General features: G+C 67.9%; 324 protein-coding genes and 3 pseudogenes (1 of these 327 only partly in view). 188 read left to right on the forward strand and 139 right to left on the reverse strand.

What is annotated here, in order from left to right:
- Positions 1–601 carry the start of a S8 family serine peptidase gene (locus ABD235_RS36880; protein ID WP_344182813.1) on the reverse strand. It extends 2,831 nt beyond the left edge of the window, so the window shows 601 of its 3,432 coding nt (coding positions 1–601); its start codon is at positions 599–601; the stop codon falls past the left edge of the window.
- A gap of 270 nt (positions 602–871) precedes the next feature.
- On the opposite strand from ABD235_RS36880, the gene ABD235_RS36885 reads away from it, so the two are divergent.
- Complete coding sequence (locus tag ABD235_RS36885) at positions 872–1,852, forward strand: helix-turn-helix transcriptional regulator (protein WP_344182815.1); 981 nt, start codon at positions 872–874, stop codon at positions 1,850–1,852.
- Here the strand turns inward: ABD235_RS36885 and ABD235_RS36890 are convergent.
- Positions 1,849–2,652 carry a hydroxypyruvate isomerase family protein gene (locus tag ABD235_RS36890; RefSeq protein ID WP_344182817.1) on the reverse strand — a complete coding sequence of 268 codons (804 nt, stop codon included), beginning with the start codon at positions 2,650–2,652 and terminating at the stop codon, positions 1,849–1,851. The two genes, ABD235_RS36885 and ABD235_RS36890, sit on opposite strands and share 4 nt — an antisense overlap.
- Positions 2,653–2,737: 85 nt before the next feature.
- Here ABD235_RS36890 and ABD235_RS36895 point away from each other — a divergent pair, with 85 nt between their 5' ends.
- The 8 genes from ABD235_RS36895 (at position 2,738) to ABD235_RS36930 (ending at position 12,422) form a co-directional block, all read left to right on the forward strand.
- On the forward strand, positions 2,738–4,831 hold the full coding sequence (locus tag ABD235_RS36895; RefSeq protein WP_344182819.1) for a family 10 glycosylhydrolase: 2,094 nt from the start codon (positions 2,738–2,740) through the stop codon (positions 4,829–4,831).
- Complete coding sequence (locus tag ABD235_RS36900) at positions 4,831–5,670, forward strand: 2-hydroxy-3-oxopropionate reductase (protein ID WP_425553222.1); 840 nt, start codon at positions 4,831–4,833, stop codon at positions 5,668–5,670. Before ABD235_RS36895 ends, ABD235_RS36900 begins: the two co-directional genes overlap by 1 nt.
- Positions 5,667–7,589: an alpha-amylase family protein gene (locus ABD235_RS36905; RefSeq protein ID WP_344182822.1), complete on the forward strand. Its 1,923-nt coding sequence runs from the start codon at positions 5,667–5,669 to the stop codon at positions 7,587–7,589. The genes ABD235_RS36900 and ABD235_RS36905 overlap by 4 nt, the downstream gene beginning before the upstream one ends.
- A gap of 88 nt (positions 7,590–7,677) precedes the next feature.
- On the forward strand, positions 7,678–8,991 hold the full coding sequence (locus tag ABD235_RS36910) for an ABC transporter substrate-binding protein (RefSeq protein WP_344182824.1): 1,314 nt from the start codon (positions 7,678–7,680) through the stop codon (positions 8,989–8,991).
- 2 nt (positions 8,992–8,993) lie between these two features.
- Positions 8,994–9,938, forward strand: a complete 945-nt coding sequence (locus tag ABD235_RS36915) for a carbohydrate ABC transporter permease (protein WP_344183426.1) — start codon at positions 8,994–8,996, stop codon at positions 9,936–9,938.
- Positions 9,938–10,801: a carbohydrate ABC transporter permease gene (locus ABD235_RS36920; protein ID WP_344182826.1), complete on the forward strand. Its 864-nt coding sequence runs from the start codon at positions 9,938–9,940 to the stop codon at positions 10,799–10,801. Before ABD235_RS36915 ends, ABD235_RS36920 begins: the two co-directional genes overlap by 1 nt.
- Positions 10,798–11,703, forward strand: coding sequence for a D-2-hydroxyacid dehydrogenase (locus ABD235_RS36925; RefSeq protein ID WP_344182828.1), 906 nt, complete (start codon positions 10,798–10,800; stop codon positions 11,701–11,703). The genes ABD235_RS36920 and ABD235_RS36925 overlap by 4 nt, the downstream gene beginning before the upstream one ends.
- A 53-nt stretch (positions 11,704–11,756) precedes the next feature.
- Positions 11,757–12,422 (forward strand): GntR family transcriptional regulator, encoded by a 666-nt coding sequence (locus ABD235_RS36930; protein ID WP_344182830.1) that lies wholly within the window; start codon positions 11,757–11,759, stop codon positions 12,420–12,422.
- On the opposite strand, the gene ABD235_RS36935 is transcribed toward ABD235_RS36930, so the two are convergent.
- Positions 12,400–12,975, reverse strand: a complete 576-nt coding sequence (locus ABD235_RS36935) for a dihydrofolate reductase family protein (RefSeq protein WP_344182832.1) — start codon at positions 12,973–12,975, stop codon at positions 12,400–12,402. The two genes, ABD235_RS36930 and ABD235_RS36935, sit on opposite strands and share 23 nt — an antisense overlap.
- 207 nt (positions 12,976–13,182) lie before the next feature.
- Here ABD235_RS36935 and ABD235_RS36940 point away from each other — a divergent pair, with 207 nt between their 5' ends.
- On the forward strand, positions 13,183–14,553 hold the full coding sequence (locus ABD235_RS36940) for an FAD-binding oxidoreductase (protein ID WP_344182834.1): 1,371 nt from the start codon (positions 13,183–13,185) through the stop codon (positions 14,551–14,553).
- Here ABD235_RS36940 and ABD235_RS36945 read toward each other — a convergent pair.
- From ABD235_RS36945 to ABD235_RS36965, 5 genes are all read right to left on the reverse strand, one after another.
- Positions 14,550–15,218, reverse strand: coding sequence for a class I SAM-dependent methyltransferase (locus ABD235_RS36945; protein ID WP_344182836.1), 669 nt, complete (start codon positions 15,216–15,218; stop codon positions 14,550–14,552). The genes ABD235_RS36940 and ABD235_RS36945 overlap by 4 nt on opposite strands.
- Positions 15,219–15,319: 101 nt before the next feature.
- A complete protein-coding gene (locus ABD235_RS36950) occupies positions 15,320–15,919 on the reverse strand; it encodes a hypothetical protein (RefSeq protein ID WP_344182838.1) in 600 nt (199 codons plus the stop codon).
- Entirely contained in the window at positions 15,916–16,458 is a 543-nt protein-coding gene (locus ABD235_RS36955; RefSeq protein WP_344182840.1) for a hypothetical protein, read from the reverse strand. The genes ABD235_RS36950 and ABD235_RS36955 overlap by 4 nt, the downstream gene beginning before the upstream one ends.
- Before the next feature lie 186 nt (positions 16,459–16,644).
- Positions 16,645–17,184, reverse strand: a complete 540-nt coding sequence (locus ABD235_RS36960; RefSeq protein ID WP_344182841.1) for a dihydrofolate reductase family protein — start codon at positions 17,182–17,184, stop codon at positions 16,645–16,647.
- Positions 17,185–17,198: 14 nt separating this feature from the next.
- Positions 17,199–17,774 carry an NADPH-dependent FMN reductase gene (locus ABD235_RS36965; protein ID WP_344182843.1) on the reverse strand — a complete coding sequence of 192 codons (576 nt, stop codon included), beginning with the start codon at positions 17,772–17,774 and terminating at the stop codon, positions 17,199–17,201.
- Positions 17,775–17,868: 94 nt separating this feature from the next.
- Between ABD235_RS36965 and ABD235_RS36970 the strand changes: the two genes are divergently transcribed.
- Complete coding sequence (locus ABD235_RS36970) at positions 17,869–20,907, forward strand: ATP-binding protein (RefSeq protein ID WP_344182845.1); 3,039 nt, start codon at positions 17,869–17,871, stop codon at positions 20,905–20,907.
- On the opposite strand, the gene ABD235_RS36975 is transcribed toward ABD235_RS36970, so the two are convergent.
- Positions 20,904–21,335 carry a MarR family winged helix-turn-helix transcriptional regulator gene (locus ABD235_RS36975; protein ID WP_344182847.1) on the reverse strand — a complete coding sequence of 144 codons (432 nt, stop codon included), beginning with the start codon at positions 21,333–21,335 and terminating at the stop codon, positions 20,904–20,906. The genes ABD235_RS36970 and ABD235_RS36975 overlap by 4 nt on opposite strands.
- A 128-nt stretch (positions 21,336–21,463) precedes the next feature.
- On the opposite strand from ABD235_RS36975, the gene ABD235_RS36980 reads away from it, so the two are divergent.
- Positions 21,464–23,002 (forward strand): LLM class flavin-dependent oxidoreductase, encoded by a 1,539-nt coding sequence (locus ABD235_RS36980; RefSeq protein ID WP_344182849.1) that lies wholly within the window; start codon positions 21,464–21,466, stop codon positions 23,000–23,002.
- A 92-nt stretch (positions 23,003–23,094) separates the two neighbouring features.
- Here ABD235_RS36980 and ABD235_RS36985 read toward each other — a convergent pair whose 3' ends face one another.
- Positions 23,095–23,721, reverse strand: coding sequence for a DUF6308 family protein (locus ABD235_RS36985; RefSeq protein ID WP_344182851.1), 627 nt, complete (start codon positions 23,719–23,721; stop codon positions 23,095–23,097).
- A 280-nt stretch (positions 23,722–24,001) separates the two neighbouring features.
- Here ABD235_RS36985 and ABD235_RS36990 point away from each other — a divergent pair, with 280 nt between their 5' ends.
- Positions 24,002–28,057, forward strand: coding sequence for a DUF6531 domain-containing protein (locus tag ABD235_RS36990; RefSeq protein WP_344182853.1), 4,056 nt, complete (start codon positions 24,002–24,004; stop codon positions 28,055–28,057).
- Between the two features lie 921 nt (positions 28,058–28,978).
- Here the strand turns inward: ABD235_RS36990 and ABD235_RS36995 are convergent.
- The 5 genes from ABD235_RS36995 to ABD235_RS37015 all read right to left on the reverse strand — a co-directional run bounded on the left by ABD235_RS36995 (position 28,979) and on the right by ABD235_RS37015 (position 38,743).
- Entirely contained in the window at positions 28,979–30,394 is a 1,416-nt protein-coding gene (locus ABD235_RS36995; RefSeq protein ID WP_344182855.1) for a serine hydrolase domain-containing protein, read from the reverse strand.
- Positions 30,395–30,483: 89 nt separating this feature from the next.
- Positions 30,484–30,840: a VOC family protein gene (locus ABD235_RS37000; RefSeq protein WP_344182857.1), complete on the reverse strand. Its 357-nt coding sequence runs from the start codon at positions 30,838–30,840 to the stop codon at positions 30,484–30,486.
- 66 nt (positions 30,841–30,906) lie between these two features.
- The gene (locus ABD235_RS37005; RefSeq protein WP_344182858.1) at positions 30,907–31,530 is read right to left on the reverse strand and encodes a LysE/ArgO family amino acid transporter; all 624 of its coding nucleotides are present in this window, start codon (positions 31,528–31,530) and stop codon (positions 30,907–30,909) included.
- 240 nt (positions 31,531–31,770) lie between these two features.
- Positions 31,771–35,655 (reverse strand): UvrD-helicase domain-containing protein, encoded by a 3,885-nt coding sequence (locus ABD235_RS37010; protein WP_344182860.1) that lies wholly within the window; start codon positions 35,653–35,655, stop codon positions 31,771–31,773.
- Positions 35,648–38,743 (reverse strand): PD-(D/E)XK nuclease family protein, encoded by a 3,096-nt coding sequence (locus tag ABD235_RS37015; RefSeq protein WP_344182862.1) that lies wholly within the window; start codon positions 38,741–38,743, stop codon positions 35,648–35,650. Before ABD235_RS37015 ends, ABD235_RS37010 begins: the two co-directional genes overlap by 8 nt.
- Before the next feature lie 221 nt (positions 38,744–38,964).
- Between ABD235_RS37015 and ABD235_RS37020 the strand changes: the two genes are divergently transcribed.
- The 10 genes from ABD235_RS37020 to ABD235_RS37065 all read left to right on the forward strand — a co-directional run bounded on the left by ABD235_RS37020 (position 38,965) and on the right by ABD235_RS37065 (position 46,647).
- Positions 38,965–39,162, forward strand: coding sequence for a hypothetical protein (locus ABD235_RS37020; protein ID WP_344182863.1), 198 nt, complete (start codon positions 38,965–38,967; stop codon positions 39,160–39,162).
- A 7-nt stretch (positions 39,163–39,169) separates the two neighbouring features.
- Positions 39,170–39,565 carry a VOC family protein gene (locus ABD235_RS37025; RefSeq protein WP_344182865.1) on the forward strand — a complete coding sequence of 132 codons (396 nt, stop codon included), beginning with the start codon at positions 39,170–39,172 and terminating at the stop codon, positions 39,563–39,565.
- Positions 39,566–39,689: 124 nt separating this feature from the next.
- Complete coding sequence (locus tag ABD235_RS37030) at positions 39,690–42,440, forward strand: FtsK/SpoIIIE domain-containing protein (RefSeq protein ID WP_344182867.1); 2,751 nt, start codon at positions 39,690–39,692, stop codon at positions 42,438–42,440.
- A complete protein-coding gene (locus ABD235_RS37035; RefSeq protein ID WP_344182869.1) occupies positions 42,437–43,114 on the forward strand; it encodes a hypothetical protein in 678 nt (225 codons plus the stop codon). The genes ABD235_RS37030 and ABD235_RS37035 overlap by 4 nt, the downstream gene beginning before the upstream one ends.
- 16 nt (positions 43,115–43,130) lie before the next feature.
- The gene (locus ABD235_RS37040) at positions 43,131–43,391 is read left to right on the forward strand and encodes a hypothetical protein (protein ID WP_012922179.1); all 261 of its coding nucleotides are present in this window, start codon (positions 43,131–43,133) and stop codon (positions 43,389–43,391) included.
- Between the two features lie 10 nt (positions 43,392–43,401).
- A complete protein-coding gene (locus tag ABD235_RS37045; protein ID WP_344182873.1) occupies positions 43,402–44,745 on the forward strand; it encodes a restriction endonuclease fold toxin-2 domain-containing protein in 1,344 nt (447 codons plus the stop codon).
- Complete coding sequence (locus ABD235_RS37050) at positions 44,742–45,119, forward strand: hypothetical protein (protein ID WP_344182876.1); 378 nt, start codon at positions 44,742–44,744, stop codon at positions 45,117–45,119. The genes ABD235_RS37045 and ABD235_RS37050 overlap by 4 nt, the downstream gene beginning before the upstream one ends.
- Positions 45,112–45,573, forward strand: coding sequence for a hypothetical protein (locus ABD235_RS37055; RefSeq protein ID WP_344182878.1), 462 nt, complete (start codon positions 45,112–45,114; stop codon positions 45,571–45,573). Before ABD235_RS37050 ends, ABD235_RS37055 begins: the two co-directional genes overlap by 8 nt.
- Positions 45,574–45,781: 208 nt before the next feature.
- Positions 45,782–46,009, forward strand: a complete 228-nt coding sequence (locus tag ABD235_RS37060; protein WP_344182880.1) for a hypothetical protein — start codon at positions 45,782–45,784, stop codon at positions 46,007–46,009.
- On the forward strand, positions 46,006–46,647 hold the full coding sequence (locus tag ABD235_RS37065) for a hypothetical protein (protein ID WP_344182882.1): 642 nt from the start codon (positions 46,006–46,008) through the stop codon (positions 46,645–46,647). Before ABD235_RS37060 ends, ABD235_RS37065 begins: the two co-directional genes overlap by 4 nt.
- Positions 46,648–46,751: 104 nt before the next feature.
- Here ABD235_RS37065 and ABD235_RS37070 read toward each other — a convergent pair whose 3' ends face one another.
- The gene (locus ABD235_RS37070; protein ID WP_344182884.1) at positions 46,752–47,066 is read right to left on the reverse strand and encodes a hypothetical protein; all 315 of its coding nucleotides are present in this window, start codon (positions 47,064–47,066) and stop codon (positions 46,752–46,754) included.
- Between the two features lie 162 nt (positions 47,067–47,228).
- Here ABD235_RS37070 and ABD235_RS37075 point away from each other — a divergent pair, with 162 nt between their 5' ends.
- Together ABD235_RS37075 and ABD235_RS37080 are read left to right on the forward strand one after the other, a co-directional pair.
- Positions 47,229–48,221: a Rossmann-fold NAD(P)-binding domain-containing protein gene (locus ABD235_RS37075; RefSeq protein WP_344182886.1), complete on the forward strand. Its 993-nt coding sequence runs from the start codon at positions 47,229–47,231 to the stop codon at positions 48,219–48,221.
- 4 nt (positions 48,222–48,225) lie between these two features.
- The gene (locus tag ABD235_RS37080; protein WP_344182888.1) at positions 48,226–48,717 is read left to right on the forward strand and encodes a metallophosphoesterase family protein; all 492 of its coding nucleotides are present in this window, start codon (positions 48,226–48,228) and stop codon (positions 48,715–48,717) included.
- Here the strand turns inward: ABD235_RS37080 and ABD235_RS37085 are convergent.
- Positions 48,714–48,869: a hypothetical protein gene (locus ABD235_RS37085; RefSeq protein ID WP_344182890.1), complete on the reverse strand. Its 156-nt coding sequence runs from the start codon at positions 48,867–48,869 to the stop codon at positions 48,714–48,716. The two genes, ABD235_RS37080 and ABD235_RS37085, sit on opposite strands and share 4 nt — an antisense overlap.
- A gap of 18 nt (positions 48,870–48,887) precedes the next feature.
- Between ABD235_RS37085 and ABD235_RS37090 the strand changes: the two genes are divergently transcribed.
- The 3 genes from ABD235_RS37090 (at position 48,888) to pyrE (ending at position 51,384) form a co-directional block, all read left to right on the forward strand.
- A complete protein-coding gene (locus ABD235_RS37090; protein ID WP_344182892.1) occupies positions 48,888–49,520 on the forward strand; it encodes a hypothetical protein in 633 nt (210 codons plus the stop codon).
- 85 nt (positions 49,521–49,605) lie between these two features.
- Positions 49,606–50,853 (forward strand): exonuclease domain-containing protein, encoded by a 1,248-nt coding sequence (locus ABD235_RS37095; protein ID WP_344182893.1) that lies wholly within the window; start codon positions 49,606–49,608, stop codon positions 50,851–50,853.
- A 15-nt stretch (positions 50,854–50,868) separates the two neighbouring features.
- Positions 50,869–51,384 carry an orotate phosphoribosyltransferase gene (gene pyrE, locus ABD235_RS37100; protein WP_344182895.1) on the forward strand — a complete coding sequence of 172 codons (516 nt, stop codon included), beginning with the start codon at positions 50,869–50,871 and terminating at the stop codon, positions 51,382–51,384.
- Between the two features lie 6 nt (positions 51,385–51,390).
- On the opposite strand, the gene ABD235_RS37105 is transcribed toward pyrE, so the two are convergent.
- From ABD235_RS37105 to ABD235_RS37115, 3 genes are all read right to left on the reverse strand, one after another.
- The gene (locus ABD235_RS37105) at positions 51,391–52,167 is read right to left on the reverse strand and encodes a DUF429 domain-containing protein (protein ID WP_344182897.1); all 777 of its coding nucleotides are present in this window, start codon (positions 52,165–52,167) and stop codon (positions 51,391–51,393) included.
- A 532-nt stretch (positions 52,168–52,699) separates the two neighbouring features.
- Positions 52,700–52,954 (reverse strand): hypothetical protein, encoded by a 255-nt coding sequence (locus tag ABD235_RS37110; protein ID WP_344182899.1) that lies wholly within the window; start codon positions 52,952–52,954, stop codon positions 52,700–52,702.
- Positions 52,955–53,047: 93 nt separating this feature from the next.
- Entirely contained in the window at positions 53,048–53,536 is a 489-nt protein-coding gene (locus ABD235_RS37115; RefSeq protein WP_344182900.1) for an FBP domain-containing protein, read from the reverse strand.
- 454 nt (positions 53,537–53,990) lie between these two features.
- Here ABD235_RS37115 and ABD235_RS37120 point away from each other — a divergent pair, with 454 nt between their 5' ends.
- Both ABD235_RS37120 and ABD235_RS37125 read left to right on the forward strand, forming a co-directional pair.
- Positions 53,991–54,545 (forward strand): YceI family protein, encoded by a 555-nt coding sequence (locus ABD235_RS37120; protein ID WP_344182902.1) that lies wholly within the window; start codon positions 53,991–53,993, stop codon positions 54,543–54,545.
- A 242-nt stretch (positions 54,546–54,787) separates the two neighbouring features.
- Positions 54,788–55,294, forward strand: coding sequence for a hypothetical protein (locus tag ABD235_RS37125; RefSeq protein WP_344182904.1), 507 nt, complete (start codon positions 54,788–54,790; stop codon positions 55,292–55,294).
- A gap of 582 nt (positions 55,295–55,876) precedes the next feature.
- Here ABD235_RS37125 and ABD235_RS37130 read toward each other — a convergent pair.
- A complete protein-coding gene (locus ABD235_RS37130; protein WP_344182906.1) occupies positions 55,877–56,443 on the reverse strand; it encodes a hypothetical protein in 567 nt (188 codons plus the stop codon).
- A gap of 214 nt (positions 56,444–56,657) precedes the next feature.
- On the opposite strand from ABD235_RS37130, the gene ABD235_RS37135 reads away from it, so the two are divergent.
- From ABD235_RS37135 to ABD235_RS37150, 4 genes are read left to right on the forward strand one after another with little or no spacing between them, the layout of a single operon-like run.
- Positions 56,658–57,062: a hypothetical protein gene (locus ABD235_RS37135; RefSeq protein WP_344182908.1), complete on the forward strand. Its 405-nt coding sequence runs from the start codon at positions 56,658–56,660 to the stop codon at positions 57,060–57,062.
- Between the two features lie 9 nt (positions 57,063–57,071).
- Entirely contained in the window at positions 57,072–58,214 is a 1,143-nt protein-coding gene (locus ABD235_RS37140; protein ID WP_344182910.1) for a sensor histidine kinase, read from the forward strand.
- Positions 58,211–58,867: a response regulator gene (locus ABD235_RS37145; protein ID WP_344182911.1), complete on the forward strand. Its 657-nt coding sequence runs from the start codon at positions 58,211–58,213 to the stop codon at positions 58,865–58,867. The genes ABD235_RS37140 and ABD235_RS37145 overlap by 4 nt, the downstream gene beginning before the upstream one ends.
- 12 nt (positions 58,868–58,879) lie before the next feature.
- Positions 58,880–59,233, forward strand: a complete 354-nt coding sequence (locus ABD235_RS37150) for an MmcQ/YjbR family DNA-binding protein (RefSeq protein WP_344182913.1) — start codon at positions 58,880–58,882, stop codon at positions 59,231–59,233.
- Here the strand turns inward: ABD235_RS37150 and ABD235_RS37155 are convergent.
- Positions 59,222–59,890, reverse strand: a complete 669-nt coding sequence (locus ABD235_RS37155) for a maleylpyruvate isomerase family mycothiol-dependent enzyme (RefSeq protein WP_344182915.1) — start codon at positions 59,888–59,890, stop codon at positions 59,222–59,224. The two genes, ABD235_RS37150 and ABD235_RS37155, sit on opposite strands and share 12 nt — an antisense overlap.
- Before the next feature lie 88 nt (positions 59,891–59,978).
- Between ABD235_RS37155 and ABD235_RS37160 the strand changes: the two genes are divergently transcribed.
- Together ABD235_RS37160 and pgm are read left to right on the forward strand one after the other, a co-directional pair.
- Positions 59,979–61,469 carry a fused MFS/spermidine synthase gene (locus ABD235_RS37160; protein ID WP_344182917.1) on the forward strand — a complete coding sequence of 497 codons (1,491 nt, stop codon included), beginning with the start codon at positions 59,979–59,981 and terminating at the stop codon, positions 61,467–61,469.
- A gap of 63 nt (positions 61,470–61,532) precedes the next feature.
- On the forward strand, positions 61,533–63,158 hold the full coding sequence (gene pgm / locus ABD235_RS37165; RefSeq protein WP_344182919.1) for a phosphoglucomutase (alpha-D-glucose-1,6-bisphosphate-dependent): 1,626 nt from the start codon (positions 61,533–61,535) through the stop codon (positions 63,156–63,158).
- Here the strand turns inward: pgm and ABD235_RS37170 are convergent.
- Both ABD235_RS37170 and ABD235_RS37175 read right to left on the reverse strand, forming a co-directional pair.
- Positions 63,155–63,550 (reverse strand): DUF3037 domain-containing protein, encoded by a 396-nt coding sequence (locus ABD235_RS37170; RefSeq protein ID WP_344182921.1) that lies wholly within the window; start codon positions 63,548–63,550, stop codon positions 63,155–63,157. The two genes, pgm and ABD235_RS37170, sit on opposite strands and share 4 nt — an antisense overlap.
- The gene (locus ABD235_RS37175; RefSeq protein ID WP_344182923.1) at positions 63,547–64,284 is read right to left on the reverse strand and encodes a HipA family kinase; all 738 of its coding nucleotides are present in this window, start codon (positions 64,282–64,284) and stop codon (positions 63,547–63,549) included. Before ABD235_RS37175 ends, ABD235_RS37170 begins: the two co-directional genes overlap by 4 nt.
- 70 nt (positions 64,285–64,354) lie before the next feature.
- Between ABD235_RS37175 and ABD235_RS37180 the strand changes: the two genes are divergently transcribed.
- Positions 64,355–65,395 carry a carboxylate-amine ligase gene (locus ABD235_RS37180; protein ID WP_344182925.1) on the forward strand — a complete coding sequence of 347 codons (1,041 nt, stop codon included), beginning with the start codon at positions 64,355–64,357 and terminating at the stop codon, positions 65,393–65,395.
- On the opposite strand, the gene ABD235_RS37185 is transcribed toward ABD235_RS37180, so the two are convergent.
- Complete coding sequence (locus ABD235_RS37185; RefSeq protein ID WP_344182927.1) at positions 65,392–67,182, reverse strand: glycerophosphodiester phosphodiesterase family protein; 1,791 nt, start codon at positions 67,180–67,182, stop codon at positions 65,392–65,394. The genes ABD235_RS37180 and ABD235_RS37185 overlap by 4 nt on opposite strands.
- Before the next feature lie 277 nt (positions 67,183–67,459).
- The gene (locus ABD235_RS37190; RefSeq protein ID WP_344182929.1) at positions 67,460–68,068 is read right to left on the reverse strand and encodes a hypothetical protein; all 609 of its coding nucleotides are present in this window, start codon (positions 68,066–68,068) and stop codon (positions 67,460–67,462) included.
- A gap of 264 nt (positions 68,069–68,332) precedes the next feature.
- On the opposite strand from ABD235_RS37190, the gene ABD235_RS37195 reads away from it, so the two are divergent.
- The 3 genes from ABD235_RS37195 to ABD235_RS37205 all read left to right on the forward strand — a co-directional run bounded on the left by ABD235_RS37195 (position 68,333) and on the right by ABD235_RS37205 (position 70,861).
- Entirely contained in the window at positions 68,333–68,731 is a 399-nt protein-coding gene (locus ABD235_RS37195) for a hypothetical protein (protein WP_344182931.1), read from the forward strand.
- Positions 68,732–68,820: 89 nt separating this feature from the next.
- The gene (locus ABD235_RS37200; RefSeq protein WP_344182933.1) at positions 68,821–69,939 is read left to right on the forward strand and encodes a GNAT family N-acetyltransferase; all 1,119 of its coding nucleotides are present in this window, start codon (positions 68,821–68,823) and stop codon (positions 69,937–69,939) included.
- Positions 69,911–70,861: a potassium channel family protein gene (locus ABD235_RS37205; protein ID WP_344182934.1), complete on the forward strand. Its 951-nt coding sequence runs from the start codon at positions 69,911–69,913 to the stop codon at positions 70,859–70,861. Before ABD235_RS37200 ends, ABD235_RS37205 begins: the two co-directional genes overlap by 29 nt.
- Positions 70,862–70,864: 3 nt before the next feature.
- Here ABD235_RS37205 and ABD235_RS37210 read toward each other — a convergent pair whose 3' ends face one another.
- Complete coding sequence (locus ABD235_RS37210; RefSeq protein WP_344182936.1) at positions 70,865–71,980, reverse strand: serine hydrolase domain-containing protein; 1,116 nt, start codon at positions 71,978–71,980, stop codon at positions 70,865–70,867.
- 193 nt (positions 71,981–72,173) lie between these two features.
- Between ABD235_RS37210 and ABD235_RS37215 the strand changes: the two genes are divergently transcribed.
- The 11 genes from ABD235_RS37215 (at position 72,174) to ABD235_RS37265 (ending at position 85,385) form a co-directional block, all read left to right on the forward strand.
- Positions 72,174–73,253, forward strand: a complete 1,080-nt coding sequence (locus tag ABD235_RS37215; protein ID WP_344182938.1) for a LacI family DNA-binding transcriptional regulator — start codon at positions 72,174–72,176, stop codon at positions 73,251–73,253.
- Positions 73,250–74,188: a carbohydrate ABC transporter permease gene (locus ABD235_RS37220; protein WP_344182940.1), complete on the forward strand. Its 939-nt coding sequence runs from the start codon at positions 73,250–73,252 to the stop codon at positions 74,186–74,188. Before ABD235_RS37215 ends, ABD235_RS37220 begins: the two co-directional genes overlap by 4 nt.
- Positions 74,185–75,018, forward strand: a complete 834-nt coding sequence (locus tag ABD235_RS37225) for a carbohydrate ABC transporter permease (RefSeq protein WP_344182942.1) — start codon at positions 74,185–74,187, stop codon at positions 75,016–75,018. Before ABD235_RS37220 ends, ABD235_RS37225 begins: the two co-directional genes overlap by 4 nt.
- Positions 75,019–75,034: 16 nt before the next feature.
- Positions 75,035–76,318 carry an ABC transporter substrate-binding protein gene (locus ABD235_RS37230; RefSeq protein ID WP_344182944.1) on the forward strand — a complete coding sequence of 428 codons (1,284 nt, stop codon included), beginning with the start codon at positions 75,035–75,037 and terminating at the stop codon, positions 76,316–76,318.
- Positions 76,318–77,466, forward strand: coding sequence for an ADP-ribosylglycohydrolase family protein (locus ABD235_RS37235; RefSeq protein WP_344182946.1), 1,149 nt, complete (start codon positions 76,318–76,320; stop codon positions 77,464–77,466). Before ABD235_RS37230 ends, ABD235_RS37235 begins: the two co-directional genes overlap by 1 nt.
- 17 nt (positions 77,467–77,483) lie before the next feature.
- The gene (locus tag ABD235_RS37240; RefSeq protein ID WP_344182948.1) at positions 77,484–78,794 is read left to right on the forward strand and encodes an ADP-ribosylglycohydrolase family protein; all 1,311 of its coding nucleotides are present in this window, start codon (positions 77,484–77,486) and stop codon (positions 78,792–78,794) included.
- Positions 78,787–79,665: a ribokinase gene (locus tag ABD235_RS37245; protein WP_344182950.1), complete on the forward strand. Its 879-nt coding sequence runs from the start codon at positions 78,787–78,789 to the stop codon at positions 79,663–79,665. The genes ABD235_RS37240 and ABD235_RS37245 overlap by 8 nt, the downstream gene beginning before the upstream one ends.
- Positions 79,662–81,653, forward strand: coding sequence for a formylglycine-generating enzyme family protein (locus ABD235_RS37250; protein WP_344182952.1), 1,992 nt, complete (start codon positions 79,662–79,664; stop codon positions 81,651–81,653). The genes ABD235_RS37245 and ABD235_RS37250 overlap by 4 nt, the downstream gene beginning before the upstream one ends.
- Positions 81,650–82,837 (forward strand): CaiB/BaiF CoA transferase family protein, encoded by a 1,188-nt coding sequence (locus ABD235_RS37255; RefSeq protein ID WP_344182953.1) that lies wholly within the window; start codon positions 81,650–81,652, stop codon positions 82,835–82,837. The genes ABD235_RS37250 and ABD235_RS37255 overlap by 4 nt, the downstream gene beginning before the upstream one ends.
- A 56-nt stretch (positions 82,838–82,893) precedes the next feature.
- Positions 82,894–83,721, forward strand: a complete 828-nt coding sequence (locus ABD235_RS37260; protein ID WP_344182955.1) for an HpcH/HpaI aldolase/citrate lyase family protein — start codon at positions 82,894–82,896, stop codon at positions 83,719–83,721.
- Between the two features lie 77 nt (positions 83,722–83,798).
- Positions 83,799–85,385, forward strand: coding sequence for a phytoene desaturase family protein (locus ABD235_RS37265; RefSeq protein ID WP_344182957.1), 1,587 nt, complete (start codon positions 83,799–83,801; stop codon positions 85,383–85,385).
- Positions 85,386–85,395: 10 nt separating this feature from the next.
- Here the strand turns inward: ABD235_RS37265 and ABD235_RS37270 are convergent, their stop codons facing one another.
- The gene (locus ABD235_RS37270) at positions 85,396–85,932 is read right to left on the reverse strand and encodes a GNAT family N-acetyltransferase (protein ID WP_344182958.1); all 537 of its coding nucleotides are present in this window, start codon (positions 85,930–85,932) and stop codon (positions 85,396–85,398) included.
- A 117-nt stretch (positions 85,933–86,049) separates the two neighbouring features.
- On the opposite strand from ABD235_RS37270, the gene ABD235_RS37275 reads away from it, so the two are divergent.
- Entirely contained in the window at positions 86,050–87,279 is a 1,230-nt protein-coding gene (locus tag ABD235_RS37275) for an RNA polymerase sigma factor (protein ID WP_344182960.1), read from the forward strand.
- 12 nt (positions 87,280–87,291) lie between these two features.
- On the opposite strand, the gene ABD235_RS37280 is transcribed toward ABD235_RS37275, so the two are convergent.
- Positions 87,292–88,836: an MFS transporter gene (locus ABD235_RS37280; protein WP_344182962.1), complete on the reverse strand. Its 1,545-nt coding sequence runs from the start codon at positions 88,834–88,836 to the stop codon at positions 87,292–87,294.
- Positions 88,833–89,267, reverse strand: coding sequence for an alpha/beta hydrolase (locus ABD235_RS37285; RefSeq protein ID WP_344182964.1), 435 nt, complete (start codon positions 89,265–89,267; stop codon positions 88,833–88,835). Before ABD235_RS37285 ends, ABD235_RS37280 begins: the two co-directional genes overlap by 4 nt.
- A gap of 121 nt (positions 89,268–89,388) precedes the next feature.
- On the opposite strand from ABD235_RS37285, the gene ABD235_RS37290 reads away from it, so the two are divergent.
- The 3 genes from ABD235_RS37290 (at position 89,389) to ABD235_RS37300 (ending at position 93,263) form a co-directional block, all read left to right on the forward strand.
- The gene (locus ABD235_RS37290; RefSeq protein WP_344182966.1) at positions 89,389–90,597 is read left to right on the forward strand and encodes an alpha/beta hydrolase fold domain-containing protein; all 1,209 of its coding nucleotides are present in this window, start codon (positions 89,389–89,391) and stop codon (positions 90,595–90,597) included.
- 141 nt (positions 90,598–90,738) lie between these two features.
- The gene (locus tag ABD235_RS37295; RefSeq protein ID WP_344182969.1) at positions 90,739–92,055 is read left to right on the forward strand and encodes an acyl-CoA dehydrogenase family protein; all 1,317 of its coding nucleotides are present in this window, start codon (positions 90,739–90,741) and stop codon (positions 92,053–92,055) included.
- Positions 92,055–93,263 carry an acyl-CoA dehydrogenase family protein gene (locus ABD235_RS37300; protein ID WP_344182971.1) on the forward strand — a complete coding sequence of 403 codons (1,209 nt, stop codon included), beginning with the start codon at positions 92,055–92,057 and terminating at the stop codon, positions 93,261–93,263. Before ABD235_RS37295 ends, ABD235_RS37300 begins: the two co-directional genes overlap by 1 nt.
- Positions 93,264–93,302: 39 nt before the next feature.
- On the opposite strand, the gene ABD235_RS37305 is transcribed toward ABD235_RS37300, so the two are convergent.
- Together ABD235_RS37305 and ABD235_RS37310 are read right to left on the reverse strand one after the other, a co-directional pair.
- Positions 93,303–94,259 carry a tyrosine-type recombinase/integrase gene (locus ABD235_RS37305; RefSeq protein ID WP_344182973.1) on the reverse strand — a complete coding sequence of 319 codons (957 nt, stop codon included), beginning with the start codon at positions 94,257–94,259 and terminating at the stop codon, positions 93,303–93,305.
- A 1,156-nt stretch (positions 94,260–95,415) separates the two neighbouring features.
- The gene (locus ABD235_RS37310; protein WP_344182975.1) at positions 95,416–95,979 is read right to left on the reverse strand and encodes a hypothetical protein; all 564 of its coding nucleotides are present in this window, start codon (positions 95,977–95,979) and stop codon (positions 95,416–95,418) included.
- A gap of 90 nt (positions 95,980–96,069) precedes the next feature.
- On the opposite strand from ABD235_RS37310, the gene ABD235_RS37315 reads away from it, so the two are divergent.
- From ABD235_RS37315 to ABD235_RS37375, 13 genes are all read left to right on the forward strand, one after another.
- Positions 96,070–99,720 (forward strand): YobI family P-loop NTPase, encoded by a 3,651-nt coding sequence (locus ABD235_RS37315; RefSeq protein ID WP_344182977.1) that lies wholly within the window; start codon positions 96,070–96,072, stop codon positions 99,718–99,720.
- 445 nt (positions 99,721–100,165) lie between these two features.
- A complete protein-coding gene (locus ABD235_RS37320; RefSeq protein ID WP_344182979.1) occupies positions 100,166–101,257 on the forward strand; it encodes a toprim domain-containing protein in 1,092 nt (363 codons plus the stop codon).
- A gap of 104 nt (positions 101,258–101,361) precedes the next feature.
- Positions 101,362–102,102, forward strand: a complete 741-nt coding sequence (locus tag ABD235_RS37325; RefSeq protein WP_344182981.1) for a hypothetical protein — start codon at positions 101,362–101,364, stop codon at positions 102,100–102,102.
- Positions 102,103–102,309: 207 nt separating this feature from the next.
- Complete coding sequence (locus ABD235_RS37330) at positions 102,310–102,909, forward strand: hypothetical protein (RefSeq protein ID WP_344182983.1); 600 nt, start codon at positions 102,310–102,312, stop codon at positions 102,907–102,909.
- The gene (locus ABD235_RS37335) at positions 102,906–103,847 is read left to right on the forward strand and encodes a CHAP domain-containing protein (protein WP_344182985.1); all 942 of its coding nucleotides are present in this window, start codon (positions 102,906–102,908) and stop codon (positions 103,845–103,847) included. Before ABD235_RS37330 ends, ABD235_RS37335 begins: the two co-directional genes overlap by 4 nt.
- 41 nt (positions 103,848–103,888) lie before the next feature.
- Positions 103,889–104,212: a DUF6112 family protein gene (locus ABD235_RS37340; RefSeq protein WP_344182987.1), complete on the forward strand. Its 324-nt coding sequence runs from the start codon at positions 103,889–103,891 to the stop codon at positions 104,210–104,212.
- A gap of 13 nt (positions 104,213–104,225) precedes the next feature.
- A complete protein-coding gene (locus tag ABD235_RS37345; RefSeq protein ID WP_486336036.1) occupies positions 104,226–105,509 on the forward strand; it encodes a TrbL/VirB6 family protein in 1,284 nt (427 codons plus the stop codon).
- Positions 105,506–106,939 carry an SCO6880 family protein gene (locus ABD235_RS37350; RefSeq protein WP_344182991.1) on the forward strand — a complete coding sequence of 478 codons (1,434 nt, stop codon included), beginning with the start codon at positions 105,506–105,508 and terminating at the stop codon, positions 106,937–106,939. Before ABD235_RS37345 ends, ABD235_RS37350 begins: the two co-directional genes overlap by 4 nt.
- Before the next feature lie 101 nt (positions 106,940–107,040).
- Complete coding sequence (locus ABD235_RS37355) at positions 107,041–108,381, forward strand: ATP-binding protein (protein WP_344182993.1); 1,341 nt, start codon at positions 107,041–107,043, stop codon at positions 108,379–108,381.
- Between the two features lie 4 nt (positions 108,382–108,385).
- The gene (locus tag ABD235_RS37360) at positions 108,386–110,131 is read left to right on the forward strand and encodes a type IV secretory system conjugative DNA transfer family protein (RefSeq protein ID WP_344182995.1); all 1,746 of its coding nucleotides are present in this window, start codon (positions 108,386–108,388) and stop codon (positions 110,129–110,131) included.
- The gene (locus tag ABD235_RS37365; protein ID WP_344182997.1) at positions 110,128–110,487 is read left to right on the forward strand and encodes a hypothetical protein; all 360 of its coding nucleotides are present in this window, start codon (positions 110,128–110,130) and stop codon (positions 110,485–110,487) included. Before ABD235_RS37360 ends, ABD235_RS37365 begins: the two co-directional genes overlap by 4 nt.
- 62 nt (positions 110,488–110,549) lie before the next feature.
- Positions 110,550–111,119: a hypothetical protein gene (locus tag ABD235_RS37370; protein WP_344182999.1), complete on the forward strand. Its 570-nt coding sequence runs from the start codon at positions 110,550–110,552 to the stop codon at positions 111,117–111,119.
- A 3-nt stretch (positions 111,120–111,122) separates the two neighbouring features.
- The gene (locus tag ABD235_RS37375; protein WP_344183001.1) at positions 111,123–111,653 is read left to right on the forward strand and encodes a hypothetical protein; all 531 of its coding nucleotides are present in this window, start codon (positions 111,123–111,125) and stop codon (positions 111,651–111,653) included.
- Here ABD235_RS37375 and ABD235_RS37380 read toward each other — a convergent pair.
- The 5 genes from ABD235_RS37380 to ABD235_RS37400 form a co-directional block, all read right to left on the reverse strand.
- Positions 111,650–111,991, reverse strand: a complete 342-nt coding sequence (locus tag ABD235_RS37380; RefSeq protein WP_344183003.1) for a hypothetical protein — start codon at positions 111,989–111,991, stop codon at positions 111,650–111,652. The genes ABD235_RS37375 and ABD235_RS37380 overlap by 4 nt on opposite strands.
- Before the next feature lie 89 nt (positions 111,992–112,080).
- A complete protein-coding gene (locus ABD235_RS37385) occupies positions 112,081–112,428 on the reverse strand; it encodes a hypothetical protein (RefSeq protein ID WP_344183005.1) in 348 nt (115 codons plus the stop codon).
- A 240-nt stretch (positions 112,429–112,668) separates the two neighbouring features.
- On the reverse strand, positions 112,669–113,817 hold the full coding sequence (locus tag ABD235_RS37390) for a hypothetical protein (protein ID WP_344183007.1): 1,149 nt from the start codon (positions 113,815–113,817) through the stop codon (positions 112,669–112,671).
- Between the two features lie 28 nt (positions 113,818–113,845).
- Positions 113,846–114,403, reverse strand: a complete 558-nt coding sequence (locus ABD235_RS37395; protein WP_344183008.1) for a hypothetical protein — start codon at positions 114,401–114,403, stop codon at positions 113,846–113,848.
- Between the two features lie 225 nt (positions 114,404–114,628).
- On the reverse strand, positions 114,629–115,294 hold the full coding sequence (locus tag ABD235_RS37400) for a hypothetical protein (RefSeq protein ID WP_344183010.1): 666 nt from the start codon (positions 115,292–115,294) through the stop codon (positions 114,629–114,631).
- 506 nt (positions 115,295–115,800) lie between these two features.
- Here ABD235_RS37400 and ABD235_RS37405 point away from each other — a divergent pair.
- The 8 genes from ABD235_RS37405 to ABD235_RS37440 all read left to right on the forward strand — a co-directional run bounded on the left by ABD235_RS37405 (position 115,801) and on the right by ABD235_RS37440 (position 130,050).
- The gene (locus tag ABD235_RS37405; protein ID WP_344183012.1) at positions 115,801–124,440 is read left to right on the forward strand and encodes a golvesin C-terminal-like domain-containing protein; all 8,640 of its coding nucleotides are present in this window, start codon (positions 115,801–115,803) and stop codon (positions 124,438–124,440) included.
- A gap of 494 nt (positions 124,441–124,934) precedes the next feature.
- Entirely contained in the window at positions 124,935–125,249 is a 315-nt protein-coding gene (locus tag ABD235_RS37410; protein ID WP_344183014.1) for a hypothetical protein, read from the forward strand.
- Positions 125,250–125,805: 556 nt separating this feature from the next.
- A complete protein-coding gene (locus tag ABD235_RS37415) occupies positions 125,806–126,246 on the forward strand; it encodes a hypothetical protein (protein ID WP_344183016.1) in 441 nt (146 codons plus the stop codon).
- Positions 126,247–126,465: 219 nt separating this feature from the next.
- Positions 126,466–126,846, forward strand: a complete 381-nt coding sequence (locus ABD235_RS37420) for a HEAT repeat domain-containing protein (protein WP_344183018.1) — start codon at positions 126,466–126,468, stop codon at positions 126,844–126,846.
- 93 nt (positions 126,847–126,939) lie between these two features.
- Positions 126,940–127,353 (forward strand): hypothetical protein, encoded by a 414-nt coding sequence (locus ABD235_RS37425; RefSeq protein WP_344183020.1) that lies wholly within the window; start codon positions 126,940–126,942, stop codon positions 127,351–127,353.
- Positions 127,354–127,879: 526 nt separating this feature from the next.
- Positions 127,880–128,029 (forward strand): hypothetical protein, encoded by a 150-nt coding sequence (locus ABD235_RS37430; RefSeq protein ID WP_344183022.1) that lies wholly within the window; start codon positions 127,880–127,882, stop codon positions 128,027–128,029.
- Between the two features lie 365 nt (positions 128,030–128,394).
- Positions 128,395–128,838, forward strand: a complete 444-nt coding sequence (locus tag ABD235_RS37435; RefSeq protein ID WP_344183024.1) for a hypothetical protein — start codon at positions 128,395–128,397, stop codon at positions 128,836–128,838.
- An 852-nt stretch (positions 128,839–129,690) separates the two neighbouring features.
- Complete coding sequence (locus ABD235_RS37440) at positions 129,691–130,050, forward strand: hypothetical protein (RefSeq protein WP_344183026.1); 360 nt, start codon at positions 129,691–129,693, stop codon at positions 130,048–130,050.
- 112 nt (positions 130,051–130,162) lie between these two features.
- Here the strand turns inward: ABD235_RS37440 and ABD235_RS37445 are convergent, their stop codons facing one another.
- Together ABD235_RS37445 and ABD235_RS37450 are read right to left on the reverse strand one after the other, a co-directional pair.
- Entirely contained in the window at positions 130,163–130,567 is a 405-nt protein-coding gene (locus ABD235_RS37445) for an ankyrin repeat domain-containing protein (protein WP_344183027.1), read from the reverse strand.
- Between the two features lie 403 nt (positions 130,568–130,970).
- Complete coding sequence (locus ABD235_RS37450; RefSeq protein ID WP_344183028.1) at positions 130,971–131,141, reverse strand: hypothetical protein; 171 nt, start codon at positions 131,139–131,141, stop codon at positions 130,971–130,973.
- Positions 131,142–131,366: 225 nt separating this feature from the next.
- Between ABD235_RS37450 and ABD235_RS37455 the strand changes: the two genes are divergently transcribed.
- Entirely contained in the window at positions 131,367–133,469 is a 2,103-nt protein-coding gene (locus ABD235_RS37455; RefSeq protein WP_344183029.1) for a fibronectin type III domain-containing protein, read from the forward strand.
- Between the two features lie 716 nt (positions 133,470–134,185).
- Entirely contained in the window at positions 134,186–134,488 is a 303-nt protein-coding gene (locus tag ABD235_RS37460; protein WP_344183031.1) for a hypothetical protein, read from the forward strand.
- 420 nt (positions 134,489–134,908) lie between these two features.
- On the opposite strand, the gene mobF is transcribed toward ABD235_RS37460, so the two are convergent.
- A complete protein-coding gene (mobF, locus tag ABD235_RS37465) occupies positions 134,909–138,511 on the reverse strand; it encodes a MobF family relaxase (protein WP_344183033.1) in 3,603 nt (1,200 codons plus the stop codon).
- Positions 138,512–139,245: 734 nt separating this feature from the next.
- Here mobF and ABD235_RS37470 point away from each other — a divergent pair.
- The 5 genes from ABD235_RS37470 to ABD235_RS37490 all read left to right on the forward strand — a co-directional run bounded on the left by ABD235_RS37470 (position 139,246) and on the right by ABD235_RS37490 (position 142,536).
- Complete coding sequence (locus ABD235_RS37470) at positions 139,246–139,596, forward strand: hypothetical protein (RefSeq protein WP_344183035.1); 351 nt, start codon at positions 139,246–139,248, stop codon at positions 139,594–139,596.
- 115 nt (positions 139,597–139,711) lie between these two features.
- Positions 139,712–140,947, forward strand: coding sequence for a hypothetical protein (locus ABD235_RS37475; RefSeq protein ID WP_344183036.1), 1,236 nt, complete (start codon positions 139,712–139,714; stop codon positions 140,945–140,947).
- A 59-nt stretch (positions 140,948–141,006) separates the two neighbouring features.
- A complete protein-coding gene (locus ABD235_RS37480; protein ID WP_344183040.1) occupies positions 141,007–141,957 on the forward strand; it encodes an ArdC-like ssDNA-binding domain-containing protein in 951 nt (316 codons plus the stop codon).
- Positions 141,958–141,977: 20 nt separating this feature from the next.
- Complete coding sequence (locus tag ABD235_RS37485) at positions 141,978–142,346, forward strand: hypothetical protein (RefSeq protein WP_344183042.1); 369 nt, start codon at positions 141,978–141,980, stop codon at positions 142,344–142,346.
- Complete coding sequence (locus ABD235_RS37490; protein WP_344183044.1) at positions 142,327–142,536, forward strand: helix-turn-helix transcriptional regulator; 210 nt, start codon at positions 142,327–142,329, stop codon at positions 142,534–142,536. The genes ABD235_RS37485 and ABD235_RS37490 overlap by 20 nt, the downstream gene beginning before the upstream one ends.
- Before the next feature lie 225 nt (positions 142,537–142,761).
- Here ABD235_RS37490 and ABD235_RS37495 read toward each other — a convergent pair whose 3' ends face one another.
- The gene (locus ABD235_RS37495) at positions 142,762–143,112 is read right to left on the reverse strand and encodes a hypothetical protein (protein ID WP_344183047.1); all 351 of its coding nucleotides are present in this window, start codon (positions 143,110–143,112) and stop codon (positions 142,762–142,764) included.
- Between the two features lie 494 nt (positions 143,113–143,606).
- Here ABD235_RS37495 and ABD235_RS37500 point away from each other — a divergent pair, with 494 nt between their 5' ends.
- Together ABD235_RS37500 and ABD235_RS37505 are read left to right on the forward strand one after the other, a co-directional pair.
- Positions 143,607–144,347 carry an XRE family transcriptional regulator gene (locus ABD235_RS37500; protein WP_344183049.1) on the forward strand — a complete coding sequence of 247 codons (741 nt, stop codon included), beginning with the start codon at positions 143,607–143,609 and terminating at the stop codon, positions 144,345–144,347.
- Between the two features lie 84 nt (positions 144,348–144,431).
- Entirely contained in the window at positions 144,432–145,001 is a 570-nt protein-coding gene (locus ABD235_RS37505; RefSeq protein ID WP_344183050.1) for an HD domain-containing protein, read from the forward strand.
- Here the strand turns inward: ABD235_RS37505 and ABD235_RS37510 are convergent.
- Positions 144,978–145,454 (reverse strand): NUDIX hydrolase, encoded by a 477-nt coding sequence (locus tag ABD235_RS37510; protein WP_344183052.1) that lies wholly within the window; start codon positions 145,452–145,454, stop codon positions 144,978–144,980. The two genes, ABD235_RS37505 and ABD235_RS37510, sit on opposite strands and share 24 nt — an antisense overlap.
- Positions 145,454–146,194 carry a helix-turn-helix domain-containing protein gene (locus ABD235_RS37515; protein WP_344183054.1) on the reverse strand — a complete coding sequence of 247 codons (741 nt, stop codon included), beginning with the start codon at positions 146,192–146,194 and terminating at the stop codon, positions 145,454–145,456. Before ABD235_RS37515 ends, ABD235_RS37510 begins: the two co-directional genes overlap by 1 nt.
- Positions 146,195–146,357: 163 nt before the next feature.
- On the opposite strand from ABD235_RS37515, the gene ABD235_RS37520 reads away from it, so the two are divergent.
- From ABD235_RS37520 to ABD235_RS37530, 3 genes are all read left to right on the forward strand, one after another.
- On the forward strand, positions 146,358–147,812 hold the full coding sequence (locus tag ABD235_RS37520) for a hypothetical protein (protein ID WP_344183057.1): 1,455 nt from the start codon (positions 146,358–146,360) through the stop codon (positions 147,810–147,812).
- Position 147,813: 1 nt separating this feature from the next.
- Positions 147,814–148,269, forward strand: a complete 456-nt coding sequence (locus ABD235_RS37525) for a PPC domain-containing DNA-binding protein (protein WP_344183059.1) — start codon at positions 147,814–147,816, stop codon at positions 148,267–148,269.
- 88 nt (positions 148,270–148,357) lie between these two features.
- The gene (locus ABD235_RS37530) at positions 148,358–149,083 is read left to right on the forward strand and encodes a hypothetical protein (RefSeq protein WP_344183061.1); all 726 of its coding nucleotides are present in this window, start codon (positions 148,358–148,360) and stop codon (positions 149,081–149,083) included.
- A 438-nt stretch (positions 149,084–149,521) separates the two neighbouring features.
- Here the strand turns inward: ABD235_RS37530 and ABD235_RS37535 are convergent, their stop codons facing one another.
- The 8 genes from ABD235_RS37535 to ABD235_RS37570 are packed head-to-tail and all read right to left on the reverse strand — an operon-like array spanning position 149,522 to position 157,322.
- On the reverse strand, positions 149,522–150,505 hold the full coding sequence (locus ABD235_RS37535) for a Gfo/Idh/MocA family protein (protein WP_344183063.1): 984 nt from the start codon (positions 150,503–150,505) through the stop codon (positions 149,522–149,524).
- Positions 150,502–151,767 (reverse strand): extracellular solute-binding protein, encoded by a 1,266-nt coding sequence (locus tag ABD235_RS37540; protein WP_344183065.1) that lies wholly within the window; start codon positions 151,765–151,767, stop codon positions 150,502–150,504. The genes ABD235_RS37535 and ABD235_RS37540 overlap by 4 nt, the downstream gene beginning before the upstream one ends.
- A 39-nt stretch (positions 151,768–151,806) precedes the next feature.
- Entirely contained in the window at positions 151,807–152,979 is a 1,173-nt protein-coding gene (locus ABD235_RS37545; protein WP_344183067.1) for an adenosine deaminase family protein, read from the reverse strand.
- A complete protein-coding gene (locus ABD235_RS37550; RefSeq protein ID WP_344183069.1) occupies positions 152,976–153,674 on the reverse strand; it encodes a purine-nucleoside phosphorylase in 699 nt (232 codons plus the stop codon). Before ABD235_RS37550 ends, ABD235_RS37545 begins: the two co-directional genes overlap by 4 nt.
- Positions 153,675–153,717: 43 nt before the next feature.
- The gene (locus tag ABD235_RS37555; protein ID WP_344183071.1) at positions 153,718–155,391 is read right to left on the reverse strand and encodes an ABC transporter permease; all 1,674 of its coding nucleotides are present in this window, start codon (positions 155,389–155,391) and stop codon (positions 153,718–153,720) included.
- Positions 155,392–155,394: 3 nt separating this feature from the next.
- Positions 155,395–155,745 (reverse strand): hypothetical protein, encoded by a 351-nt coding sequence (locus ABD235_RS37560; RefSeq protein ID WP_344183073.1) that lies wholly within the window; start codon positions 155,743–155,745, stop codon positions 155,395–155,397.
- The gene (locus ABD235_RS37565; protein ID WP_344183075.1) at positions 155,694–156,218 is read right to left on the reverse strand and encodes an ABC transporter ATP-binding protein; all 525 of its coding nucleotides are present in this window, start codon (positions 156,216–156,218) and stop codon (positions 155,694–155,696) included. Before ABD235_RS37565 ends, ABD235_RS37560 begins: the two co-directional genes overlap by 52 nt.
- A 54-nt stretch (positions 156,219–156,272) precedes the next feature.
- Positions 156,273–157,322: an ABC transporter substrate-binding protein gene (locus ABD235_RS37570; RefSeq protein ID WP_344183077.1), complete on the reverse strand. Its 1,050-nt coding sequence runs from the start codon at positions 157,320–157,322 to the stop codon at positions 156,273–156,275.
- Positions 157,323–157,591: 269 nt separating this feature from the next.
- Between ABD235_RS37570 and ABD235_RS37575 the strand changes: the two genes are divergently transcribed.
- Entirely contained in the window at positions 157,592–158,623 is a 1,032-nt protein-coding gene (locus tag ABD235_RS37575; protein WP_344183079.1) for a LacI family DNA-binding transcriptional regulator, read from the forward strand.
- On the opposite strand, the gene ABD235_RS37580 is transcribed toward ABD235_RS37575, so the two are convergent.
- The 3 genes from ABD235_RS37580 to ABD235_RS37590 form a co-directional block, all read right to left on the reverse strand.
- Positions 158,596–159,672 carry an adenosine deaminase family protein gene (locus tag ABD235_RS37580; protein WP_344183081.1) on the reverse strand — a complete coding sequence of 359 codons (1,077 nt, stop codon included), beginning with the start codon at positions 159,670–159,672 and terminating at the stop codon, positions 158,596–158,598. The genes ABD235_RS37575 and ABD235_RS37580 overlap by 28 nt on opposite strands.
- Positions 159,669–160,730 carry an isopenicillin N synthase family dioxygenase gene (locus ABD235_RS37585; protein WP_344183083.1) on the reverse strand — a complete coding sequence of 354 codons (1,062 nt, stop codon included), beginning with the start codon at positions 160,728–160,730 and terminating at the stop codon, positions 159,669–159,671. Before ABD235_RS37585 ends, ABD235_RS37580 begins: the two co-directional genes overlap by 4 nt.
- Positions 160,731–160,812: 82 nt before the next feature.
- Positions 160,813–161,394: a helix-turn-helix domain-containing protein gene (locus ABD235_RS37590; RefSeq protein WP_344183085.1), complete on the reverse strand. Its 582-nt coding sequence runs from the start codon at positions 161,392–161,394 to the stop codon at positions 160,813–160,815.
- A 146-nt stretch (positions 161,395–161,540) separates the two neighbouring features.
- On the opposite strand from ABD235_RS37590, the gene ABD235_RS37595 reads away from it, so the two are divergent.
- On the forward strand, positions 161,541–162,278 hold the full coding sequence (locus ABD235_RS37595) for a prolyl oligopeptidase family serine peptidase (RefSeq protein ID WP_344183087.1): 738 nt from the start codon (positions 161,541–161,543) through the stop codon (positions 162,276–162,278).
- A gap of 471 nt (positions 162,279–162,749) precedes the next feature.
- Here the strand turns inward: ABD235_RS37595 and ABD235_RS37600 are convergent, their stop codons facing one another.
- On the reverse strand, positions 162,750–163,763 hold the full coding sequence (locus ABD235_RS37600; RefSeq protein WP_344183089.1) for an NAD-dependent epimerase/dehydratase family protein: 1,014 nt from the start codon (positions 163,761–163,763) through the stop codon (positions 162,750–162,752).
- Between the two features lie 56 nt (positions 163,764–163,819).
- Between ABD235_RS37600 and ABD235_RS37605 the strand changes: the two genes are divergently transcribed.
- Positions 163,820–164,242, forward strand: a complete 423-nt coding sequence (locus ABD235_RS37605) for a MarR family winged helix-turn-helix transcriptional regulator (protein WP_344183091.1) — start codon at positions 163,820–163,822, stop codon at positions 164,240–164,242.
- A gap of 106 nt (positions 164,243–164,348) precedes the next feature.
- Here the strand turns inward: ABD235_RS37605 and ABD235_RS37610 are convergent, their stop codons facing one another.
- Positions 164,349–165,209 carry a helix-turn-helix transcriptional regulator gene (locus ABD235_RS37610; RefSeq protein ID WP_344183093.1) on the reverse strand — a complete coding sequence of 287 codons (861 nt, stop codon included), beginning with the start codon at positions 165,207–165,209 and terminating at the stop codon, positions 164,349–164,351.
- 86 nt (positions 165,210–165,295) lie between these two features.
- Here ABD235_RS37610 and ABD235_RS37615 point away from each other — a divergent pair, with 86 nt between their 5' ends.
- Entirely contained in the window at positions 165,296–166,033 is a 738-nt protein-coding gene (locus ABD235_RS37615) for an SDR family oxidoreductase (RefSeq protein WP_344183095.1), read from the forward strand.
- Positions 166,034–166,092: 59 nt separating this feature from the next.
- Positions 166,093–166,302, forward strand: a complete 210-nt coding sequence (locus tag ABD235_RS37620) for a 4-oxalocrotonate tautomerase family protein (protein ID WP_344183097.1) — start codon at positions 166,093–166,095, stop codon at positions 166,300–166,302.
- 28 nt (positions 166,303–166,330) lie between these two features.
- On the opposite strand, the gene solA is transcribed toward ABD235_RS37620, so the two are convergent.
- The gene (solA, locus tag ABD235_RS37625; protein WP_344183099.1) at positions 166,331–167,473 is read right to left on the reverse strand and encodes an N-methyl-L-tryptophan oxidase; all 1,143 of its coding nucleotides are present in this window, start codon (positions 167,471–167,473) and stop codon (positions 166,331–166,333) included.
- A gap of 271 nt (positions 167,474–167,744) precedes the next feature.
- Here solA and ABD235_RS37630 point away from each other — a divergent pair, with 271 nt between their 5' ends.
- Genes ABD235_RS37630 through ABD235_RS37640 form a run of 3 tightly spaced genes read left to right on the forward strand, consistent with a single transcriptional unit; the run spans position 167,745 to position 170,282 of the window.
- Entirely contained in the window at positions 167,745–168,632 is an 888-nt protein-coding gene (locus ABD235_RS37630; RefSeq protein WP_344183102.1) for an ABC transporter substrate-binding protein, read from the forward strand.
- Complete coding sequence (locus tag ABD235_RS37635; RefSeq protein WP_344183104.1) at positions 168,629–169,513, forward strand: amino acid ABC transporter permease; 885 nt, start codon at positions 168,629–168,631, stop codon at positions 169,511–169,513. Before ABD235_RS37630 ends, ABD235_RS37635 begins: the two co-directional genes overlap by 4 nt.
- A gap of 7 nt (positions 169,514–169,520) precedes the next feature.
- Positions 169,521–170,282 (forward strand): amino acid ABC transporter ATP-binding protein, encoded by a 762-nt coding sequence (locus ABD235_RS37640; RefSeq protein WP_344183106.1) that lies wholly within the window; start codon positions 169,521–169,523, stop codon positions 170,280–170,282.
- Positions 170,283–170,344: 62 nt separating this feature from the next.
- Here ABD235_RS37640 and ABD235_RS37645 read toward each other — a convergent pair whose 3' ends face one another.
- The 5 genes from ABD235_RS37645 to ABD235_RS37665 all read right to left on the reverse strand — a co-directional run bounded on the left by ABD235_RS37645 (position 170,345) and on the right by ABD235_RS37665 (position 174,330).
- Entirely contained in the window at positions 170,345–170,788 is a 444-nt protein-coding gene (locus tag ABD235_RS37645; protein WP_344183108.1) for a nuclear transport factor 2 family protein, read from the reverse strand.
- Complete coding sequence (locus tag ABD235_RS37650) at positions 170,785–171,459, reverse strand: YoaK family protein (RefSeq protein ID WP_344183110.1); 675 nt, start codon at positions 171,457–171,459, stop codon at positions 170,785–170,787. The genes ABD235_RS37645 and ABD235_RS37650 overlap by 4 nt, the downstream gene beginning before the upstream one ends.
- A 74-nt stretch (positions 171,460–171,533) precedes the next feature.
- Positions 171,534–172,616 (reverse strand): pyridoxal phosphate-dependent aminotransferase, encoded by a 1,083-nt coding sequence (locus ABD235_RS37655; protein ID WP_344183112.1) that lies wholly within the window; start codon positions 172,614–172,616, stop codon positions 171,534–171,536.
- Between the two features lie 160 nt (positions 172,617–172,776).
- Positions 172,777–173,673, reverse strand: a complete 897-nt coding sequence (locus tag ABD235_RS37660; RefSeq protein ID WP_344183114.1) for an ABC transporter substrate-binding protein — start codon at positions 173,671–173,673, stop codon at positions 172,777–172,779.
- 6 nt (positions 173,674–173,679) lie between these two features.
- Positions 173,680–174,330, reverse strand: a complete 651-nt coding sequence (locus ABD235_RS37665) for an RraA family protein (RefSeq protein WP_344183116.1) — start codon at positions 174,328–174,330, stop codon at positions 173,680–173,682.
- Between the two features lie 250 nt (positions 174,331–174,580).
- Here ABD235_RS37665 and ABD235_RS37670 point away from each other — a divergent pair, with 250 nt between their 5' ends.
- The 5 genes from ABD235_RS37670 (at position 174,581) to ABD235_RS37690 (ending at position 180,631) form a co-directional block, all read left to right on the forward strand.
- Positions 174,581–175,828: a metal-dependent hydrolase family protein gene (locus tag ABD235_RS37670; RefSeq protein ID WP_344183118.1), complete on the forward strand. Its 1,248-nt coding sequence runs from the start codon at positions 174,581–174,583 to the stop codon at positions 175,826–175,828.
- Between the two features lie 221 nt (positions 175,829–176,049).
- On the forward strand, positions 176,050–177,078 hold the full coding sequence (locus ABD235_RS37675; protein ID WP_344183120.1) for an ABC transporter substrate-binding protein: 1,029 nt from the start codon (positions 176,050–176,052) through the stop codon (positions 177,076–177,078).
- 31 nt (positions 177,079–177,109) lie between these two features.
- Positions 177,110–177,940, forward strand: a complete 831-nt coding sequence (locus ABD235_RS37680; RefSeq protein ID WP_344183124.1) for an ABC transporter ATP-binding protein — start codon at positions 177,110–177,112, stop codon at positions 177,938–177,940.
- On the forward strand, positions 177,937–178,800 hold the full coding sequence (locus tag ABD235_RS37685; protein WP_344183126.1) for an ABC transporter permease: 864 nt from the start codon (positions 177,937–177,939) through the stop codon (positions 178,798–178,800). The genes ABD235_RS37680 and ABD235_RS37685 overlap by 4 nt, the downstream gene beginning before the upstream one ends.
- 85 nt (positions 178,801–178,885) lie before the next feature.
- Positions 178,886–180,631, forward strand: coding sequence for a gamma-glutamyltransferase family protein (locus ABD235_RS37690; protein ID WP_344183128.1), 1,746 nt, complete (start codon positions 178,886–178,888; stop codon positions 180,629–180,631).
- Positions 180,632–180,721: 90 nt separating this feature from the next.
- On the opposite strand, the gene ABD235_RS37695 is transcribed toward ABD235_RS37690, so the two are convergent.
- The 4 genes from ABD235_RS37695 to ABD235_RS37710 form a co-directional block, all read right to left on the reverse strand.
- On the reverse strand, positions 180,722–181,876 hold the full coding sequence (locus ABD235_RS37695) for a dihydrolipoamide acetyltransferase family protein (protein ID WP_344183130.1): 1,155 nt from the start codon (positions 181,874–181,876) through the stop codon (positions 180,722–180,724).
- On the reverse strand, positions 181,873–182,865 hold the full coding sequence (locus tag ABD235_RS37700; RefSeq protein WP_344183132.1) for an alpha-ketoacid dehydrogenase subunit beta: 993 nt from the start codon (positions 182,863–182,865) through the stop codon (positions 181,873–181,875). The genes ABD235_RS37695 and ABD235_RS37700 overlap by 4 nt, the downstream gene beginning before the upstream one ends.
- A 1-nt stretch (position 182,866) precedes the next feature.
- Positions 182,867–183,958 (reverse strand): thiamine pyrophosphate-dependent enzyme, encoded by a 1,092-nt coding sequence (locus tag ABD235_RS37705; protein ID WP_344183134.1) that lies wholly within the window; start codon positions 183,956–183,958, stop codon positions 182,867–182,869.
- A 74-nt stretch (positions 183,959–184,032) separates the two neighbouring features.
- On the reverse strand, positions 184,033–185,136 hold the full coding sequence (locus ABD235_RS37710; protein WP_344183136.1) for a Glu/Leu/Phe/Val family dehydrogenase: 1,104 nt from the start codon (positions 185,134–185,136) through the stop codon (positions 184,033–184,035).
- 179 nt (positions 185,137–185,315) lie between these two features.
- Here ABD235_RS37710 and ABD235_RS37715 point away from each other — a divergent pair, with 179 nt between their 5' ends.
- On the forward strand, positions 185,316–185,819 hold the full coding sequence (locus ABD235_RS37715; protein ID WP_344183138.1) for an Lrp/AsnC family transcriptional regulator: 504 nt from the start codon (positions 185,316–185,318) through the stop codon (positions 185,817–185,819).
- Between the two features lie 43 nt (positions 185,820–185,862).
- Here ABD235_RS37715 and ABD235_RS37720 read toward each other — a convergent pair whose 3' ends face one another.
- Entirely contained in the window at positions 185,863–186,495 is a 633-nt protein-coding gene (locus ABD235_RS37720; RefSeq protein ID WP_344183140.1) for a TetR/AcrR family transcriptional regulator, read from the reverse strand.
- A 215-nt stretch (positions 186,496–186,710) separates the two neighbouring features.
- On the opposite strand from ABD235_RS37720, the gene ABD235_RS37725 reads away from it, so the two are divergent.
- Complete coding sequence (locus ABD235_RS37725; protein ID WP_344183142.1) at positions 186,711–187,331, forward strand: HDIG domain-containing metalloprotein; 621 nt, start codon at positions 186,711–186,713, stop codon at positions 187,329–187,331.
- Between the two features lie 73 nt (positions 187,332–187,404).
- On the opposite strand, the gene ABD235_RS37730 is transcribed toward ABD235_RS37725, so the two are convergent.
- On the reverse strand, positions 187,405–188,451 hold the full coding sequence (locus ABD235_RS37730; protein WP_344183144.1) for a LysR family transcriptional regulator: 1,047 nt from the start codon (positions 188,449–188,451) through the stop codon (positions 187,405–187,407).
- Between ABD235_RS37730 and ABD235_RS37735 the strand changes: the two genes are divergently transcribed.
- Together ABD235_RS37735 and ABD235_RS37740 are read left to right on the forward strand one after the other, a co-directional pair.
- A complete protein-coding gene (locus ABD235_RS37735; protein WP_344183147.1) occupies positions 188,450–189,235 on the forward strand; it encodes an inositol monophosphatase family protein in 786 nt (261 codons plus the stop codon). The genes ABD235_RS37730 and ABD235_RS37735 overlap by 2 nt on opposite strands.
- Positions 189,232–189,852, forward strand: coding sequence for an NAD(P)-dependent oxidoreductase (locus ABD235_RS37740; protein WP_344183149.1), 621 nt, complete (start codon positions 189,232–189,234; stop codon positions 189,850–189,852). Before ABD235_RS37735 ends, ABD235_RS37740 begins: the two co-directional genes overlap by 4 nt.
- Positions 189,853–189,903: 51 nt before the next feature.
- Here the strand turns inward: ABD235_RS37740 and ABD235_RS37745 are convergent, their stop codons facing one another.
- Positions 189,904–190,122, reverse strand: coding sequence for an Lrp/AsnC ligand binding domain-containing protein (locus ABD235_RS37745; RefSeq protein WP_344183151.1), 219 nt, complete (start codon positions 190,120–190,122; stop codon positions 189,904–189,906).
- Positions 190,123–190,173: 51 nt separating this feature from the next.
- Here ABD235_RS37745 and ABD235_RS39980 point away from each other — a divergent pair.
- Positions 190,174–190,293: pseudogene (locus tag ABD235_RS39980) on the forward strand (alanine dehydrogenase); the annotation flags it as partial.
- A 112-nt stretch (positions 190,294–190,405) separates the two neighbouring features.
- Positions 190,406–190,468 (forward strand): annotated as a pseudogene (locus ABD235_RS39985) (hypothetical protein); the annotation flags it as partial.
- 180 nt (positions 190,469–190,648) lie between these two features.
- On the opposite strand, the gene ABD235_RS37750 reads toward ABD235_RS39985, so the two are convergent.
- Positions 190,649–191,185, reverse strand: a complete 537-nt coding sequence (locus ABD235_RS37750; protein WP_344183153.1) for a CGNR zinc finger domain-containing protein — start codon at positions 191,183–191,185, stop codon at positions 190,649–190,651.
- 108 nt (positions 191,186–191,293) lie between these two features.
- Here ABD235_RS37750 and ABD235_RS37755 point away from each other — a divergent pair, with 108 nt between their 5' ends.
- Entirely contained in the window at positions 191,294–191,899 is a 606-nt protein-coding gene (locus tag ABD235_RS37755) for a LacI family DNA-binding transcriptional regulator (protein WP_344183428.1), read from the forward strand.
- On the opposite strand, the gene ABD235_RS37760 is transcribed toward ABD235_RS37755, so the two are convergent.
- The gene (locus ABD235_RS37760; RefSeq protein ID WP_344183155.1) at positions 191,887–192,501 is read right to left on the reverse strand and encodes a TetR/AcrR family transcriptional regulator; all 615 of its coding nucleotides are present in this window, start codon (positions 192,499–192,501) and stop codon (positions 191,887–191,889) included. The two genes, ABD235_RS37755 and ABD235_RS37760, sit on opposite strands and share 13 nt — an antisense overlap.
- Before the next feature lie 83 nt (positions 192,502–192,584).
- Here ABD235_RS37760 and ABD235_RS37765 point away from each other — a divergent pair, with 83 nt between their 5' ends.
- Positions 192,585–194,114 (forward strand): FAD-dependent oxidoreductase, encoded by a 1,530-nt coding sequence (locus ABD235_RS37765; protein WP_344183157.1) that lies wholly within the window; start codon positions 192,585–192,587, stop codon positions 194,112–194,114.
- Positions 194,115–194,157: 43 nt separating this feature from the next.
- Entirely contained in the window at positions 194,158–194,439 is a 282-nt protein-coding gene (locus tag ABD235_RS37770; RefSeq protein ID WP_344183159.1) for an MFS transporter, read from the forward strand.
- Positions 194,440–194,609: 170 nt separating this feature from the next.
- On the opposite strand, the gene ABD235_RS37775 is transcribed toward ABD235_RS37770, so the two are convergent.
- Positions 194,610–195,383, reverse strand: coding sequence for an oxidoreductase (locus ABD235_RS37775; RefSeq protein ID WP_344183161.1), 774 nt, complete (start codon positions 195,381–195,383; stop codon positions 194,610–194,612).
- A gap of 80 nt (positions 195,384–195,463) precedes the next feature.
- Between ABD235_RS37775 and ABD235_RS37780 the strand changes: the two genes are divergently transcribed.
- Positions 195,464–196,042: a TetR/AcrR family transcriptional regulator gene (locus ABD235_RS37780; RefSeq protein WP_344183163.1), complete on the forward strand. Its 579-nt coding sequence runs from the start codon at positions 195,464–195,466 to the stop codon at positions 196,040–196,042.
- Positions 196,043–196,073: 31 nt separating this feature from the next.
- Here ABD235_RS37780 and ABD235_RS37785 read toward each other — a convergent pair whose 3' ends face one another.
- A complete protein-coding gene (locus ABD235_RS37785; RefSeq protein WP_344183165.1) occupies positions 196,074–196,952 on the reverse strand; it encodes an SAM-dependent methyltransferase in 879 nt (292 codons plus the stop codon).
- Between the two features lie 185 nt (positions 196,953–197,137).
- Between ABD235_RS37785 and ABD235_RS37790 the strand changes: the two genes are divergently transcribed.
- Positions 197,138–197,701: a hypothetical protein gene (locus ABD235_RS37790; protein WP_344183167.1), complete on the forward strand. Its 564-nt coding sequence runs from the start codon at positions 197,138–197,140 to the stop codon at positions 197,699–197,701.
- 166 nt (positions 197,702–197,867) lie between these two features.
- On the opposite strand, the gene ABD235_RS37795 is transcribed toward ABD235_RS37790, so the two are convergent.
- Positions 197,868–198,584 (reverse strand): SDR family oxidoreductase, encoded by a 717-nt coding sequence (locus ABD235_RS37795; RefSeq protein WP_344183169.1) that lies wholly within the window; start codon positions 198,582–198,584, stop codon positions 197,868–197,870.
- 71 nt (positions 198,585–198,655) lie between these two features.
- Between ABD235_RS37795 and ABD235_RS37800 the strand changes: the two genes are divergently transcribed.
- Positions 198,656–199,474, forward strand: a complete 819-nt coding sequence (locus ABD235_RS37800) for a helix-turn-helix transcriptional regulator (RefSeq protein ID WP_344183170.1) — start codon at positions 198,656–198,658, stop codon at positions 199,472–199,474.
- Between the two features lie 37 nt (positions 199,475–199,511).
- Here the strand turns inward: ABD235_RS37800 and ABD235_RS37805 are convergent, their stop codons facing one another.
- Together ABD235_RS37805 and ABD235_RS37810 are read right to left on the reverse strand one after the other, a co-directional pair.
- On the reverse strand, positions 199,512–200,117 hold the full coding sequence (locus tag ABD235_RS37805; RefSeq protein WP_344183172.1) for a TetR/AcrR family transcriptional regulator: 606 nt from the start codon (positions 200,115–200,117) through the stop codon (positions 199,512–199,514).
- 45 nt (positions 200,118–200,162) lie between these two features.
- The gene (locus ABD235_RS37810; protein WP_344183174.1) at positions 200,163–200,717 is read right to left on the reverse strand and encodes a TetR/AcrR family transcriptional regulator; all 555 of its coding nucleotides are present in this window, start codon (positions 200,715–200,717) and stop codon (positions 200,163–200,165) included.
- Positions 200,718–200,869: 152 nt separating this feature from the next.
- Here ABD235_RS37810 and ABD235_RS37815 point away from each other — a divergent pair, with 152 nt between their 5' ends.
- Together ABD235_RS37815 and ABD235_RS37820 are read left to right on the forward strand one after the other, a co-directional pair.
- Positions 200,870–201,595, forward strand: a complete 726-nt coding sequence (locus tag ABD235_RS37815; RefSeq protein WP_344183176.1) for an SDR family NAD(P)-dependent oxidoreductase — start codon at positions 200,870–200,872, stop codon at positions 201,593–201,595.
- Positions 201,596–201,662: 67 nt separating this feature from the next.
- Positions 201,663–202,727, forward strand: coding sequence for an aldo/keto reductase (locus ABD235_RS37820; RefSeq protein ID WP_344183178.1), 1,065 nt, complete (start codon positions 201,663–201,665; stop codon positions 202,725–202,727).
- A 99-nt stretch (positions 202,728–202,826) separates the two neighbouring features.
- Here the strand turns inward: ABD235_RS37820 and ABD235_RS37825 are convergent, their stop codons facing one another.
- A complete protein-coding gene (locus tag ABD235_RS37825) occupies positions 202,827–203,654 on the reverse strand; it encodes an SDR family NAD(P)-dependent oxidoreductase (protein ID WP_344183180.1) in 828 nt (275 codons plus the stop codon).
- Between the two features lie 69 nt (positions 203,655–203,723).
- Between ABD235_RS37825 and ABD235_RS37830 the strand changes: the two genes are divergently transcribed.
- Positions 203,724–204,143, forward strand: a complete 420-nt coding sequence (locus ABD235_RS37830; RefSeq protein ID WP_344183182.1) for a MarR family winged helix-turn-helix transcriptional regulator — start codon at positions 203,724–203,726, stop codon at positions 204,141–204,143.
- A 20-nt stretch (positions 204,144–204,163) separates the two neighbouring features.
- Here the strand turns inward: ABD235_RS37830 and ABD235_RS37835 are convergent, their stop codons facing one another.
- From ABD235_RS37835 to ABD235_RS37860, 6 genes are all read right to left on the reverse strand, one after another.
- On the reverse strand, positions 204,164–205,009 hold the full coding sequence (locus ABD235_RS37835; RefSeq protein WP_344183184.1) for an oxidoreductase: 846 nt from the start codon (positions 205,007–205,009) through the stop codon (positions 204,164–204,166).
- The gene (locus ABD235_RS37840; protein ID WP_344183186.1) at positions 205,009–205,599 is read right to left on the reverse strand and encodes a TetR/AcrR family transcriptional regulator; all 591 of its coding nucleotides are present in this window, start codon (positions 205,597–205,599) and stop codon (positions 205,009–205,011) included. The genes ABD235_RS37835 and ABD235_RS37840 overlap by 1 nt, the downstream gene beginning before the upstream one ends.
- Positions 205,600–205,679: 80 nt before the next feature.
- Positions 205,680–207,062, reverse strand: a complete 1,383-nt coding sequence (locus tag ABD235_RS37845; RefSeq protein ID WP_344183187.1) for an MmgE/PrpD family protein — start codon at positions 207,060–207,062, stop codon at positions 205,680–205,682.
- Between the two features lie 2 nt (positions 207,063–207,064).
- On the reverse strand, positions 207,065–208,012 hold the full coding sequence (locus ABD235_RS37850; protein ID WP_344183189.1) for an HpcH/HpaI aldolase/citrate lyase family protein: 948 nt from the start codon (positions 208,010–208,012) through the stop codon (positions 207,065–207,067).
- A complete protein-coding gene (locus tag ABD235_RS37855; RefSeq protein WP_344183191.1) occupies positions 208,009–209,400 on the reverse strand; it encodes an MmgE/PrpD family protein in 1,392 nt (463 codons plus the stop codon). The genes ABD235_RS37850 and ABD235_RS37855 overlap by 4 nt, the downstream gene beginning before the upstream one ends.
- Positions 209,397–209,864: a MaoC family dehydratase gene (locus tag ABD235_RS37860; RefSeq protein WP_344183193.1), complete on the reverse strand. Its 468-nt coding sequence runs from the start codon at positions 209,862–209,864 to the stop codon at positions 209,397–209,399. The genes ABD235_RS37855 and ABD235_RS37860 overlap by 4 nt, the downstream gene beginning before the upstream one ends.
- 159 nt (positions 209,865–210,023) lie before the next feature.
- Here ABD235_RS37860 and ABD235_RS37865 point away from each other — a divergent pair, with 159 nt between their 5' ends.
- Genes ABD235_RS37865 through ABD235_RS37875 form a run of 3 tightly spaced genes read left to right on the forward strand, consistent with a single transcriptional unit; the run spans position 210,024 to position 212,906 of the window.
- Positions 210,024–211,184, forward strand: a complete 1,161-nt coding sequence (locus ABD235_RS37865) for an acyl-CoA dehydrogenase family protein (RefSeq protein WP_344183194.1) — start codon at positions 210,024–210,026, stop codon at positions 211,182–211,184.
- Between the two features lie 2 nt (positions 211,185–211,186).
- On the forward strand, positions 211,187–211,732 hold the full coding sequence (locus ABD235_RS37870; RefSeq protein ID WP_344183196.1) for a MaoC family dehydratase: 546 nt from the start codon (positions 211,187–211,189) through the stop codon (positions 211,730–211,732).
- Positions 211,719–212,906, forward strand: a complete 1,188-nt coding sequence (locus ABD235_RS37875; protein WP_344183198.1) for a CaiB/BaiF CoA transferase family protein — start codon at positions 211,719–211,721, stop codon at positions 212,904–212,906. The genes ABD235_RS37870 and ABD235_RS37875 overlap by 14 nt, the downstream gene beginning before the upstream one ends.
- Positions 212,907–212,949: 43 nt before the next feature.
- Here the strand turns inward: ABD235_RS37875 and ABD235_RS37880 are convergent, their stop codons facing one another.
- On the reverse strand, positions 212,950–213,669 hold the full coding sequence (locus tag ABD235_RS37880; protein ID WP_344183200.1) for a FadR/GntR family transcriptional regulator: 720 nt from the start codon (positions 213,667–213,669) through the stop codon (positions 212,950–212,952).
- A gap of 179 nt (positions 213,670–213,848) precedes the next feature.
- On the opposite strand from ABD235_RS37880, the gene ABD235_RS37885 reads away from it, so the two are divergent.
- The 6 genes from ABD235_RS37885 to ABD235_RS37910 are packed head-to-tail and all read left to right on the forward strand — an operon-like array spanning position 213,849 to position 219,779.
- A complete protein-coding gene (locus tag ABD235_RS37885; RefSeq protein ID WP_344183202.1) occupies positions 213,849–215,096 on the forward strand; it encodes an amino acid ABC transporter substrate-binding protein in 1,248 nt (415 codons plus the stop codon).
- A complete protein-coding gene (locus ABD235_RS37890) occupies positions 215,093–215,971 on the forward strand; it encodes a branched-chain amino acid ABC transporter permease (RefSeq protein ID WP_344183204.1) in 879 nt (292 codons plus the stop codon). The genes ABD235_RS37885 and ABD235_RS37890 overlap by 4 nt, the downstream gene beginning before the upstream one ends.
- Positions 215,968–217,056: a branched-chain amino acid ABC transporter permease gene (locus tag ABD235_RS37895; protein ID WP_344183206.1), complete on the forward strand. Its 1,089-nt coding sequence runs from the start codon at positions 215,968–215,970 to the stop codon at positions 217,054–217,056. Before ABD235_RS37890 ends, ABD235_RS37895 begins: the two co-directional genes overlap by 4 nt.
- On the forward strand, positions 217,053–217,823 hold the full coding sequence (locus ABD235_RS37900; RefSeq protein WP_344183208.1) for an ABC transporter ATP-binding protein: 771 nt from the start codon (positions 217,053–217,055) through the stop codon (positions 217,821–217,823). The genes ABD235_RS37895 and ABD235_RS37900 overlap by 4 nt, the downstream gene beginning before the upstream one ends.
- On the forward strand, positions 217,804–218,574 hold the full coding sequence (locus ABD235_RS37905) for an ABC transporter ATP-binding protein (RefSeq protein ID WP_344183210.1): 771 nt from the start codon (positions 217,804–217,806) through the stop codon (positions 218,572–218,574). The genes ABD235_RS37900 and ABD235_RS37905 overlap by 20 nt, the downstream gene beginning before the upstream one ends.
- Positions 218,574–219,779 (forward strand): CaiB/BaiF CoA transferase family protein, encoded by a 1,206-nt coding sequence (locus ABD235_RS37910; RefSeq protein WP_344183212.1) that lies wholly within the window; start codon positions 218,574–218,576, stop codon positions 219,777–219,779. The genes ABD235_RS37905 and ABD235_RS37910 overlap by 1 nt, the downstream gene beginning before the upstream one ends.
- Here the strand turns inward: ABD235_RS37910 and ABD235_RS37915 are convergent.
- The 7 genes from ABD235_RS37915 to ABD235_RS37945 form a co-directional block, all read right to left on the reverse strand.
- The gene (locus ABD235_RS37915; RefSeq protein ID WP_344183214.1) at positions 219,776–220,096 is read right to left on the reverse strand and encodes a DUF885 family protein; all 321 of its coding nucleotides are present in this window, start codon (positions 220,094–220,096) and stop codon (positions 219,776–219,778) included. The genes ABD235_RS37910 and ABD235_RS37915 overlap by 4 nt on opposite strands.
- A 143-nt stretch (positions 220,097–220,239) precedes the next feature.
- Positions 220,240–221,712 (reverse strand): amidase, encoded by a 1,473-nt coding sequence (locus ABD235_RS37920; protein ID WP_344183216.1) that lies wholly within the window; start codon positions 221,710–221,712, stop codon positions 220,240–220,242.
- Positions 221,709–221,885: a hypothetical protein gene (locus ABD235_RS37925; RefSeq protein WP_344183218.1), complete on the reverse strand. Its 177-nt coding sequence runs from the start codon at positions 221,883–221,885 to the stop codon at positions 221,709–221,711. Before ABD235_RS37925 ends, ABD235_RS37920 begins: the two co-directional genes overlap by 4 nt.
- A 336-nt stretch (positions 221,886–222,221) precedes the next feature.
- A complete protein-coding gene (locus ABD235_RS37930) occupies positions 222,222–223,076 on the reverse strand; it encodes an alpha/beta hydrolase (protein WP_344183220.1) in 855 nt (284 codons plus the stop codon).
- A 69-nt stretch (positions 223,077–223,145) separates the two neighbouring features.
- On the reverse strand, positions 223,146–223,451 hold the full coding sequence (locus ABD235_RS37935; RefSeq protein ID WP_344183222.1) for an EthD domain-containing protein: 306 nt from the start codon (positions 223,449–223,451) through the stop codon (positions 223,146–223,148).
- Between the two features lie 134 nt (positions 223,452–223,585).
- Positions 223,586–224,203, reverse strand: coding sequence for a TetR/AcrR family transcriptional regulator (locus ABD235_RS37940; RefSeq protein ID WP_344183224.1), 618 nt, complete (start codon positions 224,201–224,203; stop codon positions 223,586–223,588).
- Between the two features lies 1 nt (position 224,204).
- A complete protein-coding gene (locus ABD235_RS37945) occupies positions 224,205–225,113 on the reverse strand; it encodes an AraC family transcriptional regulator (protein WP_344183226.1) in 909 nt (302 codons plus the stop codon).
- Positions 225,114–225,214: 101 nt separating this feature from the next.
- Here ABD235_RS37945 and ABD235_RS37950 point away from each other — a divergent pair, with 101 nt between their 5' ends.
- The gene (locus ABD235_RS37950) at positions 225,215–226,282 is read left to right on the forward strand and encodes an acyl-CoA dehydrogenase family protein (RefSeq protein ID WP_344183228.1); all 1,068 of its coding nucleotides are present in this window, start codon (positions 225,215–225,217) and stop codon (positions 226,280–226,282) included.
- Between the two features lie 31 nt (positions 226,283–226,313).
- On the opposite strand, the gene ABD235_RS37955 is transcribed toward ABD235_RS37950, so the two are convergent.
- From ABD235_RS37955 to ABD235_RS37975, 5 genes are read right to left on the reverse strand one after another with little or no spacing between them, the layout of a single operon-like run.
- Complete coding sequence (locus ABD235_RS37955; protein ID WP_344183230.1) at positions 226,314–227,294, reverse strand: amidohydrolase family protein; 981 nt, start codon at positions 227,292–227,294, stop codon at positions 226,314–226,316.
- 58 nt (positions 227,295–227,352) lie between these two features.
- Positions 227,353–227,754 (reverse strand): PaaI family thioesterase, encoded by a 402-nt coding sequence (locus ABD235_RS37960; protein ID WP_344183232.1) that lies wholly within the window; start codon positions 227,752–227,754, stop codon positions 227,353–227,355.
- Between the two features lie 18 nt (positions 227,755–227,772).
- Positions 227,773–228,783 carry a 4-hydroxy-2-oxovalerate aldolase gene (gene dmpG / locus ABD235_RS37965; RefSeq protein WP_344183234.1) on the reverse strand — a complete coding sequence of 337 codons (1,011 nt, stop codon included), beginning with the start codon at positions 228,781–228,783 and terminating at the stop codon, positions 227,773–227,775.
- On the reverse strand, positions 228,780–229,724 hold the full coding sequence (locus ABD235_RS37970) for an acetaldehyde dehydrogenase (acetylating) (protein WP_344183236.1): 945 nt from the start codon (positions 229,722–229,724) through the stop codon (positions 228,780–228,782). Before ABD235_RS37970 ends, dmpG begins: the two co-directional genes overlap by 4 nt.
- Positions 229,721–230,518 carry a 2-keto-4-pentenoate hydratase gene (locus ABD235_RS37975; protein WP_344183238.1) on the reverse strand — a complete coding sequence of 266 codons (798 nt, stop codon included), beginning with the start codon at positions 230,516–230,518 and terminating at the stop codon, positions 229,721–229,723. The genes ABD235_RS37970 and ABD235_RS37975 overlap by 4 nt, the downstream gene beginning before the upstream one ends.
- Positions 230,519–230,592: 74 nt before the next feature.
- On the opposite strand from ABD235_RS37975, the gene ABD235_RS37980 reads away from it, so the two are divergent.
- On the forward strand, positions 230,593–231,351 hold the full coding sequence (locus ABD235_RS37980; RefSeq protein WP_344183240.1) for an IclR family transcriptional regulator: 759 nt from the start codon (positions 230,593–230,595) through the stop codon (positions 231,349–231,351).
- A gap of 44 nt (positions 231,352–231,395) precedes the next feature.
- On the opposite strand, the gene ABD235_RS37985 is transcribed toward ABD235_RS37980, so the two are convergent.
- Positions 231,396–232,040 (reverse strand): chorismate mutase, encoded by a 645-nt coding sequence (locus ABD235_RS37985; protein WP_344183242.1) that lies wholly within the window; start codon positions 232,038–232,040, stop codon positions 231,396–231,398.
- A gap of 52 nt (positions 232,041–232,092) precedes the next feature.
- Positions 232,093–232,941 (reverse strand): aldo/keto reductase, encoded by an 849-nt coding sequence (locus ABD235_RS37990; protein WP_344183244.1) that lies wholly within the window; start codon positions 232,939–232,941, stop codon positions 232,093–232,095.
- Between the two features lie 115 nt (positions 232,942–233,056).
- Between ABD235_RS37990 and ABD235_RS37995 the strand changes: the two genes are divergently transcribed.
- From ABD235_RS37995 to ABD235_RS38015, 5 genes are all read left to right on the forward strand, one after another.
- On the forward strand, positions 233,057–234,229 hold the full coding sequence (locus ABD235_RS37995) for an epoxide hydrolase family protein (RefSeq protein WP_344183246.1): 1,173 nt from the start codon (positions 233,057–233,059) through the stop codon (positions 234,227–234,229).
- A 70-nt stretch (positions 234,230–234,299) separates the two neighbouring features.
- A complete protein-coding gene (locus ABD235_RS38000) occupies positions 234,300–234,944 on the forward strand; it encodes a TetR/AcrR family transcriptional regulator (protein ID WP_344183248.1) in 645 nt (214 codons plus the stop codon).
- A gap of 97 nt (positions 234,945–235,041) precedes the next feature.
- Positions 235,042–235,857 carry an alpha/beta fold hydrolase gene (locus tag ABD235_RS38005; protein ID WP_344183250.1) on the forward strand — a complete coding sequence of 272 codons (816 nt, stop codon included), beginning with the start codon at positions 235,042–235,044 and terminating at the stop codon, positions 235,855–235,857.
- A gap of 6 nt (positions 235,858–235,863) precedes the next feature.
- Positions 235,864–236,730, forward strand: coding sequence for a VOC family protein (locus tag ABD235_RS38010; RefSeq protein ID WP_344183252.1), 867 nt, complete (start codon positions 235,864–235,866; stop codon positions 236,728–236,730).
- A 2-nt stretch (positions 236,731–236,732) separates the two neighbouring features.
- Positions 236,733–237,491 carry a 3-hydroxybutyrate dehydrogenase gene (locus tag ABD235_RS38015; RefSeq protein WP_344183254.1) on the forward strand — a complete coding sequence of 253 codons (759 nt, stop codon included), beginning with the start codon at positions 236,733–236,735 and terminating at the stop codon, positions 237,489–237,491.
- 52 nt (positions 237,492–237,543) lie between these two features.
- Here the strand turns inward: ABD235_RS38015 and ABD235_RS38020 are convergent, their stop codons facing one another.
- From ABD235_RS38020 to ABD235_RS38045, 6 genes are all read right to left on the reverse strand, one after another.
- Complete coding sequence (locus ABD235_RS38020) at positions 237,544–238,914, reverse strand: FAD-binding oxidoreductase (RefSeq protein WP_344183256.1); 1,371 nt, start codon at positions 238,912–238,914, stop codon at positions 237,544–237,546.
- A gap of 85 nt (positions 238,915–238,999) precedes the next feature.
- On the reverse strand, positions 239,000–241,036 hold the full coding sequence (locus ABD235_RS38025; protein WP_344183257.1) for a ricin-type beta-trefoil lectin domain protein: 2,037 nt from the start codon (positions 241,034–241,036) through the stop codon (positions 239,000–239,002).
- 90 nt (positions 241,037–241,126) lie between these two features.
- Entirely contained in the window at positions 241,127–243,055 is a 1,929-nt protein-coding gene (locus tag ABD235_RS38030) for a glycoside hydrolase family 2 protein (protein ID WP_344183259.1), read from the reverse strand.
- Positions 243,056–243,070: 15 nt separating this feature from the next.
- Complete coding sequence (locus tag ABD235_RS38035) at positions 243,071–243,913, reverse strand: carbohydrate ABC transporter permease (RefSeq protein WP_344183261.1); 843 nt, start codon at positions 243,911–243,913, stop codon at positions 243,071–243,073.
- A complete protein-coding gene (locus ABD235_RS38040) occupies positions 243,910–244,821 on the reverse strand; it encodes a carbohydrate ABC transporter permease (RefSeq protein WP_344183262.1) in 912 nt (303 codons plus the stop codon). The genes ABD235_RS38035 and ABD235_RS38040 overlap by 4 nt, the downstream gene beginning before the upstream one ends.
- A complete protein-coding gene (locus tag ABD235_RS38045; RefSeq protein WP_344183263.1) occupies positions 244,822–246,183 on the reverse strand; it encodes an ABC transporter substrate-binding protein in 1,362 nt (453 codons plus the stop codon).
- Between the two features lie 115 nt (positions 246,184–246,298).
- Between ABD235_RS38045 and ABD235_RS38050 the strand changes: the two genes are divergently transcribed.
- From ABD235_RS38050 to ABD235_RS38125, 16 genes are all read left to right on the forward strand, one after another.
- Entirely contained in the window at positions 246,299–247,315 is a 1,017-nt protein-coding gene (locus tag ABD235_RS38050) for a LacI family DNA-binding transcriptional regulator (RefSeq protein WP_344183265.1), read from the forward strand.
- Positions 247,316–247,406: 91 nt separating this feature from the next.
- Positions 247,407–248,033 (forward strand): cysteine hydrolase family protein, encoded by a 627-nt coding sequence (locus ABD235_RS38055; RefSeq protein ID WP_344183267.1) that lies wholly within the window; start codon positions 247,407–247,409, stop codon positions 248,031–248,033.
- 38 nt (positions 248,034–248,071) lie between these two features.
- Positions 248,072–248,839: an alpha/beta fold hydrolase gene (locus tag ABD235_RS38060; RefSeq protein ID WP_344183269.1), complete on the forward strand. Its 768-nt coding sequence runs from the start codon at positions 248,072–248,074 to the stop codon at positions 248,837–248,839.
- On the forward strand, positions 248,836–250,467 hold the full coding sequence (locus ABD235_RS38065) for an FAD-dependent monooxygenase (RefSeq protein WP_344183271.1): 1,632 nt from the start codon (positions 248,836–248,838) through the stop codon (positions 250,465–250,467). The genes ABD235_RS38060 and ABD235_RS38065 overlap by 4 nt, the downstream gene beginning before the upstream one ends.
- A gap of 20 nt (positions 250,468–250,487) precedes the next feature.
- A complete protein-coding gene (locus ABD235_RS38070) occupies positions 250,488–252,590 on the forward strand; it encodes a hydantoinase/oxoprolinase family protein (RefSeq protein ID WP_344183273.1) in 2,103 nt (700 codons plus the stop codon).
- Positions 252,591–252,601: 11 nt separating this feature from the next.
- Entirely contained in the window at positions 252,602–254,926 is a 2,325-nt protein-coding gene (locus ABD235_RS38075; RefSeq protein WP_344183275.1) for a hydantoinase B/oxoprolinase family protein, read from the forward strand.
- Between the two features lie 118 nt (positions 254,927–255,044).
- Complete coding sequence (locus ABD235_RS38080; RefSeq protein WP_344183277.1) at positions 255,045–255,602, forward strand: hypothetical protein; 558 nt, start codon at positions 255,045–255,047, stop codon at positions 255,600–255,602.
- Position 255,603: 1 nt separating this feature from the next.
- Positions 255,604–257,043 carry a dihydrolipoyl dehydrogenase family protein gene (locus ABD235_RS38085; RefSeq protein ID WP_344183279.1) on the forward strand — a complete coding sequence of 480 codons (1,440 nt, stop codon included), beginning with the start codon at positions 255,604–255,606 and terminating at the stop codon, positions 257,041–257,043.
- Positions 257,044–257,139: 96 nt separating this feature from the next.
- Positions 257,140–257,925, forward strand: coding sequence for an alpha/beta fold hydrolase (locus ABD235_RS38090; RefSeq protein WP_344183281.1), 786 nt, complete (start codon positions 257,140–257,142; stop codon positions 257,923–257,925).
- A gap of 5 nt (positions 257,926–257,930) precedes the next feature.
- Complete coding sequence (locus tag ABD235_RS38095) at positions 257,931–259,466, forward strand: MDR family MFS transporter (RefSeq protein WP_344183283.1); 1,536 nt, start codon at positions 257,931–257,933, stop codon at positions 259,464–259,466.
- A gap of 162 nt (positions 259,467–259,628) precedes the next feature.
- The gene (locus ABD235_RS38100; RefSeq protein ID WP_344183285.1) at positions 259,629–261,116 is read left to right on the forward strand and encodes a sugar ABC transporter ATP-binding protein; all 1,488 of its coding nucleotides are present in this window, start codon (positions 259,629–259,631) and stop codon (positions 261,114–261,116) included.
- Entirely contained in the window at positions 261,113–262,219 is a 1,107-nt protein-coding gene (locus tag ABD235_RS38105) for an ABC transporter permease (protein ID WP_344183287.1), read from the forward strand. Before ABD235_RS38100 ends, ABD235_RS38105 begins: the two co-directional genes overlap by 4 nt.
- Positions 262,220–262,280: 61 nt before the next feature.
- Positions 262,281–263,396, forward strand: coding sequence for a sugar ABC transporter substrate-binding protein (locus ABD235_RS38110; protein ID WP_344183289.1), 1,116 nt, complete (start codon positions 262,281–262,283; stop codon positions 263,394–263,396).
- Positions 263,397–263,646: 250 nt separating this feature from the next.
- Positions 263,647–265,068, forward strand: coding sequence for a cation:dicarboxylate symporter family transporter (locus tag ABD235_RS38115; protein ID WP_344183290.1), 1,422 nt, complete (start codon positions 263,647–263,649; stop codon positions 265,066–265,068).
- Positions 265,065–266,300: an alkaline phosphatase family protein gene (locus tag ABD235_RS38120; protein WP_344183292.1), complete on the forward strand. Its 1,236-nt coding sequence runs from the start codon at positions 265,065–265,067 to the stop codon at positions 266,298–266,300. Before ABD235_RS38115 ends, ABD235_RS38120 begins: the two co-directional genes overlap by 4 nt.
- Positions 266,301–266,315: 15 nt before the next feature.
- Positions 266,316–267,215: a LysR family transcriptional regulator gene (locus tag ABD235_RS38125; protein WP_344183294.1), complete on the forward strand. Its 900-nt coding sequence runs from the start codon at positions 266,316–266,318 to the stop codon at positions 267,213–267,215.
- 225 nt (positions 267,216–267,440) lie between these two features.
- On the opposite strand, the gene ABD235_RS38130 is transcribed toward ABD235_RS38125, so the two are convergent.
- Positions 267,441–268,298, reverse strand: coding sequence for a LysR family transcriptional regulator (locus ABD235_RS38130; protein WP_344183296.1), 858 nt, complete (start codon positions 268,296–268,298; stop codon positions 267,441–267,443).
- Between the two features lie 91 nt (positions 268,299–268,389).
- Between ABD235_RS38130 and ABD235_RS38135 the strand changes: the two genes are divergently transcribed.
- Positions 268,390–269,109 (forward strand): SDR family oxidoreductase, encoded by a 720-nt coding sequence (locus ABD235_RS38135; protein ID WP_344183298.1) that lies wholly within the window; start codon positions 268,390–268,392, stop codon positions 269,107–269,109.
- Positions 269,110–269,157: 48 nt separating this feature from the next.
- Here the strand turns inward: ABD235_RS38135 and ABD235_RS38140 are convergent, their stop codons facing one another.
- Positions 269,158–269,982 carry a helix-turn-helix transcriptional regulator gene (locus ABD235_RS38140; RefSeq protein ID WP_344183300.1) on the reverse strand — a complete coding sequence of 275 codons (825 nt, stop codon included), beginning with the start codon at positions 269,980–269,982 and terminating at the stop codon, positions 269,158–269,160.
- A 145-nt stretch (positions 269,983–270,127) separates the two neighbouring features.
- Between ABD235_RS38140 and ABD235_RS38145 the strand changes: the two are divergent.
- Positions 270,128–270,804: pseudogene (locus ABD235_RS38145) on the forward strand (SDR family NAD(P)-dependent oxidoreductase).
- Here the strand turns inward: ABD235_RS38145 and ABD235_RS38150 are convergent.
- On the reverse strand, positions 270,732–271,604 hold the full coding sequence (locus tag ABD235_RS38150; RefSeq protein ID WP_344183302.1) for an alpha/beta fold hydrolase: 873 nt from the start codon (positions 271,602–271,604) through the stop codon (positions 270,732–270,734). The pseudogene ABD235_RS38145 and the gene ABD235_RS38150 overlap by 73 nt on opposite strands.
- 125 nt (positions 271,605–271,729) lie before the next feature.
- Positions 271,730–272,128, reverse strand: a complete 399-nt coding sequence (locus ABD235_RS38155) for a winged helix-turn-helix transcriptional regulator (RefSeq protein WP_344183303.1) — start codon at positions 272,126–272,128, stop codon at positions 271,730–271,732.
- Between the two features lie 144 nt (positions 272,129–272,272).
- Between ABD235_RS38155 and ABD235_RS38160 the strand changes: the two genes are divergently transcribed.
- Genes ABD235_RS38160 through ABD235_RS38170 form a run of 3 tightly spaced genes read left to right on the forward strand, consistent with a single transcriptional unit; the run spans position 272,273 to position 274,010 of the window.
- Positions 272,273–273,238 carry an NADP-dependent oxidoreductase gene (locus ABD235_RS38160; RefSeq protein ID WP_344183304.1) on the forward strand — a complete coding sequence of 322 codons (966 nt, stop codon included), beginning with the start codon at positions 272,273–272,275 and terminating at the stop codon, positions 273,236–273,238.
- A 33-nt stretch (positions 273,239–273,271) separates the two neighbouring features.
- A complete protein-coding gene (locus tag ABD235_RS38165; protein WP_344183305.1) occupies positions 273,272–273,592 on the forward strand; it encodes an NIPSNAP family protein in 321 nt (106 codons plus the stop codon).
- A gap of 31 nt (positions 273,593–273,623) precedes the next feature.
- Positions 273,624–274,010, forward strand: a complete 387-nt coding sequence (locus ABD235_RS38170; RefSeq protein WP_344183307.1) for a GlcG/HbpS family heme-binding protein — start codon at positions 273,624–273,626, stop codon at positions 274,008–274,010.
- 173 nt (positions 274,011–274,183) lie between these two features.
- Here the strand turns inward: ABD235_RS38170 and ABD235_RS38175 are convergent, their stop codons facing one another.
- The gene (locus ABD235_RS38175; RefSeq protein WP_344183309.1) at positions 274,184–274,594 is read right to left on the reverse strand and encodes a hypothetical protein; all 411 of its coding nucleotides are present in this window, start codon (positions 274,592–274,594) and stop codon (positions 274,184–274,186) included.
- Between the two features lie 292 nt (positions 274,595–274,886).
- Here ABD235_RS38175 and ABD235_RS38180 point away from each other — a divergent pair, with 292 nt between their 5' ends.
- Positions 274,887–276,164, forward strand: a complete 1,278-nt coding sequence (locus ABD235_RS38180) for a ricin-type beta-trefoil lectin domain protein (protein ID WP_344183311.1) — start codon at positions 274,887–274,889, stop codon at positions 276,162–276,164.
- 229 nt (positions 276,165–276,393) lie between these two features.
- On the opposite strand, the gene ABD235_RS38185 is transcribed toward ABD235_RS38180, so the two are convergent.
- A complete protein-coding gene (locus tag ABD235_RS38185) occupies positions 276,394–278,898 on the reverse strand; it encodes a CHAT domain-containing protein (RefSeq protein ID WP_344183313.1) in 2,505 nt (834 codons plus the stop codon).
- A 45-nt stretch (positions 278,899–278,943) separates the two neighbouring features.
- On the opposite strand from ABD235_RS38185, the gene ABD235_RS38190 reads away from it, so the two are divergent.
- Positions 278,944–280,260, forward strand: a complete 1,317-nt coding sequence (locus ABD235_RS38190) for a TIR domain-containing protein (protein WP_344183315.1) — start codon at positions 278,944–278,946, stop codon at positions 280,258–280,260.
- The gene (locus tag ABD235_RS38195; RefSeq protein WP_344183317.1) at positions 280,260–282,380 is read left to right on the forward strand and encodes an NB-ARC domain-containing protein; all 2,121 of its coding nucleotides are present in this window, start codon (positions 280,260–280,262) and stop codon (positions 282,378–282,380) included. Before ABD235_RS38190 ends, ABD235_RS38195 begins: the two co-directional genes overlap by 1 nt.
- On the opposite strand, the gene ABD235_RS38200 is transcribed toward ABD235_RS38195, so the two are convergent.
- A complete protein-coding gene (locus ABD235_RS38200; protein WP_344183319.1) occupies positions 282,352–285,243 on the reverse strand; it encodes a tetratricopeptide repeat protein in 2,892 nt (963 codons plus the stop codon). The genes ABD235_RS38195 and ABD235_RS38200 overlap by 29 nt on opposite strands.
- 80 nt (positions 285,244–285,323) lie before the next feature.
- Between ABD235_RS38200 and ABD235_RS38205 the strand changes: the two genes are divergently transcribed.
- The 5 genes from ABD235_RS38205 (at position 285,324) to ABD235_RS38225 (ending at position 289,375) form a co-directional block, all read left to right on the forward strand.
- Positions 285,324–285,671 (forward strand): hypothetical protein, encoded by a 348-nt coding sequence (locus tag ABD235_RS38205; RefSeq protein ID WP_344183321.1) that lies wholly within the window; start codon positions 285,324–285,326, stop codon positions 285,669–285,671.
- An 81-nt stretch (positions 285,672–285,752) separates the two neighbouring features.
- Positions 285,753–286,625 (forward strand): hypothetical protein, encoded by an 873-nt coding sequence (locus ABD235_RS38210; RefSeq protein ID WP_344183323.1) that lies wholly within the window; start codon positions 285,753–285,755, stop codon positions 286,623–286,625.
- A 260-nt stretch (positions 286,626–286,885) separates the two neighbouring features.
- Positions 286,886–288,529, forward strand: a complete 1,644-nt coding sequence (locus tag ABD235_RS38215) for a hypothetical protein (RefSeq protein WP_344183325.1) — start codon at positions 286,886–286,888, stop codon at positions 288,527–288,529.
- A 271-nt stretch (positions 288,530–288,800) separates the two neighbouring features.
- The gene (locus ABD235_RS38220) at positions 288,801–289,112 is read left to right on the forward strand and encodes a tetratricopeptide repeat protein (protein WP_344183327.1); all 312 of its coding nucleotides are present in this window, start codon (positions 288,801–288,803) and stop codon (positions 289,110–289,112) included.
- 62 nt (positions 289,113–289,174) lie between these two features.
- Complete coding sequence (locus tag ABD235_RS38225; protein ID WP_344183329.1) at positions 289,175–289,375, forward strand: hypothetical protein; 201 nt, start codon at positions 289,175–289,177, stop codon at positions 289,373–289,375.
- Positions 289,376–289,674: 299 nt separating this feature from the next.
- Here the strand turns inward: ABD235_RS38225 and ABD235_RS38230 are convergent, their stop codons facing one another.
- Positions 289,675–292,755, reverse strand: a complete 3,081-nt coding sequence (locus ABD235_RS38230) for an MGH1-like glycoside hydrolase domain-containing protein (RefSeq protein WP_344183331.1) — start codon at positions 292,753–292,755, stop codon at positions 289,675–289,677.
- A gap of 497 nt (positions 292,756–293,252) precedes the next feature.
- Between ABD235_RS38230 and ABD235_RS38235 the strand changes: the two genes are divergently transcribed.
- The 3 genes from ABD235_RS38235 to ABD235_RS38245 all read left to right on the forward strand — a co-directional run bounded on the left by ABD235_RS38235 (position 293,253) and on the right by ABD235_RS38245 (position 302,095).
- Complete coding sequence (locus ABD235_RS38235; protein WP_344183333.1) at positions 293,253–293,492, forward strand: hypothetical protein; 240 nt, start codon at positions 293,253–293,255, stop codon at positions 293,490–293,492.
- A gap of 573 nt (positions 293,493–294,065) precedes the next feature.
- Positions 294,066–298,346: a tetratricopeptide repeat protein gene (locus tag ABD235_RS38240; protein ID WP_344183335.1), complete on the forward strand. Its 4,281-nt coding sequence runs from the start codon at positions 294,066–294,068 to the stop codon at positions 298,344–298,346.
- A 716-nt stretch (positions 298,347–299,062) separates the two neighbouring features.
- On the forward strand, positions 299,063–302,095 hold the full coding sequence (locus ABD235_RS38245; protein ID WP_344183337.1) for a DEAD/DEAH box helicase family protein: 3,033 nt from the start codon (positions 299,063–299,065) through the stop codon (positions 302,093–302,095).
- A 382-nt stretch (positions 302,096–302,477) separates the two neighbouring features.
- Here ABD235_RS38245 and ABD235_RS38250 read toward each other — a convergent pair whose 3' ends face one another.
- Positions 302,478–303,503 carry a hypothetical protein gene (locus tag ABD235_RS38250; RefSeq protein ID WP_344183339.1) on the reverse strand — a complete coding sequence of 342 codons (1,026 nt, stop codon included), beginning with the start codon at positions 303,501–303,503 and terminating at the stop codon, positions 302,478–302,480.
- Positions 303,504–303,964: 461 nt separating this feature from the next.
- On the opposite strand from ABD235_RS38250, the gene ABD235_RS38255 reads away from it, so the two are divergent.
- A complete protein-coding gene (locus ABD235_RS38255; protein WP_344183340.1) occupies positions 303,965–304,135 on the forward strand; it encodes a hypothetical protein in 171 nt (56 codons plus the stop codon).
- Here the strand turns inward: ABD235_RS38255 and ABD235_RS38260 are convergent.
- Entirely contained in the window at positions 304,132–307,242 is a 3,111-nt protein-coding gene (locus tag ABD235_RS38260; protein WP_344183342.1) for a hypothetical protein, read from the reverse strand. The genes ABD235_RS38255 and ABD235_RS38260 overlap by 4 nt on opposite strands.
- A 1,039-nt stretch (positions 307,243–308,281) precedes the next feature.
- Between ABD235_RS38260 and ABD235_RS38265 the strand changes: the two genes are divergently transcribed.
- Positions 308,282–308,920 (forward strand): hypothetical protein, encoded by a 639-nt coding sequence (locus ABD235_RS38265; protein WP_344183344.1) that lies wholly within the window; start codon positions 308,282–308,284, stop codon positions 308,918–308,920.
- Between the two features lie 21 nt (positions 308,921–308,941).
- Positions 308,942–309,412, forward strand: a complete 471-nt coding sequence (locus tag ABD235_RS38270) for a VOC family protein (RefSeq protein ID WP_344183347.1) — start codon at positions 308,942–308,944, stop codon at positions 309,410–309,412.
- Positions 309,413–309,507: 95 nt separating this feature from the next.
- On the opposite strand, the gene ABD235_RS38275 is transcribed toward ABD235_RS38270, so the two are convergent.
- The 5 genes from ABD235_RS38275 to ABD235_RS38295 all read right to left on the reverse strand — a co-directional run bounded on the left by ABD235_RS38275 (position 309,508) and on the right by ABD235_RS38295 (position 314,456).
- On the reverse strand, positions 309,508–310,146 hold the full coding sequence (locus ABD235_RS38275; RefSeq protein WP_344183349.1) for an NADPH-dependent F420 reductase: 639 nt from the start codon (positions 310,144–310,146) through the stop codon (positions 309,508–309,510).
- Positions 310,147–310,978: 832 nt separating this feature from the next.
- A complete protein-coding gene (locus ABD235_RS38280) occupies positions 310,979–311,794 on the reverse strand; it encodes a hypothetical protein (RefSeq protein WP_344183351.1) in 816 nt (271 codons plus the stop codon).
- A 345-nt stretch (positions 311,795–312,139) separates the two neighbouring features.
- Positions 312,140–313,126, reverse strand: coding sequence for an aldo/keto reductase (locus ABD235_RS38285; protein WP_344183353.1), 987 nt, complete (start codon positions 313,124–313,126; stop codon positions 312,140–312,142).
- Between the two features lie 2 nt (positions 313,127–313,128).
- The gene (locus ABD235_RS38290; RefSeq protein WP_344183355.1) at positions 313,129–313,551 is read right to left on the reverse strand and encodes a (R)-mandelonitrile lyase; all 423 of its coding nucleotides are present in this window, start codon (positions 313,549–313,551) and stop codon (positions 313,129–313,131) included.
- Positions 313,548–314,456, reverse strand: a complete 909-nt coding sequence (locus ABD235_RS38295; protein WP_344183357.1) for a helix-turn-helix transcriptional regulator — start codon at positions 314,454–314,456, stop codon at positions 313,548–313,550. The genes ABD235_RS38290 and ABD235_RS38295 overlap by 4 nt, the downstream gene beginning before the upstream one ends.
- A gap of 232 nt (positions 314,457–314,688) precedes the next feature.
- On the opposite strand from ABD235_RS38295, the gene ABD235_RS38300 reads away from it, so the two are divergent.
- Positions 314,689–315,531, forward strand: a complete 843-nt coding sequence (locus ABD235_RS38300; RefSeq protein WP_344183359.1) for an LLM class flavin-dependent oxidoreductase — start codon at positions 314,689–314,691, stop codon at positions 315,529–315,531.
- Positions 315,532–315,627: 96 nt separating this feature from the next.
- Here ABD235_RS38300 and ABD235_RS38305 read toward each other — a convergent pair whose 3' ends face one another.
- From ABD235_RS38305 to ABD235_RS38320, 4 genes are all read right to left on the reverse strand, one after another.
- A complete protein-coding gene (locus ABD235_RS38305) occupies positions 315,628–316,092 on the reverse strand; it encodes a winged helix-turn-helix transcriptional regulator (RefSeq protein ID WP_344183361.1) in 465 nt (154 codons plus the stop codon).
- A 61-nt stretch (positions 316,093–316,153) separates the two neighbouring features.
- Positions 316,154–317,410 carry an MFS transporter gene (locus tag ABD235_RS38310; RefSeq protein WP_344183363.1) on the reverse strand — a complete coding sequence of 419 codons (1,257 nt, stop codon included), beginning with the start codon at positions 317,408–317,410 and terminating at the stop codon, positions 316,154–316,156.
- 26 nt (positions 317,411–317,436) lie between these two features.
- Positions 317,437–318,018 carry an SDR family oxidoreductase gene (locus ABD235_RS38315; protein ID WP_344183365.1) on the reverse strand — a complete coding sequence of 194 codons (582 nt, stop codon included), beginning with the start codon at positions 318,016–318,018 and terminating at the stop codon, positions 317,437–317,439.
- A gap of 133 nt (positions 318,019–318,151) precedes the next feature.
- Positions 318,152–318,748, reverse strand: coding sequence for a TetR/AcrR family transcriptional regulator (locus ABD235_RS38320; protein ID WP_344183367.1), 597 nt, complete (start codon positions 318,746–318,748; stop codon positions 318,152–318,154).
- 123 nt (positions 318,749–318,871) lie between these two features.
- Here ABD235_RS38320 and ABD235_RS38325 point away from each other — a divergent pair, with 123 nt between their 5' ends.
- The 3 genes from ABD235_RS38325 to ABD235_RS38335 all read left to right on the forward strand — a co-directional run bounded on the left by ABD235_RS38325 (position 318,872) and on the right by ABD235_RS38335 (position 321,012).
- Complete coding sequence (locus ABD235_RS38325; RefSeq protein WP_344183369.1) at positions 318,872–319,774, forward strand: TIGR03620 family F420-dependent LLM class oxidoreductase; 903 nt, start codon at positions 318,872–318,874, stop codon at positions 319,772–319,774.
- A 31-nt stretch (positions 319,775–319,805) separates the two neighbouring features.
- Positions 319,806–320,567, forward strand: a complete 762-nt coding sequence (locus tag ABD235_RS38330) for an SDR family NAD(P)-dependent oxidoreductase (RefSeq protein WP_344183370.1) — start codon at positions 319,806–319,808, stop codon at positions 320,565–320,567.
- Between the two features lie 220 nt (positions 320,568–320,787).
- Entirely contained in the window at positions 320,788–321,012 is a 225-nt protein-coding gene (locus tag ABD235_RS38335; protein WP_344183372.1) for a DUF6458 family protein, read from the forward strand.
- Positions 321,013–321,030: 18 nt separating this feature from the next.
- On the opposite strand, the gene ABD235_RS38340 is transcribed toward ABD235_RS38335, so the two are convergent.
- The 3 genes from ABD235_RS38340 to ABD235_RS38350 are packed head-to-tail and all read right to left on the reverse strand — an operon-like array spanning position 321,031 to position 323,362.
- A complete protein-coding gene (locus ABD235_RS38340; RefSeq protein ID WP_344183374.1) occupies positions 321,031–321,435 on the reverse strand; it encodes an MAPEG family protein in 405 nt (134 codons plus the stop codon).
- Positions 321,432–322,403, reverse strand: coding sequence for an ATP-grasp domain-containing protein (locus tag ABD235_RS38345; RefSeq protein WP_344183376.1), 972 nt, complete (start codon positions 322,401–322,403; stop codon positions 321,432–321,434). Before ABD235_RS38345 ends, ABD235_RS38340 begins: the two co-directional genes overlap by 4 nt.
- A complete protein-coding gene (locus ABD235_RS38350) occupies positions 322,400–323,362 on the reverse strand; it encodes a glutamate-cysteine ligase family protein (protein ID WP_344183378.1) in 963 nt (320 codons plus the stop codon). The genes ABD235_RS38345 and ABD235_RS38350 overlap by 4 nt, the downstream gene beginning before the upstream one ends.
- 56 nt (positions 323,363–323,418) lie before the next feature.
- Between ABD235_RS38350 and ABD235_RS38355 the strand changes: the two genes are divergently transcribed.
- Positions 323,419–323,919 (forward strand): MarR family winged helix-turn-helix transcriptional regulator, encoded by a 501-nt coding sequence (locus ABD235_RS38355; RefSeq protein ID WP_344183380.1) that lies wholly within the window; start codon positions 323,419–323,421, stop codon positions 323,917–323,919.
- Between the two features lie 28 nt (positions 323,920–323,947).
- On the opposite strand, the gene ABD235_RS38360 is transcribed toward ABD235_RS38355, so the two are convergent.
- Complete coding sequence (locus ABD235_RS38360) at positions 323,948–326,281, reverse strand: chitobiase/beta-hexosaminidase C-terminal domain-containing protein (protein WP_344183381.1); 2,334 nt, start codon at positions 326,279–326,281, stop codon at positions 323,948–323,950.
- 198 nt (positions 326,282–326,479) lie between these two features.
- Between ABD235_RS38360 and ABD235_RS38365 the strand changes: the two genes are divergently transcribed.
- Positions 326,480–327,289 (forward strand): isocitrate lyase/PEP mutase family protein, encoded by an 810-nt coding sequence (locus tag ABD235_RS38365; protein WP_344183383.1) that lies wholly within the window; start codon positions 326,480–326,482, stop codon positions 327,287–327,289.
- Between the two features lie 242 nt (positions 327,290–327,531).
- Here the strand turns inward: ABD235_RS38365 and ABD235_RS38370 are convergent, their stop codons facing one another.
- Positions 327,532–329,166 carry a glycosyl hydrolase family 8 gene (locus ABD235_RS38370; protein ID WP_344183385.1) on the reverse strand — a complete coding sequence of 545 codons (1,635 nt, stop codon included), beginning with the start codon at positions 329,164–329,166 and terminating at the stop codon, positions 327,532–327,534.
- A 193-nt stretch (positions 329,167–329,359) separates the two neighbouring features.
- Between ABD235_RS38370 and ABD235_RS38375 the strand changes: the two genes are divergently transcribed.
- The 5 genes from ABD235_RS38375 (at position 329,360) to ABD235_RS38395 (ending at position 334,051) form a co-directional block, all read left to right on the forward strand.
- Positions 329,360–329,962 carry a DedA family protein gene (locus ABD235_RS38375; protein ID WP_344183386.1) on the forward strand — a complete coding sequence of 201 codons (603 nt, stop codon included), beginning with the start codon at positions 329,360–329,362 and terminating at the stop codon, positions 329,960–329,962.
- Positions 329,963–330,117: 155 nt separating this feature from the next.
- Complete coding sequence (locus tag ABD235_RS38380) at positions 330,118–331,221, forward strand: sugar ABC transporter substrate-binding protein (protein WP_344183387.1); 1,104 nt, start codon at positions 330,118–330,120, stop codon at positions 331,219–331,221.
- 61 nt (positions 331,222–331,282) lie between these two features.
- Positions 331,283–332,065 carry an ATP-binding cassette domain-containing protein gene (locus ABD235_RS38385; protein ID WP_344183389.1) on the forward strand — a complete coding sequence of 261 codons (783 nt, stop codon included), beginning with the start codon at positions 331,283–331,285 and terminating at the stop codon, positions 332,063–332,065.
- Entirely contained in the window at positions 332,062–333,330 is a 1,269-nt protein-coding gene (locus tag ABD235_RS38390) for a sugar ABC transporter permease (RefSeq protein WP_344183392.1), read from the forward strand. Before ABD235_RS38385 ends, ABD235_RS38390 begins: the two co-directional genes overlap by 4 nt.
- A 169-nt stretch (positions 333,331–333,499) precedes the next feature.
- Positions 333,500–334,051 carry a sigma-70 family RNA polymerase sigma factor gene (locus ABD235_RS38395; RefSeq protein ID WP_344183394.1) on the forward strand — a complete coding sequence of 184 codons (552 nt, stop codon included), beginning with the start codon at positions 333,500–333,502 and terminating at the stop codon, positions 334,049–334,051.
- 34 nt (positions 334,052–334,085) lie between these two features.
- Here the strand turns inward: ABD235_RS38395 and ABD235_RS38400 are convergent, their stop codons facing one another.
- The gene (locus tag ABD235_RS38400) at positions 334,086–335,513 is read right to left on the reverse strand and encodes an MFS transporter (RefSeq protein ID WP_344183396.1); all 1,428 of its coding nucleotides are present in this window, start codon (positions 335,511–335,513) and stop codon (positions 334,086–334,088) included.
- A complete protein-coding gene (locus ABD235_RS38405) occupies positions 335,510–336,001 on the reverse strand; it encodes a copper chaperone PCu(A)C (RefSeq protein ID WP_344183398.1) in 492 nt (163 codons plus the stop codon). The genes ABD235_RS38400 and ABD235_RS38405 overlap by 4 nt, the downstream gene beginning before the upstream one ends.
- A 140-nt stretch (positions 336,002–336,141) precedes the next feature.
- Between ABD235_RS38405 and ABD235_RS38410 the strand changes: the two genes are divergently transcribed.
- Complete coding sequence (locus ABD235_RS38410) at positions 336,142–336,831, forward strand: response regulator (RefSeq protein WP_344183400.1); 690 nt, start codon at positions 336,142–336,144, stop codon at positions 336,829–336,831.
- Between the two features lie 4 nt (positions 336,832–336,835).
- Here ABD235_RS38410 and ABD235_RS38415 read toward each other — a convergent pair whose 3' ends face one another.
- Positions 336,836–337,204, reverse strand: coding sequence for a response regulator (locus tag ABD235_RS38415; protein WP_344183402.1), 369 nt, complete (start codon positions 337,202–337,204; stop codon positions 336,836–336,838).
- A gap of 97 nt (positions 337,205–337,301) precedes the next feature.
- Between ABD235_RS38415 and ABD235_RS38420 the strand changes: the two genes are divergently transcribed.
- Complete coding sequence (locus tag ABD235_RS38420; protein WP_344183403.1) at positions 337,302–339,281, forward strand: GAF domain-containing protein; 1,980 nt, start codon at positions 337,302–337,304, stop codon at positions 339,279–339,281.
- Here the strand turns inward: ABD235_RS38420 and ABD235_RS38425 are convergent.
- Entirely contained in the window at positions 339,278–339,751 is a 474-nt protein-coding gene (locus ABD235_RS38425) for a CGNR zinc finger domain-containing protein (protein WP_344183404.1), read from the reverse strand. The genes ABD235_RS38420 and ABD235_RS38425 overlap by 4 nt on opposite strands.
- 85 nt (positions 339,752–339,836) lie before the next feature.
- Here ABD235_RS38425 and ABD235_RS38430 point away from each other — a divergent pair, with 85 nt between their 5' ends.
- The gene (locus ABD235_RS38430) at positions 339,837–340,709 is read left to right on the forward strand and encodes an alpha/beta fold hydrolase (protein ID WP_344183405.1); all 873 of its coding nucleotides are present in this window, start codon (positions 339,837–339,839) and stop codon (positions 340,707–340,709) included.
- Positions 340,710–340,713: 4 nt separating this feature from the next.
- On the opposite strand, the gene ABD235_RS38435 is transcribed toward ABD235_RS38430, so the two are convergent.
- The gene (locus ABD235_RS38435; RefSeq protein ID WP_344183406.1) at positions 340,714–340,860 is read right to left on the reverse strand and encodes a hypothetical protein; all 147 of its coding nucleotides are present in this window, start codon (positions 340,858–340,860) and stop codon (positions 340,714–340,716) included.
- Positions 340,861–340,962: 102 nt separating this feature from the next.
- Between ABD235_RS38435 and ABD235_RS38440 the strand changes: the two genes are divergently transcribed.
- The 4 genes from ABD235_RS38440 to ABD235_RS38455 all read left to right on the forward strand — a co-directional run bounded on the left by ABD235_RS38440 (position 340,963) and on the right by ABD235_RS38455 (position 344,203).
- On the forward strand, positions 340,963–341,925 hold the full coding sequence (locus ABD235_RS38440; protein WP_344183407.1) for a GNAT family N-acetyltransferase: 963 nt from the start codon (positions 340,963–340,965) through the stop codon (positions 341,923–341,925).
- A gap of 48 nt (positions 341,926–341,973) precedes the next feature.
- Positions 341,974–342,855: a hypothetical protein gene (locus tag ABD235_RS38445; protein WP_344183408.1), complete on the forward strand. Its 882-nt coding sequence runs from the start codon at positions 341,974–341,976 to the stop codon at positions 342,853–342,855.
- On the forward strand, positions 342,852–343,325 hold the full coding sequence (locus ABD235_RS38450) for a hypothetical protein (protein ID WP_344183411.1): 474 nt from the start codon (positions 342,852–342,854) through the stop codon (positions 343,323–343,325). Before ABD235_RS38445 ends, ABD235_RS38450 begins: the two co-directional genes overlap by 4 nt.
- 80 nt (positions 343,326–343,405) lie before the next feature.
- Positions 343,406–344,203: an endonuclease/exonuclease/phosphatase family protein gene (locus tag ABD235_RS38455; RefSeq protein ID WP_344183412.1), complete on the forward strand. Its 798-nt coding sequence runs from the start codon at positions 343,406–343,408 to the stop codon at positions 344,201–344,203.
- On the opposite strand, the gene ABD235_RS38460 is transcribed toward ABD235_RS38455, so the two are convergent.
- The 5 genes from ABD235_RS38460 to ABD235_RS38480 form a co-directional block, all read right to left on the reverse strand.
- Positions 344,200–344,790, reverse strand: a complete 591-nt coding sequence (locus ABD235_RS38460) for a TetR/AcrR family transcriptional regulator (RefSeq protein ID WP_344183413.1) — start codon at positions 344,788–344,790, stop codon at positions 344,200–344,202. The two genes, ABD235_RS38455 and ABD235_RS38460, sit on opposite strands and share 4 nt — an antisense overlap.
- 820 nt (positions 344,791–345,610) lie before the next feature.
- Positions 345,611–346,264: a response regulator transcription factor gene (locus ABD235_RS38465; RefSeq protein WP_344183414.1), complete on the reverse strand. Its 654-nt coding sequence runs from the start codon at positions 346,262–346,264 to the stop codon at positions 345,611–345,613.
- Positions 346,249–347,481, reverse strand: coding sequence for a sensor histidine kinase (locus ABD235_RS38470; protein ID WP_344183415.1), 1,233 nt, complete (start codon positions 347,479–347,481; stop codon positions 346,249–346,251). Before ABD235_RS38470 ends, ABD235_RS38465 begins: the two co-directional genes overlap by 16 nt.
- 113 nt (positions 347,482–347,594) lie before the next feature.
- A complete protein-coding gene (locus ABD235_RS38475) occupies positions 347,595–348,119 on the reverse strand; it encodes a cytochrome b/b6 domain-containing protein (protein WP_344183417.1) in 525 nt (174 codons plus the stop codon).
- Complete coding sequence (locus ABD235_RS38480) at positions 348,112–348,828, reverse strand: molybdopterin-dependent oxidoreductase (protein WP_344183418.1); 717 nt, start codon at positions 348,826–348,828, stop codon at positions 348,112–348,114. Before ABD235_RS38480 ends, ABD235_RS38475 begins: the two co-directional genes overlap by 8 nt.
- A 264-nt stretch (positions 348,829–349,092) precedes the next feature.
- Between ABD235_RS38480 and ABD235_RS38485 the strand changes: the two genes are divergently transcribed.
- Entirely contained in the window at positions 349,093–350,106 is a 1,014-nt protein-coding gene (locus ABD235_RS38485) for an alpha/beta fold hydrolase (protein WP_344183419.1), read from the forward strand.
- A gap of 6 nt (positions 350,107–350,112) precedes the next feature.
- Here the strand turns inward: ABD235_RS38485 and snpA are convergent, their stop codons facing one another.
- The gene (snpA, locus tag ABD235_RS38490) at positions 350,113–350,766 is read right to left on the reverse strand and encodes a snapalysin (protein WP_344183420.1); all 654 of its coding nucleotides are present in this window, start codon (positions 350,764–350,766) and stop codon (positions 350,113–350,115) included.
- Between the two features lie 227 nt (positions 350,767–350,993).
- On the opposite strand from snpA, the gene ABD235_RS38495 reads away from it, so the two are divergent.
- Positions 350,994–352,430, forward strand: a complete 1,437-nt coding sequence (locus tag ABD235_RS38495) for a GuaB1 family IMP dehydrogenase-related protein (RefSeq protein WP_344183430.1) — start codon at positions 350,994–350,996, stop codon at positions 352,428–352,430.
- 46 nt (positions 352,431–352,476) lie between these two features.
- Positions 352,477–353,439: an iron-siderophore ABC transporter substrate-binding protein gene (locus ABD235_RS38500; RefSeq protein WP_344183422.1), complete on the forward strand. Its 963-nt coding sequence runs from the start codon at positions 352,477–352,479 to the stop codon at positions 353,437–353,439.
- The last annotated feature ends 93 nt before the right edge of the window (positions 353,440–353,532 follow it).

Raw genomic sequence — 353,532 nt, forward strand, 5'->3', positions numbered from 1 at the left:
TCCCGGTGTCCAGGATCGCGACCCGGACGCCGTCCCCGGTCAGGCCGCGCTCGGTCTGGACCCGGTCGGCGCCGATCTTGGCCAGACCCCACGTCGAGTCGTCGGTCTGCGCCTTCGCCACCGGCTTGTCGTCGGGAGCGGTGAACTCGAAGTTCGGGATGATCCGGTCGACCAGCGCGTTGGTCGCCAACGTCTGGAGCGTCTGCGGGGTGGCGCGAACGAGCACCATGTTCTTCAGCCAGAACGTGCTCACCACCTCGTCGCCCAGAGCCCGGACGGTGTCGAGCACGGGCTGCTGGGTCCGGTCGGCCTGCGCCTGCAGTTGCGCCGGAACCTGGGCCGGGTCGGCAGGGGAGACCGGCGAGGCCAGCACGACAGCTGCTTCGACACGGCCGTCGACGGACCGGTGCTTGGCGCTGTCGAGCAGCGAGGGATCGATCTTGCCGCGGACCCGCTCGGCCTGGCCGCCGGCGGCCGGGGCAGTCATCGACGTCCCCAGGGGCAGGCCCGGCGAGGTGGCGCCGGCCAGGGTCGGTGAGATCAGCAGGGGGACGGCGAGCAGGGCCGACGCGGCGAGGCGGCGACGGGCTGGGAACGGCATGGGGGCTCCTCGGTGCCCGGCGCACGGCGACAGCGGGCCGCGGGAAGTCCGCGGTCCGTGCGGGTGCGACCGGACGGTCGGGCGATCACAGATCGGGCGGAACGGGTGGGACACGAGCTACGAAGTGGACGGTTCAGCGCGGTGGGTCGGACGGGACCGGGTCGGCACTGAACCGGTTCGAGAACATTGGCATCGGAACTATGCACTGACAAGCTGTTCCGGCGACGACTTCCGGTCAGGTGACGGGTTTACGACAGGGATGGGGCAGGCGTGCTGGAGACGATCGGGCTGGGGCCGGCCGACGAGGAGATCTACCACGCGTTGGTCCGGCGGTCCCGGGCGACGGTGCCCGAACTGGTGGCCGACACCGGGACGACGACCACCGCCGTACGCCGGTCGCTGACGCTGCTGGTCGACCTCGGCCTGGCCTCCCGGCCGCCGGGACGGCCGGCGCGGTACGTCGCCGGCTCGCCCGACAGCGCGCTGGAGTCGATCCTGCGCAGGCGGGAGGGCGAGCTGCACGAGGTCCGCGGGCACGTCCGGACGCTGATGGAGATGTACCGGGCCGGCTCGCGCTTCAACCACCCGGGCGAGCTGGTCGAGGTGATCTCCGGCCGCGACGAGGTGAACCACCGCTGGGTCGAGATGCAGCGCAACACGCGGACCGAGATGCGCGGGTTCGACCGTCCGCCGTACGCCGCTCCGCAGGCTCACACCGAGTCGAACCCGGTCGAGCTCGACCTGCTGCGCCGCGGCGTCAAGTACCGGGTGATCTACGACCGGTCGGTGCTCGAGCTGCCCGGGTGGCTGGCCGACGTGACGCGCGGGATGAAGCACGGCGAGCAGGCGCGGATCGCGCCGGACCTGCCGATGAAGCTGGGCATCTCCGACGACCGGCTGGCGATCATCCCGCTGCTGCGCACCGGGGACGACGCGGTCACCGCGTCGTACCTGATCCACCCCTCGCCGCTGCTCGACGCGCTGGTCGCGCTCTTCGACCTGGCCTGGGAGCGGAGCGTGCCGGTGCGGTTGAGCGCGCTCGAGGACGAGACGAGCGAAGAGACGCTGTCGGCGGAGGAGGTCAAGCTGCTCACGCTGCTGGCGTCCGGCGCGACCGACAAGGCCGCGAGCCGGGCTCTCGGGTGGAGCGAGCGCACGGTCCAGCGGCACGTGATGCGGTTGTCGCAACGCGTCGGCGCCCAGACGCGCTTCCAGCTGGCGATGGAAGCGACCCGTCGCGACTGGATCTAGCTGAGCCAGCTCAGGCTCGAGGCCGTGTCCACGGTCGGCTTGTACTCGGCCGCGACGACGCCCTGGTAGCCGGCCAGCTTCAACGCGTCCAAGGCCTCCACGATCGGCAGCGCCCCCGAGCCCGGCTCGCCCCGGCCGGGGGAGTCGGCCAGCTGGACGTGCGCGAGATCGGCGCCGACCGCGGAGGCGGTGGCGACCAGGTCCACACCGTTGCTCCCGAGGTGGAACGTGTCGAACAGCAGCGACAGGTTCGGCACGTCCTTCAGCGGCCCGTCCAGCAGCTCCAGCACATCGGTTGCCGTCAGCAACGGATACCGCCCGTTCAGTCCGGCGGTGAGCGGCTCGATCAGCACCGTCCCGCCGAACCCGGCGACGGCTGAGGCGGTCGATCGGATCGCCTCGACAGCGCAGGCCTGCTGCTCGGCGGCGGACCAGCGATCGTCGAGCTGCCCGTACAGCAGGTTGAACAGTCGGCACCCGGTCCGCTCCGCGATCTCGACCATCTGCGCGATGTTCGCCGCGAGCTCTTCCTGCCGGTCCGGGTGCGAGGCGACGCCGCGCTCGCCGCCGGGAATGTCGCCGCCGTAGAAGTTCAGCGCGCTGAGCGTGACGCCGGCCGACTTCAGCGCGGTCACCAGCAGGTCGACCTCGGCCGGTGACGCGGTCGGTCCGGGGAACGGCCACCACGACTCGACCAGGCGGAACCCGCGCCGCGCGGCCGCGGCGTACCGGTCCAGGTACGGCAGCTCGGTGAAGAGCATCGACACGTTGGCGCTGACCTCGAAGCCGCGGAAATCCATGCGAAAAGGCTAGCACCAGCTCTTGCCACTCATGCAATCTTGTCTAACAATCTTCCCGACAGCCCATCCCAGGAGGAGCCGCCGCATGCGCACCGATCCTGACCAAGCACCACTCAGCGCCACGAGGAGTCCGGACTGGCCGGAGCGGGCCACCCGCTGGGCGCAGATCACGCTGGCCGAGGACGACCCGCTGCACTTCGACGTCGACTTCTGGCTCGACCTGATGCGCGACAGCCGGTCGAACGCGACCTGCATCAGCGCCGGCGGCTACGTCGCCTACTACCCGACCCAGCTCGAGTACCACTACCGCAGCCAGTTCCTCGGCGACACCGATCCGTTCGGTGCGCTCGTCGACGGCGCGCGGGAGCTCGGCATGAGCGTGATGGCCCGGGTCGACCCGCACGCGATCCACGCCGACGCCGCCGCGGCGCACCCCGAGTGGCTGGCCCGCGACAGCGACGGCAACGCGCTCGAGCACTGGGCGCACCCGGACATCTGGCTGACGTGCGCCTTTACCGGCTACCACCGCGAGTTCATCACCGAGGTGGCGCGCGAGATCGTCCGCGAGTACGACGTCGACGCGATCTTCGCGAACCGCTGGGAGGGCTACTACGGCATCTCCTACAGCGAGGCGGCCCGCAAGTCGTTCCGCGACGAGACCGGGCTGGAGCTGCCGGCCGGTGAGTACCAGGAGAACTGGACGGAGTACGTCGGTTGGCGCCGCCGGCAACTCAGCACGCTGGTCGGCATCTGGGACCAGGCGGTCCGCGACCTCCGTCCGCACGCCCGCTTCATCCCCAACCTCGGCGCGCTGGCCGCCCGCGACCTGGATCGCGCGCTGGTCGAGAAGCACTACCCGATCTTCTTCATCGACAAGCAGGGCCGCTCCGGCATCGAGGCGCCCTGGGCGGCCGGCCGCAACGGCAAGCGCAACCGCGGCGTCTTCCCCGATCGCCCGGTCCGGCTGATCACGTCGGTCGGTCCCGAGCACCACCAGTACCGCTGGAAGGACTCGGTCGCGCCGGCCGAGGAGGTGAAGACCTGGATCGTCGACGGCTTCGCCCAAGGCGCGCTGCCGTGGTTCACCAAGTTCAACGCGAGCATCCCCGACCACCGCTGGGTCCCGCCGATCGTCGAGGCGTTCACCCTGCACGCCAAGGTCGAGCCGGTGCTCAAGGATCTCCGCATCACCGCCGAGGTCGCGCTGCTCGACCCGACCCGCGCCGGGCAACTCCGTACGCCGGACGGCCTCGGCCACGAGGACGGCTTCTACCAGGCGCTGGTCGAGGCCCGGGTGCCGTTCGAGTTCATCTCCGACCAGGAGCTGACGCCGGACAGGCTCGCGCCGTACAAGGTGATCGTGCTCGCGAACGCCGAGCAGCTCGGCGACGACCAGCTCACCCAGCTGGAGGCCTACGTCGCAGCCGGCGGCTCGCTCATCGCGGCGTACCAGACCTCCTTGTACGACGAGCAGGGCCGCGCTCGTGACGACTTCGGTCTCGCCGACGTGCTCGGTGTGCACCTCGAGACCCCAGCCCGTCCGGTGAAGAACAACTACATCGCGCTCACCGGCGAGCACCGGCTCAACCGGGGCTACGAGGGAACGACCCGGATCATCGGCGGCACCCACATCCTGGGGGTCGAGGCCGTTGGCGACGCGCAGGTCCCGTTCCGGTTCATCCCCGACTTCCCGGACCTGCCGATGGAGGAGGTCTACCCGCGCGAGGCCCCGGACAAGCCCGCGGTGGTCTGCCGCGAGCACGCCGGCGGTGGGCGGACCGTGTACTTCCCGTTCAACCTCGGCGCGATCTTCTGGGAGGCGCTGCAGAGCGACCACGGGCGGCTCGTCGCGAACGCGGTGTCGTGGGCCCTGGGCAAGGACCCCCAGGTCACCGTCGAGGGTGCTGGCCTGGTCGACGTCGCGGTCCACCGCGGCTCCGACGAGGTGGCCGTTGCCCTGGTCAACCTCACCAACCCGATGGCGATGCGCGGCCCGATCCGCGAAACGTTGCCGTTGCCTCCGCAGACCGTGTCGGTCGCCGTACCGGGCACCACGGTCAAGGCCCGGCTGCTGGTCGCGGAGGTCGACGTCGAGGCGACGGTCGAGAACGGCCGGGCGGTGGTGACGATCCCGACCGCGGGCCTGCTGGAGATCGTGCACCTGGACTGGAGGTCGTGATGCGGATCGGTTTCGTCGGGCTCGGCGTGATGGGGACGCCGATGGCGGCCAACCTCGCGAAGGCGGGACACGAGTTGTTCCTGTACCGGGGTCGTGAAGGCCTCGACGGAACGCACTGCACGTCCGCGGCGGAGGCGGCGGCCGAGGCCGAGGTGGTGATCCTGATGCTGCCGGACACCCCCGACGTCGAGAACGCGCTGTTCGGCCCGGAAGGGGTTGCCGAGGGCATCAAGCCCGGCACGCTGGTGATCGACATGAGCTCGATCTCGCCGACGGCGACCAAGGAGTTCGCCCAGCGGCTGAAGGGCTGCGACTACCTCGACGCTCCGGTCTCCGGCGGTGAGGTCGGCGCGCAGCAGGCGACGCTGACGATCCTGGTCGGGGGCGAGCCCGACGTCTTCGACCGGGCGAAGCCGCTGTTCGAGACGCTCGGCAAGAACATCACGCTGATCGGCGGGACCGGCGCCGGCCAGACCGCGAAGGTGGCCAACCAGATCGTCGTCGGGCTGACCATCGAGGCGGTCGCCGAGGCGTTGCTGTTCGCCGAGAAGGCCGGCGCCGACCCGGCCGTCGTCCGGGAAGCACTGATGGGCGGATTCGCCCAGTCGCGGATCCTCGAGCTGCACGGTGAGCGGATGGTCCAGCAGACCTTCGATCCCGGCTTCCGGATCCGGTTGCACCGCAAGGATCTGGCGCTGGCGATCCGGGCGGCGGCCGAGCTCGATCTCGCGCTGCCGAACACCGCCGCGACGCAGCAGTTGATGAACGCCGCGATCGCCGACGGCGACGGCGAGCTGGATCATTCGGCGCTCTACAGGACGCTGAGGCGGCATCCGTGAGCCGGCTCTGGTGGCAGGACCCGTTCCGGATGTTCCAGACCAACCTGCGCGAGATCGACGCCGGTCTGGACGTCGAGGAGGTGCTGGACCACCTGGTGGAGTTCGGCGCCGACACCTGGCTGCTGAGCGTCGGCGGCATCCTGTCGAACTACCCGACCGACCTCGACTTCCAGACCCGCAACCCGTACCTGTCCCAGCGTGCTTCGGGCGACCTCGTCGGCGACGCGGTCAAGGCGGCCGGGCGGCGCGGGATCCGCGTGATGGGCCGGATGGACTTCTCCAAGATCGACCACCGGCGGGCCGAGCAGCACCCGGACTGGTGCTTCGTCGACGCGGCCGGCGACCCGCAGGTCTACAACGGACTGACCAGCGTCTGCCCGAGCGGCGACTACTACCAGGTCAAGCTGTTCGACGTACTCGACGAGGTCCTCGACCGGTATCCCGTCGACGGCTTCTTCTGCAACTGGATGTCGTTCAACGAGGTCGACTACAGCCGGGTGTACCGCGGCGTCTGCCACTGCCTGGCCTGCATGAGCCGGTACGCCGAGTACGCGCCGGGCGAGAGCCTGCCCGAGGGCAAGGAGTCGCCCGGGTACGAGACCTGGCAGCGGTTCGCCCGGGAAATCCTCGCGGACCTGACCGGCCGGATCCGCGACCACCTCGCGCGCCGTCGTCCCGAGGCGCCGCTCGTGCTGGGCGATCGCGCCGACATCGTCTTCCACGAGGCGAACAACGCCGTCGGCCGGCCGCTGTGGCACCACCGGACCAGCGAGGCCGTGAGCTCCGCGAAGAGCTTCCGCCCGACGGTCCCGGTGCTGACGAACTCGGTCGCCTTCGTCGACATGCCGTACCGGTTGGCCGGCGAGGAGCCGCACCACTTCGCGCAGTACCTGGTGCAGGCCATCGCGCGCGGCGCCAACCCGTCGACGTACATCATGGGCACGCCGAAGGACAACCCGTACGAGTGCCTGACGGTGGCGGGGGAGTTGACGCGGTTCCACCGCGATCACCACGACGTCTACCGCGAGCTCGTGCCCGCCGCCCGGACGTTGCTGGTGCGGCCGGACCAGTTCAAGTCCGGCGCGACGCGGGAGTTCCAGGGGCTCTATCTCGCGTTGCTGCAACGCCACGTGCCGTTCGACGTCCTGCCGGAGGAGCGACTCGGCGACATCGAGCTCAGCCGGTACGACGTGGTGGTGCTGCCCGATCTCGGGCCGCTCGGTGACGCGGCGGCGCTCGACCGGTACTGCGCCTCCGGCGGTGCAGTGGTTGCTACGGGCAACAGTGGGGTCGTGGCCGACGAGATCCAGCTGGAATGCCTCCCGGCGCAGAGGCGCATGGCGAGTCACGACACGGAGGAAGCTGTCCGGTCGCTGCATCTGCGGACCGAGTACGGCGTCGTGCCGGTGGTCGGGGCGTTCGACCTGGTCGAGCCGTCGCCGCACGCCGAGATCGGGCAGAAAGCGCTGTCTCGGGCGCCGTACGGGCCGCCGGAGAAGTGCTACGGGCATCTCGAGCTGGAGCACCCGGGACGCCTGCGGGCGTCGTACGGGGAAGGTCGCGCGGTGATGCTGCCGTGGACGGTCGGGCGTGCGTACCGCGAGGTCGGGCTCAGCGCCTACCGCGAGCTGGTGGTCGACGAAGTGCTGTGGGCGGGTGGGCAGCAGGTCGAGACCGGGCTGCCGGAGCAGGTCGAGATCGTCGTGGGCCGGTCGGCGGCGGGGCGGCTGATCCATCTGCTGAACCGGTCGGGGGACGCCGATCAGAGGTTCGCCGAGCCGCTGACGATCGGGCCGAGCTGGATCCGGCTGCCCGACGCGGACCAGGTCGAGCTGCTGCGCGCCGGCGTCCGCCTGCCGGTCGTGGACGGACGGGTCGAGCTCCCCGCACTCGGGCTCTTCGAGGCCCTGGTCTTTTGACAAATTGTCAAACAAGTGTGCATGACCTCTTGACCGTCATGTGTCGGAAACAAACAATGAAGCCACCCTGAGGAAACGGGAGACCGTGATGACCGGACTGGATCGGCGAGGGTTTCTGAAGCTCGCCCTGGGGACGACGGCAGCGAGCGTGTCCGTGGCGGCCGTGGCCGGCTGCGGCGGCAGCGGCGGCGGCGCCGAGAGCGGCGGCAAGACGACGCTGCGCTACGCCTGGTGGGGCAACAACGTCCGCCAGCAGAACTACACCAAGGCGCTGCAGCAGTTCAGCTCCGCCAACAGCGACATCGGCATCGAGCCGGAGTTCGCCGAGTACAGCGCGTTCCAGGAGCGGATGACCACGCAGATCGCGGCCCGCGACGTGCCGGACATCTTCTGGATCGCCTCACCGCAGGTGATGACGTACGCCAAGAGCAAGCTGTACCGCAAGCTCGACGACGTCCCGACGCTGAACTGGGGCGACTACAGCAAGGAAGACCTGGAGGGCTTCAAGCTCAACGGCGAGCTGAACACGCTGCCGTTCGGGATCTTCGTTCCGGTGATCCGCTACAACGAGACCGTCGCCAAGGCCGACGGCGTCAAGCTGCCGGCTGACGGCGCGGGCTGGAACTGGGACGCGCTCTCCGAGCTGCTCATCACGTACAGCAAGAACAACCCCGGCAAGCGCAAAGGCACGCCGTACGCGCCGGACCACGACCTCACCTTCGAGGCCTGGCTGCGGCAGCGCGGCGAGCAGCTGTGGACCGAGGACGGCCAGGTCGGCTTCACCGCGGACGGTCTGGGCAGCTGGCTGGAATGGTGGGAGAAGCTCCGCAAGGCCGGGGCCGCGCTCTCGCTCAGCGAGCAGGAGGGCATGGGCCCGGACTGGGCGCAGGTCGGCAAGAAGGTCCTGGTGAACTTCGGCAACTCCAACCACATCATCGACGACGCCAAGATGTTCCCGCAGGAGAAGTTCCGGCTGCGCGCGATGCCGGCCGACGCCACGGCCGTGGCCGGGCACAAGTACCTGTACTTCCCGCGGATGGCGATCTACCAGCGCATCGACGACGACAAGCTCGAGGCCGCCGGCAAGGTGCTCGACTACAACGTCAACAACCCCGAGATGCTGAAGACGGTCCGGCTGACGATGGGCGCGCCGACCAACCCGAAGGTCGCCGAGCAGGCGGTCGCGTTCGCCAGCCCGGACGAGAAGGAGATGCTCGCGGTGGTCGCCACCGAGCGGGCCGCGCAGCGCAAGCCGCGGTACGAGGCGCCTCCGGGATCGAGCACCTGGCGGACCACGATGGCCCGGATCTGCGAGGAGATCGCGCTGGGCAAGCGCAGCGTCTCCGACGGCTCGGCGAAGCTGATCGAGGAGATCGCGGCCGGCATCAAGCGAGCGCAATGACCATGCTGACCGACCGCGAGCAGGCGGTCGAGCAACCACCGGAGCCGCAGCGCAAGCGGCCGGCCTTCCACCTCAACCGGCAGGGCCGGGCCGCGCACGTCTTCCTGATCCCGTGGCAGCTCGGGTTCCTGCTGATCACCGCGGTGCCGCTGTTCGCCTCGCTCTACCTGGCCTTCACCGACTACGACATCCTCAACCCACCGGAGTGGTCCGGGCTGGAGAACTTCCGCCGGATGGTGCACGACGACCAGTTCTGGGCGTCGGTCAAGGTCACGCTCGTGTACGTCGTGGTGTCGGTCCCGCTGCAGCTCGGCTTCGCGTTGCTGCTGGCCCTGATTCTCGATCGCGGGCTGAGCGGTCTGGCCTTCTACCGCAGCGCGTTCTACCTGCCGTCGTTGCTCGGGACCAGCGTCGCGGTCGCGATCCTGTGGCGGGAGATCTTCGGCGACGCCGGGCTGATCAACAAGGGCCTGGCGCTGATCGGGATCGACGGCGAGAGCTGGCTGCAGAACCCGAGGACCGCGCTGGCGACGCTGATCATCCTGAACGTGTGGACGTTCGGCTCGCCGATGGTGATCTTCCTGGCCGGGCTGCGGCAGATCCCCGACGAGCTCTACGAGGCGGCGAAGGTGGACGGCGCCGGCGTGTGGCGCCAGTTCACCCACGTCACCGTGCCGCTGCTGACACCGATCATCTTCTTCAACCTGATCCTGCAGACGATCGGCGCGTTCCAGACCTTCACCCAGGCGCACATCATCAGCGGCGGGACCGGAGGACCGGCGAACTCGACGCTGTTCTACACGCTGTACGTGTACCAGCAGGGATTCGTTGCCTTCGACATGGGCTACGCGTCGGCGCTGGCCTGGGTGCTGATGGCCGTGATCGGCCTGGTCACCGCGCTGCACTTCGTCGCGTCCAAGTACTGGGTCTTCTACGGAGACAACTGATGACCGCCACCACGATCTCGGCCCCACCGCTGCGACAGCGCCGGGTCAGGTCCGCCCTCAAGCACACCGGACTGCTGATCTTCGTCGCGCTCATGATCTACCCGCTGGTCTGGATGGTGGTCAGCGCGTTCAAGCCGGCCGACCAGATCCTGACCGATCCCGGGCTGATCCCGAAGGACCTGACGCTGGACAACTTCAAGGACGGCTGGCACGCGCTGAACCGGCCGTTCTCGGTGTTCTTCCTGAACTCGCTGCTGGTCACGATCGGCTCGATCGTCGGCAACCTGTTCAGCTGCTCGCTGACGGCGTACGCGCTGGCCCGGCTGCAGTTCCGGATGCGCAAGGTGTACTTCGCGATCACGCTGGCCTCGGTGATGCTGCCGTTCCACGTGCTCGTGATCCCGCAGTACATCTTCTTCTCCCAGTTCGACCTGGTGAACACCTACTGGCCGCTGCTGATCCCGAAGTTCCTGGCCACCGACGCGTTCTTCGTGTTCCTGATGGTGCAGTTCATCCGGACGCTGCCGCGCGAGCTCGACCGGGCCGCGTGGATCGACGGCGCCGGGCCGTTCCTGACCTTCTGGTACGTCGTGCTGCCGCTGATGCGGCCGGCCCTGGTGACCACGACGATCTTCACCTTCATCTGGACCTGGAACGACTTCTTCGTGCCGCTGATCTACCTGACCCGGACGCAGGTGTTCACGGTGCCGGTGGCGCTGAACTCGATGGTCGACTCCGAGACGCAGAGCGGCGTGGGCATGCTGTTCGCGATGTCGCTGCTCTCGTTGCTGCCGATCCTGGTCTTCTTCGCCTTCGCCCAGAAGTACCTGATCCGTGGCATCGCGACGACGGGACTCAAATGATCGTTGTCGTAGGCAAACAGCGCGACGACCTGATGGAGGTTGCCGCGGGCACCGAGCTCGTGTTCGTCGACAGCTGGGACGGCGTCCCGCTGGAGTCGGTCGAAGCGGTGATCGGGCGGATTCCGCCCGACCTGCTGGTGAAGGCGCCGAACCTGCGCTGGGTGCACAGCCCGGCGGCGGGCGTCGACGCGGAGCTGTCGCCGGAGATGCTGGCCTCGGACGTCGTCCTGACGTCGTCGGTCGGCAACGGCGCGATCCCGCTCGCGGAGCACTCGATGCTGCTCATGCTGATGCTCAACCGGGAGGTGCCGCGCTGGGTGAAAGCACAGGCCGAGCACCGCTGGGAGCGCTTCACCCATGGGGAACTGGCCGGCCTGACGCTCGGGATCTACGGACTTGGTCATTCGGGCCTCGACCTCGCCCGGAAGGCCGAGGCGTTCCACATGCGCGTGATCGGCGTCCGGCGACGCGTCGGCGAACCTTCGCCGTACGTCGAGCAGGTGTCCTTCGAGCAGCTGCTGCAGGAGTCGGACTTCATCGTGGTGACGGCACCCCGGACACCGGAGACGGCGGGTCGGTTCGGCGCCGCCGAGTTCGCGCGGATGAAGGCGTCGGCGTACTTCGTCTGCATCTCGCGCGGCGGGATCGCGGACGACGACGCGCTGCTGGCCGCCTTGCGCACCGGGCAGATCGCGGGCGCCGGGCTGGACGCGCACGGGATCGAGCCGCTGCCGCCGGAGAGCGCGTTCTGGGATCTCCCGAACGTCATCGTCACGCCGCACAACGGCGCGACCAGTACGGGAACCGCCCGGCGTGGCGAGGAGATCGTGCGGGAGAACCTGCGACGCTTCCTGTCAGGGCAGGAACTGGTGAACGTGGTCGACAAGCTCGCGGGCTACTAGGGGTTGGATGGCCAGTACACTTGCCTGACCATTCGACCGGAAGGGGGTGCCCGGTGGGTACCGAATCGAGTCTGGAGCTCGGGCCGTCCTCGCTGACCGAGGCGCTCTACGAGTCGGTGCGCAAGCGCATCGTGAACGGCGACATCCCGCAGGGGGAGAAGCTCACCGAGGTCCGCCTGGCCGGTGAGTACAACGTGGCCCGGCCGACCGCGAAGGCCGTGCTCGAACGGCTGACCGCGCTCGGGCTGCTGCGGCGTACGGCGCACAAGACCGCGGTCGTCCCGACGCTGGACGAGGCCGAGATCCGCGATCTGTTCTTCAGCCGGGTGACGATCGAGAAGGCCGCGGTCTCCACGCTGGCCGTCGGCGGCGAGGTCCCGCCGGCCGCGGCGAAGGCGCAGGTCGCGATCGAGTACGCCGCCCGCGACCAGCTGTTCGAGAACCAGGTCGAGGCCGACATCGCCTTCCACAGCGCGCTGGTCGCCGGGGTCGGCAGCCGGCGGCTGGCCCGGATGCACGAGCTGATCATCGGCGAGGTGCACCTGACGATGGGCCAGTACCAGGCCCACCGGACCGCCAAGCCGTCCACGGTCGCCGCCGAGCACGCGGCGATCCTGCAGGCGATCGAGTCCGCAGACCCGACCGCCGCAGCGGACCACATGGCGTACCACTTGGAGCAGGCCCAGGGCCGCCTGCTCAGTTCGCTGCAGAAGTCCTGACGTCGTGCCGCAGCAGCACGGTCTTGCCGTCGAACACCCGGGACTCGGTCAGCGGTAGTTCGGTCCGGGCCGCGCCCGGCCGGTGCACGGGCTTGCCGCCGCCGAGCACCACCGGGTGCACGACCACGTGGTACTCGTCCAGCAGACCGAATTCGGCCAGCGACTGCGCGACGCTCGCGCTCCCGGTGATCAGGATGTCCTTGCCCGGCTGCTGCTTGATCGCGCGCAGCTCCTCGGGCGAGCGGATCACGCCGGTACCCCAGCCGAGGTCGTCGTCGAGCGTCGTGGACAGCACCAGCTTCGGCGTCTTCAGCCAGACCGGCGCGAACTCCTGCACGTGCTGCTCCTCCGGTTGAAGGTCCAGCGCGTGCGGCCAGTACGACGACATCATGGTCCAGACCGTCCGCCCGTACAGGAACAGGTCCGACCGCTCGGCCAGTCCCATCGAGTACGCGCCGAGCTCCGGCCCGAGCTGCGCCCAGTCGAACTCGCCGTTCGGACCCTCGATGAAACCGTCGAGCGACTGGTGCACGTAGTACATGGTCTTGCGCATGGTCCTGGCTCCTTCTGGTTGGTTGTGCCCCCTGGTCGGAGCCGATCGGGCCGCTTTGACATCGGCTGCGGGATTGACCTGGTCGCCCGACGGCGGGAAGGTCGTGACAAGGGGTTGGGGAGGTCCGGCGGCTGAGCCGCCGGTCGGGGCGGGTGGCTGGGGGATCGGCCGGGACGTGTGGTGCCCGTTCGGCTGTGGAGGAAAGTCATGGGCGAGTACACGATCGAGGACCTGCGGGAGCGCACCCGCGGAGCGGTGATCGCCGCCGGCGATCCGGCGTACGACGAAGCGCGCAAGGTCTACAACGCGATGATCGACAAGCACCCGCGCGTGGTCGTGCGGTGCGAGAACGCTGGCGACGTGATGGCGACGGTCGCCTACGCGACGGCGAACGGGTTGGAGCTGGCGGTCCGGGGTGGTTCGCACAGCGTTCCCGGGTTCGGGACCGTCGACGACGGGGTGGTCTGCGACCTCGGCGCGATGCGCGCGGTCCGGGTCGATCCGGTCACCCGGACGGCACGAGCGCTCGGCGGCGCGACGTGGGGCGACTTCAACGCGGCCACGCACGCTTTCGGGCTGGCGACGACGGGCGGGATCATCTCGACGACCGGGGTCGGCGGGCTGACGCTGGGCGGCGGGATCGGCTATCTCGCGCGCGGCCTCGGGTTGTCCTGCGACAACCTGATCTCGGCCGACGTGGTGACCGCGGACGGACGGTTCCTGATCGCCAGCGAGAAGGAGCACGAGGATCTGTTCTGGGCGCTGCGCGGTGGTGGCGGCAACTTCGGGGTGGTGACCGCGCTGGAGTTCCGGCTCGAGCCGGTCGACCAGATCTACGGCGGGCCGATGCTGTTCGAGATGTCCGACGCGGCCGCCGTCGTGGCCGGGTTCCGGGACCTGATCAAGGACGCGCCGGAGGCGTTGGGCGGGTTCCCGGCGTTCCAGCTGGCGCCGCCATTGCCGTTCATCCCCGAGGACCGGCACGGCGAGCCGTTCTGCCTGATCGTCGGTTGCTGGGCGGGCGACCTCGGCGAGGGGGAGAAGCAGATCGCGCGCTTCCGCGAGTTCGCGCCGGTCGTCGCCGAGCACGTCGGCGCGATGCCGTACCCGGCGCTGAACGCGGCTTTCGACGGGTTGGTACCGCCGGGACTGCAGCACTACTGGAAGGCGAACTTCGTCACCGAGCTGACCGACGACGCGATCCAGGCCCACCTGCGGCATGCCCCCGGGCTGCCGGCGGTGAACTCGACCGTGCACATCTACCCGATCGACGGCGCGTGTCACCGGGTGCCCTCCGACGCGACGGCGTTCGCCTACCGCGACGCGAACTTCGCGACGGTGATCGCGGGGATGTGGCCCGACCCGGCGGCCAACGACGCCAACGTCGAGTGGGTCCGGAACTACTACGACGACGTCGCCCCGCACTCGGAGTCCGGCGGCTACGTCAACTTCATGGCCGGCGACGACCAGGGCCGGATCGCCGACAACTACAAGGGCAACTACGCCCGGCTGGTGGAGGTGAAACGCGCCTACGACCCGGACAACGTCTTCCACCTGAACCAGAACATCGCACCCTAGGTCGCGTCCCAGACCATCGCGTGGGCGTTGCCGACCCGGCAGAAGACCGCGTCGGGGAAGGTCTCGGCGTACCGCGTCTCGAACTGCTCGCGGCTGAGGTAGCGGTCGCTGACCCGGTGGTCGAGCCAGGGACCGGTGGACAGCCGGAAGATCTCCCAGGCCTCACGGACGCCGCGGCGGACGAGGTTGCGCAGCAACCTGCGCACCTCGTTCCCGTACAGCCACCAGCGGGGGTTGGCCGCGCGGGGCGAGACCGTGTCGACGAGGACTACCCGCCCGCCGGCGACGGCTTTGATGCGGGCGAGAGCTTCGTCGAGGTCGGCGACGTGGTGGAGGGTGGCGACGCTGAGGACGAAGTCGTACCGGCCGTCGACGTCGCGCAGATCGCTTTCCAGGTAGGAGATGTTGCCTCGGGCCCGTTGACGGCGGGCCAGCCGGATCATCGGGCCGGACAGGTCGAACGCGTCGACGTGGTCGAAGCGGTCGGCCAGGAGGACGGTGTGCCGGCCGGCGCCGCAGCCGAGCTCGAGAGCACTTGTCGTTCGGCGTACCGGTTCGAGGACCGAGGGCAGCCAGGCGGCGACCGGGTCGTCGGTCAGTTCCGCGAGCCGGTCGTACCGCTCGGCCAGCCGGTTGAACGACTGGGCCTCTTCCCAGGTCAGCATGCGTCTCCTTGTCACAGAAAGGAGATGCCCGCCGGCCGGAAAACGTTGGCGCGCCCCGGCAACGGATTGTGGACTCCGTTCCCGGGCGCGCGCTGAGTTGGTCAGAGAGCCAGCAGGCGCTGGAAGAACGCTCGGTACTTCTGGAGCGCGCCGCGCAGGTCCTCGGTCGAGGGCTCGCCGTCGGACCACTGGCGTTCGAGGTCCTGGTGCTGCTGGTCGAAGGTCGCCGAGAGGCGCTTCAGCAGGTCGTCGACCAGCTTGTCGGCCTCGCTGACGGCCTGGCGCGGGTCGTCGACGAAGCCCTGCTGGATGACCTCCCAGCGGGAGCGGAAGTCGACCGCCGCGTCCTCGGCGACGAGCGGGCCGTCGGTCGAGGTTTGTGTTGTGGCGGCCGCGGCCGCGGGCTCGTTGGCCGGTGTGACCTGGTCGTCGGTCGAGTCGGTTCTGTCGCCGACCAGCGAATCGTCTTCGGCCGCTCGGGCCAGCCGGTCGTCGCTCATGGTGTTGTCACCGGTGTCGCGTACAGCGGTGTCGCGCACGTCGTTGTCACGTACGTCGGTGTCCCTTACGTCGTTGTCATGTGCGTCGGTGTCGCGCAGGCTGCCGTCGCCGTCCTGGTCGGTCGGGCGGTCGGAGAAGTCGGCGTCGGTCAGACCGGGCGTGCGCTCGTCCGAACGGTCTTCCGGGCGGTGGTCGGTCATGCCTGCTCCTTGGAGTTGTGGTGGTCGGTCAGCAGGGCGTCGACGAGTTGCCGGTACGCCGTGACGGCCTGGCGGAGTTGCTCGGTGTCGGCCTCGCCGCGGTGGTGCGCGACGGCGACCCGGTGGGCGGAGCGGTAGTGCTCGGCGACCTCGGGGTGGTCGACCGAGATGTCGTTCACCCGCTGGTCGAACTCGTCGACCGGGTAGCCGGCCTCGCGCATCATCCGCAGGACCAGCTTGTCCGCGTCCTCGACGGCCTGTCCCGGCTCGTCGACGAACCCGGCCTGGACCGTGTTCCACTCCGCGCGGTACCGCTCGGCGGTCTCACCGCTCAACGGCTGGACGTCGAGCTTGGCGACCCGCCGTTCCCGTTCACGCAGCTCGCGTTCGGCGCTGCGCTTGTCCCCAGACTCCTCGACGGCGTGGTCGTACTCGGGCCCGAACTTGTTCTGCAGCTGCCCGGATCGCTGGCGCTGGTAGAAAAACAGCGCCGCACCGGCCAGGACCACGACCAGTACCACGATGACGATGATCTCCATCAAACCCTCCAGTCAGGACGTCACCGTCGGCTCCTCGACCGGTTGCGGCCACGAGAACCGACGGTTGCGGACCGTGTTCCCGGTCCGTCCAGATCCCCGTGCACCCTTCTTGGTACCCATGCCCTGGGAGGTGAAGCAGGTCAGCCGGCCGCCGACGCTCTGTCGACGACCGGCTGCGATGCGTGATCAGGCCTTCGGTGCCAGCTTGTGCACGACGATGCCGGACTTGAAGGTGGTGGTGCCGAGCAGCTCGAGGTGCGTCGCGGCCAGGTCCTGACCGTCGAACATCCGCTGCCCACTGGCGACCACAGGGCAGATCCAGAAGTGGTACTCGTCGACCAGCTTGTTCTCCAGCAGCGCCTGGGAGAACTCGCCGGTGCCGAACTTCAGCAGGTCGCCGCCGTCGGTCTCCTTCAGCTCCCGGACGGCCTCGACGACGTCGCCCTCCAGCAGCTCGGCGTTCCAGGTGGTCTCCTTGAGCGTCCGCGACGCGACGTACTTGGGCATGGCGTTGAACTTGTCGGAGTACGGGTCGCCGCTGCGCTGCGACCACGCCTCGGCGAAGGCTTCGTAGGTCTCCCGGCCGAGCAGCAGCGCCTCGGTGCTCTCCATCAGCTTCATGCTGTAGCCGGCGTACTCGTCGTCCCAGTACGGGCCGCTCCAGTCCTGCGGGTCGGAGATGACGCCGTTCAGGGTCAGGAAGGTGCTCTCGACGATCTTGCGCATGATGGTGGTTCCTCTCAGGGTTGGTACGGCGTGTGCAGGCGGGCGGTACGGAGTGCCTTCGCCCACCAGACGAGTTGGTCGAGCGTGGTCTTGACGGAGTCGTCGTAGCCCGAGCCCGGGCGGGGCCAGCTGCCGTCGGCGGCGAACTGCTCCCAGTAGCAGGGCAGGGCCACGGTGTTGCGGATGGCAACGGAGTGCAGCTCGGTGAAGATCTGGCGCAGCTGGGCGGCGGCGTACAGGCCACCGGTCTCGCGGCCGTAGCTGACGATGGCGACCGGCTTGGCGTGCCACTCCTCGTAGTACCAGTCCAGTGCCGTCTTCAGCGGGGCCGGGAAGCTGCTGTTGTACTCCGGCGTCACCACGACGAACGCGTCGGCGGCAGCGAGCCGGGGAGCGAGTACGGCGACCTCCGTGGGCGCCGGCTCGTCGGTGTCGGTCAGTGTCACCGGCAGGTTCGCGGCGGCCAGGTCGATCAGGTCGATGTCGAGCTCTGCCCGCTTGGCTGCCTGCTGGGCGAACCAGTCGGCCACTGTGGGGCCGAAGCGCCCGGTCCGGGTACTGGCGACGATCACCGCTACGTTCAGTCTCATGTCCACCTCCGCTCTGGTGAGGAAGACTCTGCCGGAGGGGGTTTACGGTTTCTTTCCGGTCGGTGGCGACCGGGCCGAAATGTAGGGTGCGGCCATGCGATTCGGGGTGCTGGGGCCGGTGGCGGCCTGGACGGACAGTGGCGAGCAGGTCACCGTGCCGGGCCTCAAGGTGCGGGCCCTGCTGGCCGACCTGCTGCTGCACGAGGGTCGCCCGGTACCGGCGGACCGGCTGCTGGACGACCTGTGGGGCGACGACCTGCCTGGCAACCCGTCCGGCACGCTGTCCGCGAAGGTGTCCCAGCTACGCCGCGCGTTCGAGGACGCCGAGCCCGGCTCGCGCGCACTGGTGGTGTCCGGACCGGCCGGCTACTCGCTGAAGGTCGACAGTGCGACGTACGACGCGCTGCAGTTCACGGCGTACCTGGAGCAAGGGCGGCTGGAGGACGCGCTGGCGCTGTGGCGCGGTCCGGCGTACGCGGACTTCGCGGACGAGGCCTTCGTGTCGGCGACCGTGGCGCGGTTGAACGAGCTGCGGCTGGGCGCGCAGGAGTCCTGCTACACCGATGTGAGCGCGCTGGCCGCGCTGGTTGCCGAGCACCCGTTGCGGGAGAAGCTGAGGGCGGCGCACATCAAGGCGTTGTACCGCGCTGGTCGGCAGAGCGAGGCGCTGGAGAGCTACGAGCAGCTGCGCGCATTGCTGGCTGATGAGCTGGGCCTGGACCCGAGTCCTGAGCTGGTCGCGTTGCAGCAGTCCGTGCTGACCCAGGGCCTACCGACCCGTCGGAACAACCTGCCGGCACAGCTGACCGATCTGATCGGCCGAGCCGAGTCGTTGGCCGAGATCGACCGGCGGCTGCTGGAGGACCGGCTGGTGACGCTCACCGGTCCCGGTGGGGTCGGCAAGACTCGGCTGGCGATTGCAGCGGCGTCTGCGGCGGCCGGCAGGTACCGGGACGGGGTGACGCTGATCGAGCTGGCCGGGATCGCGTCGGACGCGTTGGACATCCCGGGCTCGCTGACCGATGCGCTGCAGGTCGCGCTGGACCTGCGGGACGTCGGTGGTGCGGATGTGGTGGAGCACCTGGCCGACGTACTGGGGGAGCGGTTGCTGGTGCTCGACAACTGCGAGCACGTGATCAGTGAGGTCGCTGCGCTGACTGATCGGCTGCTGGCGTCCGCTCCTGGGCTGCGCGTGCTGGCGACCAGCAGGGAGCCGTTGGGACTGACCGGTGAGGCTGTCTGGAACGTTCCGACGCTGGCGGTGCCGTCGCTGGGCTCCTCGGTTGATGCCCTGCAGGAGTCGACCGCTGTGCAGCTCTTCGTCGCGCGGGCGGCTGCTGCGGAGCGGGCGTTCGTGCTGAACGAGGAGAACGCTTCGGCTGTGGCGGTGCTGTGCCGACGGCTCGACGGGATCCCGCTGGCGCTGGAGCTGGCTGCCACGCGGGTCCGGGCTCTGGGCGTGGCTGGACTCGTTGCCCGGCTTGATGACCGGTTCAGGCTGCTGGCGACCGGCCATCGGGGTGCGGCGCCTCGGCAGCAGACGTTGATGGCGATGATCGACTGGTCGTGGGAGCTGCTGAGCCCTGAGGAGCAGGTGGTCCTGCGGCGCCTTGCCGTGCACGCTGACGGCTGTACGCCGGAGGCGGCCGAAGCGGTCTGCGGGGGCGATGTGCTCGACGTACTGGTTCGCCTGGTCGACCGGTCGCTCGTCGTACCGGTGGCTGGTGCTGACGGGATGCGCTACCGGTTGCTGGAGTCTGTGGCGGCGTACTGCGTGGACAAGCTGCACAAGGCCGGCGAGTACGAGTCCGTGCGGTCGCTGCATCGGCAGTACTACGTGGAGCTGGCGTCGGTGGCTGCCACTCACCTGTACGGCGCTGAGCAGGGTGTGTGGCTGCAGCGGCTGGATGACGAGTCCGGGAACCTACGCAGTGCGCTGGACGGGGCTATCGCCGCGGGGGAGGTCGCACTGGCTCAGCAGCTGGTGTCGTCGCTTGGCTGGTACTGGTTCCTGCGTGGGCGGTTCGCCGAGGCCCGGCGGTCGCTGGAGGCTGTGCCGGAGACGCCTGAGCTGATGGCGTGGCTGGCGGGCTACATGTACCTGCACGGCGACAGCGACGCTACGGCTCTGCGCGACCGTTGTATGGCTGACGTCGGGCCGCGGTCGGTGTTCTGGATGGCCTTGCACTGCAGCGATTCCGGCGACCTGTCGCAGGCGCTGGCGATGCTGGAGCAGTGCTTGGCGTCGTTCGAGCAGTCCGGTGACCGGTGGGGGATCGCCGCAGTACTGGCGGCGCGGGCGAAGCATGCGCATGTCCGTGCTGACCTGGAGGCGCTGCGGAGCGACGCTGCCGAGAGTGCTCGGCTGTTCCGCGCGCTAGGCGACCGGTGGGGTCAGCTGCAGGCGCTGGGCTGGCTTGGTTCGCACGCGGAGCTGGTCGGCGACTTCCGGGGCGCGGTGAAGCTGCACACCGAGGCGCTGGGGATGGCGGAGGAGCTGGGGCTGTGGCCGGACGTTGCGGGTGAGTACGGCTGGCTGGGCTGGACCGCCGTACGGGAAGGTGATTACGCGCAGGCGACGGCGTACGGGGAGCAGGCTCTGCAGCTGGCGCTCGAGCAGGGCAACCGGCCGATGGAGTCGCTCGGTGCGCTGGTGCTGGGCTTCGCGGCCCGGCGCAGTGGTGAGCTGGACGTGGCCGAGAAGCGGTTGCAGAGCCTGATCGACGAAGCCCGGCGGCAGGACGACGCGGTGCTGTACCTGTCGATGGTGCTGGACGAGCTCGGCTTCCTGCTGGAGCAGCAGGGCGAGCTGGCGGCTGCGCGAGCCTTGCATGAGGAGGCATATGCACTCGGGGTCGACCAGGAATCGCGGCGGTCGATGGCGTGGTCACTGGAGGGCATCGCGGGGACGGTGGCTGCTGCTGCACCGGCGGTGGCTGCGCGTCTGTTGGGGGCGGCTGTCGTAGTGCGTGAGGCGGAGGGGCTGCCGGTGACCGCAGCCGAGGGTGCTGACGTGCTGCGGATCGAGCAGGCGGCTCGGGCGGTGCTGGGGGAGCAGTACGACGTGGCGTATGAGGCTGGGCGATCGCTGACGCTGGAGGAGGCTTACGCGCTGGCTTCCGGCGTGGGCTAGTCGGCGAAGACGGCTGGGGCGTCGGCGACGATTCGTCTGAGCGTCCCGGTGAACTGGTCGCGCTCCTTGGCCGGCAGCTCGGTCAGCAGCTGCTCCAGCTTCTTGGTGAGCTCGTCGTGGAACCGCTGCAGGGCGTCCGTGCCTTCGTCCGTCAGCGCGACCTTCACGGCCCGCCGGTCCTGCGCGTCCGGCTGCCGTACGACGAGGCCGCGGTGCTCGGCGCGGTCGACCAGGCCGGTCAGGCTGGAGCGCTCGACGCCCAGCGTCGCGGACAGCTCGGCCATGCCGGTCGGGCGGTTGCCGAGCGAGCAGAGCATCTGGGCCTGGGCGGTGGTCAGGTCGCAGCCGCGCCCGACGTCGGCGTACAGGGTGTGCACGAGGTGGGTGAGGCGGACCAGGCTGCTCGCGGCGCTGAGCGTCTCTTCCATCCGCTGCTCCTCGTTGGTTGTGCACTCTTGGTTGTGCGCTGACTTGTGAATGTTCGTGGCACGAAGTAATTTGTTCGTCAGGTCAATAGTACGTGTCACGAACTACTGCGGCAACGAAGGTGTGGACGATGGACTACGGGCACGAGCTGGTCTTCGGAACGTTCATCACGCCGGCGATCGATCAGGTCGACCGCGTGATCGCGCTGGCCCAGTTGACCGAGCAGGTCGGGCTGGACCTGGTCACGCTGCAGGACCACCCGTACCAGCCGCGACTGGCCGACGCGTGGACCCTGCTGAGCGTCATCGCCGCCCAGACGCGCACGGTCAAGGTCGCGACCAACGTCGCCAACCTGCCGCTGCGGCATCCCGTCGTACTCGCGCGCAGTGTCGCGTCGCTCGACCTGATCACCGGCGGACGCGTCGAGCTCGGCCTCGGGGCCGGTGGATTTCGCGAGGCCATCGCCGCGAACGGCGGGCCAGAGCTGACCGCCGGCCAGAGCATCGAGGCGCTGGAGGAGGCGCTCGCGATCATCCGCGAGGTGTGGAAGCCCGAGGGCGGCGGCATCCGCCTCCCCGGCAAGCACTACACCCTCAACGGCGCCAAGCGCGGCCCGGCGCCCGCGCACACGGTGGAGATCTGGCTGGGCGCGTACAAGCCTCGCATGCTCGCTCTGACCGGCCGCCTCGCGGACGGCTGGGTGCCCTCGAGCGGCTATGCCGGTCCGGATGCTCTGTCCGCGATGAACAAGATCATCGACGAGTCCGCTGTCGACGCAGGGCGGGACCCTTCCGCGATCCGGCGCCTCTACAACCTCTCCGGGACTTTCACCGGCCAGGGTGGCTTCCTGCAGGGGCCTGAGTCGGTGTGGATCGAGCAACTCACGGAGCTGACGCTGGCCGAGGGCATGAGCACGTACATCCTGGCCTCGGACAACCCAGAAGACATCCGCCGCTTCGCGGAGGTCGCCGAGGGCGTCAAGGAATCGGTAGCGACAGCGCGCACTTCGGGAAACGCTGCAGTTGCCATCACAAAGAACCCTGTTGTGTCGGTCTCCTCGCCGGCCTCAGCCAACTTTTCCGTCGTACCGACTCCTCCGCCCACCGAACGGCGGAGCGACGTACAGGTGTGGGACGAGTCAACCCGTCCAACCGGCCCGGCGCTCGACCCCGAGCGCACCTACACGCCGTACCAGCTCTCCTCCGGCGAACACCTGATCCAGGTGCACGACCATCTCCGCGCCGAGCTCGAGCAGATCCACGACCTCGTCGAGCAGGTCGCCGCGGGCTCGATGGGCGTCGGCGCCGCCCGCTCTCACATCAACACCATGACCATGCGCCAGAACAACTGGACCCTCGGCACCTACTGCGAGTCGTACTGCCGCCTCGTCACCACGCACCACTCCATCGAGGACGCCTCACTCTTCCCCCGACTGCGCCGAGCCGACGACCGTCTCAAGCCCGTCGTCGACCGTCTCCAGGAAGAGCACCTGGTCATCCACGACGTCCTCGAGAACGTCGACAAGGCCCTCGTCCACCTGGTCTCCGGCGAAGGCACCCTCGACGACCTCCGCGCCGCCGTCGACCTGCTCGACGACACCCTGCTGTCCCACCTGTCCTACGAAGAACGCGAACTGGTCGAACCCCTGGCCCGCCTCGGCGTCATGTAACGCGGCACCGCCCAGTACGCCGTACCGCCAGATCACCTCAGCGGCCGTACGCCGTAGTGCCCGATCACCTCAGCGAGCGCACGCCGTACCGCCTACTTCGCCTCGCCCAGCAGCGACGCGAGGATGTCCAGCAGCCGCAACGTCGGCGCCTCCGCGAGCACCTTCGCCGCCGACGTCGCCGGCTCGGCGATCAGCCGGGTCTGCAGCACCTTGAAGTCCCGCACGTTCGCCGGGTTCACGAGGTCCCGGTGCACGGCAGCCAGGAACTCGGCCCCGGCGGACGCGTCGCTGTACGTCATCCGGATGAAGCTGTCGCTGACCGGGAAGAGATACGGCCGCTTCAGGTGCAGCAGCTTCGCCTTCTTCGCGGTCCCGAACCCGCGGTGCCCGGAGAACTTCTCGTCCAGCGCGATCGCCGCGTCGAACAGCTCCGACCCCGGCGCCGCGTCCTCGAGCTTCGCGTCCACCGGGATCGCCGCGAACTCCTTCTCCGCGTCCACCTCCAGCAGCCACGGGATGTCCAGCGCGCGCAGGTCCGACCCGATCACCATCGTCCGCGCGAGATCCTCCAGCGTCACCCGGTCCGGCTCCGACCCACCCACCGTGGTCAGCCCCGGAAGCCCGTCGTAGTACCGCAGCACCGCGCCGTTCGACTCGCAGTAGATCCGCAACTGCGCGATCGCCTCGTCCACGACGATCTTCCGACTACCGATGTTCATGAGCCACACCCTCACACTCTTGGTGGCGAACCCGCCAGCCGGATTGGGCGATCCGACCGGGAATCCGATCAAATCCGGATGCGGTGCATCGTAGGGGAAGCCACCCACTCCCCGCCCACAGGGTGACACCACCACTTGTCCACAGCCGACAACAAAGCCACCCGTAACCCGCAGCCACCACCCTAAACTCTCCGTGACGGCAATCAACCGAACGGAGAACCAGATGCGGGCAGCTCGCAGGACCCTGTCCGCCCTCTTGGCGTTCTTTATCCTCATCCCGGTGATCGCGGTGACCAGCCCGGCCGCGTACGCCGAGGACGGCACCTGCATCCACGTCGACATGAGCATCACCGCCGGCGGTGAACTGCTGACCAAGGGCCCGCAGATCGCCAACGACGGCGGCTTCGGTCACGCGGGGACCGGCCAGACGTTCACGTTCAAGGCCCGCACCTTCGCGCCGTCGATGAACATCTGCGCGATGCAGCTGACCGACGCCCGCACGTGGCAGGTCAGCGGCTGGCCGTGCACCAATTACCCGAAACCGAAGCCGGCCCGAACGCAGTCGCTGAGCTGGTCCGTCACGGTTCCGCTGGACTGCGAAGTGTCGTCCTCACCCGCTCTGCTGGCCGCGTCCCTGACGAACGGCAAGGGGTCGGCGACCGGGAACGTCAACATCTACGCGGGCGCCCCGGGGTTCGTGCTGCCGGACAAGCAGGCGCGAGGCCTGTTCGGCCCGTTCGCGATGCAGTCGGATCCGGTGAACTCGCTGACCGGTGCCCTGACGGCGGTCGAGACGGATGCGGTGGTGGCCGGTCTCGGCGTACCGCTCAGGGTCGACCGGACGTACAACTCGAACGATCCGACCACCGGCTCGCTCGGCCCCGGCTGGCGTTCGTCGTACTCCGACAAGCTGGTCGTCACCGGTCGTTCGGCGACGTACCTGGCCTCGGACGGCCGGGAGATCGCCTTCACCCAGCGCGGCACCGGCTTCGTCGTCGAGCTGGGCGCCGCGCGGTTCACCCTCGGACGCTCGGGCACGGACTACGTGCTGACCGACGTCGATCAGCAACGGATGCGGTTCTCGTCGTCCGGCGAGCTGTTGTCGATCCTCGACCGCAACGGCCAAGGCCTGACGATCACCCGCGAATCCGGTCGGATCGGCTCCGTCGTCAACGGCCGCAGATCGCTCGACTATTCGTACGACGACGCCGGTCTCCTCACCGCGGTGGTGCTCGCTGCTCCGGGAGCCGACGCGCGCAGAGTCCAGTACGAGTACACCGACGGCAAGCTCGTTGCCGTCACGTCGCCCGGCGGCGTGCGAACGGAGTACGGGTACGACGCCGCCGGCCGGCTGACCAGTGAGAAGCGTGGTGACGGTAACCGCCCGACGCTGGCGACCGAGTACGACGAGAACGGCCGCGTCGTCAGCCAGACCGACGGCAAAGGCGCGAAGAGCACCTGGACCTGGGAAGACGCCGGGATCCGCGGCAAGTCCACGATGACCGACCCGACCGGCGGCCGGTGGATCAACGAGTACGAGCGGAATTGGCTGGTCCGCCAGATCGATCCCACAGGCGTCGCGGTCACCTTTCACTACGACTCGATGGGCAACCTGATCCGCGTCTTCGACCCGTTGGGTCACGGCGCGCGCCATACGTACGACGCGCTCGGTCGCGTGACCAGCTCCACCGACGCGGGCGGCTTCACCACTCGGCGCTCCTACAACAGCTCGAACGATCCTGTCTCGGCAACGGATCCGCTCGGTCGGCGCTCGACCTTCGGCTACGACGCCCGAGGCAACCTGGTCAGCACGTTGTACGCCGGAAGGACCTCGTCGGTCACCTACGACCAGCGTGGTCTACCGGTGTCGGTCCGCGACAGCAGCGGCCGGACGAGCCGATCCACTTACTCGCCGGACGGCGACCTGACCAGCACCACCGACCCCGGCGGCAACGTCACGAAGTACGAGGTGGACGGTTGGGGCCGACCGACCAAGGTCACCGGCCCGCGCGGTCAGTCCACGACCTTCACCTACTCGGCCGACGACCAACCTCTCGAACAGCACGGGCCGCTGGACCAGAACACCCGCCTCGAGTACGACGACCGCGGCCGCCTGTCAGCGTCGACGGACGCGCGCGGCGGAACCACCCGATACCGCTACGACGACGCAAGCCAGCTGGTCAGCGTCACCGCGCCGTCCTTGCCTGAGGCAACCGCCGAGTTCGACGCCTCCGGCCGACTGGTCAAGCAGACCGATGCCAGCGGGCGGTCGCAGACCTCTTCGTACGACGCAGCCGGCCGCTTGACCGCGACGACGTACGGCGGTCGCACCTGGCGATTCAGCCACGACAAGGCCGGCCGTCTGGTCCGGACGACGCTCCCGTCCGGCAAGTCCGCGTCCTTCACCCTCGACGCCCGCGGCGCGATCACCCGCGTCGACTACTCCGACAAGACACCGTCGAACTCGTTCACCTGGGACGCCGCAGGCCGTCGTACGACGATGACCGACGTCGGCGGCGTTACGCGCTTCGGCTACGACACCTTCGACCGGCTGACCTCGGTCAGCCGACCCGGCTCGGCAGTCGCCTACCAGTGGGATCCGGCCGGGAACCTGCAATCCCGCAGTGCGGCCGGCCACACGGAGACCTACACGTGGGACGCCGTCAACCGGCTCACCTCAGCAAAGGTCGACGGCAAGCCAGCAGCCACCTACGCGTACGACGTCGCCCGCGGTTCCATCACCACCCAGCGCCCGTCCGGCCTCACCGAGACCCGGCGGTACGACCTCCTCGGCCGCGAGACCGAGCTCCGGCTGAGCCAACCTGGCGAGCCCCTCCGTACGGTCGCGTCCTCCTACGACGCAAACGGCAATCTGGTCCTGACGAACGACTCAGCCACAGGCAAGGCCGCCTACACGTACGACGCTCTCGACCAGTTGACCGCAGTCTGCTACGCCGTCGACCAGTGCACCGACGGCGCCGAGGACTACATCCGCTACGCCTACGACGGCGCCGGCAACCGCACCTGGGAGCAACGCCCGAGCGGCACCAAGTGGTCCCTGTTCGGCCCCGGCAACGAACTCCAAGGCTCCATCACCGCGCCCCAGGGCTATCCCCGGCTGCCCCCAGTCGGCCGCTTCAACACGTACGACGCCGACGGCAACCTCACCTCCGACGGCACCACGACCTACACCTGGACCGCCGCCGGCAAACCCGCCTCGTCGACCACGGCCACCGGCAAGACCACCTACACCCACGCCGCCGACGGCCGCCGCCTCACCGAATCCACCCCGGGCCAAACCACCCGCTACCTCTGGGACCCGCTCTCACCCCAAATCCTCAGCACCACAGACGGAACAACCACCACCCGCCACACCTACGGCCGAGGCCTCCTCTCCACCGCCACGCTCAACAGGACAACCACCCACACCACAACCCCAACAGGCACAGTCCTCTCCACCGGAGACGACCCCCGCTCCTACGAACCCTTCGGCACCCCAAGAGGTCCGGCCCCTCGCGGATCCACCCCGTCCCCAGCCTTCACCGGCGGCCTCCAACTCCCCAACGGCAACTACCTCCTGGGTCAACGCGAGTACGACCCATCCGCAGGCACCTTCCTCTCCCCAGACCAAGGCGCTTCGTCCCACCCCTACGCCTACGCCGGCAACAACCCCCTCACCAACACAGACCTCACCGGCCTCAACGACATCAACGGCACCCTCACCGACGTCTCCCACGTGTCGGGCTGGATCTCGATCGGCACCTTCACGGTCGCGGTCGGTTGCACCATCTACCGCCCTTGCGCGCCGGCTATCCCGATACTGATGCAGGTTTCTTCCGCGACCGGGATGGCCTCCGGCCTCTCGGGAGGCGTACTGACCGCCGAGGCCTGTGTAGTCAAGGGCAACTGCTCCGACCTTGCGACCAACTTGGCCATGGTCGGCATCAGCAGTCGTCTCCCTGGTGGAACAGCGCAAGCGGCGCAGCAGTTCCAGCATCAAACAGGACTGCGGACGCGCCTGATCCACTTTCGGCCGAATGCCGCTGATCCGAAGTGGGGTTTGACCGCTCTGCATCTGGACAAGCACGTCTTCGGGTCGGGCTCGAAGTCCCTCCGCAGCATTGATCCGGGAGGAACGACCGACCAGTGGTTCCAGTACATTCAGGAGTTGGCGTCCCGGCCGCCTTCAGCAAGTCAGAGCAATGGGATCCAGGATATTATCGGCATGTTCCCGCGAGCTGACGGTTCCGGCGACTTCAAGCTTGGTATCAGAGTCTCGCCGAATGAGGATGGATCATTTGACCTCGTGACGATCTTGACGAAGCAGGTGCCGTGATGTTCGAGTGTCCGGTGTGCTTCACGGAAACCTTGGACGTGAAACCGTACGAGACCTGGCCGCCACCTCCGGGACTGGTCATTCAGCCGCCTTACGAGGACTACCTCGGACGCGCTTCGTACGAAGTCTGCCGGAGGTGCGGGTTCGAATTTGGGAACGATGACAACCCAGGAACAGCGCCGCCGTCGACTTTCGAAGAGTATCGCGCGGAGTGGGAGGCGGAAGGTAGTCCTTGGTTTGACTGGCGAACTGCGCCGGATGACCCCGATCATCGCTGAGAGCAGTTGGCCAGCAGGTTCGTTGTTCGACCGTCCGTGGGACCGAGGGTTATCCATTTCGAGGACTGGTTGGTAAAACCGATCCGAATTGGATGTTGGGCTGGCAGTGACGGCATGTGATTTGATGCCGCGCCTATGTCGACCAGGGCCTGGGGCTCAGGCGGCATGAGCGGTGTACTGCGCGTGCCATCACCGGATCAGCTTGGGCTGTCCGGTGTGTGGGGTGGCAACCAGCTCACCGGCAAGCCGTAGGAGAGTTGGCCGCCACCACTGGGTCTTGCGCTGCGTCCGCCGTATGAGGAGCAGTTGGGACGAGCGTCGTACGAGGTGTGTCCGAAGTGTGGCTTCGAGTTCGGCAATGACGACAATCCGGGGACTGCGGCGCCGCAGTCCTTCGCGGAGTATCGCGCCGAGTGGGAAGCCGGAGGCCGCCAGTGGTTCGACACTCGTGGGTCCAGGAGAGGACGCCGACCGTGGGCGCCTCCGCCTCGCTGAAACTCATCGGCTACTGGCGCAGTCCGTCTCGAGAAGCGGGAGGTCGAGTGGTGGCGCTCTCAACGTGGCGGGCACCTTCGGCCCACCGCCCGGCCACCAGAGCGACGATGGTGGCGAGGTTGTGGGGTTTGAGCCGGTTTGATGTCGGCTATGCGACGTCGGGGCGGGTCATCAGGGGTGCTTGGAGGTGCAGGGTCACGTCGGGGGTGGTGAGGGGGACGACGTTCCAGGTTGCTGTGGCTTTGCCTGTGGTGGTGTCTAGTACCAGGCGGACTCGGTGTGGGGTGGTGATGACGTAGAGGTCGGCGATGAAGGTGGTGTTCTGCCAGGCGCCGGTGGCGATGACGGGGCGGCCGAGAGGGGACGATTCTCGCCAGGTCGTGTGGCCGACCTCGAGGGTTAGGGACGGTCCGAGGTGCAGGAGCCATCCGCCGTCGATGGGGTTGATGTGCACCGCGGTTTTGTCGGGGAGCGCGGAGTCTTTGGCGGTGCCGTCGAGTGTTGCTTGATGCTTGTGGTCGGCTTCGGACTGGTTGGTCGGGGTGGCTGTGCCTGGTACTGGCTTGAGGAACAGGTGCTGCAGCTTGTCGGTGAGGGCAAGTTGGTGAGCTGCGGCTGGGTCCGCCTGGGGGGCACCGTCCAGGTCGGGGAGTAGGCAGTCCCAGAAGAGGCCGGGGAGTGCGTCTGTGGGATCTACGGCGCCGGTGAAGGCGATCACCAGGTCGTGGGACGGGACGACTACGCAGTACTGGCCGAACGAGCCGTGGCCGTGGTAGCCGTGGCGGTTGATCCAGAACTGGTAGCCGTAGCCGTTGAGGAAGTCGTGGTTCGGGGTCCAGTTCGGGAGGGGGAGGGTCTCGATGTGGCGGCTCGTTGCCAGCTTCACCCATTCGCTGGGGACGAGTTGCTGATTGCCCCAGCGGCCTTCGCGGAGGAGCAGTTCGCCGAAGGCGACGATGGCTTCGGTGGTGAGGTGCAGGCCGTGGAAGCCGAAGGCGGCGCCGCTCGCGACCCGATCCCACTCGGCGTGGTCGATGCGCATCGGGTGGAAGAGGCGTTCGTTGAGGAACTCGCGGAGGTCTTGGCCGGTGGCCCGCTCGACCATGCGGGCGAGGACGAAGGTCGTCGCGTTGTCGTAAGTGTGCTGAGTGCCTTCGGGAACGGTGAACGGAACGCGGAGGAAGCCCTTCACGAGGTCTTGCGGTTCCAGATCCCATGCTTCGGTGAGGCTGTCGGTGTCGTGGCCGACGGTCATCGACAGCAGGTGGTGGACGGTGAGGCGGCGGGCCTGTTCCGGGAGGTCGGTCGGGACGTGGTCGGGAAGTACGTCGACCACTCGGTCGTTCAACGAGAGCAGACCGTCGGCGATTGCGAGGCCGACGGCGACTGAGGTGAACGACTTGGTCAGGGAGTACAGGAGGTGCGGGCGGTCGGCGGAGTACGGCGCCCACCAGCCTTCGGCGACGATGTGCCCGCGGCGTACGACCATGAGCGAGTGGCACTCGACGCTGTGCTCTTCCAGACGGTCCAGCAGCGTGGAGATCGCGCGGGGGGACATGCCCATGGCAGCTGGTGTCGACCGCGGAAGGAGCGCGCGTTGAGAGGCCATTCGGGCACGCTAACAAGAGCGTGCAATGGAATTAGCGGCTTCGTTCAGGCCGGCGCCTGGACGAAGCCGAGTTCGTTGCCGTCGGGGTCGCGGATGGTGAACTTGCGGCTGCCGTACGGCGTGGTGGTGAGAGGTTCGAGCACGTCGGCTGTCGGTCCCAGACGTGCCCACCAGGCGTCCACGTCGTCGACCTCGAGGTTGAAGCGAACGCCGGCTGACGGCGCTGGGTCGTAGCGGCCGATGGCGAACTGCGCTGGGCCGAGGGTGAAGTGCGCGTACGTCGGTGCGTCCGGCGGCCAGTGGCCTTCGGCTGGTACGCCGAGGAGGTCCTCGTACCAGGTGATCGCCGTAGCGAGGTCTCGGACGTTCGCTCGGACGTGGGTCAGGCGGGGAATGTCCATGTCGGTCCGGTTCCCCTCCTGGATTCGGGCATGTCTGGATCCAGGAGGGGTGGGCGCCGGGTCTTGTTAGGAGATGAGGATTCGTAGGGCTAGGACGGTGATGACTGCGCTGGAGGTCAGTGCTGTCAGGAGGCGGGCTCTGGGAGTGGTGAGGAGGCGGCCCAGCAGGGCGCCGCTGGTGGAGAGGAGGAGTTGCCAGGAGGACGACGCGATGAAGGCTGCTGTGATGAAGATGGTTTGTTCTGTGGGGGTTGGGGTTGTGGTGTCTTGGGCGCCCAGAACGAGGGCGGTGAAGTAGAGGATGGTGGTGGGGTTGAGCAGCGTCATGCCTAGGAGGGTGAAGTAGGCGCTGGTGGGGGTGGGGGACGGCGGGATGGGTTTGGCGGAGTCGATTCGGCGGTGGTGGGTGATGGCTGTGATCGCGCCTCGGGCGGCCAGGGCCAGGAGGACTGCTACCGAGATCCACTTGAGGGGTGTGGTGACAGGCGCCAGGGCGGGGGCAATGGCTGAGCCGCCGATGGTGGCGATGAGGGCGTAGAGGCCGTCGGCGGTGGCTACGCCGAGGGCGGCCGCCGCGCCGACCTTGAGCGTCGTACGGGCGGTGAGGGCTACGAGGTAGGTGCCGATGGCGCCTACGGGGATGGCGATGCCGTAGCCGGCGACCAGGCCCGCGACGAGCGCGGTGATCACGTGCGGGAGGTGATCGATCCCAACGGTCGGCCGGTCTGCTGCTGGGCCGCCACCGGACGAACGGTGGAGGGCAGCGGCAGGTGGGCACTGGTCGTGGTCATGGAGTGATCGTCCAACTGGGGAGGGATGTCGGCAAGTGAATTTGCTGCTGGCAGGCAGGGCGTTGACCGCGGGAGTAGCCACGTTGCTGCTGGCCCGGCGGGGTGTGTTCGAGGATCGAGTGGTGGTTGCTTAGGGCAATCACAATGGGTGGGCGTGGGCTTTGGTGGGGGAGAGGAAGAGGAGAGTGGCCTTCGCCTTCGTGGGGAGCATGGCGGTGTAGGCGTGGAGCTGGGGTGCGTAGTGGGCGATGCGGGCGTCCAGGGCCGCGGCGGGGATGGCGTCGGTTTTGTAGTCGACGATCATCAGGGTGCCGTCGTCCTCGCGGTACAGGAGGTCGATGAAGCCTTCGAGGACGGTGCCGTCGGGTTGGGGGATGCCGACGAAGGACTCGCGCCAGTGTTCGCGGGTGGCGGCCCGTTGGACGATGTCGGAGGAGAGGGCCGAGCGGACCAGGGCTTGGACTACGTCGGCGTACTCGACGACTCCTTCGGCCAGGCACTGGGACTGGACGGCAGACTCCAGGCCGGCGGCGGTGGTGAGGTCGACGACCTGGAGGACGCCGTGGACGGCTCGGCCGATGGCGGTGCCGTAGCGGCCCTTGGACCAGGGCGGGAGGTCGATGTCGCGCGCTGCTTTCGCCGTACCGGGGTCTGCTGCGTGCAGGGCCACGTCGGGGCCGGTGCCTTCCAGGCCGGAGGGGCTTTGGCTGGAACGGCGGCGGCTGGCGGCGCGGGATTCGGTGATGCGGGATTCCCACTCGGCTCGGTTGAGGGGTGGGGAGATTTTGGGGGCTATTGAGGCGGAAGTTCCGTCGGCTGGGGTGGAGGGGGCAGGGGCTGGGGTGAGGTGGTGGAGGTTGGGGACCTCGAGGGCGTTGGCTGAGGTGAGGAGCTCGGCATTGCTGGAGTGGCGGCGGGTGCCGGAGCGGTGGAGGGAGACGACGAGGTGGTCGCGCGCTCGCGTCGCGGCGACGTACAGGAGACGGCGGCGTTCGTAGTCGTCCATCTGCTCGTCGACGGGTTGGACGAGGTCAAAGTCCTCGGTCTGGACTGAGGACTTGAGTTTGACCGCGTAGCCGCCGTCTTGGGGCCAGAGGACCTGGACACCTCGTTGGCGGTTGGGGGACGCGGTCATGCCGCTGAGGATTACGATCGGGAACTCGAGGCCCTTGGCGGCGTGGATGGTCATCACGCGGACGGCGTCGGCGTCGGTTTCGGGGAGGACTGCTTCGGCGACCCGGGAGGTCTCTTCGCCTTGGTGTGCGGCCCAGGCGAGGTAGGAGCGCAGGCCACCGTGCTCGACCTCGGACCAGGCTCGGGCTTGGTCCACGACGAAGCGGATGCGACGCCAGGCGTCGCGGGCTCGGGGGCCGGTGGCGGCGACTTCGAGGATGCGGCGGTCGGCGACGATCTTGCCGAGGATCTCGCTGGGGGTGAGCCAGCGGGAGGCGTAGTAGGTCTTGCGGAGCCACTCCATGGCTTCGCCGACGGGGTGGGTGAGGAGGTTGTCGGGGATGGGGGCGGTAAGGGTGAAGGAGCCGCCGGCGCGCTTCCAGGTGAACAGGTCGTCGTCGCCGCAGCCGAAGAGTGGGGAGCGGAGGGCTGTGACGAGGGCTAGTTGGTCGCTGGGGTCGCCCAGGGCTCGGGCGCAGGCGAGGAGGTCGCGGACCTCGGCGGTTTGGTAGACGAGGGAGCTTGCTTCCGCGCGGTACGGGATGTCGGCGCGGTCCAGGGCGTCTTCGAGGAAGGGGAGGGAGGTGCGGGCGGGGACGAGGACGGCGATGTCGCCGGCGCCGGCTGGGCGCCAGGTCGCTGTCTTCTCGTCGTAGACGGTCCAGTTCTCGTGCAGGGCTTGGGTGATGACGGTGGCGACGTCGGCGGCTTCGCGTTCGCGGAGGACGGAGGCTTGGGCGCGGGGGAGGTCGTCGTGCGGGGTGGCGCCGAGGATGGTGACGGCGGGGCCGGTTGTTGTTCGCTCGGCTGCGTTGTTGCTTGGGGGTGTCGGGTTGTCGTTGGGGGACCAGCCGGGGATTGCTGTGGCGGCGGTGAAGGGGGTTGTCGTGTCGTCGGTGGGTGGGACGACGGTGAGGTGGCGGCGGATGGAGGTGACTGTTGCTAGTGGGTGGTCGTCGGATTCCTCCTCCGGCGGGGTGGCTTCGTCGTCGAAGAGGGAGAGCTGGTCGCCTGTGGCTGGGGTGGTGGTCATGCGGCCGGTGGGGTTGGCGGTGGTTGGGGTCGCTTCGGCCGGTGGAAGAGATGAAGGAGCGGGCGGAGGGGAGTGGGGGTGCTGGCGGGGGTGGGGATCGGGGCTGGGGTTGGGGTTGGGGTTGGGGTTGGGGTTGGGGTTGGGGTTGGGGTGGTCTGAGGTAGTGGGCGTCGTTGGGGGCTTGGCGTTTGGGTTGCCGGGGGAGGTGGAGTCCGTGGTGGTGAAGAAGGTGGAGCCCGGGGTGGTGAGGTCCGGGGTCGTGGGGGACTCGGCGGTGGTTGGGGCGGCCGGGATGCGGCCGGTGGGGTTGCTGGTGGTTCGGGTCGCTTCGGCCGGAGAACAAGATGTGGGAGGAAGCGGGGTGGGGTGGGGGTGGCTTGAGGCAGTCGGAGGGGGTGAGTGCGGGGCGGGGGCCTCGGGTGGGGGAAGGCGGTGGGGGGTTAGAGGGTGGTAGGTGGGTTGGGCGCCTTCGGCTGGGGTGATGAGGGTGGTGAAGACGGTGTTGATCCAGGTGAGGACGGGCGGCACGGTGCGGAAGTTGGTGGTGAGGGTGACGGTTTCGCCCAGGAGGGACTGGGCGGTGAGGTAGGTGGCGATGTTGGCTCGGCGGAAGCGGTAGATGGATTGCTTGGGGTCGCCGACCACGAAGAGGGAGCCGTCGGGGATCTCGATGTCGCGCCAGTCTTCGGCGTCTGCGTCGGCGCCGGCGGCGATGCGGACGGCCAGTTCGATCTGGATGGGGTCGGTGTCTTGGAACTCGTCGAGGAGTAGGCGCTGGTAGCGGTCCTGGAGGGCGGAGCGGACTGCGGGTTCGCGGCGGAGGAGGTTGCGGGCCAGCACTAGGAGGTCGTGGAACTCCAGGCGGCCTTCGGTGCGGCGCTGTTCGGCGGAGTCCAGGACCTGTTCGGCGATCCAGCGGGACAGGTGCCTGAGGCAAGAGTCCAGGACGAGCTCGACCAGGGCGCCGGCAACCTCGACGACCTCGGTGCAGTCGGCGCGGTTGCGGGTGATGTCGGGCCAGTTCTCCTTGCGGCCGATCTTGCCGATCTTGAGGGTGCGCAGGTTCTGCAGGATCGCTAACTGGGTCTCGGCGTCGGTCGCTGCGGCGAGCATCAGGCCGAGGTCGCGGATGCGGTGGATCTTCGGGAGCAGGCGGTCGTCCTCGGCCCGGCAGTTGTCGGCGGCGGCGCCGATCTGGGCTGCCGCGGCGATCAGGCCGGTGAGGTCGGGCATGGCGACCAGTTCGGGTGGGTCGACCAGGACCCGTTCGCTGATCAGGTCCCAGTCGTTGCCGAACAGGCGGGCCAGTGAGCGGAGGTGCTTGAGCTCTACGCCGACTGCCATCGCCAAAAGCAGCGGCTCGGCGATGGTGTCGTCGTCGAGCAGTTGCTGCTGGAGCTCGGACCAGCGTTCTTCGAAGGCGACGGACGAGCCGACTTCGTCGAGGACGTCGATCAGTGGTGGCAGGCCGGCCTCGATGGGATGGGCAAGCAGGATCTGCTGGGCGAAGGAGTGCAAGGTACCGATCGACGCGGAGTCGAGGTCGTCGAGCGCCTCGTCGGCGCGGGTACGATCGGGACCTTTGCGGGCCTTCTCGAACTCGACGCGGAGCCGGTCGCGGAGTTCGGCGCCGGCCTTCTCGGTGAAGGTGACCGCGGCGATCGTGCGCAGTGGCACGCCGTCGCGGAGGACGAGGGTGGTGACTCGGTCGACCAGCGCGTGGGTCTTGCCGGAACCGGCGCCGGCCTCGACGAACAAGGTCGTGTCCGTCGCGTCCCGGATCTGCTCGCGGGCGTCCGCGTCGAGCAGTTCAGTCATCGAGGCTCACCTCCTCGAAGGTGGGGAGCGCACCCGGGTCGATCAAGCGGACCAGCCGTTCCAGCGCCGGGTCGAAGCGCTTGCGGTCGTAGCGGGCTCGCACCTCGCTGTGGCCGATGCCGTCGGGATTGCAGTACGGGCACTGGACCCACAAGAAGTCCGGGATCTCGGGCGCTTTCGCGGGGAAGTGGCCGGCGGCGATCGACGAGACGATCACGTCGAGGGCGTGCACGTACCGGTCGGCGACCTCGGGAGTCAGCGGGACCGGGATCCGTCGACCGCCCTTGCGGACGAACCAGTACGCCGCTTCGACGGGCGTCGACTCCTCACCGAGCCGGGCGCGCGCGGCGTACGCGTAGACGGGCAGCTGCAGCTTCGTGCCGGCGGCGACCGGGTCGGACTCGATCGCCTCGTAGCGGGAGAAGCCGCCGGTCTTCACGTCGGTGACGTAGATCGTGCCGTCCTTGCCGAGGTCGACCTTGTCGGCGGAGCCGCGCAACAGGACCCGCCCGCTGGGCACCGGAATCTCCACCGGCGGCTCGCCGTCCAGGCCGAAGCGCAGCTCACTGGCGACGACCGACGCGTCGTGCTCGGCTCGCCAGCGATCGTCGTCCTCGAGCAGGACCAGCAGGTCGCCCAAGATGCGCAGACGCTCGCGTTGCCACAGGCGCGGATGGCCGGTCAGTCCTTCGGCTTCGAAGCGAGCGGCGAAGTCGGCTCCGATGGTCAGGAGCAGCGACCGCTGCTCGGCGGTCCAGGGCTCGCCGTAACCCGGGAGAGAACCGGCGAGCCGGCTGACGAACGCGTCCAGGCTGTTGTGGATCAGGTTGCCGATCTGGACCGGCGAGATCACCAGCAGGTCCTCGGGAGCCTCCAGCGGCTCCACCTGCAGCAGACGTTCAACGAAGTAGGCGTGCGGGCAGGACGCGTACGACTCCAGCGAGGTCGGCGATGCGGTCCGGTCCTCGAGCGCGTAGTCCGGCAGGCCGTCGACGCCGGACAGGTTGCCGTCGAAGCGGGTGAACGCGTCACTGGAACGGGCTCGCAGCAACAAGCGGGCGCGGTCGACAACGCCGTCCGACAAGGTCAGCCCGGCGGTCACGGCGCGGACCTGCCAGTCCTGCTCCGTGGCCGGCATCCTTGCCGTGGTCAACGAGCCCGCGTACGACGCGGAGGTCAGCAGGCGATCGCCGTACGACGTCTGGTCCCACAACGTCGCGGCCAGGGAGTGGTCGCCGCTCAGGTCTCGGAGGGTGCCGAGCAGCCAGCGGGTCGGCAGACGACGGCTCGATCGACGGAGGTCCCCGCGCGGGAAGGACGCGACCACCCGCGACGATCCGGCCGAGAACGCGGCGAGAAGATGCCGGTGCTTCTCGTCGAGCCGGTCTCGTGCTGACGCCAACTCGGGTGCCGCTGCCTCACGGACGCGGTGCGGGAGCAGGGCGTCCTCGTGCACGCGACCTGGATAGAGGTCCTCCGCGAGACCGACCACGTACACCACGTCGACGGAGAGGCCGACGGCTGCGGACAGCGGAGCCACCAATACGCCGGTGCCGAAAGTGCCGATTCGGGGCAGCGACTGCCGCAGCTCCAGATCGAGGACGTCACGCAGCACGCTCAGGCTGGCCGGCGTGCCCAGCTCGTCGAGCGTCGACAGCCCGCGCAGCGATCCCTCGACGGCGACCGCGGCGTACTGCTCCTCGACGGGCAAGGTCCCGTAGTCGCCGAGCAGGTCGTGGAACAACCGGAGCACGACCTCGGACAGTTGCGACCAGCTCTCCATGACCGCGGCCGCGCCCAGCCGGCTTCGCAGCTCGACGGCGAAGGCGTGCAGGCGAACGGCGTTGGAGGCGTTGTACTGCGCGCGGCGGATCACCGCGGGGCGAGGATCGTCCGCGAGCTGCTCCTGCTCGGCCGTCCGGCGTTCGGTCTCGGCGTAGCGGCCGAGTCGCACCTCCCAGTCGTCGCCGCGGACGACGCCCGCAACGCGCGACAGGCGCTCCCACTGCGGCACCGGGATGCGCTCGCCGGTGAAGTCGCGGGTCGGGGCGTTGGCCAGCGCGCGGAACAGGTCGGCTCGAGGCAGGTCGCGGTCGACCAGCGCGAGGATCTCCAACAGCGTGCGCGCCAGGGCTCGCTCGTGCACCGGGCGGGTGCCCGGGCCGTTTGCGGTGATCTTGGCGGCGGCGAGGTGTTCGTGCAGGAGTCGCGCGTACGGCGAGGCGGCGGCGTACAGGACGGCGACGCGATGCGCCGGCGTCTTGTCCAGCACCGTGACCAGATCCCTGACGACGCAGCGAATCTCGTCGTCGGCGTCCGACGCGTTCAGCACCTCGGTCGCGACCGGGTAGTTCTTCGAGATCGACGGCGGCAGGTCGATCCCGATGCGTTCCAGTGACCGCCGGACGGCGCGGTCGGCCCGCCGTACGTCGGTCAGGCCGACGACGACGGTCAGATCGGCGGCCGCGATCCCGAGTGCGGCGACGAACGACGCCTCGGCCTGGCTCAGCTCCTGCGGCAGATACAGCACCAGGGATCCGAGCTCGGCGACCACGGCCGGCTCGGCCTCGGCACGAGAGGCGGCGGCCCGAAGCAGGTCGGTCTCGTCGTACCAGTCCCCGCGGAGCTCGTCGCAGACCGTGCGGTGGAGATGGATCAGCGAGGGGCCGAGCCCCGAGGCGGCCGACACCTTCTCCAGCGCGGGGTCGCTGAGGTCGCGCAACTCCCGGTGCGCTGCAGCAAGCGCTTGGATCGTGGACGGGTGATCGGCGACCTCCTCGAACACACAGGGCGTCTTGGACAACGCGGTCCGCCAGGTCGCCGCGACGATGGGCCGGGTGGCCGGCCGGCGCGGCGCCAGCAACCCGGCCGCCAACTGCTCGGCCAGACGTGGCAACGTCGCCAGGTACAGCGCGGCGATGCCTGTGGAGGCGAGGAATCGGCGCGCCACGACCCCGGTCAGGTTGTCCGGCAGCAGCAGCGTGACGGGCTTCATCGGGTCGTCGGCCTTCAGCCGCGCGACGACCTCGGCCAGCCGCTCCAGCGCGGCCGCGCCGTACGCCGTGGTCTCGATCCGGGTCCCGCTCACTGTGCCCCCGATCCTGGTGCTTGTCGTGAAAGACGCTAAACCCTGCCACGGACAATCCTTCCGCGGCCGCCGCGGCGAACCCATGACCTGAACCGGCATTCGTCAGGAACTCTTGAGGAACCCACCCGGAATCACCGCAGGAACAGCGGGAAAACGCCGCTGGGAAAGGCGAAGGCGCGCCGTGTCGCTGCGGTGGCGGCGATCGGCTCGGACAATGAAGTATGACCAAGGAGACCACCGTGGCGCGGGCACTGATGGTGCTCGTCTTCGCGCCTGCCGGTGGGCTGTTCGGGAAGGCCGTCGCGGTGGCCGCGGCCGGGCACGAGTGGTGGCCGTGGTTGGCCGCCTCGGCGGTCTGGCTGGTCGTGACGGGCCTGGTTTCGATGGCGGTGTCGAACCGTCTCGACGAGCACAGATAATGCTCCGATGGCCGCCGCGCTGCACCACGTCGAGATCTGGGTCCCGGACCTGTCCCGTGCCGTCGAGAGCTGGGGCTGGATCCTCGGCCGGCTGGGCTGGAAGGACGGCGACAGCTGGCCCGGCGGCCAGATCTGGACCGCCCCCGACGGCAGCTACCTGGTGGTCGAGCAGAGCCCTGCGCTGAGCGCCACCGAGCACGACCGGCTGCGGCCCGGGATGAACCATCTCGCGCTGAACGCGGGAAGCCGGGCCGAGGTCGACGCGATCGTTGCCGAGGCCTCCGACCAGGGGTGGACACTGATGTTCGCCGACCGTCACCCGTACGCCGGAGGGCCGCGGCATTACGCCGCGTTCCTGCACAACGGCGACGGCTACGAGCTCGAGATCGTCGCGCCGCTCTGAGGCGGCGGACGGAGAGGTCGGCAGGTGAGACTCGTGATGCCTGGAGTGACACAGGGGACGGTTGGTGTGACATGGTTGACCGCGGCAGTGAAGGTCGCGGGGCGAAGGTGGAAGGACGGTGCTCGTGACGGAGGCGCCTGACGGGGGAACGACGCCCGGACCGGTTTCTCCGGAGGTGCTGGAAGCCCGGATCCGCGGTCTGCAACACGCGCTGGCGCAACTGCTCGACAACGCCCACCAGTTGACCCGAGGCGAGCACCAGCGCGCCGTACAGCTGCATCGTCAGCTTCAGGAACAGACGGCGATCGCGCGGCGTGAGTCCAGCGGACTGGTCGAGGCCGCTACTGCGGAGGCGTTGGCGACAGCCGAGCCGAACGCGCGGCTGCTGGCCGATCGGCTCGCTCCCGGACTCGCTTCCATCCCTCCGAACGACGCCCGCTGGCGTTCCCGGCAGCTCGTCGGCAAAGGCATCCCGTCGTACGTGCGGGTGGGTGAGCTGGACACCGGTACGCCGGTCGTCGCGCCGCTGCTGCGGACGAACGGTTGGCGGGTCACCGCGGACCGGCCCGAGGCGGCGCGGCAACTGCTGCAGAGCACGGCCTTGCGGCTGATCGCGGCGGCGGAGCCGTTCCGGTTGCGGATCGACTCGTTCGACCCGCGGCTGACCGGGATGATGGGGCTGCTCGGCCACCTGACCACGAAGTACCCGCAATTGGTGCCTAGGGCAACACACACCGCGGAGCAGCTGCACTCGGTGCTGTCCAGCCTGGTCGACGTGTCGTCGCTGCGCGCCAGCCGGCAGGCGCAGCTGGGGCACAAGCGGTTCGAGGAGCTGATCCGCGAGACCGGTCGGGTCACCGATCCGTACCGGCTGATCGTGCTGTTCGACTACCCGGCCGGCATCGACACACTCGCCCAACGCGACCTGCTGCGGCTCGCGGCGACCGGTGGCGAGCGAGGCATCTGCTTCCTGGTTCACCACGATCCGGCGATGGCGTCGGAGTCCGACGTGGACGCGCGGCAGTTGCTCGAGCTGCTCACGCCGGTCTCGGTGACGAACGGCAAGGTGGAGGTCTCCCAGCTGCCGAACGTTGCGGCCAAGCTGGACCCGCCGTTCGAGGCGAACGTTGCCACCGGCATCTGTGACGTCGTGGCCGAGCTGGCGGAGATCGCCGTGCTGCCGACGATCGACTTCGAGCGGACGCTGCCGGACCGCTTGACCTGGTGGAACCCGGTCAAGGACGAGCTGAGCACGGTCATCGGGTACGACGACCGCACGCCCGCGTTGATTCGGCTGCGCAGCGGCAACCCGGCGCTGCCGCACGTCCTGGTGGGTGGAGCGGTCGGCCAGGGCAAGTCGAACCTGCTGCTGGTGATGATCCACGGCCTGGCCGCCCGGTACGCGCCGGACGACCTGGAGATGTACCTGCTCGACTTCAAGCACGGTGTGGAGTTCTCGGCGCTCGGACCGGCCGCTGAGCGCGAGCACTGGCTGCCGCACGTCCGCGTGCTCGGTATCCACAGTGACAGGGCGTTCGGGCTCGCCGTACTGCGGCACCTGTCCGATGAGCTGGCTCGGCGCAGTGAGATCTTCAAGGCGCACGGGAACGTTGCGGACATCGCCGAGCTGTCTCCTGGGCCGGAGCGGCCGCCACGAATTCTTGCCGTACTGGACGAGTTCCAGGTGCTGCTGGAGGACGACGACGAGCTGGCCGATGAGGCGGCGCGGCTGCTGGAGCGGCTGGTGCGGCTCGGTCGTGCGTACGGCGTCCACGTCGTACTGGCCACGCAGACGATCGAAGGGGTCAAGCGGCTGTCGACCCGGCGGGACTCGATCTTCGGCCAGGTGCCGTACCGGATCGCGCTCAAGACGACTCCTGCTGACTCCCAGGCGATCCTGCGGACCGGCAACACGGCGGCCGCGGAGCTGCAGTTCCGCGGTGAGGCGGTGCTCAACGCGAACTTCGGCTCGCCGGACGACAACCAGCACGTGCTGGTCAGCTTCGCCGACAAGCCGGTGCTGGACGACCTGCGGCACGAGCTGTGGCGAAGGTCCGGTACGACGAGGGCGCCGCGGGTCTTCCACCTGGCCGAGCCGGCGCGGCTGACCGACACCGCGGCCGCTGTGAAGGCTGAGCTCGGCCGGCCCTGGATGGGCTTGCCGATCGCGGTGACCGAGGAGCCGGTGGCCATCGAGGTGCAGCCGGAGCCGGGCGCCGGCGTACTGGTGCTGGGTGACGGGCCTGCTGATGCGCTGGGCGTGCTGACCGGGCTGGCAGTGTCCACTGCCGCGGCTGCCGCCGTACCGCCGCGGTTCGTGTTCCTGGACGGGACGGACTCGGCGCCGGCGGTTGCTGAGGGCAAGGGCGCGCTGATCCAGGTACTGCGGTCGCTCGGCTGCGAGGTGGAGACGGTCGACAAACACGGGGACGTCGCGCCGAAGCTGTTCGCGCTGCGCGACCTGGTCAAGGAGGGACGGGTCGGCGGTACGACGTACCTGCTGGGCTTCGGGCTGCACGCCGTACCGAAGATGCAGGTGCACGCCGAAGGGTTCTTCGAGAGCCCGGCGAACGCGCTGCAGGAGATCGTGCGCGACGGGCCTACGCAGGGGCTGATCACTTTCGGCTGGTGGAACCGGCTGCACGTCTGCACCGAGCAGCTGGGGTACGGGCGGGCCAACGTGGCGACGCACCTGTTCCTGCGGCACCCGCAGGAGGGGGTGCGTGCTGTCGCCGGTCCGCTGGTGCGCTGGGCGTCGGAGCCGCACCGCAGTCTGCTGTGGGACGGGCTGCACCCGGAGGCGCAGGTCGTCGTACCGTACGCGCCGCTGCATGTCGACGAGGTCGATCGGTACCTGGAGCTGGTGCGGCGATGAAGACCGAGGAGCAGCAGTGGGCCGAGTACGCCCGGGAGCTGCGGCGGGTCGCTGGAGCTCGTGCGGACGCGCAGCAGGAGCAGGACCGGCGTACGGCGGCCAAGACCCAGGCGGAGGCGACCGCAATGGCTGAGGCCAATGCGATGGCCGAGCGGGGGCACAAGCTCGAGGTACGGCTCAACGGGCTGGCCGAGAAGGCCGCAGTGAGCCTGCAGCGGGCCGGGCTGCCTCCGGACGGCAAGCGGACGACTGTGCCGTTGCCGGAGATCAGGGCGATCGCTGACATCGAGGTGGTGGCCGCCCGAATCACCAAACAGCTTGCGGAGACCGTCGACCAGCTGGAGGCGGTCCGGGCCGAGGCCCTGGCCGAGCAGGAGCGGCGCAAGCGCCGTACGATCAGCGCCGCCCTGACTGTGGCCGCCCTCCTCGTCGTGTGGGTGGCGCAGTCGTTCCTCGCCGGCGTCGAAGCGGCCGCGATCGCGGCGGTGACGATGCTGGCCGCGTCCCGGGTGCTGGGCCTGCCCCGGCTGCCCGGAGCGCGCTGGTGGGGCTGGGGCGGGGCCGTGCTGGTCGTCGTACTGATGGCGGCCGGGCTGCCCTGGTGGCTGGCGATCGGCGTGCCGGTGGTGGTGTCCGGTACGGCGATCGTGCTGCCGAAGAAGCGCAACTCCTAGGGAAGAGGCAGTCGACGTGTCGGACGTACAGCGGCTCAAGGAACAGCTGCACCAGGTATCCGCGGAGGCCAAGCAGGCCGCTGGTGGGCTGGCCGGGTTCAAGCTGCGGTTCACGCAGCACAGCGCGCAGGTGGAGAGCCTGATCGCGGGTACGGCGACCGGGGTGGACCGGGACATCTCGGAGATCCTGGACGCCGCCGGCAAGGCGGTCGAGCAGGCCGCCGAGGCGCTGGAGATCGCGTCGGCCGGCTGCAAGAGCTACGCGGACCAGATCTAGGTCCCTGCGCGTGCCGTCTGATCTGCAGCGGGTGGCCCGGGGACTGGTCGAGTGCCTGGACGAGGTGCCGCAGGTGGTGCTGCACCTGCAGCGGACGGCTGATCGGTGCCGGGAGAACGCGGCGCTGGCGATCGTGGCGTCGCAGGGGCGGGCGACGGTGGCGGCGCAGCAGCTGGATGCGGCCGCTCGGGCTTGCGAGGCTGCCGCGCATTACCTGTCAATGGCGCCGCCGAAGGCCAAGGCTTGGGCGGAGCGGTTGGTGGGGGAGGGGCGGTCTACCAACCGGCCCGATGCCGGGTCGGCGGATCGGAACAAGGCGACCGGTGGGGTGGCCGAGCGGGATTCGCGGGGGCGGACTCGGCGGTTGGAGGCGCGGTTCAAGCCTGGGGAGACGCCGGAGGCTGGGGAGGCGCCGCTGATTCGCGTGGCGCGGAAGGCTTTCGAGCAGCTGCGTGCGAAGCAGGAGAGGGACGCGGAGGAGCGGGAGAAGGAGCAGCCGGAGGAGGAGCTCGAGGTCGAACTCGTGGTTGATCCGAAGGGGGAGCTTCGGGCTGCTGGGAAGGCTGCGGCTACTGCTGCGTCGGAGGACGACGAGGAGCGGGAGGAGCCGAAGTACGAGATCGCGGTGGATCTGGGGGATGCGGCGCGGGAGCTGCTGGAGGCGATGGCCGCTGCGGGGGAGCAGGCTTGGGAGCGCGCTGAGCTGGTGATCGCGGTGGATCGGGTGGTGGCGAGGTTCGAGTACGGCGAGGAGCCGGTGGTGCCGGCGGCCGTCGTACCGGTGATTGATGTGGAGTTGCCGGAGTTCGAGCGGGGCGATAGTGAATCACCACTGCCAGACGTCGATCGACGGAACGGTGGCGGCGTAGCGGATGACGCGGACGAGCGTCCGGCCGCTGTCGATGTGGACTTCAACGAGTATCGAGAGAGATTGACCGAGAGTGGCCGCGTCAGACCCATCGTCGGATCCGGTCCGGAGATGGAGTTCCAGCGCCGACATTGTGGTCCGATCGAGTTTCGCCTGACCACCGACGACCGACTGCCGCGCGCTGTGTGGGCCGACGGACTGGACACATTGCTGCGGCGAGCTCAGGACGCCAAATACGTGGCTCCAGCGTCGGGGAAGTCGTTCTACCGACCGGACACGCTGCCGCCCTTTCTCCGGAGGATCGCCGAAGAGAAGAACGATCACATGCTCATGAAGTACCGCGAGGTCATCAGCGCTGACGACAATCCGGTGGAAGGCTTGGAGATCATCACCAACGATCTGACCGCAGCCGCCTACTTTCGGGACCGAATGGCGGAACTGGACATTCCCGGTCAGGTCACTGTCGAACAAGAGGACAAGGCATGAGCGATTTTCTGGTGGCGCCGCTGGAGGAACCGGCCTGGACAGTTCCCGCCGAGGAGCTCGCGGCGGCGTTGCGCGAGCGGTGGCCTGACGTTCGGGTGGAGATTGGTGCGGTCGAAGGCTCGTCGATGGCTCTGGAGGCTCTCATTCCCGTTGGGCCTGGAGGGCGGGAGTTGGGGGTCGCGCTGAGCGGGACCGGGCAGGCGGTGACGCTGGATCCTGCGGAGCTGGAGGGGGCGGCGGAGTTCGCCGTGTGGTTTGTGCAGACGGTGGTGCCCGGGGAAGAGGGCGTGCATCTGATTGAGCCCGGGTCGATGCGGACTGTGGAGCTGGTGGCGGGGCTGACGCCGTCCGAGGTACGGGAGCGCCTTGGCTAACAGCGACGAGGTGTTCCTGGCGACCGACGAGCCGATCGAGGTGGTCGCGGCTCGGGTGGCTGAGGTACTGGGGCTGACGTATCTGGGGCAGACGAACGGGAGGTTTCAGTACACGCGGTGGGGGCGGGTGTTCGATGGCTGGATCGGTGTGTACGTCGGGGTGAACGACTTCTGGCCGGAGCCGGGGGAGGTACAGGCGATGGATCTCTATCCGGTACGCGTGGAGATTCAGAGCCGCCGGAGGGACGGGCGCCAGGCTGAGGAAGCGCGGTTGGCGTTTGAGTTTTTGGTGGAGGGACTGCCTGAGGTGCCCGCCCTGCTGTCGCGAAACCTGGAGGTACTGGTGGCGGCCAGTCGGCCGGGGGTGGGGACGCACTACTTCGGTGAGAACGTGTGGCTCGATCCGCCGGAGATCGAGCCGTGGAGGCCGTGGGTGTTGCTGGCGGACGAGTGAAGTCGTTCATGCGTCATTGCGGTGCTGGGGGATGAGTCAAGAAAAGTTTTGGGAAGTCGCGTCATGAAGCTTCTGGGGGGCCGTCACTATCTGTGAACCCATCCCCACAGGGAAGTGGAAGTGATGACGTGATGTGCGAGTTGTCGATGTCGCTGGTGGGTAGGTCACGGGGCGGATCTCGCCTCCTGGTTTTGCGTCGGGTGCACTGATGGGCGGGGACCATGCGGGGCCGCAACGGCGGCGGGTGCGGGTCTGGTTCGGGGAGCATGCGGTGGCGGACTACTGCGCCGAGGCGGAGCTGGCGGATCGGTACGCGGCGGCGATGACGCGGCGGTTCGCGGGGCTCCGGGTGACCAGCGAACCGGTGTCGGCGGCTGATCCGGGGACCGGGCTGCCGCTACCGGGGGAACGGTTGTGGGAGGTCGCGCCGAAATGAGATCTCGACGGTTTCGGTTGATGCGGCACGAGGACGTGTCCGGGGTGAGTGGCACCGGGCCTGTCGCGGAAGGTGTTCAGTTCACCGACGGGGCGGTCGCGTTGCGGTGGTACGGCGACTACCCGACGACGACCGTCTGGGACGGGATCGATTCGGTGATCGCGATCCACGGGCACAACGGTGCCACGGAAGTCGAATGGCTCGACCCGGATCCGGGGCCGGACCCGGCCGTCGCGAGGCGGGAGGACCTGCCGCCGCAGCCGTGGCCGGAGCTGCATCCGGCGCCGGAGTTTGAAGACGAAGGGCCGGGGCCGAGCCTGTCGGGGCGGGGGGCCGGGTACGGCTCAGCCGGTACGACGGGCGCCGCCGACGACTCAGGCGACGCGGCGGGCTCCACGCGGGGCCCAGACGGGTCGACCGGGTCCACGCGGGGCCCAGACGGGTCGACCGGCCCGACACGGGCTCCAGGCGCGGAGCCGCGTTCGGGGCCGCCGGCGACCAGGCCGATCTTTCCGGCCGAGCACGGATCGTCGGGCCCGGTGTTCCCGGGCGGCCACGGCCGGGAGCCGTTCTCGGAGTTCATGGACAACGGGGTCGGCACGGCGCGCCGTCGTACCGGCTTCACCGATCTGCTCTGAGCAGCTGACCACATGACCACGACCGGGTCCGGCGCCGCGGACCCGGTCCTCCCCCCGAGCGGGCCGCGCACCGAACTCCCTCCGGTGCCGGCCCGCTCGTAGCGTCAGGGCTTGTACTCCTCCACTTCCAGCTGGTCGAAGTTGCGGAAGGTCGGCGGGCCGTCGCACAGCTCGGTGAGGGTGGCAGCGAACTCGCCGGTGTCCTCGCGGCCGGAGTTCTCCATCGCCTCCTCGTACGACGCGAACTCGACGACCGCGCAGTACCGGCCGTCTTCGTCGCGGTCGGCGCACGACATCGCCCGGATCGGGCTCGGGCCGTCGCCGGACTCCTCGCGCTTCTTGCGGAAGTCGCTCATCAGCGCGGAGATCTCGTCCTGCCGGGACGTGCGGTACTCGATGAACTGCACGAAGCCAGTCATGTCTTTCCCCCTTGGAATAGGCCTCTCTTGCTGACAGTGCGCCGCGCCCAGGCAGTGCGCAAGGCGCCGGGTCCCTCGATGACTCGCTGCGGGCGGTAGGCAACGATCTGCTGTCAGCAGAGGGACTGGGAATCGGTACGGCGGACTGCTTGGCTGGGTGCCATGCAGATTCTGGTACTGGGCGGCACGGCCTTTCTGGGGCGCGAGATCTCGGCGCAGGCACTCGCACGGGGACACGCGGTGACGTGTCTCGCGCGGGGCGAGAGCGGTGGGGTGGTGGACGGCGCCACGCTCGTCACGGCCGACCGGAGCAAGCCCGGCGCGTACGACGGCGTACCGGTGCAGGAGTGGGACGCGGTGTTCGAGGTCTCCTGGCAGCCGGGTTTCGTCAGGGAGGCGCTGGACGCGTTCGGACAGCGGGCGAAGCACTGGACCTATGTGTCGTCCGGCAACGCGTACGCCGACTTCAGTACGCCGGGTGCCGACGAGTCCGCCGCACTGCGGGAGCCGACCGAGTCGGAGACGGTCGACCGGGAGCAGTACGGCGAAGCGAAGGTCGCGTGCGAGCAGTTGTCGTCAGCCGCGGTCGGGGACCGCCTGGTGATCGCACGGGCCGGTCTGATCGGCGGACCGGGCGACCGGAGCGACCGGGCCGGGGCCTGGGTCGCCCGCGCGGCCAGGGCGCCTGAGGAGCCGCTGCTGGTGCCGGACACGCCAGAGCTGCCCACCTCTGTTGTCGACGTACGGGACCTCGTCTCGTGGTTGCTGGACTGCGCTGAGCGTGGCGTCACCGGGACGTACGACACAGTGGGACCGGTAGTGCCGTTCGGGGAGTGGATCGAGCTGTCGCGCCAGGTGGGTGGCCACACCGGTCCGGTGGTCAGGGCGCCGCGGGGCTGGCTGGAGGAGCAGAAGGTCGAGCAGTACATGGGACCGGACTCGCTGGCCATGTGGCTCACCGAGCCGGGCTACGAGGGCTGGTCGAACCGCAGCGGTCAGGCAGCGGCCCAGGCTGGTTTGAAGCACCGGTCGCGGGAGGAGGTCGTTCGGGACACGCTGGAGTGGGAGCGCGAGCTCGGACTGGACCGTGAGCGTAAGGCAGGGCTCAGCCCGGCGCGGGAACGTGAACTGATCGCGCAGCTCGGCACAGACTGAGGGCATGAAGCTGCTGCTGATCTCGGACACCCACCTGCCCGTCAGGGCGAAGAAGCTGCCCGAGCCGGTGTGGGACGCGGTCGACGCGGCCGACGTGGTCATCCACGCCGGCGACTGGGTGAGCGTCGACCTGCTGGACGAGCTGACCGAGCGGGCGAAGAGGCTGATCGGCTGCTGGGGCAACAACGACGGCCCGGAGCTGCGGCGACGGCTTCCGGAGGTTGCCCGGGAGACATTGGACGGGCTGCGTGTGGCCGTCGTCCACGAGACCGGCGGCAAGCAGGGACGTGAGCTGCGAGCGGAGAGGGCGTACCCGGACGTCGATCTGCTCGTCTTCGGGCACAGTCACATCCCGTGGGACACGACGTCGCCGCGGGGGATGCGGCTGCTCAATCCGGGATCACCGACGGATCGCCGCAGCCAGCCGTACCGCACCTACCAGACGGCCACGATCACCTCGGGCCGTCTGGAAGATGTTGCCCTGCACAACCTTTAGGCGTTGGCCGCTTCCTTGACCCGGGCCTTGAGACGGTCGCGAACCTCTTCGGGAGTGTAGGAGCGACGCTTGCGCTCGCCCCGTGCGATCACCACACCGGTCGCCGCGACACCCACCAGGCCGGCGACTCCGAGCACCTTCCATACCTTCATGAGCACTAACCTAGCGATGTGGAGACCCGGATAACGCTGGACGACGCTACGGAACTGACACGAACAGGTGACATTTGGCTGTTCCGCGGAGAATCCGCGGCGGATCGGGCGATCCAGCTGACCACCAACAGCCCGGTCAACCACGTCGGCATGGCGATCGTGATCGAGGACCTGCCGCCGCTGATGTGGCACGCCGAGCTCGGCCGATCGCTGCCCGACGTGTGGACCGGCAACCATCAGCGCGGCGTACAGCTGCACGATCTCCGCGACGCGGTCACGACCTGGGCGCACCGGTACGGTCAGCGCGCCTGGCTCCGGCAGCTGGATCCCGTGGTCGGCAAGGAGATGGAGGACGCCGTACTGCGGGTTGTCGCGCGCCTGGACGGTACGCCGTTCCCGTCGACCGCCCGGCTGGCGTCGCGGTGGATCCGCGGGCGGGTCCCGGCGTTCCGGCGCGGAGATCGCGAACTGGTGCTCGAGACGGCGTACTGCGCGGAGGTGGTCGCGCTGACGTACGAGGAGATGGGGCTGCTTCCGGGTGGGCGGCGGCCGAACTGGTACGACCCGGGGCGGTTCTGGAGCGGTGACGACCTGGATCTCGGGCTCGGGGCGACGCTCGGCGAGGAGATCGCGGTCGACGTACCGGCCTGAGAGCGGGTGGACCGGAATTGTCGGTGGGCTGTGATTGGCTGGTCGCAGTAGGAAGCCACGGACCGATTCCGAGGAGGCGTCGCCGATGTATGCCGTCATCGACACCGAGACGACCGGCCTGCTGCCCGGGCATCGGCACCGGGTGATCGAGGTCGCCGTCGTGCTGCTGGACGCCCAGGGACGGTTCGAGGACGAGTGGGTGACGCTGCTCAATCCGCAGCGTGATCTCGGGCCGCAGCACATTCACGGGATCCTGACCGCCGACGTGCTGGCGGCGCCGGAGTTCGTGGACGTCGCGCGGCGGCTCGGTGAGCTGCTCGCCGGGCGGATGGTGGTGGGGCACAACGTCGAGTTCGATCTCGGGTTCCTGCGGGCGGAGTTCGCGCGGCTCGGGCACGTCGTACCGCTGATCACCGAGCGATCGATGTGCACGATGGCGTTGGCCGGCTATCTGTTTCCGGGGTCGCGGCGGACGCTCGGCGCGTGTTGCGCGGCGGCCGGGATCACCTTGGAGGGTTGGCATTCGGCGCTGGCGGACACGCGGGCGACGGCTGAGTTGTTCAGCACGTACCTGAAGTCGTTCCCGTCGCCGCCGCCTTGGCAATGGGCGTACGACGAGATCCGGGATCTGCCGTGGCCGGAGTTGCCGGGGACGCATCGTGAGCCGACCGTGCGGCCGGTGCACGCGGGTGGGCGGCACGGGTGGATGAGTCGACTCGTCGATCAGTTGCCTCGGGTTTCGGAGCCTCCGCAGGCCGACTCGTACCTCTCGGTGCTGGACAGTTTGCTGGCGGATCGGGAGATCGATGCGGCCGGGGCCGACTTGCTGGTGCATGTGGCAACGGATCTGGGCCTGACACGGTCCCAGGTCGATCGGCTGCACGGGGTCTATCTGGACGAGTTGGCCGCGGCTGTTTGGCTCGACAGCGAGATCAGCGACGAGCAGCGCGCGGATCTTGACCGGGTGGCGACGATGCTTGGCCGGCAGGCGTGCGACGTGGACGACGCGTTGGTTGCTGCTAGCAACGGTCGGTACGTCGTACCGGCGCGGCCGGGGGCCGGTGGGTTTCCGCCGGGGAGCACGGTGGTGTTCACCGGGGACATGGTGGAGCCGCGCGAGGTGTGGTGGGACCGGGCGGTGGCGGCGGGGTTCAGTCCGCAGGAGGCGGTGCGGTCGGAGACGACGTTCGTGGTGGCGGCCGATGTGGACAGTCTGTCGCTGAAGGCTCGGGCGGCGCGGGAGTTCGGGGTGCCGATCATCGCGGTGGAGGCGTTTCGGCGGATGCTGCCGGCTGAGGTGCTGCCTGCTGACGACGAGCGGAAGGCTGGGTGATCTAGGGTCGACGGCGTGGAGAGAGCAGAGCTGGGGCGGCGGATCTACGCGGCGGCGCATCTGACCGGAGAGTTCACGCTGCGGTCGGGGGTGACGACGGATCACTACTTCGACAAGTACCGGTTCGAGGCGGATCCGGTGCTGCTCGATGCTGTGGCCGAGGCGATGGTTCCGTTGGTGCCGGCGGGGACCGAGGTGCTGGCCGGGTTGGAGATGGGTGGGATTCCGGTGGTGACCGCGTTGGGGCGGCATACCGGGTTGCCGTGTGCGTTCGTGCGGAAGGAAGCGAAGGCGTACGGGACTTGCCGGTTGGCCGAGGGGGCGGAGGTCGCTGGTCGGCGGGTGTTGGTGGTTGAGGACGTGGTGACGAGTGGTGGGCAGATTGTGCTGTCGACGCGGGAGCTGCGAGCGCTGGGCGCGGACGTGCGGGAGGCGCTGTGCGTGATCGACCGCGAGCAGGGCGGGGCAGAGGCTTTGAAGGAGATCGACTTGGGGTTGATCTCGTTGCTGAGGGCTGCTGATCTCGGGTAGTTGGAGTCACAGAAGTTCGGTGAAGAGGGTCTGGTCGTAGCGGGCTGCCTGGGCTGGGGTGACGGGGGCGAGGATTTGGCCTGTGGTCGGGGTGCCGAAGTAGCGGACCTGGGTGGGGTGGGTGGTGGCGTAGGCGGCTATGTAGGCGCAGACGACGCTGTCGAGGGCGTCTTCTACGCGTTTGAGGTCGGCTTTGCGGGTTGCTTGGGCGAGGGCTTGGCGGAGGTGTTGCCAGGCGGGGTTGGTCTTGACCAGCAGGGGTGGTGAGGCGTTGACCAGGGATTCGACGTAGGTCGCGAGGCGGAGCATCTCTTGGTGGAGGTGGGGGAAGTCGCGACCGGGTTTTGCTTTGTACTGGAGGATTCGGGGGAGGTTGAAGAGGGTGACGATGGCTGGGTGGGGGTAGACCTCGGCAGCTCGGCGGGCGGCCTTGGGGTCGAGGCTGAGGTTGAGGGCTTCGATCAGGCGGAGGGCTCGGGAGCCGTTGGCGAAGCTCGGGTTGGTGGTGTTGGCGGCGTGGCAGGATGCGCCGAAGCGGCCGTAGTACTGGGAGATCAGGCGTTCGCACGGGCGGTGGCCGGTGGCGTTGGTGACGACGATCGGCGCGTCGAACGCGACGAAGCAGGGGCCGGTAGTCCAGCGGGTCAGCCAGGTGAGGATGTCGTCGTCGGTCTGCTGGACGGTGACGTCGAGCAGGCAGCCTGACGCATCCAGTACGGCGAGGCCGGTGACGCCGCGCTGACCCCAGGCGAGGTCGACGCCGACGAATCGCAGGTCGGTCACCTCGAACGCATCCCGTTCATTTCTGGCCTACCCGCGCAGGTCGGATCGCGAGGTGGGACCAGAACCCGCGCAGGCGCTGGCGACGGACGTGCGCATTGCGCCGGGGAGAGGACGTGCACTCCCGCGCTGGCGAGGGAAGGGTCCTCCGCACCGGCGAGGCTGCGGGGGAAGCTGAATCCACGCAGACGCCAGTGTGAAAAGGGCACTCCGCGCCGGGCAGGACTCCGCGACGGCGTGGCGATGGGCAACTCGGCACCGAGCCGGGAGACGGCTCCGCGCCGGCGCGGGGACGCGCTCCGGATAGGCGCCGGGATGCGCGGTCTGCGCCGGCGTGGCTCCGGATAGGCGCCGGGATGTGTGCTCTGCGCCGGTGTGGGGACGAGCTCCGGACAGGCGCTGGGATGCGCGCTCCGCACCGGCGCGAGGACGCGCTCCAGGCAGCTGCCGGGACGCGCACTCCGCACCGACGTGGGAACGCGCGCCGCGCTGGCGCCGGGATGCGTGATCCGGGGGTGGCGCGGAGGGGTGGGGGTCAGGCTTCTGGGACTTCGCGTTCGATTTCGAAGCGGAGGCTCTTGCCGGAGCGGATGCGTTCGACTGCGGCGAGGCAGGCTTCGGGGCTCATGTGGACGCCGATCTCGCCGAGGCGGTTGCGGAGGACCAGCGCGGCGTCCTCGGCTGACCGGGAGCTCGACTCGTTGATCGCGTCGATCGTCGCGGTGGTCAGCTTCTCGCGGATGTCCGGGTGGACCTCGTGGATCTCGTGGGTGATTCTGAACTCCGACATCGCGACTTTCTCCTGTCCAGCGAGCCCGTGACCTGTTTCCAGCCTAGTTCCCCCGAACAGTCTGGAGGGAGCATTCTGTCGCTCCCGGCGGTGCTAGGCGAGTACCCGCGACACGAAACTCTCAAGCCGGTTGCCTAGTCGCTCGATCCGGACCTCCGGGCTGACGGTCTCGCCCTGGGGAACCTCGAGCTCGCGCAGGCCGCGCAGGTAGAGCGAGCAGGCGAGGTCGGCGCAGATGTAGGTGCCGACCGTGTTGCCGGCGCGACCGGCCGAGCCGGCGCGGCGGGCGGCGAACAGGGCGACGTCGGTGACCTGGTGCGCGGTGTGGCAGAGGTCGCAGAGGCCGGTACCGCGGCGGGGCTTGCCGGTGGCCGCGGTGTTGAGGGCGATGCCGAGGACGCCGTCTTCTCGCGGTACGACGAGATAGGCGCGGGCCGGGGCCTTCGCGTCGCGCCAGCCGAGGAAGTCCAGAGACTCCCAGGGGAGGTCGGGCAGCCCGGCCGGCATCGTGATCGCCTTCACCTGGCTCTTGGACGAGTTGACGAACGATCGCCGGATCTCGTCCGCGTTCAGCGCCTGCACCACAAACTCCTCACCTCGACTGGTTGCCGGCCTACTCAACCTGCGCCGAGCCGCCCGGGGCAACCGAATATGTGTGGGGCGGTGGGAGAGGGGCAGGGCAGCGCAGGGCTCGCGTGTGGGGCGGCGAGTGGCGGCCGTTGCCTGTGGGCGGTGGGAGAGGGGGCAGGACAGCGGAGGGCTCGCGTGTGGGGGCGGCGAGTGGCGGCCGTTGCCTGTGGGCGGTGAGAGAGGGGGCCCGCCCCCGCGGGAAGGGCGGGGCCGCGCGTGTGTTGGGGGTGGGCCTGCCGTACGGCGTGCTGCGCGTTCGGCGCGCAGTACGCGCCGGTCTCCGGGGCGGAGACCGCGCCGCCAGGATGATTCGGCGACATGCGGACAGGGGAGTGGACTTATCAACCTGAAGCTGGCACCATAAGAGGTACAAACTTCAACTAAGCGCCCCCGGAGGACAGCTGTTATGACCACGACCGACTACGCCACGCTCACCGGCGACTACACGATCGACACCTCGCACAGCCGCACCGGCTTCGTCGCGCGTCACGCGATGGTGACCAAGGTCCGCGGGTCGTTCAACGAGTGGGAGGGTTCGGCCCACATCGACGGTGAGAACCCGGCGAACTCCTCGGTCAAGGTGACGATCCAGGCCAAGAGCATCGACACCCGCAACAGCCAGCGCGACGACCACCTGCGCAGCAACGACTTCTTCGAGATGGACGAGCACCCGGAGATCACCTTCGTCTCGACCTCGGTCGCGCCCAAGGGCGACGACGTCTTCGCGGTCACCGGTGACCTGACCATCAAGGGCATCACCAAGCCGGTCACGATCGACTTCGAGTACACCGGTACGGCGACCGACCCGTTCGGCAACGTCCGGGTCGGCTTCGACGGCGCGGTCACGATCAACCGCAAGGACTGGAACGTCACCTGGAACGCGGCCCTCGAGGGCGGCGGCGTCCTGGTCAGCGAGAAGGTCACCCTCGAGATCGAGGTCTCGGCGATCAAGAACGCCTGAGCACAGCAGTAACCGTACGACGAGCACAACGTCGTACGACGAGGAACCGGGATCACCGCTGCGGCGGTGGCCCCGGTTCCGTCTTTCACGCAACCGCTTCTGGATAGCCGGCACCCCGCGGAGTGTCGGCTTCGTCGCGGTGCGGTCACGATCGGCCTTCGGTGCGGGCGGGAAGGTTTTGCCGGCCCCGCGCACTGGGAAACTCCTGGCTGAGTGACGACCTAGGGCCAGGGGGTCCGCCGATGATCGACACCAGGCTCTACCGATGGTTCCTGCCGCTGCTCGGGCGGCGCCGGCCGGTTCGGCGTACGCCGGAGTCGTTCCGCCCGCGCGGGACGAGCTCGCGGGTCAGCCGGCTCGCGGCGCGGTACGACGCCGACGTGGACGAAGCGCTGCAACGGCTGTGGCCGAAGGCGCGGGTCTACCACGATCGCGAGTTCGCGCGGGACCGTGCCGACTTCCTGCTGGTGGTGCGCGGGCGCGGCGTGATGGTCGAGACGAAGGTGAAGAGCGACCCGGGACTGTTCCGCGGGTCGACGTTGCCGCCGCTGCTCGACCGGTTGCAGCGGGACGGCAGGCGCCTGGTGGTCCTGCTGAACCAAGGCGACCCGACCCCGGCCCGGGAGCTGCTCGCCGACAAGCTCGGCGACAAAGCCCGCATCGTGGTCTGGTCCGGGCCGGACCAGGACGGCGATTTGCGCGCCGCGGTCGAGGAACTGATCGCCCAGGAGTCGCGCCACCCGCTGTGACGGGTACGGCGGCATCCTCGGGGTCGGCCAGGGCTCGGACAACCCGCCGCGGTTGATCCGGCTGACGCGGGCAGGTGGGAACTCCGCGCTGGCTGGACGAGCGCGCCAGGGGGTGAGCGGCCGGCGGCTGACGTGGAGGGCGTGCTGAGGCGCGAAGCGTGCTGCGGCCGGCGGCTGACGTGGAGTGCGCGCCGAGGCGCGATGCGTGCTGCGGCGGGCTTGGAGGGCGATCCGTGGTGCCTGCGCGGCGGGCGGCGGACTTGAAGAACGCGCGCCGGCGTGGTGATGCATGTCTTGCGGCCGGCCGGGCGGCCTGCACCTGTTGCGCGCAGGCCGCCGGACCGCTCGGGTCAGTACGGGGCGGCGGGAGAGATGTGCACGACCAGGCGCTGCTCGCCGCGGTGGCGGGCAGCTGACGCGGACGTCGTATGGGCGGCAGCAGACAAGCGACGTTGAAAGCCGACAGCGCGGAGAGGTGGACTCTCCGCGCTGTCGGCTGACTCCGGATCGCGAGGTGTGCCCGAGGGCGGCGATCAGGAGTCGTTTTCTCCTCCGGCAAGGCCCGGAGGTTGCTTCAGGGAATCAGCACTTGCGGGCTGTGGTGCTGCCGCCGTCGACGACCCAGCGGCCGTCGTGCTGCTCGACGCGCATCTCGTCGACCCAGCGGGTCGGGGACTTGGCCGGGATCACGCTGCGGCCCTTCGCGTCGACCGTGCGGGCCGCTTTCGTGTCGTAGCAGGCGCGGATGATGACGCCGGACGCGGCGACCGTGCGCTTGGCCCAGACCACCTTGGTGACGCCGGTGTTGCGCAGCTTGCGGGCGCGGAAGTACTTGGCCTGCTGGCTGTACGCCTTGAGCAGCCGCGGGGTCATCACCGGGACCAGCTGCTTGGTCGCCTTGCCGCCGCTCTTCATCATCGTGTCCAGCGCGGCGCGGTAGTCGTAGTACGCGTTGACGACCGGGTCGTTCGAGGCCGGTACCGTGTCGGGCTGGGCCGCGGCGTCCGCGACCGGGACGTCGGTGTGCTTGGACGCCTTCTGGGCGCCGGGAGACGAGGCGGCCACGTCGGCCGATTCGCCGCCGCCGCAACCGGCGAGCATCAGGACCGGGATCAGCGTGGCGGTCACCGCCAGGTCGCGAATGCGCATGGAACGAACCTCCTGTCGGGTGCCGTCGGGAGCGGGCTGCCGCTACCACCGGCACTGTTCGTGTAACGCTGCGACACGGACCGTGGTCACTGTGACCTGAGTCACACTCGACCCCCTACCGGCGTACTGGGAGCGGTTTCGCTCCCTGGCCGGATGTCCCGGCGTCCACGAATTCCTAGCCTCGATCTCGACAGCCGAGACAAAGGAGCGCGCGATGAGCATAGTGAGCAGCAAGGTCGGGCCGACCCGGCCGTCGAAAGCAGCGCTGGCTGCCCATCGGACGATCGGCGTCCTCCACGGATTGCTGGGTTGCTTCCTGATCGGCCTGTGGGGAATCGCGGTGGTCCGGGGACCGTTCTTCGGCCTGGTCGAGCACGGACCGTTCGGGCCGGGGACGTGGGGCGGACCGACGTTGACGGGCGCCTGGCTCGTCCATGCCGCAGTCTCGGTTCCGGTGATCGTGCTGATTCCCCTTGCCCTGTGGGGAATCCGCTCACTGCACGCCACGATGACCCGAGGCCTGTACGGCGAGACTCTCAGCTGGTGGGTCCGCCCGGTCGCGGTGCTGATCGCTGTGGCCGGAGTGGCGCTCTTCGTCGCGTGGGTCCGGCAGATCTAGGGTCGCCGGATGACGGGATGGCCGCAGGGCAGGTGGGCGTGGGTCGCCGGCGCCGGTACGGCGGCGCTGCTGGTGCTCACAGCGATGGACCTGGGCCAGCACTACCGACTCCCGCTCGGCGCGGCGCTCGCACTGGGCACTGCAAGGGCTTTGAATCTCGGACTGGCGTGGACGCGGCCCGCCATCAGTCTGCCGGGGTCGCTGGCCACAGCGGCCCTGACCGCGGCGGTCAGCGTGCCGGTGACAGCCGAGGAGCCCTGGCCGTGGCCGGTGACCAGCGTGTTCGGGCACTCGATCGTCCTGGCGGTAGTCGCGGCGCGGGGTGCGTCGCGCAAAGCGGCAACCGCCTGGTGGGTCCTCACCCAGCTCACGGGTGTAGTGGCGATGCTCCTGGCGCCGGAGCGGGGTTCGTGGGTCGGACTGCTCACCATGGCAGTGCTCTCACTGGTTGCTGTGGTGATCGGCGACCTGCTGCGGTCGCGGGCAGAGGCGCGGCAGCAGCTGGCCGAGCAGGCTGAGCTGACCGAGGCGGAGCGCGCCGAGCGGGCGCTGTGGCAGGAGCGGGCGCGCATCGCTCGGGAGCTGCACGACGTGGTGGCGCACCACTTGTCGGTGGTCGTCGTACGGGCGGACAGTGCGCCGCACCGGCTGCAGGCGTTGCCGGAGGAGGTGCGGACCGAGTTCGCGGGGATCGCTGAGGAGGCGCGGTCGTCGCTGACCGAGATGCGGCGCGTACTGCGGTTGCTGCGGGCCGAGCCGGGGGAGCTGGAGCCGCAGCCCGGGCTGGAGGATCTGCCTGACCTGGTCGAGCGGGCTCGGCAGGCGGGGGCGTCGATCGAGCTGGAGGCGACTGCAGTGGAGGTGGATGCCGCGGTCGCGCTGACGGCGTACCGGGTGGTGCAGGAGGGAATCAGCAACGCCGTACGGCACGCACCGGGTGCAGCGATCACGGTGACAGTACGGCGCGTCGAAGACGAGCTCAGGGTCACGGTGTCCAACACCAGCAGCCAGGCACCGGAGAAAAGCGGTGCAGGACAAGGGCTCCTCGGGATGCGGGAGCGGGTGAGCCTGGTGGATGGGACGGTGAGAGCCGAGAGCACGCCGGACGGCGGGTTCGTGGTGGAGGCGGTCTTGCCGGTGCGGGCGCGATGATCAGGGTGATGGTGGTGGACGACCAGGAGATCGTCCGCGCGGGCTTCAGCGCGTTGCTGGGTTCGCAGGAGGATCTCGAGATCGTCGGGCAGGCGGGCGACGGCGCCGAGGCGATCGAGGTCGCGCGGCAAGTCAGGCCGGACGTGATCCTGATGGACGTACGGATGCCGGTCCTGGACGGGATCGCCGCGACCCGGCAGATCCTCACGGAAAACAGCGCGCCGCCGCGGGTGATCGTGCTGACCACCTTCGACCTCGACGAGTACGTGTACGACGCGCTCCGCGCCGGGGCGAGCGGGTTCCTGCTCAAGCACGCCTCGCCCGACGAGTTGGCCGCGGCGGTTCGCGTCGTCGCCGCGGGGGACGCGCTGCTCGCGCCGTCGATCACCCGGCGTCTGGTCGAGGACTTCGCCAAGGCCCGTCCAGTTCTCAAGAAAGCCGACGCGACCCTCACTCCGCGCGAGACCGACGTACTGCGGCTGATCGCCAGAGGCCTGTCGAACCGCGAGATCGCGGCCGACCTCGTGCTCGCCGAGCAGACCGTGAAGTCGCACGTGAGCCGCATCCTGACCAAGCTGGACCTGAGAGACCGGGCGCAAGCTGTTGTCTACGCGTACGAGGCGGGCATCGTCGCACCCGGCCCGACGCGCTGAGAGGCGGAGAACATGGACGGGTTGGAACGACTCAGGGCCTTGTGCCTGGCGCTGCCGGAGGTGACCGAGCGGCTGAGTCACGGCGAGCCGACCTGGTTCGTCCGCGGCAAGAAGACGTTCGTCATGTTCGCGAACCAGCATCACGACGACCGGATCGGCTTCTGGTGCGCGGCCCCGGAAGGCGCTCAGCAGGAGTTGCTCACCGCCGACCCGGACCACTTCTTCCGCCCGCCGTACGTCGGTCACCGCGGCTGGCTCGGCGTCTACCTCGACGTGGACGACGTCGACTGGGACCACCTCGCCGAGCTCGTTCGCGACGCGTACCGGCAGGTCGCGCCCAAGTCGCTGGCCGCGTTAGTCGACTAGGTCGACCGCGGTCTGCGGAAGCATCGGCAGCTCGGTTGACCACACGGCGGCGGCTTCAGGAGAGGACCAGGCCCAGGACCTGATCTGCGCCGCGCTGCGCCGCCCGAAGACGGCGCGGAAGAGCTCGTACGAGTCGACGGGCACCTCCGCGGCCGGCCCGTCCGACTCGAGCCAGTAGGTGCCGTCGGGCGTGTGAACCGCGACCCCAGAAGCAGCTCCGTCGAGCATCCACTCGACCGTGGCCAGGTAGGCCTCGCGCGGCGGCCGCGGAATGCCGACAGCGCCGCGCAGGTCGGCCTCGTGCACGGAAGCGTCGGCGTACGGGTTGCAGACCAAGGGATGTGAGGTCGTCCCGCTCGTGATCAGCTGTTCCAGCAACACACTCGACGCAGACCACTCAGCCAGTACGGCGGACGCCGGGAGTTGCCGCCGCGGGGCAACCTGGCGGTCGGTCCACGGCGGGAAGGGCGCGCCGTCCAGGTTGCCCTGGACGAAGTCGGTGGCCACGCCGGTCAGGTGCGCGAGCAGGTCGTGCACCGTCCAGTCGGGACAAGCCGGTACGGCGCGGTCGAGCTCGGCGGGGGAGAAGTCGCGGGCCGCCGCCAGGATGCGGTCGCGGCCGGCGGCGTACAGGGCGGCGCTGGTGATCGGGTCCATCGGAGGCCTCCTTTCTGACCTTGACGGTCGAAAGCCGCCGGAATCGACAACGTAAAGCAGCGTTGGGTTCCACCGATAGGGTGGCGCGGTGAGTGAGACTGAGGTCCGGGTCCGCGGGATCGGGGACAAGCTGGCGATCGGGCTGTCGTTCGGGAGCTCGGCGGCGGTGATGGTGCTGGAGCTCGTCTCGCTGCGGCTGGTCGCGCCCTATCTCGGGCTGACCCTGGAGACGAACACCGCGATCATCGGCGTGGCGCTGGCGGCGATCGCGACCGGCGCGGCGCTCGGCGGCCGGTTCTCCGACTCGGTGTCGCCGACCAAGACGCTCGGGCCGTTGATCCTGTTCGGCGGGGCGTTGGTGCTGCTGGTCCTGCCGGTCGTGCGGTGGACCGGGGAAGCGGTCCGCGGTGGTGGCGAGAATGCAGTGTTCCTCGCAGTCGCGGTCGCGATGTTCGTGCCGGCGTCGTTGCTCGCGGCGGTGACGCCGATGGTCACCAAGCTCCGGCTGTCGACGCTGACCCAGACCGGCACGGTGGTCGGCCGGCTGTCGGCGTACGCGACGGTGGGCGGGATCTTCGGGACCGTGCTGACCGGGTTCGTGTTCGTGGCCAAGGTGCCGACGAGCGTGATCGTGCTCTGCCTCGGGGGGTTGCTCGTGCTGACCGGCGCGGTGCTGACGATCTTCCTGCGCGGGTTCCAGGCGGCGGCGCGACCGTTGATCCTCGCGCTGATCGGCGGCGGGCTCACGCTGGTCGCGCCGCGGCCTTGCGAGGTCGAGACGGCGTACCACTGCGCCCGGATCGAATCCGACCCCCACCGCGCGAGCGGCCGGATCCTGTACCTCGACCAGCTGCGGCACTCGTACGTCGATCTCGAGGACCCGACCCACCTCCAGTTCGAGTACATCAAGGACTTCGCGGACCTGATCGACACCGAGTTCCCGACCGGTCGGCCGATCGACGCGCTGCACGTGGGCGGCGGCGGGCTGACGATGCCGCGCTGGCTGACCGCGACCCGGCCGGGCACGCACAACAAGGTGTACGAGATCGACCCCGGCGTGATCGCGCTGGACAAGGCCGAGCTCGGCGCGAAGGCGGGCCCGGAGCTGGACCTGCAGATCCGCGACGGGCGGCTCGGCGTACGGTCCGAGCCTACCGACAGCCGCGACCTGGTGATCATGGACGCGTTCGGCGGCGTCGCCGTTCCGTGGCACCTCACCACGCGCGAGATCGTTGCCGACGTCCACCGCGTGCTGCGGCCGGGCGGCCTGTACACGGCCAACATCATCGACTTCGGCCCGCAGAGCTTCCTCAAGGCCGAGGTGCGGACCGTGGCCGAGGAGTTCGAGAACGTCGCGGTGATCTCGACCCAGCAGGCACTCGCGGGGGAGCAGGGCGGCAACTTCGTGCTGGTCGCCTCCGACGACGAGCTGCCGGTTGCGGCGCTCCGGGCCAAGCTGGGCGCTCGCGCCGCCGTACTGGCAGGCGCTGACGAAGTACGCCGGTTCGTCGGCGACGCGCCGCTCCTGACCGACGACTTCGCGCCGGTCGACCAGCTGCTGACGCCGTTCCCCAGCTGACCGGACAGTGGGCAACCCGGGTGTGGAGTTGTGCTCCGCGCCTCGGGCTTGTTGCATGTGCACATGCACCCACGCGCAGGTCAGCCCGCTCAGCCCGAGGACCTCGTCGACGTCGACGCGATGCTCGCGGCGTACGACGGGATCATCCCGGACGTCGACAACCCGGCCCAGAAGGTCGTCTTCGGTACGTCGGGCCACCGCGGCTCGAGCCTGGACGGCGCCTTCAACGAGGCCCACATCCTGGCGATCACGCAGGCCGTCTGCGAGTACCGCGCCGGTGAGGGCACCAGCGGCCCGCTCCTGGTCGGCCGGGACAGCCACGGCCTGTCCGAGCCCGCCTGGCGGACCGTGCTCGAGGTCCTCGCGGGCAACAACGTGCAGATCCTGGTCGACAGCGCCGACCGGCTGACCCCGACGCCCGCGGTGTCGCACGCGATCCTGCGGCTCAACCGCGGCGCGGGCGCCGGTGCCGACGGCATCGTCATCACCCCGTCGCACAACCCGCCGCGGGACGGCGGCATCAAGTACAACCCGCCGCACGGCGGGCCGGCCGACTCCGACGCGACCGGCTGGATCGCCGCCCGGGCCAACGAGCTGATCGCCGGCGGCAACCGCGAAGTACGCCGTACGCCGTTCGAGCAGGCGCGGAGCCAGGCCGGGGACTACGACTTCCTCGGCCACTACGTCGACGACCTGCCGTCGGTGATCAACCTGGACGCGATCCGTTCCTCCGGGCTGCGGATCGGCGCCGACCCGCTCGGCGGCGCGAGCGTCGACTACTGGGCCGCGATCGGCGAACGGCACGGCCTCGACCTGACCGTGGTGAACCCGCGGGTCGACCCGGCCTGGTCGTTCATGACGCTGGACCACGACGGCAAGATCCGAATGGACTGCTCCTCGCCGTACGCGATGGCCTCGCTGGTCGCGCAGAAGGACCGGTACGACCTCGCCACCGGCAACGACGCGGACGCCGACCGGCACGGCATCGTCACGCCGGACGCCGGCCTGATGAACCCGAACCACTACCTCGCGGCGGCGATCTCGTACCTGTTCGCGAACCGCCAGTGGGGTCCGGACGTCGCCGTCGGCAAGACGCTGGTGTCGTCGTCGCTGATCGACCGCGTGGTCGCGGACCTCGGCCGGCGGCTGTGGGAGGTTCCGGTCGGGTTCAAGTGGTTCGTACCGGGCTTGATCGACGGCTCGGTCGGCTTCGGCGGCGAGGAGTCGGCGGGCGCGAGCTTCCTGCGGTTCGACGGCAGCGTCTGGACGACGGACAAGGACGGCATCCTGCTCGCGCTGCTGGCCAGCGAGATCACCGCGGTGACCGGGGAGACGCCGTCGCAGGCGCACGCGAAGCTGGTCGAGCGGTTCGGCGCTTCGGCGTACTCGCGGGTGGACGCTCCGGCGAGCCGGGAGCAGAAGGCGAAGCTCGCGGCGCTGTCGGCCGACGCCGTCACAGCGACCGAGCTGGCCGGCGAACCGATCCTGGACCGGCTGACCAGCGCGCCCGGCAACGGCGCGGCGGTCGGCGGGCTGAAGGTGACGACCGAGTCCGCGTGGTTCGCGGCCCGGCCGTCGGGGACCGAGGACCTGTACAAGATCTACGGCGAGTCGTTCAAGGGCGCCGAGCACCTGGACGAGGTGTTCGTGCAAGCCCGCGAGGTCGTGTCGAACGCGCTCGGCGACTAGCGCACGAAGGCGTCCACCAACCGGTCCAGGTCCGCGGCGGGGCTCGAGGTCAGCCCGCTGTGGATCGGGCCGGGGTGGACGACCGTACTGCGGGGTGCCGCGAGCCAGCGGAACCGCTCGCCGATCCGCGTGGCAGCGGCCGGGCCGCCGGCCGGGTCGCCCGCGCAGATCGCGCGGATGTGCTCCAGCGACGCGCACACCACGTCGACGTCCACGGCCGGGTCGAGCGCGCGCAGCCGGGCCGGGTCGACGTCCCAGGCGGCGCCGAGGAAGTCCATCCCGCGGCAGTAGATCACCGCGCCGACGTTGACGAACTCGCCGCGGTGGATGCGCGGCGCGGCGCGCAGGATCACGTAGTCGAAGGGAACCAGGTCCCCGGTGAGCTCGGTCATCGCGCACCTCCCGGCAGCCACGCGGACCGGTCGGCCAGCCGGGCGGTCAGGTGCCCGAGGTAGCGCTCGCGGTCGCCGTCGGCGATCCACTCGTCCGGGACCAGCGCGATCACCTCGGTCAGCAGCTCCGGCGTGATCTCGGCCGCCAGGTCCGCGTCGATCGCCGGTACGGCGGGCGCGTCGTCGCGGAAGACGTGGTCGGTCGCGTCGTACGGCAGGGCGGCGAAGCGCTCGGCCGACATCCAGGAGTGGTGGAAGTACAGGGCCGCGCCGTGGTCGATCAACCAGAGTTCCTTGTGCCAGACGAGCAGGTTGGGGTTGCGCCAGGAGCGGTCCACGTTGGCGATGAACGCGTCCAGCCAAAGGATTCGCGCCCGGGTCGCGGCGTCCGGCGTACCGCTGGACCCGTCGTAGCCGAAGGAGCCGGGCAGGAAGTCGACCGCGAGGTTGAGCCCGGCGCTGCGGACCAGCAGCTCCTGGATCTCCTCGTCGGGCTCGGACTTGCCGATCGCCGGGTCGAGCCGGCAGAGCTTGAGCTCCGGGATCCGCAGCCCGAGCCGGCGGAACAGCTCGCCGGCGATGATCTCGGCGACCAGCGCCTTCGGGCCCTGGCCGGCGCCGTGGAACTTCAGCACGTAGGTCCCGAGATCGTTGCCTTCGACAACACCCGGCAGCGATCCGCCCTCGCGCAACGGCAGCACGTAGCGGGTGGCGGTGACGGTCGGCAGACTCACCCGGCAGAGCCTAGAGGGCGGTTTCCTCGCGGTCGGCGTCGGGTACCGACTCGGGGTGAAGCATCCGTCGATGGGCGTCGAAGAAGAGTTGCTGCTCGTTTCCGCCACCGGTCAGCCACTGCCGCGGAGCAAGGCGGTCGCGGAGGGTACTGAAGGTGTCGACGTAGAGCTGGAGCTGACCCGCGCGCAGGTGGAGACCAACTCGCCGGTGTGCGAGACCGCCGACGAGCTGCACGAGCAACTCACCGTGATGCGGAAGAAGCTGGCCGTCTCGGCCGCCGAGCAGGGCGGACGGTTGCTGGCTGTCGCTGCCCCGCCGACCGGCGAGGCAGCGCACCTGGTGACCCGCAAGCCGCGCTACCTGGAGATGGAAGGGCGGTACGGGCTGCTCGCGAAGGAACAGGCCGTCTGCGGCTGCCACGTGCACATCGACGTACCGGACAAGGAAGCGGCGATCCGGGTCAGCAACCACCTGCGGCCGTGGCTGCCGGCGTTGCTCGCGCTGACGGCCAACTCGGCGGTCTACCTGGGCCACGACACCGGGTTCGCCAGCTGGCGGTGGATCATGTGGTCGCGCTGGCCGTGCGTCGGGCAGCCGCCGTACTTCGAGTCGGCCGAGCACTACGACCGGTTGGTCCAGACCTTCCTGACGTCGGGCGCGATCATGGACGAACGGATGGTCTACTGGGACGCCCGGCCGTCGTCGCACCTGCCGACCATCGAGCTGCGGGTCAGCGACGTGCCCCTGACCGTCGACGAGACCGTGCTGCACGCGACGCTGGGCCGGGCGCTGGTGATGACCGCGCTGGACAGCGGCAGCCTGGGCCCCGAGCTGCAGCCCGAGGTGTTGCGGGCGGCGTACTGGCTGGCGGCGAAGAACGGTCTGACCGGCGACAACCTCGACGTACGGCGCAACAAGGTGCTGCCGATCGAGCAGGTCCTGGGACTGCTGATCGACCATGTCCGGCCGGCGCTGGAACAGCTGGGTGAGGTCGAGCGGGTGGAGACCACCATCCAGCGGTTGCTCCGCGAAGGCAACGGCGCGCGGAGGCAGCAGAAGGCCTTCCGTGAGGGCGACGACCTGATCGCCCTCACGGAGCTCAGACCCTAGCTCCGGAGGAAGTCCTCCAGGCCGTGCAGGTCGTCGGTGTTCAGGTGGTCGACGCCGGCGGCCGCGAGCTCGGCCCAGAGGGCCTCGCGGGCCGCGCCGCGGGTGTCGGGGGTGGCCCAGAAGCGGACCCGGTAGCCGGCGCGGTGGGCGGTGGTGACGATCTGGCGAAGCTTCTCGCGCTCGGCGGCCGGGAAGGCGCCGACGCCCTGCCAGGTGAAGTTGTTCGTCCAGTTGTCGCTGACCAGCGGCATCAGGGACGCGGGCATCTTCGAGTTCAGATCGGACAGGCGGCCGTCGTACCCGGCGTACCGGACCTTCTGCGCCTTCAGCACGTCGAGCGGGCGGTTACCGCTGATCACGGACGTGACCGGACCGCGGTAGGTGTGCCCGTTGGCGAAGATCGTGCTGATCCCGCGGTACTTGCGCAGCGCGGCGTCGATCGCGGCGTACGTCGTCGGGCCGTCGCTCTTGATGTCGATCAGCAGCTGGAAGTCGCGTCCGCGCTGGTAGACCTCACCGTGGTTCGCGCGGATCCGGTCGGCCAGCGGCTTCAGGTACAGGCTTTCCAGCGTGCGGCCCGGTACGGCGTCGTCCAGGTCGTGCGCGACCCGCAGCTCGCCGTCGATCAGCCAGACGTCGGCCTCGACCGAGTTGAAGCCGCGGTCCAGCGCGTCCTGCAGCGGACGCCGGTGCTCGTAGTCGTTGTGCGCATGCGCTGCCGCCAGCGGCCGGATCGCCGGAGCGTCGTACGCCTTGGGCAGCCGGAAGCCGTTGTCCCGGGCGACCTGGCGCAGGCGGTCGGGGTAGTCGGAGATGATCCCGTCGACACCCTTGTCGATCAGCGACTCCATCGTCGCCGGGTCGTCGACCGTCCACGGCACGACCTTCATCCCGGCCTGGTGCGCGGACTTGACCATCGCCTCGGTCACGTACGGCCGGTACGCCGGGTCGCCGACCTTGCCGTCCTGCGGGAACCCGTGCACCGGCGAGATCGCGCTCGCGCCGAACGACTTGGCCGCCTTGACCAGGTCGCCGCCGAAGTCGTCGATGTCGATCCCGCCCAGCCACGGCGACTTGCCGGGCTGACCGGTCTGCAGGAAGTCGTAGTTGGTCAGCGCGACCAGCGGCAGCTCCGGCGCGACCTGGCGCATCCGCATCAGCGCGCCCCAGTCGAAGCTCTGGATCGTGACCTGCCGGGCGATCCGCGCCTTGCGGATCTCCTGGCTGACGACCTGGACGAACTGCTCGCGCGGTGCGGTCTCCGACGGTGCGCCGGCCTCGACCTTGGTCTCGATGTTCAGCTTCACGTCGTTCGCGCGGAAGCGGTGCACGAGCGCGAACACCTCACGCAGCTCCGGCATCCGGGCGCCGGGGTCGGGCGTCTGGCCCGGGAAGTTCGCCTGGGGGAGCGAACCGCAGTCGAGCTGGCGGACCTGGTCGAAGGTCAGCGTGTTGATGTACTTGCCGACGTACGGGTACTCGGGATCGCCGGCGGTGTACGGCGCGGTGTCCTGGCACTTGGACGCGGCGATCTTGCGGTCGTGGGTGACGACGGCGTGGCCGTCCTCGGTGATCTGGACGTCCAGCTCGAGGGTGCTGACTCCGGTCTCGAGACCGCGGGTGAACGACGCGATCGTGGACTCGACGGTGAGGCCGAGGCCACCGCGGTGGGCCTGCAGGTCGAGCTCGCGGCCGCGGTACGCGGACGCCTCGACGGTGACCAGGCCCTGACCCAGCAGGGCGGCGGTGAGGGCGAGCGGGAGCAGCGCGCGGGGGAGGCGGCGCATGAGGGGTTCCTGTTCGTCGGCGGAGGGGGCCACCCGACCGTAATCGATGCCCACCCGGAGGGGGCAAGTACTTCACCGTGAACAGAAAGGTACAGAAAGATTTGTGCGCCGGACCGGGAAGCGCCTCACGGCGCGTGGCCGCTCGTAGCGGCTATTTTTGGGACCCGGGGCTACCACGGCCCGACGCGTAGATCAGTGTAGCGGGTGCCCGAACGCGTTGTCCTGTTGAGGATTCAGGGGCTCGTGTTCACAAGATCACAGTGTAAACCGGCAGGAACTACCACAGCTGACCGGCACGCTCCGTGCGCGCGGCGGTCGCCAGCTGGTCGGCCATCTCGACCAGCTTGGACGCCGACCTGACCTGATCGTGGCCGTCGTCGGCCAGGTGGGCGCGGCCGGTCGCCACGATCCGGGCGAACGCCGCCGCGCGGTCCAGCGTGGTCGCGAAGTCGCCGCTGGCCACACCCCGCAGTACGGCGTCGACCATCGCGCGCACCTCGCCCGGGCCGGGCGGGTCGGCGACGCCGGCCACCACCGCGTGCACCTCGGCGTACTCACGACCGGTCGCGTACTCCCGGGCGACGTCCTCGGGGCTGGAGTGCACCCAGGAGCGCAGCACGTAGAGCCGCCACAGCGTGCCCGGCAGGGAGTCGGCGGGCGCGTCGGACCAGAGGTCGGCCAACTCGTCCAGACCGTAGTCGTCGGCCAGCTTGACCACCCGCGCGACCACCTCCGCGTCCTCGCTCGACCGGGCGCCCCGGACCAGCAGCTCGGCGGTCCGGTGCGCCACCTCGGCCACCTTCGCCGGGTCGGCCGCCGCACCGGGCAGCGACTCGAACAGCTGGTTACCCGGCAGGATCGGCCGGCGCGGAGTAGGAACGGTCACCCAGCCATGATCCCCGACCAACCCAACCCTCGCACTCCGACCCGCCCCCCGCCCGCCCCACCCGCCCCGCGCCTGTCCCCGTCCACCCGCCCCGCGTCTGTCCCCGCCCACCCGCCCCGCGCCTGTCCCCGCCCACCCCCGCTCCGCGCTCTCGTCCTTCCCTCGACTTCGTGCACCGCTCAGCCACGATTCCCGAGCTGCGACGGCTGAGCGGTGCTCAAAGTCGGGTGGGGGCTGTCGGAAGGGGCCAGTAGAGTCGACGCCATGGCAGCTCCTCAGCGTGGGCGACTGGCGAAGAACCTGGTGAAGTACGGCGTGCGGTACGGGCCGATGGCGTTCGAGGCGGTCAAGCACGGGCGCGAGCCGGCGCAGCAGGCGATCCAGGCGGCGCTGGCGAAGCGGTCGGCGCGGAAGAAGGCGATCGAGCACGCGCTGACCGTGCGGGACGGGTCGCTGCTCAAGGTGATCAAGGACGGCTCGGCGATCTTCTTCGTCTTCAGCGGCGACGCGATCGTCACGACGTACCCGCCGGTGCCGCAGGCGACGTACCCGGAGCTGCTCCGGCACGCCGACCTGGACCGGCGCGAGCAGGCCGCTGTCCTCGCCGCCGCGCAGCGTGCCAGGCTGACCGACCGGCTGCCGAAGCCGCGCCGCCGCAAGTGAGGTTTTGACAAAGGCGTAACACGGCGGACCCGGCCCGGTCACACCCTCACCGCACAGTGGAAGCACGATCCACGAGGGAGGGCGTCCGCATGCTCTGGAAGATCAGGACCGAACTCGCCGACCGGCCGGGGGCACTGGCCGAACTCGCTGCACGGTGTGGTGCGGACGACATCAACATTCTCAGCCTGGAGGTCTTCACCGCCGAGAGCGGAGCCGTCGACGAACTGGTGGTCTCCACCGGCGTCGGCTGGACCGCCGACGACCTGGCCGCGCTCACTGTCGAGGCCGGCTGCGCCAACACGACGGTCAGCCCGTGCCAGGCCGACGTACTGAGTGACGCCCCGACCAGGTACCTGCGGGCCGTGCTGCGCCTGATCGACGACCCGCTGGCCGTCGACGAGGAGCTGGAGGCGCTGCAGGGCTTCGGCGAGTACACCCCGGCCGAGTGGGCTCGTGCCGACGTACTGGTCGAGATCGCGGGCCGCCTGTCCACCCAGTACGCCGAAGAGGTGCAGGACGCGCCGCGTCCCGGCGACGGCGGCGTACCGGAACTTCGGCGGGCGACCGTCGAGGACGCCGAGGCAGTGGTCGCCATGCACGATCGGTGCTCGTACGAGAGCCGCACCCGGCGCTACCACGTCCCCATGCCGCGGCTGACCGCCCGCACCGCTCGCCACCTGTCCGCTCCGGCCGGCGGGGTGTCCGTCGTCGCGGTGGTCGACGGCGCGGTGATCGGCATGGCCACGGCCGCGCCCTGGGAGGAGCTGGACGGTGCGGCGATGGAGATCGCCGTACTGGTCGAGGACGGGTGGCAGGGGCAAGGACTGGGCTCGCAGCTGCTGCGCCAGGTGATCCGGGAGTCGCGGCTGCTCGGCGCCGACCGGGTGGTCTGCATGGTCCAGCCGGACAACGCCGCGATGCTCCGGACGGTGGAGGGTCTGCGGATGCGGACGCGCGTCGTACCGGACGGTGACAGTCTGATGGTGGCCATCGCGCTGTCCGACCAGAGCCTGTCGCATTCCGTGGAACAGGGGCCGGTGCCCTATCGTCAGACCCGTGCCATCCCTGCCCACCGGTCGCAATCCGCACGGTCTACTGGTCAACCTGCCCGCGAGCACGCGCTCGCCGGTCCTGGAGCTGTTCCGTCGACTCCTGATCGCGGTGGGCCTGCTGACCGTCATGGTGCTGATCGTGGTGGTCGACCGTGACGGCTACAAGGACACCTACGACGGCCGCGTCGACCTGATCGACAGCATCTACTACGCGACGGTGACGCTGACCACCACCGGGTACGGCGACATCACTCCGGTGACGCCCGCCGCCCGGCTGGTCAACGCGTTCATCGTGACGCCGCTGCGCATCTCGTTCCTGGTGGTCCTGGTCGGCACGACCCTGGAAGTCCTGGCGAACGAGGGTCGTCGCATCATGCGCGACTCGCGGTGGAGGAAGCACATGAAGGACCACGTTGTCGTCGTCGGCTACGGCACGAAAGGCCGCTCGGCCGTGCAGACCCTGCTGAGCAACGGCGTCAAGCGCGAGGACATCGTGGTGATCGACCCGCGGGCCCAGGCGATCGGGGACGCGGGCAACGACCAGATGGCCGCGTTCCACGGCGACGCGACCAACCGCACGGTGCTGCGGCGCGCGGAGGTGTCGGTCGCGCGCGAGGTGATCGTGACGACCGACCGCGACGACTCCGCCGTCCTGGTCACGCTGGCGGTCCGGCAGCTCAACCCCGAGGCCCACATCGTGGTCGCGGTCCGCGAGGAGGACAACGTCCCGCTGCTGCGGCAGAGCGGCGCGGACGCCGTCGTCACGTCGTCGGAAGCGGTCGGCCGGCTGCTCGGCCTGTCCGCGGTCAGCCCGAACCTCGGCGAGGTGATGGAGGACCTGCTCACCTACGGCGAAGGGCTCGAGGTCGCCGAACGCCCGGTGCTGGGCCGCGAGGTCGGCAAGGCCCCGTCGTCGGTGCCGGACCGCGTCGTCTCGGTCGTCCGCGACGGCAAGGTGCACCGGTACTACGACTCGAACGTCTCGGTCCTGGCCGCCGGCGACAAGCTCATCGTCGTACGGCCCGCCAAGGAAACCCCGTGGGCCGAGCGCCCGGGCGCCGACGACCAGGAAGAGTAGCTTTCACAGGCAGTCCCGTACGGCGGTGACGAGGTTGGACGCTCTGGCGTCGCCGTGGCCGATCATGCGGTTGGCCACGTAGGCGAAGGCGACGCCGTGCTCGTCGTCGCCGAACGCGAACTGGCCGCCGGCGCCGTCGTTGCCGAAGCTGCGGGCGCCGAGCATCGGGCGGAACGGCGAGTCGAGCAGGAAGCCGGATCCCCAGCGGGCGCCGACGTCGAAGCCGAGGTAGCCCTTGCCGGAGGAGACCTCGGTCAGCGCGTCGGTGAGCGTGGCGGGGGAGAGGAGCCGATCCTTTCCACTGACGGTTGTGGTGAAGAGCCCTGCCAGGCCGTCTGCTGAGGCGACCGCTCCCGCCCCGGGAAGCTCGATCGTCAGCAGGGCGGGGTCGTTCCAGCCGTGCGGCTCGTCCAGGCCCGGGAAGTTGAGGGCACCGTTCATCGTCACGATGCGGGTGAGCAGGTGTTCCGGCGGGGGCATCGGCGGCCGGCCCTCGGCCTCGAGCAGCCGCGCTCGATCGTCCAGCTCGTCAGCCGGCAGCCCGATCCACGCTCGCAACCCGAGCGGCTCGCCGATGGCCTTCCGGAAGTACTGCCCCGGCGTCAGCCCGGTGATGCGGCGGATCACCTCACCGAGCAGGAACCCGAAGACGTGCCCGTGGTACTCGTACGTCGTACCGGGCTCCCACAACGGCTCCTGCTCCTCGATCGCGTGCACCACCGGTGTCCACGCCGCGATCTCGTCGAACGACAGCGTCCGATCGAGCACCGGCAGGCCGGCGCGATGCCCGAGCACCATCCGGCTCGTGATCGACTCCTTGCCGAACTCAGGCCAGTACGCCGCGACCGGCGCGTCAAGGTCGAGCCGGCCCTGCTCGACGAGCAGGTGGATCGACAGGCTGACCAGGGCCTTCGCGCAGGAGAAGACCGGTACGACGGTCTCGCTGGTCCAAGGCCGGCCGGTCGCCTCGTCGGCGATCCCGCCGGTCAGGTCGACGACCTTGCGCCCGCCGGCGTACACCGCGACCGCGGCGCCGAGCTCGGGGAAGTCGTCGAAGTTCCGAGCGAACGCGTCGGCCACCGGGCCGAACCGCTCGTCGGCGTACCCGCTGGGCCGCATGATCCTCATCCTCCAGGTCGTCACGAACCCGGCCACCGTACGGTTCGCCGCCCTCGCCCACGAGCGAATTTCCGGAGCGCCGGTCGCGGAATGTGCGGACCAGGTGACGGAGTGGTCCGTTCTTGACTCGCTTCTCATGGCGACCTAAGGTCGTCTGTGTAAACGATTACAAGAACGATTACAGGAGCGCCGCGTGAGTCGTCCGACGATCGCCGCCGTGGCTCGGGCCGCGGGGGTTTCGGTGGCCTCGGTGTCGCGCGTGCTGAACGGCCTGCCGGCCACCGAGGAGATGGCCGAGCGGGTGCAGCGCGCGGTCGCCGAGCTCGGCTACGTGCCGGACTCGCGGGCGCGGTCACTGAAAGTTGGGCGGACGTTCCAGCTGACGCTGGCCGTCGCCGACGTCGGTAACCCGGTCTACGTGACGATGATGCGCGCGGTCGAGGAGGTCGTCTCCGCCGCCGGCTACCGGCTCGTGGTCACCACCACCGGCCCGGACGTCGTCGACGAGGTCGCCCTGGTCCGCGGCATGGCCCGCGGGTACGCCGACGGCCTGGTGATCAGCCCGCTGCGCGTCGACGACGACCTGATCAAGTCCATCCAGGAGTGCGACGTCCCGGTGGTCGTCGCCGGTAACGTCCCCGCCCGGGCCGGCGTCGACACCGTCCGCGCGAACTCCCCGAAGGGCATGCTGCTCGCCGTCGAGCACCTGCTCACCACCCAGCGCCACAAGGTTGCCTTCGTCAACGGCCCGGTCGACACCGTCCCGGGAACCGCCCGCTCCAAGGGCTTCACCGACGCGATGAAGGCGAACAGCCTGAACCCGGTGGCGCAGGTCGAGGCAGACGACTTCACGTTCGCCGCGGGCCGCGAAGCCGGCCGCCGCCTGCTCGACCAGCTCGGTCTGGAAACCACCCAGCCCAGCGCCGAAGGCGCGAGGGCCCCGGGCGGCGAGGCTTCCTCCCCCTCCTCTTTCCCCGCCGCCGGAGGCGGCGGGATCGACGCGGTGATCGCGGCGAACGACCTGCTCGCGGTGGGTGTGATGCACGAGCTGGCCGCGCGAGGCCTCCGAGTACCGGATGACGTCGCGGTGATCGGGATGGACGACAGTGAGCTGGCCGAGCAGTCCTTTCCGCCGTTGACGAGTGTGAACCTGGGGTCGGCCGAGCGGGGACGCCGGGCGGCCGAGTTGCTGCTGGCAAGGATCGAGGACGACACCCGGACCCCGCGCCGGATCGTGGTGCAGCCGTCCCTGAGTGTGCGGAGATCTTCATGACCACCCAAGCTGTTCTCGCGCCGGAGAGCGCGGCCGGGAAACCACCCGGCCGCGGCACCGGCCGCCCGAAGCAGAACCGGGAAGCGATCTTCCTGTTCCTGCCCGCGCTGATCCCGGTGCTGCTGCTCAGCGTGTACCCCCTGGTGAGGGGAATCGCGCTCGGCTTCACCGACGCCCGGGCCGGCCTGAACGTCGACACGAACTTCATCGGCTTCGGCAACTTCGGCAAGCTGCTGCACAACGACCTGTTCTGGGACTCCTTCCGGATCGGCCTGATCTGGACCGTCTCGGTCACCGTGCTGCAGTTCGTCGCCGCGCTCGGCCTGGCCCTGCTGCTGAACACCAACATCAGGTTTCGCGGCGTCGCGCGTACCCTCGCGCTGATCCCGTGGGCGATGCCGCCGGTGGTGGTCGCGATCATGTGGCGCCTGCTGCTGCACCCGACCAACGGCCCAGTCAACGACATCCTGCAGACCACGCACGTGACCGACCACCCGATCAACTTCCTCGGCGACTTCAGCACGGCGTTGCCCGCCGTGATCGTGGTCGGCATCTGGGTCGGCATGCCGATGACCACGGTCACGCTGCTGGCCGGCCTGCAGGGCATCGACCGTTCGCTGTACGAGGCGGCCGCGGTCGACGGCGCCGGCGCGTGGCGCCAGTTCTGGTACATCACGCTGCCGCAGCTGAAGACGGTGATCGTCGCGATCACCAGCCTGGACATGATCTGGAACTTCAACTCGTTCGGCCTGGTCTACGTGCTGACCGCGGGCGGCCCGGGCGGCAAGACGATGCTGCCGATGCTGTTCGCCTACAACGAGGCGTTCCGCTACGGCAACTTCGGGATGGCCGCCGCGATGGGTGACGTGATGGTCGTGATCATCATCGTGTTCCTGGCCTTCTACCTGCGCAACCGGTTGAGGAGCGAGGCATGAGAACGCGTCGCACCACCAGAGCAGCCCAGTACGTCGCCGTCCTGGCCTACCTGATGTTCCTCGGCTTCCCACTGGTCTGGCTGATCTCCGCGTCGCTCAAGTCGCCGCGCGAGTTCGCCAGCATCAACCCGACCTTCCTCCCGCAGGCGCCGACGTTCTCGAACTTCACCGGCGCGCTCGAGGAGCAGGGCCTGGTCCGCTCGATGCTGAACAGCTTGCAGATCTCGGTCGCCACGACCGTGCTGGTGCTGATCGTCTCGCTTCCGGTCGCGTACGCGCTGGCTCGCCTGCGCAGCCGGCTGCGGCCGATCACCAACGGCTGGATCCTGGTCAGCCAGGTGTTCCCGGTGATCCTGATCGTGATCCCGCTGTTCGTGATCCTGCGTCAGCTGCACCTGACCAACACGATCCCCGGCGTGGTGATCGTCTACATGGTCTGGTCGATGCCGTTCGCCCTGTGGATGCTGCAGGGGTACGTCGCCGCCGTACCGCGCGAGCTGGAGGAAGCGGCCTCGGTGGACGGCGCGAGCCGGCTGCGCACGATCGTCTCGATCGTGATGCCGCTGCTGCGGCCGGGACTGATCGCGACCGCGATGTTCACCTTCATCTCGGCGTGGAACGAGTTCTTCTTCGCCCTGGTCCTGCTGCAGGACCCCCAACTCAAGACGCTGCCGCTGGTGCTGGCCCGCTTCGTCGGGGCCGAGGGCCAGGTTCAGTTCGGCCCGCTGGCCGCCGCGTCCGTCCTGGCCACCGTGCCGAGTCTCGTGTTCTTCGCCTTCCTGCAACGCCGGCTCACGTCCGGCCTGCTGTCCGGCGCTGTCAAAGGTTAGAAAAGGAGTCCTTCGAATGAAAAAACTACTTGTAGGTCTGGTGGCGGCGGGCTCGCTGCTGGCCGTGGCCGCCTGCGGCAGCGGGAACGACGACAGCTCGGGCGACCCCGCGCCGGGCGAGAAGGTGACGCTGAAGTTCCAGAGCCTGGCCTTCCAGAAGACCACGGTCGCGGCGAGCAAGAAGATCGTCGCCGACTGGAACGCCGCGCACCCCGACATCCAGGTCGAGTACGTGCAGGGCAGCTGGGACTCCGTGCACGACCAGCTGGTCACCCAGTTCCAGGGCTCGACCGCGCCGGACATCATCCACGACGAGTCCGCCGACATCACCGGCTTCGCCAACCAGGGCTACCTGGCCGACCTCACGCCGTACCTGAGCCAGGAGACCAAGGACGCCGTCCCGGCCGGGGTGTGGGACACGGTCAAGTCCGGTGACGGCAAGATCGTCGCCGCGCCGACGCTGCTGCAGTCGTACGTCGTGTTCGGCAACTCCGCGCTGCTCAAGCAGGCGGGCGTCTCGGCCACCGGCGACTCGCTCAGCTGGGACCAGCTGCAGGCGGACGCGAAGAAGCTCACCAGCGGCGGCAAGTTCGGCCTCGGCTGGGGCCTGAAGAGCCCGACCGCGACCGTGCTGAACCTGGGCATGAACTTCGACGCCGCGTTCTTCGAGGGCACCGGCCGCGACGCCAAGGCCAAGATCGGCGACGCCGAGCTCGAGGTGCCGAAGCGCATCCACGCGATGGCCTACACCGACAAGTCGATCGACCCGACGTCGCTGACCCAGAGCGGTTCGGACGTGCTGCCGGGCTTCTTCGGCGGCAAGTACGCGATGGTGGTCGCGGGCAACTACACCGCCCAGCAGATGGTCGAGCAGGCGCCGAAGGGCTTCCAGTGGGAGGTGCTGCCGCCGCTGAAGGGCACGTCGGAGAAGCAGGCCGCGAACCCGCAGACGCTGTCGGTGCCGGCCGAGGGCAAGCACATCAAGCAGTCGGCGGAGTTCATCGACTTCTTCATGAAGGCCGAGAACCTGGCCGCGGTCGGTCAGGGCGACTGGTTGATCCCGACCACGCAGCCGGCCCGGGACGCGATCCAGAAGGCGACCGGTGGCAAGAACGGCTGGGCGCAGACGCTGGCCAGCGGTGCCGAGATGACCAAGGCGCCGTTCCAGAGCGTGGAGAACTACCCGAAGTGGAAGGACCAGATCGCCACTCCCGCGCTGCAGGAGTTCCTGGCGAACAAGATCGACCTCGCGACGCTCGGCCAGAAGCTGAACGACGGGTGGGGCCAGGTCAACAGCTGATGCCTGACCACGAGAAGTCACTGCTGGAGGACAAGTCGGTCGGAGCCCTGCTGGGCTCCGCCGCCGGGGACGCGATCGGCGGTGCGGTCGAGGGCTGGACGCCGGACGCGATCCGGGAACGGCACGGCGGGTGGGTGACCGGCATCGTCGGTCCCTGGTACGACGACTGGCGCAACGCGCGCCCGATCGCGCCGTACCACAAGGGCGACGGGCACATCACCGACGACACCTTGATGACGCACGCGCTGGTCGAGGTGTACGACGAGACCCGCGCGCATCTCGATGCGTACGCGATCGCCGAGAAGCTGGTGCCGAAGATGCTGGCCGGCAAGCGCTGGGTGCCGGAGCTCGAGGCGGACGCGCTGCTGCTGCAGCGGGTCTTCCTGGCCGAGAAGTGGCTGGTGGCCCGGTTGCACTACGGGCACATCGACCCGCGGGAGGCCGGCGTCGGCAACATCGTGAACTGCGGGGCGGCGATGTACGCCGCTCCGGTCGGGATCGCCAACGCCGGGGACCCGGCCGGCGCGTACGCCGAGGCGATCGACCTGGCCGGCGCGCACCAGTCGAGCTACGGGCGGGAGGCGGCCGGTGTGTTCGCGGCCGCCGTCGCCGCGGCAATGGTGCCTGAGGCAACGGCTTCGTCGGCGGTCGAGGCGGCGCTGGACCTGGCCAAGGACGGCACCCGCCTCGCCGTGGCCGCGGTCGCCGAGGTGGCCGAGGGGCTGGACGACTGGGAGCAGGCGATTCCCCTGCTGCGGAAGGCGATCGAGCCGTTCGACACGGTCGGCCCTGACTACCGCGACCAGTCGCTCGACGCGCGCCGTCCGAGCCGGACGAAGGCGATCGAGGAACTGCCGGTCGCGCTGGGGTTCGTCCTCGTGTCCGGTGGAGACGTGCGGCAGGCGGTGCTCGGCGGGACGAACTACGGCCGTGACGCCGACTCGATCGCGTCGATGGCCGGCGCGGTGGCCGGCGCGCTGAGCGGGCGGGCCGGCGTACCGGAGGAGTGGACGTCGCGGATCGCCGAGGCCAGCAAGACCGATCTGGTCGCGCCCGGCCGGGTGATGGCGTCGGTCGCGCGTGACCTGCGGGCGGCGGACGCCGAGCGGTGGGCCCGGCGTACGGCCGCCCTCGACGCACTGAACTGACTGGAGGAACAACCCTGATGAGACTGACCTGGGTGCAGCCGGAAGACCTGCTGCCGCACCAGCTGGTCCAGTCCGCAGCCGAAGGCGCCGACGTCCGGGACATCACCACCCGCTGGCTTGCCGCGGGTGGGTCGACGGAGGCGCCGGTGTCGGGCGCCTCGGCGCAGCCGGCCACACCCGAACTGCGAGCGCTCGCCCGCGAGTTGCTGAAGGAACTTGATGAGTTGACTCCGGTGTGGACCGCACCGGAGATCCCCGTACTTCCCCTGCTCGAGGGCGATTCGTTCCGTGGGGTGGAACGGCGGGTTTTGGAGGGTTGGGTGGGCCGGGCGGCGGGCAATCTGCTCGGGAAGCCGGTGGAGAAGATTCCTCGGGTGGGGATTCGGGAGATCTTGGGGAGTTCGGGGCAGTGGCCTTTGCGGCAGTACGTGACGGCGGTGGGGGTGCCTGACGAGGTGCAGGCGCGGTGGCCGTGGAACCGGCGGTCGAAGCCGACGAGTCTGCGCGAGAACATCGCCGGGATGCCGGAGGACGACGACCTCAACTTCGCGATCCTCGCGTTGCGGCTGGTCGAGAAGCACGGTGACGAGTTGACCACCGAGGACGTGGCGCAGGCCTGGTTGAGCGATCTGCCGGCCGGTCGCGTGTTCACCGCCGAGCGGGTCGCCTACCGTAACCTGCTCGACGGCGTCGATCCCGAACGCGCGGCTCTCGTGCGCAACCCGTTCCGCTGGTGGATCGGCGCGCAGATCCGGACCGACGTCTACGGCTGGGTGCACCCCGGTGACCGTACGGCGGCCGCCCGCCTCGCGTTGACCGACGCCCGCCTGAGCCACACCGGCGCGGGCGTCGACGGCGCGATCTGGGTGGCGGCGATGTCTGCCGCCGCGCTCGTCCTCGACGACCCGCGCGAGGTGGCTCTGGCCGGCCTCGAGGCCATCGCGGCCGACAGCGAGATCGCCCGCGCGGTCCACCTCGGCCTGTCCCTGGCCGACCACGAGCTCGACGACGCGCTCGACGTCCTGCACGCCGACTACGGCCACCTGCACTGGGTCCACGCGGTCAACAACAGCGCGCTCACGGCGTACGCGCTGACTGCCCCGGACTTCGCGACCGGTGTCGGTCGCGCGGTGATGGGCGGCTGGGACACCGACTCCGTCGGCGCGACCGTCGGCGCTGTGCTTGGCGCCGTCCGCGGTGTTCCGTCAGAGTGGTCGGAACCGCTCGACAACCGGCTGGCCACCAGCCTGCCGGGGATGAACCAGGTCTCGTTCGACGAGCTCGCCGCGCGGACCCTGGCTGTGGCGAAGGAGAACCGGCGTGGCTGACGTCGTGGTCGTGGGCAGCGCGAACGTGGACCTGGTGCTTCCGGTCCAGCGGATCCCGCGTCCCGGCGAGACCGTGCTCGCGTCGGGCTTGACCCGCGGTCCGGGCGGCAAGGGCGCGAACCAGGCGGTCGCCTCCGCCCGGGCCGGTGCGTCGACGGCGTTCGTCGCGGCGCTCGGTGCGGACGACGGGGGAGCGCTGCTGCGCGAGGCCCTGGACGGGGTCGACCTGTCGCTGGTGCAGATCGTCGATGCGCCGACTGGTACGGCGATCATCACGGTCGACGCCGACGGCGAGAACGCGATCACCGTGGCGCCCTCGGCGAACGCCGAGCTGCGGTTGACGCCTGAGGCCCGCGCGGCCGTGGCCGAGGCGAAAATAGTCCTTTCCCAACTGGAGATTCCGTTCGGTACGGTGCAGGCGGCGGCCGAGGCGAGCAGGTACTTCATCCTGAACGCCGCACCGGCCGCCGAGCTGTCCGACGAGTTGCTGGGGCATGTCGACCTGCTGGTCGTGAACGAGACGGAGGCCGAAGCGGTAGCTGGAACGAAGCGGTCCGCACTGCTGGACCGGGTGCCGGCCGCGGTGGTGACACTGGGCGCCGAGGGCGCGGTGATCCTGACCCGTGGGGCGGACGAGGTCCGCGTCCCGGCGGTCCAGGTCGAGGTGGTCGACACGACCGCCGCCGGCGACACCTTCTGCGGAGTTCTTGCCGCGACACTTGCTGCGACATCAACTACAGCGCGCGACCTGACGAATGCGGTCCGACGCGCTACCGTTGCAGCTTCATTGAGTGTTCAGACCGCGGGGGCCATCCCCTCGGTGCCTCACGGGGAAGCTGTCGACGCGCGCGTTGCGGAGGTGTACCTGTGAACCCGCTGGAGCCGAGGCCTATCGATCTGCCCGCGAAGGTCGATCTCGGCCTCCGGGCCGACCTGAGTTTCCTCGACGACGCCAAGATCCTCGGCGCTCCCGAGGACCCGGCCGACCTGCCGCGCTGGCGGGGCAAGCTGGCCGAGTGGCTGATGGGCGCCTACGGGCGGACGGCGTACGACGGCGGCTCGCACTACGAGGAGCCCGGTCGCGAGTGGACCCAGACGGCGTACTCGGTGGCGCTGGTCTGGCTCTGGGACGACCAGCTGTACGACGTCGCGACCGGGTCCTTCACCCCGGCGAAGTTCGTGCAGCACGGCGTCGAGGACTTCGGCGGGTACGACGCGGTGGTGCTGTGGCACGCCTACCCGGTGATCGGGATCGACTCGCGCAACCAGTTCGACTTCTACCGCGACGTTCCGGGCCTGAAGCAACTGGTCGACGACCTGCACGGGCTCGGGCTGAAGGTGTTCTTCGACTACAACCCGTGGGACGTCGGCACCCGCCGCGCCGACGGTCCGGACGCCGAGGAGTTCGCCTCGCTGGTCGCCGACTTCGGGGCCGACGGCGCCTTCCTGGACACGTTGAAGGAAGGCGACCCGGCCTTCACCCGGGCGCTGAACAAGGTGAACCCGGCGATCGCCTTCGAGGGCGAGTCACGGTTGCCCTTGGCAAGGATCTCGGACCACGCGCTGTCCTGGGCGCAGTGGTTCGCCGACACCCGGGCGCCCGGTGTCCTGCGGGCGCACCTGTTCGAGCGCCGGCACATGATGCACCACACCCGGCGCTGGAACCGCGACCACAGCGACGAGCTGCAGTCGGCCTGGGTCAACGGCGTCGGCATCCTGGTCTGGGAGAGCGTGTTCGGCGCGTGGGTCGGCTGGAACGCCCGTGACCGCGCGACGCTGCGGCGGATGGTCGCGGCCCAGAGAGCGTTCTCTCCGGTGCTCATCAACGGCGACTGGATCCCGCTGACCCCGGAGATCCCGGACAAGGCCCGCGAGCACGGCGTCTTCGGTTCGCGCTTCGAGCTGGCCGACATCACCTTCTGGACGCTGATCAACCGCGACGACGAGGACTTCGACGGCATCGTGCTGAAGTCGGAGGACCAGGTCGGCGACTGGTACGACGTGACGTCCGGCGTACCGATCACCGCGGACGACGACGGCGTGCGCCTCGTCGTACCGGGGCGTGGAGTGGCCGGGATCGTGCGGGTCGGCGCGACGGCCGGCGCGACCTGCCGGGCGACCGCTCGGCGGCTCGGGACGATGTCGCGGCCGCACGTCAAGGACTCGGCGTTCCCGGTGGCGCCCGGCCGGCGGGTGCCGCCGCCGATGCCGGTCGGTGAGGCGTCGTTCGGGCCGGTGGTCGTGGTCCCCGCCGGAGATCGCTCGCTCGTCGTGCGTCACCGGCGGCGCGAGACCGGGCTGTACGACGAAGCGCCGTACGTGGAGGAGTGGAAGCCGTTGCCTCCGCGCCTGCACGACCAGCAGACGCTGCAGCGCGACGTGTCGCTGGCGGAGGTCTCGGTCGCCGTCCGCGAGGTGACGAACGCCGAGTACTTCGAGTTCTTGAAAGCCAGCGACTATCAGCCGCTGGTGGGGAACCGCTTCCTCGCGCACTGGGTCGAGGGCGCTCCGGCGCCCGGGACCGAGGACCAGCCGGTGACGTACGTCGATCTGGCGGACGCGCGGGCGTACGCCGAGTGGGCCGGTGGTCGCCTGCCGACCGAGGACGAGTGGCAGGTTGCCGCTGGTCTCGACGGGTTCACGCGACTGGAGCCTCTGGTCTGGAACTGGACGGAGTCCGAGCACCGCGACGGGCGCAGCCGGTTCTGCATCCTCAAGGGCGGTTCCTGGTACGCCGCCGAGGGCTCGGACTGGTACGCCGACGGTGGACCGCAGGAGCCGGAGGTCAGCTTCAAGCTCGTCCTCACCGGCGGTGGCCTCGACCGCTCGGAGACCATCGGCTTCCGGTGCGCGCGGTGAGAACTGCACCTCTCAGCGGAGTGAAGGTGGTCGAGGCGGCCACTCTCTTCGCCGGTCCGCTCGCCGCGACCTTCCTCGGCGACTTCGGCGCCGACGTCACCAAGATCGAGCACCCGGCGCGCCCCGACGCGGCGCGTGGGCACGGTGCTTCGAAGGACGGCATCGGGTTGTGGTTCAAGACGCTGGGCCGGAACAAGCGCCTCGCCACGCTCGACCTGTCTCGCGGCCGCGAGGTCTTCCTCGACCTGATCCGCGAGCAGGACGTCCTGGTCGAGAACTTCCGCCCGGGCACCCTCGAGCGCTGGGGCCTCGGCCCCGACGTACTGCTCGAGGCCAACCCGCGCCTCGTCATCGCTCGCGTGACCGCGTTCGGTCAGGTCGGCCCGTGGTCGAGCCGGCCCGGGTTCGGTTCGTTGGCGGAGGCAATGAGCGGGTTCGCCGCGGTCACCGGTGAGCCCGACGGCCCGCCGACGCTTCCGCCGTTCGGGCTCGCGGACGGGATCACCGCGCTCGCGACGGCGTACGCCGTCCTGGTCGCGCTCCGCGAACGCGACCGATCGGGCCAGGGGCAGGTGATCGACATGGCGATCATCGAACCGATCCTGATGATGCTCGGCGGCCAGATCACGGCGTACCAGCAGACCGGGTACGTCCAGCCGCGGCTCGGAAACCGCTCGTCGAACAACGCGCCACGCAACGTGTACCAGACCGCGGACGGGCGCTGGGTCGCCGTCTCGACCAGCTCGCAGAGCATCGCCGAGCGCGTCGTCACCCTGGTCGGCCGCGCCGACCTGGTGGCTCAGCCGTGGTTCGGCACCGGTCGCGAACGCGCCGAGCACGCCGACGAGCTCGACGAGGCCGTCGGCTCCTGGATCGCGGAACGCTCGCTCGACGAGGTCATGCTCGCCTTCGAGAAGGCCGAGGCGGCGGTCGGGCCGGTGCACGACGTCCGCGGCATCGTCGAGGACCCGCAGTACGCCGCGCTGAACACGATCACCACGATCGAGGACGACGAGCTGGGCGGTCCGGTGGCGATGCAGAACGTGCTCTTCCGGCTGTCGGAGACGCCGGGCGAGATCCGCTGGGCGGGGCGTCCGCACGGCGCCGACACGGACGCGGTGCTGGCCGAGATCGGTGTGACGCCGGAGCAGTTGGCCGCTCTTCGCGAGTCGGGCGTGGTGTAGGTGATGCTCGCGACAACTCTCGCGGGGGCCGGCGAACTCGTCGGGGTGGGAGCGCCGTGCTGACCGCGTTGTACGTACCGGCGAATCGGCCGGACCGGTTCGCGAAGGCTGTTGCCGCGGGCCCCGATCTGGTGGTGTTCGACCTCGAGGACGCCGTACCGGTGGACGACAAGGCGGACGCGCGCGGATGGGCCGTGGCGTGGATCGCGGCCCGGGCTTCGTCGGCGTTCGAGGTGCGGGTGAACGCGCCCGGTACGCCGTGGATCGAGGACGACCTGGCCGCGCTGGCGGCGGTCCCCGAGGTCCGGGTGCGGCTGCCGAAGGTGGAGAGCGCGGCCGACGTCCTGGCGGTGCTGGATCAGGTGCCCTCGGCGAGGATCACCGCACTCATCGAGTCCCCGCTGGGGTTGGAACGCGCGTTCGAGATCGCCTCCGCGGACCCGCGCGTGACGGCGGTCGCGTTGGGCGAGGCCGATCTCGCCAGCTCCCTCGGCGTCGACGGCCCGGCGGGACTGGCGTGGGCCCGTGGTCGCCTGGTCTCGGCCTCTCGAGCCGCCGGGCTGGGTGCGCCGATGATGTCGGTGTACCCGCACGTCAACGACGAGGAAGGCCTACGCCGTACGAGCGTCGAAGGGCGGGCGCTCGGCTTCGTCGGCCGCACGGCGATCCATCCCCGCCAGCTCGCGCCGATCGTGGAGTCCTTCACGCCCACCGCCACCCAGTTGGCCGACGCGGCCGACCTCCTGGCCGCGGTGGAGAAGGCCGGCGTGGCCGAGGGCGGCGTGATCGTCCTGCCCGACGGCCGCATGGTCGACCCGGCGATGCTCGGCCGGGCGCGGGAGCTGACGACGCTGATGCAGCAGATCGAGTCCCGCCAGAGCTGAAGTCGCCCTCTGGGGTATCTGCGCGGAGTTGAGCGCCGTACGTCGTGTGACGAGCGGCATGCTTTAGGGTCGTAGGCATGCTTCCTCGCAGGGTGGACGCCGTGGTGATCGGCTCGGGGCCTAACGGGCTGGTGAGCGCGGTCGAGCTGGCCGATGCCGGGTGGGACGTGCTGGTGCTGGAGGCCGAGGAGACCTTCGGTGGAGCGGTGCGGTCGACCACCGAGGACGGGTGGGTGAGCGACCGGTACAGCTCGAACTACCCGCTGGGGATGGCGTCGCCGGTGTTCCGGGCGATGGAGCTGGAGAAGTTCGGGCTGAAGTGGGCGCACGCGCCACTCGCGCTCGCGCACCTGCTCGACCCGGAGACCTCCGCGGCGATCCACCCGGATCCGAACGACACGGCGGCCTCGATCTCCAAGGATCATCCGGCTGATGGCGATGCGTGGTTGGACCTGTACTCCAAGTACGTGAAGATCCGCGAGCCGTTCCTGCAGTCGCTGCTGACCACCTGGCCGCCCGTCCTTCCGGCCGCGCGACTGACGCGGCGGCTCGGGTCGGCGGGGGAGCTGATCCGGTTCGCGCGGTTCATGGCGATGCCGATGCACCGGATGGCGCAGGAGCTGTTCGAGGGCCCCGGCGGCCGCGCGCTGCTCGCCGGGAACTCGTTCCACGCGGACGCGCCACTCAACGGCTCGGTGAGCGGCACGATGGGCTGGCTGCTCGCGATGCTCGCGCAGGACGTCGGCTACCCGGTCGCAGAGGGTGGGTCGAGTGCTCTGTCGAACGCACTCCGTCGCCGTGCCGAACGCGCGGGCGCGCTGTTCGTCGCCGGCACCCCGGTCACCGGGATCGAGCTCACCGGCGACCGCGCGACCGCCGTACGGACTGCCTCAGGCGAACGCATCGCGGTCAGCCGCGCGGTGATCGGCGACGTCTCGGCCCCCACGCTGTACGACGTACTGTTGCCGGAGGCAAGCGTTCCGGCCGGGTTGCGGCGGGACCTGGAGCGGTTCGAGTGGGACTACCCGACGGTGAAGGTCAACTACCGCCTCCGCGGCCCGATCCCGTGGAACTCCGGCGAGGCGCGCCGGGCCGGCGTCGTCCACCTCGGGGGTACGGCGGACGACCTGATCCACGTGTCGGCCGACCTGGAGACGGGACGGTTGCCGTCGGCACCGTTCATGCTGATCGGCCAGACCACGAAGTCTGACCCGACGCGCTCGCCGGAGGGCACGGAGGCGGTCTGGGCGTACTCGCACCTGCCACGCGGCATCGCCGACGACGCCTCCGCCGAGAAGCTCGGCGACCGGATGGACCGGCACATCGAGCGGTACGCGCCCGGGTTCTCCGAGCTGGTGCTCGACCGCGACCTGCAGCGGCCGATGGACTTCGTGGGCGACAACGCGTCCCTCGGCCTCGGCGCTCTGGGCGGCGGGACGGCGCAGTTGCACCAGCAGCTCATCTTCCGCCCGACGGTCGGCCTGGGCAGCGCACGCACGTACGTGAGCGGTCTGTACCTGGGCAGCTCCGCCATCCACCCCGGCCCCGGCGTCCACGGCGCCTGCGGGCATCTGGCCGCGCGGACGGCCCTGCGGGATGCCTCGCTGTTGGGTCCGGTCACGAGGGCTTTTCCGACCGCCGCCCTCCGCCGTCTCCAGCGCTAGGCGCGCTGCTTCAGGCGGACGGGACGGCCGGCGGGCGCAGGCCGAGCCACTGGTCGGCGTCCCACGCGTGGAAGCGTTCGAGTTCGGCGAACCCGAGCTTCGCCGCGAGGCGCATCGAGCTGGTGTTGGCGGTTTGGGTGGCGAGCACCACCGGCTCGCCGGGGAGGACGCTGTCGAGCCAGTCGAGCGCTGCGGCGCACGCTTCGGCGGCGTACCCGGAACCCCACGACCGCGGCAGGAACAGGTAGCCGAGGTCGATCTTGCCGACGGCTGCCGGGCGGTGCTCGGTCGCTCTCCTGAGCAGGACCTGGCCGATCATCTTCCCGTCGAGCTCGACGACGAAGCCTCCGGGGAACCGCCCGGGAACGGCCGGGAGCGCGCGCTCGAGCTCGTCGCGCGGCCGAGGGCCGCCGAGGTAGGTGTTGACCTCCGGCGACGCCAGCAGTTCGACGAACGCCGGACGGTCCCGCGCCTCGGATTCGCGCAGCACGAGCCGCTCGGTCCGGATCGGTGCGGGCGGCCACGCGACATCTCCGAGCTCGTTCACGCCCGCCAGCCAATCAGCACCCGCGTCGCCGATCAAGCCAGGCGAGTGGGCGAGCAGCAACAGGTCGAGAGCTTCCGAGGCCGACTGTGGTTCGGTGCCCGTATAGGCTCCGAATCCATGACGGAGATCGAGCCGCTGCTACGGGAACTGACGCCCCAGGTGCTGGGGTTTCTGGCTCGGCGGTACGGGCAGTTCGATCTGTGCGAGGACGCCGTGCAGGAGGCCCTGCTCGCGGCGGCCACGCAGTGGCCGGTGGACGGCGTACCGGCGAACCCGCGGGGCTGGCTGATCACCGTCGCGACGCGTCGGCTGACCGACCAGTTCCGGAGTGAAAGCGCGCGCCGCAAGCGCGAGGACTCGGTCGCCGGCATGGCCGAGCTGGTGGCGCCCGGTGCGGACGAGGACCAGCCGGCGGAGGGTGACGACACGCTGACGCTGCTGTTCCTGTGCTGCCACCCGGCGGTCACTCCGGCCTCGCAGGTCGCGTTGACGCTGCGTGCGGTCGGCGGGCTCGGTACGGCGGAGATCGCGCGCGCGTTCATGGTGCCGGAGGCAACGATGGCCCCGCGGATCAGCCGGGCGAAGAAGAGCATCAAGGCGGCCGGCAGCCGGTTCGTGCTGCCGCCGGAGGAGGAGCGCGCGGACCGGCTGCGCGTCGTGCTGCAGGTGCTCTACCTGATCTTCAACGAGGGCTACACGGCCAGCTCCGGCGAGGAGCTGCAGCGGGTCGAGCTGACCGCCGAGGCGATCCGGCTGACCCGGATGCTGCGCGAGTCGCTGCCGGACGAAGGTGAAGTGGCCGGTCTGCTCGCGCTGATGCTGCTCACCGACGCGCGGCGGGCCGCCCGGACGACCGACGGCGGCGAGCTGATCCCGATCGACGAGCAGGACCGCACGCTGTGGAACCGGGAGTCCATCGAGGAGGGCGCGGCGCTGATCCTGCGCACGTTGGCCAGCGGCGAGGTCGGGCCGTACCAGCTGCAGGCCGCGATCGCCGCCGTCCATGCCGAAGCACCGACCGCCGAGGAGACCGACTGGCGGCAGATCCTCGCGCTGTACGTGCTGCTGGAGAAGCTCGCGCCGAACCCGATGGTCACGCTCAACCGCGCCATCGCGCTCGCTCAGGTCGAGGGACCGCAGGCCGGGCTGGACCTGCTGGCGACGCTGGACGACAACAAACTCCTGGCCGACAACCACCGGCTGGACGCCGTACGGGCTCACCTGCTGGAGCGAGCCGGCCAGCCGGCGGCCGCGCGGGAGCACTTCCTCGCGGCAGCCCGCCGTACGACGAGCCTGCCGGAGCAGCGCTACCTCACGGCGAAAGCCGCCGGGATCACCGACGGCTGACGCCTGCTGGTACTACGGAATCAGCTCGGCCTCCGGCTCGGTGACGGCCTCGTCGACCGGCGTCCGCAGCCGGACCGCGGCCATCACCGCACAGCCGAGGAAGATCACCGCACCGACCCCGGCCACGAGGTGCAGGCCGCTGGCGAAGGCGGCCTTGGCGACTGCCGCCAGGTCCTCGCCGAGCTGCCCCGGCAGCTGACCGGCTGCCGCGATCGCTGCGGTGATGCTCTGCGTCGCCTGCTCGGCAACCCCGTCCGGCAGCCCAGTAGGCAGGTCGAGGGTGCGGCGGTAGGCCAGCGTCCCCAGGCTGCCCAGGATCGCGATGCCCAAAGCGATCCCGCCCTCACCGCTGGTCTCGTTCAGCGACGCAGCCGATCCGGCCCGCTCCGGCGGAGTCGCGGCCATCATCAGGTTCATCGTCAGCCCCATCGGCAGGCCCATCCCGAACGACGTCACGACCAGCCCGGTGATCAGTACGCCGACCCCGCCGGCAGTGTCGGTCCGGGTGACGATCAACAACCCCACGACACAGATGACGAGCCCACCGGCGATGGCAGGCGCCGTCTGCCAGCGCTGCGCGATCCGCGGTGCCAGGGTGAGTCCGGCGATCATGGCGAGGTTCGACGGGATCAGCCAGAGCCCTGCGTGCAGCGGGGACAGCCCCTCGACCACCTGCAGGAACAGCGCCGCATGGAACGACACTCCGGCCATCACCACGCCACTGGCGAACATGATGCCGAGCGCCGGGCTGAACCGCGGCAGCCGGAACAGTCCGAGGTCCAGCAACGGGTGCTCGAGCCGCTGCTGCCGTCGTACGAACAGGACGCCGACGGCGACACCAGCGGCGATCGCCAGCAAGGGCAACGAAGCCCAGCCGGACCGGGCCAGCTCTTTCAGTCCCCAGATGACCGGCAGGATCATGGCCAGCGACAGCACCACACTGGCCAGGTCCAGCCGACCGGCGTGCGGGTCCTTGTACTCCGGGAGCAGGACCGGGCCGACGACAAGCAGCAGCACCATCACCGGTACGCCGAGCAGGAACGCCGAGCCCCACCAGAAGTGCTCCAGCATGACCCCGCCGATCACCGGGCCGAGCAGCATGCCGCCCATGAAGCAGCTGAACCAGAGCCCGATCGCCTGACCCATCTGCTTCGGGTCGTGGAACATGCTGCGGATCAGGGCCATCGTCGACGGCATCAGCGTTGCACCCGCGACACCCAGCAGCGCACGGGTGGCGATCAGCATCTCCGGACTGCTGGACCAGGCCGCCAGCAGCGAGGCCGCGCCGAACGCAGCACCACCGATCAGCAGCAGCTTGCGCCGCCCGATCCGGTCGCCCAGCGTGCCCATGGTGACCAGGAAGCCGGCCAGCAGGAACGAGTAGATGTCCAGGATCCACAGCTGCTGGGTGCTGGTCGCGCCCAGGTCGGCGCTGAGCTTCGGCAGCGCCAGGTAGAGCACGCTGACGTCCAGCGACAGCAGGAGCGTCGGCAGAGCCAGTACGGCGAGGCCGATCCACTCCCGCTTGGTCGCGAGGGCAGTGGTTGTCTCACTCATCGGTTGGTCCTTTCCAAGGTGGTGATCAGGTCGGTGAGCAACAGCAGCTCAGGCCAGCCCTCCTGTACGGCGATCCGGCTGACCTCGACGGCCAGTGCGAGCCCGTCGCCCCGGCCGGAGATCAGCAGCCGGGCCGGGTCGGCCTCCAGCTCGGCCGCGTGGTCCGCGGCCCAGCCGACGATCGCCCTCGCGTCTGCGAGAGCCTGGTCGTGGCCGCTGGCTGTCGGGCCCGCCAGGATCACCAGACCGCCGCGTCGGCAGAGCTCCCGGCACTCCTGGTCGGGGTCGTCGCTGTCGGAGCCGGGGAAGAAGACCAGCAGCGGTGGCGTCCGCGCACCGCTGCGGGCCGGCCAGTAGATGCGGGCCCAGATCGGCCCGGTGGCGCCGCGCAGCTGGACTGCGGCGCTGCGAGTCACGCGTGGAGTGGTCATGGCTGCAACGCTCGCAGCGCGGACCCGGTGAAGGGAAAGGCCGTTCGCGCATGGCCGTGGTGCACCATCGGCATCACCGAACAGAGGCCTTTGGCCGTGACCTGTGGTGAGAATGGCTGGCATGAGCAACGAGTCGGCTGACGTGCTGGCACTGTCCAACACCCCGGATGCGATCGAGCTGCGCCACCTGCGAGCGTTCGTCGCGGTCGCGGACGAGCTGAACTTCGGCCGGGCGGCCACCCGGCTGTACCTGTCCCAGCCCGCGCTGAGCCGGCAGATCAGGGCGCTGGAACGGCTGGTCGGTTGCGACCTGCTCCGACGGTCCACGCACCGGGTGGAGCTGACACTGGCCGGTGATGCGTTGCTGGACAGGGCGCGGTCGTTGCTGACCGACCTGGACAGTGCGGTGGCGACCACTCGGTCGGTCGGTGGCGAGCTGGTCGGGCGGGCGAACCGCCTGTGGGCTCCGGTGGCGCTCGGTACGCCGGACGCGGAGGACCTGGTCGGCATGCGTTCGGCGTACGAGCAGATGCTGGCGCAGGCGCCGCTGCCGGCTGAGGCCGTCGTACTGCCGGTGAACTGTGGGGGAGTGCCGGCGCTGCAGGTGGGTGCCGATGCGGAGCTGCCGAGGGTGCTGCACCTGCATGGTGGGGGCTTCGTGCTCGGGTCGGCGTATGGGTATCGCGGGCTGGCCGGCGCGTTGGCGGAAGCGATCGGGGCCGGCGTACTGGTTCCGGACTACCGGTTGGCGCCGGAGCATCCGTTCCCGGCGGCGCTGGACGATGCGCTGAGTGCCTACCTGTGGATGATCGAACAGGGCGTGCGGCCGGAAGAGATAATCTTTGCAGGAGATTCCGGTGGCGGCGGCTTGGTGATGTCGCTGCTGCTCGCGCTGCGGGACCAGGGGCATCCGCTGCCGGCCGGGGGAGTGCTGCTGTGTCCGGGGGTGGACATGGGAGCGATCGCGGACGGTACGTCGCCGCTGGCGCGGCACGAGGGCTTCTCGACGATGGCGCGGGTCGTCAACTGGTACATCGGAGACCATCCGATCGACGATCCGCTGATCGATCCGTTGATCGCGGACCTGACCGGGCTGCCACCGCTGCTCGTGCAGATGGCGACCGGGGATCCGGTGGCGCCGGGGGCCCGGCAATTGGTCGAGAACGCCGAGCGTGACGGTGTGCGGGTGGTGTCCGAGATGTACGCCGTGGACACGCACATCTTCCAGCTGTTCTGGTCGTTCCTGCCGGAGGCGCGGCTGGCGTTGGGGAAGATCGGCGAGTTCACCGCGGGGCTGCTGGGGCAGGACGAGGCCCGCGAGACGGTCTGAGCGGGCGCGGAACGCTCGACGCCTGCGGGGAGGCGTGCCCGCAGCGGGACGGCTTGGACTCGGCAGCACGGCCAACGTGTTGTCCACAGCTTGAGCCGCCGTCGCGTGACTTGGGTTGTAACTTCGGTTTACAGTTGCCGCATGAGTGACCAGGCGGTGCGCACCGGGCGGGACGCGATCGGGTACGGCGTCGCGCTGCTCAACAGGCTGGCCAGGTGGCGGGCGATCGACCGGCTGGGGCTGCGGAAGCAGACCGAGCGGGTGGTGTTCGAGGCGACCCGGACCGGGTTCCGGACGGCTGGAGCGCTGAGCAGGAGCTTCACGGCGGCGACGAAGCTCGGCAAGCCGGCCCGGCTGCCCTCGGCGAAGGGGACCGGGCGATTCGATCTGACGCCGACCGACGACCAGCAGATGGTGGTCGGGGTGGTGACCGAGTTCGCCGCCGAGGTGCTGCGGCCCGGAGCGGCTGACGCGGACACCGCGGGAGCGACGGATCCGAAGGTGCTGGGGCAGTCCGCCGAGCTCGGGCTGAGCCTGATCGAGGTGCCCGAGGAGCTGGGCGGGATCGTCACCGAACGGTCCGCGATGACCGGCGTGCTGGTGGCCGAGGCGATGGCGCACGGCGACATGGGCCAGGCGGTCGCGTGTCTCGCGCCGGCCGCGGTCAGCACGGCGATCTCGTTGTGGGGCGACGAGACGCAGCAGGCGACGTACCTGCCGGCCTTCACCGGCGAGAACGTGCCGGCCGCCGCGCTGGCGATCGTGGAGCCACGGCCGCTGTTCGACCCGTTCACGCTGAAGACGCGGGCGACGCGGCAGCGCACCGGGTACCTGCTGAACGGCGTGAAGTCGCTCGTCCCGCGCGGCGCCGAGGCCGAGGTCTTCGTGATCGCGGCGCAGCTGGAGGACCAGGGGCCGTCGCTGTTCCTGGTCGAGTCCGAGCATCCCGGCGTGACGATCGAGGCCGAGCCGTCGATGGGTTTGCGTGCGGCCTCGCTCAGCCGGGTGCTGCTGGACGACGTACCGGCTGTGCGGTTGGGGACCCTGGAGGACTACGCCGACTGCGTGCGGCTGTCGCGGCTCGGCTGGTGCGCGCTGAGCCTCGGTACGGCGAAGGCGGTGCTCGACTACGTCACGCCGTACGTGAACGAGCGGACGGCGTTCGGCGAACCGATCAGCCACCGGCAGTCGGTCGCGTTCATGGTGGCGAACATCGCGATCGAGCTGGAGGGGATGCGGCTCGTCACCTACCGGGCCGGATCGCGGGCTGAGCAAGGGCTTCCGTTCGCGCGCGAGGTCGCGCTGGCGCGGCGGCTGTGCACGGACAAGGGCATGCAGATCGGCACCGACGGCGTCCAGCTGCTCGGCGGGCACGGCTTCGTCAAGGAACACCCGGTCGAGCGGTGGTACCGCGACCTGCGGGCCGTCGGCGTGATGGAAGGTGCGGTGCTGGTCTGATGATCAACCTGGAGACCCCCCGCAAGTTCCGTGCCTTCGTCAACCAGGCCCACCAGGTCGCGGCCGAGATGCTGCGGCCGAACTCGCGGCGCTACGACCTGGCCGAGCACGAGTACCCGAAGGAGCTCGACCTGCTGGCGGCGCTGGTCGACGGGCTGGGCGCGAGCGGGACCGGTTCGGGCGCGGGAGCGAGCGGCGTACGGCGTACTGAGGTCGACGACTCCAAGGTCAAGAACGGCTCGAACATGTCGTCGGTGCTGTCGATCATGGAGATGTGCTGGGGCGACGTCGGCCTGCTGCTGTCGATGCCGCGGCAGGGCCTGGGCAACTCGGCGATCGCGTCGGTCGCCTCCGACGAGCAGCTGCGCCGCTTCGAGGGCGTGTGGGCCGCGATGGCAATCACCGAACCCGGCTGTGGTTCGGACTCGGCGAACATCCAGACCACCGCGCGGCGCGACGGCGACCACTACGTCATCGACGGCGAGAAGATCTTCGTCACCGCCGGCGCCCGCTGCGACGCGGTGGTCGTCTGGGCCACCGTCGACAAGTCGCTCGGCCGGGCCGCGATCAAGTCGTTCGTCGTACCGAAGGACACGCCCGGGCTGACCGTCGAACGCGTCGAGCACAAGCTCGGCATCCGCTCGTCCGACACCGCCACGATCCGGCTCACCAACTGCCGGGTCCCCGCGGAGAACCTGCTCGGCTCCCCGGACGTCGACCCCGACAAGGGTTTCGCGGGCGTCATGCAGACCTTCGACAACACCCGCCCGCTGGTCGCCGCCATGGCTGTCGGCTGCGCGCGGGCGTCGCTGGAGGTCACTCGCGACCTGCTCGCGGACGCCGGAGTCGAGATCGACTACGACCGCTCGGTCCACCTGCAGCCTGCGGCCGCCGCAACGTTCCTTCAGCTCGAAGCCGACTGGGAATCCGCCTACCTGCTCACCCTCCAAGCCGCCTGGATGGCCGACAACGGCCGCCCCAACTCGCTGCAGGCCTCCATGGCCAAGGCCAAGGCAGGCCGTGCCGCGAACGACATCACCCTGCGCTGCGTTGAACTCACCGGCTCCCTCGGCTACTCCGAACACGAACTGCTGGAGAAGTGGGCCCGGGACTCGAAGATTTTGGACATCTTCGAAGGCACCCAGCAGATCCAGCAGCTGATCGTCGCGCGACGGCTGCTCGGGAAGACCTCGGCGGAGCTGAAATAGCTTGTAAATAGAGGGGATCTCGCCGTTTGGGAAGCCTTTTTAGAGCAGGCTAGGACCGTTGTCTGGGGGTTCGTACTCGGGCCCGATCTGGAGTCTGCTCCGTCGCTGCTCCGTGAGCCGCAGATCGAGTCGCGCGAGCCGGCGATCTACCGCCTGGCGAGCGCGTTCGTGTGACGAGGGCAGCATGTGGGTGTACATCTGCAGCGTGAACCCCGGATCGTGGTGTCCAAGGTACTCCGAGAGTTCTTTGATGTTGATCCCGTCCGACAGAGTCACGCTCGCGTAATAGTGCCGCAGAGCATGCATGCCGGTCGTGTTGTCGGACTTGTACCGACGCCGTCCGCGAGCATCCCTCTCGGGCGGCGGAATGACACCGGCCGCGGAGATGGCCGGTTTCCAGACCAGGAGGTTGTAGAGGTCTGCATGCAGAGCTCGGCCGTCGGACCAGGCGAAGAGGAGCTCGTGCTCCTGCAAGTCGCCGTCGACTCGCTCCCACGGCATCGAGATGAGCGTCGTACCGAAGGTCTCGAGGTGCTCTTTAGCCAGACCCGCCAGTCGCGGCGGCAGCGGCACCTCCCGCTCTTTGTCGTTCTTCGGCAACGCGAAGACCCACTCCTTCCCGAGCCGCTTCACCTGCCGACGGACGCGGATCACCATTTCGTCGAAGTCGAAATCCTCCACCGACAGCCCGAAGATCTCTCCCTGCCGAAGTCCCGCAGCCGAACCGACAGTCGGCGCGAGCCTGTACCGCCCCGGATGTGCCGCGATGATGCGTTCGACCGTGTCGTCGCTCCAGGCGACGACCTTGGAGAACCGCCTCGCCGGCTTCTTGACGGTGCGTGACCGAGCCGGGTTGCGCTTGATCAGCTCGTCGGCTGTCGCGAGTTCCAGACACCCGTTCAGGACCAGGAAGGCGCTCCGGGCCGTCGATGGTCCGTACGTCTCGATCAGTTGGGTCAGCCACACTGCGATTTCGGACGGCAGGATGCTCTTCACCATCCGCTTCCCGAACGTCGGCCCGACGTGCAGCCGCCATTTGGACTCGTACTGGATCTCGCTGGACGGATCGATCGTCCGCGACTTGATCCACCGCTCCCAGACCTCCGCGAGGCGCACCTTGCCCGCGTTCGGATCGAGGTAGTCCCCCCGATCCCGGTCCGTCTCCTTCCCCGAGGCGTACCGCATCGCCTCGGTCTTCGTATCGAACGCCTTGGACCGCTCCTGCCCGTTCGGATCGGTCCAAACTCCCAGCCACCGCTTCCCCCGCCCCCACCGCGTGTCGTTCCGCTCCCGCTTGATCGACCCGTCTGGCTGAGCGACGGCCCTCGTCCATTGATCCTTGGCAAACGCCATCGACCATCTCCCACCTCGTGAACCCGACGAGGTTCAACGTGTGAGCGGCCGAGTCTTTGACGACCTGGTTCGGGAGCGCCAAACGAAGACACTTGGCATCAGGTCCGCAGCGCTCAGCTCCGCGACCTCGGGTCCTAGCACCGTCGCGGAGCTCGAACCCGGAACCCGCTGGTTTGCGTGCCGTGTTTGTTGTTGATGTCCGTCGCTCGGCGAAAGTAGCTGTGACCTGCGCTTTTGTCAGCGTTGGCCTGTTGAGGATGATCAACGGTTGTGGCTGGTGGTCGCTGAAAGAGGTGCGCTAGAAGGTGCGCTATTCCGATCATTGAAGAGAATTCTCTCCTCAATCGCCGGACTTTCTCCAAATGGGCTGTGGATAAGAGTCAAGACCGCGGAGAGTTCACGATGAGTAGTCGAGGCACACCGACCAGGCGCCGGCGGTGCACCGGGAGGGGCTGCGGCGCTTCGACTTCGACTCGGTGCTGACGCCGCTGAACTACCGGCTCTCGACCGACTCGAAGTACGCCGACGACTACGCGGCGCTGGTCGAGGCCGTGCAGGCCTCCGACGCGGCGCTGATGACGATCGAGATGATCGCCCGGCGGAACTGGACCGACGGCGAGGAGAAGACGTACAGCACCTGGTACCGGCCGTTCGACGAGCAGCGCTACATCACGGCCGCGACGGCCTGGCTGCTCAACGGGCACCCGGAGATCACCGGGCTGGCGACGGCCGGCGAGACCCGGTTGCTGCGGCAGCCGGTGATCGCCGAGCAGGAACGGCCCCAAGGCCTGGGTCGTGGTCAGCGACGAGCGGCCGAGGGCGCGCCGGCGAAGGCTGAGTCGAGGCCACCGAGCATCGCGGCGGTCGTCTTGCCTCGGCCGGAGCGGCCGAGGAAGAGGGTGGTGGTCGCGTCGCCGAGCGTCGAGCCGGTCAGGTACCCGATCGAGGGGCCGGTGGCGTCACCGATCGATGCACCGCCCCAGAACCAGGAACCGAAGAACGCGGTCGACTCCCGGACGTGGCCGAGGTCGGGCACCCGGAGCTGGTCGCCGGGCAGCGACTCCAGCCACAGGTCGCGCTGCTCGTCGGCGCCGGCGGCGACGGTGATGCCGCGGTCGGCGTAGTGCGCGATGACGGCGTCGACGTACGCCTCGAGGTCCTCGCGGGTGTCCGCGCTGACCAGCAGGCGCGGGTGGTCCTCGACCAGCGTCAGGCCGGAACGGTTGATGTCGCGCTTGACCTCGCGCATGATCCGCTCGGTCTCGACGATCTCGTCCGCGGTCTCCTCGGCGGTGCCCTTCGCGGCCGAACGTCGCTGCTCCTTGGCCGATTTGCGATCTCGTCGATGGAGATCGAAGTGCAATAGTCGGGAAACTGTCGGCGGGAGCTGGCATGATCCTGTCCAGTTCGGGGCCGTACGACGGGGGCTCTGCGGTATCGAGGGGACTGCACGATGGGGCTGATCAGCCGAATCAAGAACAGAGGCAAGGAGCAGCCGAAGCTAGTGAAGGCTCCAGCCCCGCCTGCGCTGGTCCCGTTGACCCCGGTGTTCGACCCGGACCAGCACCAGGAGTACGTCGACCGCCTGGTCGCGGCGCTGGACAAGCCCGCGATCCGGAACATCGCGCTCACCGGCCGTTACGGCGCGGGTAAATCCAGCGTCCTGCAGAAGCTCAATGAGCTGCACTCCGATCGCGTCCTGATGCTGTCGCTGTCGACGCTCGGCCCGGCGGAGGCGGACGAGTCCTCGACCAACCAGATCGAGAAGGAGCTCGTGAAGCAGCTCCTGCACAGTCGGCCGCCCAGCGAGCTTCCGCAGTCTCGATACCGCCGGATCGTCCCTCTGAGCGTCCGGCGAGCAGTACTCGGGTCCGCCGCCCAGCTCGGAGTGCTGGGCGGCCTTCTGTGGTTCCTGGGGGTCTTCCCGAAGCTCGCCGACCTGCCGGTTGTCGACGGGACCGTCGGAAAGATCATCGCGCTGGTCGCGTTCGGATCGCTGGCGATCGGTGCCCTGACCTTCGTACGTCTCGCGGTCCACAACCGGGTGGTCTCGTCGGTGTCGGCGGCTGGAGCCACGATCTCGCTGACCGACAAGGAAGCCAGCTACTTCGACGAGTACCTCGACGAAATCGTCTACTACTTCCAGACGGTCTCGACCGATGTCGTTGTCTTCGAAGACCTGGACAGGTTCAACGACCCACAGATCTTCGAAGCACTGCGCGAGCTCAACGCCCTGCTCAACGCCGCTCTGGCGTCTCGTGAGAAGAAGGTGTTGTTCATCTATGCGCTCAAGGACAGCATCTTCGAGCAGCTCGGCCACGACACCGTCGAGATCGGCGACGACGCCGCCAGCGCAGAAGCGGTCCGGGCGAACCGGACGAAGTTCTTCGATCTCGTCGTCCCGGTCGTCCCGTTCATCACCCACCGCACGTCCCGCGACCTCCTGGCGAAGCTCCTCGCGGACGAGTCCCTCGTCCCGGTGAGTCCCGAGCTGATCGACCTCACCGCCCGCCACATCACCGACATGCGCCTGCTGAAGAACATCCGCAACGAGTACGCGGTCTTCTCTGACCGCCTCATCACACGCAAACAAGGCATCGACAAACTCCGCCCGGACCAGGTGTTCGCGATGATGGTCTACAAGAACATCCACCTGGCGGACTTCGAAGAGGTCCAACTCGGCCGCAGCAACCTTGACAAGCTCTATCGAGCCAGCCGAGACCTGGTGAACCACTCCCTCGCTGTACGGCGCGCTCGCCTGCGAAGAATCGCGGATTCGCAAGCGCTGGCCGACACGCTGGCGGAGAAGGCGGTGGACTACGGAGCGAAGCTGGAGCAGTTCGTCGACATGTTCCGCACGTCGGCGGCTTTGTCTGGCCTCCAGTTGGGGAGCTTCGCGGTGGGTGGTCAGTCCTTCGAGCCGGCCGTGATCCGCACCGAGCCGTTCTGGCGGGCAGTGTTCGAGAACGGCGACGCCGTCATTGTGGCCCTCACGGCGCCCTACCAGGCGCCCCAGTCGATAAGGATCCAGGTCAAGGATCTTCGGGAGCTGCTTTTGGGCGAGACGGCATCGACCAAGTGGGATGCGCGTGAGAGCGAAGTTCTGAAGTCTGAGCATGCGGACCTCCTGCTCGAGATTGTGGAGCTTCGGCGAGCCGACTTCGCTGACCTCGCATGGAGAACCAGCTTCACCATCTCCCGCGATGAACAGGAACAGTCGTTCAACGAGATCCTGAAGACCACTCTGAAGTCGGAGGTCGCGCGGGACCTGGTCCGGGAAGGCTTCATCGACCAGAACTTTGCGCTCTACGTGGCTCAGTACTATGGCGACCGGGTTTCGATGCCTGCGATGACCTTCATCGTTCAGCACGTGCAGCCCAACATCCCTGACGCCAACTACCAGTTCCCGGATCCCGCAGACATCGCGAGCGTTCTGCGAGAGACGAAGGCGAGATTCCTCGATCAGGACTGTGCCTACAACATCGCGCTGTTGGACTACCTGCTCGAGAGAAATCATTACGGCGCCGACGTCGTCTTGGGGCGCATTGCCCGCAACGAAGGCTCGAGCGCCTCGGCGTTCTTCGAGACGTATCTGAGCGAGGGGGGACAAGCCCGACAGGCCGTTCGTCGTCTCGCTGCATCCTGGACGTCGCTCCTCGACCGGCTGGTCAAGAGCTACCTTGCTTCTGATCGACGGTTGGAGTTGGTCAACGAAGCCATCGGCCATGCCCTGCGTGAGAATCACTTCTCGCTCACCGGAGCGGTGGAGGAGTACCTCCAGCGCAGCTACTCGCAGTTGAGGTATCTGGTCGAGCCTGCTGAGGAGGTGATCGCAATCAGCGCGGTGAGGGAGATCGCCCGCGCGGGTGTTGTGGTTTCCGATCTAGATGTTCTGGATCCGGTCGTCGTGCCGATGGTGGTCGACGCAGATATCTATGCCCTGACTGCGAACAATCTTCGGGTTGCGCTCGGAGAGCCTCGAACGCTCAGCCTGGACATGATCGCTGCCGTCTCGCCCGGCATCTTCGAAGACTGCATCGAGAACCCAAGTGACTACCTGGCCGCGGTCCAGGCCGACAAGGCGACCACGGCAACGGTCATCGAAGCAGCCAGGTTTACCGAGGTCGTCGCGCGGCTCGAAACCTGGGAAGACGAGTTTGTCGTCAGTCTGTGCCGTGACGCTGCTGCTGGGTGTCTGGTCTCGGATCTCACCGATGTGCCAGCTGGACTCTGGTCGGCTCTCGCGGTGACCCGGCGCTTCCCGGCGACTCTAAACAACGTCGTCGTCTACCTGGAGGAAGTCGGGGGAATCGATCACGACCTTGCCCACGTGCTGGTCGACGCGGGCGCGGTCGATGTCAGTCAATCTGGCGTCGATCCCCACCTCAAGATTCGCCTTGCCGAACAGATCCTGAAGGCGTCCGTCTCGATACCGGACCCTCACCAGCGAGTCGACCTGGTCGTCTCACTCGACCTCGAGCAGTGGCTGACGCCGACGCAGGTCGAGCCGGAGGATGGTCATCTTCTGGGCGAGTTGATTGATGAGGTGGTGTGCGACGACACGGCGGAGCTCTTCCGCCGATTCCACATGAGCGACTGGGAGACCCTCCGCTACGGGATCGAGCGTTCGAAGAAGTTCGCCGACTTCGTCGCTCCGGATCTGCTCGATGAGGATATGGTCGCGAAACTGTTCTTCGCTCCGAGCATTGACAAGGCGGTGAAGCAGGCCGTCCTTGCTCGGTTGAACGAATTCGTGCCCAGTGCTCACATCGCGGCGCTCCGCGCCGTGGGGATGTTCGCTGCCGAGGAGGGCATCCCCCTGGATGTTGGCCTGCTGACCAGGATTGCGAGTGCCACCAGCGATGCGGTCCTGGTGATGCAACTGATCGACCAGCACGCATCGCCCACCCCCGACGAAGTCATCTCCATCCTCGTCACGCTCGGAGGCGAGTACCGACACCTCGCAACCCCCTCGGCTGAGTTCGACCTTCTGAAGGACACTCATCACGCCGCCGTGCTGAACCGCCTTCAGGCCGCCGGTCGGCTTGCGAAGCTGACAGTTCGCCGCGGCAAGAACCCGGTGATCAGCGTCAAGGTCGCCTGAGCGGCTTTCATCGAGAAGCGCAAGCCGGAGTTCACCCACCGCTGATCTTTACCGCGACCGTGCGCACGGCCCCCGCCCTCCAGGGCGGGGGCCGTGCGCACGAAGCATCATTCGGACGTCAATCGGCGCGGAACAATCAGGACGTCACTGCAGGAACGCATGAACAACGGGGTGAAGCGATGGCCGTCTTGGATCAAGGCCTCTTGCTGCCCAGCACGAGCGTGCATGTCGACGCGCGGTACTGCGAACTCGACGTGAACGGCCATGTCGCACACAGCACGTACCTAAATTTGGCCGAGCACGCGCGGTTCGCGAGAAACGGTAGGGCCTGATGAATCCAGGAGTCATGGGATTCGAATCCAGGTTCCTCCGCGGTAGATCGACGCTCACGGTGGACTGACGAGTGTCAGTCTCCGGCGCTGAGTCGGCCTGTCAAGGGAGCTGTATGGAGGGAAGTAGAGAAGACGACGAGCTGCTGGTGGCGGCTCATAAGTCGGCTATTCGGTACTACCGTGAGGAGCTGTCGCTGCGTCCAGTGGGGTGGGTTGCTCGCCACCTACGAGCACGCAGACTCGGACAAGTGCTGGAGCCCGGCTCACGGTGGAAGATCGGCTACGCGCCCGATGCATGGTCCCACCTGACAGATCACCTGCGATCGCAGGGATTCGACGAGCGAACCATGATTGCCGCGGGATTGGCGGTGGTGACCAACAGCGGGTATGTGATCGATCGGTTTCGGGATCGAATCATGTTCACTGAGTACGACGCGAACCTTCAGCCGGTTGGCTTCATCGGCAGGGGTCGAGGCGGAATCGCGACGTACCTGAACACGTCGACGACGTCGATCTACCGCAAGAGCCGGACGTTGTTCGGAGTCGCCGAGCAGCATCGGCAGTTGGCGCTGGGGGCGACTCCGGTGCTTGTCGAGGGCACCTTTGATGCGGTGTCGGTCAGTGCCTGCAGCAACCGGCGCCGGCAGTGGTGTGGCGTTTCCAGCGGCGGTACCAGCTGGTCGACTGAGCAGATCGCGATGTTGCGGCACTACTCGGTGTCGGACACGGTGATCGTTGCCTTTGACGGCGACGCGGCGGGTCGGCCGGCTGCGGTACGGCATCTTGATCCGCTGTCTGAGGCTTTCAGGCATGTGCTGGTGGCCGATCTGCCGCATGAGCGAGATCCATCGCAGATACTGCAGCTGGGCAATGGCGTCCGTTGGCTTCGGGCACAGCTCGAGAACACCCGCCCGCTTGCGAGCCTGGCGATCGAGTTGGAGTTGGGGCGCTGGACTCGGGTGCTGGATCACGCCATCGGGCGGGTGAGCGCGTTGAGGGCTGTTGCCGGGTTTGTCGCGCAGCTTCCGACGCCTCTGGTCTCGGACGAGATCGGTCGGTTGTCACGGGTACTGGATCTCGATGCGACGACCGTGTCGCGGGAGGTTCTGGACGCGGTCGGGCCGAGGCCGGCGCGGCGTCGTGCGCGTGGCGGGTTGAGCCTCGCGGCCGACGTTGATCCGTCGTTGCCGAGCATCGGTTTGTGAGGCTCTTCCAGGAATCCTTGGATTGCAGATCCCGGTTCTAAGAGTGGTTGCCGGAAAGCAGCTTTGTTCCCACAGATCGCACACAGCGAATATGGGAGCGAACAGTGACAGTCGAACTGCAGAAACTGCTTACCGATGCCGCGGCATCGGATTGGGCGCCGGCCGCGTCGGAACGACTTGCCCATGGCATTGAGGAAAGAATCGTCGCCTTTCTTCCCAGCCGGGCACGGGCCGCTCTCGGGGCTGAGGAGGCGGCGCAGAGGGCGCGGGTCATTGCCTGGGAGCGGTGCAGGTTGCTGGCGGAACGCCAGACGGGGATGGCGACGTGGGGCTTCTTGGCGAACATCGTCCGTTGGCGACTGGCTGACGCCGTACGGGCAGAGGCGCTGCGGCGGCAGCGACATCCGCTGACCGACGTCGTTCCCGAACACGTCGACCGGCGACAAGTCGTGGAGCTCGGGTCGTCGCTCGACCTGATCTGCGCAGAGTTGGCCCAGGCAGGGTTGTTTGAGCGCGAGGCGAGACGGCTGCTCCTCGTGGCGACCGAGGGCGCACGGTTCGAGCGATCGGCGATCCGGAATCGGCTGCTGACCGCTGGAGCCTCTCGTAGTCAGGCCGAAGGTATGGCGTGGTTGTTGCGTGGCGGTGCGGCCAACCGGTCGGCGCTGGCCCGCCTGGCTGTGGGGGAGCGCCGTGAGGCGGTCTTCGCGGACGCGATCGTCCGGAGGTGGATTGCTGCTGCGGCCGGCCGTGATCAGAGCTTCAGCGGTGGGCGGACCGGCAGCGGGCTTCCCGCCGTCCGCGCCGTCGAGGCGCCTGGATTCGGGCTAGCGAGGACCGCGTGAGGCCAGCGCTGCAAGCCGCCGATCGCTCAGCCGTTGAGGTCGGTATGACGAGAAACAGTCCCCGACGTACTCACTGGCTTGTCCGGTACTACCGCTGGCAGGCCCGCCTGTACCTGCGCGTGCTGCGCGCTGTCTGGATCATTCCGGCGCCGGTCGAGGCGTCGCTGCAGCGGCGCCTCGTACGCCGACCTGGAGGTGAAAGCTGACATGGCAGGAATCCTTCGCTCGAAGGCCGCGATCGTTGTGGTGGTTGTGCTGGGCGTCGTCGCGCTGGTGAGCGTGACCGTCGCGCGGTGGCAGGGATCTGGGGACGAGACGCCGCAGGTCTCCGCCGCCGAGCCGAGCGGGCCCGATGCGACGCCGTACCTCAAGGCCTGGGACCGGCCGAACACCACCGATCCGAAGGTCTACGCAACGGCGTACGCCACGGCGATCTGGACCTACGACAGCACGGTGCACGGATACTTCGACTGGCAGAACGCGGTGAAGATGTTCGCCGACCCGATGGACACCGACGCGCCCCGGGTGGCCGGCAGCATGCTGCCTGGCTTCGGGCAGTGGGAGCAGCTGGATCTGCACGACAGCAAGGCCACCGTGAGCGATGTGTCGGCCGAGACGCCTCCGGAGCTGACTCGGCTGCAGCGCATGCCGCAGACGCCGCGCGGTTGGCACGGCTTCGTCGTACGGGCCCGGCAGACGAACGTGATCGACGGCGAGCCGCGGATGGCTGAACGTTCGGTGACGGTGGCGGTGATCTGTACGCCGCAGTGCCGATTCTGGTCGGCATCGGCCGAAGGCCCGCTGTGATCCTCAAGGCCGTCGCCGCAGCAGCTTGCCTCGCACTCGGGGTGCTCGTGGTGCCGCCGATCGCGGCGGCCAGGGGAGGGACGAGCAGTTGCGCGCCGGACCCGGTCATCGGCCACGTCGCGCTCGATGCTGAGCAGCGGTCGAACTTGGCGGTCGTCGTCGCGACCGGTGATCAACTGCGGATCAATGTGAAGGGCAAGGTCATCGCGGTGATGACCGCGCTGACGGAGTCGTCGCTGCGAAACGTCGACCACGGTGACGCGGCCGGTCCGGACTCTCGGGGTCTGTTCCAGCAGCGTGATGGGTGGGGCCCGCTCGCCGTACGGATGGATCCGGAGGGTGCGTCGGTCCTGTTCTACACGGCGCTGATCAACGTGCCGCGGTGGATGGAAATGGATCCGTGGCTGGCCGCTCAGGAGGTCCAGCGGTCGGCGTTCCGCGACGGCCGGAACTACCGGGCCAAGTACGCGCAGGCCCAGGAACTCGTCGGCTTGTCGCCGGAGTCGTTGTGCCAGCCTCCGCCGACCAATGACACGGGGGAGTTGCCTGGGGCACGGGCCGCCGTCAACCGCGCGATGGGTCTGGTCGGGCAGCACGGCTACTACCAGCTTTGTGCTCGGCTCGCTGCCAACATCTGGGGCCGGCCGCGGGCGGGCTACGTGTCGGCCGCCGAGCAGTGGTCGCAGATGGTTGCGTCGGGCAACGCGCATCTCGATCGTCAGCCGCCTCTCGGCGCGCTCGTCTTCTGGGACACCGGCGGGATCTACGGGCACGTGGCGGTCTACGTGGGCGCGGGCCGCATCGTCTCGAACGACATCCGCGACCAGTTCCCCGGCGAAGGCGGCGTCTATCTGGTCGAGCTCACCGCGATCGAGGCGGAGTGGGGCGCGACTTACCTCGGCTGGGCGCCGCCGATCTATCAGCGATCTGCAGTTTGACCACCATCTCGGCGTACCGATCGCCGGAGAAGGGATAGACGATGTCCGCGTTCTTCGCGCCGCTGCGCGACCACCTCATGATCAGGACTGCGAATCAAGACCCCGGTGTGACACCGAACTCCAATGGGCTTCCTGGACTGTCCGCGCTGAAGCAGATGGCCGGCGCACTGGTCACCTTCGGGCTTGTCGCCTGTGTTGCCGGCTTCGTGATCTCGGCTGCGGTTTGGGCGTTGGGCAGCTTCAGCAACAACGCTCACCATGCAGGCAAAGGGAAGACTGGCTGCCTCATCGCCGCTGGTGCGGCGATCTTGATCAGCTCAGCCAACACCATCATCCGCTGGTTCAGCGGCGTGTCCGTCGTTTGAGAGGCGGGACGCGATGAGTTGGTCCGACTGCCTGCTCAACCCGGTCAGCTGCGTCGTCTCCGACGTCGGTGGCTCGGCGGCGAACTCGGTCTGGGAGTCGTTCTTGAAGTGGACCGCGAACGGGCTGGGTGATCTGGCTGCGACGGTCTTTCAGACCTTCAGCAGCGGTACGACACCCCGCTTCGACCAGGATTGGTGGCAGAGCAATCTGAGCCTCATCGTCACCATCTCGCTGCCGATCCTGGTCATCTTGTTCGTCCTCCAGTGCATCTCCGCCATGATCCATCGAGAGCCCGGCCGGCTAGGGCGTGCGCTGGTCGGAGCGCTGGTCGGTACGGCGGGGGTGCCGCTCGCGGTCGCGGTGATCAGCTCGTGCGGCGCGGCGGTTGACGAGATCTCGCTGGCGATCCTGGGCAACCGGGCGACCGCGGAGGGCATGAAGCGGCTGACCGATATCAGCAGCTTGCTGACCACGGCGTCGCTGGGCGGGTTCCTGCTGCTGGCGGTGCTGTTGGCGCTTTTGTCCCTGTTCGCGCTGTACTTCGTGCTGTTGTTCATCGAGGTGGCCTTGGTCGCCACCGTGGTGTTCGCACCGCTCGCGATGGCGAGCTGGACCTGGTCGGCGACGCGGCACTGGCTGCGGCGATGGATCGAACTCATCGGCGCGTTGCTGTTCGCGAAGATCCCGATGGCGGTGGTCTTCGCGCTCGGACTCTCGGCGACCGGTGCAGCGGACCAGGGCAACAACCCGGCCAACCTCAGCACCTTCTTGGCCGGAGTGCTGCTGGTGGCGATGGCCGCCTTCGCGCCCGCCGCGACCTTCTCCTTCATCCACTGGGCAGGCGATCAGGGGCACAGCGCCGCGCGGGCCATCCGGCAAGGCTCCATCGGTGCCACGGCCGCCAAGGAAGGCGTCGAGAAGGCACACCACTGGGGTGCTGAGCACTTCGGTGCATCCGGCGACAAGGAGGAATCGCCAGTCGTGGGCAACGACGCCGATCAAATCGACGACAGCGAGGCCATCATCGACCGGGCAGAGGCCGATGCCTCGAGTCCCGCGGGAACATCTTCGGATCGCGGAGGCGGAGAGGCCGACGCCTCGACGTCGGAGCCTGCGCCGGAGGTCACACAGCAGGCCCCCGCGCCGGCACCGTCGCCGTCTGGTGGGGGAGAGGGAGCAACCGCGATCGCTGTCTCGAGCAGCGAGGTGTCGGTCGGCGCTGCGCCGACAGGCGATGCATCAACCGGGACGCCACGCAATGACTCGACCAGTGACAGCAGAGAGGATCGCGGATGACGACCACGATGGCGACCCGCTTCCCCAGGCCTGAACGCAATACCGTCCTGCTCGGACTCCGGCCGATGCAGGTCGCTCTCCTCGCACTCGCGGCCGTCCTGCTGGTCCTGAACATCATCAGCAACGCGAGCTCCGTGGGCCGTCTGACCGGCCTGTCCGCATCGATCTGCTGTGCCGTGGTCGCGCTGGCGCGCATCGAGGACCTGCCGTCGTACCGGTGGATCCTGCTCCGCGTCGCACACGCACTTCGGGTTGCCCGCAAACAGCAGTCCTATCGAGCGTCGGTCGCCCGGCCGACGATCCATGGCTCGCTGCATCTGCCCGGGTCTGAAGGTACGTTGCGGATCCTCGACACCGAGGCGGTCGTCGCGGCGGTTCACGATCCGCGGCGCCGCCGGCTGACGGCCGTCGCGCGGATCGAAGGGCCGGCACACCTGCTGCAGAACACCGACGAGCAAGATCGCCGCGTCACGGCGTACGGGCAACTCATCGCCGGGCTGTGCCAGAGCAACCGGATCGTCCGCGCCCAGATCCTCGAGCGGACCCTCCCGGACCCCGGAGATAGCCTCACGAACTGGGCCGTGCAGCGGGGGCTCGATCCACGGCAGCCGGCCGGAGCGATCTACCAGGACCTGCTCCGGCACGCAGCTCCCGCTTCGGCCAAGCACGAGACGCTGTTCGCCTTCACCCTCGACCTCGACGCAGTCTCTCGGGAGGTCCGCAAGCACGGCGGCGGTGCCGCGGGCGCAATGACCGTCCTGGAAGCCGAAGCCCGCGGCTTCCAGATGGCGTTAGGAGCAGCTGGCGTTGCCGGGTGCTGGCTGAACGCTCCTGAGCTCGCGATGAGTCTGCGCGTCGCGTTCGACCCGGCCGCCACCCGCACCGTGCCGAGCCTCGAAGCGCTCGACCCTTCCGGCGCCGGGCCGCTCGCGATCGACGCCGAGTGGGACCGCCTCCGGACGGACTCGTCGATGCACCGCGTCTACATCGTCACCGAATGGCCGCGCGTGAAGGCAACACCTGCCTTCCTCGGCCCGTTGCTGCTCAAGCCCGGAGTACGCCGTACGTTCTCGCTGGTTCTGCAACCCATCCCGGTCGCCAAGGCGCTGCGGGATGCTCGCCGCCACCAGGTCGACCGGGTCACCGAGCGCGCGACACGTAACAAGATCGGCCGCCTAGAGAGCGAAGAGGACCGGCAACTCGACGCCGACGTTGCCCAACGCGAGAGGGACCTTGCCGCGGGCCACGGCGATGTCCGTTGGATCGGACTGCTCGCGGTCTCGGCCGACAACGAGGAGAAGCTTGACGAGGCCTGCACTAAGATGGAGATCGCCGCGGCCCGCGCTCTGATCGACCTCCGCCGCCTGGTCGGGCAGCAGCTCGACGGGTTCTTGGCGACAACCCTGCCGTTCGGGACGGGCCTGCGATGAACCACGGCGCGCGCGGAGTGGCCGTGTACGAACCGACCGGCCTGGACCGGACCACTCGCAGAGCCAACCGCAAGGCGGCCGCTCTGCGAGGACGGCCAGCGGTGAGCGGAGATCGTGAGTCAGGGGACTTCGAGTCGACGGTGGAGCCGCGGCGGGCGCCGTACGACGCTCGGCATGCGTTGCCGCTGCTCGTCGACGCCCACCGTGCTACGACGAGAATCGTGAGGGTGGCCTATCCCTTCCTGGCCGAGGGTGGGCTGGGGGCTGACGGCACCTATATCGGGTCGGACGTGTTCAGCGGCGGCTCGTTCGTCTACGACCCCTGGGTGCTCTACCAGTCGAAGGTCATCACCAACCCCAACCTGCTCCTGGCCGGCGTCATCGGCAGCGGCAAGTCGTCGACCGCGAAGGCCTTCATTACCCGCTCCATCGCCCTCGGCCACCGCGCCTACGTCCCCTGCGACCCCAAAGGCGAGTGGACCCCCGTCGCGGAAGCCATCGGGGGAGCGGCCATCCAGCTCGGCCCCGGGCTGCCGACCAGGCTCAACCCACTCGACGCCGGCACCCGCCCGGCCGCCGTACAGCCCGACGAATGGAACAAGATCGTCTGGTCCCGACGCCGAGCACTCCTCGGCACGCTCGCAGAGTCCACCCTCGGCCGGCCCATGACAGCAGTCGAACACACCTCACTCGACCTCGCCCTCGAGACAGCAACCACCCACCCGGCCCCAACCATCCCCGACGTCGTCACCGCCCTCTTCGACCCCGACGACGACCGAGCACACCGAGGCGGCCTCCGCAGGAGCACACTCGTCGACGACGGACGCGAAGTGGCCCACGCAATCCGGCGTCTGGTCCACGGCGACCTGTCCGGCATGTTCGACGGCCCGTCAACCACCGAGTTCGACGCCACCCTCCCGATGGTCACGCTCGACTCGTCCCGCATCGGCTCCGGCGGCAACGACCACGCCCTCCGGCTCGCGCTCGCGTGCGCATCATCCTGGATGGAAGCCGCCGTCGCCGACCCTTCCGGCGGCCAGCGATTCATCGTGTACGACGAAGGCTGGCGCGTCATGCGCGACCCCGCGCTGCTTCGCCGAATGCAGGAACAGTGGAAGCTGTCCCGCGCCTGGGGAGTCTCCAACGTCCTGATCATCCACCGACTGTCCGACCTGGCCGCCGTCGGCGACCTCGGCTCCGAAGCCCGCGCGCTGGCCGAAGGTCTCCTCGCTGATTGCTCGACCCGGATCATGCTTCGCCAAGAGCCCGACCAGCTTGCCCGTACGGCGACTCTGCTCGGCCTGACCGATGTCGAGATCGCCACGATCGGGAAGCTCCCGAAGGGCCGGGCGCTGTGGCGCCTGCCCGACCGGTCGTTTGTCGTACAGCTCGTACGGCACGCTCGCGAAGTCGAACTCTTCGACACCGACGCCCGGATGTAGACCGATGCTCAACAAGACCTCGAACACGGACCTCGCGATCATCGGACTCGTCACTCTCGGCGCCGCCGCACTGATGCTCCGCACCGTCGGGGGCCTCTGCGCCCTGATCACCTCCGGCCAGTGGATCGACACCTCTCCGTCCTCCGGGCTGGCTGTACTCATCAACCCCGGTGACCCGGCGATGGCCTTCGGTCTCGACTCCTTTGGGCCGGTTCTCTACTGGGCGATCGTTGCGCTCGTTGCCGGCATACCGATCGCGCTAGGCGCTGCGGTGACTCGCATCGGCCAGCGTCGACGTGCAAGCACGCAAGGAAGGGCCAGTCACCTCGGCGCCCGCCCCGGTCTGGCGACCCGCGCCGATGTCGATCACGCCGTCAGCCGCCGGCAGGTGCTACGCCGCGGTCGCTCGGCCAGACCGTCCTTCAAGCACTCAAGACCTGAGGACGTCGGCACGCTGCGCGGCTACTCCCGAGGTCGCGAGTGCTGGTCCTCGGTCGAAGACTCCGAAATTCTTGTCGGCCCACCCCGCTCAGGCAAAGGCCTCCATGTCGTCATCAACGCCATCCTCGACGCACCCGGCGCCTGCGTCACCACATCCACCCGACCCGACAACCTCGCTGCCACCCTCGGGCTCCGCAAGGCCATCGGCCCGGTCGCTGTCTTCGACCCCCAAGGTCTCGGCAAAGTGGAAGGCATCCGTTGGTCACCGGTCCGGGGCTGCGAAGACCCGACCACCGCCATCGTCCGGGCATCCGGCCTCGCCGCAGGCGCCGGCTTCGCCAAAGGCGGCGTCAGCGACGGCGCCTTCTGGCACGGCCAAACCGAAATGGCCCTCCGTGGCCTGCTTCACGCCGCCGCCATCGACGACTCCGGCATCGACCGTCTCTACCGGTGGGGCCTTGAACCGGCCTCAGCCATCGAAGCCGTCACCATCCTCAACCACGCCGCCGACGCCGCGGAAGGCTGGGGCGACACCCTGGACGGCATCGTCCGCATGGACGGCCGCACCCGCGACGCCATCTGGGCCGGCGTCCGATCCGCCCTCTCAGCCCTTGCCGACCCCGCCGTACGCCGAGCCTTCGACCCGCCACCCGGCGAAGGTCTCGACCCCAAGACCTTCCTCGCCGACAAAGGCACGATCTACCTCCTCGGCACCGGAGCCGGCGCCAGCGCGACCTCCGCGTTCATCGCCGCCCTCCTCGAAGACATCACCGAAACCGCCCGCCAAATCGCCGCCCACCAAGAAGGAGGCCGCATGGAACCCCCGCTCGCACTAGTCCTCGACGAGATCGCCAACCTCTGCGCCGTCCCCTCCCTGCCCTCCCTCATGGCCGACGGCGGCGGCAACGGAATCTCCACCCTCGTCGTCGTCCAATCCCTGGCCCAAGCCCGAGACCGCTGGGGTGAACAAGCCGCCGCAGCCATGTGGGACGCCGCCACCCTCCGCCTCATCCTCGGCGGCTCCGCCCAACCTCGAGATCTCCAAGACCTCTCCGCCGTCTGCGGCGACCGAGACGAAGAACTCCGCAACTGGAGCCGCGGCCCCGAGGGCGGCAAGACCTGGTCCACCAGCACCCGCCGCATGCCGATCCTCCCGCCGGACGCCCTCCGGACCCTGCCCTTCGGCACCGGCGTCCTGCTCGCCCGTACCGCTCCGCCCGTGCTCCTGACGATGAGGCCCTGGACCTCCCGCCCCGATGCGGCGCGCATCCGGGCGAGCATCGCGGAGTTCGGAGGATCGAAGTCGTGAGGTTCGAAGAGGATCTGTACGTCGACGAGGATCCGCGAGTCGTGTGCTGGAAGGACATCAACAGCACCGATGAACAGGTCGAACTCCGCCGGCTCGACGAATGGGTGAACTGGCTGACAGGTCGCTACCACCTCGACTACAAGACGATTCCTTCGTGCTGGCAACAGCATGGTTCGCTCGTCGAGGAGCTCGCCGCCCTCCGAACGATGTGGGAGGGATCCTTCCAAGACGACGCCGCACCCTCGGACGCGATCGCCTTTCATCGTGAACTGGACGCCTCTCTTCGCCGCCTCCGCGAATGGAACTCGCGATCGGGCTGCTCTCGCACCACCCATCGAGCCCAGCTGGCCGAATAGTCCGACAGCTCTGTCTATGCCGCTTCCCAGCGGGTACGTAGCAATCGATGGGAGGGGATCAGGTGCGCGAGTTGGGAAGTGAAGGGCCGGCAGCTTGGACCGCAGAGTGGCAGGCGCGTGGTGAGGTGGTGTTTCCTCAGCGCCGACGGTCGTTGTGGTGGCGGCTCGGACTGTTCGGGCTACTGACCCTCAGCTCGGGTTGGCAGTTGGTGGACAATCTGCGCGACGAGTCCGAGTTGACGTTCATCACCGTCGTGTCGGCAGTCCCGCCGATCTGGTGCTGCGTCTTCGGCTACACCGTTTGGCAGTTAATCACTGGTCGGCCCGTCGTCCGCATCGACCGCTTCGGAGTTCACTACGGAAGCAGCAAACGGACTCGCCTTGCCTGGGGCCGGATCGCGACCATCAGCGATCCCATCGGACGATGGCTCTTTGCCTACCTGAACGTCAGACCAGCCGACGGTAAACCGCGCCGCCTGCCGATCTCACACCTGCACGTCGACGACCTCCGGCCCTTTGCACTGTGGCTACGCAGCAGGCTCGAAGAGCAACGCGCTCTCGCCGGCGCAGCGGCTCACGATGAGGGTGGCAACGGAGTCCACGCAGACCAACAACCAGAGGAGAACCGGTAGCAGATGCGCGCATATCTGCACACCGCTCCCTGGTGGATCCTCTGTTTGCTGTACGGCCTGCCGTTCGGCGCGTTCATGGCGGGCGGCATCCTGTGGGACAACTCGTCCGGGGCTCTGGAGATCATCGTGTTCGGCCTGGTCGTCGGCCTTCTGTACGGCGCCGGGGCGACGGTCGTGACCGCGAAGCCGCGGCGTGATGTATTGGCTCTGGTCGGTGAGGTCCCGCGTGATCAGCTCGGCGCGGTCTTCCGTGCGGCGCGGCGAGGGCCGGTACCTGCTGATCCCGAACTTCGCGCAGCTGCGCTCCGACTGGCCGTTCATGACGCCGATCGACTACGCCGTGGGCTGTTCTTCGGCATCCCCTGGGCCGTACTGCTGATCGCGGTCGCGGTCTTCCGGCGAGACCCACCGAGCCACCCGCTGTTCGTCGTACTGGCGGGTCTCATGGTGGCTGCTGTCGCCTACCAGTTGTACGTCTGGCGAAACCTGAAGCGACGCGTCGCACTGCTCAAGTTGAGCGACACGTTGGTCTAGCGCCCGTCGCCGGGATCCGTTGACTGCATCTTGCGAAGTGCCTCGTCGGCGGTCGCAAGCTCCGGGTAGAACTGCCGGTTCACCTTGTACGCACGGTCGAGGTGAATCGTGTGGTGCAGTCCCTTCGGCTCGCCGAACACCACGTCGCGCGGCCCGCGACGGACCTGCCCGCGGTGCACGACCAGGATCGACCGATCGGTGACGACGACTGTCCAGGGCGTGGTGAAGATCCCCGGCCCGGTCAGCGCGATGAACCCCGTCTGGATCTGCTCCCCAAGCTCCAGATGCGGAGCCGCCTGCGCGGCGATCATCTTGACTCGACGTTCCTGGTAGCCCATCGGCTCACCCTCCAAGGCTCGGTCGAGGCGACTCTATCCAGCTACGCCACCTTGGATGGGACTTGGCAGCTAGTTGCCCGACCGAAGCATCAGCCGTCGGTCAGGGGTCTGAGATCGCCGCTGGGGATCCAGGCCAAGGAGCCGTCGGGCGCGCGAAAGCGACCAAGGATCTGGCCGTCGTCGTCGCGGATCCAGGCATCAAGCTCGCCTGGCTGCCACTCAGCCCGCTGAACCGGACGTGCGGGCGTCACAGGCCAGAAGTCATCGGCAGGACGTGGGCCGTAGGCGTTGAACTGGATATCCAGCTCGGTGACGACGCGTTGGGCATCGACCTTCGTCGCCAAGTCGTGGGCGCGCCAACCATTGACAGCGCCGTCCCAGACACCGAAGGTGCCGGAGTTGTCATCCGAGGGGCGAATTGTGAACCGCGCGGGCATGGGATCACCATAGCCTTTGTTCGAACATATGTTCTACTTACGGCTGAATGAACAAGACGGCACTCGGGCGTCGAGAGCCTGCCGTCGGTCCCGGATGGTGGCGCCTGCTCACTGAGGGACAAACTCGATTGCGATCAGTCGCCGAACTTCGCGACCTGGGCAGCAGCGCTGTCGCGGCGCCGCTGTGCTGCAGCCGCAGTTCGCGCCGCGCGGTCCAGAGCGCGCTGCAACGGGGGTCCCTCACGTCGGGCGGTTGAGCCGGTCGCGAGCCTGTTCCAGATCCTCGGTCAGTCGCTCGATGGTCGCCTCGAGATCGGCGATGTGGTGCTGGTGCGCGTCGAGCAGCGACTCGGCTTCCGCCCTATCCGCTTCGGCCCCGGCGTACTCCGCTGCGGCCTGCTCGGCGCGGACTCCCAATTCGGCTCGGCGCTGACGCACTGGATCGGCTCGGGGGCGCGTGGGGGCAACGGTAGATCGCCGGGAAGGTGTCGACCGGCTGGTGCGGACGACGCGGGGCTGGACCGGTGCGAGCTGGGCGGGCTCGCCCGACTCGTCAACCACGCCGAATCCGATGTGACGCAGCGCGCTGGTCAACTGCCCGGTCCGCAGCATCTGCGCCGCGCCGGGATCCACGAGCGCGGCGTCCAGCGTCTCGGTCAGCCGGTCCGCCACGGCCGCCGTTACTGTCCGCCCATCAGTTGTGGCGCGTTGTCGAGCCGTTGTGACCAGGTCCTGCACGAGTTGGTGCCGGTACGGCGTGAGCCGCCGCAGCGCAGCTCCATCGGCGGACAGGTGCGCCCGGCGGAGTTGCTCGCCGAGTTCGGTGAGCTGATGCACGCCTTCGGGATCGATTCGGACGAGGTAGTTGGCCAGCCATGCCGCCAAAGTGGGCTTCCGCAAAGCCATGATCGCCGCTACCGACCGGGCATCGCCGGCGCGGTTCGCCGCTCTCGCCGCCCGATTGCGGGCAGCCGTGAACTCGTCGGGCCTCAGCCCGTACAACTCCACCGCGACCTGGTCGACATCCACAGGTCCACGATGCGCCGTGTTCGTTGTGAAGAGCAACATCAGCCGTGGCGTGCTGCCTCGACCGGATCTGGGTGCTGGAGCGTCAAGGGCGCCGATGTAGGGAGCAGTGTGATGGCGGAGGCTAAGTCGACTCGCAACGGCGGTCGAGAGTGGAGCGACGACGAGGTTCAGCAGCTGGAAGACTTTGCTGGCGGCAACACTCCGACTGGAGTCATGAGCGTCAAGCTCGGCCGTAGCGAGGAAGCGATCAGGTCGAAGGCCAAAGCTGAGGGAACGGAGCCTTCGCGGGCAGACCCATGCGCCGATCGAGGACAGGTCCGCGATCAGTGCCGTCGGCTGACCGGGTTCAGCGGGCAGCACATTGCCGGATTCGGCTACGTCACTGAGATCAAACGGCGCCGGCGAGGTGGTCGCGCTGTTGTTTCGCGATGGTGGCGGCCAGATCGGTGTCGGGTCGGAGGCCTTTGCCGGTCTTGTTGGACTCGGTGACGCTGACCGCGACGAGAAAGGTGCCGAAGGCAAAATTCACGTTCGCGGTGGCCGTGTAGCGAGTTGATGACTGCTTGAGCCCGGCGTCGGTCCAGGTGCGGCCGAGTCCGCGGACAGTGAAGCTGTCTCCGTGTTCGTACTGGTCCCAGAAGCTGTTCTGCAGTTGCACCGCGCCTTCGTGGGTGCGGAACTGGTAGAGGTAGACGACTAGTCGTCGGTCGTCGGCGGCCATCCGGATGCTGACGTGGCCGCGGACGAAGCCGGTTCGGGCGAACAGGCCGCGGTCTTCATCCGGCGTACCGGACAGCAGCTTGGCGAACCGGTCTACGTCGAAGGGGCCGGTGCGTTCGCGGTCCCATTCGCGGGTGGAGGTCCGGGTGAAGGTGCTCGACGGTACGACGAGGTCGGCGAGAGCAGCCTGCTGTGGCGCCGGCGTCTTGGCGGCCTTTGGTGTCACGGACGGTGTGGCGGTTGGTGGAGGCGGTGCGTGCCGGGTGGGTTGTGCGGTGGACGTTGCCGCCGATGGCGATGGGGCGCTGACATCGGTGGAGCTGCCGCAGCCGACCAGCAGCGGTAAGGCGAGGAGCGCGTATCCGGCACGCTTCATTTCACATCCACTTGGTTGATTGTCCTTGGGCGGCTCCCGAATCCCTTGGGGGATTCGGGAGCTGTTGCACTGTGGTCAGTTGGTGGCGGCGCAGGTCAGGAAGGGCTGGACGGTGATCTCGTTGGGGGCGTTGTTGGTGATGGCGATCGTCCACGAGGTCGCGGTGGACACGCCCGCGGTTTCGGCGAGGTCGCTCGGGTAGCTGCCGTTGAGCACGACGTGCTTGGCCTCGCTCTTGGCGCCGGAGTCCCACTTGAGTCCGCCGGAGATGGCCTTCTTGCCCTCGGCGCAGTCGAGCTTGATCTCGGAGAAGCCGGTGGGTACAACCTTCATGGACGCGGTCACGGCGAGGCCAGAGACGCCGTCCGCGCCGGTGTCGCCCTTTGTGCCGGCCGGACCTTCCGGACCCGCGGGGCCGGCCGGGCCGCCGACGGCGTTGAGCTTGGTCTTGACGGCCTCGCTGAGGTCCTTCTCGGTCAGCGCTCCGTCTTTCACGCTGTCCGTGGTGACGGTGTTGTTGTAGGTGCCGGTGAACCACTTGACCACGTTCGGGTCGATGTCGGCGCCGAAGATGGTGCCGTTCTTGATGTTCCAGCCCGACACCGATCCCTCGGTGTTCGGGACCGAACCGGCCGCCGAGACCGGATCGGCCGCGCTGGCCGACGACGCCACCGCGATCCCCCCACCGACTGCCGCCATGACGGCGACGGCCACGGCGACTGCCTTCTTGCTGATCCGCACGATGTTTCCCTCCGCAAAGCCCCCAGCCTTGGTGCCGGGGCAACCGGAGGAGTAAACCACGCTGGTGACGCTGTCCGTGAGATCGATTTCTGCAGAGCAACGTAAAGTCCCCCGTGCCAGCCAGCCGACTCAGCTGCCGCGATGTCAAAAGCTGCAAAACCCTTGCGCCGTTGGGCGACGACGATGCTGCGCCGATTCGGCCCAGTGCGTTCAAGCAACCCCGCCAGCACCGGAGGCCACCTGCGCAAGCGTCCGCATCCGCCTTGTGGAGGCTGCGACGCTTCCGTCGCAGGTCATCGCCATCCCTGGCGATCTCGCGGCCGTTTGTTGCCGCCCGGACCCGAAGCACGTTTTCGCAGTCGTGGCAACCGAATGCTGGTCACACTGCCACTTGTTGCAAATGTCTTGCGGTGCCGCGTGCTGGCGGGGTAAAAACTTTCCGCTATGCCGGTGTTGCTCGGGGCGCGCCGGATCGCATTCCGTCCCTCATCTCTTGTTGGAGTGTCATGCGCCGCGCCCGTGTGGTTCTCGCCTGCTGTCTTGCTCTGGGTCTGGCTCCGTCCGGCGGTATGCCGGCGCTGGCTCTGCCCGCAAGTGGTGATCGCGCGTCAGCGATCGCATTGGGCGTGGGCGATCCGCCGAGCCCGGCGGTTGCGAAGCCGGCTGACGAAGCGCGGCAGCCGAAGGCCGCTGCGCCCAGCGGGATCACCGCTCGCCGGGTCGCGGAGCTGACCGACCGGCGCTCGGAGTCGATCAAGCGGTTCCGGATGTCCGATGGGTCGATCGAGGCCGAGCTGTTCGCCGGTCCCGTGCACTACCGCGACAAGTCCGGACACTGGCAGGACATCGATACCAGGATCGGTGCATCTGACAAGCCCGGGTACGGGTTCGGGAACACCAAGGGTGCGTTCCGGTCGGACTTCGGTCGGCGCTCCGACCAGCTGGTGGAGTTCGAGGCCGACGGTCGCTCGATCGCGATGGGCGCCGCTGGAGCCGGCCGTTCGGTCGCTCCGGCCGTGACCGGTAATCAGGTCACGTACCGCGATGTGTTCGGCGGTGCCGATGTGCGATACCGGGTGGGTCCGAAGTCGTTGAAGGAAGAGATCGTCCTCGACGAGGTGCCCACTGCGGCGACCTACACGTTCGATCTGGCGGCCAAGGGTCTTGAGCCGCGCTCGCAGGCCGATGGGTCGATCGGGTTCTTCCGTGGCGGTGACTCGTCCGGACGTCCGGAGTTCGTCATTCCCAAGCCGTACATGCTGGACGACGCCGATGACCCGGCCTCGCCGTACGGCAAGCGGTCGAGTGATGCCGTCACCCAGACCATCACCCAGAAGGGCGATAAGTTCGAGCTCACGGTCTCCGCGGACCTCGATTGGCTGAAGGCGCCGGAGCGCCGGTATCCAGTGGTCATCGATCCGACGATCGAGGTCGTGCCGGTGCCCGAGGCGGCGCAGGACGCGATGATCTACGAGAACGCCCCGACGACGAACTACGGCAATCTGTGGAACGTCAATGTGGGCAACGCGGCGGTGGGCGCGAACAGCGCGCGGGGACTGTTCAAGTTCGACGTCGCGCAGCTGGGGATCGCGCCAGGAACTCCGATCAAGGCTGCCAGCCTGGATGTTCACTTCAGCCAGCCGCACAGCAGCGAGTCCGGCGACGTCGCGCTCGAGGCCCGCAAGGTGACGACGACCTGGGACGAGTCGACCGCCACGTGGCAGAACATGAACGCCAACTACTTCACCGGATCGTTGCCGTTCAACTACCTGCAGGTCAACGACGAGATCGAGGAGGGCCGGGTCCAGTCGACCGGCCCGTGGCAGTACGTCGACGGAGCACCGAGTTCGATCAACGGCGGTCTGCACCAGCTGCCGACGGGCAGCACTGCGGACACGTTCAGCTGGATGCCGGACATCGCCGGGGCGGGCACCTACCGGGTGGACGCCTACTACACCGCGGCCGCGAACCGTGGCGTCCCGTCGTACGCGGTGACCGACGACACCGGCACCCCCAAGACGTACACCGTGAACCAGGCCAGCGGTACGGCCGGCTCCGGGATCTGGTCGGTCCTGGGCTACCAGCACTTCTCGCCGGGTAAGCCGGCAAGTGTCGCGATGACCCGCGTCACGGCCAACTCTGCACCGGTCGCCGATGCTTTGCGATTCGTCCAGTCGGGAACCATCACTAAGCCGGCCAAGGAACGCGATGCCTGGCATTCCTATGCCGTGGGCAACATTGTCTCCGAGTGGGTGAACACCCCGGGCACCAATTTCGGTCTGATGGTGAAGGCTTCGAACGAGGACGCCGGCATCGGTGGGCCTTCGTACGAGGCGAGCGAGGACGCCTTCGGCGGGGAAGCCGCCAACCGGCCACGGCTGGTGATCGAGTACGCCGAGCCAAGCGTCGACCTGGCAACGCCGACCACCGTCCACCCGACCGGCGCGGAGTTGTCGTGGGGTGACTACGTCGATCCGTCGGCCGCCGATGGTGACGACCTGGTCGACTTCGCGATCTACCGCGGATGTGTCGCCTTGCCTGGTGGTGTCTGCGCCAGTCCGGCGCCGGAGTACTTCAACGCCTCGAACCCGAGTGGTGTCGATCTCGTCGGAGTCGTACCGAAAGACACTCAGACCTTCACGGACACTTCAGCAACGGCGTCGACTGCCACGGAGGCAGCGACCTTCCGGTACTGGGTGGTGGCGCGGACGAAGGACGGCAAGCTTTCGGCATCTGCATCGACCCTGGTGCGGACACCGCGAGCAGGCCGGGTGGCCAAGGTCATCACCGGCGACATCGCTGACAGCACCATCGCGAACGCGACCGCGTACCAGTCCACCAGCATTCCGACCGCCGATGCCAACGCGTGGACGATGACGGGAAACAACCACGCGACGTACGGCGACACGCGGTCGGTACTGTCCTTCGACACCGGCGACATCCCGACGGGCGCCGCGGTTCTGGGATCGGAGCTGCAGCTGTGGCGATCGACCTCGCCCGGCGGGGGAGCGACGTTCGATCTGCACGAACTGACGCGAAGCTTCACCGAGAACCAGGTCACCTGGAACAACGCGACCTCGACCATCCCATGGACCACCAAGGGCGGCGACTTCGTCGCGACGCCGCTGGTGACAGTGACCTCCGGTATCCAGCCGGGGCGGCTGACGTGGGCAGGAGCTGGTCTGACCTCCACGGTCCAGAAGTGGGCCAACGACTTCGGTACGAACCACGGACTGCTGATCAAGACCCGCGACGAGTCCCTCAGTCAGCAACGCATCGGATTCTCCTCCGGCGAGACCACTGAGCCGGCTCTGCGCCCGAAACTTGTCGTCGAGTACCTCGACACCACCACGGCCGGCACCTACTACGCCCCCGAAATCCCTGACCGGGTCGCGCCGAACACCACTCTGAGCGTGCCCGTCACGGTGACCAACACGACCAAGAACCCCTGGACGGGACAGCGCCTGTCGTACCGGTGGATGGCCGACGGGTCGGACCAAGCCGACGAAGGTGACCGGCTGTACACCGCGGTGCGGGACTTGGCTCCGGGCGAGTCACAGACCGTGGATGCGCAGATCCGGGTACCGATCAACAGCCAGACCGGCAACAAACGCCAGATCTACGACCTCGAACTGGAACTGCGCAACCTCGCCGGAGTCTGGGGATCGGACCCTGCCTCCGGAATCGACATCGATCCACTGCGCAGCCCGACGATCGTCGAGGACCCGACATCGAGCGAACTCGGACTGGAGAAGTTCTTCACCTACGCAGGGGAGAACACCGGCGCCGGTTCGACGCTCACACCCAACCTGCACGCCGGAAACGCCGTGTTCAGCTACAGCCCGATCCAGAACCCGTCGCGCGGCGCGTCCACATTCGTCCGGCTCAGCTACGACAGCGGCGACATCACCTCCTCGGCAGCCGGCCGCGGCTGGTCTGTACAGACATCGACCCTGACCAGGCTTGGCCGGTCGTCGCTCAGCTTCTCCAGCGACACCACCTCGGGCTATCCGCGCGAAGTCACCGTGATCGACGGCGACGGCACCGCACACCTGTACACCTTCAACAGCTCCGACCCGAACCCGGCCAAGTGGTACTACGAACGGCCCTCGGGCGTTGCCCTCGAGCTTCGGCTCAACCTCGCCGTAGGAACACCGACCGACCGCAAGTGGAGCCTGACCCGCCCGGACGGCACCCGGTTCTTCTTCGAAGACAGCGGCAAGGCCGGCGGGATCCAGCGCGCGATCGTGGACCGCAACGGCAACACCACCCAGTTCCGCTACGACGCCCAGGCCGGCGACACCCCACTCCTGACCTCGATCGTCGACGCCGACAACAGGACCACGCTCACGCTGACCTACGTGACCGGCACCAGCCGCCTGCAGCGACTGGCAGACATCTCCGGACGCACCCTGCGGTTCGTGTACGACCCCGCCGATGCTGAGAAGCTGATCGAACTCCGCGACGGAGGACAGTACAACGCCGCGACCGACACCTATGCGGGACCGGTCAAGACCTTCAAGTTCGCGTACGGCGGCGATCTGCGGCTGAGCTCGGTCAAGGATCCGCTCAACGGCGAAACCAAGCTGACCTACTGGGCCACCCCGTGGGCCGGCCGGGTGAAGACACTGACCGATCGGCGCGGCAAACTCACCGAGTACAGCTACCTCGACGTCGGCGGCATCACCGATCCCGCCTTCCAGACGACCGTCACCGACGTGGTCGTGGAGGCCGGAACGACGCGCCGTTTCGACACCGTTTACACCACCGATCCGTTCGGTCGCTCGACCCGGATCAAGGACGCCAACGCGGCCACCACCAAGCTGGCCTGGGACCAGGACAACAACGTGGTCCGGATGGAAGAGGCCAACGGAGCGGTCAATACCTGGACGTATGACCCGGTCACTGGCTATCCCACCTCGGCCAAGGACGCCGAGGCGAACAAGAACCACACCGGCGGCACCACGCTGACTTACAAGCGTTTGGACAATGCTCCGGGCACGCCCACGGTTCTCGAGAAGAAGAAGAGCCCAGAGGGCCGGCAGTGGGAGTTCATCTACGATCCGGTCAACGGCAACCTCGAGAGCGTCACGGATCCGCTTGGCGTGAACAGCGCGGCGGTCGGCGATTACACGACCGGCTACGACTACAACGCCTTCGGACAGCTGACCCAGGTCCACGATGCCAACGGCAATCCGCCGACGGTTTACGCGAACTACGACTTCAACGGCTACCCGAAGACCATCACCGACGCGCTGGGCAAGTCGACGCAGTTCCAGTACGACAGCCGCGGCCAGGTCGTGTCGGTCAAGGACGCCCTGCTGAAGGAAACGACCGCGGAGTACGACGACTTCGGCCGGGTCACGAAACAGACCGTGCCCATGGACTCCGGAGCGTCGACGCCGGTGGTCCAGACGTCGCAAACGCAGTACGACCTGAACGACAACGTCCTCAAGACGATCGCGCCGAACGGCGCCGAGACCACCGTCACCTACAACGCCGCGGACCAGCAAGAGACCTCCGTCCTGCCCTCGAACGGGTCGACGGGGGAGCGGAAGGTCACCTACACCTACGACGATCTCGGTCGGTTGCTGCAGCAAACCGCTCCGCGGGGCAACCTCACCTCGGCGAATCCCGACGACTTCGTCACGCGCTACAGCTACGACCCGGTTGGGCAGTTGGTCAGCACGGTGACGCCGTTCGACGGTAAGTCGAGCTACAAGACGTCGTACGTCTACGACACGGTGGGCAACCTCGAGCGCGTCATCGATCCGCGGAAGAACGACACCGCTGATGCCCAGGACTTCACCTCGAGGATGACCTACGACCTCAACCACCGGGTCGTCGCGACCACTGACGCGGCCGGGTACACCTCCCGGGTCGCCTTTGATCGCGATGGTCTGGCCACGGCCGAGTTCGACGCGGACGGCAACAAGAAGGCCACCGTGTACGACGCCCGCGGCAAGGTCGTCCAGGTCAGCGTGCCGCACACGCCGACCGGCGGCACGACGGTCCAGCGCACGACCAAGTACTCCTACGACGAGAACGGCAACCAGACCGCGGTCGAGTCCCCGCTGGGTGTCAGCAGTACCTCGGACCCGAACGACTCGATCGAGCGCACGACTTACGACGCGAACAACCGGGCGGTCGAAAGAGTCGCGCCGTACAAGCCGAGCGACACCACGTACCCGAACCCGGCGCGTACCTACTTCGAGTACGACGCCGTCGGCAATCTGGTACGTCAGTCCGATCCGACTTACGCAGCGACCAAGGCCGGCGCACGGGACTGGTCCAGCTTCACCTGGTTCGACAACGGACTGCCGCGCGGCAGCACGGATCCGTGGGGGATCGCGACCTCCTACAACTACAACCTGCTGGGTCAGCAGACGTCCCGCACACTCACCAGCGCCGCCGGCGGGGCCAGCAGGACGATGACGTGGGACTACTGGCCCGACGGCTCGCTGAAGAACCGCAATGACACCGCGCCGCCGGCCGGACTGGACGAGGTCCTGGTCGACAACTCCGACACTCAGAACACGACCGTCACTGGTACGTGGGCAACCGGGACTACGGGAGCGACGAAGGTTGGGTACGACTACCGCACTCACGCGGCGGCCTCGGCGTCGACCGATTCGTTCGCGTGGAAGCTTCGGGTCCCCTCGGCCGGCACCTATGAAGTGTTCGCTCGATGCCCGCAAGGCGCCGGCACCGCGACAGCGGCCGTCTACAGCGTGCAGCACAGCACCGGCACAGCATCGAAGACCGTCAGCCAATCGACCTGCACCTCGACCTCACCGTGGGTTTCGCTCGGCTCCTACACCTACGCCGAAGGAGTCGACAAGAAGGTCACACTGGCTGTGCCGGCCACCGGTACGGTGGTCGCCGACGCGGTGAAGATGGTCCGGGCCGGATCGACCGCGGGTGCGGTCAAGGACTTCGGCTACGGCTACGACGTCAACGGGCAGCTGACCTCGATCGCCGATCGGACCGCGAACGCCGCAGTCGACACCTACGAGGTCCGCTACGACGGTCTCGGCCGGACTGACCAGGTCCGCGAGCTCAAGACCGGCTCGGCGCGGTCGACGACCACCTACGGGTACGACGCCAACTCGAACCTCACCTCGTGGTTCGCCGACGACCAGGCCGCACCCGAGACCGACCAGTACTCCGCCTACAGCTACGACATCCGGAACCTGGTCGAATCGGTCAAGACCGCGACATCACCCACCGATGCAGCCGTGAAGACCACGAGCTACACCTACACCGCCCGCGGTGAACGAGCCGGCGTGACGAAGCCGAACGGCAACAAGGTCGCGTACCGCTGGATCGAGGACGGCTTGATGCGTTCTCAGGTCGAGACCCAGGGCGCCAACACCATCAGCTCCCACTACCTCGGCTACGACCTCGACGGCCGGCGCACCTCCGATGTGTCGAAGGTGCAGAACGCCGACTCGCCGACCGCGTACCTGAGCCAAACCCAAAACATGGTCTACACGACCGACGGCCGGCTGCGCTGGATCACCAAGACCGGCACGAACCCAGGCGCCTTCGAGGCGTACTCCTACGACGCCGCGGGCAACACGACGTGGCAGCAGTCGGGGTCGACCAACACGTTCCTGAAGTACGACCGGAACCGGCTGATGTGCGCCGGTACGACCCAGGCCGATCCGTGCTCCGGCACACCGGCCGTTTACAACTACGACCCGTTCGGGCGGCTGGACACCGTCACAGCCGGCGACAAGACCGTCGAGCGATACGGCTACGACGGCTACGACCGGACTGTGTCGCACCGCAAGTACGACCCCGCCACCGGTGCGGCGAAGTCCAGCCAGACGTCGGTGTTCGACCCGCTGGACCGCACCATCTCCGAGTCCACCACCGTCGGCACCGGAGCGGCCAAGACCACGACGTACGGCTACCTGGGCCTGAGCGACCAGGTCATCACCGAGGAACAACCCGACACCGCAGGTACCCCGAAATCGGTCGCCTCCTACACCTACGGGCCGTCCGGCGAGCGGATCTCCCAGACCAAGACCCCACTGACCGGCGGAACCACGGAGACCAGCTACTACGGACTGAACCCGCACACCGACGTCGAAACCCTCACATCGGAAACCGGCACGGCTCGTTCGACGTACCGCTACACCGGCTACGGCAGCAACGACGCCACTGGATTCACCGGCAAGGACAAGGCCACCGCCACGGGCGGCCCCGAGGTCGAGGCGTACAACCCGTACCGGTTCAACTCCAAGCGCTGGGACCCCGCCACCGCCGGCTACGACATGGGGTTCCGGGACTACTCACCCGGCTTGAACCGGTACTTGACGCGCGACATGTACAGCGGCGCCCTCGACGACATGAAGCTGGGCGCCGACCCCTGGAACACCAACCGGTACGCCTTCGGTGGCGGCAATCCGATCACCGGCGTCGAACTCGACGGCCACATGAACTTCGAACCGTCGGTCGCGGGGCGGGAGTGCGGTGAAGGCTGCCATGTCGAGCTAACGGACGAGGGCGCCACCTTGACCCCGGGTGGCTCAGGAGATTCGATCAACAACGCGGTCGACAACTTCCTGACCGGCACCGTCAGCGGCACCATCAAAACCATCGAAACCGCCGCCCAAGGCCCCTTCGCACCCGCCTATCAGTTGAGCGGAGCCGACACGCTAGGCGGCCAGTACGACGACTTTGCCGCCGAGCATGGCGCGGACACCGATACCTCGGCCTACCTCGCAGGCGAATTGATCGGCATCCCCATCCCAGCAGGGATCGGTGTGCGGACCACCGCACACGCTGGAGATGCCTTGCTCAGTACGGCTGCGAGCGGAGCAGGCAAACGGCTACCCATGAACATGCAGACGGTGTGCGACGTGGCCTGCAAGTACGACATCGACATCTCGGGAGTTGCCATCAAGATCGACAAATCGAGGGCAGGGTACTTCGGATCGACGGCGCCGGACGGTAAGGTTACATTGACCAGATCCGCATTTTCGAACGAAGAACAATTGGCGCGTACGTTGGCGCACGAACTGTTCCACGTTGATCAGATTCGGTCTGGCATGGGGTACCCCACGACCTATGATGCGGGAAACGCTTGGGAACAGGCGGCGCAGGCATTCGAGGATGATTGGTGGGCGGGGCGATGACAGCCATGGAGGCCGCGGGCAACGGGCGGACCATATACGATCGCTGGCTGGACGCGTACGAGGCGGCGTACCGTGACCAAGGTGCGCTGCAACGTCTCGCGTGTCCGACCTGTGGAGAGGTTGCGCTGCAGCTCGTTTTCGTGATTGATGCCTACGGCGATGGGCGAGCAACGTCAGCATTCTGGTGCAAGAAGTGTCTTTGGGGTATCGCGCCAAATAGCACATCGGTTCCCAGTAGTGCGACTGCGGTCCTGAGAGGCGAGGAAGAGGTGCCTGATTACCGCCTTGTGCTGGATGATGGACGTTAATCTCGAAGTCAACGTTGCACACGTGCCAGTAAGATAGATTCACTCCGTGGAGTCGTCATACATCGGAACCTACTGGGCCTCAACTGCCTCTAATCGGTTCTCTCCAAAGCGCGGGCAGGGCGTTCAAATTCGTGATCTACGGACCATCGGATGCGGCGTCTCGCGTGCGCCTAATATGGTCCCGTGATGATCAAGCGTTTCTGGCTCCTGGGTTCTGACGACGACGTGGCCACGGTCGGTCGACGTCTGGCGGCGACCCTAGGCGTACATCTCGTTGAGCGCGAGAGCAGCTATTTAGGTGGTGCCTATCTTGGGGGCAGCGGCAGCGGACTGGACGAGGTGATTGTGCAGGCCAACTTCGAGGACGAGGAGGGATACTTGGCGGAAATGGACTTTCCCAATTACAGGACCCTGATCCACGTCACGCAGGAACTCGAATCGCGCCCCTTGCCGAAGATGGTTGACATCGGAGTTCATGTGCTGCGAGTCGAAGAACTGTAGCGCGATCCGTCGACTTGGGGGCTATCAGAATTTCGGCCGGACTGGTGACGCGTCCTGACACCACGCGCTAAAGGGAGGAGGTGCTTGTGCCGGGTGCAGATGATTGGCCGCAGGTCCCTCCTGGTCGCGACCACTGGCAGATGCGGAGGATCGAGGCCCATGCCGACGTGAAGGTCGGCGACGGCGCAACGTTCGACGAGTTGTCCCGTTGGTGGCTGGACGAACCGCGTTCCCGGCTGTTCGGAGACCTTCTTCGCCGGGTGGAGGAGGGCAGGGAGTGGGTCTCAGCTGCGATCGGTCGTGTTCCGCCGATCGACCGGGCTTCGACGAGCAGCTTCTCGGCGTCGAATTTCACCACTCTGCTGACGTCGATGCGATCACGTGGCGGGCGGGCGACCTGGCTCGTGGACGACTTGTCGCTCGGGGTGGCGCCCGGAGGATGCTTGTCCGCACGGGTGGAGATCCAAGTGTTCGACGATGAGCCGCAGTGGGTGGGGTTCGAGGTGAAGGCGTCCTACCGGGTGGCCGACGGCTTGACGATCCCAGTGAAGCGCAGTTGGACTTGGTGGAATTCGTTGCGAAGTTCTGCGACATGGCCGCACCGTCGTTCGGCAACATCGCATCCGACAACTCGGCCGGCTCGACCGCACTGGAGGCTTTGCTGCGCAGGCAGCGTCACGACGCGCTTGAGCAGAGTACGGACGTGCTGCGGGGCTACTCCTGCGTCACCGTATGTCCGCCTGCACTTGTCGAGCGGCTCGGTGGAGTGGGCGCACTGGAGGCCTCTGGTGCGTTCGTGGAGGTGCGCTCGCTGCAGGGTGGTGGCGCGTCACTGAGAGCGACGGAGACCTTCGAAGCGTATGACGACGATGCGGTGATGAGAGTGTTCAAGGCGTTGGCGCCCGTTCTCCCCGCTGGTGTGCCTGATGCACCGTCTGCGCGGTCCACACGAAAGAGAGTGCGGCTCGTATACGAAGACGCGTCATCCTATCGATAGATTGCTTAGCTTCCTTGGTGACTGAGGACGATGCATGAATTCTCAAGTTTTGCGACCGTCGGGGCCGTTTGCTCCGGAAACAGGTTTCCGGTGACGCCTGATCTGCAACGAATGGTTCTGTCAATGGTACTGGCGCCTAGTGGCGAGGAACGGCTGTTGCCAGCGGAGTTTCTGCGACTAAATGGTGTCCGAGATGGACGGGTATTTGGGCTCGGACTCTTGACTGACGCCATCGAGCGGAAAGATGGGGATGACCTTGAGTTGGCATTGATCGTTTGCAACACGTTTGGCTTCAGTGCCAACCACCTCAACTCGCTGATCGCATTAACCACCGCCGATTGGCATTACAAACATGAGGATGTGGTCGCCGCGCTGGGAGGGTTAGGAGATCCGGCGGCGGTGGATACGCTGTATACAGCAACCCAGTGGGTGCCCACGTATCTTGACTTTGATGAGGCCCGAGCGTTGGCGAGAAAGGCTGTCTATGCTCTCGGTGCATTGTCTGGTGAGGAAGCTGACAACGCACTTCGCCGAGTTCTCGAATCTGAAGACGCCATCGTCCGAGAATTCGCAGAGGAGCAAATCGCGCGTCGAGGATAGCTCGGCCGTAGGTACCTCAAATCAGTCGGCGTGGTCGACGAGCGGTGCGATGCGGCAAAAAAGGCCCGGGACCGTCACGCTGAGGTTGATTAGATGATCCTGCCCTCAAGCGTTGCCGGCTCGACAAGCCAAGAGGTCGGCTATTTCGACACCAGCCCTGGAGAACTCGCTGCCTGGCTCCTAGCCGGGTTCACAGATGAGTGGGCTGTCGTGAAACCCGGCTGGAAATCGCTCGGCGATGCGGCTCGGTCACTGACTCCAGCGGTGCCCGTGAGCCGCTATGCGTTCTTGGGCATGAATGGCTGGACCGTGATGCTGAACAATGGGCCGAAGGGCACGGATGTCGGGGTCATGCCGAGTCGGGCCGCTCGCGACCTCGGTTGCCGGGCGATACGGGCTGTATGTGTGGCAGATGAAGATCAGGGCTTCGCCGCGCGTATTCTTGAGGTCTACGGTCCTGAGGGGGACCGACCGTTGGCGCTGGAACGATCCATAGTCGCTGCATGAACGCTGGGTCTTCGAGGCCAGCGGTCGACCATATGCCTTTGAGGATCTCGGTGCGTATCAGCGACGGCGCAAGGCGGAGCGCTTCTCCTGCGAGATGCTTTACCGCTATCTACGATGTCTTGGTGTAACCGTTGATACGGCCCCTGACTGGAACAGTGCTGTTCTCGTTGACCGCAAACAATGATTCGTTGTCGTGGGTCGCGTCGTGGGTCGCGTCGTGAATAGCTAGCGCCGGGGAATCCAACCTGACCGGCGCGGTGACCCGGCGTTCGCGCGCAGCGCTCCGCTGCGCCGTATCGACGAATGCGGCCTGATTGCCGTCTTGTGCTGGAGGACGCACGTTGATCTCGAATCAACGATGTACGCGTCCTAGTAAGGTAGGTTCGATCCATGGAGTCGTCATACGTCGGCGCATTCTGGGGACCCCGAGTGGGCGTCGTGGACGACGCACGGGCATCGGAATGCGCAATCAGCGGCAGCCCGGGAGCCGGCTGTTGGGTGGCTGACCTACCTTCGAGGTGTCGCGATGTGTGACATGCCGCGTGGAGTGGCCCGCTTCACCAATGGAGGGCTGGTCGTCGAGGCAGCGCCCGAATTCGTCAGTACCGATGAAGCAACTGTTGTCGCGGTGCGCCGGCATCTGCAGCAGATTGCCGCTTTGCGACCGATTCCCTAGTGCTCTCCTCGTGGTGCGATTGTCTCCTGACAACCTCGCAGCGCGGATGAAGTGGAAGGTGCGCAGGCAAGCGGTCTGAAGCCGCAGCCCTCCATCACGGCGGGCTGGCGGTCCTTACCCCGGAAACGTTGTTACCCGGCTACTCACCGTGCAACACCGCCCAGACCTGCAACGTGCGATCTGCTTCCGCGCGCCCAGGCTTGTCGCGCCATCTGGTGGTGCCTGGTTGAGCCATGTGATCCAGAGTCTGCCAATCTGTTGGACGCCGGTGCTGGATGGAGAAGACCAGCCGCGGATCGTGCCGTTTTGGCGCGCCACGTGAAGGGCTAGACTCGCCCGCAAGGGTCTGTCAGAAGGTGAGTGGCGTGGCTATGCATGAGAACTCGCCGGGGCTGCGGCCGCTGGGACTGTTGGCCCCGGAACCAGGTGGTGCTCCCTGGCCGAGTGGTTCTCTGGAAACAGCGATCGAGACTCCGCCCGACTCGGTGCGAAAAGAAGTTGTCCACTATCTGGATGCATGTCCGATCTTCCTGGCGTGGATGGAGTACACGCGCGACGTCATCGGAGATCGGTTCGGTGTCGGTGGGGGCAGCGCCATCGTCTCGGATGGTGTCTATTATTGGCGCTTCGATGCGACTGCGTACATCGAAGAGTATGGGATCTCGGTTCCCGATAGAGCTATCGAGCACATGCGCTCCCGTCGCTGGCGACCCCCCGAATTCTCGCGCGAACAATATTTAGAGATTTACCGGCAACTGGTCGCCCTGCTCGGGCCAATCGATCCGACCGGTCCGTCGAACATCAACTGATCCGTCGCGACAGCACCTATTCATCGTGCTCTAGGCCGCCGGTGCCGGTCGAGTGGGTCTGGCGGCCGATCCTCGCAGCCGCGAGTGGGCCACATCCCCGTCGGATCGACGACCAACCGACCCTACCCCTCTACGCGGTGTCGCCATGGTGACCACACCCTTGGGGAAAGGCCGGGGGTCGCAAAGAATCTCGGCTTTACTCGCCCATGGCACGTGGGTGGGTGATGTGGAGCCTGGCCCGTTCGGCCTGTAGGTCTAGGTGGTGCCGCCACCAGTGAGCAGCCCTTGAATAGACCCTGGCCGAGGAGCGCGAGCTATCGCGACGAACTGCAGAGGTGCCTTGCGCGGGCTGTGACCGACGCGCGCGAGTTCAATTGCACGGGTGATCCGCGCGTCTGAAGCCGGCGCCCAAGACGGCGGGCTACGGCGTCTGCGGGTGGATCGGGCGTAGGTCGGTGCGGGGGTCGACTTGGTGTGGCCGTCGCGGCCGATGAGTGAACCGCGCGGTGCCGATCCGGATCTCGAATATCGTCCTTACCGCCACCGAGCGGCTGGTCCAGAGGAGCTGCGCGGGGCCTGGTCTGATATCCGGAGCGCCCTAGACTCCCGCCGTGACCGCTCAAGACCAGTACCGACGCATGCTCAAGGAATGTATTACCCCGCCGCTGCGCGAACGAGGCTGGCGAGGAGGTTCCGGCAAGTACTACCTGCACGGTACGACCGGCCACGTCGGAAGCCTGCAACTGTCTGGCCACCATGCTCGGTCCACTGCACAGATGCGCACCTTCCACGTGCATGTTGGCGTGGTGTCACGGTATCTGCAGGTTTCGGGAGGGCACCGGGCGAAAGCCGATGACGAAACGTCCCTCGTATGCGCTGGATCACGACTGGTTCGACGAGGTCGCCAGCTTCACGATCACAAGCGAGGATGATTTGCTGAAGGTGGGCAGCTTCGTGTGGATGATCGTGGAAACGCAGGCCATCCCAAGAGTCGAGGCGAGCCTCGACGATGACGGCCTGCGCCGCGCCGTCGACGACTGCCCTGTCGGCGTCGGTGGAGGTTGGCCGCGCACCCTCATGGACATCGCTGAAGGAAACTTCGAGGAGGCCCGCAGAAGAATCGAGTTCTCCGAGAACAGAGTCGGGGGCGACGACCCAGACGTCACCTTCGTGCGGAGGCGACTGCGCGAGGCCATGACCAACAGCGACTGAATCGGGATCTGCCGAGGTGACACGGCAGAGCCGGGGATGACTGGGTTTCCGCCCGAAGGTGGCGCTGTCGGATCGCGGCAGATGCGGACAGCCGAGTGCGCTCGCCGCCGGATCAGGCGGGAGTGTCGAAGAAGCCAGATGTGTCGCAGCTCGCGATCATTTCAGCCAGTTCTCGGGGCGAGCGCCCGGACGCGATGGCGAGGTCTGGATCGGCACCGGCACTTACGAGGCGCCGCACTACCGCGGGGTCACCCTTTGCGTTGAAGACCGCGCGATATAACGGCGTGCTTCCCCACGCGTCAATGGGATCAACCGGCGCACCTGCATCCAGCAGCACCTCAACGACGTCAGCGCGGTACTGCTGACATGCGAGGTGCAGCGGCGTGAAACCTTGCTTGTCTGTCGCCGCGACATTCGCGCCGCTAGCCACGAGGTCCCTGACCTGGTCGACGGGACCATCCAACGCCGCGTAATGCAGGGCGGTTCGGCCCAGCCGGTCCGGATCATCGGTGGTCATAGCCCAGTGTGTACAGCGTCCGGCTCATCCGCACATCGGCATATACCGATGAATGCCGTTGTCTCAATCGCGAACGGCGGGGAAGCCAGCTAATTGGGGATCGATGACCGGGCACTAGACGTGAACTCGGTCCCCAACGACGGTCCGAGACTGCTCGGGCCGATCGCCCCTAGTTGAGCGAGGTCGAGTAGGCCCGGCGTCACGAATCGTCCCGCTGATCGGCCGACGTCGTCATGGCATGCTGGTGAGGCGACGCAGCGTTACCGACCGGTCCCGATCCCAGCAAACCGGTGGTGCACAGGGCCGATATCCCATCGCATACGCCGCAGAGTCAGGCCATACAGCCAGCGTGCAGTTCCACCGATGGTCTGTCGTCCAGGTCCCAGCCCCTCGCCGGGCAGTGTCACTTCGTCGCTGAGTCGGCTGGAACGAACGGTAGGACGCTGGAGCGGAGCCCGAACCAGGCGTCGAGTACGGCGTCGTCGACGTCAGGGCCGGCGCCGTACGGCCCCGGATGGCGTTCGGCGATCCGCAGCAGCGCTACCATGCGCTGCGCGACCTGACACATCTCCATCGGTCCTCCCCACTGCTGTATCGGTGTAGCGCGTCCGGACGTTTCTCCGGGCCGCGTGGACGTGTCCGGTCTGGTACCGGAGTCAGGCGGGTGACATGCGCTGCCGTCCATGCTGGCGCGGCCGGCCGGGATGGGGCCGAGAGCAAGCGATTGATGTAACGAACGGCGGCGCACCGCGATAAAGGGGCGGGTGCTGCATCCGGCCCCACTGAGCATGGGGGCCCCTTGAACGTCGTCGCCCGCCTCGCCGCGCCCTTGGCGCTGGCCCTGGCCGCATCCGGAGTACTCGTCCTGCCCGCCGCGGCGGCGCCGCCACCGCCACCGGAGGAGTTCCACTTCGGGGTCGCGGCCCTCACCGCGACCCGCGGGCGAGCGGAACTCACCTGGAAGACCGATCCGGCCTCCAGCTACACCATCGCCGAGGTTGTCGGCGGCACGCCGGTCGCTCGCGCCGGGATGACGACCGGCCAGTGGTCGTCCAACAACGAAGCCCCGGGGTGGCACACCTACCGGTTGACCCGCACGCTCAACGGCGAGTCGTCGTACGGCGACGCCACGGTGCTGGTGCCGACCCGCAGCTTGATCGGCACGGTCTTCGGCTCCTACCTGATCTCCGCGACCGCACCGGGCAGCAACGCGATGGGAGCCACGCTCAGCCAGAACCTCGGCGACTCGCCCGATGTCTCGCCCGACCGCCGGACGCTGGTCGCGCAGGTCCGGGACGCCACCGGTACGTCGCTGTGGCTGTTCGACACCGAAGGCAAGCCGATCCGCGCGCTGACGCAGGGCCGCTGGGACTCGCAGGGCGCGTTCTCGCCCGACGGGCGTACGGTCGCGTTCGTGCGGCGCGACACCTACGACGCCGTTCCGGCGGTGTGGACGGTCAGCACGACCGCCAACGCCGTACCTGCCGCGCTGACCGGTGGCGCCAATGCCTCCTCTCCGGCCTGGACCGCAGACGGAAAGAGCCTGGTGCTCGAGGTCGGCGACGCGGACACGGCGGACCCGAGCGTCCGGAGCACCGAGCCGCTCGTCGTCCTACGGCTGTCGACCGGAGCCCGGACCCCTCTGCCCGGCACGGAAGGCGGGCGTGATCCTTCGGTCTCGCGCACCGACCGGGTCGCCTTCGCTCAACGGACCGCCGATTTGCGGCTCGTGGTGGCGGTGACCGACCTGTCCGGTGGACCAGCTGTGCGATGGTCGCCGGAGGTGCAGAGCCAGGGCTGGGGCTCGCCTGATTGGGACCCGCAGGGCACCACACTGGCGATGAGCTTTTCCAACAGCGGCTCCGGCGTCGGGCCGCACCCGGCAACAGTGACCGGCCCGGGCCAGCAACCGTCGAGCTGGTCGGTCCCGTACAACCACTTCCAGAGCGGCCTCAAGGAGCTCGTGTGGCTGCAGACGACGAGCGCCGCCCCCACCGCGACACTGACAGTGCCGGCCTTCACTCAGACCGCGACCACGACGGCCACGATCGCGGTTGCCGACGCCGACGACGCGATCGCCGGCCTGCAGGTGACGTGCAGGATCGACTCGGCGGCCTGGACGCCGTGCGCCCCGGGCGCCTGGCCGGTCCCGGCGCAGAAGCCGGGCACGCACGTGCTCAGCGTCAAGGTGACCGACCCGGCCGGTGGAACGGCGACGGCGACCCGCCAGTGGGTCGTCGACCAGCTGAGCCCGTCGGTGGCACTGCGCGGCCCGGCCCAGCCGTTCACGCTCGCGACCTCCATCCCGGTGAGCTGGACGGGTTCCGACTGGGGATCGGGCGTCAGCTACTACCAGGTCCGCTGGAACAATGCGGCGTACAACGGCGGCTTCGGACCGTGGCAGTACCCGGCCGGCTGGCAGAAGCTGACCGGCACCTCGGTGACGCTGACCGGCGTCTTACCGGCCGTCGGCTACTGCTTCCAGGTCCGTGCGGTGGACAAGGTCGGTAACGCCGGTGCCTGGTCGACGCAGAGATGCAGCGCCGTCGCGCTCGACGACCGTTCGCTCGGTACGTCGGCCGGCTGGTCGCGGACGGCGTGGAACCTCTTCTACCGCGGCACCGCCACCGAGACCACGAAGGCCGGTTCGTACCTGACCCGTCCGGGGTCGGCGGTCAGCCGGGTCGCGGTGATCGCCACCCGCTGCCCGACCTGCGGCACGGTCGGCGTCTACGTCAACGGGGCTTCCGTCGGCTCGGTCAACCTGTACTCCGCGACGACGGCGCGGCAGGCCGTCATCGCCCTGCCGCCCTTCGCGTACCGCACCGGCACGGTGATGCTGAAGGTGCTGTCGACCGGCAAGTTCGTCCAGGTCGACGGCCTCGGCATCAGCCGCACCTGAGTCGTCGCGGTCCCCGACGACAGGCCGGCGCCGGCGGGCGCGCACGGAGAAGCCCGCTGGCGTCGGCTCGGCGCTGTTGTCCGCGTGATCGAATTGCTGTAACTGACACGCCGGACGACTGGAAGGGGTGGCGCGAGCTACGGCTGGCGACCTCGGGGTCAGCCCCAGGCCCGAGCCAGCCAGACGCGGCCGTGTGGTGTGGCGCAGGTCATGGACTCGGAGAGCGGGCACACCAACGGCCCTTGATCGCAGCCGACAACCGGACCGATCACTTCCAGCTTCCCTCGCTCAGCGGGCAGCCTTACGGCGGATGGATCAGCCCGGCTTCCCTTCATCTTCTCGCCTGCCCAACGGTCGACCAGGGATGAGCTCGTCGACGAGAGAGAGGCGTAGTCCGGGCGCGCTTGTCTTTCAAGGTGTCGACGAACATCTCACTAGATCCTCCGCTGGCCAGCACAGCCCGCTGAAGGCGGAACCGCGACCCGGCACCCGCAGCCGATCATCAGGCTCAAGGCGGCGGGGGTGCGTCTTCCCGCCTGCCGCTCAGCCCAGTCAGCACCTGTCTGGAGCCATCAGAGGGGACAAGGCCCACATCATCTTGACCCCTCTGCCGTCTCCTGATCGCCTTACGCGTGGGCTGACGGCAGACGGGATGACGCAGGCGGTGCTACTCGGGGTCTATGCGCCACAGCATCCGCGTACGGCAAACTGTGCCCGTGACTAGAACGCTGGAGTTTTGGCCCGACTACGGTCAGGGGCCGCTCTGGGATGAGCGGGGTAGGGCGGTCGACCTGGATGCGCTGGCCCTTCGGCCAGCACTGGTCGAGCGGATTCGCAACTGGCATGGTCGGTACGAGGAGGATCGCATCCCTGTCGATGGGTCAGGGGATCCAACTTGGCTGAGCGAGGGCCTGGAGCTGCTGACGGCCATCCGCAATTCGCTGCCTGACATCCGCGTTGTGGTCACTGAACCGTGGTGGGGCGAGGCACAGAGCGGTGCCCCGAAGAGCCGTGAATAGCCGTCCACGACGCCCGACCCTGAGCACGATCACTGCTCAGGGTCAGGGATCGTCGGCTGGTTGGGGCTGGGGCAACGGGCTCGTAACGAGAAGGTCCATAGTTTCGAAAAGTTGAGTGCTTGTTGGCCAGAGATCTGCGCGCGGGTTATGTCTCGACGACGACTTGGTCGACGGTCATGTCGCCCTCTTCGGGCTGACTGCGAAGGTGTTAGAGCGACGGGACTGCCAGTGGAATCGGTGTCGAGGTAGCTGGTTTGGTCGCTCTTGGGGAACGACTGAATGATCGCTACGCGATTGTGGTCGCTTTGGCCGTGGACGTAACTGGTGGTCACGGTGCCGGTGGTGGTGGAGTCGAGTTCGTTCTGGTCGCCGCCAGCTCAGATGTAGGTGCTGGTGGAGGAGCCGTTGGTGCATCCGGGCTCACCGGCTGATGACTTCCGGGTTGCTTGACGGGTGCTCTCGGTTGGTTGGGACTGGCCGACCAAGAGCAACGTGGTATCTCCTGTCACGGACCATCTGCAACTTGTTGGCGAGGCGGGTTCTAACAAGAGATTGCTCCAACTCTGCGACCGCCGGCACGGGGCCGAGTGGCTCGGCGCTGCGCACGCCGTACCGCTCACGATAAGCAGCGATCTCGCGGATGAGGACGTGGGCCTCGTCGGGCATCCGTTCGGTCAGCTGCGTCTCCAGAGTCTTGTACCAAGGCTCAGACTCCGCCTGCTCGGCGAGCCAATCGGCGCGTTGGGAGATCAGGGTTTCGAGTTCTCGGAGCGGAGCGGTGAAGGCGGGGTCGGTGATGGTTGTGGTGGGGCGGACGAGGCCGGCCACAAGGTGTTGTGGTTGCCTGCGGCGGCGATCGGCGTGGCTGACGAGGCGTTCGACTCTGGCGTGGAGGACTGCGGCGAGGTCGCGGGCGTTGTCGAGGGTGGCCTGGTCGACGGCTTTGTGGAAGGTCGTGTTTGGGTCGAGGCCGGCGGCTTCGGCTCGGCGTAGGGCTGCGAGGAGGGGGCCGTAGGCAGGGGAGGCTCGGAGTTCTGCGCGGGCGCTGGGGTCGAGAGTGGAGCTGTCGATGGTGGTGCGGTAGCGCTGGCCGGCGGCGATCTGGCAGAGGTGTTCGTGGATGGGGACGAGCTGGCTGAGGTTGGTGGCGTTGTCGAGTTCGCCGTGCATGGTTTCGTGGGCGGATATCTCGATGCCTTCTTGTTCGAGGACGGTGGCGAGTACCTCGTACATGCTTTCGGCGGTCTGGGGTTCGTGGAGATCGCCGGCCGGCTCGTGGGTGGCGACGTAGGCGCGGTTCGTGTTGCGGCCGCGGGTCATGCCGACGTACAGGAGTGGGCGGGTCATGCGTTCGGTGACAACGAGGTGGGCAGTGTCGACGGTGATGCCTTGGGCACGGTGGACGGTGGTGGCGTAGGCGAGTTCGACGGAGTCCGCGACGTAGCCGGCGGGGAGGGTGATGGTTTGGTGATCGTCGTCTTCGACGGTGAGGGAGCCGTCGTCCCAGCGGCGTACGACGGTCCAAGTGCTGCCGTTGCGGACAAACTGGTTGGTGCCGTAGGTGAGGTGGCGGTTGTTGAGGCGGGTGACGATGCGGTCGCCGAGGCCTGCTTCGGTGCCGTTGTGTAGGGGGACGCCGTTGGGTTCGACCTCGCCGGTGGTGATGCGGTCCAGGCGTGCGCGGGCGTTGAGGCGGTCCACGGTGATGTTATCTGCGGCGATCAGGAGACTGGTGAGGTTCTTGCGGGTGTCGGCGAGCCACGCGGAGTAGGCGTTGATCTCGCACTCGTCCGGTGTGCCGGAGGTGAACCGCTCGTGGTCGTCGTAGGTCTCGAGGATGCCGAGATCGCCTGCACGGAGTGCCAGGCTGGCGTCGCGTTCCCAGTCCGCGGTGAACCGCCAGACCTCCTGCAGGCTCGCGGCTTCGGACTCTTTCGCGACGAGACGGAACGCTCCGCCGGTGTCGACGGCGCCGAGCTGGGCGTCGTCGCCGACCAGGAGAAGTTTGGCGCCGGCTTTGGAGGTCTCGCGGGCGAGGGTGGCCAGTTCCATGGTGCCGGCCATGGAGGCTTCGTCGACGATGACGAGTTGATTGGGGTGGAATCGCCAGCGGTCGGCTTCGGCGCGCAGCGCGGCGAGGCTGGTGAGGATGCGGTGCTGGCGGCGTTTGCGGTGGAGGCGTTCGGCGATTCTGGCTGCTCGTTCGAGGTTGGCGATGCGCTGGTTGCGTTGTTCGGCGCCGAGGCCGACGGCTTCGTGGATCCATTTGGCGAGGTTGTCGGTCGGGATTCCGAGGCTGCCGGACAGGACGTCGGCGGCGGCGCTTGACGGTGCGATGCCAATGACTGAGGAGGGGCCGTGCGTTGCCTGCCAGGCGGTGTGGAGTCTTGCGAGGAGGCTGGTTTTGCCGGTGCCGGCGGGGCCGACGAGGGCTTCGAGGCGCTGGCCGCTGTCGAGAAGCCGGGTGAGCGCATCACGTCGATCAGCGGTCAACCCGCTGACCTCTTCGAGCCTCATTGAGGCGGTCGGGCCCGTGCGGTCTTGCGCCAGATCCAGCAGCAGACGTTCGGCGCCGAGGACGACGGGCGAGGTGAAGATCGCGCCGTTGTGCATTCGGTAGACGCTCTCCCCTCGGAGTCGTTCGCCAGGCAGGTCGACTAGGTCGCCCGGGGTGAGGCTGATGGAGTGGTGTTCTGCCCTGTCGGCGATGGCTTCCAATGCGGCCAGTCGGTCTTTGGTTGTGGCGAGGCGAAGAAGCCGTGTCTGCCGTGCGGCCTCGGCCAGGATGTTCCAGCGGGTCCAGGTGGCGCGCCTGGCTTGGAGGGCGAGAACGACCGTGGCGCCGTAGGCATCCAGGGTCTGAGGACTGAGGTCTGCGTGCGTCAGCAGTCGATCTGGGACGTCATTTAGGCAATCGGCGAGGGCTGTTCTGGCGTTGGTGCCGAGCGCGAGATCTGCGCGGCGTCGCCAGCCGACCATGAGATCGGCGAGAGGCTTGGCCAAATGCTTGGGAGGGCGGTTCATCAGTGTTGCCTGCTGCCTGAGCGCGTACATCTCCTGCCGTGAAGGAGTGCTCGGGCGTTGCGAGAGCAGATGCTCGAGGTTCGATTCGATCTGTTCGGTTCGCGACGAGAACTCGCGCAGCAGTTCGTCGGGGACGCCGGTGATCTCGAAGGCCGGGTTGCGTTGTTCGCCGCGGTCTCGTAGGTCCCAGTCGACGCCGAGGCGGCGCGTCAGGCCGTCGGCGAGCAGGACGTTGTGGATCTCCGACATCGCGACCGCCGACCTGAACAAGACGCGTCCGTCCGGTGTTTTCCACTGCCCGTCGTTGCTCTGGACGCGGTTGGCGATGACGAGATGGGTGTGGAGTTGGGGATCCCCGCTTCGGGTGTCCCAGTGGTCGAAGGCGGTCGCGAGGACGCCTCGAGTGTCGATCTGGGCGATGCCGCCGTCGCCGGTGCGCGTGAAGACGGCCTCGTCTTGGATCAGGTCGAGAACGTCGTTGACGGCGTCGTAGTGCGCGGCGGCCACCTGCTCCTTGACCCCGACATCGGCGGTTGCCCACAGCGCCGAGACTGACTTGACGGGGGAGAAGGTGAGGTCGAAACCGGCCACCGCCTGTCGCGCTCTTGCGCGAGATTCGGTACGTCGTACTTCGGTGATGGCGGCCGAACGGTCTTGCTCGGAGAGGTCTGACGGGAGAGCAGCGATGCGAGCGCGGATCCTGTCCTCCAAGGAGCGATAGACCCGGAACGGCCGGCCGAGTTGTTTGCCGTCGACCGGGTCTTGTGCGCGTCCGAAGAGAGCGGCCATCTGCTCCTCGGTCACCTCGTCACCGGCCTTGATCTCTCCTTTGCCGAGACCTGGAAGTCCGCGTCCAGCCCACCGGCCTGGTGGATAGCCGTCGGCGACGTAGTACGCCGTCAGGGGTGTTGCCATCCGGCGGTCGACGTCGGCGGAGGCGATGTGCTTGATGAGGTACTTGTAGCCGTCGCCGGCACTCAACCGGTGGATGCTCAGCACTCTGACGACCGCGCAGGCCGGTGGCGCAACTGCTGCTGGAGGAGCGAGTTCTGCAGTTTCAGGTGGTCGACCTGAGCGGCGATCGAGTCGATTGCCCTGAGCAAAGAAACCGGATCCGCGATGACTGAAGACGGGCTGTCGAGCTCAATGGAGCCGACTGCCTCACGGAGATCGCTGAGGTCGCGCTGAAGCGAATCAGCGCGTTGCTCGCCAAGGGACTCGATGGATTTCCGTCGACGCCAGAAGCGAAGGCGGCACGGATCCGAGCAGAACCGGTGACCGGATCGACGGCGGGCGAACCCGGCGCCGCAGTCAGCACACGTGGCCGCCCGCCAGGCGACCGGGGCGGTCCGAGCAGGGGAATGGTGGCGCATGTGAGGCTCAACGGCCCGAGCCAAGTGTGCTGGCCTGCCGTTTCGGCCGCTGAAACGCCTTGAATGCAAGAAGTGTGTCGGTGACCCTCCTTCCCGCCGGGCGAGTTTCCGGCATCTCCTCGATCTGACGACCTGGACACTCGGTTGCTCGACTCGGCCGATGCCGACTGTGCAGCCGGCGTCATCGACAACCGTTGAGCAAGGGAATTCGGTTCTGGAGCCGCGTGGGGTGCGGACCGCCGAGCGGTCCGCATCCCACGCGGCGATGGGTTCATCGGCGAGTTATCCACAGATTTCTGAACCATCGCCCGCGGTCCCCATGAACCGGCCAATCCTGTTGGTGACGAAGAGGAGAGCACCTTGAACAAGACGATGTCGGGCAACGACGATCAGGAGCGTTCGGAGGTCGTCGAGCTCGTGACCCGGGCTGAGGCGAGCGTCGAGGCACTAGAGACTGCGGCGCCGAACGGGTCGTGGGCGATGACGGCCTTCAGTCGCTATCGCGTCTGCGAGCTGCTGGGGGTGACGCCGTACGAGCCGTACGCCGGTGAATTGGCTGACGACCCGGCCGGCCTCCTCGACGAGGCGGCAGCCTTGGTCGATCAGTTCGACGTGTCGTTGGAGGGCTTGAGTTGGCGGTTGGCTCTGGCCGATGCGCTGAGGTCCGCGGCGAAGGACATCCGGATGGTCGCGGGTGCGCGCGAGGTATGAGGATCTGCTGACGGTAGCGCGCCGCCGGGCGGAGGACTCCGCGGGCAGAGTGAGCACAGATCCAGAGCAAGCTGGGGCGGGGTGGACTGCCGTACTGGCTGCGACTCGCCGGCAGATGACCTGGCTCAGGTTCGAGCTGAGGATTCCCGATGCCGGGAAGCCACCATCGCACGGCGACCCGGCGCTGATGGCTGTCGCACAGGCGCTGGGCGCCGCCTCAGATCTGCTAGCGGGTCAGGACGCTGTGACGGCGGCAGTGCTCGACGATCGGGAGGCGCTCATCGCGGCGCGTGCGATGGTGGCGAACATCGCTTCGACCGCTGCAGGGTCGGCGCTGGGCGCGATGACTTCGGTTGGCAAACGTCGTCGTACCGTCGAGCAGCGTTCTCTGGCCAGACAGCTGCGATTCGCGCGGCGGGAGCTGGAACCTGTTGTCGCGCAGCAGAACGGGCATGTGCTCGGCGCGTTGGGCGGATTGACGGCGGGCATGCCGTCCAGCGGCACCAAGGTCTGGGAACAGATCGCCTACGCAGCCGCGCACTGGGAGCGTCTGAACGATGAAGTGCCGGCACGGAGCCTTCTGACCAGGGATCTCCGGTCGGTCACTGCGCAGATCCGTACTGCGGCTGGACATGGTCGCTACCTCGTCAGAGCAGTGGGTTCGTCTGCAGAGCGACTCGGGTTCGGAGACGCGACGATCTTGCGGCTGAGGAGAGCGAACACGGCGTTGCGACGGAGTGATGCGAACTCGATCCGAACGGCCGCCGCTTGGAGTCGCAACGTCTCTGATCTGGGAGGAGTCACGACAGTTCCAGGCGAGGTCGCCTTCAGCGATCTGCACGAGGCCGTACGACGTGCAATCGGAGGCCCTGGAGGCGCACTCCGGCCAGCCGAGGAGTTGATCCCAGATCGGTGGACGGCAGGCGCGCTGCTCGAGGCTGCCGATGAGCTTGTCCACTCGGCACACCAGGTTGCCCTGTTACAGCAGCGAGCTGTGTTCGACCTTGTCATGGAAGGACGGCTGTTCATTCCCCGTCTCCAGGCAGTCCGGCTGGATCCGGCGTACCGGCAGCTCACCGCCGCACCGGTAGGCAAACGCCAGCGGACCTGGGTGCGGGCCGACCGAATCGACTTCGTGCCTGAGCTGACGGAGTCCCTGGCATCAGTGACGGAGTTGCTCGGCGAAGCGGCACTGGTGTGCCGGCAGCTCGCGGACACGGATGACGAGCGCCGACCGACACGGCTGGCGGCGCCGACCAAGCCTGGCAGCCCGGATCGGAGTCGGAAGCGTCGAGGTGTGACGTCGCGCGCTGATCAACCCGACACGAGTCCGGCCGTTGAGCTGCCATGAACGTTGCAGATTCAGGAACCACAGGAGGCGCCTCGTCCACGGTGGATTCGTTGCACGAGATGCTCATCGAGGAAATCCGGAAACTCCGGACGGCCGACGACTGGAAGCGATGGCTCAAGACCGCGGCGGCTTTCCACGAGTACAGTTTCAGGAACGCGATCCTGATCGCGGCACAGCGACCGGACGCAACTCTGGTGGGTGGCTGGAGTACGTGGAAGCACCTCGGCCGGAACGTGTCGAAGGGGGAGAAGGCGATCCGGGTCTTCGCGCCGGTCTTCTCGCGGTCGAAGAAGGTGGTCGACGACAAGGGCGCGATCGCCAGGCGGGTCGATCTCGAGCTGGCAGACGACTCGGAGACGGCGAAGAAGCGCTCTGGGCGACGGCTGGTCGGCTTTCGCGTCGCGTACGTCTGGGATGTGTCGCAGACGAACGGCGAACCGATGCCGAAGCCGCCTGCTTCTGCGCGGCTCGTCGGTCCGGCGCCGGCGGGACTGTGGGAGGGGTTGGCGACGTGCGTCGAGGGCGAGGGGTTCCGCCTCTCGGTGGAGTCGACCAAGCGAGCAGGGCTTGACGGCTTCACGGACTTCGAGGCCCGGCGGATCGTCATCTCCGACTCGCTTGGTGAGGCTGCCGCGGTGTCGACTTTGGCGCACGAGGTCGCGCACATGAGGATGCACGATCCCGATGCTGTCGCGTCGTCCGGAAGCGTGATGTGCCGAGGGATGCGAGAGGTGGAGGCCGAGTCCGTCGCCTTCATCCTCCTGGCCCATCACGGGCTGGAAACTGACGGCGACAGCTTCCCGTACGTCGCGGGTTGGGCTGCGTCGGTCGACAAGGCGGCGCCGGAGCGGGTGGTGCAGAGGAGCGGCGAGCGAGTTCTGCGAATGGCTCGAGAGCTGATCGATCTGACCTCGCAGTACCGGGTCCTCGCCGGCCGAAGGAGTCCGGCGAGACATCTGAGTCTGGTGCCTGGTGCTGATGCACCGGAGCCGGATGGTCCGGGGCTCTGAACGTGGGCGGAAGCGAGCGAGTGGCCGCGCTGCAGCGGGCGCGGCAACGTCAGGCTCGGATCGAGGCAGCGACTGGGCGGGCGGTGCGGGCACGTGCCGCGCTGGAGCGAGCCAACCGGTCGCGTGAACTCGCGATCGAGCGACACGACGAGAAGGTCGTCGGCGCCGAGGTCGCTTCGGTTCGTGAAGCAGCCGAACTGGCGAAAGTCTGCGGCTCGACGGAGGCCGCCGCCGAGATCCTCGGGCTGTCGCTTCGAGAGATGCGACGACTGCTGAAGTCCGACGTATCGGAGACCTCCGCACGTCCGAAGAACGCGGTACAGCGATCCGGCCGGCGCGAGGCCGGCACCACGGAGAGAGGAGATGGCGATGGACCACTCGGATCGTGAGCCGCTCTGGAACATCGATCGGATCGCGGCGTACCTCGACATCCCGAAGTGGACGCTCTACGGATGGCGGAAGAAGAAGTACGGGCCGCGGGCAATCCGCATGGGGCGTCACCTCCGGTACGACCCCGCCGATGTCATCGCCTGGAAGGAGCAGCAGAAGGATGCCGAAGGCCTCGATGTCGGCAATTGATCCGTTTAGACGATGCACCCGGAAGGCTTGGAACGGCTGCCCCGGCGCAGCCTCACTGCTACGCCGGGCCAGCCGGTCTTGGGGGTCCCTGCCTGAGCTCGGGGGCCGACAGGGGATACAGGGGCGCTCAGGCAGGGACCCGTCTGGGGAAGACGGAACCGGTGGAGGGTGCAGCGGTTGCGCTGCACGGAGGGGTGACGACGATGCTCCACCGGTTCCGCCCGTTCATGAGGTGAGCATCAAGACGCGGGTGCCGGTGGCCCGCTCGAAGATCTCTTTGAGATTGATCGGGCCATCGATCGCCAGGAAGTGCAGCGGACTCGGGATGACGACCGCGGCGTCCTCGGTACGGCCGACGAACTCGACCAGGGCCTCCAGCGCGGCGAGCGAAGTAGCGGCCCGCTCGACGTAGGTGTAGCCCATCGAGAATCCCTCGCGCCGGGCGAACACGGCCATCTGAGCCACCAGTTGCTCGACCACGCCATCGCTGCTCAGCAGATCGCGGCGTACATACCCGACCAGCAGCGGTCTGGTCACGTCATCGAACAGATCGTCGAGCTCGCTTGACGGAGTCACTCCTCGTCCTGCCAGCGGCGGAACAGATCGTTGAGACGTTTCCAGAGCGCGGCGCTCCACGAGCGCCAGCGGAAGCCGATCACGACAGTTCAGCACTCGCGATCACCGCTGCGGCGGGCGAGCCGAAGAGGCGTTCCCGGGACGTTGCTCATCGACCACGCACCTCCTGCGCGATGTCGCGGAGCATCAACGCGTAGAGCACGGCGGCGATCAGCCAGAGAGTCCACATCTCGGGGATCACCTCACGCCATCCGATTGTTGCGGTTGGCAATCGTCTTGAGCCACACGCGAACGCAAGAGCGCGTATCCGGGTGTTCTGAGGTCGTTCACAGTCCACTCCCAACTCCTCGCCGACCTGGTCGACGGCGTACGTCAAGACTGCTCCGCAGGGTGCGGACGTCGCTACTACAGGACGGGACGTATTGGGACGTTTTGTGTTAGCCTGATTAGGACGTTTAGGGACCTCTTGAGCGTCACTGAATCGGGGAGTTCGGGTGAACGAGGCTCTGCGGCGCGCGATGTTCGCAGCGAGACTCAGCGATGACGAGATCGCTGTACAGCTCGGCGTCGATGTGAAGACAGTTGGACGGTGGGTGCGGGGCCGTACGCCGAGTGCGCGCCATCGTGGACCGCTGGCGCGCCTGCTCCGGCTGGAGGAGCCGGACCTGTGGCCCGAGGTTCTGACTCTCCGAGGAGTCCGCGCTACGCCAACCGAAGTGGTAGCGGTCTACCCGCAACGAAATCTGGTCACGCGAGAAGCGTGGATCGATCTCTTCGAATCCGCGGAGAAGCAGATCGACATCCTCGCGTACGCCGCGCTGTTCCTCGCCGAGGACAAGCGCCTTGTTGATCTGCTGGCGGCGAAGGCTGACGGCGGCGTTGTCGTGAACCTTGCCTTGGGCAACCCTCAGGCCGCGGAGGTGCGGCACCGGGGTACGGCGGAGAAGATCGGAGAGTCGCTGTCCGCCAAGATCCGGAATGCGCTCGTGCGATACCGGCCCCTGCTCGACCGGCCGGGTGTGACGCTCCGTCTTCACGACACGGTCCTGTACAACTCGATGTACCGCGCAGACGGACAGGTGCTGGTGAATCAGCACGTCTTCGGTCTTCCAGCTGCGCAGGCGCCGGTCTTTCATCTCCGCTGGCTCGAAGGCGGCGAGATGTTCGATCTCTACATGGAAAGCTTCGCCGAGGTCTGGAGGGCCGCTCGGCCGGCTGACGGCGTTGTCGGCTGAGGACGTTTCGGCGTGAGGGGACGTCCTGGAGACGTCCGGTCAGCGCCTGTTCCGTCACTGACCGGAAGTCGTATGGTCGCGGTCATGAGCAGAACGACTTGGGCCAAGGACATCGCCGAAGGCCTTCTGGCTGATTCGCTACCGCGACGGTGGGCGCACGTGCAAGGAGTGGCTGGGCGTGCGCGCACTCTGGCTTTGATTCTCGAAGACGACTCTGAGCTGATCGAGGTGGCGGCCTGGCTGCACGACATCGGCTACGCACCATCGCTGGTGCGAACGGGATTCCATCCGCTGGACGGTGCCAGGTATCTCCGTGACGAGGTGAGGGCCGATGAGCTCGTCTGCCAGTTGGTCGCACACCACACTGCTGCCGCGATCGAAGCTGAAGAGCGAGGCCTGGATGAGGAGCTGAACGAATTCGCGCGGCCGGCACCGCGACTGCTGAACGCCCTCATCTACTGCGACCTGACGGCTGGGGTCGATGGTTCGACGGTCGACGTCGACGAGCGACTGGCCGAAATCCTGACGCGGTACCCGCCGGAGCACGTCGTACATCGATCGATCACTCGGTCGGCGCCGCTCCTGCGTGATGCCGCTCGAAGCGTCCATCGGAGCCTGGCCGCGAGTCGCTCAGGTGAGATGCGGGGTAGGTGATCTCCGAAGGTAGTGCTCGATGCGCATCTGCATCGACCGGTCCATCTGCAGCGCGTCGAGCTCTGAGGTGGCAACCCACTCGACCTTTGTGCTCTCGTCGCTCGGTGTCGGCGTACCGCTGAGAGCGCGGCCCTTGAGCAAGATCGAGAACTCCTGACGGGCCTCGCCGTTGCTCGTGTACAAGATGATGTGCTTCGGGTCGGTGTAGATGCCGATCAGCCCGGTGATCTCGCACTCGATCCCGGTCTCCTCGCGGGTCTCCCTGATCGCGGCTTCGGTCATCGACTCGCCGAGATCGATCGCACCTCCCGGGACGGCCCAGTTGCCGTTGTCGGACCGTTGGATCATGAGGACCTCGCCGGCGTCGTTCTCGATCACCACGTTCACCGATGGCACCATGCTGTTCGCCGGGGGAGCTTCCGGGTCGTCGTAATAGTCGATTCTGCGGGCCATCAGTCCTCCGGCAGTGGAGTAGCGGTTTCCCAGACTTTCTCGAAGCTGTCGAAGTAGATCGCCGCGATCTCCCCGCCCGCGACCCTGCGAAGGTGCCACACCGGAGCGATCGGTGCCGGAAATCCGTATACGTGAGTGTTGACGAGGGCGATCTCGTCCGAGCGGTAGATCGAGTTGTAGAGGACGGTGCGATGCATCCGAAACTCCACGCCACTCGTTCTGCGAAGGGTCTCGTACAGAACAATCGCGTTGCGGATCTTCGCCGCCATCGCATCACCGACGCCCTCTTGATCGCCTCGATCGCTGATCTGCTCGTCGTCCGGGTCCCCGACCAGGAAGCGCACCCGGATGCCGGCCGCTGCCTTCTTGCGGATGATGCTGAGCAGTCCGCGGTCCTCGGCCAGGAAGAGCCCGGCGTAGACCAGGACGCCGATCTCTTCCTCGGCGTTCTCGAAGAGTCGTCGCCAGACCTCGCGGGGGACTTCGGTGCGGTGTGGGTAGACGGCCAGGATTTCGCTGGCGGAGGCCGTGGTGACCTGGTCGCGGGGGATCGCGTCGGGCCACAAGAAGGCTTCGTCGACTCCCAATCGAGTGGCGACCTGGTAGCGACTCGTGCGGTGCGGGATTCGCCCCTTGATCCACCGCTCGACGGTCTTGGTGTCAACCTCGACCTCGGACGCGAGCGCACTCGGAGTCAAACCATTCTCCAGGAGCGCGGTCCGGAGTCGTTCGTTGGTCATGCACCTAACCTATGACACTTTGGGACGTTTCTGGCCTAAGCGGGACGTCCTGGAAACGTCCGACAACGTCGTAGTGACGTCCTCACGTTCTGTAGCAGTCTATCGTCATGAAGCGATGGGCAGCCTCCAGCGAGCACCAGAGACCATGGGCTGCTCGCGCGTCATGACCAGGGAAGAGCGTCAGCCCAACCTCCTGCTGAAGCAGGCGCGCGGCACGCTCTCCCAGGCCCGCCTCGCTGAACTCGTCAACGAAGAGATCCTGCACGCCACGGGCTCGGTCGGCGCGATCACCGCCAAGTCGATCTCCGACTGGGAGCGCGGCTGGTACCGATGGCCCGGTAAGCATGCCCGCGACGCACTGTGCCGAGTGCTCGGAGCACCTGACGCAGCAGCGTTGGGTTTCGAGAATCGTCGTACGGCAGCGGAGCCGGCGCCGGTCGTGGTCGCCGCGCCGGACACCACAGCATTGCTCGACCTGGCCGGCTTGAACGGGAAGGGCTCGCTCGGCCAGGGCGAGGTCGGTCGACTCGAGGTGCCTGGCGGGCGACTGTTCTCGGGGCTTGACCTCGACGCGTTCTATTGGCCGGCCGAACCGACAGGAAGCGATCGCCTCGCGGTGCGATCGCGCGATGACGACGCAACGGTCCGGCCAGACAGGCGGTCCGCAGTGATCGCGGTGACCGACGCCGCGGGGGAGGAGTGGTATCACGTTGCCGACGGCCGTCAGTTCGCCCGGCAGCCGCTTGGCCCCGACCAAACGCGCGATCTCTCCTCGGCCTACCTCCTCGACGACCTCACGGTCGCGATTCTCTGGATGATCACGAACACCGACGCGGCGCTGCTCGCAGATGACTACTCGCTCGAGCACTACCGCACCCAACTGAGCCCATACGACGAACTCCCGTCGTCCAGTCTCACCTTCGGAGCAGTGCCGGACTTGCACGAACTCTCGGCGCGCTGGCTGGGCTCGAGGTTCTGCGCGGACCACATCCTGCGCAACCTCAGCCGGCTGACATCGACGCCACTGTTCTGGAGTCGCGAGCAACGGGGCGAGGAAGCGTCCTCGTGGTTGATCTGGACGCACAAGATCCAGTACCTGAGTGCGACCTCGAAGGTGCTGAAGCGACATCGACGAGCGTTCTGCGTCCCCGAACACGAGGTGACCAAGTCGCCGCGGTACGAGCGACTCCTCATGCTTCTCGCCGTCGCCATGATGGAGGCGTTCCAGATCACCGTCGACATCACCACCGACCCCGACCACGGCCAGGTCGAGGGCTTCGTGCTCGGCGGCGAGGCCATCGTAGCGAACTGGCTCCGCGCTCCCGGCCTCTGGTACGTCGACGCAAGCGCCCCGTCGTCACGCCGCGCGGTGTACCGCGAGATCGCCGAGGCTGCCACCAATCGCTCGATCATCGATCAACCGACGCCGACGCGACGCCTGGAAGCGCTCGCCGGGTACCTGGACATCCCGTGGCGCTGGTTTCGCAAACGCTGCATCGAATTGTCGGCCGTCGGCGCCAGCGGTATCGCCCAACCTCGCAGCAGGCTGCTCTCCACCATGGGCCTCGATCTCGCCCTCACCTACGTCGCCAGCCTCGACCGCAACCAAGGAGTATGACTTGCACGCCGCAGAACTGACCATGGGCCGCACCTTCGCCGTCCGCTTCGACCACGGCGAGGACTTCTTCTCCGCACTAGGGGAGTTCTGCGCCGCGAACGACGTCCGCGAAGCCTTCATCCCGATGTTCATCGCCGGACTACGAGAGGTCGAGTTGGTCGGCACTTGCGCGAAGGTGGACGACCCGGAGGCGCCGGTTTGGTCGTCAGTCCACTTGGATAGCGTCGAGGCGCTCGGAGGCGGAACTCTCGCTGTGGATCCGGGCTCACGGGACGTGCTGCCACACATTCACATTTCGGTGGGCCTGAAGCAGCACTCCGCGGTGGCGCACACGAGCCACTTGCTGAGCGCCAAAGTGCAGTTCTTGACCGAGATGTACCTGGTGGAGGTCGCCGCTCCGGCAATGAGTCGGGTGCAGCTGGGAGAGCTCTACGGTGTTCCGCAACTGCGCTTCTAGGCAAGTCCCGTTGACTCATTCAGGTTGTCCTGGATGACCGGATCGGGGTTCGTCGGGGGTCGGACGGAGCCGAAGGTAGTTGCCGGGGGTGGTGACCACGATGTCGGATCGTTGGAGTTCGATCCCTGATCAGTTGCAGATGCTGGACCTGTACCGCTTCGCGCGGATGTTCTACCGCGACCAGTTGATGGTCAGACCGTACGAGTGGGCTGCGCGGCACCTTCGACGACATGGCCTCGGCCATGCGTTGGAGGTGGACGCCGGCTGGAAGATCGGGTACGCGCCGGACGAACCCGCATATCTCGTGGACCGTCTGCGCTGGTTGGAGTTCGACGATGAAGTCATCCTGACGTCCGGTCTGGCTGTTGTCGCTGACAACGGGTGCCTGGTTGATCGCTACCGGGACTGTCTCACGTTCGTGGCGCGTGACTCGGCTCTGGCTGAAGTCGGTTTCGTCGGCCAAGGCAGACACGACGTCGGATATCTGGACATTCCGGAGTCAGCGATCTATCGCAAGTCGGAGACCTTGATCGGAGTGGCTGAGCAGCAGTGGGAACTGTCGAACGGAGCCGTTCCGGTGATTGTCGACGGGCCGATGGCAGCATTGGCCGTCCGTGCTGCCGGCGGAGAGGCTGCCGAGTGGGTCGGGATCGCCGTCCGCGGCGGAACGATGACGAGGCTCCAGGCCTCATTTCTGGACCACTATGCCGCGTCGGAGTCGGTGATCGTCGCGCTGGGTGGTGACTCCGTCCGTCGCCGCGCATCAGTAGAACTGCTTCCTGAGAGTCGGCCGTCCAGGTGGCGCAGACCCTGATCAGCGCATCGATCGGCCTCAAGTACCAAGTCACCTCGCGGGACGTCTATCTCGAACGGCTACAGCTCGCTCTCGAACTCCTCGTCCGCTGACAGCTACGGGTCGACGCGCGCTCAAACTATTGCCATTAGGCAAATTCCTATGTGTGATAGTTCGAGGACATGGTCAGAGTGCACCTCAGTGGTGGCAAGTCCCTAACACCAAGTAGAACGACTGGCCGTGGCGGGGTATCAGTTCGAAGTCGAGCAGGTACCGCGTCGATGTCCCGTCACTGTGCCGTACCAGGCGACAGCCCCGAATCAGTACGCACCGGCCGACGTCGCGCCGGCACTTCCTTCTGGCCTCTACGGCCGCCTGCAGCTGCTGACCAACTCCCGGCAACGGGTGACATCGCAGCCGGCTGCATTCCTGGGTTCGCTTCACACCTGCCGTCTCCGGCTAGTGGCCCGCCATCACCTCAGACCACGAAGGGAAGAGCTGTTGGTACAGCTGCTCGGCGGTCTCGAGGGTGCGCGCGGCACTGGCCAGGTCGGACTCGTTCGCGGCACGCCCTGCGGCGACCTCACGGAAGTGCTCGAGCGCGGGGACGAAGCCCATCGTCACCCGACTCGAGCTCTCGCCCCATGGCAGGGTGTAGTTGGGGCGCCAGGTCTGCGCCGGTCGGTCGGCTGGGCGGTATGTACAGGTGTCGACGTTGTCGACCTGCACTGCGTTGCCGCGCCCATAGATGTCGATCGCTTCACCGCGGTGTGCGAAGGAGGCTGTCGTGCAGAAGTCGAAGGAGCAGACCGCTCCGTCGCCGGCCTTCGCTACGAGGCTCACGTCCAGGCCGAAGCCGGGAACGACGTTGAGTACGGCGGATATGTCGGTCAGCTCGCCGACCAGGAACCGTGCCAGATCGATCATGTGCACGGGATTGTCGGTGAGATAGAAATGCAGGTCGTCTACGTAGCCGTCGAACTGCCCCATGACGAAGGTGAAGTGGGCCAGCGACGGAGTACCGAACTCGGCCGTTCGGATCAGGTCGTGAGCCCGGCGGTAGGCCGGTGCGAAGCGCTTCATGTATCCGACGACGACCTCGCACTGCGAAGCCGCCGCGAGCTCGGCGAACTCGCGGAGCTCCGCAGATGACTGCCCTGCGGGCTTTTCGCAGAAGACGGGCAACCCCGCCTCGATGCACCCGGTGAGGATGGGCCGGTATTCGGCGGCGGGCACCACCACGACGATGCCGTCGATGCCACCCGCCGCGAGCATGTCCTCGAAGCCGCTGTAGTAGCCGGTGGCTCCCCACCGCTGCGCGGTGGCCTGAGCGCTCTCCACCGTGCGTGCGCAGACAGAGACCAGTTCGAAACCCGACTCCAGGATCGCCGGATACACCGCGCTGTTCGCGTGGCGGCCGGCTCCGACAACACCGATCTTCACCGGGCCACTGCCGGAGCTGCGGTGCGATCCTCACCGTCGAGAAGACCGTCGATGCTCTTCGCGGTCTTGCTGAGGATCTCGTCGAGTCGTGCCGACTCCAGATAGGCCTCGACCAGGCCGCGCGACCACTGACTGGCGACATCCAGGTACTCCGGCATGGGAGTCGGCAGTACGCGAGCCGTCGTCTGCAGGATGTCGAGGCTGTTCTCCGCGTAGCCGTTCCAGCCGGCTGATGCGGCTCGGAACGCCTCGTCGTCCCACGTGCTCTGGCGGGTCGGATTCATGTTGCCCTCGAGCGTGGCCCGGGTGAGGAACGAGCGCGAACTGGCCCACTCGATGAAGCGCCAGGCCGCATCCTTGTCTCGGGAGGCGCTGTTCATCACCAGTGACCAGGTCCACATGTTGGCCTTCCGCAGCCCGTCCGGGCCGGTGGGCGGCCGGGTGTAGGCGACGCGCCCGCGGACGGCCGAGTCCGGCCCTTCGAAGAAGGCCACGTAGTGATCGGAGTCGACGATCAGGCCGTAGCGCCCGGCGGCGAAGTCTCGGGCCACCTCCAGCCAGTGGCCGCCGGGCCACGCCGTCGGACCAGCCGCATGCAAGGCAGCGACGAAGTCACGAGTGGCCTCGAGCGCTTCGGGGTCGGCGATTGCGCTGCGCCCCGCAGCGTCGAAGTCGACACCGCCGTAGGACCACAGCTGGGTGGCGAATCCGGTGTACATCGTGTGCCAGGTGTCGGTGCCCCGCTGCGCGAAGCCCCGAACGTCCGGCACCTTCTCGGCGATGGCGGCCGCCGCGGCGAAGTAGGCCTCCCAGGTCGTGGGCGGTTCGCTCAGACCGGCCTGCTCGAGTACCTCCGGGAGGTAGGCCAGGTTGTAGGTTTCCCAGTTGACCGGGATCTCCAGGAGCGATCCGTTGCCGAGAGGATCTCCCCGCCGCCCGGTCCACCTGTTGCACTCCATCGTGGGCGACAGGAAGTCGGTCGGCTCGTAGTCGTCGGTGCACCGATTCAGGTGGTCGTCCAGCGGCTCGACCAGGCCCTCGCCGGCCAGCTTCCACATCGACACCGGACCGGAGACGAACACATCCGGGGCGGACTCGCCACGCAGGCGGCGCCGCAGTACGTCCAAGGAGTTGGTGACGTAGTCGGCCTCAGGCACGATCTCGAGATCGACCCGGTGACCGGAGAGCTCTTCGTACTCGGCGAGATGCCGGACGACGCTGGCGACGTACGCGTCGTTGTCAGGACCGATGAAGCGGACCATGTCGTGCCTCCTTCTGAAACTTCTGGTTAGGACTGGATCTCACGCACTGAACTGCTCGATGCGCGCATCGAGCTCGGCGCGCAGGGCCTCTCGGTCCGCGCGGGACAGAAACGTCGCCTCGACAGCGGCGCGCTCGGCCTCCGCGAACTCCGCAGTGCCCCAGCCGAACTGTTCACTGATCCGCCGGAACTCACGGCTGATGGAGGTTTTCGACATCACCCGGTTGTCGGGGTTGATGGTCAGCGTGAATCTCAGCGAGCGCAGCAGTTCGATCGGGTGGTTCTCGATGCCGAACACCACTCCGCTCGAGTTGGAGGTGACGCACTGCTCGAGCGGGATGCGGCGGTCGACGACCCACTGCGCCGTCCTGCCCAGTGCGAGTTCCGCACGACCGGCCGCCCGCGCTGTGGCGACGTCCCGCACCGCGGTGTGCACGTTCAGCGGTCTTCCGTTGAGCGTGACGTCCTCGATGATGCGGGTGCCGTGGCCGAGGCGCAGTGCGTGCGCGAGGTGCACGGTTTCCCACACGCTGTGTTCGCCGTCGGCTTCGCCGGCGTGGACGGTGAACGGAACACCTTCCCGCTCCAGCAGCGCCAATGCGTCCAGGTGGTCGCGGATCGGAAACCCGTCCTCGGGACCGGCGATGTCGAAACCGGCGACGCTGTTGTCCCACTTTCCGTAGCTGGCCACGGTCAGCCGCGCCATCTCGTAGCTCAAGGTGGAACTGCGCATGCCGCAGATGAGTTGGCGGGCGCGGATCTGCCCGCCGGCCGCGGCGACCTCGGCCTCACCCTCACGAAGCCCCGCGGCCACCGCTTCGACCGCCACGGACAGGGGCAGGCCGCCGCCGAGGTGCTTTTCCGGTGCCCAGCGCGTTTCGCCGTAGATCACGCCGTCGGCCGCCGCTTCGCGCACCCACTCGCGGGCGACCCGCGCGATGGTCTCCTCGGTCTGCATGACCCGCGTGGTGAGTCCGAACTTCTCGTCCCAGTGGTCGATCTTCGGTTCGGTGATCTCGCCGGTGAACCAGGAGGCCAGCTTCTCGGGGTCGTCGTACGGCAGCGCCACGCCCTGGTCCGCGGCCAGCTCGATGAGGGTCTCGGGGCGCAGGGATCCGTCGAGGTGGTCGTGGAGCGTCACCTTCGGGAAGGTGGCATAGGGCTCGGCAGGGTCCGACCAGCGCGGGTACCCCTCGTTGTCGGGAACGGTCACTGGAAGGCCGCCAGCCCGAACGAGACCATGTCGGCGAACGTCGTCTCTCGCTCCCGCGCCGTCATGTCGGCGCCGGGGAGGTCGCTGACGGTGCCGACCATGAGTGCCGCGAAGCCCTCCCTGAGTGCGAGCGCGTAGAGCCCAGCGGCCTCCATGTCCACGCCGAGGGTGCCGTGCATCAGCAAGGCAGGCTGCACGGACGGGTCGGAGTTGTAGAAGCTGTCGCCGGTGAAGATCGGACCGACGTGGATCCGCTTCCCGCTTGATTCGCCGTACTCCACTGCCTTGCGCAGCAGCCCGAAATCGGGAGCGTGGCTCAGGCTGACGCCAGGCACCCACCGCGCTGTCATCGCGGAATCGGTGTGGGCACTCGACGCCGCGATCACGTCGCCGAGCTTGAGGTGGGGCGCCATGGCACCGATGGTGCCGACCCTGACGATGCGCTTCACTCCGTAGTAGCGAGCCAGCTCGGTCGCGTAGATCGCCATCGAGGGCACGCCCATTCCGGAGGCGATGACCGATACCGGCTTGTCGTTGAAGGTTCCGGTGTAGCCCAGGATGCCGCGGACCTCGGTGACCAGTTTCGGGTCGTCGAAGAACGTTTCGGCGATGCGCTTGGCGCGCCGGGGGTCGCCGGGCATCAGTACGTCGGGAGCGAAGTCGCCCTTCGCCGCGGAGATGTGTGGGGTTGCCATGAGGTGGTTGTCCTTTCGCGAAGTACGGGGGCCGGCTCGGTGTTCAGCTGGTGTGCGTCGGCGCGTACCGGGCGAGCGCGGCGCGTTCGGCCCAGCTCACCAGGCTGTAGAAGACGAGCGACACGGCGGTGAGGACGGCGGCCGCCGCCCAGACACCGGAGTAGTCGGAGTGCGCCCGTGAGTTGACGATGACGTGGCCCAGGCCGTTGCCGGTGGCAAGCCACTCGGCGACGGTCGCGGCGAACACCGCGGCCGGGGCGGCGATCCGGGCCGACGCGAAGATCGACGGCAGCGTGTACGGCAACTGCACCCGCCACAGGGTGCCGAGGCGTGAGGAGTCGTAACTGCGCATGAGGACGAAGGCATCGCGCGGAACCCCTTTCAGACCGCCTCGGGTGATGGTCAGGGTGGGGAAGAAGGTGACGATGGCGGCGATCGCCACCACGCCCCACAAGCCGCGCCCGAACGCGAGGATGAGCAACGGGGTCAGCGCGATGATCGGCACCGAGCCCAGCGCGACCGCCAGCGGGGTGAAGACTCGTTCCACGACGGTGAGCAGGGTGAAGAGCACAGCCGTGACGACGCCGATCACCAGACCCGCGACGTAGCCGACGCCCGAGTGCACCAAGGTCACCCGCAGACCGTCGAGCAGCACGCCACGATGCTCGACGGCCTTCGGCGCGGAGAACAGGTAGCTCCAGACATCGATGGGTGACTTGCCCACGAACGGCGTGAGCTGGAAGACGTGCAGGTAGGCGTACCACGCCAGCACGATGACCACCAGCGACCCGGTCAGCCAGGCGAACGCAAGTCCGGACCGAGCCGGGAGCGACCGCCGCCGGCTCGCGGGCTTCACCGGCGCGGCGCTGGAGATGCTCGCCGACCATGGCGCGAGCCATTTGCGCACCAAGCCGAAGAACAGGTAGGGAATCGTGGCCATCAGCGTGGTCAGTACGGCGACCGTCCACACCCGGCTGAGGTTGAGCGTCATCAGGCCGTTGATCAGCAGAACGCCGATGCCGGCCCTGGCTCCGATGAACTCACCGAAGATGGCACCGAGCGTGGCGCCCGCCGCACCGATCTGCAGGCCGGTGATGATGGACGGGACACCGGAAGGAAGTCGTACGAAGCGCAGCGCGTCGAGTGAGTTCCCGCCCCAGGCCTTGACCATGGTCATCGGGGCGCCGTCGGCCGAGCGCAGACCGAGCAGCGTTCCCACCAGCGTGAAGAAGAAGACCGACATCGCCGCGAGCACGACCTTGGCCGTGTCGGGCTCGAAGGTCACCTGCAGCAGCGGGTTGACGGCCACCAGCGGAAGGCAGAAGAGCGCGAGCGCGAGCCGGTGGAACAACGATTCCAGGGTTTTGATCTGGACGAACACGAGCGCCACCACGATGGCGGCCAGGTTGCCGAAGAACCAGCCCCGGGCGGCCTCCCAGGCGGTGACCTTCACGGCGTTGGTGTACAACGCCGCGTCGGCGCCGAGGCTCTGCAGGATCGCGCTGGGCGAGGCGATCACGCCGCGGTCGGCGAGCAGCAGCTCGGCGAGAATCTCCCACAGCACGAGCAGCAGGACACTGACCAGCACTGTCGTGAGTGCGTTGCTCAGGCGCGAGCGCCGGGCGGCGCTGCGTGACTTCGATCGCGCAGCGGCGACCAACGCCTGGTGGGCTGCGGACCGGGTGGACTGCGACATGACGGGATCAGTCGTTGTCATGGCTCAGACCCGCACCGGGGCGTCGCCCAGCTCGCTGCCACTGCCGGGTCTGCCACCGGAGTCGTCACTGCTTGCGTGCAGCAGGCCGCTGAGCTGGTCGCACACCGCGTGAAACTCAGGTGTGGAAAGAAGGTCACGGCCCCTCGGCCGGGCGAAGTCGACGGTGATGTCACCGACGATGCGGCCCGGTCGAGGCGACATCACGATCACCCGGTCGGCGAGGAAGGCAGCCTCGGCAATGGAATGGGTGACCAGCAACGTGGTGGCCGAGCTGGCACTCCACAGTTTCTGCAGCTCTTCGTTCAATCGCTGCCGGGTGATCTCGTCGAGCGCACCGAACGGTTCGTCCAGCAAGAGGATCTCGGGCTGGTCACAATGGCACGGGCGATGGCGACGCGCTGACGCATCCCTCCTGACAGTTGCGCCGGCCGGGCCTCGGCGAACCCGTCGAGGCCCACCATGGCGATCAGCTCGTCGACGCGCTGCTTCGTGATCGGCCTGCGCATCACCTGACCGGGCAGCCGGATGTTGTCCCGCACCGATCGCCACGGCAGCAGCGATGGATCCTGCAGCGCGAGGCCGACGCGGTGAGCCTTGCGGATGGCCGCCGGACTCTCACCGTGGATCGTCACGTGGCCCGCGGAATAGTCCTCGAGGTCGGCGACGATTCTCAAGATCGTGGACTTGCCGCATCCCGACGGCCCCAGCAGGGCGGTGAAGGAACCGCGCGGAACTGAGAGCGAGATGTTGTCGAGAGCAAGAACACTTCGCTTCTTCGCCGAGTAGACCTTCGTGAGGTCGGTGAGCGTGAAACCGGTTCCGTCCATGAGAGAAGACCCGTCCTTCGTTGTGAAAGTCAGCATCCGTCCGGCCGCCGAGTACTAGCTGATGGTGTTCTTGCCTTGGTAGATGTCGGTCAACAGCGAGGTGTCGAACAGTGACTCGTCAGCGGGGATGTTCAGCGCGGCGAGTGTGGCCAGGTTCTTCTTGATCCCGTCGGTGGACATCCAGAACAGACCGTGGGCTTTCGTCTCGTCGGTGACCAGCAGGTCCATCTGCAGCTTGGCCTGCTTGGTCTGCTGCGCGATCGTCAGACCGCCGTCTTTCGCATACACGTTGACCGTCAGCTCGACGGCCTTGGTGGGGTCGGCGACGTAGTCCTGCCAGCCGAGGATCTCGCCCTTCAGGAAGCCCACGACCGAGGCCTTCTTGTCGGCGTCGGCCAGGGTGTCCTTCTTCACGACATAGACCTCCGAGTACACGTCGAGCCCATGGTCGGCAGCGAGCATGGTGACACCGGCCTTGCCCGTTGCCTCCTCGTACGCGACGGGCTGCTCGGAGTAGAAGGCGTAAAGGCCGTCGACCTCGCCGCTCACCAGTGGCGCGACATCGAACCCGACCGGCACCGTGGTGATCTTGCCGGTGTCGAGGTGGTTCGCCTCGGCGAATGCCGTGTGGTTGGCCGTGTCACCGCTCGGAATGCCGATCTTCTTGCCTTCCAGGTCCGAAGGCGTCCTGATTGGCTTCGCCGGGCTCGACAGGATGCACAGCGGGTTCTTCTGGAAGCCGGCGGCAACGATCACCAGGCCCGCACCGTTCGCGTTGGCTTTGGCGACCTGGTCGGCACTGCCCAAACCGATGTCCGCCTGGCCGGACACGACGGCTGCCATGTTGTCGACCTCAGGGCCGCCGGGCAGGATCGAGACGTCGAGACCGTTCTTCTTGTAGAAGCCCTCGTGGTGGGCGACGTAGCTCCCTCCGAACTCCACGATCGGAATCCATGAGGTCTGAAAGGCGAACGGCGTGAGGCCTCCGTCGCCCGATGCACCGTTGTCGGAGGAACACGCGGCGCAGAGCGCGAGCACTGCCGTGATGCCGGCGATCACCGCTGCCCGAAGGGAACGCCGGCCGCGCAACCGAACTGTCGTCATGAGAGTTGCTCCTTCTGCTGCTCTGGGGATCGCGGACGCGATGGCGCCTGAACTGCACAGATGGCGTGCGGGCCGCGGCTGAGAAGGGGCGGGATCAGCCGGTGCAACACCGCGTGGTGCGAGGATCCTGACACCGACACTCTGACGTGTCAACACATTGTGCGTTCTGTTGCGTGTATTGTTTTGCTTGTTGCGTACGCAACAGAGGATGGATAGGGTTAACGCAAGAGCTTGTGTATATCCGCACGACGACGAGGAGAGTCCGATCAGTGAGCATTCAGGAGGTGGCGCGGATCGCGTCGGTCTCGCCCTCGACGGTCTCTCGCTACCTCAACGGCACCCTGGTGCTGAAGGGCGACACGAAGCAGCGCGTGGACGGCGCCCTTCAGGACACCGGCTATGTGCACCGGCCGCGCCCCAAGAAGGCTGTGCCGGTCAAACGATCTGTCGTGGGCGTCGTCGTACCGGAACTCACCAATCCGTACTTCGCCATCCTGGCCGAACAGATCGCGGCCGCCGCGGACCAGCAGTCGGTCTCCACCGTTGTCTTCTCGGCCATGAACCTGCCGGGAAACGAGACTCCGTATGTTGAGCTCGCTCGGCGCCTGAAGCTCGACGGTCTGCTGTACGTCGGATCAACTGTGCGCAACGACGCCCTCGAGAAGGCCATGAAGGCCGGCTTCCCGGTCGTGGTGGTCGACGAGCCGCAAGAGCTGTCGCTGGAATCCCACACCGTCTTCCAGGACGACTATTCGGGAGCCTTCCAGGCGGTGTCGTATCTCGCGGGACAGGGCCACCGTGAGATCGGATTCGTGTCGGGCTCTTCGGTGATGCGCACCGCGCAGGAGCGCCTTCGGGCCTACAGCGATGTACTCCGCCGCCACGACATTGATCCTGACGCGCAGTTCCGCGGCATCGGCTCCTTCACCGAAGAGTACGGCGCGACGGTGATGGCGCAGATCATGGCGTCGGAGCGAAGGCCGACCGCCGTCTTCGTCGCCAGCGACATCATCGCCGTGGGCCTGGTGGTCGCCGCGAGGTCCATGCGCGTCCGCATCCCCACCGATCTGTCGGTGGTGGGCTACGACGACATCCCGGCAGCTCGTCATCTCAGTCCGCCGCTGACGACCGTTCGCTCCCCACTGGCTGACATGGCGCGCGCGGCCGTCGATCTGACCATCGAAGTGATGAAGGATCAGGATGTACGACCTCGCCACGTCGTCGTACCCGCGGGAATGATCATCCGGGAATCTGCTGAGCCACCGTCGACGGCTCAGGGGCGGCCCGACGACTCCGAGTAGGCCAATGGGCGGATCCTTTCGAGCTCGGCGGTGAACAGTGCACGCAGGCGTTCGACGGTCCCGGCATCCGCGAAACAGGCGTCGAGCCCGGCCAGCGAGTACTTCTCGGCATCCTCGATGGTCCAGTCCAGGTGCCGGGCGGCATCGATCATGCATTCGTCCAGCTCAGCGCCGATCAGCGCCGGGTCATCGGAGTTCAGGCAGATGTTCAACCCCGCGGCAGCCATGTCCGAGACGTCGCGCAGCCGGCCCGCCACCTCGCTGGGCGGGTTTTCGACGGTCCAGCAAGCCGAGAAGGGGACCTGTGAGGCCACCGTCCTGGACAGCAGGGGCGGCTCGAGCAGTACGGCGTACCCGTGGTCCACGCGATCCACCCGGAGGAGGTCCAGACACTCAGCGACCTCGCTGGGATCCCCGCGCTCGCCCGCGTGTGCAGCCAGTCCGAGACCCGCCTCTCGCGCCAGGTCGTAGGCTGCCACGAACTCGGAGGGGCGGGCCGCGAGCTCGTGGTGATCGAGCCCGATGCCCACCACGAGCTCCTGGGGATGCTCGATCACCTCGCGGACGAGGGCCAGGCCTGCCGCACCGCCCAGCTCACGGTTGATCGCCACGACCACTCGCGTGATGCTGCCGGCGTCTTTCTGCGCGGCTGAAGCGCCGGCGAGGATCCCGCGCAGCATCTCGGAGTACGTGAGGTCGGGGTGGTTCTGAGGATTGAACGAGTACTCGCGGTACCGCAGCCCGCCCTCAGCCGCCGACATCAGGCTGGCGTAGGTGACCTCCTCGAAGTCGCTGGCTGTCCGCATCGCCTTCGAGAGGGCAACGTAGATCGCCAGCCCATCCTCGAAGCACGAGAAGTTGTAGCGACCGTTCTCCACTGCCGCCGCGGGAAGCGGTACGCCGTAGCGCCGGGCGAGCCGGACACCCAGCCCGGGCGGGACGCAACCTTCGAGATGGCAGTGCACCTCGGCCTTGGGCAGCGCACGAAGGTACTCCGCGCTGAGCGCGGGCCGAGCGGTGGGCTCGGTCGAACCTGACTGTGTACTCATACCGACAGGCTTCGGAGTCGGGAGGCTTCGCGCCCGGCGTTCGGGTTGGGCTTCAGGCTTCGCGAACCCGCAAGCTTGGCCGCGAGGTGTTCGGCCACCGTGACCGGTTCGTACAACTTGGGCTCCTCGGGGCCGAGGCAAGAAGGAAGACAGTCGATGACGGCGTCGGCGTTGCCGTCGAGGAAGTAGGCCGCCGAGCGCCGCAGAAGCGGCCTGCCTTCAGAATCAACCGGCGCCAGCACCTGGTGCATCGTTGAGATCCACCGATCGTTGGTCCACCGCGCGAGCAGGTCTCCGAGGTTGATCAAGAGAGCACCAGGCGCTGGGCGCACGTCGTGCCAGCCGCCTTCGGAGTCAAGGATCTGCAAGCCAGGCAGTACGTCGTCGGCCCACAGCACGGTGACGACGCCGTAGTCGGTGTGGGGTCCCATGCCGAGTTGCCCGGGCTCCAGCCTCACGTCCCCGTCGGGCAGTTGGTACCGGTTCATTCGAAGGGTGTCCATTGAGTGGTCGGTGTAGGACTTGAAGTAGTCGGCAGGAAGGTCCAGCGCTACGGCGAACACGCGCGTCAGGGTGTTCGCAAGCTTGTTCGCCTGGCGCATCCACTCCTCCACGTTGCGCTCGAACAGTGCCGGACGCTCAGGCCACATGTTGGCGGGATAGTGGTCTTCGGGCAGATCGAGATCGGCGAACTTCGACGCCTCGACTCCGACGTTGTAGGCCTCGAAGAGATCCGCCGGCGAGGTGACGCCGAGGCTGTAGCTGAGGCGCTCGTCTCGCGGCGCCGTGTAGCCGCGGTTGACCTCCGGCGTGGGTGGCTTGTAGGCGACTTTGTCCTCGAAGGGCAGAGCGAAGAAGTCGTCCATCGCCTCGGCGAGTCCATCAGCAGCGATCTCGGGGATCCCGTGGCCCTTGATCTGCAGGAAGCCCACCTCACGTGCAGCGCGGTCGACAAGCCTGGCGATCTCCGCCCTTCGCTCCGTATCGCCGTCCTCGAAGCCGTCGATGTCGACGACGGGAACTTGCAGCGGCCCACCCGTTGCCTTGGCAGTGCTCATTCTTCTCCCTCGCACAGTGGATGGCGTGACTTGATCCGAATCCTGGCTTGGGCGTCGATGGTAGCACTGGATTAAGTGACACTTAATCTCTGGGTGCGTGGACGTCGTTCACGAGCAGAACCTCTGTACCCGAGTCGTCAACTTGTCTCCACCGATGTGGAAGGTCCCCGTCGTGGTGGAGCGCGTCGCCGGTCGCGAGCTCGATCTCCCCACGTTGCTGGAACTCGACGATCAGGCGGCCCCTGATGACGTACACGAAGTCCTCGCCGTGGTGCTGGAACCAGTCCTGCTCGGGGTCGGTCGGTCCGATGCGGTAGTGATGGGCCTTCAACACGCCGGAGCCGCCCCGCGTCAGGAGCCGCGACCTCTGGGCGTCTTCTCGGTGGGTCGCGCGCATCTCCTGACCTGCTCCCGCGCGGGTCACCAGAAGCGATGCCGAACTCACCGGCAACAGGCTGTTCGCTGTCGTGCCGAGCACCTCGGCCAACCGATAGAGCCGGGGCAGACTGATCGAGGACTGCCCGCGCTCCAACTGTGTGATGAACGGCGCTGACACGCCGGTGCGGCTGGCGAGCTCCCTGCTCGTCATGCCCAACTCCTGACGCCGGCGCCGCACCGCAGCTCCGACCTCCTGATCGAAGTTCGTGCTCTCGCCCGAGGTCATGTCAGGCTCCTCTGCTTGGCACGGTCCCAGCAGACCCTCACCGAGTCCCTGTGCTCGGTTACTGTCAAGGTGGTTCCCTTCGTCGGGGCGGCAATCCTCGCGCGCAGGTTCACTGTGGAGCCAAGCCATGATCTCGTAGCCACGGCATGCCGCTGCAGTTCCCCGGTCCGGTCGCGGCATTTGTCGCGGCCGGCGGGGCGCTCGTCATCTCCTACCAACGCGGCGGCAGCGACCTCGGTTCCGACTGGGCCGACGCCGGGCGCGTGAAGAACAAGCAGAACAGCTTCGACGACCTCTACGCGATCGCCGAACACCTCGTGGCCACCGGCGTGACAACTCCCGAGCGGCTCGCGGTCACCGGATGGAGCAACGGCGGGATCATGGCTGCCGTCGCCTTCACCCAGCGCCCGGACCTGTGGGCAGCGGTCGTGGCGCAGTGCCCGATCCTTGACGTGATCGGATGCCACCGGTACCCGTACGGCCGGTTCGCGGTCACCGCGGAGTACGGCGACCTCGGAGATCCGGCCGAAGTCGCCCGCCTGGCCGAGATGTCGCCGTACCAGCTCATCAAGGGCGACGTCACGTACCCGGCGCTCTACATCCACGCGGGCGGCGCCGACGTCGCGTGCCCACCCGGACCGACCCGCAAGTTCGTCGCCCGACTTCAAGCCACGACGCAGACCACCGCGCCGGCATTGCTCCGCGTCTGGGATCACGTCGGGCACGGAACGGCCACCCGCAGGTCCGAAGGTGTCACCCATGCCACTCACTGGCTCGCGTTCCTGATGCAGCGCCTCGGCATCGCGCCCCGCGAAGACAGGAGTGGACTCCAGCGAGAGACGCCCGCTGTACCAGAGCAGCCCCCGGTCAACGCATCCACCTAGGTTGAGGCCACGGTCTGGGAGGAAGCCGTAGTGGGGGACCGGGTCAGTCGGCCTACCAGGCGGGTGGCTTGGGTGCGGGACAGCAGGCTGCCACGGCGCGGCTGTTGTCGACCACTGCGGAGACGTCGACCGCGATCTGCTGCCGCAGTCGATCCGCGTTCTCAGTGGTGAAGGGACCGAACGTACCGAATCCGGTGTTGTTGATCACGCTGGTGACGGCGAGGCCGGCGCCGTGCACCCGCGCGTGAAGCTTCTCGCCGACGCCGGGACGCGCTGCTCGCTCAGGTCTTGAGCGAAGACGTGCACCGCGACTCCGTGCCGCGTGCTCAGCTCATCCGCCAGCGAGGTGAGCCGGTCCTGGCGGCGCGCGCCACCAACACCAGATCGGAGCCGCGCTCGGCCAGCTACGGTGCCAATGACACTCTCCGCGACGAGCCGGGGTGACGCCACGGGCGCCTTCGTGCATGCAGCTCAACATCCAGCGCCGTCGGCGATCAACGCTCGTGCTGTGTCGAGGATCGTGGTCTCCGCGTCGCGTGGGGTCCAGGCGAGCTGGGTGTGCGCCTTGGTGTTGTCGACGGTGCGGGTGATGCCCAGCTCGCCGACGATCATCGCCAGCTGGCGGTTGCGCAGCGCCATCAGCCGCACCACGAAGTTGGGCAGCTCGCGCGTCGGTACTTTGCGCGTCTGCTCCGGCAAACCCGTGCGGAGGATGCGAGCGACGTCGCGGTACCAGTGGAATGTGCCGGATCCGTGGTACCGCTCGCCGATCGAGGCCGGGTTCTCGAGCGCCAGCACGTGGAGGCGCGCCACGTCGCGCACGTCGACGATGTTCCAGCCGAGATGGGGGAGGGCCGGGAGTGCCCCGTTGAGCAAGCGGCGGACCACGTCGATCGTGCCGGCTCGCTCGGGTGCGCCCACCGGTGGTCCCTGCATGAACGACGGCAGCACGGTCGTCACGCGCAGTCCGAGCTCGTCGGCCAGCCCCCAGGCAAGCCGCTCGGCGTAGATCTTCGAGTCCGGGTACGCGTGCGCCACCGTGCCCGCTGGTTCGGACCACATCGCTTCGGTGGCGACTTCGGCCGGGTCCTCGGGCCGTGCGGTTGCACCGGACGAGGTGAACACGACGCGCCGCACGCCGTTCCGCGCCGCTGCATCGAACACTCGCCGGGTGCCCTCGCGAGCTGAGGTGATCAGGTCGGTCTTGGCATCGAACGGCATGGGCGAGGCGGTGTGGAGCACCGCGTCGGCGCCGGCGACGGCATCGTCCCAGCCTCCGTCGGCGAGGAGGTCGGCGCGCACGAGCTCCAAAGTTCCCGTGGTGCTGGCCACGATCGCGGCGCGGGTGGGTTCGGCGCGCTCGAGGTCGCGAACGGTCGCCCGCACGTGGTAGCCGCGCTGCAGGAGTTCGACGATCACCCAGCCCGCAAGATAGCCGGTCGCGCCGGTAACGACGACGGTTCCCCGCGTGGCACTCTCGGGCATCTATGTCCCCAAACTCATTGAGCTAACTCACTGAGTTTTCAGAGTAACATGATCGCGTGGGCACCAGAGCGAGCGAAGACAAGGCAGCGATCCTCGACCTGATCGTCGGCCTCGCCGACAGCGCGCAGGCGACAATCGCCACGACGCTGCGCGAGTTCGATGCCCCGGCGTCGGTCGCGCTGCCGCTGCGGATACTCGCGTTGAGCGAGGAGCCCGTCACCCCCCGGGACTTGGCGCGTCGCCTCGGCCGTGACCCGTCCACCGCCAGCCTCACCGCCGACAAGCTCGAAGACGCCGGCCTCATCGCCCGGCGGCCTCATCCGGACGACGGCCGCAAGCGCGTCCTCGTGCTGACCGATCGCGGCCGGCAACTCTGGAGCGCCATGCGCGACCGGCTGCACGAGTCCGGGGTGTTCGAGCGACTCACGCGACCCCAACAACGTCAGCTGCTCGACCTCCTCACCCGGATGCGTGGATAGGCCCCGAGGAGGCGATGTGCGATGCTGCCAACCCATCCATCATGCGCTGGTACTGCGAGGCCTTCCGGGTCACCGGATGGCGGTCGTCGGCGACCATCTGGGGCAGTCAGTCAGAGTGGTCAGCGAAGTGCTGGGTTCCGATGACGGTCAGCAGATCGAGCTTGTCGCTGCTGTCGGTACCCAGTGCGGGGGTGAACCAGAGCAGGCGCTGGCGGCCGTCCTCGCTGAAGAGGCTGAGGCAGTTGACCTCGACCAGACCGAGCGCGTCGTGATTGATGCGTTTGCGTTCGTCGCGGCGGAACGCCACCTCGTGTTCGCTCCAGAGGCCGGCGAACTCGGCGGAGTTGTCGAGAAGGTCGGCAATCAGCGTGCTGGCTTCAGTGTCTTTGGAGTGGCGGCGGGCCGTGGCCGCGCGCAGGTCGGCGACGAATGACCGGGAGTGAGTCGGGTGGTCTTGAACCGGATAGATCTCCCTCGCCGTGGGGTCGGTGAACCAGCGGTAGACGAAGCTTGCCTCCTTTCCGCGATGGCCGGACTGGTCGCCGAGGAAGGCAACGGCTAGCGGGTTCTGTACGAGGGTGACGTGCAGATCTGTGATCACCTGCGCCGGAGTCGATGTCAGCCTGCTGAGCAGGTCGAGCATCCCTGGGTGGACATGGGAGGCCGGGCCACCGTCGCGTGGCAGGGGGCGATCGGCCAGAAGATAAAGGTGATCACGCTCGTCCACGGTCAGACGCAGTGCCCTGGCCAGTGCCGCGAGCATCTGCTCCGATGGTTGGGAGCCGGCCCCGCGCTCGAGTTCGTTGTAGTAGTCCACCGAGGCGCCGGCCAGATGCGCCACCTCGTCTCGGCGCAACCCCGGCACTCGTCGGCGCGGTCCGGGGGTCAGTCCGACCTGCGCGGGCTGGATTCGTTCCCGTCGGGACCGAAGAAACGCGCCCAGTTCTGCGTGCTTCATGGAGGCCATGTCACCAGTCTGCGTCAGCCGGGGACGCCGACACAGGGGATGACGTCCCCTGTTACGTCTCAATCCGCGAGGCCATTGTTGAAGACATGACAACAGCCAGCAGAGTCGCCATCGTTACTGGAGGGTCGCGTGGTATCGGGCGGGCGGTGTCCACCCGGTTGGCCGCCGAGGGCCTGTCGGTGGTCGTGAACTACGCGACCGACGGCGTTGCGGCCAAGGAGGCCGTGACGGCCATCACCTCGGCCGGTGGGAACGCGATGGCATTTCAAGGCGATGTCGCCGACGCGCAGAAAATGGTGGCGCTCTTCGACAGCGCCGAGGCCGAGTACGGCGGTGTGGACGTCGTGGTCAACGCTGCAGGCCGGCTCGAGCTCGCCACTGTCGCTGACCTCGACCTGGATGTCCTGGACGCGTTACACCGCACCAACATCAGAGGGGCCTTCGTGGTCGCCCAGCAGGCCGCACGGCGCCTGCGTGCCGGGGGCTCCTATCTGAGTTTCTCGACCTCGGTGTTAGGCACGCAGGTTCCCTCGTACGGCCCGTACGTTGCCAGTAAGGGTGCCGTCGAGGCGATCACGCTCATCCTGGCGCGTGAACTTCGCGGCCGTGACGTCACGGTCAACACGGTCGCACCGGGGCCCACAGCAACCGACTTGTTCCTGGAGGGCAAGACTCCCGAGCAGATCGAGGCGCTGGCCAAGGCGCCGGCGCTGGAGCGCCTGGGAACCCCGGAAGACATCGCCCGGGTCGTCGCCTTCCTGACCAGCCCGGAAGGCCACTGGGTCAACGGCCAGGTCCTGCGTGCGAACGGTGGCATGGTCTGAGCGCCAGGCCCGCGCAGCCCGCAGTCAACAGAACAATCCCTTCCGAGGAGAGACACGCAATGCCATTTGCCAACTTCAAGGTCCCTGCCGGCACCATCAGCGCCGAGGACAAGAAGAAGATCGTCGAGCGCACCACGGACCTCTACGCCGAGATCTACGGCGAGCGGGCCCGGCCCACCACCGTTGTACTGATCGACGAGGTCGCTGACGGCGGCTGGGGGGTGGCGGGCAACGTCCTGACAGCCGAAATGCTCAACGACCACACGTGAGACAAGGGCTTCAGCCGCTCATCGAACCTCAGAATCGGGTTGGTGAGAAGACGTCGATGTTGCGCTTGCTGCGCCCGTCGATCGCGAGGTCCGCGAGGATCTCGCCGACGACGGGCACGAACTTGAACCCGTGGACGGAGAAACCGGCGCCGATGGTCACGTTGGCGTGCTCCGGGTGCGGACCGATCACGAAGTTGTCGTCCGGTGTCATGGCATAGATGCACCCGCGGCTGCGCTCGGCGATCTGGCCGCGCAAGGCGGGGATGAGCTGCGACACGAACTCGATGACCCGTTGCGTCTCGTCCGGGCTGGCGTGCCGTTCGGCCGTGGACGGGGTGGTCGAGGTGCTCGCGTCCGGGCCTTTGATGAACGCCATCTTGATCAGGCTCTGGCCGGCGGACAGCGCGAAGCCAGACGCCACGCGGCCTTCCTCGTCCTCGAGAGCGAAGCGGGGATGGCGGTCAGCGGCGAACGAGGCCAGATCGGCGGCCGGCCGGGCCCAGACCTGAACGACTCTGCGGACCTCGATCGGAACGGCGGCGCCGGCGAGCAGATCGGTCGCCCAGGCACCGGGGGTGATGACGAGGTGGTCGGCAGAAAAGCGATCGGTGGGGGTCTGGACGGTGACCCCGTGCGCGGTGGTGGTCCAGGCGACGACCGGCGTGTCGAAGTGGAGTTCCGCGCCGTGGTCGGCCGCAAGCTGGAGGTTGGCGGAGACCGTCGCTTCGGGGTGGATGATGCCCTGGCTGTGATCGACGAAGCTGAGGCTCGACGGCGGCGGCGTCAGGGTCGGCCAGCGGCGGCTGACCTCCGCTGAGGACAGGACCTCGTACGGCGTGCCCAGTTGCTCGGCAACGGTCGTCGAGGCCTTCAATTCCTGGCCACCTTCCGGGCCGACGATCAAGGCATCGCACGGAGTGAGCAGCTTGGTACCGGTGTCGTGCTCCAGCTGCTCCCAGAGCGAATACGCCTCCTGGACGAAAGGCACGTGCGCGGGGTCGCTGAAGTAGGCCTGGCGGATCACTCGCGACTCGCCGTGACTGGAGCCGAGGTCATGGGTGGGCCAGTACTGCTCCAAACCGATCACCCGGCAACCTCGCCGGGCCAGGGCTGCCGCGGCGGCACTGCCCATGCCGCCGAGACCCACCACGATCACCGTGGGCTGTGCCATCGATGCACCTTTCGGTTCGCCGAACAGGAGTAGTCAACTGCGACAAGCGTCTCGCTTACGAGAAGACGATGCCGCCGTCCTGGCGTGCTGTCAAGGCGCGACACCGCGCGGGAATCCTCCCTTGACAAGGGTGATCGGAGAGTTGACCATCCTAAGTGATAGCTCAGTCGCAGATTGACGGAGTGGTCCAGCTCGATTCCCGGGCACTACCTGGCGCGGAAGCCGTCGCCAGGCTTATCGATCCCGAAGCGGTAGGGAGCCATCATCAGAAATGAAGTCGTTCACCAGGAAAGCACTGATCTCGCTCGGTGGCCTGCTCGCCACCGCGCTCACGCTCTCGGCCTGCGGTTCCGCGGACCCGACAGCGGACACGGCAGCCAACACGCAGGCACCGCTGTACAACAGGTTGCCTGAGCGGATCCAGAAGTCTGGGGTCCTCAAGATCGGTGGCAGCGCCACCGTGGCGCCGTACGTGTTCAAGGACGGCAACGAGATCGTTGGCATGGACAAGGACCTGATGGACGCGTTGGTGGGCGTGCTCGGGGTGCGCCTGGAGTTCCACGACACTCCCTACGAGTCGATCATCACCGGACTGAAGTCGCAGCGGATCGACGTTGCCATGGGGAACCTGTCCGACACCCGGGAGCGCCAGGCAGTGGCGGACCTCGTCGACTACCGGATGGTGCCCCAGAGTCTGCTGGTCCCGACCGGGAACCCGAAGGGCCTGACCAGCATCGACAATCTGTGTGGAGCGGTCGTGGCCGGCGTCGCCGGAAGCCTGTCCGACGAACAGGTCGCCACCGAACAGAACGGCAAGTGCAAGGCAGCCGGCAAGCCCGGTGTGGGGTTCAGTGCGTTTCAGGACGCCACGGCCGCGATCCTCGCGGTCCAGACCAAGCGAGCCGACATCATGATCCTGAACGGCGCGGTGGCGACCTACATCTCCAACACCACGAAGAAGACCGAGGTGGCCGGCAAACCCTTCCGCCCGCGCTACCACGCGGCTTTGGTGCTGAAGACCAACACCGACATCCGTGACGCCCTGGTGGCCGCCTTCACCGAGCTCATCGAGAACGGCACCTACGCCAAACTGCTGGCGAAATGGGATCTGGCGTACACCGCCATCCCGGCGCCCCGCGTGAACGCGGGCACCACATGACGAACGTGAGCTCGGCGCTGCGCGACAGCGACGGCACCGCGTCCGTCGACACGATGGCCACCATGAAGATCGCGCCAGTACGGCGTCCTGTGCAGTGGATCGCCACGGGGGTCGTACTGATCCTGCTGGTCCTGCTGCTGGTCTCGGTGGGCCGGAATCCCAACATGGGCTGGGATGTGGTCGGCCATTACCTGTTGGACGACGCTGTACTGCGTGGGGTTCGGTGGACACTCGTGCTCACCGTCCTCATCATGGCCCTGGCGACGGCTCTGGGCATCGTCGTCGCCGTGATGGCCACCTCGGGCAATCGGGTGCTGTCGGCAACGGCCGCGTTGTTCCTGTGGTTCTTCCGCGGGACGCCGCTGCTGGTGCAGATCATCTTCTGGTTCAACCTGGCCCTGATCTTCCCGCGGCTCGGCCCTGCCATGTTCCTCGGCGAAGGCTTCGGCGGCGTGGAGACCAACAGCGTGATCAACTGGTTCGTCGCGGCGCTGCTCGCTTTCGGGCTGCACCAGGGGGCGATCATGTCGGAGATCGTCCGCGGTGGCTTCCTCGGAATCGAGCGGGGCCAGACCGAGGCGGCGCAGTCCCTCGGCATGACCGCCGCGCAGACGCTGCGTCGCGTGCTGTTGCCCCAGACACTGCGGATCATCGTTCCGCCGTCGATGAACCAGTTCGTGGACGTGCTGAAGGGGACGGCTCTGGTCGCGTTCATCGCCGGGCAGGACCTGTTGTCCTCCGTCCAGTTCATCTACGCCAAGAACTTCCAGGTGATTCCGTTGCTCATCGTGGCCAGCATCTGGTATCTCGCCCTGGTCTCGGTCGCCACGGTCGTCCAGTACTTCGTCGAACGCCGTCTGGGCCTAGGTTATGGAAAGTGACCCCACGATGACTGCTCTGCTCCAAGTCCGCCGGCTGACGAAGGCCTTCGGGTCGTTGACCGTCCTGTCGGGGGTCGATTTCGATGTCGAGCGCGGTGAGGTCGTCTGCGTGCTCGGCCCCTCCGGCTCCGGAAAGAGCACCCTGCTGCGGTGCATCAACCACCTCGAACGCCCGGATGCCGGGGTGGTGGCACTCGAAGGCGAGATCGTCGGGTTCCGCCGCGTCGGCCAGGCCTTGCACGAACTGCGGGGCTCCGAGCTGGCCCGGCAGCGCAGCCAGATCGGCATGGTGTTCCAGCGTTTCAACTTGTTCCCGCACCGGACGATCCTGGAGAACGTGCTCGAAGGCCTGTGCGTCGTCAAGAAGGAACCACGCGACACGGCGCGGCCTCGTGCTCTCGAACTGCTGGACCGGGTCGGTCTGGCCGGCAAGGTCGACTCCTACCCGAATCATCTGTCCGGTGGTCAGCAGCAGCGGGTGGCGATCGCCCGAGCTCTCGCGATGCGGCCGAAGCTGATGCTGTTCGACGAGTGCACGTCGGCCCTGGATCCGGAGCTTGTCAGTGAGGTGCTCGCCGTGATGAAGGACCTGGCCCGCGAGGGGATGACGATGATCGTGGTCACCCATGAGATCGCCTTCGCCCGCGACGTCGCCGACCGGGTGATCTTCATGGACGCCGGCAACATCGTCGAGCAGGGCCCCGCCGGCGACGTGCTCGGCAACCCGCAGGTCGACCGGACCCGCAGCTTCCTCGCTCGCGTGATGTGAACCCGGCGCAGAGCCCTGGCGTTCACAGGTGACGGACCTCCGGCCTCACGCCCCGGAGGTCCTCATCCGGAGTGTGAGGCACCGTCGATCACGAAGACGGGTTCGGACGCGCGGTACGTGAAGCGCCATCCGTCGTCGGTGAGTTCGAACCGGTCGTGGAACTCACCGATGGCGGATGGGCCGGTGATCGCCGGCACGTCGTCTCCGACGCGGTGGGTACGGTAGATCGTCGCGTAGGACGTCGCCGCGCACGACGTTCTGGTCAGCTGCTCCACGAGCGTCGTGGCCATGACATGGAGCTCGACGACGGTCTTTTCGCGTCGTTCGAGAAAGGCGAGAATCTGGTCCCGCCCCCGCATCGAGACGCCGCGACGATGCCAGACGCCGTCGGCAGTGAACAGCGCGGCCACCTCGTGGAAACGGCGATGGTCCAGGTGATGCGCGAACGCAACGACCAGACGCCGGCAGGCTGCCTCGACGTCCGCTGTGATCGTGGTGCTGGTCATGTGGCGCTCCTCGAGGACATCCCGCCACCGACGACTGCGACCGCGAAGGTGAGAACGGCTGGGACCGCAACGGCCAGCGCGAGGGACACGGTCAGGATGGCGGCACCTGCGCCGGCACCGGCGGCGATGAGGAGGACGGCGGCCGAACGACGAAGCCACGGATGGTTCTCGAGTGCTGCACCGAAACGTGAATCCGCGGCCAGCCCCGTGATCGTCGAGGTGACGACGACGGTGGTGACGTCCTTCACCGCGATGTGCCGGGCGACCGCGGCTTGCAGGCCCATCGCGGCCGCCAGCAGCGCGGTGAGGGTGAAGGCGAGCGCAGTGCCCTGCTCGACATCCTCGACGGCGAGGATCAGCGCCGCGATCGTGAACACCAGGCCGACACCGCACAGCAGTACGGTCGAAGTCAGCCTCCAGGAGTCGGGCGCCGCCGTACGGGTGACGCGTCCTCCGAGTGATGCACCGGCCATGAAGGCGGCGAGTGCGATCAGTGGACCCCCGACCGGCAGGTCCGTCGTCCCGGAGACGCCCATCCCCAGAATGACGACGTTGCCTGTCATGTTCCCGGTGAAGACGCGATCCAGGCCGAGATACCTGACAGCGTCGGCGACGCCGGTGGAGAAGGTCAGGACGAGCATCGCGACGACGTGCACGGCCTCCCGGGCCATGGCCGGTCTGCGTCGTCTGCCGGCCGTTGGCGAGATCCTGGGCGTCCGGTCAACCACGCCTGCGCACCCCCGACTCAGCTTCGTGACCGGAGGTACCGGTCGAGGCGGGCGAGGGCTTCGTCGATGACCGGTAGGTCGGTGGCGAAGGAGAAGCGAAGGTGCCCTTCGCCGCTGGGGCCGTACTCTGCCCCGGGCCGGACGAGAACGCCGGCCGCGCGGAGCTCCTGGGTGAGTTCGACCGACGTCAGATCGAGGTCGTACCGGGCGAGGGCGTAGAAGGTGCCCTCGGGTCGCCGCGCGGACAGGCAGGGGATGTCGATCAGGCGATCAAACAGCGCATCACGACGCTTCTGGTAGACGGCGAGCATCTGTTCGGCGAACACCTGGCCGTGCTCGACCGCAGTGAGGGCAGCTCGCTGGACAGCGGCGTTGACGGAGCCGTTGAACGTCATGTGGATGCGTGTCGCCGCGGCGATGACGTCGGCGGGACCGGCCAGGTAGCCGACACGCCATCCGGTCATGGCAAAGGCCTTGGAGAGCGTCTGGCAGTAGATGGTCCTGTCGCGGAGTTCGTCGACGGACAGTGCGGAGTGGAAGGGGACGTCGTCGTAGACGATCGTGCTGTAGGCCTCGTCGGCCATCACCAGCGTGTCCGTGCCTTGCAACGCCTGGCCGAGCGCTTGCAGTTCCGCTCCCGTGTGCACGACACCGGTCGGGTTGCAGGGGTTGGAGAACACGATGAGTCGAGCCCCGGCCAACGCGGTCCGCAGGGCGTCGAGGTCCCAGTGCAGATCCGGGCCCGGCGGAACCAGGACAGGAGTACCTCCGGCCAGTCGGACGAGGTCGCTGTACAGCGAATAGCAAGGTTCAGGCAGGACGACCTTGTCACCTGGGTTCACGACCGCAAGAACGGCCGCGGCGAGACCAGCTGTCGCGCCATGGGTCACCAGAACCTGGTCGACCCCGTAACGGTGGCTGGCGATCTCCGAGACCGCGCCGGCGACAGCGGATCGAAGATCCGGGTCGCCCTGCTGGTCGACGTAGTGGGTCGCGCCGGCGTGCAAGGCGGTCACGGCCGTGGAGACGATGGCCTCAGGAGTGTCGAAGTCGGGTTCGCCCATGGCCAGGGACACCACACCGGGTGGGGGAGGTGCCATCGGGCTACGGAGGGAGTGGACCGTCAGCCGCGCGACCGCCGAGGACGGGTGAAATGGTGCCAATGTCGTACCCCTTTCAAGGCTTCGATTCACAGCGCGCTCGAGCAGGCCGTGCTCTCGGGACGGTCAGGCCTGACGGTGGCGCTGAGGCTCAGGACGGTCATGACGTTGCCGCGTTCACCTTCGGGGCCGGAAGCGACAGCTCCTCGAGATGCCATTTCGCGAGGATCTTGTCGTAGGTCCCGGCCCGCATGATCTCGGTGAACGCGGCCTCCACAGCGGCACGGAGCTGGTCGTTCCCCTTGCGCACCGCCGCTGCGTGGTACTGCTCGTAGAATGGCGTGCCCGCGACCTCGGTCCGCTGTCCCGTCGAGGAGATGTACCGAGCCAGGACCACGTCCATGATCAGGACATCGGCCCGCTTGGTCTGCACCTGGAGGACTGCCGCCGTGGCGTCCTCGAACGTGAGGACCTCGACACCGGCGCGGCTTGCCTGTTTGCATTCGGCATGCTGGGCCGTGGCGATCCGCTCCGAGAGGCTGCCCACGACGGCCGCCGCGACAGTTCCGCACAGGCCTTCGGGGCTGCGCAAGCCCTTGGGGTTTCCCTTCTGGACCAGCAGAGCCTGGTACGACGCCGTGTAGTCCACGAGGTCCACCACCTGTTGGCGTTCCTTGGTGTCAGAGAGGTTCCCCATCGCCACGTCGATCTTGCCCGACTGCAAGCCCGGGATCAGCGCTGCGAAGGCGTTGTCCTGGAACTCCAGGCGCACGCCGAGCGCGTCCGCGAGGGCGTCCATGAGCTCCTTCTCGAAACCGGCCACCGCGCTGCCGTCCTTGTACAGGTAAGGCGGCATCACGGCGCTGGCCCCGACCTTCAGTACGCCGGACTCCTGGATGTTCTTGGGCAACTTGCCGTAGACCGGTGCGTCCTGGTTCGCGGTGCCGGCGGCTGGACTGTTGGGCCCGCACGCCGAGACGCTCAGCGCGGCAGCCGCGACGAGCACTGCGAGGAGCGCGATCGGCTTCATCGGCGACTTGTTCCTGTTCTCGGTCAACGCCGGTCAGCGCTCCTCGGCGACGTCACCGCGGATCCGCGTGCGGAGCCGGGACTCGAACTGCTCGATGGTGGTCAGACGCTCCCGTACCTCGGTCACGCGGTGCTGAGGTACGACGGCGATACCGTCGTCGTCGGCAACGATCAGGTCACCGGGGCTCACCACGACGCCGCCGCACGCGATCACTCCGCCGATCTCGCCGGGGCCGCTCTTGGTCGGGCCCGCCGGGGTGTTCGCCTTGGCCCACAGCGGAAAGCCGAGCCTGGCGATCGCCGCGGCATCGCGAACGGCGCCGTCGACGACCACGCCGGCGACGCCCTTCTGCACGCACAGCTCGGCCAGGATGTCGCCGAAGACGGCCCGGGTGTCGGCACCCAGTCCGTTGACCACGAGAACGTCGCCGGGCTGCACCTCGTCCATGGCGCGATGGATCGCCAGGTTGTCGCCCTCGCGGGTGAGCACCGTGAACGCCGGGCCCACGCACCGTGCCCCAGGACACTGCGCGGTCAGCGACGAGGACATCACTCCGAAGCGGTCCATTGCATCGCCGACGTTGGCCGCCGGGCTGGTGGCGAAGGCCTTGACGAGCGCGGCGTCGGGGCGCGGCCAGTCGGTGTCGACCAGACGGCAGTTGTCGGCAGTAACGTCGATCAGCATGGCGACGCCTTCCTCGGTGACGGTTGTTGCGGCTGGATCCCAGCCAGATCTGATGTGAGAGTGCGATATCACTTAGGATCCTCGCGCCTGGCGGCTGCCTGTGTCAAGACGCACCGGCAGTCCAGTGGTGGATCGGACGTTCTCCCCGCAGGCAGGCGGTCTGGGCGGTGGACTGATGGCCCTTGACGCGCCGATCGGAACGCCGCGACACTGCCAGAAACTGAGATCACATTCCTAGATCAATCGGAGTGTGATCGGGGCGAACGGGAGGATGCCGATGATTACCGTGTTGTCCAACGGCCTGATCTTCGACGGTGTGGCCGACGATCTCGTGCCCGGCCATGTGGTCATCGAGGGTGATCGCATCGTTGGGGTTACGGAGCGGCTGGGGCCAGTCGCGGCCGATGCCCGCGTGATCGATGTTCGCGGCAGGGCGGTGATGCCAGGGCTTATCGACGCGCACATCCACGCGTACTCTCCGCGGCCCAATGCCGACCGGTTGCCGATGACCATGGTGGCCCACTGGGCTCGCAAGATGCTGGAGTCGTGCCTGCAGCGCGGCTTCACCACCGTTCGCGACGTCGGTGGCGCGGATCACGGGCTGCGCCGGGCGATCGACGCGGGCTGGATCGACGGTCCGCACCTGATCTACTGCGGCAAGGCGCTGAGTCAGACCGGGGGACACGGCGACAAGCGCGAAGCCGGAACGGATGGCTGGTGTGTGCACCACGGTTACGCCGGACACACCAGCCGCGTGGTGGACGGCGCCGACAACGTCCGGCGGGCCGTTCGCGAAGAACTGCGGCTCGGCGCCGGCTTCATCAAGATCATGGCCTCCGGTGGCGGACTGTCCCCGACCGACGAGCTCGAGGACGCGCAGTACTCCGAGGATGAGATCGGCGCGGCCGTCGACGAGGCGGTGCGATGTCACCGCTACGTCACCGCCCATGCCCATCCGGACGCGGTGATCAGCCGCTGCCTCGAACTCGGTGTGCGGTGCTTCGAGCACGGCACGATGATCTCGGACCGGACCGCCGCCCGGGCCGTCGAGTTGGGGGCGTCGGTCGTGCCGACCCTCACCGTTGGCCGGGCCGTCGCACGGCACGGGCGTGAGCTCGGGTTCGACGAGGCGATCCTGCGCAAGGTTGCCGCTGTCAACGCGCTCAGCCTGGAGAGCTTGGAGCGTCTGCATCGATCAGGTGTCCGGACCGGATTCGGCACCGATCTGGTGACCGGACTGGATCACTATCAGTACGAGGAGTTCCGGATCCGTGGAGAGGTTTGCCCGGCCGTCGACGTCCTGCGCTCGGCGACGAGCGTCAACGCGGAGATCGTGCGCCGCCAGGACGCCGGCCGAATCGCGGCGGGACTGGTGGCCGACGTCATTGCCGTTGCGGGCAATCCACTCGACGACCTGTCGGTCTTCACCGACGACGGCCACAACGTCCAGCTCGTGATGAAGGGTGGAATCGTCGTCAAGGACACCCTGTCCAGCTGATGCTGGTGGGTCACAACAGATAGCCGACTCTCGGATCGTTATCCACTGACGATGGGTGTGTTGGCTGGATCCCTTGACAGTGCCGGGAGGCAACAACCATAGTCACCCGTACAAAATGAGAGAACAGTCGCAGTTGATGAATGGCAACGCAGCGCGCGGGCTGCGCACGGCTTCCGCAGTGGCTGGGCCTCGACCCAGCGTTCAGAGAAGGGTGTTCGGACATGCACGGTTCCAGGCGAAGTGTTGTCGTGGTCGCTGTTGCCTCCTTGGCGATCTCGCTGGGCGCGGCGGGCTGCGGGTCAGGTGATGACGGCGCCGGCGGCGGATCGACGGCGCTGACCGTTGCGCTGTCGGGATTGGACGCGAGCCAGGCCGAGGGGGCGGTGGCCGAGGCGAAGGGCTACTTCAAAGAGGCCGGCCTGGAGGTCGAGTTCGTGAACTCGGGGAGCAACGTCGTCTCGGCCGTGGTGTCCGGGCAGGCCGACATCGGATCAGTAGGTCTCCCGGGACCGATGCTGCCTGCGGGCGACGGGAAGAACACCTCGATCATCGCCGCGAAAGCAGCCGGCGGCAGTGCGGCGCACGTCGCGGCGAAACCTGGCGTGAGCGGCATCAAGGAGTGCAAGTCCGTTGCGACCGCCGGGGTCGGCACGGTCAGCTACGGCTGGACCAAGTACTACGAGAAGGCCTTCGGCCTCGGATGGAGCATCAAGGCGGTCAGCTCGGCGACCGATGCGGTGAACCTCATGGTCACCGGGCAGGTGGACTGCAGTGTCCTGCCGTCGTCGAGCCTGGCTCCGGTCATCAAGGACGGCAAGGCGGTGATGCTGGTGAGTCCCACCACCAAGGCGGGCCTGCCCGCGGACTTCCCCACCGACATCGTCGGCGCGGTCCTGTTCGGCCTGCCGGACAACCTGAAGAAGAAGAAGGAAGCGGTCGTCGCCTTCCTGGCCGCCTGGAACAAGGCCGTGACGTTCATGGGCGAAACGCCCGAGCAAGCCTCCGAGGCGATCAGAACGGTGCCGGGCTGGGACACCCTGTCCGCGGCGAACGTCCGGAGCGCTCTGGACGCCGGCAAGCCGTTCCGGTGGCCGAACCAGGGCAAGATCAACGCGGCCAGCTGGCCCGGCCAGCTCGAGTGGTTCGTCAACGGCGGCACGGCGCTCAAGGGCGGCACCACAGCCGAGGTCTGGTCCTTCGACCGGCGAGTCGACATGTCGTACCTCGATCAGGCCATCAGCGCAAACTGAGCTGGAGCGGACGCGGAAGCGGAGGTAGGCGATGAACGCGAAAGGTACGAAGGTCATGGAAGCCGGCACCGCGGTGGAAGGAACGGGGTCGGGAGGTGCGCCCTCCATCATCGAACTGCGCGACATCGACTTCGAGTACGACACCGGGCTGCTGGCGCTGCACGGGGTCGGATTGCGGGTCGAACGCGGACTGAACATCGCGATCACCGGCCCCAGCGGCTGTGGCAAGAGCACCTTGCTGCGGCTGCTCGCCGGACTGGCCACTCCTACCCGGGGAACGCTGACGCGGTCTCCGGCGCCGGAGGGCACCCACGGTCTGGCCATGATGTTCCAGGAGGACACGTTGCTGCCGTGGCTGACGGTCGGTGGCAACATCGCGCTGCACTTCAAGTTCCGGAAGCGCCCCAAGGCCTACGTCCGCCAGGTGATCGACGAACTGCTGCCGCTGGTCGGGCTGCAGGACTTCAAGGACGCCTACCCGTACCAGCTGTCGATCGGTATGCGGCGGCGCGTCGCGTTCCTGTCGGCGATCGCGCCCAGGCCCGAGCTGCTGCTGCTCGACGAGCCCTTCTCGGCCCTGGACGAGCCGACCCGGGTGGCGCTCCACCAGGACGTCCTTCGGGTCACCCAGGAACTCGGGATCACGCTCGTGCTGGTGACGCACGACATCGCCGAAGCGGTCTCCCTGAGCGACGAGGTGATCGTCATGTCCAAGCGGCCCGGGAGGATCGCGGGCCGGCACACGATGTCGTTCGGCAAGGAAAGGGACGTACTGAGCATGCGGGACTCCGATGAATTCCTGCGCCTCTACGGAGAGGTCTGGAGCGATCTTCGGCGACAGATTCGGGGTGACGAGTCATGACCGATCTCGCGATGAGCAGCGGATCCCGCGTGCAGTCCGCGCTGAGGACGAGCTCCACCTGGATCAGAGGAAACGCGACCCTGGCGGTCGGGCAGCTGCTCATCTTCGTCGTGTTCGTGCTCGCCTGGCAGTACCTGCCCCAGATCGGCTACCTCAGCAGCCGGTTCCGCTTCCTCGACCCCTACTTCGTTAGTTCGCCGACAGCGGTCGCCGCACGTCTGGTCGACATGTTCACCGGACGCAACGGGAGTTTCACGGTCTGGGAGTACATCCGCCCCACGCTGCTGGCCAGCCTGCTCGGCCTCGTGATCGGGATGGTGCTCGGTGGCGCGATGGGGCTGGTGCTCAGCAACTCGCCGTTCGCCAGTGCGCTGCTGCGGCCGTTCCTCGTGATGATGAACGCGGTACCCCGGATCGCACTGATCCCGATCGTGATCATCGCCTTCGGGGCGACGCTCACCGCCGAAGTGGTGATCGCGGTCATCGTCGTGTTCTTCATCGTGTTCTGGAACGCCTACGAGGGTGGCTTGTCGGTACCGATCCGAATGTCGCAGAACGCGCAGCTGCTCGGTGCGAAGCGCCGGCAGATCACCCGGCGGATCATGGCGCCCTACGTCCTGGCCTGGGCGCTGGCCTCACTGCCGAACGCGGTGACGTTCGCCTTCCTCGCGGTGGTCACCAGCGAGGTGCTGACCGGGAACAAGGGACTGGGCTTCCTGGTGACCCAAGCACTCAGTACGGCGGACGCGACGCTCACCTTCGCGGTCGCGGTGCTGCTGGCGGTGATCGGACTCGTCGTGGTCATGAGTGCCGAAGCCGGTCGCCGTCGACTGCTGCATTGGTGGCATCCGTCGCGATAGTCCGCGGTTGCACGAGACGGCGTCGCGCACACCACGAAGGCCGGCGCAGCGACAACCCCACTAGCCACGGCAGGAGCACAAGCGCATGAGTATCGACGGGATCTCCCGACACAAAACCACGGCGACCGGCGCCGAGGCGGGGCGACCGGTGATCTCCGGGGTCAACCACATGGTCTCCGCCGGCCACTACCTGGCGGCCACAGCGGCCTTCGAGGTGCTGGAGGCGGGCGGCAACGCCATCGACGCCGGGGTCGCCGGTGGCATCGCCCTGAGCGTGGTGCAGAGCGAGCTGGTCAACTTCGCCGGCGTGGCTCCGATCATCGTTCGCGAGGGGAGCTCGGGCACGGTCAAGTCGATCTCGGGCCTCGGCTGGTGGCCGCGCGCCATGACCCCGACGCTGTTCCGCGACCACCATGGCGGCGAGATCCCGCACGGCCTCCTTCGCACCGTGGTCCCCGCGGCGCCGGACGCGTGGATCCTTGCCCTGCGCAAGTACGGAACGATGTCGTTCGGCGACGTCGCCGGCGCGGCGATCCGGCTCGCGCGCCAGGGGTTCGTCATGTACCCGTTGATGGCCGAGCTGATCGCCACCTTCGAGGAGGAGTACTCCCGCTGGCCTTCGAGCGCGGCGGTCTACCTGCCCGGCGGCCGCGCGCCGCGCGTCGGCGAACGGTTCGTCCAGGCCGACCTGGCGAACACCCTGCAGTACATGGCCGATCAGGAAGCAGCGGCTAGTGGCGACCGGGACGCGGGACTGGTCGCCGCCCGTGACGCCTTCTACCGCGGCGACATCGCTCAGGCGATCGACCGGTTCCACGCCGAGAACGGTGGACTGCTGACACTTGCGGATCTTGCGGAGTACGCCAGTGAGATCGAGGACACGCCCCGCGTGACCTTCCGCGGTGTCGACGTGCACGGCTGCGGTGCGTGGTCCCAGGGGCCGTCGCTGCTCCAGATCTTCCGGATGCTCGACAGCGGCGACGTCGCGGCGTACGGACACAACACGGCCGACTACCTGCACACCTTCGTCGAGATCGTGAAGCTCGCCTTCGCCGACCGGCACGCCTATCTCGGCGATCCGCGCTTCGTGGCGCCGCCGGTCGAACGCCTACTGTCGGAGGCCTACGCCCGCGAACGCCTGGCGCGCATCGATCCTGGGCGAGCTTTTCACGGGCTTCCGGTCGAGGGCGGGTACGTCGATCCGCGGCTGCCCGCGGTCCCCGAGCGGCGTCTCGATCCGACCCCGCCCTCGCTGGACACCTCCTACATCTGCGTCGTCGACCGCTGGGGCAACTCCTTCTCCGCGACCCCGAGCGACGTTTCGTACGACACCCCCGTGATCCCAGGCACCGGACTGTCGATCTCGTCCCGGGGCTCGCAGAGCTGGGCCGATCCCGACCATCCCAGCTCGGTGCGACCTCGCAAGCGGCCCCGACTGACGCCGAACCCTGCCTTGGCAGTGAGCCAGGACGGCCGCGTGATCCCCTTCGGCACCCCGGGTGGCGATGTCCAGGCGCAGGCCATGGCGCAGGTGCTGATGAATCTGCTCGCCTTTCAGATGAGCCCGCAGCAGGCGGTGGAGGCTCCCCGCTTCGGCAGCTACAGCTTCCCGGATTCCTTTGAACCACACGACTTCCGTCCCGGCCGGTTGCACCTCGAGGCCGGCGTCGGGCCCGAAGTGGGCGCGGAACTGCTGGCCCGCGGGCATGACGTGAACTGGTGGCCGGATCTCACCTGGCGGGCCGGATCGGTGTGCCTGATCGACTCTCACGATGGCGTGCACGCCGGAGCTGCGGACCCGCGACGTCCCTGCTACGCCATCGGCTGGTAGGTCGAGTCGACAACGACTGAGGGGTGCCGCGCCGGGTGAACGGCGCGACACCCCTTTGCTGTGCTGCCAAGTTGCCGGGAGACGGGGGCGTCAGGCGTGCAGGAAGGCGATCCCGGGATCGTGGAGAAGGGCGCCGGTTCGGGCGAGCGCCGAGGAGCCGAGCTCACCGTCGACCAACCGGTGGTCGAACGACAAGGCGAGCTGGGTGACCTGCCGGATCGCGATCTGCCCGTCGACCACCCAAGGGGTGGGCCGGACGGCGCCGAAGGCAAGGATGGCTGCTTCTCCTGGCGGCAGGATCGGAGTGCCGGCGTCCACGCCGAGCGCGCCGATGTTGGTGATGGTGGCGGTCCCGCCGGCGGTCTGGGCGGGTTGGGTCTTGCCGGCGCGGGCAGTCGTGACGAGTTCGTCGAGTGCGTCGGCGAGCTCGCGAAGGCTCAAGGCATCGGCGTCCTTGATGTTCGGCACGAGGAGGCCGCGGGGAGTGGCGGCCGCGATGCCGAGGTTGACGTAGTGCTTCGCGACGATCTCCTGGGCGTCGTCGTCCCAGCTGGCGTTGACGTCGGGGTAGCTGTGGATCGCCAGGAGGAACGCTCGGGCCACGAACAGCAGGGGACTGACGCGGACGCCGGCCCACTGGCGGTCCTCGCGCAGCGCGCGGACCATCTCCATGCTGCGGGTGATGTCGACGGTCAGCCATTCGGTGACATGGGGGGCGGTGAACGCCGACCGTGACACCGCCGTTGCGGTCGCCTTGCGGACGCCCTTGATCGGCGAGCGGGTCTCGCGCGCTTCTGCGGACCTGGGCAGTGGGGGCGCTGACACCTCCGATCCCCGGGCGGTCCTCGCGGTGCCGAGACGCCTCCGGCGCGGAGAATCGACCTTGGGCCCGGGCCCGACCAGCACCGCGGGCTTGTCCTCTTCCGAGCCGACTGTTGTGACGAGCGATGCCTCAGCCGCAACCGAGGTTCCGGCGGGCGTCTCGTCGGCCAGAGCACCACCTGCCGGACCGATGCTGATCAGGGGTGTGCCGACCGGGACCGTGACGCCCTCGGCGACCAGCAGCGCGGTGACTGTGCCGGCGTACGGCGAAGGCAGCTCGACGACCGACTTGGCCGTCTCGATGTCGACGATGAGGTCGTTGACGGCGACGCTGTCTCCGACGCTGACGTGCCAGGTCAGTACTTCGGCGTCGGTGAGGCCTTCACCGACATCGGGCAGGCGGAACTCCCGAAGGTCACTCATGCGTAGGCCCCTCGAAAAGACAGTGCGGAGTCGATGGCGTCCAGCAGGCGGTCGACGCCGGGGAGGAACTCGTCCTCGAGCCTGGCCGGTGGGTAAGGCACGTTGTACGCGCCGACCCGCAGCACCGGTGCGCGCAACTCGGAGAAGCAGGACTCGGTCACGGCGGCCGCGATCTCGGCGCCGATCCCCAGGAAGGTCGACGCCTCGTGGACGACGACCATCCGCCCGGTGTGCTTCGCGCAGCGGCGCAAGGTCTCCAGGTCCAGCGGCGCGAGGGTACGCAGGTCCACCACGCCTACCGAGTAGCCGTCCTCGGCCGCGGCGTCGGCCGCGGCCAGCGCAGTGTGCACCGTGGGGCCGTGGGCGACGACGGTCAGGTCTCTGCCGGTCCGCAGCACCTGCGCCCGGTCCAGTGAGGCCGGGTGCGCGTTGAGGTCGACCGCGCCCTTGTCCCAGTAGCGCCGTTTCGGCTCGTAGAAGATGACCGGGTCGTCGCTCTGGATCGCAGAGCGCAGGAGGCGGTAGGCGTCGGCGGGGTTCGAGCAGGAAATCACCCGCAGCCCGGCCGTGTGGGCGAAATAGGCTTCGTTGGACTCGCTGTGGTGCTCCACCGCGCCGATGCCACCGCCGACGGGAATCCGGATCACGATCGGGAGCGCGACGCGGCCGCCGGATCGGGCCCGCATCTTGGCCAGCTGGCTGACGATCTGGTCGAAGGCGGGGTAGACGAAGCCGTCGAACTGGATCTCGCAGACCGGGCGGAACCCACGCAGGGCAAGCCCGATGGCGCACCCGACGATGGCCGATTCCGCCAACGGGGAGTCGATGACCCGCGCACTGCCGAAGTCGCGCTGCAGGCCGTCCGTGATCCGGAACACCCCGCCGAGCTTGCCCACGTCCTCACCCAGGACCAGGACCCGGCTGTCGTCCTGCATCGCTCGTCGCAGTCCTGCGTTGAGCGCCTTGCCGAGCGTCATCGTGGTAGTCATCTCAAGCCTCCTCTGCCATCAGGTCGACGAGCTCGCGGTGCGCCAGCCGTCCGGCCTCGACCAGCGCGTGCGGTCCGGCGTAGGCGTGCGTGAACAGGTCTCCGGGCACAGGCTCGGGAAGTTCACGGCACACGCGACGGATCTCCGCCGCGAGCGCCTCCAGTTCCTCATCGAGGTCGGAGAAGAACTCGGTAGCTGTACCGAGACCGCGGAGCAGCACTTCGAGGCGGGTCAGCGGGTCGCGGGCCTGCCAGGTCCGGAGTTCGTCCGCCGTCCGGTAGCGGGCCGGATCATCGGACGTCGAGTGGCCGGCCATCCGGAACGTCTCCGCCTCGATGAGCGCGGGCCCCTCGCCTCTGCGGACCAGGGCCGCGGCCTCGCGGGTCACGGCGTACGTCGCCAGGGCATCGTTGCCGTCGACGTGGAAGACCCGCAGCCCGAAGCCGGCCGCACGCTGATGAACGGGTGTACGGAACTGCAGGTCGATGGGTGTCGAGATCGCCCACTGGTTGTTCTGGCAGACGAACAACACCGGCAGATTGCCGGCCGCCGACCAGTTCAGCGCCTCGTTGACGTCGCCTTGACTGCTCGCACCGTCACCGAAATAGGCCGCGACGACTTGGTCGTCACCATCGAGCACCGAGCCCATGGCGTAGCCGGTGGCGTGCAGGGTCTGGGTGCCGAGCACCAGGGAGTAGAAGTGGAAGTTGTACGACGTGGGGTCCCACCCGGCGTGGGTCACGCCGCGCCACTGGGCCAGCAGCTCGCCCGGAGTCACGCCGCGGACCATGGCCGCGGCGTGCTCGCGGTAGGAGGGAAAGACGTGATCGGTCGGGGCCAACGCTCTGATCGATCCCACCTGCGCGGCCTCCTGCCCCCAGCACTGCAACCACAGCCCGAGTTCACCCTGACGCTGCAGGGCCAGCGCCTCCTGGTCCAGGCGCCGTGCGCGGGCCATGTCGCGGTAGAGCATTTGAGCCAGCGCGGGCTGTACGCCGTACGCGGCACCGAGCTCGGTGAGCTGACCGTCCGGTGTCACGAACTGGGTCGGAGGCTCGGCGGTACTTGTCCAGAATCGTTCCAAGGTCGGCATGGGTTCCTCTGGGAGTTGTGGGGGAGTGGACAGGCCGGCGACGCCCGGCCTGGTCGCGGTGCGCCGCACCGGGGTCATGCGAAGGCGTGCTGGTGCGGGGCATCGCGCGAGAGCCGGGCGCGCACGATGTCGAGTGCGGCCGAGCCGGTCGGCGTCTGTCGTTCGATCGACCTCGAGACGACCTCGTGGGTGGTGTCCTCGATGCGGCGGACCTGGGCGAGGACGTCGGACGGAGCAGTGCCGAGGAGCTCACCGCCGACCTGGATCAGTCCACCGGCATTGGCGATGAAGTCCGGAACCCAGGTCACCTGCGCATGGAACAGGGCGTCGTCCACACTGTGGTCCGCGAGCTGGTTGTTGGCCGCGCCGCACACGACCGAGGCGTGCAGGGTGGCGACAGAGGACCGGGTGAGGGTCGAGCCCAGGGCGCAGGGTGCGTAGACGTCGATCGGTACGTCGAACAGCGAAGGCGCGACGGGAAGCTGCCCGTAGGTGTCGAAGACCCGCTGCCGGGCCGCCGCGGAGGGATCGCTGAGCACGACCTCGGCCTGCTCGCCGAGGAGTAGGCCTATGAGGTGCAACCCCACCTTGCCGGCACCTTCGACCCCTACCGTCCGACCACTCAGACCATCGGCCGGCCAGGCCAGCCGGGCCGCTGCGCGCATGGCGTGGAAGACGCCCCGAGCGGTCGAGAGCCCACTGTCGCCCGATCCACCCGCTGCAACGCTGCGGCCCACGACATGGCGGGTCGTCTCCCCGATCAGGTCGAGGTCCGCGGAGGAGGTCCCGACATCGGCCGCGGTGACGTAGCTGCCGCCGAGCCGTTCGACGAACCGTCCATAGGCGCGCAGCAGCGCCGGCGATTTCAGTTTCGCCGGATCCCCGATGATGACCGCCTTGCCACCGCCGAGCGGCAGACCAGCCGCGGCTGCCTTGAAGGTCATGCCCTGGGACAGACGCAACCCGTCGCGCAATGCCGCGGACTCGTTCGGGTAGGGGAAGAACCGGGTCCCGCCGAGCGCCGGCCCCAGAGTCGTGTCGTGGATGCTGATGATCGCCCGGAGGCCGCTGTCGTCATCGCGGCAGAAGACGACCTGCTCGTGGCCGGCGCCGGCCAACTCGTCGTCACGCTCGAACACGCCCGCTGTCCGGGGCCCCAGCTGGAGATTCATGGACATGTCGCTCTCGCTCGGACTGTCCGCGGGGTGTGCAGGACAGCTGGTCCGCCACAGGTGGATCACACCTGCGTTCTGAACCGTTATACTCGAAGCAGCGCAGCACACCCGTCAAGAGATGTGGCTGCAACATGGCATTTCGCCAAGCTCATGCCACCCCCGACTGTACGGAGGTTCTCGTTGTGCCAAGCATCGATCAGCTGGACGTGGAGATCCTCGGCAAGCTCACTGTCAACGCGCGGGCGGGAATCGCGGAGCTGGCCGCGGAGCTGGGGGTCAGCCGCAACACCGTCCAGGTGCGGCTGCGGAGGCTGGAGGAGGAGGGAATCCTGCTCGGCTTCCAACCCGTCATCGACCTGACGGCGATCGGTGCGCCGGTGCAGGCACTGGTCACCCTCGAGATCGACCAGCGGGTGATGAAGCGCATCGTACGTGGGCTCGAGCTGCTGCCCGAGGTCCTCGAGGTCAAGATTCAGGCCGGCCGCGAGGACCTGTTGGTGCACGTCGCGATCGGATCACTCGAAGAGCTGCAGGTACTCACCGCCGCCATCGTCGAGATCGACGGTGTCCGCAAGACGAACTCGACGTTCACCGTGGCCACCCCGATCCCGTACCGCGCCCAGCCGCTGCTGAACCAGATCACCAAGGGCGCCGGATGGGGGCGTTCGACACCCGCGCCGCGCTGAGCTGCCGAGCATGCTCGGCAGCGGTCGCCCTCGCCGGTGTGAGTCAGCGGGCGTCGAGCGACGCCCAGCCCTGAACCGCGGCGTAGTAGGCGGCGACGAGGCGTCTCACGGCCTCGGCCTCTCGCAGTCCGGTGTCGACCAGGTCGAGGACCTCGCGAGGGTCGAAGAGCACGTTGTACAGGAACAACGCGTGATCGAAGTGGTCGTCGGAGACGCCCAGCTGGCGCAGTACTCCCCGAATCGGGCGCTCCCAGGCGTCGCGGACCACACCGGTCAGTTCGTCGTTGTCCCGCAGGCGGCGGAGAAAGCCGCGGCGCGAGCGCAGCTGGACCATCGCCGGGCCGTGCAGCCTGAGCTGGCGGGCCCAGTGCGTGGCCACGTCCTCGAAGAGCGCGGTCCCGGTCTTGGTGCAGTCATGGCTGTAATCGCGCAGTTGGACGACCACGCCGAGCATGTAGTTGGTGAGCAGGTCTTCGAGCGACGGGAAGTACCGGTAGGTGGTGGCCACCGAGAGTCCCGCCCGAGCGGCGACGGTCGGAATGCTGAGGTCATCCGGTTCCGCCCGCAGGACCTCGGCCGTGGCATCGAGAAGCCGTTGGCGGTTGCGCACGGCATCGCTGCGCTTACCGCGACTTCCTCGGGACACACCGACAGCGCTCACCTCGTTGCTAGACATTGCTCCCAGACAACAGATAGTAGACTCGTGGATAAGAGTGGCACCGACGGTAGCATGCCTGCGGTGTCACCGGCTCGTGCGCGGCGTTTTGGTGTTGACAAGATGATGAGGTCGCGTTCACGCTTCTGAATCAGCGAGAGATGTGTCGCAGTTAGCCGGGCCCTCGCTGCAGCTTCAGGCCTGGCGGCTCCACTCACCGAACAGGGGTAAGCAGCGTGGCGGTCAAGCCGCTCGGGCAGAGCCGGAACGGGATCGACGAATCGGCGGTTGCGGAGGTCGTCTCCCTGATTCCCGCGATCCAGAAGGTCGGGAACGACGCTCTCCGCGAGTCCGTCGTGCTGACCTGGGCCTGTTCCTGGAAGGACTCGGACTACGAGAGCCTGCGGGACGTGCTCCAGGGGGAGGGGGCGACGAAGCTGCTGCGGCACGTCAACGCCGTCAACGACCAGGTGGGCTATCTCGTCGGGCTCGCCGAAGGTACGTACGGCTTGCAGGTGGACCATGACGTCGCCCTGGCCGCTGCCATCCTCCATGACGTGGACAAGCCGCTTTTGTGGACGAACGACAGCGACGACAAGGTCATCTTCCGGCCAGGCCGATCACTGCGCGATCACGGCATCCTCGGAGCCGAGCTGGCTGAACTCTGCGGTGTCCCCCAGCAGGTTCGTGACATTGTTCGCGGACACAGCATGTACTCCGACCTGATGGAGGATCGCCGGTCGCCCGAGGCGGTCGTCGTGCACCATGCCGACGGTCTGGCGGGGAATCTGGGGGCCTTGAGTGTGGGGGTCATTCCCGGCTGCGGCCGCACCATGTCGGTTCCAGCGCCTTTCTAGGCCGGACATTCCGTGCGGCGCGCAGAGAACTGCCGCCGACCGACTGTCGGTACATGAACAAAGACAAGGTGGCCTACGAGGACTGATCGATGGCGTCTCGCAGTGCTGTTCGGGCTTGCCGTCGCAGCCAGGCGTGGGCGGGGTCATTGTCGTAGCGCTGGTGCCAGGTGAGGTAGATGGGGATGGGCGGCATGGGGAGTGGAAGCTCTCGGATTTCGAGGCCCTGGCGGAGTTGGCGGCTGATCAGTTCGGGAATCGCGACGACGAGGTCGTGCTCGCGGGCGAACTGCAGGGCTGTGGTGATCGTGGGGGCGGCGGCCACGACGTACCGGGTGCGGCCTTGGGTTTCCAACGCGTCGTCGATCGGATCACGCAGCCGACCACGGCGGGAGACAGTGAGGTGCTCCGCGTCGAGGTAGTCGTCGAGGGACAGTCCGCCTCGGCCGGCTGCGGCCACCACGGGGTCGACGTCGGGCGTACGGCGGAGGCGATGCGTCGCGAGCGGCTGCGTGGGGCGTGCGAGAGGGTGCGACGGGCGGAGGGCGAGGACGAGCTGATCGTGGCCGACGAGCTCGTGGCGGAGTTCCGGTCTGGGGGGAGCGTTGGATCCGGCTTCGAGGTCGATGTCGCCTCGACGGGGATCCTGGACGTCGCTACTGGCCTCGGCCAGGAACCGTAGACGAACCGCAGGCGCCTCGGCTCGTACGGAACGAAGCAGCGCCGGACCGGCCGCCGCGGCCAGGGCATCGTGCCACTTCAGGATGAAGGTCCGTTTCAGCGCGCCCAGATCCACCTCAGTGGTCGGCGAGAGCACCGCTTCGGCCCGCTGGACCAGGTCGTGCACGGTTTCGCGGAGAGCGAGGGCCCGAGGCGTCGGGGTCATGACCCTGCCCGTGCGCACCAGGATCTGATCTCCGGTGGCGCGGCGGATGCGACCAAGCGTGCGACTCATCGCCGGCGCCGAGACGTGCAACCGGGCGGCGGCATCCGTCACGCTGCCCTCTTCCAGCAGCGCGTCGAGCGCGAGCAGCAGGTTCAAATCCAATTGCATGTGGGTTAATCCAGACGTAGCTAGATTGCATTTGAAGTTAATGATGCCACCTTCTACGGTCGGGACCATGAACCTTTTGGAGCGAACCGTCGTCGTGGTGAAAACCGCTGGAGAGCAACTGCGTGACCGGTACGACACCAGTGCGCGCCCCGGCGACCTCGAGGAGATCGTCCGGGAGATCTACGCCAACGACGAGGCGGTTCTCGCATTCCTGCGCGAACCACTCCTGGAGGCCGCTCCCGGCTCTCGCTGGGCGGAGGACGAACTCGCCGGCGGTCTGCTGCCGGACGGCGACTGGTGGGTGGTCGACTCGGCCGAGGGCAACATCAACCACATTCACGGTCTGAGCGAATGGGCGGTGACCGCGACGCTGGTGCGCGACAACACCCCGACGCTGACCGTGGTCCACCTGCCGCTGACCGGTGATGTCTACACCGCGCTCCAAGGTGGCGGTGCGCACCTGAACGGCGTACCGCTGAAGGTCTCCGCGAAGTCAGACCTGAAGGCAGCGCTGGTCGGTACCGGTCAGGCAAAGCCGGGTGAAACCGAAGAAGACCTCCGCAGTTTGGGCGCTTCGGTCACCGGCATGCTGCTCAACGCCCTGGTGGTCCGAGTCTCGGTACCGGCCACTCTGCAACTCATCTACGTCGCGGCCGGTCAACTGGACGTCTTCTGGCAGTTCTCCGACGTCCGCTCGGGCCTGCTACCCGGCGCCCTTCTGGTCGCCGAAGCCGGGGGCGCCGTCACCGACACTCGCGGCAAGCCTTGGACCCTTGCCAGCAAGGACTTCCTGGCTTCCACGCCCGGCGTACATGCCGAGGCCGTCGACGTCCTGTCCGAGGTACGTTCATGAAGATCGCCATCCTCGGCGCGACCGGCCGAACCGGCCGGCTCCTGGTCGCCCGCGCACTGAACCGTGGCCACGAGGTGATCGCACTGGCCCGCCGGCCTGACCAGATCATTGCGTCAAGCAACCTTCGGGTTCTCCGCGCCGATGTCAGCGAGCCAGGCTCAGTCGCCGCTGCCGTCGGTGACTCCGACATAGTCCTGAGTGGCCTGGGCATTGCCAAGAAACAGGACCCCGCGGTCCTCATCGACGGCGCCCGCCAGCTCGCCGCGGCAGGTCCACGCGTCATCTGGCTCACCTCGCTCGGCATGGGCGCCACCGAGGGAGCCCTCGGCCCCTTGACCGGTGCACTCCTCAAGCAGGCTCTCCGCCATGAATGGTCCGCGAAAGATCTCGCCGGTCAGGCGATCCGCGATGCCGGCGGAACCACCGTGTACGCCGGCCCGCTCACCGGTAGGCCGTACCAGGAGAACGGGCGTCTCATCGAGGCGACGACGTACCGGCCACGTGCGTTCCCGCCGCTGGCGCCGCGCGCGGGGATCGCCGCGCTGATGATCACGGAAGCCGAAACGCCCCAGTTCGCAGATGCGGACACCATCGCGCTGTTCGATCAGTCGCGCTAGAGATCAACGGCCGCTCGCTCCCGCAGTGGCTGTTGGACCGGCACACCAGGCCTACTCGAAGGGAGCTGCGACGACGTTTCGGTGGTACTCGAAGATCACGCTGGTGCGGGTCGAGGCCACGCTGCGCCGGGCCGAGAGATGGTCGACCACGAAGCGCCGCAACTCCGACGAGCCGGGAACGGCGACGTGGACGAGGAAGTCGTCGGTCCCGCCGACAAAGTTCGTGGCCCGCCCGTCGACTGCCAGGTGCGCGAGCAGCTCTTCGTCCACCGAGTCGAGCAGCGGGCCCGGAAGAACCGCGTAGCGATCACGCTTGCTGGAGTGGACATCCTCGTCGTTCGAGGCGATGAAGTTCTGGTCCAGCAGGGCGCCGGTGTCGGCTCCCGGATCGACGACCAGGCGTACGCCGACGCCGGCGCCACGATCGTCGGTTCGGCCGAAGAAGTCTGGGGCGCCTCGGAGCTGATCACCAAGGTGAAGGAGCCGATAGCGCCGAGTACGGGTTCCTGCGCGACGACCAGGTGCTGTTCACCCACCTGCTGCCGCGAACGCTATGGGGCTCGGCGCGGACGTCACGGTGATCGACCTGTCCTTGCCTCGCCTGCGTGAGCTCGAGCGCCGGTACGCCGGGCGGATCCGGACCAGTGCCTCCAGCCGGTGGGAAATCGCCGAGCAGGACCCGGCGCTCGCGAAGGGGCCTGAACACCGATGCCGACCGCATCACGAACGCTGGGGTCTCCGCGGCCTTCGATCGCGAACTCGCCGCTGCTTAGGCGACCCCCCGGAATGCGGCGGGTTACGACGCAGATCGGCGCCTGCGCCGGAAGCTGGCGGCGCGGGCACGGTTCTGGCAGGTGATCGAACAGAAGCGGCGCCGTCCTGCGGGGGAGTGGTCGATGTAGATGTCCGCGCAACCGTCATCGACACAGACCCCAAGGCGGCCAGGGTCCTCGTCGCACAACTGCCTCCGCAGGGCCAGCAGCGCCGCCGCCAGTAGGGCGTCGCGCGCGTCGACCCACCAGGTCCGCCGTACTCGGCCATCCGTCAGTGCGAGATCGGGCCGAAGATCGACAGTGGTCAGCAGGCCGGAGATCGTGGCGACGCGAGACGCTGTGCCCGCCGAGGTGAAGACCTCGAAGATCGTGTCCGCGAACTGGATGAGGTCGGGGTCGGTCAGCGCGGCGGTCACCGAGGCGGGCAGGCCTGTGCGGTCGGCGAGATCACCGAGGGGCGGCACCGCCGACCGGGCGCCCGCGCGGCGAGGCTCGACACCCCAGCCGTTCACCAATTCGACCAGGGCGTCGAGCGGCATCGGTTCCACGTGAACACGCACCTCGCCAAGATAACGCGTTGGCCTGGGTCATAGCGTTGCGTCAGAGAGCTCTGTAACGTGATGATCTCCAGCATCACGTGATGACACGGAGGAGCAATGGCGGTGCGGATGCGCGATGTCGCCCAGCGGGCCGGTGTCTCGATGAAGACCGTCTCCAACGTCGTCAACCACTATCCGCACATCACGCCGGCCACCCGGGCCAAGGTGGAGGCCGCGATCGCCGAGCTGGACTACCGCCCCAATCCAGGAGCCCGCTCGCTACGCCGTGGGCGCTGCGGCGTGATCGCGCTGGCGATTCCCGATCTCGCGCAGCTGTACTTCGCCGGCCTGACCGCTGCCGTCGGCCGGGCCGCGAAGAGCCGTGGTCTCGCCGTTCTGATCGAGCAGACCGAGTGCGATGCCGGTGCGGAAGAACTGGCTCTCAAGGGGCTCCGCGACCAGTTGGTCGACGGGATCCTGTTGTGGCCGACGGCATCAATTGCCCCTACGGCACCGAGTAGGCCCGTGGTCCTGCTGGGGGACGGATGCTCCGATCTGGCATTCGATCGGGTCTCGTTCGACAGTGCACCGGTGCCGGCTGTGCCGTCCGTCGATCACGAGACGGTGGCCAACGCGGCAGTAGGACTGCTCCTGGATCGCGTGGCCGGCGTCGGCTCACCGAAGCGACGCCACATCGTGGTCTCGCCGACCGGGGCGGAAGGTCATCTCGCCTGATGGCTCTGCACGAGGGGCAGCACTAGTTCGTCGACGATCGACCGGATGCGCGCGGGCTTCACGGGCCGGAGGTCCATGAGCATGTCGTGGCGCACCAGGTCGAACGGCAGTTCGAGCACTGCCGTGGGGATGCGCTCGAGGTCGATTTCGCCGCGGTCGTGGGCTCGTTGGTAGAGGGCTCGGACGCGCGGGAGTTGCTGGGCGTCCATCACGCTGTCGCGAACCTGGGAGGGGGTGAGACCGGTATCTGCGAGTAGCCCTGAGAAGGCGGCGGCTGTGGCGATGGCGTAGAAGCCGGCCAGGGCTTCGCTCAGCGCGGTCAGCAGGGCGAGCAGGTCTCCGCGCAGGGCGCCGGTGTCCGGGATCGTGATCGGATTGGCGGTGCGGTGATGCTCGAACGCGGCGAGCACGAGTTGGTCCTTGTTGGCCCAGCGGCGGTAGAGCACAGGTTCACTGGTGCGAGCGCGCACCGCGACCGATTCCATCGTCAGGCGGGCGTAACCGACCTCGAGCAGTTCGTCCCATCCGGCGGCGAGCAGTGCTGATTCCAACTGCTTGCCGTGCCGGCGACGACGGACGGGGTCGGACGCCTGGGTAGCCACGAAGCCACGATAGAAAGGCTTGCCCTTCTTAACAAGAGTTCGTAGTCTAGTTAGAAAGTGATTACTTTCTTAGGCAGGATGAGATGACAGAGCCGAGAGCAACGCTGTCGCCGCACGGGCGGAACGAGCTGGCGGTGCTGATCGTCGGCGCCGGTCCGACCGGGCTGACGCTGGCCTGCGAGCTCGCCCGCCGCGGCGTCTCGTTCCGCCTGATCGAGGCCGCGCCCGGTCCGCAGCCCGGCTCGCGGGGCAAGGGCATCCAGCCGCGGACCCTCGAGGTGTTCGATGATCTCGGCATCGTCGAACGCGTGATCGCCCACGGCCGGATGGCGATGCCGATCCGAACGACCGCGCCCGACGGCCGAGAGACTCTTGATGGCGCACAGAAGCCCGTGCATCGCCCCGACATCCCTTATCCGGCGAGCCTGATCACGCCCGAGTGGCGGATCGAGGAAGCGCTGAGGCTGCGGCTGGCGGAACTCGGCGCAGAGGTGGAGTTCGGCACCTCGCTCGGCGGTTTCGAGCAGTCGGACGAAGGTGTTTCGGCGCTGGTCGTCAAGGACGGCAGGTCCGAGAGGGTCACCACGGATTGGCTGATCGGCTGCGACGGCGGCCACAGCGCTGTGCGCAAGCAGGCGGGGATCGCGTTCGAGGGCGAGACCCGCGAGGAGGTGCGGATGATCGTGGCCGACGTCGCGGTCGACGGCCTCGATCGTGACGCCTGGCAGATGTGGCGGCACGAGGAGGGTCTGGTCAACCTCTGCCCGCTGCCCTCGACCGACGTTTTCCAGTACCAGGCCGGCATCGCGCCTGGCCAGGACCCCGAGGTCAGCCTCGCGAACATGCAGGCGATTCTCGAGCGGCGCAGCGGCCGCACCGACCTACGGCTCCACGAGCCGGAGTGGTCGTCGCTGTGGCGTGCCAACATCCGCCTGGCCGACCACTATCGCAAGGGTCGCGTGTTCCTCGCCGGCGATGCGGCGCACGTCCACTCGCCCGCTGGAGGCCAAGGGATGAACACCGGTATCCAGGACGCGTACAACCTCGGTTGGAAGCTCGCGGCGGTCGCGCAGGGCGCTTCGTCGGCGCTGCTCGACAGCTACGAGGCCGAGCGGCGACCGGTCGCAGCAGACGTGCTCGCTCTCTCGAACGCGCGCCTCAAGGAGACGCTCGAGCAGAAGGGCATTCCCACCCGCCGCGATGCGAGCACGATGCAGCTCGGTGTGAACTATCGCGGCTCGTCTCTGGCGCGCGACGATCGCGACGAGACTGCTGTGCTCCGCGCGGGTGACCGTGCTCCCGATGCGCCCGCCCTCATGACGATGGACGGCGAACGGCGGCTGTTCGAGCTGACCCGCGGCGGGCGCTTCACGGTGCTGAGCTTCGGTCCCGAGCCTGCGGTCGGCGCCCTCCCGTTCGGGCCCAGGTCCCTTCACGTCGTCGGGAAGCCGACCGGTTCCGGTGGCATCGCCGACGCCGAAGGGCATCTCGCCGGTGCGTACGGAGCGACCGACACCACGATCGTCCTGATCCGCCCCGACGGCTATGTCGCAGTGATCTCCGACGCCGGTGACATCTCGGCGGTGTCGGACTACCTCGCCGAGATCAGCTGAGCTGCCCCCACCGCATCAAGTTCCTGTGGTGAGTTTGAGTTGGATGAGGTCGACGAGACTGCTCAGTACCTCGTGGGCCTCGGCGAAGGTGATGCTGATCGAGCTCTTCCCCACGCACCACCGCACGACCGCGTACTCCCTGGGGTACAACGTCACGACTGCTGCTCTCGGCGGAGCGGCACCGCTCATCCTCACCGCGCTGTACGCATCAACAGGCAACCTCCTCCTGCCGGCGTACTTCGTTGCCCTGACGGCCCTCGGTACGGGTGTCGCGGCGTACATCAACAAGGAGACAGCAGGCCGGTCGTCGACGCAGTTCGTCTGAGACCCTGCCGCGCAGGCGCCCACTGTCCACAGATCCCAGGAGCGGGCCGAGAAGCTCCCGGCCCGCATCCCGAGGCGTTTCACCTGCCCGGTCTGTTCCCCAGCACGAGAAGACCACCGAGAAAGATGTAGGTGGTGACGACTTCCTCGATTCCTTTGCCGCGTGGTGGCTCAGATCGTCGGGATGATGCCGCCGTCGACCCGGAACTGCGCGCCGGTGAGCCACTTGGCGCGGCCGGAGGCGAGGAACGTGATCATCTCGGCGACATCCTCGGGGTCGCCGGGGCGCCCCATCGGCACGTTCAGGCGGTCCGCGAGCTGCTGCCTGACCTCGTCGAGGGTGACGCTCTGACTGTCGGCCATCTGCTGGTGCTGCTCGATCGCTCCCGGAGTCGCGACGAAGCCCGGCAGGACACAGACCACACGTACGCCCTGCCGGCCAACCGCTGTCGCCAACTCACGGCTGTAGGCGTTGAGGGCTGCCTTCGATGCTGCGTAGGACGCCAAGGCGGGCGGGGGAAGGTGACTGGCGATCGAGGAGACGTGCACCACGACGCCCGAGCCGCGCTCGATCATGCCGGGAACGAGTAGCCGGTCGAGGCGGACCGCACTGAGCAGGTTCATCTCCAGGTCGGCGAGCCAGGACGCGTCGGAGCGCTGCAGGGTGGGCATGGGGCCGGAGGTAGCTCCGGCATTGTTGACCAGGACGTCGACGCCGCCGGCGATGTCCACCACGCGCCGCGCGAGTTTTGCCGCGCCCTCCGCCGACCGCAGATCGGCGGGCACGAACGTGGCGGGAAGGTCTTCGGGGGGCGCGGTTCGTGAGGCGGTCAGCACGGTGGCCCCAGCTGCCGCGAACCGGCGGGCCGTCGCCTCGCCCAGCCCTCGACTGCCACCGGTCACCAGGACTCGAAGACCGCCAAACCCCTCGTCCTCGATCGGCACGGGTGTCTCCCTCGGTAAAGTGAACCTGACTCCGGAAACTCTACGCGTAACCGGAGCCAGACTCACCTTATGGAGGACTGTTGCCCTCGTCACGCCCACTGCGCGCCGATGCCCGCCGTAACCGCGAAGCCCTGCTGCGCGCGGCACGGGAAGCACTCCTCGCCGCCGACGATGCCCACGTCGAAGTGATCGCGCGTCGGGCCGGTGTGGCAATCGGCACGCTGTACCGCCACTTCGAAACGCGCGGCGCGCTTGTCGCGGAGGTGTACCGCCAGGACGTCGCCGAACTCTGCGCCGCTCCGGCCCGGCTGCTCGCTGACCACGCTCCGGACGAAGCTCTGCGCACCTTTCTGCTGCTGATCGTGGAGCATGCCGCAGTGGGCAAGGGGATGGGGGAGGCGCTGGAGAGCGTCCTGGCGACCGAATCGCCGGTCTTCGACGACGCACGCAACGAGATGGCGCGTGCTCTCGACGAACTGCTTGCCGCGGGCGCTGCGGCCGGTCTTGTCCGCGGAGATGTCGACGGGCGCATCGTCCTGCGCGCTCTTGGCGGCATCTGCGGGCTGCGCGCCGCCGGCTGGAAGGACGATGCGGTACGCATCGCCGCGATCCTGTACGACGGGTTGCGCTACGGCGCACCGAGCCCCAGGGACAGCTAGTGGCCCCGCTCGATCCGGAGCGGAGGTTCTGCTACGCCGGGCGAGCGGGGAGGAGTCCGGAATCGAAGTACCAGAGGTCGATCCCGCCCCGAGCCGGGTCCCAGGTGTCGTTGACCTTCCGCCCGTAGGAATTGCCGAGTTCGGCGAGGGTCAGTGCGTCCGGTGACCAGCCGTGCCCGGCGATCCAGTCGTGCGGCGGGGTGGGTGGCCCGTATCGGAGCACTGAAACGAGGCGGTGCATTCCGTCGTCGGTGGCGGTGTCGTGAGTCAGGCGTTCTCCGATCGGCTGTGCGATCTCGATATGGAGCCGGCTGCCTGGCGCGGACAGGCCACGGACCCGGCTCATGAGCAGGTCGGCTTCGGCGCGGGTGAGGTAAACCGTCAGTCCCTCGGCAACCCAGGCGGTTGGACGGGATGGATCGAAGCCCGCGGCGAACAGGTCCGTCGGCCAATCACCGGCCAGATCGGCGGGCACCGGCGTACGACCGGCGATCGGCTTCAGTCCCGCCGCCCGAGCGGCCTCGTCCTTGAGTGCCAGTCCCGCAGGAAGTTCGAGTTCGAAGATCCGTCGCCCCGTCCACGGCATCCGGTACGCGCGCCCGTCCAGGCCCGCGCCGAGCAGGACCACCTGGTCAAGGCCGGCGTCGGTCAGCGCTTGGTCGATGTGAAGGGTTCGAACCACCACCAGGTCGCCCATCAGCGCAGTCGTCCCTGCCATCTCTCCGGGCATGGAGCCGAAGTTCGGTGGCCGACCGGGCGCGGCCAGGCCGAGGTGGCGCACCACGGCCTCGGCCAAGGGGTCACGGAAAGCAGGGCGGTCTGACAGCGATTCGGCGGCCCGATGGGCCGCCACGACGACAGCGGTCCATTCCACGCCGTCCGGGAGGGTGGGAGCGGTTCGGATGGTCATCTGCGCAGACCTCCTGAAGCAGAAGCCGAATTGATGGTGCCCAGCTCGGGCGATCGTCCGCCACGATACCGGATAGAACGTTCCGTCTTGACAAGCGCGATCGATATCGCCAAGGTTGGAGCGAATAGAACGTTCCATCTGCAGGCAATCGCCGCGGGCAGATCTCTTCAGAAACGACCGATTGGATGACCATGACCACCACCGCCGCACCTGGCTTCTCGACGACGGCGGCTGCATTGCGGCGGCTTTACTTCGTCCGCTTCGCGTTCGCGATCGTCTGGGCCGCTGTGATGATCCCGCTCGCCAAGGACCTCAATCCGCTCACTGTCGCGCTGTTCGTGCTCTACCCGCTGTTCGATGTTGCCGCCGCCATCGTCGATTCCCGCTCGTCGCGGGCGATCGGTTCGCCGAGGCTGCTCTACGTCAACATCGCGGTCAGCCTGCTCGCTGCCATCGGTCTGGGTGTGGCCGGCGCGTCTGATGCCTCGGCTGTTCTGCGGGTGTGGGGTACCTGGGCGGTCGTGGCCGGTCTGGTTCAGCTGATTGTCGGCGTCACCCGCCGCAAGCTGGGCGGTCAGTGGCCCATGATCATCAGCGGTGGCATCTCCGTGCTCGCCGGTGGGTCGTTCATCGCCGGCGCCTCGGCCGACAACCCTGCACTGACCAACGCGGTGGGCTACGCCATCCCCGGCGCCATCTTCTTCCTGATCGCGGCCATCCGTCTCGGGCGCGCGGCAAAGGGCAACTGACTCCACGGCCACTTCGACGCTGTGATCAAGAGCGTTGAGCAATCCACACAGTGACCCCTTCACCGCTCGGGACGTTTCCGGCAATCACGTCCCGAGCGGTGAGGGGAGACGGCGGTCCGCTCGACCCCTGCGAGCGGGCCGCCGCCCCATCCGCCCTGACGGTCGGTCACCACGGCACGAGCGTTCCGTCCCAGGAGAAGAAGCCACCGGTGGGGCCGTCGTCCGAGAGCAGCGCCAGGTGAAGTGCACCCTGAGCGGCCTCGACCGGGTCGCCTCCGACAGCAGCGGCCCGAGGAGTGAGGTCGGTGGCCCGCGCGCCGGGGGCGAGCGCATTGACCTTGAAGCCGTCCGCTACCAGCGTCTGGGCGTAGAAGACAGTGAGAGCGTTGAGGGCGGCTTTGGACGACCGGTACGCCGCGGCGGTGCCGCTACCCGGGGAGAACTGGGGGTTGGGGTTCGTGCTCCAGGTCAGCGAGGCCGTACCGCTGGAAACGTTGACGATGCGCGGGTGCGGCGACCGGCGCAGCGCGGGGAGGAAGGCATTGGTCACCGCCACCGTTCCGAAGACGTTGATCTCGTACGTGCGCCGGAATTCTTCGACGTCAGTCGCGGCCGGTGGGTCGAGCGAGAGTGCTACCCCGGCGTTGTTGACCAGCACGTCCAACTGGTCCACCTGAGCCGCTGCCTTCTCGATGCCGTCAGGATCACTCACGTCGAGGATCAGCAGGCGGGCGCCGGCACTGATCTCTTCGACGGCCTGCTGCCCTCGACCGGCGTCGCGGGACCCCACGTACACGGTGTAACCCTCGGCGGCGAGCAGCCGGGCGATATGCTTGCCGATGCCCTTGTTGGCACCAGTGACCAGAGCTGTGCGTTCGTTCATGACTACCACGGTTCCCCGGCTACGGGCGCCCTGCCAGGGACAACCTGTACCAGGCAGTGCGAGGAGGCGGTGTGGCACGGCAGGAGTTGGCCGACTACCTGCGAGATCGCCGGGCAAGCCTGCGTCCGCACGAGATCGGTCTGACGGAGACCGGCCCCGCTCGTCGCACACCGGGGCTGCGCCGCGAAGAAGTGGCGGAGCTCGCCCATCTGTCGGTCGACTACTACACGCGGCTGGAACAAGCCCGGGGACCACGACCGTCGGAGCGGATTCTGGACGGGCTGGCCCGGGCGCTGCTGCTCACGCCCGCGGAGCGCATCCACTTGTTCCGCTTGGCGGGATCGAGCGCGCCGCCGGGGAGTAGCCCGGTCCGGCGGGTACGCCCGCATGTTGCCCAGATGCTCGAGCGTCTGCCGCAGACCGGTGCCGTGGTCACCGACGCGGCGTACGGCGTCGTCGCCTGGAACCCCCTGGCCGAGGCGCTGCTCGGCGGCCACCTCGCGCGCGGGCGGACGAACCTGGCCAGGCGCCGCTTCCTGGGCGAAGGGCCGACGATGCAGGAAAGCCCCGACGCCGAGCGATTCGGACACATCGTGGTGGCGCGGTTGCGCCGGGCCGCCGACCGCTATCCTCACGACCTCCAACTGATCGCTCTGCTGGCCGAACTGAACGCCGGCAGCGAGGAGTTCCGGCAGATCTGGGCGACGCGTCCGGTGCACGCGCCGGGGCACCGGACCAAGATCATCGACCACCCGGAGATCGGTCGGCTGCGATTGAACTGTGATGTGCTGCTGGTTCCCGAGGACGACCAGGAGGTCGTCCTGATCACGGCCGACCACGGATCACGTGCCGCGCGGACCCTGCACAGGCTGTCCAGGCAGCCGGTCTGACAACACCCTGTGGCCGCTGACACATGGTGCGAGGTGTTCAGCGGGAGAACTCGACCGACTGGCGCTCGGAGTTGATCCGGAGAAGTCCTTCGATCCCGTGCAGGAAGGTCTCGGACACCAGGGCAGGATCGAACAGGCAACCTGCAGCCATAGCGCCGTCGCGCAGCATGACGAAGTGGCGGGCGGCGGCATCCGCCGTGTTGTCGTGAACTTGCGCCATCATCGCGGTCAGTGTGTCCAGGAACCACTGCCGGTGCGCGATGATCTCCTGGCGGACGGCCTGATCGGCGTCGGGGTACTCGGCTGCGGCGTTCAGGAAGGCGCAACCGCGGAACCCGGGGGACTGGATGCCCTGTGCGATCGAGTTCGCGACCGCGAGTAGTGCGTCGGCCGGCGGTAGGCCGGCGGATGCCGCGGTGAACCCGGCGCGATCCATCTGGTGGACTTCGCGCAGGTAGGCGAGCACGAGGTCTTCCTTGCTGGGAAAGTGCCGGTAGAAGGTGGCGCGGGTCACCTTTGCCTCCGCGACCAGTCGGTCGACGCCGACGGCGTGAATGCCCTCCGCGTAGAAAATCCTGATCGCTGTGCTCAGCAGCCGGAGCCGCGCCTCGGAGGGACGGGGTTCTGGTTCGCCGTTGGTCATCTGACCATCTTAGCGACAGAACGTTCGGTCTACTACCCCTGCGGTCTATTGTGCGAGCTGGCGGGGTCGCAGTCCGTCGACGATGACGGTCAGCATCCGGTCGAGCTGGGCGCGCTGTTCGGGTGCGCCGGCCACGGAGAGTACGCCGGCGAGGATGCCGCCGACCTCGACCGGGTCGAGTCCGCTGCGCAGTTCCCCTGCGTCGGCACCGGCCTCGAGCACCATTCCCAGGATCTGCTGGACCTCGTCGCAGACCGGCCCGGTGCCGAAGCGGCCCGTTGCGCTCATGGCGACCAGGGCTTCGCAGATTCCGCGTCGTTCGCCTGCCCACTCGGCGAAGCGCCTCATCCAAGCGTGGAGGGCCTGCGCGGGTCGCTCGTTGGCGAGGAGGGTCCGCGCGTCGTCGCGGAGAGGGCGGATCTGGTCTCGATAGACCTCTTCGACCAGGTCCTCCCGGGTGGGGAAGTGCCGGTAGAGAGTGGCGCTGCCCACGCCGGCGCGCTTGGCGATCGCATCCAGAGAAATCGGCCGACCGGAGGTGAAAGCCTCGGCCGCGGTGGCGATCAGGTGCTCGCGGTTGCGCTGTGCGTCAGCTCGCAAAGGGGTTCGTGAAGGATTCATGGCCGTCGCGATCGAGAGTGGCGGGTCGAGGTCCGAGGTGAATCGGGGACCTCTCCGTTTCAGTGTACAGTGGCGCAAGTGGGGAGGTCCCCGCTTACGAAACGATCGATCCGCCAGACGAAAGGATCGCCATGCCCGCAGGGCTCATCACCGGCGGCACCACCGGAATCGGCAGAGCAACCGCCGAGCTGCTCCACTCCCGTGGCTACCAGGTCGCCGTCACCGGACAGAACCCCGGCTCCCTGGCGCGAGCACGGCGCGAGCTTCCCGGCGACGTCCTGGTCGTCCGATCCGACGCGCGCGTTCTGGCCGACACCGACGATCTCGTGGCGACGGTGTCCGAACGCTTCGGGTCGCTCGACCTGCTGTTCCTCAACGCCGGGATCTTCCACCCTGCTCCGGTCGGCGACGTGACCGAGAAGTCGTTCGACGAGCAGGTCGGCGTCAACTTCAAGGGTCAGTACTTCACCCTTCAGAAGGCCCTTCCGTTGATGCGCGACGGCGGATCGATCGTCTTCACCGTGGGGATCGGAGCCCGTCGCGGCAGTCCGGGCGGCACGGTGGGGGCGGCGACGCGCGGTGCCCTGCTGGCGATGGTGCCTTCGCTCGCGCTCGAACTGGCTCCGCGCAGGATCCGCGTTAATGCGGTCAGTCCCGGGGCGACCGAAACCCCGCTGTTCGACAAGCTGGGAGTTTCCCCCAGCGGCCGGGACGCGATGCGCACGAACATCCCGTTCGAGCGCTTCGGATCGAGCCGGGAGGTCGCCGAAGTCGTCGCCTTCCTCGCCTCGGACGCCGCCGGCTACGTCACCGGTCAGGACGTCGTCGTGGCCGGCGGCTACGGCCTCGGCGTCTGAACCGCGGCCTGCCGGCGGGCCGTCGGCATCTCTCGAACACCAACAATCACTAGTACAGGAGAGCACGATGTCACTCACCCTCGACACCTACCGGCAACTGGGCCGTTCCGGCCTGCGGGTCTCGCCACTCGCACTCGGGGCAGCCACCTTCGGCAACGAGTGGGGCTGGGGCGCGGAGCAGGACGAGGCGCGGAGGTTGTTCGACCTCTACGTCGAGCGTGGCGGGAACTTCATCGACACGGCGGTCACCTACACGAACGGTACGTCGGAGCGCATGCTCGGTGAGTTCGCCAAGGACAAACGGGACAGCCTGGTCCTGGCGACGAAGTACACGACGCTGCGGCGGCCGAACGACCCCAACTCCGGTGGCGCGAGCCGCAAGAGTCTCTTCGGGGCAGTCGAAACCAGTCTGCGGCAGTTGAACACCGACTACATCGACCTGCTCTACCTGCACGTGTGGGATCCCACCACGCCCGTGGAAGAGATCCTTCGCGGTCTGGACGACCTTGTCCAGCAGGGAAAGGTCCTGTACGTGGGCATTTCCAACACCCCGGCCTGGCAGATCGCCCGCATGCAGACGATCGCCGACCTGCGCGGGTGGTCGCCGCTCTCGGCGCTGCAGTTGGAGTACAACCTGGTGGAGCGTACGGGGGAGCGTGACCTGATCCCGATGGCGCAGGAGCTGGGGCTGGGAACAGTCCTGTGGTCGCCGCTGGCCGGCGGGGTGCTCACCGGTAAGTACAGCCGAGAGGACCTGACCGCATCGCCCGCCGTCGAAGGTGAAAGCGTCCGCAAGAGTTTCAACGTGGCCCTCGGTGGAGTGACCGAGCGCAGCCTGGCCATTGTGGATGTCGTCAAGGAGGTCGCCGATGAGCTCGGCCACACCCCGGCCCAGGTGGGGCTCGCCTGGACCCTGCAGAACCGGGGAGTGACGGCACCGATCATCGGGGCCCGAACCGTGGAGCAGCTGCAGCAGAACCTCGGAGCGCTGGAGGTAGAGCTCTCCCCGTCCCACCTGGCGCGTCTGGACGAGGTCAGTGCGATCGACCTCGGATTCCCGCACGCCATGCTCGCCAGTGATCACATCAGGGTCCAGACCCGCGGCGATCTGAAGATCCAGGCTCGCCGCTGACCGTCGAGCAGCGGCCAGGGGGCAGCGTCGCCGCTGCCCCCTGGCCTTGTATGCCGTGATGCCACCGTCTGGCGACGAGACCGGCCGGTGGGCGGACCACTAGACGAGGTCGGCGACCTCGTGCAGGCCCAGCCGGCGATTGAAGGTCGCGGCGATCCGCGCGACGGCAGTGCGTGGCAGCAGGCGCGCGGGCCAGGTGAGGGCGCGGTTCACGGCCCGTCCGGGGTAGGAGATCGCGCGGCGACGGGCGTAGTCGTCGAGGGTGCGGGCTGCGACGGTGTCCGGTGTGTCGGCCACCTTGGGGTCGATCGTGGCGGTGGTGCCGTCGAAGAAACCGGTGGCGATCGCGCCGGGGTGCGCGGCCATGACGTGGACGCCGCTGCCGCGCAGTTCCTCGGCCAGGGCCTCGGTGAAGGAGAGCACGAAGGCTTTGGTCGCGGCATAGGTGGCCTGGTAGGGCATGGGCTGGAAAGCTGCGGTGGAGGATACGTTGATGATGCCGCCGGAGCCGCGCGCGACCAGCTCGGTCCCGATTGCGTGGGTCAGTACGAGCAGTCCGCCGACGTTGAGGTGGAGCGTGCGCAGCTGGGGCTCGAACGGGCGGTCGAGGAACGGGCCGGCGCTGCCCGCGCCGGCGTTGTTCAGCAGCAGGTTGACGGCCAGGCCGCGGTCGCGTAGCTCCCGCAGGATCTGCTCCGGGCCGTCCGCGGTTGCGAGGTCACCGGTGATCACCTCGGTGTCGGTCCTGCCGTGCCGATCCTGGATCTCTGCGGCGACCTTCCGCAGGTCCGTCTCCGAACGGGCCAGCAGGACGACCTGCGCTCCGCGGCGCGCCAGCTCGAGTGCGTAAGCCCGCCCCAGCCCCTTGGACGCGCCCGTGACGAGGGCGGTGGTGCCACGATAGTCGTCGTTCACGAGATCCTCCATTGTTTCAAGTCTTGAAGTATCGACGCTAGCACGATCCTTCAAGACTTGAAGCATTGGTAGGATGTCGGCATGACTGCGTCCGAGCTCACCGCGGTGGTCGCCGCGACCCACGAGATCTGGATGCGGACGAACGATCTGATCGGGCAGGCGCTGGCCCGGCACCGGCTGACACCGGCGACGTTCCAGGCGCTGTGGGCCATCGACCCGGCTGAAGATCCGCCCTCGATGAAGGTGATGGCCGAGCGTTTGTACTGCAACGCCGGGAACTTGACCTTCATCGCCGACCAGCTCGTCAAGCAAGGTCTGGTGGAGCGAGCAGTGGATCCGGCTGACCGACGCTCCCGCGTCCTGTTGCTGACCGCGGAAGGTCGGCGGATCCGCGACGAGCTGGTCCGGACGGCGCTGGAGAAGACCCCGCTGGCTGTGCTGACGCGCAGTGAACTGCGGCAACTCATGATCCTGCTGAATCGTGCCGTCGGACTTACCTGACTTGGGGCAGCGACGTGTGGTCAGCCGAGCTGGGCTCCGGTCGGGAAGTCGGTGCTGATCGTGAGCTTCTGCCACCGATCGATCTCGGCGTCGACCGCTGAGCGGCCGGCCTGGACGAGCCGAAGGGCGTCGGAGCCCAGCACCAGGTGGGCGGGCGGCTCGGCGGAGTTGAAGACCTCCAGTACGGCGGCCGCCGCCTTCGCCGGGTCGCCCAACTGGTTGCCGCTGGCGGCTTGGCGGGCGGCGCGGATCGGCTCGAAGAGCGCGTCGTAGTCGGCGATCGTGCGCTCGGCGCGGACCATGGACCGGCCGGCCCAATCGGTCCGGAACGAGCCCGGTTCGAGCGCGGTCACGTGGACGCCGAAGTCGGCGACTTCCTTACCGACCGCCTCCAGGATGCCCTCGACGGCGTACTTGCTGCCGCAGTAGTACGACAGGCCCGGCACGGTCATCAGGCCACCCATCGAGGTGACCGCGAAGATGTGGCCGGCCCGGCGGCGTCGCATGAACGGCAGGACCGCCTGGACGGTCGCTGCGACGCCGAAGACGTTGACGGCGAACTGATCGCGCAGCTGTGACAGCGGCGACTCCTCGAAAACACCCTCGTAGCCGTAGCCGGCGTTCGCGATCACCGCGTCGATCGGGCCGATCTCGGTCTCGATCTCCTCGACCAGCGCGAACACCGCCTCGTCGTCGGTGACATCGAGCAATCGGCCGTGGGCCCTGGACGGGTGCAGAGCGGTGAAGGCCTCGGCATCGGCAGGTTTGCGGACCGTGCCGATCACGGTGTGACCGGCGGCCAGTGCTCCTTCGGCGAAAGCGCGGCCCAGGCCGCTGCTCACACCGGTGATCAGAAATTCGGACATCAGTTGTTCCCTCGCAGTGTCGCGCACCAGATCTGTGCGCAGGTTTCGGCGGTGCGGTCGAGATCGTCGCCGTTGACGCTCGCCCAGTAGAAGGTGCGCTCGGTCATCCAGCACAGCGCCTCGGCCAGCGCAGGGTCAGCGACGCCCGCGCGGGTCAGCACCTCGGTCATGGCTGTGGCATACCGGTTGACGGTCCCGGTCCACAGGGCGCGGATCGCCGGTGTGGTCGGCGTGAGGTCGACGGCGGCCCGCATCACCAGGCCGTGCTCGCGCCACGAGTTCGCGGTGTGCCGCACGGAAGCCCGAACGACGTCCTCGACGGATGCGTCCGCGGCCTGGGCGACGTCCGCCTGCGCGGTCATCGCGTCGACCGTCCGGCCCACCAGCGCTGTCAGTACCTCCAGCTTCGAGCCGAAATAGAAGTACAGCGCCGCCCGCGAAATCCCCGCGCCCTTGGCGATCGACTCCACCGTCATCAACTCGACACTCTCGCGCCCGAGCAGATCCTCGGCGGCGTCCAGGATCGCCTTCTCCCGCAGGTCCCCCTTCCGGGGGCCCTGCCGCCGTTTGGTGCCGCGTGCCTCAGTCATACGAAGAAGTCTACACCGTGTCGATAAAAATCGGCATGGTGTCAAAAATAAGTGATGGTACTCACGGTAGGGCTTCGGAGTCAGGCCTGGGCCACCGGGACAAGCTCCGCGACGGTCGGCAGTTCGTCGAGGTTCAGCACCTTCTCGACCACGGCTTCGGCGCCATCCGAGGACAGTGCTCGACCGGCGGTGGACCTGAACTTCGCGAGAACCTCTTCGGTGCTCAGTGGGTTGTCCGGCGTTCCCCTGCTGGCCCAGACCCGCTTGCGGAGCACCGAACCATCCGCGATGTGAAGGATGAGCTCGCCGGGGAAGCGCTTGGGGAAGTCGCTCTCGGTGTCGACCGGGCAGGTTACCTTTGCCGCTGTGGCCAGCACCGTCGGATCGTCGAAAGGCTCGTCGTAGAACGCAGCGAGGTCCACCCGGCCGGTGGCCAGAGCGAGCGCCGACGTGTATTGGACGCTGAAGAGGGCGTCGTACGTCGTACGGGGCGCGATCTTCGCCTCCCGGGGCTCGACCACGGTGTGGAAGAGCCTCTCGCTGGTGGGCGCTTCGATCCGCTCGATCTGGTCCAACTCGATGCCGCGGGCACTGAGTTCGGCGCGGAGGTCGAGGGCGGCGTCCACGAAGGCGTGGGTGAAGTGACAGCAGGGATAGGGTTTGAGCGCGATGTCGGCGGCCATCCAGACCGAGCCGAGCGAGTCCAGACCCAGTTCCGATCGGGAGGGGACGCGCCCGACGTGTGACTGGTACAGCCCGTGCTCACCCTCGAGGATTGTGCGGGGGCCGACGAATCCAGCGGCGCCCATGGCGGTCGCGGCGATACCGCTGTGGGCGGCCCATCCGGGATGCAGGCGCTTGAGCCAGGACTCCTTGATCTCGAGTACGCCGGCGGCCTGGCTGCCGGCCAGGCCGAAGGCTCGCACGAGGGCGGCAGGTGCCAGCCCACGCAGCCGTCCGGCGACGGCGACCGCGGCGAAGGTGCCCATGATGCCCGTGGGGTGGAAGCCGCGGTCGTGCAGTTCGCCAGGCACCGCACCGGCCAGGCGGCATCCCAGTTCGAGTCCGATGATGTAGGCGACGAGAGCGTCCTCGCCGGAGGCCTGTTCAGCTTCGGCGACGGCGAGCATGGCCGCCAGCGCAGGGGCTGTCGCGTGGTGGATGGCGCCGATGTGCGTGTCGTCGAAGTCCAGGCCGTGGATGAGTGCTCCGTTGACCAACGCGGCGGACGCGGCCGGGAGTCGGGTTCCGAACCCGATCACGGTGGAGTCGCGACCATGGCCGAGTTGCTGACCGGCGTCGTGGATGGCGGCCCCGAAGTCGGTGGTCGTCGCGGCGAGCGCGACGCCGAGCGCGTCGAGAAGGTGGAGCCGCGCCACCTGGCGGACGTCCTCGGGGATGTCGTCGATCGTGAGTTCGGTGGTGAACCGTGCGAGTTCCTCGGTGTAGGTCGACGTCGACATGTTCAGTGGCTGCCTTCGGTGAGGTGGGCGGGTGATGCGCCGGGACGGAGCCCGAGCCGGCCCGCGATCGTGAGGGTGGCGCGCGCGGTCCGTATCGTCGCGGCGTCGATGAGGTTGCCTTCGTGGGCGGCGGCGCCCAGCCCGGCGGCTGTTGCGGCCTCGAAGGCGGTCAGCATGCGTTCCGCCGCGGCGATCGCTTCGGCGGTGGGGGAGTAGACGTCATTGGCGACTGCGACCTGGTTCGGGTGGATCGCCCATTTGCCGCTGAAGCCGATGGTTCGCGACCAAGTGCACTCGCGGCGGTAGCCGGCGGTGTCCGTGATCGCCGCATAGGCGCCGTCGACGGCCGCGACGCCGGCGGTGTGCGCGGCGACGGAGATCGCCGTCCGGATGCTGTGCCAGACGTCGCCGGGATAGAGGTCGGGATGATCATTGCCGGCAGCAACCAGGTCGACACCCATCGAAGCGGAGAAGTCGCCCGGTCCGAACGCCAGTGACCGGATGCGGGTGCTGCACCTGGCGATCTCGGTGAGAGCGTGCATCGCGGCGACGTCCTCGACCAGGACCTGGAGACCGATCCGGTGGTTCGCGCCGGCTGCGGCCTCGAGTTCGGTGAGGGTGGTGTCGACCCACCACACGTCCCGGGGCGAAGTGACCTTGGGAACTACGACGAGGTCGAGATGCGGTCCGGCGGCTCGCACGATCTCGGTCAGATCCTTCAAGGCCAGGCCGGTCCCCGGCTGGTTGATCCGCACCGCGAGCGGGCGAGTCGACCAGACCGGGTTCGAGCTCGCCTCCGCGGCCAGCCGCCGGGCTGCGTCCTTGCGGTCCCAGCTGACCCCGTCTTCCAGGTCGACGATCACCAGGTCCGCGGCCGATCGCGCTGCGTTCTCGAGCATCGAGGTCTTGGCCGCCGGCGTGACCAGGCAACTGCGGAAGATCGCGTTCACCTGGCTGCTCCCGCTCCCGCTTCGGCTGCCAGGAGCGGGATCCACTCGCGGGCGGACGGCAGGTCCGATGGCGCCTGGCACAAGCGCACCAGCCGCTCGAGCCGCTGCGGAGACCAGATCCCGGTGCTCGCCTGCCGGAGCTTGGTCTCGACCACCGCCGGGTTCGCGGGATCGCCGCTCTCGCCCCGGGGTGCGTCCCGGCGCAACCGGAGAACGGTTTCGCCGGCCCGGTCCACGCGGAGCTCCGCGGCAGCCAGAGCCTGTTCGGGATCGACGACGACATCGAGCCTTTCGGCCAGAGCGATCACGTCGGGCCTGCGTAGATCGGCGTACGACGACCAGTTGACCTCGCCGTCGAGCAGCGCGACCGCGCACTGGTACCGCACACTGAACTGAGCGTCGACGACGTTCTGCGGCCGGACCTTCTGCGGTTGCCCGCCGCCGACGATGGAGTCCGCGCGCGGACTGATCGTCACGGTGATCTTCTCGCCGGGTACCGGCGCTCGACCGAGTTCGTCGCGCACCTGCAGGCACAGGTCCGTCGGGGTATGCGTGAGACGGCACGACGGATACGGCTTGAATCCGGTGTCGAGCATGAGCCAGCCAGAGCCCAGATCCCTCGTCAGCTCGGCGGGGTCGGCCTCGCTGCTGTAGTTCACCAGGGCTCCGGACGCTCCTTCGAGGGCCTGCTCGGATCCGCGGAACCCGTCTCGAGCCAGCAGTGCCGCCAGTAGCCCGTTCCGAGCGGCCAGTCCGGGGTGCAGCCGCTTGTTCCACGAGCCGTTGCCGAGGAACTGCATCGACCCCGCCGCCATCGAGCCCGCGACACCGAGAGCTGCCCGGATCTCCGTCTCCGAGGCGCCGAGCACCCGACCCGCGCCGGCCGCGGCTCCGAAGGTGCCGGCGACGGCGGTCGGGTGGAAGCCGCGGTCGTAGGCGCCCTCGCCCAGGGCCCTGCCGATCCGGCAGGTGACCTCGTAGCCGGCCACGATTCCCGCGACGAGGTCGGGTCCGGTCGAATCGCCGTACTCCGCGGCCGCCAGAGCGGCGGCGATCACCGGCGCACCAGGGTGGAGCTTGGCGCCGATGTTCGTGTCGTCGAAGTCGAGTGTGTGGGCGAACGTGCCGTTCAGGAGAGCCGCGTGTTCCGCGGAAGCGCCTGCCGCCCGGCCGATCACCGTGATCGGCCCTCCGAGGCTCAGTGAGCCGATCGTCGCGAGGACGGGTGCGGACGAGTCGACGCCACCTCCGAGTGCCGCGACCGCGATGAAGTCGGTCAGGCAGTGTCCGGTCACCTCGGTCACTCGCGCGGGAAGGGCGGCCGCGTCGAGACCGGCGGCCAGGCCGGCGAGGTCCGTCGTCGGACCCGCCACCGTCGCCGCGGTCATGCGTCACGCATCCGGGACAGGTTGGCGCGCCGGTACTCGACGACGGTTTCGCCGTTCTGGTTGGTCCCGGTCGTGTGCCACTCGACGACGCCCCACCCTGGCCTCGAGCGGGTCTCCTTCTTGGCGAGCACGACGGACCTGGCGCGGACGGTGTCGCCGGCGTACGTCGATTCGCCGTACGTGAGGTCCTCGATCCCGAGGAAGGGACCGCCCGCCTCGGACAGGTCCTCCACCGACAGGCCGAGCACCGTCGAGTACACCAGGAACGGATTGATCGGAATGGCCCGGTACCCCAGCAGCTGGGCGTACGGCTCGTCGAAGTACAGGGGGTTGTAGTGCATCATCCGCGTCGAGTAGGCGATGCTCTCGCCCAGCGTGAACGTGCGGCCCCAGTGGTGGGCGAACTCCTGGCCGACTTCGAAGTCCTCGAAGCACAGCCCGCGGTGGCGAACGACGGTTCTCATGGCTCTCCTGACTGCCCTGGGGGACTGGTCCGACCTGACTCACCATAAACATCAGAGGTTTTCTGTCAACCCCTTGCTAGGCGTGGTGATCGTCGCCTACGGTCCAAACCTCTGAAGTTTTCATCGGTCCGCGGGCAGCGACGAGAAGGAGTGTTCGGAATGGGCGACGTGCCTGACCTCGACTACGACGAGTTGCGACAAGCGACGCGCGAGTTCGCCGAGAAGGAAGTGATGCCGATCGCGGCGATGCTCGACCTGGAGGACGCGCGCATCCCGGACACGCTCTACGACAAGATGGGGGAACTCGGCTACTTCGGTCTGCTCGCGCCTGAGGAGCACGGCGGGCTGGGCCTCGATGTTCGGGCGCTCGGCGTGGTGACCGAAGAGCTGTGCCGAGCGAGCCTGTCGGTGGGAAGTCTCATTCAGCGCAACGTGGTCACCGGCGACATCCTCCAGCGCTACGGGACAGACGACCAGAAGGAGCGGTACCTCGAGCGTCTGGCCAGGGGCCGGCTCCAGTCCGCCTCCGCGGGCACCGAGCCGAACGCCGGCTCCGATGCCGCCAACGTGCAGACCACGGCCAAGAGGGTCGGCGATTCTTACGTCGTCAGCGGCACCAAGCAGTGGTGTACCAACGCCGACATCGCCGGCGTGCTCTTCACCTACGTCCGCACCTCGAACGACTCCAAGCACGGCGGTCTGAGCCTGCTGATGATCGACAAGCCCCGGGGTGAGTTCATCCCGCCGCAGCTTGACGGCACTCATCTCGAGTCCGCCGGCTACCACGGGATGTGGTCGTACCAGCTCTACTTCGACGGGCTGGAGGTGCCGGCCGAGAACCTCGTCGGCGGCGTGGAGGGCCAGGCCTTCCGCCAGCTCATGGGCGGGTACGAGATCGCTCGCACAGGCTTCGCCTTTCGCTGTGTCGGACTGGCCCAGGCAGCCTACGAAGCCGCCGTCCAGTACGCAGAAGACCGCGTGCAGTTCGACAAGCCCATCAAGGAGTTCCAGGCCATTCGCTTTCGCCTCGCCGAGATGCGCACCCAGATCGAGGCCGCGCGCGCACTGGCGATGACCGCGGCGACGAAGGTGGATTCGGGGCAGCGCGCCGATCTCGAGGCGGGAATGGCGAAGCTCTTCGCCGCCGAGATGGCCCACAAGGTGTGCTGGGAAGCCCTCTACGTCCACGGCGGCAACGGCTACGCGCTCGACGCCCCGGTCAACCGGTACTGGCGGGACAGCGGCCTGCTTCCGATCGGCGAGGGAACGTCCGACATCCAGCGCGAAATCATTGCCCGCAGCATCTTCGGACGGAGCTGACCGTGGCGTACACCAGCGACGACAGCTACTGGGAGGACTTCGCCGTCGGCGACGTCCATGAGCACGTGCGCGGACGGACGGTCAGCAACGAGGACAACCTCGCCGTGACCCACTCGACCCTCAACACCGCGCAGGGTCACTTCAACCTCGACTACATGCGCGGCCTGATGGGCGGCATCTTCGAGGAGCGGCTGGTGATGGGGGCGGTGAACCTGGCGATCATCGTCGGACTGACTTCTGAGGACATGAGCGAGAACGCGATCCGCGATGTCGGTATGACGGAGATCCGGCTGAAGAATCCGGTGTACCGGGACGACACCCTCTACGCGTCCAGCGAGGTTGTCGCGCTGACCGAGTCCGACCGCCCGGACGCAGGGCTGATGACCTATCGCTTCACAGGGCGGAAGGCCGACGGGACCGAGGTTGCCACCGGTCTGCGGACGGTGCTGGTCAAGCGCCGCTCGCACTGGGCCGAGAAGGACGGCAATTCCGATCGTCCCGGAAATCTCAAGGTGATCACGAGGGGAGGCGTCGATGTCGGCGCTTGAGGGAATCAGGATCGTCGACGTCACGCAGGGCGTTTCAGGTCCGATGGCCACCCGGCTGCTGTCCCAGATGGGTGCTGACGTCATCAAGATCGAGCGTCCTGGGGCCGGGGACCTGATTCGGCTGTGGGACGACATCGTCAACGGGATGGGATCGGGTCACGCCTGGGTGAACCCGGGCAAGCGCAGCCTCGCGCTGGACCTCAAGACCCCTGACGGTCTCAAGGTGTTCGAGGATCTCGTCGCCACCGCGGACATCCTGATCGAGAACTTCGTCCCGGGGACGATGGAGTCGTTCGGGGTCGACTTCGACCGGTTGCGCCGCGAGCAGCCCGGCCTGATCATCTGCCGGATCTCGGGTTTTGGGCAGGATGGGCCCTACAAGGACCGTTCGGCTCTCGATCTCATCATTCAAGGTGAGAGCGGTCTGATCAGCACGAACGGCACCGCGGAGGCGCCGGCCAAGATCTCGGTGTCGCTGGCCGACATCTCCGGCTCGATGTACGCGTGCGTCTCGATCCTGGAATCGCTCTACCATCGCGAGCGGACCGGCGAGGGGCAGCTGATCGACCTCGCGCTCTTCGACGCCGTCATGACCTGGACCGGCTACTTCCCCTACATGTGGTGGTACGGCGAAAAGCTGCCCGGCCGGGTGGGCCTGAATCACCACACGATGTTTCCTTACGGTGCCTACGAGTGCGCCGACGGCCGAAGTGTGATCGTCGCAGCCGGTGCGGGCAGTCGTGACCAGTGGCTGAAGTTCTGCACGGCCATCGGCCACCCGAAGCTTGTCGACGATCCCCTCTACGCAACCAACCGTCTTCGGATGGACAACCGCGAGTCGCTCGACCCGATCGTTCGGGCGGCCGTCAAGGCTCATCCGTTGGCGTACTGGGAGGACAGGTTCCACGCGATCGGCATTCCGGCAGGGGCGATGAACAACTTCGCGGAGGGGCTGTCCCATCCCAGGATCGCGCACCGTGGTTTCGTCAAGGAGGTCGACAGCGCGGTCGGTCCGGTCAAGGTGTTCGACTTCCCGCCGCAGATCTCCGGCCTCGAGTCGGTGAACCGGCTGGGGCCGCCACTGGTCGGCGAGCACACTGACGTCGTTCTGGCCGAACTCGGGCTGGACGAGGCGGCCATCGAGAAACTGCGGGCCGCCGGCGTCGTGCAATGACCTGTCGTCGTACGACCGCGGGCATCGTCTCGTCCGGGAGGCGCTAGGCGGACGTGCCGGCCGCCGACTTGCCGAGCTCGGTGTAGGTGACGCGGAGGTTGGCGAGGTGCGTCCGCATCGCTGCCTCCGCCGCGGATCTGTCCTGCGCTTCGATCGCGACCAGGATCGCCTCGTGGTCGCAGGCCACCTCCGCCCAGAACTCCGGTTGGGCGTGCTCCCGGAGCACGCTCGCGCGCAAGGTGGCAGTGATCGGCGAGATGAGGGCTCGCAGCAACGGGTTCTCGGTGGCGTCGAGCAATGCGTTGTGGAACTGGTTGTTGGCGCGCCAGTTGGTGGACTCCGCATCGGCCCGCAGGTCCTCGATCGACTGTCGCAGGATCTGTAGCTGCTCCTCGGTCCGGCGTTCGGCGGCAACGCCGGCGGCCGGCACCTCGAGGAAGTACCTGGCTTCCAGGATCTGCTCGGCGCTGAGCTGGCTACGCATGAGCATGGACAGCGACTTGCGCAAGTACTCCTCGACGTCGCCGGTGGACGGCTCGACCACGAACGTGCCACCGGTGACGCCCCGGGTGGCCACGACGAGGTTCTCGGCGGCCAAGGTGCGCAGGGCCTCGCGCCACGTGCTGCGGGAGACACCGTACTGCTTCATCAGCTCAGGCTCCGCGGGGAGACGCTGGCCGGCGGAGAGCTCTCCGCTCATGATCTGCGCCCGCAACTTGTCGGCGAGTCGCTGGTACTGCGGTGCCGCTGTCCGGGACTCCATGAACACCACCCTAAGCCGTTCGTGGTGCGATGACAGGGCCCCTCGGTAAAAACTCAGATATTTCACTCAAGGTCTTGCCCGATGAATCCTCTGATGTTTTAGTGGCGGCGGGTGGTCACCGGGCTCGGCGTCACCCCAGTCCCGTCCGGGGCCTCCCGGAAGGCGGAGAAGGAGGAGTCATGTCCAAGCGGATCACGGCGGGTGCTGGAGCCCTGACCTTTGCGCTCGTGCTCGCCGGTTGCACCAGCGGGAGCGGCGCCAACAGCGGCAGCGGGGACAGCGTGATCAAGATCGGGGTCGCCATCTCGGAAACGGGTTCGTACTCCGCCGAAGGCGAGTCGGTGCGGCATGGCTACGAGTACTGGGAGAAGCGGATCGATGCGGCCGGCGGCATCGACGTCGACGGCAAGAAGCAGCCGGTCGAACTGGTCTTCTACGACGACCAGTCGAAGCCCGAGACTGCGATCAAGCTCGTCCAGCGCCTGATCAGCAACGACAAGGTCGACTTCCTGTTCGGCCCCTACTCGTCCGGGCTCACACTGGCGACGTCCGCGATCGCCAAGCAGTACAAGACGATCATGTTCGCCGGTGCCGGAAGCGCCTCGGCCATCTTCAAGGACGGCAACGAGTACGTGTTCTCGCCGCTGTCCATCACACCCCAGTACGCCCGCTCCGCCCTCGACCTGCTCAGCGAGCAGGGGGTGAAGACGGTGGCGGTTCTGCACACCGACGAAGCGCCAATGGTGGAGGCGGACAAGGCAACTGCGGCGTACGGTCCCGAAGTCGGGATCAAGGTCGTCGCCAGCCAGAGCCTCCCCGCGGACAGTACCGACGCGCGGGGAGCGATGGGCCAGCTGAAGGCCGCCGGACCTGATGCCCTGCTGATCTTCGGCACCTCTGTGGTCGGCACCCTGGCCGTCAACACGCAACGCGAGCTCAACTGGAACCTTCCCACCGCTGCCATCCCGGCGGCCGGCGAGGGCGCGTTCGTCAAGACCCTGGGTGCGAAGAAGGCCGTCGGCATTCTCGGTGCCTCCCAGTGGGAGGACGGGGCGAAGTTCGAGGACGACTTCTTCGGCACGGCCAAGGAGTTCGCGGCCGGCTTCCAGAAGGAGTTCGGCGAAGGTCCGACCTATCTGTCGGCATCGGCCGCCGCAGCCGGGTACACCCTGCAGTTGGCCGTCGAAGCGGCGGACAGCACCGACTCGGCTGCCGTCCAGGACGCCCTCTACGACCTCGACGTGGACACGTTCTTCGGCCACATCGACTTCGCCGATCCCGGCGACAAGAGCGGACTCGTCGGTGCCAACGTCGAGCGCCCGATGTTGGCGATCCAGTTGAACAAGACCGGTCGGCGCACGATCATCGGCCCGGCCGACGCGGCCACCGACAAGTACGCGCCGTTCGTTGCCTGGGACAAGCGATGACTCTTCTGCAGACCATCGTCGACGGGGTCATCCTCGGGGGGTTCTACGCCCTGATCGCTCAGGGGGTGGCGTTGACGTTCGGCGTCATGCGCGTCGTCAACCTGGCGCACGGCGAGTTGATGCTGGTCGGCGCCTATCTGGCGTGGGCGTTCCATGAGTACCTCGGCCTCGGAATTCTGGTCGCGCTTCCGGCCGCACTCGTCGTCGGGTACGTCGTGGGTTGGCTTGTCGCTCGGCTCGCCGTTCTTCACGTCATCGAGCGGCACGAGCTGATGTCCTTGCTGCTGACCTTCGGACTGGCCTTCCTGATTCAGGGAGCGCTCATCACCGCGTTCACGACGACGCCTCGGTCGACTCCGGCGTTCTACTCCGACGTCGTCTGGCGGCCGTTGGGCATCACAGTTCCGGTGAGCCGCCTGGTGATGCTCGCCGGTTCGCTCGTCATCCTCGCCTGCTTGGCCGTGTTCCTGTACCGCACGCGCTCGGGCCGGGCGATGAAGGCGGCCGCGCAGAACAAGGAGGCAGCCAGGATCGTGGGGATCGACGTCAACTCGATGTACGCCCGAGCCTTCGCGATCGGCGCCGCGCTGGCCTTCGGCGCTGGTGTCCTCTTCTCGGCGACCCAAGCCTTCACGCCGAACAACGGAGTGGTGTTCACGCTGAAGGCCTTCGTCATCGTCGTTGTCGGCGGAGTCGGGCGGATCTCCGGAACGGTGGCGGCGGCTGTGCTCGTGGGACTCATCGAGACGGCTCTGGCCGCGTACGTACCCGACATCGGCACCGGCCTGGGCGTTGCTGCGGCCTTCGTTCTGGTCGTCGTGGTCCTTGCCGTCCGCCGATCGTCGACCCTCACTCCGGCAGGAGGACACTCATGACCGACACCGCGGCCTTGGCCACTGCTTCCACGGCGCAGCGGCCGCCGGCATCGCAGGACAACCGTCGGCGCAGGCGTGTCCGCGGGATCGTCGTGACCGGTCTCGCGGCCGTCGTCGGAGTGCTGATCGTGATCCCGGCAGCAGCCGTGACGGACGACTTCCTCTTCTCCTGCAGCACCATCTTCATGTGGGTCATCCTGGCCTCGAACTTCAACCTCGTCTCCGGATTCACCGGCTACGTCGACTTCGGCCACGCCGCCCACTTCGGGATCGGCGGCTACGTGACCGGCATCCTGATGAGTCGCCACGAATGGACGTTCTGGGAAACCGTGCCGGTGGCGATGCTGGTCGCCGGTGGGTTCGCGCTGCTGATCGGCTGGCCGCTGCTGAGGCTGCGTGGAATCTATTTCTCGATCGCGGTGTTCGGAGCGTTCCTGAGCCTCCAGCAGTTGTCGTACCTCCTGCCCGACCTGACCGGAGGAGCTCAAGGACTGATCATCCCGGGCATGATCGACCGTCGATGGTTCTACTACGTCTTCCTGGCCGGCGCCGTCCTCGTACTGCTCTTCTCGTGGTGGCTTCGGCGCAGCCAGATCGGTGGCTCGCTGCTCGCGATCCGCGACGACGAGGAAGGAGCCTCCGGTAGGGGCATCAACACGACGGCACTGAAGCTTTTCGCATACGTCCTCGCTGCGATGCTGACCAGCGCCGTCGGCGCGCTGTGGGCCTTCCAGGCAACGTTCATCGACCCCGAGATCATGTTCCGCGAGGACTTCCTCATCACACTCGGAGTGATGGCCACCCTCGGCGGGCTCGGCTACTGGTGGGGGCCCGCCCTGGGGACGGTCGTCTATCTCTTGCTCCAGGACCAACTGTGGTCCAGCACCAGCGGCGGCGGGTTCCTGATGTTCTTCGGAGCTGCTCTCATGCTGCTCGTGCTCTTCATGCCGGAGGGCATCGCCGGCGTCGTCTTTCGGGCGGAGCGCACTGCCGTCGGGCGCATCGTCTTGCGGGCGCGGCGCCGGTGGTTCCACTTCAACGACCCGACCAGCCGGTCACACGCCGAGTCAGGAGCGCAGCAATGATGGGCGGATGGAGCGAGTTGCCGGCTCCGGAGCCTCTGCTGGCCGCCACTGGAGTACGGAAGACCTTCAACAGCATCCGCGCCGTTGACGGCATCGACCTGACGGTTGGCCGCGGCGAGATCCTGGGCCTGATCGGACCCAACGGGTCGGGTAAATCGACGCTGCTGTCATGCCTCGCGGGGGAGCAGAAGATCAACGACGGGCGAGTGGAGTTCGAGGGACACGACGTCACCAACGCCGGCGCGATGCGGATCGCTCGACGTGGCATTGCGCGGACGTTCCAGAACGTCCGGGTCTTCTCCGAGCTCACCGTCGAGGAGAACGTCCTCCTGGCCCGCAACTGGGCAACGGCCTCACCACTGGCGATGATTCGCCCGGCCGAACGCTCGGTGCGCTCCCGGGCCGCCGAGCTGCTCGAGCTCACCGAGATGACACCGCTGGCCAAGGTTCTCGCCGGAGCGCTGTCGGGAGGACAGAAGCGGCTGCTCGAGTTCGTCATGGCGTTGATGCCCGGACCGAAACTGGTGATGCTCGACGAGGCTGCCTCCGGGGTGAACCCCACGCTGATCAGGAAGTTGCGGGAGTACGTCCTTCAGGTGCGCGAACGCGACGGTATCGCGTTCGTGATCGTCGAGCACAACGTCGACTTCGTCTTCTCGACCGTGGACCGCATCGTCGTGATGTCTGCAGGCAAGGTCCTGGACGAGGGCGACCCCGTCCGTGTCCGCAAGAACCAGGAGGTCATCGATGCTTACCTCGGAGTCTGAGACCCGCGGCGCGCAGCGTCCCCGCGAGGACGGCGACATCCTCACAGCGCACGACGTGCATGCGGGGTACGGCGGGTTCGACATCCTCCAGGGCATCACGCTGGCGGTGCCACGACACCAGATCACGTGCATCGTCGGCCCGAACGGATCAGGCAAGTCGACGGCGTTCAAGGCGATCTACGGGTTGATCAAGATCCGGCTCGGCACCGTTGACTTCGAAGGCCAGAACATCACCGGCCAACGGCCGCAGGACCTGCTGAAGCTGGGGATCGCCATGCTTCCGCAGCTGTCGACCGTGTTTCCCGGGCTGACCGTCGAGGAGAACCTGGCGCTGGGCATGTACGTGGTGCGCGACAAGCGGCGGATCAAGGCCAGGATCGACGAAATCTTCGACCTCTTCCCGCGGCTTCGTGAGCGCCGGCGCCAGCATGCGTCCACCTTGTCCGGGGGCGAACGGCGAGCGCTGGAGATCGGCCGGACCCTGATGCTGGATCCCCGCCTGGTCCTGCTGGACGAGCCGTCGGTGGGTTTGTCGCCCAACCTGGTCAGCGAGGTCTTCGCCCAGTTGGTCGAGCTGAAGGAGGAGACCGGCATCAGTGTCCTGATGGTGGAGCAGAACGCCAAGTCGGCGCTGTCGATCTCCGACCTCGGTTATGTCATCCAGCGGGGCCGGGTGTCCCACACCGGATCCGGAGCAGAGCTGCTCGGCGATCCCGAGGTGCGCCACTCGTTCCTCGGCGGTATGGACTGATGGAACCGCTCGCGGACCTTCGGATCCTGGCCGTTGAGCAGTACGGCGCAGGCCCTTGGGGAACGCTCCAGCTCGCCGACCTTGGCGCGGAGGTCATCAAGATCGAGGATCCACGCAGTGGGGGAGACGTCGGGCGGTACGTCCCTCCGCACACGGACGGCGAGGACTCCCTGTTCTTCGAGTCCTTCAACCGCAACAAGCGCAGCATCAGTCTCGATCTCGGTGTGCCGGCGGGCCGGGAGGTGTTCCATCGCCTGGTCCGGCACAGCGATGTCGTGTTCAGCAACTTGCGCGGCGACGTGCCGGAGCGACTCGGCCTGAGGTTCACGGATCTGCGCGCCATCAACCCCAGGATCGTGTGCTGCTCGTTGTCCGGATTCGGGATGACCGGGCCACGGCGGGCAGAGCCCGGGTACGACTACGTGATGCAGGGGTTGGCCGGGTGGATGAGCCTCACCGGTGAGCCGGGCGGACCGCCGACCAAATCCGGCTTGTCCCTGGTCGACTTCTCGACGGGAATCGTCGCCGCGGCGTCGATCCTCGCCGGCGTGCACGCGGCCAGACGCGACGGCGTCGGTCTCGACTGCGACGTCAGCCTCTTCGACACGGCGCTGTCGCTCACGAACTATCTGGCGACCTGGCACCTGACGGCAGGAGACCATCCGGAACGGACCCGTCGCTCCGCGCACCCCTCGGTCGTCCCGGCGCAGGTCTTCGCGACCTCGGACGGCTGGATCACGCTCCAGGCCGGCAAGGACATCTTCTGGCGCCGGCTCCTCGCCGTCCTGGGCGAGCCGGCGTGGGCGATCGATTCTCGCTTCGCGACACTCGCCGGCCGGCACGAACATCGGGAGGTTCTCGTCCCGCTCCTCGAGGCCGAGTTCCTTCGCCGGCCGACCGCGGACTGGTTGCAGGCACTCTCCTCGGCCGGCATTCCGAGTGGGCCGGTACGGCGGTTGGCAGAGGCGTTCAGCGATCCGCAGGTCAGTGCACGCGATCTGGTCGTCGAAACGCAGCACCCGACGTTCGGCGCCGTTCGGCAGGTCCGCGCAACACTGCGGGCCGGCGAGCCACGCCGAGAACACCGACGGGCGCCGCAACGTAACGAGGACACGCAGTACGTGCTTGCCGAGCTCCTGAAACTCGGGGACGACGAGCGGCAGGCGCTGACGGCGTCGGGTGCGTTCGGCAACCCGGCGCCCTAGGCGGCTTGTCGCTCAGCCACCCAGCGGCGGACATCGTCACGCACCATCGGAAGGAGCCGGCCCCCGGCACCGAGAACGATCTCGTGGAACGCCCGTACGTCGATGGCCGCCCCCAGCGCGTCCTCGGCCTCGCGGCGAGCTGCCCAGAACTGCTCGCAACCGAGCCGGTAACCAAGTGCCTGACCGGGCCAGCCGGTCGAGTACCGCAGGGGCGATGTGGAGTGGTGGCCCGGGATCAGTTCGTGGAAGATCAGCGTCGCGGCGTTCAGTTGCGAGCGGTCCTCGAGGCCCGACCCGTTGTAGCGGTAGTTGCCCATGCGCCGGATGTGCCTGAGTGAAGGTTTTCGACGTCCTGCGCCGTGCGGCAGTGCAGGCGTCCGGTCGCGCGGAGGTGCTGCACGAACCGTCGGCACGACGACGGCCGGGTTCGACGCCGCGCTGTGCGGCCATCTGAGAAGCGTCAAGACCGAGCTCGAAGGGGAGTAGAGCCGGCCGCGGTGGAGCGAAGGTTTTCATCCTGCGGGGTGCGCGTGATGAAACCTGCGCCGACGGTCTGCTCGATCGCCGATGCGACGCGGAACGCCGTGACGTCGGCGTACCGGGCCGCAACGACCTGTACGCCGGTCGGCACGTTGTTGTGCGCCCATCCGGACGGAACGGAGATCACGGGATGCGTGCTGCTGATGTTGAACGCCGGGGTCAGCGAGGCATCGGAGAAGTGCTCCAGGGCGACACCGTTCACTGCGAGCGAGGTCTCCGTGTAGTCCTCGCCGGCCGCGAAGGCGGTGGCGCCGACCGTCGGGATGATCAGCGCGTCGAACTGGCTGAACACCTCGTCGAGCTGATCCCGGACGGCCTGTTCCAAGGCCCGTCCCGATGCGGTGTCCATCATCGAACCGACTTTCACGCCATCGCGCGCGAAAGCCAGGCAGTACGGCGTGACGACGTCGGGATGCAACCGGTCCAACTCGAGGATCTCGGTGCCGAGGGCACTCCCGAAGTGAGCCCCCAAGGCCCGCTTGATCATGTCCAGCTGAAGACCGAGCTCGATCTCGGCGACCACTGCTCCGGCGGATCTCAGGGCGTCCGCGACCGCCTCGGTGTTGGCCCGGATCTCAGGATCGACGGGAAAGTCTCCTGGCGCGGGGCTGACGGCAACCGTGAGCCCACGGACTCCCTCGAGATCTCGAGGGATCGCGACCGAGGCGAGATGTGAGTCGGGGTCGCGTGGATCTTCGCCCGCCATGACGTTTTGGAGAAGGGCGCAGTCGGCCACCGTTTTGGCCATCGGTCCGTGGTGGAAGTACGGGTCGAGCCCGGCCGGCGGCAGGATGGGATTGCGTCCGTGCGGCGGCTTGTAGCCAACGACCCCCGCGAAGGAGGCAGGCGCGCGGAGCGAGCCGCCGATGTCCGAGCCGGTGGCCAACGTCGTGGTTGCGGCCGCGAGACTCGCAGCCGATCCGCCGGACGATCCGCCGACGGATGTCTCGAGGTTCCAGGGATTGCGCGTGACGCCCCATCGTCGCGAGTGGGACATGGGCAGGCAGCAGAACTCCGACGTCGTGGTGCGGGCGTGCACGATGCCGCCCGCTTCCTGGATCCGCGCGAGGACGAGCGCTGTCTGTGGTGCGGGGTAGGACGGCCGAAGCAGCGTGCCATCGGTGACGGGGAAGCCTGCCAGGTGCTGTTCTTCCTTCGCCGCCACGGGCAGGCCTTCGAGAGGTCCGGGTTCGCCGCCGGAACGGTAGCGCTGTTCGGCGGCTCGGGCGGCCAGCAGTGCTTGCTCGAACATCTGCTCGGCGAACGCGTTGACCACCGGTTCGACGATGGACGCACGGTCGACGATCGCCTGCATGAGCTCCACGGGTGACAGTTGCCGGGTGCGGAAGAGGTGCAGCGCCTCGGTGGCGGACAGGTAATGAAGGGATGTCATGCCGAACTGTCGCTGCCTGCGGTCAGTGGATGGGGAGGGTCGAAGACGGTCATGGCGAGCGCGAGCATCGAGTAGTAGCCGACGAGCCAGACCAGCTCGGCCAGAGCGCGTTCGCCGAGCATTTCGACGGTGCCGACGTAGTCGGCGTCGCCCAGCGTCCCGGTCTGCAGCATGGTGTTGACCGTGTGCAGGGCGCGCCTCGCCGACTCGGGCAGGTCCGCGGGCGGGGTGCAGTTTCGCAGCGAGGTGAGCTGCCGGTCGCGGGCGACGCCGAGACCTTGACTGCGAGCCCGGACGACGGCGATCTCGCCGAGGGTAGGGCGAGCTGCGCGAGTCCGGGCTGGTCGAGTCGCGCCGCGGCGCTGGTGCCGGCTGGTCACTCACCCGCGAGCTCGCCTCGATCACCCGCTCGAGGTGTACGAGGCGCGCTAGGGGCTGATCAGCGGCCACGACGACGGCCGTTCGTTCGGACGCCGTCCGGCAGCGTGGGGGAGCCGGTCGGCTGTGCTTCAGCGGGTCCGGCGGGCGGTGTCTTCGATGATCTTGACGACCGCGTCGGGGTGGCTCAGGTAGACGGCGTGCGAGGAGTCGGCCTCCTCGACGTGGGACTTGGCCCGCTGGGCGAAGAAGTGCTGCAGCTCCGGCGGGATGCCCTGGTCGTTCTTCGTGATCAGGTACGACGACGGAATGGTTCGCCATGCCGCCGCCATGCTCTTCTGGGTCTCTGCGGCCTTCGACAGCGGCCTTTGGGTGACAGCCAGCATCGCGGCGGTCGCCGGGTCCACGTCGTTGGCGAACCGGGGGCGGAACTGATCCCTGGCCAGGTACATATCCGTTCCGCGAGTTCCGTCGGCGGCCACCGTCGGAACCTCGACGATCGGCAACGGCGGCAGGGGGTGTTTGATGGGGACATCTGTCGGACCGAACGCTGTCTCGCCGACGTCGGGAACCAGTGCCGCGAGGTAGACCAGCGCCTTGACGTCGGGATCGCCGGCCGCCGCGTTGGTGATCACCGCGCCGCCGTACGAGTGGCCAACCAGGACGACGGGACCCTTGATGTCGCGCAGCACGTCCTTGGCCGCGGCCACGTCGGTGGGCAGGCCACGCAGCGGGTTCGACACCGTGCGCACCGGGTAGCCGTCGCGGGTCAGCCGAGCGATCACTGTGCCGAAACCGGAGGCATCGGCGTACGCACCGTGCACGAGCACCACGGTCGGCTTGGCCGCGCGCGCGGCCGGGACCGGCGCAGGGGCAGGCACGTTCGTCGTCGCGGAGACCGGCGCAGTCATCGCCACCGCGGCGACGACGACTGCCGCCGCGCCGAGCGAGAGCAGCGCTTTACGGAGTGGAATCGGGTGAGTCATGGAGCATCACTTTCTGAGGAAAGAGTTCTGGCTGAAGGCGGGCGGATCGGCGGCGGTGCCGGGGATTCCCTACGCGTGGTCGATGTCCGAGAACAAACCCTTGAACGGGACCGCGGTGCCGATGAGCGTGCCGAACAGGTCGGCGGCAGCCTGCGTCTCGACCGCGGCCGAGGCGTCCTCGTAGCTGTCGAAGTACAGGTCTAGCGTGCGGTACGCCGGGGTGGCGGTGCCGTCTTCCTTCGGCCACACCTTGGCGGACTCGAGCCGCTGCAGCTTCGGGAACTTCGCCGCGGCCTGCTTGATGTCCGCGTAGGCGCGCTCGAACTCGTCCGGGTTCGCGGGGTTGTCGATGACCAGCGTGATCTTGGTGGGCATGAGGGCTCCTTGCCGAGTTGTCGTCCGAACCATCGAGTTGATGGAACGAACGTTCTGTCTCATCGACAATAGGCGAGATCGTTGATCGTTGTCAAGACCGATCGTTCTATCTCGTGCGAAACCAGGTTGTGGTGTTAGCGGGCGGACTCCGACGACCGGCGTTCGGCGTTGATCCGAAGGAGTCCTTCGATCCCGCGAAGAAAGGTCTCGGCCACCAGGGCGGGGTCGAAAAGGCAGCCGGCCGCCATTGCGCCGTCGCGCAGCATCACGAAGTGGCGTGCGGCCGCGTCTGCCGTGCCGCGGTGAACCTGCGCCATCATCGCGGTCAGGGTGTCCAGGAACCACTGCCGGTGGGCGATGATTTCCTGGTGGACGGGCTGATCGGTGGTCGGGTACTCCGCCGCGGCGTTCAGGAAGGCGCAACCGCGGAATCCGGGCGACTGGATGCCTTGAGCAATCGACCGCGCGATGGCCAGAAGTGCGTCCACCGGTTTCGGGTTGCCGGCGATCGCCGCCTCGACCGTCGTGCGCTCCATTGTGTGGACTTCGCGCAGGTAGCTGAGGACGAGGTCTTCCTTGCCGGGGAAGTGCCGGTAGAAAGTAGCCCGGGTCACCTTCGCCTCGGCGATGAGCCGGTCGACGCCGACCGAATGAATGCCCTCTGCGTAGAAGATCCTGGTGGCCGTGGTGAGCAGCCGCTGCCGCGCCTCGGACGGCCGGGCTTCGGTTTCGCTGGGGGTCATGCGCTCCATCTTAGCGATAGAACGTTCGGTCTTCTAGTTGTCCAGTGGCAGCCCTGCGGAACCGGCCTGGTGACACGCCGTACTCGCGACGGAAGGCCGCCGACAAGGCGAACTCGGTCGAGTAGCCGACCCGGGGAGCGATGCTCGCCAGTGGGGCGTCGGTCTCCCGGAGCAGTTCGGCGGCGCGGCTGAGCCGCCAGCCGGTCAGGTAGCCGATCGGAGCCTGTCCCACCACGGTGGTGAACAGCCTGGAGAAGGCGGTGCGGCGCATTCGTGCGACCTCGCTCAGCCGGTCCACCGTCCACTGTCGATGCGGATTCTCGTGGATCTCGCGCAGGGCGGCGGCGATCCCTGGATGAGCCGCCTCCGGCCACCGGGACGCGTCCTCTTCGTGCCACTGGCGGAGGACCTGAACGAGAATCAGGTCCAGCAGCGCCCGACGCGTCACGGCTGCGCCCGGTTCGGCCGTGGCGACGGTGGCGGCGAGCAGGTCGACGAGCGACCGCATCTCCGGGTTGCGATCGTAGTCCGGCGACACCGCGATGAGGGCGGGCAACGCGCGCAGGTACTGGGGCGCGTGGCCACTGTCGAGCCAGTAGGCGCCGCAGAGGAACTCGAAGGACGAGGGACCCGTAGCCGGCGGGTGCGGGCCCATCTCCACCAGCGGGAGGTCACGGAGCGCGCAGGGTGCCTCGCTCAGACCGTGCTCGGCGCCGTACGAGGTGAGCACGATGTCGCCCGGACGCAGGGGCACGGGATCGTCGTGGCTGATCAGCCAGCAGGCGCCGTAGGTCACGATGTGGAATCCACTGCCGTCGAACGCGGAGAACCGGAGGCCTCCGGGGGAAGTCTGCCTGACCAGCCGAGCGCCGGCGAAGCCGATCCGCATGGATCGGATCGCCTCGCTGATCAGATCCATGGCAACCATCCTGGTGACGTGCTCGACCGCGCACGGTCGCGTATGAATCGGTGCCGTTCGCGCATGGCCGGGCGTGCGTGACCGGTGGTTGTCTTGACGAAGTGATCGACTACACGAACGCAAAGACCGCTGCCGTCCTGCGGACCCATGCCGAAAAGGTGGAGCACGACGAGCGGCCTGCCCCCGAGGGCTTGCAGGCGCTGCGCGAGGGCGGCGTCTTCGCGCTGCGGACACCGCAGGATTGCGGCGGCGCCTGGGCGGACGCGGAAACCATCGCGCGACAGTTGACCGGCCTGGGCCGTGCCTGCCCCTCCACCGCATGGATCGCCGGAACCTGCGTTACTTCGAAGAACCTCGCCGGTCGGTCCTTCGCCGGGTCCGAGACGGAGTTCTTCGCCGACCCGGACGCCCTCTTCTGTGGTTCGGGGGTGCCTGGCGCCCGGGGCGAGCAAGTGCCCGAAGGGGTGCGGGTCAACGGTCGCTGGCCGAACGTCTCGGGCTGCGAGGACGCGGTCTGGGCAGGGCTCGCGGTGATGGTCGACGACGTGTTCTCGTTCGCGCTGATTCCGACGGCCGACCTCGTCGTCGAGAGAACGTGGGCGATGGCGGGCATGAGTGGCACCGGCAGCCACACCCTGGTCGCCGACGACGTCGTCGTGCCGGCCGAGCGGATCACCCAGGCGGCGCCCTTCACCGTGAACGACATGATGCTGTTCGCGATCACGGTGCTCGGCCCGGTGGTAGGCGCCGCCCAGGGAGCACTCGACCTCACGAACGCGATGTTCGCCTCGCAGCGCAAGCCGTTCATGACCGCGTACACGAGGATGGGAGAGTCGCCTGGCGCCCGCCATTGGCTGGCCGAAGCCACCCATCTGGTGAACCGCGCCGAGAACACGTTGCTCGAGGTCGCCCGCGAGGCGGATGCGGCCGAGTTGTCCGCCGTGGACGGTCCTCGCCTGCGGATGGCTCTCGCGGACGCCGGCCAGGATTGCCGGGCCGCCGTCGAGCGGATGCTCGACCTGCACGGAGCGAGCGGTTTCGCGACGTCGAACGCGCTGCAGCGCTTCTGGCGTGACGTCGCCGTCGGCAGTCGTCATCCGCACCTCAATCCCTACCTCGCCGTGGAGAATTTCGGTACGTCGTTGACCGGAACGAGCCAGCAGGTGTGACCGCCGCGTGTCCGCGAAGTACTCGATGCGTTCAGCTGTCGATGCCGAACAACGCCGCCGCGTTGGCCGACGAGAACAGCCGCCGTTCCTCGTCCGAACCGAAGTGGCCGAGGAACGTGGTGATCTCGTCGCGGCACGGCTGCTGGAACGGGTAGTCGGTCGAGAACAGCAACCGGTCGACCGAGGTCGCCGACAGGGCGTGGTGCAGCAGCGCCGGGTTGAACATGCCCGAGCTGGTGATGAAGAAGTTGGACCGGATGTAGTCCGACACCGGTCGCCGTAAGCCCGCGATGCGCGACAGGCTGTCGGTCCGGTCCAGCCAAAACAGCAGCAGCTCGCCCCAGTGGCCGAGGACGACCTGCAGTTCGGGATGCCGGTCGAAGGTGCCCCGGAGGATCAGCCGCAGGGCCGCCGTCGCGGCCTCGAGGTGCCAGCCCCAGCCGAAGGTCGCCAGGGCGAGCTCGGTGGTTGGATCGAAGCCCCGGTACGACGCGTCGCGTACGGCGGCCGAGGGCAGTTGCGGATGGATGAACACGGGCTGGCCGAGTTCCGCGGCGGCGGCGAAGAAGTCGTCGTACGCGGGATCGTCGAGGAAACGCTCGCCCGATCGCCCGTAGACCATGGTGCCGACGTGCCCGAGGCCCGCGGCGCGTTCCAGCTCACCCGCCACCTCTGTCGGCGACGACATCGGCAGCGACGACAACGCCCTGAACCGGGGCGAGTGGGTGCGCACGGCCGTCGCGGCGATGTCGTTCGCGGCGCGGCTGAACCGCACTGCGTCGCCGGGGCGCAACGGCTGGGTTCCGGGTGGCGTCAGGGCCAGGATCGAGACATCGATGCCTTGAGCATCCATCGTCGCGATGCGGCCCGCGCCCAGGTCCTGCAGGCGCTGCTGGTGATCGCCCAGCTCGTTGAAGGCCAGGCTTTCGTCGCGCAGATCCTCCGGCATCGCGTTCAGCGCGGCCGTCAGGTCCGGCATGATCCAGTGTTCTTCGATCGCGATCAGGGGCACGGCTTCTGTCCTCGGTGTCGAGCGCGTGATCCGGCGTACGCCGGTGTGAACGCCCGGGTCACGCGGAGACCCGGACGGCGACGAGTTGCGTGACCCGGACGCAGAGCCTGCCCTCGGGGTCGAAGACGTCGACGTTCACGGTGATCGCGGACCGTCCGACGTGCAGCGCGGTGGCCGTCGCCGAGGCGTCGCCGCGGACCGGGTTCATGAAATGGGTGCTGGACTCCATCGTCGCGGGTAGCGCGCCGGGAGGCGCATGGAGGACGGCACAGACAGCCGCGCTGATGTCCGCCAGTCCCATCAGTGCGCCGCCGTGCAAGCCGCCGTTGGTGGTCGACAGTTCCGGGCGGTAAGCCAGCCGGGCCCCCACCGGGGTCCCGGCGCTGAGCTCACCGAACTCCACGCCCAGCGTGCGCGCGAACGGTGCGAGCGCGTAGACGTCCTCGGCGGTGATCGTCATCTCGGTCTCCTGTGACAGTCAGCTTCTCGCCGCGGCGAGGTCGAGGGCGATGTCGGTGATCATGTCTTCCTGGCCGCCGACCATGCCGCGCCGGCCGACCTCGACCAGGATCGTGCGGGTGTCGAGACCGTACCGCGTCGCCGCGGCTTCGGCGTGGCGCAGGAAGCTGGAGTACACACCGGCGTAGCCCAGGCTGAGGGTCTCGCGGTCGACCCGGACCTCGCGGTCCTGCAACGGGCGGACCACGTCGTCGGCGGCGTCCATCAAGGGGAACAGGTCGCAGCCGTGGTCCCAGCCCATCAAGTCGGCCACGGCCACGAACGCCTCGAGCGGGCAGTTGCCGGCTCCGGCGCCCTGACCGGCCAGCGACGCGTCGACCCGGACCGCGCCGTTCTCGACCGCCACGACGCTGTTGGCGACGCCGAGGGCGAGGTTGTGGTGGGCGTGGATACCGATCTCGGTCTCCGGCTGCAGGATGTCGCGGTACGCGCGGATGCGGTCCCGGACTCCGTCCATGGTCAGCCGGCCACCCGAGTCGGTCACGTAGACGCAGTGGGCGCCGTACGACTCCATCAACTGGGCCTGCCACGCCAGCTCGGCCGGTTCGGCGAGGTGCGACATCATCAGGAATCCCGCGACGTCCATGCCCAGTTCGCGGGCGGCACTGATGTGCTGAGCGGCGACGTCGGCCTCGGTGCAGTGTGTGGCGATCCGGACCGACCGTACGCCGAGGCGGTGGGCCTGCCGCAGGTCGTGCAAGGTCCCGATGCCCGGCAGCAGCAAGGTGGTCGGGACGGCCTGGTGGGCGACGTCGCAGACCGCCTCGATCCACTCCCAGTCGGTGTGCGCGCCGACGCCGTAGTTGATGCTGGAGCCGGACAGACCGTCCCCGTGGGCGATCTCGATCGCCGCGACGCCCGCCGCGTCCAGTGCTCCGGCGATCGTCCGCGCCTGCTCGACGGTGTAGCGGTGCCGTACGGCGTGCATGCCGTCCCGCAAGGTCACGTCCTGGACGTACAAGCCGGTCATCGGGTGCTCTCCTGCCGGTGGGCGGCGATCCGCTCGGCAGTTCGCAGGGCTGCCGAGGTCATGATGTCGAGGTTGCCGGCGTAGGCGGGTAGGTAGTGCGCGGCGCCCTCGACCTCGAGGAACACCGAGACCTTGACCGCGTCGGCGGGTGCGCCGTCCGGGACCAGCCGGTGCAGCGGATCGTCGACGGCCACGGATTCGAACTGGACCTTCTGCTTGAGCCGGTAGCCGGGCACGTAGGCCTGCACCCGCCCGACCATCTCCTCGACCGCGGCGGTGATGGCCTCGGTGTCGGCGCCGGAGACGAGGCAGTGCACGGTGTCGCGCATGATCAGCGGCGGCTCGGCGGGATTCAGCACGATGATCGCCTTGCCGCGCGCGGCGCCGCCGACCTTCTCGATCGCGGACGCGGTGGTCTCGGTGAACTCGTCGATGTTGGCCCGCGTCCCGGGGCCGGCCGAGCGTGACGAGATCGACGCGATGATCTCGCCGTAGTGGACCGGGGTGACGGCGCCGACCGCGGCCACGATCGGGATCGTGGCCTGGCCGCCACAGGTGACCATGTTGATGTTGGGGGCGTCGAGGTGCTCGTCCAGGTTGACCGGCGGTACGACGTACGGGCCGATCGCCGCGGGCGTGAGGTCGACAACGGTGCGGCCCAGGGCGCGCAGGACTTCGTCGTGCCGCCGGTGCGCCCCGGCCGAGGTCGCGTCGAAGACGCACGCGACGTCGGCGAACTCGTCCAGCCGGACGAGACCGTCGATGCCTTCGTGCGTTGTGGCGACCTTGAACCGTCGGGCCCGCGCCAGGCCGTCGGAGTCGGGATCGATCCCGGCCATCGCGGCGATCTCGAGATGCTCCGACAACCGCAGCACCTTGATCATCAGGTCGGTGCCGATGTTGCCCGAACCGATGATCGCGACCTTGGTCCGGCCGCTCATGACGCGCCGTCTTCCGGGGCGAAGCTGACCCGGACCGATCCCAGACCCGAGATTTGAGCGGTGAAGACGTCACCCGGTGCGACGGCAGCCATCGGCCCCAGGGCGCCGGTGAGGATCACGTCGCCGGCGCGCAGTGGATCCCCGCGCCGAGCCAGCGTCGACGCCAGCCAGGCCGCTGCGTTGAGCGGGTCGCCCAGACAGTCGCGGCCGGTGCCCTCCGAGACGAGCTCGGCGCCGCGGTACAGCTGCATCGCGACGTCGGCGGGCTCGACCTCGCCGATCGACAAGCTGGTGCCGCCGAGCACGAACAGGCCGGACGACGCGTTGTCGGCCACGGTGTCGACGATCGTGATGTCCCAGTCCGCGATCCGACTGTCCACGATCTCCAGGGCGGGGGAGACCGACGCCGTCGCGGCGCGCACCTCCGCGACGGTGCAGTCGTCGCTGGTGAGGTCCGCGCCCAGGACCAGCGCGATCTCGGCTTCGACCTTTGGCTGGAGCAGCCGCCCGGCCGGCACCACCGCGTCGCCGCTCAGCGCCATCGTGGCGAGCAGCGCGCCGAAGTCGGGCTGGTCGACACCGAGCTGACGTTGCACGGCCGGCGATGTCAGGCCGATCTTGCGTCCGACAAGACGGTCCCCGGTCGCGAGCACGCGCTCGGTGACGAGCCGCTGGACGTCGTACGCCGAATCGATGTCGCCGTCGGCGAACAGGTCGCGGACCGGCGGGCACGGTGTGCCGGTAGCGGCCGCGGTGGCCAGCAGCTCCGCGGCTTTCTGAACGGCGGTGCTCATCGGATACCTCCGAGGGTTGGACTGTGGTGGGCCAGGTATAGGCCGGGGTCGTCAGGTATGCCAAAGTTTGTTCCGTGACACGGAACGCGACGGCAGGGAACATGCTGGACAAGGCGGTCACGCTCTTGAACGTCTATCGGCCAGCGGGCGGATCGTTCCGTCTCACAGAACTTGCGGCCAGGGCGAATCTGAGCAAGACGACCACGTTCCGGGTCGTCGGCGACCTCGTCCGGCTCGGTCTGCTGGAGCGTGAGGGGGAGTGGTACCGGCTGGGCGGCACGCTGTTCGAGCTGGGATCGCTCGTGCCTCGCCGGCACGACCTGCGCGAGACCGCGCTGCCGTTCCTGCAGGACCTGTTCGAGAGCACGCGGCAGACCGTGCACTTCGGAATCCGGGACAACCGCGACGTCGTGTACCTCGAACGCATCCACGGCCACGACGCCGTCGCGCTGCCGTCCCGGATCGGCGGCAGGCTGCCCCTGACCTGTACGGCGATCGGCAAGGCGCTGCTCGCGTTCTCCGGACCCGAGCTGGCCGACGCCGTCCTCGCGGACCCGCTGCCGCAGCTGACGTCGTACTCGATCACCGACCCGGTTCGCCTGCGAACGGCCCTGGAGCAGATCCAGATCTCCGGGCTCGCGTACGAGGAACAGGAAGCGGCGCTCGGAGTCAGCTGTATCGCGGCTCCCGTGTTCTCTGGCGCGGTCGCCGTCGCGGCCTTGTCGGTGGCCGTCCCGCGGGAGCAGTTCCGCCCGGCGCACCTCGCCCCGGCGGTGCGGACGGCCGCGCTCGGCCTGTCGCGCACGTTGCGCCCACCGGCCGCGAGGGGCTGACCAAGTCGTCCCCTCACTGACTGGTGCCCTGGGCAACGTCTTCGTCAGCGGGCCGCAGCGGTGCAGACCGAGCGGACCGCCGTACCGAGTGCTTGGCGGTGCAGGGTGTTCAGTCCCTCGAGGACGGTTCCCGATCCGACCGCCAGAGCGAGGTGAACGGTGCAGGCGATCGGTTTGTCGCGGACGTCGACAGTGGCCGCGAGTTGCTGAAGCAGGGCCGTCGTCAATTGATCGAGCCGCAGGCGGATCTGTTCCAGGTCCGGTCGGGTGGTGGGGGCTTGGTCCGGATGGGCTGTCCACCGGGCGAACAGGCCGGTCTGGACCTCCTTGCTCGCGGTGATCTGGTCGCGGAAGAACGCGACCGCGTCGTCCGGATCCAGCCCCAAGGCGTCGGCCTGGGCCCGGACCTGGTCCAGTACCTGCTGCTCACGGACGGGGTTCTCGATCGGTGAGTCGGTGCCGAACTTGGACGCCGCCACGTCGTCGCTGACGAGAAGTCGCTCGATGACGAGATCGGTCAGCGGGCCGAGCCGGCCGAAGGACTCGTGCGGCCCGAGCGCGCTAATGGAGGACAGCGACGTCTGCGGTACTTCTGCGGCCATCGCCGAGGGAACGGTCAATGACATCCCGCCCGCCGCTGCCACGGCGGTGACCGCGATGCCGCGAGCCACCTTGCTGCTCGTCTTCAACTGCTTGCCTCCCTTTCCGGGAATCGAAATGGACCTGCCCACAGGTCGCGACTCAGGCCGCGGTGAGCCTGGCGATCTGTACGTCGGTGAGCTGCACCGCGCCCGCCGCGACGTTCTCCGCGAGGTGGGTGACCGACGACGTGCCGGGAATCGGGCACACCACCTCGGCCCGGGCCAGCAGCCAGGCCAGCGCCACCTGGGTCGGCGTCGCTCCGGTTTCCGCCGCGACCTCGGCGGCGACGCCGCCAGGCTCGGCGAGCGCACCGCGCATGACCGGGAACCAGGCGACGAACGGAATTCGTTGACGCTGGCAATGATCCACGACCGCGTCCCAGCCGCGGGTCGTCAGGTTGTAGATGTTCTGCACGGCGGCGACGTCGATGATCGCGCGGGCGGCCTCGATCTGCTCGACGCCGACCTCGGACAGCCCGAAGTGGGCGATCTTGCCTTCGTCCTGCAGGTCTCGCATCGTGCCGACCTGCTCGGCGAACGGCACGTGCGGATCGGCGCGGTGAAGGTAGAGGAGGTCGATTCGGTCCACGCCCAGCCGCCGCAGGCTCATCTCGCACTGGTGCCGCAAGAAGGCGGGTCGGCCGATCGGTTCCCACTCGCCGGGCCGCGGTTGCACCTGGCCGACCTTCGTGGCAACGAGGACCTGATGCGGGTAGGCGTGCAAGGCCTCCCGCAGGATCTCTTCGACCGCTCCGAACCCGTAGGTGTCTGCTGTGTCGATGTGCTCGACACCGAGCTCGACCGCCGTACGAATCATTCGGACCGCGTGTTCCCGGTCCGACGGCGGACCCCAGATCCGGCGATCGGCCAGCCGCATCGAGCCGAACGCCAGCCGCGCCACGGACTTGCCGCCGATGGTGATCCTGCTCGCAGTCTGTGGCTCGGTCATGCCTTCGTCCTTGGATCGGAGAATCCGATGCGTGTATGTAGCGATCACTCTACAGGTCTTCCGATGCCCCCACACCTTCGGCCGACAGATCAATCGGCTTTGTACAGTCGGTCCTGTGTCGACTCCAAGCCCCTTCGCCCCGCGGACCACGCAAGCGACCCTCGACGACCTTCGTGCTCGCCTGCGCGCGACGCGCTGGCCGGATGCGCCCGAGGATGCCGGTTGGTCGGCCGGTGCCGATCTCGACTACCTGCGCGAGCTCGTCGGCTACTGGGCCGACGAGTTCGACTGGCCCGCCCGCGAAGCGGAGCTGAATGCGATCAGCCGGTTTCGCGTGTCATTGCGCGGGCTCGGAATCCACTACGCACACGTCCGGGCGGTCGCCCCCGCGGGGCCCGTCCTGCCGATCGTTCTCGCGCACGGCTGGCCGGACTCGTTCTGGCGGTACACGAAGGTCATCCCCTTGCTGACCGACCCGGGATCGCACGGCGCGGATCCCGCGGACGCGTTCGACGTGGTGGTGCCGGACATGCCCGGCTTCGGGTACTCCGACCGTCCTGGCACGCCGCTGGACTCGATCGCGGTCTCGGGCTTGTGGGCGGAGTTGATGGATGTCCTCGGTTACCCCCGCTTCGGTGCAGCCGGCGGCGACATCGGCAGTCATGTGAGTCGCTACCTGGCGCTCGATCATCCGGATCGGGTGGTGGCGGTGCACCGGATGGACGCCGGCCTGCCGGTCTTCGTCGGTGACCCGGCCGAACTGGCTCAGGAGGAACGCGAGTGGTTGACCAACGCCTCGTCGTGGGGAGCTGCCGAGGGTGCGTACGCCGCCATGCACCGGACGAAGCCCCAGACCGCGGCCGTGGGACTCAACGACTCCCCGGCCGGGCTCGCGGCGTGGATCGTGGAGAAGCTGCGCGCCTGGAGCGATTGCGACGGCGACGTCGAGCGCAGCTACACCAAGGATGAGATCCTCACCAACGTCATGCTCCACTGGCTCACCGAGACGATCGGCTCCTCGATGCGGATGTACCGCGCGAACGCGGCGATCGCACCGGCCCAGCTCGCCCGCCGGGTCGAGGTGCCGTCCGGCTTCGCGATCTTCGCCGGGGACATCGTGCGCCCGCCGCGGGCCTGGCTCGACCGGGTAGCGAACACCGTGCGGGCGACGGAACCGCCGCGTGGCGGACACTTCGCGCCCTTCGAGGAGCCGGAACTGTACGCCCACGAGCTGCGGAAGTTCTTCCGTCCGTACCGGCGCGAGGCCCGGCTCGGGGTGGCCGGCTGAGGTCCGTCGACCGGCGACGCGGCCGCGTGCCGGTGGGGGAGTGGCGCCTGAGCGGACCTATCATGACCGCATGGTGAGGGAATCCGGCGCTGCCCCGGCTACGGCCGGCTCGAGCAGTCAAGACAACATCCTGAACGCCGCGCGCGCCCTCATCGGTGACAAAGGCTATGACGGTATGGCGATCTCGGACCTGTCCGCCCGGTCCGGACTGCCGCCGAGCTCGATCTACTACCACTTCGGCAACAAGTTCGGTGTCCTGGCGGCGCTGCTCGAACGGACCTTCGAGGAGATGCACGGCCTGTTCCCGAGTCCGTCGTCGTTCGACGACCTGGAGCCGCTCGATCGCCTGGAAGCGTGGTTCACGGCGGCGTGCCGCTCACTGGATCAGCGACCTGACTACCTGCGGCTGCTGGTCGCGATCAGCGTCGGCCCGCACAAGGACGCCGACGCGGTCCAGCAGACCGTACGCCGGGTCCGCGACTACGCCCATGCCTCCTGGGTGGACGCGCTGACCCCGATCTTCGCGCCCAACGGTGGCAAGAACAACCAGGCCGTGGTCGAGCAGTTGGCCGTTCTCGGGCGTGCCTTGACCGACGGTCTCTCGGTGACCAACAGTTTCGACGGCCTGAGTTACAGCTCGCAGGTCGCGCCCTTCGTCGCGCTGATCCGCGGCTTGGCCGAGCAGCGACGCGGTACGGCGAAGCGCAAGCGCTGACGGCAGGCGGTCGCTCGCCCACCACCTGGCCACCCTTGCCCGCTCTCTTGATCCTTGTATAGTGAGCGCTACATACAGCGGAAGAAGGGTGGGCGTAGTGACGAGCACCTTGGATGTCGCAGACGCGCGGCTGGCCTACACCGACACCGGATCGGGCCACCCGGTCGTGTGGTTGCACGGCTCGGGGCCGGGCGCGTCAGGGATGAGCAACTTCGGCGGGAACCTGCCCGCCTTCCAGGACTACCGCAACATCGTGATCGACCTGCCGGGCTGGGGAGACTCCCCACGGCCCGCGACGGACCAGCCGCTGATCTTCCACGCCGCCGAGCTGGTGAGCCGTGCGATGACGGTGCTCGGGATCGAACGAGCCCACCTGGTCGGCAACTCCTACGGCGGCGCGGTGGCCATGCGGGTCGCGATGGAGTACCCCGACCGCGTGGACCGGCTCGTCCTGATGGCGCCGGGCGGGGTGCTCCCGGCGGACGCTCCGCCCTGGCCGGTCGGGCTCGAGCACCTCTTCGCCTACATGGCCGCGGAGAAGCCGTCGCGGGAAGCGATGGCCGAGTTCGTCCGGCTGATGGTGTTCGACGAGTCCCTCGCGACCGAGGCGCTGATCGACGAGCGGTACGCCTCCAGCCTGCGGTCCCACCCCGAGATGCAGATCCCGCCGAACTTCGGCGATTTGACCCCCGACCTGGCGCGCATCGCCGCGCCGACGTTGCTCGTGTGGGGCCGCGAGGACCAGACCGTCCCCGTCACGTGGGCGCCCCGGATCCTCGAGGGGATCCCGAACGCGGAGCTCCGCGTACTGCCGCACTGCCGGCACTGGGTCCAGTACGAGCGGGCGCCGGAGTTCAACCACATCGTCCGTGAATTTCTGCGGGGCGGAACAGTTGCCCCATCGGAGGCATGAATCATCGTGGGGATCAGGAAGCTGGGCTACGTCGGTCTCAACGTCACCGACGTCGACGCGTGGACCGATCTGCTCGGGCGCACACTGGGCATCGGAGTCACCCGGGCCAAGTCCGGTATGAACGAAGTCGCCCTGGCTGAGCTCGACGAGTTCAAGTACCGGCTGGCTCTTCATCCGTCCGCCGAGGACGGTCCGCGCGAGCTGGGGTGGATCGTCGATTCGCGGCAGGAGCTCGACCGGCTCACCCAGCGCCTGGAGGACGCCGGCTTCGCTGTCAAGGAGGGGACCGCGGACGAGAAGGAACTGCGGGGCGCCACCCATCTGCGTTGGTTCACCGACCCGGTCGGATACCGCGTGGAGCTCGCGGTCGGTGAAGCCAAGGTGCGTCTGGGGGCCGATCGTCCGGCCGGCGGGGCCGGCGTCACCGGGCTCGGGCACTTCGTGCTGGCCAGCCCGAAGCTCCAGGAACTTCGCGAGCTCTACGAGTCGGTGCTCGAGTTCGAGCTGACCGACTACCGGGCTCCGGGTCTGTTCTTCTTCCGCTGCAACCGGACCCATCACAGCATCGCGCTGGCTGCCGCGGAAACGCCGTCGATCCATCACCTGGAGTTCGAGCACGCCTCGATCGACGACGTCGGTCGCGCCTACGACCGGGCCCAGGCCAACGGCGTACCGATCTCGATCAGTCTGGGCCGGCACATGAACGACAAGGCGATCTCCTTCTACGTCCGCAACCCCAGCGGGTTCCACCTGGAGATCGGCTGCGGCGGCATCGAGGTGGGCGACGACTGGGTTCCGCACGACTTCGGCCGCCCGGACGAGTGGGGACACCGTCACGCCGACGCCAATCCCTTCGCGACCCCGGCGAAGTGACGATGGCGTCGCCGGAGTTGGTGCTGTCCGGTCGCCGCGCCCTGGTGACCGGTGCGGCGAGCGGGATCGGCGCCGCGGTGGCGACCCGTCTGGCCGGACTCGGTGCTCAGGTCGTCGTGTGCGACATCGACGCCGAGGGTGCGAAGGTCATGGCCGAGCGGATCGGTGGCGAGGCCGTCGCGATCGATCTCAGCAACACCGCTGAGCTCGCGGGGCGGCACTTCGACGCCGACATCCTGGTCAACAACGCCGGGGTCCAGCACGTCGCGCCGATCGAGCGGTTCGAGCCCGAGCGGTTCGCCTTCATGCTGCGACTGATGCTCGAGGCCCCTTTCCTGTTGAGCCGGGCCGTCCTTCCGCACATGTACGAGCGGGGCTGGGGACGGATCGTGAACATCGCGAGCGTGCACGGTCTGCGGGCCAGTGCCTACAAGTCCGCGTACGTGAGCGCCAAGCACGGACTGCTGGGCCTGTCGAAGGTCGTCGCGCTCGAAGGTGCGGCCTACGGGGTGACCAGCAACTGCGTGTGCCCCGGTTACGTGCGTACGCCGTTGGTCGAGAACCAGTTGGCCGACCAGGCGGTGGCGCACGGGCTGAGCGCCGACGAGGTGCTCTCCGAGGTTCTCCTGGCGAGGTCCGCGGTGAAACGCCTGATCGAGCCCGAGGAGGTCGCCGGCGCGGTCGCGTACCTGTGCTCACCCGAGGCGGCGTCCGTCACCGGCGCCGAACTCGTCCTCGATGGGGGCTGGAGCGCTTCCTGACCGCGGCCGTTGCGGTCACGGGCCGCCGGCAGGGCGGCCCGTGACCGGCCGGTCAGGCCAGAGGCAACGGCGTTCCCGAGAAGACTCGATCCGGATCCACGGCTGTCTTGATGCGCTGCAGACGGGGGAGGTTGTCTCCGTAGATGTTCGGGATCTGGTCGGTCGCTTCGGGCCCGAGCAGGTTGGCGTATCCGCCGGAGAAAGCGTGCGGAGCCAGCGCCGCCGATGCTTCGTCGGCCCAGTGTCGCGCCTTGTCGCCGGCATCCCCGGTCGGCCAGACCGCGATCGTCTCGGCCATCAAATGGGTCCTGCGCAGGACGAACGCGGTGTCGGCCGGAGCGACCCTGGCGGCGGCGCCGTGGAAGTGGTGCAGGGAGATCCCGGACATCGGCGTCGGCAACTCGCCGCCGAAGCGGTCGACGACGTCGATGACGTCGGGGCTTAGCCCGGGCACCGAGCGGGTCCGAAGGGTGACATGCCTGCCGTCGGGGAACATCGCGTCCCGCCCGGCGACCGTGGCCGCGTACGGAACGGCGCCCAGCTCGGCGAACACGGGATCGCCGAGCCGGCTCAAGGCCATCACCGGACCTGAGGGGTCGGTGCCGGTCGCAAGGTCGCCGGACCACGTCGGCAGCACCAGCAAGGCGGGTGAACCGTCCGGCGATCCGACGGCGCCGACCTGGATCGTCAAACCGTCAGGGCAGTCCTGCTGTGCCTCGCGAACTCGCCCGAGGATCTGCTCGGCCTGCTTCCACGGGTAGAGCACCATGCCGGTCACGACGGCCGGTACGGCGTGCAGCTGCACGGTCATCGACGTGACGACCCCGAAGTTGCCGCCTCCGCCCCGAAGTGCCCACAGCAGGTCCGGTTCGTGGTGGGAGTCGGTGCGCAGCACGGAGCCGTCAGCAAGGACCAGCTCAGCGGCCAGCAGGTTGTCCGCGGCGAGGCCGACCCGCCCGGCCAGCGGCCCGTAGCCGCCGCCGAGGGTGAGCCCGGCCATCCCGACGGCTCCGATCGTGCCGGTCGCGGCCACGAGACCGTGCTCGTCGGCGGCGGCCAGTAGGTGGTTGGCGGACGCGCCGCCACCGACTTCGGCGATCCGTGCTTCGGGGTAGACCCGTACGCCGTGCAGGGGCCGCAGATCGAGGGTCAGTCCGCCGTCGACCAGGGCACGGCCGGCGTAGTCATGACCCCGCCCGCGGACCGAGAGGGCAAGACCGAACTCCCGGGCGGCGCGCACTCCGGCCACCACGTCGTTGGTCGAGCTGCAGGACAGCACGATGCCGGGCCGTCGCTGCACAGCGCCGTTCCACAAGGCGATGCCGTCGTCGTAGCCGGGGCCTGAGTCGTGCACCTGCCCGGCGGGCAGGCGAAGGCGCAGTGCGCGGAGGGCGGCTGTGATCGCGGAGTTCTCGTCGGGCATGGGGTGTCCTTTGATGCGGTCGAGTGAGATGCGCTCTCTATGTAACGTTCACTCTACCGCATCAAAGGACCGACCGTTCTATCTACTAGACGGGAATCTTCCACTTCTGCGGGTCCAGACCGGTGCAGTCGTAGATCTGCAGGTCGGTACCGTCAGCCGTCGCGCCGCCCGGGCTGTCCAGGCAACGCCCGGACTGCGGGTTGCGCAACGCCCCGTTGGACTGTGCCTGCCAGATCTGACCGCCGGCCGATCCGCAGTCCCAGAGCTGGACCTTGGTGCCGTTCGCCGTCCCGTTGCCGACGATGTCCAGACACTTGCCGAAGGCACGGATCTTGCCGTCGGTGCCGACCGCCCACTGCTGGCCCGGCGCACCGTTGCACGTCCACAGCTGAACGGCGTTGCCACTGGTCGGTGTGTTGGTGTCGACGTCGACGCACTTGCCGGCGGCTGCCGGTCCGGTGATCGGGCCGGTCGGGAAGCCGGGCAGGTTCCACTTCTGCGGATCGAGGCCGGTGCAGTCGTAGATCTGCAGGTCGGTGCCGTCAGTGGTCGCTCCGGCGGGGCTGTCGAGGCAACGACCGGACTGCGGATTGAGCAACGAACCGTTGGCCTGCGGACGCCACTGCTGACCGCCGGCCGGGCCGCAGTCCCAGAGCTGGACCTTGGTGAGATTTGCCGTACCGTTGCCGACGATGTCGAGGCACTTCCCGAACGAGCGGATGGTGCCGTCGGCCATCATCGTCCACTGCTGCCCCGGGGCGCCGCCGCACGTCCACAGCTGGACGGCGTTGCCGCTGACCGCGGTGTTGTGGTCGACGTCCAGGCACTTGCCGGCGCCGGCTGGTCCGGTGATCGCGCCGGTCGGCCCGCCGACGACTCCTGTTCCGAACCGCACCTGGCACTGGTTTCCCGTGCCGAGCCAGGTCGCCGCCAGGTAGAGGAACGACGTGCCGTTGGCCGACGGGACGATCGGCGAGCTGTAGCCCGGACAGCTGGGCACACCCGTGGCGTAGCCGCCGGTCGGGTTGATGTTGACCGGCGCCTCCAGCTCGGTCCAGCTACCGGAGCCGAGCGAAGTATTTGCCAACAGCACTGATCCGGACTCCGCCATCACCGCCTTGTTGCCGGTAGGTCCGGCGACGACCCGTTGACCCGACATCAGCAGCGTGCCGTTCGGCCCACCGCCCGGAACCCAGGCGACGTACGGCGTGTGCAGGAGGTGACGGCCGTCCGTCGTCTGCACGAGCGTGCCGGGGTTGTTCGTCGGAGCCCAGTTGAGACCGTCGGGGCTCGTCTTGATGTAGACCTCGCATGCGTGGTCCGCGTTGGTCGCGTCCCGGCACAGCTCGTAGGTCATCAGGAACTGGCCGTTGGGCAGCGTGGTGATGATCGACATGCCCGGCCGGGCCAGGTTGTCGGCGGGGAACGCGACGTCCGGCGTGATGCTCGCGCTCCAGCTCACGCCGCCGTTGGTCGACGTGTAGTGACCGATGATCTGGTTGTTGGTCGGTGAACCGGCCGGGCGCTCGTCGGAGATGAAGCAGGCCAGCGTGTTGTTCGGCGCGAGCAGGAACCACGGTTCCCAGATGCCCTGGCCGATGGTGTTCGGCTGGCCGCTGGTCTGGGTGCAGTTCGACAGGTACTGCCAGCTCGCGCCGCGGTCGGTGCTCTTGAAGACCTCGATCTTCTGCGCCGTGAAGTTGCCCTCGTCCCACGCCGTACCGGCGGCGAGCAGGTCGCCTGCGTTCAGGCCGTTCGCGGTCCGCGGGACCTCGTAGACGACCGGCGCGCCGAGGTCCCAGCCGGGCGTGTGCGAGGTGATGGTGCTGATCGGCGCGCCGGTGAAGGTGGCTCCGCCGTCGGTACTGCGGTAGATCGGGAAGCTGCTCGGACCGGACTCGTTGCGCCGGGCGAAGGTCGCGAGCACGGTCCGGCCGGCGTTGCCGTCGTGATCGAGCCGGATCGCCCGTGGGTAGCTGGCGTCGGCGGCCGGGAAGGTGGACAGGTTCGGGCTGTAGAGCACGTTGCCGGGTGGCGCCGCGCTGGCGGGTACGGCGGGTGTGGCGACGAGGCCTGCGGCGAGCAGCGCTGCCGAGGCCAGCAGCCGGGTGACGGTTGACATGGTCCTCCTCTGACATCGGGCGGATGAGTCGAGCGAAGGTTCCCCCGTGCGCCGGCGCCCGTGGGCGCCGGCGAGATCTCGGGTGGGGCGTCAGTCCGCGAGGTCGACCGCGGTCCGCGCGACCACGGTTCCGGCGGCATCGGTTGCCCACAGCAACAGGCGGCCGGGAGTCGGTGGCACCGCCACGTCGAACGGATCGGTGACCTCGAACGGCTTGGCGTCGACAGCCACCGAACTAGTGGCACCGTCCAGCGCCCAGTGCAGGGTCCCGAGCAGCGGATCGCGACCGTGGTGCGAGACTCGAACCGGTACGACGACCGGATCGTCGGCGCCGTTCAGGACCAGGTCGCGGCCCGGCGCCTGCGGTACCAGGTCGACGATCAGGACGGTCTCGGCGTGGACGTCGGACGGCACCACGCCACCGAGGTCCTTCCCGCGGCGTTCGTAGGTGTAGATGCCGACCGTCTCGTGCTCGATGTCGTACAGCTCGGTGTAGATGTACCCCGCGTTGAGCGGGTGACGGCGCAGCTCCTGGGTCTGCCAGCGCAGGTGCCAGCCGCGTTCCACGCTGGTCGACCCACCGCCGTACTCGCCGTTGAGCTGCGGCTTGCCCGTCGGGTCGAAGCCGGGCGCGGCGATCGTCTTCTGGGCCACGAAGTCGGGACCGAGCCGCACCGGGAAGGTCCCGTCGGTGGTGTTGACCAGCCGGTCCACGATCGCGGCCCACGAACCGGCGTTCTCGTCGTAGTAGTGCCAGTCGACCAAGTCGGTCTCGACGTGCGCCCAGCCCGAGTTGTCGACGACCGGACGGGTCGGGTCCGCGTCCCGGATGATCCGGTACGCACGCCGTACGGCGTCCTGCTTGGCCGGATCGCCCGGCACGTCCCAGTCCAGACCCCACTCCTCGTTGTAACCACCCCAGATGACGATGCTCGGATGGTTGCCGTCCCGCTCGACCATGCCGGCCGTCACCTCCTCGAAGGCGGCGACCGACTCGGCGGTGAAGCGCCCGGTCGACGGCGGCTCGGCCCAGACCAGCATGCCGAGCCGGTCGGCCCAGTAGAGCCACCGTGGGTCCTCGAGCTTGATGTGCTTGCGGACCAGGTTGAACCCGGCCTCGCGCGCCAGTTCGAGATCGCGCCGAAAGGCCTCGTCACTCGGAGCCGTGTGCCCACCGGCCGGCCAGAAGCCCTGATCCAGCACACCGCGCACGTATGTCGGTACGCCGTTGACCGCCAGGTTGTTGCCGTGCCATTCCACCTTGCGCAGCCCGGTGTAACCGCGGACGGTGTCCTGGCCGGCGGTGACGACCACGTCGTACAGGTGAGGATCGTCGGGACTCCACAGCCGGGGCTGGGCGATCGGCAGGGTCGCCGTGCCAGGCCATTCGTCATACTCGCGGACGACGACGCCCGGGATCTCGATCCGTACCGGTGACGGGCCGGTGAGGGTGACCTCGACGCCGTCGAGCGAATCGGTCGGCCGCAGCACGAGCCGGGAGATGTGCTCCACCGGTCGAGGCTCGAGCCACACGGTCTGCCAGATTCCGCTCGACGGGGTGAACGCGCAGCCATCGTAGTCGTCGGCCGGCAGGCTGCGCTGCTTGCCGTGCGGGACGAACCGCTTGTCGACCGGCGCATCCACCCGTACGACGAGCTCCGCCCGCCCCGACGGGTCGAGCAGGTCGGTGATGTCGACCTCGAACGGCAGGTAACCGCCGACGTGCTCGGCGGCCTGCTCGCCGTTGACGAACACCGTGGCGTGGTGGTGGACCGCGCCGAAGTGCAGGATGGTCCGTTCGCCGGCCCAGTCGTCCGGGCGCTCGATCTGGCGCCGGTACCAGGCTGTCGGCAGCCAGTGGGCGACAACGCCGGCGTCGGGGTGCTCCCAGGGGAACGGGACCACGATGGTCTCGGCGAAGCGGTCGGCCTCACGGGCGAACTCCCACTTGCCGTTGAGATTGAGCCAGCGCTCGGAGCGGTCGAAGTGCGGACGGGGGTATTCAGGACGTGTGTTCACAGGTTTCTCCAGGTCTCAGCCCTTGAGGCTGCCGGCCATGACGCCTTTGATCAGGTGACGTTGCAGGACGACGAAGACGATCAGCACCGGGATCGCCGCCACGGTGCTTGCCGCCAGCAACTGCCCCCAGACACTGGTCCAGTCGGCACCGAGCTGGCCCGAGCGGATGTTCTGCGCGAGTGCCGCGAGCATCACCTGCAGGGTCTGGTGCTGCTCGTCGTTCACAGCGACCACGGGCCAGACGAAATCGTTGTAGATGTTGATGAAGGTCAGGACACCGAGCGCGGCCAGCCCCGGCCGGATCACCGGGACCACGATGCTGGCGAAGATCCGCAGCTCGTTCGCCCCGTCGACCCGGGCGGCGTCGAGCAGCTCGTCGGGAATCGCCATGATCACCTGGCGCATCCAGAACACTCCGAACGCGTCGATCGCGCCGGGCAGGATCAGCGCCTTGAAGGTGCTCACCCAGCCGAGCTGGCTCATCTCGAGCAGCAAGGGGATCAGCAGGACCAGCGTCGGCAGCATCAGCGTCGTGAGCACGGTCGCGAACAGCACCCGTTTGCCGAAGAACGCGTACTTCGCGAAGGCGAACCCGGCCATCGGGCAGAAGACCATCGTCAGCGCGCCCTTGACCACGACGACGATCGCCGTGTTCTGGAACCCGGTGCCGATCGGGATCGTGTCGAGCATCGAGCGGAAGTTGGCCAGCGTGAACTGTCCCGGGTCGAAGTCAAAGGGGCTGGAGATGATGGCGGCGCCGGGTTTGAACGCCGAGGCCACCATCCACAGCAGCGGGGCCAGGCTGATGACGCCGGCCGCGGTCAGCAAGCCGTAGCGGCCGGCGGTTCCGAGTTTCATGAGTCCTCCCGCGAGCGCAGCAGCCGGATCGAGGCGATCGACAGGGCCAGCACCATCGCCACGAGCAGCATCGAGTTCGCCGCTCCGAGTCCGAGGTCGGAGTTCGTGATGTGCTTGTAGAGGTAGAGACCGGCCGTCCGGGTCTCGTTGAACGGTCCGCCGCCGGTGACGACGTACGGCTCGGCGAACAGCTGGAAGACCGTCAGCGTGCCGATCACGACGACGAAGCTGAGGGTCCGGGTCACCAGCGGCACGGTGATCGACCAGAACTGGTGCCACGCGCCGGCCCCGTCGATCCGGGCCGCCTCGTAGACGTCGGTCGGGATCGACGACAGCCCGGCCATCAGCAGGATCACGGCGTACCCGGTGGTCCGCCACAGCACCAGCAGCGCGATCGTCACCTTCGCCCAGAATCCGGTGGTCAGCCAGCTGATCGCCGGCAGCCCGAGCGCGGTCAGTCCGTGGTTGACCGCGCCGAAGTCCTTGTCGAACAAGATGATCCACACCTGCGCCATCGCCACCAGCGGCGTCACGAACGGTGCGATCAGCGCGGCGCTGAACAGCCCGCGGAACCGCGCCTTGCGCAACGCGACCGCGATCGTCAGCGCGAGCAGCACCTGCGCCGGTACGACGAGCAGCCACAGCGCGCCTGACGTCGCCATGGACTGCCAGAAATCGGGACTGGTCAGCAGGTACTGGTAGTTCGCCAGCCCGACGATCTTCAACGCGCCGGCGCCGTGCCAGTTGGTGAAGCTCAGCTGCAGGGCGAACAGGATCGGGTACGCGCTGAACGCGGCGAAGACCAGGATGAACGGCGCGACGAACAGGTACGGCGCCGCGCTGACCCGCCGGCGCCGTACCGGCCGGGCCGTACGCCGGGTCGTCGCGGCTTCGGTCAGGGTCGCCATTCAGCTGGGACCCATCAGGTTCTTCTGGATCTGGGTCGCCGAGGTCTTGAGCACCTCGTCCGGTGTCATCTGCCCGGCCAGCAGCTTCTGCACGTTGACGCCGAAGTAGTCGACGGCCTTCCCCCACCAGGTGGGAATCGTGTAGCCGCCCGGTGCCTGCTTGCCCGCCTCGACCGCGATCTTCCACAGGTCCTGACCGCCGAGTGCCTCGATCGGCTTGAACAGCGGCGTGCTCGGGTCCAGCGCCGGCAGGTACGACGGGATCGACGTGTTCAGGCCGCCCGGGTACACCTGGTTCGGCCCGTAGACCGTGCTGTAACCCTCCTTGCTGAACACGAGGTGCTCGTACAGCCGCCAGGCGAGTTCGGGGTTCTTCGCCTTGGCCGGGATGACGAAGGACGAACCGCCCATCACGCCCGCGCGTGCACCGCCGGCCTGCCAGGCGGGCAGCGTGGTCGCCCGCCATTTGCCCTTGCTTGCCTTCAGCAACTGCTGCGGCGCGAACACGTACCACTGCGCCCAGGGGACGAACACCTGGGTGCCGTTGTCCTGGGTCTGCAGGTCGGTCGGCTGGGTGTACTTCGCCAGCGTGCCCAGTCCTTCGGACCGGACCTTGTCCAGCCAGGTCAGCGCCGTGCGGTACGGCGCCGAGTCGACGGTGAGCTTTCCGTCGGCATCGACCATCGCGCCGCCCTGCTGGTTGGCGAACATCTCGACCCACAGCTGACCGAGGAACTGGTCGTTCTCGAGGTGGATCGGCCGGGCCGTCGGCGACTTGTCCCGGACCGTGCGCGCCGCGTCGAGCAGCGCGTCGTACGTGGTCAGGCTCGCCGGATCCACACCAGCCCGGGCGAGCACGTCCTCGCGGTAGAACAGCAGACCGGGGTCGAGGTCCCACGGCACTGCGATCACCTTGCCGTCGACGGTCACCACACCGAGCTTGTACGGCGCGATGTCGGTCTTGTACTGCTCGATCAACTGGCTGAGATCGTGCAGGTGCGGCGCGACGCCGGTCAGCAGCGCGTCGTCGTAGAAGGCGCCGTCGGGGACATCCGCGCCGCTGATCAGCGTGGCCGGCAGCTTGGCGTTGACGTCTACCGCGAGGTGGTTGACCTTCACCTGCGGGTACTTCGCGGTGAACGACGCGATCGCCTGGTCGAACACCTTGTACAGGTCGCCGGTGCGGTCCCAGATGGTGATCTCGCCCGACGGGGGCTTGGCCACGCTGGCGCTCGGGAGTGGGTTCCCGCTGGTCGTGTTGCCCGGGGCGCAGGCGCCGAGGCCGCCGGCCAGCAGGGCGGCACCGGTACCGCGCAGGAGCGTCCGGCGGGAGAACGGGGTGGGGCTCAGGGGAGTGGTCATGTTGTCGTTCCTCACGACTATTGCCGAACTTGCAACGTTGCAAGTGATGGTCGAGACGCTAAGGTTGCAACGTTGCAAGTGTCAAGGTTCCACCGCCCATGAAACGAGGTGCACAGTGGCCGCCACGCTGCGCGAGGTCGCCGAGCGAGCCGGGGTGTCGGTGCGCACGGTGTCGAACGTCGTCAACGACTTCCATCAGGTCGCGGACGAGACCCGGGCCAAGGTGCAGCGCGCGCTCGACGAACTCGGGTACCAGCCGAACGCGGTCGCCCGGACGTTGCGCAACGGCCGCTCGGGACTGATCGCACTGGTGCTGCCGGAGCTCGACGTGCCGTACTTCGCGGAGCTGACGCGGGCCGTGATCGAGCAGGCCGCGGTGGCGGGCTACACGGTGGTGGTCGACCAGACCGACGGCGATCCGGTCCGCGAGCGGGAGTTGGTGATGCGGGGCAGCCGCGCCGCGATGTTCGACGGGCTGATCTTCAACCCGCTGGCGCTCGGCGACGCGGATCTGCGCGACCGGCCGTCGTCGACGCCGGTGGTGCTGCTCGGTGAGCGCGTCGTCCAGGGCGGACTCGACCACATCATGATCGACAACGTCGGTGCGGCCGAGCTGGCGACCCGGCACCTGATCGATCTGGGCCGGCAGCGGATCGCGGCGATCGGCGACCAGTTCGACGAGACCCGCCGGACCGGCCAACTGCGAACGCAGGGCTTTCGCGCGGCTCTCCAGGCGGCCGGCCGAGAGGTGATCCCTGAGCTGGTGCGCCCGGTGGAGTTCTTCCACCGGTCCGACGGTGCCGCGGCGATGGCCGAGCTGCTCGCGCTGCCCGAGCCGCCGGATGCGGTCTTCTGCTACAACGACCTGCTCGCCCTCGGTGCCCTGCGCACCATTCTGAGTCGTGGCCTGCGGGTGCCGGAGGACATCGCGCTGGTCGGTTTCGACGACATCGAGGACGGTCGCTACAGCACGCCCAGCCTGACGACGATCAGTCCGGACAAGAACCAGATCGCGCAGAACGCCGTACAACTGCTGCTGAACCGCCTCGAGGGGGACCGCTCCGCTCCCGCCGAGATCTCGGCTGGTTACACCCTGGAGCTGCGCGAAAGCACCGCCGGCCGACCGGCCTGACGATCCCGATCACCGTTGTGCTGGATATAGCCAACGCACGCCCGAAGTCGTAGAGTGAGCGCTACATACACGCGACGACAGGGGCGGAAGCATGAGCAACTCGCTGATCGACGTGGCCCGTACGGCGGTGCTCGTCATCGACATGCAGAACGACTTCGTGGAAGAGGGCGCGCCGCTGGAGTTCCCGGAAGGGCGCCGGATCGTTCCGGCGATTCAGAAGGTGCTCACCGCCGCCCGCGCCCGCGAGATGCCCGTCGTCTACGCCGCGCACGTGCACCGTCCGGGCGGAGCCGACCTGGGCATCCATCGGGAGTTGTACCCGCCGGTGGCCGCAGGTGAAGCCCTGGTCGACGGCGAGCGGGGCGTGGAGATCCTGCCCGAGCTCACGCCCCGGCCGGGGGAGCCGGTGATCAAGAAGCACCGCTACAACTCCTTCTACGCCACCGATCTGGAGATCATCCTGCGGGGACTCGGCGTGGAGACGGTGGTCCTGACCGGAATGACGACCGAGTGCTGTGTGCTCGGAACGGCTCGCGGGGCGCTGGAACGCGGCTTCCGCTCCGTGGTGGTCGCGGACGCCTGCGCGTCGTGCGACTACCCGGACCTCGGCGCCGGGTCGATGTCGGCCGAGGACATGCACGTCGCCGCGTTGCGGGTGATGTCCCTGACCTCGTCGCAGCTGACCAGCACCGAGCAGTTGCTTGCCCGGCTGCCGTGAACCGCGACCCCGACGTACGATCTGTTGAGGAGGCTCCAGTGTCTGCAGCTGAGCCAGGCGCAGGCCCCGTTGTCGTGCTGCTGCACGGTGGCGGGCCCGGTGTCGATGCCGTGAGCAACTGGGCGAGCGTGCGCTCCAGGCTGGACGGCGATTTCCGCTGCCTGGCGCCCGATCTGCTCGGGTTCGGCACGCGGATCGCCGGGACCGGCGGGATCGAAGGGCCGCGGGCGTGGGCGCTGGCGCGTGCCCAGCAGATCCTCGACCTGCTCGACAGCGACGGCCTCGACCGAGTGCACCTGGTGGGCAACTCGGCCGCGGGTGGAGCTGCCGCGCTTGCGCTGCTGTCCCTCGCGCCCGAGCGAATCGACCGTGCGGTCGTGATGGGAGGCGCCGGGACCGGGCCGTTGCCCGCGGTGGTGCCGTTCTACGACGATCCGACCAAGCACTCCATGCGGGCCACCCTCGGCCGGCTCGTCGCCGACGACAGCGTGCACGAGGACCTGCTCGACGAGCTCGCCGACGTCCGGCTGCGGCAAGCCCTGCGTCCCGGAGCCGAGGCGGCGTTCCGGTCCATGTTCGTCGACGGCGTGGGCGGCCCGCCGCCCGTCGATCTCGCGACGATCGGTACGCCGGTCCTCGCGCTGCACGGAGAGCTCGACCGGGTCTCGCCGGTCGAGGTCTCCGAGCGGCTCGTTGATGCTCTGCCGAACGGCCGCCTCGCGGTGGTCGCCGGAGCGGGGCACTGGATCCACGTCGATCGGCCGGACGAGTTCTGCCGCTTGGTAGGGGAGTTCCTGAGCGCATGACACAGCCCAGCAGCGACAGCGCGAACCGGGTCGACGTCCTGATCGTCGGTGCCGGTCCCGCCGGCCTGACCCTTGCCATCGACCTGGCCCGGCGTGGTGTGGCCTGCCACGTCGTGGAGGCGACCGAAGAACGCCCGGTCAATCCCCGGTGCAACACCACGTCTGCACGGTCGATGGAGATCTTCCGGCGCCTAGGCCTTGCCGACGACATCCGGCGCGCCGGGCTGCCCGCGGACTACCCCACCTCGATCCACTACCGGACGACGCTGAGCGGCGAGGAGATCTTCCGCATCGAGCTGCCGTCGTCCGGCGATGTGCTGGCCGGTGTGGGCAAGGACGACTGGCCGACACCGGAGCCGCAGCACCGGATCTCGCAGCTGTTCCTCGAGCCCATCCTGGAGCGGCACGCGAGCGCGCTTCCGGGGCTGACCATCGAGCGCGGCAGCCGGTTGGTCGAGTTCCAGCAGTACGACGACCACGTCGAAGCGGTCGTGGAGACTGCGGGCGTACGCCGTACCGTGCACTGCGGGTACGTCGTCGGCTGCGACGGCGCCCACAGCGCCGTTCGGCGGCAGCTCGGGATCCGCTACGAGGGTGTCGACGCGCTGCAGCAGTTCGTGTCGACCTTCGTCCGCTCGCCCGAGCTGGGACGGCTGGCGGCCCGGGACCGCGCGTGGACGTACTGGACCTACGGGCGCCGGATCGCGTCGCTGATCGCGATCGACGGCGAGTCGTTGTGGTTGAACCATGTTGCCTTCGGCCCCGATCACGACACCGAGGGCGAGGATCCCGAACAGCTGCTGTACGACGCCGTCGGGCACCCGGTGGACCATGAGGTGCTCGGCGTGGTGCGCTGGACGGGGCGACGACTCGTTGCCCAGCGCTACCGCGTGGGCCGGGTGTTCCTGGCCGGCGACGCGGCCCATATCTGGATTCCGGTCGGGGGATTCGGGATGAACGCCGGCATCCAGGACGCGGCGACGCTCGGCTGGATGCTCGCGGCGGTCCACCACGGCTGGGCGCCTCCGGACCTGCTCGACGCCTACGAGCCGGAGCGCAAGCCGGTAGGGGAGCAGTTCGCCGACGCGGTCGGTTCGGCGGCGCGGACGTCGTTCGCGGACGTCTCGACCGACATCCATCTGCCCGGCCCGGAGGGGCAGCGCGCGCGTGCGGAGCTCGCCGATCGGCTCGCGGCCACCGAGCTGCACCGCTACTCGCCTGACGGATTCAGCTTCGGCTACCACTACGCCGGCTCGCCGTTGGTCGTCGGCGGCGAGGGTCAGGCCGCGATCACCATGGGCGACTTCCAGGATCGGGCGCAGCCCGGGTTCCGGTTGCCGCACGTCTGGCTCGACGACGGCCGGTCCGTGCTCGACCTGGTCGGCCCGGGCTTCACCTTGCTGAGGACCGACCCGGAGTGCGACGTGAGCGCCTGGACTGCGGCGGCGCGTGAGCTCGGCATCCCCTTCACCGTGGTCGACCTGCCGCAGCGGTGGCCTGACCGCTATCCCACCGCACTGCTGCTCGTGCGCCCGGACCAGCACATCGCCTGGATGGGCGGCGCGGACGCGCGTCCTGACGAGCTCCTGACCACTGTCACCGGCCACGTCACCGCCCACCAGCGGTAGAGATCACCAGGAGAACGCACATGCCATACGCACTGGGCATCGACGTCGGAGGTACCTTCACCGATGCGGTCGCCTCCGACGGGGCCGGCCGGATCGTGTCCGCCAAGACGCCGACGACCCCGCCGAACCGCGAGGTCGGGGTGATGCGCGCGATCGAGGACCTCGCCGGCGAGCTCGGCATCGGCGTCGGCGACCTGCTGTCGCAGACCGACTACATCGCGCACGGCACGACCGCGTCGATCAACGCGCTCGTCCAGGGCCACGTGGCCGACGTCGGGCTGATCGCCACCAAGGGCCACCGGGACGCGATCTACATCATGAACGCCGAGGGGCGCACCCTCGGCCGCTCGGCCCACGAGATCCAGGACACGCTGCGCCGGCGCAAACCCGCGCCGCTGATCCCGAAGTACCGGGCTCTGGAAGTCACCGAGCGGATCGATCACGCCGGGAAGATCCTCGTGCCGCTGGACGAGGCCGAGGTCCGTCGCGTCGCCCGGGGCCTGGTGGACCAGGGCGTCGAAGCGATCGCCGTCTGCCTGCTGTGGTCGTTCAAGAACGGGATCCACGAACAGCGGGTCCGGGAGCTGATCCACGAGATCGCGCCGGACATGTACGTCACGCTGTCGTCCGAGGTCAGCCCGCGCATCCGCGAGTTCGCGCGCACCTCGACGACGATCATGAACGCCCAAGTGGGTCCGCGGTTGCGGACGTACCTGCTCCCGTTGCAGCAGCAGTTGGAGGAGGGCGGGCTCAAAGGACCACTGCTGGTCATGCAGAGCGAAGGCGGCACGATCACCGCCGACCGTGCACCGGAGCATGCCATCACCACAGTGGGATCCGTCCTGTCCGGCGGCGTCATCGGCGGGATGCGCCTGGCCGAGCAGCTGGGACACCGCAACGTCATCACCACCGACGTCGGCGGTACGACGTTCCTGGCCGGGCTGATCGTCGACGGTGAGCCGGTGATGGCGCCGGGCTCGATCGTCAACCAGTTCCCGATCAACGCTGCGACGATCCGGGTGCACACCATCGGCTCCGGCGGTGGAGCGATCGCCTCCGTGGACGAGGGCGGGAACCTGCGACTCGGTCCGCAGAGCGCCGAAGCCGTCCCCGGCCCGGCCTGCTACGGCAACGGCGGCACCCGGCCCACCAACACCGACGCCAACCTGGTCCTCGGCATCCTCGGCGAGCGCGGGCTGCTCGGCGGCCGCAAGCCGCTGAGCCTGGACCTGGCCCGGCAAGCGATCCGCGAGCACGTGGCCGAGCCACTCGGGCTGACCGTCGAGCAGGCCGCTATTGCCATTCACGAGGTGCAGAACGCACAGGCGGGTGACCTCGTACGCCGGGCCGTCGTACAGGCCGGGTACGACCCGCGCGACTTCGTCGTCTACGCCTTCGGCGGTGCCGGGCCCGCGCACTGCGCCGGCTACTGCCAGGACCTGAACGTGCGCGAGGTCGTCGTACCGCTCGGTCCGGTCGCGTCCGCCTTCTCGGCGTACGGGCTGGCGGCCTCGGACGTCGCGCTGAGCGCGGAACTGTCGGACCCGGTGACGTTCCCGGTCGACCCCACGGTGCTCGAGTCGCACTTCGCGCAACTGGAAGCGGATCTGCACCGCGCGCTGGACCGGCAGAAGGTGAAGTTCCACGACGTGTCGCTGTACCGGGAGATCGACCTGCGGTACTCGATGCAGACCACCGAGCTCGCGACGGCCGTTCCGGACGGGAACTTCAGCGAGCGGACCAGTGACGAGATCCTCGAGCGGTTCGAGGAGCAGTACGAGCGCATCAACGGCAGCGGCTCCGGTTACCGGGAGGCCGGCGTCCAGGCGATCACCTACCGGGTGCGGGCCAAGGCGAGTCTCGGCTTCCCGGTCGCGCTGCCGGAGGTCGCGGCAGCCGACGGCCCCGATCCCGCCGGCGCGCTGCTGGGGCACCGTTCGGTCTGCCTCGACTCGCAGATCGGCTTCGTGACGACCCCGGTCTACGACTACGCACTGCTCCGCGCCGGCCACGAGCTCGTCGGCCCGGCGATCGTCGACGTACCGACGACCGTGGTCGTGGTGCCGGCCGGAGTGACCGGTCGCGTCGACCACCTCGGCAATCTCGTACTGCGCTACCAGTGAGGACACCTTCGATGACTTCCAGAATTCCCGGCGCGGACGAGTTCACCAGCCGGCCCATGCCCCGCGAGGAGCTGCTGCGGCAGATCTCGCCCACCCTGCCGCTGCATCAGGTCGACGAGTCGCGGAGCGAGCCGGTCGACGCCCTGACCTACGAGGTCGTCCGGCACCGCCTGTGGGCGATCACCCAGGAGATGGGGGAGACGCTGCGACGGATGTCGGGCTCGCACGTGGTCACCGAGTCCAACGACTTCAACTTCTCGATCTGTGACGAACTCGGCGAACAGGTCCAGGTCGGTACCTTCAACATCGGCCTGATCGGCTCGATGGACCTGGCGATCGTCTGGACCCTGCGCAACCGCAGCGACAACCCCGGGATCGCCGAGGGGGACATGTTCCTGTGCAACGACCCGTGGATCGGTGGCGGCCTGCACCAGAACGACGCCGCGATCCTGGCGCCGATCTTCCACGAGGGCAAGCTGTTCGGCTGGACGACGGCGATCGCTCATCAGGTCGATCTCGGCGGGCCGCGGCCGGGCTCCTTCAGCCCGTCGGCGCAGGACGTGTTCGGCGAGGCGGCCCCGACGCCGCCGCTGAAGGTGGTCCGCGGGGGAGTGCTGCAGCGCGACGTCGCCGAGGCTTGGGTCCGCCGATCGCGGCTGCCGCACTTGGTGGGGCTGGACCTGCGGGCCAAGATCGCCGCCAACAAGAACGCGGCCGAGCAGATCCTCCGGCTGATCACGAAGTACGGCGCCGACACCGTCAAGGTCGTCATGCGCCGGATGATGGACGACGCCGAGCGCCGGCTGCGGGCCAAGCTGGAGACGCTGCCCGACGGGACGTGGACCGCGGTCGGCTACCAAGAGCAGTCGCAGACCGGCGACCGGGGCCTGTACGCGATCAAGGTCGCGATGACCAAGCAGGGCGACCGGTTGGTGTTCGACTTCCGCGGGACCGCCGGGCAGACCGGCATCATCAACTGCCCGTACCCCGGGCTGCGGGCCGGGATCGTGTTCACGATGCTGCCGTTGCTGGCGGGGGACATCCCGTGGGCGGCCGGTGGGTTGATGCGTTGCTTCGAGATCGTCACCGACGAGGACACCATCACCAACGCCTCGTTCCCGGCCGCGGTGGGCAAGGGGCCCTTCGGTCCGGCCTGGGGAGCGGGCAACCTCGTCGCCGAGGTGCTCGCCAAGATGCTGGACGCCGAGCCCGACCACCGCACCGACGTACAGTCCATCTGCAACGGCACGACCGACCTGTGCGTGGTGTCCGGCGTCGATGTCCGCGGCGGTGGCAGCAAGGGCTTCGTGTCGCCGGTGTTCGACGTGATGGCCGGTGGCTACGGCGCGCAGGTGTACCACGACGGCGTTGACACCGGCGGCCGGCTCATCATCCCCGCGGCGCGGGCACCTGACGTCGAGATGACGGAGTACCTCTACCCGCTGGTCGCCTTGTGGCGGCGTGAGCAGACCGACTCCGGGGGACCGGGCCGGCAGCGGGGCGGGATGAGCGGCTCGGTCTGCTACGTCCAGCATCCCGACCAGCAGGGAACGATGTCGCTGGTGGTGTCCGGAACCGGCAAGGTCGCCAACCAGAACGTCGGCCTGGCGGGCGGCTACCCGGGCAACTCCCAGCTCGACCTCGTGGTGCGCGGGATCGATCTGCCCCAGCTCGCCGACGCGGCCACCATTCCCGGTGGCCTGGACGAGCTCGGCGGCGAAGTCGAAGTGCTGCCCTGCGAGGGGGAGTCGACCCTAGGTCCCGGCGACGCGCTCTACCTGCACTGGCAAGCCGGTGGCGGGTACGGCGACCCGCTGCTCCGCCCGGCCGAGAGCGTCGGTGACGACGTACTCCAGGTGCGGGTGTCGGCAGCTGCCGCGCGGGACGTCTACGGCGTCGTGCTCGGTGAAGACGGTGAGGTCGATCCGGCAGCGACAGACGGCCTCCGCCAGGAACTGCGGACCAGACGCGCGTCCGGGGCCGGACTGTCCAGCACCCCGCCGATGGCGATCAGTACGCCGGAGCTGGAGGAGGCGCGCCGGCTCGACGACAACCTCGTTGTCCTCGATTCACCGCACGGCGGGACGGTGGCCTGCGTCCACTGCGGCACCGAGATCGGACCGCTGGCCGGGGGCGAGTTCGTCGCGGCGCTGGCTCGCCGCGAATCGGCACCGACCGAGGCGGGTCCTCACATCTGGCACGACCCGAGCGAGTACGTCGACGCCGAGATCGTCTTCCGGCAACTGTTCTGTCCTGGCTGCCTGACCGCGGTCCACTCACGGGTCGTCCCGGTCGACCACCCGCTGCCCGCCGACGACTACCGGAGCTGGGCATGAAGAGGTAGAACGTTCTGTCTTGACATTGGATGGCGCTCGCGGAATGATGTGTGTACGGAACGTTCGGTCTACTAAGTGGATCGGGTGGTTCCGCCCCACATCACTCGAGAGGATCATCGTGAGCACCGTTGAATCACCTGCCGTCGAAGGCGTCGCGGCGGCACTGCGCCGGCTGTACTTCGTCCGGTTCGCCTTCGCCATCGTCTGGGCGATCCTGCTGTTCACCACCAAGTCGGACCTGGGCCCGCTCGGCGTCACGCTCGTCGTCCTGTACCCGCTGTTCGACGTCGCCGCAGCGGTCGTCGACGCCCGTTCGTCCCAGGGTGCTCGCTCGGCCCGCGGCCTGTACGTCAACATCGCGATCAGCCTGATCGCCACCATCGGCCTGGCGATCGCCAGCAGCTCCGGTGTGCCGGCGGTCCTGCGGATCTGGGGCGCCTGGGCGATCGTCGCCGGGCTGGTTCAGTTGATCGTGGCCCTCGGCCGTCGCTCGATGGGTGGGCAGTGGCCGATGATCCTGAGCGGTGGCCTGTCGGTGCTGGCCGGCGCGTCGTTCGTCGCCGGTGCCTCCGCGGAGGACCCGAAGCTGACCAACATCGCTGGTTACGCGATCCTCGGCGGCATCTTCTTCCTCGTCTCGGCGATCCGGCTCGGCCGCGCCGCCAAGGGGAACTGAGATGACCACCACCACGTACGACGTCGTCATCATCGGCGCGGGACCGGTCGGGGAGAACGTCGCCGACCGCCTCGTGCAGGGCGGCCTGACCGCCGCCATCGTGGAGCGGGAACTGGTCGGGGGCGAGTGCTCCTACTGGGCCTGCATGCCCACCAAGGCGTTGCTGCGCAGCGCGGCAGCGCTCCGGGCGGCCCGGCAGGTCCCCGGCGCACGGGAAGCCGTGACCGGTGACCTGGACGTCGCCGCGGTGCTCGGCCGGCGTGACTCCTTCGCCTCGAACTGGGAGGACGACGGACAGGCGTCGTGGCTGGAGTCGGTCGGCGTTCCGCTGTTTCGCGGACACGGCCGGATCAGCTCCGACCGGGTCGTCGAGGTGACGGCCGGCGACGGTACGACGACGACGCTGACCGCGCGGCACGCGGTCGTCGTCACGACCGGGAGCGGCGCGCTGGTCCCGGACATCGACGGGCTCCGCGCGGCGGCGCCGTGGACCAGCCGCGAAACCGTTGCGGCCAAGGAGGTTCCGGGCCGGCTCGCCATCATCGGCGGCGGGGTGGTGGCCACGGAGATGGCGACCGCCTTCAGCGATCTGGGATCGTCGGTGACGATGCTGGCGCGTGACGGCGTACTGCACCTCGCGGAGCCGTTCGTGGGGGAGCGGGTGGCGGAATCGCTGCGGGACAAGGGTGTGTCGGTGCGGATCGGCGCCGAGGCCGGTTCCGTGAAGCGCAACGACGACGGCACGGTCTCCATCACGCTGGTCGACGGCGAGCAGATCGACGCCGACGAACTGCTGGTCGCGATCGGTCGCACCCCGAACACGCAGGACCTCGGTCTGGAGACCGTCGGCCTGACGCCGGGTGCGTGGCTGACCGTCGACGACACGATGCGGGTCGTCGGGCCGGACGCCGCGCCGCTCGGCGACGGATGGTTGTACGCCGCCGGTGACGTGAACCGCCGCGTCCTGCTCACCCACCAGGGCAAGTACCAGGCCCGCGCGGTGGGCGACGTCATCGTGGCGCGCGTCAAGGGCGAACCGGTCGAGGACGACCGCTGGGGCCGGCACGCGGCGACCGCCGACGAGCGCGCGGTGCCGCAGGTGGTGTTCACCGATCCGGAGGTCGCGTCGGTCGGCCTGACCGCGGCTGCCGCCGAGGCCGCCGGCCTGCGGATCCGGGTCGTGGACTACGACCTGGCCGCCACCGCCGGATCGTCACTGCACGCCGAGGGCTACCAGGGCCACGCCCGGATGGTCGTCGACGAGGACCGCAAGGTGATCGTCGGTTTCACGCTGGTCGGGCCGGACGTCGCGGAAATGGTGCACGCGGCAACGATCGCCATCGTCGGCGAGGTCCCGCTGGACCGGCTCTGGCACGCGGTCCCGGCGTTCCCCACCGTCAGCGAGGTCTGGCTGCGCCTGCTGGAAGCCTACGGCCGCTGAGCCGTCCCACTGGTGTCCGTCCCGCGTGAGTCGCACCGGGACGGGACACCGGGCAAGCCTCCTCCTCCTCTTCCTCCCCGAAAGGGTCTGTTCGTCATGCGCTCTCGCTTCTCCCGCCTCGCGGTCGCCGGTGCCACCGCACTCGCCTTGCTCGCCGCCGCGGTGCCGTCCGCGGCGTCAGCCGCCGACAAGTCGGCCGGAACTCCGAAGCCGACCATCGTGCTCGTCCACGGAGCGTGGGCGGACTCCTCGAGCTGGAACCCCGTCATCGAACGGCTGCGCCGCGACGGCTACCCCGTCCGCGCCCTCGCCAATCCGCTGCAGGGGTTGACCAGCGATACCGCCTACGTCGCCAGCTACCTGTCCACCATCGACGGTCCCAAGGTCCTGGTCGGTCACTCCTACGGCGGCGCCGTCATCACCAACGCCGCCACCGCCGTCCCCGACGTCAAGTCACTCGTCTACATCGCCGGGTTCATCCCCGCCAAGGGCGAGACGATCGGTGAACTCGCTGCGAAGTCGACGCCGCCGCTGCCGCTGATCTCCACCCAGGTCCCCGGCGGCACGGAGGTCAGCCTCGACCCGGCGCAGTTCCGTTCGGCCTTCGCCGGCGACCTCGACGAAACCGCCGCGACGGACCTCGCCATCACCCAGCGGCCCGCCAACACCAAGGCGGTCACCGACGCCAGCGTCACCGAGGGCTTCCGCACCATCCCCAGCTGGGCCCTCCTCACGCGTCAGGACCACGCCATTTCCCCTGACCTGCAACGCTTCATGACGAGCCGGGCGCACGCCCGCGTTACCGAGGTGGACGCGTCCCACGCGGTCATGCTGAGTCGTCCGGGCGCTGTCACCAAGATCATCGAGCAAGCCGCGCGGTGACCCCGATGACTGTCGACGACGCAACCGCCGTACGGGCCGTACCGATGACGCACCGACAGATCCTGCGGGCACTGTCCGGTCTGTACGTCGGCATCTTCGTGGCGATCCTGTCGTCGACGGTCGTGACGAACGCCCTGCCGACGATCGTGGCGGACCTGCACGCCGGCCAGAGCGTCTACACCTGGGTGATCACGGCGACCCTGCTGGCCACGACGGTGTCGAGCCCGGTCTGGGGCAAACTGGCCGATCTGGTCAGCAAGAAGCTGCTCATCCAGGTGAGCCTGGTCGTCTTCACGGTGGGCTCCGTACTGTCCGGGCTGTCGTCCGATCCGGGCATGCTGATCGCGGCGCGGGCGGTGCAGGGGATCGGCGCCGGCGGTCTGCTCGCGCTCATCCAGGTGATCATCGCAACGATGATCCCGCCGCGGGAGCTGGGCCGGTACTCCGGCTACTTCGGCGCGGTGTTCGCGGTCGGGACCAGCGCGGGGCCGCTGATCGGCGGGCTGATCGTGGACACCGACTGGCTCGGCTGGCGGTGGTGCTTCTTCGTCGGCGTACCCTTCGCGGTCGTCGCCCTGATCGTGCTGCAGAAGACATTGCACCTTCCGATCGTCAGAGGTTCCGTGAAGATCGACTGGGCCGGCGCCGCGCTGCTGACCGCCGCCGCGTCGCTCCTGCTGATCTGGGTAACGCTTGCCGGTGACCGGTACGCCTGGGTCTCCTGGGAGACCGCGGCCATGCTCGGTGGGACTTTGCTGCTGTCGCTCGCGTTCGTCGCCGTCGAACGGCGAGCCAAGGCTCCGATCCTGCCGCTGTGGCTGTTCCGGACCCGCACCGTCGTGCTGTCGATCACCGCCGGACTCGCGATCGGCGTGGCCCTCTATGCCGCGACGACCTACCTCAGCCAGTACTTCCAGCTGGCGGAGGGAAAGAGCCCTACGATCGCCGGCTTCCTCGCCCTGCCCTTGATTCTCAGCCTGGCCCTCGCGTCGACGATCGCGGGCCGGATCATCTCGGCCACCGGGCGCTGGAAGCCGCTTCTGGTCGGCGGTGCCGCCTTGATCGCCGTCGGGCTCGCACTGCTCGGTCTGACGCAGCGCGATACGCCGTACTGGCAGCTGGCCCTCGGAATGGGGTTGCTCGGCCTCGGGCTCGGCATCACCTTGCAGAACCTCGTCCTCGCGGTCCAGAACCAGGTGAGCCCGCGCGAACTCGGAGCGGCCACCTCATCGGTCTCGTTCTTCCGTACGCTCGGGGGCACCCTCGGCGTCTCGGCTCTCGGGGCAGTGCTGGCCGGCCAGGTCGGTCACCGCATCGCCGACGGCTTGATCGGCCTGGGAATCCCGGCGACCGGCACCGGCGGGTCCCTGTCCCGGCCCGCGGACCTTCCCGCGCCGGTTCGGGCCGTGGTCGAGGACGCGTACGGGCACGTCACCGGCACCCTCTTCCTGTACACGGTGCCACTGGGACTCGTCGCCCTGGTCTGCATCCTGTTGATCCGCGAAGTTCCGCTGCGCACGTCCAACGTCGTCGACGGCTGACCCGGAAAAGCCTCCCGCACACGTTCGCAAACTGAGGAGTGACACGGGCCTTGACGTCCTCTACTGTGTAGTGGACGTTACATACACATGAAGCGAATGTGATAACCGGGAGATCGAGATGCACGTCGATATCTGTGCCGGGTCGGTGACCCGGTGTCTCGCGTGAACAGCGAACGACGCCGGCCGTTGGTCCGCGTCCAGCAGCTGACCAAGTACTTCGGCTCCACCTGCGCCCTGGACCGCGTCGATCTCGCGGTGCACGCCGGAGAGGTGCTGGCCGTGGTCGGGCACAACGGCTCGGGCAAGTCGACCTTGGTGAAGCTGCTGGCCGGGTTTCACACGCCCGACGGCGGCGCCATCGACCTTCGCGGCGACGGCACCGAGGGGACCGAGCTGCGCTTCATCCATCAGGATCTGGGGCTGGTCGGATCCCTGTCCACGGTGGAGAACCTCGCCCTCGGATCGGCCTCGGACGGCCCGCCGTGGCGGCGTCTTCGCAAGGCGGCCGAGCGGGCCCAGGCGATCGAGCTGGTCGCGCAGTTCGGCGTGGACTTCGACGTCGACGCGCTGGTGCAGGAGCTCTCGCCGGCCGAGCAGACGATCGTGGCGATCGCCAGGGCCCTGCGCGGCTGGGACGAGGAGCGGGACGTGGTCCTCGTCCTCGACGAGCCGACCGCCGCGCTGCACGGGAGCGAGGTCGACCGGCTGATGGCCGTCGTCCGTCGGGTGGCCGAGCGTGGCGCCGGCGTGCTGTTCATCTCGCATCGCCTCGACGAGGTCCTCGGCGTCGCCGACACCGTCCTGGCGCTGCGCAACGGCGGCGTCGTCGGCAATCTACCGTGCTCGGAGACCGACTACGCGGGACTGGTGGAGCTGGTCGCCGGCGGCGCCGTCGAGGAGCTGGAACGTCGTACTGCCGAACGTGGCGACGCCGTGCTCCGCGTCAAAGCCCTGCGGGGCAACGCGATCCGGGACTTCGACGTGACCGTGCACGCGGGCGAGATCGTCGGAGTGGCCGGCATCCTGGGCTCCGGCCGCGACGAGGTGTGCGGGACGATCTTCGGCGGTCGCCGACGGACCCACGGCACCGTGCGGCTGCGGGACAACGACCTCGCACCGGGAGATCTGCGGCAGTCCATCCGTCGCGGCGCCGCCTTCGTACCAGGGGATCGGCACCAGCACGGCGCGGTGATGACGATGACCGCGGCCGAGAACCTCGAATCCGTCCGGGTCCCGGGAGTGCAGCGGCGGTGGCAGCGGGTCCGGAAGCCGGAGGAGTTCCGTGAGGTCGCGGAGTGGTTCGCCGCGTGCGGGGTGGTCCCCGCCCAGCCGGAGATGCCGCTGTCGCAGTTCAGCGGCGGCAACCAGCAGAAGGTGGTCCTGGCCAAGTGGCTGCGGACCCACCCGGACCTGCTGCTGCTCGAAGAGCCCACCCAGGGCGTGGACGTCGGGGCCAAGTCGGTGATCCACCAGCTGATCGTGCAGACCGCCAACCAGGGGGCCGCCGTACTGGTCGCCTCCTCGGAGGCCAAGGAGCTCGCGCAGCTGTGCGACCGCGTGCTGATCCTGGCCGACGGGGTCGTCGTCGACGAGGTCGCGGGCACGGACGTGACCGAGGCCCGCATCCTGCACGCGAGCGTGCCGGTATGAGCACCGCGGACACCCGCCGTACGACGGCGCCGGACCAGAAGACCACGACGTCAGGAGACCACGCTCCCATGCCCGCCAGCAGCACGAACCCGACGCGGAGCGGGTGGCACGGCCTGCGTCACTCGCTCGCCTTCCACAACATCAGCGCGGTCTACATCTGGATCGCGATGGTGATCCTGTTCTCGATCCTGGTCCCCGAGACGTTCCCGACGGTGGACACCGTCCGGATCGTGCTCGCCGACCAGGCCCTGACCGCGATCCTGGCGATCGGCCTGGTGCTTCCGCTCGCGGCAGGAGCCTTCGATCTCTCGATCGGTTCGCAGCTCGGCCTGGCCGCCATCGTGGTGGCGTGGATGCTGTCGGTTCAGGACTTCGGGCTGTGGGTCTCGATCCTGGGCACCCTCGTGGTCGGAGCCGCCGTCGGACTGATCAACGGCCTGCTGATCGTGAAGGCGAAGATCAGCTCGTTCATCACGACGCTGGGCATGAGTTCGATCATCCTGGCCGGGATCTCCTGGATCTCCCACGACGCCCAGATCCTCGATCTCGGGACGGACTTCCAGGAGATCGCGACCCACCCGATCTTCGGAGTGCCGCTGTCGGTCTACGTGATGGTCGTGCTCGCCGCCTGCGTCTGGTACCTGCTCGACAACACTCATCTCGGCCGGGCGGTCTACGCCACGGGCGGCAACACGGAGGCGGCGCGGCTGGCCGGCGTACGGACCGAGGTGGTCGTGGTGGCGTGCCTGGTGAGCTGCTCACTCCTGGCCGCGGTCGCGGGCATCCTGCTCAGCTCTTCGCTCGCCACCGGCGACCCGACGATCGGCCCCGGCTACATGCTGCCGGCGTTCGCCGCGGCGTTCCTCGGGTCGACGCAGTTCCGCAACGGACGGTTCAACGTGCTCGGGACGGTCGTCGCGGTCTACGTCCTCGCGACCGGCGTCAAAGGTCTGCAACTGGCCGGCGCTCCGGTGTGGATTCCGGAGCTCTTCAACGGCGTCGCGCTGCTGGTCGCCGTGGCGGTGAACCGGCGTCAGGGGTCGGCGCGCCGCGCCCGCTCGACCCGGACGACGGTGCCGGTCACCGCCGAACGTTCCGTCTGAGCGAGATCGCTCGAACGGCTCCCAGCTCGCTCAAGCACAACCTCTTGCAAGGAGAACTGCCATGAAGAGACGTCGATTCGCCCTTGGTGCCACCGCGACGCTGGCCGGTCTGGCGTTGGTGGCCGGCTGCGGGAGCAGCGGGCAGGAAACGGCGACCGCCCTGACCGCCGATGCCCAGGCGAAGGCCAAGGAGCTGGTCGCGCCGTACGAGGGCAAGCCTGGAGCATTTCCGGTTACCGAGCGGCTCAGCTCGCCGGTCCCGGCGGGGACACGGATCGCCTACATCGACAACGGGAACGCGCTCGTCTCGCTGATCTTCCGGCTCATGCAGCCGGCCGCCAAGGAGCTCGGCGTCGACCTGTACGCCGTACGGGCGGGCACTTCGGCCAGCGGCGTCCAGGCCGCGTTCAGCACCGTCGTCCAACAGCGTCCGGACGCGGTGATCAACACCGCGATCGATCCGGCCCTGTGGGACAACCAGCGCAAACAGCTCATCGCTGCAGGCATTCCGGTCGTTTCGCTCGGCACCGTGGCGCCGTCGAGCAGCGGACTCGTCCAGCCGAACGGCGAGGCGGCGTTCGAGCGGCAGGGCCGGCTGCAGGCGGCTTGGCTGGTCGCCAACAACGACAAGTCGGTCGAAGCGGTGCTGTACGAGCACAACGAGCTCGCCTACGCCGCGGCGGTCAAGAAGGGGTTCGAGAGTGAACTGGAGAAGCTGTGCCCCGACTGCACGGCCAGGGTCGTGCAGATCCCGATCACCGAGGTCGGCAACAAGGCTCCGGAGCGGATCGTCAGCGACCTCCAGGCGCACCCCGGCACCCGCGCCGTCGTTTTCCAGTCCTCCGCGGTCGCGACGGGACTGCCTGCGAAGTTCAAGGTCGCCGGGCTGAAGGACATTCAGATCGTTGGCGCGAACCCGCTGCCGACCAACCTGCAGTACCTGAAGGACAAGCAGGGCACGGTCGAGCTCGGGGCGGACCTGAACACGCTGGCGTGGACTGCTGTCGACACCGCGGCGCGACTCATCGTCGGCCAGGAGCTGCAGCCGAACGTGGTCAAGGGTGATGCCCTGGTGCACCAGTTCCTGCGTCCGGAGGACATCACCTTCGATCCCACGCGGGGCTTCTCGGCGTACCCGGACGTCGCAGACCGGTTCAAGGCGCTCTGGACCCGATGACCCGACCCCCGCGCCGCCGGTCTGCGCTCAGCGGCCGCGACTACGCCGAAGCGTCGTGGCTGATTTCGGCTGACTCCTGTCAATAGGTGTCATTGACGGCTGGGTTGATGACCCCTCCGAGTTCACTATTGCGTCTCCCGTCGTTCAGCGACCGTCGTGAGCACCGGCCCACGATCGGTAGCGCCGAACTTCGGCGATCGTCAACGGCCTTCGGCCGGCGGCGATTCGGAACGCCAGGAGGAGCAACGTCATGGAGGCAGAACCATCGGTGCCGCCGGTCGGCGCGCGAAGCCGCCGCCCGTGGTACCGGCGCCTGCAGATCTGGATCCTTGCGGGCGCGGTCGGCGGGGCGGCGACCGGGCTCCTCGCTCCCGGATTCGGGCGGGCGCTGGCCCCGCTCGGCGAAATCTTCGTCAGTCTGCTGACCATGACGCTCGGCCCGATCGTGTTCTGCATGGTCGTCGCCGGCATCGGAGCCGTCGCCAACCTGCGGCAGGTCGGCCGGGTGGCGTTTCGATCGATCGTGTACTTCGAGGTCGTCACCACCATCGCTCTTCTGCTCGGCCTCGCCGTGGTCAACCTGGTACGGCCCGGCGCCGGCCTGCACATCTCGCCCGCGAGCCTGGTGGTCAGCGAGGACGCAGCGCAGAAGATGGAGTCAGCCCAGTCGCTCTCGGCGTGGGACCACCTGACGCACGCGATCCCGAGCAACATCGTGGCCAGCTTCGCCGACGGCGCGATCCTGCAGATCCTCGTGTTCGCCGTACTGTTCGGCGTCGCGCTGGCGGTGCTCGGCGAGCGCGGCCGGCCGATCACCCGGGGGATCGAGAAGCTGTCCGAGGTGCTCTTCACCGTCGTCCGGTTCGTCACCTACGTTGCGCCGATCGGCGTGTTTGGGGCGATGGCGTACACGCTGGGCAGTTTCGGTGCCGCGACCATCGGCGGCCTGGTGAAGCTCATCGCGACCTTCTACGGAACGTCGATCGTGTTCGTCGTGGTGGTCTTCGGCGGCGTGCTGCTGATCAGCCGGCTGAACCCGTTGCGGGTGTTCGCCTACTTCAAGGAAGAGATCGTGCTCGCTCTGGGCGCGTCGTCTTCTGAAGTCGCAGTGCCCGGCATCATTCGCAAACTCGAGCACGTCGGGGTCTCGAAAGGCACGGCGGGCATCAGTGTCGGTGCGGGATACTCGTTCAACCTCGACGGCACCTGTCTGTACCTCACGCTGGCCTCGATGTTCATCGCGCAGGCTCTCGACATCCGGCTGGACCTCGGCCAGCAGTTGGCGTTGCTTCTGGTGATGTTGCTGTCCTCGAAGGGATCCGCCGGTGTCAGCGGTGGCGGCTTCGTCCAGCTCACGGCAACGATCTCGTCGTTCTCGCTGATCCCGGTGTCCGGCGTCATGCTGGTCTTCGGTGTCGACCGCTTCATGTCGGAGTGCCGCGCTGTCGTGAACTCCCTCGGCAACGCGATCGCGGGCCTCGTCATCGCTCGCTTCGAAGGTGAGATCACGCCGGCCGAGGTGATGCGCATCATGGCCGGCGAAGCGCCGGGGCACGTCCGCGAGCTCGATCCGGCACCGACCACGAACGACGCGGAGCAGGCCCACCGGCTCGCCCGTGAACCAGTCGGCGCTGGGGCCGGCTCGAACCGCTCGGAAGAGGGAGACAAATGACGACCGTCATCGCCAACGACCGCACGTACCGGGTGCCTGAGCGTCCGGTGGTCGTGTTCACCGTCGACGGTGGGGATCCGCGGTACTTCCGGGACGCCTTGCAGCGCGGCATCATGCCGCGGCTCGCGCTGATGCTTGAGGCCGGCGGAGAGTTCGGCGTGGGCGCCTCGGAGGTGCCGAGCCTGACCAATCCGAACAACATCTCGATCGTGACCGGCGTGCCCCCGGCCCTTCACGGCATCCCCGGCAACTACATGCGAGCGCCGGACGGCGAGCTGGTCCTGCTCAACGATCCGAAGTACCTGCGGGCACCGAGCATCCACGCCTGCTTCGAGAAGGCCGGCGTTCCGACCCTCATGATCACCGCGAAGGACAAGCTGCGGCAGCTGCTCGGCAACGGTGGCGTGCCGAGCGTCAGCGTGGAGTGTGCCGCGGGGGCCGGGTTGCCGGCGTACGGGATCGAATCGGTCGAGAAACTCGTCGGAGAGCCGGCCCCGCACGTCTACGACACCTTCTCCAGCCACTACGGGATGCGCCTGGGGCTGGCTGTGCTCCGGGCGGTGCCGCAGATCCGTCTGCTCTACGTCTCGCTCACCGACCGGGTTCAGCACGAGTACGCTCCCGGTGAGTCCGAAGCCGATCGGTTCTTCACGGAGTTCGACCGGTTGGTGGGCGAGTACCTCGACGCGGGCTGCACGGTGGCGATCACCGCCGATCACGGGATGAACGCCAAGCACGACAGCGAAACCGGGCAGCCTCGGGTCCGGTTCCTGGCCGACGTGCTCGCTGCTGCCGGGATTCCGGTTCAGGACGTCGTACTGCCGATCACCGATCCGTACCCCCGCCACCACGGGGCTCTTGGATCGTTTGCCTGGCTGTACCTCGAACCCGAGCACCGGGCGCCGGCTCGTGAAATCCTCGCGGCAGTGCCCGGGATCGAGGAGATCTGGGACGCGGAGACGGCGGCGACGCTGTACGAACTTCCCGTGGACCGTGTGGGAGACCTTGCGGTGACCGCGGCGGCGGACACCGCGCTGGGCGCCTCCGCGACGGACCACGACCTGACCCAGTTGCAGCGCCGGCTGCGCTCCCACGGCGGCCGGCACGAGCAGCCGGTGCCGCTCATCGTCAGTCAGCAGATCGCCGGGCCGCTGGCCGCGCGGTACCGGGCGGGAATCCTGCGGAACCGTGACATCCACGACCTCGTGCTCAACCACACCGCCACGAGCTGACCGATCAGGAGCATCATGCGAGCACCGGATCTCCATCAGCTCAGGGTTTTCGTCGCGATCGTCGACACCGGCGGCTTCTCGGCCGCCGCACCTGGACTGGGGCTGACCCAGTCCACGGTGTCCACCCATCTGCGGCGCCTCGAAGCCGAGGTGGGCACCGTGCTGATCGACCGCAGCGGCAACTCGTTGCGGCTGACAACAGCCGGAGAGTTGTTGCTCGGGTACGCCCGCCAGATCCTCGCGCTGACCGAGGAGGCGCTCGATCAGCTCGCCCGGTTGAGCACCAAACCGGTCACGGGAACGCTCGCCATCGGAGGGACCACGACGTCGGGGGAACGAATCCTGCCGGAACGGCTGCAGAGCTTCCTGCAACGGCATCCCGACGTCACGCTGGCGCTGTCGGTGTCGAACACAGCCGACACGGTGCGGCAGGTGCTCGACGGCTCGCTCGCCCTGGCGCTGGTCGGCGACGACGTCGAGGACAAGGCGTTGTTGATCAGCCGCCCGGTCGGGACCGAGCAGCAGATCGTGATCGTGTCCGGCGCGCACCCGCTCGCGGGTCAGCGCGCTGACCCTGGCGACCTTCGGGGGACCAGCGTGCTCGTCCGTGAGCCCGGCTCGAGCACGCGGCGCTACCAGGAACGCCTGTACGCCGAGTGGCGGATTCCCCGGTCGACGATCAGCAGCATGGCCAGTACCTCGGCGATCATCAACGCGGTCGCCGCAGGTCTGGGGATCGCTTGCCTGCCTCGCGTCGCCGTACGGGATGCGCTCGCTTCAGGCCGCGTCGCCGAGCTCCAGCTCGAGCCGGCGCCGCCCGACCGGCCCGTGACCGTGATCCGGAAACGCGATCGTCCGCTGTCGCAGCTGGAGGAGCTGTTCCTCGCTCACCTCGAGCGAACCCAGAAAGGGTGACCGGCCGGGCCGGCGTAGATCCGGGAGACGCTCGTCGCGGAGGTGTATCGCCAGGAGGTCGACGTGCTCTGCGCGACCCCACGCAGCTGCTGGCGAACACCGTCCGGACGAAGCCCTGCTCCACTTCCTGTTGCTGATCGGGGAGCACGCGGCAGGGGGATGGGGGAGCGGTCCGCATCGTCACGATCCTGTACGACGGGGTGCGGTACGGCGCACCAGCTAGAGCTAGCCGGCGCGGAGCCTCTCCGCGACGCGTGCCAGCGTGGCAACGTCGAGCGAGTGGCTGTGCGACGGCCAGGCGAGATGTGTGGTGAACGCCGGCGCGTCGACGAGCGGGACGGCGACGACGGCTCCGGGCAGCTGCGTTCGGCTCGACTCGAGCAGGACTGCGTAGGTCCTACCCAGACCGATGAACTGGATCAACTGCGTGTGGTCCTGGACAGCAGGGCCCGGTCCGTCCGGATAGGTGCCGTCGGCAAACGGCCATCGCGGCAGCGACAGACCCGGAAGATCGGCGAGGTCGGCCGTCCGCAACGACTCTCGCGTCGCGAGCGGATGCCCGGCGGGCAGCACGACTACCTGGCCTTCCGTGCCGAGCTCTTCGTGATCGAGGCCGGCGAACGAGTCGAGCGGCTCGTGCAAAAGCGCGACATCCGCCCGGCCGTCGTGCAGCATACGTTGCTGCTCGCCGGTCCCGCAGCGCACCAGTACGACGTCGACCGCACCCGGCTCGGCCGAGTAGGCGTCGAGCAGCAGGGTCACCAGCTCGCTGGACAAGCCGGCTTTGGCCACCAGTACGAGGCGCGATGGCCCGTCCGCTGCCTGACCGGCACGACGGGTGCGCCGTTCGGCGGCGTTCATCGCGTCGAGTGTGTTTCGGCCCTCTTTCAGCAGGACTGCACCGGCTTGCGTAAGGCTGACGGTGCGGCCGGACCGCACGAACAGCGGGGTGTCGAGCCGGCGTTCGATCTTTTGGATGGTCCGGGACAAGGCCGGCTGCGCGATCTCCAGCCGCTGGGCCGCGCGTCCGAAATGCAGTTCCTCCGCGACGGCGACGAAGTACCGCAACTCACGGGTCTCCACGCTGAGCAATGCTACAACCGATAACCCAGCGGCATCGGTCGGTGATCGTTCGGCATTGGTGATGGTGGACGGCGGGCGCGACGCTGGACACATGAGTAGGCAGACTGCGCTGGTGACCGGCGCGAACAAGGGAATCGGGCTCGAGATCGCGAGGGGCCTTGGGCTTCGGGGCTGGAGTGTCGGCGTGGGTGCCCGTAGCGAGGCCGGACGTGACGAGGCAGTGCGGAAGCTCCAGGCCGACGGCATCGACGCGTTCGGCGTTCCGCTCGACGTGACGGACGACGCGAGCGTAACGGCTGCGGCCCGGGTGCTGGACGAGCGCGGCAGACTCGATGCCCTGGTCAACAATGCGGGCACCACCGGCGGCCCGACGCAGCCGGCGACCCAGCTGTCCATCGAGGTCTTCCGGGCAGCGGTCGAGACGAACGTCTTCGGTACCGTCCGGGTCACCAACGCGTTGCTGCCGCTGCTGCGCAAGTCGCCGCACCCGCGGATCGTCAACATGTCGAGCGGCGTCGGCTCGATCACCCTGCAGCAGGACCCCGCGGCGCCGACGGGGCCGATCTCCGCCGCCTACGCGCCGTCCAAGTCGATGCTCAACGCGGTGACGGTCCAGTACGCCAAGGAGCTGGAGGGCAGCGGCGTACTCGTCAACGTCGCCTGCCCGGGGTTCGTCAGCACCGCGATGAACGGGTTCAGCGGCCACCGCACGCCGGAGCAGGGCGCCGCGATCGCGATCCGGCTCGCCACCCTGGCCGACGACGGCCCTTCCGGCGGCTTCTTCCACGATGACGGAACCTACCCGTGGTGAAGTCAGCGATGACGTGGCGCACGGCCTGATCGGGTGCTCCGAACGAATTCAGTCGACCGCGGCGTGGTCCCGCGCGCTCGCCTCGGTGGCCCAGCGCGCGAGGATCGGCAGCAGGCGGGCGGTGGCTGAGTCGGGCTCGACCGTGTACACGATCAGATGCTGATCGGGGAGGTGCGGTGCGGTGACGATCTCGATGTGGAAGTCGAGAGGACCGGCCTCGGGATGAGCGATGCGTTTGGGCACCGAGGCGTAGTCCCGCACTGTGTGGTCGTCCCACCAGTTGGCTACGTCCGGGTCGGTGGGCCGCAGGCTTTCCACGGCGTCGGCGAGTTTGCGGTCATCCGGACGGCGACCGGTTTCCAGCCTCATTGCGGCGACCGAGCGGGCGCCGAACTCGGCCCAGTTGACGATGCGCTGCCGGGCCAGGGGATCACGGAACAGGTAGTCCATGAAGGACGAACTCGGTATGAGACGTCGTCCGAGAATCGCCGGCAGCAACGCGTTGTGCGCCAGTACTTCGGCCCGTTGCCCGAGCAGCAGTACCGGTACGTGGTCCAGGGTCGAGGCCAGGCGTAGCAGACCCGGATCGGCGCGCTGGACCTCCGGCGTCTGCCGGCGGAGGCGGGCCGGCGTCGGCGCCGCGAGGTCGCGAAGATGTGCGGCTTCCACCTCGTTCAGCCGAAGTGCCCTGATCAGCGCGGTGGGCACGGATTCGGACACCGTCGGCTGACGGCCCTGTTCCAGCCTGCTGTAGTGGTCGGTCCTCAGGCCGCCGCCGGCCGGGGGGAACGCATCGATGCCGGCCTGCGCGGGAGTGAGGCGATCCCGGCGTGCTCGCAGGAAAGCGCCGAAGGTGGAACGGTCCTCGGCCATGCCGTCACGCTACCTGCCGAGCGCGCCGCTGTGCCTGGTCACGCCGTGCCTAGGGAAGACTCGAACTGGCTGCACGACGGCCTCGCCGGTGCAATGGCCTCATGACACTTGACTTCCACCACCGCAGCGCAGAGTCGACATCCTGGTGAACAACGCGGGCATCTACCCCGCGACCCTGACGCCGGATCTGTCCGATGCCGACCTGAACGCGATGCTCGCGGTCAACGTCCGCGCGCCCACGTACTGGTCGCCGACCTGGCACCGGGCATGGTCGCGCGGGGGACCGGCGTGATCGTGACGATCGGGTCGTGGATGGCCACCGTGGGAAGCCCGTTCGCCGCCCTCTACACCGCGAGCAAGGCCGCCGCCGAGCAGATGACCCGGACGTGGGCCGCCGAGTTCGGCCCGCGCGGTGTCCGGGTGAACACCGTCGCCCCCGGCGTCACGCTGACTCCCGGCAACGAGAAGGACCTGACGATCCTCGAGGCGATGACGGCGATGACGGCGATGACGGCGATGACGGCGATGACGGCGATGACCCTGGCCGGAGTTCCCGTCCCGCCCGTGGACATCGCCCACGCCGTCGCCTTCATCGCCTCCGACCAGGCGCGGATGATCCACGGCACCACGCTCTACGTCGATGGGGGATCACTTCCACCCACCTGTTGTGAGCACGGTGTTCGGCGTCGAAGGCGGGCCGGAGTACCTCACGATCGGCCGGCGGGGGACTGGCCTCGCAGGGGCTTGGGTCACAGCGCTTTGGCGGCGTTCGCCGCGATGGCGTCGGTGATCTGGATCCAGGCGCTCGCGGGCAGCTCGTGACCCATCCCGGGGATCACCAGTAACTCCGCGCCGGGAACAGCATCCGCCGTCGCGAGGCCCCCACTCACGTCGACCAGGGGATCGCTGTCGCCGTGGATGACGACCGTCGGGATCTTCAGTGTGCCCAGCGCGTTGGTGCGGTCGGCCGCGAGCGCGTTGGCGGCGATGTGACGAAAGATGCCGGCCGGGTGGTAGGCGCGGTCGTACGCCGTGGTGGCGCGGCGTTTCAGCTGCTCGTCCGTGGTCGCGCTGCCGGGCGAGGCGATGAGGCGATGAAGCCTGGCGTCGGTGGCGATCGCCGTCTCGCGGTCGGCGCCAGGCGGCGGCACCAGCGCGTTGGGGTTCTCGAGGGCGCTTTGCCCGACGGAGCGATCGCTCGTGCTCGCCATGATCGAAGCGAGACTGCTGACGCGCTCGGGGCTGTTGATCGCGAGCTGCTGAGCGATGCCGCCGCCCATCGAGGCACCCACGAGGTGAGCGCGCGGAAGGCCCAGAGCGCCGAGCAGTCCGGCCAGGTCGTCGACCAGGTCGGAGAGCCGGTAGTGCACGGTCGAGAAGTCACCCTGGAGCAGTCCGGGCAGGTCGACCTCGCCGAGCTCGTCGAGCCAGGTGGACAGGCCGACGTCACGGTTGTCGAACCGGATCACCTGAAAGCCGTGGCCGGCGAGGAGTTCACAGAACCCGTCGGGCCAGTCGAGGAGTTGTGCGCCCACCCCCATGATCAGCACCATCGGTGGATCAGCGGGATTTCCGAACGTTTCGTAGTAGAGCTCGATGCCGTTCGATTGCGCAACGGGCATGCCGGTTCCCTCGTTTCACCTGCTGCCTCGCCATGTCGGCGAGCGTCTGTCCTCCCAACATGCCAGCCGCCGGCAGTCGGATCAACCGAACGTTCTATCTATCACGGAGATCGGCTGGTGTGCTGTCAGCGGCTTGCCGTGGGCTCCGTTGCGCAGGAGGCCGCCGGTGCTCCGGCGTGGGCGGCGCTGTCGATGTTGTCCTCGACCCAGCTGCGCAGCAGCTTCAGTGGCACGGCAGCGCTGTGGCCGAGTTCGGTGAGCGAGTACTCGACGTGCAGTGGCACCGCCGGGTAGACCGTGCGATCGACGAAGCCGAACTCCTCCAGGCGCCGCAGTGTCTGGGTCAGCACCTTCGGGCTGACTCCCTGCAGATGTCGCTGGAGCTGGCCGAAGCGCTGGGGTCCGTCCTCGAGCGCGCCGATGGCCAGCGCGGACCACTTGTTCGCGAGCAGGTCCAGCATCGCCCGGCACGGGCACTGCGCGGCGTAGACATCGTGGTCGGAATGCTGTCCGGTCAGGCACATAGTGGGCATAGCAAAGCCTCTCACCTCGATACTTCCCATTGGAAAGTTCCAGCCCTTGCGGGTAACTATATCCCCGCGGTTACGTTCTCCGGGCCCAAGGAAAGCCCACTCAGGCCTTTCCAGCAACTGATCCAAGGAGAACCGGTGTCCGACACCTCGATGCGTGCCGTCGTCCAGCACACCGTCGGCGGTCCCGACGTGCTGTCGGTGCAGCAAGTGCCCCGCCCCGAACCGCTGCCGACCGAGGTCAGGGTCAAAGTGCATGCCGCCGGCATCAATCCGGTCGACTGGAAGACGCGGGCCGGAGCCGGAATGGCGGGCGTGCTCGGTGACCCCCCGTTTATCCTCGGTTGGGACGTCTCCGGCGTCGTGGAGAAGGTCGGCTTCGGCGTCACGACGTTGCGAGAAGGTGACGAGGTCTACGGCATGCCCTGGTTCCCGCGAGCGGCCGGCGGGTACGCCGAGTACGTCACAGCGCCGGCTCGGCAGTTCGCCCGCAAGCCTTCGACCGTCAGCCACGAGCAGGCCGCGGCGGTACCGCTGGCCGCGCTCACGGCCTGGCAGGCCCTGGTGGACACCGCACATGTCGAGTCCGGCCAGCGCGTGCTGATCCACGCGGCCGCAGGCGGTGTCGGCCACCTTGCTGTCCAGTTCGCCAAGCACCTCGGTGCGCACGTCATTGGCACCGCTCGCGCGAACAACCACGAGTGGCTCACCAAGCTCGGCGCGGACGAGGTGATCGACTACACCGCCGTACGGTTCGAGAAGGCGGTCTCCGATGCCGACGTTGTGGTCGACCTGGTGGGCGATCTCCACGACACCAGCACGCGGTCGCTGGACGCGTTGCGCGCCGGTGGCCTGCTCGTCGCCGTACCGGCCGGTGTGTCGCCCGAGTTGGCGGCGGCGGCCGAGGCGAAGGGCAGGCGGGTCACGCCGTTCTTGGTCGAGCCGGACGGTCCCGCGCTCGCGGCCATCGGCGTACTGATCGACTCCGGTGAGGTGGTGGTGGAGGTCGAGGAGGCGTTCGAGCTCGAGCAGGTGGCCGCGGCTCACCTGCGCGGCGAGTCCAACCGCACCCGCGGAAAGCTCGTCCTGCGCGTCGCTTCCTGAACGTCCACCGCGAGAGGTTGGAGAGCACGCGTGATGTTCTATGAGATCCGCCGCTACCAGACGCAGCCCGGCCGCCGCGACGAATGGGTCCGCTACATGGAGGAGGCCGTCATCCCGTTCCAGATCGAGCAAGGTATGACGGTCACGGCGTCGTTCGTGGACGAGGAGGACCCGGACGGCTACGTGTGGATCCGCCGGTTCGAAGACGAACAGGAACGGTTGGCCCTGTACGCCAACGTCTATGAGAGCCGGCGGTGGCGAGACGAGTTCGACCCGAAGGTGAAGAGCCTCCTGCTGGTTGACCAGATCAAGGTCACCAGGGTCGCGCCCACACCGATTTCCGCACTGAGGTGAACCTGCGAGGCCGGCAAGGAAGGACGCTGCCATGACCGAGCGGGCCTTGCCGAAGACGCACAGTTCGCCGTCGATCAGCCGTGCCGCGGCCGGTGCGCTGATCGAGGCCGTACGCAACGAGGCCGCCGTAGCCGGTTTCGACGTCGCCACTGCTGTCACCGACAGCGGTGGACACCTCGTGGCTTTCGAACGCACTGACGGGACTCCGTTCCTCGCCGCCGAGGTCGCGGTCGACAAAGCATGGACCGCAGCCTCGTTCCGGCTCGCGACGCACACCTGGAACTCGCTTGTCACCGATCCGCGTGTGGCACCGCTGGCCCACCACCCGCGGTTGATGGCCGTGGGTGGAGGGTTCCCACTGTTCGACGACGGCGTGTGCGTGGGCGGACTGGGAATCTCCGGTGGAACCGCCCAGTAGGACGAGAACGCGGCACACGCAGCCCTGAAGGCAGTCGGTTTCCCCATCCCGGACTGACAACCGTGGATGAGGTCGCGCCGCCTAGTGCGTAGACGTTGGAGTCACCTGCAGACGGTGGTGGGCGAGGTGGGCCGTCAAGAGCTGGGCCAGCACGCTGGACGTGCTGTCGGGTTTCAGCAGGCGGTCGCCTCCCGCATCGGCCGGGGGCCGGCCGGGCCAGACCACAGTCCTGCTGAAGAAGTCGCAGAAGACGTCGAAGTGCTCTTGAACCGGGAAGTCGGGAACCGCCTTGCCAGTGAGGTCAGGCCGGCCTCCACGATGGTGTTGAGGTGCCGGCGGCGCGCGTTGCGCTGGTCGCGGACCTCGGTGGTCGCCGTCTGTTCGGCGGCTTCCACCACCCGGAACCTGCTCGGGTCGCTGCCCGACCCGCTGGTCGGCCACGGGCCGGTCTCGCGGACCTTCACCAGAGCCTCCTCCATCGACGCCGCACGCACCTCGTGCACCCGCCGGATCCCCTCGTCCGGGCTCTCCAGCTCGATCCGAAACCTCAGACCGTCCGGGTCCGCGGACGACGACTCGTTCATTCGCACTCCATTCACCATGGGCACAACCGGATGCCGACGATAACCAGCCGCGCCAAGCTACGGCCCGGCTCCGGCTTCCGGAGCCGCGCAGAAGGTCGTACGCCCCCGCCTTGTAGTTCGGAGGCTCCGGTGTGGCAATGGCTCGTTCCCGTCGGTGGGGTATGAGGTGCGGCACATCCTGGAAGGTATTGGCGTGGAGTTCGCAGCGCATTAGAGTGCGGCTTGCAACGTTGCAAGCCGCTGGATCGGCACCGTACGAGTACCGCGGCCCCGCCCCTCGTGGAGGTATCTGATGCCTGGTCCGCATGTGAAGAAACGCGTCCCCGCCTGGCGGCCGGCGCGCGCGGTGTCTGCCGTTGTGGCGGTGCTGGCCGCCTCGTTGGTCGTGCCCCCGACCAACGCGTTCGCGGTCGACCCCTCGGGACTCGACTATGTTGCGATGGGCAGTTCGTACGCGGCCGGGCCGGGCGTCCCACCGGTGCAAACGAGCACTGGAGCGGCGACGTGCTCCCGGTCGGCCAACAACTACCCCAGCTTCGTGGCACGCGACATCGGGGCAAACCTGAGGGACGTGTCCTGCAGTGGCGCGACCACTGCGAACGTGCTGACGACGAACCAGTCGGGCCTTCCGCCACAGGTGCAGGCTGTCACTTCGACGACCCGTGTGGTCACGATCACGATCGGTGGCAACGACGTCAACTACCTGGGCAGCATGTACGCCTATTCGTGCCAGACCAGCGGTGGGTCGAACTGTGCGACCGTGGACCAGAACGCGATCAACCAGACCTTCCCCGCGTTGGCTGGGCGCCTCGAGAGCATCGTGAACGCGGTCCGCGCCACGGCGCCGCAGGCGAAGGTCTACCTGGTCAACTACTTCACCACCCTGCCCGACGCCGGGGTGTGCGCCAACGTCCCGCTGACCGCTGATCAGGCGACCTTCGAGCGCAGCATCGCCTCGCGCCTGGCGGCTGCGACAGCCACTGCGGCAACCACCACGGGGGCGACCCTCGTCGATCTGGCGGCGGCCAGTCGCGGACACAACGCGTGCTCGGCGGACCCCTGGCTGGAGTCGTACTACCCGGCCGCGGGCCGCGTCGGGTATCACCCCAACGAGGCTGGGATGAAGGCGGCGGCCGCACTGGTGGAGACCGCCCTCGGAACAAATGACCAGGCCCGGAAGGCGGCTTTCAGGTCGGGCATCGCGGGCAAGTGCCTCGACGTACGGAGCAGTGATCCCGCCAACGGCACGCCGGTGCAGCTGTACACCTGCAATGGCACAACTGCGCAGCAGTGGACCTACACGCCCGGCAGTACGGGCGGCACCCTGCGGGCGCTGGGCAGTTGCCTTGATGTGACCGCAAGCGGGACCGCCAACAAGACGAAGATCCAGCTCTGGCAGTGCAACGGCGCCCAGGCACAGAGATGGGTGCCCGGTCCCAACTCCTCGTTGATCAATCCGCAGTCGGGGCGCTGCCTGGACGACCCGGGAAGCTCCACCGTCGACGGGACCCAACTGCAGATCTACGACTGCAACGGGGCGAACGCTCAGAAGTGGACCCCGTCCGTCTGACTCAAGAAAAGCGGCGGCGCCCGGCCAGTTGGGCGCCGCCGACCCCTCCGACGGTCCGCCGTCATGCAGGAACGCAACCTTGGTCGGTCGCGCGCGGCCCGGATCTACGCGGGCTCGACGGAGATCGTCGGACGAGCTCTGAAGCTGGCTGATTCCTGGTCAGGTTCACCGTGTTGTGGCAAAGCCAAGGACGACCGCCGAGGGCCCCAAACTTGCGTCAGTGCAACGGTCAGAGGTGCTGTGCTCGGCCGATCGCGTTCAGTCCGGCCCATTCGAATGGGGTCAGTTCTGGATGGCGGGCGCGGATTGTGCGTTGGGACTGGCGGAGGGCCTCGGGCGCTGGGAGCCCCTGGGCGATGAGGCGAAGGAAGTCGCTGGCGACGAGCGCCGAGCCGATGCTGCCGATCTCGCCGGCGCCGGCGATCACGATGTCGGCGCCGCCAAGGAGAGCACCGACCGCGAGACTGAGCGGCTCCCAGCCGTACCGACTGGTGGCCGTCCCGCTCCAGCAGCCGTTGAGGATCACCAGTTGGGGCAGAAGCGCGGACATGAGTTCGTCGATCACAAGGTTGGGGCCCAAGACGCCCTCCGCACCCGGTCCGTCTCCGAGCCCGCTGACGTACAGCAATGAGGAGTCGGGGAGTTCCTGCAAGGTCGTGACGGAGTGGTGCCCGTGGGGCCACGCCTGGAGGGCGGCCAGTTCCACCTCGCTTCCAGAGACGGTGGGGTCGAGAAGGCTGAGGGCCGGCCGGGAGGTTGAGGCGTGGCCGGGCTTGTGTCGGCGCTGCAAGAGCAGCGTTTCGAGACTTGGGGTGAGTGTTGCGGCGGCTACGTCGACCAAAGCTCTGGATTCGCGGAGTAGAGCCCCGTAGGGGACTTGCCAGAGCCTGGGATCTGGGCAGATGACGACCGATCTCGGCTCATCGACAGATCCGGACCAGATGGCCTGGTGGGGGAGGAGGAATCGACCGAGTTCCTCCCACAGAGAGCCGCGGATCGAGCCGGCGACGGAAGCGTCGGCGAAGAGTTCGGGGAGGAGCGGCGCCAGTGCCGGGGTGGCTGCCTGGGTCGTCGTCTGCCAGTTCTCGCCTCGTGGTCTGGTCGAGGTAGTGGAGTACCACCCTCCTTCGGCGTCGGTCCAGAGCTGTGCAAGTACCAGTACGTCGGCCAAGCGGTCCAGGCAGTCCGGCTCGAGATCGACCCCTGGAAGCGGGAGCGGTTCGGCGAGATCAGCCTGCGGTGATGCCGCTTGAAGATCGGTGGCGATCATCCGGGCCGCTGCGAAGACAGCCGCCAGTTGGGCGGCGTCGGGCGGCGGGCTCGAGGTCAGGGTGAGATCGGGTCGGCCACCGGTCGCGAGGATCTGGTTGAGGACGTCCGCGCGGCCGAGTTCGGTGATGCGTGCCACCGTGCCCGCGGGCCCGGTGTGAGCATAGAACTCCACCGCGCTCGCATAGATCGATTCACGTTGTGCGTGGAGTGAGAAGCGCAGTCCGGTGTCCTGCAGCGAGGTGCGCTGGACATCCGCGGCGACGAGTGCCGCGTGCAGCGCGTGGGTGCGGATCCCGGGCATCACCACAATGGACGCCGGCAGTCGCGTGATCAGGTGCAACGCGAGCATGGTCCGGGTGAGGTCTTGCCGAGCGGGGTGCGTCGTTATCTGCAGTACGACGGCCAAGTGCACGGCCGCCCGCTCGGCAGGCCGCCCGAGGTCGAGGATGTTGCGTGCTCGATGCAGGCGCCAGCGCAGGGCTTCGAGGGTCGTGGAGTTCTCGTACAGCGGTTCGGCGCGGTCGAGGGTGGCCTCGACGTCGTACAGGTTTCCCAGTCCTTGGTGAAGCTCGGCGAGTTCCGTCAGGACCTGGCCGTGCCGGTAGGGCTCCGTGTCGGCGGGATAGTCGATCGCCAGTGTGTCGGCCAAAGCCAGCGCCTGGGTCGGCTCGCCAAGGCGGCTGAGACAGGTGATCTGACGCACCCGAACTATGAAGCGGTTCACCTCACTGACGCCGGTGAAGGCTTCTTCGGCCTTCCGGTAGGCCTCGAGAGCGCGCGCGGGCCGGCCGGCGACGAGATCAAGTGCGCCTTCGCGTAGCGGCACTAGTCCTCGAAGTAGCGGTTCGACCGCATTGGCCTCGATGAAGTCGCGTGCTTGGGCGAGGACCGTCCGCGCGGATTCGAGGTCGCCGGGCAGGCGATGCAGGACGGAGAGTTGCAGCATCGCTTTGACCCGGGCACTCGCGATGCCCGGAACCTCGGCGTGCTGTTGGCAAGTGGCGATCGCCGTCTTGCAGTACCGGATACCTTCGGTGTACTCCGCGGCCACTTCACGCACGGCCGCCAGCTCCCGCCAGGCCGTGGCGTGGGTGAACGCCGTCTCAGGGGTCAGCGCTGTCTTGAGCAGCCGCCAGTTCCAGGCCTCGGCGATCCGGAACCGCTCGGTCAGCCGATTCCTGGCGGCGAGGTAGCGGGCCACCTCGTCGGCGCGTTCCCGATCGCCGATAGCGTTAGCGATGACCCACTCGGCAAGAAGGAGCCGGAAGATCAGCCCTCGCTCTCGCAATTCCCAGGCCCGGCTGGACAGTGTTTTGCAGAGATCTGCCAGGGCGGTCAGGTCACCGGTGTCGAACAGCTCCTTCGCGGTCGGGACCTGCGCCCTGACGGTGTCGGTGAGTGACCCGGCGATACCGGGATCGGCCAGACGGGTCAGCAGGACGTCGAGCTGCTCTGGCTTCATCGGGACATCGAAACACTCTCGTGGTGAGGGTGTCATCATCATGGTGTGACCGAGAGTGCGCCGCCCGCTGCCGTTGTTCTCCGCTTTGCGCCGGACATCGACACCGACCTTCGTGAGCGATTAACCGACGCCTTGCAGAGCTCCGGACTGACGGTCGGGATCGGCCTCGACGTGGGACACCGGGCGACGACACGCGCTGAACGATTCACCGCGGCGGTGCTCACCGTCACCGAGCAGTTCAGTGGTGGCTGGGCAGACGCGGCGCGTACGGCGCGCGGCTGGTTGCGGAGCAGTCCCATCGAGAGCTCCGGCGCGGTGCAGGTCGAGTTGCAGCGCCGGGTCGACGGCACAGTGATCAAGGTCAATGCCGATGACCCCGACGATGCGCTGATGCTGCTGGATCGAGTGCTCGAGACTGCCGGGTCGGCGTCCTTCGCGTGGGACGGTACGGCGTGGCGTGAGGATCAGCAGCCGGACGAGGCCAGCGCCGTCTCAGAGCCTGGCCGCTTCGACCGGACGCGGACCGTCTTCGTGGCCCACGGCCGCGACAAGCGGTTGCGGGCGGGAATCTTCGCCTTTCTGCGGGCGTTGGGCCTGCATCCGATCGAGTGGGCCGAGGCTTTGGCGGGTACCGGGCACGGTGCGCCGTACATCGGTGACGTGCTCAGCAAGATCATGTTCAGCGGTCAGGCGGTCCTGGTGCTGCTGACGCCGGACGAGATCGCCTACCTGCGGCCGGAGCACGCCGACCACGAGCGGGATGCCGCGGTTGAACCGGCGGGACAGGCCCGGCCCAATGTGATCTTCGAAGCCGGCATGGCTCTTGCCATGTTCCCGGAGCAGACCATCCTGGTCAGGATCGGGGACGTGCGGACCTTCACCGATCTGGACGGCCGCTACATCTCGCAACTCGACGACTCGTCCGAGAAGCGTCATCTCCTGGCCGAGCGGCTTCGATCGGTGGGCTGCGCGGTCGATACCGGTGGTAAGGACTGGATGAGGGCCGGCGATCTGACACCGCCGGCGCCGTACCGGGCACCTGCTCCGTCCGAGCAGGCACCCGCGGACGCGTCAGGCCCGACCGAGGACGACACGTCGGACGAGCTAAAACTGTCGAACTACGCGGTCGTCAACGGCGCGCTGGGCCTTGTCGTCCACGGGGAGGCGACGAACCTGACAGGCCGGGAGCTGTCCGCGGTTCTCAGGGCCACCTTCTTTGACGAGAAGCACCGCATCCTCGGAACGGCGAGTGGCTTCGTGAACCAACTGAAGGCCCACTCGACCAAATCGTTCTCACTCATGACGGCTGACGAGGTGCCGGCGTACGCGACCTTCTCGGTGCAGGTCGATACGGTCATGTGATGACCGAGCCGATCAAGAACGACTTCAGCGGGTCGGCGCACATCGTCGTACAGGCCGGGACGATCGAGGGCGGAGTCCACTTCGGCGCGCAGAGGGCGTACAGCGCGCCGCAGCAACTCCCTCCGGCGTCCCGGGCCTTTGTCGGAAGGGATGGCCAGTTGGCGACCCTTGACGACGTTCTGCTGCCAGGTCCGGGGGCGACCAGCACCGCGTTGATCGTAGGGGCGCCTGGAACGGGTAAGACTGCCCTGGCGCTGCAGTGGGCTCACCAGAACGCGGGTGGGTTCGAGGACGGGGTGCTGTACTGCGACCTGCAGGGCTGGGGCATCAGTCCACCGGTTGAGCCCGACGTCGCCGTCGCGGATTTCCTGCTGGCGCTCGGGGGCCGGGCCGATGACCTGCCCAACACTCTGGCTGGTCGAACGGCGGCGTACCGCAGCCGGATCGCCGGGCGCCGGCTGTTGGTGGTCCTGGACAACGTCCGCTCCGCCGCCCAGATCACTCCGTTGCTGCCCACGTCGCCGCTGTGCTCGGTGATTGTCACGAGTCGCCACGACCTGCCGTCCTTGGTGATCCATCGGGCGGCGACCCGAGTCACGCTCCGCGAGCTGGAGATTGACGACGCCGTCGGACTACTTCGCCGCTTTGTGGGTGATCGGCCTGCCAGTGATCGGGATCGCCTCGAGGACCTCGCCGCGATCTGCGGGCACCTGCCGCTGGCACTCATGGTCGTCGCCGAGGCGCTGGTGAGCAGGCCGTCCCTGGCAGTCGACTCGGTGCTGACCGAACTGGCCGACGTCAGCGGACGGCTGAAGGGACTACGGGGGAGCGACGAGACCTCCGACGTACGGACTGTCTTCTCGTGGTCGTACGGACTCCTGGACGAACTCGGCAAGAAGGCCTTCGTTGCAGTGGGACTGATCCCGGGGCGAACGTTCACCCCGTCTTTGGTCGGAGCCGTCAGTGGCATGCCGACGCGCGACGCCGCCACGGCTCTTCGCGCCCTTGCCCGGGCCCACCTCGTCACCGAGCTGTCCGAGGACCGTTACTTCGCCCATGACCTGCTCCGCCTGTACGCCGCTGACTTGGCGAGCGACGGACTGGGACCCGATGGGTTGCTCGCCGGTCGAAAGCGCCTCTTCGACTACTACCTGAGGATTTCCCGTCGCGCGGATCAACTGATCGCGCCGCGGAGATATCGGACCGAGATGGACCCGGACGTCCAGGACATCGATATCGCAGCCTTGGGATTCATCAGTCCTGTTGAGGCACTCGAGTGGCTGGACGTCGAGCGAGACAATGTGGTGGCCGCCTGCCGAATCGATGATCCGGCTCTTGATCGGCGGCGCTGGCAACTGGCGCACTACTATCGCGGATACTTCTTCCTCTCCAAGCTGCTGGATGCTTGGCTGGAAGCGCATCAGCTGGCACTCGGTGCCGCCGTACGCTCAGGTGACAAGCACGGGGAAGCGTTGTGCCGTAGCGATCTCGGCTTGGCCTTGGACGAGCGCGGTGAGGGCGAAGCCGCCCTCGAGCAGTTCGAACTGGCGAGCAACCTGTTCGAGGAAATCGGAGACGAGTACGGCCAACACTCGATGATGGGTCGAAAGGCGCGGGTTCGCCGGCTGAGCGGAGATGCCGACGGAGCCAGAGATCTCCTCGAGACTGCGCTGACCTTCTACCGGGCTAATGACCTTCAGCGGAATGTCGCGATCACCCTTCGCAGCCTGGCGCTGGCCAAGTGGGCGCTCGAGGATGCGGATGCCGCCAAGGCACACCTTCAGGAGGCGGCGCAGATCTGTGCCGTCGAGAATCTCGATCTGGAAGGAGCGATGACGCAGAACTCGCTCGGAGCGGTGCTGGCTCGGGCGGGCCATCCGCTCGAGGCCGAACAGGCTTATGACGCGGCCCGTGCCGCAGCGATCGGTTGCGGCGCCGGCTACGAGGTGGCGCGAGCACTTCGCGGTCTGGCGACCCTCAGATCGACCGACGATCCGGAGACGGCCGCCCGGCATCTCGAGGAGGCGCGGACATTGCTGCTGGAGCTCGGTTCCCGAGATGTCACCGAGGTCGAGGAACAGCTGCGGCTCATTATCCGGCGTCTTCGATCGCCCGGCTGATCCATTGCTGGATCCGCTCGGCGATCGCGGTTTCACGTTCGAGAAAGGCAGTCGTCACCGGGTGGGATGCGGAGTCTTCGGCCGCGGCGTCGAGGGCATCGGCGAGGCCGTCGTACGCGTCGTCGATCAGGATCGCGGCGTGCTCGAGCTGCCCGTCCAATTGGTCGGCTGCCGCAAGGCAGTAGGCCAGGTACGCCACCGCCGCCATCGTACGAGGGTCGTCGCTGCCGTAGGACGTTACGCAGGAAACTTGGAAGCTGATCGCCCGCACCAAGACCTCGGCCTTGAGGTCGACATGGTCTCCCTCGAGACGTAGCTCGCCTGAGGGCTCGACCTCGACGGCCTCCTTTGTGGCAGACGGAAGCCCCTCATTTGAGGTCGGAGGAAGATTCGCGGCCTCGGTCACGAGCAGATTGCGCATCGTCGTCATCGTGGCCGGATGGGGCCGTCCCTGTGCATTGAGTCTTCGGAGAAGCAGCTCCTGGAACGATCCCCTCGGCTGTCCGAGTTCGTGCTGGAGGATGATCAGGTTTTCCAAGGTGTCGAGCGTGTCGGGATGAGCGGCTCCGATCCGCTCGGTCCGAGCCAGGTACACACTGCTCAGAAGATTCAGAGCCTCCGGCTGCTCGCCGAGGCGACGGTGGCTGAGGGCGAGGTTGTTGAGCAGAGCGAGAACCTCGGGATCGTTCGGTTGAGCGACGTGTCGCCAGCGGGACCTGGCCGTCGACATCAGCCGATGGGCGGCGAGCTGGTGGAGATGCACGGCCCGAGGAGTGCCGTCCAACTTCGCGTGCACAATGGCAAGGTTGCCGAGGGCCACCAATGTTTCGCGATGGCTCGGACCGAGGTGGCGGCGCCGCCACTCATGCACGCGACGGAACAGGTCATGGGCGGCGTCGTACCGACCGATGTCCCAGTGCGAGACCGCCAGATTGTTCCAGGCCGTCCAAGTGCCGGGATCATCCGGGCCAAGTTCCCTGGCCATGTCGTCGGCCGCGCGATGCTTGAGGGACAGGGCGCGGGTCCACTCGCCGTTGAGCCCGACGGCGTTGGCCAGACCGACCAGGGCGGCGTACCGGGTGATCGCATCGACCTCTCTCGATCGCGCGCAGGCATCGTAGAGCGCCTCGAACGAGGCTGCGCTCGCGGCCACGTCGCCGTACGCGACCTGGACCTTGCCGGTTTCGTTGACCAGATGGTGGTCGTCCGAGGTCATCGTCTTGCTGTCACCGCCAGGCATCACCCCGACGACCGCACGAACGTGGGGGAGGTGTTGCAGGATCTCCTCGCGGGCCGTCGGGTCGTCCCCGCCTTCCACGATGGCGGTGAGCCTGAGCATCGCACGATCCCGCAGACTCTCTCTGTCGATGGTCGCGCCGAGATGGATGCGAAGAGCCCTGGCGGTGAGCGCGTGCATGACGAACGACTCGTCGTCAACCAAGGAGACCAGCCCGTGATCGTCAGCGGTAGCCAGCGCCACATGGATGTGGTTGGGGGTGACCATGTGCCTGACCAGGGAAACCGGTACCGGTACGGGGGCCAGAAGGCTCGCCGCTGCCATGACCTGTTGTGTGTGCTCGTCCAGCAGCTCGAAGGCACGCAGGAGTGTCCGTGAGAAGGCAGGAGTGATGCCGCCTGGCAGGCGGTCGCCCAACTGCGCGGCGAGCTCCAGCGCATCGGGCTCCGTCGCAGACAGGGTGCCGAGCAGCCCTTCGTAACTGTCGAAGCTCTCGTAAGTTGTCAGACCCGCGGCCAGAGACAGCCCGAGCGGATGCGCACCGAGCACCTCCACAATGTCTTGTACGGCTACTCGCTCACCAGGTGCCGGTGCGTGACGGGAGGTGAGGATCGCGGCCGCGGCGACCGGCTCCAGATCGGCCAGGTCGATCTCGTCGGAGACTTCGCCGGCGAATCGGCCCCGCGTGGTCACGAGCGTCTTGCCCAGTGGTGTCGGCGCGGCCATCCACCGCACCAGCTCCCGGTCCGAGGACGGAACGTCGTCGACGATCCACAGGTAGGGAGACTTCACCGAGTCGAGCATCTCCCGGATGGCCACCAGGGGCCCCAACGCTCCTGGAGGCGGGTCGAGACCGAGATGCTCCGCCAACTCGGCGAGCTTGTTCAGGTACGCCGACTGCGTCGTGTTGCCGTTCTCGGTGAACCTAGGGTCGCTCCCACCGAGATTGATGACGAAGACGCCACCCGGATGGTCTTGGGCGAACCATCGCGCGTACTGCAGGCAGAGCACGCTTTTCCCCTGACCACCCGATGCCCGCACCGAGACAATCGGTTGGCCGCGGTCGCGATCCTTGTCCCGGGCGCGAAGCCCCTCGTGCAACTCCCACAGCTCTGCGCCTCGGCCTCGAAATGACGAGTCGCCGGCGCCTTCGCTGGGCCACCACTGCGGCTGCCTGGAGGCAGGAGCGTCGCCGAAGGTCCGGTCGTCGATCGAGCCGATGGTGCGCGCAAGCTCGTCGGCAAGATCGGCCGACGGTTTGCCATCGCGAGGGAGCCGGAACCTGCAGAGCTGACGCGGCCGTAGCAGCTCGGCTGACACCCCCTGCGTGACAGCAAGGACGCGTCGGGTGCTGCCGGCGTCGAGGTGGTACGCGGCGGTCAGTGCCTCGTGGAGCTCTTGCCGGCAATGAGGACTGATGGGGAATCGTGGCGTGACCAGGGCGACCAGCGTCCGCGACGACCGCAGCGCCTCCCGGATCTTCTCGGTCAACGGGTCCCAGTCGTCGAGGCCGATCTCGTCCCTGAAGCCCCGGAGCCCACGCTCCTCGAGAGCCTCGAGAAGTTCCTGTGCGCTGTCTTTGTCTTCCCACTTGTAGCAGAGGAACACGTCGTACCCAGGCGTCACCGGCCCACTGTTGCAGCGCCGGGTTCACCTGACAAGACCGCCGCGCGGCGACGACGTACGATGGAACGAGGGATTTTCAGTTGCTGAAGGGGGACACCGGTGGACCCGATTTTCGTGTCGATCGCGGCAGCCATCGCCGCCAAAGGCGCCGGCGGCCTCTACGACCTGGTCAAGCGAAAGTTCGGCAAGGAACCGGAAGCCCTCAAGGCCTGGAGGCAGCCGAGAAGAGCCCGGCAGACCCGGAGACCATCCGGGTGCTCGCCGAACGGTTGGACCTGACCCGGTCAGCAGATGTCGCGTTTGCCGACGAACTCATGGCCGAGTGGGAGAAGGCAGCACCCGAGAGCCGAGTGGTCAACCAGATCTCAGGTCCGGTCACCGGCAAGGTCCTTCAGGCCGGCGAGGTTCACGGCAACATCACCTTCTGAGTCAATGCTTGGACTCCAGCGCGGACTGCATCGCCGTCATGTGACCGGCACTCGTCTCGCGACTCCCGGTAGGCTGCGGCCATGCCAGAGGGTGTGGGTACGTCGGTGAGATTTCAGGACGAACTGCCTCAATGTTGTGAACAGCGGCGACTGCGGTTGCCGCGTCCAACTCAAGCATCAATCGATGTGCGAGGCGGGTCCGGCCAAAGCGGGTTCTGGGAACTCGGTCTGGACGAGTGGTTCGTGCGTGTCGGAGTTTCCTGGTGGGGTGACGAGCAGGCATTGGTGGAGGCCGTGGACCTCCATGTCGGCGGCACCGACGACGTCGAGTCGGCCCTGCTGGCGCACGGCGTGAGCATTGACGACGAGGAGCCCGGTACTGCCTGGGTGGGAGAGCAAGTACTACTTGTCGCGCGTCTCATGAGCACGCTGGCGGAAGCTGCGGGCCAGCGGTTCATTTCGGACGGTCGAGATCTGTTGGAGGCCGCCGACGATGCCGCAGGAGACTTGGAAGAATTGGTGGGACCACTGGTCGCGCGTCCCGACGACGACGATGACTTGTGGAGCGCCGGCGTGATCGATGCATGGCCGGAGGCGGACATGACGAATGCCGTCATTCTCCTACGCTCGGTGAACGTTACGCCGGTCATGCGTGGCCACCTGCTCGGTGCCTGGGTGGCCGCTCAGGCAGTCAACCTGTTCGACCAAGGGTCGACGCTGGTGGCAACCAAGGCCGCACCGCTGGATCGACGTGATGCAATCGCGGGTCTCGACTACAACGGTGAGTTGACCCCCGAGCACGCGGCACTCTGGTCTGCTGAGCAGGATCGCTTGGCTAATCACTGGCAGACCCATCTCGGACTCAGGCCAATGTCAGATGTGCTGAGCATCCTGACCTGGCACACTTCATACAGGAACGACACCATCGAGCGCACGCTTGGTCTGTGGCAGTGACTTTAGGAGATTGGCTGCGGCTGACACTTCCGTGCTGACGCGAGGCATCCTGGCCCGCGGGATCGTGAAGCGAGAGCGGATAAGGCGCACCCCGCACTGCCCTCGAGCCTCTCGGACGAACCCTGCGCAATTCGACGTCTGACGAGGGATAAGCTCCGTCGGTGGTCACATCGCGAGGTGCTGTTTCCGACCGAGCCCGACGTGCCCTGTTCGGGCTGAGCCGAGGACTTTGTTACGCGCCTGGATGTGTCGAGCCGATCGTGGTGCTCGAGCGCGGCGTACCGGTTTGCGTCGGCGAGGTGGCGCACATCGTCGGGGCGAGATCCTCGGGACCGCGTGGTGATGAGGACGTCGAGGACCGGGACGCATTCGATAACCTGCTTCTGCTGTGCGGGCGGCATCACAAGGTCATCGACGCCCCGCAGTCGCAAGATCTGTATCCGGTGGCGCTTCTGCGAGGATGGAAGCGAGATCGGGAACGTGATGTCGACCCGGCGGGCAGAGCCGAATTCGACCAGTTGACGGATCTGCCGCGTCAACTGCCCGCTCTTCTCGCCGAAGCGCACCGCGATGTGACTGCAGCGCTGCAAGCGACGATCGATCGGCTGGGGGAGGCGAACCACCTCTCGCTGGACATGGTCGAGCTGCTGCATCTTGTCCTCACCCGATCCGATCGCTCCGGTCCCCAGGTCGGGGAGGGTGTTCCAGGCATCAAGGAGGTATTCGAGTCGGCGTACGACGCCGCGGGCGGGGCGTCGTTTCTCGGACTCCCGAGTTCTGAGGCCTTCGCGATCGGTGCCGGCGTCGTACAGCGCCTTCGCGGTGGTCGATGTGGCCACCCTGCCTTGTTGTGTGCGCGCTTTGGGTCGACGGCTCTCATCACCACGGCGGATCTCTGGGAAGGCATCGCCGCAGTCGGTGAGCACGCTACCGGCGGCGGGATCCTCGGCGTCGGTTATCCGAACATCTCGGGCGAAGGGGACCCTCCCTACGTAGGCCCCGACGTCGAGCAGGTCCGCACCAGTGGAGGCACGTGGGGGAAGGGGGCGATGACCCGCGATGCTTCCGGCAACTGGCGGTGGACACCGGATCTGAGGTTCGACTCCAACTCAGCCGGCAACATGGACGTCGCATTCGGTTCACAGGCCCGGCTCGACCTTCGGCTACGTCTGGTCGCCGAGTTTCCAGGTGACGGAAGCGATCTCCGAGTGACGGCTGCGGGGAGGCGGCAGTTGTCGGCGGCTTTGGCTTCGCCCGGGACAAGCGAACTACTAGCTGCCTTGGCCGCCGGACGACTTGAGCCAGTCGGTCGAACCACTTGGCAACCGAAAGCTGGACCGTACGCCCGCAACGACAGCGGCGGCGCTTCATACGAGTGCACGGTAGAAGCGGCGGACGGACGAACTGCGATCCGCGGTACGGCGCAGTACCTCATGCCGCATCTCATGATGGGAACTGTCACATCGATCGTTGACCTGGAGATCGATTTCAACCAATGCCAGCCCGAACCGTGCCGATCCGGTACAGCTGTCGGCAGACCCGTCTCTTTGACGGAGGTCGTCGACTTCTTCACGATGGCTTGGAGAATCGCGTTTGAGACGCTGCCGCTCGCCGCTGGCGACACTCTGGACAGCCGGGAGTTGGGCGGATCGCCCCGAGTAAGCCTGAACCTGCTCAGCGAGCGCCCACCTGGAACTGGTGGCGACAGAAACTTCGGCCTCGCAGATCTGGTCGACCTGGCCCCGCTCGGCAGGACTCACCGGAACAACGTCTCTCAGCTCGGAATCGCCGTACTAGGTCGCGGTCCGATGCCGCCGGCCGAGATCCGCGACGTCGTCAAGCAAGCGATCATCCGGATGTCGGAAGACGTCGGCTTCGACAGAGCCGATCTGATCGAGTGGTAGTTGGCCCGGTCCGGCACACTGAGGTGTGACCGCGGACCAACTGACGTGGTGGACGCACGCCGAGACCGATGGATCGGGGTACGGCGAGCAGCTGTCAGAGGGGACCAAATGCGGAGGCGAGGCGCTACTCGCGACCACAACGCTGGGCCTGACCAGCCGCTTGGCGGGTTCCCGGTCGGGCCCAAGGGCCGATCACAGTCGCGAGGCGGACAAGAACGGGGTGGTGCTCCGTCCGCGGCCGAGCATGGCTCGACTGGTATGACTGACTGATATGGACGACCGGGTCGAGTTGCGTGGACCAGAGGATGCCGAGCGACTGATCGAACGCGGGCGAGAAGCGGGCGCACTGGCGGCGCTGCGCGTGGCCCGGGATTCAGTCACTCCTACGGAACTGCCACTGGTGGCGGACGGGTTCGGGCAGCTCGAACATTGGGAGGAAGCTGCGGGAACGTTGCGTAGAGCAACGGAATTGCAGCCGGAAGAGGCGCGGACCTGGGAAGCGCTCGGAGATGCGCTGGTCCTGTCCGGACGGCTCACCGAGGCGATGGTGGCCTACCAGGAGAAAGCCTGGCAGGTCTACTGACGACAGCCGTCGGACCCTACGACGGGACCGACCGTCCGCCAGATGGAGTCGGCCGGTCTCGTGTGGCGGCGGCCGTCCTCGACCGACCGGCGGCCACGGCGGTGGAAATGACCCCGGCCGGCCGGGAGCTGATGCCGAAGATGCGTGCGGTGTGGCGACAAGCCGCGGAAGCGATCGCGGCCGGGTTGCCGCCGGGGCAGCTTGATCAGCTGATGGACAGTCTCGAAATGCTCCGCAACGCGTTCGACCCGGACCGGTCCTGAAAGCCCGGGGCCAGCCGCGCAACACCGCTGAGGACTCTACATACATTCGGCCGTGTCGCCGACATCAGCATCCGGGCTCGGCAATCGCTGCAGCAGCAGTCCCGCAGGCGCGAAACGGCGATGATGTTCTGCTGCCGTGCTTCCACTGTGGTGCATCCGTCCGCCACCGCCTCAGTCGGCGGCGAGGAGCCCCATGATGTTCTGCTCCGTGACTTCAACTCCTGCACCACCGCGCCGTCCCGCAACACGATGACGCCACGCTGTCTCGGTGACGGACCTGTGTGATCCAGGTGGATGTCTCAGCGCCGGCGTACGGTGAACCGGTCGACGACCAGGTTGCCGGCATCGAGGCGAAGACCGAAGGATGGCGACCAGTTGGCGGTTGTCGCGGAATCCACGACGGTGCTGATCGGTGCTGAGCGCAACAACGACCACTGTCCGGCGTGCTGCTGCCAACTGGTCAGCCGGCCGTCCTGAACCACGACCGCCAATTGGTCGCCGACGGCCCAGTTCAGCGCGGCGCAGCAGCCGCCAGTGGCCTCGTCGCCCTTGCGGGCGCCGCCCACGGTGACATCGACACCGGTGGCTTTGCCTGCGTTGTTGAACCACGCCAGAGCGAAGTCGGTGGTACTTCCGGCCTGTCCGAGGAAGAGGCTGTCCTCGGGGGACGAGCCGGCCCAGGACTTCGGTTCGAGGATCATCGCCGTACCGGCGACGGCTCCTGCCCCCGGTGCGGCCAGGACGACGCCTCTCCGGGCGGTCGACGATGCGGACAATGTGCCATTGGCAACGGTCAGTTGTGGCGACTGTTCGCCGGCGAACGTGTTGTCCATCCGGTACTGGGACAGACTGTTGGTGTCGAAGGTGTCGTCCCAGGTGACGGTGGGGAAGTCGGCCGGATTGAAAACGGTCTGCCCGGCGGCAAGTGCGGAGGTGGCGCCATCATCGACTGCCGCCTTGCCGATCAAGCGGATCGGTTGCCGGGTGCCGAGCGGCACGTTGGCCGGTGCGGTGATGCTCCACTTCGTGACAAGTTGCCGGCCTGGGAGCAGGACGGGAGCGGTGGACGACGTGACCGGTACGGCGGTCCAGTCGCGGGGAAGCGCGAGAGTCGCCGAGACGTTGCGCAGGGCAACTCGAGCGGTCAGGGTCGACGTGACCTGCACGGACGTGCCCGACCGCACGGTCACCTGGTCGGCGATCGAAGCCGTCAGCCCTCGGGCGGGCTGCCGCCACGAGGAGATCGAGGTAATCCCCACGGCGCCCCCGTCGTTACGACGCGGGAGGATGCGGATCCGGTCGGTGGTCAGCGCGGGCTGGATCAGGATCCTGTTCACCTGACGGGCGACCGGGGTCGCCGGACTCCGTTGCTGTCCGGGAATTGTCACCCACTGGCCGTCGGCCGTCTGGTACTGCAGGTCGTAGGTGTTCGGGACTCTGACCCCTCCGCCGTCGTCGTAGAAGACGACCCGCAGGTCCGAGATCTGCGTCGGTGCCCCGAGGTCCACCTCGAGCCAGTCGGATGCGTTCGGACTGCCGTACGACGTCCAGCGGGTGCCAGGTACGTCGAGGTGGAAGTCCTGACCGTCGATCGCCTTGGTGGGCGGATCGGCCTGATAGCTGAACGACGAGCGGGCGATCGGGAATCCGGTCTGGCTTACGTTGGCGAAGTCGTCGACCAGCTCGGGCAGGGAGGCAGCGGTCTTGGCCGGGACGTTCAGGTTGAACGGAGCGAGGCCGCTCTGGACGCGGACTAGAGTGCCGTCCAGCCAGACCCGGAGTCCGGATCCCTGGTTGTAGTGCGTGCCGTCCCGATCCCAGAGCACGGTCAGGTTGCGGCCGTGGTACGGCATGTTCTCGAGCGCGAAGTGATCCCAGCTGTCGGGGACCAGCGGAGCGATCCGAACGCTGTTGCCGAGCTGTGGCCGTACCCCGAGCAGGCCGGACAGTACGAGGTCGTTGAAGGTGGAGTGGTTGTAGTCCTCGCTGTGGCCCTTGCCGTCGTAGAGCCAGCGGTTCTCGTCGGGATGGTGCGCTTCGGCGACGTACGGCGCGCCGTCTTTGCGTTGAGTGACCGCGTAGCCATGGAGGACGGACAGGTAGTCGTTGCGGTTGACGTACGGCTGGGCCGGATAGTCCGTCAGCAGGTTCGCCATCGCAGTCAGCGTCTGGCTGGTGGCGTACGGCCAGCTGGGCCCGTTCCAGTGGCAGCAGTTGGCTGTGTCCTTCATGAACCACGGGCTGCGTCGCTCGGTGGTCGTCGGCCCGTACGGCGCGGCGAATCCTTGGGGATCCTTCAGCTGTGCCCAGGCCGCGCTGTTCGCGGCCGGCGCCATGTGGAAGTACCACGGGATGAAGCCGATTTGCTCGCGGTCCACGATCTTGGTCCGGCCCGGATTGCCGTCGCGCATCACGTGCTTGTAGAAGTTGGTCGCCGGATCCCACAGCCAGCGCTCGTGGTTCGCCCGCAACGCGTTGGCAGCAGCCTCGAACTGCTGTGCGGTGGCGATATCTCCCTTGGCGCGGGCAAGGCCGGCGATCGCCTGCGCATCGCCGTACTGGTAGGCGTTCAGGGTCGGCCGGTAGCCGTCGCCGCCGTGATAGGGATCGGGGCTCTGGTAGGAGCTGGCGGTGTACTCCATGGCGTCCCAGACCGGTGTCTGCCAGTACAGGCCGAGTTCGCCGTTGAACTGGGGCGACCACCGGTTCCATTGGCGGATCAGGTCGGGGAGCCGGTCGGTGGCGTACGACGATCGTCCGTCGACCGCGGCCCGCGCTGCGACGGCGTCCGCGGCCCAGAAGGAGTACTGGTGGGCCCAGTCGGTGGTGTTTTTGTTGAGGAAGTCCTCCGCAGGCTTCGGGCCGGCGCCGGAGCCGCGCAACCAGTAGTCGACGTAGTCGTCCAGGTAGCGGTGGTCGCGAAGCCAGCGGCCTTCATAGATGTGGTGACCGGCCGCGGCCACGATTCCGCCGTTCGGCGCGGAGTAGCCCACCGGGCCGAGGAACTCCGAGACGATCCAGCCGTCTTTCGGGCCGGTGTACTTCAGCGCCTCACGGAAGGTGCGCCAGCGGTAGTAGTAGGTGTCCCGGATCTCCTGGTCGGGCACGTCGACGAACGGGATGTTCGCCTCGTACCAGGCGGGCTCGGGCACGTTGCCGAGCAACGCGGCGTGATCGAGAAAGTTGGTCCCAGCGCCGACGGCTGGATAAAGGTCAGGCGCACCGGCGTCGGTTCGATGCCGCGCGGCCGCCTCTCCGGGCCGACCAGGATCCGGTTGTGAGCGGGTGGGCGCAGCCGCAGCGTGCGCGGGGCCGGACATCACCAGCGCGGCAGCCACCAGGAACGCCGCGAGGCGGGGCGTGCGACCCTGCTTGCGCATCGGAACCTCCATGTTGGGAAGCGTGTGACCATGTTTGGTATTGAAAGGGCTGGTGTCTGTTTAGGCAAGACTCTGCGTAAACTTCCTCTGCCCGTGAGTAACCGGTGGGCGGCCGGCGGATCGTCGAAAGCACCTAGCTGACGCCGAACCCGACGCAAGGCCAGGTATGGGCCGACCGGCCCACGCGTTTGAAACTATTGAGACATGATCTTCTGTGTCGCCGACACCTGATCGATCGGTACGTCCTCGCGGCACCGGACCGATGGGGAGCGTTGATCACGTCGTTCTCGACGCTGCTGGTCTGCATCCTGCTCGGCGCTGGTTCATCGGCGTACTGATGGGTTCGTGCACGGCCTCTGGCTGCTGTCGTCGAGTTGGGGACCGGTGGCGCCGCTTGTTCGAGGAGGCCGGCTACTCAATGATCGCGCCGGGCTGGCCGGACGACCCTGCAACGGTCGCCGAGGCCCCGTGAGCACCCGGAGGCCTTCGCGGGCAAGATGATCCGAGCCGTCACCGACCACTTCCCCGAGGCCGCCGGCAAGCTGACGGCGAAGCCCGCAGCCGTGGGCCACTCGTTCGGTGGACTGATCGCGCAGAAGATCGGCGGCGAGGGCGCGTCCGCGGTCACCGTCGCCATCGACCCGCTCCCGGTCGCGGCTTCCTGCCCCTCCCGATCGCAGCCCATAAGCCCGGCTCGCCGGTCCTCGGCAGCCCGGCCAACGCCCGGCGCGCGGTGACGCTGACGTTCGAGGAGTTCACCTTCGGGTGGGCGAACGCTCTCGACGAGGCCGAAGCCCGTCAGCTGTACGACGAGTACCACGTCGCCGCGTCCGGCGTACCGATCTTCCAGGCAGCAGTCGCGAACCTGAACTCCTTCAGCGAGACCAAGGTCGACTTCACCGCCGAGGACCTGCCCGATCCTTATCGTCTCCGGCGAGAAGGACAACACGGTCCCGCACGCCATCTCTCACGCGGCGTACAAAAAAGACAGCAAGAACAACGCGACCGCCGAGCTCACCGAACTCCCCAACCGAGGTCGTTCACTGACCATCGACCACGGCTGGGAAGAGGTCGCCCGCACGGCCCTGGCCTTCGTCCGCAAACACGGCCAACCCGCGGCCTGAGCCTGCAGCACTCGATTGAACGCGTTCACGTGGTGCCTTCCGACGCCGACCATCGGTCCACGTCAGCGCTCGGTAGTGAGCGGCGACCGAGTCTCTCGGTTCAGCACACGGAGGAGTCCCTCAGGTTGATACTCCAAGAGTGTCGGTGGCACTACCTAGAGTCAGCCCGACGAAAGGGGAGCTGACATGGCCTGTAGGCAGCACCTGCCGACGCGCGTGTGGAAATTCCTGTACGCGATAAGTGGCAATCAATGTGGATTCGACGGTTGCCAGACGGCGCTGACCAGGCTGGAGGACGAAAGCGATGAAGTAGTGCTGCAGGGGAAGCTCGCTCACATCGTCGCTGCTCGTACCGACGGACCTCGCGGTGAGTCCGACCTGACGGACCACGAGAGGGCGAGGCCATCGAACATCATCCTGCTCTGCGATCCATGCCACGACCTCGTCGACCGGAACCCCGAACGGTACACAGTCGAGCTTCTGCAGGAGATGAAGCGGCGGCACGAGGAGCGGGTCCAACGCCGGGCGTTCGTCAATCTGCCCAGAACACTGCCACGAAAGGCTCTGAACTTCCTGGGACGTGAGGAGGCGATTGCTTCGGCGTGCAGCCGGCTGACTGAGCGAATCTCTTCCCAGCCTGCGATGCTGTTCACCGGTCCGCCCGGCATCGGTAAGACTGAGTTGGCCGTTCAGGTTGCGAGTGCAGTCGCACAGCATTACAGCGACGGACAGGTCTTTCTTCCCAGACGGAACACAACGGCCGGTCGTGACCTGGTCGGTGATCTGTTGGCCGTACTGGTTGGCGAGCGCGATGATGCAGGATCTGATGCGGAGCGACTGTCGCGATTGCAAGACGCTCTGTCTATGCGTCGTCTCCTGGTGATTGTCGACGACGTCAGTTCCGAGGCAGAGTTGCAGCCGCTCCTGGAGATCGATGCGGAGTTCGGCCTGATCGCCACCAGTCGGCTCCGACTGAGCGGTCTCACCGATCGTGGACTGCACGATGTTCGACTTGACCGGCTCTCGGTTGGGGTGGGTGCGGAGCTGGCGCGCGCTATCGCGCCTCGACTGAGTGAGCTGGAGGCGGTCGCCTTGGAGTCGGCTTGCGGGGGCCATCCCCTGGCGCTTCGCATCGCCGCATCGCGGCTGGCAAGCCGTCCGGCGATGGATGTCGTGAGGTACACGGCGAGTCTCACTGCCGACGATGCGTTGACCCACATGTCTGCGGGTGAACGAACTATTGAGATGGTGATCGAGGACAGCTATCGGAGCCTTAGCAGCGAGCAAGCGAATCTCATTCGGGTACTTGGCGCACTGCCGCCGACCACGTTGCCGCTCGAGGTGATCGCCGCGGCGGCCACTGACGAAGACGTTAGTGAGCGTTCGCTGAGCCGAACCGAGTCGCTTCTCGACGATTTGTTCGAGCGGCACCTCGTCGAGCAACCGCTGGACAGTCAGTATCAGCTCCACGACCTACTGCACATGTTCGCGCGAACGCTCGAAACCCCATCCGCTGTGACTTGGTCACCATTGGACAATGCGACACGTGCCTTCGCACGACGGCTGCGCCCATCCGTTGGGAACCAGTCGGCACTGCCGATGGCAGGTCAGATGCAACGGCAAGGCCCGCAGCCTCGCTTTCAGTTCGATTCGGACAGACAGGCCGCGCTGGCAATGGTCGATCTATCCGTCCGACGTGGTGACAGCGCAGCAGCGGTTGACCTCATCGCTGCCCTCCTCACGATCCTCTTTCGAGGTGGCTGCTGGCGCGATCTGAGACGGACGTCGCAGGCGCTCCTATCGATAGGGGTAACGCACAGCAACGCAGATTGGATCGCGTCCGCCGAGCACAATCTGGGTGTCGCCGCGCGTCACCTCGGTGACTTCGACGCAGCAGCTGAGCACCTGAGCCGCTGCGAGGCAGTGGCTCGATCTGCGGATGATCTAGTGACCATGCAATCCGCCCGGGAAGCGTACGCAGCCCTCCTGCTCAGCCAGGGGCACTATGACGGCGCCATCGAGCTATTCAAGACGAGCCTCGACGTTTGGCGGCGTGCCGGCCTGCGATCAAGGCAGGTCGGCACGCTCTGCTCGGTCGGCATTGCGTACCTGAACCTTGGAAAGCTGCGCCGCGCTGAGCAGTATCTGTTGAACGGACGCCAGTTGGCCACTGCAGAGGCTACCGGCGAGCTGCCGCAACTGCGGTTGGGTCTCAGCTGCCTTTACCGACAATCGGGCCGCTCGCTCGAGGCGGAGGCAGAATGCCGTGATCTGTTGGAGATCGCCCGCAGCACAAGTGACCGTAGTCTTGAGGCCTGGGTCCTCCTTGAACTCGGCACCGTTCTCCTGCGCCGCGACACGTCGGCCGCAGCAGCTGAGTATCTAGAGGCAGCACTGGCGCTCTTCCGGGAGATGGAGGACAGAGTCGCCGAGGCGCGAGCTCTCCACATGCTGGCCGTCCAGCACCGGACCGCAGGTCGGACGGAGGCAGCCGTCGAGTATCTCGATGCCTCGTACACCATCGCCATCGAGCTCGATCTAGTCGCCGAGGCTGCTCTGTGCCTTGCGGATCTGGCCTTCGTGGCTGCTGACTCCGGCCAACGGGATGCCTCGCAGATCTTCGAAGCAGCAGAGGACCTCGCCGCTCGGGCCGGTAGCCAGGACCTGCTCGTGCGCATCCAGCACGGCCATGGACTGATGCTGCTGAGGAGCGGGTCGTTTCCGAAGGCGTTGAGTCTGCTGCGCGGCGCATGGAATCTTGTACGCCATCAGATCCAATCCGATCTGCGAGACTCTGTGCGGGTAGCGCTCGGCGACGCCTTGATCCATACCGGATATCACGCTTCGGCCGCGAGCGCCCTGCGGCCAGTTGCCGAAGCGGTTTCCGGTACGGTCAGCCACAGCCTCCGCGCAACTGCGAACCGCCTTATGGCAGTGCTCTACTCTCGGCGCCAATTGTGGGCCGAGGCGGACTCAGCTCTGCAGCTTGCGGCCGTGCACGCGAGGGAGTCGTCGGATGCTGAAGAGGAGATGCACTGCCTGGAGACGACGGGGAATCTTCACGCGCGAAGAGGGAACTCGCCTGAGGCCATTGCAGCCTTTGACGCGGCGTTGTCGATCGCAACCGGACAGAGTGACCTACGTATGACCGCAACCCTGTTGGCGAACCGATGGGTTGTCGCTTGGAAGGCAGGCCATTTCGAATCGACGGCCGTCGCGTTGGCCGAGTGCGAGAAGATTCTGACGGCTGTCAGGGGAGCGCGCCTGGACGAACTCTATGTCGGGCTGTTGCACAACAGGGGCACGTGCCTCGCCCTGGCGGGTCAGTTGGACCAAGCCGCAGAAGCGTTTCACGAGGTCTACGAGCGCTCGCGTGAGTTGCAGCAAACAACCATCCTCGTCTCTGTCACGACAAGTTTGGCGCGGGTCGAACTTCAACGAGGGCGACGTGAGGAGGCCGCAGAATTCGCTGCAGAGGCACGAACTCTCGCGGAGGGCCGACACAACTGGCCCGCGGCCCTTGATGCCCTGAAGCTGCAATTGCTGATCAGGCATGAATCTGGCTCTGTGCCGGAGGAAACTGCGATCGAGGCTCTGATTCCCGCCGCCTGGGCGGTCCGCGCGGAGGTGGTGGCAGCTCTGTACGCCGACCTGCGAGCACCTTCAGATGTCATGCCAACGACTGGTGCTAGACGCCGGACTGTACAGATCAGCGACGAGGTCGGTGCCGCGCTGACCGGGTTCGGCGTCGACCCACAGTCGATCCTGCCCCGGATGGAGGAGTCTGAGCAGACCTGTGTCATCTGCGGGCTCCCTATCGCCCGCGACGGCGAGGCTTCGCTCATCGTGGAAACCTCCGCGGCTGCAGGCCAGGTTGTGATGAGGCTGACTCACATAAAATGCGGGCCATCTTCAGTCGTTCGATCCGAAAGGCCGATGGTCCGCAACGATTCGGTCCGATTCGACATCGAGTGCGCCTTGCTCGGAGCCGACGGGGGCGTTGCCGGCATCATCGTGGACTGCTACGGAGGCTGGTTCATCGGAGAGGACGGCAAATCGTTCGACGGTATCCTGACCCTCTTGCGGAAGGAAGGCTTCCTCGACGTGCCGGGTGAGCTCGGACCCGCGCCTCGTGATCAGCAATGGCCTGCAATGTCTGCTTCCATCAACGGGCGGCAGCTGCGGGTCGACGGCCTGAGCCAGCTCGGAATCGATCAGCTGTCACTCACTTTCAACAAGCGGTGGTACCGGACAGCCAGCGAGACCGGAGCACTCGTCCTGATGTTCGGCCGGGATCTGCCATCGATGAGCTGGGATGATCCGACCTACCTACAACGAGCGGCTGAAACCGGTCGCCTAGTCGCGAGACTGGTGCAGTTGACTGTCCACCCGCCAGGCCGAAACACGTTGTGCATGTGCGATGCCGAGTCGAGCCTCAAGTTCAAACGATGCTGTGGAGCCCCCTAACCTCATGCCGCCCATCGATGGCGGCGGATTCGATCCACCATCGATGCTCAGGCGGTTGCCGAAGACATTCGATTCGATGGCCGGCGTTCGCCTCTGAACGACCTAGTGGTGAAGATGGCGAATCTCAATGAGAGTCGCAGCCGGCGATCGCCGCGGGCGGGCAGCTGGAACCTAGTACGAGAGCAACGGGGGCCGGCGGTGCCGAGTGTGGGGATAGCTCGTGGCCAGAATCGAGCCTCTCAGCTGAGGGTTGGCTCTTCATTGCTGGTTTGTATCGACGGGGAAGGGTTCTGATCGGATGAGTTCCCGGATGTACAGCAACATAGAGGTGCTCGCCGGCCACCTCCGCCAGATCCGGGGTGCAGCTGTTGAGCTCAGGCCCGGTCGTTCGCGCACTCCGAAGCCGCGCATCAGCGGCTTCGCTCTGAGGGCTTGGAGTCTCGACCACAGGATGTCGACAGGGATGCGATGCCAAGCGGTTTGGCCGTGACGACCTCGGAAGCAGCAGCCTGGTAGCTAAACGGGCAAAGGTTGCTTCGTAGTCGATGAAGAGGGGTCTGCTGCAGGTATACGCGTTCGCCGGCAGCTGTGTTGTAGACAGCACCTTTCGCACGCAGCCACGAGATCGACGATACTTGTAACGGACCGTGCTCGACTTCGGATACATCGGGCGGGGTAGCTACACAGCGTGGCGCCCATGTTGGGGGGAATGAGCGATGGGTTACTACGGCGGTGACGCGGGTTTCAGCCTGTTCAACGAGAACTCCCGTGACCGTTGGAGACCGGCGCAACTCGGAGCACTCGGAGCGTTGATCGGGCACTGGTCGATACCGCGGCAGCCGCCAGCGCTGGTGTCGCTTCCCACCGGGACGGGGAAGACAGCGGTCGCCGTGGCGGCACCACACCTCCTCACGGCCGCGAGAGTCTTGGTGGTGGTCCCGAGTCGCGACCTGCGGAAGCAGACTGTTGAGGCTTTCAAAAGCCAGGACGTACTGCGACATGTCGGCGCACTGTGTGGTGCGGGGAACCCGTCGGTGCTTGAGCTGATCGGAGTTACATCGGACTGGCAGCAGGTCCGTGATGCCGATGTAGTCGTCGCCTTGCCGAACGCGATCAGCCCGGCGTATTACACGGACGGAGAGCCACCACCACGAGGTCTGTTCGACCTCGTGATCGTTGACGAGGCTCACCACTCACCGGCGCCTACCTGGCGCGCGATCCTGGAGCATTTCGGTGATGCTGACGCGCTCTTGCTGACAGCAACCCCGAGACGGCGGGATCGGCAGCGCCTGCCCGGCACGGAGCTTTACCACTATCCGGTGAGCTTGGCGTTGAGCAACGGGTTCTACAAGCCGGTTCACCCGACGATTCTCGATCTACCGCCCGCGCCGACGCAGGGGAGCACGGATCGCATGATTGCCGTGGAGGCAATCCGCATTGCCAACGAACCCGACCACGCGACTAGCTCCGTCATGATCAGGGCCAGGACACGTAAGCGTGCCGCGGCCCTCGCCGACCTGTATCGGTCTCTCGGGATGGAAGTCGAGACGCTGCACGGCGGCATGGACGATGGTCAGCGAGAGGCACTGGTCGGAAGGATCCGCTCGGGAGAGTGTCGTGCGGTCGCCGTTGTCGACATGCTTGGAGAGGGTTTCGACCTTCCGAGGCTTCGGATCGCGGCGTACCACGACAAGCACAGATCGCTGGTTGCGACGACACAGTTCCTCGGTCGTCTCGCTCGCGTCGACGTCGCCTACCCGCAGGCGTCGGTGCTGGTGACAGTTCGTGACATCGATATGCATCCGCATTTGCAAGGCGCGGTGCGTGAGCTCTATGCGGAGGATGCGGACTGGGTTCAGGTCCTACCTGGACTGATCGATGACGAGATCGCGGAGGCCGCCGCGGACAGAGCTTATGTGGCCGAGTTCGGTGCAGCGCCGCCGAGTCTCGCGCTGAACGCGATCACGCCTGCGTGCAGTGTTGTCCTGTACGAAGTCGACACGCAGCACGGATATGAGCCTCCGATCGTGAACGGCGAGGTGCCGGAGTCGCTTCTCGAAGGTGGGCGCCTCAACGGTCAGTCGATCATCTACAGCTCGATGAATCAGGCCAATTCGACTCTGGTTGTCGTGACGACTGCAACGAATAGGCCGCGCTGGCATGCGTCGAGCCCCGGTCTCGACACACCGACCTACGACCTCCACCTGGTCACCTGGATTCCGTCGCCGCGCATCGATGAGCCCCACCTGTTGCTCATCAACAGTGCCGACGGAGCAATCAGGAACCAGTTGCGCACCGCGCTCGGTGCAGAGCAGTACGCACGAACGACGGATCCTCGGCGACTGCAGGAGGCGTTCGACGCGCTGGATCGGATCTCCGTCTCGTCGGTGGGCGTCCGCAACACATACCGAGGGAGCGCAGGCGTTCCGTCGTACACCATGTTCGCGGGAAGTGGCGTCGATCGGGGCCTCCGAGCCGCTGACACGGATCAACGTGCGCTTGGCCATGCGATCGCTCAGGTTGGTTCGGGGCGAGGTGCGTTCTCAGCCGGCGTCGCGACTGGTAAGAGCAAGTACTGGGAGGGCCGCTATCTGTCCTTGCGCAATTACGAGGTCTTCGCGGCCGATCTGGCGTCCAGGTACTGGCTGCCCACCACATCCGCGGCGGGCCGGCTGTTGCCCAACGTGACTCGTGGCCGCCGACTGACCGCGTTCCCAGACTCCGAGGTTGCGGTGATCGAGCACAGTCCCGGGCTCCGCACCATGGACTGGAGGACGCTGGATGGCCGGCCGGTTGAATCCCTGGAGCTGCACCTCGACACCTCGCAGGAACGAACGGCGGAACGCCTTCCCGTGGTTGCCATCGATCCTGCGAAGCCGGAGGAGGAGGCGTGGAACGGCTACCAGGACACCGACGGAGACTTCCACTGCTCCGGAGCAGCGCTTGAGATCAAGATGGGCTTCTTCGGCTCGACTCTGCAGTTGGAGCAGCTTCTGTCGGCAAAGCCGCCGACGATCTTCTTCCTCGACAGTCAGACCTGCATCGGATCCGTGCTGTACGAGTCTCGGGACGAGCGGACGACTCTGCCCGCGATCCTCTACAACTCGCTTAAGTGGGATCAGGTGAACCTTCAGGCCGAAACGAAGAAGAAGGCGGACGAGAAGGGGCTCGGTCACTCGGTCCACGAAGAACTTGAGGACTACCTCCGTCGTCAGCCGAAGAGAGCGAACCACCGGTGGATTCTTGGCAACGACGGGCCGGGCGAGATCGCCGACTACATCGTCGTCGAGGTCGATCCTGGTAGGCGAGTCAATCTGTCCTTGTGGCACGCAAAGGCCACGGAGGGGGCCAAGCCTGGCGTTCGGGTCAAGGACATGCAGACCGTCGCGCAACAGGCAGTCAAGAGTCGCGGGTACATCACAGATCCCAGGTTCTGGCGGACCGTAGGGGCGCGGATGACTGGTGACGACACCCCGAGGATCTCCGTCGTGGAGGGGAATGAGCGTCTCCTACTGATCCTCTGTGGCCAGGACCCCGAGCACCCGAAATGGGGCTTCGCCCATCGACCTCCGCCAATTGCCGCAGGACGAATCGCGATCGCTCAGCCCGGGCTGTCGATCAGCATGTTGCGAACCGACCTCAGTGGCGGTGCTCCGACGATTGCGGCGAAGCAGGTCCGCGAGTTCCTGACGGTCTTGCACGACGCTGCATCCTCGATCGCGGAGATCGAACTCCTATCGAGCGAGTGAACTTCAAGCAGTCCGAGCTGAGTTCGATACCCCTTCGCGTCCCTTGCCCGATGGCGATCGTCGAACTGCCTAGCACGAAGCCGCTCAAGGACAGGTGTCTGAGCGCCGTCCTAGCCCGATGGCATGAAGTTTGGAGGAGGTCAGAACCCAGCTCTCCGACCTGGTTCGATGGCGGAGTGGCAATGTCGAGCCGCGAGGCGTTAGCTCGCCGTCGGTGCCATCCTTCATCGGCATACGTCAGGGCTCATCAGTACCTCGCGAGGGATGGAGGCCGCACGAACGGTCACGCGCTAGCATGACCGTTGGCTCTTCGCTAACTCACGAGCGATCGATCACATCGCTTCAACACCAGCAGTCGCCTGGTACTCGGTGAACGGTACGGTTATTTTCGTCGCCCCTTGCGTGAAAGCACCGGCGGGATCGAGACGGTCGCGACGCAGACTTCAACAATGCGTCCGTCTACGCGGTACCGGAGCAGAGGCCAACCGTCGATTGGACTGTTGCGTCGGGACTCGAAGCCTTCAGCCTCTGAAGCCCATGCATGCACTCTCCGTTGAGCAGCTTTGAAGTTCTTGTGCCGACACAACACGAGCAAGGTCGCATCGGTGGAATGTGCTGTCACGTAACGAAAGATCTGCTCCTGCAAACCCTGTACGATCGGAGCCCGTCCGCCGGCCCACTTGGTCTCACAGATATAGACCTTCGCTGGCCCGGTGCCCTCGGCGAGGACATCAGCGCTGATGAAGATGTCGGTCTTGCCGCTTCGTGAGTACACCTCGCGGCCAGCGTTCGGAACTGTGGCGTTGAGCGTCGCTGCGAGCACGTCGCTTACCGCATCCTCATCCAGGTGTCCAAATCCTCTGGGGTTCTGTTCTACAGCGTCTGCCCAGATCCTGATGGTGGTGAGGACGTCTTTGAACGACTTCGCACTGAGACGATAGCGCGCGCCGATCACGTCGAGTGCGACCGCGGCCGGTGCCCCATCGCCAGTACTGATCTCCGCCGCGGCGCTGTCCTCATCGAGTTGGAGGGAATCGCTGGCCCACTCGCCTGGCAGGCTGATGCTCCGCAAGATTTCGGCGCGATCACTCAGAACATCGCCTCGCTCGTCGGCAACCGACGCCACGACATTGGCCAACTCCACGTCATAGAAGTGAGTTGTTTGGTCCGCAATTGCAGCGACGATTGCGAGGAGCTCGTCGTACCGTGACTGCAAACGCTGGCCTAGGCCGCCATCTGAGGCAAGAGTCCGCTCCTCTTCGCGCGTCAGATCCAGATATGAGTAAAGGGCCCACGGTCCATCAGATTTCACAGTGAGGAGCTGCCAAGTCAACGTTAGTCGCCAATATTCTTTGGCATCTTCGTCGGCAGCGTGCTGAAGTTTCTCATATCCACCGATCCTCGCCATCAGGTCGTGGTGGACGGTTCTAAGATCACGATCGCTCTCGTCTGGCCAATAGCGGAGCAAGTCCGGATCGCCCTCGACGAGGCATCGTACGTAGTACCTCGTCGTCGAAAGGCGGGTACCGCCCCCAACGTCTCGCGGTTCACCACCGTGATCGCGGACCTGTCCCGGCTGTAGCGGTCCTACGGACGGCAGCGCTGGCTTCATAGCGGAGATCCGGCTCTGAAGATCTGTTCCTCGAAAGATAGCCAACTCATCAATCGAGCCGACTTGCCGGACAGCATTGAGTAGACTGCGGACCTCTGGGCGGCTCCACAAGTATCTCGACAGCGGCTTCTCAGCTTTTATGAACTCAGTAAACAGCCCACGGTCACTCACCCGTGAATGCTACCTGCCGCGATGGACGACGGCGCACAGCGCAATTGAGACAGGCGTCAATCCTGCTGCGCTGCACAGTGCACGCAGTGCGCGTCGAAGTCGAAGAGCTCTGGTTCGCCGATGATCGAGGCATTGGTGAGCAGCCCGATCGCCGAGCCGCCGTCTGGGCTGTCACCGACGATATCGAGGCCGCCGTACTCGCCCTCCAGCGGTACCCAGATACGCTGATGGAGGTGTCATCACTCCAAGTTGCTTAGGTTTCCGGGACCGGTGTGTCTGTGGACTTGTCCCTCTCCCGCGACTTGAGATGTCGGCGGACGCTGAAGGCGGGGTCGCGCTCCAGTTGCTTGCGTGCTGTGGCTTGGTAGTCCCGTGCCGGCTGATCGGCGAGCGCCTTGGCGAGGGCTTGCCGCACTCGCACATCGGGATCCTGGGCGAGTCGCAGCCCGATGTATTGTGTTTCGCCGTCGGTCGCCCAGACGATCGCCGCCAACGATCGGAGGGCCCACCCCTGTGCGGTGAGATAACCGAGGTCTTCCTTCAAGACCGAGCCGAGCTTCTGGAGCGCCCTGGTCGGCCAGTAGTCCGACTTCCTACCTCCGCCTAGGAGAGCAAAGGCCCGAATCCTGGTGTCAGCCTGCTGCTTCGCGCTGGTCGCCAGGCACGCAGCCAGGTAGACCGCTGGATCACGGCTGTCTTGGTCCGAATGCTGGATCCGCATCGCCCCGAGCGCGTGCCCGAAACCACTTTCGAAGTCGTCCTGCATAGATGAGGTCGGTGAGTCCGCGCACCGCATCGCGGTCGCGAAATGCTTGCGGCGGTCGGCGTTCTTGAGATGAGGAGCGATGTTTGCCGCAGCCAGCAAGTAGTCGATTCGGTCACTCGATCCGACGTGCGGGTCCTCGGCTCTCGTCAGGAGTTCGGAAATTGCAGGTTCCAGGAGCGCGGCACTCTGCCCCAGGACCAGCAACGAGTCTCCGATCGCGCGAGTCCCGCTGGTGAGGACGCCGGGTACGTGGACCAGCGGAGTCGTCAGCCGTTCCAGCGCTCCGCGCGTAGCTTCAGGCGGTACAGCCTGTGGATCGTGAAACGCGAGCACCTCCTGGGCCCATTCATGCCCTTCGCCAACCACGGCGGAGAGGTACGGTCGGGCCGTGTTGATGTTCTGGTCGACCGCCTTTGCCGTCGTGCTGTTGCGAGCGGATTGGGACCGGGCTAGCAGGGCCACTAGATGAGCTGTGCCTGAGCTCCGAAGGTCTTCATGTGCGAGTACGACGCGAGCTGTGGTCACCGCTTCGTCCTCGTCGTGGTACCGGTAGTGGTTTGGCTCAACCGGTGGCTGACGCTCGAAATGGGCCAGTACCGCTGCGGCGTGTTCTTGGGACAGGCGCTCGCTCATACCCGCCAACGCGCTGATCGCTCCGCCGTACCGAGAGGTGTTCATGACTCGCAAATCGGCGACGCGCCCTTCCTCGGCTGCCGCGAGTTCTTCAACGATGCGAATTGCGATGGGATCTACCAGATCTCCTGGAATGAGGTCGGCTTGCGCTGCAAGCAGGCGATACGCCGAGCCGACCGTCCAGTAGTTAAGACTATCGAGGTCCGCGACGACGTCGATGAACTGGGTCTCAGAGGTCTTCGCGAGATCCTTGAGGCCGCTGACGTCCCCGGCTCGGATGAGCTGCCGGGCGGCGGCCTGAGGTTCCCCGGACTCGACCAGGATCGCGGCGACGACCTGCCGCGCCTGGATTTCGCCGGCCCAGTTACTCGTCGACACGGCGTCTCGTAATGCCCGTTGCGCCGCGATCGCAGCCGCGCGCAACTTCCGACGGTGGAGTTCGTTCAGTGCGTCTTGAAGGGCGCTCTGGTCAATAGTGATGATCGGGAGGGCGGGGCCCATCTGCCGGACAGCAATTTGCATCGGTAGCAACTCGCTACCTGTAAAGGGCTTCCAGCGCGCTCTGAACGCTCGACGGCTGAAGATCCATGTCGAGGCATCGATCCACCTGCTGGCGAGGCTGGCGGCTCCGGCAGCCTCATCCCAGAACACGTCTGCCTCTTCGAAGCGTTGATGGATGGCGCAATGCCTTGCGTAGCGAGCGGTCACCAGTCCGAGGAGGTCGTAGCCGAGTCGCACCTTCCGAGCATCTTCGAGGAGGTCAGCCCACCCTCCACTCGCTTCCGCGATTAACAGCCTGAGACGTGTCACGAGGCACAAGTTGTCTGTTGGTTTCTGCGCATACGCAGTAAGGACCTCTTGTCCGTCGCGCAGCCACTCAAGGTCATCGTTGGCCAGCGCGATCTCGCCGGCCAGGACCGCGAGGCGGATCGTGTCGCTGTCGTCGCCGACCGCCAAGGATTCCACGGCGGGTAGGTGAGCGAGAGGGTTGAAATAGAGGTTGAATGCTACATTCGCAGCTTTGATGAGGCTGGTAACCCGTGCCCCATCTGCCTTGTTCGTCGTAACCGCCATGAGCCTTTGACGGACAACCTGCGCAGTGCCGGTCAGGCCCTGGTCCAAGGCTGCCCACAGTTCATCCAGGATCCGGCGAGCCGCGTCATCAGCGCGTCCTAACTTCGCGAGGAGTTCTGTTCGCCGCGGCTCGTGGAGCGCTGCGTGACCGCTAAAGCCAGCGTCTCGCAGGCGGACTTGCGCCTCCTCGACCAGTCTGAGCGCTGCGGTCGGATCTTGCACCGTTCGTGCTTGCTCAAGGAGTTGACTCGCGCCCGTCGTCATATCGGGAGTCCTGGCCAAGGCCTCGCGAACTGCGACAGCGTCGACCGACGGAATCGTTGTCGGAGCCAACTCGAAGGGCAGGCAGAATGCTTGTGCCGTCGGAATTCCGAAGAATTCGACGACGACCGCCGGCGCTGGGCGCAGGAGCCTTGACAGCTCCTGCCCGTCCCAGAGATCCAGGATCAGCGGTTTGTGCGCTCGCCGGAGCTCGGCCAAAGTTTCGACAACCCCAGTCGACTTGATCTCCCGACTCACGCTGATGATCAGGCGGTCGATCTCAAATGGCCGTTTGGTCGTGTGGAACTTCTTGACGGCGGCCTTCAGTTCTGCCGGTCCGAACCGCTTGTACCGTTTGCTCTGCAAGGCGACCCCAGACCCATCAGGTGCTAGAGCAACGATGTCCAGGCCGTACTGGCTCTGGCCTCGCTCACCGTAGACCTGCGCGTAGCGTAGACCCTCGACGTCCTGCATGATCCGCCATTGAAGTCGCTCGAAGTCTTCCCATGTTTGCTCGCCGAAGGGCAGAGATCCCAGCTTGGCGAGGAGCGGGGCTGCAACGGTCTCGCCGGCGGCCTGACGCAGCGATGAGTCCAGCGACAGCGGCCGCCAGGAATCCTGTTGGGGCACCGGGCCGTCCTTCCAACGCTCTCCACGCTTCAACTGCAGATCTGTCGAGCGTAGCGCTTGCCACCGACAGTTCTTCGCCTTCCGCGAGCCGTATGCCAGTCCGGGGGGCGAGGACTATCCGCTCCCGGCTCAGTGCCGACCGCGTGCAGACCGGCGCCCATGAATTGGGCCTGGCCAAGAGCCCAGCTGCGGCAGGCCGCACGCGCATAGTTGCGCATCACGCGATGAGGCTCACGTGTGTGGTTAAGGTGCGTGTCCCCCCTCGGACACGCACCCTGGCCACACGCGACGCTGGTGTCGGAGCGTCGCACGACGACGGCTCGGCGGTTCGTCTGCTCCGTCACTGCTCCGTCGACCACTGACGAAGGTCGGCGATGGCTGACCAACGATGACCGGTAAACGTGCAGGTCAGAGGGCGATTTCGCCGAAAGCGTGAATTTGTCGCGCTCGCACCACCAAGATTTTGGACATCTTCGAGGGCACCCAGCAGATCCAGCAGCTGATCGTCGCGCGCAGGCTGCTGGGGAAGACGTCAGCGGAGCTGAAATAGCTTGTAAATAATTGCGTTTGCTGAGCTCGTCGGCCGTCGCGAGTTCGAGACCCCCGTTCAGGACCAGGAACGCGCTCCGAGCTGTCGGCGGCCCGTACGTATCGATCAGCTGGGGCAACCACACCGCGATCTCGGACGGCAGGATGCTCTGCGGCCTAGGCGTTGGAGGACGTTGCAGCCGACTTGGCCCTTGTGAGCGTCCTGGAAGACGGGTCCTCAAAGTCAATGGTGGTTGGGCAATTGTGATTCGAGACTGGTGGGCGTAGGTTTTTTTGGAACGGGTCCAGGCGTCGCGGATCCATCGCTGGGGGTATGGGTGCCGCGCTGTGCGCGCTCGGAGGGGGCCAACGGCGGCGTCAACCCCTCGATCAAGCAGGTTGTCGCCAATGATCGGCAGAAGCCGCGCTTTACGCGGTTTCAGACCGGAGGTACCCCGGTATGTGGACTAGACCCAGCACGGCGACGAAATGCAAACTGACGATCGCGACGGTGGCAGCGGTCCTGTGCGCTGCAGGCGCTGTGGCAGCGGTCCCAGCGAACGCCGCTACACCAGGGTGCAGCCTGCACTGCATTCAGGTCTACAGCGCGAGATACGGCTCCCCGACGAACCCTCGGTTCGTAGAGACCGTGTACGGCGGCACCGCGGCGGTGGGCACCCCGGCGATCCTGGCGCCTCCGAGCACCACCAACCCCGCCGGCGACATCATCGTGAGGTCCACCGGGTCGGTGACGTCCTTCTACGAGGTCGACATGGTGTCCGCCGCGATCAACGCACAGTACGGCCCCCTGGATGCTGTCCAACTCGAATACGCGCCCAACGGCGTGCGCACCGGCCTCTGCTCGGGTCTGCCTGGGACGCCGTACCAGAACGCCGGCCTCACACTGCAGCCGTGCGACACTCCAGGGTCGACGGTGTTCATCCTCGACACCACCGACTCGCCGTCCACCGGCCCTCTGTACTTCCCCATCATCATGGGGAACACGACCGACTTCGAACACCCGTTCGCGATGACGCTGGTAGGTAACCCGGCCCACAAGAAGATTCCCCAGATCAAGATCCAGCGCCTGCGGGGAAACCCGGATCACGTCGGCCAGAACCAGCTGTGGAGCGCGAACGTCCTGAACTGACGTCGCCCAGAAGGAGCCATCATGTCTGTGAACAGCATTCCGTCGCCGCCCGAAGGACAGGACCTGGCCAAGGTGCCCCTGAAGTTCGAGGTGACGCGCATCCCAGTCACCGACTTCGACCGGGCCAAAGACTTCTACCAGCGCCTCGGGTGGCAGCTGGACATCGACTTCCAGTTCACCGAGCAGGTGCGTGCCGTGCAGTTCACCCCGCCGGGCTCGCCGGCGTCGATCCAGTTCGGCCCGCCCGCCGGTCCGCCGCTGAAGGGCCTGCTGCTGATCGTCGACGACATCGAGGCCGCCCACGCCGAGATCCGCAACCGCGGCATCGAGATCGGCGACATCTTCCACGCCGCCCCGGGCGGGGAGCCCGAGCCCGGGCGCGACCCCGAGGGCCGCTCGTACGTCAGCCAGGCGGCGTTCCCCGATCCGGACGGCAACACATGGGTCCTCCAAGAGGTCACCGAGCGCATTCCCGGCAGGATCACCTACTGACCCCGCCGTCACGACCGCGCCCTTGCAGCAAGCACCGTGCACGTCAAAGAGCGCTGCGTGTCCCCAGCTCCTCCCGCACCGATCAACTGCCGGCGTCAGGGGGTGACGATCTTCAACGCGCTGCCGTACTCACTGCCCAAACTTTCTTGCAAAGCCATGTGCAGGAACCCCAGATGTTCGAGCTGCTGTGCGCGACGCAGGGGCCCGGCGTCGACAGCACGCAGGCCGGCCGACTCCACAAGCCGGATCACCTTTTCCTTCGCGTCCTGGTCGTCACCAGCGACGAGGACGTCGAGCTGCTGCCCGGCGACCTCGCCGCTGGACAGGGTGCCGGCGAATGTGGTGTTGAATGCCTTGACCACCGGAACGCCCTCGGGCAGCCTCGCCGCTATCTCTTGCGCAGCCGATGAGTCGGACGGGGTCACCAGACGGTCGAACGAAGCCCAGTCCACGGGGTTGGTGATGTCGACGACCACCTTGCCGGTCAAGTCGTTCCCACGTTGTGCAACGAAGTCCAGAGCGCCGTCGTACGGCGTCGCCAGCACCACGACTTCACCCTCAACGGTGTCGTCCACACCGCCACCGGTGACCCCATCGCCGAGCTCATCGGCGAGGCCCGTGGCGTGCTCGGCTGTGGGGGCCAGGACCTGCAACCGATTCTCCTGACCTGCGAGCCGAGCACCGATAGCACGACCCATGTTGCCTGCGCCGACAATCGTCACCTTCACCATCATTCACACTCCTCGGCCGGGATCCACGGCGCCGCCATCGACGTCCTGACCTCCTCAGGTTCCCTCTGACCGGCGACGGCAATCCCACCGCCCGCGAATCGCGCTACAGCTACGTCGACGACAGTCAACACCCGCCAGTCCGCCAGCGTGGTGAAGTCGCCCTGGGCCTATAGCGTCGACGAGCCCTCACCCAACTGCTCGAAGTACTGGCCCGGCAGCAACGCGGTCGGAATCGGTGGACGCGCCTGGGTCGAAGCCCATGCCGACCGTGGTGCCGTGCGTGGTGCGAAGTCCTCAGCACCCAAGAAAACTTCAGGTCAGGCACCACATGACTTGGGGCTCTCTCTGCTCTCGATCCGTCGAAGAGCCCGAACCGAGCACGTCCTAAGCACGGCACAACGCGTCCCACCGGCACCCAGATGGCGACGACTGTAGCCGCGCCGTTGACCGACAGCGCGACGTTGTAGCGGATCCAAGAGTTCGACCAGCCCACGGATCCGGTGATGACCGGGCGGCACGTCGTCACTTGGAGAGCTCGAGACGTTCGGAGGTGGGACTCTCGCTGTCGATCCAGGCACCGGGGTCGCCGCACCGGCGATGAGCCGGGTGTCGCTGGGCGAGCTCTGCGGTGTTCCGCAACTGCGCTTCTGAGGCAAGTCCGGTCGATTCATTTCGTTTAGGGGTTGATCGCTTCCGTGCTTGAAGTGAATTTTGCATATTTCGAGTTCACGGGCGCCAATGAGTCTCATCGCCCACGGCTGACAAGCCTGGCCCGAGATTGCGGTGGTTAGGGCTCGGGGTTCGCACCCATTGGGGGAAGCTCCCGTGCGACGCCCTAGCCGTCGCCCCCTCCGCCGTGACCGCCACCATCCGAGCCGTGCCCGCCGCCGTCCGAGCCGTGGCCCCCTCCGTCGTGACCGCCATGTCCGCCGACACCGTCGTGACCGTCGTGACCGCCGTGGCCCCCGCCCCAACTGTCGCCCCAGGCACCGTGGCCGCCTGCCTGGCCGTCGAAGCCAGACATCGGAATGAAGCTCGCGCCTTCCCCACTGCTGGCGAAGTAGCCCTGACCATAGGGCGCGAAGGCCCGGCCGGCCTCCCAGTACGGCACCTGACGGGACCCCAGCTGTACATAGCGGATCTCGGGCTGGTCGCCGGAGCCGACGCGGGCGGCGTCCTGGGCGCAGGCAGGGACGGTGCGGGTGCCGTGCTTCGGCCGGGTCCACACCACATCGGTGGACGAGGGACCGTGCTGGGGATTGAAGAAACAAGGTACGCGCCGCACGGGTACGGCGAGTCCAGCGGCCCGGGCACGGACACAGGTGATGGCGTAGCGTCCACTGGCCAACGTGTCGGTGATCGTGCTGATCGCCTCGCCGGTCCTCAGGTTCTTGACGGTCAGCTGGGCGGAATCGTAGGCGTCGAGTGCCGATTGGTAGTCGCGTCGGGTCGCGGCGTCGAGCTCGCGGCCGGCCACATCCACCCCAAGTCGCGACAACTCCTCGCCGAGCAAGGTGACGTCCTCGTCGGCGACCTTCCTGATCTGGTCCAGATCGGCGGCATCCTCACGCCGCGACGCGCGACGATCCCGCAGACGCCGAGCGGCGAGCGCGACACCGCCGCCGAGCACTGCGAACAGCAACCACTCCATTCCTTGACGGTACGCCTGAAACGTCCGACCGGCGGGACGACGGAGCGGCCGTCTTCACGGGAGGAACGGCGGGAGCCCCATCTACTGGTCGGTGCGCGGGAGGCCGCCTGGCGACGCGCAACCACTGAGCGGACCAACCAGTAGGGCGCCAACTCGCGCTACGTCGGCGGGCGGCGTGAGTGGCTGAAGGTGAAGCGCACAGACACCGTCGAGGCTGGGGAAGACGTCGGCGGAGCTGAAAAGCTTGTAGACAGGGAATCTCGCCTTTGTGGAACGCCTCTCGGAGCAGGCTCGGCTCTCGTTTTCGAGCTGCCGATTCGGGGTGCGGGGGTGGTGTGGCGTGACTCAGCGGTTGACGTAGCTCATGTGGGTGGAGTTGTAGCGATCGCCGTGCACGCCGACACGTTGGGCGAGGGTGTCGAGTTCGGCGTGCTCGTCTGCGGACAGAGCGACCGTAGTGGCCGCGGCGTTCTCGCGGATGCGAGAGGTGCGGCGGGTGCCGGGGATGGGCACGATCCACGGCTGCTGGGCGAGCAGCCAGGCCAGGGCGATCTGTCCGGGAGAGACGTCTTTGGCGTCGGCGAGCGTCTTGACGTGGTCGACGAGGCCTTGGTTGGCGGCGAGGTTGTCGGCCTCGAAGCGTGGAACGCGATGGCGGATGTCGGCGTCGGTGAAGGTGGTGGCGGTGTCGACGGTGCCGGTGAGGAAGCCCTTACCGAGCGGGCTGAAGGGGACGAACCCGATACCGAGTTCGGCCAGGGTGGGCAAGACCTCGTCTTCGGGGTCGCGGGTCCACAGGGAGTACTCGCTCTGCACGGCAGTGAGGGGCTGGACGGCGTGCGCGGCACGGATCGTGGCCGCGGCCGGCTCGGAGAGTCCGAAGTGGCGGACCTTGCCTGCGGTGATGAGTTCGCCCACGGTGCCGGCGACGTCCTCGATCGGTACGTCGGGATCGACGCGGTGCTGGTAGAACAGGTCGATCCGATCGGTGCGCAACCTGGTGAGCGACTCCTCGGCGACGCGGCGGATCTGCTCGGGTCTGCTGTTCAGCCCGACGCTCTGCCCGCCTTGGATGTCCCAGCCGAACTTGGTGGCGATGGTGACCTGGTCGCGGATCGGTGCGAGGGCCTCGCCGACCAACTCTTCGTTGTCGTACGGGCCGTACGACTCGGCGGTGTCGTAGAAGGTGACGCCATGGTCGACGGCCGAGCGCAGGACGGCGATCATCTCGTCGCGGTCGCCGGGATTGGGGCCGTAGCTTTGGGACATGCCCATGGCGCCCAGCCCGACGGCCGAGACCTCGAGACCTTGTCCGAGGGTTCTGGTGTGCATGGTCAGGCCTCCGTTGTGGCGTGGTGGGCGCGGGTGTAGTCGTCGTCGGTGACGTGCTCGAGCCAGGTGGTCGTGGTGGAGGGGTCGTCGGTGTTCTCGAGCATCGCGAGGTGCTGCATGAAGTCGGCCGAAGTCGCGCCGTGCCAGTGCTCCTCCCCGGGCGGGGTGTAGATCGTCTGACCTGGGGTGGCGCGGACGACGGCACCGTCGCGGGTGCCGATGAGCGCGACACCGTCGGTGATGTGCAGGGTCTGGCCGTTGGCATGGGAATGCCAGGCGGTGCGGGCGCCGGGCGCGAAGCGCACGTGCGCGACGACCATGCGCTGGTCGGGTTGCTGGGGAGCGGCGATCGCGTCGACCCACACGTCGCCGGTGAACTGGGCGGGCGGGTTCTTCGCGGTCGCGGCCCGGGGGAGGATCTTCATGGTCGGGTCTCCTTCTCGATCTGGCCGGCCGGCTGGTGTGCAGGAGCCTGCGTGGTCGCTGTTGCGGCCCAGCTCGCCAGCAGGCGCAGGCGGTCCTCGCTGGGTGACCCGGGCTCGGCGGTGTAGATGAGGAAGGACAACCCCGGCTCGGCGGTGAGCTCCATCCCCTCGTAGGTCAGGGTCAGGTCACCGACGACGTGGTGGTGGAAACCCTTCGTGCCGCTGCCGTGACGGCGGACGTCGTGCGCGCCCCACCGGGTCCGGAATGCGTCGCTGCGGGTGGACAGCTCGCCGATCAGGTCGTGCAACTGCTTGTCGCCGGGGTCACGACCGGCTTCGGTGCGCAGGATCGACACGGTGACGTCAGCGGCGGCGTTCCAGTCAGGATAGAACTCCTTGGCGCGGTCGTCGAGGAAGCAGAATCGGGCGAGGTTGCCGCGCCCGCGCCCGTCGAAGACCTGGTCGTAGAACGCTCGTCCCAGAGCGTTGGTGGCCAGGATGTCCATGCGTCCGTTGCGGACGAACGCGGGCCCGTTCGTGATCACGTCCAGCGCCCGGGTCAGGCTCTCCCGGGCTGTCCAGGTTTTGGGCTTGCGACGGCGTACCGGGACAGCCGCACCTGCGGCGACGCGGGCGAGGGCGAAGAGGTGCTCGCGCTCGGCGTCGTCGAGCTGCAGCGCACGCGCGATCGAGTCGAGCACGGTGTCCGAGACACCGGTGAGGTTGCCACGCTCGATCCTCGAGTAGTACTCGACGCTCACGTCTGCAAGCGTCGCGACTTCGCTGCGCCGCAGCCCCGCCACCCGGCGGTGGCCGCCGCCGACCGCGGGCAAGCCCGCGTCCTCGGGGCTCAGCTTGGCACGGCGCGTCATCAGGAACTCGCGTACCTCGCTCCGGTTGTCCATGCCCTCGACGCTACGACGAAGGCTCTGCCTGAGGGACGCCCTGACAGAACACCTTTCGTTGGTGACTCCCACCTCCCGAGGCAGAGCACAGCTTCGGCCTTCTTGTCGGCATCGTTTCCAGGCAGCCCCGGTTCGATGGCCAGTGCAACACGCCGTACGACGGCCAGGATTTCGCCACCGGGACGGCTGGAGAGCCACATCTTGTCGGTTCGGGTCGCTAGCGTTCAGAGGTATGAAATACGGATTCGTGATGGCGCTGGGCGATGCGCGCGACGCGGCCGAGTTGGCCGTGATCGCGGAGGAGCACGGCTGGGACGGGTTCTTCGTCTGGGAGTCGATCTGGGGGATCGACGCCTGGGTGATGCTCGGGGCGGCCGCGATGACGACGGAGCGGATCCGGCTGGGGACGATGCTCACCCCGCTTCCGCGCCGGAAGCCGTGGGACGTCGCGGGGCAGGTCTCGACCGTCGACAACCTGAGCAACGGGCGGGTGATCCTGTCCGTCGGGTTGGGGGTGACGGGGGAGGACCGGTTCTGGCTGTTTGAGGAGGACCCGGGGCGGAAAGTGCGCGCGGAGCTCATGGACGAGTCGCTCGAGATGTTGCCGTACCTGTGGCGCGACGAGCCCTTCGAGTACTCCGGGAAGCACTACACCGCGCGCAGGATCCCGGAGCTGGTGCCGCCGGCGCCGCCGCCACCGGTGCAGCAGCCGCGGGTCCCGACCTGGGTCGTCGGCGGCTGGCCGCGACCGAAGTCGATGCGCCGGGCGGCGTTGCAGGACGGTTGGCTGCCGGCGTACGTCGGCGACGGCGAGGTGACGCCCGAGGTTGTCGCGCAGGGTGTCGAGTGGATCCGGGAGGAGCGCGAGAGACACGGCCTGACGATGGACGGGTACGACGTGGCTGCCGAAGGCATGACCCATGCCGACGATCCCAAGGCGGCGGAGACGGTCCGTCCGTGGGCCGACGCGGGTGCCACGTGGTGGATCGACGCCGACTGGTCCTCGATGGACCCGGCCGCCGTCCGTCAGGCCGCCGAACGGCGCCTCAAGGCAGGACCGCCCCGCGTCGACTAGGTTCGTCGAAGTGCGGCGGCGTGTAAATCCTGGGATGGTCCTCAAACGGCGAGTCGTAGCCGTGGGGTTGAGCCACGGCCTCGATTCACCGGCTGGTCAGGCCGTGACGGTCAGCTGATCGACGGCGAGGTGGTGTCCGTCGGTGCACTCGGCAACGATTTCGACCGGTTTGCCGCAGTCGTCGTGGGACAGCGTGATCGTCTGGGCCGCAGGCTGGTGCCGATTGCTCCACTGGGCGAGGCCGAAGACGACGGGCATCAGGTCGGTGCCGCTGGCGGTCAGGTGGTACTCGAACCTGCGACGCTGACCTGGTTCCTGGTAGGGCACCTTCGTGAGAACGCCCACCTCGACCAGCGACTTCAGCCGGCCGGCCGTCGTGGCTTCCGTGAGGCCGGTTCGATCGACGAAGTCGTCGAAGCGGGTCGCTCCGTAGTACGCCTCGCGGAGCAGCAGGACGGCTGACCTGGTGCCGACGGCCTGCATGGCCACGTTGATCGGGCATCGGTCACCCAGCGGTTCGGATCCGCGGTCCGCGAGACGGCCGGCGAGATGTGCGGTCATAGGTGCAGTGTAGTGACTGACTTCAGATCGGTATGGTCAGCTACGGGCCGCGGATCCGCGATCATGCCGGTACGTCGGCCCGGTGCGGGGCGCGATGAGCCGTGCTGGAAAGCCTCGTCGCCCGCTTGATCCGTTGCTGGCCGAGGAGGCTGATCAAGGCGAGCAGGATCGTGACGCCGGTGTACCAGGTGACGGTCGGGATCTCGCCGAGGACGCTGGTCAGCTGGCCGGCGATGACCACCGGGACGCCGAGCCCGACGTAGGCGATGAGATAGACACCGCCGACCACACCGGCACGCTGGTCGGCCTTGGCCAACGGGAAGACGAGCGCCAGCGCCGCGGTGAACGAAGCGCCGAACCCGACACCGGCCAGCGCCTGCCCGACGATCATCACCGCGAGGCTGCCGGCCAGGACGCCGGTGATGATGCCGGCCGCGCCGACGATCGATGCGTAGATGCCGATCGTCATCGCGCGCCGGGAGTCGACCTTGCCGAGTGCGAAGCCGATCAGGAACGACGCGGTCTGCGGGACGAAGCCGGCGACGCCGTTCATCAGGCCGCTGTCGATGTGGAAGACGCTGCGGACCATGCTCGGTGCGAGGCCGCCGGACAGGCCGGCCAGCATCCACACCGCGGCGACGACGGGGGTCGAGGCGGCGAACTCGGCGCGGGTGGCCGCCGGGAACGAGATCCTCGGGATCATCGAGTGCAGTGCTCCCGGCGTACGGCGGACCGTCTCGGGAGACAACGCGACGACGCCGAAGCCGAGCACGGTCAGCGTGGTGAGCACGACGAAGATCAGCGTGTTCGCCTCGTCGGTCAGCTGGATCGCGAGGCCGGCCAGCAAGGAGCCGAAGCCGAGTCCACCGGTCAGCCCGGCGCTGCCCAGGATGACGCCGAGGCCCTTGCGGTGCGCGGGGGCGATCTCGACCAGGGCCGCCGTGAAGGCGGTCGTGGCCGCGCCGGCCGCGACGCCCTGCACGGTCCGGCCGGCGATCACCCAGTCGACGTTCTGGGCGAACAGGAACAGCAGGTTCGACACCACCTGGACGACGAGCGCGCCGAGCAGGACCGGACGCCGGCCGAGGTGGTCGGACAGCGACCCGACCGTCAGGACCGCGGCGAGGAAGCCGGCGGCGTACACGGCGAACGCCAGCGTGAGCAGCTGCGGTGCGAAGTTCCACTCGTCGCGGTACTCGACGAGCATCGGGGTGAGCGATCCGGCCGCGAGGTTCAGGCTCGTGAACGTGACCGCCACGCCCGCCAGCGCGACGCCGGTGGGCAGGGTCCAGCGGGTGGATCGGGGTGAGGTGGACATCGGGACTCCTTGCTGGGACCGGACTGCTAGTCGGTGATGAGGACCACGCCGGTCGGCGCGTCCAGGGCCTTCACCGTCAGTTCGGCGGCGCGGTCGAGGTGGACCCGCGGTTCGGCGGGCACGTTCTCGGGGTTGTAGGTGCCGGGGCCGTAGAACTGCCCATAGCTGAGGACGACGCCGCCCTCGGCGAGCACCGACTTCTCCAGTTCGGCGACGGCCAGCGCGTCCGGTCCGTCCGGCAGCTGCCAGGCGACGGTCTGGGCCAGGATCTTCGGCGACCCGCTCTGCCGGGCGGCCTCGATCAGGTTCTGGTTGCCCTCGGTGCGGATCCGGGCGTTGAGCTCGGCGTGCGCGCCGATGTCGGACAGGTCGTCGGGCAGGTCGGTCAGCTCGTTCAGTACGACGTCCGGCCGGAACTCCTTGACCGCCAGGATCAGCGCGTCCCGGTCGAACACGTCGCACACGATCGGCTCTGCGCCGAGCTCCTTCAGCAGCCCGGCCTTGCTCTGCGAGCGGGTCATCCCGCCGACCACGTGCCCGGCGCCGACCAGCAGGGGAACCAGGCGCTGCCCGATCACACCGGACGCTCCGGCCAGAAAGATTCTCATCGTTCAGTCACTCCTTCAGGGGGTGGTCATTATCTGGATGTATAACGTCCAGAATCCTGACTGTAGAAGCTGACTATCGTTAAGTCAAGTCAGCGATCCCGAGACTCGCGGGTGTCTCGGATGGGCCGGGAGGCTAACCGCACAAGGCCTTGAAGGCCGCTTCGGCGATGGTTGCCGTCTGCTGCAACGCCTCACGGCCGACTCCGGCTGCGGCGTGGACGGCCTGACCTTCCGAGATGACCATGAGAAAGCGGGCCAGTGCGTCGGGGTCGGCCTCCGCGGACAGATCTCTGTCCTGGATCGCGCGCCGGAAGCGGTCGGCGAACGCCTTCTCGCCGGCGAGCCGGCTGGCGGCCAGGAACTGCGCGACGTCCTGGTTCTCCGTGCTGCACGACAAGCCGCCCTGGATCGACAGGCATCCCAGCGGCTTGTCGTCGCGCGTCAAGGCGATCACGTTGTCGTTCAGGAACCGGTGGACGACGCCGAGTGCGGTGGGCTCGGCGAGCGCCGCCTGCGCGTAGGCCATCTCGTGCTCGGCGTAGTGCGCGACGACCCGGCGGAAGAGATCCGCCTTGCCGCCGTAGACGGCATACAGGCTGGGCTTGTTGACGCCCATCGCGGACGTCAGGTCGGTGACTGACGTGCCCTCGTAGCCCTGCCGCCAGAACACCTCGACGGCGCGCTCGAGCGCCTCGTCCTCGTCGAACGTGCGGGGTCGTCCTCCGGGCATCTCGCCACCTCCGCTGTCGAGGATACCTGGTTCTGAACCGTCCGGTTAAAAATTTTGCGTGAACGCTCAACTGCTGTTACGTTGAGTTTAGAACCGAACGGTTAGAAACTTGGAGGCCAAGGGATGAGCGGCAGCGCGGAGCAGACCGGGAACTGGTGGCGGGGACGGGCGTTGGGCCCCGTGGGCGTCTGGAGCATGGAACTGCGGAACGCCGCGCGGCCAGGTGTTGCCGACGCGGTGGGCGAACTCGCCGACCGAGGGCTCACAGCGCTGTGGATCCCCGGACTGGATGGCAACGGCGTCTTCGAGGACACCGGCGCACTGCTGTCGGCGGCGCCCGGGATGCACGTCGTACTCGGTGTGCTCGGGATCTGGCGGCAGAAGGCCGCGGCCGTGTCGGCCCGGGTGCGAGAGCTCGACGCCCGGTACGGCGAGCGCACCGTCGTCGGATTCGGCGTGAGCGACCGCAACGCCGCCGCGGCCGCCGGTCAGACCTTCGACAACCCGGTAGGCGCCGTCAGCAACTATCTCGACGAGGTCGACCTGAACCACCAGCGGTTGCTCCTCGGCGCACTCGGTCCGCGGATGGCGACGCTCGCCGCGGAGCGCACCGCCGGCATCCATCCGTTCCTGGTCAGCCCCGACTACACCGCCACGATGCGCGCCAGGCTGGGAACCGAAGCGATCATCGCCCCGCACCAGGCGGTCGTCTTCAGTGCCGATGCCGACCAAGCCCGCACGATCGCCCGCGACCAGGTCGGCATGTTCATCGGCTTCGATGCCTACCGCAACAATTTGCGCCGGCTCGGCTGGACCGGCGAGGACCTCGTCCCCGGCGGGAGCGACCGGCTGATCGACGCCCTGGTCGCCTGGGGCGACGACGACGCCGTACGACGTCGGCTGCAGGAGCAGCTCGACGCGGGCGCCGACCAGGTCGCCGTCCACGTGCTCTCGACGACGCCCGGCGGTGCGCTTCCGCAGCAGGAATGGCGTCGCCTGGCCGACCTGGCCACCGAACTCAACTGACACACACCCCCACAAGACAAGGGAAACTCTCATGGGACAGCTGGACAACAAGGTCGCACTCGTCACCGGTGCGACCAGCGGTATCGGCCTGGCCTCGGCCAAGCGTCTGGCGGTCGAAGGTGCCCACGTCTTCGTCACCGGTCGCCGCAAGCCCGAACTGGACGCCGCCGTCGCCGAGATCAAGGCCGCCGCCGGCGACCGCGTCACCGGTGTCACGAGCGACATCAGCAACCTCGGCGACCTGGACGCGCTCTTCGAGACCATCAAGCAGTTCGGGCGCGGCCTCGACGTCCTGCACGCCAACGCGGGCGGCGGAGAGTTCACCGCACTGGAGGCGATCACCCCCGAGCAGTTCGACACCACCTTCGGGATCAACGTGCGCGGCACGCTGTTCACCGTGCAGAAGGCGCTCCCGCTGCTGAACAAGGGTGCGTCGATCGTTCTGCCCGGCTCGACAGCGGCAACTAACGGCACCCCGGCTTTCAGCGTGTACGCCGCGTCGAAGGCCGCCATCCGGTCGTTCGGCCGGGTCTGGGCCGCCGAGCTGGCGCCGCGCGGCATCCGGGTGAACACCATCGTCCCCGGCCCGGTCAACACCCCGGGCCTGGCCGAACTGGCGCCGACCCCCGAGGACGCTCCGGGCCTGCTCGACATGATCGCCTCCGGCGTCCCGATGGGCCGCCTCGGCGAGCCCGACGAGATCGCCAACGCGGTCCTGTTCCTGGCCTCCGGCCAGAGCAGCTTCATGACCGGCGGCGAGATCTTCGTCGACGGCGGCGCCGAGCAGATCTGACCACACCGCTGCACTCAGGAACTCCGGTCGGGCCTGCCCGGAGGTCCTGAGCTCAGTCAGCGGAGTTCACGCCTGACCGACGAATCACGTCGAGGGGATCGGCCAGTGACACCGAGGCGGAGCGTTTCGTCGGGCGGGGGACGGGCACGGGAGAGCCAGGGACGACGTGGCGGCGACCGTCGGTGCGCGTTCCGGGCAAGCACACTCCAGGAGGCGTGCGATGGGTATCGGTGTCGGAGTCTTTCTGCTCGCGGTGGGCGGGATCCTGGCCTTCGCGGTGACGGACCGGATCAGCGGTGTCGATCTGACGGCGGTCGGCTACATTCTGATGGGTGCGGGCGCGCTCGGCCTCGTGCTGGCGATCTTCCTGTCCAGCCGCGGACGGACCAGTCACACTGTGGTGCGTGAAGAGCGGTTGAACGACCCCCGCGACCCGAGGCTGTGATTCCTTGAGGCGACGGGGCTACAGGGTCGCGATCGCGGTCACGCCGAGGGCGACGCCGACGACGTAGGTGCCGGTGGCGCCGAGAGCGCGGAGAGGGCCGTACGCGGCGAGGGTTTTCGCGGTGAGCATGCCGGCGGCGTGCACGGCGCGGACGAGCAGCGCCGCGACGGCCAGGGCGTCGACCCACCAGCTCGTTGAGAGTGCGGAGCAGACCAGCAGCAGAACGATCATCGTCGGGATGTACTCGGCGGCGTTGCCGTGAGCTCGTACGGCGATCAGCAGTGGGGCGGCAGGATCGGTCGGCAGCTGGTTGCCGCCCTGCTTGCCGGTGATCGCCCGCTGGCGGGTGACGTTGGCGCCCAGGAGGAACAGCAGGATGCCCATCAGGGCGACGCAGACGATGGTGACGGTGCTCATGTTCATGTGAGGACTCCCAGGGTTGATTCGGTCAGGCGTCGGACCATGGCGAGGCTGAGTTCGGTGCCGAGCAGGGCGTCCGTCTTGTGCATGCCGCCGGGGCAGGTCACGTTGACCTCGATCAGTCGGCCGGCGATGACGTCCAGGCCGGCGATCGCGATGCCGTGACGGCGCAGGTGCGGACGGAGTGCGGCGACGATCGCCCGGTCGTCGTCGTCGATCTCCGCGACCGCGACCGGCGGGCCGATCCGGAAGTCGTCGACCGACGGCCGGCGCAGTACGGCGCCGACGATCTCCGCGTCGAGCAGGAACAGGCGCTTGTTGCCGTCCTCGACGGTGGGCAGGTACTGCTGGGCGATCACCTGGCGGCGACCGCCGTGGGTGGCGGACTCGAGCAGCGCGATCGCGGCATGGTCGTCGCCGACCAGCCAGACGTCGAGCCCGGCGAAGCCGTCGACGGGCTTGACCACCGCCGTACCGACTGCGGCGACGAAGTCGCGGAGGTCGGGAAGCGCGGCGCCGACGTACGTCGGTGGGCACAGTTCGGGGAAGTGCAGCGCGATGAGCTTCTCGTGCATCGCACGGATTCCTTCGGGCCGGTTGATCACGCGGGTGCCCGCCGCCTCGACCAGGTCGAGCATGTACGTCGTGTGCAGGTAACGCTGGTCGACCGGCGGGTCGATGCGCAGGTGGACCAGGTCGACGCCCGCGACGTCGATGACGGCGCGGTCGCGCTCGTCCCACCAGGCCGAATCGACGATCCAGCGATGGTCGCCGCCCGACGGGCGTCGGGGTCGCAGCCGGATGCGGCGGGCGTGAGCACGCACTCGGCCGTCCACGACGGCGAGCTCTTCGGGTTGGCAGCACCAGATGTCGAGGCCGAGATCCTGGGTCGCGCTCATCAGGCCGATGGTGGCGTCGATGTCGCCTTGCAGGCCGTTGAGCGGGTCGGTGACGAACAGGACGGCGCTCATGCGACCAGATCCTTGACCTGCGCCAGTTCGCGGCCGCGTTCGGCGATGGCCAAGTCTCCTGCGGCGGCGGCTCGCCAGTGCTCGGCCAGGTGGGGGACTTCGGGTTCGAGGGTGCGGAGCGTTCGGCGGCGCAGTTCGTCGTCGTACAAGAGGTTCTCGAGTGCCTCGACCACGAGTCCGAGGCCGGCCGGTTCCTGCGCGTCGAGGAAGCGGACTTCGAGATAGGTCGTGCGCGGCCGTACGGGCGGGAACAGTGTGGTCAGGTGCTCGGCCGGGTCGCCGGAGGTGAAGACCGCGGCGCCCGCCGCGAAGGCGGTGTACGCCGCGATCGGGTCGTCGCCGAGCACCAGTCGCTCGTCGAATCCGGTCCGGGCGGGGTCGACCTCGAGCCAGGTGCTGAGTCTGCCGCGCGGGCCGGCGCTCCTCGCGAAGGCCGCGGCCAAGAACGGTCCGGCGAGGTTGAGGATCCGCCACTGCTCGGCGCCTGCGGGGCCGGGCCACCAGTCCAGGCAGACCTGGGTGGAGGCGGTTCGGCGCATCATCCGTCGGCCCGCGGGGCCGATGGTGTCGAAGTGGCGTTGCATGGCGGCGTACCGGGGAGCTGTCAGCTGCAACGGGACCTGTGATTCTGGGCGTGGGTCACAGGGGACTGCGTCGATGCGGATCCCGGCCGCGGTGAGGTGGCACCGGAGGTCGTCGGTCACGTCGCTGGCGAGGCGCGTCAGGGCGGTCGCTCCGGACGCGCAGGGAAGGCTCAGTTCGAGCTGACCGCCGGGTTCGAAGCCGAGGTACGGCGCGGCGGCCGTCGTACGGGCTGCTCGGCGGACTCGCTCGATCGGCACGGCCGCGCCCGTGGCGACGTCGGCGACGACGAACTCTTGTTCCACTGCGACCCGAGTGCGCCGGCGGGATGGGGCGAACAAGCCGGTGACCAGCGGGCGGAGCGTCTTGGGATCCATGGTTCCCCCTGATACTGTAAGGATTCCTGTCGAAATATTGGAAGGAATCCTTACGGATGTCAAGGGCTGAGTTGCCCCGGCCGGACCGCAAGCCGATCATCGCGCTGGTGGACCGGGCGAATCGGGCGCTGCAGGCGGACATGGTGCGGACCGCGCACCGGCGCGGTCACCACGAGGTGAAACCCGCCCACAACTCCGTCTTCGCCACCCTGGCGGCCGAGGGCTCGCGCGCCGCGGACATGGCCGTCCGGGCCGGGATCACCCGGCAGTCGATGGGGGAGGTGATCCGTGACATGGTCGCCCTCGGCCTGCTCGAGATGCGCCCGGATCCCGCGGACCGGCGGGCCAAGCTGGTCACGTACACCGAGCACGGCCGCCGGCTCGCCGGGCACGGGTACGAGCACCTGATCGAGCTCGACGAGCGGTTCGCCGACGAGATCGGCCGATCGGAGTACGACACCGCACGCGACGTGCTCGCGCGGATCGCCGTACTGCTGGAACGCTGGGAAGCCGACGAGTCCGCCTCCGCCGATCCGGCCCGGATCAACTCGCGTTGACCCGGGCCGGACGGTCGCGGCGGTCAGCTCACGGGTAGCTCACCACGTTGACCGGGACGGTGCCGGGTGGCGTCACCGCGCCGGTGTCGTTGATGACGTGGGTGATCGTGCCCTGGTAGTTCAGGGACACCGTGCACAGGCTGTGGAAGCGGACTCCTGCGTTGTTCGGCGCCTCGAACGCGTTGTAGGCGCTGACCGAGGGATTGACGTTGAAGAAGTTGTAGCTGCCCAGCCCCCAGGCCTCGTGCGAGGTGACGTTGTCGGCGACCTTGTACGCCGCGTAGCCGTTGCGGCCGCTCGGCCGGTTCCAGCTCGACTGGTTCGGTACGTCGTACGGCATCTCGTTCTGGAAGAAGATCGTCCGGCCGCCCTGGCCGTTCCAGATCACCTGGGTCTTCTGGTAGTGCTCGACGAACAGGCCGGTGGCCAGCACGTTGTTGCCGTTGACAATCAATCCGGTGTCGCCGGTGGCCTGCGTCCAGCCCCAGGTGCCCGCGTTGCCGTGGTCGGCGCGCCAGGCCCAGATGTGGTCGATGATCGTGTTGTGGCTGTTCACGATCAGGCTCGTCGTCGCGTGGCCGGCGATCGAGCCGCCGATACGGAAGAACACGTCCTGCAGCGTCGTCGGATTCGCCGCGTGGTTGGCGGACGAGCCCGACGGGCCGACGGTCAGCAGGGCCGCGGAGTTCGTCGTTCCGGCATCGAACAGCAGGCCCTTGATCCGTACGCCGTCGACGTCGGCGACCTGCATCGCGTTGACGCCGTTGTCCGGGATCAGCGTCGGGTAGCCGATGCCGAGCACGACGGTGTTGGCCCTGGTCACGTTGAGGGTCTGGTTGAGGTGGTAGACGCCCGGCGTGAAGAACAGGTTGCAGCCCGAGGCCAGTGCCGAGTTGATGGTCGACGCGGTGTCGCCGGCCTTGACGACGTAGAACTGACTCATCGGGATCGACGTACCGGGCGTGGAGCCGTTGGCCCAGCTCGCGCCGGAGGCGTTGGTGCGCAGGGCGGGGGTGAACACGCGGTACTTGCCCGCGCTGTCGAGGTACAGGTACGGCACGTCCCGCGAGACCGGCGTGGTGGCGAGAGTGGTCTCCGGCGGGTTCGGGAAGGTGGTCGGCGGGGCGCCCGGCGTACCGGAGAAGACCATGTTCCAGACGCCACCGGCCCAGCTGCCGAGGTTGCTGTCCCGGGTGTACCACTGCTGCTGCGAGATGGACGCGGTCTGCCCGGACACCTTGGAGTCGGCGATGTAGCCGCCGCTGGCGAAGCCGTAGCTGGCCGGGTAGAGCTGCAGGTTGCCGCGGATGTCCATCCGGCGGAACGGCGCCGCCTGCGCGACGGCCCAGCGGTTGGAGCCGCCGATCGGGTTCACGGCCAGGTTCTCCGCGGACCGCCAGAAGTTCTGCAGCGCGACGCCCTGGTCGGACTCGTTGAACGCGTCGACCGTGACGGCGCCGTTGATGACCACGTCGCCGGGATTCTGGCCGAGGCCGGCGACCGAGGTGTAGTAGCCGACGTCGTCGTGCACGCTGTACGCGCCGGGCTTGAACAGGTGCGCGACCCGCCGGTTCGCCATCTGCGCGGTCAGGGTGTCCTTCTGCGCGGCGAAGTCGGCGTCGAGCTGCGCCTGGATGGAGGCGGACGACATGCTCGGATCGAAGATGCGCGTGTTGGGTCCGAAGTTCGGGACGTCCGGCTGCGTCGTACAACTCACCGGGGTGGTGCCGATCGTGTACGTCGCACTGGCGGTCGCGGAGTTCGCGAGGCCGGCCTTGAGGCCGATCGCGGTGATCGTCCGCGTGGTCGGGACGCTGATCGGTCCGCTGTACAGCGTCGACGACGCCGTCGGCGTGGAGCCGTCGACCGTGTACCGAATCGTGGAGCCCGCGGTCGTGGTCGAGATCGTCACCGTCTGCGCGGTCGAGTAAGTGCCGCCGGCCGGGGAGAAGGTGGGCGTCGCGACAGCCGGCATGGTCGAGCCACCGTGGGTGTAGCTGAAGTGCGGGGTGTCGTACTGCGGACCGCTCTTCTCGTACGTGAACCAGTAGTCGATGACGGTCCCCGAGGACAGTCCGCTGACGGTCTTGCGCCAGGTCCCGCCGCTGAGCTCCATCCGGAAGTTCTGCTGCCCCTGGCCTGCGACGACGTAGTGGACGTCGACGTACGCCGCCGCCGTGGTTGGGGTGAAGGCGATCTGGGCTTGGGTTGCGCTGAGCGAGGTGGCCGCCTGCGTGTAGTCGTCGGCCGCCGTCGCCACGCCACCCACCAGGAGGGTCGAGCACACGGCCAGGACCAGCGCGACGACGGCAGCACGCCAGCCGGGACGTCGTCGGCGATTTCTTTCTGGACTCCGTAACACGGGGACACCTCCGGGGCGGAAGAGGGCGGAAGAACCTGAGGTGTGAGAGCGCTCTCACATCGCGGACTGTAAACCGAATCCCCACAGTGCGGAAGAGTTCGTCCCGCGGCTTTGTTGCGGCGGGTCGGTCTCTTGACCCGGTCGGAGTGCGGGGGGAGTGTGGCGAGGGAGGGGCAACGTGGCTCCCGGGGGTGGGACATGAGCACACAGGACGATCGGGTGGCCGAGTTCCATCGCTTGCACTCCGGTGGGACGTTCGTGATGCCGAACCCGTGGGACGCGGGAAGTGCCCGAGCCCTGGAGCAGGTGGGTTTCAAGGCGCTCGCCACGACGAGTGCCGGGTTCGCCTGGACGACGGGGCGTGCGGACAACCAGGCCACGCTCGAGATGACGCTCGAGCACCTTCGGGCGGTGGTCGATGCCGTGCAGCTCCCGGTGAGTGCGGACTTCGAGGGTGGCTACTCCGTTGATCCCGAGGGAGTCGCCCGGAACGTGAAGCTGGCGGCCGGCACCGGGATCGCCGGCCTTTCGATCGAAGACTCCACGGGCGACCCGGCGCAGCCGCTGCATGGTTTCGAGTTGGCCGTCGAGCGGGTCGAGGCCGCGCGCCAGGCGGTCGACGACAGTGGGACGGGGATCGTCCTCACCGCTCGCTCCGAGGGGTTCGTGGTCGGGCGGCCGGACCTCGACGAGACCATTCGACGGCTGCAAGCATTCGCGGAGGCCGGCGCCGACTGTCTCTACGCGCCACGGATCGGGACCGCTGAACAGGTCGCGGCAATCGTCGCCGCGGTGTCACCGAGACCGGTGAACCTGTTGATCAACGCACCGTTCATCACTGTCGCGGAAGCGGCGGCGCTCGGCGTCCGTCGGATCAGCGTCGGGGGCACCCTGGCGCGCGCCGCTTGGGCAGGCTTTCTCCAGGCAGCGCGGGAGATCGCGGACGCGGGTACGTTCTCGCGGTTCGAGCACCTGCCGGACGTCGACGCGCTGCTGCGCAATCCCTAGCCGCCGACCGACATCTGTTACCGGCGCGAGCGTTGTCGGCGTCTTGTGTGGGTTCCGCGGACGACGCAGGAACGGCTTGGTGGTGGGGTGTACCGGGTGGCGTTGGCTTGGCTGGTCAGGGCGGTGGAGAGCTTGGTCAGCCAGGTCTGCAGGGCGATCACGGGCACTGAGTTGCCAGTGAGGCGGCGGCTCAAACGTGGCCATTGACCCGCGGCGCCGGGGCGCCGCGGGTCCGGCTGGGGTCAGGGGACCCAGTGGTTGTGGGTGACGGTGATCATGACCTGGAGCTGGATGCTGGCGGAGTAGTAGCTGTCGGTGCCGATCGGGGTGTTGAGCATCTTGTTCCACAGGGCGTCCAGCCAGGCCTGGCCGCCGGGGTCGGTCATGGCGGTGACGGCGAACGGGGCGAAGAAGGCTGGTTCGCTGCCGGTGGAGATCTGGGTGCCGTTGAGGCGGTAGCCCAGGGCGATCTGGTCGGGGTTGCCGCCGGTCTTCGACCTGATCCACGTGTTGAGTTTGCGGGCCGCGGCCAGCGACCTGGAGTCCGCGCTGATGACCGCGTCCTCGCCGATTCGCCACGGCGTACGGCAGGCGTTCCACCAGAACTGGCCGTCGTTCGGGTCTTCCAGGACCTGGCCGGGAGCCGGGCGCGGGGAGGTGTTGGTGTTGACGACGAAGTCGGGCAGCAGGCCGGTGCTCGGGGCGAAGCCGGACTGGAGGGTGGCGATCGCGGTCTGGTGGGCGTTGCGGACGGTGTCCCAGGCGCTGTCGCCGGTCGCGGTGCGGAAGGCGCGGAAGTGGTCGACCATCCAGTCCGACGTCCGGGAGATGTAGTAGTACTGGTCGCCGGAGCTCGACCAGTCGCCGAGTTTCAGCAGGTTGGTGGACGGGTTGAGCTCGTCCTTCTTGATTGCGTTGATGTGCCGGATCGCCAGCTGCTTGTAGTTGTACGTGCCGGCGCTGCCCCACTGGCGGTCGGCCAGCAGCAGTCCGTAGGCGACGTCCATGTCGCCGTCGGTCGCGCCGTCGCCGCCGTTCACGCTGCGGCAGTTGACGTCCTGCTCGGCGGCGAGCAGGTCCGGGTTGACCGACGACGGGTGGTCGATCGTCCACTTCACCAGGCCGTCGAAGATCTTCTTCGCGTCCGGGTCCGCGCCGGCCATCGTCGCCGCGATCACCATCCCGTAGCCCTGCGCCTCGGCGACGTACGGGTGGTCCGCGTCCGGCGAGATCACCTGGTACCAGCCGTTGCCGCAGTTCTGCCGGACGAAGGCCGCCTTCCAGCGTTGGTAGTAGTCGACCACCTTCGCGTCGAGCGCGGACTGCGTGCCCGACGGCCGCAGCATCCCCGCGGCGTACGGGATCGTGTGCCCGCCGAACGGCACCGCCGCGTCGCCACTTCCCGGCGGCGGCCCGCCGTTGCCGCCGTACACCTGGAACTCGTACAGCGAGTACCCGTACGACGTGCCGCGCGCCGTCCCGTTGATCCGGACGAAGCGGGCGGTGCCGGCCACGGTCACGTCGTCGGTGCCGCCGTCGCCGCTCGTGGTCGAGTAGGCGTTGGTCCAGCTCGAGCCGTCGGTCGAGATCCGGACCTGGTACGACTTCGCGTACGCCGCCTCCCAGGTCAGCTTGACCCGGGAGATCGCCTGCGCGCTGCCGAGGTCGACCTGGATCCACTCCGGGTCATGCCCCTCGATCGACGCCCAGCGCGTCGACGCGTTGCCGTCGACCGCCTTGGCGGCTTCGAAGCCGGAGCCTTCGATCGAGGACGCCGTCGCCGGTTTCCCCTGCGACAGAAGGGTTTCGGCCGCGTCGGCCGCTGACGGCATCAAGAGCGATGCCACCAGCGCGGTGGCCAGTCCGAAGGCACTCATCACTGCTGTTCGTCTCACTGGCGGTTCTCCGTCGTGGGGAAGTACAGCTGACTGATAGGAAACTTTCCTAATGGTGCGAGCGAGAGTAGACCGCCGTACGGCGACCCAGCAAGACCTCGGCGGCGAGCCGCCGAAATGCGCCCGGTCCGGCGGCGCTCGAGGTTCAGAGACCCGGGAGGGGCATGATGGAGTGGTGAACCGGCTCGTCGACTGGATTCTCGGCCTGCAGGGAGTGGTCCTCTACGGGATGGTAGGGCTGCTGGTTTTTGCCGAGGACGCGTTGTTCGTCGGTTTCGTCATTCCTGGCGAGACTGTGGCCGTGCTGGGCGGGGTAGCTGCGAGCCGTGGCCACGTGTCGCTGCCGGTGATGGGAGCTGTCGTGGCCGGCGCGGCAATTCTCGGCGACAGCGTGGGGTTTGAACTAGGCCGCCGGTTTGGCCCCAAGCTCCTGCAGTCCCGACTGCTTCGCCGCCACACCGATCGCATCGAGACCGCACGAAAGAAATTGGCGCGTCGAGGTGGCGCTGCGGTGTTCCTCGGCCGATTCGTCGCGTTCCTGCGTGCCACCACCCCGGCGCTGGCTGGAATGGCCGGCATGCGGTACCGGACGTTCCTGGCCTTCAACGCGGCCGGCGGTCTCGTGTGGGGAGCAGGTGTCGTTCTGCTCGGCTACCTGGCGGGCAACTCCTACGCTGCTGTCGAGAAGACCTTCGGCCGTGCGATCGCCCTGGTCGTTCTTGGGCTGGTCCTGATTGCTCTCGTGGGCTGGAGAGTCCGCCGCCACTTCCGGCACTGACCGCCGACCTGCCGGCACCTCGACCGGTGAGGTTGCAGATGCCGGGCAGGTCCGCTTCCCACTAGCGGGAAGCCACAATGGGCGCTCGCGGCGACGCCCGCCGAGGCCGTCCGGGCAGATCCTGAGCCTGACCACAGGTTCAGGAAGGACGCACCATGCGAACGACATCCCGAACTGCCCTGGCGCTGACCGGCATCACCGGACTGCTCCTGGCAGGGCTGACTGCTTGCGGCAGCGGCAGCGGCAACGACTCCACGGGGAGCGCGACGCCCACCAACACGAAGGTCGGCATCCTGCTGCCCGACACGGCGTCCTCGCCGCGCTGGGTCTCCGCCGACCCGAACGAGCTGAGGCAGCAGTGCTCCGAGCACAAGCTGACCTGCTACATCGACAACGCCAACGGAAGTGCCACCACGCAGCAGTCCCAGGCCCAGGCGCTGATCAACGCCGGCGTCGGCGTCCTGATGGTGGTGAACCTGGATCCCGGTTCGGGCAAGGCCATCGAGGCGCTGGCCCAGCAGCACAACGTGGTCACCATCGACTACGACCGGCTCACCACCGGCGGCACGGCGTCGTACTACGTCTCGTACGACAACGTGAAGGTCGGCTCGGACCAGGGCACCGCGTTGACGCAGTGCCCGGAGGTGAAGGGCAAGAGCGCGGTCGGGTACGTCGAGATCGACGGCGCCGCCACCGACAACAACGCGACACAGTTTGCCCAGGGCTACAACTCGGTGCTGTCCAAGCAGCCCGGCTGGACCAAGCTCGCGGACCAGAGCGGCAACTGGGACGCCGCCACCGCGCAGACCGTGTTCACCACGATGCTCGGCCGGCACCCCGGCCTGAACGCCGTGATGGTTGCCAACGACACCATGGCGCAGTCGGTGATCAACGTGCTGAAGGCGCAAGGTCTGGCCGGCAAGGTCGCGGTGTCCGGGCAGGACGCCACTGCCGGCGGCCTGGACAACGTGATGGCCGGCACCCAGTGCTTCACCGTGTACAAGCCCGTCGCGGGTGAGGCCGTGGTCGCGGTCGACCTGGCCGCGAAGATCCTCGCCGGGCAGAAGCCGACCGCCCCGGCGACCGTCAAGGATCCGTCGACGGGCCGGGAGGTCCCGGCGTACCTCGCCGATCCGACCGTCATCACCAAGGCGAACGTCGCCCTTCCGGTGAAGGACGGCTACCTGACCGCCGCGGCCGTGTGCCCCACGTCCGCGCTGGCGAAGGTCTGCGCGCTCAACGGCATCAAGGTCCCGTGATCCACACCAGTCGGTGGGGCCGGCCCGGTCGGCCCCACGTCCAACAGAACAGGTGGCAGGCATGACCATTCACCCCACGCTGGAGCTGAGCGGCGTCGACAAGTCGTTCGGCCCGGTGCACGTGCTGACGGCGGTGGACTTCACCGCGACCGCGGGCGAGGTGACCGCTCTGGTCGGGGACAACGGGGCGGGCAAGTCGACGCTGGTCAAGTGCATCGGCGGCATCCACCGCATCGACGCCGGCCAGTTGTTCGTCGACGGTACGCCGCAGACGGTGCTCGACCCGCGGGAGGCCGCGCGGCTCGGCATCGAGATCGTGCACCAGGACCTCGCGCTGTGCGACAACCTCGACATCGTCCAGAACATGTTTCTCGGCCGCGAGCGGATCTCCCGGCTGCGCACGCTGGACGAGAATGCGATGGAGAAGCTGGCCCGGCAGACGCTGGCGTCGTTGTCGGTCCGTACGGTTCACTCGGTCCGGCAATTGGTGTCGAGCTTGTCCGGCGGTCAACGGCAGACCGTGGCGATCGCCAAGTCCGTGCTGTGGCAGTCGAAAGTCGTCGTACTCGACGAGCCGACCGCGGCCCTCGGCGTGGTCCAGACCGCGCAGGTGCTCGACCTCGTACGTCGCCTGGCCGACCAGGGCGTCGCGGTGATCCTGGTGTCGCACAACATGAACGACGTGATGCAGGTGGCCGACTCGATCGGCGTCCTGTTCCTCGGGCGGATGGCCGCCCAGGTCAGGCGCCGCGACGTCACCCAGACGCAGGTCGTCGAGCTGATCACCACGGGCCGCACGGGCGCTCTCGGGCTGCCCGAGCAGACGACGGGAGCGGTGGCATGAGCGCCCACGTCGTCGAACAGTCCAGGCCAGAGCCGGTGGACGAGCCCGGCTCGGTGGCGACGTACCTCAAGGAGTACCTGGCCCGCGTCCGTGGTGGCGAGCTCGGCTCGATCCCCGCGCTCGCGGGGCTGATCGTGATCACCGGCGTCTTCGCCGTCGTCCATCAAGGCTTCTTGAGCGCCTACAACCTCGAGGCCCTGGTGATCCAGGCGGCGCCGATCATCGTGATGGCGATGGGCCTGATCTTCGTGCTGCTGCTCGGCGAGATCGACCTGTCCGCCGGTACGACGGGAGGCCTGTGCTCGGCGATCCTCGCCGTACTGATCCTGCGGCACGGCGTGACCTGGTGGCTGGCCCTCGTCATCGGGCTGGCGGCCGGGGTCGCGATCGGCCTGGGCATGGGCTGGTTGCGCGCCCGGGTCGGCATCCCGTCGTTCGTCATCACCCTCGCGACGTTCCTCGCCTTCCAGGGCGTCACGCTGATCCTGGTCGGTGGCCAGGGATCGGTGAACCTGCCCGACGGCTCGCCGCTGATCGGGCTGGAGAACAGCTTCGTCCCGCTGTGGCTCGGCTGGACGCTGCTGGCGGTGTTCGTCGCCGGGTACGCCGCGCTCAAGGTGAACGACGTGCTCGGCCGTCGCCGCGACGGGCTCAGCCATCCGCCGTACGCGGTGATCGCGGCGAAGGTCGTCGCGCTGGCCGCGCTCGGCGCCCTGTTCACCTACGAGATGGGCGTCAACCGCAACCTGACCGTGAACGCGTTCTTCGCCAACAAGGCGCAGGGCATGCCGTGGGTCGTCGTCCTGCTGGTGCTCCTGTACGTCGTCTGGCACTTCGTCCTCACCAGGACCCGGTACGGCCGCCACCTGTTCGCCGTCGGCGGCAACGAGGAGGCATCCCGTCGCGCGGGCGTCGTCGTGTCCCGGATCCGGATCTCGGCGTTCGCCATCTGTTCCGGGATGGCGGCCGTCTCCGGCGTCGTCGCGGCGTCGTTGCTGCAGTCGGTCCAGTCCAACGCCGGCGCGGGGAACACGCTGCTGCTGGCGGTCGGAGCCGCGGTCATCGGCGGCACCTCGCTGTTCGGCGGGCACGGCCGCGTGATCGACGCCGTCCTCGGCGGTCTGGTCGTCGCCGTCATCACCAACGGCATGAGCGACCTCATCCAGGGCGCGAACTCGGCTGGGTACGAGTGGGTCGTCACCGGCGCGGTGCTCCTGCTGGCCGCGGGTTTCGACGCCGTCGTACGGCGTGGTCGCGCCGGCTAGCCACTTCGCCATCGCCGGGCCGGACCCCTCAGGGGTCCGGCCCGGTTTCGTGTGTGTGCACGCAAGGGCAGTACCTGCCAGCAGGTACGCCGGGTTTCCCGGCAGCCGGTTCCCGGGTTGGGTGCTCACCTCGACGACCTGGCCGCGGATCCCGCAGATCCTTGCTGGTATGGACATCCCGAACCGCACCGATGAGCTGAGGGACCGCTTCGAGGCCGAGGCCCTCCCGCTGCGACCACGCCTGTACTTCGCCGCCCTGCGGCTGGCCGGGAACCACGCCGACGCCGAGGACCTGGTGCAGGAGATGTACCTGCACGCCTACCGGGGCTTCGCCCGCTTCGAGCCGGGGACGAACCTCAACGCCTGGCTGCACCGGATCCTGCGCAACGCGTTCATCAACGGCTACCGGCAACGGCAGCGCCGGCCGGTCGTCGTACCGGAGGACGCGAGCTCGAACTCCCGTCTCGACCAGGCGGAGGTGGAGCTGTCCGCCGAGGCCACCGTGGTCGACGCGCTGCCGGACCAACGGCTCCAGGACGCGCTGTGGTCGTTGCCCGAGCGGTACCGCCGCGTGGTCCTGCTGCACGACGTCGACGGCTTCAGCTACAAGGAGATCGCCAGCATGGTCGGTGCCCCGCTCGGCACGGTCATGTCGCGCCTGCACCGCGGCCGCAAGGCCCTGCGCGAACAACTGCGGCCGGAGCTGCTCGAGGTTGCTTGAACCCCGGCGGCTCCGGCCGTTTGAACGGCGTCGTTCAGCGGCGTCGGTCGTGGATCAGATCGGCGGTCGCGATGGCGAGCGCCACCAGCATCAGCGCGGAAGCGCACAGGATCGTGTCCGACACCGTGGTCGCGTAGTTGTGGTCGGAGCTGGTGAGGATCCGGTAGAAGATCGTCGCCAGTACGGCGGTACCGATGGCCCCACCGACTCGCTGAGCGGTTTGCAACGCACCACCGGCCGCACCTGCCATCCGTACCGGGACGTTCTCCAAGCTCAGCGTGATGTTCGGCGACGTGACGAGACCGCCGCCGAGCCCGGCCAGCAGCAGAGGTACGGCGACCACCCACACGGCGTTGTCGCCGCCGTGGTGGCGCAACAGCAACGCGGTGAGCGCGAGGCCCACGGTGGTCGCGACCAGGCCCGTGACCGTGAGGACGCGCCCGAGCCGATTCACGAGCCGGCCGGCGACAGCCGCCGACGCGGCGACGCCCAGCGCGAACGGCGTCACGGCCAGACCGGAGCGCAGCGGTGAGTAGCCGAGCCCGTCCTGGAAGAACAACGCGAGCACGAGCCAGATCCCGGTGAAGCCGACGAAGTAGACCATGCCGATGAGCGACCCGGCGGCGTACCCGCGGGTGTGCACGAGCCTCGGGTCGAGGACCGGCTCGCGGCCCCGGCGTACCGTGCGAACCTCCCACCAGGCGAAGGCGGTGAGCAGCAGCCCGGCCGCCACGAACAGCCACCAGTCATGGGCGAACCCGTGGCTCTCGGCGTCCACGAGCGGCAGCAGCAGGCTCAGGACACCGGCACCCAGCAGGAGACTCCCGGCCAGGTCCAGGTGGACTCGGCCGCGGCCACCCGCACCGGTGGGGAGGAACTTCGCGGCAAGCACCAGAGCCAGTACGCCGATCGGAACGTTGACGTAGAACACCCAGCGCCAGGCCTCCGGACCGGAGACCAACGTGATGATCAGGCCGCCGACCACCGGGCCGGTGGCTGTGGCCAAGCCGACGGTGGCGCCGAGTACGCCGAACGCTCTACCTCGCTCGCTGCCTTCGAACAGTTCCTGAATCAGCCCGGAGTTCTGCGGGATCAGCATGCCCCCGGCGAAGCCCTGGAGCAGCCGGGCGGCGATCAGCAGGTCGATGGTCGGCGCGGCGCCGGTGAGCGTGCTGGTCACGACGAACGCCGCCAACGCGATCATGAACATCCGGCGGCGTCCGAAAGCGTCGCCGAGCCGGCCCGCCGGGACCAGTGCCAGCCCGAAGGCGAGTGCGTAGCCCGAGACGACCCACTGCGCGCTGCCGGCCTGGACGTCGAGCCCACGCTCGATGGACGGCAGGGCCACGTTGACGATGCTGACGTCGAGCAGGGCCATGAAGGCGGCGAGCTGGCTGACGGTCAGGGCCCGCCAGCGGCCGGGGAAGTTCGCCGTACGGGGGAGTGCCGGAGCGGTGCTCATCGCTCGGGCAGGGGGCCGGCCGCGACCTGCAACGTCACGGGTGCGGCGTTCTGGAAGGTCAGCGTGACCGGGAACCACTGCCCGGGGACCAGGGACTGCCGGAAGCCGTGGAGCTCGATGCCGGTGGTCAGCTCGAGGTCGCTCTGGGCGTCCGTCGGGAGAGGGATCCGTGGGACGGCGTGCCCGTCCTGCTCGAACGTCGCGTGCTCGGCGACCGGAGTCGAGACGCCGACCAGCGCGTCGGCGGTCGTCGCGGACTCGTTCGTCATCGCCAGCCGGAGCGGAGCGGCGGCGCCGACGTTCAGGCCCCGCGGCGCGTCGACCCAGCTGTCGTCGACGACGATCTGCCCGGTGCGGGCGTCGGTGCCGCCGCCGGGGAGATCCTGGTACGGGTCCGGGGTCGAGCACCCGGCCAGCATTCCGAGGGCCAGGAGAGCGGGCAGCAGAACGGGTAGCCGGCGCATCGTCCGGCGACTCGGCATCTTCATCATCGGGTCCTCGTCGTGAGAAGGGGTTGTCCAGTGCAACGGTCCCGCGCCGGGGCCGCGGTGTCGCCGTGGACAGCGGCCATCAGGGATTCCTGCTGGCCGGAAACCCTGCCGGGGCGGCAGCGGGCATACTCGGTGGCATGACGACGGATCCGGGCTCTGACGGTGACGGCGGCCCGGCGGCGGCGCGGGTGCTGCTGGTCGAGGACGACGTACTGCTCCGCGAGGGACTGGCCAGTTTGCTGGCCCGGTCGGGGTTCGAGATCGTCGGGCAGACCGGTGACAGCGCCTGGATCCTGCCGTTGGTCCGTGAGCTGACGCCGGACCTGGTCCTGATGGACATCCGGATGCCGCCGACCCACACCACCGAAGGGCTGGACGCGGCCCGGGAGATCCGCAAGGAGTTCCCCGCGACCGGGATCCTGGTGCTGTCCGCGCACGCCGAGGTCGAGCACGCGATGGAGCTGCTGGCCACCGGCCAGAGCATCGGCTACCTGCTGAAGAGCCGGGTGACCGACGTCGAGGAGTTCGTCGACACGCTGCACCGGATCGTCAAGGGCGGCTCGGTGATGGACCCCGCGCTGGTGCAGGAACTGGTCACCGCGCGCCGGCGCAACGACCCGCTGGCCGAGCTCAGCCCGCGTGAGCACGAAGTCCTGGCGCTGATGGCCGAGGGCCGGTCGAACGCCGGGATCGCGCGGGCGCTGTGGGTCACCGAGGGCACCGTGGAGAAGCACGTCCGGCACATCCTGGCCAAGCTGAGCCTGCCCGAGACCGACAACGACCACCGGCGGGTGCTCGCCGTGGTCACCTTTCTCGAGACCCGCTGAGCGCTCAGGCCGTGCGCTCGAGCACGCCGCGGATCGCGTCGGCCGACAGCCCGGTCTTGGGCAGGAACCCGGCCACCGGGCTGGCCGCGATCAGGTCGGCGAAGTCCTCCTCGGCGTGGGTCGAGATCAGGATCAGGCTCGACGGCGCCAGCCGCGCCTCGGCCGTCAGCCGCCGTACGACGTCGAAGCCGCTCTGCTCGCCGAGGTGGATGTCGACCAGCGTGACGTCCGGCGTGAGCTCCGCGGCGTACCGCAGGGCGTCCTCGCTGCTCGTGGCCACGGCCACGACCACCAGTCCTTCGCTCTCCAGCAGGCCGCGCGCGGCCGCCAGGAACCGGGCACTGTCGTCGATGATCAGGCAACGCAACGTCATGGGACCACCTTCGCAAAGGACGGGCCACCCGACATCCTGGCTACCGGTACCTTTCGGCGGCGTACGGACCCGCCCGCCCGGGTTGATACTGGCAGGCATGGCGACGACGAACGGTCCGCTCGTGCGCTGGTCGATCAGGGTGCTGGCCAGCGTCGCGATGGTGGCCGTGGTGACCGGTGCGGTGCTGCTGCTGAGGCCGCACGTCGAGGTGCTGAACCTGCTGGTGCTCTACCTCCTGGCCGTGCTGCCGGTCGCCATCCGCTGGGGCGCGCGGCTGGCCGCCTTCACGTCCGTGGTCAGCATCTCGGTGTTCGTGCTGCTCGTCCCGCCGGTCGGGTCGCTGCTGATCGCCGACTCGCGCGAGCTCGTCGCGCTGGCGGTCTTCCTGGTGACAGCCGTTGTCGTGGGCAACCTCGCGGCGCGGTCCCGACGGTCGGCGTTGGAGTCGGCCCGGCTGAGCGAGGAGCAGTCGGCCTTGCGCCGGGTCGCCACGCTGGTCGCGGAGTCGAGTCCGCAGTCTGCGGTCTTCGAGGCGGTCACCCGGGAGGTCGGACTGCTCTGCGGCGCTGATCTGGCCCGGATGGAGCGGTACGAGCCGGACGGGACGGTGTCCGGAGTGGCGGCCTGGAGCCGGGTGCCCGTCCAGCTCGCCGTTGGAACCCACTTCGCCCTTGACGGGTTGAGCGTCGCTCGTGAGGTACGCCGGGCCGGCGGTCCGGTCCGGCTGGACAGCTTCGCCGGCGCCACCGGCGCGATCGCGGGGGAGGCGCTGGCGCTCGGGATCCGTTCGTCGATCGGCTGCCCGATCGTCGTCGCCGGTCGTTTGTGGGGCGTGATCGCCGCCTCGACCAAGAGCGACGATCCCTACCCGGCGAACATCGAGTCGCAGATCGCGAACTTCACCGAGCTGGTCGCCACCGCCGTCGAGAACGCCGAGGCGCGCGGGGAGCTGCGCCGGATGGCCGACGAGCAGGCCGCGTTGCGGCGGGTCGCGACGCTGGTCGCCCGCGGGGTGGCGCCGGATCTGGTGTTCGCGGCGGTCGCGCGGGAGGTCGTTCACCTGGTCGGCGCCGACGCGGCGGCCGTCGTACGGGCCGATTCGGACGGGATGGCGACACTGCTGGCCACCCACAGCGCGAGTGAGCAGGAGACGCTGACCGCGGGCAGCCGGTGGACGCCGGAGCAGCCGTCGCCCATCGCGACGGTGCTCGCGACCGGAGGTTCGGCTCGCCTCGACAGCCCGGACCCGGCGGATCAGCCCGATCTGGTGCGCCTGCTGGGGGTTCGGTCGGCGGTCGCGACCGCGATCATCGTCGAGGGCCGGTGCTGGGGGAGCATCAGTGTGGCCTCCCGGCGTGATCCGTTCCTGCCGGCCACCGAGCAGCGGCTGTCGGAGTTCACCGAACTGGTCGCGACCGCGATCGCGAACGCGGAGGCCCGGACCAAGCTGACCCGGTCCCGCGCCCGCATCGTCGCCACCGCCGACGAGACCCGCCGCCGGATCGAGCGCGACCTGCACGACGGCGCGCAGCAGCGGCTCGTCTCGCTGGCGCTCAACCTGCGCGGCGCCCAGAGCACGGTGCCCGCCGAGCAGCCCGAACTGCGCGAGAGCATCAGCCAGGCCGTCGTGGACCTGCAGGAGGTGATCGAGGAACTGCGCGAGATCTCGCGCGGCATCCACCCAGCGATCCTGTCCGAAGGCGGCCTGGGCCTGGCGCTCCGCGCGCTGGCCCGACGCTCGGCCATCCCGGTCGAGCTGCACCTGGACGTCACGGCCCGGTACCCGCAGGCCGTGGAGGTGGCGGCGTACTACGTGATCTCGGAGGCGATCACCAACACCACCAAGCACGCCAAGGCCGGCTACGCCGAGGTCACCGTCGAAGAACGCGACGGCGCCGTCCTGCTCCGCGTCCGCGACGACGGCGTCGGCGGCGCCGAGCCCCAACAGGGCTCAGGCCTGATCGGCCTCCACGACCGAGTCGAAGCCCTGTCCGGCGCGATCGACATCACCAGCCCCACAGGCCAGGGCACGCTGATCGAGGTAACCCTCCCCGTCGACCGCCAGGCAGGCCTCTAGGCGCGGGTCTTGGCCTGGTAGTGGCGGCGAGCCTTCATGCGGTTGCCGCAGACAGCCATCGAGCACCAGCGCGCGGTGTTCGCCTTGCTGCGGTCGAGCAGGAACAGCCGGCACTCGGGGTTCTCGCACGGGCGAAGGCGGCTGGCTTTGGTCGCCTCCAGCTCGCTCCAGGCGAGGACCACCCGAACCACCGTACGGTGTGCCGCCGGTGCTTCGAGGGTCCAGGTGACGCCGTCGGCGGTCATGGTCGGGACCTGGCGGACGTCGCGCAGGAACGGAGTCAGGGCGCTCGGCGGCTCGTCGCCTCGTACGACGTCCTGCAGCACGGAACGCACCGCTGCCAGAGCCTGCCGCCCGTCCCGGCTCCGCGTCAGAGCCCAGGCTTCGGTCTGCTCCAGCAAGTCCTGCTCGACGCCCGCCACCTGGGGCGTGCTGTTCAGCAGGTCCAGCAGCAGCTCTTCGTCCGCCATCTTCTAACTCCCTCCGACGTGTTGACAGGTTACATGATGGGCTGCTTTCATCTCTAACCACCAAAGCCAATCAAGGGAGTTAGAGATGACGAGCGTGCACCACCGGTACCTCGAGGTCGACGGGCAGCGCCTCTTCTACCGCGAGGCCGGGCCGAAGGACGCGCCCGCGATCGTGCTGCTGCACGGGTTCCCGACCAGCTCGTACATGTTTCGCGAACTGATCCCGAGGCTGGCCGGACGGTACCGGGTGATCGCGCCGGACCTGCTCGGCTTCGGGCTGTCGGACTCGCCGTCGGTGCAGGAGTTCGACTACACGTTCGACGCGCTGGCCGAGCTGACCGACGGTCTGCTGCAGGCGATCGGCGTCGACGAGTACGCGATCTACGTGCAGGACTACGGCGCCCCGATCGGCTGGCGGCTCGCGCTCAGGGACTCGGCGCCCGTGACCGCGATCGTGACACAGAACGGCAACGGGTACGACGCCGGCTTCGTCGAGGGTTTCTGGCAGGTTGTCTGGGACTACCAGCAGGAGCAGAACGAGAAGACCGAGACGGCCGTCCGCTGGGCGCTCACCGTGGACGGCATCAAGTGGCAGTACGTCACCGGCGTCGCCGACGAGACCGTGGTCAGTCCCGACACCTGGCACCACGACCTGCAGAAGATGGCGCGTCCGGGCAACGATCTGGTCCAGCTGAAGCTGTTCCGCGACTACGCGACCAATCCGGCGCTGTACCCGAAACTCCACGAGTTTCTGAGGACCGCGCAGATCCCGGTCCTCGCAGTCTGGGGCGAGAACGACCCGATCTTCGCCCCCGCCGGCGCGCAGGCCTTCGCGACCGACGTACCCGACGCCGAGATCCACCTCCTCGACGGCGGCCACTTCCTCCTCGAGAGCCACCTCGAGGAGGCCGGCGACCTGATCACCAAGTTCCTCGACCGCTACCTCAGCCCGAGGTAGCAGCTCACCAGGTGTGGGCGACGTCGACGACGACGCGGTTGCCGGTCACGTTCGTCAGTTCGTCGCTGTTCGAGGGCTGGTAGGTCCAGTGCCCGGCGTCGTCGAACGCCTGGACGCCGAGCACGGTGTGCTTGGTGCGATTGGACTTCAAGTGTGGTCCCCCTTGGAGACACCTCTTGGATGCGCCCCCGGGGTCGGAAGTTGCAGGGAGTCCTGCTGTGGACTCTCGGGGTGAAGGCGACCACTGTGAGGCATGATCAGTAGCGCCGTACTGCCCGACGGGTGCACCGTCCGGGCTCCTGCGCCGACCGATGCCGAGGGGATCTTCGATCTGATTTCGGCCTACAACACCACGGTGGTCGGGTTTGCCGACTGCGCGCTGGACGACATCGCCGAGCGGATCGTCGAGCCGGGGTTCGACGCGGGGAACGACGGGTGGCTGGTGCTCGCGGCGGACGGGCTGCCGGTGGGGTACGGGTACGCGTTCGACAAGGGAGGGGGCGGGGACGTCGAGGTCGACATGATCTCGCAGGATCCGGCGGTCGCTTCCTGGCTCTACGACCGGACGATGGGGCGCGCCCGGGAGATCGGACGCGAGGGCGGTCACGCGCAGATCACCGTGGACGTCTTCGCCTACCGTGCCGACGAGGGGCTGCGGGACCTGCTGTCCGGCCACGACTTCGTTTCCGGTACGACGTACCGGCGGATGCGGATCGACCACACGGGTCCGGTCGCCGCCGCGGTGCTGCCGCCGGGGGTCGTGGTGCGCCGAGGGATGTACGACGACGAGAGCCGGCGGCGGGCGCACGACCTGATCGTCGAGTGCTTCCGCGGTCAGTTCGGCTTCGTTCCGCGCCCGCACGAGGACTGGCTGGCGTTCCGCGAGGCCAGTTCGCTGTTCGCCTGGTCGCAGCTGTGCCTGCTGGAGATCGACGGCAAGGCGGTCGCGTTCCGGGACTCCTGCGACATGTCGCTCGAGACCGCCAACTGCGGCCACATCGCCGGACTCGGTGTCCTCGAGGAGTACCGCGGAAGGGGCCTGGCCAAGTTCCTGCTGTACGACGCCTTCGCGCTGGACGCGGCCGCCGGACGGGACGGCACGATCCTGCTCGTCGACACCAACAACCCGACGCGGGCGCTGGAGCTGTACCTGTCGGTCGGTATGACCCCGAGCCTCACCTACGACGGCTGGCGCCGGGTGCTCCCGGTCGACTGACCCGGCCCGAGCGCCGGGCTGACCCGTGGTCTGCGGGAGAATCGCGGGATGCGGATCAGTCGGCGGGGGTTGGGGACTGTGGCGGTGGGCGTCGCGCTCGGTCTGGTCGCGGGGTGTTCCGCGATGACTCCGGCGCAGGAGCGGATGCACTGGTTGTCGCAGCTGGACGGGGTCGAGCGGGCTCAGCTGGTGCAGGACGGCGAGGACGAGCAGATCCTGCTGACGTTGGTGAAGCAGTTGCCGCAGGGCGACGTCAAGGCGCTGGTCGACAAGGTGAAGCGGGAGTTCCGCTCGTACGACGAGGACTACCACCGCAGCATCGAGGTGGATCTCGACGGGTTTCACGGGCGGTTCTACCCCTCCACGTCCACGAAGAACGACGCCGATCTGGCGCGGGCGCTCTGGCTGCGCGAGGACGGCCGGGCGACGGCGTCGGCGTACGGCGCCTCCGGGCTGGTGATCACGGCACCGGCCCAGGTGGTGGCGGCGGTTGCCCTTGGCATGGACGGGGCGGTGACGCCGGACGATGCGCGGCGTACGCACCGCGTCGAGGCCGCGGACCGTCGGGTCGTCGTCGAGTGGACCACCGCGCGCGACTTTCGGCTCGATCGGGAGGCGACGCAGGAGTTCGCCAATCTGCAGGCGCGGTACCCGGGGCTCACCGGCTGGATCAAGTGCCCGGAGCGCCGGGCCGGGATCTACTTCGCCGCGTCGGACCTCACGCTGGACGCCCTGCTGGCCGCGCCGCCGAAGGCCGCGCTCTTCGACAGGCTGGAGCTGGGCTGGGGCTGGTCCGGGCGCCGCACACCGTCTTCGCGGCCGCGTTCACGCCGCAGGTCCGTGCGCTCACGGCGGAACTGGCGAAGTTCCCCGGCGTCACCAGCCTCGACATCCGCGACAACGAGGGTGAGCCCGACCCCGCTTCGGTGACGGTCAAGGACCGTGCCGGGTACGTCGCCGCGGTGTCGACGCTGCGCCGGCTCTGGGACTCGTACCTGCCGATCCAGCTGGTCCGCAAGCCGTCCCCGTACCTCGGCGGTACGCCGGAGCCGGTCTTCCGGACTTCCGCGTACGACAAGGATCGCGAGTTCCGCATTCACGAGGCGCTCGCCGATCTGCCCGGCCTGGTCCGGGTGCAGATCGGCCCGGACGCGGCGAACCTGATCATCGTCCCGGACATCACCGACGCGGACCTGACCACGTCGCTGCGCGCGATGGCCCCGCTCGCGGCGGACCACACCATCCGCCTGTACGCCAGCTACGGCGCGGACACGACCCGGCTGACCTCGCTCGGCACCATCGCCAAACGCAAGTACAGCGGCGTGGATCCGGTGCCGCCCGCGGTCGGCCCGGGGCTGATCTCCCGCGTGACGTCCACCTGGGCGCAGGTCGGTCGTTGACGTAGGCCGGTACGGCGAGCTGCCGACCGCGGCGTACCGGAGGCCTGTTTTCCCCCAGGACCACCGGGTACCGCGAAAACATGTCTGCAGCCCTGCGACTCGTGACGCTGAACACCTGGGGAATCCGCGGCGACTGGCCGGCCCGGTTGGACCAGCTGCGCAGGGGATTCGAGCAGCTGGACGCCGACGTGATCACCTTGCAGGAAACGATCCTCACCGACGAGATCGACCAGGCCGCGGAGGTGCTCGGCCCGGCGTACCACCTCGCGCAGTCGTCGGATCGCGAGACGGACGGCCAGGGCATCACGACGGCCAGCCGCTGGCCGTTGGGCCGGGTGATCGAGCTCGACCTGCACCTCACCGAGCGGACGGGTGACTTCGCCTGCACCTGCTTGATCACCGAGGTGCTCGCGCCGTGGGGGCGCGTGTGGGTGGCGAACCACTTCCCCGACTACCAGGTCGATCACGAGCGCGAGCGGTGCCTGCAGACCGTCCTGGCCGCGCGCCGGCTGGAGGAACTCGTGGCGGAGTCGCCCGGGGACGTCGTGGTGGCCGGGGACCTCGACGCCGAGGACACTGCCGACAGCCTGCGGTTCTGGACCGGGCGGCACGTGATCGACGACCTGGGCGTTTGCTACTGCAGCGCGTGGGAGCTGGCTCGTCGCGGCGAGCGGCTCGAGACGTACGTCCGCGAGAACCCGCACTTCGAGGACGGCGAATGGCCGTTCCGGGGGATCGACCACGTCCTCGTGCGCTGCGGCGCCGACGGCCGCCCGACCCTGCCGATCCTCAGCTGCGACCGCGTCTTCGACCAGCCGGATCTGACCCCGAGCGACCACTACGGCCTGCTGGTGGAGCTCGGTACGCCGTCCAGCTAGTCGACGGCGGTCAGGGACTCGACCAGCTCGTTGACGTGGTGGTGGAAGGCGCGACCCTTCGGGAGCAAGCCGGGAGTCGCGTGAGCCAACTGGGTGTGGCCGAGGAACGCGGTGTAGGCGAGGAGCGCGCGGTCGCGGGCCCGAGCCGGGGAGAGTCCCTGCTCGGTGAACAGGCTGGTGAGGAACGCAAGACGCCGCTTGGTCACGCGGGTCAGCGTGGGGGAGACCAGGTCGTGCGAGGCGTTGGCCTGGAGGGCCAGCTCGACCGCGCCGGCGGTGTCGCGGGAGCCTTCGAGGATCGACGTGAAGGTCAGCCGGAGCAGGGCGCGCAGCCGGGTGGCGGCGTCCTGGGTGGTGTCGACGGCGGCGATCACGCGGTCGGTGTCGCGCTTCTCCCAGTGGTCCAGCGCCGCCGCGAGCAGCGCGTTGCGGTCGGCGAAGTGCCAGTAGAAGCTGCCCTTCGTCGTACCGAGTGACTTGGCCAGCGGTTCGACGGCGACCGCGGCGACACCGCCTTGGGCCAGGGCGCCGAGCGCGGCCCGGATCCAGTCGTCGGCGGTCAGAGACTCACGCTTCCCTCGGGGCATGACCATACGGTACCGTACGGACAGCCACCATACGGTGGCGTATGGAGGTACTGCCATGTTCGTACTGCGCACGCTCCGTTCCACCGTCCGGCGTTTCCCGATCCTCAGCTTCGTCGTCCTGGCCTGTCTGTTCGGCTGGATCCCCTACCTGTTCGGCTTGTACGGCGCCTGGTCCAGGCCCCAGAACTTTCCGTTCGGCCCGTTGCCCGCGGCGCTGATCGTGGTCGCCTGCCAAGGCCGCACCGAGTTGCGCGCGTGGGGCCGCCGCCTGCGTGACTGGCGGGTCGCGCCGAAGTGGTACCTGCTCGCCGTACTGGCGCCGGCGGTCGTCCAGTGCGGCAACGTGCTGATCAACCACGGACTCGGCGCGCCGCTGCCGACCGCGGAGCAGTGGGCGGACTGGCCCACCGTTCCGGCGATGATGGTGATCGTGCTGGTGCTGGTCGGCTTCGGCGAGGAGGCCGGGTGGTTCGCGTTCGCGGCGCCGATCCTGCTGCGCCGGCACGGCCTCCTGCTCGTCTGGGTGCTCGCGTCCGCGATGCGGATCTTCTGGCACCTGCCGCTGATGCTCAGCGGCCACCTGTCCTGGACGGTGGGCATCGTCGGGAACGCGGCGTTCGTGATGGTGATGCTGCAGGTCTTCGTGGCGAGCCGCGGACGGTGGACGCCGATCGCCGTCTGGCACGCGACGCTGAACGCGTTCGGCGGGTCGTTCTTCTTCCAGATGGTGACCGGCGCCGACCGCGCCCGCCTCGACTACCTGCTCGCCGGCGTCTACACCGTGATCGCGATCGTCACCTACCTCGCCGGCCGGAAGACGTCAGCGCGGAGCGTCGCTCAGGTAGGCGAGTACGGCGAGGACGCGGCGGTTGGTGGTGTCGTCGTCGACGAGGCCGAGCTTGGTGAACAGGGACGTGGTGTGCTTGCTGATCGCGCTCTCGCTGAGGAAGAGCCGGCCGGCGATCGCCTGGTTGGACAGTCCTTCGGCCATCAGCGCTAGGACGTCGTGCTCGCGTTCGGTGATCCGGTCCAGCCGCCGGGTCGCCGAACCGCTCGACAGCAGTTTCGCGATCACGGCCGGGTCCATCGCCGTACCGCCGGCCGCGACGCGTTCGAGGGCGTCGACGAACTGGTCGGCCTCGAAGACGCTCTCCTTGAGCAGGTAGCCGATTCCCCCGGTGCCGTCGGCCAGCAGTTCACGGGCGTACAGCTGCTCGACGTGCTGGGACAGGATGAGCACCGGCAGCCCGGGGATCTCGCGGCGCGCGGCGAGCGCGGCGCGCAGACCTTCGTCGGACTGGGTCGGCGGCATCCGTACGTCGATCACGGCGACGTCCGGTCGCAGCGTGAGCAGCGCTTCGAGGGTCTCCGGTCCGGTGGACGCGGTGGCGACGACCTGGTGACCGTACGCCTCGACGAGGCGGACCAGGCCGTCGCGCAGCAGGTACAGGTCTTCGGCTACGAGGATTCGCATGGCACCGTCATCTTCACACGAGTCGGTCCGCCCGCCGGACTGGTCACGGCGAGCGTGCCGTCGAAGGCGGCCAGCCGGCGCTGCAGTCCCGCGAGCCCGCCACCTTGCCGTACGACGGCGCCGCCGCGACCGTTGTCCTGGACAACGATGCCGAGGGCACCGTCAGCGAGCTCGATCGAGATCGCGGCAGTCGTTGCCTCGGCGTGCCGGATCGCGTTGGTGACCAGCTCGACGATCGCGAAGTAGACCGCGGACTCGATCGGCGGCTCCACCCTCAGCGGCTCGGCGTCGACGGTGATCTCGAGCGGGCTGTCCAACGCGAAGGCGCGGACGGCGTCGACCAGCCCGCGTTCGTTCAGCACGGGCGGATTGATGCCCTGGACAAGTTCTCGCAGCTCGGTCAAGGACGTCGCGGCGCCGGCCCGGGCTTCCTGCAGCAAAGCTTTGGCCTGCTGGGGATCGGTGTCCATCAGCTTCTCCGCGGTGGCCAGCGAGAGGCCGAGGGCAACCAACCGGGCCTGGGCTCCGTCGTGCAGGTCGCGCTCGATCCGCCGGATCTCGGCGGCCTGCGCGATCGTCGTGTCCGCGCGCTGAGCGGTCAGCTCGGACACGCGTTCGGCCAGTGCGGTCGCTGCCGGCGGACGCAGGAACCGCACGGCGACCGGCTCGAGCAGCCGCCACCCGTACGGCGAACTGCCGATCCCGACGACCAGACCGGCGCCACCCGCGACGTACGACGAAGTCGCGAACCCCAAGGCTGCAAGGGCAATCGCGGCCAGAGGAATGAGAGCGGCGATGCCCGCTGTGAGCGCCACGATCTCCGCGAACCGCAGGTCGCGCCACGTCGCGGGATCACGGAGCTTGTGCCGCCACTCCTGCTCCTCGCGCGCCCGCTTGGCGGTCTTCGCGTAGCTGTACCCGTTCCACCAGTAGCCGGTCGACAGCTGCGTCACCGGCGGCGGCTCCAGGTACCCGGGCGGGATGATCGTGCCGGTCCATCGCCGGACCAACGAGCGGACCCAGCGACTGACCGGCCGCGACAGGCCGAGGGTGCCCACGGCCGGCAGCACCGCGAGCGGGACCCAGGTCCACGGGCTCTCGGCCCACAGCACGGCCAGTACGACGTACGCCGCCCAGAGTGCCGGCACGAGCATCGTCACTGCCGTCACCGCGCACGCCCGCCAGAACCCGACGCCCACGCCGGCTACCCATCGCATCATCGTCTCCATGCTCCCACCGTGCACCGCGCGGCGCCTGGAACAGAGCCGTTCAGGCCGGAAGTGGGTCTAGCCCCACCTCATCGTGGACCCAGCCGGAGTCGCGCGGCCGCTCACCGGCTGATGCTGGTGAGCGCCTTGTAGGCATGGCCGGCGAGCGCCACGGCGATCGCGAAAGCGAGGATGTCGTGGACGGCGATCACGCCCGCGCGCGGGACGCCGGACAGGCTGAACTTGAACCACAGCAGGAGTCCCGTGACGACCATCACCACGATCGCACCGGCCAGCCAGGCGGCGAAGACCTTCTGGCCGGCGTTGAACTTACCGGAGACCTCGTGGTGGTGGGGGATCCGGCGGACCACGCCGAGCAGCCAGCGGCCGTCGGTCCGGGTGAAGCGGTTGAGCCGGCGTACGTCGAGACGTAGTGCTCGCGACAGCAGTCCGAGCAGGAACGGCGCCGGCAGCAGGATCCCCGACCATTCGTGCACGGTCGCGACCACGTGACGGCGGCCGATCGCCGCGGCGATCGGCCCGAAGTAGATGGCGGCCGCTGTGGTGAGGCAGACCACCATCAACGCCAGGGTTGTCTGGTGCACGAGCCGCTCGGCGCGGCTGAAACGGCGTACGGACTCATGCACCGGCCGGCTCCTCGCCCGGGAGCCAGCCGTCGACCGGGTAGCCGTACTTCTCCCAGTAGCCGGGGACCACCTCGTCGGTCACGGTGATGCCGGACAGCCACTTCGCGGACTTGTAGAAGTACATCGGCCCGACGAACAGCCGCACCGGGCCGCCGCTGATGTGCGGGATCGGCTGGTCGAGCATCTGCACCGCGACCAGTACGTCGGGGCGGCGCGCCTGCTCCATGGTGAGGCTCTCGCTGTAGACGCCGTCGAAGCAGGTGAAGCGGACGGCCTTCGCGTCCGGCTGGACGCCCGCCGCGTCGAGCAGCTCGGACAGCCGTACGCCGACGAACGGGACCTGGTCGACCTGCCAGCCGTCGGTGCAGACGACGTCGTGCGTCACGCGCGACTGCGGCAGCTCGGTCAACTGCGGAAGCGTGTACGACGTCGGCTTGGCCACCAGGCCGTCGATCGTGAGCTTGTATGTCGAGGCGTCCTTCTCGGGCACCGAGCCGGCGACGCTGAAGTAGCGGAAACCGCCCGGGTTCGGGAGCAAGCCGGACAGGCCGGTGGGGTCGCGCTGCGAGGCGGCGCCGAGAAGGTCGCTCCACTTCTCCTGCAGCGTCGGCGCGACGAACAGGCCGGCCAGGCCGGCCGCGATCGTCCCCAGGACGATCCGCCGGCCGATCGGGCGGCCGGCGTCGTCCGGCTCAACTTGGTCTGTCATCGGCATCCTCACGTCGTCACCGGTCCAACTGGTGTCGATAATGCCGCATTTGAGCGTCACCAGTCAAAAGGGTGACGCATTACCGCTCGCTTACTGGAGGCGCAGCCCGGTCTTCCAACGGGATCGGCCGGTCCGAGCTGGTTGCCGGAGACAACCACTTCGGAAGGTGCGGCGGCCGTCTGCACGTCTGGTCGACGACTTGGCGTCAACAATTCGTCTACGTCCGCACGGTTGGCTGGAGGCGACCGACGAAGGAGCAAGCGGATGATCAGCAGGAGAAAGTTCACCCAGGGTGTCGTGGCGGCCGGGGTGGCGGGCGGTGCGTTGTCCACGACCACGGCAGGCGCCACGACCGGAGCAGGACTACGGGCGGGCGTGCACACGTCGCTGGGGCCGATCAAGCGGGTGAAGGCCGGCGTTCTCGAGACGGCGTACGCCGAGCTCGGGCCGCGGCACGGGCAGCCGGTGGTGCTGCTGCACGGCTGGCCGTACGACGCGCACAGCTTCGTGGACGTCGCGCCGATCCTCGCCGCCGCCGCCGGGTACCGCGTGATCGTGCCGTTCCTGCGCGGGTACGGCAAGACCCGGTTCCGGTCGGCGAAGACGTTCCGCAACGGGCAGCAGTCCGCGGTCGCGCTGGACATCGTCGCGTTGATGGACGCCCTCGAGATCGACCAGGCGGTGCTCGGTGGGTTCGACTGGGGTGCCCGGACGGTCGGGTGCATCGCGGCGCTGTGGCCGGAGCGGTGCAAGGCGATCGTCTCGGTCAGCGGCTACCTGATCACCAGCCTGGAGAAGAACCTCGAGCCGCTGCCGCCGGCCGCCGAGCTCGGCTGGTGGTACCAGTACTACTTCTCGACCGAGCGGGGCGTGAAGGGGTACACCGAGAACTGGTCCGCGTTCAACGAGCTGATCTGGAAGATCGTCTCGCCGTCGTGGAACTACGACGCCGCGACGTACGCCCGGACCGCCGCGTCCTTCGACAACCCCGACCACGTCGCGATCGTGATCCACAACTACCGCTGGCGGCTCAGCCTGGCCGAGGGGGAGCGCAGGTACGACCGGTACGAGCGCGCGCTCGCCACGGCGCCGGCGATCGGCGTACCGGCGATCACCATCGGCAGCGACTTCGACGGAGCCGCTGCCGACGGCAAGGGGTATCGCGACAAGTTCACCGGCAAGTACGAGCACCGGGTCTTCGCCGGCATCGGTCACAACGTGCCGCAGGAAGCCCCGAAGGCGTTCGCGCAGGCCGTGATCGACGCCGACAACCTTTGATGCCGGTCAGCGGACGGTGGTGAAGCCCGCGGAGGTGAAGCCGTTGGCCCACAGCTGGTTCACGCGGGAGCGCTCGGCGGAGTTGGGCTGGGCGTTCGTGCACGACGTACCGGGACCGCCGCCGGACATCAGCTCGCTGCACGGGCCGGAGTAGTGGTCGGGCAGGCCGAGCACGTGACCGGTCTCGTGGGCGGTGACCCGGGTCGAGTTGTACTGCTGGTTCTGCCGGTAGTCCAGGAAGATGTAGCCCTGGCCGTGGCCGTTGGTCGACGCGTACGAGCCACGGGGGTCGTTGCCCTCGCGGTAGTAGAAGTCGTAGTTGCTGCCCGAGACCAGCCGGACGTTGGTGACCGCGCTGTTCCAGATCTGCGCGCTGCGCGAGATCTGGGTCGCGAAGCTCGGCGCGCGGCTGGCGCTGTAGACCACCGTGACGGCGGCGGTCTTGTCCGGGTTCTTGGCCTGCTTGGCCCGGGCGGACTTCATCACCGCGTCGTAGAAGGCCTTGGTCTCGGCCTCCTCCTGGACGGTTCCGACGTACGACGACGTGGTGGTCTCGGCGGTGGGCGCCGGGGCGGCGGTGGAGGTGGTGGCTGCCATGGCGGGGACGGCCAGAGCGGCAGCTGCGACTGCGGTCAGTGCGGAGATCAAACGACGGGACATAGGAGCCTCACTCCCTATCGGGGCGGAATGCGATCAGCCGACTACTGACCGCAACGCCACGGATCGTGACACCGCCGCGACAAATCCGCATCAGGACGGCGAAAACCCGGGGGTTAACCTTCGCTACCCCCGGGTCGCCCTTCGGTCGCTACCGAGGTGAAGCCGCAGAGGTCACGTAGCCTCGGGGTGAGCTTTGTCCGGGCGGGACGAGGGGTTGTGAGGTGCGTATGCGTTTCATCCAGGGACCGGTGCCAGGGCAGGACCTGACGTTCAACGACGTCTTCCTGGTGCCGAACCGGTCGGCGGTCGCCTCGCGGCTGGACGTCGATCTGTCGACCAACGACGGCAGCGGGACGTCGATCCCGATCGTCGCGGCGAACATGACCGCGGTGTCCGGCCGGCGGATGGCCGAGACGATCGCGCGCTGCGGTGGGCTGGCGGTGATCCCGCAGGACACCCCGGTCCCGGTGGTCACGGAGGTCGTGTCCTGGATCAAGGAACGCCACACCATCTACGACACCCCGCTGGTGATGACGCCGACCGACACCGTCGGCGAGGCGCTGAACCTGCTGCCCAAGCGCGGCCACGGCGCGGTGATCGTGATCGACCACGGACGGGCCGTCGGCGTGGTCACCGACGCGGACTGCCACGGCGTTGACCGGTTCACCCAGCTCGAGAACGTGATGTCGCGCGAGCTGCTCACACTCCCGGCCGGGATCGACGCCGAGGCCGCGTTCGACCAGCTGTACGACGGGCGCCACCGGCTCGCTCCGGTAGTCGACGGCGACGGCCGGATCGTCGGCATCCTGACCCGCCAGCGGGCGGTCCGGGCGACGCTGTACGAGCCCGCGCTCGACGCCGCCGGGCGGCTGCGGGTCGCCGCCGCGATCGGGATCAACGGCGACGCCGAGCAGAAGGCGAAGGCGCTGCTCGACGCCGGCATCGACGTGCTGGTGATCGACACCGCGCACGGTCACCAGGAGCGGATGATCGACGTACTGCGGACCGTGCGGGCGCTCGATCCGCAGGTGCCGGTGGTCGCCGGGAACGTGGTCACCGCCGACGGCGTGTCCGACCTGGTCGAGGCCGGGGCCGACATCGTCAAGGTCGGCGTCGGGCCGGGCGCGATGTGCACGACCCGGATGCAGACGGCGGTCGGGCGGCCGCAGTTCTCCGCCGTACTGGACTGTGCCGCGCGGGCGCGTGAGCTCGGCAAGCACGTGTGGGCCGACGGCGGCGTCCGGCATCCGCGCGACGTCGCGCTCGCGCTGGCCGCGGGAGCCTCCAGCGTGATGATCGGTTCGTGGTTCGCCGGGACGTACGAGTCGCCGGGCGACCCGCACCACGACAGCGACGGGCGGATCTACAAGGAGAGCTTCGGGATGGCGTCGGCGCGGGCGGTCGCCTCGCGGACCGCGGACGACACGCCGTTCCAGCGGGCCCGGAAGAGCTTCTTCGGCGAGGGAATCTCGACGGCCCGGATGTATCTCGACCCGGAACGCCCGAGCGTCGAGGACCTGCTCGACTCGATCGTCTCGGGAGTGCGCAGCTCCTGCACGTACGTCGGGGCGGGCACGCTGGAGGAGTTTCACGAGCGCGCTGTCGTGGGCATCCAGACCGCCTCCGGGTACGCCGAGGGGAAGCCGCTCGACAAGAGCTGGTGAAGACCCACTGCACCGGCCTGAGTTAGGGCAGCCTATCCTTGGTGCCATGCGCAGACTCGTTGCTGTCCTGCTGGTTGCTGTCGCGGGTGGGTCGCTGGTGGCCTGCGGGAGTGATTCCGGCGGCGCGACCGACGGCGCGCCGTACGCGAAGGTGGCGACGAAGTTCGGCGAGGTGACCATCCCGGCGGAGCCCCAGCGGGTGGTGGCGCTCGGCTGGGGTGACGCGGAGACCGCTCTGGCGCTCGGGGTGCAGCCGGTCGGGGCCAGCGACTGGCTCGCCTTCGGTGGCGAGGGCGTCGGGATCTGGGCCAAGGGCAAGTACCAGCAGGCGCCGCAGCTGATCGGCACGCTGGAGCCGGAGTACGAGAAGGTCGCCGCGCTGAAGCCCGACCTGATCCTCGACACCAAGTCGAGCGGTGACCAGGACCGGTACGACACGTTGAAGGGGATCGCGCCGACGGTCGGCGTACCGGCCGGTGGTGAGTCGTACAAGGTTTCCTGGGAGCAGCAGACCGAGATGGTGGCCGCGGCGCTCGGCAAGGTTGAGCAGGGCAAGGAGTTGATTGCCGCGACCAAGCAGAAGTTCGCCCAGGCCGTTGCCGCCAACCCCGGGTTCGCGGGCAAGACGATCACGCTGGGCGCGAAGACCAGCGAGGGGTACGGCGCCTACGTCAGCGGGACCGGGCGGGTGAACTTCGTCGAGCGGCTCGGCTTCGAGAACAACCCGACGATCCAGGCCAAGGCGACCGAGAAGTTCTCCGTGCCGGTCTCGCGGGAGAACCTGGACCAGCTGAACGCCGACCTGGTCGTGATGGCGCCGATCGGTGTGAAGGCGCAGGACATCACCGGCGACCCGCTGTTCCAGGCGGTCCCGTCGGTGAAGGCCGGCCGCGTGGTGGTGTTCGACGACAAGACGATCGCCTCGGCCTTCGCGACCGACTCCGTGCTGTCCACCGGTTACGCGCTGGACAAGGTGGTTCCCCTGTTCGCGGCGGCTCTCAAGAGCTAGGTGTGATGTCCAGGGAGGTTGTCCCGTTGGTTGGTGAGTCGGCGGGTCGTTGAGACAGGTGAAGGCCTCCGGTTGTGAAGTGGAGCTGTCTAA

The organism is Kribbella lupini (assembly GCF_039529595.1).
GTDB classification, from domain to species: domain Bacteria; phylum Actinomycetota; class Actinomycetes; order Propionibacteriales; family Kribbellaceae; genus Kribbella; species Kribbella lupini.

Coding starts and splice junctions, on each gene's coding strand:
- ABD235_RS36890 (WP_344182817.1), bottom strand. CDS start 2,652: ATGGATTTCCGCGGCTTCGAGGTCAGCGCCAACGTGTCGATGCTCTTC.
- ABD235_RS36895 (WP_344182819.1), top strand. CDS start 2,738: ATGCGCACCGATCCTGACCAAGCACCACTCAGCGCCACGAGGAGTCCG.
- ABD235_RS36900 (WP_425553222.1), top strand. CDS start 4,831: ATGCGGATCGGTTTCGTCGGGCTCGGCGTGATGGGGACGCCGATGGCG.
- ABD235_RS36910 (WP_344182824.1), top strand. CDS start 7,678: ATGACCGGACTGGATCGGCGAGGGTTTCTGAAGCTCGCCCTGGGGACG.
- ABD235_RS36915 (WP_344183426.1), top strand. CDS start 8,994: ATGCTGACCGACCGCGAGCAGGCGGTCGAGCAACCACCGGAGCCGCAG.
- ABD235_RS36920 (WP_344182826.1), top strand. CDS start 9,938: ATGACCGCCACCACGATCTCGGCCCCACCGCTGCGACAGCGCCGGGTC.
- ABD235_RS36925 (WP_344182828.1), top strand. CDS start 10,798: ATGATCGTTGTCGTAGGCAAACAGCGCGACGACCTGATGGAGGTTGCC.
- ABD235_RS36935 (WP_344182832.1), bottom strand. CDS start 12,975: ATGCGCAAGACCATGTACTACGTGCACCAGTCGCTCGACGGTTTCATC.
- ABD235_RS36940 (WP_344182834.1), top strand. CDS start 13,183: ATGGGCGAGTACACGATCGAGGACCTGCGGGAGCGCACCCGCGGAGCG.
- ABD235_RS36945 (WP_344182836.1), bottom strand. CDS start 15,218: ATGCTGACCTGGGAAGAGGCCCAGTCGTTCAACCGGCTGGCCGAGCGG.
- ABD235_RS36950 (WP_344182838.1), bottom strand. CDS start 15,919: ATGACCGACCACCGCCCGGAAGACCGTTCGGACGAGCGCACGCCCGGT.
- ABD235_RS36955 (WP_344182840.1), bottom strand. CDS start 16,458: ATGGAGATCATCGTCATCGTGGTACTGGTCGTGGTCCTGGCCGGTGCG.
- ABD235_RS36960 (WP_344182841.1), bottom strand. CDS start 17,184: ATGCGCAAGATCGTCGAGAGCACCTTCCTGACCCTGAACGGCGTCATC.
- ABD235_RS36965 (WP_344182843.1), bottom strand. CDS start 17,774: ATGAGACTGAACGTAGCGGTGATCGTCGCCAGTACCCGGACCGGGCGC.
- ABD235_RS36970 (WP_344182845.1), top strand. CDS start 17,869: ATGCGATTCGGGGTGCTGGGGCCGGTGGCGGCCTGGACGGACAGTGGC.
- ABD235_RS36975 (WP_344182847.1), bottom strand. CDS start 21,335: ATGGAAGAGACGCTCAGCGCCGCGAGCAGCCTGGTCCGCCTCACCCAC.
- ABD235_RS36980 (WP_344182849.1), top strand. CDS start 21,464: ATGGACTACGGGCACGAGCTGGTCTTCGGAACGTTCATCACGCCGGCG.
- ABD235_RS36985 (WP_344182851.1), bottom strand. CDS start 23,721: ATGAACATCGGTAGTCGGAAGATCGTCGTGGACGAGGCGATCGCGCAG.
- ABD235_RS36995 (WP_344182855.1), bottom strand. CDS start 30,394: ATGGGCATGTCCCCCCGCGCGATCTCCACGCTGCTGGACCGTCTGGAA.
- ABD235_RS37000 (WP_344182857.1), bottom strand. CDS start 30,840: ATGGACATTCCCCGCCTGACCCACGTCCGAGCGAACGTCCGAGACCTC.
- ABD235_RS37010 (WP_344182860.1), bottom strand. CDS start 35,655: ATGACTGAACTGCTCGACGCGGACGCCCGCGAGCAGATCCGGGACGCG.
- ABD235_RS37020 (WP_344182863.1), top strand. CDS start 38,965: ATGACCAAGGAGACCACCGTGGCGCGGGCACTGATGGTGCTCGTCTTC.
- ABD235_RS37025 (WP_344182865.1), top strand. CDS start 39,170: ATGGCCGCCGCGCTGCACCACGTCGAGATCTGGGTCCCGGACCTGTCC.
- ABD235_RS37035 (WP_344182869.1), top strand. CDS start 42,437: ATGAAGACCGAGGAGCAGCAGTGGGCCGAGTACGCCCGGGAGCTGCGG.
- ABD235_RS37050 (WP_344182876.1), top strand. CDS start 44,742: ATGAGCGATTTTCTGGTGGCGCCGCTGGAGGAACCGGCCTGGACAGTT.
- ABD235_RS37060 (WP_344182880.1), top strand. CDS start 45,782: ATGGGCGGGGACCATGCGGGGCCGCAACGGCGGCGGGTGCGGGTCTGG.
- ABD235_RS37065 (WP_344182882.1), top strand. CDS start 46,006: ATGAGATCTCGACGGTTTCGGTTGATGCGGCACGAGGACGTGTCCGGG.
- ABD235_RS37070 (WP_344182884.1), bottom strand. CDS start 47,066: ATGACTGGCTTCGTGCAGTTCATCGAGTACCGCACGTCCCGGCAGGAC.
- ABD235_RS37075 (WP_344182886.1), top strand. CDS start 47,229: ATGCAGATTCTGGTACTGGGCGGCACGGCCTTTCTGGGGCGCGAGATC.
- ABD235_RS37080 (WP_344182888.1), top strand. CDS start 48,226: ATGAAGCTGCTGCTGATCTCGGACACCCACCTGCCCGTCAGGGCGAAG.
- ABD235_RS37085 (WP_344182890.1), bottom strand. CDS start 48,869: ATGAAGGTATGGAAGGTGCTCGGAGTCGCCGGCCTGGTGGGTGTCGCG.
- ABD235_RS37095 (WP_344182893.1), top strand. CDS start 49,606: ATGTATGCCGTCATCGACACCGAGACGACCGGCCTGCTGCCCGGGCAT.
- ABD235_RS37110 (WP_344182899.1), bottom strand. CDS start 52,954: ATGTCGGAGTTCAGAATCACCCACGAGATCCACGAGGTCCACCCGGAC.
- ABD235_RS37120 (WP_344182902.1), top strand. CDS start 53,991: ATGACCACGACCGACTACGCCACGCTCACCGGCGACTACACGATCGAC.
- ABD235_RS37125 (WP_344182904.1), top strand. CDS start 54,788: ATGATCGACACCAGGCTCTACCGATGGTTCCTGCCGCTGCTCGGGCGG.
- ABD235_RS37130 (WP_344182906.1), bottom strand. CDS start 56,443: ATGCGCATTCGCGACCTGGCGGTGACCGCCACGCTGATCCCGGTCCTG.
- ABD235_RS37135 (WP_344182908.1), top strand. CDS start 56,658: ATGAGCATAGTGAGCAGCAAGGTCGGGCCGACCCGGCCGTCGAAAGCA.
- ABD235_RS37140 (WP_344182910.1), top strand. CDS start 57,072: ATGACGGGATGGCCGCAGGGCAGGTGGGCGTGGGTCGCCGGCGCCGGT.
- ABD235_RS37145 (WP_344182911.1), top strand. CDS start 58,211: ATGATCAGGGTGATGGTGGTGGACGACCAGGAGATCGTCCGCGCGGGC.
- ABD235_RS37150 (WP_344182913.1), top strand. CDS start 58,880: ATGGACGGGTTGGAACGACTCAGGGCCTTGTGCCTGGCGCTGCCGGAG.
- ABD235_RS37155 (WP_344182915.1), bottom strand. CDS start 59,890: ATGGACCCGATCACCAGCGCCGCCCTGTACGCCGCCGGCCGCGACCGC.
- pgm (WP_344182919.1), top strand. CDS start 61,533: ATGCACCCACGCGCAGGTCAGCCCGCTCAGCCCGAGGACCTCGTCGAC.
- ABD235_RS37170 (WP_344182921.1), bottom strand. CDS start 63,550: ATGACCGAGCTCACCGGGGACCTGGTTCCCTTCGACTACGTGATCCTG.
- ABD235_RS37180 (WP_344182925.1), top strand. CDS start 64,355: ATGGGCGTCGAAGAAGAGTTGCTGCTCGTTTCCGCCACCGGTCAGCCA.
- ABD235_RS37185 (WP_344182927.1), bottom strand. CDS start 67,182: ATGCGCCGCCTCCCCCGCGCGCTGCTCCCGCTCGCCCTCACCGCCGCC.
- ABD235_RS37195 (WP_344182931.1), top strand. CDS start 68,333: ATGGCAGCTCCTCAGCGTGGGCGACTGGCGAAGAACCTGGTGAAGTAC.
- ABD235_RS37200 (WP_344182933.1), top strand. CDS start 68,821: ATGCTCTGGAAGATCAGGACCGAACTCGCCGACCGGCCGGGGGCACTG.
- ABD235_RS37205 (WP_344182934.1), top strand. CDS start 69,911: ATGGTGCTGATCGTGGTGGTCGACCGTGACGGCTACAAGGACACCTAC.
- ABD235_RS37210 (WP_344182936.1), bottom strand. CDS start 71,980: ATGCGGCCCAGCGGGTACGCCGACGAGCGGTTCGGCCCGGTGGCCGAC.
- ABD235_RS37220 (WP_344182940.1), top strand. CDS start 73,250: ATGACCACCCAAGCTGTTCTCGCGCCGGAGAGCGCGGCCGGGAAACCA.
- ABD235_RS37225 (WP_344182942.1), top strand. CDS start 74,185: ATGAGAACGCGTCGCACCACCAGAGCAGCCCAGTACGTCGCCGTCCTG.
- ABD235_RS37230 (WP_344182944.1), top strand. CDS start 75,035: ATGAAAAAACTACTTGTAGGTCTGGTGGCGGCGGGCTCGCTGCTGGCC.
- ABD235_RS37235 (WP_344182946.1), top strand. CDS start 76,318: ATGCCTGACCACGAGAAGTCACTGCTGGAGGACAAGTCGGTCGGAGCC.
- ABD235_RS37240 (WP_344182948.1), top strand. CDS start 77,484: ATGAGACTGACCTGGGTGCAGCCGGAAGACCTGCTGCCGCACCAGCTG.
- ABD235_RS37265 (WP_344182957.1), top strand. CDS start 83,799: ATGCTTCCTCGCAGGGTGGACGCCGTGGTGATCGGCTCGGGGCCTAAC.
- ABD235_RS37275 (WP_344182960.1), top strand. CDS start 86,050: ATGACGGAGATCGAGCCGCTGCTACGGGAACTGACGCCCCAGGTGCTG.
- ABD235_RS37280 (WP_344182962.1), bottom strand. CDS start 88,836: ATGAGTGAGACAACCACTGCCCTCGCGACCAAGCGGGAGTGGATCGGC.
- ABD235_RS37285 (WP_344182964.1), bottom strand. CDS start 89,267: ATGACCACTCCACGCGTGACTCGCAGCGCCGCAGTCCAGCTGCGCGGC.
- ABD235_RS37290 (WP_344182966.1), top strand. CDS start 89,389: ATGAGCAACGAGTCGGCTGACGTGCTGGCACTGTCCAACACCCCGGAT.
- ABD235_RS37295 (WP_344182969.1), top strand. CDS start 90,739: ATGAGTGACCAGGCGGTGCGCACCGGGCGGGACGCGATCGGGTACGGC.
- ABD235_RS37300 (WP_344182971.1), top strand. CDS start 92,055: ATGATCAACCTGGAGACCCCCCGCAAGTTCCGTGCCTTCGTCAACCAG.
- ABD235_RS37315 (WP_344182977.1), top strand. CDS start 96,070: ATGGGGCTGATCAGCCGAATCAAGAACAGAGGCAAGGAGCAGCCGAAG.
- ABD235_RS37320 (WP_344182979.1), top strand. CDS start 100,166: ATGGAGGGAAGTAGAGAAGACGACGAGCTGCTGGTGGCGGCTCATAAG.
- ABD235_RS37330 (WP_344182983.1), top strand. CDS start 102,310: ATGGCAGGAATCCTTCGCTCGAAGGCCGCGATCGTTGTGGTGGTTGTG.
- ABD235_RS37340 (WP_344182987.1), top strand. CDS start 103,889: ATGTCCGCGTTCTTCGCGCCGCTGCGCGACCACCTCATGATCAGGACT.
- ABD235_RS37345 (WP_486336036.1), top strand. CDS start 104,226: ATGAGTTGGTCCGACTGCCTGCTCAACCCGGTCAGCTGCGTCGTCTCC.
- ABD235_RS37350 (WP_344182991.1), top strand. CDS start 105,506: ATGACGACCACGATGGCGACCCGCTTCCCCAGGCCTGAACGCAATACC.
- ABD235_RS37360 (WP_344182995.1), top strand. CDS start 108,386: ATGCTCAACAAGACCTCGAACACGGACCTCGCGATCATCGGACTCGTC.
- ABD235_RS37375 (WP_344183001.1), top strand. CDS start 111,123: ATGCGCGCATATCTGCACACCGCTCCCTGGTGGATCCTCTGTTTGCTG.
- ABD235_RS37380 (WP_344183003.1), bottom strand. CDS start 111,991: ATGGGCTACCAGGAACGTCGAGTCAAGATGATCGCCGCGCAGGCGGCT.
- ABD235_RS37385 (WP_344183005.1), bottom strand. CDS start 112,428: ATGCCCGCGCGGTTCACAATTCGCCCCTCGGATGACAACTCCGGCACC.
- ABD235_RS37405 (WP_344183012.1), top strand. CDS start 115,801: ATGCGCCGCGCCCGTGTGGTTCTCGCCTGCTGTCTTGCTCTGGGTCTG.
- ABD235_RS37410 (WP_344183014.1), top strand. CDS start 124,935: ATGATCAAGCGTTTCTGGCTCCTGGGTTCTGACGACGACGTGGCCACG.
- ABD235_RS37425 (WP_344183020.1), top strand. CDS start 126,940: ATGATCCTGCCCTCAAGCGTTGCCGGCTCGACAAGCCAAGAGGTCGGC.
- ABD235_RS37430 (WP_344183022.1), top strand. CDS start 127,880: ATGTGTGACATGCCGCGTGGAGTGGCCCGCTTCACCAATGGAGGGCTG.
- ABD235_RS37440 (WP_344183026.1), top strand. CDS start 129,691: ATGACGAAACGTCCCTCGTATGCGCTGGATCACGACTGGTTCGACGAG.
- ABD235_RS37445 (WP_344183027.1), bottom strand. CDS start 130,567: ATGACCACCGATGATCCGGACCGGCTGGGCCGAACCGCCCTGCATTAC.
- ABD235_RS37450 (WP_344183028.1), bottom strand. CDS start 131,141: ATGGAGATGTGTCAGGTCGCGCAGCGCATGGTAGCGCTGCTGCGGATC.
- ABD235_RS37475 (WP_344183036.1), top strand. CDS start 139,712: ATGACCTGGCTCAGGTTCGAGCTGAGGATTCCCGATGCCGGGAAGCCA.
- ABD235_RS37480 (WP_344183040.1), top strand. CDS start 141,007: ATGCTCATCGAGGAAATCCGGAAACTCCGGACGGCCGACGACTGGAAG.
- ABD235_RS37490 (WP_344183044.1), top strand. CDS start 142,327: ATGGACCACTCGGATCGTGAGCCGCTCTGGAACATCGATCGGATCGCG.
- ABD235_RS37505 (WP_344183050.1), top strand. CDS start 144,432: ATGAGCAGAACGACTTGGGCCAAGGACATCGCCGAAGGCCTTCTGGCT.
- ABD235_RS37510 (WP_344183052.1), bottom strand. CDS start 145,454: ATGGCCCGCAGAATCGACTATTACGACGACCCGGAAGCTCCCCCGGCG.
- ABD235_RS37515 (WP_344183054.1), bottom strand. CDS start 146,194: ATGACCAACGAACGACTCCGGACCGCGCTCCTGGAGAATGGTTTGACT.
- ABD235_RS37520 (WP_344183057.1), top strand. CDS start 146,358: ATGACCAGGGAAGAGCGTCAGCCCAACCTCCTGCTGAAGCAGGCGCGC.
- ABD235_RS37540 (WP_344183065.1), bottom strand. CDS start 151,767: ATGGTCCGCTTCATCGGTCCTGACAACGACGCGTACGTCGCCAGCGTC.
- ABD235_RS37550 (WP_344183069.1), bottom strand. CDS start 153,674: ATGGCAACCCCACACATCTCCGCGGCGAAGGGCGACTTCGCTCCCGAC.
- ABD235_RS37555 (WP_344183071.1), bottom strand. CDS start 155,391: ATGACAACGACTGATCCCGTCATGTCGCAGTCCACCCGGTCCGCAGCC.
- ABD235_RS37565 (WP_344183075.1), bottom strand. CDS start 156,218: ATGGACGGAACCGGTTTCACGCTCACCGACCTCACGAAGGTCTACTCG.
- ABD235_RS37570 (WP_344183077.1), bottom strand. CDS start 157,322: ATGACGACAGTTCGGTTGCGCGGCCGGCGTTCCCTTCGGGCAGCGGTG.
- ABD235_RS37580 (WP_344183081.1), bottom strand. CDS start 159,672: ATGAGTACACAGTCAGGTTCGACCGAGCCCACCGCTCGGCCCGCGCTC.
- ABD235_RS37585 (WP_344183083.1), bottom strand. CDS start 160,730: ATGAGCACTGCCAAGGCAACGGGTGGGCCGCTGCAAGTTCCCGTCGTC.
- ABD235_RS37590 (WP_344183085.1), bottom strand. CDS start 161,394: ATGACCTCGGGCGAGAGCACGAACTTCGATCAGGAGGTCGGAGCTGCG.
- ABD235_RS37595 (WP_344183087.1), top strand. CDS start 161,541: ATGCCGCTGCAGTTCCCCGGTCCGGTCGCGGCATTTGTCGCGGCCGGC.
- ABD235_RS37600 (WP_344183089.1), bottom strand. CDS start 163,763: ATGCCCGAGAGTGCCACGCGGGGAACCGTCGTCGTTACCGGCGCGACC.
- ABD235_RS37610 (WP_344183093.1), bottom strand. CDS start 165,209: ATGGCCTCCATGAAGCACGCAGAACTGGGCGCGTTTCTTCGGTCCCGA.
- ABD235_RS37615 (WP_344183095.1), top strand. CDS start 165,296: ATGACAACAGCCAGCAGAGTCGCCATCGTTACTGGAGGGTCGCGTGGT.
- ABD235_RS37620 (WP_344183097.1), top strand. CDS start 166,093: ATGCCATTTGCCAACTTCAAGGTCCCTGCCGGCACCATCAGCGCCGAG.
- solA (WP_344183099.1), bottom strand. CDS start 167,473: ATGGCACAGCCCACGGTGATCGTGGTGGGTCTCGGCGGCATGGGCAGT.
- ABD235_RS37630 (WP_344183102.1), top strand. CDS start 167,745: ATGAAGTCGTTCACCAGGAAAGCACTGATCTCGCTCGGTGGCCTGCTC.
- ABD235_RS37635 (WP_344183104.1), top strand. CDS start 168,629: ATGACGAACGTGAGCTCGGCGCTGCGCGACAGCGACGGCACCGCGTCC.
- ABD235_RS37640 (WP_344183106.1), top strand. CDS start 169,521: ATGACTGCTCTGCTCCAAGTCCGCCGGCTGACGAAGGCCTTCGGGTCG.
- ABD235_RS37645 (WP_344183108.1), bottom strand. CDS start 170,788: ATGACCAGCACCACGATCACAGCGGACGTCGAGGCAGCCTGCCGGCGT.
- ABD235_RS37650 (WP_344183110.1), bottom strand. CDS start 171,459: ATGGCCCGGGAGGCCGTGCACGTCGTCGCGATGCTCGTCCTGACCTTC.
- ABD235_RS37655 (WP_344183112.1), bottom strand. CDS start 172,616: ATGGCACCTCCCCCACCCGGTGTGGTGTCCCTGGCCATGGGCGAACCC.
- ABD235_RS37665 (WP_344183116.1), bottom strand. CDS start 174,330: ATGCTGATCGACGTTACTGCCGACAACTGCCGTCTGGTCGACACCGAC.
- ABD235_RS37675 (WP_344183120.1), top strand. CDS start 176,050: ATGCACGGTTCCAGGCGAAGTGTTGTCGTGGTCGCTGTTGCCTCCTTG.
- ABD235_RS37680 (WP_344183124.1), top strand. CDS start 177,110: ATGAACGCGAAAGGTACGAAGGTCATGGAAGCCGGCACCGCGGTGGAA.
- ABD235_RS37685 (WP_344183126.1), top strand. CDS start 177,937: ATGACCGATCTCGCGATGAGCAGCGGATCCCGCGTGCAGTCCGCGCTG.
- ABD235_RS37690 (WP_344183128.1), top strand. CDS start 178,886: ATGAGTATCGACGGGATCTCCCGACACAAAACCACGGCGACCGGCGCC.
- ABD235_RS37695 (WP_344183130.1), bottom strand. CDS start 181,876: ATGAGTGACCTTCGGGAGTTCCGCCTGCCCGATGTCGGTGAAGGCCTC.
- ABD235_RS37700 (WP_344183132.1), bottom strand. CDS start 182,865: ATGACTACCACGATGACGCTCGGCAAGGCGCTCAACGCAGGACTGCGA.
- ABD235_RS37705 (WP_344183134.1), bottom strand. CDS start 183,958: ATGCCGACCTTGGAACGATTCTGGACAAGTACCGCCGAGCCTCCGACC.
- ABD235_RS37710 (WP_344183136.1), bottom strand. CDS start 185,136: ATGTCCATGAATCTCCAGCTGGGGCCCCGGACAGCGGGCGTGTTCGAG.
- ABD235_RS37720 (WP_344183140.1), bottom strand. CDS start 186,495: ATGTCTAGCAACGAGGTGAGCGCTGTCGGTGTGTCCCGAGGAAGTCGC.
- ABD235_RS37735 (WP_344183147.1), top strand. CDS start 188,450: ATGAACCTTTTGGAGCGAACCGTCGTCGTGGTGAAAACCGCTGGAGAG.
- ABD235_RS37730 (WP_344183144.1), bottom strand. CDS start 188,451: ATGGTCCCGACCGTAGAAGGTGGCATCATTAACTTCAAATGCAATCTA.
- ABD235_RS37740 (WP_344183149.1), top strand. CDS start 189,232: ATGAAGATCGCCATCCTCGGCGCGACCGGCCGAACCGGCCGGCTCCTG.
- ABD235_RS37755 (WP_344183428.1), top strand. CDS start 191,294: ATGCGCGATGTCGCCCAGCGGGCCGGTGTCTCGATGAAGACCGTCTCC.
- ABD235_RS37765 (WP_344183157.1), top strand. CDS start 192,585: ATGACAGAGCCGAGAGCAACGCTGTCGCCGCACGGGCGGAACGAGCTG.
- ABD235_RS37770 (WP_344183159.1), top strand. CDS start 194,158: ATGAGGTCGACGAGACTGCTCAGTACCTCGTGGGCCTCGGCGAAGGTG.
- ABD235_RS37785 (WP_344183165.1), bottom strand. CDS start 196,952: ATGACCATCCGAACCGCTCCCACCCTCCCGGACGGCGTGGAATGGACC.
- ABD235_RS37790 (WP_344183167.1), top strand. CDS start 197,138: ATGACCATGACCACCACCGCCGCACCTGGCTTCTCGACGACGGCGGCT.
- ABD235_RS37795 (WP_344183169.1), bottom strand. CDS start 198,584: ATGAACGAACGCACAGCTCTGGTCACTGGTGCCAACAAGGGCATCGGC.
- ABD235_RS37805 (WP_344183172.1), bottom strand. CDS start 200,117: ATGACCAACGGCGAACCAGAACCCCGTCCCTCCGAGGCGCGGCTCCGG.
- ABD235_RS37815 (WP_344183176.1), top strand. CDS start 200,870: ATGCCCGCAGGGCTCATCACCGGCGGCACCACCGGAATCGGCAGAGCA.
- ABD235_RS37820 (WP_344183178.1), top strand. CDS start 201,663: ATGTCACTCACCCTCGACACCTACCGGCAACTGGGCCGTTCCGGCCTG.
- ABD235_RS37825 (WP_344183180.1), bottom strand. CDS start 203,654: ATGGAGGATCTCGTGAACGACGACTATCGTGGCACCACCGCCCTCGTC.
- ABD235_RS37830 (WP_344183182.1), top strand. CDS start 203,724: ATGACTGCGTCCGAGCTCACCGCGGTGGTCGCCGCGACCCACGAGATC.
- ABD235_RS37835 (WP_344183184.1), bottom strand. CDS start 205,009: ATGTCCGAATTTCTGATCACCGGTGTGAGCAGCGGCCTGGGCCGCGCT.
- ABD235_RS37840 (WP_344183186.1), bottom strand. CDS start 205,599: ATGACTGAGGCACGCGGCACCAAACGGCGGCAGGGCCCCCGGAAGGGG.
- ABD235_RS37845 (WP_344183187.1), bottom strand. CDS start 207,062: ATGTCGACGTCGACCTACACCGAGGAACTCGCACGGTTCACCACCGAA.
- ABD235_RS37855 (WP_344183191.1), bottom strand. CDS start 209,400: ATGACCGCGGCGACGGTGGCGGGTCCGACGACGGACCTCGCCGGCCTG.
- ABD235_RS37860 (WP_344183193.1), bottom strand. CDS start 209,864: ATGAGAACCGTCGTTCGCCACCGCGGGCTGTGCTTCGAGGACTTCGAA.
- ABD235_RS37865 (WP_344183194.1), top strand. CDS start 210,024: ATGGGCGACGTGCCTGACCTCGACTACGACGAGTTGCGACAAGCGACG.
- ABD235_RS37875 (WP_344183198.1), top strand. CDS start 211,719: ATGTCGGCGCTTGAGGGAATCAGGATCGTCGACGTCACGCAGGGCGTT.
- ABD235_RS37880 (WP_344183200.1), bottom strand. CDS start 213,669: ATGGAGTCCCGGACAGCGGCACCGCAGTACCAGCGACTCGCCGACAAG.
- ABD235_RS37885 (WP_344183202.1), top strand. CDS start 213,849: ATGTCCAAGCGGATCACGGCGGGTGCTGGAGCCCTGACCTTTGCGCTC.
- ABD235_RS37890 (WP_344183204.1), top strand. CDS start 215,093: ATGACTCTTCTGCAGACCATCGTCGACGGGGTCATCCTCGGGGGGTTC.
- ABD235_RS37895 (WP_344183206.1), top strand. CDS start 215,968: ATGACCGACACCGCGGCCTTGGCCACTGCTTCCACGGCGCAGCGGCCG.
- ABD235_RS37900 (WP_344183208.1), top strand. CDS start 217,053: ATGATGGGCGGATGGAGCGAGTTGCCGGCTCCGGAGCCTCTGCTGGCC.
- ABD235_RS37905 (WP_344183210.1), top strand. CDS start 217,804: ATGCTTACCTCGGAGTCTGAGACCCGCGGCGCGCAGCGTCCCCGCGAG.
- ABD235_RS37910 (WP_344183212.1), top strand. CDS start 218,574: ATGGAACCGCTCGCGGACCTTCGGATCCTGGCCGTTGAGCAGTACGGC.
- ABD235_RS37915 (WP_344183214.1), bottom strand. CDS start 220,096: ATGGGCAACTACCGCTACAACGGGTCGGGCCTCGAGGACCGCTCGCAA.
- ABD235_RS37920 (WP_344183216.1), bottom strand. CDS start 221,712: ATGACATCCCTTCATTACCTGTCCGCCACCGAGGCGCTGCACCTCTTC.
- ABD235_RS37925 (WP_344183218.1), bottom strand. CDS start 221,885: ATGCTGCAGACCGGGACGCTGGGCGACGCCGACTACGTCGGCACCGTC.
- ABD235_RS37930 (WP_344183220.1), bottom strand. CDS start 223,076: ATGACTCACCCGATTCCACTCCGTAAAGCGCTGCTCTCGCTCGGCGCG.
- ABD235_RS37935 (WP_344183222.1), bottom strand. CDS start 223,451: ATGCCCACCAAGATCACGCTGGTCATCGACAACCCCGCGAACCCGGAC.
- ABD235_RS37940 (WP_344183224.1), bottom strand. CDS start 224,203: ATGGAGCGCATGACCCCCAGCGAAACCGAAGCCCGGCCGTCCGAGGCG.
- ABD235_RS37945 (WP_344183226.1), bottom strand. CDS start 225,113: ATGGATCTGATCAGCGAGGCGATCCGATCCATGCGGATCGGCTTCGCC.
- ABD235_RS37960 (WP_344183232.1), bottom strand. CDS start 227,754: ATGACGATCACCGCCGAGGACGTCTACGCGCTCGCACCGTTCGCGCGC.
- dmpG (WP_344183234.1), bottom strand. CDS start 228,783: ATGACCGGCTTGTACGTCCAGGACGTGACCTTGCGGGACGGCATGCAC.
- ABD235_RS37970 (WP_344183236.1), bottom strand. CDS start 229,724: ATGAGCGGCCGGACCAAGGTCGCGATCATCGGTTCGGGCAACATCGGC.
- ABD235_RS37975 (WP_344183238.1), bottom strand. CDS start 230,518: ATGAGCACCGCCGTTCAGAAAGCCGCGGAGCTGCTGGCCACCGCGGCC.
- ABD235_RS37990 (WP_344183244.1), bottom strand. CDS start 232,941: ATGACCGAGCCACAGACTGCGAGCAGGATCACCATCGGCGGCAAGTCC.
- ABD235_RS38000 (WP_344183248.1), top strand. CDS start 234,300: ATGGTGAGGGAATCCGGCGCTGCCCCGGCTACGGCCGGCTCGAGCAGT.
- ABD235_RS38015 (WP_344183254.1), top strand. CDS start 236,733: ATGGCGTCGCCGGAGTTGGTGCTGTCCGGTCGCCGCGCCCTGGTGACC.
- ABD235_RS38020 (WP_344183256.1), bottom strand. CDS start 238,914: ATGCCCGACGAGAACTCCGCGATCACAGCCGCCCTCCGCGCACTGCGC.
- ABD235_RS38025 (WP_344183257.1), bottom strand. CDS start 241,036: ATGTCAACCGTCACCCGGCTGCTGGCCTCGGCAGCGCTGCTCGCCGCA.
- ABD235_RS38035 (WP_344183261.1), bottom strand. CDS start 243,913: ATGAAACTCGGAACCGCCGGCCGCTACGGCTTGCTGACCGCGGCCGGC.
- ABD235_RS38040 (WP_344183262.1), bottom strand. CDS start 244,821: ATGGCGACCCTGACCGAAGCCGCGACGACCCGGCGTACGGCCCGGCCG.
- ABD235_RS38045 (WP_344183263.1), bottom strand. CDS start 246,183: ATGACCACTCCCCTGAGCCCCACCCCGTTCTCCCGCCGGACGCTCCTG.
- ABD235_RS38055 (WP_344183267.1), top strand. CDS start 247,407: ATGAGCAACTCGCTGATCGACGTGGCCCGTACGGCGGTGCTCGTCATC.
- ABD235_RS38065 (WP_344183271.1), top strand. CDS start 248,836: ATGACACAGCCCAGCAGCGACAGCGCGAACCGGGTCGACGTCCTGATC.
- ABD235_RS38070 (WP_344183273.1), top strand. CDS start 250,488: ATGCCATACGCACTGGGCATCGACGTCGGAGGTACCTTCACCGATGCG.
- ABD235_RS38075 (WP_344183275.1), top strand. CDS start 252,602: ATGACTTCCAGAATTCCCGGCGCGGACGAGTTCACCAGCCGGCCCATG.
- ABD235_RS38085 (WP_344183279.1), top strand. CDS start 255,604: ATGACCACCACCACGTACGACGTCGTCATCATCGGCGCGGGACCGGTC.
- ABD235_RS38090 (WP_344183281.1), top strand. CDS start 257,140: ATGCGCTCTCGCTTCTCCCGCCTCGCGGTCGCCGGTGCCACCGCACTC.
- ABD235_RS38095 (WP_344183283.1), top strand. CDS start 257,931: ATGACTGTCGACGACGCAACCGCCGTACGGGCCGTACCGATGACGCAC.
- ABD235_RS38105 (WP_344183287.1), top strand. CDS start 261,113: ATGAGCACCGCGGACACCCGCCGTACGACGGCGCCGGACCAGAAGACC.
- ABD235_RS38110 (WP_344183289.1), top strand. CDS start 262,281: ATGAAGAGACGTCGATTCGCCCTTGGTGCCACCGCGACGCTGGCCGGT.
- ABD235_RS38115 (WP_344183290.1), top strand. CDS start 263,647: ATGGAGGCAGAACCATCGGTGCCGCCGGTCGGCGCGCGAAGCCGCCGC.
- ABD235_RS38120 (WP_344183292.1), top strand. CDS start 265,065: ATGACGACCGTCATCGCCAACGACCGCACGTACCGGGTGCCTGAGCGT.
- ABD235_RS38125 (WP_344183294.1), top strand. CDS start 266,316: ATGCGAGCACCGGATCTCCATCAGCTCAGGGTTTTCGTCGCGATCGTC.
- ABD235_RS38135 (WP_344183298.1), top strand. CDS start 268,390: ATGAGTAGGCAGACTGCGCTGGTGACCGGCGCGAACAAGGGAATCGGG.
- ABD235_RS38140 (WP_344183300.1), bottom strand. CDS start 269,982: ATGGCCGAGGACCGTTCCACCTTCGGCGCTTTCCTGCGAGCACGCCGG.
- ABD235_RS38150 (WP_344183302.1), bottom strand. CDS start 271,604: ATGCCCGTTGCGCAATCGAACGGCATCGAGCTCTACTACGAAACGTTC.
- ABD235_RS38155 (WP_344183303.1), bottom strand. CDS start 272,128: ATGTGCCTGACCGGACAGCATTCCGACCACGATGTCTACGCCGCGCAG.
- ABD235_RS38165 (WP_344183305.1), top strand. CDS start 273,272: ATGTTCTATGAGATCCGCCGCTACCAGACGCAGCCCGGCCGCCGCGAC.
- ABD235_RS38170 (WP_344183307.1), top strand. CDS start 273,624: ATGACCGAGCGGGCCTTGCCGAAGACGCACAGTTCGCCGTCGATCAGC.
- ABD235_RS38175 (WP_344183309.1), bottom strand. CDS start 274,594: ATGAACGAGTCGTCGTCCGCGGACCCGGACGGTCTGAGGTTTCGGATC.
- ABD235_RS38180 (WP_344183311.1), top strand. CDS start 274,887: ATGCCTGGTCCGCATGTGAAGAAACGCGTCCCCGCCTGGCGGCCGGCG.
- ABD235_RS38185 (WP_344183313.1), bottom strand. CDS start 278,898: ATGAAGCCAGAGCAGCTCGACGTCCTGCTGACCCGTCTGGCCGATCCC.
- ABD235_RS38195 (WP_344183317.1), top strand. CDS start 280,260: ATGACCGAGCCGATCAAGAACGACTTCAGCGGGTCGGCGCACATCGTC.
- ABD235_RS38210 (WP_344183323.1), top strand. CDS start 285,753: ATGCCAGAGGGTGTGGGTACGTCGGTGAGATTTCAGGACGAACTGCCT.
- ABD235_RS38220 (WP_344183327.1), top strand. CDS start 288,801: ATGGACGACCGGGTCGAGTTGCGTGGACCAGAGGATGCCGAGCGACTG.
- ABD235_RS38230 (WP_344183331.1), bottom strand. CDS start 292,755: ATGCGCAAGCAGGGTCGCACGCCCCGCCTCGCGGCGTTCCTGGTGGCT.
- ABD235_RS38235 (WP_344183333.1), top strand. CDS start 293,253: ATGATCCGAGCCGTCACCGACCACTTCCCCGAGGCCGCCGGCAAGCTG.
- ABD235_RS38240 (WP_344183335.1), top strand. CDS start 294,066: ATGGCCTGTAGGCAGCACCTGCCGACGCGCGTGTGGAAATTCCTGTAC.
- ABD235_RS38245 (WP_344183337.1), top strand. CDS start 299,063: ATGGGTTACTACGGCGGTGACGCGGGTTTCAGCCTGTTCAACGAGAAC.
- ABD235_RS38250 (WP_344183339.1), bottom strand. CDS start 303,503: ATGGCGAGGATCGGTGGATATGAGAAACTTCAGCACGCTGCCGACGAA.
- ABD235_RS38270 (WP_344183347.1), top strand. CDS start 308,942: ATGTCTGTGAACAGCATTCCGTCGCCGCCCGAAGGACAGGACCTGGCC.
- ABD235_RS38275 (WP_344183349.1), bottom strand. CDS start 310,146: ATGATGGTGAAGGTGACGATTGTCGGCGCAGGCAACATGGGTCGTGCT.
- ABD235_RS38280 (WP_344183351.1), bottom strand. CDS start 311,794: ATGGAGTGGTTGCTGTTCGCAGTGCTCGGCGGCGGTGTCGCGCTCGCC.
- ABD235_RS38285 (WP_344183353.1), bottom strand. CDS start 313,126: ATGCACACCAGAACCCTCGGACAAGGTCTCGAGGTCTCGGCCGTCGGG.
- ABD235_RS38290 (WP_344183355.1), bottom strand. CDS start 313,551: ATGAAGATCCTCCCCCGGGCCGCGACCGCGAAGAACCCGCCCGCCCAG.
- ABD235_RS38295 (WP_344183357.1), bottom strand. CDS start 314,456: ATGGACAACCGGAGCGAGGTACGCGAGTTCCTGATGACGCGCCGTGCC.
- ABD235_RS38300 (WP_344183359.1), top strand. CDS start 314,689: ATGAAATACGGATTCGTGATGGCGCTGGGCGATGCGCGCGACGCGGCC.
- ABD235_RS38305 (WP_344183361.1), bottom strand. CDS start 316,092: ATGACCGCACATCTCGCCGGCCGTCTCGCGGACCGCGGATCCGAACCG.
- ABD235_RS38310 (WP_344183363.1), bottom strand. CDS start 317,410: ATGTCCACCTCACCCCGATCCACCCGCTGGACCCTGCCCACCGGCGTC.
- ABD235_RS38315 (WP_344183365.1), bottom strand. CDS start 318,018: ATGAGAATCTTTCTGGCCGGAGCGTCCGGTGTGATCGGGCAGCGCCTG.
- ABD235_RS38320 (WP_344183367.1), bottom strand. CDS start 318,748: ATGCCCGGAGGACGACCCCGCACGTTCGACGAGGACGAGGCGCTCGAG.
- ABD235_RS38325 (WP_344183369.1), top strand. CDS start 318,872: ATGAGCGGCAGCGCGGAGCAGACCGGGAACTGGTGGCGGGGACGGGCG.
- ABD235_RS38330 (WP_344183370.1), top strand. CDS start 319,806: ATGGGACAGCTGGACAACAAGGTCGCACTCGTCACCGGTGCGACCAGC.
- ABD235_RS38335 (WP_344183372.1), top strand. CDS start 320,788: ATGGGTATCGGTGTCGGAGTCTTTCTGCTCGCGGTGGGCGGGATCCTG.
- ABD235_RS38340 (WP_344183374.1), bottom strand. CDS start 321,435: ATGAACATGAGCACCGTCACCATCGTCTGCGTCGCCCTGATGGGCATC.
- ABD235_RS38345 (WP_344183376.1), bottom strand. CDS start 322,403: ATGAGCGCCGTCCTGTTCGTCACCGACCCGCTCAACGGCCTGCAAGGC.
- ABD235_RS38350 (WP_344183378.1), bottom strand. CDS start 323,362: ATGGATCCCAAGACGCTCCGCCCGCTGGTCACCGGCTTGTTCGCCCCA.
- ABD235_RS38355 (WP_344183380.1), top strand. CDS start 323,419: ATGTCAAGGGCTGAGTTGCCCCGGCCGGACCGCAAGCCGATCATCGCG.
- ABD235_RS38365 (WP_344183383.1), top strand. CDS start 326,480: ATGAGCACACAGGACGATCGGGTGGCCGAGTTCCATCGCTTGCACTCC.
- ABD235_RS38370 (WP_344183385.1), bottom strand. CDS start 329,166: ATGAGTGCCTTCGGACTGGCCACCGCGCTGGTGGCATCGCTCTTGATG.
- ABD235_RS38380 (WP_344183387.1), top strand. CDS start 330,118: ATGCGAACGACATCCCGAACTGCCCTGGCGCTGACCGGCATCACCGGA.
- ABD235_RS38385 (WP_344183389.1), top strand. CDS start 331,283: ATGACCATTCACCCCACGCTGGAGCTGAGCGGCGTCGACAAGTCGTTC.
- ABD235_RS38390 (WP_344183392.1), top strand. CDS start 332,062: ATGAGCGCCCACGTCGTCGAACAGTCCAGGCCAGAGCCGGTGGACGAG.
- ABD235_RS38395 (WP_344183394.1), top strand. CDS start 333,500: ATGGACATCCCGAACCGCACCGATGAGCTGAGGGACCGCTTCGAGGCC.
- ABD235_RS38400 (WP_344183396.1), bottom strand. CDS start 335,513: ATGAGCACCGCTCCGGCACTCCCCCGTACGGCGAACTTCCCCGGCCGC.
- ABD235_RS38405 (WP_344183398.1), bottom strand. CDS start 336,001: ATGAAGATGCCGAGTCGCCGGACGATGCGCCGGCTACCCGTTCTGCTG.
- ABD235_RS38410 (WP_344183400.1), top strand. CDS start 336,142: ATGACGACGGATCCGGGCTCTGACGGTGACGGCGGCCCGGCGGCGGCG.
- ABD235_RS38415 (WP_344183402.1), bottom strand. CDS start 337,204: ATGACGTTGCGTTGCCTGATCATCGACGACAGTGCCCGGTTCCTGGCG.
- ABD235_RS38420 (WP_344183403.1), top strand. CDS start 337,302: ATGGCGACGACGAACGGTCCGCTCGTGCGCTGGTCGATCAGGGTGCTG.
- ABD235_RS38425 (WP_344183404.1), bottom strand. CDS start 339,751: ATGGCGGACGAAGAGCTGCTGCTGGACCTGCTGAACAGCACGCCCCAG.
- ABD235_RS38430 (WP_344183405.1), top strand. CDS start 339,837: ATGACGAGCGTGCACCACCGGTACCTCGAGGTCGACGGGCAGCGCCTC.
- ABD235_RS38440 (WP_344183407.1), top strand. CDS start 340,963: ATGATCAGTAGCGCCGTACTGCCCGACGGGTGCACCGTCCGGGCTCCT.
- ABD235_RS38445 (WP_344183408.1), top strand. CDS start 341,974: ATGCGGATCAGTCGGCGGGGGTTGGGGACTGTGGCGGTGGGCGTCGCG.
- ABD235_RS38455 (WP_344183412.1), top strand. CDS start 343,406: ATGTCTGCAGCCCTGCGACTCGTGACGCTGAACACCTGGGGAATCCGC.
- ABD235_RS38460 (WP_344183413.1), bottom strand. CDS start 344,790: ATGCCCCGAGGGAAGCGTGAGTCTCTGACCGCCGACGACTGGATCCGG.
- ABD235_RS38465 (WP_344183414.1), bottom strand. CDS start 346,264: ATGCGAATCCTCGTAGCCGAAGACCTGTACCTGCTGCGCGACGGCCTG.
- ABD235_RS38470 (WP_344183415.1), bottom strand. CDS start 347,481: ATGCGATGGGTAGCCGGCGTGGGCGTCGGGTTCTGGCGGGCGTGCGCG.
- ABD235_RS38480 (WP_344183418.1), bottom strand. CDS start 348,828: ATGACAGACCAAGTTGAGCCGGACGACGCCGGCCGCCCGATCGGCCGG.
- ABD235_RS38485 (WP_344183419.1), top strand. CDS start 349,093: ATGATCAGCAGGAGAAAGTTCACCCAGGGTGTCGTGGCGGCCGGGGTG.
- snpA (WP_344183420.1), bottom strand. CDS start 350,766: ATGTCCCGTCGTTTGATCTCCGCACTGACCGCAGTCGCAGCTGCCGCT.
- ABD235_RS38495 (WP_344183430.1), top strand. CDS start 350,994: ATGCGTTTCATCCAGGGACCGGTGCCAGGGCAGGACCTGACGTTCAAC.
- ABD235_RS38500 (WP_344183422.1), top strand. CDS start 352,477: ATGCGCAGACTCGTTGCTGTCCTGCTGGTTGCTGTCGCGGGTGGGTCG.